The following is a 461,373-nucleotide window of genomic DNA, read 5'->3' as shown; positions in this document are numbered from 1 at the left end:
CAGGTCTCGTCCACGGACCGTGTGAGTCCATCGATCCACCCGTGGCACAACGCGATGTCGAGCGCCTCGCCGTAGTTGATCGACTTGATCCCCGAGCCCTTCTTGGCGAACTTGATCCACAGCTCGGTCTCGCTGGAGCCGTTCTCGTGCAGCCACGCGTCGAACTGCGCGGGTTCCTCGAAGACGATCAACGCACCCTCCTCAGGCAGAGCGTCATGTGCTCATAGGGAACACCGAGTTCGGCCTCTTCGGGGCAACTTTCTTCCGCCACGTCGACGACCTGCACGTTCACCCGCGGCGCCGCGCAGTCGAACTTGGACACCACGGACCTCTGCAGATCGTCGGTGTCGAGCTCGAAGCAGTCGCCCCGCGCGGCGTTGGGCATCAGGCACAGGGCGGCGTCGTGCCTGGTGTCGCGCAACACCTTGTAGTCACCGCGCGGGCACTCCGCGCTGGTCTCGGTCAGCACGGTGCCGACCTTCAACGCGGCCCGGTCGCCGCCGCAGTCGACGACGGTGAGGCCCAGATCGTTCTCGCCGGGGCCGTTGAACCTCACGCAACTGCCTTTCTCGGCCTTGGAGTAGTCGGTGAGGAACATGGACTCCGGTGCCGTCCGGGTGGGTTCGTCGGTTCCGCTGAACGCCCACCACACGCAGAGATAGGCCAGCACGGCAAGTACGCACACCATCAAGGTCTGTCTCACGACCACGCAGCGGAGTATGGCGGCGAAAACTGAGTGGCGCGCGACGACGGCTTTGGCCACAGTGCGCCTCATGCTGATCCGGCGGGAGACGCCCGCAGACATCGACGCCATTCGCGCCGTCACCGATCTCGCGTTCAAGAACGGGCCCGAGGCCCCTCTGATCGACTGGCTGCGCGCGGACGAGGGCTGGATCCCGGAGTTCTCGCTGGTGGAGGACGAGGTTCTGGGCCACGTCGTGTGCACGCGCGGGTACATCGACGAGGTGCCTGCGCTCGGGCTCGGGCCGATCGCCGTGCATCCTTCGCACCAACGGGCAGGTATCGGGTCGGCGTTGGTGCACGCGGTTCTGGGTGCGGCGGAGGCTCGGGGCGAGCGCGCGGTCATCCTGTTGGGTGACCCCAGGTACTACTCGCGGTTCGGGTTCCGGCTCGCTGCGGAGTTCGGGATCACGCCGCCGGTTCCCGAGTGGGCGCCGCACTTCCAGGCCCGGTTGTTCGGTGACGTGCCTGCCGGGGCGTTCCGATACGCGGAGCCGTTCAACCGACTTTGAGCACCTTGCCTTCGGCCGTGCGCGCGTAGACCGTGCCGTCTGCCTGTGCGGACACGGTGTCGATGAAACGCCCTTCGCCCAATGGTTCCCACGTCGTGGTGAGGCGGTTCAGGCGTCCGTCGATCAGCGTGTGGACGCCGACCGTTCCGTCTGGACGGAGGACTGCTTCCGGCGAGGCGTCGACGCCTTGGGCGATCTCACGCCAGGTGCCGGCGGTGGCTGCCATGAGCTTGTGGCCGGAGCGGACGTAGATGGTCGCGGAGCCGTCGGGGTGGGTGATCACGGACGGCTTGCCGGAAGCGAACCCGGCCGGGCTCAACGGAATCGATCCGGATTGGCGGGCCCCCTGGGGGGAAACACCCCCCATCCCAATCATCTCAAGCGGGTCTGACAGTTTCGCGACGCTGCCGTCGGCCAGCACCGCGTACAGGCCGACAGTTCCATCCGGAAGAGTGACGGCCTCCGGGTCGCCGGCCACGCCAGAGGCCACCTGCCGCCACACCCCGTCCGCGAGCGACATGACCTCGCCACGGGCGGTCCTGGCGAACACGAACCGGCCGGCCACCGAAGGCCGTCCGACGAAGACACCCGCCGTGCTCAGCCGCACGCCATCGGCCCAGACGTCGCCGTCCTCCACGACGTGCAGGACACCGGCAACCACCTCAGGACCGCCCTGCCAGGCCTGCCGCAGCATCGAACCCGCGCGCGTCTCCGCCTGGTCGTAGCGCTCCGGACAGCAGGACCGCTGCACGGCATCAGCGAGCCGTCCCGCCGAAAGATCAGGCCGGTCGACGCGCACCGCGTACTCGAAGAACCGCCCCGCGGCATAGGAGACGTCCATGATCTGCTCGGGCGCGCCCCAGCCCATCGACGGCCGCTGCTGGAACACGCCCAGCGAGTCCGCGTCGCCGCAGTCCAGGTTGTTCATGTGCGACTCGACCCACCCGGCCTCGAACCCGGCGAGCATCACCTTGTCGCTCACGCCCCGAGAAAGACCGACGGCGTGCACGACACGGATGACGTCCGCGTCGTGCACGCCGGGAACTCGGCAGGAGACCTTCGCCGGCAGCGCATGCGCCGTACCGGCCGTGAGCAGCAAGAAGACCAGCGCGAGCCTGAGCACAAGTCCGAATTGGACACCCAGGCCCGCGCCGGCGCCACTCAGGAGTTCGCGATCAGCGAGAAGCCGAGCACTCCCGTCGCCGTGAAGTCGATGGCCGGTTCGGAGCTCGGCCACGAGCGCAGGTCGTCGGCGAACACGGACTTCGCGGAGTTGAACTCGAGCGTGTAGGGCTTGGTGCAGTCGACGGAACCCGCCGGCATGTCACCGAGGTCGCCGAACAGGGTGGCGTCGTTCGGGCCGTTGATCACAGCGCCGACCAGCACCTTCGAGCCGCCGTTGGGCGAACCCGAGAGGTTCGCGGCCTGGTGGTGCGGGCACTCGGGGAACTTCGTGCCGACGCCGACGATCAGCGACGTGCCCCAGGCGTTGGTGCCGAGGGCGAAGCCCCGCTGCTGGGTGCCGAAGGTCTCGTACTTCTTGTCCCCGGTGACCTTCTCGTACAGCGCGGCGGTGGTGATGTACCCGAACGTGCGCGAGCCGACGTCCCAGGTCTCGACGTTGGCGGCGGTGCGGAACGGCGACGTCTTGGCCGCGTCGGCGCCCTTCTGCAGCTGGCGCTGGATGTCGCCGACGATCTGCTTCTCGGTCACCTCGGCGCCCGGGATGCCCTTCTTCAGCAACGGGGCGAGGTCGGCGTGGCCGAGCGCGGAGATGTTGTAGACGTTCAACGTGTCGGGGTCCTGCGTCGCCAGGAACTCCTTGGCCCAGTGCGTGGCGGCCTTCGCGAACTGGCTGTAGCGCTTGTCGTGCAACGCCTTCGCGGCCAGGGCGAGCTGGGTGGCGCCGAACTCCATGTCGTCGGTCCACGACTCTTCCGGGTAGTACGCGTGCGGGAACGCCGTCACGAGCTCACCGACGTCCGAGGTCTTGGCCAGGGCGAAGAGCTGCGCGGCCTTGTCCAGGTACGAACGGGCGACGCGCGGGTTGCGGTCGGCCTCGATCTGCGCGGCCAGCGCGAACGACCCGGCCACGCGGCCGACGAGGTTCGGGCTGATCTTCTCGCCGGCGGCGTTCGCGCGGAACACCGGGCGGTACTTGATGAAGTACTCGCTGTCGCCCGGCTTCACGTTCAGCTTGTCGTCGGCCTCTGGCAGGCGCCACACGTCGTGGTCGCCGACGAAGCCGAACTCCTCGGAGCCGGTGCCGATGCCGACCTGCGCGTAGAGCGTGCCGGTCTTCTCGTCGAACGCCTTGTCGAGCCACTTGAGGCCGAACTTGGCCTCGTCGTAGAGGGCGGCGTTGTGCTTGTTGCGCAACGCCAGCAGCATCGACGCGGTCGAGTACGACGAGGCGTGCGTGAACTTCACGAAGTCACCCGCGTCGAACCAGCCGCCTTCGAGGTCGACCTTCGCGCCCGTCGGCTTCAACGGCGCCGCGATCTGGTCGCCACCCTCGCCCGCGAACACCGGCGTCTCGTAGACGAGCGCCTCGCGGTCGGTGAGGTGCGCGGGCTTGCGGTTCAGCCTGCCGGGGACGACGTCGGCGCCGTCGCGCTGCGCCTGGAAGAACTCGACGGTGTTGTGCGCGACCGGCGAGAACAGCTTCTTCAGCGAGTCGACCTTGAACGTCGGAGAGGTCGTCGTGCCGACCTTGATCCGGTACGTCCCCGGTGCCCTGACCTTGGAGAAGTCGATCGGGTGCACCGCGGGGAACTTCTCGCTCCACGAGCCCGTCGAGGCGCCCGTCCTACCGGTGAGCACGGTGCGGCCGCGACTGTCCACAACGGAGAACCTGGTGTTCGCGGCGCCTCCGAGCACGTAGGCGTGCTTCTGCTCGGAGGTGCCGAACCCGACCTGATCCAGCCGGATCTGGCCGGTGGGCGCGGCCTGTGCAGGCGCCACGACCACGCCTGTGAGCACTGCGGCGACGAGTGCCGCGAGTCTGATGCGCATGTGGGGAACTCCCGGTCCAGGCTCGGCGATTGGCCTTCGGTTAAGAAAGTTTCCTAATAGTTCGCAGCAGACTAGCCGCACAAACCGGACATCACCAGCCCTCTGGCGGCTCCAAGAACGACGAGGAGAGGTCACGGGTCAAAGCCAGCGCGCGTTTGACCCAAGTGGACGTAGCACCCGCTAGACCGCACGTCGGAGTGGGCAGCGCCTTCTCGGCGAGGATCGACCTCGGGAAGCCGAGACGGTCCACCAGCGTGAACGCCCGCTGCCCGACGTCCTTCAACGCCACCGGCACGCCGGGGTCGAGGCTCGGCACCAGACCGAGCGCCAGCGTCGTGCCCGCCTCCCACGTCTCGCCGATCTCGTCGAGCGCCTCTGCACCCTTGATCAGCGTCGCGTCGAACGAGATGGCCGTCGCGCCCGCCTCGCGCAGAAGCGTGAACGGCGGATGCGGCGCGCAGCAGTGCACGATCACCTCGTGGTCCTTCAGGGCCTCGATCACCACGGCGAGCACGTTGCGCGCGTCCGGCCCCGGCACCGCGGCCACGGTGCCGAGCTTGGACGGCGTCGGCAGCAAGCCCTGCAGCACGGCGGGCAGGCCCGGTTCGTCGATCTGCACGACGACCTTCGCCTTGGTGCGCTTGGCGACCTCGGCCGCGTGCTGCTGGAGGCCCTCGGCGAGCGACGCGGCGAACTCCTTGACCGCACCTGGGTCCGTGAGCACCCGATGGCCGCGCATCAGTTCGATGTTCGACATCAACGTCCACGGCCCGACGGCCTGCACCTTGACCGTCTCGGGCTGCGCACCGGCACGTTCCAACGCCTCGTCGAACGCGTCCAGGTCGCCGCGCAGCAGATCCACGGCACGGCGGTGGTCACGGCCGGGGCGCGGGTTCACGCGATAGCCGGAGGTGACGACCTCGATCGCGAGGTCGACGAGCAGGCCGGCGGTGCGCCCGATCATGTCCGCGCCGACTCCCCGGCCAGGCAGCTCCGGGACGTGCGGCAGCTCAGGCAGTTCTCCGACGACGACACGCGCCGCCTCGTCGATGTCGGTTCCGGGCAGCGATCCGATTCCAGTTGCTCCACGCACCCACCGAATTGTTCCACTGTCCGGCAGACAGAAGAGGTCTAGACCCATTGACGCTATGGTCTAGGCCACTTACCGTGATTGAGCAGGCGCTGAACGTACGGGCGCCTCCCTGCACGTGGTGCAGGACCGCGACGCGCCCCGTGGTCCTGCACCACCTCCCTTCCTCCCCTGCCGGAAGGACCACACCCGATGGCCCGCTTTGCGCTCTTCGCCGCCGGGGCCGCCACCGCGCTGGTGGCCGGACTCGTCGCAATGGCTCCCACCGCCTCCGCGGCCGGTGAATCCGCCGCGTTCAGCCAGGACTCGAGCTGGGGCTCCGGCTACCAGGGCAAGTTCACGATCACCGCGGGCACGACCGCGCTGGCCGGCTGGAAGCTGGAGTTCGACCTCGCCGGCGCGACGCTCGGCTCGTACTGGGACGCCACGGCGGCCAGCAGCGGTAACCACCACACGTTCACCCACCGCGAGTACAACGGCAACGTCGCGGTGGGTGCCTCGACCAGCTTCGGCTTCCTGGTGAGCGGCACGGCGTTGCCCACGAACTGCAAGCTCAACGGCGTTCCGTGCGGCGGCGGTGGTGGCACTACGACCACCACGACGACCACGACAACGACCGGGCCGACCACGACCACGACGTCCGATGTGCCGCCCACGCCGGGTAGCGCGCGCGTCGCCCCGTACATCGACATCACGATGCCGACGCCGTCACTAGTCGACGTGGCCAACGCGACCGGCCAGAAGCACTTCACGCTCGCGTTCGCACTCGGCTCGTCCTCTGGCTGTGCACCCGCATGGGGCGGCACGGTGCCGTTGAACGACAGCCGCATCGTGAACGACGCGAAGGCCCTCAAGGCCCAAGGCGGCAGCGTCATCGTCGCGACCGGCGGCGCCATGGGCCCGTATCTGGAGCACGTCTGCACGTCCGTCGACTCGCTGTACAACGCCTACGTCGCCGTGCTCGACGCCGTGGGTTCGAACAGCATCGACGTGGACGTGGAAGCGACGATCCCGCAGGCCACCGTGAACGCGGCGCTGAAGAAGCTGCAGGACGCGCGCGGCACCACCGTCAGCTACACGATGCGCATCCAGGGCCAGGACTACGGCATGGACCCGTACTCGGTGGACGTGCTGAAGGACGCGGCCGCCAAGGGCGTCAACGTCCTCGTGAACCCGATGCTGATGAACTTCGGCTACACGGGCAACTGGGGCGACGCGATGGTCAACGCCGCCAACGCCACCCTCGGACAGATGCGCGCCATCTGGCCGTCGAAGTCCGACGCGCAGTTGAAGGCGCTGCTGGGCCTCACGCCGATGATCGGACGCAACGACACCGGCCCGACGACCACCCAGGCCGACGCGCGCAAGGTCGTCGACTACGCGAAGGCCAACCACGTCGGACGGATCGCGTTCTGGTCGGCCGGCCGCGACAACGGGTCGTGCCCCGGCGGCGGAGTTTCGCCCACGTGCAGTGGAATCTCGCAGGCCAACTGGGAATTCACCAACATGTTCAAGACCTACACGGGCTGATTTCGCCCCTGCGGAACGAAGGCCGTTGCGGGAACTTCCGTCCTCGCAACGGCCTTCCTCATTCGGTCAAGGCGCTCAGCAGGAGCTGCAGCAACCGCAGCCCGGACCCGTGCAACCGCCACAGCAAGAACAACCACCCATCGTGCCCACCTCCGATGTTGAGCGATCAAGCCTGTCGGACAGTAAGGCGGCTCCAACGCTGCGTGACACCACCTTCAGAGTGATTACGCTGCCACGAATGAATGGTCCTGCCGAGATGCTCGCCGCCGACAAGGCGTCCACCGCCCTGGGCATCGAGCCCGTCGAACTGCGCGACGGCTATGCCTCGCTGCGGATGACGGTCGCGGAAAACATGATCAACGGCCACGGCATCGCGCACGGTGGTTATGTGTTCCTGCTGGCGGACAGCGCGTTCGCCTGCGCCTGCAACAGGGCCGGGTCCGTCACCGTCGCCGCCACGGCCGAGATCGACTTCATCCGGCCCGTGCACGAGGGCGACGAGCTGGTGGCGGAGGCGGTGGAACGGACCCGGTTCGGCCGGAGTGGGATCTACGACATCACGGTCAGGCGTGGGAGTGAGATCGTGGCTGAGTTCCGCGGTCGGTCGCGGACCCTGCGCGCCTGAGGCCGATGAACTGCAGTGCGGCGAAGCCGAGCACCGCGAGTCCCTGAGCCAGCACGAGCGCGACGCCGGTGCCGGTGAGCGGGAACCAGTTCAGTTCCGCGGTCAGAATGCTGTCTGCGGCCCAGACCAGGTTTCCGATGATGACCAGCAGCACGATTCGGCGGTCAGGGGCGGCGCGGGTTCCCAGGAAGAACACGCCCATGCCGTAGACCACGCAGAAAGAACCGAGTCCGATCTGCCAGCCCATCGGCATTCCGACTTCCGGGCGGATCAGCAGGGTCAGCAGGCCGAGTGCGAACGAGGCGACACCGTCGAGTTTCAAGGCGAATTTCAACATGGCCCGACGATGGCCCGCCCAACGCTGCCAAAACCACGTCAAGCGCTGCCAACTCCTGCCATGAGGTCCGCCGCGACCAGGCGTGCGGCGGCGTTCTGCCAGTTGTGGAGCGTGCGTTCGGGCACCTGTGTCACGAACCACTGCAGCGCGCGGCGGTCCTCCGCGTCGAGGTCCTCGCGTTTGGTCCGGACCGAATAGGGGCGGATTCCCTTGACGTAGTAGAAGTACACGGCGTTGTAGTAACGCCATTCGTCGCTCGTGCCGAAATCGCCGCCAAGAGGCTTGAGCCGTTGAATGGAAGCCAGCAGCATGCTTTTCAACTGCGCGGCCCGATCCAGCGGCGGGCCTTCGTCGGTCAGCGCGATCAACGGGCTCGCGACGAGCTTTCCGAGATCGCCGTAATGGCTCAGAGCCTTGCGGGTGAGCCGGGCGAACTCCGCCTCGTCCTCGGTCACCAGCGGCCTGCGCTTGGGCAATGCTTCGGCGGCGTCACGGAGCTCGGCGCGTTCCGCCGCGACCGCGGGCACGGCAAGTCGGTCGACCATCGAAGCGAGCGGGTTCGCGAGCACCTGGACCGCGATCGCCGCCGCCACCGTCGTGAAGACGAGCAGTTCCTGCCCACCGAAGAAGATCACCTGCGACCCGAACAGCACCGCGGTGAAGGCCGAGATGACCAGCGACCGCAGCATGTCCGCGCGGATCGACTCGCCCTCCTCAACGGCGTCGGTGACGGCGACCAGCACGCCGAACACCACCACGTCGAATCCGAGCGACGGCAGCGTGATCGCGTCGGGCAGCAGACCCAGTAGGAACGCACCCGCGGAAAGGCCGAACATCACCCCAACGAGTGAAAAGTAAGCACGTTTTCTTATGGCTAGACCCGTGGCAACGGCCATGGGAAGCAATACGATCCACGGCACGAAGAAGGACGCGGCGAAGAACGGCAGCAGTGCGAACAGCCACCACCTGATCAACTCGGGCCGGCAGAGCAACAGGACCGCACCCGTCCAGGCCAGCGCCGGCACCCCGATGACCACGGGATGTGGCGCCACGACGGCCGCCGAATAGCCGATCATCCCCGCGCCCGCCCACCACAGCAGCGGCTTGCGAGGGTCGCGGGCGAGCAGGTACAGACCCAGCCACCAGGCGAGGCCAGAGACCAGCAGCGATAGGCCGAACACGGGTCAAAGCTAGCCCTACCTGCAAAACTAATCTTCATGCCGGTAGAGCTGACGCTCCACAAAGCGGCCGAGGAGCTACGAAGAGGCGACCTCGCGAGCGTGCTCAGCGCACGTCAGCGCGTCGCCGGACTCGTCGGCACCTACCCGCGGCGGCTCGACCTCAGGGAACGTCTCGCCGAGGTCTACCGGGTGCTCGGCCAGCCGGCACAGGCAGGTCGCTGGACCTATCTCTCCGAGGACCGCGACCCCGAGGAACTGCTGGCCTTCGAACGCGCCTACCGCCGCGCGGACGCCCGTCTGGTCGCGCTCTCATGGCAGGGCCGCGTCGACGAGGCGCCGACCGAGACCGCCCGCACCCGCCTCGCCGCGTTGTACCTGGAGGCGCGGGTCGAGCTGCAGCACGAACTCGACACGACGCCGAACGAGGAGACGTCCTGGGGCGCCTGTCTGGTCGTCATGGCCGGCGGCACGTTCGTCCTGGTGTGTTTCCTGCTGGGTCTCGTGACTCTCGTGCAGTTCTTGTGGAAGCTGGTCTCATGAGAACGCTGTCGCAGTACGTCCGCCGGACCCCGATCATGCGCGTGTCAGCAGACGGGCGACCGCTCGTGCTCAAACTGGAGCACCTCCAGCTCACCGGCTCGTTCAAGCTGCGCGGCGCCGTCAACACCCTGCTGTCGCTCAACGTCTCCGAGGTCGTCACCGCGTCCGGCGGCAACCACGGCATCGCCGTCGCCCAGGCCGCCCAGCTGCTCGGCGCGCACGCCACCGTGTTCGTCCCGGTGACCGCGCCCGAGACCAAGACCAGGCGCATCGAAGCGTTGGGCGCCAAGCTGATCCGCCACGGCAACACCTATGCCGAGGCCGCCGCGGCCGCCCGTGAGCTCGATCTGCCGTACATCGAGGCGTACAACGACCGGACGGTGATCGAGGGCCAGGCCACGGTCACGCAGGAGATCGTCGAGGACGCCCCGGACGTCGACACGATCTTCGTCGCGGTCGGCGGCGGCGGACTCGTCGCGGGTGCCGCGCTGGCGTCCGGCGGACGGCACATCGTCGCCGTCGAACCCGAGAACTGCTGCGCGATGCACAACGCGCTGGAGGCCGGTGAGCCCGTCGACTCCGTGGTGAACTCCATCGCCGCCGACGCGCTCGGCGCCACGCGCGCGGGCTCGTTGTCGCTGGAAATCCTCAAGCAGCACAACGTTTCCTCGGCGCTGGTCACCGACGAGGAGATCCTCTCGGCGCGCGACCGGCTGTGGGAGGAGTTCAGGATCGCGGTCGAACCCGCCGGTGCGGCGGCGTTCGCCTCGTTCCTCAGGGGCGATGTGTCGAGTGAGCTGCCCTGCGTGCTCCTGTGCGGAGCGAACTCGGAGTGGCGTCCCAGCTAGTCCGGCGGAACCGGCGAGCCCCGAGCCTGCGCAACGGCGACACCACCCACACCGGCTCGTCGTTGCGCCGGGCACGACTGGCCAGCTTCCGCCGGTCCGCGGGGCTGACGAAGCACCGGAACGCGTTGCGAGCCCGCGCGGCGAGGTCGAACTCCGTGTCAATGAACGTCACGCAGCGAACGCTAGAGACGCTTTCCCAGCCCTACAAGCGAATTAGCTGGTCGCGTCGATCGTCGCGCTGGCCAGCACGATGTCGCCGGCCGCATCCTCGCGGTAGATCGCCACGGCCTGACCGGGCGCCACGCCCTTGAGCGGCTCCCGCAACTGCACCCTCAGCACGCCGTCGACCAGCTCGGCAACGGCCGGAGCCGTGCCACCGTGCGCGCGCACCTGCGCGACGCACTCGACGGGTCCGTCCAGCTCGATGTGCGCGACCGGCGCAGACGCCGAAATCTCAGTCACCGCGAGCTTTTCGACCGCGCCGACCCGCACGTTCCCGGACACCGGCTCCAGTGCCAGCACGTACCGCGGGCGGCCGTCGGCGGCGGGACCGTCGATCCCGAGGCCCTTGCGCTGCCCGACGGTGAACTCGTGCACGCCGGCGTGCCGGCCCAGCACCGCGCCGGTCGCGTCGTCGATCAGCAGGCCCGGCTTGGTCTCCATGCGGCCCGCCAGGAACTTCTGCGTGTCGCCGTCCGGGATGAAGCAGATGTCGTGGCTGTCCGGCTTCTTCGCGACGGAAAGCCCGCGCGACGCCGCCTCGACGCGCACGTCGTCCTTCTGCGTGTCCCCCAACGGGAACATCGCGTGCGCGAGCTGGTCCGCCGTCAGCGACGCCAGCACGTACGACTGGTCCTTGCCCATGTCGGCGGAACGGCGCAGCTCGGGACGGCCGTCGACCATCTCCAGGCGCGCGTAGTGGCCGGTGCAGACGGCGTCGAAGCCGAGGGCGATCGCCTTGTCCAGCAACGCCTCGAACTTGATCCGCTCGTTGCAGCGCAGGCACGGGTTCGGCGTGCGACCGGCCGCGTACTCCGCGACGAAGTCCTCCACGACCTCTTCGGTGAAACGCTCGGCGAAGTCCCAGACGTAGAACGGGATGCCCATCAGGTCCGCGGCACGGCGGGCGTCGTGGGCGTCTTCGATCGTGCAGCAGCCACGCGCGCCCGTGCGCAGGGTGCCGGGCTTCGCCGACAACGCCAGGTGCACGCCCGTCACGTCGTGTCCCGCTTCGACGGCGCGCGCCGCCGCCACCGCGGAATCGACACCACCGCTCATCGCCGCGAGGACCTTCACTGCTTGACCACCTTCCGGGACCGCCTCATGCCTGCCAGGCCCGCCGTGCGGGCCCTCTCCACCACCGGTCCGATGACCGACACCAGCTTCTCAACGTCCGCGTGCGTCGACGTATGCCCGAGCGAGAACCTCAACGATCCGCGGGCCAACGCCGGTTCGACGCCCATCGCGAGCAGCACGTGGCTCGGTTGCGCGACGCCGGCCGTGCACGCGGAGCCCGTCGAGCACTCGACGCCGCGCGCGTCGAGCAGCATCAGCAGGCTGTCGCCCTCGCAGCCGGGGAACGTCAGGTGCGCGTTGCCGGGCAGCCGGTCCGCCGGGTCGCCGTTCACGATCACGTCCGGCACGACCGCGCGCACCGACGCGATCAGCTCGTCCCGCAGCGCCGCGATCTCGACGGCCCTGGAAGCCTGTTCCTCCACCGAGATCCGCACCGCGCGGGCCAGACCGACGATCGACGGCACGTCGAGGGTGCCGGACCGGACGTCACGTTCCTGGCCGCCGCCGTGCATCAACGGCGTGCACTTCACGTCCCGTGCGAGCAGCAGCACGCCGATGCCGTAGGGCCCGCCGACCTTGTGGCCGGTCATGGTCAGCGCGGAGGCGCCGGAAGCGGCGAAATCGACCGGGACCGCGCCCACGGCCTGCACCGCGTCCGTGTGGAACGGCACACCGCGTGCGGCGCACACGGCGGCGATGTCGTGCACGGGGTTGATGGTGCCGACCTCGTTGTTCGCCCACATCGTGGTGACGAGCGCGACGTCGTCGTCCAGTGCCTCGGCCACCGACTCCGGGGAGACTCGTCCGAAGCGGTCGGTGGGCAGCCAGGTGACCTCGGCGCCCTGCTGCTCAAGCCACTCGACGGCGTCCAGCACGGCGTGGTGCTCCACGGCCGATGCCAGCACACGGCGACGGCCGCTCGCCCAGTAGATGCCCTTGACCGCGAGGTTGTCGCTCTCCGTGCCGCCGCCGGTGAACAGCACCTCGGACGGCCGGGCGCCCAGGGCGTCGGCGATGTTCTCGCGGGCCTCTTCGATCGCCCGCCGCGCCCGCCTGCCGGAGGTGTGCAGCGACGAGGCGTTGCCCGTGGTGGACAACGCCTCGGTCATGGCCGCGACCGCCTGCGGGTGCATGGGGGTCGTGGCCGCGTGGTCGAGATAAGCCATCAGGTCTCAAGGGTAGCCCGCATGCGGGGCCCGGTCAGAATCGCTCCCACCACCGCCAACGCCGCCATCGACAGGTTGAGCACCACCACGCCCGCGGTCGGCGCCGTCGCCACGACGAGCACGCCGCCGAGTCCGATCATGGTCGCGGAGAAGAGCATGTCGCAGATCTGCAGCGCGGCCGAGTTGAAACCCCGGTCGGCCTCGGGTGATGCGGCCATCATCAGCACGCCGACGCTGGACGTGGCCATGCCCATGCCGGCGCCCGCCACGGCCCACAGGACCGGTGTGAGGAAGGCCGGGCCCCACGTGGGTGCGATGAGCGTCACGGCCCCGACACCGGTCGCGACGAACAGGAACCCGACGCGAACCAGCGTGTGGCGCTCGATCTCGGGGTGCCTCGACGCCCACATCGACGCGCTGGCCCAGCCGAGCGCGCTCAGCGTCAGCGGAATCCCCGCCTCCAGTGGCGAGTAGCCGTGCACGACGGAGAGCGTCAGCGGGATGAAGCCCTCGACCGCGAAGAACGTGCCCGCGAGCAGACCGCGGGCGAGGATCGTGACGGGGAGACCGCGGCGGGCGACGAGCGTGCCCTTGGGCAGCAGGATGCGCAGCGCGGGCGCGAGCAGCAGCAACGCCACGGCGATCAGCCACCACGTGCGGTGCTGCAACCCCCAGCTCAGCCCGGCCACGCCGAGACCGACGGCGACCGCGGCGAGGGGCAGGTACTTGCGCGTCGGCGGAGCCTCGGTGTGCGGCGGCAGCTTTCGCAGCACCGGCACCAGCAGCACGCTGCCGACCAGCACCAACGGGATGATCGCGAGGAACACCCAGCGCCAGCTGAGGTGCTCGGTCGCCCAGCCCGCGACGGCCGGCCCCACCAGTGACGGGATCACCCAGGCCGCGGACAGCGCGCCGAACACGGCGGGCCGGGTGTCCTCGGGGTAGGCGACCGCGATCAGCACGTAGACCGCGACGATGAGGAATCCCGCGCCGAAGCCCTGCAGCACCCGGCCGGCGAGCAGCACCGTCATCGTCTCCGCCACGCCCGCGACCACGAGTCCGGCGAGGAACAGCACCACGCCGATCAGGACGGCGGGCTTGGGTCCGCGGCGGTCCGAGAGCCGTCCGGAGAAGACCGTCGCGATGACGCTCGCCGCCAGGTTCGCGAGGAACGGCCACGCGTACAGCGCCTCGCCCTGCAGCTCGCGGACCATGGTGGGCATCGCCGTGCCGACACCCATCGCCTCGAACGCGAGGAGGGTGACCAGCAGGAGGATGCCCGTCGTGGGCCAGCGGCGGTCAGGCGACCAGAGGCGTGATGGTTCGCGCGCGGTGAGAGTCACCTGTAGATGGTGCAATCTCCAGTTCGGTCGAGGTCAAGCGGTTTGATTGCTCTTCGGCAAGTTTCGCCAGTTCCCGGCGGGTTCCGGCGCGTCCGGGAGCGATCTCGTCCAGCACGTGGACCTCGACGACCAGGTCCCTCGCCCTGAGCACCCGGCGGATCGAGTCGATCAGGGTGTCGCTGCCGACGAACGCGGGCTGCGTCGTCAGGTGGCCGCCGATCCGGTAGCGCAGCACGATCGGCCGCACCGGCACACCGGCGTCGAGCGCGGCCTGGAACAGCGCCGGCTTGTAGTGCCCGGACGCGAGCCCGCACCACGTCGTGCCCTCGGCGTGGATGGCGACCGCGCTGCCGTTGCGCAGCGTGGTGGCCAGCTCGTTCACGGTCCGCGGCAGCTCGCGCAGCTTCTCGCGGTCGAGGTAGACCGTGCCCACCGCCGTGATGATCGGACCGAGCACGGGCCAGCTCTTGATGTCCTTCTTGGCCACGATCTTGACCGGCTGCACCGAGTCGATCGCCAGCTCGTCGAGCCACGACACGTGGTTGCTCGCGACGAGCACGCCACGCTTCGGGATCTCCTGGAACTTCCTGGCGCCGTGGACTTCCAGCCTCACGCCGAACGCCCGCAGGATGGCGTGGAACCACAGCCGGACAACGCTTTCGCGCTGCTTGCCCGGCAGGAGCAGCGCGAGGGCGATCCACGCGCCGCACAGGATCGCGGTGACGGCCGTGACGGCCCGCCAGACCTGCCTGAGCTTGGCGACTTCCTGCGGTGTGCTGCCGACGCATCCGTCACCGCACGGCGACGCAGGCATCCAGGCGTGGCTCATGACGTCTCCCCCAGGAAGAACTTCAGGTAGCGCTGATCCACGTGGTCCATGCCGAGCAGGATGAAGAGGTCGGCGACGCCGAAGTCCGCGTCGAGCGCGGGCCGTCCGCAGATCTTGGCGCCGAGCCGCAGGTAGCCCTTGAGCAGCGGCGGCAGCGCGGTCTTGTCGGGCCGCACGATCGCGTCGACGTCCAACGGGTTGTGCGGCGTGACCCGGTACTGCTCGGGCGCGTAGTGCTTGGCGTGCACCGTGTCCCAGACGCCGGCCGCCAGGCCGCCACCGCCCTGCAGCGGAATCGACGCACAGCCGACGAGCCACTTGTGGCCGCTGAGCAGCATGTACCGCGCGATGCCCGCCCACACGAGGCTGACGACGGCGCCGTTGCGGTGGTCGGGGTGCACGCACGAACGGCCGGTCTCGACCGTGGAGCTGCGGATGTCGTTCAGGTTGGTCAGGTCGAACTCGCCGTCGCCGTAGAGCCGCCCGGCCTCCTTGGCGCGCTCCGGCGGCAGCATCCGGTACCCGCCGACGATCTCGCCGGTGCGGTCGTCGCGCACCACGAGGTGGTCGCAGTACTCGTCGAACTCGTCGACGTCGTGGCCGGGCACGCCGGTGTGCAGCGTCGCCCCCATCTCACCGGCGAACACCTCGTAGCGCAGTTTCTGCGCGGCGACGACTTCTTCGCTGTCACGGGCGACGAGGAGGGAGTAGCGGGGAGCGTCCGCGCCCTGCTGGGCGGGAGTGCTGACAAGCAGTTCCGGCTGCGTCATGCGAACCAGGGTGAAGCCGGGTTGGCTAATCGCAGCAGGTCAGAACGATGTCCGGTCAGTGGCAGTCGGGTTAACCCGAGGTGGTGTGCTCCACCGCACGGGGGGTGATGCGGATCAGGAGGGGTGCTACTCATCCCGCGCCTCGCGAATCGCCGAGAGCTAGACCACTGCTGAGCGGGTGGGGTCGAGCAGGTCGACGTCGTTCTCCTCGATGAGGTGCTCTAGTGCGTGCCCGCCGTGTTCCCGTGCGAACGCCGCCTCGCTGGCGGTGATCGCCAGCAGCCAGTAGATGCTGATGCCGATCCCGTCCGCATGCACGTTCTCGAACTCGTCACCGAAGAGGAACGGCGTGCTCACCAGGAAGTGGTCGCAGGTGGATCCGGCGAGCCACGGCCTCCCGATGTTGATCACCTTGCCGAGCCGGACACGGAACCTCTCGTCGGCGTGGAACGCGGCGACCATGGCCAGGTTCTCCACCGCCTCCTCGGCTTCTCGCGGGGTGAGCGACAGGAACTCCAGCCGATGCCCGCCTGGCGTCGGCACCCGCCACGCGCCGACCGAGGAGTAGAGCCAGGCCCTGCCCTCCTCCTCCGGCGCGATCTCCAGCACCGCGAACTCCGGGATCGCCTCAACGATCCTGCCTCGATCCCAGGTCCGGAGACGTGCTCCGCGATCAGGCCAGAAGCCCTGCACGTGGTCCTTGATCGCGGAGCCGACTGCGTCAATCAAGAGTTGTGCTCCTCCGGGCTTTGGTCACGGCGCCGGGATCAGCAACGACATGAGCGTCACCCGCCGATCTTCGTCGACGAGGTGGAACACGGCCTCCCCAGGCACTCCCGCGGCCACGAACTCCTCCGCCAGCGTCTTGAGCAACGCGGGGAGGTCGACCTCGCCCCAGATCCCGATGTCGAGGTTGCCGCCGGTCTGACCGATGCCGGACCCGGTCACCTCGCCGGCGTCGCCGACCTCGCGTTCGACGATCTCTTCCAGGTCGTCCAGGGCGAAGTCGGCCTCGGGGAAGTACAGGAACACGTCCCTCACAGCTCAAGCCTCCAGAAATGGCGAACGGCCGCCCCACCGGGAAGGTGGGACGGCCATTCTGCCGGACCGAGTGCTCAGCCCTTGCGCTTCTTGACCTCTTCGGTCAGCTGCGGCGCGACGTTGAACAGGTCGCCCACGACACCGAAGTCGGCGATCTCGAAGATCGGGGCCTCGGGGTCCTTGTTGACCGCGACGATCGTCTTCGAGGTCTGCATGCCCGCGCGGTGCTGGATGGCACCGGAGATGCCCAGCGCCACGTACAGCTGCGGCGAGACCGTCTTGCCGGTCTGGCCCACCTGGAACTGGTGCGGGTAGTAGCCGGAGTCGACGGCGGCGCGCGAGGCACCGACGGCGGCGCCCAGCGAGTCCGCGAGCTCCTCGACGGTCGAGAACTTCTCGGCCGAGCCGACGCCGCGGCCACCGGAGACGACGACCGAGGCCTCGGTCAGCTCCGGGCGGTCGCCGCCGGTGATGGCCTCGCGCGAGGTCACGCGGGCGGACTTGGCGGCGTCCACGGAGATGGAGACCGACTCGTCCAGCACGGCGTCCGCGGCGGACTCCTCGGCCTCGACGCCGCCGGGGCGGACGGTGATGACCGGGGTGCCGGTGCCGACCTTGGCCTTGACGACGAACGCGCCACCGAAGATGGACTGCACGCCGGTGCCGTCCGCCTCGATGTCCACGACGTCCACGAGCAGGCCGGAGCCGAGGCGCACGGCGAGACGGCCCGCGACCTCCTTGCCCTCGATCGTCGCGGAGACGAGCACCGCGGACGCGTTCGGGGCGAGAGCGGCCAGCGCGTCGACCTTGGGGGTCACCAGGAAGCCGGCGGCGTCGTCGGACTCGACGGCGTAGACCTTCGCGGCGCCGTACTTGCCCAGCGACTCGCGGATTTTCGACGCGGTGCCGGGTGCGCCCACGACCACCGCGGCCGGGGTGCCCAGACGACCGGCAGCCGTCAGCAGCTCGTAGCTGACCTTCTTGACCTCGCCGTCGACGTGGTCGACCAGAACCAGAACTTCAGACATGATTTCCCCTCCCTCAGATGAGCTTCTGGCCGACGAGGAACTCGGCGATCTTGGATCCGCCGTCGCCACCGTCCTCGACGCGCTGACCCGCGCTGCGCGGCGGCTTGGGGGCCGCCTCCAGCACCTGGGTCCACGCGCCGGACAGGCCGACCTCGGACGCGTCGATGCCGAGGTCCGCCACGGAAAGCGTGGAGACGGGCTTCTTCTTCGCGGCCATGATGCCCTTGAAGGACGGGTAACGCGGCTCGTTGATCTTCTCGGTCACGGAGACCACGGCCGGGAGCGACGCCTCGAGGAACGCGACGCCCTCGTCGGTCTCGCGCTCGCCCTTGATCGTCGTGCCCTCGACCGTGACCTTGCGCAGCTGGGTGACCTGCGGAAGGCCGAGCAGCTCGGCGAGGATGGCCGGGACAGCGCCCGCGCGGCCGTCGGTCGCCTCGTTGCCCGCGATGACCAGGTCGACGTTCTCGACCGTGCCGATCGCCTTCGCGAGGACCTTCGCCGTCGCCAGCACGTCCGAGCCGTGCAGCGCTTCGTCGCTCACGTGGATCGCCTTGTCGGCGCCCATCGACAGCGCCTTGCGGATCGCGTCGGTGGCGCGGCCGGGACCCATCGCGATCACGGTCACCTCGCCACCGTGGGCCTCCTGCAGCAGCAGGGCCTCTTCGACGGCGCGCTCGTTGATCTCGTCGAGCACGGCGTCCGCGGATTCGCGGTCAAGGGTGTGGTCGGCGTCGGTGAGCTTGCGCTCGGACCAGGTGTCAGGCACCTGCTTGACCAGGACAACAATGTTCATAGGTCCTCTTCGACCTCCTGCGGACGGGCGGCGACGCTTGCGCGGAGGACTCTAGGGACTGCGCCGCCGAGTGTTCACGACCCTGCCATCAATCCGGATGTTACCCGCCAGTAGCACCCCTGCAAACGCCAGCAAGCACCCCGCAAGCGTGATGGTTCTCACCCGGTCGCGCCACCTTTTGAGACGTAACCCATTCGGGGGTCTAGGCTGCGCTGACATGTACCGGCGAGTAGCTATCGTGACCGACTCCACGGCCTGTCTCCCGGCGCAGCTGACTGATCAACTCGGCATCGAAGTGGTGCAGATCCAGGTCCGGATCGGCGACCACACCGACGACGAGTCCCGCATCCCGGTCCCCGACCTGGTCTCGGCCATGCGTTCGAACGTGCCCGTCGCGACGATTCCCCCCGATCCGGGCGCGTTCTTCTGGACGTACAACGAACTGGCCGCGTCGGGCGTTCGCTCGATCGTGTCCGTGCACGTGTCGAGCCGCCAGTCCGCGACCGTGGAAGCGGCCAAGGAAGCCGCCGCCAAGGTCCGCGTGCCCGTGTACGTCGTCGACACCCACACCTGCGGGATGAGCATCGGCTACGCGGTCCAGGCCGCCGCGAAGGTGGCGGAAGCGGGTGGCAACGTGGAGAAGGTGCTCGCGACCGCCCAGCGGCGCTTCGACAGATCCACCGAGCTGATCTACGTCGACACGCTCGAGTACCTGCGCCGCGGCGGCCGCATCGGTGCCGCCGCCGCACTGGTCGGCGGTGTGCTGTCGATGAAGCCGCTGCTGACGATGGCCGACGGCCAGATCACGCCGCTGGACAAGGTGATCGGCGCCGACCGCGCGCTCAACCGGATGCTGGACATCGCGATCAAGCGCGCGGGCACCGACACCGTGGACGTCGCGGTGGAGCACTTCGACGCTCCGGAGAAGGCGGCCCGCCTGCTGCGCAATCTCCGACGCCGCGTGCCCAACGTCCGCCAGTTCATGTTGACGCAGGTCAGCTCGGCCATCGGGGCCCACGTCGGCCCCGGCGCGCTGGGCATCACAGTTTCGCCGGTGTGACCCTCGGGAACTCGGAGTGCTGTTCCGTCCGTTGAACTGGACGTTACGGACACCTGGAGGACCGATGGCCGGTTTCATGGACAAGATCACCAGGTTCCTGCGCAGTCCGCAGGGCCACAAGCTCCAAGCCAAGGCACGGCAGATGGCTCAGGACCCGCGCAAGCGCGCGCAGGCCGAGCAGCTGCTGCGCAAGTTCCGCGGTGGCAAGAAGCACTAGCTCCCGAAGAGTGCGTTGAGCTCGCCGTAGCCCAGACCCTCTTCGGTGCTGTCGTACGTGCCCTTCGACAGCAGCTCTTCGGCCGCATTCTTGGCCGTCGCGTAAGCCGCTGACGCCAGCGCGGTGCCGACGCTGATCCTGGCAGCGCCCGCGGTCCCCAGCTCGTGGACCGCGGGCGCACCCGGACCCGCCAGCACGTTCAGCGGCGCGTCGATCTTCCCGGCCAGCTCCCTGACGGTGTCGAGGTCGGTCACTCCCGGCACGAAGATGCCGCTCGCCCCCGCCTCCAGGTACGCCTTCGCGCGATCCAGCGTGTGCTGAAGACGATCCTGCGGCTCACCGATGCCGCGCAGGTACACGTCGATCCTCGCGTTGATGTAGAGGTCCGGCGCCGCTTCGCGTGCCGCCCTCAGCCGCTCCTGCTGCTCCTGCACGTCACGGAGTCCTGCGCCGTGGGCGTCCTCGATGTTCACGCCGGACGCGCCCGCTTCGGCGACGGCCCTCGCCGTCTCGCCGACCTCCTTCGCGTCCTCGCCGAAACCGGACTCGATGTCCGCGGTCACCGGCACCCTGACCGCCTTCGCGATCCTGGCGACGAGGTCGATGGCCAGATCGCGGTCGAGCGCGTCGCCGTCCGGGGCACCGAGACTCCACGCCACACCGGCGCTCGTGGTGGCGACGGCCTTGGCCCCGGCCGCCTCGACGATGAGCGCGGAGGCGACGTCCCAGGCGTTGGGGAGAGCGAGCGGACCGGCCTGGTGGAGGGCGTGGAAGAGCTTCGTACGGTCAGTGGCGGAAGTCATGATCGATTGATATCAGCAGGTACCGACATTTTTCCGGCGAGTTTCGGACATGAACCGATGACTTTCCGACACAGCCCGCTCGGTTGCCGCGCTCAGTTGCTGCCCGCCTTGCGGCGCGCCTCCTCGAACGTCCGGAGGTAGCGCTGGCGGAAGTCCTCGCGTTCCACCCACGTCGTGTGCTCGGCGGGCTGAGGTGAGGCGGGCGGGGGCAGCGCGGTCCGCACCGCGGGCGGCGGGGCGGGCTCCGGTTCGGCTTCGGGCTCGGGTTCTGGCTGAAGTTCCTCGACCAGTGCCGCGACCGGCTCTTCGGCGACCACCTGGGCGACCGCTTCGACGGCCTCGGGACTGTCGGTGCTCGGCGCTACCGTTGATTCGGGGGCTTCGAAATTCCCCACGGGGGGATCGAGGTCCCCATCCCAATCATATCCAGCGACACCGACAGTTTCGGGCGCGGCGACAGCGTCCGGCTCCCGCTCCGCAACCACTTCGGCGACAGGCTCCGGCTCGGCGACCGGTTCGGCAACCGACTCCGCGACCGGCTCGGCCAGCGACGCGAACGCCGGTTCCAGCCGCGGCTCCAGCTGCCGCAGCCCCATCACCGGGTTGCGGTGAATCGGCCTCGTGTCGTACTCGTCGTCCACCGGCTCGACGGTCACGGGCTTCTCCACCCACGTCCGCTCGGCCGGCGCCTCCGACGGCGCAGAAACGTCCGGAGCCGACTCCTCGCGGCGCCGCACCAGCACGTACATGAGGGCTGCCCCCAACGTGAAGGACAGCACGCACAGTCCGAAGACGATCCCGACTGCCCCTGCCATTGCGAAGGCTCCTAGCTGACGAGGACGTCGATCTGAGGTCCGAAGTCCGAGGGCGGGCCCCACACGGGGTCCACGATCACGCGAGTGGTGATCTCGCTGTCCACCCCTTGCTCGGCCAGGTACTGCCGCACCAGGCCGGCCCTCTCCATCGCGAGCACGTCGCAGCGGTGCGACGCCGTCTCGCCGTTCCACGCGTGCGCCACCAACGTCACCGAGCCGGTGGCGTTGCGCAGCACACTGGCCAGAGAACGCCGCACGTCCTCACCGCGGCCCACCAACGACGCGGTGCCCGGTGCGAACGTGATGCCCTTGACCGCGTGCGAGGTGAACAGGTTCCGCACGGCCTCCTGCGCCACCGCCGCGGGCAGCGACACGGGTGCGGGCGGCTCCATCCGCAGCGGCGCGACGAAGTCGGAGACGGGTACTGGGCCCGCGAGAACGGCCGGCACGGCGGGCGACGACGACAGCGCCGTCTCCAGTTCGTCGCCGTACACGGAGAACCCGAACGCCGTCACCGTCGCGGGCACCATCAACGCGCCGACGAGCAGCGGGACCCAGCGCTTCACGACGCCGCCACCTGTTCGGGGATGTGCAGCGGGGCGACGCGATCAGCGGCCACCGACAGGGCGGCGCGGGCGGCGGACAGTTGCGAGTGGACGACCCGCTTCAGCTCGTGCAGCTCGTCGGTCCGGTCGGCGACCTCGGCCAGGCGGCGCTGGGCTTCGCGGCACGCCATCTTCACCATGAACTCCGACCGCGCCCGCGCCAGCGCCTCCTGCTCCTGCAGGTGCTGCGCGGCCTCGTTGCGGCGCCGGGTCATCGTGAGTTCGAAGAACTGCTGGGCCTTCTCGCGTTTGCGCTCGGAGTCGGCTTCCAGCGAGTTGCACTGCAGAGCGGTCTCCCGCAGCAGCATGTCCGCGTCGGCCTGTGCCTGGGCGACGGCCTCGGTGCACTCGCGCTCCACCTCGTCGGCGCGCTGGCGGTGCTGGGCCTCGAGGTCGGTGCAGCGGCGTTCCATCTCCAGCTCGCGCCGTTCCATGGCGGCGGCGCGGGTGGCGCAGTCCTGACGCGAGGCGTAGAGCTCGGACTCGGCCTCGGCGCGCATGGCGGCGGATTCGCGTTCGGCGCCGGCGCGCAACTCGGCGACCTCGACGTCGGTGCGCGCACGGAGATCGGTGCACTCGCGTTCGGCCTGCAGGTGCATCTCCGCCGTCTCGTCCTCGGCGAGGCGGAGCATGCGGTGCATCCGTTCGGTGGCGCTCGCGTGCGTGCCCGAAGTGGATTCGAGGCGCTCGATCCTGGCGCGCGCCTCCTCCAGGTCCTGCCGCGTCATTTCCAGCAGCTTGCGCAGATCGGCTGCCTGCGCCAGTGCCTCGGCCCGGTCGAGGCTCGTGAAGCGCAGCTGCTCCTCGAGATTCTCGATGTGGTCGATGACCTGACGTCGATGAAAACCTCGGTAGACAACGTCAAAACCGGCGTGCAGCGGAACTAGTTCCTGCTCTTTTGCACCCATGGTCACCTACTCACTCAACCGGGCTGAAGATTGTGCGAGCTTACCCACGGGCGGTGACCCCAACCAGCGTCGACAATGGACGGACGGGGTTGATGTAACACGTGGAATAACCCGTCTTTCCTGGGCAAACGCGACATCCGTAGATCAACACCAAACGACTCGCAGTCACCCGATTGTGTCAAGCAGGGCTCCTTTTCGGGGTGTTCACTCCATGCGTTCGCCGTGCACGGAAAGCAACCATCAAGGTCGAGATCACACGAATTGCCTTCCATCGGTCGTGGCTACTTCGATCACGCTTCGTTAGCCTTCTCGTTCGTGTCCTCACGAGTAGCCGTCGTCACCGACTCGACCGCGTCGCTTCCGGCCCGTCTGGCGGACCGGTTCAACATCATCACGGTCCCGATGCAGCTCAAGATCGGGTCGGAACTGATCGACGAGGCATACGTGCCGACCGACCGGCTGCTGCAGGCGATGCAGGCACAGATCCCGATCACGACGCAGCCGCCGGCGCCGGACGCGTTCTTCTGGGCCTACCAGGACGCGTGGGCGAAGGGCGCGGAGACGATCATCTCGGTGCACGTGACGCCGAAGCTCTCCCCCGCGACTGACGCGGCGAAGGTGGCCGCGGCCAAGTCGCGCGTGCCGGTGTTCATCGTGGACTCGCACTCGTCGGGCATGACTCTCGGGTTCGCCGCGCTCGCGGCCGCGCGGATCGTGCAGAGCGGCGGCAACGTCCAGAACGCGCGCGATGTCGCCGAGCAGCGCGGCCGGGACGCCAACGTGCTGATCTACGTCGACACGCTGCACTACCTGCGCCAGGCGGGGCGGGTCAGCGCGGCGGCGAAGCTCTTCGGCGACGCGCTCTCGGTGAAGCCGCTGCTCACGGTCGTGAACGGTGAGGTGGAGCCGTTCGACAAGGTCGTCGGCCGCGACCGGGCGCTGGCGAAGCTCGTGGACAAGGCGGTGGCGCTCGCCTACGGACGCAACGTGGACCTCGCGGTCGAGCACTTCGCGGCCGAGAAGGAGGGCCACGAGCTGCTCGAGATGCTGCAGAAGCGGATCCCGCACGCCCGCGACGTCGTCCTGACGCAGGTCAGCGCGGCGATCGGCGCGAACGTGGGACCGGGAGCGCTGGCCGTCACCGTCTCGCCGTTCTGATCAGAGCCCGGCCACTTCCTCCGCGAGGAGCAGCCCGGGATCGAACCCGAGCGGCGTGAGGTGACCGGCGAGCTCCAGTGAGAGCACGCCCTGCAGGCGCGTCCAGAAGGCCAACGCGCGGTGCACCGTCGGCGACGACGCGGGCAGGGCGTCCGCCCACCCCCGGCTCATGCCCAGGACGACGTCGAACGGGGTCTTCGGCTGCTCGTCCGGCTCGCCGGCGCAGACCTCCAGCAACACCGTCAGGATCTCGTCCGAGATCGCGGTGACGTCGTCGGGCGCGTGATAGCCGGGCACGGGCGTGCCGTAGATGAGCAGGTAGCGCTGCGGGTCACTCAGCGCCCACTCCCTGATGACGGCGGCGAGCGCCACCGCGGTGGTGCCGGCCGCGTGGGCGGCGCGGACGGTGTCGGCGAGGCTGCGGTAGGCGTCCCGGATGAGCGCGGTGATCAGCTCGTCGCGACCGGCGAAGTACCGGTACAGCGCGGGCCCGCTCATGCCCATCTCCTTGGCGATGGCGTTGAGCGACAACGCCGTCACCCCGGCCGTGGCGATCTGGCCCCACGCGTGCCGCTTGACCTCGTCGCGCACCTGGGCCCGGTAGCGCTCTCGGGGGTTCCCTGCCGGCTCCGTCATGGTTAGACCCTCTCACATTCGTTATTGACAGTCACGCAGGCTTCAGCTTAGCTTCTGCATGTCACAGAAGTTAGAGCTTCTAACTACGGTGACTGCCGCTAATGAACCGAAGGAGAAGTCCCATGACCCGCACCCGCACCGCCCTGACCGCCCTCTCGCTCAGCGCCGGACTGCTCGCCGTCACCGCGTGCCAGAGCGCGCCGACCAGCTCGCCGGCACCGAGCAGCAGCGCTGTCCCGACGGGCTCGGTGACCTGCGAGGGCCAGGGCATCAACCCGGCCGCCCAGCTGCACCACCGGACCGAGACCCGCATCAACGCGCCGTTGGACACGGTCTGGAAGGTGCAGACCGAGGTGGAGGGCTGGCCCGCCTGGCAGAAGGCCGTCACCACCGCGAAGAGGCTGGACGAGGGCGAACTGAAGGCGGGTTCGAAGTTCGAGTGGACGACCCCGGCGCCCGCGACGCCGGTCTCGCCCGCCACCACGCTGAACATCACCTCGACGGTTCTCGGGATCAAGACCGGCGAGTGCGTGCGCTGGAGCGGGCCCGCGGTCGGCCAGGGCCTGGGCATCGACGAGGGCGTCCACGTCTGGACCTTCACCGAGGTCGACGGCGGCGTCCTGGTCCGCACCGAGGAGAGCTGGACCGGCGCACAGCTGGAGGCCGACCCGGCCACCGCCATCAAGGTCCTGGCCCCCGGCCTCGACTTCTGGCTGGCCGACCTCAAGGCCGCGGCCGAAGCCCGTCCCGCCCAGAACTGACGTTCCGCACCCCGACGCCCGATCCTCAGAAGGAGAAGATCATGTCCACGAACACCCGCGCCTCCGTCCACCCGTCGAAGCGCGTCCTGGTCGCGGCCTGGGCCGTGCCCGTCATGGTGATCGGCAAGTTCGGCCTGCTCTCCGGGATTCCGATCGCCGTCGTGCTCGTCGCGAGTCTGCGCAAAGGCCGTCCCCAGGCCCTGCGCTGGTGGTCAGGAGCTCTCACGCTGGCCTACGCCACCCCGTTGACGATGTGGCTGGCCGGGCCGAGTCAGGCGCCCAGCCTGTCCAAGTACATGGACTCCACGACGACGGCGGCACTCGCCGCGGCGGGCATCGCGACCGCCATCGCCCACCAGGTAGTTCGCAGGCGGTCTACTGGCAAGTAACCTGGCGGGCGTGACCCTCCCCCTGACCGGCGAACGCACCGTGCCCGGTATCGCGGAAGAGAACTACTGGTTCCGGCGCCACGAGGCGGCATACCTACACCTCATCGGCCACTGCGCGGACGCCGTCGTGCTGGAGGCGGGCTGCGGTGAGGGCTACGGCGCCCAGCTGATCCGCACGGTCGCGCGGCGGGTGATCGCGCTCGACTACGACGAACTGACGTCGCAACACGTGTCGCGCGCATACCCGCAGCTCAACGTGCTCCGCGGCAACCTGGCGGCACTGCCGTTGCGCGACGGGAGCGTCGACGTCGTGGCGAACCTGCAGGTCATCGAGCACCTGTGGGACCAGGAGGGGTTCCTGGCGGAATGCCTGCGGGTGCTGCGTCCAGGTGGGAGGCTCATCGTGACGACGCCGAACAGGCTGACGTTCTCGCCCGGCCAGGACACGCCGCTGAACCCGTTCCACACCAGGGAACTCGCACCGTCCGAACTGGACGAGATGTTGCGCAAAGCTGGTTTCCGCGTTGACGAACTGACGGGACTGCGTCACGGACAGAGGCTTGACACGCTCCTGAACGGACAGATCATCAACGCACAGGTCGAAGTCGCGCTGTCCGGTGCGCCGTGGCCGGCCGAGCTCAAGGAGGCTGTGGAGTCGGTGACGGTGGAGGACTTCGACATCACCCCTGACGACATGGACGGCTGCCTCGATCTCGTGGCCGTGGCGGTGCGTCCGTGACGTCGAGCAACACATCCAAGGCTTCCGAGGGCACGTTCTGCCTCGTCCTGCACAGCCATCTGCCGTGGCTCGCGCACCACGGCGCGTGGCCGGTCGGCGAGGAGTGGCTCTACCAGGCGTGGGCGCACTCGTACCTGCCCATCGTGGACATGCTGCGCCGCTTCGCCGACGAGGGCCGTTCCGACGTGCTGACGCTCGGCGTCACCCCGATCCTGGCCGCACAGCTGGACGACCCGTACTGCCTGCGCGGCATGCACGACTGGCTCGGCAACTGGCAACTGCGCTCGCACTTCGCCGGGGAACGGCTGCCGGAACTGTCGGCGTACGAGCACCGCGCGTCCTCCTGGGCGCTGGACCGGTTCGAAAGCCAGTGGCGGCACGGGTTCTCGCCCGTCCTTCGGTCCCTTGTGGACTCTTCGACGATCGAGCTGCTCGGCGGGCCCGCCACGCATCCCTTCCAGCCGTTGCTGGATCCGCGGGTGCGGGCCTTCGCGCTGCGGACCGGCCTGGACGACACCGCGCTGCGGGTCGGCCGTGCGCCGGAAGGGATCTGGGCGCCGGAGTGCGGTTACTCGCCCGGCATGGAGGCGGGGTACGCGGCGGCGGGCGTGCGGCGGTTCATGGTCGACGGGCCCGCGCTGCACGGCGACACGTCGTCCGCGCATCCGGTCGGCTCGTCCGACGTGCTGGCGTTCGGGCGTGATCTGGAGGTCTCGTACCGCGTCTGGTCGCCGAAGGTCGGCTATCCGGGCGATGCCGCGTACCGGGATTTTCACACCTACGATCACCCGACGGGCCTCAAGCCGTCACGGGTGACGGGCAAGAACGTGGCGCCGGAGGACAAGCGGCCGTACGACCCGTTGCTGGCGCGCGAAGCTCTCGACAGGCACGTCGCCGACTTCGTGGAGACGGTCGTGCGGCGGTTGCGCGCGATCGACGGCGGTCTCGTCGTGGCGGCCTACGACACCGAGCTGTACGGACATTGGTGGCACGAGGGTCCGTTGTGGCTGGAGGCCGTGCTGCGCGCGCTGCCGGAAGCGGGCGTGCGCGTGACGACGTTGCGGGGCGCCGTCGAGGCCGGGCACGTGGGCGCGCCGGTCGAGCTGCCGGCGTCGTCGTGGGGCAGCGGCAAGGACTGGCGCGTGTGGGACGGCGCGCAGGTGTCGGACATCGTGTCGTTGAACGAGTCGGTGCAGAAGGAACTGCTGGGGCTGGACTTCTCCTCCGGCGTGCGGAATCCGGTGCTGGACCAGGCGGTGCGCGAGGCGCTGCTGGCGTTGTCGAGCGACTGGGCGTTCATGGTCACCAAGGACTCGGCCGCCGACTACGCCCGTTACCGCGCGAAGATTCACAGCGATCGTTTCAGCGAGCTCGCGGCGTTGACGCGAAGCGGTCGTGGACAGGCGAGAGCAACGGAGCTCCGCGCGGCAGACGGCCCGTTCGGGCACCTGGACGCGCGAGGAATGGGGTAGCGGGATGCGCGTGCTGATGTTGTCGTGGGAGTACCCGCCGGTGGTCGTCGGCGGGCTGGGCAGGCACGTCCACGCGCTCGCGACACAGTTGGCCGCGCAGGGGCACGACGTCGTCGTGCTGTGCCGTCAACCTTCGGGCACCGATGCGATCACGCATCCCACGGTGGACGTGGTGAGCGAGGGCGTGCGGCTGGTCCGCGTCGCCGAGGATCCCGCGCACTTCGTGTTCGAGAAGGACCTGTTGGCGTGGACGCTCGCGATGGGTCACGCGATGACGCGTGCCGGGCTGGCGCTGGACTCGTGGCGTCCCGACGTCGTGCACGCGCACGACTGGTTGGTCGCGCATCCGGCCGTGGCGCTCGCCGAGGCGTTCGGCGTGCCGTTGGTGGCGACGATCCACGCGACCGAGGCCGGCCGGCACTCCGGCTGGCTGTCGCACCCGCTGAACCAGCAGGTGCACTCGGTGGAGTGGTGGCTGGCGAACCGCGCCGACTCGCTGATCACCTGTTCGTCGGCGATGCGCGGCGAGGTCGCGCATCTGTTCGAAGTGGACACCGCCGACGTTTCCGTGCTGCACAACGGCATCGAGCCGGGCGGCTGGAAGGTGCGCGCGAAGGACGTCGGCGCTGCTCGGCGCACGTACTCGCCGCACGGTGATCCGTTGCTGCTGTTCTTCGGCCGCATCGAGTGGGAGAAGGGCATCCAGGACCTGATCGCCGCACTCCCCCGGATCCGCCGTGTCCACCGGGGCACGCGCGTGGTCGTCGCTGGAGGCGGTTCGCAGACCGAGTGGTTGCAGGACCAGGCGCGCAAGCACCGCGTGTTGCGGGCCGTGGAGTTCGTCGGCCATCTGTCCGACAGGTCTTTGGCGGCGTTGCTCACCGCGGCCGACGCCGTCGTGCTGCCCTCCCGCTACGAACCTTTCGGCATCGTGGCCCTGGAAGCGGCGGCCGCCGGAACGCCCCTGGTCGCGTCGACCGCCGGTGGTCTCGGCGAGGTCGTGCTGGACGGGGTGACGGGCCTGTCGTTCGCCCCCGGTGACGTGGACGGGCTCACGCGCGCCGTCCGTGACGTGCTGTCCGATCCCGCCTCGGCCGCCTCCCGTGCCCGCGCCGCCAAGGCTCGTCTGGTCTCCGACTTCAACTGGGCCACGATCGCCACCGACACGGCTTCGGTCTACGCCAAGGCTTTGGTGCGCGAACCACGCGTCCTGGGCCGCCCCAAGATCGCGACGGGAAATCTGTTCACCTAGGTCCGCTACAGTCGCCGGTCCCGTTAACAACAGGTGACCGAGGACTGAATGAAATACCAACGCTTCGTGGCACTCGGGGACAGCTGCACCGAGGGCCTGGACGACCTGCTCCCCGACGGCCGCTACCGGGGCTGGGCGGACCGGGTCGCGTCCGCACTGGACGCGCCGGGCTTCCGCTACGCCAACCTGGGCGTGCGCGGCCGCCGTCTCGACCAGATGCTGGTGGAGCAGGTCCCGTCCGCGGCGGCGTTGGAGCCCGACCTGGTCGTGCTCTTCGGCGGCGGCAACGACGTGATGTCCAACGCGACTCTGGACCAGATCGCCGAGCGGGCAGACGCGATGGTGCGCGCCGTGACGTCCTTCGCGTCGACTGTCGCTGTCTTCACGTTGAGCGACATCTCGCACCGCATGCCGTTCGGCCGGCGCATGCGTCCGCGCATCGAGACCTTGAACTCCGCCATGCGCGCCGCGGCTTCGCGCTACGGCGCTGTGCTGGTCGACGTGGAGGCCGACGAGTGCGTGCACGACTCACGCTACTTCGGCCCGGACCGCCTGCACCTGTCGTCGTTGGGGCACAGGCGGTTGGCCGGCCACGTGCTGTCGGCGCTCGACATCCGGTTCGACGAGTCCTGGCTGATGCCGCTGGAGGGCACGGCCGCGAGCGCTTCCGTTCTCGATCACTGGCGGTGGCTGCGCGACCAGGTGCTGCCCGTCGCCTACACCCGGACACGCAACAAGCTGATCGGGCGGCAGCCCGGTGACGGCTTCACCCCGAAGCGCCCGGAGCTCGTGCCGCTGACCTGGCAGCGGCACGCAACTCGCTGACCTTCTTCGCGTACGGGTGCGGGTTGCCCTGGATGTTCAACGGGAACCGGCCGGACAGGAGCAGCTCGTCCTCACGCCGTCCCGGATCCGGATCGGCGACGCAGGCGACGCGGCCGTGCGCCGCCAGCCACTCGCTCACGACCGGTTCCTGATCGCCGAACGTCAGCCGCGACCCCACCTGCCGCAACGGCAGGCCGAGGTGGCACCCGAGGGTGAGGCGCAACGTCGAGCCGGACGCGTTGCCGCGGAAGTGGTTGCGCAGCCTGGACCTCAGCGTGCGCTTCACCGTCGCGATGCCGACGTAGAGCGCCGTGCCGTACTCGGTGACGTGACAGTCCTCGGTCGGCACGCCGTCCGGAATCTCGTCGAAGAACCACACGTAGACGCCCGGCTCCTTCGGCGCCGTCGCGTAGTCGGCGGCGGTGTAGACCCGGTCATAGGAGATCACGCCGGGCTCTCCAGCGACTTGTCCAGCGCCTCCTTGGCCTTGCGGGCCATGTCCGCGATGTCCGCCCGCCGCTGCGCGTCGGCCTCGTAGTCGGCCCGCCGATCCCGCACCACCCGAGCCGGCATCCCGACCGCGATCTTGAAGTCCGGCACGTCCCCGCGCACCACGGCGTGCGCGCCGAGCACGCACCCGCGGCCGACCCGAGTGCCACGCAGCACGGTCACCTTGGCGCCGAGCCAGCAGTCCGGCCCGATGCGCACCGGCGACTTCACGATGCCCTGGTCCTTGATCGGCAGCGTGATGTCCTCGATCTTGTGGTCGAAGTCGCAGATGTAGACCCAGTCCGCGACCAGCGACGACGCGCCGATCTCGATGTCGAGGTAGCAGTTGACCGTGTTGTCCTTGCCGAACACGACCTTGTCGCCGATGCGCAGCGACCCCTCGTGGCACCGGATGGCGTTGCCGTCGCCGATGTGCACCCAGCGGCCGATCTCCATGCGGCCGAAGCCGGGGCGGGCCATGATCTCGACGCGCTTGCCGAAGAACACCATGCCGCGCAGCACCACGTGCGGGTTGAGCAGGCGGAACTTCAGCAGCCGCCAGTACCGCACGATGTACCAGGGCGTGTAGGCGCGGTGGCGCAGGACCCAGCGCAGGGAGGCCATCGTGAGGAACCGCGCCTGCATCGGGTCCCGGCGCGACCTGCGCCAGCGAGTCCAGACAGGTGCGCCCCACATGCTCGTCATGGACGAAGACTCTAACTTCGGGCGGCCGGCGGGCTGGAAACGGTTCTAATAGTGGCCTCGGCGAACGCGAGGTGCGACATGTGGGCGGTCATCGGTGTCTGGGACATCGACGCGGAAGCGATCGACGCGCTGCGGGCGCAGGTGCCGCTGATGGCGTCGAGCAAGGTCGGGCTACCTGGGTTCGTGCACGGCACGTGGACGCTCGACGGCCACATGATCCAGGTCTACGACAACGAGGCGGACGCGCGCCGCTACCACCAGGACATGCTCGACCAGGGCGCGACTGAACCTCCCGGTGTGCGCTGTGTCGTGTGGGACGTGTCCGAGGTCGGCGCCGAGTCTCAGGCACCCTAGGGACATGGCGATTCCTCTCATCATCGACACCGACCCCGGCGTCGACGACGCGTTCGCGATCGCGCTCGCGGCCCGCAGTCCCGAGGTCGAGCTGAAAGGCCTCACCACGGTCTTCGGCAACGTCGGGCTCGACCTCACCACGGCCAACGCGCTGCGCCTGCTCGCCCACCTCGGCCGCACCGACGTGCCGGTGATCAGGGGCTTCGGCGGGCCGGGCGGTGCGGCGGACGTGCACGGCGAGGACGGGCTCGGCGGGCAGGCGCACACGTTGCCGGAGAACACCGAGGGCGTCCGCGGCGAAGACGTCGTCCAGTTCTTCGCGGACAACGTCAAGCCGGACACCGTGGTCGCGGCCATCGGGCCGCTGACGAACATCGCTCACGCGCTCGAGGCCGGCATCGAGTTCCCGCGGCTGATCGTCATGGGTGGCGGGCTCGGCCTCGGCAACATGACCGCGCGCGCCGAGTTCAACTTCTGGGCGGACGCCAAGGCCGCGCGGACGGTCGTCCGCAAGGGCAACCCGATCGTCGTGCCGCTCAACCTGACCCAGCGGTGCATCGCGGACACCGAGTTCCTCGCGAACGTCGACCCCGTGCTGAGCAACCTCACCGGGACCTACCGGGCCTATCTCGCGAGGCATTCCGAGCAGAACATGTCCGGGCGCGAGGAGGGCATCCTGATCCACGACGCGGTCGCCGTGGCGGAGGCGATCGTGCCCGGCACCCTGCACCTGAAGACGCACGGCCTCGACATCGACGACGAGGGTGCGCTCATCGAGGGAAAGCACCAGGTAGAGGTCGCGGAAGACTGCGATTGGCCCGCGCTGAGGGCCTTCATGGAGCAGCGCTTGTCCGTTTGACGACAACTTCACGTCGCTGTCTGGGGTTGAGCGGGCACGGAAAGTAGGGTCCGCGACCATGCAGCGAAGAGTCCTCACGACAGCTGCGGTAGCGGTGGCCATGACGTTCGGAGTGGTCCCTGCCTCCGCTCAGCCCCAGATCCAGGTGGTGCCGGATCCGGCAGCACACGTGAACCCGTTCATCGGCACGACCAACCTCGGGAACACCTTTCCCGGCGCGGTCGTGCCGTTCGGCATGTTCTCCTTCAGCCCGGAGGCCAGTCGCGGCAACACCCTGCGCGCCGCGGCTCCCGGCGGATACCGGTACGACGCCACGAAGATCCGCGGCTTCAGCCTCACCCACATGTCCGGGACCGGCTGCGCGGGCGGAAGCGGTGACATCCCGATCTTCCCGCACGTCGGGGCCGTCACCACGTCGCCGACCACGGACGCGACCGACGCGGTCTACGCCAGCGAGTTCGCGCACGCGGACGAGGTGGCCAAGCCCGGCCGCTACGACGTGACCCTGAAGTCCGGCGCGAAGGCCGAGCTGTCCGCCACCGAACGCACCGGTGCCGCGCGGTTCAGCTTCCCCGCCGACAAGCCGGCGACGGTGCTGATCAACACCTCCAAGTCGCAGGTCGGCTCGTCCGACGCCCAGACGGTGATCGACAAGGACAAGCGGACGATCACCGGCAGCGTCACGAGCGGCAACTTCTGCGGCTACATCAACCAGGTCGGCCGCCGCAGCTACTACACGCTGCACTTCGTGGCGGAGTTCGACCAGGCGTTCACCGAGGTCGGCACGTACCAGGACAACGTTGTCACGGCCGGAAGCACGTCCTCCAAGGGCGGCACGACGTACGGGACGAACGGCTGGCCGGTGCTCGGCAAGGGTTCCGGCGCCTACCTCGGGTTCGCGCCCGGTTCGCAGGTCGGCGTCAAGGTCGGCATCTCCTACGTCAGCCTGGACAACGCGAAGGCGAACCTCAAGGCCGAGAACAAGGGTCAGTCCATTGAGGACATGAGGGACAACGCGTACATCGCGTGGCAGAAGCAGCTCAAGCGCATCGAGGTCGGCGGCGGCTCCGATGACGAGCGGACGAAGTTCTACACCGCGCTGTACCACTCCCTGCTGCACCCCAACCTGTTCAGCGACGTCAACGGCGAGTACGCCGGATTCGACGGCAAGACCCACAAGATCGACAAGAGACGGCAGAAAGCCCAGTACGGCACGTTCTCCGGCTGGGACATCTACCGATCGCAGCTGCAGCTGCTCACCATGCTCGAACCGCAGATCGGCTCGGACATCGCGCAGTCGCTGCTCAACCAGTCCGAGCAGAACAACGGCGTGTGGGACCGCTGGACGCACAACGGCGGCGGCACGCACGTGATGAACGGCGACCCGGCGCCGATCGCGCTGGCTGCCATCTCGGCGTTCGGCGGCGACGGGTACGACGTCAAGGCGTCGCTGAAGTCGTTGGTGAAGGCCGCGACCGTGCCCACGGCGCTGGACCTGAGCAAGGACGGCTGGGCCGTGATGTCGGTCGGGCAGCGGCCGTCGCTCGACAAGTACCTGCAGAACAAGTACATGCCGTCCGTGTCGAACGCGTGGGGTGGCGCGGCGGAGACGTTGGAGATCTCCGCGGCGGACTTCGCGATCAGCCAGCTCGCCGAACGCACTGGCGACAAGAAGGTCGCGAAGACGTTCGCCGAACGCGCGCAGTGGTGGCAGAACAACTTCGACCCGGTCGCCGACAGCACCGGCGGCTACATCCGCAACCGCAGCGCCGACGGCACGTGGGTCAAGGACTTCACGCCGGACACCGGCAACGGGTTCGTGGAGGGCAGCAGCGCCCAGTACACGTGGATGGTCACGCACAACGTCGCCGGACTCGTCGACTCGCTGGGCGGCCGTGAGCGTGCCAACAAGCGGCTGGACGACTTCTTCCACAACGCGGACGGCAGCTGGGCCCTGACGGGCAAGGGCGGTGCGAAGTCCGAACTGGACAACGAGCCGTCCGTGAACGTGCCGTGGCTCTACAACTACACGGGCCAGCCCGCCAAGGCGCAGGAGACGCTGCGCGAGACGATCGGCACGCTGTGGAAGAACGCCCCCGGCGGCATTCCCGGCAACGACGACCTCGGCGCGATGTCGTCGTGGTTCGTGTTCACCGCGATGGGCATCTACCCGCAGGTGCCGTCCCGCGCCGAGCTGGTGCTGAGCAGCCCGCTGTTCACGTCGGTGAAGATCAACCGGGGTGGCGGCAAGGACATCACGATCAACGCGCCTCAGGCCAACGCCGCCACGAAGTACGTGCAGTCGTTGAAGGTCAACGGCAAGGCGTCCTCGAAGACCTGGCTGCCCGAGTCGTTCGTGGAACGCGGCGGCAAGCTGGACTTCGTGCTGGGCAAGACCGCTTCCTCTTGGGGCACGGGTGCAACGGATGCCCCACCGTCGTTCCGCGACGGCGAGAAGCCGATCAAGCACGACCAGCCGTACTTCCTGACCGTCGAACCGCGGCAGCTCGTGGTCGAGCCCGGCAAGTCGGTCACGGCGAAGGTCAACTCGGTCAAGCTCTACGACGGAGACCCGAAGGCGACCTACACGATCACCGGTCCGGAGACGCTGAAGTTCACGCCCACCACCGGTGCCGTGCCTTCGGAGTTCACGGTCACGGCCGAAGCCGGTACGGCACAGGGCTTCTACGACATCACCGTGACGGTGACCGTCGAGGGCGCGGCCAAGCCGGTCGTGCTGCCGCAGACGGTGAAGGTCGCGCCGGCGGGCAGCATGCTCGCGGCCGTGAACAACGTGGGAGCCTCCGCCGACGCTGACGGCGAGGGCGACTTCGACGGCGGCGGCTACAGCTACTCGCGGGAAGCGCTGGCCACGGCCGGTCTTCCGCCTGGCGGCACGAGCACCGTCGACGGCCTCACGTTCACGTGGCCGTCGTCGCCTCCCGGCCGTCCCGACAACGCGACCGCCACGAAGCAAACGCTCACCCTGTCCGGAACCAAGCTCGCCTTCGTCGGCTCCGCGGCCAACGGAGCACGAACGAAGCCGGCCACGGTGACGTTCACGGACGGCACCACGGCGGCGGTGGACGTCGGCTTCAGCGACTGGACGCTGGGCGGCGGCGGGGCGGCACCGAGCTTCGGCAACGTGATCCTCGCGAACACGCCGTACCGCAACCAGTCGGGCGGCGGTAGCGAGAAGGTCGCCACGCACATCTTCGCGACGAAGACGTACGTGGCTCCGGAGGGCAAGACGCTGGCGAGCGTCGTGCTGCCGGATGACGCCAACATGCACATCTTCGCGGTGGCACTGGGTTAGTCCATCCCGGTGGGTGCGGCTCGGTTCACCGGCCGGGCCGCACCCACCGAGGGGATGATCCGGACGTGAGCGACATCGAGCAGCGGCTCATCAAGGCGGCCCGCGACGGCGAGTGGCTGGAGTGCGCCGAGCCCGCCAACGTGGTGCGGGCGGGCCTGGTCAGGGAGCTGCTGATGGGTCGCCGCGGTGAGCTCGATCCGGGCGGGGTGAAGCTGCGCGGGGTGCGGATCGAGGGCACTCTCGACCTCGTCCGCGTGAAAGCCGTGGCAGGGTTGAGCTTCAGCGACTGCACGATCGACGAGCCCGTCATGGCCCGCTACGCGAGCTTGCCGGAACTGCACTTCTACGGCGGACGCTGTGCCGGGATCCACGCGAACGGCCTCCAGCTCGACGGCGACCTGTTCCTGCGCGGCGGGATTCAGATCACCGGAGACGACGCCCGCGGCACGATCAGGCTTCTCGACGCGCGCATCGCGGGCGACGTCGAGTTCGCGGACCTGGAGATCACCAACACCGGCGGCGCCGCGCTGCACGCCGACGGACTGAAGGTCGGCGGCAACCTGGCCTTGCGAGGCGTGCGGATCGCCGGGGACGGGCGCAGCGCGCTCAACCTCTTCGGCGCCCACGTCGCGGCGAACTTCAAGGTCGCGGAGTCCGAGATCACCAACAGCGCCGGTGCCGCGCTGGTCCTCGACAACATCACCGTCGGCGGCAACTTCTCGCTGCGCAAGGGAAATCGGATCACCGGGCACGGTGAGGCGGGCTCGGTCCGCCTCGTCAGCGCTCACATCTCAGGACATGTCGAGATGACGGGCACGGAGATCACCAACGCCGCGGGACCCGCGCTGGAGTCGAACGGGATCCAGGTCGAGGGGAACTTCCTGCTGCGGGACCGTCTTCTCCTCACCGGGCACGACGAGTTCGGCGCGGCCGACCTGGCAGGCGCCCGCATCGGGAACGCCCTCCAGTTCGCCGGCGCGACCCTGACGAACACGGCCGGTCCCGCGATCAGGGCCGACCGCGCCCGCATCGGCGACTCCCTGGTCATGATCGGCCAGAACCGGTTCTCCGCGGGCGGCGACGGCCCCGCGCTCAGCCTGATCGGCACCCACGTCGACGGCAGGTTCGGTTGTGCGGACACGGTCGAACTGAGGCCGCAGTCGAACCTGGTGATGAACCTCCAGCACATGGTGGTGGGGGTGTCCGCGAGGTTGCCGCACGCGGCACTGTGCCCCGCGCTCGGCCGCGGCCCGGCGTGCGAACACGAAAGTCTCGTCCGCATCGACGACTTCTCCTACCCCGCCCTCGGATCGGGATGGGACTGGGAACAGTGGCTGCACGTGATCCGCTGCCACACCCCCGCCTATCACGCCTCGTCCTACCAGCGGCTGGCCGCGGTCGAGCGAGCCGCCGGGCACGACGGCACCGTGCGCCGGATTCTCATGGCACAACAGACGGATCTGCGCCGGCGCAGCCCTCAGTCGTTGGGTGGGCCGTTGACGCGGTGGTTCCACTGGCTGTGGGGAGTGCTGGCCGGGTACGGCTATCGGGCTCGCCGCACCGCCGCCGCGCTGCTGCTGGTCCTGGTCGCCGCCGGGGCGATCGGCTGGTGGGCAGGGCAGGTCGACACCCGTCCGGGACATCACGTCGCCGAACGGGTCATCAGTGCGGGAGTTCCCTGCTCCACGGTCGAACTGGTCGGGCTCGGGCTGGACCGCGGGTTGCCGTTGGCGATGACCGGGATGCGGACGAGGTGCGATCTGGACACCGCGTCGAAGAAGGGTCAGGCGTTCACGGCGGCCATCTGGCTGGTGCAACTCGCTGTGTGGGGGTTGGCGACGCTGGCGCTGGCGGGGTACACGAATCTCGTGCGCAAGCCCGGCTGACGTGGAATGTCGCGGTCTCCAGCGAAGCTGATGCCGCAGTCAATAATCTTGGACCGTGTTCTCGGTTTCTGAGCGTGATCAGTTGCGCCGCGATCTCATCAACGCCGCCGACGTCGATCCACGGGTGGTCGGGGCGGCGCTGACCGGGTCAGCGGCGGTGGGCAGGGAAGATCGCTGGTCCGACATCGACTTCGCTTTGTCGGTCGAGCGCGACCTGGACGCGGTGGTCGACGACTGGACGGCGTTGATGTACGCGTGCGGTGCCGTCAGCCATCTTGACGTTCGGCACGGCACGGTGCTGTTCCGCGTGTTCCTGATGCGGTCGACGTTGCAGGTGGACGTCGCGTTCTGGCCGTCGGACGAGTTCGGGGCCACCGGGCCCACGTTCAAGCTGCTGTTCGGCGAGACGAACGACCTGCCGCAGGCCGGGCAGCCCGACCGGGACGGGCTCATCGGGCTTGCCTGGTTGTACGCGCTGCACGCGCGGTCGTCCATCGCGCGCGGGCGTTCGTGGCAGGCGGTCTACATGATCAACGGGATGCGCGACCACGTGATGTCGTTGTGGTGCCTGCGCGAAGAGGTGAACGCGGTGCAGGGGCGAGGGCTGGACGACCTGCGGAACGCCGGCGCGTTCACCGGGACGCTCGTGTTGTCCACGCATCCCGACGAGTTGGCGCGGGCGTTCCACGTGCTGACCGGGCTGTTGCTCGGGGAGATCACTGAGCCGGAACTGCGCGAGGCCGTTCGGGCATTGTCTCCCGCAGCAGCAAACCGGCCGTGAGCAGCACCAGCACGGCTGCCGAGCCGTGCACCATGAGCGCGTAGCCCACCGTGCCGCCGTGCGTGATCACGGCGAGGCAGTCGCCGATCGGGATGATCGAGTCCGCCAGGACCACCCAGCCCAGGGCTCGCCGCTGGCCCATCAGCAGCAGGATCAGGGCCGTCAGGGCATATGCGACGTCGCGCACGCCCTTCACGACGTAGTAGCCGGTCGGGTCGACGATGCCGAAACCCGCCGCGGCACCGTCGCCGTTCAGCAGGTAGCTGAGGCCGAAGTAGAAGCCGGCCAGCACGACGAGCCATCCCATGATCGTGGTCAAACGCATTGCATCCTCCGCAAGAATCTAGCAGTGCTAGCGACAGGAGCGACGCTAACACTGCGAGCGCTCGGTTGTCTAGCAGTGCTAGATTCTGCGGGGTGAGCATCCAGAACCGGCGTGAGCGTGAGCGGGCCGAACGCCATCAGCTGATCATCGACGCCGCCCGGGACCTGGCCGAAGCGGACGGCTGGGACGCGGTCACCACGCGCAGGCTCGCCGAGAAGGTCGAGTACAGCCAGCCGGTGCTCTACAGCCACTTCAAGGGCAAGGACGCGATCGTGCGCGCCGTCGCGATCCAGGGGTGCGGTGAGCTGGCCCGGCTTTTGCGGAAAGCCCGTCCGTCGCGAGGAGAGTCACGGCTGCGGGCCGCGGCGGAGGCGTACCTCGAGTTCGCGCGGCGAAGGCCCGCGCTCTACGACGCGATGTTCGTGCAGCAGTCCGACATTCCGTGGGGCACGGACGAGGTGCCGCAGGAACTGCTCGACGCGTTCGGAGAACTGGTCGCCGCGGTCGAACCCGTTCGAGGCGAGCGAGACCTGGAAGCGTTGACTGAGGTCTTCTGGAGCTCACTGCACGGCATCGCGACCCTCATGCAGGGCAAGAGACTGCGACCGGTGCACGACGTGACCCGCCTCGACCTGCTGCTAGGTGCGCTCAGCCTCGGACAGCACGAAGACGGGCTTTGAGCCGATCCTGGTCAGCACGACCGTGGCCGACGCGGAACCGGAGAGCTTCAGCCGCTTGCGCAACGTGTTCGGGTCGACGTCCAGGCCGCGCACCAGGATCTCCAGCCGGCCGACCCCGCGCGTCTTCAGCAACGACTTGAGCGACTTCTCCGTGTAGTGCCCGTGTTCGAGCACACGGAACGCCCGGATGCCCGGCGGCGGCTTGTCCCCGCTCAGGTACGCGATGCGTTCGTCGAGCTGCCACAACCCGTGCCGGGCCGCGTAGTGCCGCACCAGGCCTGCGCGCACGACCGCACCGTCCGGATCGATGATCCACGCGCCGGGCGGGGCGACCGGGCAGTCGTCGGGTTCGGCGTCCGTCAGGGTCCACGAATCCGAGCCGTGCAGAACGGAAGCACGACGCGAAACCCCAGGCGTGGCAAGGCCTCTGGTCCACAGGCAGGCTTCCCGGACCGCGCCGTCCAGAGACACGACCTCGATCTCGGCGGCCCACGGCGCGACCGCGAAGTCGATGCCGGGAGCGCACTTCACCGCGAGATCAACGCCCGCGTACACCTCGGACAGCTCGTCCAGCGGCGGCACGAAGTCCGAGGGGTTCCACTTGCGACGCCCGGCGGAATCGCGGCGGGCCGGATCGGCGGTGACGGCACCGGCTCTCGACACCGGCCGCAGAGCGTCGGCCTGAACGACCAGCTGACCCGGAACGTTGTTGCGCGCCATGGCAAGCCGCACCGGATCGAGGTCCGAGCCGAGGCAACGGGACGCCACCGCGCTCAACGCGAAAAGATCCGCCCCCACCGAACACGTCACGTCGTGCACATCGCGACCAGCGAACCGCAGGGCGCGATGCCGAGCGACAGCGGAGGCCGTGGCCTGCTGAAGCGCGTCGTCGGTGAAGAGCCAGGAGCCGGCGGAGTCCAGTTTGGACGCCGCACGACGCCGCAGCAGCACGGTTTCCACGACCGGGGCGAACGACGGCCCGAGAAGCTTCCGAGCCACCTCGACGTCGCGCAACCGGGAAGCGTCGGAAAAAGGCAACGCGTCCACCTCGGCCAACGCGGCGGTTCCGGCGGCAGAGCGCAGGAACGCCACGTCGGCAGCGGTGAACGCGTAGCCCAACTCAGGAAGTCTTCTCGCCGGTGATCGACACGTTGTAGAACACCTCGCGCGGCAGCACCTTCGAGAGGACGTTCTGGTCGACCCACGAGAGGTTCTGCCAGGTGCGGTAGGCGAACATCGCCCATCCGAAGCCCAGCTTCTCGCGCGGCACGGCGGACTCGAACGTGCGCACCGGCCAGCCGAACAGAGCCGCGGACAACTCGTCGGTCGTCGCACGAACGGAAACAGCACCCGCACGGCGAGCCGTGGCCTCGAGCTGATCCGGGTCGAACGTGTGCAGGTCGACCACGGCTTCCAGGGCCGCGGCGCGGGAGGACTCGTCGAGCTCCTCCTGCGGACGGCGCCAATCGCCCAGCACCGGCACGGCCTTGGTGATGTTGGTGGTCAGCCACCACGTCGCCTGGCCGAGCTTGCGGGCGTAGAAGTTGCCGATGTTCGTCGGGTCGCCCGCGAACACGAACTTGCCGCCGGGCTTGAGCACCCGCAGCACCTCGCGCATCGCCGCCTCCACATCGGGGATGTGGTGCAGCACCGCGTGGCCGACGACGAGGTCGAACGTGTTGTCGTCGTACGGGATCCGCTCGGCGTCGGCGACCCTGCCGTCGACGTCGAGACCGAGGTGCTCGGCGTTGCGCAGCGCGACCTCGACCATGCCGGGCGACAGGTCGGTGACCGAGCCCTTCTTGATCACGTCGCCCTGCATGAGGTTCAGCAGGAAGAAGCCGGTGCCGCAGCCCAGTTCCAATGCGTGCTCGTACGGGCCGACGTCACCCGCGGCGGCGCGGAACCTGTCCGTCGCGTAGGTGATGCAGCGGTCGTCGTACGAGATCGACCACTTCTCGTCGTACGTGCCCGCTTCCCAGTCGTGGTAGAGCACCTGCGCGAGCTTGGTGTCCTTGTAGGCCGCCTCGACCTCTTCCGCGGTCGCGTGCGGGTTGGGTGCCGGGTCAGTTGCCACTGAACTTCGCCTTTCCAGGACCGTTCTCGATGAACGACTCCACGCCCGCCTTCTTGTCCTCCGTCGCGAACAGCGCCGCGAAGAGGTGGCTCTCGAGCTTCAGACCCGACTCCAGGTCGGTGTCGAGACCACCGTCGACGGCGGCCTTCGTCGCGGCCAGGGCCAGCACGGGCCCGCCGACGAACTGCTTGGCCCACCGGACGGCCGCGGCGTACACGTCGTCGGGTGCCACGACCTCGTCGACCATGCCGATCGCCAGCGCCTCCTGGGCACCGACGAACCGGCCGCTGTAGAGCAGGTCCTTGGTCTTCGACGGACCGATCAGCCGGGCGAGGCGCTGCGTGCCGCCACCGCCGGGGATCAGGCCGAGCAGGATCTCGGGCTGGCCGACCTTCGCGTTGTCGCCGGCGATGCGGCGGTCGCAGCCGAGCGCGACCTCGAAGCCGCCGCCCAGCGCGTACCCGGTGATCGCGGCGACCGTCGGCTTGGGCACCGAGGCCAGCGCGCCGAGAGCGTCCGACAGGCCCTTGGCCCGCAGCGTCATCTCGGCGTGGGAGATCTGCGCGAACTCCTTGACGTCCGCACCGGCCGCGAAGACCTTCTCGCCGCCGTAGACGATGACCGCGTAGACGTCCGAACGCTCCGAGGCCTCCTTCGCGGCGGCCTGGAGCTCGGTCTGCACCTGCCGGTTCAGGGCGTTCATAGGCGGCCGCTCCAGGCGGATCGTCCCGATCCCGTCCTGAACATCAAGCCGAACGAACTCAGCCACTGTGCCTCCTTTGCCGCTGCTCCGCAGACGGCGGCTCGTTCGCCCTTTGTCGGCCGTCCGGCCGCCGCTTCGGCCCGAATCGCCTTCGGCGGTTGACCCGAAGAGGCGACCGGACGACCGACGCGAACTCGCGACTCGGGCGCGCTGACGTCACGTTACCTAGCGGTAGCTTCTCAGACCTTTCGGCGAGCGAAGAACCGCTCCCCCGACTTTTGCAGTTCGAGGTCCTGACCGAACGTCTTCGAGAGGTTCTCCTCGGTCAGCACGTCGTCCAAGAGCCCCTGCGCCACGATCGAGCCCTCACGCAGCAGCAACGCGTGCGTGAAGCCGGGCGGGATCTCCTCGACGTGGTGCGTGACCAGCACCATCGCGGGCGCGTCCGGGTCGAGCGCCAGCTCGGAGAGCTTCGCGACCAGGTCCTCGCGGCCGCCCAGGTCGAGGCCCGCGGCGGGCTCGTCGAGCAGCAGCATCTCGGGGTCGGTCATCAACGCGCGGGCGATCAGCGTGCGCTTGCGCTCGCCCTCGCTCAGCGTGCCGTAGAGGCGGTCGGCGAGGTGTGCCATGCCGAGGGTGCCGAGCAGCTCGCGGGCGCGGTCCGTGTCCTGCTTGCCGTACTCCTCGCGCCAGCGGCCGAGCACCGCGTAGCCGGCGGAGACGACGAGGTCTACGACCGTCTCGTCGGGCGGGATGCGGCCGCCAAGCGCCGCGGAGCAGAGACCGATCCGGGGCTTGAGCTCCTGGACGTCCGTTTTGCCCAGACGTTCACCCAGGAGGTGGACCTTGCCCTTGGTCGGGTGCAGGTCGGCGCTGGAGAGCCGCAGCAGGGTCGTCTTGCCGGCTCCGTTCGGGCCGAGAACCACCCAGCGCTCGTCCAGCTCCACGCTCCAGTCGATGTTTCCGACCAGCGTGTTCTTCCCGCGGCGGACCGATACGCCCGCCATGTGCACGACCAGATCTGTCACGTCGACGTCCGCCACGGCTCCATTCTTCCGAACGGCCATGCACGGGTCCTCCATCGGGGTGTCCCTCGCACCGGGTGAGGCCGCTGGGCCGCCTGTGTGAACTCTCAAGTTTTTTGTCGGTGGCAGATGCCAAGATCGGAGGTATGGCTACGCGACCCGAGTCCGAGGTGCTGGCAGGCCGACCGTTCCCGCTGGGGGCACACGCCGAAGCAGGCGGTGTCCGGTTCGCGGTGACGTCCCACGTCGCCGACGCGGTCGAGGTCTGCCTGATCGGCGACGACGGAGCCGAGAAACGGGTCGAGCTGACCGAACGGACGTTCGGCGTCTGGCACGGGCTCGTGCCCGGCGTCACGCCTGGGCAGCGGTACGGGTTCCGGGTGCACGGGCCGTACGACGCGGGCCGCGGCCTGCGCTGCAACCCGGCGAAGCTGCTGGTCGACCCGTACGCGCGGCAGATCGAGGGCGGGGTCACCGACCTGAACGCCGTGCTCGGGTACGTGGGCGATCCGATGCACGGCCCGCCGTCCGCGGTCGACTCACTCGGCAGCGTGCCGCTGAGCGTCGTGAGCTCACCGGGCGGCGTGGACACGGGCGTGAAGCCCGAGGTGCCGTTCGAAGAGGCCGTCATCTACGAGATGCACGTCAAGGGCTTCACGAAGAACCACCCGGAGATCCCGGAGAAGCTGCGCGGCACGTACCTCGGCCTCGCGCACCCGGCGGCGATCGAGCACCTCACCCGGCTCGGCGTCACCACGGTCGAACTGCTGCCGGTGCAGACGTTCCAGGACGAGCCGTCGCTGCTGAGCAGGGGCGCGACGAACTACTGGGGCTACTCGCCGCTCGGCTACTGCGCACCGCACGCCGCGTACGCGAGCGAGCCGGGCCGCGAGATCCAGGAGTTCCGCACGATGGTCGCGGCACTGCACGCGGCGAACATCGAGGTGCTGATCGACGTCGTCTACAACCACACCTGCGAGGGCGGTCCGGACGGGCCCACGCTCTCGTTCCGCGGCTACGACGCGCCGGGGTACTACCTGCACGCCGGTGGCGGCAGCACGGTCGACATCACGGGCTGCGGCAACACGCTGGACGCCGGGTCGCCGCAGGTCGTGCGGCTGGTCACGGACTCGCTGCGGTACTGGGCGGACGAGATGGGCGTCGACGGGTTCCGGTTCGACCTCGCCTCGACCATGGGCCGTCCCGGCGGCGGGTTCTTCGACCGCGACAGCGCGCTGCTGACGGCCATCACGACGGACCCGGTGCTGTGCCGGTCCAAGCTGATCGCCGAGCCGTGGGACGCGACGGGCGACGGCTACCGGGTCGGCGACTTCGGGGTGCAGTGGGCCGAGTGGAACGGCCGTTATCGCGACACGGTCCGTGACTTCTGGCGCGGCCACACGTCCGTGCGCGATCTCGCGTACCGGCTCTCCGGGTCTTCAGATCTGTACGCGGACGACCTTCGCCGGCCTTGGCAGTCGATTAACTTCATCACCGCGCACGACGGGTTCACGTTGCGCGATCTGGTGTCGTACAACGACAAGCACAACGAGGACAACGGCGAAGAGAACCGCGACGGCACGAACGACAACCGTTCGTGGAACTGCGGCGCCGAGGGTGAGACGACCGATCCCGAGGTCCTGACGCTGCGGGCCAGGCAGGCGCGGAACCTGCTCGCGACGCTGCTGCTGTCGACCGGCACGCCGATGATGACCGCGGGCGACGAGATGTGGCGCACCCAGGGCGGCAACAACAACCCGTACTGCCTCGACAACCGGATCTCGTGGGTCGACTGGACGACGAGCGATGCGGGCGAGGCACTGCTGGGGTTCACGCAGCGGCTGATCGACCTGCGCGCGTCGTCGCCGGCGTTGCGGCAGCCCGAGTTCTTCGAGGGCCGCACGACGCCCAGCGGCAACCCGGACCTGGTGTGGTTCCGGCCGGACGGGCTGGAGATGGCCGAGACGGACTGGTTCGACGAGGGCCGCCGCACGCTCGGCATGTTCATCGACGGCTCGAACTGCCTCTCGCGCACACGGGACGGCGAGCTCGTGTCCGACGACTCGTGGCTGATGCTGATGCACGCCGGTGCGGACGAGATCAGCGTGACGCTGCCGCACGAGCGCTACGGGCCGGCGTACGAGCCGTACCTGGACACGACGACGGCGGACGGCTCCCCCGCCAATCCCGGTTCTTTCGGGCCGCGGGAGAAGGTGACGGTGGCGGCGCGCTCGTTGCTGCTGCTCCGGCTCCCGCGCTGAACTCCTTGCGGTGACTTGACTCTGTGGCAGAGGTTCTTCCGGCCAGTGGACGCTCTAGCCACATTCGGAGAACGTCTGGCACCATCACGCTCGTGGTCGTCTATTGCTGGACAGACCGCACGATCGACCTCGTGCTCGTCGCGTCGTGCGGGTGTAGCTCGACGCGACGCATGCGCTGACAGCGCCCTGCGTCGCGTCTTGATCGCTACCCCGTACCCGACGCGGCCTTCAGGAGCGAGTGCGTGACTTCGACCTATGCCGACCAAGATCAATTCGATCTCCACCCGACGCTGGACAGTCAGCTGCTGCGTGACGTGATCCACCCGTCCCGGTCGCTGTGGACGCCGCGCGAGCTGCGCGACCTGACCTCGTTCGTGGCGAGCGAGCTGACCACCGGGCTGCTCCAGATCCTCGACTACTCGACCGAACACCGCTGGTGGGCGCGGCTGGGGCTGACCGAGGGCGTCGAACTGTGGCTGCTGTCGTGGCTGCCCGGCCAGGGCACCGAACCGCACGACCACGGCGGCTCGGCGGGCTCGTTCACCGTGCTGACGGGCCAGTTGCAGGAGGACTACCGCTACCCCGCCGGGCCGATCCGGTCGGCGGTGCGGGGCACCGGGGACGCACTGGGCTTCGGGTCCGGGCGGGCGCACCAGGTGCTCAACCCGTTCGACGGCCCGGCCGCGACCGTGCACGCCTACTCGCCGCCGCTCGTGCCGACCCGCGAGTACGCGTCGCTGCTCGACATCCCCGACTCGATCCCGCCGCTGCCCGCGCAGCGCCTGCCGCTGGCAGAACTGCGTCAGCTGGCCGACCTGGAGGGCCCGTGAGCAACCTCGACACCATCCTCGAAGAGGCGCGGTCACACCTCAAGCGGCTGGAACCGCACGAGGTGCTCGCGCTGGAGGACGTGCTGGTCGTGGACATCCGGCCGGCCCACAACCGGCTGGCCGAGGGCGAGATCGAGAACTCCGTCGTGGTCGAGCGGATCGTGCTGGAGTGGCGGCTCGACCCGGACGGCGACTGGCGACTGCCGGACTTCACCGCCGACACGACCGTCGTCGTGGTGTGCAACGAGGGCTGGTCGTCGTCGCTGGCGGCGCGGGACCTGCAACGGGTCGGGCTGCCCAACGCGACGGACCTCGTCGGCGGGTACCGGGGCTGGCGCGCGGCCGGACTGCCGATCCGCGAGGGCGGGTCGCCGCCGGTGGTCTGACGAGGGGAACCGCTGTCACGCCGGTAACGTCTGGTGATCGTGACAGTTGTGCGCTGGATCGTGACGGCACTGGTGGTGGCCGGCACGGTCGTCTGGACCCTCCCGGAGTTCTACCTCGGCCTCGCCGGAGCACTGGTCGGCCTGCTCGTGGAACTGACCGCGGTCCAGGCGGGCCTGGCGCTCGGCGCCGTCCTCTTCGGACTCCGGATCACCCACGTGATCATCGGTCTCGGCGCCGAGGTCAAGTCGTGGACGTGGACGCACCAGCGGGTGGTGCTGCGCACCATCCCCGTGCTCGCCACGATCGGGATCACCGGTCTCAAGCCGGGTGTGCGCAGGCGGACCGTCCTGACCGGAGCGTTCGCGATCGTCTTCTGCGCGGCGCTCGCGGCGCTGACGTGGCTCGCGACCGGCAGCGCGTTCGGCAAGGGCATGGCCCTCGCCGCCACCGCCTGCTTCCTGCTGCAGCTCGTGCCGGTCGAGAAGGCCGGCCACACCAGCCTGGGCTGGTACGTGTTCTCGCTGCCGAAGATGACCGGACGGCCGCTCGGCGAGCTGGAGGCGCGGCCGGGCGTGGCCGCCGGCATGGACGCCTATCGCCGCGGTGACCTCGACGAGGCCGAGCGGATCTACGCCGGGCTGGTGCGGGAGCACCCCGAACTGCTCACCGTCGTCGGGCTCAAGATCGTGACGGCGTGCGCCCGCGAGCGGTACCTCGAAGCCCTGCAGACGGTGATCGGGCTGACCGGACGCGACGACCTGAGCACGCGCGACCTGGCGTTCGTCATGGCGACCACCGCCGGCGTCGCCGTGCTGGCGGTCGAGTCGGGGCAGTTCCCGCCTGAGGTCGGGTTGGAGACCGCGCGCAGCATGTTCGGCAACGCCTACGAGGCCGGATACCCGAAGCAGCGCGCGAACGGGACGCTGGCGATCATGGCTTTGATCGAGGGCGACACCAGGACGGCCCGGCAGCTCGCCGGCTACTCCGCCGAGTCGAGCGAGAACGCTGTGGGCCGCGCCGACGACCTGATCACCATCGCGCGGGCGTGGATGGCGGACGGCGACAACGCGAAGGCCCGCGAACTCGTGGCCGAAGCGCACGAGCTCGCGGGCTGGAGCCCGCGGGTGGCGGCGACCCGCGCCCGTCTGGAGATCAGCTAACGCAGGCGGTCGGTTCAGCCGGGGAAACCGGGCGAATTGTTGCCGTTCCCACCCGAGTTGCCCGCACCGACGTTGTTGCCGCCGCCACCGTTGCTGTTGCCGTTACCGCCGTTGTTGTTGTTTCCGACGTTGTTTCCGTTGCCTCCGATGTTGCCCGATCCGGTGACGTTGCCGTTGCCGGGAGTCCACGGGTTGTGCGACAGCGCGGTGATGGAGATCGGGCCCACCAGCTGCGTGTCCAGCACATCCCTGCTCTGGGTGGGAGCGGCCTGTGCGGTCGACGCGAACAGGCCCATGCCTGCGATTGCGACTCCGAGGACGATTGCTTTCTTGATCATCTGCGTTTGTTCCGTTCTGATTGCAGCGGATCGAGCAATTGCAGGTTAACCACAACTTCCGCTCAGAAACGAATCGGTAGCACCATTGTGTGCTTTACCGGAAAACGCTTGAACTGCGACAAATGGGTGACCGCGCAGCTCGACACGCATATTCCGCTACCAATGGAATGTCACGCTCCGCGCACACGAGAAGGGCCCGTCACCGAGACCGGTGACGGGCCCTTCTCACCCCGCGATTTCAGATCAGCTGTTCTCGACCGGCAGACCGGGGAGGCCGGGCAGTGAGGGCAGGCCGCCGGGAGGCGCCGGGAGGCCGCACTTGCTCAGCAGGTCGGTGACGGTCTTGAGCAACGTGGTCAGCAGGCCGGTGAGCTTGCCGACGTCAGGTAGCGCACCACCGGCGGCGCCGAGAACCGTGCCGCCGAGACCCGCGATGGTGGAGATCAGGTTCAGCACGACCGGCAGGCACTGGTCGACCGGGCCGGTGTACTCGGCCGTCTTCACCGGTATCGGCACGCCCGGCACGCTCACCGGGGGTGTCGGCAGACAGCCGGAGCTCTGCAACGCGGTCACGAGGCCGAGAAGGTCACCGATCAACGGTGTCACTGCGCCCACGTTGGGCAGGGGCAGGAGACTGCTGACGGTTTTCGTGAGTTTTGCGGCGAGGTCCGTGACGAGACCGGCGCAGGCGGCTGGGAGTTCTGGCGCGGCGGGCGACGCACTGGCAGCCGGGATGGTCGAGGCGGTGAACAGAGCTGCGACGAGCGAGAGTGCGGTAATCGTTTTCTTCACGGCTACCTTCTTCCTCAAATGCGCAATTCACTTGGAGCCGCACCGGAAATCCCTCAATGAATTCAGGAGCGGTTCATTCCATGCCATGGAGCGTAAGCCTGCACACGTGCCCCTACCAGCGGAGATCACGAATTCACCCACTCGAAAAAGGGGTCATTCGTTTGAGGGAAGCCCAAAGTCGGGCACACGCCTGAAGCTCGTCACGACCAGTGAACAGGCAACAAGGAAGACGAACACATCAGGGCATCCAGCCCGCCGTTTGAAGGCGAACTGGATGCCCTGTGTCGATCTCGTAAAGCGATCAACTAGCCAGAACGACCCTGCCAAGTTCCGCAGAGGTCGCCAGCAGGCCGTGCCGCGGCAGCACGCGCACGGTGTAGCCGAGCGCTCCAGCGTGCGGCAGCGGCACCTCGGCCTCGTAGTTGCCGTTGCCCGCGTAGTTCATCGGCGCGGACACGATGTCCTTCAACTCGTCGGAGTCGTGCGACACCTTGCCCAGCACGACCTGGACGTCCACTTCGGACGGTTCCAGCCCTGCCAGCTCGACGCGCGCCCGCACGATGACCGGCGACCCGAGCACCGGCACCGAGGAACCGCCGAGGACCAGGTCGCTGTCGAGCACCCGCACCCGCGTCCACGACGCGCGCAGCCGGTGCCGGTACGCGGAGAGCTCCTTGGCGCCCCGGTAGCCCTCACCGACGACGTTCTGCGCGGACGCGGCGGCCGGCGCGTAGTAGGTCTCCACGTACTCGCGGACCATGCGGGAGGCCTGCACGACCGGGCCGAGCGAGGCCAGCGTGTGCCGGACCATCGACATCCAGCGGGTCGGCACGCCGTCCTCGCCGCGGTCGTAGAACAGCGGCGCGACCTGCTGACCGAGCAGCTCGTACAGGGCGTTGGCCTCCAGGTCGTCCCGGCGGACCGGGTCGTTGACGCCGTCCGCCGTCGGGATGGCCCAGCCGTTCGAGCCGTCGTACAGCTCGTCCCACCATCCGTCCCGGATGGACAGGTTGAGGCCACCGTTCAACGCCGACTTCATGCCGGACGTGCCGCACGCTTCGAGGGGGCGCATCGGGTTGTTCAGCCACACGTCGCAGCCCCAGTACAGGTACCGGGCCATGGACATGTCGTAGTCCGGCAGGAACACGATCCGGTGCCGCACGCCCGCCTCGTCGGCGTAGCGCACGATCTGCTGGATCAGCGCCTTGCCGCCGTCGTCGGCCGGGTGCGACTTGCCCGCCACGACGAGCTGCACGGGCCGTTCGGGGTGCAGCAGCAGCGCACGCAGCCGCTCCGGGTCACGCAGCATCAGCGTGAGGCGCTTGTACGTCGGCACGCGCCGTGCGAAGCCCACGGTCAGCACGTTCGGGTCGAACACGCCGTCGGTCCAGCCCAGTTCCAGCGCCGACGCGCCGCGCTGCAGCCACGACTCGCGCACCCGGCGCCGCACCTCGTCGACCAGGCGGCCTCGCAGGGTGCTCCGCAGCTCCCACAGCCCCGCGTCGGTGACCGGCTCGAACGCGCCGATGCCGAACCCCATGCGGGTGTCCACTGTGTCTGACTCGGACGCTCCGAGCAGCTTGCTCATCTCGGCCGCCGCCCACGTCGGGCCGTGCACGCCGTTCGTCACCGAGCCGATCGGCACCTCGGTGCCGTCGAAGTTCGGCCAGAGGGCCCGGAACATGTCCCGGCTGACCTCACCGTGCAGTTTGGACACACCGTTCGCGCGCTGGGCGAGCCGCAGGCCCATGTGGGCCATGTTGAACATGCCGGGGTTGTCCTCGGCGCCGAGCGCGAGGATGCGCTGGGTGTTCACGCCCGGCACCAGGTTCTCGGCGCCGAAGTAGTGCTGGACCAGGTCGACGGGGAACCTGTCGATGCCGGCGGGCACGGGCGTGTGCGTCGTGAACACCGCACCGGCGCGCGAGGCCGTGAGTGCCTGGTCGAAATCGAGGCCGTCGTTGGTGATGTACTCGCGGATCCGTTCGAGGCCGAGGAACCCGGCGTGTCCCTCGTTCGTGTGGAACACCTCGGGCTGCGCGTGCCCGGTGAGCTCGCAGAAGGTCCTGACCGCCCTGACCCCGCCGATGCCCGCGAGGATCTCCTGGCGGATGCGGTGGTTCTGGTCGCCGCCGTAGAGCCGGTCGGTGACGCCGCGCAGGTCCTCGTCGTTCTGCTCCACGTCCGAGTCGAGCAGCAGCAACGGGATGCGCCCGACCTGCGCCTTCCAGATCTTGGCGCGCAGCATCCGGTCGCCCGGCATCGCCACGTGCACCAGCAACGGCAGCCCGGACGGCTCGGTCAGCAGCTCCAGCGGCAGCCCGCGGGGGTCGAGCACCGGGTAGTGCTCGATCTGCCAGCCGTCGAGCGACAGCGACTGCCGGAAGTAGCCGGACCGGTAGAGCAGACCCACGGCGATGAGCGGAACGCCCAGGTCGGAGGCCGCCTTGAGGTGGTCGCCGGCGAGGATGCCGAGACCACCCGAGTAGTTCGGCAGCGCCTCGTGCACGCCGAACTCCATCGAGAAGTACGCGACGCTCGTGGGCAGCGGTGTGTCCGGCGCCCCGTGCTCACGTCGCTGGGTGATCTCCTCCTGCCTGCGCTGGTACCAGCGCGGCCCTCCGACATAACGCTCCAGGTCGGAGGCGAGCGCGTGGAGCTTGAGCAGGAACTGCTCATCTCTCGCGAGTGACTCCAGCTTCCCCGCGTCGACGACGGAGAGCAGGCGCAGCGGATCGCCACCCACCTCGGACCAGACGCGCGGGTCGATCGAGGCGAAGAGGTCCTGCGTGGGCGGATGCCACGTCCAGCGCAGGTTGGTGGCGAGCGTGCTGAGCGCGGACAAGGGCTCCGGCAGGCTGGCTCGGACGGTGAACCGGCGAAGTGCTCGCATGACGAGCGAACTTACCTGCCACCCCTGAGTGCCTGACAACGTTCCCGGTCAGACCTGCAACGACTTGCAGAACCGGTCAAGACCGGAACGCACTCGATCAGCCCTTCTCCTCGCCCGTGATCAGCAGCTTGGCGCCCTTCCCGGAGATCTCCAGCGTGTGCTCTTTGAGGTCGGTCTTGTTCGACTCGGCATCGGTGAGCTGCAGCGCCTGCGTCACGGAGAAGGTGCCGTCGTCGTTGGGCGTGACCACCGGGTTCCCCTGGGCCGCCACCTTCGAGAACTTGCTCCAGAAGGCCTTCTCGCCGGCCAGGCCGGGTGCCTGGTCCGGGTCCCAGTCGTTGCGCGCGGCCTCGACGTTCGACGGCAGCTTGGCGTAGTGCTGCTTCACGAAGGTGGTGACCTGGGCCGGGGTGAACTTGGTGGCCGGCGGCTTCGACGACGGGGGCTGGCTCTGGGAGGTCTGCGGCGGCGGCTTCTCGGAGGTGGCGGGGGGCTTGGTGGCCGTCGGCTTCTCCGAGGTGGGCTCCGGGGTCTGCGACGTGCTCCTCGACGACGAACTGGGACCGGCGGCCTTGTCGTTGTCGCCCTTGTCGCCGCTGTTCACGATCGTGTAGGTGATGCCGGCGATCAGGAGCACGCCGAGGATCGCGGCGACGACCGCGAGGCCGCGGTAGTTCTTCTTCGGTTCCGGTTCGGGCTCGTAGTCGTCGTAGGTCTCGGGCAGCGGCGCGGGCGGACGGGTGCGCGGCGCCTGGGGCGGCATGGTGCGGGACGGCGGGCCCTGCATGGTGCCGGGACCCGCGGCCCCCATCACGGCGGTGCCGGCCGGCGGGGTCATCGGGCGCGGCGGGATCACACGGGTGACCGGGACCGGGGCACCGGACGCGATCGCCTTCAGCTCCTCGGCGGCCTGGGCTGCGGTGGGGCGCTGCGACGGCTCGTTCGCGAGGAGCCTGGTCAGCAGGCCGGTGAGCGGGCCCGAGCGCATCGGCGGGCGGGTCTCACCGCGCGCGACCTTGTAGAGCAGGCCCAGGTCGTTCGTGCTCTTGCCGAACGGCGGCTCGCCCTCGGTCATCGCGTAGATCGTCGCGCCGAGCGAGAACACGTCGGACGGCGGCGCGGGTGCGGCGCCGCGCGCCAGTTCCGGCGCGAGGTACGCGGGAGTGCCCGCGAGCATGCCGGTCTTGGTCACGGCCACATCGCCCAAAGCGCGCGAAATGCCGAAGTCGGTGATCTTGACGGTGCCGTCGCGTCCAATGAGGACGTTGCCCGGCTTGATGTCGCGGTGCACGATCCCCGCGGCGTGGGCGGCGGTCAGCGCCCCGGCGGCCAGCGAGCCGATGCGCGCGGCCTCCATCGGGGGCATCGGGCCGTTCTCCAAGATCGCGGAGAGGTTGCGGGACGGCAAATACTCCATGACCAGGCACGGTTTGCCGTCCTCGACCACGACGTCGTAGACGGCGATCGCGTTCGGGTGCTGCAAGCGCGCGGCGATGCGGCCTTCACGCATGGCGCGCTGCACGGCCTCGTGGAACTCGTTTGACTGGACGTCGTTGAGAAGTAGCTGCTTGACCGCCACGTCACGGTGCAGGAACTCGTCGCGTGCCCGCCACACGACGCCCATCGCACCCGCGCCGAGCTGATCGAGCAGTACGTAGCGATCGCCAAGCTTGTTCACGCGCGCACGGTACCTGTAGCGCCCTCTTAACACGGTGAGTTGTCGGACAAGAGTCCAATGAAGAGGACACCGAATGCCGGGAACGTGGCCGAGAGACCCTGGACACGATGAGCGCTCAAGGTGTGCGATCGACAGTGGCGGGGTACGGATCTACAAGGGGTAACCCGCTGTCAGACGGCTTGATCGAGCAAGGCAGGATTACGGATTGACGCGAAGCGACACGGCGGAAGGGCGTTGCCGATGAGCGGACGACTCGGAATCGACGACGTTTCCCCGGTGGTGTCGGCTGGCAGATATCCAGCCAAAGCCGTTGTGGGGGAACACATTCCGGTTTCGGCCACGGTGTGGCGCGAGGGACACGACAAACTCGCGGCCACGGTCAGCTGGCGCGGACCGAACGACCGAGTCGCTCGCCAGACCCGCATGCACGAGGTCGGAATCGGCCTCGACCGGTGGGGCGCGACCGTGGTTCCGGACCAAGAAGGCGCTTGGACGTTCCGGATCGATGCGTGGAGTGACCCTTGGGGCACCTGGAACCACGCCGTTGAGGTGAAGATCGCGGCGGGGCAGGGTCCCGGTGATCTCGCAAATGATCTCGAAATCGGCGCCCAGCTACTCGATCGAGTGGCAAGGCGACCCGATCGAAGGCAAGAGCGAGCTCTTCTCACTTCCGCGGCGACGGCGTTGCGCGACGAGGACCGGCCGCTGGCCGAACGGGTCGCGCCGGCGTTCGCGGCCGACGTGCAGAAGCTGATGTTCCAGCACCCCGTGCGCGAGCTGATCACCAAGGGCAAGACCCACAAGATCTGGTGCGACCGCAAGAAGGCGGCGTACGGCTCCTGGTACGAGTTCTTCCCGCGCAGCACCGGCGGGATCGACGAGACCGGCCAGGCGGTGCACGGCACGTTCGCCACGGCGACCAAGGAGCTCGACCGGGTCGCGGCGATGGGCTTCGACGTCGTCTACTTCCCGCCGATCCACCCCATCGGCAGGGTCAACCGCAAGGGCCCCAACAACACGCTCGTCGCGACGCCAGAGGACACGGGATCACCGTGGGCGATCGGCGCGGACGAGGGCGGGCACGACGCGATCCACCCGCAGCTCGGCACGATCGAGGACTTCGACGCGCTCGTCGCGCGGGCCAACGATCTGGGCCTCGAGGTGGCGCTCGACTTCGCGCTGCAGTGCGCGCCCGACCACCCGTGGGTGCTCAAGCACCCGGAGTGGTTCACGACGCAGCCCGACGGCACGATCATGTACGCCGAGAACCCGCCCAAGAAGTACCAGGACATCTACCCGATCAACTTCGACCTCGACCCGCAGGGCCTCTACCACGAGGTGCTGCGCGTGGTCCTCTTCTGGGCCGAGCACGGGGTGCGGATCTTCCGGGTCGACAACCCTCACACCAAGCCGCCGGACTTCTGGCAGTGGCTGATCTGGAAGGTGAAGGAGGTCTACCCGGACACGCTGTTCCTGGCGGAGGCCTTCACCCGGCCGGCCCGCCTCTACGGCCTGGCCAAGCTCGGCTTCACCCAGTCCTACACGTACTTCACGTGGCGGACGGGCAAGCAGGAGCTGATCGAGTTCGGCGAGGACGTCCGCGACCACTGGGACGAGGCACGGCCGAACCTGTTCGTGAACACGCCGGACATCCTGCACGAGTCGCTGCAGCACGGCGGTCCCGGAATGTTCGGGCTCCGCGCGGCACTCGCGGCCACGCTCTCCCCCACGTGGGGCGTGTACAGCGGCTACGAGCTGTTCGAGTACGAAGCTGTGAAGCCCGGCAGCGAGGAGTACCTCAACTCCGAGAAGTACCAGCTGCGTCCACGGGACTACGCACGCGCACTGGCGGACGGGCGTTCGCTCGAACCGTGGCTGCGCAAGCTGAACCACATCCGCAAGGCGCATCCGGCACTTCAGCAGATGCGCACCCTGCGGTTCCAGACCGTCGAGAACGACGCGTTGGTCGCCTTCTCCAAGCGCGATCCGGAGACGGGCGACACGGTCGTGGTCGTCGTGAGCCTCGACCCGCACAACGCGCAGGAGGGGACGTTGTACCTCGACCTGCCCGAGCTCGGATTCGACTGGCACGAACGCGTGATCGCGCACGACGAGGTCACCGGGGAGACCTGGGACTGGGGACAGGCGAACTACATCCGCCTCGAACCATGGCGTGCCACCGCGCACGTCGTCAGCCTTCAGCGGCGTTTCAGCTGATCAACCGCACAACCCCCGACGAGGTGGGAACAATGGCCGACGACTCCCGTCCCGACGCTGCACTCGGGTTGGATGGTGTCCCGCACACCGGAGAAGCCGTCAACGACGACGGCCTGCTGGTCGAGCCCCAAGCAGAGGACTTCCGGTCCGCGCGGCAGGCGAAGCCCAACCCGGACTGGTACAAGGGCGCCGTCTTCTACGAGGTCCTGGTCCGGGCGTTCAGCGACTCCAACGGCGACGGCACTGGCGACCTCAGAGGACTCGCCTCGCGCCTCGACTACCTGGAGTGGCTGGGCATCGACTGTCTCTGGCTGCCGCCGTTCTACGCGTCGCCGTTGCGTGACGGCGGGTACGACATCAGCGACTTCCGGGCGGTGCTGCCGGAGTTCGGCACGGTCGAGGACTTCGTGTACCTGCTGGAGGAGGCGCACCGGCGCGGGATCCGGGTGATCACGGACCTGGTGCTCAACCACACCAGCGACGCGCACCCGTGGTTCCAGCAGTCACGGCAGGACCCGACGGGCCCGTACGGCGACTACTACGTGTGGAGCGACGACGACTCGCGTTACAGCGACGCGCGGATCATCTTCGTCGACACCGAGTCGTCGAACTGGACCTACGACCCGGTGCGCGGGCAGTTCTACTGGCACCGCTTCTTCAGCCACCAGCCGGACCTCAACTACGAGAACCCGGACGTCCAGGACGCGATGATCGACTCTCTGCGTTTCTGGCTCGACCTCGGCATCGACGGGTTCCGCCTCGACGCCGTGCCGTACCTCTTCGAAGAGGAAGGCACGAACTGCGAGAACCTGCCGCGCACGCACGAGTTCCTCAAGCGCTGCCGCAAGGTGGTCGACGACGAGTTCCCCGGCCGCGTCCTGCTGGCCGAGGCGAACCAGTGGCCGTCCGACGTCGTGGAGTACTTCGGCGACCAGGCGGTCGGTGGCGACGAGTGCCACATGGCGTTCCACTTCCCGTTGATGCCGCGGATCTTCATGGCGGTGCGGCGGGAGTCGCGGTTCCCGATCTCGGAGATCCTGGCGCAGACGCCGGCGATCCCGGAGAACGCCCAGTGGGGCATCTTCCTGCGCAACCACGACGAGCTCACGCTCGAGATGGTCAGCGACGAAGAACGCGACTACATGTACTCGGAGTACGCCAAGGACCCGCGGATGAAGGCGAACATCGGCATCCGCCGCCGCCTCGCCCCGCTGCTGGAGAACGACCGCAACCAGCACGAGCTGTTCACCGCACTGCTGCTGTCGCTGCCCGGCTCGCCCGTTCTCTACTACGGCGACGAGATCGGCATGGGCGACAACATCTGGCTGCAGGACCGCGACGCCGTCCGCACCCCGATGCAGTGGACGCCCGACCGCAACGCGGGCTTCAGCAGTTGTGATCCCGGCCGGATCTACCTGCCGGTGATCATGGACCCGGTCTACGGCTACCAGGGCCTCAACGTGGAGGCGCAGCTCAACAGCTCGACGTCGCTGCTCAACTGGACCCGGCACATGATCGAGGTGCGCAAGCAGCACCACGCGTTCGCCGAGGGCGACTTCACCGAGCTCGGCGGCTCGAACCCGAGCGTGCTCGCCTACAAGAGGCAGTGGAAGCGCCCGGACGGCCGCGAGGACATCGTGCTCTGCGTGAACAACCTGTCACGCTTCCCGCAACCCGTCGAGCTGGACCTCTCCGAGCACCGCGACCACGCGCCGATGGAGCTCACCGGAGGTGTCAAATTCCCCGCGATCGGGGAACTCCCCTACCTGCTGACCCTTCCGGGTCACGGTTTCTACTGGTTCCAGCTGGTAGAGGCGGGCGACGACAGCGAGATGAGGTGAATCCCCGCGTGACCGACCCCCACGAACTAGTCGAGAAGCTGGTCGCCTCACTGCCCGATCTGCTCCCGGCCGCCAGGTGGTTCGGCGGCAAGGACAAGCCGATCACGGCCGTCCGTCCACTGAGGACGACGGTGGTGGACGGCGATCTGGTGCACGTGATCTTCGAGGTCGAACAGCCGGGCCGCACCGAGCAGTACCAGGGCGCGCTCAGCCTGAGCACCGGCGCCTGGGACGTGCTGCTCGACCCCGAGCACAACGGCGTGCTGCTCGACCGGATCGCGACAGGGCACGAGGTGGACGGCATCACCTTCGCGCACGAGCCCGGCACCGAACTGCGCTCGGGCCTGCGCGGCCGGCCGATCGGTGTCGAGCAGTCCAACACGTCGCTGATCTACGGCCAGCAGTACATCCTGAAGATCTTCCGCAAGCTCGCGAACGGCGAGAACCGCGACCTGACGATGCACCGCGCGTTGCGTTCGGTCGGCTGCGAGCACATCGCACTGCCGCTGGGCTCGATCTCGACCGAGCTGAACGGTCAGCAGATCACCCTCGCGATGCTGCAGGAGTTCCTGCCGGACGCGGTCGAGGGCTGGGACATGGCCAAGACCTCGGTGCGCGACCTGATGGCCGAGGCCGACCTGCACGCGTTCGAGGTCGGCGGTGACTTCGCCGGTGAGGCGCACCGGCTCGGCCACGCGGTCGCGAAGGTGCACGCCGACCTGGCGGAGGCGCTGGGCACCCAGATCGCCGACGAGGACGCCATCTCGCGCGCCATCGCGGGCATGCAACGACGGCTGGGCGTGGTGCTGGAGGCGGTGCCGGAACTGGGCCGCCACGAGGAACCGCTGCGCGCCGCGTTCGAGGAGGCGCGCGAGCACATCGGCGCGCTCCCCATCCAGCACATCCACGGCGACCTGCACCTCGGTCAGGTGCTGCGGACCGTGCACGGGTGGCTGCTGATCGACTTCGAGGGCGAGCCGGCGGCCAAGGTCGAGGACCGTCTCGCGCTGCGGTCGCCGTTGCGCGACGTGGCGGGGATGCTGAGGTCGTTCGACTACGCGGCCCGGCAGCTGCTCGTCGGCCAGCCCGACGACGACCAGCTCGCCTACCGCGCGATGGAGTGGACCAAGCGCAACCGGGCGGCGTTCTGCGACGGCTACGCCGAGGTGGCGGGCGACCCGCGGGACCACGTGCAGCTGCTGCGCGCGTTCGAGCTGGACAAGGCGGTCTACGAGGTCGCATACGAGCACGCCAACAGGCCGGAGTGGTTGACGGTTCCGCTGTCGTCGATCGCCCGGATGACTAGCGGAGGAGATTGACTTCGCTCTCCGTCTGAATGACGGAGAGACCCACCCGCCGCGCGGCGGGCAGCCCTCAAGGGCTGCGCCTCACGGCACGGGTTTCCTGTTTCACTGCCGATTGCGGAAGGGAGGACCCTTGCCGTCTGACATCAGCTCCGCAGGCATCGCCCGAGTCACCTCGGGCTACGACTCGACCAGCCGCAAGGATGTTCTTCGCCGCGTTCATGTCCCGGTCGTGCCGGGTGCGGCAGCCCGGACACGTCCAGTGCCGGACGGCGAGCTTCAGTTCAGTGAGCACATGTCCGCAGGCCGAACATGTCTTGCTGGACGGATACCAACGGTCAACCACGACAAGCGTCCGGCCTGCTCGGGCGCACTTGTACTCGAGTTGCCGCCTGAACTCGCCCCAGCCCGCATCAGTGATGGCTCTGGCGAGGAATCGGTTGCGGAGCATGCCCTCGACGTTGAGATCTTCGATCATGATGACGTCAGCCGCCCGCACCAGCGCAGTGCTGGTGCGGTGCAGGAAGTCCTGCCGCGCGTTGCGGATCTTCCGATGAGCACGGGCAACCTTGGCCTTCGCCAGGCGGCGGTTGTTGCTTCCGCGCTCACAACGAGCAAGTCGACGTTGGTGGCGAGCAAGGTTTCGAGCCTTGCGGTCCAGATGCCGGGGGTTGCTGATCCGGTGGCCATCGCTGGTCACCAGGAAATCCTTCAGGCCGAGGTCGAGACCTATCGCACGTCCAGTCGCCAAGGCCTGCGGAGGAGCTTCGACGTCCACCGCGAAAGTCACGTACCAGCGGTCGTCCGGATCACGAGAGATCACGACCATGGTCGGATCCACTTTGGTCACGTCGACGTCAAACGACCAGACGAACCGCAATGGTGCGCGGTTCTTGGCAAGAGCAAGTACGCCGTCACGCATGCGGAACGCAGCGCGTGTGTAGTGAGCGCTCTGCCGCCCAGTGCGGGACTTGAACCGCGGGCGGCGGGCTCTGCCAGCGAAGAAGTTCTGAAACGCGGTGTGCTGGTGACGCAGCGTCTGTTGCAGTGGCACCGACGACACCTCGGAGAGAAACCCCAACTCCGGTGTGCGTTTCCACTCGGTCAACGCGGCGTCGGTTTGCCGATAAGAGGTTCTCGCACCATCAGCGAAATAGTTTTGGTTCCGCTCGCCCAAAGTCTTGTTCCACACCAAACGCACACACCCGAACGTGCGATTGAACATCGCAACTTGTTCGGGGGTCGGGTAAGCCCGGCATCTGTACGCCGTTCGCACGACACACAACGTACCGGGAGAGTAACGATGAGCAAGAAGCCGGATCGGAGGGCTCGATGAAGGCCGACCTGGACCGGCTCCTGTCAGGTGCGCACCACGACCCGCACTCGGTGCTGGGTGTGCACACCGTCGGCGACCAGGTGATCGCGCGGGCCCTGCGGCCAGGCGCGACTTCGGTCGCCGTGGCGTGGGGCGACAAGCAGGTCGAGCTGCCCCGCATCGCCGACGCGCTCTTCGAGGGCGAGCTGCCGGAGGCGCCCGGCGACTACCGGCTCCTGGTCAAGTACGACGGCGGTCCCGCGATCGAGGTCGACGACCCGTACCGGTGGCTGCCGACCGTGGGCGAGCTCGACCTGCACCTGATCGGCGAGGGCCGGCACGAACGGCTCTGGGACGTGCTCGGCGCACATGTCCGTTCGTACGAAACGGGTACCGGTGACGTCACCGGCGTCTCGTTCGCGGTGTGGGCGCCGAACGCGCGCGGCGTGCGCGTGACCGGTGACTTCGACGGCTGGGACGGGCGCGCGAACCCGTTGCGCTCCATGGGTTCCAGCGGTGTCTGGGAAGTGTTCCTGCCGAACGTCGTGGTGGGCTCGCGCTACAAGTTCCGCATCCTCGGCCAGGACGGCATCTGGCACGAGAAGGCCGACCCGATGGCGTTCGCGACGGAGGTCCCGCCGCAGACGGCCTCGGTCGTCACGCGGTCCGAGTACCAGTGGCAGGACGCGGAGTGGGAGGCCCGGCGCGAGGCCACGCAGTGGGCGAACGCACCGATGTCGACCTACGAGGTGCATCTCGGCTCGTGGAAGCCCGGTCTCAGCTACCGGGAGCTCGCTGTCGAGCTCGCGGACTACTGCGAGGACATGGGCTTCACGCACATCGAGATGCTGCCGGTGTCCGAGCACCCGTTCGGCGGTTCGTGGGGCTACCAGGTCACCTCGTACTACGCGCCGACCTCGCGGTTCGGGTCGCCGGACGACTTCCGGTACTTCGTGGACATGTTGCACCAGCGCGGCATCGGTGTGCTGGTCGACTGGGTGCCCGCGCACTTCCCGAAGGACGCCTGGGCGCTCGCGAAGTTCGACGGCACGCCGCTCTACGAGCACGCCGACCCGCGCCGCGGTGAGCAGCTCGACTGGGGCACGTACGTCTTCGACTTCGGGCGCAACGAGGTCCGCAACTTCCTGGTGGCGAACGCGCTGTACTGGATCGAGGAGTTCCACCTCGACGGTCTGCGCGTGGACGCCGTCGCGTCGATGCTCTACCTCGACTACTCGCGGCCGGCTGACCAGTGGCTGCCGAACGAGTTCGGTGGCCGGGAGAACCTCGACGCGGTGCGGTTCCTGCAGGAGCTGAACGCGACGGTCTACAAACGGCACCCCGGCGTGGTCATGATCGCCGAGGAGTCGACGGCGTGGCCGGGCGTCACGCGGCCGACGCACCTGGGCGGGCTCGGGTTCGGCTTCAAGTGGAACATGGGCTGGATGCACGACTCGCTGCACTACCTGTCGCGCGAGCCGATCCACCGCTCGTTCCACCACAACGAGATGACGTTCTCGCTGGTGTACGCGTGGAGTGAGAACTTCGTGCTGCCGCTCTCGCACGACGAGGTGGTGCACGGCAAGGGCTCGCTGTGGGAGCGGATGCCGGGCGACGACTGGAACAAGGCCGCCGGCGTGCGGTCGCTGCTGGCGTTCATGTGGGCGCATCCCGGCAAGCAACTGCTGTTCATGGGTGGCGAGTTCGGGCAGCGGCAGGAGTGGTCGGAGTCGCGGTCGCTCGACTGGCACCTGGTCGAACAGGAACCGCTGCACCAGGGCATCCAGTCGCTGACGCGCGACCTGAACTCGGTGTACAAGACGGCGGCGGCGTTGTTCTCGCACGACGTCACGCCGGAGGGGTTCCAGTGGATCGACGCGAACGACTCGGCGGGCAACGTGCTGTCGTTCCTGCGGGTCGGTGAGGACGGCTCGACGCTCGCCTGCGTGGCGAACTTCTCCGGGTCGCCGCACCACGACTACCGCGTCGGCCTGCCCTCTTCCGGACGTTGGAAGGAGCTCGTGAACACCGACGCCGCGCACTACGGCGGTTCCGGTGTGGGCAACCTCGGTGGCGTCGAGGCCGAGGCCAGGCCGTGGCACGGGCGGCCGTACTCCGCGCTGCTGCAGCTTCCGCCGTCGGGCGTGCTGTGGCTGGTTCCTGATCCGTCAGTCGAAACCGACTGAATCCAAACGGCGTGTGCCGGGCCGGTGAACCTGATCAGCCCGGCGCACGTTGCCCCTTGTATGCGCCTGACTTGGACGACTGGGACGCCCTTGAGACCGGCCGGCAGGCACAATGGGTTCATGCGGCACCGGAGCATCGCGCTGATCGTCGCCACCGCCCTGCTCGCGGTGGGCTGCACCGCCGAGATCCCAGGGCGCCCGCGTGCCGCCAAGGTGGTGAAGAAAGAGGCGTCCAGCGCCACGATCCAGGTCCGCGGCTCGGACAACGGCCCGATCGACAAGCTGGCCGCGACCGCGCTCACGGACATCGAGGAGTTCTGGACCAACTCGTTCCAGACGACCTTCAACAAGCAGTGGAAGCCGCTGAGCGGCGGTTACTTCTCGGTCGACACGGCCGACGCCACCGCGAAGCCACCACCGTGCACGCAGAAGGCCGCGGACGTGGAGGGCAACGCGTTCTACTGCCCGGCCGCCGACGCGATCGCCTGGGACAGGGCGTCCCTGCTGCCGGTGCTGCAGGACCGCTTCGGCGAGGCCGCGGTGGTCGTGGTGCTCGCGCACGAGATCGGTCACGCGGTGCAGAACCGCATGGGCATCACGCCGGAGGCCGAGCGACGCGAGCCGGACAAGTACCCGACGATCCTCACCGAGGCGCAGGCGGACTGCTTCGCGGGCTCGTTCGTCCGCAACGTCACGGACGGCAAGTCGGCGCGCCTGGACATCAACGCGGACGCCCTGGACAAGGCGTTGGGCGCGCTGATCACGTTCCGCGACCCGGTGGGCACGTCCCCGGAGGACGAGCAGGCGCACGGCAGCGCGTTCGACCGCGTAGCGGCGTTCCAGGACGGCTATGAGCAGGGCACGAAGTTCTGCGCGGCCATGTCGGTGCAGAACCGCAAGTTCACGCAGCGCGCGTTCACCAGCGTCAAGGACCGCGCGAACGGCGGCAACCTGCCGTTCTCGGAGATGCTCGAGTCCGTCACGCCCGACCTCGACGGCTTCTTCAAGAACCTGGCCACGACCGCCGGCAAGACCTGGCCGTCGCCGCGTGCCGAGGCTGCCCAGTCCGAGCCGAACTGCTCAGGCGACCAGGGCCCCGTCGCGTACTGCCCGTCGGACAAGACCATCAAGATCGACACCAAGGACGAGCTACCGACCTTGCACAAGGAACTCGGCGACTACGCGACGGGCACGCTGATCGCGTCCAGGTACGCGATGGCCGAGCTGGCCGTGTTCGGCAAGCCGACCGAGGGTGAGGGCGCCTCCGCCGCGGCGCTGTGCCTGGCCGGGGCGTACACGGGCGCGGTGTTCCAGCGTCAGGACGGGTTCGGGTTGTCGCCGGGTGACTTCGACGAGGCCGTGACCGTGCTGCTGCAGTTCGACTACGCGGCCCGTGACGCCAAGGGCGGCAACCCCGTGGATCCCGGGTTCGAGCGCGTGGCCCGGTTCCGGGAGGGCGTGTTCGAGGGCGCGAAGAAGTGCGGCGTCTGACGGTCTTCTGAACGAGCGGAAGCCCGCACCGGCTCAGGCCAGGTGCGGGCTTCAGCGTCTTTCGACCGGTGCCTGGTCGGACACGACCGAGATCCGCGCGCCCGGGATCTTCAGCGTGCCGCCGATCAGGTCCGTGTTGCGCACCGTGACCTCGGTGAAGGTCACGAACGGCACGTTCAGCGGCGGCGGGTGCGCGGCCGTGTAGTCCACCGGGATCTTGATCCCGAGCAGGTCCAGGTTGCCCTTGAGCTGCACCGTGTACAGCTCGATGCGTCCCGGTGACACCGTGGACGTGCTGCCCGGCCGGGCCGCGGTGATCAGCTTGACGCCCGGCGAGATCTCGCCGGACTGCACCAGGTCCTTGATCTTCATGTCGTTGGCCGTGAACTTCAGGACCTTGATGACCTGGCCGCTGACCAGCGCGTCGACGACCCCGACGAAGTTGAGGCCGCCCAGGTCGAGCCGCGATGCCGTCAGGGTCCACTCGCGCCCTCCTGCCGCCACCGGTGCAGGGGCCGGTGGCGGGGGCGGCGGCGTCGAGGGCGGCTCAGCGCTGGGCGGCTGGGCCGGCACGGACGACGACGCCGGCGGTGGGGTGGAACTGGTGCTCGACGCGGGTGGCTCCGACGTGGTGCTGGTCGGGGCCGGTGAGCTGCTGCCGGGGGTGGACGACGGCGGCGGCTCGGTGCTCGAGGGCGGTTGCAGCGCCAGCACCGCGACCATCGCGACGGCGGCCAGCGGCTGTGTTCGCATCATGTGGGTTGAACCCTTTGGGTCGTGTCCGGCGCTATCTCTGGTTCCGCGGCGGCGTTCTCACGCCTCGCCTTCTTCGACCCCTTCGCCTCCTTCGGCTTCTTGGGTTCATCCGTCCACGCGACGGCGAGCGCACCGCCGAGCAGACTCAGGAGGGTTCCGGCCAGGAAGCCGCCGAGGTTGGTCACGACGAGCGCGACCAGCGACAACAGCACCGTGACGAGGCCCGCCGCGAGCCGGAACTTGGGCTGCAGCCACAACGAGGCCGCGCTGATCGCCAGCAACGCGCCGATCAGCAGCGCGGAGACGCCGCCGATCGTCTTGATCGAGATGACCATGTCGCCGAGCTTCACGCCGACGAACGGCGGGAACAGGATGATGAGCGCACCCGCGGCCACGAACAGGCCGGCCCAGAAGGGCCGGCCACGTCGCCACGCGGTGAAGCCGTGCCAGATCCTCAGAAGCACTCTTGCTTCCCCTGGCGAATGGTCAGGCTCATGCCCTTGAACCTGATGGTCTGAGCCGTGGTGGCCCAGGCGGTCTGCTGCAGCGAGGTGATGTTCGCCGTGTCAGCCTGCAGACCGAACGAGCCCGGCAGACCCCTGAGGTTGTCCGGTCCCTTCGTCACCTTGCTCGCGTCGACGCCGATCTCGGGGTTGCCGAGGACCAGGTCACCGTTGAGGTCGGTGAGGTTGACGACCAGGTTGTCGGCGGACATGCCGCCCACGCTGTCCGCGGTGATGCGCATCGTCACGTCACCGACGATCGGCATGCCCGGGACGAACACCGACTGGCAGAACTTGTCGAGCCTCGCCGTCTTGAAACCGCTGACCGCGACGACGTGCACCTTGCCCGCGCCCGCGTCCACCCCGCCGAACTGGACGAATCCCTGGCCCGTCAAGTTGTCGGCGGAGACCTTGAAATTGGTGCCGGACACCGCGAACGAGGCGGCCAGCGCTCCCTGGGACATGCCGAAGAGGAGGGCACCGGCGCCCACGACACCGATACCGAGCACCCCGACGAACCGTGCCCAGCGCGTTCTACCCATACCGCCGAACTCCTTCCACGCTGAAGGCTTGCCTCGCAGGGACTGTGCGCCCCGAAACATCGGCGAGACAACGAAAACGAGTCCGCGCAGTCTTGGAATCACCCCAGGGGGTGAGAGAGTTTCACGTTTGGCGGCAGGGTCCTCGCCGAACAGCCCACAACGCGCTTAGTAGGGTCTGACCTCATGGGATTCGGACGAATCGCCGTCGCGCTGGCCGTGACCGCAGCCTTGACCGCGTGCGCTTCCGTGGTCGAGGGCGAACCGAAGGGCGAGCGCCCCGACCCGTCCAAGGTCGCGGGCCTGGAGATCTCCAACGGCCCGTCCGGCCCCAAGGCGGGCGTGCCCGACGCGGACCTGAGCGTGGAGAACGGCGACGGCGGCGAGATGGACCGCCTCGCGATCAACACCCTCGCCGACGTGCAGGAGTTCTGGAAGGGCGAGTTCCCGAACTCGTTCCCCGGCAAGACCTTCGAGCCGGTGAAGCGCGTCATCTCCTACGACTCCAACGGCAAGGGCGTCGAGGTCTGCAAGCTCAACACCACCGGCATCGCGAACGCGTTCTACTGCGCGCTGGACGACAGCATCACCTGGGACCGCGGCGAACTCCTGCCGATGCTCAAGGACTCGTTCGGCCCGATGGCCGTCGTGACGGTCCTCGCCCACGAGATGGGCCACGCCGTCCAGTACAAGCTCGGCCCGGCGTCCAACATCGGCGCCAACACCCCGTCGATCGTCAAGGAGCAGCAGGCCGACTGCTACACCGGCGTCTTCATGCGCTGGATCGCCGAGAACAAGTCGAAGCACTTCGAACTCTCCACCGGCGAGGGCCTCAACCAGGTCCTGCAGACGATGTTCTTCATCCGCGACAGCGCGGGCACGTCGTTCGAGAAGCAGGGCGCCCACGGCAGCGCGTTCGACCGAGTCTCGGCCTTCCAGTTCGGCTTCACCCGAGGCGCCGCCCGCTGCGCCGAGATCAACGAGGCCGAGATCGCCAAGCGCATCACCGAACGCCCCTTCGACCTCTCCGACACCGACCAGGGCCAGGGCCGCGGCAACGCCAAGATCGACGAGGACAAGTACCTCAGGGCCCTCGAAGAATCCCTCCGCGACGCCTACAAGACGAGCGGCGCGGCCTTCCCGGCCTTCGACAAGGCGGGCATCAAACCCTGCGCGGACGCCCAGACCACGTCCCCAGCCTCCTACTGCCCCGCGGTCAACCAGCTCCAGCTGGATCTCCCGTCCCTGGTGAAGATCGGCACACCTCCAAAACGTGGCTCGAAGGGCGGCATCGGCGACTTCGCGGCGTTCGCCGTCATCGCCTCGCGCTTCTCCCTCTCCATCCAGCACGCCACAGGCTTCGACCTGGCCGACGACGCCGCAGGCCAGCGCACAGCCTGCCTGACAGGAGCCTGGGCGGGCCTGACCAACCGCCCGGACGCAGCAGCGGGCCTGCGCCTGTCCCCAGGAGACCTCGACGAGGCAGTGGCAGAACTCCTGGCCGACGACAGCCTCATCGCAGCGGACGTCAACGGCAAAGCCGTCCCCTCAGGCTTCGCCCGCGTGGAAGCGTTCGGCGACGGCTTCTTCCGAGGCCTGTCGTTCTGCGTCAAAAAGTATTCAGTTTGATTCTTCCATCGACCACCGTCGATACTTGCCAGGTGCTAACCGATGAAGCCACGACCTACGCCTCATGGTTCTCGACGCTGTCCGACCCGACCCGAGTCCGCCTGCTACACCACGTGGCCTCGGCGTCGGCCCCGGTAACAGTCGGCGAACTGACCACGCTGCTGGGCGTGAGCCAGTCCACCTGCTCACACCACGTCCGCAAACTGGCAGAGGTCGGCTTCCTCCACGTCCAGCGCGAAGGCACAACCACCCTCGTCACCGTCAACCCGGCCTGCTGCACGGGCCTCCCCCAAGCAGCAGACGCGGTCATGGGCACCCTGCCCACAGGCACAGTCCGCCCAGTACCAGGCGTGACCATCCGCCCCATGACCACAGCAGACTGGTCAGACGTCCGCCGCATCTACGGCGAAGGCATAGCCTCAGGCAACGCAACGTTCGAAACAGAAGTCCCGTCCCGCAGAACCCTGGAATCCAAGTGGCTACCGGACCACCGCTGGATAGCCGAGGTGGACGGCACAACAGCAGGTTGGGCAGCAGCCACCCCGATCTCAGCCCGCGAGTGCTACGCGGGCGTCGTCGAGACCTCGATCTACGTGGCCGACGCCTCCCAGGGCAAGGGCGTGGGCAAAACCCTGCTGCACCACCAGGTCAAGTCAGCAGACGAAGACGACCTGTGGACCCTGCAAGCAACGATCTTCCCGGAGAACAGAGCAAGCATCGCCCTGCACCACAAAGCAGGCTTCCGCACAGTGGGAGTACGCGAACGAATCGCGCAACACCACGGCGAATGGCGAGACACAGTCCTTTTGGAACGCAGACGCCCCTAGCCACAGCAACACCCACCCACCGCAAAGCCGAAGGCGAGCCGTCCTTACCAAGCGGGCTGGGCGGTGGGTCCCGTCACGAGTCGCGCCACAGCTCTTGCTGCATGCAAGAAGGGTTGTCAAACGGATACGCTTTTCGTCCGTTTGACAACCCTTCTTGCATGTGGCCCGCTCTTGGTGCGGCTCGTGACGGGACCCACCGCCAACGCACCCAAACTACGAAACAGGCAGCCGCCCAACGCAACAGGCGTGCCATCAACCCACCCACGGCGCCACCCCCCGATCAGATTGCCGGGGGTCTGGGGGCAGAGCCCCCAGGGAAAGCACGCAAGGCGACCCGCCGCAAGCAAGGTGACCACGCTGACGCAGGCGTCCCCCCGATCCGGGAACCCCTACATCTCAACCTACTAAGCACCCCCGACAAGATCAGTACAAAGCAGAAGCCAAGCTCCGCCGAGCCGCAGCAACCCGAGGATCATCGGCCGGGAACAGCTCAAACAACCCGACCAAATGCGACCGAACCCGATCCCGATCCTCCCCATAAACCCGACGAACAGTCGAAACAAGCCGAGAAAACGCCTCGTCGACCATCTGCCCGGCAACTTCGGCATCAGCAGCGGCCAACTGAGCGTCAACATCCTCAGGCGCAGAATCGGCCTTACCGATCACAGCAGGATCAACAGCCTCAGCCCGCTCAGCGAACCGAGCCTGGGCAAGCCCTTCCTTGGCCAACTCATGAGCAGGCTCAACCGCCAAAATCTCCGAGTAATACCCCTGAGCGGCAACGTAGTCCCCACGCTCAAAGGCTTCCTCAGCAGCAACAATCCGAGGATCCTCGACAACGTCTTCCTCGGCGACAACAGGCGCCCCAGCCCGAGCTTCCCCAGCCCGAATCCCAGGAAGCCGCTCCCGCAGAGCATCCAACAACCGAGCAATCCACTGAGACAACTCAGAGTCATCGATGGGCCCAGCGAACGCATCAATGGGCTGACCAGCAGCAACAGCAACGGTAGTGGGCACCGACTGCACCCCGAACGCCTGCCCGATCCGAGGCGAGGCCTCCAAATCGACGCGGGCAAGAATCCAGGACCCACCGGAAGCAGAAGCGAACCGAGTCAGAGACGCGGCCAGCTGCTGCGACTCAGGACTGTAGGAAGCCCCGAGCAGCACCACGACGGGCACCTGCAGGGACTGTTCGACCACGGCCTGGAACGAGGCCTCGGTGACGTCCACGATCCACGGCACAGAGCCGTTGTCGGGCGCGGAAGCGGCGGCAGCGGCCGGCGTGGCGGCGGCGGTGCGGGCAGCGTCGGCGCGGGCCTTCAGGGCGCCCAGATCGACGGCGCCCGAGAGCGCGGCGGACAGTGCGGCGGTCTTGCGAGGATCAGGCCTTGTCACGTGTTCCATCCTGGCACGGCTAGTTCCCGGACCGGGTCCAGGGCCATCGGGTTGACGCGCATCGCCTCGTTGGCTGAGGCGATACGTAGAGCTAGCGGTGTCATCAGCTCGATGAACCGCGTCGTACCAACTTCACCCAGTGCTTCCCACGGACCAAGAGCGGCCATGTCCGTGGCGCGTTCCACCGCTGGAAGGTCACCGGGCAATCCCTCCACTGCTTCCCATTCTTCGACAGTCCAACCACGCGCGGTGCGCATGTATGCCGGATCGAGGGAATGCTCACGCGCGTAGAGCGCAAGCGCTTGGCACGGCCCTACGCCATGAGCCACCAGCGCGGCCACATGACCGTCGCCGCGGGCCTCGCGCAGGATCGTGCAGGCGTGCCACAACTCCAGATGAGGCTCGGCAGGCCACGGCAACGCACGGTTCGCCGCAGCCAACGGACGCCCGGCGAGAGGCGCCGCCATTGCCGCGACACGAGCCAAAGCAGCAGCCTCGGCGATTTCGGGCGTGTCCACCGAACCCAGCAGACGACGCAACGCACCGTCCGCACCCGCCAGCCGAACACGCAGGTACTCGGACGGCGAGGCGACCGCCCACGCGTCCGGCAGCGCACGGGAGACCATGCGCGGCGCGAAGTTGTAGAAGACCGCCGTCACCAGCTCCGGCGACGCGGCGCCCAGTGGTGCGGCGCGCATGCCGAAGTAGCCCATCCATCCGCCCTTGCAGCCCAGCGCGTCGGTCGCCGCGCGGGATTCGGGCGTGAAGTACGTGACGTCGTGGTAGGGCTCGAACCTCAACCACAGTTGTCTCGCGTCCACGCCCGACACGCTAACCCAGCGAACGTCGCCGCACGGGTCCACTCACCGGGCCGGCGTAGAGCGTTCGGCCATCCGAGGAGACGTGCCACGACCGGATCGCCCGGATCACGGCGTGTCGGAGAGGTGCTCCTCGATCCGCTCGACCTTGGCCTTGAGCTGACCGGTGTAGCCGGGCCGGATGTCCGCCTTGAGCACGAGAGACACCCGCGAGGAACTGGCCTGCACGGCTTCCGTCGCGCGCTTGACCACGTCCATCACCTCGTCCCACTCCCCCTCGATCAGGGTGAACATCGCGTTCGTCTCGTTGGGCAGGCCGGACTCCCGCACGACCCGGATCGCCTCGGCGACGGCCTTCGCGACACCTCCTGTCTCGTCCGAACCGGACGGAGCGACGCTGAACGCGACAAGCACACGTGCCTCCTCGTGATCCACAGGTGGTACTGACTGGTAGCTTCGTTGCCCATGACACCGCTGCCGTTCGATCCGATCGTCCGCGCGGCCGAGCTGTGGGACGACCGGGTGGGTTCCTCCACATCGATGGCCGCCGTCACGAGCGTCATGCGTGTCCAGCAAATCATCCAGTCCGCCGTGGACGCAGCTCTCAAGCCGCACGGGCTCACGTTCGCGCGCTACGAGGCGTTGGTGCTGCTCTTCTTCTCCCGCAAGGGCGCGCTGCCGATGCGGGTCATGGGCGAGCGCCTGCAGTTGCACCCCACGAGCGTCACGAACATCGTCGACCGGCTGGAGAGCGACGGCCTCGTGCGTCGCACGCCGCACCCGACCGACCGCCGCACGACGCTGGTCGAGATCACCGACGCGGGCCTGCAGCGCAGGGAGAGCGCGACCGCCGCCGTCGTCGACGTCAACCTGGGTCTCAAGGGCCTCACCGACCGGCAGACCGAGCAGCTCACGGACCTGCTCGCCAAGGTCCGCCGGGCGAGCGGCGACTTCGAGGACTGAAATCCGGTTGATCGTCCCGCGATGATGGTCGCGTGACGGAACGGTCGATCATCGCCCTGGTCAGCGGGCCCAGCGGGTTCGCGGGCCGGACGGACGCGCTCCCGGTCGAGTCGCCGTGGTGGGCCGACACCGAACCCGTCAACGAGGCGCTGGAACGGTTGCTGGGCGTCCCGACGAGCGTGCTCAGGCTGATCTCGGTCGAGGGTGGCGACCCTCCCGGCGGCGGCCTCGTCACCTATCACGTCGAGGCGCACGGCGAACCCGACCGAACCCACCTCCACCCGGAGGAAGAGCCCGCCCGAGACGCCCCGCGCAGACTGCCGTGGGCACGACTGGGCGGGCCGTCCGAGCTGGTCGCGTGGGCCGACCGGCACGTCGAACGCACCGGCCCGGCGGTGCAGGTCAAGTCGTGGAACCTGTCGAGCGTGCACCGGCTGCCGACCGCGAACGGCTCTGCGTGGCTGAAGACCGTCCCGTCGTTCTTCGCCGACGAGGGCGCGGTGATCGAGATGGTCGCCGCGCACGATCCCGGCCTGGTGCCCGAGGTGATCGCCTCGGCGCCGCGGCGGGTCCTGCTCGGTGAAGCCCCCGGCGAGGACTGCTGGAACACCAAGCCCGAACACGTCGAGGAGATCGTGCCGCGCTGGGTCGCGGTGCAGCACGCGCTGGCGGGCGAGCCTCGGGTGCGGCCGTGCGTCGTGCCGATGCCGTCGTTCGGGCTGCCGGACACGCTGGTGCACGGCGACTTCCACCCCGGCAACTGGTTCAGCGGTGGCGTGATCATCGACTGGTCCGACGTCGTGTGGGGTCATCCCGCGCTGGACGCCGGCCGGCTCATCGGGTTCTGCCCGCCCGATCTCCACGACCTCATCCGTCGCGTGTGGAGCGAGGCGTGGCTCGAGCACCGCCCGGACAGCCGCCCGCTCGACGCGCTCGATGCCGCCCGCCGGGCCTCGCACCTGCTGAACGCCGTGAAGTACCAGGAGTTCCTGGACAACATCGAGGACTCTGAACGGATCTACCACCAGAACGACCCCGCGCACGAACTCAGGACCGTCAGAGAACTGGTGACCACGTGACGGAACGAACGATCATCGCCCTGGTCAGCGCGCCGAGCGGGTTCGCGGGCCGGACGGACGCGCTCCCGGTGCCCACCCGCGACTGGTACCACGTCGAACCGGTCAACGAGGTGCTCGAAGCACACCTGGGCGTCCGGACGAACGTGCTCAGGCTGATCTCCGCCGAGGGCGGCACCGTGCCGCAGGACGGCGTGGTCACCTATCACGTCGAGGCGTACGGCGAGCCCGACCGCACGAAGCTCCACCCGGCACAGGAGCCGGAGGCGGACGCGGAGTTCCGGGCGCCGTACGCACGGCTGGGCGGCCCTGCCGAACTGATCGCGTGGGCCGACCGGCACGTCGAACGCACCGGCCCGTCCGTTCAGGTCCGCACGTGGAACCTCTCGACCGTGCACCGGCTGCCCACCGCCAACGGCCCGGTGTGGCTGAAGGCCATTCCGTCGTTCTTCGCCGACGAGGGCGCGGTGATCGAGATGGTCGGCGCGCACGACCCGACGCTGGTCCCGGTGCTGATCGCCTCGGCGCCACAACGGATCCTGCTCGGCGACGCGCCGGGCGACAAGTGCTGGCCCGTCACCACCGAGCACATCGAGTTGATCGTGCCGCGCTGGGTGGCCGTGCAGAACGCGCTGGCCGGCGAGGCGCGGCTGCGCCCGACCACCGTGCCGATGCCGTCGTTCGGGCTGCCGGACACCCTGACGCACGGCGACTTCCACCCCGGCAACTGGCGCAGGAGCGGCGAGGTCATCGACTGGTCCGACGCCGTGTGGGGCCACCCGGCACTCGACGCGTGCCGGGTCATGGAGTTCGCCGGGCTGGAACTGCACGACCACATCCGGAAGGTGTGGAGCGAGGCGTGGCTCGAGCACCGCCCGGACAGCCGTCCGCTCGAAGCGCTCGACGTCGCCCGCCGCGCGTCACACCTGCACAACGCGGTGAAGTACCAGGAGTTCCTGGACAACATCGAGGAGTCCGAGCGGATCTACCACGACGGCGACCCCGAGGCAGAGCTCAGAGCTGTTCGGCGGCTGGTTCGCTGAGGCGGCCGGTCTTCGAGGCCCAGCGCTCGAAGATCACCGTGCCGAACGGCGGGATGCTCGCGAACAGCGCGAGGACCGTCGTGCGCGCGTCCCACTTCAGCGGCGCGACGGCCATCAGCGTCACCAGCACGTAGCCGACGAAGACCAGGCCGTGGATCGGGCCGAAGACCTTGACGCCGATCTCGTTCTGCACGACGACGTACTTGAAGAACATCCCGAGCAGCAGGCCCGCCCAGGAGATGGCCTCGGCCAGGGCGAGGATGCGGAACCGTCCGACCACGCTGGAGAACGTCATGGTTCCCCATCATGAACCGTGACCGGCGGCACACGGCAACCGGCCCTGTCCCGGTCTGTCCTATTCCTCCCATTTGAAGACGCGGGAGGCCACAAAACCGACGACCAGCGAGAAGCCGACCAGGATGGCCGCCGGCATCGCGAGTGCCTCGATCCCCTTGCCCCGCACCAGCACGTCGAGCATGCCGTCGTTCATGTGCCGCAACGGGAAGATCTTCGACACCGTCTGCAGCCACGCGGGCGCCTGGTCGACGGGGAAGAACGTGCCGGACAGGAACGCCATCGGCAGCACCACGATGTTCGCGGCCGCCGAAGCGGCCTCCTCGGTCTTGGCGAACGCGCCGACCAGCATGCCGAGCGCGAAGAACGCGATGGTTCCCAGCAGCAGCAACGGAATCGCCAGCCACCACTGCCCGGACAACTGCAGCCCGAACACCGGCAGCGACGCGATGCCGATGAACGTCGCGCCCTGCACCAGCGCGACGCCGGCGCTGACCAGGATCCGCGACGACAGCACGGAACCCGTCGAGACGGGTGCCAGCCGGATGCGCCGCAGCACCTGCTTCCGGCGCCACGACACGAGAGTCAGCGCCGAGCCGAAGACCGCCGACACCGCCACACCCCACGACAGGATGCCCGGCGTCAGGAACTGGATCGGTTTCAGCGAGGCGTCCTCGACCTTCTCCGCGGCGAACGTGAAGGTCGGCGGCTGACCGGTCGCGGCGAGGTTCGCCTTGTCCACGAACCCGTTGATGATCCCGAGCACGGTCGCGGACTTGACCTGGTCGCTCTGCGCGAACCGCACGTCGAGCTGCTGCCCGCGGATGATCAGCGCGGCGGGCAGGTCGCCGTCCTTCACCTTCTGCACGGCGGAGTTCTCGTCGTTGTACGGCTCCAGTTCCAGCGCACCGCTGTCGCGCAGCGCGGACACGATCGGGCCGTCGCCGACCAGCGCGATCTTCGTCTTGTCCGTGCCGACGTCGCGCAGGATCAGGCCGAAGATGACGAGGAACATCAACGGGAACAGGAAGGTGAAGAACAGCGTCACCTTGTCCCGCAGGAATCCCTTGAGCATCGCCACCGAGAGCGTCTTGAACGCGGTCATGCGCGGTACTCCCGACCGGTCAGGTTGAGGAAAACGTCTTCGAGGGTGGCCGTGCGGACCTGCAGGCCGTCGAGGGCACCGCGTTCGGCCAGCGCGGACAGCACGGGAGCCGGGCGGCGCGTGGAGAGCATCAGCGACACCTCGTCCTCGTGGGCCTCGTCGACGCCGTCGAGTGCGGAAGCGTCCACAACGGACAGAACGCCCTTCTGCAGCGTCACGTGGGTCGGCGCGTCGAGGCCGCGCACCAGCACCGCCGGCCGGTCGAGCGCGAGGATCCTGCCGGTGTCCATGATGGCCACGCGATCGCAGAGGATCTCGGCCTCGTCCAGGTAGTGAGTGGTGTAGACGATGGTCTTGCCGCGTTCCCTGATGGCGCGCAACACGTCCCAGAGGTTGCGGCGGGCCTGCGGGTCGAGCGCCGCGGTCGGTTCGTCCAGGAACACGATGTCCGGGTCGTGCACCAGCGCGCACGCGATCGAGAGCCGTTGGCGCTGACCGCCGGAGAGCTTGTTCTCCTGCTCGTTCGCCTTGTCCGCGAGGCCGACCAGTTCCAGCATGTCCGCGGCCGTGCCGTGACTCACGCCGTAGAGCGCGCCGAAGGTCTGCAGCTGTTCCTTGGCCGTCAGCTTGTCGAAGAACGACGTCGCCTGCAGCTGAACACCGATGCGCGGCAACAACTTCACGTTGCGCGGCCACGGGCTCTCGCCGAGCAGCAGCACCTCACCGCTGTCGGGCTTGCGCAGCCCCTCGACGATCTCCAGCGTGGTGGTCTTCCCTGCGCCGTTGGGCCCCAGGATGCCGAAGAACTCGCCCTCGGCCACGGTGAACGAGACCCCGTCCACCGCTTTCAAGTCGCCGTAGCTCTTGCGGACGTCCCGCACCACGACCGCCGACCGTTCCTCCGTCATGGGCGAGACGGTAGGTCAGCACCTGGTGGTTCGCGGAGCGAAAAGACGAAAGTCGGAGCGAAGTCGAGACGAAGTGGGTCAGCCGCCCGCGACCAGCAGCGGACAGGCGGTGTACACGCCGTTGAGCCGTCGCAACGCCGCCGCGAACTGGTCGAAGCGCGCACGTGGGACGGCCGTGCGGACCTCGCTGATCACCTGCCACAGGTAGCGGTGCTCGGCGGTCTCCACGACGGGCAGCGCCGGGTCGCCGGGGACGTCGCAGGCGAACGCGAGCGCCACCGCCGCGGCGCGCAGGCACGCGGTCGCGAGCGTCACGCAGTCCTCGACGAGCGTGCGGTCGTCCTGGGCGCGCAGGACGCCGCTGACGGCGAACCGGACGGTCTGCATCAGCGCGATGTAGAGGCGCTGGCCGGCCTGGGTGCGTTCGAACGGCAGGTCCTCGGTGCCACAGCCGGGCGTCACGACGGTCATGCCGACCTGGGGGCGGCGCAGCACGTGGTCGAAGAGCGCGGTCGGGGCCCAGAGCAGGGTGCGCCAGGAGTCCTCGGTGATCGAGGTGCCCATCCTGGCGGCGTTCTCCAGCACGTCGAGGTAGGCGATCAGGACGCCGGAGAGGAAGATCCCGCCGCGGTCGCCGCCGACCCGCACGACGCCGAAGCGCTCGTCGAGGGCGTCGTCCTGGACCCAGTAGCCGGGCGTCCACTCGATGACGCCGCTGCTCGCCAGCACCACGCGCGCGAGGCGCTGGTGCACGGGCGACGCCGAGAGCACGGTGTCGTCCAGACCCATCTGGACGAGCGTGGACGCGGCGTGCTGCAACGACTCGCGCTGCTGAGGCACGAGGTCGGGGTGCAACAGGCGGAACGGTTCCACGTCACCCCTCCCCTTCCGTCGTTGTACTCACAATGAACGGCAGGGGGCGGGAAGTCATCCGGATGAACCGCAGCGTTACGTCTCAGTTGGACGCGTCAGTGCGACTGGGCCCAGGCCGTGAGCTGCGCGCGAGACGAAAGATTCAACACGGTTTTCACGTTGTGCACGTGGGATTCCACGGTGCGGTGCGAGATGCCGAGCTTGGCCGCGACCTGCGCGTTCGTCAAGCCGTGCGCCACCAGTTCGACGACCATCCGCTGCCGGTCGCTGAGCACCGGATCCTGCACGATCCCCTTGTCCAGCGCGGTTTCCAGGACGTGCCGCACGTCCATCGCCCGGCCGGCGCCGAGCGCCCGTTGAAAAGCCGCTGGAGACAAGGATTCCCGCGCGAAGTTCAACGCGGCGTCGATCTTCCGCCGCCACCACGTTTCGGACGGAACGACCCACGTCGCGCGCATCTGCTGACAGGCGGCCAGAAGCCGCACGCCGAGCTCGTGACGCCCGGACAGCATCGCGACCAGGCCTCGGCCCTCGACCGACTCCAGCACGGCCCGCGGTGTGGTCGCCGTCATCCGCGCGCTCTCGGCGAACCGGGCGCCGGCCGCCGCCAAATCCCCTCGTTCCAACGCGATGCAGCCCGACGTGTGCACCGCGATGGCCACGACGTCCTGCCGTGCATGGAGTCTGAGGACCGGCAACGCGCCCTCGACCAGCACCGCGGCGGCGTCCACCTCACCCTGGACGAGCAGCCGCCAGCCGAGGTTCTGGCTGGACACAGCGACACTCACGTCGTTGCCATTGCTCACGCCGTGCTGGATCGATCGGCGCAACGCCCATGCGGTGTTCGCCACGTCGCCCATGCCGTCGTAAGCGCTCGCTAACGTCCGGAACAGGCGGCACATGATCAGATCCTGCCCGCCGGCCTCCGCGGTCTCGATCGCCTCGATGGCGTACTTCACGGCCTCGTCGTGCCGCTGGTCGTGGCCCGCCAGCAGCGACGCGTACTCCAGCGCGAGGATCCGGTAGCGGGCATCGTCGGGCGACTGGTCCAGCACCTGCATCAGCACCGCGCCGGCCTCGGCGAAGTAGCCGCGGTCGAAGCACACCCTGAGCAGCATCGTGGCGAGCATCAGGCGCCGATCGTCGCTCAAAGCGACCAGATGGGCGAACGCGTACGTCACGTTGTCGTACTCCTGGTGCTGCGCCTTCACCTGCTCCGGCGTGAGGATCGACGACGAGACGGCGGGTTCGCCCTTCTCGCACAGCCACTCGACGATCCGTTCGGCCGTCACCGCGTGCTCGCCATGCTCTTCGAGCCGTTCCTGAGCGTAGAGGCGGACCGATTCGAGCATCCGGAACCGGCCGTTCTCCCGCACCACCAACGACTTCGCCTGCAACGCCGCGAGCAGGCCGATCACCGCGCCCCCGTGCACGACCTGGGCGATCTCCAGCCCGAACCCGCCCGGCAGCAGCGCGAGCCGCCGGAACAGCTCCTTCTCGGGCGCGGTCAGCAGGTCGTGGCTCCACGCGATGGCCGCCCGCAGGCTCTGGTGGCGCACCTGCTCGCCGGCGTCGCTGAGCAGGTCGAGCCGGTGGTCGAGGCGGTCCGCGAGCTCGGAGAGCGGCACCGATCCGGAGAGTTTCGCGGCCAGTTCCACGGCCAGCGGAAGGCCGTCCAGCCGCACGCAGATCGCCGCGATCGCGTCGTGGTCGCCGCTGATTCCGGCGCGTTCGGTGAACAACTTCGCCGCGTCGGCTTCCATGCCGTGCAGCGGATAGACGACCTCGCCGATGGATCTCAGCGCTTCCCTGCTGGTCGCGAAAACCTGCACGTGCGGGCACCGCGACAGAAGCGCGTCCACGACGGCACAACATTCTTCGACGAGATGCTCACAGTTGTCGACAAGCAGCAAGATTCGGCGACCGGTCAGTTCCTGGAGCAACGTGGTCCGCAGCGCGACACCCGCGTGCTGGTACACCCCAACGGCTTCCGCGAAGGCCTGCACCACCTGCTCCGGCCGGCTCAGCCTGCCCAGTTCGACGGTGCGGACCTCGGTGCGTCTGGCACGTCCGGCGAGCTCGGCCGCGAGCCGCGTCTTGCCGACCCCGGCCGGTCCGACCAGCGTGAGCATCCTGTGCTTGCGCAGCAACGAAAGCAGCTCCGCGAGCTCGCTCTCCCTGCCGACGAACGCGTCGTCGTAGCCGGGCAGCTCCGCGACCACAGTGGACGTTCCGGCGGAGCGCTGACGATAGGCGCGCTGACGGCACGCGTTCGAGCAATATCGCGCCCGCGACGGCAGGGGCGCGAAGCCCGTGCCGCAGCCCGCGCAGATGCCCATCGCACGAGACTACGACCGTTTCGGCATCTCAATTGGAAAGTGTGCGGAGGTCGACCTCCAGCGTGGTCCCCGAACGCAGTTCCGCGAGTTCGATCCGATCCTTCGTCTTCGAGAGCCAGCCGCTGCGGATTCGCTGCACCACCTGCGTCTTCGTGACGTCGGCCGCCTCCGCCCTGATCACGATGTCCTTGCCGTTCTCCAAATGGACGACGGCCTTCGTGAACTTGGGGGCGTGGGGCACGAACTCACCGGTTCCCGGCACGGCCGGATACATGCCGAGCGCGCTGAACACGTACCAGGCCGACATCGTGCCGAGGTCGTCGTTGCCCGTGACACCCGCCGGCCCGTTGACGAACAACGTCTGCGCGGCCCGCACGACCACCGACGTCTTCTCCGGCTTGCCGATGAGCGCGTACATCCACGGCGCGTGCAGATCAGGCTCGTTGTTCGGGTTGTACCTGAACTGGTTGTAGTAGTCGTACGGCCCCACGACCCACTTCTCGCGGACGGTCTTCGCCGGGTCCTTCAAGAGGTCGGGGTACGCGAAGAAGTCGTCCAGCCGCGCCTCGGCCGCCGCCTTGCCGCCGAGCGCCGTGATCAGCCCGGTGATGTCGTGCTGGCAGAGCCACTGGTACTGCCACGCCGTGCCCTCGTGGAACCCTTCCGGGCCCTGCGGCGTGAACGGGCTGAGCCACGCGCCGCCCTGCAGCTTCGGCCGCGGGAAGCCGGTGAAGCCCCGGTCCGTGACGCTGTTGTCCCAGAGGGTGCGGTGGTTGAGGCCGCGTTTGCGGAGTCGTTCCGCGTCGTCCGCGTGGCCCAGTTCCGCGGCCATGATCGCGAGCGTGGCGTCGGCCAGCGCGTACTCCAGGGTCGCCGACGCACCGTGGTGCGGATCGGTGTCCTGACCCTTCTTCGGGAAGCGCTTGTCGTACTGGACGAATCCGTTCGCGAGGTAGTTCGGGTTGCCGGACCTGCCCTGGAAACGGGAACTCTGCGGCGGGACGCCGTCGGCGTTCTGCAGAAGCGCCTGGTACGCCTGCTCTTCGAAGCCCTTGAGGTGACCGAAGCGCCAGAGGTCGACCAGGAACGGCGTGACCGGGTCGCCGGTCATGCAGTTCGTCTCCTGGTTCGCGTACGCCCAGCGCGGGAGCCAGCCGCCCTGGTCGTGAATCGCCAGGATGCTTCGCGCAATGTCCTGCGAGCGTTTCGTGCGAATCAGTGCCAGAAGCTGGTTGTGCGCGCGGTAGGTGTCCCACAGCGAGTAGTACTCGTAGTAGGTCCAGCCGTCGGCCTGGTGGACCTGGTTGTCGAAGCCCCGGTACCTGCCGTCCGCGTCGCTGCCGGTCAGCGGCTGGAGCAGCACGTGGTAGAGCGCGGTGTAGAAGACCGCGCGCTCGTCCCAGTCGTCCGTCTCGATCTCGACGCATCCGAGCTCCGCGCGCCAGGCTTCCTGCGCCTCGTTGCGGATGTCGTCGAAGGTCCTGCCGCCGGTCTCGATCTCCAGGTTGTTCGCCGCACCTTGTTCGTCCACTTGGGACAGTGCGGTCATGGCCGTGACGGGGCCGGGACCGAACGTCACCCAGGCGCCCCTGAGCCCGGCGCCACCGGCGGAATCCCGTTGGCCCGGCCTGGATCCTGTCGGACCCCACGTGCCGAACTGCGTGAACGGGCGGTCGAACCTGGTCGTGAAGTGCGTGAGGTACGGACGGCCACCGCAGAACGCCTGCGTCTCCACGGTTCCGACGATCGTCCGGTCGCCGACGATCCTGACGGAACTGGCGCTGACCGGTTCCTTGTCGTTGGCCTGGCCCACGTTGACGAGCAGCGTGCCCTGGACGCCGCCGGGGAACGTGTAGCGCTCGACGCCCGCCCGCGTGGTCGCCGTGCACTCGACGGTGATGTCCCGGTCCAGCTTGACCTTGTAGTAACCGGGTTTGCCGATCTCGCCGTCGTGCGTGTAGCCGCTGGCGTACCGCTTGTGGTCGAAGTTCTGCGGCAGCTGCGTGACCGGGAGGATCGGGACCAGGCCGCCCTGCTCCCAGCAGCCCGCGCCGGACAGGAAGAAGTGCCCGAAGCCGCGGATCTGCTGGTCGTCGTAGCGGTAGCCGGCGTAGTGGGAACCGACCGGGCTGGAATGCGCCTTGCCGAACGGCATGGACGCACCGGGGAACGTGTTGCCCTCGTCCTTTGTGCCGATGAAGGTGTTGACCGACTCAATGGGATCCAGTGCGTCCACGGGTTTCACCCTAGTTGGGATCTTGGGGTGGTGTGGGGTGGCCCGATGGTCCGGTCGGGTGGTCCGGTCGGCTGGTGAGGGACCGGGCCGGGGTGCGACCGCCGCCGCATGCGCACCCCGGCCCGGGGGCCTACTCGCCGGACCCGCGTGGGCTGAGAACGCTGTCCGTCACCAGATCATCGCTGAGCGCACACGGTCCAGGTCAAGACCATGACGATCACTTGTCCAGTTCCGGACATCGGCGAATCAGCGGGCCGACATCGCGTTCAGCGTCGTGTACCCCACGCCGAGCTGCGCGAACGCCTCCAGGGCGAACTCCGAGAGCTGGTCGAGCACGGTCGGGTTCAGGAGCAACAGCTGTGTCTGGGCCTGCCGGGCCCCGGTGAGGCGCGGCAGCTCGCTGTACACGATCTTGACGCTCTTGCCGTCCGCCGCCGTCACGTCGACCTTGATGTCCTTGTAGACACCGGTCAGCTTCGAGGCGATCTTCGTCGCGAGGTCGTGGACGATGACGGCCGCGGTCAGGCCGGCCACGATCGTCAGGATCGTCACCGGGTCCACGAAGAGCGCGCTGGACTTCGGCGTCGTCCACGCGCCACCGCTGTAGAGCCGGATCGCCGAGTTGGTCGTGGTCAGGTCGATGTCGACGGCGTTGGACCTGGCCGCGCTGAACATCGTGCCCGTGGAGACGTCCTGTTCGAACCACACCTGCACGGCCTCCACCGGGGTGAGCAGGTCGCTGCCCGAGACGATCGGGTTCTCGGCGACGTAGATGGGGGTCGTCGTGCTGTTGCCGTTGATGTCCGTCGAGTACGCCGACAGGCCGGGATGGATCTTGCCGAAGTCGTTGACCAGCGTGATGCCGGTCTTCGGGCCGCCGGTGACCGCCTCGCCGAGGGTGCCCTCCTTGTCCAGCGTCGACTGGTCGCCGAGGCCGACGGCCACCTCGTTGGTGGCGACGCGCACGTTCACGTTGCCCTGGAAAGTGTTGCTGCCGAAGAGGTGGTAGAGCGGCTGCCAGGAGAACGTGTTCTCGTGGAGGTAGCTGTCGGCCGACTGCCAGACGACGTTGTAGGTCTCGTTGACCTTCTTCGCGAAGCAGAGCTTGTAGCCGCTGTCCTTCAGCGTCTTGAGGTCCTCCGGGGCGATCCTGATGTCGACGCTCTTGATCTGTCCGTCCGTCATGGTGGCGCTCCTGGGCTGGATGTCGTCGGGGCCGGTTCGGCCTCGGTGACACACGCTCCGGTGGCCCCGTCTCCTGAAAGTCGCCGCGACGCACGACGTGCTGTCACGGCCGCATCGGCGTCACTCGATGGGCTGGACTGGGCCGAGCGGGTTCCGTTGGGCCATTGGCGTTACGGGTGCCGGGCGAACGGCCGGGGAACCGGCGACGCGCCGTCGCTGCTCGTTCCCGACCGGGTGGTGGTCAAGTCCGCACGACTGAGTACCCACCGCTGACCGGTTGTCGGCGGGACGCCGCGACAGGTGGGTGAGAGATGCCCTGGAGACGCGGCCGGGTGATGCTCGGAACGGCCGAGGGAAGGACCGCGATGAGAGAAGCCGATGACGCGCATCTGGTGTTGCTGGGCCGGTTCGAGCTGCTCGCCGGATGCGGTGACGTCGTGCTGCCCAAGGGCGCGCAGCGGCTGCTGGCCTACCTGGCGATCCACCACGGCGACGGGGTGAGCCGGCAGGCCGCCGCCGAGCAGCTGTGGCCCGAGTGCCGCAGGCAGCGCGCCACCGCCAACGTGCGGCAGGCGCTGTGGCACCTGCGCCGGGCGACGGAACGGCCGGTCGTCGAGCCTTCAGTGGACCGGCTGCGGCTGTCCCCCTCCCTGACCGTCGACTTCTGCCGGGCGGTCGAGGCGGCCCACCTCGTCGTCAGCTCCGCCGCACCCGCCGAGGAGGACCTGACCGGCGCGCTGTCCCGGGACCTGCTGCCCTACTGGGCCGACGACTGGCTGGCCCCCGAACGGCGCCGGTGGGAGCAGGTCCGGCTGCACGCGCTGGAGGCGATCGCCCAGCACCTCATCTCGGCCGGCGCGCACCTGGCCGCGCTGGAGGCCGCCTTCACCGCGATCTCCATCGACCCGGTGCGGGAGACAGCGCACCGGACGGTGATCGCGGCGCACCTCGCCCAGGGCAACCACGGGTCGGCGCTGCGGCACTACCAGCAGTACCGCGCCCTTCTGCACCGCGAACTGGGCGTCACGCCGTCCTCGCACATGACCCGGCTCGTCGCGTCGCAGGCGGCGCTGTGAGCCATGGGCGTTGACGATCGGCGACGCCCTTGACCGGTCAGGAAACGGTTGACAAGGGCGTAAGGCCGGGGTGAGATACGCCCACTATGACAACGTTGTCCCCCAGCGGGCCCGTAGCCGGTCAGCGCAAGGTACGTCGTGCGACGATGAACGACGTCGCGCGGCTCGCGGGCGTGAGCATCAAAACCGTCTCACGCGTGGTCAACGACGAGCCGGGCGTGCACCCGTCCACCGCCGAGCGCGTGCTGGCGGCCATCGACCAGCTCGGGTTCCGGCGGAACCTGAGTGCCCGCAACCTGCGCCGAGGCTCGTCCACCGGCACGATCGGGCTGGTGCTGGAAGACGTCGGCAACCCGTTCTACTCCGGCGTGACGCGCGCTGTCGAGGAGATCGCCCGTTTGCGTGGCAGACAGGTGATCTCGGGGTCGTCGGACGAGGATCCGAGCCGCGAGCGCGAGCTGGCGCTGGAGTTCTGCAGCAGGCGCGTGGACGGGCTGCTGATCGTGCCCGCCGGCCTGCAGCACAGCTACCTGGTACCGGAGATGCGCGCGGGCACGCCCGTGGTGTTCCTGGACCGGCCCGCGGGCGACGTCGTGGCCGACACCGTGCTGGTGGACAACATCGGCGGCACCGTCGAGGCGGTCACGCACCTGGCCTCGCACGGGCACCGCCGCATCGCGTTCCTCGGGGACGCGCCGGACATCTTCACCGCCAACGAGCGCCTGCGCGGCTACCGCGAGGGCTGTGTGCGGGCCGGCATCGGCTACCACGAGGAACTCGTGGCGATGGGGCCGCACGACGAAAGCAGCGTCAGGACCACGTTGCAGCGCCTGCACAGCATGCGGGAGCCCGCGACGGCGATCGTGGCCGGCAACAACCGCATCACCGTGTACATCCTGCGCGCGCTCGCGGGCGTCGCGGAAAGGCCCGCCCTGGTGGGCTTCGACGACTTCGAACTCGCCGACCTGTTGTCGCCGCCGGTGACCGTGATCGCGCACGACGCGAGCGCGCTCGGCAAGGCGGCCACCGATTTGTTGTTCGCCCGACTGGACGGCGACAACTCACCACCGCGCCGCGTCGTGCTGCCGGTGCGCTTGGTGCCACGAGGATCCGGGGAGGTCCACGCGTGAGTTCTGGTGTTCTCCACCAGCCTGTCAACTTGCCCGCCAACCAGCCGAAGCAGTTCTACCGCGGCGGTGAGGCGATCGCCGCGTTGCGCGGCGGCACCAGTGGCGACTTCGGCCCCGAGGACTGGGTGGCGTCGACGACGACGCTCTACGGCCGCGACGACGCCGGGTTGACAACGTTGCCAGACGGCGTGCTCCTGCGCGACGCGGTGAAAGCGGACCCGACGGGATGGCTCGGCGCGGACCACGCGGCCAAGTTCGGCGGCGACACGGCGTTGCTGGTGAAGCTGCTCGACGCGGGCCAGCGCCTGCCCGTGCACTGCCACCCGTCGAACGCCTTCGCGTCCTCGCACCTGAACTGCCGCCACGGCAAGACGGAAGCGTGGATCGTCGTGGGCACGACGGGGTCGACCCCGACCGTCTACATCGGATTCCGCGACGACGTGCCCGCCGCGACCGTCGCGGACTGGGTCGCCACGCAGAACACCTCGGCGATGCTCGACGCGCTGAACCCGGTCTGCGTCCGGCCCGGTGACACGGTCTTCGTGCCCGCCGGCGTGCCGCACGCGATCGGCGAGGGCGTCTTCATCGTCGAACTGCAGCAGCCCACGGACTTCTCGGTGACGCTGGAGTGGCAGGGCTTCCTCGCCAACGCCGACATCGGCCACCTCGGCCTCGGCTACGACGTCGCACTGGACTGCGTGGACCGGCGGGGCTGGAGCGGCAAGCTCGAGGAGCTGGTGCGCCAGACGTCCGAGAAGTGGGCGCCGTCGGTCGATCTGCTCGGCCACGACGCGAACCCGTTCTTCCAGGCCGACCGCCTGCACGTGGAGGGCTCCTTCGCACTGGAGCCGTCGTTCGCCGTGCTGGTCGTGCTGGAGGGTTCCGGCCAGCTCGGTGAGCTGGAGGTGCACAAGGGAAGCACCGTCGTCGTGCCGCACGCGGCCGGCGAGCTCGGTCTGACCGGTGACCTGGTGGCGATCCGCTGCCGACCACCCGTACTGTCCACTGTGGAGGATGTGATTCCGTGAGCCAGCCGTTGCTGGAGGCTCGTGATCTCACGAAGAACTACGGCACCGTGGAAGCTCTCCGCGGTGCCGCGTTCACCGCTTATCCCGGTGAGGTCGTGTCGCTGATCGGCGACAACGGCGCGGGCAAGTCCACCCTGGTGAAATGCCTTTCCGGGGTGGAACAGCCGACCAGCGGCACACTGCTCTTCGACGGCGAGCCGCTCGTCCTCGACTCCCCCAACGACGCCCGCGACCGGGGCATCGAGACGGTCTTCCAGGACCTCGCGGTCGCGCCGGACCTCGACCCGGCCGCGAACATGTTCCTGGGCAGGGAGATCCTCAAGCCCGGCGTCCTCGGCTTCCTGGGCGTGCTGGACAAGAAGGCGATGCGCAGGCAGGCCGCCGAGCACTTCTCCCGGTTCGGCGCGACGCTGCAGAGCATCGACGTGCCGATCGCGGCGCTGTCCGGTGGCCAGCGCCAGTCCGTCGCGGTCGCGCGGTCGGTGGCGTGGGCGTCGAAGCTCGTGTTCATGGACGAGCCGACGGCCGCACTCGGTGTGGTGCAACGGGAACGCGTGCTGGAAGTGATCAAGCGCGTCCGCGACGAGGGCATCGCCGTGGTGCTGATCTCGCACAACATGCCCGAGGTGCTGTCGGTCTCCGACCGCGTCGAGGTGCTGCGCCTCGGCCGGCGCGTGGCCCGGTTCAAGGCCTCGGACACCAGCGTGGAAGAGCTCGTCGGCGCGATGACCGGCGCGCTCACTCAGGAGGACGCGGCCTAATGACGGATGAGAAGACAACGTTGTCAACTCTGCCGGATCAGCAGCGCATCCCGTTGCTCAAGCGTCTGACCAGCGCGAACACGCTCTGGATCGGCCTGGTGCTGCTGGTCCTGGTCGCCACGTTCGGCGCGATCCGCCCGGACGCGATCTTCCAGGTGACCACGCTGCAGTTCCTGCTCGCGGAGACCGCCGTGCTGCTGGTGCTGTCGGTCGGCATGACGTTCGTGATCATCACGTCCGGCATCGACCTGTCCGTCGGTTCAGTGCTGGTGTTCGCGTCGGTGTCGAGTGCGATGGCGATGAACTCGGTGTCCGGTGGCGACGCGACGAACGCGGGCTGGGGCGTGATCGCGTTCGGCCTGCTGGTCGCCGTGGTCAGCGGCGCGGCCTGGGGCCTGCTCAACGGTCTGCTGATCTCGCGGGCGAAGATCCCGCCGCTGATCGTGACCCTGGGTTCGTTCGGTGCGGCGCAGGGCGCGGCCTTGTTGCTGAACAACGGTTCCAACGTGTCCGGCATCCCGGACAAGCTGAACACCACCTTCGGTTCCGGCACGTACTTCGGCATCCCGAACATCGTGATCGTGGCCGCGATCGTCACCGCTCTCGGCGCGTTGTTGTTGTCCACCACGCGTTTCGGCCGCTACACGTACGCGGTCGGCTCGAACGAGGAGGCGGCCAGGCGCGTCGGCATCTCGGTGCGCGGCCACCTGACGAAGGTGTACCTGCTCGCGGGCACCCTGGCGGGTCTCGCGGGGTTCATGGGCAACGCGTTCTTCCGCGTCGCGGTCGTCACCGGCCACGAGACGGACAACCTGAACGCGATCGCCGCCGTCGTCCTGGGTGGGACGAGCATCTTCGGCGGCATGGGTTCGGTGCTGGGCACGGTCTTCGGCGTGTTCATCCCGGCGGTGCTGGAGAAGGGCCTCGTGATCATCGGGGTCAAGGAGTTCTGGCAGCCGATCGCCGTGGCGATCGTGCTGGTGGCCGCCGTGTGGCTGGACCAGACCCGGCGGCGGGCGCGCAACCAACGTTAGGAAAGGTGCTGGACCAATGAAGATCCGCTCCGCAGTGGCTGTCTCAGCCGCTTTCCTGCTCGCCGCGTGTGGCGGGGGTGGGCAGATTGGTGACTCGAACTCGGGCAACACCGCCGTGAACAAGAAACTGGTGCTGATCCCCGGCATCTCGGCGGAACCGTTCTACATCTCGATGCAGTGCGGATTCGAGGGTGCGGCGAAGGCCGCCGGCTACGAGTTCGACACGCAGGCCCCTGCCAAGTTCGACGCGGCCCAGCAGACCCCGATCGTCACGGGCGTCCTCGCGTCGAAGCCCGCCGCGGTCCTGATCGCGCCGACCGACGACAAGGCCATGGCCGGCCCGATGAAGCAGCTCAAGGACGCGGGCATCAAGGTCGTCGAGGTCGACACGAAGCTCCAGGACACCTCGATCGGCGTCTCCTCCATCTCGTCCAACAACGAGCAGGGCGGCAAGCTCGCCGCCGAGACGCTGAACAAGCTCGCGGCCGGCAAGTCCGGCTCGGTGCTGGTGCTCAACACCAAGGCGGGCACGTCGACGACGGACGCGCGTGCCAAGGGCTTCGAGGACGCCATCAAGGCCTACCCGAACCTCAAGTACATCGGCCAGCAGTACACCGACAACGAGCCCGCCACCGCGGCCTCGAAGGTGACCGCGACGCTGGCGGCGAACCCGGACCTGATCGGCGTGTTCGCGACCAACCTCAACAGCGGCGAGGGCGCCGCGACCGGCCTGCGCAACGCGGGCAAGACCGGTGCGGTGAACCTGGTCGGCTTCGACGCCTCGCCGAAGCAGGTGGAGGACCTGAAGGCGGGCACCGTGCAGGCCCTGATCGCCCAGGACCCCGCCACGATCGGCAAGCAGGGCGTCGAGCAGGCCCTGGCCGCGATCGACGGCAAGGAGAACAAGCGCAACATCGAGACGGACCTCGTCGCCATCACGAAGGACGACGTGTCGGCCAACTCGAAGTACTTCTACAAGGAATCCTGCTGAGTTCTGGCACCTCGGAGGGCCGTTCCCGTCGCGGGGACGGCCCTTCGCGCTGTCAGGGCAGTCGCGCACGTCGCTACCGGTGGTCTCGATCGAGGCCAGGTGCCCCATACCTCGATCATGGCACCGGGGTCATCACCTACGGGACCATTACGCATGTCATGGCTGTTTGGCCGGGTGGCCTAAGACCCAAGTCGTACGAGTCCGTCATCCTTCAGCGGATGTTCAGAGTCCTGAAAACCGATGAGCTGTAGGCACATTGGAGGGGGCTCGAATGCTACGAAGGAAAATCGCGGCCGCACTTGCCGTCGTGACAGCGTCATCCCTGCTCATCGCACCACAGGCACTGGCAGCACCAACCCAGCAGATCCAGTGGCAGCAGTGCTTCGCCCCGGGAACGCCGGGACTTCCGCCAGGCGGCGAACGACTGGAGTGCGGCAGCTTCACCGCGCCGATGGACTGGAACAACCCGCGCAACGGCAAGACGATCACCATCGCCGTCAGCCGGCTCACGCCGAAGAGCGGCACGGCGAAGTCCACGGTCTTCACCAACCCCGGCGGTCCCGGTGGCCCCGGCCGCACGATCCCGCTGCTCTACCTCGATCGGCCCAAGCTCAGCGAGAACGCCGAGATCATCGGGATCGACGTGCGCGGCACCGGCGCGAGCAGCAACGTCACTTGCGGGAGCTTCAACACCGACGGACAGGTCGATCCGCGTGATCGCGGCAAGGCCAACCTCGACCTGCTCTACGGCGCCATGGAGTTGCAGGCGAAGTTCTGCCAGGCCAAGTCGGGCGAGTTCGGCAGGTACGTCTCCACCGACCAGACGGTGAAGGACCTCGACCTGCTGCGCCAGGTGCTCGGCAAGAAGAAGGTCAGCTGGCTCGGCTACTCCGGCGGCAGCTGGATGGGCGCCTACTACGCCACCTACTTCCCCAAGACGCTCGACAAGATCGTGCTCGACTCCAACGTCGACTTCACCCTGCCGTGGCAGCCGATCTTCGACGACTGGGGCATGGCCTTCGAACGCCGGTTCCGCGTCGACTTCCTGCCGTGGGTGGCGAAGTACGACGAGGTCTACCACCTGGGCAAGACCGGCGAGGAGGTGCGCCAGTCCTACGAACGCACCCGCGCCAAGCTGAACGCGCAGCCCGTCACGCGACCGGATGGCGTGTACAACGGCGTGACGCTCGACCTCCTGCTGCGAGGCACGCTCTACAACAAGGACAGCTTCGCCGACGGCGCACGGACGTTCGCGGAACTGGCCGGTGCGGTGCCCGCGCAGATGAAGGCGCTGGCCAGTTACCCGGACGCCCAGCTGGGCACCGCCTACTCGATCCTCTGCAACGACACGCCGTTCCAGGGTGGCAGGAAGTACCTGGAGCGCGACGGCACGCAGGACGGCGCCAAGTGGCCGCTCGTCGGCTACACCCAGGTCGCCGGCCCGTGCGCGTTCTGGGACCGGCCGAACGTGAAGCTCAAGCAGCCGACCGGGATCGGTGTCGCCCCGACGTTGATGGTGCAGTCGGTGCGTGACCCGGCGACGCCGATCGAGCAGGCGCAGCGGGCTCACCGGAACTTCAGGAACTCCGTGCTGCTCACCGTTGAGGACGAGGGTGACCACGGCATCTACGGCTTCGGCAACCCGTGCGTCAACGACGTCGTCGAGCGCTACCTCGTCGACGGTGTGACTCCCGCCGCGGACCTGAAGTGCCCCGGCGTTCCGCTGCCCGCTCCCGACGGACAGAGCGCGCAGAACTCGCTCGCGAAGGCACGGCAGCTCGCCACCCGGCTCGGCTGGTAGAAGGGGGAAACGCATGTACCGCAAGAAGATCGCGGCGGCACTCACCGTCGCCACCGCGACATCGCTGTTCATCGCCCCACAGGCTCAGGCGGCGACCGGCCTGGCCGATCAGAGGATCACCTGGCAGCAGTGCACAGACGAGCCAGGATTCGAACGGCTGCAGTGCGGTAGCTTCACCGCCCCGATGGACTGGAACAACCCGCGCAACGGCAAGACCATCTCCATCGCGGTCAGCCGCACGGTTCCGTTGAACGGCAAGGCGAAGAGCACCGTCTTCACCAACCCCGGCGGCCCCGGCGGCGCCGGGCGCACGTTGCCGCTGATCTACCTGAACCGGCCGAAGCTCAGCGAGAACGCCGAGATCGTCGGCATCGACGTGCGCGGCACGGGCGGCAGCGACAACGTCACGTGCGGCTCGTACCAGCACCGGCTCGCCACCGACTGGCGCGACCGGAGCAAGGCCAACCTCGACCTGCTCTACGGCGGAATGGAGCTGCAGGCCAAGTTCTGCCAGTCCAAGTCCGGCGAACTCGGGCGGTACATCACCACCGAGCAGACCGTGCGCGACCTCGACCTGCTCCGCCAGGTGCTCGGCCGCAAGAAGGTCAGCTGGCTCGGCTACTCCGCGGGCACCTGGATGGGCGCCTACTACGCCACGTACTTCCCGAAGACCCTCGACAAGATCGTGCTCGACTCCAACACCGAGTTCACCGTGTCGTGGCAGAAGGTCTTCGACAACCTCCCGGCCGGGTCCGAACTCCGGTTCCGCATGGACTTCCTGCCGTGGGTGGCGAAGTACGACAACGTGTTCCATCTCGGCAAGACGGCCGAGGAGGTGCGGCAGAGCTATGAGACCACCCGCGCACGGCTGGTCGAGCAGCCCGCCACGTTGCCGGACGGCACCGTCATCACGCCTGTGGTGCTGGACGCCGTGATCTTCGGCGGCCTGTACAGCAAGGACTCCTTCGAGGGCACGGCCCAGCTGGTCGCGCTGATCGCGGGCACGCTGCCCATGACGCTGGCCGCGCCCAAGCAGTACCCGGACGCGCTGATGGGCACGCAGATGTCGATCCTGTGCAACGACACCCCGTTCCGCGGCGACCGGAAGTCGTTGGAACGCGAAGGGAACAAGAGCGTCCGGCAGTACTCGCTCGTCGGCGGCTACCAGGTGACCGGACCGTGCGCGTGGTGGGACCGTCCGGACGTGCAGCTCAAGCGTCCCAACGGAAGGGGCGTCGACTCCGCGCTGATGGTGCAGTCGGTGCGCGACCCCGCGACGCCTCTCGCAGGCGCGCAACGGGCTCACGCCGGGTTCGCCAACTCCCGGCTGCTGACCGTGAAGGACGAGGGTGACCACGGCATCTACGGGTTCGGCAACGACTGCGTCAGCGACGTGGTGGAGAGCTACCTCGTCGACGGCGTGGTGCCGGCGAGGGACCTGAGCTGTCCCGGCGTGCCGCTGCCGGCACCCGGTGAGAGCAAGGGCAACCCGCTCGTCAAGGCGCAGCAGCTGGCCGCTCAGGCCGGGTGGTGACCGTCCACTCAGGATGATCAGGAGCTGAGGTCCTCGTGAGGCGAGCGCCTCAGCTCCTCCATCTCGGCCCGGCGCGCCAGGACCTCCTGGAACCGGGCGGCGTCCTCCTGGGTGATCCGGACGAGCCTGCCCTCGACCGGCTCCTCACCCCAGACCAGGTCGCGGGTGTACGACACCACTTCCCGTGCAAGGGTCAGGTCCTCCCTGACGATGGCGAGCGGGTCGTCGAACGGGTGCTCCTCGGTCACGACCGCGTAGTGGAGGTGCCGTTCGGCGTAGCCCTCGATCGCGCGTGATCAGCAAGTCGGCTCCGCGGCGGATCCCTCCGGTGGTCCCAGTCGATCAATGCGAAGTGCTGGTGCCCCATGCACCCGATGATCGCCTAGAAAGCGCCGGGATGGGTGCGTCTGCGCCGAGCCGCGTAGACACCGGCCTCGGTGCGGCGGTCGAAGCCGAGCTTGTGCAGGAGCGACGACACGTAGTTCTTGACCGTCTTCTCGGCGAGGAACAGGCGGTTCGCGATCTGCCGGTTCGTCATGCCCTCGGCGATGAGGTCGAGGATCCGGCGTTCCTGCGGACTCAGCGCGGCGTAGCGCGGATCTTCCTCGGGGCCGCCGCGAAGCCGTTGCAGGACGGTGGCCGTGACTCCGGCGTGCAGGAGCGATCCACCGGAGGCGAGAGTGCGGACGGCGGCGACGAGATCGTTGCCGGACACCTCTTTCAGCATGTACCCGGCCGCGCCGGCCATGATCGCGCCGAACAGGGCCTCGTCGTCCGAATAGGACGTGAGCATCAGGCACGCCGGCGGCGGCTGCACCAGGCTCCTGATCTCCCGGCACACCGTGACGCCGTCGCCGTCGGGCAGCCGCACGTCGATGATCGCCACGTCGGGTTTGAGCCGCGGCGCCTGCGCGATCGCGGCCGCGGCGCTGTCCGCCTGGCCGACGACCTGGACGTCCTCCGCCTGCGCCAGCAACTGCACCAGCCCGCGCCGCACGATCTCGTGGTCGTCCACCAACAGCACCGCTATCGCCATCTCGCCTCCTGCAGCACCAGTGGAACGAACCAGGTGATGCTCACCCCGGCTCCGGGGATCGAGTCGACCGCGCAGTCACCGTGGTGGCGCCGCGCCCGAGCCGCCATGTTCGCGAGCCCGCCCGTGTGATGGGGCGCGCCACCGGAATCGTCAGCCAACGGCAAGCCTCGTCCGTCGTCCTTGACCATGAGCTCAAGACTCGTCACGGTGCGATCGACGCTCACGGCAACAGCAACATGCTTTGCTCTCGCGTGACGCACGACGTTCGTTAGCGCCTCTCGGAGCGTGGCCAGCAAATCGGGCCTGACCTGGTCCGGCACCACGGTGTCCAACGGTCCTTCGAGCGACACGTCCGGTTCGAACCCCAGCAGCTGTGCGGACTCGTGCACGACGTTGAGCAGCTGCCCGCGCAGGCTCGTGCCCCCGGCCGGCGGTTCCTGCAGGGAGAAGATGGTGCGGCGGATCTCCCGGATCGTGCGGTCGACCTCCTCCACGAACCCGCTGATCCGTTCGGCGACGTGAGGCTTGACGCTCGCCCCGGTCAGCCCCTGCAGCCCGAGCCCGAGCCCGAACAGCCGCTGGATGACCAGGTCGTGCAGGTCCCTGGCGATGCGGTCGCGATCCTCCAGCACCGCCAGCCGTTCGGTGTCGCCCCGCGCCCGCGTGAACTCCAGCACCAGCGCGGCCTGCGCGGCGAAGGCCTCGATGAGGTCGGGGTCGTCGAAGCCGGACTCGGTGCTGGGCCTGGACAGGATCAGCACGCCGATCGTCCGTTTCCCCACCTTCAACGGCACGACCGCGCACGGCCCCTGCACCGCGGACACCTTGCCCTCCGCGTGGCACTCGCCCTGGCCGGACTCGTAGACCCGGTAGGTGACCGTGCCTTCCTTGGGCACCCGCATGCCCTCGGCGTCGTACGTGCCGCCGTCGGTCACCTCGATGATGAGGTCGCCTTTGTGGTCGGGCAGTACAACGGCCGCGAAGTCGGCGTTGGCCGTTGTGCGTGCCGTCTTCGCCACGAGGTAGAGAGCGTCACGGCCGTTCGTGCCCATCAGCAGGTTGGTCGTCACCTCGGCGGCGGCGCGCAGCCACACCTCACGCTTGCGCGTCTGCTCGTAGCGGTCGAGGTGCTCCACGGCGCTTCCCGCCGCCGTGGCCAGCGCGGTGAGGATGTCGCGGTCCTGGTTGCTGAACTCCGCCTTGCCGCTCAGGAAGAGGTTGCCGAACGTCTCGTCGTGCACCTTGATCGGCGCGCCCAGGAAGTCCGCCAGACCGATCGAGCGCGGATCACCGGACGTGATCTGCACCTGGCCGTCGTGGTGGGCGGTGAACTCCGTCAGTTCCCGGTGGGTGTTGATCACGGCCAGCGCGCCGTAGGAGGCCCCGATCAGGTCGCAGGCCGACTCGACGGTGTGGCGGAGCAGATCGGGGAGGGTGTCGACCTCGGCGAACGACAGCACGACGTCCAGCACTCGCTGTTCCGTGCTCACGTTGCCGTCCACGGCCTTCACCCCTTGGGGGGATAGAAGTGACACCGCACGAACGACTGAGGGTAACTCCACGCCGTAGTCAAGGGGAGACCATCACTGCAAACAGTGAACTTTGGGACTACTGAGAGTAGAGGTGCGTCTTGTTTGGAGGGGCCAGGCGGCTCAGTGCAGGCCGACCGTGAACCCCTCGTCGATCACTCCGCGGTAGATCTGCGGGGCGAAGGTCCGCAACCCCTGGTCGAGCGGGCCGATGAACCCGGCCGAGTCACCGAGCGGCAGCCGGTACCCGTTCTGCACGCGGTGGAATTCCCACAACGGCTCCATCGTCGGGTGCGCGGGCCGGAACTGCTGCGGATCGCGCGGATGCAGGTCGACGCGCACCAGGGTCCTGCGCACCAGGGCGTCCGCGAGCTGGACCGCGCGCTCCTGGGTCCGGGAGATCGAGATCGCACCCAGCTCCTGCCAGGCGGCAGCCCACGGCATGCCCTGCGGGTCGTCCAGCCGGATGCCCTGCTGCTCGATGATCAGCTTGCGGGGCCGGGAGATCGTCTTCCACTTCACGACGGCCATCACGCCGATGAAGGTGAACGCGATGCCGATGACGGCCGCGATGCTGCCGCCCACGGGTTCACCGTCCACGAACGCGGTGACGGCGCCGACCAGAGCGAGGATGCCCAGGATTCCGGCGACGGAGCCGCCGATCAGGACTTTGCGGGTGTCGCTCTTGCCGAGGTCGATGACGACAGGCGGAGGCGCTCCCCAAGCGGTCATGACCGCAGGTTACCGCTGATCAACAGCTCCGCTGCGGCGAACGGGTCCAGTTCACCCTCGACCACGCGCTTCGCCAGCTGGTCGACGGGACCGAAGCGGGTGCGGACGCGTTCGACGGCGATGGCCTCGATCTCGGCGCCCGCGCGGCGCAGGCGGCGTTCGGTCAGCTCGCCGTGCTCGGCCATCCACGACTGGTGTTCGGTGATCGCCTCGACCACGCGGTCGAGGCCTTCCATGCGGGCCGCGACCGTCTTCACGACGGGCACGCGCCACGACGGGCCTTCGCGATCCCTGCGGCCCAGCGAGATCATGTACTTGAGGTCGCGCGCGGTCTGGTCGGCGCCGTCGCGGTCGGCCTTGTTGACCACGAAGACGTCGGCGATCTCCAGGATGCCCGCCTTCGCGGCCTGGATGCCGTCGCCCATGCCCGGCGCGAGGAGCACGAGCGTCGTGTCGGCCAGGGCCACGATCTCGATCTCGGACTGACCGACGCCGACCGTTTCCACGATGATCACGTCGAAGCCGGCCGCGTCCAGCACGCGCAGCGCCTGCGGCGTCGCCCAGGACAGGCCGCCGAGGTGGCCGCGCGTGGCCATGGAACGGATGAAGACGCCGGGATCGGTCGCGTGGTCGCCCATCCGCACGCGGTCGCCCAGCAACGCGCCGCCGGAGAACGGGCTGGACGGGTCGACGGCGATCACCGCGACGCGCTTGTCCTGGTCGCGGAAAGCACGCACCAACGCGTTCGTGGAGGTCGACTTGCCGACGCCGGGAGCGCCGGTGATGCCGACGACCTGGGCGTGCCCCGTGTGCGGGGCGAGGGCCGCCGCCACCACGGGCAGCTGCGCACTCCCCTGTTCCACCAGGGAGATCAGCCTGGCGACCGCGCGCGGCTCGCCGTCACGCGCGCGGTCGACCAGTCCTGGTACGTCAACAGCTGTGGCCACAGCCAAAGACACTAGGCCTTGGCGGGCACGCGGATGATCAGAGCGTCGCCCTGACCACCACCACCGCACAGCGCCGCCGCACCCACGCCGCCGCCCCTGCGCTGCAGCTCCAGCGCGAGGTGCAGGGCGATGCGGGCGCCCGACATGCCGATCGGGTGGCCCAGCGCGATGGCGCCGCCGTTGACGTTGACCTTGTCCTCGGAGATTCCGAGCTGACGGGACGACACGATGCCGACCGCCGCGAACGCCTCGTTGATCTCGATCAGGTCGAGGTCGGCGGGGTCGATGCCCTCCTTGGCGCACGCGGCCTTGATGGCGTTGGACGGCTGCTCGTGCAGCGAGGCGTCGGGGCCCGCGACGACGCCGTGGGCGCCGATCTCCGCGATCCACTCCAGGCCCAGTTCCTCGGCCTTCGCCTTGCTCATCACGACGACAGCGGCCGCGCCGTCGGAGATCTGCGACGCCGAACCCGCGGTGATGGTGCCGTCCGCGGCGAACGCCGGGCGCAGCTTGCCGAGCGAGTCGGCCGTGGTGTCGGCGCGCACGCCCTCGTCCGTGCTGAACAGGACGGGGTCGCCCTTGCGCTGCGGGATCGAGACCGGTGCGATCTCGGCCTCGAAGACACCGTTCCCGGCGGCCTTCGCGGCGAGCTGGTGCGACCGCGCCGAGAACGCGTCCTGCTCGTCGCGCGTGACGCCGTAGCGGCCGTTGTACTTCTCGGTCGAGACGCCCATCGCAACCTGGTCGAACGCGCAGAACAGGCCGTCGAGCGCCATGTGGTCCTGCATCGTCACGTCGCCGTACTTGAACCCGCCGCGCGACTTCGGCAGCAGGTGCGGCGCCTGCGTCATCGACTCCTGGCCACCGGCCACGACGACGTCGAACTCGCCGGCGCGGATCAGCTGGTCGGCCAGCGCGATCGCGTCGATGCCGGACAGGCACACCTTGTTGATGGTCAGCGCGGGCACGCTCATCGGGATGCCGGCGGCGACCGCGGCCTGGCGGGCGGGAATCTGGCCCGCACCGGCGGTGAGCACCTGACCCATGATCACGTACTGCACCTGCTCGGGGGCCACGCCCGCGCGTTCCAGTGCCGCCTTGATCGCGACGCCACCCAGCTGGGCGCCCGAGAAGTCCTTGAGGGATCCCAGCAGTCGGCCCATCGGGGTACGCGCCCCGGCGACGATCACGGAACCGGACACAACTGCCTCCATTGGAAGAGCGAACGGTCGTTAACTAGGCACCATACCTGGGGCTACTGGGCGGTAATCGTGTGAGACCCCGCACAGCAGCACCTGCACCGATCACGTAGATACCCTTGCCCGCTATGAACGCAGACATCGCTCGATTCGTGACCGCGATCGACCACGTGGGCATCGCGGTGCCCGACCTCGACGTCGCCATCGCGTTCTACCGCGACAACTTCGGCCTCGAAGTGGCGCACGAGGAGGTCAACGAGGAGCAGGGCGTGCGCGAGGCGATGCTGCACGCGCCCGGCGACCACGACGGCACCGCCATCCAACTGCTGGCGCCGCTGAACGAGGACTCGACGATCGCCAAGTTCATCGGCCGCTCCGGCCCCGGCCTGCAGCAGCTCGCCTACCGGGTGTCCGATGTGGACGTCGCGGCGGACGCACTGCGGGCGAAGGGCCTGCGGCTCCTCTACGACGAGGCTCGGCGCGGCACGTCGAACAGCCGGGTCAACTTCGTGCACCCCAAGGACGCGGGCGGCGTGCTCATCGAACTGGTCGAGCCAGCGCGTTAGCCACGAAGCTCAGTTCCCGATCGATCGGGTCCTCCTCGTCGCTGTGCCGCGCCACCGAATGCCGGTAGCTGACGGCCAGCGCGAGGAGTGCCGCAGCGGCCTCGACGTCCTTCATCGCGACGGCTGCACCTCCCGCGGCCAGGATGACCTGCTTGATCTGCGCCGCGACGTTCTCGTAGCGCGCCCGCATCGCGTCTCTGACCGCCGAATGCGTATCCGCTTCACGCCACAACAGGTGTGACAGCAGCGGTGAGGCGTTCAACCTCGCGTCAAGCGCGGCGACGAGTCTTCTGAGCGACTCGGCGATGTCTCCCGCCACGACGACGCGGCGGTGGTCGACCGTGCTGTCCGGCAACCGCGCGACCAGCGCGGCGAGCAGGTCCTTCTTGCGGTTGAAGTAGTAGTGCACCAGGCCTTTGGGCACGCCGGCGCGTTCGGCGATCCGCGAGGTCGGTGTGGCGTCGAAGCCTCCGTCGGCGAACAGCTCCTCGGCCGCGGCCAGGATGCGCTCCTTGGCCGAATCCTCCACGCGTTCCTCCACGGGTGTGTGGGCCCAAGAGGTTCCTGGGCCCACAGGTTTCCTGACTGATCAGTGCGGTTGCGCGGCAGCCGAGTGCGCTGCGTTCGCGGAGGGCATCGCCAGCGCCCCCGCGGCAATGGTGAGCACGCCACCGACCCAGGAGACCCACGAGGCCGCCATCAGGTCGCTGTAGCTCATCACCCACGGAGAGATGAACAGCAGTGCTCCGAGCACCATCTGCACGTACTCCCCGTAGATCATCGCGGGCATGGCGAGGTCGACGAGTCCGTCGATCGCGATGAGCGCGCCGAGCACGATCATCGTCCACATGGCCGCGTTCGAGATGTCCACGACGAGCGGAGACAGCAGCACCAGAACGCCGATCGCCACCTCGGTCCAGTCCTGCCACCTGGTCCACGCCTTGGTCATCTCCACCACCTCCTTCTCGGACGCCTTCGATGCTCCTCTTTGGTTGGCCGCCCGGTCAACACTTCTGAGTGGAATCCCTCACAGGCGTGCATCTGAATCGGTTACTGCTGAGTAACCTCCGGCAACCTGCGACTATCCCTCACTAGGGAAGGAATGCCGCCGTGCAGAAGATCCTTGACGCGATCCTGGCCGACGAGCTGGACGCCATCGGTTCGTTGGACGTTCCGGAGAGCTATCGGGGCGTGACAGTGCGCGCGGACGAGGCCGACATGTTCTCGGGCCTGGAGACGAGGGACAAGGACCCTCGCAAGTCGCTGCACGTCGACGAGGTCGCCACGCCCGAGCTCGGGCCGGGCGAGGCGCTGGTCGCCGTCATGGCGTCCGCGATCAATTACAACACCGTGTGGACCTCGATCTTCGAGCCGGTGTCCACGTTCGGGTTCCTGAAGAAGCTGGGCGGCCGCCACGACCTGCCGTACCACGTCGTGGGATCGGACCTGGCCGGCGTCGTCGTGCGCACCGGTCCCGGCGTCACCGCGTGGAAGCCGGGCGACCGCGTCGTGGCGCACTGCCTGGACGTGCCGCTGGAAGCGCCGGACGGGCACAACGACACGATGCTCGACCCGCAGCAGCGGATCTGGGGCTTCGAGACGAACTTCGGTGGTCTCGCCGACCTGGCGCTGGTGAAGTCGAACCAGCTGATGCCGATGCCCAAGCACCTCACGTGGGAAGAGGCCGCGTCGCCGGGCCTGGTGAACTCCACCGCGTACCGCCAGCTGGTGTCGACCAACGGCGGCAACATGAAGCAGGGCGACACGGTCCTGATCTGGGGTGCGTCCGGCGGTCTGGGTTCGTACGCCACGCAGTTCGCGTTGAACGGTGGCGCCACGCCGATTTGCGTCGTGTCCTCGCCGGAGAAGGCGGAGATCGTTCGTTCCATGGGCGCCGAACTGATCATCGATCGTTCGGCGGAGGGCTACAAGTTCTGGAAGAACGAGCACGAGCAGGACCCGCGCGAGTGGAAGCGGTTCGGCGCGCGCATCCGTGAACTGACCGGTGGTGAGGACCCGGACATCGTGTTCGAGCACCCCGGCCGGGAGACTTTCGGCGCTTCGGTGTTCGTGGCGCGCAAGGGCGGCAAGATCGTCACGTGCGCGTCGACGTCCGGCTACATGCACCAGTACGACAACCGCTACCTCTGGATGAACCTCAAGAGCATCATCTCCTCGCACTTCGCGAACTACCGCGAGGCGTGGGAGGCGAACCGCTTGGTCGCCAAGGGAAAGATCCACCCGACAGTGTCCAAGGTGTACTCAATGGACGAAACGGGCCAGGCAGCACACGACGTGCACCGCAACGCACACCAGGGCAAGGTCGGCGTGCTCTGCCTTGCGCCCGAAGAAGGTCTTGGTGTGCTGGATCACGAACTACGCGCACAACACCTCACGGCTATCAATCGATTCCGGGGTGTGTGACCTTCTGGGGTTACCCGAACGGGTAGCGTGAGGGGCATGGGCCTCGCCGACGACCGTGACCTCGTCCCACTGGGATCCGGCTTCGACATCGTCAAGCGCGGGTATGACCGCAACCAGGTCGAGGATCATCTCGAACGCCTCGACTCGGACCTGCGACTGCTCGCCGCGGACCGCGATGCCGCTGTCTCCCAGACGTCAGATCTGGCGCGCCAGCTGGAAGCCGCACGCTCGGAGATCACCGAGATGCGCAACCAGGTGGAGCGCCTGTCACTGCCGCCGACGACGCTGGAGGGGCTTTCCGAGCGCCTCCAGCGCATGCTGCGGCTGGCGCAGGACGAGGCCAACGAGATCAAGGCCCGTGCCGAATCGGAGGGCGGGCACATCCGCGCCAAGGCTGAGGCCGACGCGGGTGTGCTGCGCCAGCGCTACGAGAAGCTCATCGCCGAACTCGACGAGCGCCGTTCCGCCATGGAGTCCGAGCACAAGGGCGTTCTCGAAACGGCGCGCAACGAGGCGGAGAAGATCGTCTCCGAGGCGGAGTCCGCCGCCCGCAAGATCGCCGACGAGTCCGAGCAGCGCCGCGTGACCGTCGAAGAGGACTTCGAGATCGCGATGGCCGCCCGCCGCTCCGAGGCGATGGCCACGCTGGCCGCCCAGGAGGCCAACTCCAAGACCGAGGCCGACCGGCGCCTGCGCGAGGCCGCCGAAGAGGCCGCCCGAGTCCGCGCCGCGATCACGACCGAGCAGACCACCTCGAAGGCCGACGCCGAACGCCGAGTCCGCGAGGCCACCGAAGAGGCGAACCGCCGCCGCCACGACTCGGTCACCGAGGCCACCGCGCGCATCCAGGAAGCGACCGACGAGTCGAACCGCCGCGTCCGCGAGGCCACCGAGGAAGCCAACCGCCGCACCGCCGCCGCCACCCAGCGCGTCGACCAGCTCCGCAACCTCCGCAACCGCCTCTCGCACCAGCTCCACAACGTGCGGACGGCGCTGCAGGAGGTCGTGCCGCTGCTCGACCCGGTGGACGAGGAGAAGCCCGCGGCTCCTGCTCCCGCGCAGGGCCAGGGTGGCGCTCCGGTACCGGCCCAGCCCGCTCAGGCACCGCAGGCAGGTCAGTCTCCGCAGGCCGCTCAGGCAAGGCCCGCGGCACCGCAGGCTCAGCCGCAAGCCCCCGCCCAGGCCGTCAAGTCGCCTCAGGCCGGTTCCGCGGCGTCGAACAAGCCCGCCCAGCCTGCCCCGGCTCCGCAGGGCGCGCCCTCGGCACAGAGCAAGCCGGCGCAGGCGTCCCCGCCTCAGGCATCCCAGCCCAAGCCACCGCAGGCTCAGGCATCCCAGCCGTCTCCAGCACAGCCGTCCCCAGCACAGGCACCTCAGGTCGACGGCCCCACGGCCAAGCTCGCACGCCCGCAGACGGCCAAGAAGTCCTGACGCAGGAAGCTCGTACCGCAAGCTCACGCAGGGGTCCCCCGCCCAGGGGGACCCCTGATTTCAATTATCCCAGCCGGCACCGACAATTTCGGGTCCGCGCAGGTCAGACGGTGATTTCGTAGATCGCGGGCATCGGCATGGTGCGGCAGAACTCCCAGTCCGCCGGCAGCCCCGACGCGATCAGCGCACGTGTCAGGAACGTCCCGTGCGACCCGACGAGCACAGTCACGTCCGGGTACTCCTCACCCATGCGCGCCAACGCTTTCCCCGCCCGCACGGTGAGCGCGTCGAGGCTCTCCCCCTTCCCGTGGGCGAAGCCGGGATGAGCCCAGCTGTGGGTGTACGGCGTCTCCCAGTCCGCGCTCGGCACCAGCCCCGACTCCCACTCCCGCAGCTCGGCCCAGGTCGTCACGGCGAGCCCGAGCGCGTCAGCGGCGGGCGTGACCGTCTGGACCGCCCTGCGCTGCGGACTCGACAGCACCGCCGCCGGCGAGTACGCGGCGAGGCGTGGGACCAGCGACTCCGCCGCCACCAAGCCGTCCTCGGTGAGCGGGCGCTCGTCGTAGTCCGGCTCACCCAGCCGCGGCCGGACGGACTCCGCATGACGCACCAATACGATTCGTGTGGACACAACACCATCTTGGGGGAACAGGATGTTCGTGAGATCGCTGGGCGTGGACGACGCCGAGCTCAGGCCGTTGGACCCGTGGCAGGCCGAGGAGTTCTTCGCGCACATGGAGCGCGGCCGGGAGTTCATCGGAGAGCACATCGGGTTCGCGGACAAGGCCAAGGACCTGGAGAGCGCGCGGGAACTCCTGCAGAGCTACGCGGACAAGGCGGCGGCCGACACCGGGCGGATCTTCGGGATCTGGCTCGGCGAGAAGCTGGTCGGCGGCGTGCTGTTCCGCGTGATGGACATCCCGCAGGGGCGTGCCGAGGTCGGGTGCTGGCTGGAACCGGCCGCGACGGGCAAGGGACTGATCACGCGGGCGTCGCGGATCCTGATCGACTGGGCGATCTGCGAGCGCGGCGTGCATCGGGTTGAGTGGCAGGTGTCGTCGGAGAACGCGCCCAGCATCGCGGTCGCGCGGCGGCTCGGCATGAGCAGGGACGGGGTGCTGCGCTCGTACTTCCTGCACCACGGGGTTCGTCAGGACCTCGAGGTGTGGTCGGTGCTGGCGTCGGAGTGGGAGAGCTGATGGACGATCTGGTGCTGCTGCACGCCTTTCCGCTCGACGCGCGGATGTGGGACGTGCCGGGCGCGCTGACGCCGTCGTTGCGCGGCCACGGCGAGCCCGATCTCGACACCGTCGCGGCGCAGGTTCTCGGCGTGCTCGACGAACGGAACCTGGACAGCGTCGTGCTCGGCGGCTGCTCGATGGGCGGCTACGTGGCGATGGCGTTGCTCAGGCGTGCACCGGAACGCGTGCGGGGCCTGATCTTCGTCGACACCAAGCACACCGCGGACGCGCCGGAAGCGGCGGCGAACCGGCACGCGATGGCGGACCGCGTCGAACGCGAGGGCGTCGGCGACTGGCTCGCGGACGCGATGCTGCCGAACCTGCTCGGACCCAACGCCTCGGACACCGTGCGAGCGTCCGTGCGCACCATGATCCTGGAGCAGCGGGCCGAGGACGTGGCGTGGTGGCAGCGCGCGATGGCGAAGCGGCCGGACTCGACGGACGTGCTGGAGTCGCTGGACGTCCCGTCGCTCGTGCTCGTCGGCGAGCACGACAAGCTCACACCGCCCGACGTGGCCGCGAAGCTCGCCGTGACGTTGCCGCACGCGACGAGCGAACGCATCGAGGACGCGGGACACCTGCCGCCCGTCGAGCAGCCGGAGGAGTTCCGGGCACGGCTGGAGCGGTGGCGCGAGCAGGTCGGGCTCTAGGAACTACCAGCGGCGCGCGGTCGGGCCTCGCCGGCCGCGCGAGTCCCAGCACGTCTGGTGCCAGTGACGACGTTCCTCGACCGAGCCCGTGTCCTCCGCCGGCCACGCCACGACGTGCGCGACACCGGGGCGGATCTCGTGGTCGCAGCCGGGGCAGCGGTAGGTCTTCTGGGCCTGCGCGCCCGAGATGGCGCGGACCAGCCAGTCGCCGTCCGGGCCTGACTCGGCGCGCGCCCAGCCGACGCCCCCTCCGAGGGGACGGGATTCTTCTGGCTTGGGGCTGTTACGACGTGGCACGACAACACGTTAACCGCTCGTAGAATCGGTCCGTGCCGACCTACGAGTTCCGTTGCCGTACCTGTGACGACACCTTCGACGTGCAGCGCCCGATGAGCGAGTCGTCCTCGCCGGCGAGCTGCCCCGATGGTCACCCGGACACGGTGAAACTGCTGTCCATGGCTGGTATCGGCGGCACCCGGCAGCAGCCCGCGGGCGGTGGCGGCGGTTGTTGCGGTGGAGGCTGCTGCGGCTAGCGCCGGATCCGGAAGAGGTAGACCACGCTGGCGGCGAGCAGCGCCGCGGCGAGGGGAACGTGCAGGGCCGTGAGGTGGAACACGCCGATGTACACCTGAGCGGTGATCAGTGCCAGAAAGCCCACGGCGTACCAGATGGGCTGAGCCGACCCGCCGCCCGGCCGCCACGCGAGAACCGCGACGACGACGTGGACGACCGTCACGACCCACAACGTGTACGAGCCGGCGCTGTGCAGGACGTGTCCGTACGGGAGGGTCATCATCAGCCCCGCGGTGATGGACTGAACGAAGACGGCCGCGGTCTGCAGAGCGACAGTGGCGTGCAGGAGCTTGAGGTTGGCGGGTTTCGCCGTGGTGTGCGTGGCCATGACAGTCCGACGACGCAGCGGCCGGAAATGTGAGGCGGGGGACGTTGGCTGATCCTGGTGTGCACGCGATCGTGAGCGAACAGCGGCAGCTGCTGAACCTCGCCTACCGCCTGCTGGGTTCGCTGGCCGACGCCGAGGACGTGCTGCAGGAGACCTACGCGCGGTGGTACGCCCTGTCAGCGGACCAGCGGGACACCATCGAGTCCCCCGGAGCGTGGCTGACGAGGGTGGCCGGTCGCATCTGCCTGGACCTGCTGGGGTCGGCCAGGGCCAGGCGGGAACGCTACGTGGGCGAGTGGATACCGGAGCCGCTCCCGGACCGGGAGGAATGGGGCGGTGAGCCCGATCCGGCGGACCGCGTCACCCTGGACGAGTCGGTCACCATGGCGTTCCTGGTGGTGCTGGAGCAGATGACCCCGGCGGAACGGGTCAGCTTCGTGCTGCACGACGTCTTCCGGTTCCCGTTCGCGGAGATCGCGGAGATCGTCGGCAGGAGCCCGGCGGCGTGCCGGCAACTGGCCACGTCCGCACGGCGGCGGATTCGCGCATCGCGGCGCGACGAGATCCCGGCCGCGCGGCAGGCGGACGTGGTGCGAGGTTTCAAGCAGGCGTGGGAGGCGCAGGACATCCGGGCCCTGATCGCCCTGCTGGACCCGGCGGCCGTCATGGTCGCCGACGGCGGCGGCCAGGTCGGCACGGTGCTGAAGCCGGTGGAAGGCCGCGAGCAGATCGCCCGCTACCTCATCGGCATCGGGAAGGTGGCGCCGGATCTGACGATCCTCGCCAGGACGGTGAACGGCAGGCCTGGCCTGGTGGCGACGTACGACGGTGTCGCGGTGACGGTGGCGGCGATCGAGGTGGAGAACGACCGGATCACCAGGATCTGGGCGGTGCGGAACCCGGAGAAGCTGAAGCCCTGGCGAACCACTGGGCTGGGCTAGGCCGTCTCGCGGTCGATCAGCACCTCGGCGACCTTGCGCCCCTGGTCGCAGACGCTGCCGAACTTGCCGGACGGGTCGATGATGATGATTCCGAGCCCGCCGCCGTTGTAGGGCAGGGCCAGCACGCACGACGGATCGACGTCCTGCTCGTCGGAACGGTCCAGGTAGACGACCTTGTGGCCCTTCACGTCCCAGTCACCGGTGGTGCGTTCGATCGTGATCTGCTTGCCCTCGCGGTACCGCAGGGAGACGCCGACCTCGACGTCGTCGATCTTCGTCGTCCACCGGCACGACTCCTCGAACGTCGAGTCGTAGTTGATCTGCGTGGGCGGCGTCTCGGCCTTGGCGCCGGGGTAGGGCAGGTCCGTCCACTTCAGCTTGGCGCAGGTGGGCGTGATCTCACCGTCGATCGGCGAGCTCTCCGGGTCCTGCGACTCGCTCGGGTCCGTGCTCGGATCCGTGGAGCCCTCCTGGTCGAACGGCGAGGTGACGTCGAGCGGCGCCTGCGCTACCGGACTGCCCCCGATGGTCGCGTGAGCACAGCCGGACGCGAGCACGAGGACAGCCAACAGGAGCACCAGTCGCCGCATGCCACCACCATGCCAGACGCGACATGGTGCCCCTGTTAGCGGCTCACGAGTAGTCGCGGAATCCCTTGCCCGTCTTGCGGCCGAGGCGACCGGCCGTGACCAGGTGTTCCAGCAACGGCGCCGGCGCGAAGCCGGGCTCGCGGAACTCGTTGTAGAGCGTGCGCTGGATCGCCAGCGACACGTCCAGGCCCACGACGTCGAGCAGCGCGAACGGTCCCATCGGCAGGCCGCAGCCGACCTTCATGGCGTTGTCGATGTCGTTGGCCTCCGCGTAGTGGGCCTCCAGCATCTTCACCGCGTCGTTGAGGTACGGGAAGAGCAGCGCGTTCACGATGAAACCGGCCACGTCACCGCAGTGCACGGGGTGCTTGCCGAGGTCGAGGCAGATCTTGCGGGCCGTCGCGACCACGTCGGCGCCCGTGGAGATCGTCTCCACGATCTCGACCAGCTTCATGACCTGCGCGGGGTTGAAGAAGTGCAGGCCGACGACGTCCGCGGGCCTGCTCGTGGCGGCCGCGACCTCGATGACCGGCAGAGAGGACGTGGTCGTCGCGAGCACCGCGCCGGGCTTGCACACCTCGTCGAGCGCCGCGAAGACCTCCTTCTTGATCCCGATCTCCTCGGCCACCGCCTCGACGACCAGGTCGCAGTCCGCCAGTTCCACGAACTCCACGGCGGGCGAGATGCGGGCGAGCGTCGCGTCGCGGTCCTGTTCCGACAGTTTGCCCTTGCTGACCGCGCGGTCGAGCGACTTGCGCACCGCGCCGATCGCCTTCTCCGCCTTGTCGAGACCGCGCGCCCGCAGCACGACGTCGTACCCGCGCTTGGCGAACACCTCGGCGATGCCCGTCGCCATCGTGCCCGTGCCGATGACACCGACCCGTTGAACCTCACGGGTCTGCACCGCGCTGTCCACTTCGGACGGTGTCTGCACGTCCTTGACGACGACCGGCGAGTCGGGCCCGTCGTAGGTGTAGAAACCGCGCCCGGTCTTCCTGCCGAGAAGCCCGGCCGTGATCATCTGCTTGAGCAGCGGCGCCGGCGAGTGCAACCGGTTGCGCGACTGGTGGTACATCGTGTCGAGGATCTCGTACGCCGTGTCCAGACCGATGAGGTCCAACAGCGCCAACGGTCCCATCGGGTAACCGCAGCCGTACCGCATGGCCGCGTCGAGGTCCTCACGCGTCGCGTACCTGGACTCCAGCATCTTGACCGCGTGGTTGAGATACGGGAAGAGGAGCGCGTTCGCGATGAAGCCGGCCCTGTCCCCGATCACGACCGGCGACTTGCCCAGCCGTTCCGTGAACGCGACCACGTCGGTGATCACGTCCGGCTCCGTGACGACCGTGCGCACGACCTCGACCAGCTTGAGGACCTGCGTCGGGTTGAAGAAGTGCAGCCCCACGACCTTGCCGGGCCGCTTCGTCACCACGCCGATCTCGGTGATCGAGAGCGACGACGTGTTGGACGCGATGATCGCCTCGGGCTCGAGGATCTCGTCCAGCTCACGGAAGATCCGCGCCTTGAGCTCGACGCTCTCCGGCACCGCCTCGATGACGAGATCGCAGTCCTTCAAGCTTTGCAGGTCAAGACTCGTGGTGACCCGGCCGTGCAGCGCGGCGTTCTCGTCCGCGGTCAGCTTCTCCCGCTTGACGGCCCGCTTCGTCGAGTGCTCCAGGTGCCCGAGCCCGCGCTCGACCCCGGCCGCGTCGACTTCCACCACCTTGACCGAGAGCCCGGTGCGCGCGAGTACCTCCACGATGCCCGCGCCCATGGTTCCGAAGCCGACGACTCCGACGGTGTTGATTTCGCGCGCCACTGCAGACCTCCCAAGCGGGGTAAAGCGTGGGCTACCAAGGAGTAACTTGCGGGCGACTATGCCACTCCCAGCGCCGGCGAGGGCCGTGAGCTTCGCCATCAGGATCGAAACAGTTATCGGTCCAGCAAACGCCTAGACCCGGCCTTTTGCCTGATGAACCCAGGTGGGTGAACCCAGAGCTGCGCCATCCGAGTCGGGAGAACGGCTCGGCCGGGGACGGGCTTGGGTCTCGCGGGCCGCACCGGACTCGGCGCGGCAGGGACCGCCCTCGGGATCACGCGGTCACACCGGAGCGGGCAGGGCTGAAGACCGCCGTGGGAATGCGCGGGTGGCATCGAACTCGCGGGGGGCCGGGGACCGTCCAGAAGCCCGAGGGTCGCTTCGGACACGGCACGGTCGGGATGGCTGCCACAGCGACCCGTGTCGCGGTCGAAGCCCGCGGCGCCGAACGAGCATGCTGACTCGGGCAGCGCCTTCAAGACCGGGCATTGCTTCGCCACACAGCCACCTCTGGGCAACACCATCGAACACCGCGCCACACCACCGTCGACCAGCCGCTCACACCGCACGGCCCCGCTCTCCATCGGCCGCCCGCATCTCACAGCTCCACCTTCGGCCAGCCGCTCGTACCGCGCGCATCAACCTCGGACCAGCCGCTCACACCCCGCCCGCTTCGACCAGCCGCCCACACCTCGAGCCGCGAACCCGCGTCCGCGACGGCCGCTAGTCGTCGAACCCCCTCGCCGCCAGCTCCTCGATGCGCCGCACCGCCTCCCCCGCGTCCTTCCCCGTGGCCACCACGGTGATCGACTTGCCGCCGGGCGCGCTCAGGCCCATCAACGCCAGCACGCTCGCCGCGTTCGCCTCCTCGTCGCCGTAGCGGACGACGACGTCGGCGTCGAGTTCGGCGACAGTGCGGGCCAGCAAGGCTGCTGGGCGGGCGTGGAGGCCGACCTCGTTGGTCAGCAACACTTCCGCCGAGACCGCGTCCGGCACCAGGTGCAGGGAGGGGCGGCTGGGCGCGGCCACCGGGGCCTCGCCGGACGCGCCCTCTGCCGCGGCGGCCACGTCGGCCAGGGAAGCGGCTCCCTGCGCGGCGACGGACGCGGCTACCGTGCCCTCCACCAGTGGGGCGTCGACCACCAGGTAGCGGGACGGGTCGTCCGCGGATTCCACGGCCATCTCGGCCGTCATCTTGGCGCTGCCCAGGTCGTAGAGCACGACGACGCCCGCGCCGGAGTCGGCGTCCGCCAGGGCTTCGACCACTGAGGCGTAGTCGGTGCCCAGGCCGCCTTCTTCCGTGCCGCCCACGGGAAGCACGGAGACGTCGGGGGCCATCTGGGTGGCCAGTTCCGCTACGCCGTTGGCCAGCATTTCGCTGTGCGAGACGACTACCAGGCCCACTCGGCCGGTGTCCGCGGCCGCCGTCATGCCTTGGCCGCCGCGTCCGCGAAGGCGCGCAGCAGCAACGCCGTCGACCTGGCGCCCGGATCCATGTGGCCGGCGCTGCGCTCACCCAGGTAGGAGGCTCGGCCCTTGCGCGCCACCATCGGAACCGTCGACTCCGCCCCCTCCGCTGCCGCGTCGGCCGCCGCGGACAGGGTTGCGGCCACTGAGCCATCCGCGCTCGCCGCGGCTGTCACGGCCGGAGTGAGGGCGTCGACCATCGTCTTGTCGCCCACGACGGCCTTGCCGCGCGCGAACACGCCGTCCAGTGCGCCCTGCAAGGCGCGGGCGATCAGGGGGCCGTCGAGTTCGGGCGCGTCGCCCACGGCGGCTGACGCGCGCAGGAAGGCGGTGCCGTACAACGGGCCCGCCGCGCCGCCCACCGTGGAGATCAGCGTGGTGGCCACCAGTTTCAGGACCTTGCCCGGGGTGTCCGGTGGTTCGGCGTCCAAACGGGACAACAGGGCGGTGAAGCCTCGCCTCATGTTCTCGCCGTGGTCGGCGTCGCCGATCGCCTGGTCCAGGCGCACCAGTTCGTCGCGGTGCTCCTGGACCACCGTCACGGCGGCTCGCAGTGCCGTCACGACATCCGCTGCCGTGCAGCCCACTTCAGACTCCCCATCGCAGTGCGGGCGTGTGGACCGGCGCGTCCCACAGGGAGAGCATCTCGTCGTCCAGGCGAAGCAGTGTGAGGCTCATGCCCTGCATCTCCAGGCTCGTGATGTACGGGCCGACCAGCCTGCGTTCCACGACGATCCCCCGATCGGCCAGCAGCTGTTCCGCGATGCCGTGCGCCAAGTACAGCTCGATCAGCGGAGTGCCGCCCATCGAGTTCGTGAACAGCAGCACCCGATCGCCGGAGGCGAACGGCAGGTCTTCCAGAATCGGTTCCAGCAACTCCGACACCATTTCGGACGCGGTACCGGCAGGCACGCGACGCCGGCCCGGCTCGCCGTGGATGCCGATGCCGATCTCCATCTCGTCGTCGGCCAGCTCGAACGACGGCGAGCCCACGTGCGGCACCGTGCACGAGGTCAAAGCCAGACCCATCGAGCGCACCGACGCGATCACCCGCAAAGCCAGCGCCTCGCACGCCGCCAGATCATCACCGCGCTCCGCCGCCGCGCCCACGATCTTCTCCAGCAGCACCGTGCCGCCGACGCCACGACGTCCGGCCGTGTACAGCGAGTCCTTCACCGCCACGTCGTCGTCGATCACGACCGACCTGACCTCGGACTCCGCGAGCTCACCGGCCATCTCGAAGTTCAGCACGTCGCCCGTGTAGTTCTTCACGATCAGCAACGCGCCCGCACCGCCGTCCGTCCGCACGACCGCGTCGACCACCTGGTCCGACGTCGGCGACGTGAACACGGGACCGGGACAGGCCGCGTCGAGCATGCCCCGCCCGACGAACCCGCCGTGCAACGGTTCGTGGCCGGACCCTCCACCCGAGATGATCGCGACCTTCCCGCTCACCGGCGTGTCCGCGCGCACGATGACCGCCGGGTCGTAGTGCACCTTCAGCAGATCGGGATGGGCAGCCTGCATCCCCCGCAGCGCGTCCTGCACCACGGTTTCCGGATCGTTGATGATCTTCTTCATCGAAGCCCTCCCGAGAAGTCGGTGACCGTGTTCCTTCTTACTCCGGGGGTCTGACACTCGGAACAGGCAAAGGACCCCGCTACCGTTAGGCCGCCCTAATAAACGCAGGTCAACATCACGTTCCGTAGTGGAGGAACAACGTCGTGTCGAAGAGAGCCGCGCTGCTCGTCGCAGTCGCCCTGACCCTGACCGCCTGCTCCAGCACGCCGGACAAGCCGACCGTCGCCCAAGGTGGCGAGGACTTCGGCAAGGCGTACGAACTGAGCAACGGTTTCGGCACGACGCAGAAGCCCGGTGAGTTCCCCCGCACCATCAAGCACGCGATGGGCGAGACCAAGCTCGAGAAGAAACCCGAACGGGTGATCGTGCTCGACACCGGCGAACTCGACAACGTCGTGGCGCTCGGCATCAAGCCCGTCGGCATCGCCTACACCGACGGCTCGCCGACCATGCCGTCCTACATCGGCGACAAGGGCGGCACGCCGGAGAACGTCGGCACGACCAACAACCTCAACCTCGAAGCGATCACCAAGCTGAACCCGGACCTGATCCTGGGTTCGCAGCTGCGCGCGGAGGCCCTCTACCCGAAGCTCGCCGCGATCGCCCCGACGGTGTTCAGCGTGCGCCCCGGCTACGTGTGGAAGGAGAACTTCCTGCTCAACGCGGCCGCGCTCGACCGCCAGGCCGACGCGGCGAAGATGCTCGAGGACTACACGAAGAAGGCCACCGAGACCGGCGACGCCATCGAGAAGAAGCTCGGTGTGCGCCCGACGGTCACGGCGCTGCGCTTCATGCCGGGCCGCATCCGCCTGTACGCCAAGAAGTCGTTCATCGGCACGATCCTGATCGACGCCAAGATCGGGCAGCCGACCTCGTCCCAGGTGGACGACCTGGCCGCCGAGGTCAGCGCGGAGCAGATCAGCAAGGCCGACGGCGACTTCATCCTCTACTCCACCTACGGCGACCCGGCCAAGACCGCGACGGCGTCGGTGCTCGGCGGTCCGTTGTGGACCGGCCTGAACGCCGTGAAGGCGGGCAAGGCCAAGCCGGTCCTGGACGAGACCTACTTCCTCGGCCTCGGCGTGCTCGCCGCGGACGTGGTCCTGGACGACATGAAGAAGCAGCTCGGCGTCTGAGAACTCAGGCCGCGGACGCTCTTCGGCGACTCAGCGACCGAAGAGCGTCCGCGCGAGACGCAGCATCTGCTTGCCCGCCATGGAAGACCTGTCGAACGTCGCCATGTTGATCAGCGACTTGAACTTCAGCTTCGTCACGGCCTTGGCGTAGGAGAACTCGCGCAGCCCGTCCTCGCCGTGGATGCGCCCGAACCCGGAGTCGCCGACACCGCCGAACGGCAGCCCGGGAATCGCCGCGTAGGTCAGCACCGAGTTGATCGACACCATCCCGACCCGCAGCTCCGCCGCCAGCTCCTCGCCACGCGCCTTCGAGAACACGGCGGCACCCAGCCCGTACTTCGACTGGTTCGCCAGCCGCACGCCCTCCAGCGCGTTCGGCACGCGGTTGATCACCACGGTCGGCCCGAAGGTCTCCTCGGTGACCGCCAGCGAGTCCTCCGGCACGTCCACCAGCACCACCGGCTCGACGTACGGCGGCCTGATCGAGTCCGGCCCGCCGACGAGCGCCTTGCCGCCGCGGTCCAGCGCGTCCTGCACGTGCTCGCGGATGATCTCCACCTGCGACGGCATCGTGATCGGCCCGAGGTTCGCGTTCGGCTCGCCACCAGGCTTGAGCTTCTTCGCGCGCTTCACGACGATCTCGGTGAACTCGTCGGCGACGTCCTCGGCCACGTAGATCCGCTCCACGCCCGCGCACGTCTGGCCCGCGTTGGACACCGCGCCCCAGATCGCGGCCTCGGCGGCGGCGGTCAGGTCGGCGTCCGAGTCGACGATCAGCGCGTCCTTGCCACCGCACTCGACCAGCACCGGCGTCAGCGACGAGGCGGCCGCGGCCATGACCTTCTTGCCGGTCCGGGTGGAGCCGGTGAACGCGATCTTGTCCACGCCGGCGCCGACCAGCGCCGCACCCGTCTCACCGAAGCCCGTGACCACCTGGAACACCGGGAACTCCGGCACCGCCTCGGTGAACGTCGACGCGAGGAACGTGCCGACGCCCGGCGTGAACTCCGACGGCTTGAACACGACGGCGTTGCCCGCGGACAACGCGTAGGAGATCGAACCCATCGGCGTGTGCGCGGGGTAGTTCCACGGCCCGATGACGCCGATGACGCCCAACGGCCGGTACTCCAGCGTCGCGCCGTGGTTGAACATCAGCATGCCCGAGGACACCCGGCGCTTGCCCAGCACACGGCCGGCGTGCCGCGAGGCCCAGTGCAGGTGGTCCATCACCAGCGCGATCTCGACACGGGAGTCGTCGGCGGGCTTGCCGGTCTCCGAGCTGATCAACGAGATGAACTCGTCCGACCGCTGCGAGAGGATCTTGCGCCAGGCGTCGAGCTTGGTCTTGCGCCCCTCGAACCCGAGTCCGGCCCACCACGCGGCGGCCTCGCGTGCCGAGGACACCGCGTCCTCGACCTCGGCGGCCGTGTGGATCGGGTGATGCGCAACGACCTCGCCCGTGCGCGGGTCCAGTGATGCGAACCGCCGCTGCTCGCCATCGGCCGACAGCGCGCTGTTCGAAGCGGTCTGCGTCATAGGACTCCTCCGGTACTCGCCAGTAACCTCGACACTAACGCGTACTCGAAGAACTTTCAGCCCCCGCCTGGTCCCGCGCGGGGAGCCGTCAGGCCTGGGGCAGGGCAGGAAGAACCGCCTTGGCGAACGCTTGCGCCGCCTGGCAGCGATCCATTTCCTTCTCCTTCGAGGCCGCCACGATGAACTCCACGATCTCACCCGCGTCGCTCTGGTCCTTCGTCCGGACCACCACCAGCTCGCACGTCGGGTACGGACCGTCCTTGAACGCCTGGTAGCCCTTCAGCCCGCCGCCGAGATCGGTCTCGACCGACTTGGTGTCGAACTTGCCGTCCTTCGGGATGCGCGCCGTCTTGAACTCGATCTGCATCTGCGCGCTCTGCCCGGTCCACGAGCACTGGTGCAGACCGAACGGCAGCGCACGCGGCGAGGCACCGAGCACCGGCGAGAGCGTCGCCTTGTCGACGATCGTGCACGGGTCGACCTCGACCGGCGAGCCCTTGGGCGGGCTGTACTTCTGCGGGTTGCCCTTGAGCTTGCGCACCGCGCCTTCGAGCACCTTGCGCCCCGGCTCGCACGCCTCGCTGCCGTCGCTGCTGGTGCCCACCTGGATCCGCACGGCCTGTGCCGGGTTCTCCTGCGTCAGGGCCCAGATGAAGCACGACGTGCCGCTCAGCTTCTGCTCACCGCTCTTGAGGCTCGCGATCTGCTTGGTCGCCTTCTTCACCTCGCTGGAAGTCAGCGAGTACCCGATGTCCAGCGTGAAGTTGAGCGTCTTGCCGCCCTTGTCCTTCATGTAGTTGGAGCAGCGCGTGTACGAGCTGCTCGTGTACCTCGACGGCGTGCCGACCGTCTGCAGCACGTCCTTGTCGATCAACGCGCACGGGTTGATCAGCCGCAGCCGTTCCGCCGCGAACGCCGGGTCGACGGGCTTGCCCGCCTGCGCCGACGGTTTGGGCGACGGATCGGTCGTGTTCGCCTCCGCACCCGCCTGCACGGTCCGGCGCGGCGAGTTGGTCTTGGCAAGACCCGGCCCGGTCGCACAGCCGGCCATCAGCAGCGCGGCGGCGGCGACCACAGCGGTGGCACGAAAACGAGGCACGACGTGCACGGTAGCGACCTTTGCGTGCGTTCGTGGGCGGTACCCCGAGTTGTCCCGTGGCACATGTCACCCAGCGCTACGGGAACGATTCAGAAGATCCACGCGCTGTACAGGGTGAAGACCCCGAGAGAAGGAGAGACGTGCGAAACCGTATTCGCCGCGCATTCAACTGGCTCGACGCGTGGACGATCGAGGCCTTCAACCCTGTTTACCCTGGTCGTCCCCAGTCATAGCTCCTTGAGCGGCTGCTTGTCCGTTTCCGCGAACTGAGGCCGCAGCGTCGCCCACGCGGCGAACACCGCCGCCAGCACCGCCATGGCGATGCCCGCCCACAGGTTGATGTTGACCCCTTCGGCCTTCTTCAGGTCCTCGTCGGTCGTGAACGCGAGCCCGATGACGACCAGTACAACGCCGTACAGGCCGAAGAGGAAAGCGATGATCAGTCGCAGGTCGAACAACCTCATGGCAGCCTCCCTCAGCCGAAGATGAAGTAGAGAGCAGTGGTCAGGACCAGCACTCCGCCACCGAGCAGGGCCGGCGAGCGGTACCAGCCGGCGTCCTCACCGGTGGTGGAGTGCGCCCTGTCTTCCTTGGGCGTCAGGCTGTAGACCAGCCCGCCGAGCTCGCTGTCCGGCTTCGGCCGCGTGACGAGACTGACCGCGAAGCTCACGACGATGTCGACCACGAACGCGAGACCCGCGCCGAGGAAGCTCGCGCCCTGACCGGGCAGTTCCAGCAGCTCGATGCCGAACGACGGCTCCGAGATCACGTAGATGAAGATCGCGGTGAACGTGCCCGCGAGCAGACCGACCCACCCGGCCGTCGGCGTCATCCGCTTCCAGAACATGCCGAGGATGAACGTCGCGAACAGCGGCGCGTTGAAGAACGAGAACAGCGCCTGGATGTAGTCCATGATGTTGGACCCGCCGAGCGACGCCGCGATGAACGCCGTGCCGATCGCGAGAATGCACGCGCCGACCGTGGCCAACCGCCCGATGCGCAGGTAGTACTCGTCCGGCCGGTCCTTCTTGATGTAGTCCTGCCACAGGTCGTACGTGAAGACGGTGTTGAACGAGCTGACGTTCGCCGCCACACCGGCCATGAAGCTCGCCAGCAGACCCGTGATCGCGATGCCGAGGATGCCGTTGGGCAGCAGGTCGCGCATGAGCAGCGGCAGCACGTTGTTGTAGGCCACGCCACTGCTCGTGTCGCCGGCCTTGAGCTGCGCCATCTCCGGCACGATCAGCGCGGCGATGATGCCGGGAATGATGATGATCGCCGGGATGAGCGCTTTCGGGTACGCGCCGATGATCGGCGTGCGCTTGGCCGCGGACATCGACTTGGCGCTCATCGCGCGCTGCACCTCGGCGAAGTTCGTCGTCCAGTAACCGAACGACAGCACGAAGCCGAGACCGAACACCAACCCGACGACACTCCACACCGGGCTGTTGATGCCGGTGAGTTCTGTCGCGGGCCAGGCGGACAGCTGCTCCTGGTCGCTGATCTTGTCGACGATGCCCTGCCAGCCACCGACCTTGATCAGACCGATGATCGTCAGCGGCGCCAGCGCGGCCACGATGACGAAGAACTGCAGCACCTCGTTGTAGATGGCGGCACTCAGGCCGCCGAGCGTCGTGTACGCGAGAACCACCAGCGCCGCGACGCAAATGGACACCGGCAGCGGCCACCCGAGCAGCGCGTCGATGATCACCGCGAGCGCGAACAGGTTGATGCCCGCGATCAGGATCTGCGCGACGGCGAAGCTGATGGCGTTGACCAGGTGAGCCGGTTTGCCGAAGCGGCGGCGCATGAACTCGGGAACGCTGCGCACTTTCGAGCCGTAGTAGAACGGCATCATCACCAGACCGAGGAACACCATCGCGGGGATGGCGCCGATCCAGTAGTAGTGCACGGTCGCCATGCCGTACTGCGCACCGTTCGCCGTCATGCCCATCAACTCGAGCGCGCCGAGGTTCGCCGAGATGAACGCGAGCCCGGTCACCCACGCCGGCAGCGACCGCCCCGACAGCAGGAAGTCCAGGCTGGAGGAGACGGATCGTCGTGCCATCACGCCGATGCCGAGAACCACCACGAAGTAGACGAGAAGCAACGCGTAGTCGATCGGTCCCGCGTCAAGCCGCAGGTCCGCCTCGGCCAGCACCGACATCGACACTGCCCACCTCCAAGACTTTCAACAAAGTCGAACATAACCGACCAGGAGAGGACAGTACTCCAGGTGAGCGAGTTCCTACCCCGTGTGCATGATCACGAAACCACGAGCTGATCTGGGGCGCTCATCAGAAGTCGGGCAGATGGACCGAACGAGACAAAACAAAGACGAGCCCCGCACCACAGGGGTGCGGGGCTCGCGAAGTTCAGTTGGTCAGAACAGCCGGAACTCGTCCGGCTCGATCCCGCGCAACGCGTCGTAGTCCAGCACCACGCACCGAATTCCGCGGTCCTCGGCCAGAACGCGCGCCTGCGGCTTGATCTGCTGCGCCGCGAACACGCCCTGCACCGGCGCCAGCAGCGGGTCGCGGTTGAGCAGCTCCAGGTACCGGGTCAGCTGCTCGACGCCGTCGATCTCGCCGCGCCGCTTGATCTCCACGGCGACCGACTTGCCGGCGGAGTCGCGGCACATCAGGTCGACCGGGCCGATCGGGGTCGGGAACTCCCGGCGCACCAGGGACCAGCCGTCGCCCAGGGTGGTGACGTGCTCGGCGAGCAGCTTCTGCAGGTCGGCTTCGACGCCGTCCTTCTGCAGGCCTGGCTCTGGGCCGAGCTCGTGCTTGGAGTCGTGCATGACCTCTTCGAGGGTGATGATCAGCTTCTCCCCCGCCTTGTTCTGCACGGTCCAGATGTCCGGGTCCTCGATCAGCCAGCAGGGCGGGCTCATCCAGTTCAACGGCTTGTACGCGCGGTCGTCGGAGTGGATCGACACAGAGCCGTCAGCCTTGATCAGCAGCAGTCGCTGAGCCATGGGCAGATGGGCGGTGAGCCGGCCAACGTAGTCGACCTTGCAGCGAGCGATGACGAGACGCACCGCGACAGGCTACGGGGTGTGTCCAGAATGCCGTCGTTAGGTACGGTCCGTGGCGTGGAAAGCCTCGGCACCCGTCAGGTGTACGTAAATCCGTGGATGACCGTCCGCGAGGACGAGATCCAGCGTGCGGACGGTTCGAGCGGCATCTACGGCGTGGTCGACAAGCCCGACTTCGCGTTGATCATCCCGCTCGACGGCGAGCGCGTGCGGCTCGTCGAACAGTTCCGCTACCCGATCGGCCTGCGCCGCTGGGAGTTCCCCCAGGGCACCGCGCCGGACCGCGCCGACTCCAACCCGCTGCAGCTCGCGACTCGTGAGCTGCGCGAGGAGACGGGGCTGCGCGCCGGCCGGATGATCGAGCTCGGCGTGCTCGACGTCGCGCCCGGCATGTCGTCGCAGCGCGGGCGCGTGTTCCTCGCGACCCAGCTCATCGAGGGCTTCCACGAGCGGGAGCACGAGGAGCAGGACATGCGCTCGGCGTGGTTCCCGCGCGCCGACTTCGAGGCGATGATCGCGAAGGGCGAGATCACCGACGCCCAGTCGATCGCCGCCTACACGCTCCTCCTGCTGCACGAGCACTCTCAGCCCTGAAAGGCCGCCCGGTAGCTCTGCGGTGAGGTCCCGGCGATCCGCTTGAACCTGTCGCGGAACGCCGTGGCCGAGCCGAAGCCCACGCGGCTCGCGATCAGCTCCACCGGGTCCCTGGTCGTCTCCAGCAGGTGTTGTGCCTGGCGGACCCGCGCGCGGTGCAGCCACTGGAGCGGCGTCGTGCCGGTCTGCTCGCGGAAGCGCCGGTTCAACGTCCGCGTGCTCATGCCGGCCTGCTTCGCCAGGTCCTCCAGCGTCAGGTCGCGCGACGCGTTGGCCTCCATCCACCGCAGCACGGGCTCCAGCTCCGCCCCTTGAGGCGTCACGGGCGGTGTCACGATGAACTGCGCCTGCCCGCCTTCTCTCTCGAGGGGCATCACGGCGAACCGCGCCGCATCGGCCGCCACCGCGGACCCGTGGTCGCGCCGGATCATGTGCAGGCACAGGTCCAGCCCCGCCGCGGCGCCCGCGGACGTGAGGAACTGCCCGTTGTCGACGTAGAGCACGTCCGGGTCGACGTCCAGCGCCGGAAACCGCGCCGCCAGCTCCTCGGCTCCCAGCCAGTGCGTGGTCACCCGCATCCCGTCGAGCAGACCGGTCGCCGCGAACACGAACGCCCCGGTGCAGATCGACGCGATCCGCGCGCCTCTCGCCGCCGCCTGCCGCAGCGCGTCGATCAACGCCTTCGGTACGACCATGTCCGGGTCGTGGCCGGGCAGCACGATCGTGTCCACTTCGGACAGCAAATCCAAGCCGTGCGGGATCTTCATCTCGAAACAGCCCGCGTCGACAGTCCTCTTCGGACCGCAGACGCGCACCCGGTACCGCCCGACCCAGTTGAACGCGTCGACCGGCGTCGCGAAGTCGAACGGGACCACGCCGTCCATAGCCACCACTGCCACCTCGTGCACGTCCACCACCGTAGCTGGCGAGAATCCGTTGGAACATGGCATTCCAGCCAGTTCTCGCCACGGCCTCCCGCTCCTACCGTTTTGATCACCGAAGCGAGGAGTCAACGAAGTGAAAGCTCAAGTGGTGTTGTTCGACGGCTTCGACCCGTTGGACGCGATCGGCCCGTACGAGACGCTGACCGCGGGCGGGGTCCGGACCGAACTGGTGACGGCGGAGGGTGCGCGCGAGGTCCCCGCCGGCCTCAGCCTGTTGTCCCTCAAGGCAACCGCCCGGCTCGACCCCGGTACCGACGTGATCATCGTCCCCGGCGCGGCGGCCCTCCAGGACGAGGAGGTGTTCGCCCTGCTCAGCGCAGGTGCCGCAACGCTCGGACCCGCGTTGAGAGAAACGAAGGCGATCATCGCCACCGTGTGCGGAGGGTCGTTGCTGCTGGGCATCGCCGGCCTCATCAAAGGCCGCAACGCCACCACCAACCACCTCGGCCTGCACGCGCTGGAGTCCATGGGCGTGAACGCCATCCGTACGCGCATCGTCGACGATGGCGACCTGGTCTCCGCCGCCGGCGTCAGTTCGGGCGTCGACCTGGGCCTCTACCTGATCGACCGCGAGATCGGCGCCCAGCAGGCCCTGGAGGTCGAGGAACTGTTCGCCCACGAGCGCCGCGGCACCGTGTGGAGGGCGGCGTGAGCAAGTTCTTCCTCTCGCTGCACGTCCTCGCGGCCATCATCGCCATCGGCCCGGTCACCGTGGCCGCCAGCATGTTCCCGAAGGCGGTGACCACGGCCGGCAATCCCGAGCTGCTGCACCGGATCTGCCGCGTCTACGCCCTGATCGGCATCTCGGTGCCGGTCTTCGGGTTCGCGACGGCCGGCGTGATGGGCGTGACCGGCCACCCGTGGGTGATCGTGTCGATCGCGCTCACCACCGCCGCCGCGTTCGTGCTGGCCCTCAAGATCCTGCCCGGCCAGGAGAAGGCGTTGAAGACCAAGGACATCAAGCACCTGGCCATGTACACGGGCGTCTTCAACCTGTTGTGGGCGACCGTGACCGTGCTGATGATCCTCCGGCCGGGATCGACCACCGGTGCCTAACGCTGCGAGGTCGGCCGCACGATGATCTCGTTGACGTCCACCGACGCGGGCTGCGAGATCGCGTAGGCGATGGCGTCACCGATGGCGGACGCCGGCAGGGCGAGCTTGCGGAAGTCCTCCATCAGCGACGCCGCGAAGTCCTCGGTGATGGTGTCCGCCAGCTCGGACTCCGTGACACCGGGCGAGATCACGGTGACCCGCAGGTCGTCGCGTTCCTGGCGCAGCCCTTCGGAGATCGCCCACACCGCGTACTTCGTCGCGCAGTAGACGGCGGCGGTCGGCATGACCATGTGCGCACCGATCGAGGCGACGTTCACGACGTGCCCGCCGCCCGTGAACCGAGGCAGCACGGCGGCAATGCCGTACAGCACGCCCTTGATGTTCACGTCCACCATGCGATCCCACTCGTCGACCTTCAACGAGTCCATGAGGGACAACGGCATCACGCCCGCGTTGTTCACCAGCACGTCGACTCGCCCGTACCGCTCGACCGCAGCATCCACAAAGGACTGGAACGACTCACGGGAGGTCACGTCCAGCGGCGCGTACGCACCGCCGATCTCGTCCGCCAACGCCGCCAGCCGGTCCTCCCGCCGTGCCCCGAGGAACACCTGATGTCCTGCCTTCGCCAGCACTCGGGCCGTGGCCTCACCGATGCCGCTGGACGCTCCACTGATCAACACAACTTTGCTCATGGCCACGACACTCGTGCCGGAAACCGGCCTCAGCCAGGACACCTTCTCCCTAGGTGTGGCACACCCAGGCAGACCTCCGCCGTGGGTAATACCCTCGAAGACGTGCTCGGCGAGTTCTTGAAAGCCCACCGCGCCCGCGTCGACCCCAGGGACGCGGGCCTGCCCAGCCACACCCAGCGCAAGGTCAAGGGCCTGCGACGCGAAGAGGTGGCGGTGCTCGCCGGCGTGAGCGCGGACTACTACGCCCGGCTCGAACAGGGCCGCGAGACCAACCCGTCGGCGCAGGTCCTCGACGCCCTGAGCCGAGCGCTACAGCTCGACACGGACGCACGCGCGCACATGCACCGCCTGGCCGGCGTCGTCGCCGAAGAAGGCCACGCCACGGACACGGTCAGCCCGGAACTGCTGCAGCTCATGAGCGGCATGCACGACATGCCGGCGTTCGTGATGAACGGGCTGCTCGACATGCTCGCCATGAACGCGCTGGCTGAAGCCCTCTACGAGCCGTTCACGCCCGCCGACAACGCGGCCAGGATGACGTTCCTCGACCCCGCCGCCGCGAGCTTCTACCCGCGCTGGAACTGGGTCGCGCAGAGCACCGTCGCGCACCTGCGGCAGACCGCCGACCCGAAGTCCCAGCGCCTCAAGCACATGGTCGAGGAGCTCAACCAGAACCCGGTGTTCAAGGAACTGTGGGAGCACCACGAGGTGCGTGGAAAGACCCAGGACGCCAAGGAGTTCGTGCACCCGGCCGTCGGCCCGATCAAGCTGAACTACCACTCGTTCGACGTGCGCGAGGCGCCCGGCCAGTTCCTGGTGCTCTACCAGGCCGAGCCGGGCCCGAACGCCGACGCGCTGAGGCTCCTCGCGACTAGTCGGGCCACACGGGCGGCCGCTTCTCCAGGAACGACGCCCGTCCCTCTTTGGCTGACGGGGACTGCGAGGTCTCGGCCATGACGGACAGCGCGATCTCATACCCGTCGATCTCGGGCCGGTCCAGCTGCGCGTAGATCGTCCGCTTGCCGATGGCCTTCGACGCCCGGCTCCCCCGCGTGGCCCGCGCCAGCAGGTCGTCCGTGGCGGCGTCCAACTCGTCCAACGGCACGGCGCGGTTGATCAGCCCCCACTCGACGGCCGTCGCCGCGTCGATCACGTCGCCGGTGAGCACCAGTTCCATCAACCGCTTGCGCCCGATCGACCGGGCCACCGGCACCGCGGGCGTGTGGCAGAACCACCCGGCCTTGCCACCGGGCAACGAGAACCCGGCCGTGTCCGCCGCCACCGCGAGGTCGCACGACGCCACCAGCTGACACCCGGCCGCCGTCGCCAGCCCCTGCACACGCGCGATCACCACCTGCGGCGCGGACTGGATGGTCTTCATAAGCACGGTGCACAGCTCCAGCAGCTGCCGCACGCCCTCTTCGTCACGAGCGTGCACGTCAGCGAAGTCGTGCCCGGCCGAGAAGACGGGCCCCTCGGCGCCGAGCACGATGCCCGCCGCATCCGACGTGCGCACCTCGCGGAACGCGTCCAGCAGCTCCGTGAGGTGCTCGGCGGACAGCGCGTTGCGCTTGGCCGCGCGGTTCATCGTGATCCGGACGACCGACCCGTCCCGCGAAACGTCAACCATTCCGCGACACTAAGGCCCTACGCGAGGGAACGCACCTCTCGGATCACGGTAACGATCTCGTCCATGATCTGGGTCAGCTCGTAGTCCTTGGGCGTGAACACTCGCGCCACACCACGATCGCGCAGCTTGGCGGCGTCGTCCGGCGGGATGATGCCGCCGACGATCACCGGGATGTCCCCGGCGCCGGCCGCGCGCAGGCCGTCGACGACCGCGGGCACCACTTCGAGGTGCGAGCCGGACAGGATCGAGAGGCCGACGACGTGCACGTCCTCCTGCACGGCCGCGGCGACGATCTGCGACGGCGTGAGGCGGATGCCCTGGTAGACGACCTCGAAGCCGACGTCGCGAGCACGCACGGCGACCTGCTCGGCGCCGTTGGAGTGGCCGTCGAGACCCGGCTTGCCGACGAGCATGCGCAGGCGCTCGCCCATCTCCTCGCCGGTCGCGCGCACCCGGTCCCGCACGCGGGCGATCTCCGAGCCTGCCTCGCCGGACGCCGAAGCGCCGGAAACGCCTGTGGGGGCACGGTATTCGCCGAACGTCTCACGCAATGCCTGCGACCATTCGCCCGTCGTGACTCCAGCACGCGCACACGCCAGCGTCACCTCCACGAGGTTCCGGTCGGTCTTCGCGGCCTCGCGCAGAGCGTCCAAAGATGCTTCTACAGCAGCGTTGTCACGAGAAGCGCGCCACTGCTGGATCGCCTCGACGGCGTGCAGTTCGACGATCGGGTCGATGGTCTCGATCGAGTTCGCACCCTCGGCCTGCAACGGCGACGGCTCGGTCGTGTCGAACTTGTTGACGCCGACCACGATGTCCTCGCCCGCCTCGACACGGCGGCGGCGATCCGCCAGTGAGGACACCAGGTTCGACTTCATGTAGCCGGACTCGACGGCCGCGACTGCGCCGCCCATCGCCTGCACGCGGTCGATCTCCTCACGGGCACCGGCGAGGATCTCGTTGACCTTCGCCTCGATGACCGGCGAGCCGTCGAAGATGTCGTCGTATTCCAGCAGATCCGTCTCGTAGGCCAGGACCTGCTGCATGCGCAACGCCCACTGCTGGTCCCACGGGCGCGGCAGGCCGAGGGCCTCGTTCCACGCCGGAAGCTGAATCGCGCGCGCACGGGCGTTGCGGGACAACGAGACCGCGAGCATTTCCAGCACGATGCGCTGGACGTTGTTCTCCGGCTGGGCTTCGGTGAGCCCGAGGGAGTTGACCTGCACGCCGTAGCGGAACCGGCGGTGCTTCGGGTTCTCGACGCCGTAGCGCTCCAGCGTGATCTCGTCCCAGAGCTGGGCGAACGCGCGCATCTTGCACATTTCCTCGATGAACCGCACACCGGCGTTCACGAAGAAGGAGATGCGGGCGACGACCTCGCCGAACTTCTCCTGCGGCACCTGGCCGGAGTCGCGCACCGAGTCCAGGACGGCGATCGCCGTGCACATCGCGTACGCGACCTCCTGCGCCGGCGTCGCGCCGACCTCCTGGAGGTGGTAGCTGCAGATGTTGATCGGGTTCCACTTCGGCACGTTCGACACGGTCCACGCGACCATGTCGGTGATCAGCCGCAGTGACGGTCCGGGCGGAAACACGTACGTGCCGCGGGACAGGTATTCCTTGATGATGTCGTTCTGCGTCGTGCCGGCAAGCGCCGACGGGTCCGCGCCCTGCTCCTCGGCCACGGTGACGTACATGGCGAGCAGCCACATGGCCGTCGCGTTGATCGTCATCGACGTGTTGGCGCCGGCAAGCGGGATCTGGTCGAAGAGCTGCCGCATGTCGCCGATGTGACTGATGGGCACGCCGACCTTGCCGACCTCGCCCTTCGCGAGTTCGTCGTCGGGGTCGTAGCCGGTCTGCGTCGGCAGGTCGAACGCCACGGAGAGCCCGGTCTGCCCCTTGGAGAGGTTCCGGCGGTAGAGCGCGTTGGACGCCGTGGCCGAGGAGTGGCCCGCGTACGTGCGCATCACCCAGGGGCGGTCGCGCTCCCGGTCAGCGGGGTACGGCACAGCAACCTCCCATAAACAGCAATCGTCGTTCATCGCTGTGTTGAATTCCTCGAAGGGTACTGGCCGGTAACCATTGCTGCGCGTGCGATTGCTCACTGAATCGTGACCGCTGGGAGCATGATGAAGAGGTGACGGGCTTCTACCAGACCGGGATCGTCTTCGGGGTTCTCGGCTTGCTGGCTCTCGTGCTGAGGTACTTCGCGGGCAACGACAAGCGGCCCGTGCCGGATCTGGACGGCACGGACTTCGGGTTGCTGAACGAGGTGGCGGTCGTGCCCACGGAAGAGGCGGCGAACGTCCTGGTGCAGAAGCTGAAGAGGAACGGGGTGCGTGCCACGCGCTCGCGGAACGCGCCCTACCAGGTGATGGTGTTCCCGGCGGACGTCGCGAACGCGCGGCTGGTGCTCAGGAGCTGACGCGTTCCACGTCGGCCCCGAGCTTGCGGAGGTTTTCCACGAACCCAGGGTAACCGCGCTCGATGTGGAAGATCTCGTAGACCTCGGTGGCCCCGTCCGCGCACAGACCGGCGAGAACAAGCCCCGCACCAGCGCGAATGTCCGACGCCCACACCGGGGCACTGGACAGCTTCTCGATGCCGCGGATGACGGCGTGGTGACCGTCCGTGCGCGCGTCGGCCCCGAGCCTGATCATCTCGTCGATGAACCGGAACCGGGACTCGAACAGGTTCTCGGTGATCATCGCGGTGCCCTCGGAGACCGTGGACAGCGCGATCGCGAACGGCTGGTTGTCGGTGGCGAAACCGGGGTACGGCAGCGTCACGAAGTCAACGGCCTTGGGCCGTCCCTCCATGACGACTCGGAACCCCTCGTCCTCGCCGCCCTCGTAGACGGTGACCTCGGCGCCCGCCATGCGCAGCTTCTCCAGCACCAGGTCGAGGTGGTGCGGATTCACGCCACGCACCCGCACGTCCCCGCGCGTCATGACGGCGGCGAACCCCCACGTGGCGCCGACGATCCGGTCGCCGATGACGCGGTGCTCGGTCGGCTTGAGCTCGGTCACGCCATGAACGGTGAGCGTGGACGTGCCGGCGCCCTCGATCTTCGCGCCCATCTGCACGAGCATCAGGCAGAGGTCGACGATCTCGGGCTCGCGCGCGGCGTTGTCGATGACCGTCGTGCCAGTGGCCAGGACAGCCGCCATCAGGATGTTCTCGGTGGCACCCATGCTCGGGAAGTCGAGCCAGATCTGCGTGCCGTGCAGCCCTTCGGCCTCGGCGACGATGCAGCCGTGCTCGATCCAGGTCCGCGCACCGAGCTTCTCGAGACCGCTCTGGTGCATGTCCAGGGGCCGCGACCCGATCGCGTCACCCCCGGGCAACGCCACGACCGCGCGCTTGCACCGCCCCACGAGCGGCCCGAGCACGCAGATCGACGCCCGCAGCTTGCCCATCGCCTCAGAATCAGCGCGATGGCTCAGCTCCTGCGGCGTCGTGATCCTCGCCACGTCACCTTCGAGCTCAACCTCGCACCCAAGACTGCGCAACGCGTCCGCCATCAGCGGCACGTCGAGGATGTCCGGGCAGTTCGTGATGGTCGTGGTGCCCTCAGCGAGCAGAGCCGCCGCCATCAGTTTGAGCACGCTGTTCTTGGCGCCGACGACGTCAACTTCGCCGACCAGCCTTGCTCCACCGTGTACACGGAAATGCTCGCTCACGCGGCAATCCTACGTACGCCCATAGAGTGCCGGTCATGGCGGTACATCTCACCAAGATCTACACGCGGGTCGGCGACGACGGCACGACCGGCCTGGGCGACTTCTCCCGCGTCCCGAAGACCTCACCACGCATCGAGGCGTACGCGGACGTGGACGAAACGAACGCGTCCCTGGGCGTGGCCCTGGCCCTGGGCCAACTGGCACCGGACGTCTTCGACGTGGTGCGCAAGGTCCAGAACGACCTCTTCGACGTCGGAGCGGACCTCTGCACCCCGATCGTGCCCGACCCGAAGTACCCCCCACTCCGCGTGACTCAGCCCTACGTGGACCGCCTGGAGGGCTACTGCGACACGTTCAACGAACGCCTGGGCAAACTCGACTCGTTCATCCTGAACGGCGGCACCCCAGGAGCAGCACTCCTGCACCAGGCACGCACGATCTCCCGCCGGGCGGAACGCCGGGCGTGGTCACTGATCGAGGCCGACGCGGAACACACGAACATCCTCACGGCGAAATACCTCAACAGGCTCTCGGACCTGCTCTTCATCCTGGCCCGCGTGGCCAACCCGGACGGCGACGTGCTCTGGCAGCCAGGCGAGAACGCCTGACGCGCGCAAGGCGGCCCTCCGCTGGAACAGGAACCAGCCACCGCAACCCGCCCCGCGCGGTGCCACCAGGAAGCCGGCGACGCAAGGCAACCTCGTACGAGGCCTGGCGTGGCGATGCGGAGCGAGCCGTCTGAACCTAGGGCGCCGGGTAGCGGTGTACTCCGCTCATGGCGATTGGGGCTTGACCTTGAGGGGCTGGGTGCCACCCTGTCTGGGCTCGGCCGGGGCTCTGTGAACCCCGGTCTTTGAGGCCGACTACGCGCCCAGCTAGAGGCTCAAGGTCAAGCCCCAATCGCAACCCCGCACTTCGTCACGACCCGCGCGCCCACCCTCGCAAGGCGACGGAACGTCAGGAACACGACCAACCCCGCTGGAACGCGACGAACGCCCGCAACGAGCCCCACGCACGACGAAGGGCGCGCCCCCGCAGGAACGCGCCCTTCGCACCACTTCAAATCAAGAAGCCCAAGGAATAGACCGCCCAGGCGGCGCGGACTCGAGCCAGGACAAGAACCCGGTGAGCGCATCCGGCCCCATGGCGATCTCGACCTCACCAGAAACAGACCGGCACCTCAGCACCGTGGCCCCGACGGGCATGGCATATGCCTCAGGCCCGGTCGGCTCCCGCCGAGCGTCGATCTCCAGCCCATCACGAGTGATCAGCTGATTCGGCCCGGACCCGAGTGACAACACCCGGAACCAGGCGAACTTGTCGCCCCGATAGTGCCCCACGCCCAAATGCCAGCCACGCCCGCGGTCATCGAACTGACTGCGCAGCGCGACGTGCACGCCACCCTCGCGCAGCAGCCGGATGCGGCGCCAGGCGAAGTAGACGATGACGATCGCCACCCCAAGAAGGATCAGGCCGGCAATCTCGGTGATCCCCACGGCTGCGGCCTCGTGCCCGGTCTCAGGCCGACTGTTCCACGGCCCGCACGCGCGCTGCCGCACGTGCGCGCTCTGCGTCGTCCGCGTCCTGCAGCGCTGTGCGCGCCGCGTCCACGTCGATCTCGCCCGCCAGTTCGGCGTCCTCGGCGAGAATCGATACGCCGGTGCCGGTCACGGACAGGAAGCCACCGTGCACGGCGGCGGTGACCAGGCCACCGTCGGTCGTGCGCACGCGCACCACGCCTCCCTCGACCAACTGGCCGAGCACGGGCTCGTGACCGGGCAGGATGCCGATCTCGCCCTCGGTGGTCTGCGCCGAAACAGAGGTGGCCTTACCGGACCACAAACGGCGTTCAACGGCGACCAGTTCAACGGTCATCTCGGCCACGCGTATCTCCCTCGTCGTCTGGAGTCGATCTGAGTCTAAACGGTCGCCTGACAACCTTGCCGCCCCGCCCGGTGTCAGTACGTTCGACGACCGCCGGAGGGGGGACATGCAGGACTTCGAAGACTTCGTGGCGTTGCGCTCGCAGGCACTTTTGCGCACCGCCTACCTGCTGTGCGGCGGCGACATCGGCGCCGCTGAGGACATTCTGCAGGACGTTCTCATGAGCATGTACGGCAAGTGGCGCCGGATCAGCACCTCTCCGGAGGCCTACGCACGCGCCGCGCTGGCCAACGCGGCCGCGAACCGCTGGCGACGGCGTTCGCGCAAGCCGGAGGCACCGCTGGAACTGGGGGCGGTACCTGCGGCTCGCGGACACGAACAGCAGGTCGTGGACGCGGACAGCGTGGTGCGTGCGCTGGCGCAACTGCCGAAGAAGATGCGCGCCGTTCTGGTCCTGAGGTTCTTCGACGACCTCAGTGAGGCCGAGACCGCACGCGCACTCGGTTGTGGCATCGGCACGGTCAAGAGCCAGACCTCGCGCGGCCTCGCCCGCATGCGGGAACTGATGGGTGAGCAGGTGCTGACGTGGAGCTGAAGCAGGCGATGGAGGAGGCGACGTCGGATCTGGACGTGCGGCCGGGATTCGTGGGGGACGTGATGGCCGGGGGACGACGCAGGCACACGCGCAAGCTGGTGACGGTGACCGCGGTGGTGGCGCTGCTCGCGGGCGTCACGACGGGGGTGGTGGTGACCCGCTCGTCCTCGGACCAGCCCGTCACCGCGGATGCTCGTCTGACGGCGGCGACGGCAGGGGACCTGTCGAGCAGTTCCGAGTTCATCGCGCAGACGTTGACCGTGTGGAACGACGGACAGAAGCAGGGCTGGCGGCCGTACGACAACGTGACGGACTTCACGACACCACCGAACGTCTTCTGGGCCGCGAACACTCCGAGCGGACCGGCGGCACTGGTCGCGCAGGCCGTGCGGATGAACGACGCCCCGGAGACGCGCACGGTCGTCGGTCTGGTCTCCGGGGGCGCCGTGCTGGAACGTGAGGTCGGCTACGGCCGGGAGGCAGGGCTGTTCCAGTTCGGGCAGGACAGGTCGACCTATGTCGCGCTGAGTCTCGGCAGCGAGGTGTTCTGGTCGGTGAGTCCGGCACGGGGCCAGGACAACCGGCTGACCCGCTCCTGGCAGCGCGCGGAGATGGGGCCCGGCGGCGTCGCGGTGGTCACGGCGACGCAGCAGGACCGGCCGGTGTTCGTCCGCGGCGGTACCCCGCCTGCTCCCGGCGACTTCACGAGGGAACCACTGCGCAGCGTGTTCGACCTGCGGCCGGAGCGCGCGTTCGTGCCGCATCCCGGCCTCGGCTGGTCGGGTCAGGAATGTGCCTCCGCCCCGCCCGACGGTGTCACCTGGCCGGGCACGAAGTCGCCGTCACCGCAGAGCGACCTGCAGAAGCTGGCGCTGCTCGACTACCTGGTCACCTGGGACGTGACCGGCGAATGGAGCGCCTGCGCGTGGCTGCCTGACGGCCGCTTGGCGATCGTGATCGAGGCGTATGGCGACCTCTATGGCGGCGTGTACCTGCGGGACGGCACGTTCAGCGCTCCGGTGCTCGGCGGCAAGGCGGTGAAGGACATGCCGGTGGTGGTGACGTTGCCTGACGCCCAGGGAACGATCGTCGCCGATTTCGACGGCCGCATCGGCCCGCAGGAGCATCCGCACGTGTGGCTGGCGCCCGCAGGCACCAAGGAGGTGACAGTGCGACACGGAGACTCGACTCAGGTCCTTCCTCTCCCCTAGGTGCCGTGCCACGAACGCCAGAGCGTCGCGTAGGTGCCGTCCCTGGCGACCAGATCGTCGTGGGACCCCAACTCCACGACACGACCCGCGTCGACGACCGCGATCCGGTCGGCGTCGCGCGCGGTCTGCAGCCGGTGCGCGATCGCGATCACCGTGCGTCTCTCCCGCACGGCCGCGATCGCGCGCTCCGCGTGCCTGGCCGTGGCCGGGTCGAGCGAGGACGTCGCCTCGTCCAGCACCAGCGTGTGTGGATCGGCGACCTCGACCCGTGCGAGCGCGAGTTGTTGTGCCTGCGCCGGATCCAGCTCCAGTCCACCCGCGCCCAGAACCGTGTCGAGGCCTTCCGGTAACTCCTCGAACCAGCGCGCGTCGACGGTGCGCAACGCTTCGAGCAGCCGTTCGTCCGGCGCGTCCGGGGCCGCCATCGCGAGGTTCTCCCTGACCGTGCCGATGAACACGTGATGTTCCTGCGTCACCAGCACGATCCGCTGTTCACCGGCTGCCGCGAGATCCGCGACGGGCACTCCGCCGACGAGCACCGACCCCTCCGCGGGCCGATCCACGCCCGCGATCAACCTGCCGAGCGTCGACTTGCCCGCACCGGAGACGCCGACGATCGCCAGCCGTTCTCCCGGCTGCACCACGAGATCGACACCGTGCAACACCTCATGTCCATCCACATAGGAGTAACGGACTCCGCTCACCTCGATCCGGTCGCCGTCCGGTTCGCTGACGGCGGGCGCGGGTTCGACGTTGGCACCGATCCCCTCGACCCGTGCGAACGACGCCCCGCCGCGCTGCAGGAACTCGATCCACAGCGTGATCCGCTCCACCGGCTCGATGAGCCGCCACACGTAGAGACTCCCGGTGACGACGACCTCGATGCCCGCGCCGTTCGCCGCGTAGAACAGGCCGCCGACGAGCAGCACCAGCGGGGTCGGCACCGTGGTCACGAAACCGATGACCGGGAACAGCACGTTCCGCAGCCGCAAGGTCCGCATCCGGGCCCGGAACGACGTCGCGATCGCGGCCTCCGCGACCGCCACGAGCCGGGCTCGCAGCCCGTAGGTCTCGATCGTCCGGCTGCCTTCGCCGACCGCCGCGGAGATCTCCGCCACGTCACCGGCGGCCTCGCTCTCCGCCAGGTACGCGTCGCGCGCACGAGCGAGGTACCAGCGCAGCACCCACGCCACGAACGGCATGCCGGCGAGTGCGGCGAGACCGAGCACGGGCTCCAGCCAGAAGATCGCCGTGAGCACGACCAGGAGCTGCACGACACCCGTGAGCACCTCGGGCACGCTGTCCCGCAACGCCTGGCCGATGATGCCGACGTCACCCGTCACGCGGGTGAGCAGATCGCCGGTGCCCAGCCGGTCCACCACCCGCGCGGGCAACGCCAGCGTGCGCCTGACCGCTTCCTCGCGCAACGAGGCCAGCAGCCGTTCGCCGAGCCGCGCGGACTGCAAAGCGCTGTACCGCACCAGGAACAGGTGCAGCAGCGCCGCCCCGAGCACTCCCAGCGCAAGCCTGTCCACAGTGGACAGATTCAGGCTGCCGTCGTCCACCCCGCCGACGATCTTGCCGAGCAGGTACGGCCCGACGAGTCCGGTCAGCGCCGTCAACGCGGTGAGCACGAGCACCACGACGAGCGCCCGCCGTTCGCTCCGCAGCAACCGCACGGCCGCCCGCCGCACCTCACGACGATCCGCGATCGGCAACCGGTTCATCGGCTCTCCTCCAGGTGCACGACCTGGTCCGCCTGCCCCGCCCACAACGGCGACGACGACACGACCACGGTGGTCCGCCCCGACCGTCTTTCCCGCACCCGCTTCGCCACCGCGGCCTCGGTCACCGCGTCCAGCGCCGAGGTCGGCTCCACCAGCACGAGCAGATCCGGTTCGCTCAGCAACGCCCGCACGAGCCGCAGCCGTTGCCGCTGACCGCCGGACACGTTGCGCCCCTGCGGTTCCAGGTGCGAGTCGAGCCCGTCCGGCAACGCCTCCACCACGTCCACGGCCGCCGCCGCGTGCAGCGCCTCGTCCAGTTCGCTGTCGCTGTGCACGGCGACCGAGACCGACTCGCGCACCGTCCCAGGGAACAGGTAGTCGTCGTTGTCCGCCACCACGCCGGGCAGCCGCTCCACCGCTTCCCTCGCCAGCGTCGCGTTCGCCGACACGACGACCGTCAGCACGCCGGTCTTCACGTCCAGCGTCCCCGCACCGTCGTCCTGCTCGTCCCGATTCAACCGCAGCACGTCCACCACGCGGCCGGCCGACACCAACGCGCGCGGAATGCTGTCCGCGCCCTCGATGAAGAAGCTGACGGGCACGATCAGCGTCGTGACGTACAGGTACACCGCGACCATCTCTTCGATCGAGATCGCGCCGGTCACCGCCATTCGCGCCACGATCCACGTGACCACGGCGAGGAACACCGCCGGCAGCCCCCAGGTGAGCGCCTGCACCCAGCTGAGCCACACCGACACCCGGTAGCCGTCCCGCAGCACCTCACCGGACATGGCCCGGAAGCGGTCCTCGAACGCCGGCTTCCCGCCGATCCCGGACAGGACCCGCAGCCCGCCGACGATGTCCCCCGCCCGCGAGCTCAACGCTCCCTGGCTGCTCCGATATCCGGCCTCGACCGCGTGCAGCCGCCGCAGCACCGGCCCGGTCACCAGCGCGAGCACCGGCACCCCGAGGAGCACGACGACGGCGACGAGCGGCGAGATCCGCACCAGCAACACCGCCGTGACCCCGTACGCGACCACCGACCCGACCCCAGGCCCGGCGCTGGTGAGCGCATGCGCGATCCGCTGCGTGTCGCCGTTCTGCAGGTACGTCAGCTCCCCTGTGGACAGCTTGCGCCGCACCACCCCGCCCAGCGCGGTGACGTGCCGGACGACGACCTGAGCCGTCCTGAGCGAGGCGTCCGTGCGCACCAACGTCATCGTGCGATGCCGAGCGATCCCGACGAGGGACAACACCCCCGCGGTGGCGACCAGCGCCGCGCACCACCACACCAGGGCGCCGCGATCACCGCCCCGCAGACCGTCCTCAATGGCCCGCGAGATCAGATAGGGCGGCAGGATCAGCCCGCACATCCACAGCGACCCCCACCACGCCCCGGCGAGCACCCGGCCCCGCTGCGCGAGCACCAGCCACCACAGGTAGCGCCAGGGCGACCCGAGGTCGGGGGTTCCCGGATCGTCGTACGGGGCATGTCGGACCATGCCCCTGACCTTGCCATCAGCCGGGCTGCGCCACGACCGATTTCGCCTTCAGCCCAATCGCACCAACGGCCGTTGCGCCCAACGCAGCTACGAACGCAAACGCGTAGAAGCCCCACGGGTGCGCCAAACCAGCCGTGAGCAACGCACCGCCCAACAGCGGACCACTGATGGCACCCAACCGTCCAATGCCGGCGGCCCACCCGATGCCGGTCGCGCGATTCTCCTCGTAAACCCGCCCTGCGTAGGCATAAACGAGCACCTGCGCACTGAACACGAAGAACCCGGCGAGAAGCACAGCCACGTACACCCCGAAGCCGGGCAACTTGATGCTCAGCAACGCCAGGAACACCACAGCCGCCGAGAACCACCCGATGGCCGCGGGCCTGATCCCGATCCGGTCCGCCACCGCGCCGGCGACCAGAAGTCCAATCACAGCACCGATGTTGAGCGTGAGCAGCAGCGCGAGCGCGGTGCCGAGCTCGTACCCGGCGCTGCGCATGATCTGCGGCAGCCAGGTGTTGAGCCCGTACACGAGCAACAGCCCCATGAACGAGGCCACCCAGAACGCGATCGTGGCCTTGCGAAGACCCGGCTTGAACAGCGACCCGACCGCCTCCAGCGCGGGAGCCCTGCGCGTCACCGTCTCCGGCAAGTTCTTGACCATCAACGGAATCAGCACCAGCGCGGGCAGCGCCCCCACGACGAACAGGGACCGCCAGCCGAGCTGCGGGATCAGCACGATCCCCAGCAGCGCCGTGATGACCGCACCGACGTGATAGCCGGTCATGATCAGCGTGGTGGCCCGTCCGCCCTGTTGCGGCCGAGCCTCGTTGACCAGTGCGATGGCCGTGGGCAGACATCCGCCGAGCCCCAGCCCGGCGAGGAAGCGGAGGATCCCGAACGTCGTCGCGTCCGGCGCGAACGCGCAGGCCAGTGTGAACACGGAGAACCCGGCCACCGCGTAGATCATCACCTTGCGCCGCCCGATGACGTCGGTGATGGTCCCGATGATCAGCGCGCCCAGCATCATCCCGACCAGCCCGGCCGTGGACACCGCGCTGGCGCTCGCCGTCGTGAGCAGCTTCTCCTGCAACAGCGAGGGAATCACCGTGCCGAGCACGACGAGGTCAAAGCCGTCGAGCAGGACAGCGGTCCAGCACAGCGGCAACACCCATTTGTTCACGCGCTCTTCCTCCTCGCTGAGGCCTGGTGATGCCGAGCATCGTGCGACGTCAGGGCCCACAGCCGGGAGGGCGGTTTCCATCCACCGGAAACGTCATGTGCTCCGGACATGACGAAGGGCCGCCCCTCCACAATGGAGGGACGGCCCTTTGGAAGTCAGCGAGCCTCAGTTACCGGCAAGCTTCTTGGCGTTGGCCTCGACGTCGTCCAGCCCGCCGCAGGAGAAGAACGCCTGCTCCGGGAAGTGGTCGAACTCGCCCTTGCACACGCGGTCGAACGCCTCGATCGTGTCCTTGATGGGCACGAAGGAGCCGGGCTGACCGGTGAACTTCTCGGCCACGATGAAGTTCTGGCCGAGGAAGCGCTCGAGACGACGCGCGCGACCGACGAGGACCTTGTCCTCCTCGGAGAGCTCGTCCATGCCGAGGATGGCGATGATGTCCTGCAGCTCCTTGTACTTCTGCAGGATTCGCTTCACCTCCTGGGCGACCCGGTAGTGCTCCTCGCCGACGATCGACGGCTCGAGGATTCGAGACGACGACGACAGCGGGTCGACGGCCGGGTAGATGCCCTTCTGGGAGATCGGACGGGAAAGCTCCGTCGTCGCGTCCAGGTGGGCGAAGGTCGTCGCCGGGGCGGGGTCGGTGTAGTCGTCCGCGGGCACGTAGATGGCCTGCAGCGACGTGATCGACCGGCCACGCGTCGAGGTGATGCGCTCCTGGAGCTCACCCATCTCGTCGGCCAGCGTCGGCTGGTAACCCACGGCCGAAGGCATGCGGCCCAGCAGGGTCGACACCTCGGAACCGGCCTGGGTGAACCGGAAGATGTTGTCGATGAAGAGCAGCACGTCCTGGTTCTGCACGTCGCGGAAGTACTCCGCCATCGTGAGAGCGGACAGCGCGACGCGCATACGCGTGCCGGGCGGCTCGTCCATCTGACCGAAGACGAGAGCGGTGTCCGCGAGAACACCCATCTCTTCCATTTCCAGCAGCAGGTCGGTGCCCTCACGGGTGCGCTCACCGACGCCGGCGAACACCGACGTACCGGAGAACTCACGCGCGATACGGGTGATCATCTCCTGGATGAGCACCGTCTTGCCGACACCCGCGCCGCCGAACAGGCCGATCTTGCCGCCCTTGACGTACGGGGTGAGCAGGTCGATGACCTTGATGCCGGTCTCGAGGATCTCGGTCTTGCCCTCGAGCTGGTCGAAGGCGGGCGCCTTGCGGTGGATGCCCCACTGCTCGCCGTCCCGGCCGAGGCCGGGGACGTCGAGGCAGTCACCGAGAGCGTTGAAGACGTGGCCCTTGACGACGTCGCCGACGGGCACCGAGATGGCCTTGCCGGTGTCGGTCACGGTCGTACCGCGCACCAGACCGTCGGTCGGCTGCATCGAGATGGTGCGGACCAGGTTGTCGCCGAGGTGCTGCGCGACCTCGAGGGTCAGCGTCTTGGCGACGGCCTCGTAGGTGATCTCGGCGTGGCAGGCGTTGAACAGCTCCGGCACGGCGTCGCGCGGGAACTCCACGTCGACGACCGCACCGATCACCCGGACCACACGGCCGGTGCGGGTGGTGGTGGCAGTAGCACTCATGTCAGTCATCACTTCCTGCGCCACCGGTAAGCGCGGAGGCGCCACCGACGATCTCGCTGATCTCCTGGGTGATCTGGGCCTGACGGGCCGAGTTCGCTGCCCGGCTGAGGTTGCGCACGAGCTCCGTCGCGTTGTCCGTCGCCGCCTTCATGGCCGTACGACGAGCTGCCGACTCCGAAGCCGCAGCCTCCAGCATGGCGGAGAACAGCCGCGTCTTCACGTACTTGGGCAGCATCGCTCCGAGCAGCGCTTCCGCGCTGGGCTCGAAGTCGTACACCGCGCGCGGGCCCTTGGGGGTCTCACCGGTGTACTCGACGTCCATCGGCGCGATCCGCCTGGCGGTCGGCGTCTGGCTCAGCATGGACTTGAACTCCGTGTACACGACGTGGATCTCGTCCACGCCCTGCGCACCGTCCTCCGTGCCCTCCAGGAACGCCTCCACCAGCGCGTCACCCGCCGCGACGGCGTCGACGTAGTGCGGGGTCTGCGAGAACCCGCTCCACGAGTCGGTGACAACGCGACGACGGAAGTTGTAGAACCCGATCGCCTTGCGGCCGGTCGCGTACAGCACCGGTTCCTTGCCCTCGGACTTGAGCAGCTCGATCAGCTGCTCAGCGGCCTTGAGGACGTTGGAGTTGTAACCACCGCACATGCCCTTGTCGCTGGTGACGACGAGGACAGCGGCGCGCTTCGGGTTCTTGCGTTCCGTCAGCAACGGGTGGTCGAGGTTCGCCGAGGCCTCGGCCAACGCGGAGAGCACGTTAGTGATCTCGTCCGCGTAGGGACGCGAGGCCGCGACCCTGGTCTGCGCCTTGGCGAGGCGAGACGTGGCGATGAGCTCGTACGCCTTCGTGATCTTCTTGGTCGAGTTGACCGTTCGGATCCGCTGGCGGAGCTCCCGAATCTGTGCGCCCATGGCTCAGATCACTTCTTGGTGGGCTCGGGCTTGTGGACCTTCACCGACTCCTGGGCGACCTTGTCGGCGTCCATCGCCTTCTCGGGCGCCTCGTTGACGATCGTCGTGCCGTCCGAAGCGGTGAACTGCTTCTTGAACTCGGTCACGGCGGCGACAACGCGCTTCTGCGAGTCCTCGGGGAACTTCTTGGTCTCCACGATGGAGCTCAGCAGGTCCGCGTGGTTGCGGCGCAGCGAGTCCTTGAAGTCGGCCACGAAGCGACGGATGTCGGCGACGGGGACGTCGTCCAGGTGACCCTTGGTCGCGGCGAAGATCTCGACGACCTGCTCCTCGACGGGCACCGGGGAGTACTGGCCCTGCTTGAGCAGCTCGACCAGACGAGCACCGCGGTCCAGCTGGGCGCGCGACGCGGCGTCGAGGTCGGACGCGAACGCGGAGAAGGCCTCCAGCTCGCGGAACTGCGACAGGTCGAGACGCAGCGAACCCGCGACGTCCTTCATCGCCTTGATCTGCGCGGCACCACCGACGCGGGAAACGGAGATACCCACGTTGACGGCCGGACGCACACCGGCGTTGAACAGGTCGGACTCGAGGAAGCACTGACCGTCGGTGATCGAGATGACGTTGGTCGGGATGTACGCCGACACGTCGTTCGCCTTGGTCTCGATGATCGGGAGACCCGTCATCGAACCGCCGCCGAGCTCGTCCGACAGCTTCGCGCAACGCTCGAGGAGACGCGAGTGCAAGTAGAAGACGTCGCCGGGGTAGGCCTCACGGCCCGGCGGACGGCGCAGCAGCAGCGAGATGGCGCGGTACGCCTCAGCCTGCTTGGTCAGGTCGTCGAAGATGATCAGGACGTGCTTGCCCTCGTACATCCAGTGCTGGCCGATGGCGGAGCCGGTGTACGGCGCCAGCCACTTGAAGCCGGCCGAGTCAGAAGCGGGGGCGGCGACGATCGTCGTGTACTCGAGTGCGCCCGCCTCCTCCAGCGCGGCCTTGACGCCCGCGATGGTGGAGCCCTTCTGGCCGATGGCGACGTAGACGCAGCGGACCTGCTGCTTCGGGTCGCCCGACTCCCAGGCCTTCTTCTGGTTGATGATCGTGTCGATGCAGACCGCGGTCTTGCCGGTCTTGCGGTCGCCGATGATCAGCTGACGCTGACCGCGGCCGATCGGGGTCATCGCGTCGATGGCCTTGATGCCGGTCTGCATCGGCTCGGACACCGGCTGACGCTGCAGCACGGAAGCCGCCTGCAGCTCCAGGGCGCGGGTGTCGTCGGCGACGATGTCACCGAGGCCGTCGATCGGCGTGCCCAGCGGGTTGACGACGCGACCGAGGAAGCCGTCGCCGACCGGCACGGACAGGACCTTGCCCGTCCGGCGGACCTCCTGGCCTTCTTCGATCTTGTCGAAGTCACCGAGGATGACCGCACCGATGTTGCGGACCTCGAGGTTCAGTGCGACGCCGAGGACGCCGCCGGGGAACTCGAGCAACTCGTTGGTCATCGTGCCCGGAAGGCCCTCGACGATGGCGATGCCGTCGTAGGTCTCGGAGACGGTACCGACCTCTTCCCGGGAGACCTCCGGGGAGTAGCTCGAGACGTACTTCTCGATCGCACTGCGGATCTCGTCCGACGAGATCGTCAGCTCCGCCATGTCGTTCCTGCTCTCACTTCTTCGTTCTTGGGAAAGGGCTCGGGGGCTAGCTGGCGAGATTGCGGCGCAGTGCCGCCAACCGGCCGGCGATGCTTCCGTCGATGATCTCGTCGCCGATCTTGATCGTGAGGCCGCCGCCCAGTGCGGGGTCGACCTCCACGTGCAGCGCGATCGGGCGTGAGTAGATCGTGGTCAGCGTCGCGGTCAAGCGGTCGACCTGCTCCGCGGTCAGCGCCACCGCGGACCGGACGTGCGCGACGGAACGCTGACGGCGCTTGGCCGCCAGGTCGGCGAGCTCGGAGAGCCCGTCCGCCACACGCACCCCACGCGGGTTGCGGACCAGCTGGTCCACCAGCGTCTTGGTGACCGGGCTGACCTTCCCCTCGATCAGGGAGTCGACCAGCGCGACCTTGCCGGAGGCGTCACCGGCGGGGTCCGCCAGCAGCAGCTCGAGCTCGTTCGAACCAGCAACGATGCGGCCGAGCCGGAACAGCTCGTCCTCGGTCGAGTCGAGCTGACCGTCGCGCTCGGCACGCACCAGCAGCGCGGTGCGGGCGAGCGACTCGACACCGTCGACGAGCTCGCGCGGGCTGGACCAGCGCGCGGTCACGACCGCGACCAGCACCTGCAGCGTCGCGTCGCTCACCTTGCCTCCGAACAGGCCGTTGAGCAGCTGCTCACGACCCGCGGCGTCGGACGAGGCGTCGGCGAGCACACCACGCAGCGACCGCTGCTCGATCAGCACGCCGAGCACGCCGAAGAGCTCCTCGCCGAGCTTGGCGAGGTCGTCCGTCGACGTGGTGGCCTCGGCCAGCTCCAGCAGCCGCAGTTCCGCGGCTGCCAGAGCTTCACGACTTGCGGCATGCAACGTCATCGGCAGCCTCTACTTGCTCGCGGGCGCCGCGACGGCGTCCAGCTCGTTGAGGAAGCGGTCGACGGTGCCACGGCGGCGGGAGTCGTCCTCGAGGGACTCGCCCACGACCTTGCTCGCCAGCTCGACAGCGGTGCGGCCGAGGTCGGCACGCAGCTCCGCGACGATCTGGGCGCGCTGAGCGTCCAGCTGGTGCTGGCCCTGCGCGATGATGCGCGAGGACTCGGCCTGCGCCTGCTCACGCAGCTCCTCGACGATCTGCAGGCCTTCGGCCCGAGCGTCGTCGCGGATGCGGGCGGCCTCGGCGCGAGCCTCGGCCAGCTGCTCCTTGTACTGCTCAAGAGTGCGCTGAGCCTCGGCCTGAGCCTGCTCCGCCTTCTCGATGCCACCCTCGATCTTGGCCGTCCGCTCCTCGTACAGCGCCTCGAAGCGCGGCGAGACGAACTTCTTGACGACGAAGAGGAGGAGCAGGAAGGCGACGAGCCCGAGGATGATCTCCGCGGTGTGCGGAATGACCGGGTTGACCTTCGCAGGGTCCTCCGCGGCCAGGATCAAGGCGTGGAACACGACGTCTCCTAACGCGTTGAAGGGTTAGGTCAGGCGCCGGTCGCGGCGGTCGCGATGAAGTACACGACGAAGCCGATCAGTGCGAGGACCTCGACGATGGCGAAGGTGGTCCACGCGAGGCCGAGCAGCACGCCGCGGGCCTCGGGCTGGCGGGCGGTGCCGCTGATGACCGAGGAGAAGATCAGACCGACACCGATGCCGGGGCCGATCGCGGCGAGGCCGTAGCCGATCGCAGCAAGACCCGGGTTGATGTCAGCGGTCTGGGCAAGAACGACGGAAGCGCTCACTGTTGCTGTTCCCTTTCACTTCGGTCCGCGAGAGTTGGCGGATCGGAGGCTTTGTGTTTCTCAGTGCTCTTCTGCCAGCGCCATGCCGATGTAGCTGGCAGACAGCAGCGCGAAGATGTAGGCCTGCAGGCACATGATCAGTGCCTCCAGGAAGGTCAGCGCGATGGCGAAGGCGAAGGACACCGGCGCCACGATGACGGTCAGACCGCCATTCAGCAGCAGGAACTCACCAGCCAGGGTGAACACCAGCAGCAGGAGGTGACCCGCGAACATGGCCGCGAAAACTCGGACCGCCAGCGTGATCGGGTTCAGGATGAACTTCTGGATGAACTCGATCGGAATCAGCAGCGGGAGCACGAACCACGGCGCACCCGGCGGCATCGTCTGGTGCTTCAAGTAGCCCACGAAGCCGTGCCGCTTGAACCCGACGAAGTGGTACACCGGGTAAACGACGAGCAACGAAACGGCGAGCGGGAAGCCGATGTGCGACATCGTGGGGAACTGCACGATCGGGATGAGCCCGAACAGGTTGTTCACCAGGATGAAGCAGAAGATCGTGAGGACCAGCGGGACGAAGGGCTTGAAGTCCTTCGCACCGATCTGCTCCCGGGCGATGTTGTTGCGCCCGAAGTCGTAAAGCGACTCGGCGGCGAACTGGAACTTGCCCGGAACGACCTTGAGGTTGCGGGTCGCCGCAATGAAGAAGACACCGATGATCACGATCGACAGCACCAGCAGGACCATCGGCTTGGTGACCGAGCCGAAGATCGGCGGGAGGAAGAAGTCCTTCACACCGGGAGCGACGAACTCGCCCCCCGAGGCCAGCAACTTGGTCACTGTGTTCCTTCCGGTTCTCCCGGCCGGCGTTCACTCCGCCGGGGGAATCGTCACGATCTGGACTTAACGTACCTTACGGTTCGCAAGCGACTACCAGAGGCACCCCTGCTATCGGGTGTCCCTGGTCTGCGCGGACCATATCAGCAGGTCTAGGCGCCTTCGGACGCGGGGACCACCATCTGACTACGGCTGCGCTTGGAGGCTCTGGCCTCCAGGAACGACGTCACGAGCACCGTCGCCACCAGGGTGATTCCGAGTGCCTTGGGTTCAAGCCACTGCTGGTTGCGCAGCAGGATCACCGCCAGTAGCAACACGATCAGCTTGCCCATGAATCCGCCGAGTGCGGCGACCATCACGAACATCGGATCAAGCGCCGCCGTCTTGCGCATCAACAACAACGTGGCAAGGCTCGAACCGATGGCGATCGCACCACCGATCAATGACCCGAAGAGACCAGCGGTCCCCCAGATCACAGTTGACACGACGACGCCGAGGACAAACGTGCCGAGCGCGGCCCACGCGGCCTCGCGGAACATTTCCCCGGCGAGTCGCTGGACGGTCAGCTCGTGCGTGACGGCCTTGTCCGCGTCGCTCATGTACCGAAGTCTAGGAACTCGCATTGCAGAGCCTGCGGGCAGCCCCCGATTAACGACGGTTAAGCGGTCCCAAACAAGATGGCACACCAATTTCCCGGCCGCACAGGATCTGATCGTGGAGCTCCGCCATCCGCCGCCCCGGCCGAACTCCCAGCTCGTCCGCGAACATCCGGTGAACATCTCGATAGATCGCCAGCGCGTCCGCCGAACGCCCGCCGCGGTGCAACGCCAGCATCAGGAACTCCGCGAACCGTTCGCGCAACGGATGCCGCCTGGCCAATGCGCGCAGTTCGGGGACCAGTTCGCGGTGCGCGCCCAGTTCGATCTCCAGCTCGATCCTGCGCTCGACAGCGACGAGTCGTTCCTCTTCAAGCCGATCGGCCTCGAACCGCAGCGCCTCCGACACCACGTCAGCCAGCGCCGGTCCGCGCCACAGCGACAACGCCTCACGAAGGTCGCCGAGTTCGGTGCGGGCATCCGTGTCGTGGCGGCCGGCCAAGCCGCGGAATCTGTGCAGGTCCACTCGGTCCGCGTCCACGTCGATGCGATAGCCGGTACTGCTACGCAGGACCGATGTACCAAGGGATCCGAGTGCGTGTCTCAAGCGCACCACGTAGACCTGCAGGGTCGAGCACGCGCGGGCCGGCGGCTCGTCCCAGATCCTCTCGATCAGCTCGGTCTGCGACACCGGTTTCCCCGCGTGCAGCAGGAGTGCGGCGAGCAGGCCGCGCAGCTTGCCCGCTTTGAGCGCCACCGCGCCGTTGTCGATCGACAGTTCTCCGAGCAGGCCGAACGTGCAGCTCTCCATGGCTGTCATCCCCCCAGGCAAGTCAACCGTCATCGACGCTAGTCCATTCGCCTACACCTCATGTAGGTGAATTGGCGCAACGGATGGTTAGCGTCGGCCTCGTTGACCACCACGATCGGAGGGGGATTCCGATGGGCAAGGTTCGAACGGCCTCTGTCGCACTGACCGCCGCTGCGGCCGCACTGCTGATGATCGCGCCCGCAGCGCATGCGGACGCAAGCGGCATCAACGGCAGCATCGCGGTGACGGCCGCAGGCAATGGCGGACATGTGACGCAGGTGCGGACCAAGGTCACCTCGGTCGGCCCCTACCTGGCCTTCTACGGCTACTTCCGGATCTTCGGACCGGACTACAGCGTGACCTCGGAAACCCGCAAGTGGGGCCAGAACAGCCTCTACTACTACAACCTCGACCGCGACTACACGAACGGACAGAAGCACTGTTCCGAGGGTTGGTCGCTGCAGGACGACGGCACGTTCAAGCTGCTCGGCCGCCCGTGCGTGGAGAACCCGATCTGACCTGTCTCGTCAGGACTTGCTGCGGGCGTCCCTGAGCCGAGGGATCACCGAGACCACGAACGTCACGATCAGCCCGATGACGAAGCACGTGGCCACGATGATCGGGTCGAACAGCGTGAGCGCGACCGCACCGAACGCCAGAACGCCGGCCCACAAGTAGATGAGCAGGACAGCGCGACGCTGCGAGTGCCCGATCTCCAGCAACCGGTGGTGCAGGTGCATCTTGTCCGGTGAGAACGGGCTCTCGCCGCGTCGGGTGCGGCGGATGATCGCCATCAGCAGGTCCAGCAGCGGCACGAACAGCACCGCGGCGACCACGATCAGCGGCGAGAGCAGACCGAGCAGGTCGGCCGCGCTGCCACTGGCCTGGTTGATCTTGCCGGACGCACTGGTGGTGGCGGCGGCGAGCATGAGGCCGATGAGCATCGAGCCCGAGTCGCCCATGAAGATGCGCGCGGGGTTGAAGTTGTGCGGCAGGAAGCCAAGGCACGCGCCCGCCAGCACGGCGGCGATCAGGGCCGGCGGGTACGCCTCGACGGCACCCTGGCGTTCGACGAGCAGACCGATCGAGAACACGGCGGTGGCCGCGGCGGCGATGAGGCCGATGCCCGCCGCCAGTCCGTCGAGGCCGTCGACGAAGTTCATCGCGTTGATCATGGTGACGGCCAGCAACACCGTCAGCAGAGCGCCCTGGTTCTGGTCGAGCGAAATGGTCGCGCCGCCGTCCCACGGCACCCACGCGATCATCCACTGCAGGCCGAACAACACGAGGATGCCCGCCGCGGTGACCTGGCCGGCGAGCTTGGTGAGCGAGTCGAGCTCGAACCTGTCGTCGATCGCGCCCACGAGCACGATGACGCCGCCCGCGACGATGACGCCCCACGGGTCGTTGGAGAAGTCGAACGCCGCCCGCAGCACCGGCAACTGGTGCGCCACGAACATGCCGCACAGCACGCCGCCGTAGATGGCGACACCACCCATGCGCGGCATCGGCTGCACGTGCACGTCTCGTTGCCGCGGGTAGGCCACTGCCCCGAGCCGGAACGCCATCGCGCGCACCAGCCCCACGAGCAGGAACGTCACGACGGCAGCGATCAACGCGACGAGCAGGTACTCGCGCACGGGAAGGACGAACGAGGATGCGGGCCCCACGGGCCTACCAATCAATCGGGGGTGTTCGGGGTGCTCGCCACGGTACTCGCGGCGACCATGATCAATTGTGGCAGCCGCTCGCTACCGCGCGACCTCGACCTCGATGCCGAGCACCTCGTTGACGTCTTCTTTCGTGACCGCACCCTCGCGCAGGATCAGCGCGTCAGGCCCGGTGAGGTCGACGATGGTCGAGGCGACGTTCTCGCCACTGAGCCCACCGTCGAGGTACACGGGCACGGCGTCGCCGAGCTGATCCCGAGCGTCCTGCGCGCTGGAAGCCGGCGCGTGCCCGGTCCTGTTAGCGCTGGACACGGCCATCGGGCCAACATCACGCAACAGCTCCAGGGCCACGGGATGCAACGGCATGCGCAGCATCACCGTGCCGCGCGTCCGCCCCAAGTCCCAGGCCAAGCTGGGCGCGTGCGGCAACACGATGCTCAGCCCACCAGGCCAGAAAGCCTCGATGAGCGCCCGAGCCTGCCGCGGCACGCTGAGAACCAGCCCGTCGATGGTGGTCCAGGACCCGACCAGCACGGGCACGGGCATGTCGGGCCCGCGCCCCTTGGCGTCGAGAAGACTCCGGACGGCTTCCGCGTCGAACGCGTCGCAGCCGATCCCGTAGACGGTGTCGGTGGGCAGGACGACAAGGCGCCCGCTCCGCACCGCGCCGGCGGCAGCGGCAAGTCCCGCCGCGCGATTGCCCGGTTCGCTGCAGTCGTAGACCGTGCTCACCCCGGTGAGCCTAGCCAGCCGCCCCGACAGCGTGACGCAAGGCCCGGCTAACTGCCTGCGGGGCCGCACCCAGGAGAGCTAGTTTTGAGCGGTTTGCTCAGATCTGGGGGAGATCATGGACCAGCAGCACGCAGAGCCACCGAACTTGTGGGCGCCCGTAGGCGCGCCACCACCTACGCCGCCAAAGCCGCGCACGATGCTGATCGTCGGGCTCTCGATCGCTCTGGCAGCGCTGCTCGTCGTAGCGGCCGGCGTGTTCGGCATCAAGCACTTCACGAGCCGGCACCAGCCCCCGGCGCAGGCGCAGCAGGTGGAAGAGAGCGCGCTGAGACAGGTGCCCGGCGACGGCCAGCCGCTGAAGTTCGGCGGCACGGCCCTGTACGACGCCTGCTCCGTGATCACGATCGACCAGCTGACTGGGCTCGGCGTCTCGCTCAATGCGAAGGCCGGCGTCACCCACGAACACCTCGACGGCGACATACCGCCTGATGCAGCACTCGCCCAGAGCGCCGCGGACTCCGCCAGCTACTGCACCTACACGCTGTCCAACGGCAACTCGCTCAGCGTGAGCGTGCGCCAGACACCGTTCAACACGGCGGCAGACCTGGCCTTCCTGCAGACCGGTGGCACACGACGACCTGGCACCCCACGCTCCGAGGACAGCCTGTCGCTGATCCAGTGGAACGACGCTGAATCCACGACGCAGCACATCGACGTGTGGAAGCCCGATCTCCTGATCAACGTATACATCGACACGTACAACCCCGGGCCCTACGGCGCGATGGACGTCCAGACGTTCGCGACCGCACTCGAACCTCTGGTGAAGTCCGCGATCTCCAAAGGCCCCACCGCCCCGATGCGCCACGTCTACTCAGGACTGCTCGGCAAGGTCAAGAGCCCGTGCGAGGCCATGAGCAGAACGGCGTTCCGGCAGTCCTTCCCGGCGCACTCGGGTGAAGCGGCGATGACGGAGGGCACGTTCTACCCGGCCGCGTCGAGCAGAGGCCCTGAGTGGGAAGGCCAGATCTCCTGCGAGCGCCACAACATCGTGCCGAACGGGGACCTCAACAAGGCCGAGTACCGCGAGCTGCACGTCTCGCTGTCCGTCCGGGAGAACGAGCAGGCCGCAACCGAGCACAACACCCTGCTGTGCGGCCTGACGTCCAGGCCCGACATCGCCGACGTGGTCGCCGTGACCCCGTCGGTCGGCACCGGCCGAACCTGCATGCTGAGGATCGGGTCCGACTGGACGCTCCAGTTCCAGCTCGGCCACGTCGGCGTCAGCATCAGAGGCCCCCTCGCCGAGAACCCCACGCAGGACGAGCGCCGCGAGTTGCTCGTCCCCGCAGCGCAGGCGATCGCGGAGGCCGGGCTGATCCGCTGACCTACGAGATCTCATGCACCCCACTGGAGCTGTGCCTGCGTTCTCACTTAGCGCGTTCAGAACCTTCCTGACCAGCGTGAAGTTTTAACCCAAACAGGTTGAGTAGTTCAACTTATCCCCCAAACGGCCGCACAACTGTAAGGTCATGGGTCGACCACAGAGCGCAATCGGGGAGGGTCGAGCTTCTGTGTCTGGGGAAGTAGTGACAAGCGGCAAGGCAGGCAGTTTCGCCGACAGGGCCTCTGGGGGCACCTGGGACGGCATCTTCGGCAGCGGGCTGAGCGCCGTCATGGACGCCGGCAAGGCCATCGCCGTGGCCGTGGAGACGCAGCAGCTCTCCGTCGACCCACACCTGGTCGACGCCATGATCAAAAAACTGACCGCGATGCAGGACGAGCTTGAGAAGATCCTGCGAAAGCGAGGTCAGCTCAACCTGCAGATGAAGCTCGGAGGCGGATACGCCGAGCACATCGTCAAGTCCAACACAGACTTCGGTGCGGCGGCGGTCAAGCAGATCGAGGACGTCGCTCGGGCCATCGAGTCCTTGAAGACGCAGATCGAGAAGAGCCGCGCCTCTTATCAGAACGCCGACCAGAGCGGCTCCGACTCGCTCAAGAAACTCAACGGGAAGTCATGAAGCGCATCCTCATCGCCACCTTGATCGGGTTCGCGGCAGCCACCGCCGGATGCACCGGCACGACGGGCACACCGACACCGACGCCCACCGCGGGTAGCAGCACACCGACCAGCGACAGCAACGCCGCGTCCGGTTTGAAAGCAATCAAGCCCTGCAGCCTCCTCACCGATACCGAAGCAACCGGCTTCGGCTTCAAGCTTCCCGGCGAAGCAGGGAAAATCGCCTCTGCCGACACCTGCGACTGGACGATCCCCGGAGGCGGAGGCCTCAACGCGGGCATCTACGTCGACAAGGGCGTGAAGGACCTGAACATCCAGGGCGACAAGGTCTCCGACATCACGGTCGGCAAGTTCACCGCAACGAAAGCGGAAGCCCAAGACGGATCCAAAGACACCTGCGCCATTGTGATCGCTGCTGGTGAGACGTCGTCCGTTGCGCTCATCTCGACCGTCAAAGTCGCGACCGGCGATACCGCGGCCGCGTGCGAGCGAGCATCGAAGGCGGCCGACCTGATCGCATCGAAGCTGCCGTAACGACGCCCGAGGGGGATTCTCATGGCGCCCATCAAAGCCGCTGTTCCGACACCGACTGACAACTATCCGGGCCAGCAACACGAGCACATGAAGAGCCTGGTCACCCAGAACTACGCCCCTGAGACCGCGACCGAGGCAGTCGATGTGTGGAGGGCGTTCGGCACCACGTTCAAGGACCTGGCGACCGACTTCAACATCCTGATCAACGGCTCGCAGAGCGCGTGGACAGGACGGGCCGCCGAAGGGGTCCGGAACGCGCTGGGCAAGATCGGCACGTTCGCGGATCAGACCGGCGAAGGCTTCACTCGCACGGCCGGCGCCATCGAACAACAGCGGGAAGCGGCGGTCCAGGCCAACAAGAGCATGCCTGCTCCCGTCGAGTTCAACCCGTTGAAGATCGCGGGCAAGTGGGCGTTGGCAGGCGGCCCCCTGAATCCGGTCGCCATGGTGGGTGCGCCCGTCGAAATGATCTCGACGCACAACGAGCAGCAGGGTGCGAAAGAAGAAGCCGTGCAGGTCATGCAGACGCGTGACAGCACGATGATGTCGGCGGCGATGTCCATGCCCACCATGGAATCCACGCCGCAGGTCACGCAGGACCAGGGCGTCACGCAGACGAGCAGCACCACCAGTTCGCACAGCCTGAGCAACGTCAACGCCAACCAGCAGTTCAGCAACAACAGCAGCACTGGCATGCCGTCGATGCCTCCGGGGTCGAACAACGGCACGACCAACGCCGCGTGGGCCGCTCCTCAGGTCAAGGACCCGTCGCTGCAGCCCGGCAACAACAACCAGAACAACCCCGGCGGCCAGAACCGGCCCCCGTTCACCCCGCCCGGCGTGCTGCCTCCCGGCATGCGACCGCCCGGCGGCACGCAGGGCAGGCCTCCAGGCGGCGGTCCCGGCATGGGGCGCGGTGGCCCCGGCGGTGGTGGTCCCGGCGGTGGTGGTCCCGGCGGTGGTGGTCCCGGCGGCGGTGGCTCTGGCGGCGGTGGCGCAGGTGGCGGTCGCGGCACGGGTCCCGGCGGTATGGCCGGCGTGGGCGGTTCGGGCCGCGGCATGGGCAGTTTCGGTCCCGCGACGCCCGGTGGCAGCGCCGGAGTCGCAGGCGGTCCCGGTGGTGGCACGGGTGCCGCTGGTGCAGGTGCGGCGGGTCGTGGTGGCGCGGCCGGTGGCATGGGGGCCGGCGGTGGCGCCGGTGCGGGCAAGGGCGGTGGCGAGGAGGACAAGGAGCACAAGTCCAACTACCTCGTGCCCACCGACGACTTCTTCGACGACGAACGCATGGTCGCGCCGCCGGTGATCGGCGGATGAGGCAGATCGCGCAGCTCTCCCTGCCCGCGTTCGAGGTCCTCTGGGAGGACCTGCGGGCGGGGAACATCCCGTACCCGTTCGACGTCAGCCAGCACGGCGAGACGCTCGACGAACGCGTGCGCATCAAGGCATCGGTGCACGCCGACCTCGAACGCCGGAACCTGGCACGGCGCGGCAGGCCGGAGCCCGACCTCGAGGACGCGCTGAACCTGTTGGCGCGCCCCGAACTCCGCGTGATCGCCCTCTGCATCCCGGACATGAACCAGCAGAAGCTGATCCGCGCGAGCGTGGTGGCGCGCGGCGGCTACGCGGTCCTGGTGACCCAGGACGACACGGCCGTCACGCTGAACCTGGTGCAGCCCAACGAGATCGCCACGAGCCTCGCGAACGCCATGCCGCCGGGCCGCCCCGGACCCGGCAAGCCGGTGACGGTGCCGGCCCAGGCCTTCGAAGCCCAGCAGCAGCAACAGGAGGGCTTCCGTCAGGCGGTCCGCACGATGGAGAACGACGACGTCCGCATCGCCAAGCAGATGCTGACCGGGCCCGCCATCGGCAACGGGCACTTCCTCGTGCAGCTGGGACAGGGCCGCACCAAGCGCGACTTCCCACCGGTCACCTGGATCGACACGAACCGGGGCCGCTACTCCAACATCGAGACCCGCAGCGGCTGGTTCACCATCAGTCCCGCGGACAACATGGGCCTGGCACGGCACCTCGGACAGATCCTCGCGATGACGAGCGAACGATGAACCCCGAACAGATGATCGCGGACCTGGAGTCCCGGGCACAGCAGATCCAGCAACGCTCCCAGCAGATGCAGGAGCAGATCCAAGAGGCCAGCAGCACAGTCACCTCGCCCAACGAGGCGGTGACCGTCCAGGTCGCACCGAACGGCGCGTTGCAGCACATCGAGTTCTCCCCCACCGCGATGCGCCTGACACACGTGCAACTGAGCCACCTCGTGATGCAGACCGTGCAGAAGGCCCAGATCAACGCCGCCGAACAGGTGGCGTCCATTGTGGAGCCCGAGTTCGGCGGCACCGAGGCGATGGACTTCCTTCGCAGCTTCATCCCGCAGCCGGAGGAAGAGGAAGCGCCGCCTCCACCTGAGGACGGCCAGGTGATGCGCGAGGTGTCGTGGAACGACCCGGCCCAGAAGCCAGCGCCACGGCCACAACGTCCGGCGGATGACGACGAAGACGGCTTCGGGAGCGTGCTCCGGTGACGGGCTTCGGAGTCGAGCCGACCGAACTGCTCAAGTTCGCGAAGGGCCAGCGGGCGCGAGAGGACGCATTGGACGCCGCAGCCAACAAAGCGGCTGCGGTTGACCTCGGTGGCGACACGTTCGGCCAGTTGCTGTCCTTCTTCGCCTCCGACGCGCAGGAGTGGGCGCAGGGTACGACCGCAGCTATCAGGGAACTGGCCACTGCAGTCGGCAGGGCCTCCGAAGACACTGCGGCCACAGCGGACACGTACTCATCGCACGAGGACGCCAACCGCACCAGATTTGAAGGTCCACGATGACCTTCACAGGCTTCGGCGACGGCTGGACGAACCCCGACAACGTCGCCGGCGGTGGCGTGGCCGAGTCGCTCATCCAGACCATCGACTCGGCTCACCGCCTGGGCGAGGGCGACTTCCTGGAGTTCGGGATGAACGCCGCCGCGCTGGCCTTGGACGGGCTCGGCATGTGGATGGATCCGTTGGGATCGCTGGCCACCGCGGGCATCGGCTGGCTGATCGAACACCTGAGCTTTCTCCGCGAACCGCTGGACTGGCTCGCAGGCAACGGCGACAAGATCAAATCTGCCGTGACCATCTGGAACCAGGTCGCGGCAGACCTCCACGAAATCGGCGAGCAGCAGGACAGGGCCGTCAAGAGCGAACTGCCGTGCTGGGAGCAGGGAACGGCGGCCGAGAAGTTCCGGCAGAGTCAGGGAGACCTGGCGACCGAGATCGGCGCGGTGTCGAAGACATGCGCGTTCGTCGCGTCGGAGATCGCCAAGGCAGGCACGATCACGGCTGCGATCCGCGGGATGATCCGCGACCTCATCGCCCTGTTCGTCTGGGAGGTGATCCGCAACGCCGTCATCGCGCTCGCGTCCTCGTGGGTCTCGCTCGGCAGCTCTCTCGCAGCGTTCTCCGCGTGGGCGGTCGGGCGCGGCGCGGCGGTACTGGGCAAGATCACTCAGCAACTGGCCAAGCTGGTCAAACTCATCACTCGGATCATGGGCCGCCTCAAGGGGCTCTTCGGCCAGCTCGGTGATGTGCTCAAGCGGCTTGGCCGGTTCGGCAGAAGCGGTGGACCTCGCGCTCCCCATGCCCCCTCCACGCGCGGGGACGGGCTCGCCGATGCGGGCAAGCGGCTTGAGGACTGGGGGAACTCGCGCCCGAAGGTCAGCGAGGCGGGGGACAAGCTCAAGCAAGCGGGCAACGAGTTCAAGGACGGCTACGGCGACGCCGGCAACGTCTGGAAGCACAAGTACGAGGAGCCGTACCAGAACAAGGTCCCGCAGCCGTCGCAACCGTTCCAGGAAGCGGCCGGCGCCTATACGCCTTACAAACCGACCACCCGGCCTGACGGCTCGGTGACGCCGCACTCGATGCCCAACGTCGAGGACGGGGGCTGGATCGCGAAGGCAACGGCTGATCACCTGCGTGAATGGGCGAAGTACGACGAGTTGGAGAACCAGGGCAGGACGTTCCCAAGACAGCAAGGGTCGTTGGACGAATGATCGGCACCAGACCTCCCCTTCGAGCGAAGAGACTGCTCGTTGCCTGTCTGTTCCTCACGGCCGTCATGGTGGGCAGCTTTTTGCCCAACACCCCCGCCAGCAATCTGATGGTCCTCTTCATTCTCGCCACGGCCATCTGCCTGATCGGCTACGGCGCCGCACTGAGCGGCTACCGGCGCCCGGAGAAGTGGCCGATGTTCACGGCGCTGGCGATCGGCGTCGTCACCGCGTTCGCGGTGAACACGGGCGGCCATTCGCTGTGGCTCACCGCGTTCGGGGAACCGGTGCACTGCAAGGTCATGAGCGTGGACAGCCATTCGAGCAGCCGCGGCTCCACACAGTGGTCCAACGAGCTGGATTGCGGTGGCAGGACGCTGACCTACTGGCCCAGCCTCGGCCACACCGTCGAAGACGCAGGCCGTGACGTCGATGTGGTCGTGGACGAGGTGGGGTTCGTCCGTGAACTCGAACCGGGCAAGGTCAACCTGGGGTTCAACCTGCTGTTCCTGGTCGCTGTGCTCGTGAACGGCGCGTTCGTCTTCCTCGTCGCCTGGCTTCCGGTTCGTGAACCCGCGCCAGAGCAGTAGGCGTACACGCGGTCACGCGCGAGGCGGCGGATCCTCATAGCGCGTGACCGCGTGCCCTCCCCGCGGAGAACATACGACCGTTTGACCCCAACGGGCCCAAACGACGCGTTATTGGCCAGGATTTGGCCACTCCGCCCAGGACTCCACGACTCGCAGACCGCTGCGCAGCGCGGTGAGGCCCTCGCGGAACACCGTCATCGTGCGGCGGATCGGTACGTCGGACGCCTCGAGACGGTGCGTCGACGCCAGGAGGGCTTCCACGCCCGGCACGAGGTCGTCCAGTTCCGAGAAGCGAGCAGACGAAGGAACGCCGGCTGAGCGCAGGGCTCGGTCAGCATCGAAGGCTTGGCGTTCGAACGTGCGGCCGGCGTCTCGCAGGCGCACGGCGGCGGGGGCCAGCGCTGCCCGGTCGACGCCCAGCAGGGCCTGGAAGTCCGCCACCACGCTGCCGCAGGAGTCGATCACCGCCTGGACGTCGCGGGAGAATCGGGCCAGCACAGCGGGAACGTCGACCTCGGGCGGCACGGGAGCGGTGAGCAGCGTGCGTTCGGCGGCCTCCACGTTGTCCACGAGTTCTGACGCCAGCGCGAGCATCGTGCGGCGCCACGCGGGGGACGACGGTCCCTCGATCCACGCTTCGCGGACGCTGCGGTGCTGGCGCTCGACCACCAGTTGCACGGCCAGGTCCGGGTTGTGTTCGGTCAGGTGGTCGGCGCCGAGCAGGACGACGGGGAGCAGGAGACCGCGCACGCCGTCCACGAAAGCCTGGTTGTAGAAGAGGAACAGCTCCTCGCGGCAGTACGGGCGGTCGAAGTAGCGGCGGGTCAGCACCGGGATCAGCACGGTCGTGCCGCGGACGGCGGAGCGCAGGGTGGGTTGGACGAGGTCTCCCCAGCCGATGGCCTCGCGGTCGAGGAAGATCTCCAGCGAGCGGCCTCGGTCCGCGTAGGCGTAGTGGCGCAGCGCCGTGGCGAACGGGCCGACGAAGTCCATCACCACGTCGTCCTGGCGCGCGTAGCTCAGGAAGCAACGGATCGGCGGCGCGTCCGAGAAGCGCGTCATTTGCCCTCGTTCGGCGCATTGACAATGTGCAATTCAGCCACCTCTGCCCCATTCCGATCAGGAACGACTATTGTGCCAGCAACGGTACGAATTGCATGTTGTTCGTTGTCTCACCATGTCCCTGACCAGCACAAACACAGAGTGCTCGATTTCAATGACAGAAAGTGGACAGGACAATGTCAACTCCCGTGGCAACGACGGGAAACGATTCTCCGAAGTTGCGCGACGACACAACCCGCTTCCTCTGCGGAGCCGCTCACCGCGACGAGGAGTTCGCGGACTCAGCCATTCGCGAGTACCTCGTCGAGGCCACTCGGTCGATTCCGCGATCGCCAGGAGTCAACTCCGGCGCGGTGTTGCGGGAGGCGGTGGCGGCACGCACGCGGCGCAAGGTGCGCGACGGTCTGTTGCTGGCGCTGGCGGTCGTGGTGCTGTTCGCCGCGAACGGGACGCTGCTCGTGGCGTGGCTGGTGGTCGCCTCGATCGTGGCGGTCGGGACCGGGGCGCGCTTGGCGCTCACGCGTCCGAAGAAGACCGCGCCTCACACGCGCGGGCCGGCCGTGCTCGGCTCGATCGCCAGCGCGATCGCGCTTTTCTTCGTGCTGTACAAGTTCATGGAAGAGCTCGCCGCCTCCAGCGAGTACTGCAGGCCCAGGTACGAGGTGTGCGAGCAGGAGAGCAGCGGCGCCGTGCTCGCGACCTTGATCATCGCGATCGCGCTGATCTTCGCGATACTGCTGGGCGATCGGGTCGTGACCTGGCTGCTGGTGACGAAGAGCTTCCGGCGCACCGGTTTCCGCACCAGCCAGGGCGAGGAGGAGCTGTGGCGAAACGAGTGGAAGTTCCGGGAGCTTGGGCACTCGAACTACGCCGAAGCGCTCGCGCTCTATCCGACCGAGAACGACGCCGAACCTGACGACTCCGAAGAGGCGCAGGTGATCGTCTATCACGGCTATCGCCCGTTCGTCGGCTCCGGCACGATGTTCGAACCGTGGTCGATGGCTCTGCCTCTCAAGCTCGCCAAGGACAAGACCGACGCGCCACTGCCCGGATTCGCCCTCGTGGAGCTGTACGACCGCATCACGAGCGAACTGGTCAAGACGGGCCGCTCGCCGTCGCTCTCACCGGGGCATCGGTTGCGCGGACTGAAGACCGGTGACCGCGTCGTCATCTCCTCGGTCGAGCTGATCGACCACATAGATGACGCCGAAGCGCGAATCGTGTTGCCGAACAAGGACCATTCGCCCGAGTCGGCGGTGGACAGGTCCGTTGTGGACGGTCTGATCGCCAGGCCGATGGAGTGGATGCGCTACTTCCGCTCGTTCCAGGTCGAGACGTGGGACCGCGACGTCGTCGTCTCCGCGTACCTGACGTTCGGCCTCGACGAGGAAATGCTCTACGTCGAGTGGACTCCCTGCATCCTGCACCCGATCCACGCCCACCACCGGCAGATCGACGTGTTGCCGGAGCAGTCGATGCGCCCGTTCCTCGACGCGGTCGTCGACCTGCTGAAGTTCCCGGCGTCGCTGCCGAAGCGCTTCGCCACGGCCGTGGGCTGGATGAACCCGATCCACCAGGCGGAAGGCACGTTCGTCGCGGCACGGTACGGCGCCAGCAACAGCCTGCGCGAGCTCGCGAGCAGGAGCCAGGTCGACAACTACTTCCAGCTCACCGACGTCGAGCGCTACATCAAGGTGCTGGAGTCACGGCTGCTGCGCACGCTGGGCGAGTTCCTGGAGAGCAAGGGAATCTCGGTCACCGAGTTCATGGAACAGGCCATGCAGGTGACCAGCAACAACGTGCACATCACGGGCCCGGTGATCTCCAGCAACATCGCCACGGCCGGCAAGGCACGCACGGGCAACACCAGCACGACCAGGGGTAAGTCATGAACGAGCGGAACTTCGAGATCCAGGGGCCGGTGATCGGCAGCAACATCGGCACGAGTGGACGCGCCAGAACCGGGGACGTCCACATCGGACACATCCAGGACGTGAGCGCAGTGCTGCGGCTGCTCGACGAACTGCGCGAGGACCTGACCGAGACCCAGGCACCCACGGCCACGATCGAGACGGTGGACGATCTTCGCGCCGAGGCCCGCAAACCCAAGCCCAGCAAGGACGTCGCGGACCACCTGATGGACAAGCTGGCGGACCGCGGCCTCGGCGAGCAGATGAAGGACCTGTCGAAGGCCTTCGACGCGCTCTTCTAAGCCGGTCTAACCGACTTTGCGGGCGGTCGCGAACCGGGGCCGCCCCGCCAGGTCGGCGTGATCGGTCACGTCCGCGAGCACCCGGCGCGCGGCCAGCAACGCCGGCACGGACTCCCCCTGCGTGTCGTCGTGCTCGATGCCGACCGACCCGCCGGGCTTGAGCCAGCGTGCCGCCGCCCGCACGACGTGGCGGATCACGTCCAGCCCGTCCGCACCGGAGAACACCGCGTGGTGCGGATCGTGCACACCCACCTCGGGCTGCACGGGAGTTCCCTCTGGCACGTAAGGCGGATTGCACACCACGAGGTCCGCCAGACCGTCCAGATCGGACAGCAGCGACGGGTCGGTGGCGTCCCCAGAGTGCAACCGGATCGGGGTGTCCCCGGCGGCCACCCGCGCGTTCGCGTTCCGCCGCGTCCACGAGATCGCCTGCGGATCGATCTCCACCGCGTGCACCACGGCGTCCGGGCGCGCGGCCGCGATGGACAACGCCAGCGCGCCCGTTCCCGTGCACAGGTCCACGACGACCGGCGACGAAACTCCGACCAGCGCCTTCAGACCCCACTCCATCAGCAGTTCGGTCTCGGGCCGCGGCACGAACACACCGGGCCCGACCTCGACGGTGATGGTGCCCATCGGCGACCAGCCGAGGATGTGCTGCAACGGAATGCGCGAGGCGCGAACGAGAACGAGCTTGTGCAGCTGGTCGATCACCGACGGATCGACCAGCGGGATGAGCGGCAACCGCCCGCGCTCGACCCCGAGCACGTGCGCGGCCAGGTACTCCGCGTCGACGCGCGGACTGTCCACACCCGCCTCGGCGAGGATCTTGGCCGCCTCGGAGACGGCGAGGCGGAGCGGTTGCCGGTTCATCATCAGATGAGAAAACTACCTCAGAAGTTGATCATGTGCCCGGCCAGGCCGTGCACCGCTTCCTTGACGGCCTCCGACAGCGTCGGGTGCGCGTGGACGTTGCGCGCGACCTCGTTGACCGTGAGGTCCCACTGCTGCGCCAGCGTGAGCTCGGGCAGCAGCTCGGTCGCCTCGGGGCCGATGATGTGGCCGCCGAGCAGCTCGCCGTGCTTGCCGTCGCTGATCAGCTTCACGAACCCGGCGAAGTCGCCGAGGCCGTGCGCCTTGCCGTTCGCGGTGAACGGGAACTTCGCGACCTGGACGTCGAAGCCCTTCTCACGGGCCTGCGCCTCGGTGTAGCCGAACGACGCGATCTGCGGCTGGCAGAACGTCGCCCGCGGGATCATCACGAAGTCGAGCTCCATGGTCTCCGCGCCCGCGATGGTCTCGGAGGCGATGATGCCCATGGACTCGGCGGCGTGCGCGAGCATCAGCTTCGCGGTGACGTCACCGATCGCGAAGATGTGCGGCACGGACGTGCGGCCGCGGCCGTCGATGTCGATCGCACCGCGCTCGGTCAGCTTCACGCCGGTGTTCTCCAGGCCGTAGCCCTCGACGCGCGGCACGAAACCGATGGCCTGCATGACCTTGTCGGCCTCGAGGACCTCCTGGGCGCCGTCCTTCGACACCGTGACGCGGACCTTCTCGCCCGACTCGTCGATCGACTCGACCCGCGTGCCGACGCGGACGTCGACGCCCAGCTTCTTGTAGCGCTTGAGCAGCTCGGCGGAGATCTCGGCGTCCTCCAGCGGCACCATCCGGTCGAGGAACTCGACGATGGTGACCTTCACGCCGTAGTTGTGCATGACGTAGGCGAACTCGACGCCGATCGCGCCGGCGCCCGCGATGATGATCGAGTCGGGCAGCTGCTCGGTCATGATCTGCTCTTCGTAGGTCACGACGCGGTCGGACTTCTGCGTGTTCGGCAGCATCCGGGTCGTGGCGCCCACTGCGATGATCGCGTGGCCGAACGTGATCGTCTCGTCCCCGACGGTCAGCGAGTGGTCGTCGGTGAAGTTGGCCCACCCGTTGTACTCGGTGATGCCGTTCTTCTTCATGAGGAAGTGCACGCCCTTGACGCGCCCGTCCGCGACCTTGCGGCTGCGCTGCCACGCCTGGCCGTAGTCGAAGCTCACGGTGCCGTCGACCTTGATGCCGAACGTCTTCTGCTCGTGCGTGAAGATGTGCGCGAGCTCAGCGTTGCGCAGCAGGGCCTTCGAAGGGATGCAGCCGACGTTCAGGCAGACGCCGCCCCAGTACTTCTCCTCGACGATGGCGGTCTTCAGCCCGAGCTGAGCCGCACGGATCGCGGCGACGTACCCGCCGGGACCCGCACCCACGACCACGACATCAAAGTGTGCGCTCATAAGCACACAACCTAGCTCCCGAGCTGCTCCCGCAAGAACTCAACCGTCCGTTTCCAGGCGTTCGCCTGAGCATGTGCGGTCGCGCGCGGGACACCACCACCCGAGAAGGTGACACCGGGCCCTGGATAGGTCACGTCGGTGGCCGGCCGGTGCGGCGGGCCCGCGATCAGGTGTCCTGCCTCGGGATACACGACGTGCTCGTACGGGAACGGGTGCTCGTGGTCCTTGAGCCGCCGCATCGCGACCTCGCTCAGGTCGACTGACGGCCACCCGTCGTCCTGTCCGGACGAGATGAGCAACACACCCCCGACGATCCGTTCGACAGGGATCTCGGTGTCCTCGGGGATGCCGTCCTCGGTGCTGAACGCGAGCCGCAACGGCACCGGTTCGTCGTTGACGATCTTCGCCCGCAGCTCGTCGCCGATCTCGTACGGCAGATACGGCAGCGGCTCGCCCTTCAACGTCCACGACGCCGCTTCGTACGAGAGCTTCTGCAGCAGGTTGGCGCCCGGCCCGATCGCCTGCGTCACCACGCCGCTGCCCACAATGCTGACCACCGCGCTGACCTGCGAGAACGTCGCGCCGACGAGCAACGCCAGCTCACCGCCGCGCGACCCACCGATGATGCCGATCTCGCCCGAGCGTTCGGACAGGTAGTCGATGGCCTTGCCGAAGTACTCGAGTGGGATGTCGACGAGGTTCTCGGGCAGGCCCTTCATGCCGAAGTAGCCGAGGGCGAACGTGACGAACCCGTGCGCGGCCAGCAGCGCCGCGTCAGTCTCGTGGATGCCGCCTTCTGACCCGCTGAGCACGATGACGCCCGGCAGCTCGCCTCCGTCGTCCTCAGGGGCGAACAGCGTGCCGACCAGCCCGTTCTCCCGGACCTCCAGCCGTTCGACGCCCTCGGGCACAGAGAGCCGTTCGAGAACGCGGTCGCCCACGCCCTCGACGGACAGCACGGTGGGACCGGCCTTGCCGCCGGTGCGTTCCAACGACCAGAACAACCCCATCGGGTCAACGCCGCGATAGCTGCCATCGAGCGGTGCGTGCCTGGTCAGATCTACGACACCACGGTCGTCCGCCTCGAACACGGTGTGAGAGGTGCGATCGCCTGTGGAGAGCTGCACGGTGACTGTCTGGCCGGGTTTCAGCCCGGCCACGAGCACGTCGACCGGCTGGTCGAGGGGCGCTGACTGCGGATTCACCAAGATCTCGGCCACAACGCGCCCCTCCCACGTCGGATTACCCGCCTGCGAGCCGTTCTGCCCGGTCAGCGGCGGCGAGTGCGTCCACCACCGCGTCCAGGTCTCCGTCGAGCACCTGGTCCAGGTTATGCGCTTTGTACCCAACCCGGTGATCGGAGATGCGTGATTCGGGGAAGTTGTAGGTCCTCACCCGTTCACTGCGGTCAACGGTGCGGATCTGGGTGCGCCGCGCGTCCGACTGCTCCTGCGCCTTCTGCTCCTCGGCGAGGGCCACCAGCCGGCTCTGCAGCACGTGCATGGCGCGAGCCTTGTTCTGCAACTGGCTGCGCTCGTTCTGGCACGACGTGACGATGCCGGTCGGCAGGTGCGTGATGCGCACGGCGGAGTCGGTGGTGTTGACCGACTGACCACCCTTGCCGGACGACCGGTAGACGTCGATCCGCAGGTCCTTCTCGTCGATCTCGACCGCGGCCGTCTCCTCGGTCTCCGGGAACACGAGAACGCCGGCGGCGGAGGTGTGGATGCGCCCCTGCGACTCGGTGACGGGCACGCGCTGCACGCGGTGCACGCCGCCCTCCCACTTCAGCCGGCTCCACACCCCGTCCGGCACAGCGTTCTTGGTCTTGATGGAGACGGTGACGTCCTTGAACCCGCCGAGGTCGGAGTCGGTGCCGTCGAGCATCTCGACCTTCCACCCATGTCGCTCCGCATACCGCGTATACATACGCAGTAGGTCCCCAGCGAACAGCGCGGACTCCTCGCCACCTTCACCGGACTTGATCTCCAGCAGCACGTCGTCGCCGTCGTGCGGGTCACGCGGCAGCAGCAGTTCGTTGAGCTTCTCCTCCAGCTTGGGGAGCTGCTCCTCGATCTGCTCGACCTCCTCCTGGAAGGACCGGTCCTCGGCAGCGAGTTCCTTCGCCGCCTCCAGGTCACTCTTGGCCTGCTCGATCTCCCGCGCCGTCTTCACGACGGGCCCGAGCGCGGCGTACCGCTTGCCGAGCTTGCGCGCCCCCGCCTGGTCAGCGTGCACGGAGGGATCGGCGAGCTTCTTCTCCAGCTCGTCGTACTCGGCGAGCAAGCTGTCCAGCGACTGCGACACGTCTCCTGCTTTCGTTGGGTTTCCGTGGAAACGGCGACGGCGCCCGCCCCGGCCAGAAGGCCGAGGTCAGGCGCCGTGAAAGCAGCTACTTGTTGCGCTTGCCGTAACGCGCCTCGAAGCGCGCGACGCGACCGCCGGTGTCCAGGATGCGCTGCTTGCCCGTGTAGAACGGGTGGCAGTTGGAGCACATTTCGACGCGAACCTCGGAAGCCGAGGTGCTGCGCGTGGTGAACGTGTTCCCGCAGCTGCAGGTCACTTCGGTGGGGGTGTACTCGGGGTGGATGCCAGTCTTCAAGATCTTGTCCCTTTCAAGGATGGCCGCCGGGTCCCAGTTGGTGAACGGGTGAACCGGAGCCGGACTCGACCATTTAGTTTGCCAGACCGTTCAACACGTGCAAAAACGCGGTTGTTCCCAACCCCGCCCCGTGGCTTAAGTCACAGCCGCTTAACCTCCACGATACGCCGTTCGGCGCAAGGTGTGGCCGTTCGGCCAAATACGACTCCATGTTGTTGGCGGGTCTCCATCAGACTGTGGCCGTGTTCTGCACCTCAGAGCGGCCCATGAACCAGCACATGTGGCTGGCAGTGCCGTTCCTGTTCTCCGCCGCCGTGTTCGGCCTCATGGGGTCGGCAGGGCTGATCACGGCTTCCTGGACCACGGTGCCGCTGTCACCGGTCGTGACGGGAGCCGGCGTGGCAGTGGCCGCGGCGGTATCGGGCGGGGTGCGCTGGAAGCGAACCTGGCAACGCACCTGGCTGAGGTGGCCGTACCTGGCAGCAGTCCTGGCGCTGGGCGTCGTCGAGGGCGCGGTGGAGGTACCCGCCATGGCCGCGACGGTGGTGGGCCTGCCGGTGCTGCTGGGCCTGGCGTTCCAGGCGCTGGTGCAGAACGACGAGAGCCGCCAGACCACCCGCTGCCGCTGACCAGCACAAACGCAGGCTGACGCAGGGGTCCCCTCCGAAGTTGGATCCCCCGCGACCCAACTTAGCGACGGGGTCTGACACTCCAGCGATGCCGAAGGCGAGCCGTCCTTACCGTGCGGTCCGGGTGGGGTGGCTTCGTCACGAGTCGTGCCACAGCTCTTGCTGCATCAGGGAAGGGGTGTCAACTCGACACGCTTTTCGTCGAGTTGACACCCCTTCCCTGATGTGGCCCGCTCTTGGCTCGACTCGTGACGAAGCCACCCCACCAACGCAACCACCAAAGCAACGCAACTCCGCCCAAAGCAACAGGCGTGCCATCAACCTGCCGGTGGCGTAGACCCCGGCTTTTGATCAGATTGGCGGGGTCTGGGGCGGAGCCCCAGGAATCAGCGCAAGGCCACGCCCGCAAGGTGACCACCTGCAGACGACACAACAGGCACCCGCCAACGCAACCGGGGGACGCCCCACCCACCCCGCGCGCCCGCGCGGCATTCGAGTGAACAACAACAAAAAGACCCCCGGCGACCAGCACCGGGGGTCTTTTCACGTGAAACTCACACGCCTACAAAACGATCAGTCCTGCTCAGACCCAGGCGTAGTCTTCGCGACCTGCATCAGGAACTCGATGTTGGTGCGAGACTTCCGCAGCCGGTCCAGCAGCAGGTCAATGGCCTGCTGCCCGTCCAACGCGTGCAGCACCCGACGCAGCTTGTGCGTGACAGCCATCTCGTCAGGCGACAGCAGCAGCTCTTCCTTACGCGTACCGGAAGAGTCGACGTCGACGGCCGGGAACGTCCGCTTGTCCGCGATCTTCCGGTCGAGCTTGAGCTCGGCATTACCCGTGCCCTTGAACTCTTCGAAGATCACCGAGTCACCGGCGGAACCGGTCTCGACCAGAGCGGTGGCGATAACGGTCAGCGACCCGCCACCCTCGATGTTGCGAGCGGCACCGAGGAAGCGCTTCGGCGGGTACAGCGCCGTCGAGTCGACACCACCGGACAGGATGCGGCCGGAAGCCGGGGCAGCCAGGTTGTACGCACGGCCCAGACGCGTGATCGAGTCGAGCAGCACGACCACGTCGTGGCCCATCTCGACCAGGCGCTTCGCCCGCTCGATGGCGAGCTCGGAGATGGTCGTGTGGTCCGACGGCGGACGGTCGAAGGTCGAGGCGATGACCTCACCCTTCACCGAACGCTGCATGTCGGTGACCTCTTCCGGACGCTCGTCCACCAGGACGACCATCAGGTGGCACTCGGGGTTGTTCGTCGTGATCGCGTTGGCGATCGACTGCAGCACCGAGGTCTTGCCGGCCTTCGGGGGCGACACGATCAGGGCGCGCTGGCCCTTGCCGATCGGCATCACCAGGTCGATGACACGGGTGGTGAGGATGTGCGGCTCGGTCTCCAGGCGCAGACGCTCGTTCGGGTAGAGCGGCGTCAGCTTGGTGAAGTCCGGGCGGTTGCGCGCCTCTTCCGGGTCCAGGCCGTTGATCTTGTCGACGCGGACCAGCGGGTTGAACTTCTGGCGCTGCTGCTCGCCGTCGCGCGGCTGGCGGACGGCGCCGGTGAGGGCGTCGCCACGGCGCAGGCCGTACTTGCGGACCAGCGACAACGAGACGTAGACGTCGTTCGAGCCCGCGAGGTAGCCAGACGTGCGGACGAACGCGTAGTTCTCCAGCACGTCCAGGATGCCCGCGACCGGGAGCAGGACGTCGTCGTCGCGCACCTCGGTCTCGCGGTCGCCACGACCGGGGCCGCTCTGCTCCTCGCCACGGCCACCACGGCGGCGGCGGTCGCGGAAGCGGCCACGGCGACCACCGTCGTCGTCACCGTCGGGCTGGCCGCCACCCTGGCGGTCACCGCCACGGTCACCACGGTCGTTGCGCTCGCCACGGTCGCGGTTGCGGTCACGGCCGCCGCGCTCGTTGCGGTCACCACGGTCCGAACGCTCGCCGCGGTCGGAACGCTCGGAGCGCTCGCCACGGTCCTGACGCTCGCCACGCTCAGCGCGGTCGCCACGGTCGGAACGCTCAGCGCGGTCGGAACGCTCAGCGCGGTCGGAACGCTCAGCGCGGTCCGGACGCTCAGTGCGCTCGGGGCGCTCCGCACGCTCGGGACGGTCGTTCCGCTCAGGACGCTCGGAACGCTGCTCCTGCTGCGGCTGCTGCGACTGGCTCTCGCCCTCGGCGTTGCCACCGCCACGGCCGGAACGACGGCGACGGTTTCCACGGCGCCCACCGTCCTCGGACGAGCGAGCATCGTCGGAAGCGCCAGACTCGGCGGCGGGCTTCTCCGCTACCTCAAGCTGCTGCTGAACAGGCTTTTCGGCAGGCTTCTCGGCCTTGACAGCGGCCGGCTTCTCAGCGGGGGCCTCGGCCTTCGCGGCGACCTTCTCGGCCTTCGCGGGCTTCTCGGCTTTCGCCGGGGCACCGGAGCCTTGCTTCTCCTTGATGGCCGCGATCAGGTCGCCCTTGCGCAGGCCTGCGGTTCCGGTGATGCCCATTTGGCCGGCGAGCTCGCGAAGTTCGGCGAGCACCATGCCGGACAGACCCGCGCGGCGGCGCGGCGTCGTGCCGTTCGATGGGGTGGACAGAGCGTTCTCCTCGGCTCCAGAACCAGCGGCAGCTGCGACTTCGCTGCTCAGCAAATCGGTGTTGGTCACACAAGTCCTTCCTGACCAGGCCCCGCCTCCTACGCGGCCCAGCGGACCCGCCTTCCCACTTCAGCGGGGAACGGCGGTCAAGTCCGATGAAGACGGAAGCACGACGGCTTCCCTCAAGCACGGGACTTTTCTCAGATCACACGGCGATCGGGTGCCTCTTTTGCGTTCGCCCCGCCCGCACGGCACAGAGCCGGAACGCAAAAGGATTGCGACTCGGAACGAGTGTCCGAGCGCGACACCGGCGCCCGTGCGCGCGGTGACTGATCGCCCCCGAGAGTAGACGCCGGTCCTCCACCATGCAACAACCGGGGTCGGGCGTGTCAGTCCAATGGACGAACGCGCACGCCGGCGGCGTCGACGTCGAGTCTCCGCACGTCGAAGCCGTGCACGTCGATCTCGGGAGGAAGATCACCGAAGGCGATCACGGTGGGTCCCGCTCCGCTCACGCAGGCGGGAACTCCGAGCTTGCGAAGATCGTTGATCACCCGAACGGTGTCCGGCCATGCGGGCTCGCGGTAGTTCTGGTGGAGTCGATCCTCAGTAGCCGCAAGGAGAACTGCCGGATCCGACGTCAGCGCGTGCACCGCGAGGGCAGCGCGCCCTGCGGCGTGCGCCGCGTCCGCGTGCGGCACTTCGGCCGGAAGCAGGCCGCGCGTGGTCTTGGTGGACGACTCCTGCGACGGGATGAGGACGAACGGGCGCACGCGTGCGTCGGCGTCCATGCGCACGGCGCGGTAGCGCTCTCCTTCAGACCAGGCAACGACAACGCCGCCGAACAGAGAAGCAGCCGCGTTGTCCGCATGGCCCTCGAACTCGGCGGCGATTTGCAATGCGTCCGTGTCCAACTCGCGACCCAACAGGGTGAATCCGGCTGCGACGCCCGCCACGATCGCGGCCGCCGACGAGCCCAGTCCCCGTGCGTGCGGAATGGTGTTGCGGCACCTCAGCGCCAGTCCACCGGTGTAGCCGGTGGCGCGGACGGCCCGCACGACGAGATGGGTCTCGTCGAGCGGGACGTCGCCGGATCCGGCACCGTCGACCGTGATCGAGAGGCCGTCGACGCCTTCGCCGCCGGCCACCTCCACGTCGTCGTACATGCCCAGCGCCATGCCCAGCGCGTCGAACCCCGAACCGAGGTTCGCGGTCGACGCGGGGACGGAGACGAGGAACTTCACGCCAGCTCCAGCGCGTGCGCGACGGCGCCGGGGTCGACCGGGACCGGCTCGACCTCGGTGGTGCCCAGCAACGCCGTGTCGGGGTCCTTCAGGCCGTGACCCGTGACGGTGCACACAACCGTGGACCCGCGCGGCAGCCTGCCGTCCTCGGCGGTCATCAGCAGACCGGCGATGGACGCCGCCGACGCGGGCTCCACGAAGATGCCCTCGGACGACGCCAGCAGCCGGTACGCGGCCAGGATCTGCTCGTCGGTGACGGCGTCGATCAGGCCACCGGACTCGTCGCGGGCCTTGATCGCACCCGTCCACGACGCCGGCGAACCGATCCGGATCGCGGTCGCAATGGTCTCCGGGTTCGACACCGGCTGACCGGACACCAGCGGGGCCGCACCGGCGGCCTGGAACCCGAACATCTTCGGCAGGCCCTTGTCGTACGACGTGTAGCCCTTCCAGTACGCGGTGATGTTGCCCGCGTTGCCGACCGGCAGGCAGTGCACGTCGGGCGCCTGCCCGAGCACGTCGCAGACCTCCCACGCGGCGGTCTGCTGGCCGACGAGCCGCACCGGGTTGACCGAGTTCACCAGCGTCACCGGGTACTCGGCGGCAGTCTTGGACGCGAGCTCCAGGCAGTCGTCGAAGTTGCCGTCGATCTGCAGGATCCTGGCGCCGTGCATGACGGCCTGCGCGAGCTTGCCCATCGCGATCTTGCCGCTGGGCACGAGCACGGCCGCCGTGAGGCCCGCCTTGGCCGCGTAGGCGGCGGCGGAGGCGGAGGTGTTGCCGGTGGAGGCGCAGATGACCGCCTTCAGGCCAGAGGCGAGCGCGTACGTCATCGCCACGGTCATGCCGCGGTCCTTGAACGAGCCGGTCGGGTTCGCGCCCTCGACCTTGACCCACACGTCGGACCCGGTCGCCTCGGAGAGCCTTCGAGCGTGCACCAGCGGCGTACCGCCTTCGTGCAGCGTCACGACCTCGGCGCCCTCGGGGATCTCGATGCGGTCCCGGTAGGCGTTGATGAGACCGGGCCAGCCTGCTCTCGCCATGCGCATTCCTTCTGGGCTCACTCTTCGCCCTCCACCCTCATGACGCTGACGACGTCCCGCACCACGGGGAGGCCACCGATTTTGTCCACAGTGGACCGCAGCGCGGCGTCGGTAGCCGCGTGCGTGACGATCACGAGACTGGCGTCCTCGATGCGGCCTTCCTGGCGCACCGCGGCGATGCTCACGTCGTGCTCGGCGAACACCGCGGCGACCTGGGAAAGGACACCGGGCTTGTCGGCCACGTCGAGGCTGATGTGGTAGCGGGTCGGCGTGTTCCCCATGGGCTGCGCGGAAAGCGCGGCGTAGGCGGACTCACGCGGGCCGTGCCCGCTCGCGACCATGTTGCGCGCCACGGCGACCAGGTCGCCGACGACCGCGCTCGCCGTGGGGGCGCCACCGGCACCCTGCCCGTAGAACATCATCTCCCCCGCCGCGTCTGCCTCGACGAACACCGCGTTGAACGCGCCGTTGACCGAGGCCAGCGGATGCGTCCTGGGGATCATCGCCGGGTGCACTCGAACGGCGACTGATTCCTGGCCGGACGGACTGGTGACGCGCTCGCAGATCGCGAGCAGTTTCACCGTGCGGCCGAGGCCCTTGGCGGCCGCGATGTCCGCAGCGGACACCGCGCGGATGCCCTCGCGGTAGACGTCCGAAGCCGTCACGCGGGTGTGGAACGCAAGGGACGCAAGGATCGCGGCCTTCGACGCGGCGTCGAACCCGTCGACGTCCGCGGTCGGGTCGGCCTCGGCGTAACCGAGGCGCGAGGCCTCTTCGAGCGTCTCGTTGTAGCCCGCGCCGGTGGCGTCCATCGCGGACAGGATGAAGTTCGTCGTGCCGTTCACGATGCCCATGACACGCGTGATCCGGTCTCCCGCAAGGGATTCCCGCAACGGGCGCAGCAACGGGATCGCGCCGGCGACGGCGGCCTCGAAGTACAGGTCCGCACCGGACGCGTCGGCCGCCTCGAACAGGTCCGGGCCGTGTTCGGCCAGCAGCGCCTTGTTCGCCGTGACGACGGACTTGCCGTTGCGCAGCGCCTCCAGCAGAAGGCCGCGCGTCGGGTCGATGCCGCCGATGACCTCGACGATGACGTCCACGTCGTCCGACTTCACCAGCGCCGCGGCATCCGTGGTGAGCAGGTGCTCCGGTACCTCACGGTGCTTGTTCGGCCTGCGCACGGCGATGCCCGCGAGCTCAACCGGCGCGCCGATGCGCTGGGTGAGGTCCTCGGCCTGGTCCGTCAGCAGCCGGACTACCTCCGTGCCCACCGTGCCGCAACCGAGCAACGCGACACGAATAGGTTTCACGGAGCCCGCCTCTTTGACTGACACTGCCTACACCTCCAGACGGAACAGGTCGTCCTCGGTCTCGCGACGCAGCAGCAGCCGCGCCTCTCCGTCGGTCACCGCGGCGAGCGCGGGCCGTGGAAGTCGGTTGTACCCGCTCGCCATCGAGTAGCAGTAGGCCCCTGTGGCGGCGATCGCAACCAGGTCCCCCGGCGCGAGGTCGTCGGGCAGCCAGCAGTCGCGAACGACGATGTCACCGGACTCGCAGTGCTTGCCGACGACACGGCACAGCACTGCCCGCGACTCGGGCTCGGCGGCACGGGAGACGAGCTTGCAGTCGTAGACCGCGTCGTACAGAGCAGTGCGGATGTTGTCGCTCATGCCGCCGTCGACGCTGACGTACCGGCGTCGCGCGCCACCGTCCAGTTCGATGTCCTTGATCGTCCCGACCTCGTACACGGTGACCGTGCCGGGGCCGACGATCGCGCGGCCGGGCTCGACCGCGATGCGAGGCATGCTCAAGCCGTTGTGCTCGCACTCCTTCTGCACGATGTTGTGCAGCTGCCGCGCGAGCTCGGCGGGTGGGGGCGGGTCGTCGTCCGGCGTGTAGGCGATGCCGAGTCCGCCGCCGAGGTCGACGACGTTCAACGACGGGATGTCACCGTGCTCGGCGCGGATCTCGGCGAGCAGGCCGATCACGCGGCGCGCGGCGACCTCGAAACCGGACGCGTCGAAGATCTGCGAGCCGATGTGGCTGTGCAGGCCGACGAGCTCGAGGCCACTGGCCTTCAGCACGCGGCGCACCGCCTCGGCCGCGTCGCCGGAGGACAGCGAGAAGCCGAACTTCTGGTCCTCGTGCGCGGTCGCGATGAACTCGTGCGTGTGGGCCTCGACGCCGACCGTCACGCGGATCAGCACCTTCTGCACCACACCGCGGTCGCGCGCGATCTGGTCGAGGCGCGCGATCTCGTGGTACGAGTCGAGCACGATCCCGCCGACGCCGGCCTCGACGGCCGCGATCAGTTCGGGAACGCTCTTGTTGTTGCCGTGCAACGCGATGCGCTCGGCCGGGAAGTTCGCGCGCAGAGCGATGGCGAGCTCGCCGCCGCTGCAGACGTCGATCGAGAGGCCTTCTTCGGCCACCCACTTCGCGACCTGCACGCTCAGGAACGCCTTCGAGGCGTAGTGCACGAGCGTCGGGTCGCCGAACGCCTCGGCGTGCTCGCGGCAACGCGCGCGGAAGTCCTGTTCGTCCATGACGAACAACGGGGTGCCGTACTGCTCCGCGAGCCCGCGCACGTCCACGCCCGCGAGCTCCACGACGCCGGAAGCGTTGCGCGATGCGTTGCGGGGCCAGACGGTCGGGTGCAGGTAGTCGAGCTGGTCGGCGGTCGAGGGGCGGTCTCCGGCGGTGTTGCCGGGTGCCATGACGTCGGCGTGCCGAGGTCCAGCGGGATGTGCTCGCATTTACATTCGCTCCGGTGCGGTGACGCCGAGCAGGCCGAGGCCCGCTCCGAAAACATGCCTGGTGGCGGCGCAGAGCGTGAGCCTCGCCCGGTGCAACGGAGTGGTCTCCTCGTCGCCCTGGGGAAGCACGCGCACGCCGTTCCTGCGGTCGTAGAAGCGGTGGAAGGACCCGGCGAGTTCTTCGAGGTACCTCGCCACCCGGTGGGGTTCGCGCAGCTCGGCCGCGGTCGCCACCACCCTGGGGAACTCACCGATGGTGCGGATCAGGTCGCCCTCGCGCTCGTGCACCAGCAGCGAGAGGTCGTCTCCCTGCGTGACGCCGAGGTCCGCGGCGTGGCGCAGCACCCCCGAGATGCGGGCGTGCGCGTACTGCACGTAGTAGACGGGGTTCTCGCTGTCGTGCTTCTGCAGCAGGTCGAGGTCGATGTCGAGGCTGGAGTCGACGCTCGACCGGATCATGGCGTAGCGCGCCGCGTCCACGCCGACCGCGCCGACCAGGTCCTCCATCGTGATGACGGTGCCCGCGCGTTTGCTCATCCGGACGGGCTGGCCGTCGCTGACGAGGTTCACCATCTGGCCGATCAGCACCTCGACGCTGTCCGGGTCGTCGCCCAGGGCGGCGGCGGAGGCCTTGAGGCGCGCGATGTAGCCGTGGTGGTCGGCGCCGAGCATGTAGATGCACAAGTCGAAGCCGCGCCCGCGCTTGTCGACGAGGTACGCGATGTCGCCCGCGATGTAGGCCGGGTTGCCGTCGCTCTTGAGGACGACGCGGTCCTTGTCGTCACCGAAGTCCGTGGACCGCAGCCACCAGGCGCCGTCCTTCTCGTACAGCGAGCCGTTCGCCTTCAGCTTCGCGATCGCCTCGTCCACGCGGCCGCTCTGGTGCAGCGAGTCCTCGTGGAAGTAGACGTCGAAGTCGGTGCGGAAGTCGTGCAGGCTGCTCTTGATCTCCTCGAACATGAGCCCGACACCGACGCTGCGCACCGTCTCGGGGTCGCTCAGCGCACCCGGTTCGCGGCGCAGGACCTCGGCGGCGATGTCGCTCACGTACGTGCCCGCGTAGCCGTCCTCGGGGGCCGGCTCGCCCTTGGCGGCGGCGATCAGCGACCGGACGAACCTGTCAATCTGCGCGCCGGCGTCGTTGAAGTAGTACTCGCGGACGACCTCGGCGCCACGGGCCCGCAGGATCTCGCCGAGCGCGCTGCCGACGGCCGCCCAGCGCGCGCCGCCGAGGTGGATGGGGCCGGTGGGGTTCGCGGAGACGAACTCGAGGTTGATCCGCTTGTTCGCCAGCTCGGCGCCCGTGCCGTAGAAGTCCTCCAGCGCCGCGCGAACGATCGCTCCCTGGGCCTCGGTGGCGATCGTGAGGTTCAGGAAGCCGGGACCGGCGACGTCGGCCTTCGCGATGGCGGGCTGGGCCAGCAGAGCCTCGGCCAGCCACGTCGCGAACTCGCGCGGCTGCACGCCGGCCTTCTTGGCGAGCTGCAGCGCGATGTTCGTGGCGTAGTCGCCGTGCTCGGGGTTCCTGGGTCGCTCGACCGTCACCTGCTCCGGAAGTGCGGAGGCGTCCAGACGTCGGTCGGCCAGCAACTGGGCAACCGTGGTCCGGACCAGATCGGCGAGCGCTTCAGGGGTCACGCTGGAACAGTTTAGAGATGCGTTGTCGCAGGTCTCGACCGGGTTACCGGGTCTCGGAGGGTGAGACGGCAAGTGTTAACGCGGACGTGGTATCGCCCTGCGCTGACAGTGATCAGACACGATGTCCCTACACTGGCGCCGGTTGACCAGGACGACATCTGAGGCGGACATGACCAGCGGCAAGAAGACGAAGGCCACACGCAACAGCGTGGCCGCAGCCCGTTCCTCGGTGGTGGCGAGCAAGCCGAAGCCGTGGGGCACGATCATCGCGGTCATCGCGGTGCTGGGCCTCGCGGGCGGTGTTTTCGGGTATGCGTACTCGCAGATCCACGCGAACAACGTCAAAGAGGCCGCCCTGGCCAAGTGGAAGCCCTCGGACACGAACAAGGACCCGTCGACCGCGCTCGCGGGCGTCGTGATCAAGGAGTACAAGGGCTCCCGCCACGTCCAGCCGACCCAGCGGGTCGCCTACGACCAGACCCCCGCCTTCGGCGGTCCGCACGACGCCACGTGGGCCGACTGCACCGGTGTCGTCTACGACAAGGCCATCCGCACGGAGAACATCGTCCACGGCCTGGAGCACGGCGCGGTCTGGATCGCGTACAACCCGGACCAGGTCAAGGACGACGCGCTCAACAAGCTCAAGGTCAAGGTCGAGGGCATCCCGTACATGGCGCTCTCGCCGTTCCCCGGCCTCGACAAGCCGATCTCGCTGCAGTCCTGGGGCCACCAGCTGAAGCTCGAGAAGGCCGACGACGAGCGAGTCGACCAGTTCATCTCCTCGCTGCTGCGCAACCCGAACACCTACCCCGAGGTCGGCGCGTCCTGCGAGAACCCGCAGTTCCTGTCGAACCCGGCCCCGTTCGTGGCCGAGAAGCCGGGCGCCGACGCCGTGCCGATGGACGGCGGCAAGGACGAGTCCGTCACCGAGGGCCAGCCGAACGCCAGCACGCCGCCCGCGTCGGACTCCGTCTCGACGCCGCCGTCGAGCTGATGTCCGTTCCTGCCGACACCGACGAGACCGAGGTGTCCGACCGCCCGTCAGGGGTGGCTCGGACCCTCGTGATCGGCGCCGCGGTCCTAGCCGTGCTCCTGCTGGGCGCGGCGGTGGGCCTGCTCGTGAAACTCCCCGGCTCGTCCTCGTCCGCCGCGGTTCCGGCCTCCGGCTCCGTGGACGTCGGTTTCTGCCAGGACATGTCCGTGCACCACCTTCAGGGCATCCAGATGGCGAACCTGGCCAGGGACCGCTCGACCGAACCGGACATCCGCCAGCTCGCGTTCGACATCTCCTCCACCCAGCTCGAACAGGTGGGGCGGATGAAGGGCTGGCTGATGATGTGGAACGAGCACGAGCAGAACATCTCCGGCGTCTACATGAAGTGGATGGACGCCGCCGGAGTGCACGGCCACGGCGCCACCACGCCGGAAGCGGGCAAACCGCTGATGCCCGGCATGGCCACGACCGAGGAACTCACCAAGCTGCGCACGATGCCGGCCGGACGCGATTTCGACGTCTACTGGCTGCAGCTCATGCTCCGCCACCACACGGGCGGGGCACCGATGGCCGAGTACGCCTCGACCGCCGCCGGTCAGTCGGTCGTGAGGACGCTGTCCGACAACATGTTGAAGTCGCAGTCCGCCGAGACCGAGCTGATGAAGGACTACCTGGCGAAGCGCGGAGCCGCACCGCTGCCGTAACCAGGTGTCACTTGTCGCTTTGAGAGGGCCGTCCGTTCGTCGGGCGGCCCTTTCGCTTGTCCGGGTTCGCACAGCGCCAACCGACGCAAGCAACCCTCCGCTGGCACAGGAACCAGCCACCGCAACGAGACCCGCGCGGTGCCACCAGGCGCCCGCCGAGGCAAGGCAACCACGTACGAGGCCTGGCGTGGCGATGCGGAGCGAGCCGTCTGAACCTAGGGCGCCGGGTAGCGGTGTACTCCGCTCATGGCGATTGGGGCTTGACCTTGAGGGGCTGGGCGCCACCCTGTCTGGGCTCGGCCGGGGCTCTGTGAACCCCGGTCTTTGAGGCCGACTACGCGCCCAGCTAGAGGCTCAAGGTCAAGCCCCAATCGCAACCCCGCACTTCGTCACGACCCGCGCGCCCACCCTCGCAAGGCGACGGAACGTCAGGAACGCGACCAACCCCGCTGGAACGCGACCGACGCACGCAACTAGACCCGCACGGCCGCCCCGAAAGGGCGGCCTTCCGTTACCTGGTTTCACCCCGCGAGCAGGTGGACATCCGCCTACCCCCGAGTAACGTGGGTCACACCTACTGGGAGGTAACCCATGACCGTCGACGAGCGCGCGGCCAGGCAGGTCGCCGAACAAGCACGGGAAACCCGCTGGCAGCGACCGAGTTTCGGCAAGGAGCTCTTCCTCGGTCACTTCCGCATCGACCTCATCCACCCGCATCCGAGCGGCACCGCCGAGGACCGCGCACGCGGCGAGGCGTTCCTCGAGAAGCTCCGGAAGTTCACCGAGTCCCACATCGACAACACCGTCATCGAACGCGACGCCCAGATCCCCGACGAAGTCCTGAAGGGCCTCAAGGACCTCGGCGCGTTCGGCATGAAGATCAAGCCCGAGTACGGCGGCATCGGGCTGACCCAGGTCTACTACAACAAGGCCCTGATGCTCGTCGGCTCTGCCAGTCCGGCGATCGGCGCCATGCTGTCCGCGCACCAGTCCATCGGCGTCCCGCAGCCCGTCGCGATGTTCGGCAGCCCGGAGCAGAAGCAAGAGTTCCTGCCCCGGTGCGCCAAGGGCGAGATCACCGCGTTCCTGCTCACCGAACCGGACGTCGGCTCCGACCCGGCCAGGCTCGGCACCATCGCGAGGCCGGACGGCGACGATTACATCCTCGACGGCGTGAAGCTGTGGACCACCAACGGAGTCGTGGCCGATCTCCTGGTCGTCATGGCCCAGGTGCCGGACAAGGGCATCACGGCGTTCGTCGTGGAAGCCGACGCCGAGGGCATCACCGTCGAGAACCGCAACGCGTTCATGGGCCTGCGCGGCCTGGAGAACGGCGTGACCAGGTTCCACAACGTCCGGGTGCCCAAGAAGAACGTCATCGGCAAGGAGGGCGCCGGTCTCAAGATCGCGCTGGCCACCCTGAACACCGGCCGGCTGAGCCTCCCCGCCCTCTGCGCGGGAAGCGCCAAGTGGTGCCTCAAGATCGCCCGCGAGTGGTCGGGCGCGCGCATCCAGTGGGGCCTGCCGGTCGGCAAGCACGAGGCCGTCGCGGGCAAGATCGCCTACATCGCCGCCACGGCGTACGCGCTGGAAGCGGTGCTGGACCTCAGTTCCGAGCTCGCGGACGCCGGCAAGCACGACATCCGCATCGAGGCCGCCCTCGCGAAGCTCTACGCGTCCGAGAAGGCCTGGCTGGTGGCCGACGAACTGGTCCAGATCCGCGGCGGCCGCGGCTACGAGACGGCGGAGAGCCAGGCTGCGCGCGGAGAACGCGGTGTCGCGGCCGAGCAGGTCCTGCGGGACCTCCGCATCAACCGCATCTTCGAGGGCTCGACGGAGATCATGCACCTGCTGATCGCGCGCGAGGCCGTCGACGCGCATCTCAGCGTCGCCGGTGACATCATCGACCCGGACGCCGACCGCAACGCGAAGATGAAGGCGGCGGCCAAGGCAGGCGGGTTCTACGCCAAGTGGCTGCCGACGCTCGTCGTCGGCAAGGGGCAGACCCCGGCCGGCTACACCGAGTTCGGGCCGCTCGCCAAGCACCTGCGGTTCGTCGAACGGTCGGCGCGCAAGCTGGCGCGGCAGACGTTCTACGCGATGTCGCGGTGGCAGGGGAAGATGGAGCGCAAGCAGCGGTTCCTGAGCCGGATCGTGGACATCGGGGCCGAGCTGTTCGCGATCAGCGCCGCGTGCGTGCGGGCCGCGCAGGACGAGAACCCCAACGCGCAGGCGCTCGCGGACGCGTTCGCCAAGCAGGCGCGGATCCGGGTCGACGAGCTGTTCGAGAAGCTCTGGAAGAACACCGACGACAGCGACCAGGTGCTGGCCAGGCAGGTCCTCGACGGCAACTACACGTGGCTCGAGGACGGCGTGCTCGACGCGTCCATCCCAGGGGCGTGGATCGCGGACTCCACCCACCACGAGTCGACGGCGGAGAACGTCCACCGGCCGACACCTCGTTAGCCGTTGCTGCACTGGGCAGGCTGATGGTGGTGCGGGCGCGGCACCTGCCCAGTGCACGGCCGGTAGGGGGCTACGTCCCCCGCATCCCCCTACCGACTCCCCTTGCAACGGAAGGACACAACCCTCCAGGTGGAGGTGCCGGTAACGCTAAGCCACATAACACCGTTAACAGCTACGACAATTGAGTGAATTACCAGGTGAGGTCTGCTCAACTACTCTCAGAGAGTAACTTCAAAGACCAATTCACGTGCCGCCGCCAGGCCCATCGCGAGTGCTCCGGACAGCACCGCGCCGTCGCCCAGCGAGCCCGCCACGATCGGGGGCGCCAGCGGTGTCATCGTGCGCAGCGTCGCCTCCAGCGGAGCGAGCAGCAGGTCGACGTTCGACCCGACACCACCGCCCAGCACGACCAGTTCCGGATCGATCACCGCGGCCACGGCGGCGACGAGGAACGCGAGCCGTTCCGCTTCCAGCCGCACGATCTCCAACGCCTGTTCGTCGCCTTTGCGCGCGAGACCGAACACCTCACGGGCCGAGCGCGCCGTCAGCCCGCGCTCCCGCGCCAGCTCCACAACGGATTCCGCCGACGCCGCGTCCTCGAACTGTCCACGACGGACGTCCGAAGCGGACTCACCGTACGGCAGGAAACCGACCTCGCCGGCCGCCCCGTGCGCGCCGCGGAACAGCACGCCGTTCACGACGATGCCCATGCCGACACCGGTGCCGACCGTCGCGCACACGAACACGCGCGCGTCCTTGGCCGCCCCGTAGACGTGCTCCCCCAACGCGGCCAGGTTCGCGTCGTTCTCCACGACCATCACCGGCCCGAGCGCCGATTCCAGGCCGTCCAGCACACCGAGCGACTCCCAGCCCGGCAGTTGCGGCGCGTGCCGCACGACCCGCGAGCGTTGGTCGATCACACCGGGGCTGCCGATCACCTTCACCACGACGTCCGTGAGAGCGATCCCAGCGTCCGCCACCGTGCGCTCGGCCAGGCCGGTCACGGTGCGCACCAGGGCGGCGGCCGATCGGCTGCGGTTGCGCACGTCCACGCGGGCCACCACGGACCCGCCCAGATCGGCCAGCGCCGCCCGGATCCGTTCACGGCCGATGTCGACGCCCAGCACGTACCCGGCGGAGGGATTCGGCTCGTAGACCACCGCGGAGCGGCCAGGACCGGTGGTCGTGCGGCCGGTCGGGCGCACCAGGCCGTGACGTTCGAGATCGACCAGCGCCTGCCCGACGGTGGGCTTGGACAGCCCGGTGTCCTTGGCTATCCGCGGGCGGGTGGCCGCACCCAGACGGCGCAGCCGATCGAGCACGGCGCGTTGGTTGAGCACGCGCATGCCCGCCGGTGTACCCACCTCTGGCGGCTTGCGGTCGCTCACCGGCCGATTCTAGATCTTGATCCACTCGCTTTGCGCGCAACTGTTGAGAAGACAGGTTGCGCGACAATTCCTGTCCTGTCCCTTGACAACGATGTCAGGTGCCGAAACGCTCCCACCCAAAAGGGGCAGGGCTAGGCGGCGGAAGGGTTGCAATGAGGCAACTGGGGAAGAGACGAACCAGAACTCTGTTGAGCGTTGCGATCACTGCGACACTGGTGTGTGGCGTCACCAACGGCTACGCGGCCGCCGCACCAGAGGAGCCAGGAGTGGGTTTTTCGTCGTCCTTTGAGGACGGTCAACCACAACCGTCGTGGTCCAACACCGTCGAGACCGACGCGTCGGGCAAGCCGAAGGCCTCGGGCGTGATCGGCTCGGACGGCTCCGGCATCCCGGGCAACGTGTCCGACAAGGTCGAGAAGGCGACGGCCAACGGCGAGTACGCGGAGTCCGGCGAGGTCGCCGACAACCTCTGGGACGGCACGGTCAACTCGAAGTGGCTGGTGTTCGCCACCACCGGCTGGGTGACGTACAAGTTCCCCGCCGCCCAGAACATCAAGAAGTACGCGCTGTCCTCGGCGAACGACTCGCCGGAGCGCGACCCCAAGAACTGGACCGTGCAGGGCTCGACCAACGGCACCGACTGGACCGTGCTCGACACCCGCGCCGGTGAGACGTTCTCCGAGCGCTTCCAGACGAAGACCTACGACGTCACGACGCCGGGGTCCTACAGCTGGTACAAGCTCGACATCACGCTGAACAACGGCTCCACGAACATCATTCAGCTCGCGGAGTGGCAGCTCTCCGACGGCTCCACGACACCCCCGTCGCCGAACATGCGCAGCGTCGTCGGCTCCGGACCCACGAGCGGCTACACCTCCAAGTCGCGCGCCGGCTGGACGGGCGTGAAGTCGTTCCGCACGCAGGGCCGGCAGACGACCGAGGGCCGCGCCTACAGCTACAACAAGGTCTTCGACGTCGACATCCCCGTCAGCGCCAAGACCGAGCTGTCGTACATGATCTTCCCGGAGTTCGTGACCGACAACCTGAACTACCCGAGCACGTACTCGTCGGTCGACCTCGCGTTCTCCGACGGCACGTACCTGAGCGACCTCAAGGCGGTCGACCAGCACGGCGCCGTTCTGTCGCCGCAGGGCCAGGGCGCGGGCAAGTTCCTCTACGCGAGCCAGTGGAACAAGGTGGCGTCCACGATCGGCGCCGTCGCGGCCGGCAAGACGATCAAGCGGATCCTGGTCGCCTTCGACAGCCCGAAGGGCCCGACGGACTTCGGCGCCTGGTACGACGACATCCGCATCGGCGACGTCGTCACCAAGCAGTACGCGAAGCCTTCCGACTACGTGCTGACCACCCGTGGCACGAACTCGAACGGCTCGTTCTCGCGGGGCAACAACTTCCCGGCGACCGCGGTGCCGCACGGCTTCAACTTCTGGACCCCGATGACCAACGCGGGTTCGCAGAGCTGGCTGTACGAGTACGCGCAGCGCAACAACGCGCAGAACCTGCCGACGCTGCAGGCGTTCACGACGTCCCACGAGCCCAGCCCGTGGATGGGTGACCGCCAGACGTTCCAGGTCATGCCTTCGGACAAGGCGCCGACCCAGGACCGCGCGCTGCGTGCGCTGCCGTTCAAGCACGACAACGAGGTCGCGAAGGCGCACTACTACGGCGTGACCTTCGAGAACGGCATGAAGACCGAGATCGCGCCGACCGACCACGCGGCGGTGTTCCGGTTCACGTTCGCCGACACCGGCCAGAAGAACCTCGTGTTCGACAACGTGAACAACCTCGGTGGTGTCACCCTCGACGCCGCTTCCGGTGTCGTCACGGGCTACTCGGACGTCAAGAGCGGCCTCTCCACCGGCGCGACCCGACTGTTCGTCTACGGCAAGGTGGACAAGGCGGTCACGGCGAGCGGCCGGCTGACCGGCGCGGGCCGTGACAACGTGGGCGGCTACTTCTCGTTCGGCGACAAGACCGTCGAGCTGCGGATCGCCACCTCGCTGATCTCCGTCGACCAGGCGAAGTCCAACCTCGAACAAGAGGTCAGCGGCACGGACACGTTCGACTCGGTGCGCGACCGCGCGCAGGCCGCGTGGGACAAGATCCTCGGCATCATCACGGTCGAGGGCGCGTCCGAAGAGCAGCTGATCACGATGTACTCCAACATGTACCGCCTCTACCTCTACCCGAACTCGGGCTTCGAGAACGTCGGCGGCAAGATCAAGTATGCGTCCCCGGTGGCGCCCGCGACCGGTCCGAGCACGCCCACGCAGACGGGCGCGAAGATCGTGGACGGCAAGGTCTACGTCAACAACGGGTTCTGGGACACCTACCGCACGACCTGGCCCGCCTACTCGTTGTTCACCCCGTCGCAGGCGGGTGAGATGGCCGAGGGCTTCGTCCAGCAGTACAAGGACGGCGGCTGGATCTCGCGCTGGTCCTCCCCCGGTTACGCGGACCTGATGACCGGCACGAGCTCCGACGTGGCGTTCGCCGACGCGTACCTGAAGGGCGTGTCGAACTTCGACATCAAGGCCGCCTACGACGCCGCGGTGAAGAACGCGTCCGTCGTGCCGCCGAGCAACAACGTCGGCCGCAAGGGCATGGACAAGTCGATCTTCCTCGGCTACACCGGCAACGACCAGCTCGACGAGGCGTGGTCGTGGGCGATCGAGGGCTACGTCAACGACTTCGGCATCGCGTCGATGGCGAAGGCACTGCACGAGAAGACGGGCGAGAAGCGGTACGCGGAGGAGTACGAGTACTTCCTCAACCGCGCCCAGAACTACGTGCTGACGTTCGACAAGCGGATCGACTTCTTCCAGAACCGCAACGTCGACGGCTCCTGGCGGGTCGAGGACCCGGCGAAGTACAACCCGCAGGACTGGCGCTACGACTACACCGAGACGAACGGCTGGAACATGGCGTTCACGGTGCCGCACGACGGGCAGGGTCTCGCGAACCTGTACGGCGGACGGGACAAGCTGGCGCAGAAGCTCGACTCGTTCTTCACCCTGCCGGAGACCGCGAAGTTCCCCGGCGGCTACGGCGGCGTGATCCACGAGATGATCGAGGCGCGGGACGTGCGGATGGGCCAGTACGGCCACTCCAACCAGCCGTCGCACCACATCGCCTACATGTACAACTACGCGGGCAAGCCCTCCGGCACCCAGGAGAAGGTGCGCGAGATCCTGTCGCGCCTGTACGTGGGCTCGCAGCAGGGCCAGGGCTACGCCGGTGACGAGGACAACGGCGAGATGTCGGCCTGGTACCTGTTCTCGTCGCTGGGCTTCTACCCGTTGCAGATGGGCAAGCCGGCCTACGCGATCGGTTCGCCGCTGTTCACCAAGGCGACCGTGAAGCTGGAGAACGGCAAGAAGCTCGTCATCAACGCGCCGAAGAACAACGCGAAGAACATCTACGTGCAGGGCGTGAAGGTCAACGGCAAGGCGTGGAACAAGACGTCGCTGCCGCACGACGTGCTCGCGGCCGGTGCCACGATCGACTTCGACATGGGCCCGAAGCCTTCTGCCTGGGGCACCGGCGTCAACGACGTGCCGGACTCGATCACCACCGGTGACGCGGTTCCGACGCCGTTGCGCGACGTGGCTTCCGGCGTTGCCGTCGGTGCGCTGACCGACAACAGCTCCTCGACCTCCGCTGTGGTGAAGTCCTTCGACTTCAAGGCCGCGGACGTGAAGGAGAAGGCGGAGTTCTACACGTTGACCAACGCCAAGACGGGCACGTCGCCTTCCGCCTGGGAGCTGAAGGGCTCCTACGACGGCAAGACGTGGTCGACGGTCGACAAGCGTTCCGGCGAGAACTTCCAGTGGCAGCAGTACACGCGCTCGTTCAAGATCGCCTCGCCCGGCCGGTACAACTTCTACCGGCTGGAGTTCTCCGGCGACGTGGCCCTGGCCGAGTTCGAGCTGATGTCGAAGCCGCTGCCGGCGGCCACCACCACGGTGACCGGCACCGTCAACGGTCCGCTGCAGGTCAAGGGCGTGACCTATGTGGACGGTGCGACGGTGAACGGCCCGGTGACGGTGCAGAAGGGCGCGACGCTCTACGTCTTCGGCGGAGAGATCAAGGGCCCGCTGTCGGCGGCGGACGCGGCCTCCGTGGTGCTCGTGGGCACTCGCGTGGGCGGTCCGGTGTCGGTGCACGGTTCCTCGACGGAGGTCGCGGTCGAGAACTCGACGGTCGGTGGCCCTGTGTCACTGACCTCGAACAAGACCAGGTCAGTGGTGGCGGCCACCTCGGTCGGCGGGCCGTTGTCCTGCACGGGCAACACCCCCGCCCCGTCGAACAACGGCTTCGCGAACGACGTGAAGGGGCCGAAGGCAGGACAGTGCGCTGGGCTGTAACGCCTAACTGATCAAGGTTGCGATGAGGAAGGCCGCGTTCCGTCACGGAACGCGGCCTTTCCCGTTCACCTGAAAGGATCTATCCCTTTAAGACATACTTCGATGAGATCTTGACGATTCGTCTGCAGTGACTGGGGAGGCCCTTGTGGTGCCGTTCGAACGAGGCCGAGTGTGGGTCGCGGTGCCACAACCCCGCAACCCGGTCGTTCCGTCACGAACGGGCACGCAATCCACTAAGGACGGGATCCGCGACCTGCCTGGCTCACCACGAAAGCTCCCTGCACCGCTGCGCTGACGAGCCACCCTCGACCTGCAGAGTCGCGTGCTCGATGTGGTACCTGGTCGCCAGCAACGACTGAGCGGCCTTGAGCACGTTCTCGTGGTCGGCGTTCTCCGCGGTCGTGAGGTGAGCCGAAGCCACCTCCATGCCGCTGGTCAGCGTCCACACGTGCAGGTCGTGCGCCTCGGTGACCCCGGGAAGCTGGTTGAGCGCCTTCTGCATCTCGGTGACGTCCAACCGCTCCGGCGCGTGCTGGAACAGGATGTGCAGGGCGTTCTTGGCGAGGTTGTACGTCCGCGGCAACACCCACACACCGATCAGCACACCCATGATCGGGTCCGCGTACTTCCAGCCCGTAGTGATCATGACCAGCGCCGAGATCAGCACACCCACCGACCCGATCAGGTCGGCGAGCACCTCCAGATACGCACCCTTGACGTTGATGCTCTCCTTCGCGCCCTCCTTGAGGACGCTGAAGCTGACGAGGTTCGCCGCCAGTCCGAGCGTGGCAGCGATCAACACCGGCCAGCCGGGCACGTCCGGTGGGTCCTGAAACCGCCCGACGGCCTCGTAGATGACGTAGCCCGCCACCCCGAACAGCAGAACGGCGTTAGCCAGCGCCGCCAGCACCTCGGCCCGGTAGAACCCGAACGTCCGGTTCTTCCCGGCCTTGGCCCGCTTGGCCACCATGATCGCGGCCAGCGCCATGCCGACCCCGAGCACGTCGGTGAGCATGTGCGCGGCATCGGAGATCAAGGCGAGCGAGGACGTCGCGAACCCCACGACGAACTCCACCACCATGAAGACCGCGCCGATGCCGAACGCGATCCACAGCTTGCCGGCGTGCTGCCCGCTCGCCGACGCCGATCCGTGTCCGTGCCCATGACCCATGCTTCGGAACATATAGCGACATGCGCATGAGTGCAATCCGGGGTATTCCCAGTCCCACAGGGTGGTGACCAAGGCCACGCTCCACCACCGCTGGGGGTGGGTGTGAAACACAGTCGCGCCAATGCGCTAGGATCTTCCACGTAGCTACGGCCCCCGTAGCTCAGGGGATAGAGCACCGCCCTCCGGAGGCGGGAGCGCAGGTTCGAATCCTGCCGGGGGCACCAAAGACGAAGGCGATTCGTGTTCGCGGAGTGCGCGAACCGGGTCGCCTTCGGGCGTTTTCTGGGGGCCGAGCCCCCAGACCCCAGCCGGGGGCAAGCCCCCGGACCCCCCGCTGATGGCTGGGACCGCCTCGGTTGCGGGCCTTCTACTGCTCGTACGGTGTCTGGAACTGGCAGGATGTGGTTCAGGGGAGTCGTGCTTGTCGGACGCGCGTTCCCCTTTCCTGGCCCGAGGATTGGACGCAATGGGACGCTCGTCGGTGTTCACCTTCCAGTACATCGCCATCGACACGGAGGCTGGTGTCACTCCGGAGGAGTTCGAGACCTTCGTGCGTGGTGAAGGCGTTCACCTGCCCTTGTACCCAGGGTGGCGGTGGACTCTGCTGCGCGGGTTGCGCGGCGAGCGGGCCGGGCAGTACCTGATGTTGTACGAGATCGAGAGCGCCGAGCAACGCGACCGCTACGTCACGGCCCGGGGTGAGCAGACCGAACTGGCCCGGCAGTTCTGGGTGCGGCACCCCGAGGCGGAGGCTGTGCTGGCGCGATGGCGGCGGCTGGGCACGTTCGGTGAGCTGCCCACGTTGTTCACCGACTACCGGCTGCTGGCCGACAATCCGCGGAGCACGGTCACGCCCGGCCCCCGCTACCGCGACCGTCCGGGGGAAGAACCCGTCGCCAGGGTCGTCGGGATCCACAACCTGGCGTTGCGGGCCGGTGTGACCGAGGAGATGTTCGACCGCTTCATCGCCGAGAACCACCACCGGATCGACGACTACCCGGACTGGCGGTTCCACGTGCTCAAGGGCGAGCGGGGCAACCGCCTCGACCAGTACGTGATGATGATGGAGATCGCGAGCCTGGACGCGCTGGACGTCTTCTACCCCGAGCCCGACATCGCCACCGACAAGGGCGCGGAGTTCGCGGCCGCCCACCGCGACACCAAGCAGATGTACGAGGAGTGGAAGCAGCTGGCCTCGTTCTCGGGCTCGCCGCAGATCTACACGGACTACCTCGCCGTCGCGGAGAACCCGGCGTAGCCCCGCACCACCGGGATCGCCACGACTCATATCAGGTGTTCGTGGATCGTTCCAGTGGTGGACCTGCCGATGCGCTCCCCGTTCTCCTGCCCCGCCGCCCAGAACGCGTGCACCGTGTTGGTGTTGTAGTCGTGCACGTGGCTCACCGAGTCGCCGTCCGGCTTGATCCAGCTGATGAAGTGCACCCCGGAGGCGATCCTGGCCACCGTGATGTCGAAGTCGGCCACCTGTCCGACGTGCTCGCCGGTGAGTCCTTCCATGCGGAGCGTGTCGCCGTCCGATCCGAAGTGCATCAGGAACGACCAACCGTTGGGCAGGGCGTATCGGAAGGTCCGGCCGTGAGGGCTCGGCTCGGTGATCGAGTGGGTCACAGGTCGCTCGCTTTCCTGCGTGTCGGTGCGCAGCCGGTGTCGTGCGCCGTCAGGTGGGCGTAGGCGCGCAGCCGGGTGCGGTCGGCGGTGTCCAGGTGCACGCGCAGCACCGAGTACGGGGCGGTCGCGGTGCCGAGTCTGGGCACGTGCGAGAGCGTCAGCCGGTCTCCGGGGCGGATCACCCTGGTCAGCACCGCTTCGGCCAGTACGTGGTTGACGTGCACGAGGTAGTCGGCCATGGTCACGCCCGCGGTGGCGACCTGGAGCCGGTGTTCGGTGCCCGCGCCGGTCCCTGGCAGGTCGATCGGGACGACCGGTGGCAGCGCCAGTTCCCGTGCGCCGTCGAACTTCTTGAGCAGGCGCCGCAGTCCGGTGGTCCGGGCGGCCGGGGCCGGGCCGAACCAGGCGATCGACCCGTCCTCGGCCAGGTGGTCGCAGGGAAACCGGTCGACGAGGTTGGCCGGATTGCCCGCCAGGAACAAGGTGCGGGTGAACGCGCCGAACCAGGCACCGCGCGGCTCGCCGTTCACACCGGAGGCGAACTCCACGACCGATCGGGCGAACGTGGCGGGATCGAACTCGCGGAGCACGGCGATGGCCGCCACGTCGGAGGTGTCCTGGGTGGCTGCGGACAGCTCGACGAGGTCGGGTGGCGCGGGCGGCGGGAGCACGACGGAGTCGGGGCCGGCGGTGGCTGCCTGGACACGACGGCCCAGTTCGGCGCGCAGCAGCTCTTGGGTGAACATCAGCGGTACACCTGTTCGACCAGGTCCGGTACCGGTGGCTTCGCGTGTTTGCGCAGCATCGCCGAGGTCAGCCGGTAGGGGTCCACGTGCAGGGTGGCGCCGCGGTTGCGTCCGACGAACTCGGCCAGGTCCGGGGCGGCCAGCCGGGGGACGTCGGCCTCCAGCAGCCGGCGAGCGCGGTCCATGCTCTGCCGCAGCAGGTCGGCGCGGAACGACTGTCCGCTGCCCTTGCCGACCACGGCGATGAAGTACAGGCGCATCCCCAGCCTGAGCACGTCGGGCTCGACCTGGCCGCAGGCGTCGAGCATCGCGGGCATCGTGTGTCCTTGCCAGCCACCGAAACGACTGGACTTGATCACGCCGTCGATCGGAACCCGGTCGACGGCCACGCGCACGGTGGAGGAGCCCAGCGCGCCGAGTGCCCGTTGCAGCAGCACGTAGTCCTCGGTGAGTTCGCGGTCGTGCACCAGCACGGTCTCGTCGAAGTCGTTCACCAGTGGTACCAGTTCGCGCAGTGCGCAGGCGAGGTAGTTGGGCTGCCGTTGGCTGTTGACGATCTGCCGCAGCGGCAGGCCGTCCCTGGTCAGGTCGAGGTAGACCGGTCCACCGTCACGCCGGTGGTCCAGGCACAGGTCGCGCGAGGCCAGGTGGTCGATCAGCTCCTCCAGGTCCACGGCGGGGTGTTGCACCGCGGTGAGTCCTGGGTCGTGCATGCCGAGGGCGGAGTAGTAGTCAGTCCACAGGTGCAGCAGCCGGGTGCTGGCCGGGTGGACCCAGCCGGTGTCCTCCACCGCCCGCAGGTACGGTGCGAGCGCCGAGAACGGGGCGCGTTGTTCCTCCGCCTGGTAGCGGACGTAGAGCTCGCCGAGCCGTTCCTCGTCGTGTTCGGAGTAGTCGACGTCGCCGAACGTGCGGTCCAGGAACTCCCAGTATCCCAACGTCTGTCCTGTGACGTTGTAGGTGGTGTTGCTGTACCGGTAGGTCGTCTCGGCCACCAGCGACGTCGCCCGGTACATGACGTCCACCCACAGCAGTCCTTTGAGGTGACTGGGGGTGAGGGCTTTGGTCGGCGTGATGGTGACCGGCGCGATGAGGACCTTGGTCATCGTCCGGCCTCCTCGATCACTTCGACCAGCTCGGCGCGACCGGGGGCGGGGACGGCGGGCAGTGTCCGGCCGTCGAGCGCGGCACGGACGCGGGCGCGCAGGGCGGGGTCGCCGTAGAAGTGCTCCGGCCTGCCCAGCGACATCAGCACCCTGGCCAGCCGGTACCACACCTCGGCGTCGAAGAACGACGCGCGGGCGGCCGCAGCGAGCCCGAGGCGGTCGGCGTCCAGCGGCGGGAACTGCTCGCCGTGCACGGCGGTTCGCCAGACGCGGATCCGCTCGAGGTCGTCGTCGGCTGCTTGGTGCACCCACGGGACCAGCAACGTCTCGGTGAGTTCCGCGGCCAGGATGCTCTGCTTCTCGCCGACCTCGGGTGTCCCGGCGAGCACGTCAGCGAGCTGGTAGGCGTGCGCGACGGCCAGGGAGACGCCGCGCCCGTAGAGCGGGTTGGTGGTGCAGGCGGCGTCACCGAGCTGGAACAGTCCGTGCACGGGACGCTGCCTGGTCGTGGCCACGCCGCGCACGGTGTTCTTGGGCGCGTTGATGGCGTACACGGGGGAAATCGGTTCGCTCGCGCCCTCGGCGATCCACGGCGCGAGCAACGGGGTGGCGGCCAGCACGGCGGCGAAGGCCGCCTCGCCTCGGACCGCCTTCAGCACCGGGTCGTCGGGCAGCACACCGATGCTGACGGAGAACGTGCCGTTGTCGCCGGGATGCACGAAAGCCATGTAGTGCCCGAAGATCCCGCCACCCGCGTTGCCCCGGTTCAACAGACCCGGCCACTGCGCGCCGAGCCTGCGGTAGAACCTGGTGTAGACGGTGGCTTCACTGGGCCACGCCTGGTCGGTGGCGACGGGAATCCCGGCGGCGGTCAGCCACCGGCGGGACTCCGCGTGGCGTCCGGTCGCGTCGAGGACCAGATCGGCGGCGAGTGTCCCGTGATCGGCAAGCCGCACCCCCGTGACGCGCGGTATGTCCATTTCGGACAGTTCCACCCCGCGCACTGTCACGTCGTGCCGCACCACGACTCCTGATCGGCGTGCCGTGGTCGCCAGGACCGAGTCGAAGGTCCGGCGGCGGCAGGCGAGCGCGAGCAGTTCGGTGTCGTCCATGTCCGGCAACGATTCCCGCAGCGCGGGGGGCGCCACCGATCTGAGATCGATCTCCTCGGCTCCGGCCCGCAGCAGTGCGTCGTAGACCCCGGGGTCACGATCACGCAGCAGGCCGATGCCGAGGCTGGTGAAGGAGTGCGAGTGCAGGGCCTGCGGCACTGTCGGCCGGACCCAGTCGGAGTTGGCCCGGTCCACGGACTCCGGAGCCGCGTCGGCTTCCCGGTCGAGGACCTGGACGTCGTAGCCGAGAGGACGCAGGGCGAGTGCGGCGACCAGCCCGGCCACCCCGCCACCGACGACCACCGCGGTGGGCATCGGCTCAGACCTTCTTTCCGTGCACGTAGAACACCCTGGGGATGCCCGGTTCGTCGCGGGCGACCACGGTGTCCTGCCAGCGACCGTAGTGCGCGCCGGGTTCACCCGGCTGCACGGCGGCCACGTCGAACCCGTACGAGGCGAGCAGCCGCTCCGGCTCGTCGTCGCCGAACAGCCAGGGCGAACCCCAGTCGGCGAACAGTCCGAGCAGCTTCTGCGTCGACGGCGCGGACAGCGCGACCTCGTTGATCAGGTCGCAGATGAACGGGCTGCCGGGGACGGCGAACTGTCCCAGCTCGTCGAGCACCACTCGGGTGTCGGCCTCCGCCAGGTAGTACAGGACGCCTTCCAGCAGCCACACGGCCGGGCGGCCGGGGTCGAAACCGGCCGCGGTCAGATCGGCGCGCCAGTCGTCGGTCACCAGGTCGCTGCGGACCAGGTGCCGCCGCACCCGCTCCGCGGGCTCGTACCCGGCGAGTGCGGACTGCTTGAGGTCGAGCACGGCGGGCCGGTCCAGCTCGTAGACGTCCACCGGGTGCGGCCAGGACAACCGATAGGCCCTGGTGTCCATGCCGGCGGCGCCGATCACGACCTGATCGATGTCCCCCGGCGCCAGTGCGGCCGCCAGCCAGTCGTCGATGAACCGGGTGCGGATGGCGTTGTAGTCCAGGGTGTTGGGCAGCTTCCGGCCGTCTTCCGCGGGCTGTTCCCGGTTCCGCGAGGTGAGGCGAGCGACCTCGTCGAACAGCGCGACACCCACCTCACCCGCCAGGGCGGCCGCGTACGGGTCTTCGTAGAGGCGGTCCGGCCGAGTGCTTTCCTTGGTGCGCAACGCGGTGGTCAGCAGCGATGTCCTGGCGACCGCGTCGAAGTCCTGCAGGCTCAATGTGTTCCCCTTCTCCGGTTCCGGTTCGTCCTCAGTGGACGGTGCGTTCCAGCAACCGCCGCCACGCCACGTCGTCTCGCTGGAACACGCGGTCCTTCACCTGAGCGGGCCGGATTCCCGACTCGACCCTGGCCTGCCAGTCCCACGCGAACGCGTCCGCGGTGAGCACGTGCAGCACCGGCTCGCCGAGCCTGCCCGTTGCGCGCGCCGCCTCGTAGTCCGCGGACAGCACGCGCAACGCGTCGTCCAGCGCGGAGGCGAGCGCGGAGGTCTCGGCCGCACCCAGGTTCTGCTGTGGCGACAACGCGAACTCGTAGCGAGGAGTCGCCGAGTCGTCCGGGGTGACCGGGCGGCACGTGGCGTTGCGCACCGCCAGCCCGCCCGCGTCCAGGGCGATCCGCAGCGCCCGCACCACGTGCGACTCGCGCAGCCGCTCGCCCGCCACGTCCGACAGGGTGTTGCGGCCCGCGTAGCAGACCCTGGGCATTCCGTGCTTCCTGTCCACCACCCTGACCACGTCGCCGAGCGCGTACCGGTAGAGGCCGCCGACGTGGCTGAGCACGACGTGGTACTCCCGGCCGACCTCGAGCTCCTCGAACGACATCGTCGTGCTGTCGGCCGCCAGGTCGGTGTCGGCGTCGGCGAACTCGTGGACGGCGGCGCCGAGCGCGGGAGAACAGGCCACCGGGTGCCGGTCGACGCCGACCGCGACGAAGCCCTCCGAAGCGGCCACCGGCGCGGGCAGCGCCATGACGTCCGGGCCGAAGCTCGCGGCGAGGTGAGGCAGGTACAGCGAGGCCAGGCCGGTGGTCCAGCAGAAGATCAGCCGGAAGTTGGGCCAGACGTGCGCGGGCAGCAGGGTGCCGAAGTATCGGGCGAGCCGTTCCAGCTCATCGGCACGGGCCGGGTTGGGTTCGCCGTACGGGTGGCCGCCCAGCGTGCCGTCCCGCAGTTCCCGCACGATGCGCGGCCACCACTGGCCGAGTTGGTGCGGAACGGCCGCGACCATGGCGGGATTGATGCCGATGACGCACCGCACGTCGTGCTCGACGGCCAGTCGCAGCCTCAGATAGGCTTTCTCCAGGTAGTCGGTGTCCTCGACCGGTACCGGCAGTTCGCCCCACGGGGCCCGCGAACCGGGCTCGGCGGAGAGCGGCTCGCCGAACGCGGTCCCGAAGTCGACCTGGCTGGCCCCCAGGTGGGGCTTACCGGACTTGGTGGTCGCGGTTCGGTGCACGGGGTCGAACTTGAGGTTGAGCGTGCTGGCGTCGGTGGCCACGATCTCCGGGTAGTGCTCGACGAAGGGGGCCCAAGCCGCGTAGAACGGCGGGAAGAACCCGGTGCGCATGAACTCGCGAGTGATCGGGATCTTCTTGCTGTCACCGGTGCTGCCGCTGCTCATGAAGTACACGACCGGGTCGTCCGCGGACAGCACGCCGCGTTCGCCGCCGGCCGCGCGGTCGATCCACGGCGCCAGCGCGTCGTAGTCGCGGATCGGCACAGCGGCCCGGAAGTCGTTCCAGTCGTGGATGTTCTTGAAGTCGTGCTCCAGCCCGAAAGCGGTTCCGGCGTTCGCGGACACCAGCTCCTCGAGCACCCGCTGCCGGGTCGCCGACGGCGAGGCCAGGTCGCGCAGGAATCCGTCCCGTTCGGACAACACCCTGTCGCGGTACCGTTCGACGTCGTCAGCGGTCCAGTTGTTCGGCATCGCCGCTCCTCAGCGTTCGTCGAACCGCGGCGACCGTCTGTCCGACCCCGGTGGTCGCGTCCAGCAGGCTCATCGGCACCGCACCGATCTCGTTGATCATCAGCAGCCGCAGATCGGTCTGGAACCGCTGGAACCCGTCCCAGGTGGGAACCTGGCCGTAGTGCTCGAACGGGTTGAGCAGGGCGCCCTCGCCGCTGCGCCGCCAGGCCGTCTCGGGATCGACGTCGAGGTAGATCACCCTGCTCGGCCGGGGAAACGTCCGCCACCAGGCGAACAGGTCGTCGTTGACCATCCCGGCCAGCACGCACTTGGCGAGAACCTTGTAGTAGTAGGAGTCCACGACCACCGGCCTGTCCGAGTCCGCTTGGACGGCCTGGTCTCGCAGGTAGACGACAGAGGTCTGGAGCAGCGTGATCACGAAGTCGGTCGAGTACGCGGTGCCCAAGCCGCGCACGGCCCGGCTGACGAACCCGTCCCGCAGGTCGTTGACCAGAGAGCACTCCGGCCGGACGAAGCTGTCGTCGTAGGACACACACTGCACGTCGTGGGTCGCCAGCTCGGAGAGCAGCGTGGACTTGCCCGCGTAGTCAGGACCGAGCACCACCGAGAACTCCGGACACGACCGCGCCACCTCGCGGGTCGGCGACAACAGCGGCATCATGAGGCGGCCCCGACCGCGTGCCCGTACGCCCGTTCCGATCTGGGATGTGTCTTCATGCGCAAGCGAGCCACCTCCAGGTGCGGCTGGAGGCCGGCCTCGTCGACGGAACGGCCGGTCGTCCCCAGTTCTGCGTTCGCTGGAACGAGGACCAAGTTAGCGGCGCGAAATGCGGGAGAATTCTAGTTCTGCGGGGTTCGGCCGGCCACGAAGTGACCAGCCGTCCGCGACATCACCGGTGCGCCGGTCGACCAGGACGACTTCCTACTGGTCCACAGTGGACGGCCAGGCCGCACGTACCGAGGACCTGGTTGCTGCCCTTCCTACTGCGCAGACGGCGCTTCTCAGGTGTTCAGCGCGGCTATCAGGTCGTCGCCCGGTAGTTCCACGCCCAGCTGACCACCTGGGTTGATCAGCAGTACGCCGCCGGCCAGCACCGGGGCGAGTTCGCGGCCTGTCGTCTCCATCGGTGACGTGGCTTCCTGCGGCAGGTGGCCCGGTGCGGACCACACAGCCACGAAGCGGCGTCCGTCCTGGGTCACGCCCATGCGCAGGTTGCCCTGGCCGTCGGTCTCCGCGATCAGGTTGGCATCGAGGGTCGCCGTGAGCAGGCGTTCCTGCGGTGCCCAGCCGGCTGCGACGTAGCCCAGCGCCACGTCCAGGTCCGCCAAGGGTTCGGGGAAGCCGCGCCGTTGCGGGCCGGGGCGGTAGTTCGGGTTCAGGTACGTCTCGCCCGTCAGCTCACCGTCCGCGCCCACCGCGTAGGCGCCGAACAGCGTCGCGTCCGGGATGCCGTCCACGTAGTTCGGATTGACCTCCGGATCGGCGCACCACAGCCAGGTGTCGGGGACCTGCCGGCGGGCCTGTTCGCGCAGGGACTCCGTGGCCGGGGGCAGGCCGGGGTGCAGGGTGAAGTCGTCGATGTAGTCCGGGTACTCGACGAACGGCTTCGGCAGGACGTAGGCGCGGGCGCCGTCCGCGGTGAGAGCGGTGATCAGTGTCCACGGGCCCTTGAGCCGGTACAGGTGGTGCTCTCGGTCCGACTGGATCTCGCTCTCGTAGGCGAGGTTGCCGTCAGGAGCGCCATAACGGTGCACGAACAGGTCTTCGACCTTGGTCAGCCGCACGCCGGTCATCGTGTCCAGCGACGGGTCCAGCTCCGAGGTCACCTGGTACGGCGACTGCCATGCGGGCAGTTCCTCGTCGAGCTCGAACCGCAGCGCGTCCTGGTTCTCGATGAGCTGGCCGATCAGGTAGGTGACCGCGTTGCGGACGTCCGCGAACCTCTCGTGCTTCTCCTTCAGTTCGCCCTCTGCCCAGTAGACCTCGTACCAGTCGGCGTCGCGGACCAGGCACCACGCCTGGTCGCGGTGGCCTTCCAGGCTGTAGAAGCGCGGGCTGGTCTGGACGCGCGTGATCACCAGGCGAAGCGGTTCCAGCGCCTTGCCGAACGCCGCTTCGACCTGCTTCTCGCTGAACGGCCTGCCCATCGCGAGCGCCGCCGCGCGGGCCTTCGCGATCTCCGGGACGACGGGGACCTCGTAGCGCTGCTGGCGGATGTGGTCGACCAGCGCCATGGACGGCGGGATCTCGTGCGTGCGCAGGTGGTACGCGACGCTCGCGGGCCACACCCAGCGGCCGTCGGTGTGGTAGCCGAGCGGGACGACCTTCTCCTCACCACCGGTGAAGAGGTCCGTCGCCGAGCCGCGTGACGACAGGACGACCGGAGCGCTCTCCAGGTAGCGCAGTATCAGGAACTGTTCCCTGGCACCGATCATCGGCCGGTACCAGATTCCCCTGCCGTCCTCGACCAAGTCGAAGGCGCGCGCCAATTCGACCTGGGTCCCGGTGTCCTGCTGCCGCGGTTCGAACACGCTGACGCGGCCGGACTGCTGGATCTTGCCCGCCGCGTGCCACATCCAGTCCGGCACCGCTTCCGGCCGCCTCGGCAGCAACCGCAGCTCGTCGGCGGCGTGCGTGAGCGCATCGCCGACGAGTGATGCGAGCTGCCACTCCGGCTTGCCCTCGATCAGGAACCGGCGTGTGGTCTCGCCATCGGCGACGAACGTGAAGCCCGCGGTGAACCACGTGCCGAGGCTGTTGCGGAAGTCGCGCATCCGCAGCCGGTGCAGCCACTGGCTGACCATCACCGGCGGCGCCCACACGTGGGTGGTGCCGTCGACGGTGACCGTCGCGTCGACCTCCATGAGGCGGCCGAGTGCGCGGCACTGGAGTTCGATCTGTTGCCAGCCGTCCGGAGCGTGAGCGACGAGAGCTTCCTCGACCTGGCCGAGGATCGAGGTGTTGGTGCGCGGCATCATGTCGCCGGGGGGCATCGACGGGTACTGCGGCCACTCGCCGGGCAGCGGTGGCAGCTCGCGGAGCAGGACCAGTCGTTCGGCGCTCACGTGGCCCTGCAACGGATCCAGCTCGGTCGGTGCCACGCCTTCCTCGGTGATGCGCCAGACCTGGGCGCCCAGCACCGTCTCGAACCGCGCGATCGTCGCGTCCTGGCCGTGCTCGATCCGGAACGCCTCGTTCCCGTCGATCGCGATGTCGAACTGCACGTGCTTCACTCCCTGCCGCACAACGGAAAAACGGTCACGACTGGCGCGGTTCGACGAACTCGGCCCACTTCGGCGGCTGCTTGCCCATCTCCTCCATCATCTCCAGCATGTCGCGGAGGTCGACGACGTTCGGCGCGGTGCCCGCGAACCAGTCGGTGACGCTGTCCCACGCCTTGCGCGCGCCCTCGCCCTCGACGACGTCCCAGACGGGCGGGTCGGCCTGGTCCAGGTCGGCGCCGTCGATGACGTGGTACGCGTAGCCCTGGTGCGCCGTGAGCGCGAGCAGACCGCGCGGGTCGGCCAGCTCGTGGCCGAGGCCGTTGAGCGTGGCGACGGCGTGCCGTTTGCGTTCGGCGGTCATCGCGCCGACCCCGAACGCGGTACCGGCCAGCCACAGTCCTGATTGGACACCCATGATGCGCAACACCTGGCGCACCGCCTCGGGAACGTGTTCCACACCCTGGTCCGCGGCCATCTGGTCGATCTGGTCGTCGGACGCGCCCACCACGGACCCGCGACGCAGACCGTTCGCGCACACGCGCTCGAAGATCGCGTCGATGCGCTCGCTCGGGGTGTCAGTCGGATGGTTCACAGCGGGTAGAGCCTCTCTCCAACTCGACACCGATGACCCGTCACTCTCGGTTCGCGGGGTACGAACCGGCCAGATGTGGCATCCTGCCCAGCAGGCAAGACGCATCTGGGGGAAGAGAGTGTCAGCTCAGCCGGACGACCTGGTGACGGTCGTCGGATGACCGGACGTCAACGAGGTTCGTCGTCCTCATCGCACCACAGCAACAGTGGCAGTGATCATCGCAGCAGCCCGCCGCCCTCCTCGTCGTCCCCGTCACCCGGCGGCGTCGGTGGTCGCGGTACCCGCATGGACCCCGACGCGGTCGAGAATTTGGGCAGCAAGATCGCGAACCGTGGCGACCAGGTCCGCGGTGTCGTGTCGAGCAACCTCAACATCAACGCCAGCAGCGGCAGCGCGGGTGTCTTCGGCCAGGTCGCCATGCAGCACGCGGACCGCGCCATCAGCACCGCCCGCACCTCCGCGGAGATGGCGGCGACGGCAGCGGACAACGCCGGGGCGAAGACCAGGGCCACCGCACAGACGACCCGTGACACCGAACGCTCCGTGGGCGACTCGATGCGGAAGACCGACTCCCCCGCTCCTGCTCCCACCCGCAGCAGTTCGACCGGCACGTCCTCGCCGACCGCCTCTTCGTCGTCGACCGGCAGCCGGACGTCGACGCCACCCTCGCTGCCGGGTGCGACCTCCGGTCCCGTTCGACCGACCGCACCCGCCGCCGGCGGCGGGCCGGTCTCGCGCGCGCCGGAACCAGGTGGCGCCGGGCGGGCCGGTACACCTACGCCTGGTGGCCAAAGCGCACCCGCGATGAGGCCTTCACCCATGCCGCCCGGTGGTGCTACCCCTGGAACCACCACCGCGGGCAACAACGCACCAGGTCGAGGCCCGGGAGGCACACCTCCAGGCACCGTCGGCTCCCCCAGCCAGCAGGCCGACCGAGGCCCTGCTGGCCCTATGTCCACGTCGGGCACCGGTTCCGCGGGCAACCCACAGACGGGCCGCAGCCCTGGAGCTCCGGTCGCAGGCGGTATGGCGCCCGGCGGTGGAAGTCCGCAGGCCGGCCGCAGCCCTGCAGCGCCGATCGCGGGCGGTGTGGCGCCCACCGGCGGTCCGCAAGCCGGCCGCAGCCCCGCCGCGCCGGTGGCGGGCGGTATGGCGCCCGCAAGCGGTCCCCAGGCCGGAACCGGCTCGCAGGCAGGTCGTAACCTCGGTACCCCCGTCCCCGGCAATTCTCCCGCCGGCGGAGGCCCTGTGGCCGGCGGCAATCCGCCTCCTGGCCGTGGCGCCGCACCAGGAGGCGGTCCGGTGGGCGGTCCGCCGCCTGGTGGCCGCTCCTCCGGCCCCGCATCGCCCGGCCGCGCTCCTGGTGGTCCGGTGCCCGGCGGCAACGCACCTGCGGGAACACACCAGAGCGGCGCTCCGATCAGCCGGGCTCCGATGGCACCGCGCGGCGCGCCTCCGCAGGGTCCGCCGCAGCACGGTGCGGCGCAGCAGGGTCCGCCGCAGCAAGGTCCGCGACCGCCCGCCGGACCTCCAGGCATGCACCCCGGGGGCCAGAACGGGCCCTCACGTCAAGCACCCGGTCCCGGGCAAGGACATTCCCCTGCCGGGCAGCACAGGGCACCCGGTGGTCAAGGTCCAGGCCACGTCGGCTCCCACACTGCCGGCATGCCACCCGGCGGTCCGGGACGGGGAACACCTCCGAACGGCGGCCCACCCCGCCACACGCAGAACTTCGGGCCGTCGGGGATGCCTCCGGGCGGTCCCGATCGCGGGCAGGGCGCGCACCCTCACCCCGGCGCCCCGCGAACGGCGAACCCGCAGGGCACTCATCCGCAGTTGGCGCCACCCCACCGGCCGATGGCCTCTAAAAATCCGCAGCAGGTACCAGGGCACCAGCCCGGTGCCGGGCCTCGTCAGCACGGTCAGGGGTTGCCTCCGGCTCCTCACGACGGCAGGCCCGGCCGCGGTACCCCGCCACAGGACGGTCAGCCGCACCGCACTCCTGGCCAGACTCCCGGCAGGCCACCTCATGGCGTGCCGGACCACGGCGCACCCGTGCGGCGGCAGGACGACCGGTCTCCGAGGCACGACCGGCCCGCTCAACAGCCGACGCAGGACCGTCTCTCCCACAACCGGCCTGTCGACGGGCGTCCACCAGGCACGAACCCAGCCAACGATCGTCCCGCGCACGACCGCCCGAACCACGACCGGCTCCCTCAGGACCGGCCCGTCACCGACCGCCCAGGACACGACCGTCCCAGCGAGCACGCGCCCGATCGACACACCCCACAGTCCACCCCCGCCTACCAGCCGCACACCGACCCGTACCCGCCGGTGGCGATGCAGCACACGGACCTGTCCCACTACGACCAGTCGCAGATCGTGCACCGGCGCGTCGAGGACTTCCTGTCGGACGACAACACCCTCTTCCGCGGCACCCAGCAGACACCAGACCAGGTGCGCCAGGCGAGTGGGTTCACGCCTCCCCAGCGGCACGGGCAGGCAGACATCCTCAAGCACATCGAGGGCGACACCAACAGGTTCGTGAGCACCTCGACTGAGATCGACAAGGCCCTGACCTTCTCGTCGACCGGCGAGCACGGCTACCTCTACCGGATCAAGGCTCCCGGCGGCATCCTCTCCGAACCGACGCAGGACCGGATGGGGCACGAGGGCACACGGCACGGCGAGGGCGAGGCCCTGTTCGCAGGCGGCGTCGACTGGCGGTACGTCGAGGGATGGCACAAGGTCGTCCAAGGGCCTGACGGGAAGCAGATCGGCGAGTTCGTGCCGAACCCAGACTTCATCGGCGGAGAGCGGAAGACCGAGCCCAAGATCCCGGACGACCTCAGGTTCGAGCCACCGCCCGGACCCCCGCCCATCGAAATGCGGCCCTCGTGGAAGGTGGAAGAGGACGAGGCGCGCGAAGCCGCCGAACGCGGCGAGGTTCCGCCTGCCAAGGAGGAGCCGGCCGAGCCTCCCCAAGAGCAGAAGCCCATGCGGCCGTTGCCCACGAACGTCGACATCCAGGCCAGGCTGGATGGCGCACCCCCATCACCACCGCGGCCGACGGCGCTGCACGCGGGACACGGCGACGAGTCGAGCCAGCAGCGGGTGCTGCAGGAGCGGTTCCCCGGCATCGAGCAGGTCAACGCGCACAGGCTCGACGAGGACGGCCACCGGACGAACTGCGTCGAGGCGATGATCGCCGACGAGCGGCGCTACCACGGTGAGCAGGTCGAGGCGCGGCCGACGAGGCCCGAGGACGTGGCCGAGCAGGGCAGGCTGAGCCGGGTCCGGGACGCGCTGGGTGGTGAGTGGACCAGCCACAGGGACGTCGACAGCGTCACGAGGGCGATGGCGAGCACGCCGGAGAACTCCAGAGGTGCGCTCGCCTACAAGTACGTCGACGACGAGGGCCGCACGCAGGGCCACGTCGTCAGGGTCGTGAACACTCCGGACGGAGTCGCGTACGCCGATCCGCAGACGGGCCGGCTCGCGGAGCTGCCGGACAACGCGACGGACGTGCGTCTTCTCTCTGAGGACTACACGGATGACACGGCACACTCGCATGTCGAGGACGACGGCGGCTACGGCGCGACGCCAGAGGAACAGCGCGACGAGGCCGTTGACCAGGTCGCCGACGACCTCGGCATCAGCGATCCGGAGAAACGGCAGGCGCTGGCCGACACCTACGACGCCGCGAGGGAGTACACGGCGCCGATCATCGTGGACGTCGCCGCGCGCATTCACGACGACCTGAAGGTGATCGCCGACGCGGACCCGGACCACCGCGTGGTCTTCCTCGGCAGGGACGGGCACAGCCTCGCCCTCGCGAGCAGGGAGCTCGATCCGGCGTTCTTCGACCGGCACGCCAGCGAGGTCGTGCTGTCGAGAGCGGTCGTCGAGGCGGCGCTGAGGGACCTCGAGCGCTCCGATCCGGACCGGGATCTCAGTGCCGTCGACGATTTCCGGCTGCACAAGAAGGTCGCGGACGAGGACGTGCCCGGCGCGTACGACCGGCTGTCGGACTACCTCGACTCGGCGGGCGTGCCGATCCACGAAGACCGCGGCATCAGCCTCGTCGACACCAGCTACAAGGGCACCGTCCAGGAGATGCTGACGGCGGCGTACCCGGACCCGAGGTTCCAGGGCCACTACGCCTTCCACGGTCAGTCTCCCGGCGATCCGCACCCTGACGCGAAGAAGGGCTACCTCGTCGACCTCGAACCGGAGGACGGCGGTGGCAAGCCGTTGCGCGAACTCTCCGATGATCCTGGTCGCACCTTCGCGCACCAGGACGCGATCGGAGTCATCGAGGAAACGTTGCACGGTACGATGTCCAGTCCGCGCCGGATCGACGAGGGCGGGCCAGTGCAACAGCCGCAACGTTTCGAGCCCGACCTGACGGCGGGCATCAACCCGTTGAAGGTGGCCGAGCCCTTCCAGGATCCCGCGGTGCGCGAGGGCGCCAAGGCGATGAGCCTGCGCGCGGTCGTCGACGTCGCGCGGGAGATGGCCGAACTCAGGGCCGAGGGCGGTGCGTGGCGCGATGAGCTGTCCGCACGAGCTGAGCACGGCAGGGACCAGGTGCGATCGTGGGTGGCCGAGGACGGCAGCGGCGACCCGAGGTTCCGCGAGGTGATGGACTCCCTGGTGCGGCGTGGCGACAAGGGCTCGGTGCTGGCGGTGGAAGCCGCCGTGCGCGACCTGGCGCCTGACGAGCAGCGTCGCGTGTGGACGGAATTCGCCGCGTTGCCGACCATCGCCGAACGGGACGAGTACGCGCGCGAACTGCGGGAAGGGAAGCGATGAGCGAGGAGCTGAACCGGGAACGCCAGGAGCTGACCGGCCTGGCCCAGCGGTTCGGGCTGCCGCAGACGGTGTCGGGGGATCCGTTCCCGCCGTCTCAGGAGGGTGCGCCACTGATCATCGACACGGACGCCGGCGGCGACCCCGACGACGCCATCGCGCTCGTCGCCGCCGCGGCCGAACCGACGCTCACCATGGTGTCCACAGTGGACGAACTGGGTGGGCGCCGGGCGCGGTTCGTCCGGCACCTGCTCGACCTGCTCGGCCGCGAGGACGTGCGGGTGGTCGCCGGCGCTGATCTCGGCGACCGGAGGATGGACTGCATCGCGGGTCTGGTCCCGGATTCCGTCGAGCCGCAACGCACCGACCTGGCCGACGCGGTCGCGGAGGTCGTGAAGAGCACGGACGGCCTGGTCCGCTGGGTGGGCATGGGCCCGGCGACGAACCTCGCCGCGTTGCTGACCGAGAACCCGTCTCTCGCCGAACGACTGGTCGTGACGCAGATGGGCGGCGCGCTGAACTACCGCGATCCCGAACGGGCCGAACACAACTTCCGGCTCGACCCGGCGGCCGCGAACACCTTGCTCACCAAGGGAAAGCTACCGAAGCTGGTGCTGTCGGACACGACGTTCACACCGGAGCTGGAGATCACCAAGGACTCCGAACTCCACCGCAGGCTCGCCACGGCGGAGCACGCGTGGGCGAAGCTCGTCACCGCGCACATGGCTCAGTGGTTCGACCGCTTCCACCCCGGCACCATCCAGCACGACGGTCTGACGCTCGCCGCCGGCCTCCAGCTTCCCTACGTGGCACTGCGCCGGGAACGCGTGGTGCTCGACGACATCGGCCGGATGACCACGGCCCCGGACGGGAACCTCGCGCGGATCAGCGTCAAGGCCGACCACCGCGCCTTCCTGGCCTGGCTCACCAGGCGTCTGGACACAGCACTGGAGGAAACCCGATGAACCGCGACGAGGTGATCCGTTCCGCGTGGGACTGGATCGTCCGCACGCACGGTCCGAGCTCCGCGAACCTGCGGATCCTCACCGACGACGTGGTGCTGGTGCGCGGTCAGTGGCACGTGCCGTACGACGCGACCGACGACGTGCTCGTGCCGCTCCCTGCCGTGGAGGTACCCGACGACGGCGGCGAGCCACGCGCGTACGTTCCCACTCCGCCTTCGCCGTGGAAGCACGGAGTTCCCAGGGGCCAACGGGGTCCCGGCCTCTCGATCGTCGATCCCGAGTGGGATCTGGAGACCTTCGGGCACTTGGGGGTGCCGAAGGTCGCGATCCTGGGCTGGGTGCGCGAAGAGGGCTCGGACGAGTTCCGCCGCAACGCGGCGCACACCCCTGGCCCTGGTGGCCGGGGCTGGCCGCTGCCGCAGACACCGGCGGACAAGATCTTCTCCTACTACCAGTGCGGTTGGCTGGAAGAGGACGCCAGGTTCGTCTCCGGTGTCGTCGACGTGGTGGTGTGCACGACGGACCAGATCGGCCAGGACGACGACGGCCACACCTGGCTCGCCACCTACTCCTCCGACCGGCTCCTTCCGCCTGGAACCCGGCGGTGGCGCGAAGTCAGCGTGCGCGAACTCCTGACCACGACAACGGCGGACGAGGTGCGGGTCAACCCCGGCCACGACTGGCAGACATCGCTCAAGAGGCCCATCCCGCTCGACCGCTGGCCCGCGCCCTTCCCCCTGCCCGCTCCGGCCGAACGCCACGAGGACGGTGGCCCTGCGCTGGTCGAACGCGTGGACGAGGCCAGGGCGCACTGCCTCTCGTTCACCGCGGAAGAACGTGAGATCCTCGCGGAATGCCTGCGCTGGCAGGAAAGCGGCCAGCAGGGCCCGCCTCCGCGCGGTGTTCAGCAGAGCTGGGACGCGAACGGCGCGCGCGTGTGGCAGGCGCCGACGTTCGGCAAGGCCGCCGGGCTCCCCGCGACCCAGCAGAACGGGTGGCCGTGGCTGGCCGGTCTGCTCGCCGGCTTCGCACTGGGCGACAACCCTTACGAGGCAACTCTTTTCAAGCTGATCGACGACGTCGTCCGTGCCGTCGCGCAGGGGTCGCCTGCTTTCCGGGCCGATCACTCCTGGTTGCCGCGCCGCGAGGGCTGGCTGCCGAACACGCAGGAACCCGTCCGCGTGGTACGGGCGATCGTGGCCGGCCTCGGCGCCGGGAATCCTGTCGTCCGGGGTGTCGGCTGGGACGACGAGATCAGCCCGGTGATCGCCCGCGCGGTGTCGCGCGAGGCGTTTTCCCGTGCGCCGCACTACATCCTGCAGGAACTCGGCATGCCGGAGCCCGACACGGGCACTCCGTGGGGCTTCGCGGTGCGGATCGTGAGCTCGCTCGGCAACCATCCGCCGACTGCGCTCGCCGCGGCCGCCTTCGATCCCCTGGTGGAGGCGTTGACCGGCGCCCTGCTCGGAGCGTGGCACGGCGTCGCGGGCCTGCCGGTCGGACCGCAGCACGATCTCGCCGAATGTGTTGCCACCGAAGCGTTCCTGGCGTTCGACCCGAAGTACTCGCCCGCCGAGACGACGCATCCGGGCCTGCCCCCGATCAGCGACGCGATGCGCGCGGAAGCGGCGAAGAACCCTGGTGGCTGGATCTACTGCGCGGACCCGGACATCGATCCGCGCTACATCCAGGGCGCACCGCTGTTCACCCTGCTCGGCGCCTACGAGGTCGGACCCGATGGCCGATTCACCGGCGGGACCTGGGTGAACGACGAGTACAAGCCGAGCCCGCGACGGCTCGGGCTGCCCGAACCGCTGTGCGAGTTCGAGGTGGTGCTCAACTACGTCACGGCCGGCTGGCTGCCCTACGAGGCGGTCATGTCGGCGGCGCTGGAGTCGCAGTTGCTGGCCCAGCCCGGCCCGGACGGCAATCTCGCCATCGCCCGCGACGTGAACGGGAACGGCGTCCTCGCGCTGTACTCGTCTCCACGTCACCTCCCTCCCGGCGACTACCGGCCGGGAGGGATCACGCTCAAGGACGTCCTGTCGGTGCTGCCGGGCGTCCAGGTGCTGGTCAACCCCGGTGGCGCGGTGGGAGTGGACTTCAAGGGCGACGACCTGGTGGCGATGTTCACCGGTCGACCCGGCTGACGGGTCAGGCGTTGGCAGGCGGCATGTCGTAAGGCTTGACGGCGTCGTAGGCGGACTTGGCGTAGCCGCCGTACTCCGCGAACCGTTCCAGGCCCTTGACGAGGCCCTGCATCTTCTCCGCCAGCTTGGCCATCCGGCCGCCGAAGCGCGCCATCGCGGACGCGAGCTTCGACAGCCTGCTCGCGATCTTGGTCGCCATCATGGCGGCGCGCGTGCCCGCGTATCCGGCGAACGCGGCGATGGAGCTGCCCAGCGTGACCACGGCCGACGCGGCGGCGATCAGCGCGCTCGCGATCAGTTCGCCGATCAGGTCGGAGATCCAGCCGAACACCAGGGACCGCAACTCGCAGACGAGCGCGCCGGACAACGCGTAGATCGCCGCGGTCCCGTCCATGGTCTTGCCGAGCGCGTCGTACTCGCCCGCCATCTGCTCCATCTCGCGTTTGAACGCGTCGCCCGACGCGCCCTCCCAGTCGGCGACGGACCGCATGTCCTCACGGTGTTCCTGGGCGACCATCTTCATCTGCAGCGCGGCCTGCTTGAGCTGGTCGGAGTTCGCGTTGATCTCGTCGGGGTTGCCCAGCAACGCGTCCAGCGGCTCGCGCAGGAAGTCGACGTGCTCGAGCAGCCAGCCGACACCCGCGGATGCCAGCATTCCCAACGGGTTCGCCATCGTGGCGACCAGGTCCACCACCACGCCGGCACCGCCGAGCGCGACGTCGATGACGTCAGGCCCTTCGCCTTCGGACTCGGACGTCAGCGAGTCGACGAAGCCGGCGACGCTGTCCACCACACCCGCGCCGGTCGACCACGTGGTGGTGCTGTTCTCCTCTGCCACTGCTCCCCCAGACCGCTCTTACTGCTTCTTGAAGATCGAGTCGCCGCCGAAGTCGTCGTCCTCATCGGCGCTCGGACGCGGCGCGGGACGACGAACGGGCGGCGGAGGAGGCGCTGCGGTCGCGGCGCGTTCCTCGTACTCCTCGTTGAACGCGTAACCCGCGGGCTTCGGCTGCTCTTCTTCCTCCGGCGGCGGCAGGTACTCGGTGATCATCCGATAGGTCTCGGAGCCCTCGCCCTCGACGGCCGCGAACGTGTCGGCGACCTTCACCGCCGCACCCCGCTGCGCCTTGCGCGCGATCTCGAGGATCTCGCCGGACAACTGCGCGTGCGACTTCTTCATGGCACCGGCCGACAGCTCGAGGCCCGTCAGCGCACCGTTGGGCGCGACGGTCACGATGATCGTGCCGTCGTCCGACGCCGCCGAACCGCCTGCCTGCGCCAGTCCTTCCTGGACCGCCGCGGCCTTCGCCTGTGCGTCGGCGATCTTCGCCTCGAAGTCCCGCATCCACTCTTCGGGCGTCTTCACCTGTCCCCCAGATCACGTTCGGCCGTACGGTCCAGAGGATTCCACAACCGCACCGGACGCGTCGCCCGAACTGCCGGATCGACGCATCTCGCACCCGCAAGAGAAGGCTGACGCGATGAGCGAGGAGCTGAACCAGGAGCGCTTGGAGCTGGCTGGCCTGACGCAACGGTTCGGGCTGCCGCAGACGATGGCGGGCGACCCGTTCCCACCGTCGCAGGAAGGCGCGCCCCTGATCGTCGACACGGACGCCGACGGAGCTCCCGGCCACGTCATCGCGCTGGTCGTGGCCGCCACCGAACCGACGCTGGCACTGGTGACCACCGCGGAGGAACCGGACGGCAGCCGGGCGCGGTTCGTCAGGCACCTGCTCGACCTGCACGGGCGTGCGGATGTGCCGGTCGTCCCGGGTGTCGGCCTCGGTGCCGCGGAGGCGGCGGCACGGGTCGTGGCGAGCACGGACGGACCGGTCCGCTGGGCGGGCTTGGGGCCGGCGACGAACCTCGCCAGCCTGCTCGCCGGAAACCCCGCTCTCGCCGAACGGCTCGTCGTCACGCAGGAGGTTTCCGCACTGAACTTCCGGCGTGACCCAGCTGCGGCCAGGTCCCTGCTCACCAACGGAAAGCTGCCGAAGCTGGTGCTGCCGGACGTCACGCTGGAGCTGGAGATCTCCCGGTGCTCGGACGGGCTCACGCTCGCCACCGCTCTCCAGTTGCCGTTCGTGGCGCTGCGCCGCGAACGTGTGGTGTTCGACGACACCGGCCGGCCGGTCGCGGCAGAGGATGGCGATCTCGCACGAATCAGCGTCAAAACCGACCACCGCGCGTTCCGGGCCTGGCTCGACAGCAGGCTGAAGCGCCGATGACCCGCGCACTGCGGCTCGGTCAGCTCGTGCTCGCCGCGATGTCCTGCACGGCCTGGCAGGCGCTCGGCACCGGATCCAGCTCGTTGACGTGCCCGGCCAGCCGGCAGAGCAGTCCCTTGAACGTCTCCCGGTCCCCCGCGGACAGCCCGGACAGCACGTGCGCCTCGGCGTGCGACAGCCGGAGATCGAGCTCCGCCAACCGGGACCGGCCCACGTCGGTCGCCACGACCAGGCGGGTGCGGCGGTCCGTGGGCGCCGGGCGGCGTTCGACCAGCGACGCTCGTTCCATGTCGTCGAGCAGGTACGTCATGACGGTGCGGTCGATGCCCAGTTGCTGGCAGAGCGCGGACTGGCTTTCCGGCTGGTCACGGGTAGCGGCGGTGAGGATCTGGTAGCCGCGGTGGCCGCCGGGGAGGTCGCCGACGGCCTGGTTCGTCGCCTTGACGTAGGCGCGGAACACCACACCGAGGGTCCAGCCGAAGTCGTCCTCAAGCGCGGTCACCCGGCCAATGATAGCCCGGACAGAACGTCTGCGAAGCAGAACATCTGCGTGGCATACTTTCGGCATGACAGATTACGGCCACCCACTCGAGTTCGGGGTGTTCCTGCCGCCCGACGCCGAGCGGTTCGACGACACGCTGCGGCTCGCGCAGGCCGCTGACGTGCTCGGACTGGAGCTCGTCAGCATCCAGGACCACCCGTACAACGCGGCGAACCTCGACACGTGGACGTCGTTGTCGGTCATCGCCGCGACCACCACCAACGTCCGCGTGTTCCCCAACGTCGCGAACCTGCCCCTCAGGCCGCCGGCCATGCTTGCGCGCGCAGCAGCGAGTCTGGACGTCATCACCGGCGGGCGCGTGGAGCTGGGGCTCGGCGCTGGCGCGTTCTGGGACGCCATCGCCGCCATGGACGGGCCGCACCGCACACCGGCGGAGTCGGTCGAGGCGCTCGAAGAGGCCATCGCGGTCATCCGGGCACTGTGGACACCCGGTCGTGGAATTCGGTTGCAGGGCAAGCACTACTCGCTCAGCGGCGCTCGCCCCGGACCGTTTCCCGCGCACGACATCGGCATCTGGTTGGGCGCGTACAAGAAGCGGATGCTCCAACTCACCGGTCGCCTCGCCGACGGTTGGTTGCCGTCGAGTCCCTATGCGCCACCACAACAACTCAAAGCGATGAACGCCATCATCGACGAGGCCGCGCAAGAAGCCGGGCGTGCGCCCAAGGACATCCGCCGGATCTACAACATCGGATCCGAGTTCACCGCGGACCAACTCGCCGAACTGGCGCTCAACGACGGCATGAGCGGTTTCATCCTGATGGTCAACACCGACGACGAGCTGCGCACGTTCGCAGAGGAGGTCGCACCGGCCGTGCGCGAGATCGTGCAGAAGGAACGCGGTTCGACACTCCTGTGGGACGAGTCCAAGCGCCCAAAAGGCCCGGCGCCTGAAGCGGACGCCGTCTACACCGCTTCGGGCAGGGCGATGGGCCGTCAGCTGATCGGGGTCCACAACCACCTGCGCGACGAGCTGACGAAGGTCCGTTCGATCGTCGACCAGGTCGCGGACGGCATCCTCGACGTCGGCGAGGCGCGGTCCGAGATCAACACCATGACCATGCGCCAGAACAACTGGACGATGGGCGCGTACTGCGAGAGCTACTGCCGGCTCGTCACCCTCCACCACACGCTCGAGGACACGAGCCTGTACCCGCAGCTCAGAGAGGGCGACGCGCGCCTCGGCCCGGTCCTCGACCGGCTGACCGAGGAGCACCAGGTCATCCACGAGGTGCTCGAACGCCTCGACGCCGCGCTGGTGGCCACGGTCGCGGAACCGCACCGGATCGGCGAGGTGCAGAAAGCGGTCGATCTGCTCACCGACACGCTGCTGTCGCATCTGTCCTATGAGGAGGGCGAACTGGTCGAGCCGATGGCCCGCATCCCGTACCACCACTGAGTGCACTTGGGCGTGTGCGGCGCCACGCGGCCGCTGACTGCCAACAGACTGGGTTCGTGGACACCAGGAAGCGAGTCGATCCCGTCCGGCGCGGTCGCACCATCCTGGGGGCGTCGTTGCTGCTCACAGCCGTCGCCGCGGGGACAAGGGCCGCCGTCGGGTTCAGCTACGCGCCCGAGCTGGAGTCCGCGATCCGCGCGAAGGACGGCCTGGACGTCACGATCGCGCTGCACACCGGGCTGACGTACGCGTGGCTGCTGTTCGCGGTGCTGACCGGGATCGCCGCGGTTCCGTTGCTGGTCAACGGGTCGGGCCGGACGTTCGCGGCCGGTGTCTGCTACTCGCTCGGCATGCCGTTGCTGCTGTTCAGCATCGGCGTGATCGCACCGGTCTCCACGGTCCAGACGCTGACGTGGCTGGCGTGCGGCGCCATCTTGCTGTTGGTGTGCTTCGTGATGCTGACGTCAGGACCGGTTCCGCAGCGGCAGGCTCCGGACCGGCGCGGGCCGGTCCGGAGCCGTCGCCGCTAGCGGCCGGTCACCGTGCAGGTGGCCGTCGCGGACCTGCCGGGGTTGCTCTCCGACACGGCCGTGAGCGTCACCTTGGACATGATCGGACCACTGCCCCGCTGCGCGTGCACCGGAACGTCGACGGTCCCGCCGAACTTGGCCGTGGCCAGCGCGTTGGGCACCGACACGGTCCAGCCGTTCTCGGCCTTCGCCGTCACGCGGTAGACGTCACCGTTGAGGTACTGGTCGACGGGCTCCGGGTGCTGTCCACCGGGAGGTGCCGTGCGGCCGGTGTTGGTCAACGGGAAGCGGCACGTCGCCACGCCGTCGGTGCCGGCACGAGCAGCGGTCGGGTTGACCCGCACGCCGCGTTGCTGCGGCCCTGCGCCGTCCAACGACCGGACCGCCACCGTGTAGGACAGCACGCCACGGGAGTCGCGTTGCAGGTCCAGCACGTAGAAGTGCAGGCGGTTGGCCGTGTCGACGAACTCGAACTCGCTGCCGGAGTTCGTGCCCGCGTGCAGCAGCGCGTCGGACAGCTGGCGGTAGTCGCCGATCGTGATCGGGACCTTGGTGCCGTCGGGCAGGACGTAGTCGGTCATGCCGATGTCCTGCGGGTTCGAGTCGATCACCCACGTGAACGGCGCCGCGTCGGCGTTCTTCGTCTTGGCCAGCATCACGCCGGAGTCCGGGGTGAACGAGTCGGCGCCCATCCGGTCCACGACTTCGAGCGTGTAGTTGTTGTAGCCGCCGCCGTCGCAGAACGGGTTGGTGGAGACGTTGCAGGACGGGGACTTGTCGCCGGTGCCCAGCGCGAGGTTGATGCCCGTCAGGCCGGTGGTGCCGGGATTGACCTCGCGCGCGGTGATCTTCGCGATGACCGTGCCGGAGCCGGCCAGGGCTTCGCGCGACAGCCGCAGGACGTTCTTCTCGTCCACGATGCCGAGCTTGATCTTGTTGCGCAGGGTCTGTTGCGCACCGAGCGATCCGCCGCCGGTCGACGGGATCGTCCAACGGGAGTGCGGGCCGCCGGGGCCGTTGAACGAACCGCGCGACAGCATGTCCCACGGGCCGCTGTAGTCACGACGTGGCGGGCTGCCGTACGGGTTGTTGTAGTTGTCGCCGATGCCGAGGATGTGGCTCAGTTCGTGCGCGTACACGCCCTGGCCGGAACTCTCGGCCTGGGTCGACGAGCCGCCGCCCGCGTTGGGCCAGATCGACGAGCCCGCGGCCCACGACGTCCAGTCCACGTACCGAGTGCTCGACCAGTTCGGCAGCGCGGGATCCGGCGGACCGAAGGCGTCGGTGACGTCCTCCTTGGTCCGGAACTTCATCATCCCGAACTCCTGCCACGTGCCGGACTCGTCCTGGCCCGCCGACAGGTAGTAGGTGAAGTCGTAACCGGCGGGCACCTCGGCGCCGACGTCGGCCACCCACGCGGCACGACCGTCGGTGCGGATGTTGCGGTTGCAGGAGTCGCCTGCGGGACAACCGGTTCCGCCCTGGAACTCCATGGCGTACTCGTGGTCCTTGCCCGGCATCGTGTACGGGCCGAACGCCTTCAGGTCGACGCCGTAGCGCCCGCCGGAGGTCTCCATCCAGTACTCGTGCACGGTGTGGCCGCGGTTGAGGCCGTTCGGCTTGTTGAGGAAGTCCTGGTAGAACTGCCCGACCTCGGCGCGTGGCACGTTGCTCGCCTCAGCGCTCGGATTGCCGAACACCGTGGAGTTCTTGGCCTGCGTGACGACGAACGGCTGGTTCGGGTAGTCCAGCAGGACCAGCGCGCCCTTGAAGGTGCGCACCGAACCCTTGACCGCCGGGTCGGCCCAGTTGGTCCCGGGGATCTTCCGATAGTCCCGTTCCCACGTCATGTGGTCGGGGTTGACCCAGTTCTGCGGGTCGATCGGGCCGGGGAACCCGTTCTGCGCCAGCACACGCGCGGTGTCCCGGGACTGTTGCCACGGCTGTTGCTGCGGCCAGTGGTTGTACTGCCAGTGGTTCGACGGTTCTTCCGGGGGAGCTGCGGCGGAGTTGCCGGCGGTGAACATCGCGACCGAGAGGAACGCGGTGATCAGCAGGGCAGGGCGCCGGTGTCTGCGGTCCATACCACCACCGTGGTGCAGAACGACCCGTGCGAACCAGCGCCGATCGTCTGATCAGTTGGCCGGCAGCTCGATTCGCACCGACGCGCCACGCGGTCTCGGCACAAATCGCACGCTGCCGCCGTGCACGGCCACGACGTCCGCCACGATCGCCAGCCCGAGACCGGATCCGGGCAGGCCACGAGCGTCGGGAGCGCGCCAGAACCGTTCGAACGCCGAGTTCCTGTGCTCGAACGGCACTCCCGGTCCCTCGTCGCTGACGGTGAGCCAGCCCGGTTTCGAGCGGACGGTGATCGTGGAGCTCGCGGGCGAGAACTTCACGGCGTTGTCGAGCAGGTTGAGCACACTGCGTTCCAGCGCGCTCGCGTCGCCGACGACCGACCAGCCGGCGCGATCGACGTCGAAGAGGTGGTCGTGGGCCCGGCTGCGGGCGCGTTCGACGGCCCGGTCGATCACTCCGGCCACGTCGACGGGCTCGCTGGCCAGTTCGCGGTCGTCGCGGGCGAGCACGACCAGTTCGGTGACGAGATCGCCGAACTCCTGGCTCTGGGCCTGCAGGCGGTCGAGGACCTCGCGCCGCTGGGGCAGGTCGCGGCCCGTTCGTTCGCTGCGCACCAGCAGGTCGATGTTGGTGCGCAGACTGGTCAACGGGGTGCGCAGCTCGTGCGCGGCGTCGTTGACGAGGTTCTTCTGACGGCGGCGGGACTCGGCCAGCGCGGCGGTCATGGACGTGAAGGCACGGCCGAGGCGGCCCACCTCGTCCTGGCCGTCGACCGTGATCGCAGTGGCCAGGTCCTGGGTGCGCGCGATGTGCTCGGCGGTCTCGGCGAGACGTTCCATCGGGGCCAGGGCGCGGCGGGTCAGCCAGAGGCCGGTGCCGGCCACGAGCAGCGCGCCGAGGATCGAGACGGCCACCAGGACTCCGCCGAGCGTGGTCAGCGTGGTGTCGATCTCGGCCGTGCTGCGGCTCAGGATCAGCACCTCGCCGCTGTCCATCGGTTGCAGGAGAACGCGTGCCTCGGCGCCGGACTTCGTGATGCCGTCGCGGAACGTCGGTGTCGTGACGAAGTCGCCGGCGACGTTGACGACAGGGTCGACGCCGGGGGGCGCGCAGGTGCTGCCGTCGGCGTTCAACGTCTGGATGCCCTGCAGGACCTGTTGCAGTCCCTCCGTCGGAACGCCCTGGTCGCAACGGATCTTGAACTCGCGCCGTTCCCCCGGTGCCAGCGGCTGGCCCATCCGCGGTGGCACGCTCGCGAGCAGCGACTTGTCGAGCTGGGAACGCAGGTTGTGCTCGGTGGCGAGCCAGGTGACGACGCTGATCCCGGCGATGGCGACCGCCACGACGCACGCGGTGATCAGCGCGAGCTTGCTGCGCAGCAGGACCGGACGGCTCATGGCGACTCGCGCAGGATGAAACCCACGCCGCGCACGGTGTGCAGCAGACGGGTGCGGCCGCCGGTCTCGGTCTTGCGCCGCAGGTAGCCGATGTACACGTCGAGATTGTTCGTGCCGTTGTCCTGGCCCCACACGGCGTGCTTGAGGTGCTGCTTGGTCAGCAACCGCTCCGGGTTGCCCAGGAAGACCGCCAGCAGGTCGAACTCGGTCGGGGTCAGGTCGAGCCACTCGCCGCCGCGCACGACCTCGCGGGCGTCCGGGTCCAGCACGAGATCGGCGAACCGGAGCGTGCGCGGGACCGCGCGCCGCCGGTTCTGCTTGAGCAGCGCGCGGACCCTGGCCAGCAGTTCTTCCAGCGCGAACGGTTTGACCAGGTAGTCGTCGGCGCCGGCGTCCAGGCCGGTGACCCGGTCGCCCAGCGCGTCGCGGGCGGTGAGCATCAGCACGGGCAGGCGTTCCCCGGCCGCGCGCAACCGGCGGCAGGCCTCCGAACCGTCGAGGTTCGGCATCATCAGGTCGAGAATCGCCAGGTCGGCGCCCGCGAGCCGGACCAGTGCCTCTGCCCCGTCCGCGGCGGTGGTGACCTCGTAGCCCTCGAACTCCAGGCTGCGCCGCAGACTGTCCCGCACGTCCGGGTCGTCGTCCACCACGAGCAGTCGCATGCGCAAGACGGTAGGGCTCTTCGCTGTGAGCGAGCTGTGTGTATGCGCTCTAACGATTCTCTCAGCAGAAGCCAAGGACGTTCTCACGACAACGTCAGCAGGCTCGGTTGCACAACGGTCACAGCTGTGTCCACAGTGGAACGGAGATGACATGGCGGTGAGCACCGCACAGGCCACGGGGACGGTGGACATCATGATCCCCGTCTACAACGAGGAACGCGCACTGCCCGGCTGCGTAGACGTGCTGCACGCGTTCCTGACCGAGCAGTTCCCGTTCGACTGGTCGATCGTGGTCGTGGACAACGCGAGCACGGACTCGACCATGGAGGTCGCCTGGGAGCTGGCTCAGAAGTACGAGCGGGTGCGCGTGCACCACCTCGACCGCAAGGGTCGCGGGCTGGCGCTCAGGGAGTCGTGGGGCTCCAGCGAGGCCGCGGTCGTCGTCTACATGGACGTCGATCTGTCGACCGGCCTGGACGGGTTGCTGCCGCTGGTCGCGCCGTTGCTCAACGGCCATTCGGACCTGGCGATCGGGTCCCGGCTGGCACCGGGCTCGCGCACGGTCCGCGGACCGCGGCGGGAACTGGTGTCGCGCGCCTACAACGCGTTGATCAGACTGACGCACGGCGCGAAGTTCAGCGATGCCCAGTGCGGTTTCAAGGCCGCGCGCACGGAGGTCGTCCGGCCGTTGCTCGGCCAGGCCCGCGACGAGGCGTGGTTCTTCGACACCGAGCTGCTGCTCCTGGCCGAGCACAACGGTTTGCGCGTGCACGAGGTGCCGGTCGACTGGGTCGAGGACGTCGACAGCCGGGTCGACGTCGTCGGCACCGCCATCGACGACATCAAGGGGTTGATCCGCGTGGCTCGTGCGAAGGCCAACGGCACGGCTCGCGTGAACGGGCTGCCGCAACGGCCTCAGCCCCGTGCCATCCACCCGGACGCCGTGCTGAGCCGCAGCGAGGGCGGGCTTTCCTGGCAGGTGCTGTCGTTCGCGGTGATCGGCGTGATCTCCACGCTCGCGAACCTGGCTCTGTACGGCGTCTTCCGGCTGTGGTGGCCGGTGCTGGTGGCCAACCTGGTCGCGTTGATCATCACGACGTTGTTCAACACGGAGGCCAACCGCCGCTTCACCTTCACGGCCCGCAACACCGCCCGCGGCAAGACGCATCTGCAGGGCTTGGTGGTGTTCGGGCTCTACTACGCGTTCACCTCGACCGCGTTGCTCGTGTTGCACGCGGTCTCCCCCGACCCACCGCGCACCCTCGAACTGGTGGTGCTGCTCGGCTCTTCCGCGCTGGGCACGGTGGGGCGCTTCTTCCTGTTGCGGAGCTGGGTGTTCCGCCGGGACAACCGAAAGGACCAGGCATGACCGCCACGGCCGAAGTGGCCGCCCCCGCCGACGTACCGACCGAATCGCGTTCTCCCCGTTGGCCCGCATGGGTTCTCGTGGCGATCTGCGTGCTGGCCGGTGCGCTGTACGTGTGGGCGATCGGCGCCGGACAGGTCGGCAACTCCTACTACGCGGCCGCGGCGAAGTCGATGTCGACCTCGTTCGGCAACTTCCTGTTCGGCTCGTTCGACCCCGCCGGTGTGGTGACGGTCGACAAGCCGCCGATGTCGTTGTGGCCCCAGGCGATCGCCGTGTGGATCTTCGGTTTCCACGGCTGGGCGGTGCTGCTGCCGCAGGTGATCGAGGGCGTGGCGGCGGTGTTCCTGTTGCACCGCACCGTCCGGTTGTGGGCGGACGAGAAGGTGGCGCTGCTCGCCGCGCTGATCCTCGCGCTGACGCCGATCACCGTGGCGATCAACCGCGACAACAACCCGGACACGTTGCTGGTGTTGCTGCTCGTCGCTTCCGCCTACGCCTTCACCCGGTCGGTTCAGTCCGCCGAGAGCCGGCCGCGGACGAAGTGGTTGCTGTGGTGCGCTTTCTTCATCGGCTGCGGGTTCCTGACCAAGATGCTGCAGGCGTGGATCGTGGTGCCGGGGTTCGCACTGGCCTACCTGGTGGGGACCTCCGCTCCGGTGAAGCGCCGGATCCTCGACCTGCTGGCGGCCGGCGGGGTGCTGGTCGCGTCGTCGTTCTGGTGGGTGGCGCTGCACGCGTGGTGGCCGGGGTCCAAGCCGTACATCGGCGGGAGCACGGACGGCGGCGCGTGGGACCTGATCATCGGGTACAACGGCCTGGGGCGGGTGTTCGGCGGTGACGGCAACCGGGGTGGCGGAAGCATGCCTCTTCCCAGCGGCGCGGTACCCACCGGACAGGGCCCGATGGAGTTCGCGGGTCCTGGTGGCAGTGCGATGTTCGGCGGTCAGCCCGGCATCCTGCGCATGTTCGACGCCTCGGTCGGCGGGCAGATCTCGTGGCTGCTGCCGTTGTGCCTGCTGGTGCTGGTCGCGGTGTCCGTCGCGGGCGTGCTGCGGTGGCGGCGCGGGGTTCCGGGTGTTCCGGCCGAACGCGCGGGCTGGTTCATGTGGGGCAGCTGGTTGCTGGTCACGGCACTGGTGTTCAGCCTCGCACAGGGCATCTTCCACCCGTACTACACGACGATGCTCGCACCGGCTGTTGCGGCGATCAGCGCCGCCGGGATCGTGATGTTCTGGCGCGCCAAGAGCTTCGTGCGCTTCTTGCTGCCTTTGTCGGTCGCGATCACGGCCGGGTGGGCGTTCGTGCTGGTCTCGCGGGACACGTCGTTCCACGGCTGGACGCGGTGGGCGGTGCTCGGGGTCGCCGCGGTCGCCGTCGTGGTGTTGCTGGTGGGCCTGCGGCGGGCCGGACTCGTGGCGGCGGTGGTCGCGATGCTGCTGGTACCTGCCGTGTGGTCGACCGCCGTCGCCGCTAGGGCCGGTACCAACGGCGTGATGCCCGCTGCCGGTCCGCAGCAGCAGGGGGGCGGAATGATCTTCAGCGGCGGGCCGCCGCCAGGTGGCAACAGGCCTGCCCGCCCCCAGATCGGCACGATGCCCGGACCGGGCGGTGGCCGGGGCGAGCTGACCGACGAGCAGAAACGAATCCTCAACTACGCCAAGGAGAACAGCGGTGGCGCGGAGATCACCCTGGCGGTCGCAGGTTCGGCGCAGATGGCGTCGCCGTTCATCATGAGGACCGATGAGGTCGTGATCGGCATGGGCGGGTTCTCCGGCTCGGACAACGCGCCGTCGGTCGACCAGCTGCAGTCGTGGGTCAGCGAGGGCAAGCTCAAGTTCGTGCTTGGCGGCGGTGCCCAGATGGGTGGTCGCGGTCCTGGCGGCCGCGGCGACAACGGCCGCCAGGAGTGGATCACCGCGCATTGCTCCACTGTGGACCCGAGCGCCTACGGCGGTGGATCGGGACTGGAACTGCTGGAGTGCCGCGCGTGAGGTCAGGGCGCGAGCGCCCAGGCCTGCTGCGCGCTGGCCTTGCAGAAGGCGAGCCAGCGACTCTGGGTGGTGATCGCGCCGTCGGACCCGGCACGGACGAGTGCGGCTGAGGAGTTCTTCTGCGTCTGCGGGCCCCAGTCACCGTCGATGCCGGTGGAGATGCCCCAGATGTACTGGCAGGCGGCCTGGACGAAGTACGTCTGGGTCGCCGAGCCGGTGTTGAAGCTGGAGTCGCCGCTGCCCGAGATCGCGTTGTCGATGTGGGCGTGGTTGTGGTGCTCGGCGTTGTCGAGGTACGAGATGACGTGCCGGAAGTGGTGGTGCAGGGACGCCATCGTTCCCCAGTACCGGATCCGGGCGGTGCGCAGGGCGTCGCCGGTCGAGTTCTTCCACTGGTCGTAGCGGCCGTTGAACGCGGTGAACGTCGCACCTGTGTCGCGGTTCGTGATGAGCAGGCGCGCGAGGTCGAACGCCCTGCCGTCGCCGTGCATGCCCTCCTTGTTCACGTAGGCGCCGTACGAGTAGATCTTGTGCGGCGCGGTCCAGTGGTACGGCGTCCAGTTCCGCCAGTGCACGTGCCAGGTCTCCAGCCGGGCGTAGAACGCCGGCTCGTAGCGGAACGACGACGCGGCGCCGTTCACCTCGTAGAAGGTCGGCTGCGAGTTGATCTCGCTCTGGGTGACGAGAGCCGCCGCGGAGGCGCTCCCCGTGCCGAGCAGAACCGCCGCTGAGCCCGCCACACCCGCGGCGAGAATGCTCCGGCGCGACATCGATCCGTTCATGTCCGGAGTCTTGCCCCGGACATGAACGCGATCCCTAGTCCCGCGACCAGTCTTCGGGAGCGGTGACCGGCACTTCCTCCTCACGACTCGCTTCGTCCGCGAGCACGCTGCGTATCTGTTCCTCGCTCGCACCGAACATGAAGCACATGCCTGCGACGTTAGGCGTGACGTCCTCGTGCGGGCTTCTCGATTCCTGCTCGCTCTTCCGGTTTGGCCAGGTTTCGCGGCCAACCCGGACCGAACTGCCGGCGAATTTGCGCGCGCCCGCCTTCTCTCGCGGACATCCGCGTGCTGGGATGCACCATGACTGATCGCGGCGACCGCATCGTGAGCGTGCTGGAGGAGGCCTTCGCCGGCCTGATGGCCGCCGACCCCGCCGCGTTCCGGCACAAGTTCCGCAAGATGGCGGCCGAGCCGTTCACGTTCTACCGGGGCAGCGCCTGCCTGTTCTACGCCGACATGGCCGAACTGCCCGACGAGTGGACCGACGAGCGCACCAGCCGCATCTGGATCCAGGGCGACCTGCACGCGCAGAACTTCGGCACCTACATGGACTCCGAAGGCACGCTGGTGTTCGACGTCAACGACTTCGACGAGGCCTACCTCGGCGCGTTCACCTGGGACCTTCGCCGGTTCGCCGCCTCGATGGCCCTGCTCGGCTGGCGCAAGGCACTCCCGGACACCGTGATCACCGAACTGATCCGCACCTACGTCGCCGCCTACGTGGCCCAGGTCCGCACGTTCAACGAGCACCCGAACGACGAACTCTTCAGCCTGCGCCTGGACAGCACCGAGGGCGCCCTGCACCGTGTCCTGCAACGAGCCCGCCTGGCCACCCGGATCGGCCTGCTGGACGAGAAGACCGCGATCGTCGACTACGAACGCCGCTTCCGCCGCGACCGCGAAGGCACCCACGAGCTTCCCGACGACGTCCTCGAGTCCGTCGCCCGCGCCTTCGCGTCCTACCTGGACACCATCCCGACCGGCAAACGCGCGTCGAGCCGCACCTACGCCGTCAAGGACGTGGTGGGCCGCAGCGGCTTCGGCATCGGCTCCGCCGGCCTGCACGCCTACAACATCCTGGTCGAGGGCCGCTCCCAGGCGTTGGAGAACGACGTCGTGCTGTCCATGAAGCAGGCCAACATCGCCGCCCCCAGCCGCATCGTTCCCGATGCGCGGATTCGCGAGTACTTCACCGACCACGGCCACCGGACCGCCGTGTCGCAGCGAGCCCTGCAGGCCCACGCCGACCCGTGGCTCGGCCACACCGAGATCGACGGCGTCGGCTACGTCGTCGCCGAACTCTCTCCGTACGAGGCCGACCTCGACTGGTCCGACCTCACCGAGCCCGCCGACATGCTCCCCGTGCTCGGCTACCTCGGCCGCGCCACCGCGAAGATGCACTGCGTGGCCGACTCGGACTCCTCCCAGACCCTCGTCGACTTCCAGTGCGAGGAGGCCATCGCCGCGGTCATCGGGGACCGTGAGGAAGCCTTCACCGACGCCATCGTCGAGTTCGCGCTCGACTACGCGCGGCAGACGCGGGAGGACCACCGGCTGTTCGTGGACGCGTTCCGGGACGGCCGGATCAAGGGTGTCGGCTCGACGGCGTAGCTCAGTGCACGAGGCCGTGGTGGCGGTTCGTCCACGCGGCGACGGCCGGCAGCACGTCCGTGATCCACTCGCGGGCGGCGGCCGTGAGTTCGTAGCGGGCCGCGCGGCGGAGTACGAAGCCGTTGTCCTGCAGGCGTTCCAGCGTCCTGATGACCTTCGGGCCGAGGGCCGGGACCAGGTCCTCGGCAGCCTTGGCGCCGTCGGACAGCGCCACCAGGACCTGCGGTAGCTGGTCGCTGCTCATCAGGTCCTGCAACGCGAGCAGGTGGTGCAGGGCCGAGGAGTCGGCGGCGCGTTCGGCGGCGAACGTGCTCGGGTCGTGCAGCTGGACGCGGGCCCGGCCTGCCCGCTTGGCGCGTTGCAGGGCCGCGTCGGTGTCGCGGACCAGGTCGATCAGCGTGCCCTCGGCACTGGGGACGTGCGCCGCGACGCCGATGGACGCCGTCTGGCCGTGCAGGGTGAGGTGGTAGCCGTCGTTCGTGGTGATCTCGGTCTGCAGTGCGCGGATGCCGCGCAGGATTCGTTCGGCCACCATGGCCGCTTCTCCGCCCTTGGTGCGGGGCAGCAGCACGAGGAACTCATCGCCGCCGTAGCGGCACACGAGATCCGTCGGGCGCGTGTGGGCCGTCAGCACCGCGGCCACGTCGGTGAGCACCACGTCGCCTGCGGGGTGGCCGTATTCGTCGTTGATCTTCTTGAAGCGGTCGAGGTCGATCATGAGCAGCGCGACCTGCTCCCACCGGCGCTGGGCGCGGCGGTACGTCGCGGGTGCCTGGTCGTCCCAGCCCCAGCGGCCGAGGAGGCCCGTGAGGCGGTCCGTCGCCCAGGCGCCGACTGGTTGTGCGCACGAACCGCAGCGCGTAGGAGCGCTTTCGTCGTGCAGGCGCAGAGAACCGTGGTCCACCGGTGACCCCATTCGCACAGTCGCCATGAGTCCCCCCAGACTGCAGCTCTGACTGGCTCGATCTGCCTCTTTCAACTGAGGTGACGTCGTTCGGATCAAACGCGACACATCAGTGCAACAGGCGGAGTGTGATCATAGGACTACGGACAGGTGGATTCAACCCCTGTGATGTCATATGCTCTCTTGGTTCCACAACAGTGGAATGATCGCTGGCCCTGAGTCGCTCCAGCGGAGGTGTGGCGTGAGGCCGTTCACCGAGGTCCTCAACGAGCTCTGCAACAACCCGCCCGACGGACGGGGCAAGGTTACCAACGTAGCGCTCGCCGCCGCGGTGAAGTCCCGGGGCGGGGACATCGGGCACGGCTACATCTCGCAGCTGCGGCTCGGTGTGAAGGACAACCCGACCTGCCAGGCCATCGTCGACCTCGCCGGCGCGCTCGGCGTGCACCCCGCGGTGTTCCTCGGCGGCCGCCGCGAACTGCACCCGGCTGAACAGCCAGGATGGCGGCCGACGGCCGTGAGCACGCTCTTCGAGGCCGTGCACCCGCCGGACCGCGGACCGTGGTCGCCGGAGGAGGTCGCGGCGGCGATCAGCTCGTCCGGCCAGTTCGGCAGCATCTCCGCCAGCTACATCCGCGAACTGCTGAGCAACACCAGCGACAACCCGCGGCTCAAGCACATCCTCGGCCTGGCCGACCACTTCGGCGCCGACCCGGCGTACTTCTTCGACGACGACCTGGCCGCACGGGTCGACTCGGAGCTGACAGACTTCCTGGCACTGCGCGAACTCGGCGTCGTCGAGTTCGTCACCCGTCTGGCCGAACGCACAGGCGATCTGTCCCCGCAGGCGAGGGCCGCTGCGGTAGAAGGGTTCCGGCAGGCGCTCGAAGTCGGCGAAGGGTGGTCGTTCCCGTTGAACAGCCGCCGCAGCTCCGCGGACCACACTTGATGACGACGCAGGCGTGAAGATCTCGGCCTGGACCGCTGCAGACGACATCGAGAGGAGGCGACGGGTGAACCGCAGGAAACTGCGCAAGCTGGTCGACGAGGTCGCGCGAGACCTCGACCTGCCGCCCGACGCCACGCACCAGGAGGCGAGCCGCCGGGTCTGCGAGCTCATGGGTGAGCGGCTCGATCGTCCCGTCGACGTCCGCTTCGCCGCGATCACCAACGCGGTCTGCCTGAGCGGCGCGACCGCGTTGCTGGAGAACGGCACGTACCTCGTCATCTGCGCCGACTCGCCGTCCTGGTACCACCGCCTGCACGTGCTGCTGCACGAGTTCGCGCACGTGCTGCTCCAGCACCAGCCCGTCGCGCTGACCCGCGACGAGGGCATGCGCAAGCTCGCGCCGCACCTGCTGCCGCGGATGGCGAAGATCATCGCCGGGCGCACGACGCTGACCGAGGACGAGGAACGCGAGGCCGAGAACCTCGCCGACCACCTGCTGGAACGACTGACGGAACACCGGGTGTGGGCCGACACGGCCACCACCGAGGAGCCCGCGCACGTGCGCCGGGTGGCCGAGTCCCTCGAAGGAAGATCTCGCTGGGTGCGTCGTGGCGATCTTTAACCTGATCTACCTCTCGTGCGGCATGGTCGGTCTGCTCCTCCTCGCGTACAAGATCCGCGCACTGCGGTCGAGCTGGGGCAGCCCCCGTGTCGTCGCGCTCATCTCCACGGTCTCCTTCTCCGCGTTCGCCATCCTCTTCGCCGCACCCGCGAACATCACCTGGATCAACTGGGTCAGCGGCGTGCCGAACTTCGCCGCGTTGCTCGTCTACAGCCTGGTGGTGGGTTTCGCCGGGTCGTCGTTCGCTCTCGTGCTGTTCTGGCGTTATCCGGTGGTCCAGGCGTGGCAACGGGTCCGGCTGATCGTCGTCAGCTACGGCTCGATCATCGCGGCGATGATCGTGCTGTTCTTCAAGTCCGAGGTGGACGAGGAACGCCAGGTCGACTTCGACACGTTCTACGCGACGCAGCCCACGGTGGCGGTGTTCCTGTTCATCTACCTGGTGGCGGCGGCGGTCGGCTGTGGCGGTCAGGCCTACCACTGCTGGCAGGGCGCGCGGGACGAGGCGATCTCCGCCCGGCCCTGGCTCGCCCGCGGCCTGCGCTGGTACAGCGCGACCGGCCTGTTCCCGGTGGCGTTCGCGGTCATCAAGCTGTTCGTGCTGCTGATGAACTGGTTCGGTGAGCGCAGCTTCGACGTGCTGAGCCTGGCCGCGCCGCTGATGGCGTCGCTGGCGATCTTCCCGCTGGTGATCGCGATGGCCCTGCCGGTCTTCGGCCCGCGCCGCCCGTCGCCCTCGTTGTGGGTGCGGCGCTGGCGCACGTACTTCGCGTTGCGGCCGCTGCACCGCGCACTGGTGCACGTGAACCCCGGCATCGTGCTGGTGGCGCCGGGCAAGTTCCTCAACCCGCACCACCGCGTGCGCCGGCAGATCATCGAACTCAACGACTGGCGCTGGGCGCTCACGCCGTACTTCGACCTGACCGTCGGCGAGGCCGCCTCCTCTCGTGCGCGCGGAGCCTCACTGGCCAAGGACGAGGTGGCAGCCGTCGTGGAGGCCGCCCAGCTGCGGGCCGCGGGCTCGTCGGGTGGCCGTTCCCGGGCACCCAAACGCCGTCCCGCCGCGGAGATCGTCGACGGCACCGACCTCGCCGCCGAGCACGACAGGTGGGTCCGGATCTCGCGTGCGTACCAGCACTCGCCGATAGTCGACGCCGCCGTCGCCGACGCAGCGCGCGTGGAAGCAGCAGGGGGAATGGACTAGATGGCACCCACACACGCCGTTGTGCTCGGAGGTGGACTCGCGGGCATGCTCGCGGCGTCCGTCCTCGTCCGGCACGTGGACGAGGTCACCGTGGTGGAGCGCGACAAGCTGCCGGACGGCCCCGCGCCGCGTTCCGGCGTGCCTCAGGCCCGGCACGCGCACCTGCTGATGTCCGGTGGCGCGCGGGCGATCGAGTCGTTGCTGCCGGGCACGCTGGACGCGTTGTTCGCCGCCGGCGCACACCGGATCGGCGTGCCGAACGACCTGGTGTCGCTGAGCGCCCAGGGTTGGGTGCCGCGGTTCCCCGAGATGCAGTTCATCGTCTCGTGCAGCCGCGGGCTGCTGGACTGGGTCGTGCGCACCCAGGCGTTGCGGGACAACAAGATCTCCGTGCTGACCGGGACCGAACCGGTGTCGTTGCTCGGTGATCGGCACGCGGTGACCGGGGTGCTGGTCGAGGACCGGATCTCGCACGAGCAGGTGTCGCTCGAGGCGGACCTGGTCGTGGACACGACCGGCCGCGCCTCCCGGTTGCCCGCCTGGCTGGTCGACCTGGGACTGCCTGCCGTGCACTCCGAGAGCGTCGACTCCGGACTTGCTTACGCGACAAGGATCTTCCAAGCACCGCCGACCGCGACCTCCGGTTTCCCGATCGTCAACGTGCAGGCGAACCCGCGCGATCCGCATCCCGGTTGCACCGCGACCCTGCTGCCCATCGAGGACGGCAAGTGGCTGGTCACGTTGTCCGGGACGCGTGGCGGCGAGCCGTCGACGGACGAGTCGGAGTTCGTCGACTTCGCCCGGTCGGTGCGCAATCCGGTCGTGGGTGAGCTGATCGCCTCGGCCGAGCCGTTGTCGCCGGTGTACGGCTCGCACAGCACCGCGAACCGGCGGATGTTCTTCGAGCGCTTGAAGTCGTGGCCCTCCGGGCTGCTGGCGCTGGGCGACTCGGTGGCCACCTACAACCCCGTTTACGGGCACGGCATGTCGATCGCGGCGCAGAGCGCGCAGGCGTTGGACGAGGGTCTCCAGGCCGGGCACGGCGCACAGCAGATCCAGCGCGGCATCGGCAAGGTCGTCGACGGGGCCTGGGCGATGGCGACCAACCAGGACATCCTGTATCCGGGCGCGGTCGGGAAGCCGTTGCCGCTGGCCGGGCGGGTTCTGCAGCGCTATGTGGACCGTTTGGTGCGCACGGCCACCACAGAGGCCGCGGTGACTCGGGCGTTCCTCGACGCGTTCACGTTGTCCGCTCCGATGGCGAACCTGGTCAGTCCCAAGATGGTGTGGGCGACCCTGCGCGGGCCGCGGTCGGCCTCGCCGGAGCCGACGCTGACCGCGGACGAACGCGATCGGGTCACCGGCTGACGTGTACCGCCTTCAGGCCGTCATCGCCGGCGCCGGGGTGCTGGTGAGCGATCGTGTCGTTCCGCTCGCGCAGGACCTGGTGCTGCTGTCCGCCGTGCCGGACTCCGAGCAGTTGGTGGAGTGGTCGCTGCGCGGGCCGGTCGCGTTCGTGGACGCGGAGTTCTTCGGTCGCGCGCGCTCCGGCGACTCGGGGTCGTGAAGGGCGAGCACCACGACGAGTTCGACGCCGTGGGGCTCGGCCGGCACCGCGACACCGAGGACTGGGTCACGTCCGCGGAGTGAAGTCCGCGCTCTGCACGTACTTCGTGGCCTCGACGAAGACCGGGTCCTGCATCCTCGCGTCCAGCTCGGCCTCGGTGGGCTCCGCGACGCGCTGGTGCAGCCACCACAGGTTGCCGAACGGGTCGGCGAACCTGCTGACCCGATCGCCCCAGAACAGCTCGGTGGGCTCGGTGACGATCCTGCTGCCGAGTGCCACCGCGCGCTTGAGAACGGTCGCGTCGTCGGCGATGTAGAGGCGCAGGAACGCGGGTGTGGGCTGCCAGTCCGGCTGGTCGAACAGCATCACGACCGAGTCGCCGATGCGGACCTCGGCGTGGCCGATCCGCGGCGCCTCGCCGACGCGGCCGAGTTCGGTGGCGTCGAACACCTCCGTGATGAAGTCGATCAGCTCGGCCGTCCGTCCTGCGGTGATCAGCCACGGCGTCACGGTGTGGTAGCCCTCGGGCACGACGTTCATTCGGTCTCCCCTTTGCTCGTTGAGGCGACCGTATGGCGAATGTAGGACGAGATCGGTCCTAGTTCTGGCATAGGTTTGCGGCATGAGTGATGCGGCCCGGTTGTTGCGCCTGCTGTCGTTGCTGCAGACGCCCCGCGAGTGGCCCGGCAGCGAACTGGCTGCCCGGTTGGAGGTCACGCCGCGGACGGTGCGGCGTGACGTCGACCGGTTGCGCGACCTCGGCTATCCCGTCGAGGCCTCGATGGGCGCGCTCGGCGGGTACCGGCTCGGCGCGGGCGCGGCGATGCCACCGCTGTTGCTCGACGACGAGGAGGCCGTCGCCATCGCGGTCGGCCTGCGCACCGCCGCGCGGCAACCGGTGGCGGGCATCGCCGAGGCGTCGCTGCGCGCCCTGGCGAAGCTGCAGCAGGTGCTGCCGCCCCGGCTGGCCCGGCGGGTCGCGTCGCTGACCTCGGCCACCGCACCCGCGGCACCCTCGGACGCCTCGCTGGTCGACCCCGGTCAGCTGACCGTGATCGCCGGCGCGGTCGCCGCCCGCGAACGGGTGCGGTTCGCCTACGTCGCCAACGAGAACGTGGTCTCGAAGCGGCACGTGGAACCTGTTCAGCTGGTAGCGCTCGGCCGGCGCTGGTACCTCCTCGCCTTCGACGTGGAACGGGACGACTGGCGGATCTTCCGGCTGGACCGCGTCTCCTCCGCACTCGCCACCGGCGCGCGCTTCGCTCCGCGCGTGCCGCCTGGCGGGGACGCGACGGAGTTCGTGACGCGGAAGATGTACGACTCGGCGCCGACCTTCCGGGCCCGTGCGACCCTGCGGCTACCGGTGGAGCTGGCGCGGGCCCGGCTCGCGGACTTCGCCGGCGACCTGACCGCCCTCGACGACGGTTCGTGCTCGTGGCACAGCGTCGAGGACACGATCGACTACCTCGCGTTCCGCCTGACCTTGCTGGGCTGCGACTTCGCGGTGCACGGCCCGGACGAGCTGGTGGAGCACCTGCGGGGGTTGGGCGAGCGGATCAGCCGCTCGGTGGGCGGGGCTCACCCGTCCGGTGGTCCCGCTCTCACACCCAGCACCGGCTGACCTCCCACCACGCCTTCATAAGCGCGATCCCACGGCCAGTGCCCGGACTCGTCGGCGTGCACGAGTTGCAGGGCCTCGATGCCCTCGCCGTAAAGCCGCGCGGACACCAGCAGGTGGGCCCACGGGCGCGCCACGCGGACGACTTCCAGCAGCGGGCCGCCAGGCACGCTGAAGCGGCGGCCGGGGGCGGGCAGGCAGCTGTGGGCGAGGTGTTCGGCCATGTCGTCGAGCAGGCGGCCCGCTTCCAGGACGGGCATGCCCGTCACGACGAACTCCGGCAGGCCGCGCGGGGTCAGGCCCACGGTGTAGGCCCAGGGCGGGTGGGCCCGGTCCCGTTCTACCGCCTGCACGGCCCAGCCTCGCGCGTCGATGCAGCGGCGCAAGGTGGCCAGGTGTTCTTCCATTCGGTCTGCGGGGTGGTCGCAGTCCCAGCACATGGCGGTCTCCTCGGATCGGTGGTGGATCCAGTGTGCCGAGGAGCACCGACAAGATCGTTTGAGCAGTTCGTTGACAGAAAGTGGACAAACGATCTGTGGGCCGTCTGGATCGTTAATCTGCGACGCACGGAGGATCGTGCATGCGCCAACGAACGCATTTCATCGCGGCCGCGGGCATCGTGGTCGCCTGTCCGTTCTCCAGATCAGGCGGAGCAATGGGCGACATACAACCCGGCTATGCCCTCCGCAGAGGGCATTGAATGCAGATAGAACCCGGCACCCCACTCGCGGACGCGGTCAAGGCCGCGCGGTCCGCCGCGTTGCGCGGCAACGTGCTCGGCGTCGACCTCGCCTACGCGAAGGCCGCGAAGATCAGCCCGCTCGTCGCCCACGACCACTGCGCCACGCTGCTCAACCTCGGCGCGATCGCCAAGGCCGCGCAGCGCTGCGACGAGTATCTGGGCGCGGGCAACGACATCACGCTGAGAGTCCTCCGGGCCCAGATCCGCAGTGCCGCGACGGATCACACCGCGGCCGAGCGGGACGTGCGCGAACTGCGAAAGATCAAGCTCACCGAACTGGAACAGGCGAGGCTCGCGCGAGTGGCCGCGCTGGCCGCCGCGGACCGCTTCGACTACCCCACCGCGGAAAGCGAACTCGACGCCGCCGAACGCCACTTCCGCCGCGCTGGGCGCCCAGAGCACCTGGAGCACATCGGCCGGGATCGGGTCCTGCTGGACGTGCGCAGGGGCACCCGCGTCACGAAGATCAGCGGTCAGGCTCCCCGGCATCCAGCCGACTTCCTGCGACGGGCCGCCGCGCTCAGGCGCGAGGTCCGGTACGAGGAAGCGCTGGCGTTGATGACGAGATGCCTCACCAGCTACCAGATCGAGGCCGCGCTGAGGTTCGCCGTCCTCTACGAGCTGACCGTGCTGCTGGTGATGACCCGGCAGGCGGGCGCGGCCCGCAGGCTCTTCCCGCTGCTGGTCGCCGCGGCCGGGCCGGAGGTGATCGCGCAGCTCCCGGACGCCACCCAGACGCTGCGGCCGGAACGCCGGCTCAGCCACGTCCGCCGCCTGATCGCCGAGGACGAGCTGCTCAAGGCGGAAGGCATGCTGGGCGAGGGGAACTCCCCGCTGTGGCACCTGACCTCCGCCGAGCTCGCGTACGCCCAGGGCAGGCTCGAACAGGCCGCACAGCACTTCGAGGTCGCGAGCCGATCGGGTCACGCCGAGCTCACCGCGCTGGCACTGCGCAAACTCGGCGACACGTTCGCCGACGCCGGCCACGAAGACCTTGCCGCACAACACTGGTCCGAGTCCCGGCGCATCGAGGAGAACAGCACCGACCACCAGGACGGCCCCAGCGGCAAGCTCCGGATGCTGCGCGCGGCCCCCGACGAGCACGACGGCCGGGTGCGCGCCGCGGTCCGCCGCGCCCGGCGTGAAGGCGGCAAAGCGTTGGCGGGACTGGTGGTCGCGATCGAGGCGGCCAGGAGCACGGCGATCCTCACCGAGCCACGCGACCTCCCGAGCTTCGTCGACCTGCCCGCGTCCAGGCGCTGGCTCGCCAGGGCGACGAGGCGGCTGCCGAAGGACCAGGTCGTGTGGATGATGCACGCGACGCCGGACCAGCTCCACCACGTGATCATCGGCCGCAGGATCACGCACGTCACGACCAGCGTCCACATCGGCGAGCTCACCGACACGATCCGTCGGCTCAAGGCGTGGAAACCCAAGTACGACAACGCGATCCTCGGCACCCTGCTCGGCGAGCTGACCCGCCTGATCGCCCTGGACGAGGTCATCGGTGCCCTGCCGCCCAAGGCCACCCGCATCGCGGTGGTGGCGGGTGACGTCCTCGCGGACGTGCCGCTCGCCGGCCTGCCCGTCCCCGGCACGGACCACCACCTCGGCGTGACCCACGCGCTGTCCAGCCTGCCCTGTCTGTCGGCGCTGAGTCCGTTGCAGCGCCGCTCCCGCGGGCAGAGGGGCGACGAGACGGTGATCTTCCGGAAAGCCGCTGAACTGCAACGGACTCTGGAAGAGGGCCGATTCCACCGCGTCCGCATCGACGCACACGGCACGAACGATCGCCTGAACCCCGGCCAGTCGTGGCTGGAGTTCCGCGACGAACGAATGTCCGTGGAAGCGTTGGGAAAGCTGGACTTCAGCGCGTGCGGCACGGTCGTGCTCGGCGCCTGCGAGTCCGGCATGACCCAGCGACGCGGCCACGACAAGGGAACCGGGTTCGTGCGCGCGGCCATCACCGCAGGCGCGGCCTCGGTCGTCGCGGCCAGGTGGAAGGCCGGCGACGAGGTGGCGCGGAAGGTGCTCGACGCGTTCGACCACCACCTCGCGAAGCTCCCGAGAGATCGCGCTCTGCAGCACGCACTGAGAGAAGTCGCCGACCGGCACCCGGCCGACTGGGCGTGCTGGTCCCTGCACGGCGACGCGGGCGTTCAGACCTCAGCGGGCCCGCTGCGCAGAAGACTCAGGAAGAACGGAGACCCCGTGCCGCTCGAAACCCGTCCCAAGGTGTTCCTGTCGTTCGCCGGCAAGGACCGTCCGCACGCCGAGCAACTCCGTGCGGAACTGGAAGCGCGCAACGTCAACGCCTACCTGGACGAGAACGAGATCGCACCCGGCGACAACGTGATGGCCGCGATCGACGAGGCACTGGCCACCTCCGACTACTACGTCCTGCTGTGGTCGGCGAACACCCCGCATCGCGAGTGGGTGGCCAAGGAGTGGTCAGGGGCGTTCAACCTGGAGATGACGCGCCGGCGCGCGTTCCTGTTCATCGTGCGGCTCGACGAGGAACCCCTGCCCGCGCTTCTCGCGCCGCGCAAGCACATCGACCTCGTGGACGCCGCCGACCGCCTGGTGGCGATCTGGCGCTCCGACCGCAAGTCGGAGCTCCCGGTGTTCCCGCAGCCCGTCCCGCCGACGCCGGACGGCCCGACCGTCGCGATCTCGGTGCGCAGCCACGACCTCGGCACCACGCACGTCGTGATGACCCCGCTGCACCTCACCGGCGCCGCGCTGTACCGGTCGGTGTTCGACGCGATGCAGCTGCCGACCGAGCAGGCCACGTTCGACGGCGCGATCGGGATGCGGTTCACCTACGAGCTCTACCAGCAGAACGAGCCGATCCCGGACGATCAGTCCACTGTGGAACTCACGTCCGACGTCGTGGACATCGCGGTCCGCGTCGAGTCGTACGGCCCGCGTGGCTCGCAGGGCAACAAGGAGTTCCGGCCGTTGCCGGAGGAGGGTCTCGACGTCGACCAGCAACGCATGCTGTTGGTCAACGCCTTCCGTCATCTGCTCCCGTAGGACTCCGAACGGGTGAATTCGGCCGTCGCTGTCAGCCTTGGCTGGTTTCAGCGCCTGTAACCGTTGAAGGTCGCCTCAGGGCGGTGAACGACGTGAGCGGACGCTGAAGGGAAGGCCGTTGAGCACACCGGAGCCGGATCAGGGCTTCGCCGAGTTCTTCCGCGGGTGCCTGCCCGTGGTCACGAGGACGCTGACGGCTTTGAGCGGCGACACTCGCGTCGTCGAGGACATCGCGCAGGACGCGTTGGTGATCGCTCGGCACCGATGGAGCGACATCCACGCGTACGACAAGCCTGAGGCGTGGGTGCTCAAGGTCGCGATACGGCTCTTGCGGCGGTGGCAGCAGCGCTACGGACACGAAACGCTGCTGGCCGAGGTGCCCGAGGTCGTTCAGCCCGTGCACGACGTGGAGGCGCTGCACTCGGCGTTGCGCGAGCTGTCTCCCAGGCACCGCGAAACCGTGGCGTTGCATCACCTGCTCGGGTACTCGGTCAGCGAGATCGCCACGGTGCTGATGGTCGGCGAGTCCACCGTGCGCACGCACCTCACTCGCGGCCGGGCCGAGCTGCGACGGATTCTCGGAGGCAGTGATGAGTGAGCTGCTGAGCCAGTTCGAGCTCGACGAGGCCGTCGAGCGGTTGTACCGCCTGGGCGAGGACGCGGAACGGGCCGGGCGCCTGCGCGAGGCGGCCGTGCACTTCCGGGTCGCCGCCGACCAACGCCTCGGTGACGCGGCCGTGCGGCTGGCGCACGTCCTGTTCGCGCTCGGCGAGACGGCCGAGGCCTCGCAGTGGTGTCTGGCCGCAGTGGCGGACGGATTTCCCGAGGCAGCGGAGTTGATCAGGGAGAAATCCGGGGAACGGCAACGGTTTCTGGAGCACGCGGCCCGGATCATGGTCGGCGCGCCCACGTTCGACTGGCTGCCGTCCGGGATGCCGTCGGTTCTTGTTTCACCAGAGGTGATCGCGGCGCGCACACAGGCGTTGCGGGCGTTGGACCGGCGTTACGGCGGGATCGCCTGCCACACCTCGGTTCTGGAGCACCTCACCGCCGTCGAACCCATGATCGTCGTCGGCGACGCTCCGACGTGGACCGCCGTCGCCGAGGTCTACGAGCTGGCGGGCTGGACGGCGTTCGACAGCGGACAGCCCGGGGTCGCCCTGCCGCACTTCGCCAAGGCGCTGACGTTGGCGCGCCAGGCGGAGAACGAATCGCTGATCGCCTCCGTGCTGACACGGGCCGGTCGAATGTTCCTGCACCACAACGCACCCGACGACGCGCTGAAGGCGTTCCAGCTCGGTGTCGTGGCGGCGCACAACGCGTGGGCCGACCGGTGTGCGTTGGACGATCCTGAGGAGGCGATCGCCTCACTCACCACAAAGGTTGGCACATATGGCGAAGGCCGCGCTCGCACGCTCGCGTTGACGGCGCTGGCCCGTAATCATCTCGCGCTCGGCGACATAGCGATGGCGACCGAGTTCGCCGGAGAAGCCGTGGCGTCCGCCCAGAACCTGCGTTCGGCACGCGCCGACGACCAGCTGCGCCGGCTGGGGCAGGAAGCCCGCTCAGCCGGCGCATCTGTGCTGGCAGAGCAGGTTTCGGCCCGCTGCGCGCGTTCTGGATGACGCTTTCACCCGAGCCGGGCCGCCACACGTGTACGCGCATTCGAGTAAGTTCTTCGGCATGGCCGAGCCTTTCTCCTGGGTGCCCGCGGGAATCAACACGGACGTGCCCAGCGCGGCACGGGTCTACGACTTCCTGCTGGGAGGTGGCCACAACTTCGCGTCGGACCGCGCGGTCGGCGACAAGGTGCTGCAGATCCTGCGCGACGGCCGTGCCATCGCCTCGTCGAACCGCTCGTTCATGCGCCGTGCCGTCCTGCTGATGATGGAGCAGGGCATCACGCAGTTCCTCGACCTCGGCTCAGGCATCCCCACGGTCGGCAACGTCCACGAGATCGTGCAGCGGGAAAATCCGGACGCACGAGTCGTGTACGTGGACTACGACGAGGTGGCGGTCTCGCACAGCCAGCTCATCCTGGAGGGCAACGACAACGCGGGCGTCGTGCAGGCGGACATGTGCCGTCCTGACGACGTGCTCGCCGACCCGGCCGTGAAGGGCCTGATCGACTTCTCCCAGCCCGTCGGCCTGCTCATGGTCGCCGTGCTGCACTTCGTCTCGGACGAGAAGGGCCCGGCCGAGGTCGTCGCCCGCTACCGCGATGCCATGCCGTCCGGCAGCCTGATCTCCCTCTCGCACCTCACGGCGGACTTCAAGCCGCAGGAGATGGGCGCCGTCGTCGAGGCCATGAAGCACAGCCGCGACCCGATGTACTTCCGTTCGCACGACCAGTTCGAGCCGATGTTCGCCGGCATGGAGATCCTCCAGCCGGGCGTCGTCTCGGCGCCTCAGTGGCACCCGGAACTCGGCCCGGCCGGAGAAGGTGGCCCTGCGGACGTCTACGTCGGCATCGGCCGCAAGCCCTAGCGGAACTTCCAGGCCTGAGCCGCGGAACCGTTGCAGCTCCAGATGTTCAGGCGCGCGCCGGGAGTGGTGGACGCGTTGGGGTTGTCCAGGCACAGCCCAGACTGCGGGTTCTGCACGGACCCGTCCGACCGCACGCGCCACTGCTGCGCGCCCGTTCCGTTGCACTGCCACAGCTGGACGGCCGTGCCGTTGGTCGTGCCGCTGTTGCTGATGTCGAGGCACTTGCCGGAGATGGCGATCGTGCCGTCCGCGACGACGCGCCACTTCTGCGCGTAGGAGTTGTTGCAGCCCCAGATCTGCACGGGGTTGCCGTTCTCGGTGCCACCGGCGTTGTTGTCCAGGCAGAGCGTCGACGAAGCCGACAGCTCGACGGAACCCGTGCCGGACGGGTGGCGTTCGGCCGGAAGTGACGGCGTGTTCAGGTGGTAGAAGTCGACGGCCAGGTAGTTCGGGGTCTTGCGTGCCGCGGGTTCGCAGAAGCGCTGGGCCCGGTTGACGAGCTTCGAGTTGTCGGTGGAGACCGTGCCCTGCATCGGGACGTCGCGGAAGTGGTTCATCACGAACAGTGGGCGGAAGTTCGCTTCCGTCGCGGTCAGCGGCTTGTCGCCCCAGCGTGAGTAGCAGGACCAGTCGGAAGTGCCGGTTCCTGAGCCCATCGACCAGTAGTTCTCGACGGTCCAGTCCTTCTGGTAGAGCACGCCGGAGTTCTCGCGGCCGTCGCGGCCGTGGTCGGTGAAGATGAGCAAACGCTTGCCGGTGGCCCTCATCTGCGACAACGTCGGCCAGCCGTTTTCGCGCACGCCCTCGGCTCGGTACAGGACGTCGCCCAGGCCCTGAACGCGGGCGAGTTCGGAGCGCAGGACGTCGGCCGAGACGTAGTCCTCCAGGAAGACCGTGACGATCTCGGTGGGGCGGGACTTCAGGAAGTCGACGATGCGCTGGACGTCGACGTTCAAAGCCACCGGCTTGCTGACGGCCGTGCAGCTGTTGTGGCAGAGGATGGCGCCGTCGGGGGTCTGGTGGATGTCGAGCATGAAGCCGCGGACGCCGTCGTTGAGCTGCTGAACGATGCCACGGGACTGGTTCGGGGCGATGTTGGCGAACATGAAGCCGCCGTCGACGCCGTTCGCGTAGGCGTTGTGCGCGGTCAGGAACGTCATCTCGTCCAGGCGCGGGTCGGCCGGGGGCTGGACGCGGACCGGGGTGACCGGGGTCAGGAACCACGTGTCGTTGCCGGTGCCGACGCGGATCTGGTCGGTGCCGGACGCGATCAGGTAGCGGTCGGCGCCGGGGTCCTTGAAGCGGTATCTGTCCTGGTCGTCGAGGAGCCCGGTCCACTGGGCCTCCGCGCTCGAACAGCTGACCATCTGGGCGGCGTCGCCGTTGCGGCCGAGGCACTGGCCGCCCTCGGACAGCGTGCTGCCGTTCCAGGAGAACTGCTGGCGGTCCTCGTTGCCCTTGGGGCGGTGCTGGAGGACGGACGAGCCGGAGACGGCGGCGTTCTGGCCGGTCACGGCACTTTGCAGGTAGTAGTTGCCGTTGGGGGCCGCGACCGCGTCGACAGGGACGAGGAGCAGCGACAACAGCGCGAGTGCAGGGATGATGCGCATGAGGTGAAGGCTCGTCCATGGACGTGAACATGAAAAGGATTCACACCGAAATCCGTCCAAACCGAGACATCTGTGGGCCGGACCACACAAGTCGATGCAGCGGATCGAGCGGCGAGAGGGGTTTCCCGATCCGCAAGCGACCACTGAGGAGAAGGGGGCGGCGTGGGGTTCGACCAGTTCGTCGCTGATCGACTGGATCGGCTGTTGGCCTATGCCACCGCGATCACCTGCGACAAACACCTGGCGCAGGACATCGTGCAGAACGTGCTCATGCGCGCGCAGGGCAAGTGGGAACGCATCGGGGCGATGGACGTGCCCTATCTCTACGTGAAGCGCATGGTGACCAACGACTACCTGTCGTGGTGGCGTCGCAGGGCTGCCCGCGAGATCGCCGTGGAACGCGCCGAGCTCGCCAAGCACGTGCCGTCGATGGCCGATCCGGCCGACGCGCACGCTGAACGCGAGGCCATGCGCGCACGGATCGCCGTCCTGCCTCGCAAGCAACGCGCCGCGTTGGTGCTGCGGTTCTACGAGGACTGCAGTGACGCGGAGATCGCACAGGTGCTCGGGTGCACGGAATCGACCGTGCGCAGCCAACTCTCTCGTGCGCTGCAGACGTTGCGCACTCACGAACTCGCCCGGTCCGCCACCCTGGGGGTGCACTCATGAACGACCTGATCCGCCAGGCCATCGCCGCTGAGGCCGAGGAGCGCGTGGACTCCCGGACCGTGCTGGCCAACCTGCACAAGGCCAAGAAGCGCAAGCCGCTCGGGCTGATCGTCGGTGTCGCGACGCTGACCGTCGCCGCGGCAGCGGCAGCCGTCGTCATCCCGACGACGATCAAGAAGACCGAGACCGCTCCGCTGGCGGTCTCCGGACCGCAGGACGCACAAAACGTGCTGCTCATCGGCGCCGACGACGTCGGCCTCACCGACGCGCTCATGCTCGCGCGGTTCCGGGCGGACGGGTCGGCCGTCATGGTCGTGTCGCTGCCACGGGACATCCTGGTGGACGGCGAGACGATCAACAGACTGTTCGCCCAGGACCCGAAGAAGCTGACCGCGGCCGTCGAGAAGACCACCGGGGCGAAGGTCGACCACTACGCCGCCGTGAAGATGTCCGCGTTCGGCCAGATCTCGCAGCTCATCGGCGGTGTCGAGGTGTGTCTGAAGGCGGCGACGACCGACCCGGTCACCCACGTCAGCTTCCCGGCAGGCAAGCAGACGCTCATGGGCGATCAGGCGCTCGCCTTCCTGCGCCAGCGCCACGGTCTGCCCAACGGCGACCTGGACCGGGCCAAGCGGCAGCAATTGTTCCTCGTCGGACTGGCGTCGCAGATCACCAAGGACAAGGCGACCGCACTGGCGCGCGGGGTCAGCGGGTCGATCACCGTCGACGAAGGCTGGGACGTGCTGGAATTCGCGCAGCGGTTCACCGGCCCGATGGCGATCGGCGTGACGACGCTGCCGGTGGGCGCGTCCGTGCCGCGCGAGACCGGGTACGGCTACGAGGTCGACTCCGCCAAGTCCAAGGAGTTCGTGGACAAGGCCCTCGACGGAGGCGACACCTCCGGCGAAGGCGGCTGCGTCAACTGACGATCACTCCAATGGAGCATCAAGTCGCCCTTCTGCGCAGTCGATGATCAGCACGTAGCCCGCGAGACGGCCGCTACGATCAATTCGTGCGTGAACCACTTGAACGTGACTCAGAGATCGCGCACATTCGTGAAGCTCTGGACGCAGCCACCCGTGGTGAGGGTCGCGTCGTCGTCATCGAGGGCCGTGCGGGCATCGGCAAGACCAGGCTCGTGCACGAGTGCCGCGAACTGGCCAAGGAGCGCGGATTCGGGCGGCTGCAGGCTGTCGGTGACGCTCTGGAGAACGCCATGGCGTGGGGCGTCGTCCGGCAGATGGTCGAGCGGTCGGTGTCGCGGTACTCCGGCGAACTGCGCGAGAAGATCCTCGCCGGGCCGTCCGGGGCGGCGCTGAAGGCCCTGGACGACGCCGCGCTCGACCCGAGCCAGGCCGAACTGGCCCGCACGCTGCACTCGTTGTGGTGGGTCGCGGTGGACCTCTCGTCCACCCGCCCGCTGCTGATCACGGTGGACGACGCGCACTGGGCGGACCACTCGTCGCTGCAGTTCCTCGTCTACCTGTCCCGCCGGATCGCGGACCTGCCGATCGCGCTGGTCGTCGCGACCAGGCCGCCGATGGACAACTTCGGGCCGCTCGCGCAGCTGAGCGTGTCCGCCGACCGGTTGCTGCCGCGTCCACTCACCACGGACGCGCTCAGCGCCCTGGTCGGCGGGCACCCCGCGGTGATCACCGCACTGCACGCGGCCAGCGGCGGGAACCCGTTCCTGTCCGGCGTCCTCGTCGACGAACTCGCGGCGCTCGGGCTGCCGCTGGACGACGCCGCGACGGCGGAGAAGGTCGGCACGCTCGGCCCGAGCACCGTCTTCCGCGCCACGCTGGGAAGGCTGCCCGCCGAAGCGGTGGCGCTCGCGGGCGCCGTCGCCGTGCTCGGCACGCACGCCGATCCGTGGCAGGCGGCGGAACTGGCGGAGGTCGGCGATCTCCCGGCCGCGGTCGAGGCGTTGACGGCGGCGAACGTGCTGATCACCGGCGACCATCTGGAGTTCGTGCATCCCGTGGTGCGTGAGGCGGTGCTGACCGGTCTCGGGCCGATCGCGCGCGCCTCGTTGCACGCGCGCGCCGCGAAGTCGTTGCAGGAGTCGCACGCCTCAGCCGATCGAGTGGCCGCGCATCTCGTCCACGCTCCCAAAGGGACACTGCCGAACGCCGCCGAGGTGCTGAGAAAGGCCGCGGCGACGTTGCTCTCGGCAGGAGACCCGCGCACCGCCGCGGGGCATCTGGCACGGGCGGTGGACGAGAAGCCCGGCGACGCGGGACTGCGCGCGGAACTCGGGCGCGCGTTGCTGCGGGTGGGCGACGCCGTGAACGCTCACCGGCATCTGAAGGCCGCTGCCCAAGGCCTGCCGGACGCGGAACTGGTGGCCGCGGCGGCCTCGGCGACGGCCGCGCTGGAAGGCCCTGCGGCGGCGATCGCGGAACTGACCGAGGCCATCGAGGCCCGCCCGGACGGCGAGTCGCGGCTGCACCTCGAAGCACGGCTGGCGGTGTTCCGCTCGTTCCTGCCCGATCAACGCCAGGTCGCGTCCGCGCACCTCAGCGGCTACGCGGGCCTCGCGGGCGGCACCCCGGACGAACGCACGTTGCTCGGCCTCCTCGCGCAGATGGGCCGCTACGAGGTGTGGCCGCACGACGAGGTAGCCACGACCGCGACGCGCGCGCTCGCGAACGGCGCCTACCTGGACGACGCGACGGGCAGCACGGACGCCATGGTCGCGTGGCTGGTGGCGTTGCTCGCGCTGATGGCCGCGGACGGCGTCGACACCGCACGGCACGAGATCGAACGGGCCAGGCTGAAGGTGCGGGCGCACGGCTCGCCGATCGAGTTCGCGATGGTGGCGAACGCGTCGCTGTTCCTGAACTGGCGCTGCGGCAACATGCAGGTCGTCGAGGCCGAGGCCGAGGGCGCGCTGGCCGCCGTCGCGCACGAGGACCCGGTGTCCGAGGTGATCAGCCTGCGCGCGACCTCGACGCACTTCGCGGTCTACGCGGCACTCGAACGGGGCGACGTCGCGGCTGCCAGCGCGTTCATCACGGCGTTCGACGGCAAGCACGCCGACGCCCGGCTGACCATGCCGATGATCTGGCTGCACGAGGTCCGCGCGTTGATCGCACTGGCCGAAGGCGACGCACGGCGCGCGATGTCCCAGGCCTACCGCCAGCGCGACGCGATGCACCAGGTGCACGTCGATCCGCCCACGATCCCGTGGCGCGCGGTGGCCACCCGCGCCGCATTGCTCCTCAACCAGCAAGAACTCGCGCTGGAACTGGCCACCGAACAGCTCGACGTGGCCCGCAAGTGGGGCGCGGCCACCGAGGTCGGCGCGGCCCTGCGACTGCTCTCGAACGCCGACGCGGACGCACGGCTGAAGCTGCTGACCGAGTCCGTGACCGTGCTGGAGACGTCGCCTTCCCGCCTGGAACTCGCCCGATCGCTGGTGGACCTGGGCGAGGCGCTGCGGGTCGCCCGACGCCGGACGGACGCGCGCGAGCCGTTGCACCGCGCCATCGAACTGGCCGGAAACTGCGGCTCGGCAGCGCTCCAGACCCGTGCGGTCGAGGCGTTGGAGGCACTCGGCGACCGGCCACGCCGCCAGATCACCCTGGGCGCGGAGGCGTTGACGGCGTCCGAACGGCGCGTGGCCGACCTGGCGGCGGCGGGCCGGGCGAACAGGGAGATCGCGCAGGAGCTGTTCGTGACGCCCAAGACCGTCGAGAACCACCTCGGCCGGATCTACACGAAGCTCGGAATCGCAGGTCGCAGGGATCTGGCCCGCGTCCTCGCCTAAGACAGAGCGACGTGGGGGTGTCCCTGATACACCCATCTTTTCCGCAGGAGGGTTGAGGGATCTCCCCTCATGCCTTTGGGGGTTCGCCTCGGCGAATCTTGTGTCACCGCAGGGGAACACAGGAACTCAAAGGGGAAAACGAAATGATCCGCAACGCTCTGATCGCCGCCGCCGCTCTCACCGCCGTCGTCGCTCCCGCCACCGCCGTGGCGGACCCGATCATCGGCACGCCCCCGCCGTGCGTCGGTGCCTCCGACCTGGCCGGCAGCGAGTTCAACGTCAAGAAGTGCGGCGTCAGCGATGTGGATCAGCACCGGGCCGGCCTCGAGAACAACGGTGGCGCCTACTGCGGTCCCGCGTCGCTCTACAACGTCCTGCACTACTGGGGCCACGAGAAGGACGCCCCCGTCGGCTGGCTGACCACCAAGGTCGGCAACCTCAACCCGAAGGACCCCGCCGACTTCGGCGTCATCACGAACTCGATCGGGCGCATCGGCGTCGACGCGAAGTACAACGGCGGCACCAACCTCACGAACCTGCGCAAGGCGTGGGACATCGCCACCAAGCCCGCCCGTGACGCCGGCTGGACCACCTCCACCGGCGCCGTGAGCACCCACGAGAACCCGGACTTCGCCGGTGAGCTCGCGAAGAAGCTCAACGAGGGCCCGCTGCAGCTCGTGTACGGCCGCTACAAGGCCGGCCCCACCAGCGGTTCGCTGCAGCGCAGTGGTGGCCACATCATCACGGTGGTGTCCGCGACCGGCTCGTTCGGCGGCAACACGATCCAGCTGAAGCTGGCCGACCCGGGCCGCGCCGGTGACAGCGGCCAGGGCAACTACCTCTACACCCAGTCCGCGTACGAGTCGCTCGACGTCACCCTGACCAAGCGGTCCATCAAGGAGTACGTGCCGGTCAAGGACGACGAGAACACCCGCGAGGACGAGTCGCTGGAGCCGGGCACCTACCGCACCGTGACGCGCTGGGAGCTCACCGGCCAGCGCTACGTCAGCGACACCACCCGTCAGATGGTCGAGGCCTTCAACTGGTTCGACATGGCCAAGTAGTTCCTCTTTCCAGGGCCGCATCCCTTCAGGGGGTGCGGCCCTAGTCTGTTTTCATGCCCAGCCGCGATCGGGAACGCACCCGCCGCCGGTTGCTGGACGCCGCGTTCGTCGAGTTCGCCGCCTACGGGATCGCCGGGGCGCGGATGGAACGCATCGCCCGCATCGCGCGGTGTTCCGCGGGTCTCGCCTACACCTACTACGGCGGCAAGGACGAGCTGTTCGACGCCGTGCAGTCCGAGGTGGTGAGCGCGGTCGCCGTGGAGTTCGACGCCCGTGACCTGCCCGGATACGCCGCCCGGCTGTACGACCTGCAGCACCGGCACCCGGAGTTCGCCCGGCTCGCGACCTGGCAGCGGCTGGAACGGCGCGGCTGCGTCAGCCGGGTCGCCGAGGTCGAGGCGATCCGGGCGGCTCAGGAGTCGGGGGTGGTGTCGTCGCGGTTCTCCGCCGAGCAGGTGTTGCAGCTGGTGCTGGCGATCGCGTCGATGTGGTCGAACGCCGCGGGAGGCTGCGATCACGGGGAACGGCGGCGGACCGTCGAGGACGCCGTGCGCCGGCTGGTGGAGCCGTAGGTCAGCTGTCGTCGGTGACGCAGAGGACGGTGACCTCGGCGAGGAGGCCGTCCAGGCTCAGCGGTCCGGCCCACTCCTGCCAGAAGCCCATGCTTCTGGGGAGAGGACGTGGGATCCGCAGTTCGGCGAGTCCCTCGCGGACCACCTCGTTGTTGAGGAGAGCGCGCAGGAGGTCGTACTCGTCGAGCTGTCCGCGGCGAGGTACCAGGCCGTCGTGGCTGATCACGTTCCAGGGCCGCGGCATGAACGAAGGTTAACCTGGGGATATGCGTGTTCTCGTGGTCGCCGCTCCCCTGCTGGGTCACGTCTTCCCGTTGATGCCGCTGGCCCTGGCACTGCGCGAGGCGGGGCACGAGGTCGTGGTCGCCACGGGCGGCGAGGCGCTGCGGGTGCGCGACTCCGGGCTGCGCGTCGAGGACGTCGTCCCGGCGAACGTCCGCTTCGGACCGATCGCGCTGCGCATCATGCTGGCGCATCCGATGGTGGCCAAGAGGGAGATGCGCGGCAGCGGCCGGCTCGACTTCGTGTCACGGCTGTTCGGCGTGGTCGGGAACGCGATGACGGCGCCGTTGCAGGCCTTTGCCCGGAGTTGGAAGCCGGACGTCGTGGTGCACGAACCGCTGGCGGCCGCCGGGTCCGCGCTGGGCGTGCCCTCGATCGTGCACGACGTGTCGTTGTTCGACGGGCTGGAGCTGACGGCCGCGGTCGGTGCGCGAATGAAGGCCGGGGTGCGTTCTCCCGCAACGGTTCTGCGCACGGCGCCGCCGTCGCTCGCGGAGTTTCCCGGCGGCGAACGGATGCGGTTCGTCCCGTACAGCGGTGGCGGCGAGGTGCCTCGGTGGCTCGTCGAACCGTCCGGCAAGCCGCGCATCCTCGTCAGCCGGAGCACCGCGCCCGGTCCTGGCGCCGGTCGGATGATGGCGGCCGTGGTCAAGGCGGCTGAACAGGTGGACGCCGAGTTCGTGCTGGTGCGACCGGAACGCACCGAGGGTCTGCCCGGCAACGTCCGGACGGTCGGGTGGGTGCCGATTCCGCGCGTGCTGCCGTTCTGCGACGGGATCGTGCACCACGGCGGCGCGGGGACGTTGCTCGGCGCGCTCGCGGCGGGAGTGCCGCAGCTCGTCGAGCCAGGGCCGGGCGACCGGACCGTGCACGCGACCGCGATCACCGGGCGCGGGGCCGGGCTGCGGGCGGAGCCGCGGGAGATCACGCCGGAGCTGCTCACCCGGCTCATCGAGGACTCGAAGCTGCAGCGGGCCGCGGGTGAGGTGCGCGCCGAGATCGCGGCGATGCCGTCGCCCGCCCAGGTAGCTCGGCGGTGGGAAAGTCTCTGGCATCGGGGTCACGATTCGCGGGATAGACTCCCGGAGCAATAGAACAGCACCTAATCTGGCCGGGTGCGCATTCTCTTCTCGAGCCTAGGCTCACACGGACACGTTTACCCGATACTTCCGCTCGCGATCGCCGCGCGAGCGCAAGGACATGACGTTCTCTACGCCGTCGACTCCGGATTCCACGCGACTGTGGAAAAGCTGGGGTTCACGGTGGTCGACGCGGGCATCAGCATCTGGGAGGCGTTCCGCCAGGCCAACGAGCTGCACGGCACGGGCGCGTTCCGGCGCGACATGTTGCGCCAGACGGCCGTCGACGCGTTCGGGTCCTTGCTGCCCAGGGCCTTCGTGAACGATCTGGAGCCGGTGCTCGAACGGGACAAGCCCGACCTGGTCGTCTTCGAGCTGATCAACCCCGGCGCGGGTCTCGCCGCCATGCGCGCCGGGATTCCGACGGTGTGCCACGGATTCGGCAAGATGGACGAATCCCTCGTTCCGGAGGCAATGAGCAGCCTCCTTCTGGAGTACGTCGCCGAACTCGGTATCACGTTGCCCGATGGGCAGCATTACGGACTCGGATCGACCTATCTGGACGTCTTCCCGCCGTCTTTGCAGAACCTGGACTTTCTTGCGGACGTGGATCGAATTCCGATGCGTCCGGTTCCGTTCGCCGAACCAGGCGAATTGCCCGATTGGGTGCTGGCCCACGAAAGGCCGCTCGTCTACCTGACGTTCGGCACCGCGTTCTCGAACCCGGACGTGCTGCGGACCGCGATCGCCGGGCTCTCGGGCGTGGACGCCGAGGTGCTGGTCGCGACCGGGCCGCAGGTCGATCCGTCCGTGCTGACCGACATGCCGGGCAACGTGCACGTGCTGCCGTGGGTGCCTCAGGCGGATCTGCTCGCGCACGCAGATCTCGTCACGCACCACGGCGGCGCCGGCACCACGGTCGCCGCGATGACGCACGGCCTGCCGCAGCTGGTGCTGCCGCAGGGCGCCGACCAGTTCCGCAACGCCGAGATCGTCACGAACACGCGCCTGGGCGCCCAGCTCGTCGGCGAGGACTTCACGGCGGACGCGGTGCAGGAGACCGTGCGGAAGCTGTTGAAGGACAACGAGGTGCAGGCCGCGAACACCGCCATCGCCGCGGAGATCGCCGCCCTGCCGCACCCCGACGACATCGTGCCGAAGCTGGCCGAACTGGCCGGCTGACGACGTGCGGACCGGTGCCTACTCGCTGGGCACCGGTTTCAGCGCCGACAACGCGTCCTCGATGGAGTCGTGCAGCGCGAGGACGTCCCCCACTCCCGTGACCTGCAACGGTCGTCTCACCGCCCGCTGCGGCGCGACGACGTGCAGCTTCTTGCCGAGCTCGTCGGCGAGCTCGTGGGCCGTGATCAACGTCGAGATGCCGGTCGAGCCGAAGAAGCTGACCTGCGTCAGGTCGGCGATCAGCGCGGGCCCCGCGGTCACGAAGGCGCGACGCACCGCGTCCAGCACCTCGTCGGCCGTGTCGACGTCGATCTCGCCTTCCACGGCGATGACCACGATCCCGGCGACAGTCGCGACACGGACCGTGAGCAGCGGCGATTCCTTGAACTCTTCTTCGTTCACCAGCACTCCCCGGTGGCCGAAGGCGTACGAGACTCGGACTCCGAGCACGCTGCTGAACCCGGCTGTCGCCCCGACGTTACGGCCGTTGCTTCCCCATCACAACCTATCGTCCCCCCAACCTCCGAACGGCGGCGACCAGTTCGGTGTTGCGCACACCCTTGGCCAGGTAGTCCGTGACACCCGCCCGGAGCATCTCGTCGACGGCGCCAGGATCGGTGTAGGCGGAGAACGCCAGAATCCGAGTTCCGGGCGCACGCTGCAGGATCTCGGTCGCCGCGTGCGAGCCACCGCCGAACGGCATCCGCACGTCGAGCACGACCACCGCCGGCGCGTGCCGTTCGGCCAGTTCGACGGCCTCGCGGGCATCGGCGGCGACCGCCACGACCTCCAGGTCCGGCTCGTCGTCGAGCACGTCCCGCAGGACGTCCCTGATCAGGGGATCGTCGTCGGCTATCAACACGCGAACGATCACGGCCGCACGTCCGGGAGCCAGAACTCGACGACGGTGCCTCCGCCCTCGCGCGCCGTCACGGTGCACCAGCCTCCGACGGCCACCGCCCGTTCGCGCATCTCGATCAGGCCGAAGTGACTGGTGTTCTGGTCGAGGTCGGGGATCCCGACGCCGTCGTCCATCACCCGGACCAGGAATCCCCGGTCCACAGTGGACAGGTCGAGGACGGCGAGCGACGCGCGCGCGTGCTTGCGGACGTTGGTCAGCGCCTCCTGGCAGATGCGGAAGATCGTGATGGCCGCGTCGTCACCAGGCTCGCGTTCGAGCCCGTACCGGATCTCCCCGACCATGGAGGTGTCGGCGAGGTAGGCGGCCAGCGAGTCGCGCAGACCCTGGCGCTCGATACCGGGAGGGCGCACGCGGAACACCAGGTTGCGCAACCTGCTGATGGTGGCGCGGACCGCCCCGTCGAGCTGCCCGACCATCTCGCGGTGCTCCTCCGGCAGCTTGCGGGCGAGCAGTTGCAGCCGCATGTCGACGGCGACCATGGCCTGGATGGTGTCGTCGTGGACGTCCCACGCGATGCGCTGCCGTTCCTGCTCCTGCGCCTCCACCAGGTGGGTGAGCAACCGGCGCCGGTCGGTGAGCTGCTGCTCGGCGCGCCGCCGTTCGGTCATGTCGCGGGTGACCTTGCCGAACCCGCGCAGCTCACCGGCGTCGTCGTGGAGCGCCGTGATGATCACGTTCGCCCAGAAGCGCGTGCCGTCCTTGCGCACCCGCCAGCCCTCGTCCTCGATCGCGCCGTCGGCCTTCGCGACCCGCAGCTCCCACTCGGGCTTGCCCGAGCTGACGTCCTCCGGTGGGTAGAACGCCGAGAAGTGCTGTCCGATGATCTCCTCGGCGGTGTAGCCCTTGATGCGCTCGGCGCCGGCGTTCCAGCTCACGATGTACCCGCCAGGGTCGAGCATGAAGATGGCGTAGTCGCGCACCCCCTGCACGAGCAGCCGAAAGAGATCGCTGTCGCGCCACGCGTCGGGTTGCACGGCCTCATCATGGTGGCTACGCCGTCAGCTCACACCAGACGACCTTCTGACCTGCCCGTTCGGTGACACCCCAGCTCTCGCCGAGCGTCGCGACGAGTTGCAGGCCCCAGCCGCCGGCACGCGGTCCGTGGTCCGTGGCGTCGTCCGCGACCTCGACCAGCACCTGGTACTCGCCGACGAAGAGGCGCACGACGGGGCGGCCGCTGCCGTGGCGGACGGCGTTGGTGGCGAGTTCGTTGACGACGAGCACGACGTCCTCGTGGTTGCCGCGATAGCCGCAGACGAGCGCGGTGCGGCGGGCGAATTCCCTGGCCAGTGCCACGCCGCCGCGCCGGTCGTTCTCCGGGAGGGAGAAGACGGCTTCGGTGAGCGGACTCATGACCACTCCATCACGGTCCACCAACCGCGTTGATCCGGGCAGACGCAGACGGATCAGGCCGTCTGGTGCAGGTGCATCAGTCGAGCAGGCCCTCACGACGGGCGATCGACACGGCCTCGAGCTGCGAGCGCGCGCCGAGCTTGTCGAGGACGCGCTGCACGTGGTTGCGCGCGGTGTTGCGGGCGACGCCGAGCCTGGTCGAGATCTGGTCGGTGCCCGCGCCGTCCGCGAGCAGCAACAACGTCTCCTGCTCGCGCGCGGTGAGCGAGGCACCGGCGGCCTTGACCCGGCCGGTCAGCCGGTCGAGCACGCCCGCGAGCAGCCGCGAGTCGAACACGACCTCGCCCGCCGCCACCTTGCGCACGGCCTCGACCAGGTCGTCCAGCCGTGCCGACTTGAGGATCAGCCCCGCGCCACCGGCCTCGGCGACGCGCGCGGCGACCGATGCCGTCGCCTCGCCGGTCAGCACCAGCACCTTGGCGCCGGCCCTGACGAACTCCGGGATCAGCGCGGTGCCGTCGCCGTCGGGCAGTCTGCGGTCGAGGAGGACCACGTCGGGCCTCCCGCGGACTATTTCCGCGAGAGCGGTGGCGACACTGGACGCACGGGCGATCACGGTGAACCCGGCCCGTTCCAGAGCCTGCCCGATCGCCTCGGCCACCATGTCGTGGTCCTCCACGAGAACCACACTGGTCATACAGGTCAGCCTACGGCGTAACGGAAATTCCGCGACCGTCCGACCACGAACGGTCGCACCTGGTCGAACACCTCTTCGTGCTGCTTCTCGACGCCCAACCGCGGCGAGATGAGCTTGATGAGGTGAGTGGCTTCGGTGTTGAGCGCTCCGCCGAGCGGCAGCACACCGAGGAAGATCTCGGCGCTGGAGTGCGCGGCGGCCTCCCTGGCGTTGTGCAGCGCTTCCAGTGGCAAGTCGCTCAGCAGGACGTTGTCGCCCTGGTAGGTGTGCGGCGGCAGTGGTTTGCCGGCGGCCTGTGCGAACGGCTTCGCGCCGAACTCCTCTTTCACCGTGGGCGCGACACGGAGATGGTTGATGTCGAACGGTTTCGTGCTCGCGAAGGTGATGCGCACGACGTCGCCGAGGGTGGTGAGCGTCGGGGTGACGTGATCCGGCAGGTCCCAGTTGTGGAATGCCTCGAACACCTTGGGCGCGTGCTGGGCCTCGAAGAACAACTCGCCCGCGTGGACCTGGTCGATCGGCAGGAGTTCGAACTCCAGCGCGGTGACGACGTCGCCCACCTTGTCGGTCTTGCGGACGCGCTCGCTCGCGAAGCCGAACTCCCTGGCCAGCACGCTGAATCCGCCGCCGAGGGTGTAGCCGACGACACCGACGTCGCTCGCGTCGCCGCTGAGCGGGGCGAGGCCGTGCGGGGCGGCCTGCTCGATCACCTGCTGCCACACCGTGCCCGCTTCGGCCCTCGCGGTGCTGGTCTCGACGTCGATCTCGACGTTGTTCATGCGCCTGGTGGAGATCAGGACGCCGGTCGTGGCCGTGGTCAGGCCGTGGCCGGTGGTCTGGATCGCGTACTCGTGGCCGTGAGTCTCGGCGTGACCGACGGCTTCTTCGACGTCCTGTGCGTTCTCGACGGCGAAGATCACCTGTGGTTCGTGGCGGAGTCCGGTCTGGAAACCGCTGCGTTCCTCGTCGTAGCCGGTGTCTCCCGGGTAGAAAATCTCCATGTCCCCAGGGTTACTGGCCTGCCCTTATAAGTCCAAGATCTAGTTATGCTGGTCTCTATAATCATTGGTTATGGAGCTTCGGCAGCTGGAGTACTTCGTCGCGGTCGTGGAGTCGGGCTCGTTCACGCGGGCGGCGGAACGGGTGCACGTCGCGCAGCCCGGCGTCAGCGCGCAGATCCGGCGGCTGGAGCGGGAGCTCGGGCACGACCTGCTGGACCGGTCGGGGCGCACCGTGACGCTGACCGACGTCGGCGCGGCGGTCCTGCCGTTGGCACGGGCTGCGCTGGGCTCGGTGGAGGCGGCGCGGCGGACCGTGGAGGAGATGGCCGGGCTGGTGCGTGGCGCCGTGCGCGTCGGGATGGTCGTGTCCTGCGGGATCATGGACCTGCCCGAGCTGCTGTCGGCGTTCCACTCGTCGTTCCCCGCCGTCGAGATCACGCTGTCGGAAGCCAACTCCGACGCGTTGATCTCGTCCCTTGTGGACGGTCGGCTGGACTTCGCCCTCGTCGGGTACGCGGGGCCGGAGCCGGAGAGGTTGTCGGTCAGGGTGCTGGCCGACGAACCGCTCGTGGCCGCGGTCGCCGCGTCGGATCCCTGGTACGGCAGGGAGTCCGTACCGCTGGACGAGCTGCTGGAGCGCGGGTTGATCAGCCTGCCGCCGGGAACGGGGTTGCGCGGCGCGCTGGACGCCGCCTGCGGATCGCGCCGGCCGCGGATCGCGTTCGAGGCCTCCGCACCGCCGATGGTGATCACGCTGGCGCAGCGCGGGCTCGGTCCGGCGATCCTGGCGTCGTCGATGGTGGGTGATCTGCACGCCGTGCGGATCACCGATCCCGTGCCGCACAGCCGGCTCGCCTTCGCGTGGCGCGCGGAGGGCCCGCACAGCCCGGCCGCGCGGGCGTTGATCGGGCTCGCGAAAAACCAGGTGACAACGAATTAGCCCGCCTGTCACCATCGACGCATGTTCCTGACGGCTGAGCACAACACGTACGCAGGTGTTCCTGCGGACGCGCTCGCCGTTGTCCTGGCACAGCTGGCCGGCGCCCGACTCTGACCCTTCTCCAGTCCATCCTTCAGGACCACTGGAGGAGGGTTGTAGCGGTCCATCGGTTCTGAACCTCCAGCTGCACATCCCGAGGACACAGGGCAATGAAGCAAGAGTTCGTGCGCGCCAAGCCGCACCTCAACATCGGCACCATGGGGCACGTCGATCACGGCAAGACCACGCTGACCGCGGCCATCACCAAGGTTCTGTCCGAAAAGGACCCTTCGGGCACGACCTTCACGGCGTTCGACCGGATCGACCGGGCGCCGGAGGAGCTGGCCCGCGGCATCACGATCAACATCGCGCACGTCGAGTACGAGACGCCGACGCGTCACTACGCGCACGTCGACATGCCCGGCCACGCCGACTACGTGAAGAACATGATCACGGGGGCGGCGCAGCTGGACGGCGCGATCCTCGTGGTGTCCGCGGAGGACGGCACGATGCCGCAGACGCGTGAACACGTGGTGCTCGCGCACCGCGTGGGCGTGCCGTACGTGGTGGTGGCGTTGAACAAGGCCGACGCGGTGAGCGACCCGGAGCTGCTCGACCTGGTGGAGCTGGAGATCCGCGACCTGCTCTCCCAGTACGGCTTCGACGGTGACGCCACACCGGTCGTGCGGGTGTCCGGCCTGCGCGCGCTGCAGGGTGACCCGCGGTGGGTGCAGTCGGTGGAGTCGTTGCTCGACGCCGTGGACTCGCACGTGCCGGTGCCGGAGCGGGACATCTCCGGTCCGTTCCTGATGCCGATCGAGAACGTCCTGACCATCACCGGCCGCGGCACCGTCGTGACCGGCGCGGTGGAACGCGGCGTGCTCGGCCTCGGCGACCAGGTCGAGGTGCTCGGTCTCGGCGACGCCGTGTCGTCCGTGGCCACCGGCATCGAGACGTTCGGCAAGCCCATGCAGCAGGCCCAGGCGGGAGACAACGCCGCGATCCTGCTGCGCGGGGTGAAGCGCGGCGACGTCCGGCGCGGCCAGGTCCTGGCCCTGCCGGGCAGCGTCGCGCCGCACACCCGGTTCCGCGCGACCGTGTACCTGCTCTCGCACGCCGAGGGCGGCAGGCACACGGGCATCGCGTCGAACTACCGCCCGCAGTTCCACTTCCGCACCGGCGACGTCGTCGGCGTGGTGGAGCTCGACAGGACGCTGGCTCTGCCAGGGGACACCGTCGAGGTCACGGTGGAGCTGGGCAAGGCGGTGGCGATGGACACCGGGCTGGGCTTCGCGATTCGCGAGGGCGGCAAGACCGTGGGTGCCGGCACGGTCGGCGAGATCCTCGCCTGAAGCGCGGTGATCACCAACCTCCGCCGGTTGCTTTGAGCGGCCAGGCGGGCGCATCGCGGCGCCGCCCCCGCACCCTCATATTGGACATATGGGGGTGCGGGGGCGGTGTCGTGAGGTGCCCTACTGGGTGCCCAAAGCAGCCGGTGGAGATTGTGGTCACCGTGCTGGCGGCGACGGCCCGAGAAGGTGGTCGCGCTGCCTTGAGAGCGCGGCGGGACATCCTTGTCCCGCCGCGCTTTCACGCGTTGAGCAACGCACGGATGTGGGCGTGTTCGGGAACGGGGACTGAGCGGGCCAGGTAGAGCTCGTCGAGCGGACGGACGAGTGCACGCAACTCACGAGCAGGTTTGCCCGGTAGAGCGCGCAGGACCGTCCCCAGCGCCGTACGGCGAACGACAGGATCGTCCCACTCACAACCAGGGCACGGGCAGTCATCGGGCTCGTAGCCGGTGATGGCGCGGACGGGGCCGTGCACGAACCGTGCCCAGCCGTCGAGTGCCTCGGCGGTCTCGCCTGGTCTCAGGTGCGTGCGCTCGATCAGCGCGATCGCGCGCAAGGCAGCCGGAGACAATCGGGGGATCTGACTGGTCCGCTGCTCGCGGACAGGGCGCCTACGCGGCATGGCCCTTTCTGGTGGTCATGCCGCGATCCTATCCGGTCACACGTCGAGCAGAGGTACGACTTCCTTGGCCCAGAACTCGAAGAACTCCTGCTGCTTCGGTCCGATCTGCTGCACGTAGACCTCGTCGAACCCGGCCTCGGCGAACTCCCTGACCTTCTCCGCGTACTTCTCGGGGTCCGGGCCGCACGGGATCGCCTTCGAGATCATCTCGGGCGTGACCAACTCCGACGCCTGCTCGAAGTGCTTCGGCGTCGGCAGCACCTGGGCCAGCTCACCGGGCAGGCCGTCGTTGGGCCACAACCGATGCGCGGTGGCGACCGCGTCCTCCTCGGACTCGGCGTAGCAGACCTTCAGTCCGCTCTGCGCCGGTCCGCGCCCGCCCTCGGCGCGGTACTGCTTCACCAGATCGCCGGCCGGGCCGACACTCACGTAGCCGTCGCCGCAGCGTGCCGCGAGCCGGACCGCCTTGGGGCCGAACGCGGAGACGTAGATCGGCACCGGCCGTTCGGGCACGGTGTAGAGACGGGCGTTCTCCACGGTGTAGTGCTTGCCGTGGTGGGTGACCTCGTCGCCCTGGTGCAGCGTGCGGATGAGGCCGATCGCCTCCTCCAGCATTTCGAGCCGCACGTCGGCGGACGGCCAGCGGTCGCCCAGCACGTGTTCGTTCAGCGCCTCACCGCTGCCGACGCCGAGCACGAAACGGCCCTCCGTCTGCACGGCCGCGGTGGCGGCGGCCTGCGCGATGACGGCCGGGTGGATGCGGACGATCGGGCAGGTCACGGCCGTGGTGATCGGCAACGTGACGGCCTCGGACAGCGCGCCGATCGTGCCCCACACGAACGGGGACTGGCCCTGTTCGTCGTTCCACGGGTGGAAGTGGTCGGAGATCCACAGCGCCTCGAAGCCGTGCTCCTGCGCCATTCGAGCGTTGCGGACCAGGTCGCGCGGTCCGTGTTCTTCTGAGGAAAGGAAATAGCCCGTGATCACGGCAGCAACTCCTGGATCTTGGTCTTGAGGCCGCGCGTCATCAGGTCCCACGCGTCGGGGTCGCCGCGCAGCACGGCCTCGGTCATGTCCTTGATCTGTTCGAACGTCGCGTGCGGCGGGATCGGCGGCACGTTCGGGTCGCAGCGCACGTCGAGCACGGTCGAGCCGTCGAACGCGAGCGCCGTCTCCCACGCCGTGCTGAGCTGCGCCGGATCGTTGACCTCGATGCCCTGCAGGCCGATCGACCGCGCGAAGGCGGCGTACGAGATGTCCGGAAGTGTCTGCGACTCCTCGAACTTCGGCGCACCGCCCATCGCGCGCAGCTCCCACGTGACCTGGTTGAGGTCGTTGTTGTGGAACACGCAGACGACGCAACGGACGCCGTATCGCCGCAGCGTCAGCAACTCCGCCATGCCGTTCATCTGCATCGCGCCGTCGCCGACCAACGCGATCAACGGCCGGTCCGGCTGTGCGAAGGAAGCGCCCAGCGCGTACGGGACCGCGCAGCCCATCGTGGCCAGCGTGCCGGACAACGAGGACCGCACGTTGCCACGGATCTTGAGCAGCCGCGCGTACCAGTTGGTCGCCGAACCCGAGTCCGCGGTGACGATCGCGTTGTGCGGCAGGCGTTTCGAGAGTTCGGAGACGATCCGCATCGGGTTGACGGGATCGGCGGGCACCTGCGCCTGCCGTTCCACGACCTCCCACCAGCGCTCGACGTTCGCCTCGATCGTCTCCCGCCACCTGCGGTCTTCCTTGCGCTCCAGCAACGGGATCAGCGCGCGCAACGTCGCTCCCGCATCACCGACGAGGTTGACCTCGGTCGGGTAGCGCATGCCGATCGCGCGGCCGTCGAGGTCGATCTGCACGCCTCGGGCGGACCCGAACTTCGGCAGGAACTGGGAGTACGGGAAGTTCGACCCGATGATCAGCAACCGGTCGCAGTCGCGCATCATCTCGTACGACGGCCGGGTGCCGAGCAGCCCGATCGACCCGGTCACGTACGGCAGGTCATCGGGCAGCACGTCCTTGCCCAGCAACGCCTTCGCGACACCGGCGCCCAGCACCTCGGCGGTCGCGCGCACCTCGTCGGACGCTCCGCGCGCGCCCTGGCCGATCAGGATCGCGACCTTCTCGCCGCTGTTCAGCACCTCGGCGGCGCGTCGCACCTCGTCATCGGCGGGCACGACGGTCGACGACGGACGGGACGGCGGGCTCGACGGGATGTACTTGAACTCGTGCTTGGGCGCGGCGTACTCCTGCTCCTGCACGTCGTTCGGGATGATCAGCACGGCGGGCGCGCGATCGGCGGCGGCCGTGCGCATCGCCCGGTCCAGCGCGTTGGGCAGCTGCTCGGGCACCGTCACGTCGACCAGGTACGAGGCGACGTCGCGGAACAACGAGTGCAGGTCGACCTCCTGCTGGTAGCTGCCGCCCTGCGCGGTGCGGGCGGTCTGGCCGACGATCGCGACGACCGGCACGTGGTCGAGTTTCGCGTCGTACAGGCCGTTGAGCAGGTGGATCGCGCCGGGTCCGGAGGTCGCGAGGCAGACACCCACGTCACCGCTGAACTTCGCGAAGCCGACGGCGGCGAACGCGGCCATCTCCTCGTGACGGGTCTGGATGAACTTCGGGTCGTTGTCCGCCTTGCCGAACGCGGCCACGATCCCGTTGATGCCGTCGCCGGGATACGCGAACACCTGCTTGACACCCCAGTCCCGCAGGCGTTGCACGATGAAGTCGCCGACGGTCATGAAGAGGTTCCTTCCAGCACGTACACCGTGTAGGCGGAGCGGATGATCGGCTGCGCGACGTTGCGGACCCGCACTCCGCCCGGCGTCAGGCCCTGCTCGGTGCCGAAGTGCGCGTGGCCGTGCACGGCGAGATCCGTGCCGGTGGCGTCGATGGCCTCGCCGAGCAGGTACGAGCCGAGGAACGGGTAGATCTCCGGTGGTTCGCCGCGCAGCGTGTCCGGCACCGGCGCGTAGTGCGTCAACGCGACCTTGATGTCGGTGTCCAGTTCGGACAGTGCGCCTTCCAGGTTCTCCGCGATCTCGCAGGTGTGCTGGATGAACGCCTTCATCTCGCGCTCGCCGAACGCGCTGCCGCACTTGCCGGCGAACCCGCCGCCGAACCCCTTCACGCCCGCGATGCCGATCGAGCAGCCGTTCGCCCGATGGGTGAACGTCGTGCCCTCCAGCACGTGGATGCCCTTGTCCTGCAAAGTCTTGGTTACTTCGAGCGGCTTGTCGTCGTGATGGTCGTGGTTGCCCAGGACCGCGACGACGGGCACCGGCAGGTCCGCGAACTCGTCCGCGACGACGGAGGCCTCGACGACCGTTCCGTGCCGGGTCAGGTCACCGGCCAGCAGCAGGATGTCGGCGTGCTCGCCGACCTTCTCCAGGGCTGGTCGGAGATGCCCGCGCATGTCCTCGCCGAGATGGATGTCCCCGACCGCAGCGACTCGGATCATCGCAGGTCCTCCTCACCCTCCGGTTCGCCCGCAGGTGTCACGCGCACGTCGTTGAAGATCGTCAGTTCGGGGGCGGCCTCGTGCAGGACCTCCTCCAGCGCGGCGCGGCGGTCCGCGCACGCCACGTCGCCCGAGAGCATCACGTGATCACCGCGCACGGTGACGCGCACGCCGAGCTCGGCGGTGCGTGGGTCCTCGGCCACCGCCCTACGCAGATTTGCTGCCAGGTACTGCTCGGAACTCATGGCCCCTCCCGATGATGTCCAGGCGTTCGATGAGCACCAGGAACGCTTCCGCGTAAGGAGAGTCCTTGGTCTCCTCGCGCACCTGCTCCCAGTCGATCTGTTCTCGCAGCGCGCGGGCGAACGGCAGCAGCTCGCTGAAGTCGCAGCGGTGCCCGTCCAGCACGAGCAGCTTGCTGCTCAGCACGAACGTCGCCGGCATGACCGGCAGCATCACCGACCCGACCGGCATCTCCTCGGCCATCGCGAGGATCTCGTCGGTGACGAGGCGTTCGTTCGGCCGGAAGAGCAGGTCCACCAACGAATCCCCGTCGTAGACCTTGAGCAGCCAGTCCTCCGGCGGCTCAGCGGCGCGGAGCCCGCGCTTCACCAGCACGCGCACGGCCTCGGTGGCGTCCTCCGGGCGCACCAGAAGATCCACGTCGTGCTCGCTCGCCGGCCCGCCCCGCGCATAGCCCGCGCAACCACCCGTCAGCGCGAAGGGGATCTCCGCGCCACGTAAAGCGTTGGCGACCTTGACCAACGTCCGCAGCAGCTCGTCCTGCAGTCCGCTCATGCACTTCGGGCTACCCGCCGAACCGCGACGTGAACCTCAGTCCGTGGCGAGCCGCGCGTGGGTCTCGGTGTCGTAGCGGACTCCGTCGTAGAGCAACCGGGCCCGCTCGACGCCTTCCACCGCGTAGCCGGCGCCCTTCGCGACCCGGCAGGAAGCGGGATTGTCCAGGCGGTGTGCGATCTCCAGGCGGAACAGGCCGAGCTCGGAGAAGGCGAACTCGCTGACCGCGCGGCAGGCCCTGGTCGCCAGCCCCTTGCCCCGCGCCTCCTCCCGCATCCAGTAGGAGACCCACCCGGTCAGGTGACGGCGCTCGACGCTCGACACGGCGACGTTGCCCACCGGCACGCCCTCGTGCAGCACGGCGAACGCGTACGCGGTGTCGTCGGTACGGTGGGACGCGAGCAGCGCGATCCACTCCTCGGCGGCGGCGAGTGAGTCGATCTGGGAGGTGAACTGGCGGTCCATCATCTCCTCGCCGGCAGCGGCCAGGATGATCGGCGCGTCGTCGGGGGTCCAGGGCCGCAGCAGGGTGTCCACCTGTCCACCTTCTGAATTCCGCGGGTCCACTGCAACTCAGGGGGGACCTCAGACGTCAGAAGGACATCCGGGACGAGGAGAGCAGATGGTCATTTTCGGCTGGCGCACGACGATCGAGCAGCTGCGCATGCTGACGCTGGTGTGCGGGCACTGCCACCACCAGTCGGCGCACAACCTGTTCCGCCGCTACACGAAGCCGACGATCTTCTTCATCCCGCTGTTCACCATCAGCAGCAGGTACGGGTTGCAGTGCACGTTCTGCGGTGTCTCCTACGACATCAGCAAGATGCACGCCCATCAGCTGGTCTGACAGGCGGCACAGCCGGGCGCGTGCTCATCGGTGGTGACGCGCCCGCACTCCGGGCAGATCAGCTCGAGAAGGCAGGCCGGTTCAGCCTCAGGGACACGAGCGAGGTCCAGACCCAGCCGATCGTCGCGACCACGTAGAGCAGCACCGTCCCGCCGGGGTTGCCCAGGAACGCCATCGGCACCACCAGGAGCACGCCCGTCAGGCCGCTCATCACCGCCAGCCATCCTCCGAGCCTACGCGCGAACACGAAGCACGCCCCGATCCAGCCGATCATCGCGAGCCCGAACGCGACCGCGTGCAGAGCGCCGTGCCAGGACAACGAGGCCGGCGGGCCGTCCGGTGCTCCGGCGGGGAAGCCCATGGCCGGATCGGCGACGAACACCCCGCCGAGGATCATGCCCGCCCCCATCAGGCCGATCAGCCTCGCTCCCCACCTCGTGTGCTTCGCCATGCCGGTGGCCGCGACCAGGAACAACGCGCCGCTGACGATGAAGTTCGCGATCTGGATCCAGCCCAGCGAGCCGAGGCTGAGCATGCTGAACGGGTGCCGCGAGAGGTCGAAGCCCTCGCGGGTGAACGCCTGGGCGTACCCGACGACGAGGTAGAGCGGACCGGCGACGACACCGCAGGCGATGCGGGACATGGGTTCCTCCAGAGGTTCGGTGTGGCGAGAACGGAATCACCGACAAGTTTTTTTGTCAAGACCAGTCTCACTGTCTTGACGAAGAGAATCGTCGGGAGCAGGATGAGACCATCCACGAACCAGGACAGGGAGAACCGATGGGCCACGAGTTCACGAGCACCGACGACCTAGAGGTGCCTGCGTCAGTCGAGGACGTCTGGACGGCCATTGCGACGGGGCCGGGCATCGACTCGTGGTTCATGGGCCGCAACGAGGTCGCGAACGGCCAGGTCAAGATGGCCTTCGGCGGGTACGAGCCGACGAGCGAGGTCACCGCGGCGGAACCGGGGCGCCACTTCGCGTACGACAGCGGCAAGGCGCCCGACGGCCGGTTCGTCGCCTACGAGTTCCTCGTCGAGGGCCGCGAGCACGGCAGCACCTTGCTGCGGATGGTGACGAGCGGCTTCCTGCCCGGCGACGACTGGGCCGACGAGTTCGAGGCGATGACGCTGGGCGGCGCGCTGTTCCGGCGCACGCTGCTCGAGTACCTGACGCACTTCCCCGGCCGCACGGCCCGTCCGCTCACGGTCTTCGGGCCGATGGTCACGGACTGGGACGAGGCCTGGAAGAAGCTCGACGCGGCGCTGGCCGGGAAGCTCCCGGACGCCGTCGAGTTCCACCGCAACGCTCACACTCTCGCGCTGCGCACCGACAAGGGCATGTACCGGTTCATGCGCGGGTTCTTCGGTCCGGTCATCGCCGCGCACAACGTCTTCGAGGGCGACGAGTCCGAACAGGACTGGCAGGACTTCCTCGACACCACCCTGGGAGAGCAGAAATGACGCGCTTCACGACTTCCGCCGACGGCACCGAGGTCGCCTACTCGATCACCGGTGCCGGGCCGGCGCTGATCATCGTGGACGGCGCGATGTGCCACCGCATGTTCGGCCCGACCACCGAGCTGGCTTCGGTGCTGGACAAGAACTTCACGGTCTACACCTACGACCGGCGCGGACGCGGCGAGACCGGTGACGGCGCGACGCCGTGGTCGGTGGAGCGCGAGGTCGAGGACATCGACGCCGTGATCAGGGAGGCGGGCGGCAGCGCGTTCGTCTTCGGTGTCTCGTCGGGCGCGGTGCTGGCTCTCGAAGCGGCGTCACGACTGCCGGGCATCTCCCGGCTCGCGATCTACGAGGCGCCGTTCGTCGTGGACGGCACGTACAAGCCGCGCCCCGCGGACATCGTGCGGCAGATGAACGACATGCTGGCCCGCGACGACCGCTCCGGCATGCTCTCGGCGTTCATGAAGATGGTCGGCACGCCCGGCATCGGTGTCGCGATCATGAAGCTGACCCCGGTGTGGAAGAAGCTCAAGGTCGTGGCGCACACGCTGCCGTGGGACCTGACGATCCTCGGCGACGACGGCCGCGGTTCGAAGCTGCCGGCGGACCGCTGGACGGTGAAGGTGCCGACCCTCGCGATGGACGGCGGCAAGAGCCCCGAGTACCTCCGCAACGCCATGAAGAACGTCTCGGAAGTGCTCGGGGCGGACACGGAGTACCGGACGCTGCCCGGTCAGACGCACATGTACAAGTCGTCGGTCATGGCGCCGGAACTCGTGGAGTTCTTCTCGCGGGCCCAGCGCACCGCCGGTCCCATCGCGTAACCCGCCACGACGAACAGCCCGCCGACCGCGAGCCACCCGAGTGCTCCCCAGCCGAGCACGACGGTGGTGAGCAGGGCGGGGCCGACCATGCGCGCGACGGCCGTGCCGGTCGCGAAGAAGCCCTGGTACTGGCCCTGCCGGTCGGCGGGCGCGAGGGCGAAGCTGATCTCCCACGCCCCGGAGGCGAGCATCATCTCGCCGAGCACCTGCAGTCCGGCGGCGGCGATCAGCAGTGCCGCCACGGGCCAGGCGCCGACGCTGAACGCCGTGGCGGCGAAGACCGCGCAGGACGCGAACATGACCAGCCCGGAGTGCTTCACGAGCTTCGAGGCCTCGCCGAGACCGGTGGCGCGCCGGGCGATCCGGACCTGGAACAGCACGACGGCCGCGGTGTTGAGGACCAGCAACGCGGCCGCGAGCCAGGTCGGCGCCTCGGTGCGCTGCACGATCCACAGCGGGATGATCAGGCTCAGCAGCGGCATGTAGAGCAGCATCACGGCGTTGATCAGCGTGATCAGCGCGTACGGGCGGTCCTTGAGGACGTCGAACTTGCCCTTCGCCCTGGTCATCACGGTCTCCGGCAGCGTGCTCAGCACCACTGCCGCGACGACGAACGCGAGCACGTCGAGCACGAAGACGGCCGTGTAGGCGGCCTCGGTGCCCAGGTGCAGCGCGAACCCGCCCGCCGCCGCGCCGATCGCAATGCCCGCGTTGGCCGTGGACTGGATTCGTGCACGGGCCCGTGTGCGTTCTTCCGGGGTGGTCAGGCCCGCGAGGAGTGCCTGTCTGGACGCCTGCAGACCGCTCTGGAAGCTCGCGTACAGGCACATGACCAGCACGAACGCGGCGAAGTTCCGGGTGAGGAGCAGGATCGCGATGCTCGTGGCCGTGGCCGCGGCGAGCACGACGGCGGTGGTGCGCGGGCCCAGGCGGTCGGCGAGATGTCCCAGCGCGACGCCCGCGACGGCTCCGACGCCCCACGCGAGGGTCAGCGCGAGGCCGACCCGCGCTGAGACCGACGATCTGCGTGAAGTAGAGGGCGGAGACGACGAGGAATCCGCCGTCTCCGATCGAGTTCGTCAGCTGCGCGTACGCGAGTCGCCTGGTCATGTCCTAGACCGTAGGACGGTTATTGGCCCTGGTTGTGGGACATCGACGGGCTGCGTTTCTGGGCCAATTTGGTCCCTGCCCAGGAGACCGCGAAGGCCAGCACACCGAAGACCGCCGCGACGAACACGCAGGTCAGGAGCACGTCGCCGTAGCCGTTCTGACGCGGATCCAGGAACGGGTAGGGGTACCAGCCCACGATCGGGCCCCTGACCAGCGTGTAGGTGAGATAGGCGAGTGGGAACGACAGCCAGATCCACCACCGCCTGGTCTTCTCAGGCGCGAGAAGCCACTCCACGACCACGAGGATCGGCACGACGGTGTGCAGCACCCAGTTCGCATAGGCGGGCGTCTGGACGTCGATGCCTTGCAGCAGCAGCCAGTACACGATGCCCGTCGTGGCCATGTAGAGCACGGCAGCACCCCTGATCTGCGGCGACACCGGGCTGAACACGCCGAGCAGCGCCACGACAGCCGCGAAGACGTTCGAGAGCACGGTGAAGAAGCTGAAGTGGTCGGCGGGGCGGAACTTCTCCCCCAGCGTCACCACCAGGTACACCTCTGCCGAAAGAACCAGCAGGAACACGGCCATCCGGAGCAGCTTGATCACCAGCGCATTAGAACGCGGTTTCGTCAGGGGTGCATCCGGGCGCCCTTGAAGATCTTGTCGACGGCGTTCTTCTGGCCGTGCACCGCGATCCCGACCAGGTCGAGGTCCTGGGTGTGCACCTTGCGGACGGCCGCGCGGTTGTCCGCGTCGTTGCCGGTGGCGAACAGGTCGGCGGTGAAGATCGTCATGGCCTGGTTGCGGTTCAGGGCGCGTTCGTGGGCCTTCTTGAGGAGTTCCTGGTCGCCCTGCAGGACCACGACGGGCTGGCCGAACATCGGCAGGTAGTGCACGTCGTCGGCGTCGATGTAGGGCTCGCCGCGCAGCGTCTCGGACAGCCCGCTGACGAGGAAGGCGGTGACGTTCAGCGCCTGCCAGCCGGCCAGGTCGTCCCGCAGCAGCACAGCGATCTTGGTGTCGAACATGGACACACGATCGCGGGCATGCGAGTGCGGGGTCTTGTACGTTTCTGACATGAGCGTCACGGCCTGGAGGCCGGGCGTGGAAGGCATCAAGGAGGTCTTCCACGCCTCCTTCACCACGCACGTCTACCCGGCGCACACGCACGACGCGTGGACGTTGATGGTGCTCGACACCGGGGCCGTGCGGTACGAACTGGACCGTCACGAGCACGGCGCGCTCGTGGATGGCGTCACGCTGTTGCCGCCGCACGTGCCGCACGACGGCCGGTCCGCGCACCCGACCGGGTTCCACAAACGCGTGCTGTACCTGGACGACTCGGTGCTGCCGTCCGACCTGATCGGCAAGGCCGTCGACACGCCGATGCTGCCCGATCCGCTGCTGCGCCACCGAGTTCACCAACTGCACCTGGCGCTGGACGAGCCGTTCGAGGCGGCGAGCCGGCTGGCGCTGATCACCGAACGCCTCACGCACCACTTCGCCGGCACCGCACCCGCCGTGCACGCGGATCCGACGCTCGCCGACCGGTTGCGGCAACTGCTGGACGCCTCACTGCCGGACGGGATGACCCTGAACGCGGCCGCGCGGGAGTTGCAGACCAGCCCGACCCACCTGGTGCGGGCGTTCAGCCGACGGTTCGGGTTGCCGCCGCACCGCTACCTGACCGGGCGCCGGGTGGATCTCGCCCGCGGCTATCTGGTCGAGGGACGGCCCGCGGCGGAGGTGGCGGTGCTGGCCGGGTTCCACGACCAGTCGCACCTCACGCGCCACTTTCGCCGTGTGCTGGGTACGAGTCCTGGGCGCTTCGTACGCTGACACCGTGCACATCGGCATTCTCGGGCCAGTTGAAGCGAGCTCTCCCGACGGCAAGATCGCGGTGGGTGGCCCACGGCCGCGCACTCTGCTGGCGCTGCTGGCGATCCGGGTGGGCGAAATCGTCCCGCTCGACCGTTTGGTGGACGAGCTCTACGGCTCCGAGCCACCGGCCGATGCCGCGAACGCCTTGCAGGGCCAGGTCTCGCGCCTGCGCCGGGCGCTCGGGGACACGTCGCTGATCGAGTTCCACCCGGCCGGATACCGCCTGGCGCTGCCCGCCTCCCAGGTCGACGCGCACCGGTTCGCAGTGCTGGCTACAAAGGGCCGCACCGCGTTGGAACAGGGTGATTCGCAGGCGGCGGAATCCCTTTTGTCCGAGGCACTTCAGCTCTGGCGCGGTCCGGCGCTCGCCGACGTTCCGCTGGCTGACCACGCGACCCGCTGGGAAGAGCAGCGCTCCGCCGTCTCGGGTTCGCTGATCGCCACACGGATCAGGCTCGGCAAGGCGGACGTCCAGGAGATCCAGGACCTGGTGCGGCAGCACCCGTTGGACGAACGCCTGCGCGGCTACCTGATGCAGGCGCTGAACCAGCAGGGTCGCCAAGCCGAGGCGTTGCAGGCGTTCGAGGACGCGCGCGCCGTGCTGGCCGACGAACTGGGCACCGATCCGTCCCCCGAACTGCGCGCCGTGCACCTGCAGGTCCTGCGCGGCCAGACCCACCGCGAACTGCCCGCCCAGCTCACCAATTTCGTTGGCAGACAGGAAGAACTCGCGCGGATCGCCGCGCTCTCCTCCCGTCTCATCACCCTCACCGGTCCCGGCGGCGCGGGCAAGACCCGGCTCGCGCTGCAGGCCGCCGGTCCCGGAGCGATCTTCGTTGACCTGGCGCCGGCCAAGGACGTCGCGGCGGCGGCCCTGCAGGCGTTGGGGCTCAAGGAAACCGTGCTGGAGCCGGAAGACCGCCTGACGCTGGCCCTGCGCGAGCGCGACACGTTGCTGATCCTGGACAACTGCGAGCACCTGATCGTCCAGGCCGCCCAACTGGCCGGGCGCCTGCTCAGCACGTGCCCGTCGTTGCGCATCCTCGCCACCAGCCGGGAGGCGCTCGGCATCACCGGCGAGACGCTGTGCCCGGTGCCGCCGCTGAACCCCGAGCAGAGCGTGGCGCTGTTCGCCGACCGCGCCCGCCTGGTCAACCCCACGTTCGTGCGTGACCAGCACACCGCCGACATCTGCCGGGAACTGGACGGCCTCCCGCTCGCGATCGAACTGGCCGCGGCGCGCACCCGCACGCTGACCACCGAGGAGATCGCCGACCGCCTGAACGACCGTTTCCGCCTGCTCACCAAGGGAAACCGCGCCGCCGCGCCCCGCCACCAGACGCTGCGCGCGGTCGTCGAGTGGTCGTGGGACCTGCTGTCGCAGGACGAACGCGACCTGGCCGCGTGCCTGGCCACGTTCAGCGGCGGGGCGACGCTGGAGGCCGTCGAGGAGGTCTGCCGGCACGACGTCGAGGTGCTGGACGCGTTGGTGGACAAGTCCTTGGTCGAGGCCGCCGACGGCCGTTACCGGATGCTGGAGACCATCCGCGAGTTCTGCTCGCAGCACAAGCGCGTCGACGCCGAGCACGCCGCGTACTTCCAGGAACTGGCCCGCCGCGCGGATCCCGAGCTGCGCCAACGGGATCAGGTGCGGTGGTTCACCCGGCTGACGGCCGAGCACGCGAACCTGATGCAGGCGCTGGAATGGACCACCTCGTTCGTGCCGGAGCAGGCGTTGCGGCTCGTCAGCGACCTGGCCTGGTACTGGTACCTGAAGGGCAGCCGCACGGAGGTCCAGGGCGCGGCCCGCCGGCTGCTGGACCGGACACCCGAACAGTCCACAGAGGAGTACACGGTCCTGCTCGCCCTGGCCGAACCCGAACGCGTGCCGGAGAAGCTCCTGGCGTTGCGCGGCCCGATCAAGCAACCGTTCGTGCTCATCGCCTGGGCCATGCTCAGCGGCCCGCCCGACCCGGCCGCGCCGCGCACCGCGCTCCAGGACGAGATCGAGAGCAGCGAGGACCCGTGGATCCAGGGTCTGATGGGCTTCAGCAACGCCTACACCACCTGGGCCGGCAGCGGTGACCGCGCCGTCGCGATCCAGCAGTCCCGCGAAGCCCTGCGGCACTTCCAGGGCCTCGGCGAACGCTGGGGATCGGCCCAGGTCCTGGACGTGCTGGCCACCCTGACCGAGGACCCGGCCGAAGCCCTCGCGCTGACGGACCAGGCTCTCCAGGCCGTCGCCGAACTGGGCGCCGTCGAGGAGTTGGCCGAGCTGCGGGCACGGCGCGCGGACCGGTTGCTCGACATCGACCAGGACCAGGCCGAACGTGACTACCTCGAGGCGCTGGAGATGGCGGCGCAGGCAGGGTTGGCCGCCACTCGGGTGCTCGCCAACGCCGGGCTGGCCAAGATCGCCCAGCGCCGGGGAGATCCGGAGCGGGCAGAGGAGCTCCTGCTGGCAGCACAGCAGGAGCTCGGGTTCGGGTGGATGCACACGGCGGCCAGGCAGCACGTGGACGCGGCGCTCAGTGAACTGTGGCGTACTCGGGAAGCCTGATCGCGGTAGCGGCCCGCAGATCCATCCGCGCGAACACGGGCATCTTCGGCAGCAGCCCGAACATCCGGTCCCGCACCCACATCCCGAGCCTGCTGCCGGGCGCGAGGAACGGCCCCGGATTGCCCTGGCTGCCACGGGCGTACGGCCCGATCAGCGCCTCGTACCGGGCGAAGGCGTTGCCTCCCAACGCCATCTCCCCCGCCAGCACGTAGGCGGAGACGACCGCGAGCCCGGTTCCCATGCCGCCCAACGTGGATCCGTATCCGGCGTCACCGATCAACGTGACCCGCCCGGAACTCACCGCCGGCATGCGCACCTGACTGATGGAGTCGAAGTAGACACCGGGCGCGACCACCTCGTCCGGCATCAGCTCGGGAGGGACCGGCGACTTGTACATCAGCCACCCCGGCGAGGTCAGCACGCCCGGTGAGCAGGTCAGGTCCCGATCGTCGCCCTCCGCGTCCCAGATCGCGAAGTAGTAGCCCTGGAACTTCGGCCGGTACCGCGGGAAGACCAGCCGCCGCACGCCGGAGCGCATCCCGTCCGCGCCGATCACGAAGTCGAACCGTCTCGGCGCCCCGTGCGCGAACGTCACGTCCACGCCATCACCGTCATCGTGCAGCGATGTGATCCAGTCGCCGAACACGTACGGCACCTGGTCCGCGGAAAGCTCGTACAGCAGGCGTGACAGGTCGCCGCGGAGGATCTCCACGTCCCCGGCGGTGAACGAGGCGGGCAGCCGTGCCCTCTCACGTCCGTCGGCGCCGCGGAACACCATGTCCCGCGGCGTGGTCTGCGCGGCCAGCACCGCGTCGAGCACTACCCATCCGCCTGAGCACGGACAGGTGCGCCTCGCCGCGGAAGTCCACGGCCTGGCCACCGTCACGCAACGATGGCGCGCGTTCCACCACGACCGGGGAGAAGCCGAAACGCGTCAGCCAGTGCGCGAGTGCGGGCCCGGCGATTCCCGCTCCCGAGATCAGTACGTCCATGCACGGGATGCAACGCCGGGCCGCTGACCGAACGCTGCCCGCCCGCTGACGAGCCTGCGCCTACGCTCCGCCGATGATCTTCAGCATCTGCGAGATCTGACCCTGCCGGGTGTTGACCACCCGTTCCGCATAGGCCGTCGTCTCGGGGTTCATGCCTTCCTTCTTCTCGTCGAGCGCCATCTCCACACCGGCGCCCTGGTGCCCCGCCATCAGGTTGAGGAAGAGCTGGTCGAACTCGGCCCCGCTCTTGTCCTTGGTCTCGTTGATGACCTTGTCGTCGAGCAGCGGCTGACCGCCGTGGGCGGCGTGCAGGTTGGCGCCGTCGCCTTCCGGCTTGCTCCAGAGCTTCAGCCACGACTTGAGCATCGTGAGCTCCTCGCGCTGGGTCACGTCGATCGCGCCCGCGAGGTCCTTCGCCTCCTTGCTGGTCGCCTTAGCCAGCCCCACCTGCGAGAGGCTGATGCCGAGCTGCAGGTGGTCCACCATCATCTGCACGAACATCACGTCCGCGTCGTTGAACCTCGCGCTGGCACCCGGAACGGGTGGTGCGGCGGAGGACGCGCCGTGCCCGTGAGCCCCTTGGCCCTCCGGCACGATCGCCTCTCCGCCGCACCCCGCCAGCGCCAGGACCGCGACCGCGATCACCAGGCGCCTCATCGGATCAGATCTTCTCCCACAGTGCCGCCACGTTCGGCGGTTCCCAGCCGGTCAGCGAGGTGTGCGCCTGACGGCAGCGGTAGGTCGAACCGCCGTAGGTGACGGTCTGCCCGGTCGCGTACGACGTGTTCGCCGCCCACGTGCCACCGGCGGGCGGCGGCGTCGTGGTGCTGCTGCTCGTCGTGGTGGGCGGAGGAGTGGTCGTCGTGGTGGTGGGCGGCGGAGTCGTGCCGCCACCGTTGATGTTGAGGTCGATGCACGAGTAGAACGCGTTCACCGTGTCGCCGATGTTCCAGACGGCGAACAGCTTCTGCCGGCCGGAGAACCCGCCGAGGTTGATCGTGTGCGTGGTCGGGTTGTTCGGCTGCTGGTTGTTGCCGGCGACGTAACCGACGCGCGTGCCGCCGATGAAGTACTCGTAGTCACGCGTGGCGTGCCGGGCGGTGAAGGTCCAGGTCAGCGACAGGGTCTGGCCGGTGCTGGTGACCTTCCAGGGCAGGCTGTCGTTGTCGAGCGGAGCGAAGGCACCGTTGTCGCCGCTGCAGTTCTTCTTGCCCTTGACGCCCTCGGCGCTCTGCGGTTCGTACTTCGCCTGACCGCAGAGGTCGACGGAGATGTCTCCCCTGGCGCACTGCGCCGAACGGCTGGCGGGCGACGACACGTAGCCGTGCGCACTGGCCGAACCGACCGGTGTAATGAGCACAATGGCAGGGACAGCGGCAATCAGGAGCGCCGCTTTGCGCATGATTTTCATTCGTCCGAACTCCTTGGATCGTTCCCAAACGGGTGGACCCGTAGGCAGGGGGCGGGAACCGGCAGCGCCTCAGATGCGCTCACCGATCCAGTTTCGGTCTGTGGTCTAGACCATAAACCGGTGTTCAGAAAGTGGTCAAGTAACCGCCGGACGCGAACGAAAATGTTGCGCACCAACAAGTCCACCCAGCCAAGTGGTCCTATTGCTCCGCCATTCGGGTCACTGGATCAGCCCAGTCAGCCCACTGGTACGAACTCTGCTCACTGGGTATCCCAGGACATGCGCGAATTCGACGAGCCCAGCAGGGCGGCCGGTCCCGGCGTTGTCGCCGACGGACCCGCAGGTGCCCCCACGGTCCTCGTGATCGATCCAGCCGGAGAAGCCGTCCACAACGAGATTCCCGCGACCTGGCGTCCGCTGACCGAACACCTGCGGGTCGTGTGGCTGCGCGTTCCCGCCGCACCGAGCTGGAAGTCCACAGTGGACACCGTGCTGACCAGGCACCGGGACGACACCAGGACCGTGCTCGACGTGGTCGCCAGCGGGCCGATCGCAGCGGATGTCATCGAACTGGTGGCGGCCCACTCGGACCTCGTGCGCTCGGTCCTGCTGGTCGACCCCGAGGTCGCCGTGGACGTGCCGTTCGCCCACGTCATCCACCACACCAACGACACCCCGGCACCGCTTCCGCTGGGCCATCCCGACGTGGTTCAGGGCGTGCTGGCGGCGCTCGAACTCCACCGAACCACTTAGGTTCCGAAACTTTTGCTGAACCGGACACTTCGGCCACCCGTATCCCTCGTCAGGGAACCGCGAGACGGGAGGCTTCATGCGAGCGCGTCTGCTCATCATCGTGCTAGGGCTGGTTGCGCTGACGGGCTGTTCATCGGTCGGAGGCAGCAGCTCAGGCGAACCGGCGGCCAACGAGGCGGACGCGACGTTCTCGTTGCAGATGATCCCGCACCACCACCAGACGATCGAGATCGCCAAGGTCGCCATGACGAAGTCCAAGGACGAGTTCGTCGTCAACGTGGCCGACAAGATCGCCAACGCCGAGACCGGCGAGATCGAGCAGATGGCCACCTACCTGCGCAGCTGGAACATCCAGGTGCCCGGTAACGACGCCAACGCCACGCACAAGATGGCGGGCATGATGACCGTCAAGGACGTCGAGGCGCTGAAGTCCGCCACCGGCAAGCAGTACGACGACCTCTTCCTCGCCACCCTCTCCCGCCACCTCCGCAGTGGCGTCGACATGGCGAAGAACGCCCAGGCCAAGGGCGAGCACATCGGCTCGAAGGCCCTGGCCGGGAAGATCATCGTGTCGCAGACCGAGGTGCTGGACCAGATCGCCGCCAAGCAGAAGTCCTGACACCGCAACAGGACCAGCACGCCACACACACGTCCGCAGCCGTAAAGGCAGTGGGCGTGTCGGCGTGTCCGCAATACTCTCGCCGCCATGTACCCACAGGTGGAGCCCTACGCCCAGGGCATGCTCGACGTCGGTGACGGCCAGCTCGTTCACTGGGAGGCCAGCGGCAATCCCGGCGGCAAACCGGCGTGCGTGTTCCACGGCGGCCCAGGATCGGGCTCACATCCCCGATGGCGCGAGGACTTCGACCCGGACCACTGGAACCTGATCCTCTGGGACCAGCGCGGCAGCGGTCAGAGCACCCCGTCGGTCGCGGATCCGGCGACCGGCATGGAGCACAACACCACCCAGCACCTGATCGACGACGCCGAGAAGCTCCGTGAACACCTCGGCATCGAGAAGTGGCTGCTGGCCGGCGGTTCCTGGGGCTCCACCCTGATCCTCGCCTACGCCATCCAGCACCCCACCAGGGTCAGCGAGATCATCATCCCTGCGGTGACCACCTCCCGCCCCGAGGAGCACGCGTGGATCACCCGCGGCCTCGGCATGTTCTTCCCGGACCACTTCGACGCCTTCCGCGAAGGCGTTCCCGAAGAAGATCGCGACGGCAACCTGGCCCTGGCCTACAACAGGCTCCTCAACTCGCCGGATCCGGCGGTCAGGGAGAAGGCCGCCTGGGACTGGAGCAAGTGGGACCTGTCCACGATCACGGGCGGCGACAACGACTTCGAAGGCACGAGGTACGCCGACCCCGTCACGCGCTACCGGCTCGCGCGGACCGTGAGCCACTACTGGGGCAACGAGGCGTTCATCGAGCCGAACCACATCCTCGACAACCTCGACAGGCTCAAGGGCATCCCCGGTGTGCTCATCCACGGCCGCAACGACTTCGGCGGGCCGCTGCACACCGCGTGGGAGGTGGCGAAGAGGTGGCCCGACGCCGAACTGGTCATCCTGAACGACGCCGGCCACGAGATCATGAATGGCAGCAGCATGGACCAGGCCATCACCGCCGCCATCCGGAAGTTCCGCTAGGGCGCGACAGGTCCGGACCGGTAGAGGTCCTCACCGGCCCACCGGATCCGGTCCTTGAACCCGAATCCCGGCGCCGCGACGAAGTTCGCCGCGTCGTCCACCGAGCCCGATCCGTCGTACTTGGCGCGCAACGGATACGGGAACACCGGACGGGTGCGCACGACGTTGCCCTCCTGGTCACGGCCTTCGGCGATGATCCGGGACGGCGCCTGGCCGCCTTCGACCCACGACACGAGTGCGCGGAACGGGTCGAAGGTGGTGAGGGTGTCGCCGCCGTCGCAGTGCCACATCGACGGGACGACGAACAGCCTTGCCCAGGAAGGGTTCCTGCCGCCGGTCAGCCGCTGCCAGTAGTCGAGCGTGCTCTCGAACGGGATGCCCTGGTCTCCCGCGCCGTGCCAGATGATCAGCTTGCCGCCTGCCCGCTGGAACGCGCGCAGGTCCAGCGAAAGCGCGTTCGCCTTCACGGTTTCGGGCACCAGGCGCCGGAACTCACGCGTGGTGAACTCGAAGGACTCGAGTGACGAGTGCGGCTTGCCGATCGGGTAGAGAAGGTGCTTCAGGCCGTTGTCCGCGAGTTCGGCGGCGACTCCCCTGCCGAGGCCGGGTGACGGGTTCAGCCAGAACGTCCACGAGATCTCCGAGCCGTACGCCTGGCCACCGGGGTAGAGCCGCACGCCGTGGTCGGCCGGTCCGTCGTAGAGACGGCGGACGCGGGCGATCTCGTCGTCGGTCAGCTGGCCCGCGAGCGTTCCCGGATCGAACTCGCACAGGCGCGGGTCGTCGATCTGGCCGTCCACGAGGTCGTCCAGCCCGTCGCAGGCTGCCATCACCGCGTCGTGCAGCAGGAAGATCTTGTCGTTGGGGATGGTGTTGCGCGCGATCCACGCCTGGTAGCCGATCAGCGCGCCGTAGTACCCGGCGGGCGCGGCCGCGATGATGCCGTCGAAGTCACGCGGGTAGCGCTGGGCCAGCAGCAGGCCCTCGCGCCCGCCGTTGGAGCACCCGTTGAAGTACGACTTCACCGGCGCCTTGCCGTAGAACACCGAAATGATGTGCTTGGACACCTTCGACAACGCGTGGGGCGCGCGGAAGAAGTAGTCGTCGCGGGCCTTCTGGTCGTTGGCGGCCCAGGTCGCGTCGAACGGGTTCTCCAGCGAGACCTGATGACCGTCGTCGGTCGCCGCCACCGCGGCGTCACCGAAAGCGGGACCGCAGCCGGCGGGAAAGGCCGGATCGCGGGTGATTCCACAGAATCCGCCACACCCGTACTGGAGGTAGCGGCCCTGGTAACCACGGGTCGGCAGTTTCAGCTGAAAGCCGATGTTCGGCGAGATCGTGCCGCGGACATCGCAGAACTCCGTGGCACCACTGACGATCACCGCCGACGCGACCTGGGTACGAGCGTCCGGCACGTCGAACGAACGCACCAGGTCAGCGCATGATCGTACTGGCCGGAAAGCGGAATCGGCGGCGGCGGGAGCGATCCCCGCCACCGCCGTTCCCAGAACAACGAGTGATACCAACAACTTGCGGAACATATAGCGTCCTTCCCCCTGTAGTCGGACGTACAGAGGGAGTCTTGCAGCTAACCGACGTGCACGCGTGGCCGTCGGGTCGGATCCGATTCAGCCGAGCGGATGATTTCCCGTACGACCGGAGGCGTATCGCCGCGGCCGAGGATCAGGTAGCGGAACAGGTGCCCGAGCGGGTTCCCCTCCGACCACTCGAAGTGCGCGTGCGGGATGACGCCGGTCGAGTCGCGCAACGCCAGCAGGATCGCCGCGATCGCGTTCGGTGCGGCGGGAGCGGAGGCGCGCAGGACGCGATGGCCGTCGACCTCGACGCCGGTCACGCACAGCACGTTGCTGAACGCCGACGGGTCGACGATGTCGATCTCCAGGAAGATCACGTCCGCCGTGCCCGGCACCGGGTTCATGCCGCGCTGCTCGGCCTCTTTCTCGTCGTACTCCGCCTTGTCACCGTCCTGGCGGCGGTTCGCGATCAACGTGATGCGTCCGTCGTTCTCGATCGTGTCGGTGATGAACCTCCGCGCGTCCTCGTCGAACTTGATCTTGTCGACGCGCAGCTCGGTCGTGCGGGAGATCCGCGACACCAACGAGATCACCACGATGCCGATGATGAAGCCGAACGAGATCGTGATGCCGTCCGGCTTCTCGATCACGTTCTCCACCAACGCGTACAGCAGCACCAGCGTCAGCACGGTGAAGCCGATGCCCGCGCCTCGCTGCCCCTTGCGCCACGCGGACACCGTCACCGCGAACGAGCCGGAGACCATCATCGCCAGGATGCCGGTGGCGTAGGCACCGGCCTGCGCGTTCACGTCGGCGTTGAAGATCACCGTGATGATGACGCAGATGACCGTGTAGACGATCACGACGGGACGGACGGCACGTCCCCATTCCGGCGCCATGCCGTAGGAGGGCAGGTAGCGCGGCACGATGTTGATCAGGCCCGCCATCGCCGAGGCGCCGGCGAACCACAGGATCAGGATGCTGCTGATGTCGTAGACCGTGCCGAACACCTCGCCGAGCAGTTCGTGGGCGAGATACGCCAGCGCACGGCCGTTCGCGGGACCACCGGGCGCGAACTTCTCCTGCGGCACCAGCACGGTGGTGATGAACGACGTCGCGACGAGATACACCGACATGATCAACGCGGCGGTCGTCAGCAGCTTGCGGGTGTTGCGCACCCGGCTCTCCATGCGCTCCTCCGGCGTCTTGCCGGACGCGGCGACCAGCGGCATCATGCTCACGCCGGTCTCGAAGCCGGACAAACCGAGCACCAGCAACGGAAACGCCAGAATCGCCGGCCCGATGACGCCGAAGAACCCGTCGCCGTGCGAACCCAGAGCCGAGATCCAGCGATCAAGCGCGTCCGGCGTCGCGAAGACGTCCACGAGCCCCACCACGGCCAGCACGGCGTTCAGGGCGAGGAACACCGCCACCAACGGGATCGCGACGCCCACGGCCTCGCTGAAGCCCATCAGGAACACGCCGCCGAGGATCAACAGCAGCACGATCGTCAGCAGGAGCTCGTAGCCGTGCAACGACTCCGGCACGTACGGGTTCTCCAGCGCGTGCACCGAGGCGTCGGCCGCGGACAGCGTGATCGTGATGATCCACGACGTCGCCACGAACCCCAGCAGCACCAGCACGAAGATCTTGCCGCGCCAGAACGGCAGCAGGTCCTCCAGCATCGCCACGGAGCCCTGGCCGTTCGGGCTCTCCCGCGCCACCCGCCGGTACATCGGCAGCATGCCGAGCAGCGTCAGCGCCACGATGAGCAACGTCGCCAGCGGGGACAACGCGCCGGCGGCCAGCGCGGCGATGCCGGGCAGGTACGACAACGTGGAGAAGTAGTCGACGCCGGTGAGCGTCATGACCTTCCACCACGGGTGTGGCTTGGCGTGCGACTCGTGGCTCTCCGGCCCGGACGGCGCCACGCGGTCCGCGAGCAGCCACCTGCCCAGCGGCCCGCCGGGCGGTGCCGGCCGTTCCGGACTCGGAACCTCGGCGGGGATGGCGAACTCCGTGCTCATGGCGCGAAGCATGACACCACTGGATCAGGGCCTGAACTCGGCCGGAAAACCCGCCTCCTGAACGGACAATCCGGACGGTCGCAGCATTCCGATGCTGCCCTGGGTGTGGAGATCGAGGAACATGTCCACGACGTCCGGATCGAACTGTTCGCCCCGGCCTGCCCAGAGTTCCCGCCGTGCCCGGTTCTCGTCCAGCGCGGTCTGATGTGGACGATTCGACCGCATCGCGGCCCACGCCACGCAGACGGACAGGATCCTTGCTTCCGCACGGATGTCCGCACCGCGCAACCCGTCCGGATAACCGGAGCCGTCGTAACGTTCGTGCTGCTGCCTGATCACGTGCGCCACGCCCGCGAACCCCGGCACCATCCGGGCGAGCCGGTAGCCGAAGTCGGGGTGCTGGCGCAGCAACCGCCATTCCTCTTCGGACAGTGCACCGGGCTTGGTCAGCACGACCTCGGGAATGATGACCTTGCCGATGTCGTGCAGGCGACCGGCGAGCTGCGCGACCCTGGTCGTCGGCGCGTCCAGTCCGAACTCCCCCGCGGCCACTCCGGCCCAGCGCGACACCGAACGGCTGTGGTCGTAGCGGTGCAGCCAGCCGTCCACCCGGTCCGCGACCTGGCAGAGGAACTCCGCCATCGCGCCGTCGGTATCCGGGTCGACCGCGGGCAACGGCTCGGGGCCGACCGCGATCCTGTTGCGTCCCGCCGCTTTCGCCGCGTACAAAGCGCGGTCCGCGATCACCACGATGTCGTCGGGACCGTCGCCGTGAGTCGGAAAGCTCGCCGAGCCGACCGACACCGTGACGGACAACGGAATGTCGTCGTTGCCCGCGTTGACCGGAATGGGTTTCTCGGCAACGCGTTCGCGCAACCGGTTCGCGATCACGGACAGCCGGCCGGGACCGGCTTCCGGGACGAGCAGCGCGAATTCCTCACCACCGTAACGAGCGAGGACTTCACCGGATCGGGAAGCCGCGCGCAGCCGGGCCGCGACCTCCATCAGCACGTCGTCGCCCGCGGGATGGCCGTAGTTGTCGTTGATGGACTTGAAGCGGTCGACGTCGATGATGAACACCGCGACGAACCCGTCGTTGCGCCGGGCGCGGGAGATCTCCAACGGCAGCTGGGCTTCGAAGAACCTGCGTGTGTGCAGGCCGGTGAGGCTGTCGGTGATCGCGAGTTTGCGCTGGTCCGCGACGAGTCCCGCGAGCCTCGCGATGATGAGCAGCGACAACAGGGCGCTGCCCGCGGCGATCACGAGGACGTCCTGCGACGACTGGCCGACGTCGTGCACCAACATCAGGACCGGCGCGGCGAGGGCGGCCGAGCACAACGCGATGATCCGGCCGCGGCTCAGACCGACGTCCTTGACGTGCGCGCGGTCGCCGAGCCGCGCCATCGTCGGGTGCAGCGCCGCCGCGCCGATGCACAGGTTCGCCGACAGCCAGATGGCGTCGAGGAAGTTGCCGGCGTGGTAGCTGCCGTCGAGGCGCTGCAGCACGTAGATCGTGTCCGCGGTCAGGATGCCCAGCAGGTTGGCCGTCAGCAGGACGAACGCGCGGGGCCGAGGTCCTGCCCCGAAGATCAGTCGCAGCGCCACCACGAACAGCGCCAGGTCCATCATCGGGTAGCCGAGCGAGGCGATCTTCACCAGGACCGGTGAGGTGAGACGGGCCTGCGGGCCGATCACGTAGAGCCACGACGCCATGCCCGCGACGACCGCGAGGACGGCGGCGTCGAGCAGGCTCGGCAGGTCGAGTCCGGGGGTGCGGCGGCGGATCAGCAGGATCACGCCCGCGACCATCAACGGGTAATGGCCCAGGTAGAAGATGTCCGCGTACGACGGGTAAACCGTGTACTCGAAGATGTAGTGCGATGCGTAGAACGTGAGGTCGGCGATCGCGTAAACGACCTGGCTGAGTGCGAGGAACACCCATGGCCGCCGCCATTGGGGGCGGTTGCGCTTGACACCCGCGAATGTCGCGATCGCGGCCGACGCGCTGATCGTGCAGTAGAGCACCACCCGTACCGTTTGCCCCGTCGACCCCGCGGGACTGACCGGGATCAGGTAGTAGACGCCCAGCAGCAGGTGACCCGCCACCAGGTACATCCACCACGCCCCGGTGTGGCCGGTACGGAAGATGGTCACACGAGACCCCTCGTTCTACGACTTTGGTCGAGCCACGTGATGATGCCCGACTTGGGATGATCGCGGCACCGTCGTTACTCCAATGAGGTGACCCACTAATACGACGCTACCGCAAATCACGGTTCGGCTTTCCGCGTTGATCTCGGGTGTCGCCGATCCGTGCCCGCGGGTGGTCCCCGATCGATTTTCGCACGACTTTTCGCTGCTTGGCCGTGATTCGCGCACCTCGTACCACCGATATTTCCGACCCGTTGGTCGGTAAGCGACCTTCGTCGTTGACCGTTGCTCGTTCTGGACGGGGTGGGAGCAGCGATCAACGGACTATCGTGGGCGCCGTGGACGGCGTTCGGTTCGGGGTGCTTGGGCCGCTGCTCGTCACACACGGGCAGCGGGACGTCCGCGTTCCCGCCGGCCAGCCGAGACAGGTCCTGGTGCTGCTGCTCCTGCACACCGGTCAGACCGTCAGCGTCGACCATCTCATGTCGATCCTCTGGGACGGCGATCCGCCCGCCAGCGCGCGCAAGGCCGTGCAGGTGCACGTCTCGCAGCTCAGGAGAGCGCTGAAGGACCTTCCCGGGGTGTCGCTGGAGTGGTCGCGGCAGGGCTATCGGCTCGACATCCCCGACCGGTCGCTCGACCTGCAGCTCTTCCGCGACGCCCAGGACCCCGACGAGGCGCTGGCGCACTGGCGCGGACCTGCGCTGGCCGAGCTGACCACGAACACCCAGCTCGCGAACCAACTGGAGGAGGAGCGGCTCGGGGCGATCGAGCGCCGGGTCGACAAGGCGATCAAGGACGGCAGGCACCACGAGGTCATCGGAGAGCTGACCGGGTACGTCACCGAGCACCCGACCAGGGAACGGCTGCGGGGAGCGCTCATGGTCGCCCTGCACCGCGGCGGGCGGCAGGCGGACGCGCTCAGGACGTACGACGAGGGCCGCCGGCTCCTGGCCGACGAGCTCGGGCTCGATCCCGGCCAGGAGCTCAAGGACCTGCACGCCGCGATCCTGCGGGGCGACATCCCGGCCGTGCCGCGCGAACTGCCCGCCAAACCCGACCCGTTCGTGGGACGCCGTGCGGAGATCGAGCTGATCACGAGCACCTCCGACACCGTGATCGCCGTGCACGGGCCCGGCGGGCAGGGCAAGAGCGCGCTCGCCACCGCCGCCGCGCACGCGATGGCCGAACGTTTCCCGGACGGACAGCTGTACGTGGACCTGCACGGCGCCACACCGGGCCGTTCGCCGCTGTCCCCCGCCGAGGTGATCAGGCGGTTCCTGCGCGCTTTGGGCACGCCGCCGCTGGCCGTGCCGACGGACCCGTCCGAGGCCGCCGCGTTGTACCGGTCGACGCTGGCCAGGCGCAAAGTGCTGGTGCTGCTGGACAACGCCGTGGACGCGGCGCAGGCCGGCCCGCTGCTGCCCGGCGAACCGGGGTCCGCCGTGCTGATCACCAGCCGCCGGATGCTGGCCACGCTGAGCGCCCGGCACGTCCGGCTCGACCCGTTGCCGCCCGACGACGCGTTGCGGTTGCTGGGAGACGACAGCCCGGCCGCGGAGCAGGTCGCGAAGGCCTGCGACTACCTGCCGCTGGCCCTCACGATCGCGGCCGCGCGGCTGCGGGCACGGCCGGACTGGACGACGGCGACGCTGGCGAAACGACTCGCGGACCAGCGTCATCGGCTGGACGAGCTGCACTTCGACGACCTCGGCGTCCGGTCGAGCTTCCACCTGAGCTTCGAGGGTCTGAACGCCGGCTCGACCAGGGCGTTCACCCTGTTGTGCTGCCTGAACGTGCCTTCCGTCGGCGAGCCGGTGATCCAGGCGCTGCTCGGGCAGGACGACGTGGACCGAGCGCTGGATCCGTTGGTGGACGCGAAACTCGTGGAACCGTGCGGGCCGGAGCGGTACCGGGTGCACGACCTGCTGCGGTTGTTCGGAGCCGAGCACGTCAACGACGAGAAGCACGACGCTCTCATCCGTGCGCTCACGCACTACCGCGAAACGCTTGCCGCGGCGTTGAAGAAGCTGCGGCCGCACGCTTACGGCGCGCTGGGGTACTCCGCTGCCGGCGACCTCGACGAGCCGTTGCGGTGGCTGACCGACGAGGCCGAGAACCTGCTGGCGGCAGCGCGTTCCGCGGTGGCCGAACCGGCGCTGGCCGAGCACGCCCTGGCGATCGCGCACATGCTCTACCCGCATCTGTTCAAACAGGACAGAGTCGCGGACCTGGTCGAACTGGGTCAGATCGCGGACCAGGCCGCCCGCACCGCCAGTAGTTCGGCCGCGTTGCAGACGGCACTTCTGGTGCGGTCGGCCGCGAACCGCAGGATCGGCTCGTTCGAGACCGCTCGCGCCCAGTTGGAAGAGGTGCTGGAGGCGCGCGCCGACGACCCGTTCGGACAGGGCCGCGCGCTCGCCGGCATCGGCACGATCCAGCGTGAGCTGGGAGAGCTGGAGCAGGCCGCGGAGACCCTCGCACAGGCGATCAAGCTCACCGAGGAGCACGGACCGGCAGGCGCGCAACGGGTTCCGCTGTCCGCGCTGGCCCAGGTGCACCAGGTGGCCGGACGGTACGACCAGGCGCTCGACGCCGCCGTGCAGAGCCTGGGGCACGCCCGTGAGCACGCGGACGAGGCTGGAACGGCCTATGCGCTGGCATCACAGGGTCAGGCGCTGTTCAAGCTCGGGCGGCTGGACGAGGCCGAGGCCGCGTTGAACGAGTGCATCGAGCTGTGCCGGGTGACGGGCGAGCACAACGACGAGTGGCAGGCGCTGCTGTGCCGTGCGGAAGTGTTGCTGGCCGCGGGAAGGCCCGTACCGGCCACAAAGGACGCCGAGCGCTGCCTGGAGATCACGAGTGCGCGCGGGGACCGCTACGGCGAGGGCGTCGCCCGTCTCGTGCTCGCCAAGGCGGGACTGGAAAAGCACGCGGACCGGGCGGCCGAACTGCTCGGCACACCCGGCCTGCGTAGAGACAACCTGTTGGACAGCCTGATCAGCTGATCAGTCGCCGTAAGGGTTCTGCATCGAGACGTGGACGTGGTCGTAGTGACCACCGGTCACACCGCTGCCGGCGGTGTAGGTGCGCCACCCCTCGGACGCGCGGGCCACGCTCCAGATCTTGCCGTCCCAGATGACGTAGCGGACGTCGAGCCGGACGGCGTGCTGCTTCAGCCAGTTCGCGAGCTTCCAGCCCTGCGCCTCCTGCGAGGCGTTCGGGTACGAGCCGATCGCGTTCGAGATGGTGCAGTCGAGCGCGTTGCCGGTGTTGTGGTTGCTCGTCGAGGACTCGCCCGGACGGTAGTCGCCCACGTAGCACTGACGCTCACCGGTCAGGTCCGCGATCTGCGTGCGCACGAACGCCGTGCGGGCAGAGGCGTTCGGAGCGCGAACCGCCTGCTCCGGGTTCGTGTTCTCCGGCGGGGTCGGGTAGGGACCGGGGTCGCCCGGGTCGGGGTCCGGGTTGCCGCCGCCGCTGTCACCGATGCGGTGGGAGGCGTTCTCGTTCTTCAGGCCCGCCTTGAGGTTGGCCTTGCCGCCCGCCGCGATCGTCTGGTTCGTGCCACCGTAGTTGCTGTTGAAGTACACGGTGACGGGCTTGCCGGTGCGGTTCCAGACCGACGCGGCGTTGTTCTTCACGCACACGCCCTGGCCGTTGCCGGAACCCTTGAACTCGTAGCAGGACGGCTGCGAGTCGCCGTAGTTCGCGACCGAGGTCTCGAAGTCGGAGACCGAACCGGCCTGGTCGCTGTTGTAGTACAGGCAGAACTCGTCGTCGTTGCAGACACCGTCACGAGCCGCTGCCGGCGATCCGATCCGGTGCGACGCGTTCTCGTTCTTCAACCCTGCCTTGAGGTTCGCCTTGGCACCGGCCCCGATGGCCTGGCTGGTGCCGCCGTACCCGCTGTTGAAGAACACGGTGACCGTGCTGCCCATGCGGTTCCAGACGGCGGCCGCGTTGTTCTTCACGCAGACGCCCTGGCCGTTGCCGGAACCCTTGAAGTCGTAGCAGGACGGCTGGCTGTCGCCGTAGTCGGAGATCGACGTGTCGAAGTCCGACACCGAACCCTGCTGGTCGCTGTTGAAGTAGAGGCAGAACTCCCCTGCCTCGCAGACTCCGTTGCGGGCCGTCGCCGCGTTCGCCGGAGCCGTGCCGAACAACACGCTGAGCAGCGCACCTGCGAGCGCTACGAAGGTCAGTCTTCTTAACACCGTGAGCCCTTCTGTTTAAGGAACCCGGAGAAAATCAGTCGCAGTGTTCGAAACCACGCGCGCGTAATCAGCAGCGCTGGTCGGTCGCGGCGGCGCCCTCACCGCCGGACCACTCGAGCTGGCCGTAGCCCTTGGTGCACTTGGTCAGCGTGTTGGCGCCGGAGGACCACACCTCCTTCTGGTGGTTCCCGCCGCACTTGTAGTCCTCCAGGCCGGAGCTGGTGGAGATGCCCGAGCAGGCCCACCAGGTGCCGCTGTGCGAGTTGCGGAAGCCCTCCCACACGTAGGTGTAGGCCCAGTTCTTGTTGCAGCCCTTGAACTGCTTCACCGACGCGACGGTCGTGCCACCCGACTTGATGTACGCGGTGCTGCCGATCTGCGTCACCTGGCTGCAGTTCGGGTTGGTCTCGGCGTTCGCCGGCGACGCGATCCCGAGCAACGCCCCCATGACGAGCGCCGCGGTGCCCACGGTGCTGGCGATCCTGATGAACATGCTTCTCCCTCGGTCTTTCTTCGGTGCGGGAAGGTCAGTCGGTGATGTAGCCGGTCACGGCGCGCCCCCTCAGCAAGCGCTCGACGCGAGGCGGGCGGTGCGGTGCACGCCACCGGAGTCGACGTAGAGCACCTCGCCGCGGGCGCAGCCGGGCGCGTAGACCATGTTTCCCCAGTGGTTTCCCGGTGTTCCCGCCGCGACGAAGCCGACGTGGTCGCTGCTCGACCAGACCGTGATGCGCAGAGCCGAGTCGCCGCCCGAGTAGTTCGAGATCCGCACCCAGTTCGTCCTGCAGCCGGGCGACCAGCGCAGCTCCGCCGTGCCGCCCGTGTACATGGGCGCGGTGTCAGCAGTCGTGGAACCGCTGCTGCATCCGGCGGACACCGGGTCCTTGTCGTTGCATCCGCGCCCGCTGCAGGACGCCGCCTGCGCGTCCGGCGCCATGAGGAGCGTGAACGCGGCCGCGGCGATCAGGGCTGTCGACTTCATGGCGCTGACACTGCCGACCAGCGCTCACAGCGACCTGACAGCTACACCCCGTCAGATGTCAGCGCGGTGTCAGAAGGGCACGTCAGCGAGCGGTGCGCGATCGGTCAGCGGGAACGGCCATGGTGACGCCATGACGTGGTTGCGCAAGCCCTGGGTGGGACCGTTGGCGTTCGTGGTGGTGGCCTTCGTGGCGTTCTCGCTGCCGCCGTATCTGACCGGTGATCGGCTGCAGGCACGCGTGCAGTCGGACTGGGGACCGCACTACCCCTTGCTCGTCGTGCACGTCGTCTGCGCGTCGATCGCCATCCTCACGTGCGTGGTGCAGATCTGGCCGTGGTTCCGTGGCCGCTTCCCAACATGGCACCGCCGCATCGGCCGTGTGTACGTATTCGCCGGCGTGCTGCCCGCAGGACTGTCCGGCCTGGTCATCGGCTACATGACCCCGTTCGGGCCGGTGGCGATGATCAGCACCCTCGTCCTGTCGGTGCTGTGGCTGACGTTCACGTGGCTGGCCTGGCGCGCGGCCCGGCAACGTCAGTTCCGCGACCACCGCAAGTGGATGATCCGCAGCTTCGCGCTGACCGTCTCGATCATCACGAACCGGATCTGGGGCGTGATCGCGTTCCTCGTCTTCGCCGACCGCGTGCCCGAGTCGGAGTTGCCGCACACGATCGCCGGGATCTCGACGTGGGCCGGGTGGACCATCCCGCTGCTGCTCTCACAGTGGTGGCTGGAACGCAAGCCCAAGCGCCGTGCAGCCGTGGAGCAGCGCGAGGCCGTCAGCGTCTGAGCCACTCCCGATGGAGCTGACGCAGGACCGCCACCGCGTCGTCGGGGAGGAGATGGCTCGCGGAGAACTCGCTGTCGAGCACGACCTCCCCGACCTCTACGTCGTCGACCTCGAGGCTGCACGTGTTCCACCGGCACCGCAGGTAGAAGCTCTCACCGCTGGGCAGGTGGCCCTCCAGTTCGACAGGTGCCGCCCGGCACCCCACGTCCACGCGCCGCCCCTGCTCCCGCAGTGCGAGAAGGACCCGCTGCCACCTGGCGTCGTCGCGCTGCCACTGCTCGCTCGGAACCGGGTTGAAGTGGTCCAGGCCGGTGAAACGCAGATCGCCGTTGTGATCGACCCTCTCGCCGAACTCGACGCCAAGGCGTTCCGCGACGATCCCGGCGATCGTGCGCACGTCCGCGCTCGCGTTGATCAACACGGACTGGCGGGTCCGGTCGATGACGAAGTCGTCCCTCACACGACCCAACCCAGGTGGGCTGACAAGGGGTTATGTGGCGGCTACCGTCGGCACTCATGAGGCTACTGCTCGCTGTCCTGATGATGGTCGTTCTCGCCCCGGTCGCGTCCGCCTCACCCGAAGCAGCGCCGACCGCGAAGTGCGAGTTCATCCCGACGCCGGACAACCCGGCCGCCCGCCCGGTCCAGCCGCCCAGCGCCGTCGTGCCCGCCCGCGGGACGGTGAAGGTCACCATCGTGACGAACTACGGCGTGGTCGTCGCGGACCTCGACCGCGCCAACGCCCCGTGCGGTGTGGAGAACTTCGCCCACCTGGCGCGGAGCTGGTTCTACACGATGTCCCAGTGCTGGCGGCTGACCGACACCACGCGCCTGGGCGTGCTGCAGTGCGGCGACATCTACCGCGCGGAGGAGGGCGGACCCGGTTACCGGTTCGCCGACGAGGTGACCGGCAAGGAGACCTATCCGCGCGGCACGATCGCGTACGGGAACCAGGGACCGGGCACGAACGGCAGCGAGTTCTTCATCGTGCACTCGTTCGCCAACATCGCGCCGAACTACACGGTGATGGGCCACGTCACCTACGGCATGGACACGCTCGACCGGATCGTGAAGGCCGGGATCGTGCCGCAGCCGGACGGCCTGCTGGACGGCGCGCCGAAGAAGCCGGTCAGGATCGTGCACGTGCTCGCCCACTAGTTGCTGATTTTCCGAGTAGTCGCCGTTTCGTTGAAACGGCGACTACTTTGCGTTTGGCGTCGGAATAGCGCCACGAGAGCGCGCCGTGTTGACATGTGACTGAAAGGCGAAATTCCGGTACGCGATCTCCGTCACAGCTTCTACCTGCGCAAATTAGCCCAGAAGAACCATCATTGTTAAGGAGGATTTGATTCTCGTTGTGATCCCGATCGCCCTCAGGAATCAATTCCGCAGCTCCCGCGCTTCCGTCACCTGAATGGCGGCTGTACCAGCCAGTAGCCTGATTTCCGGTTATTAGAGGAGGCGCAGGAGTGGCACCCGAGTTCGAGCCGGCTCGACTCGCCGACGTCGACGATCTGCTCAGGCTCTACCGGCGGGCTCACGGCGCGAACTACCCCATCGCGATGGGCACCGACCCCGACGTCATGGCGGCCGAGATCGAGGCCCCGCACACCACGTGGCTGGTGTGGCGCCGCGACGGCAGGGTCGTCGCCTCGATCACCGGGCACGTCGAGAGCGCGGACCGTCTCGGCAAGATCGCCGGGCTGGTCGTGGACCCGGACGCGCAGGGCGGCGGCATCGCGCACCACGCCGTCGGGCAGATCACCGAGCACATGCTCGCGAGCGGCGAGGTCGACTCGGTCTACGGCACCGCGCGCACGATCCACCTCGCGCCGCAGAGAGTGTGCCTGCGCAACGGGTTCCACCCGCTCGGGCTCGTCCCGAACCTGTTCAAGCACGCCAGGCGCGAGACGATGACGTTGCTGGCCAGGCACCGCGACGGTGTCCTGGAGCAACGGGCCGAGGTGCACAAGGTGCCCGCGAGCCTTCGGAAGCTCGTCACGGCCACGCACGCTCTGCTCGGCCTGCCGACGTTGCCGGAGTTCGTGGAGGACAACGCGTTCGCCGCAGGCGAGGTGTCGCGGCTGGAGGTCATCGAAGCGCCGCAGTTCGTGCAGCGGCACTTCGAGCACACGATCAACGACCCGGCGCGGCGGTTCTACCCGTTGCACAAGCCGAACGTGCTGCTGGCCGACGAGCACGGCGAGTACCAGATCTACGGGCACCTCAACCGCCACGACGGTTACTGCACGATCTTCGGAGCAACCCCCAGTCCCCAGGCACTGCTCCCGCACCTCGGTGGCGTGATCGACACGCTGGCCGGCCTGGGCGCGCCGCACGTCGAGACGCTGGTGCCGTTGCACGAGTTCGACGAGCTGAGTGCGTTGCTGGCCTTCGGTTTCCTGCCGGTGGCGCTGTACCCGGCGATGCGCAAGGACGGCGAGGTCTACCACGACTACGTGGTCATGGTGCACACGCCGCAGCCGCCGGACTTCCGCGGCCTCGCGATCGACGAGGCGTTCCGGCCCTTCACCGAGCAGTACATCGAGCTGTGGACGCAGAAGTTCCTCAACACCAACGGAGTCTTTCGAGCATGAACCCGCATCTAGGACCGGCAACGGTGCCGGACCCATCGCTGAGCGCCGTCCAGGCGCTGTGCGACATCGCGGCGCCGTACGACCACAGCGACCCGGACCTGTTCCTGGAAGCCATGAACGAGTCGAACCGCTGGCACGCGCAGCGCAACGAGTTCTTCCGCAGCCTGTGGGACGGCAAGCCGCTGCGCGACATCACCGACCAGCCGTTCGTGCACGCCAACTTCTTCAAGATGCACGAGGTGCTGTCGGTGCCGCGCGACGAGGTCGTCGTGCACGCCACCTCGTCCGGCACGACCGGGCAGAAGTCGCAGATGTTCTGGGACGCGTGGACTCTCAGGGCGGGCCAGCGGATGGTCGCGCGGATCTACGACCACAACGGGTTCATCGACACCGACCCGGTGCACTACCTGATCAACCTCAACCAGCCGACGCCTTCCGGCAAGCTCGGCAGCTCGTTCACCGGGCAGTTCATGACCGACTTCGCGCCCGTGGAGTCCGTCGACTACGGCCTCGCGCACACCGGCACCGGGCACGAGTTCGACGCGTTCGGCAGCATCCGCGCGCTGCAGAGGTTCGCGGACACCGGCAGGCCCGTGCGGATCTTCGGGTTCCCGGCGTTCCTGAGCTTCACCATCGACCGCATGCGCGCGATGGGCGTGGAACCGTTGCGGCTGAACGAACGCTCGATGGTGTGGTTCGGCGGCGGCTGGAAGGGCAACGCGGACAAGCAGATCTCCAAGTCCGAGCTGCGCGCGAAGGTCACGGACGTGCTCGGCATCCCGGACGCGCGGATCCGCGACAGCTATGGCTCGGTCGAGCACTCGGTGCCGTACGTCGAGTGCTCGCACCACAACCTGCACGTGCCGACCTGGTCACGTGCGATCGTCCGGGACGTCCGGACGCTGGAACCGTTGCCGTACGGCGAGTCCGGCTACATCCAGTTCGTGTCCCCGTACATCACCTCGGCGCCCGCGCAGAGCGTGCTGATGGGTGACCTGGCCGCACTGCACGCACCTGAGGAGTGCGGTTGCGGCAACGAGACCCCGTGGTTCGAGATCCTCGGCCGCGCCGGCGTCTCCCGCAACCGATCCTGCGCGATCGCCGCAGCAGAACTCTTGAAGGGCAAGGCATGAGGCACCTCTGGCAGGGTGAGTGGATCGACGACGACGCTGTCGCGCTGCGGCTCGACACGTTGGACGACCTCACCCAGCAGGTCATCACCGGGCCGCGCCTGAACCCGCTCGTCGTGCTCGCCGCCGCCGAGAAGGTGGACCTGGAGCAGTACCGCGCGTCTCTGGTCGCGTGGGGCCTCGACGAGGTGGAGATCGACGAGACGCTGGACGCGTTGCGGCACGCTCTCAGCCGGTCGTCGCTGGAACGCAAGCTCAAGCGCGAGCTCGGCAACCTCGACCCGGCGCGGATGGTCCGCTTCGACTTCCGCACGCCCGTCTACGAGGCCTGGGTACCGCTCGGCCTGCTCGCCCACGTGACGGCGGGCAACGCGCCGGTCGCGGGCGTTTTGAGCGCCGTCGAGGGCCTGCTCTCCGGCAACCTCAACGTCATCAAGGTCGCGTCTGACGACTCGGGGTTCACCGCCGAGGTGCTCGCGTCGCTGGCAGCGCACGACCAGACCGGCCAGATCGCCGCGCGGCTCGTCGTGCTGCACTTCTCCTCTTCGCGCACCGACTGGATGTCGCGCATGCTCGGCGCAGTCGATGCCGTCGCGGTCTGGGGTGGTGAGGAGGCGATCACCGGCGTCACCGAGCTGGTCAAGCCCGGCACGCGGGTGATCGACTGGGGCCCGAAGCTGTCGTTCGCCTACCTGACCGGTGACTCGTGGTCCGATGTGGACACCCTGCACGCGCTGGCGGCGGACGTGTGTCAACTGGAGCAGCAGGCGTGCTCCAGCCCGCAGGTGATCTACCTCGACACCGAGGATCCTGCGGAGGTCTTCGCGTTCGCCGAGCGGTTCGCCTCCGTGCTGGAGCTAACGGGCCCGCCGACCCGTGAGCCGTCGCAGGCCGAGTGGGCGGAGATCACGAACACCGTCGTCGTCACACAGCTCGAAGAGCACCTCAAACTCACCAAGGTGCACACCGGCGAGCACTGGCGCGTGCTGGCGGACGTCCGTTCGGCGTTGCGCACCTCGCCGCTGTACCGGACGGTGTGGGTGAAGCCGTTGCCGCGCAAGCAGATCACCTCCGTGCTGCGACCGATGCGCCGCTACCTGCAGACCGTCGGTCTCGCGGCGGACCGCCCTGACACCGCCGGCCTGGCGCGTTCGTTCGTGTCGGTCGGCGTACAGCGGATCACCACGCCGGGTTCGATGCTCGGCGGCTACAGCGGCGAGCCGCACGACGGCGTCTACGCGTTGCAGCGCTACAGCAACCGGGTGTCCGTGCAGCTCGACGACAGGTTCGCCGCGGACGCCTCGCTCGACGACCTGACCGAGTCGCGCCAGCTGCCGGTTCCTTCGGTGCCGGTGACGTTGAAGTCGGACTTCGAGACGCTGCAGGACCGTCCGGCGGACGTGTACTTCCGCAGCGGCGGCAGCTCCGGCGCGCCCAAGCTGTCCGCGTACACCTGGGCGGACTGGGACGAGCAGATGTGGGTGGGCGCCGAGGCGTTGCTCGCCACCGGCCTCGACCCGCGTCGCGACCGGATCATGAACCTGTTCTTCAACGGGCACATGTACGCGAGCTTCGTCAGCTTCTTCTCCGCGCTGGAGCGGATGAACGCGGTGCAGTTCCCGATGGGCGGCGAGTGGGGCCAGCTCGACGCGATCGCCCAGGCCATTGTGGACAACCGCGTCGACACGCTGCTGACCGCGCCTTCGTTCGTGCAGCGGCTCTTCGCCGAGCACGGTGAGCAGTTGAAGCAGTACGGCGGGATCCGCAAGATCTTCTACGCGGGCGAGCACTTCGGCGCGCAGGCCATCGCCCGGCTGCGCGACGAGTTCGGCGTCGAGGTCATCCGCTCGGCGGCCTACGCGACCGTCGACGCCGGCCCGGTCGGCTACCAGTGCCAGGCCTCGTCCGGCAAGGTGCACCACCTGTTCACCGGCCTGCACACGCTGGAGATCCTCGATCCTGAGACGGACCGGCCCGTCTCGTTCGGCGAACCCGGCCGGCTGGTCTTCACCACGCACACCCGTCGTGGCCAGCGGCTGGAGCGCTACGAGATCGGCGACCTCGGCCGCTGGGTCCCCGGTGACTGCGAGTGCGGCCGCCAGACGCCGCGGTTCGAACTGCTGGGGCGCACCGGTGACGTGTTCCGGGCGGCCGCGCAGACGTTGAACTACCGGCGGTTCCTCACGATCCTGGAGGACGAGCACAGCTACGCCGGCGCGTTGCAGATCGAGCTGAACGAGAACGCTCAAGGCGAGGAGCTCGTCGTGCGGATGGAACGCGATCGAGCACCCGAGTCGGCGGCCACCCACATCACGTTGTTGTCCCGCTATGCCGAGGTTTCGGAGGCCGTCAAGAAGGACTCGTTGCTGACCGTGCGCGTCGAGAACGTTCCACTGGCGGACTTCCTGCGGACGAAGAGCAGCGGCAAGTTGATCGCGGTCGTCGACCGGCGCAGCAGCAGGAGTGTGTGAACGATGTCCGTGCTGGACCTAATCTGCTATGCCCGCACGCATTCCCCGTTCTACAAGGAGCTGTACGACGGCTACGACTCCTCGACGCCGCTGTCCGAGCTGCCGGTGATCGACCAGGCCGCGTTCTGGGCCGCGAACACCATCCGCCACAACCAGGTATTGACCCGCGCGCACACCGACGGCCTGATCTTCAAGACCGGCGGCACCACCAAGGCACCTCGCGTCTCCTTCTACACCAACGAGGAGTGGGACGCGATGTGCCGCGCGTACGCGGAAACGCTGCCCGCGGCGGGGCTGCGGCACGGCGATCGGATCGCGAACCTCTTCGCGGCCGGCGAGCTGTACTCCAGCTTCATCTTCGCGCTGAACTCCCTGCAGCGCTCCCCGATCGACCTGGTCCAGCTGCCGATCACCGGCAGCGCGCCGGTCGAGTTCACGCTGACCACCATGCAGGACTTCGAGGCCACCGTCGTGGCGGGCTTCCCGACGACGCTGTGCCGGCTGGCTTCTCACGTCGTGGCCTCGGTCGGCTCACTGCCGTTGGTGCGGCTGATCCTTTTCAGCGGCGAAGCCCTGTACGACGACCAGCGTTCGCTCTTGTCTGAAGCGTTTCCCGGAGCCGAGTTCCGGTCGTTCGTCTACGGCAGCGTGGACGGCGGGATCATCGGCACGGCGGTGCTCGGCTCGGACGACGCGCGAGTGTTCCGCTCCTTTGTGGACAGCTCGGTGCTGGAGATCGTCGACGTCGAGACCGGCAAGCTGATCACCGAGCCCGGCCGGCCGGGCAGGTTGCTGCAGACCGACCTCACCCGGCGACTGCAGCCGATGATCCGTTACCCGGTCGGCGACCTGGCCGAGTGGGTCGACGCGGAGGACGGCATCTTCCGGCTGCTCGGCCGCGCCGACGAGGGCGCGCGGGTCGGCCCCGTGACGCTGCACCTCGACCACCTGCGGGCCGCCGTCGACCGCGCCGGGATCGCGCACAACGGCGTGCAGGTCGTGATCCGCCGCGTGGACGCGCAGGACCAGCTGGTGCTGCGGATCGCCGCTGAGGCTCAGGACTTCTCAGCGCTGCGTGACGAGGTGCACGTGATCAGCCCGCGGTTCGAACTGCAGGTCGGACGCGGCGTTGTCGCACCGTTGGCGGTCGACTGGGTGCCCGCGCTGGAGGTGAATCCCCGCACAGGCAAGACCGTGCGGCTCATCGACGAGCGCCCGGTGTAGTTAGGGTGTTCCGGTGCGAAAGATCCTGGTCATCGGTATCGGCGCGGGCAACCCCGACCACCTGACGGTGCAGGCCGTGAAGGCGTTGCAGACGGTCGACGTGTACTTCGTGCTGGACAAGGGGTCCGTGAAGCAGGAGCTCGTCGACCTGCGCGCGTCGATCCTGGCCGAGCACGTGACGCGGCCGTACCGCTGGGTCGAGGGCCGGGATCCGGAGCGCGACCGCAACCCCGCCGACTACGTCGCGACGATCGACGCCTGGCGCAGGGACCGCGCGGACGTCGTCCTGGGCCTGCTGTCGGACCTGGACGAGGACGAGATCGGGGCGTTCCTGGTGTGGGGCGACCCGTCGCTCTACGACTCGACGCTGGCGATCCTCGACGACCTGCTGGCCCGCGGCGAGTCGTTCGCGGTGGAGGTCATCCCGGGCGTGACGTCGGTGGCGGCGCTGACGGCGGGCCACCGGGTGTCGCTGAACCAGGTGGGCAAGCCGGTGCAGATCACGACCGGCCGCCGCCTCGCCGCGGGGTGGCCGTCCGATGTGGACGACGTGGCCGTGATGCTGGACGCGTCGTACTCCTTCGAGGGCGTCGACCCGGACACGTGGATCTACTGGGGCGCCTACCTCGGGATGCCGGACGAGATCCTGGTGTCGGGCCGGGTCGGGGACGTGGCGGCGGAGATCCGCAGGGTTCGGTCCGAGGCGCGCGAGCGCAAGGGCTGGATCATGGACACCTACCTGCTGCGCAGGCCCTGATCCTCGTCGAGCAGGAACGGCAGTGTGCAGAACCGGCGACCACGGGTGACTTTCGTGACCTCGTGCAGCGGTGAGCACGAGAACACCAGTGCTTCGCCCTTCTTCGCCCGGTAGGTCGTGGTGCCCGCTCAGCTCCTCGCAGAACTCCGGTTCCGGCACACGTGGAACCGTCAGGACCGGTGCGGCCAAGTCGCTGCCGGGAACGTCCGGCGCACGTTCCCCCACCCCCAGTAGTGGTTTCCCGCGTGCTGACTTCGGGCCTACTCGGCGATCAGCCGCCGCACGGAGCGTTCGACGAGCTCACGGGTCGCGTTCGGGGTGCTGAACGCCAGGATCGACATGTGCACGACCAGGTCGAGCAGATTCGTGGCGTTGAACGCCGCCGAGATCCTGCCCTCCATCTGGGCCTTCGCGACGGCCTCGATCTTGTGCTTGTAGGCCTCCGCTTCGGCCTTCGGAATTTCGCTGAAGCCGTTCTCCAGGCGGTGGTAGGCCACGAGCCTGAGCAGTTGCGGTCGCACCAGGTACGCCTCGAACAGCCGGCCCGCGTAGCCGGGCAGGTCCTCCGGCGTGATCGGGACCTCCCGGATCATGCGGTCGACCTGGATCTTCAGCAGTTCGTCGAACAGGCCCTCCTTGCTGCCGAAGTAGGCGTAGATCATCGCCTTGTTGCAGCCGGCCGTGGCCGCGATGCGGTCGACCCGCGCCCCGGCGATCCCGTACTGGGAAAACTCCTCGAGTGCCGCGTCCAGCAACTTGGCCTTGGTCGCTTCCTTGTCCCTCACCACACCCCCATCTTAACCAACCGGTTGGTAGTAGCAACCAACCGGTTAGTTGACAGCGCACCTCGGACGTGGTTGCCTGGCTCTAGCAACCAAACAGTTAGTTACTACAGCCAACCAGGTAGTCGGGAGAACGTCATGAAGGTCGCACTGGTCACGGGTGCCTCGTCGGGGATCGGCGAATCCACCGCGGTCGAGCTGCACAAAGCCGGTTACACGGTCTACGCGGCGGCGCGTCGGGTGCAGCGGATGGAAGGGCTCGCCACGCAGGGCATCCGGGTGCTGGAGATGGACGTCACCAGCGACGAGTCGATGGTCGGCGGGGTCAAGAAGATCATCGCGGAGGCCGGGCGGATCGACGTGCTCGTGAACAACGCCGGCTACGGGTCGTACGGCGCGGTCGAGGACGTGCCGCTGGACGAGGCGCGGTACCAGTTCGAGGTCAACGTGTTCGGACTGGCGCGGCTGGTGCAGCTGGTGTCGCCGCACATGCGGGAGGCCGGACGCGGGCGGATCGTGAACGTCTCGTCGATCGGCGGGCGGATCTACGAGCCGCTCGGGGCCTGGTACCACTCGACGAAGTTCGCGGTGGAGGGACTGAGCGACTCGCTGCGGCTCGAGCTGAAGCCGTTCGGGATCGACGTCGTGGTGATCCAGCCCGGCGGGATCAAGACCGAGTGGGGCGGGATCGCGGTCGAGAACCTGCAGAAGACGTCCGGCGGCGGCGCGTACGCGGGGCAGGTCAAGCAGTTGTCCGGATTCTTCTCGCAGATGGATCGCGGCAGTGAGCCGAAGGTCATCGCGGACGTCATCGTGAAGGCCGCGGAGGCTCGCAGGCCGCGCACCAGGTACGCGGCGGGGTTCGGGGCGCGGCCGATCCTGTTCGCGCGCAGGGTGTTGTCCGACCGGGCGTTCGACGCGCTGTTCCTCGGGGCGATGCGCCGGTTCGCCTAAGCCGTGCTCCTGCTGTCTGAGCAGGTACCTTCGGTTCAGAACCACCGAGGGGAGTCGTGTGCACGAGGGGCTGTCGCCGGAGGCCGAGAAGCTCTACCTGGCGATGCTGCGCGGGGACGACAGCGCGGAGTCCGATGCGGCGCGCGCGGAACTCGAACGGCTCGGGCTGGTCAGGAACGACGGCGTGCGGCCGCCGCGGTCGGCGCTGGCCGCGATCGCTTCCGGGCACGAGGCCGCGGCCGTCAGGGCCAGGGAGACCGCTGAGTTCCTGGCCGCCGCCTACGCCGCGCGTGGCGCGAAGGAGGTCGACTTCGTCGAGGTGCTCCAGGACGCGGCCGAGGTGATCAGCGCGTTCGAGGAGATGCAGAGCCAGGCGAAGTCGGAGATCCGGGCGCTCGACCCCGGTTCGTACCTGAGCCCGCAGCCGGAGGCGAGTCCCGCGCAGCCCCCGGCGCTGGCCCGCGGCATCGGCTATCGGGTCGTGTACGAGTCGGCGCTGTTGCAGACCGAGCGGGGATTCGCGTCGGTGCAGGAGAGCATCGCCGCAGGCGAGCAGGCGCGGACGTTTCCCGGCGTGCCGCTGAAGCTCGTGATCGCCGACTCGGACCGGGCGTTGATCGCGGTGCCGACGGTCACCGGCGGGAACGTGGTGGCACTGCTCATTCACCCGTCCGTGCTACTGAGCGCGCTGATCGAACTGTTCGAGGCGTTCTGGCGGATGGCGGTGTCGATCACGCCTGGCGGCCAGGAGGTCACCCGCGAGGAGCCGACCACCGCGACCCGGAGGCTGATGGCACTGCTCAGTGCGGGTCTGACGGACGAGTCGATCGCGCGCGAGCTCGGGATCAGCGAACGCACGGTGCACCGCCGGGTGAGCCGGCTGCAGCAGTTGCTGGGGGCGCAGACCCGGTTCCAGCTCGGCGTGCAGGCGTCACGGCGCGGTTGGCTTTAGTCACCCAAGGTCACCGAGTCACCGATCTTCATCACTCTATGAACACGATTGGTGACGGTTTCCAGACATGGCGACTTTCTGCCATCACCCAGGAGTGTTAAACGCGCGTTTTTCCTTTCTCCTCTGTTGCAAGCGCGGCCTCACCGGCCGTGCGGGGGCAGGAAGGGATCCACCAGTGAGGAAGTACTTCAGAGGCGGCATCGCCGCGCTGACGGGGGCACTGATCGCGACGAGCATCGTGCTCACGCCGGCGGCCGGCGCGGCGGCCAAGCAGGACCCGGACACGCAGAAGCTCGCGGGCTCGCTCGCCACCCAGAAGGTCACCTGGGAGGAGTGCACCTTCCCCGGCGTCGACCCGGCGACCGTCACGAAGTTCAAGACCGTCAAGGGCCTCGCCTGCGCGACCATCCAGGTCCCGCGCGACTGGCACAACCCGGCCGACGGCAACACGATCGGCATCCGCGTCTCCAAGACCGAGACCGCGTTCAAGGGCACCAGCCGTCAGGGCATCGCGCTGGTCAACCCCGGTGGCCCCGGCGGCTCCGGCCTGCCGTGGGGCGCGGCGATGGCCCTGCGCACCCCGGTCCTCGCCGGCCAGTACGACTTCATCGGCTTCGACCCGCGCGGCGTCGGTCTCTCCGCGCCGCTCACCTGCAGCTACACCGTCCCGAACAGCACTGACGTCAACGTGCTGAACAAGGCCAAGGTCGACGGCTGCCTCGAGAACCCGCTGACCCAGTTCATCACCACCGAGCAGACCGCCTACGACATGGACTTCATCCGCGTCGTGCTCGGCGAGAAGAAGATGAGCTACATCGGCTACTCCTACGGCACGTGGCTCGGCACCTGGTACGCCGCCACGTTCCCGAGCAAGACGCACCGCTTCCTGCTCGACTCGGCCGTCGACGCCTCGCAGTCGACGCTGGAGAACACCTGGGACCTGCAGCCGCGCACCCGCGACCGCCAGTTCCAGGAGGCGCTGCTGCCGTACATGACGCGCCGCGACGACACGTACGGCCAGGGCACCGACCCGATGGAGATCCGCCGCAACTGGGAGAAGGCCGGCGGCACCCGTGAGTTCGTCGGGCAGCTGTTCGCCGCGTGGTTCGTGATCCCCGCGATGTACGACACCTCGCAGTACCACGCGGCCGCGTCCGCGATCGCCTCGGTGATCGACGCCGCCGAAGAAGGCACCGCGACCGGCACCGACTCGGAGAAGGTCGAGCGGATCGTCGCGAAGATGCTGACGGTTCCGGGCCTCACCGACGAGAACAAGGCGTTCATCGCCAAGGGCAAGAGCAACGCGCTCAACGCGATCGCCAAGAAGGAGCGCGTCGCGGTGAAGGCCACGACCGCCGCCGCCGAGGTCGAGACCTGGGACGCGACGTTCGAGGCGATCCGTTGCCAGGACGGTCAGTGGAACCAGAACCTGCACTACTGGAACTACTGGCTGGCCGACCTGACCGTGAACGCGCCGTTCATCGCGCCGTTCATGAGCACCCCGCTGTGCGCCTACTGGCAGACGAAGAACTCGATGCCGAAGCCGGACAAGAAGACCTTCCCGCGTCTGCTGGTCGCGCAGTCCGAGCTCGACGCGGCCACCGCGTACGAGGGTGGTCTCGCCACGGCGAAGGCGCTGCCGAACGCCAAGCTGATCAGCGTCGACAACGAGGGCTCGCACGGCCTGTTCCCGTACAACACGGACTGCGTCGACGACCCGATCGTCTTCTACTTCCAGACCGGCGCCACCCCGCGCAAGCAGTTCACGGGCTGCCAGGCGCTTCCGCTGCCGAACGAGGACAAGACGTTCGACGTCGGCGGCAAGCTCACCAACGGCAAGGTGAAGATCAAGATGATCACGCCGGCCGTGAAGGAAGCCAACAAGATCGTCAAGGACCTGCTGAGCGGCTCCTCGACGGCGGCGGCCGACGAGTCGGGCATGCCGGCCAACCTGTAACACCCTTTTAGAGCTGCGGCCCTCGGCGCGATCTTGGGTTCTAGGAGTCGTCGCAACACCTCAGTTGAGGGGTTGCGATGGAGTTCGAGATCCGGGACCGGTCGGTCAACCGGGGCAGGCGTCGTCTGACGCGCGAGCGCGAGGCTTATCTTGCGCTCGTGCGTCGGGGCGTGAGCAGTCGAGAAGCATGTGGGATTGTCGGGATCAACGTCCGGACCGGTAAACGCTGGCGCAACGGACGTAACCCGACCGGCAGTGAAGCAGGGGCGTCGCCGATCATCTCGGCGGCGCTTTCTGTTGTGCGAGGCCGGTTTCTCAACGAGGACGAACGCGTCGTCATCGCCGACCGCCGTCGCACGGGTGCCACGCTGCAGCAGATCGCCGCAGAGCTAGGCCGCGATCGGTCGACGATCAGCCGCGAGCTGCGGCGCAACGCCCATCACATCTCCGGGGACTACCGGCCACACGCGGCCCAGCGCCTGGCCGAAGCGCGCCGGCCACGCCCGAAGACCGGCAAGATCGCCGCGAATCCCGCGCTGCGGCAGGTGATCCAGGATGGCCTGGACCTGCGGTGGAGCCCGGAACAGATCGTGCGACGCTTGCGCCGGGACTTCCCTGACCGGCCGGAGATGCACGTGGTCCACGAAACGATCTACCAGACCCTCTACCTCCAAGGACGCGGTGAACTGCGCCGCGAACTCGCCCAGGCGCTGCGCACCGGCCGCGCGATCCGCCGCCCGCGCCGCCAGGTCCAGCAACGCCTCCCGCGCATGGCCACGCCGATGGTCATGATCAGCGAACGTCCCGCCGAAGCCGACGACCGTGCCGTTCCCGGCCACTGGGAAGGCGACCTGATCATCGGCAAGGACGGCAAGTCCGCGATCGGCACCCTGGTCGAACGCGCCACCCGCTACGTCATGCTCGTGCACCTGCCGAACGGCCGCACCTCAGACGTGGTCCGCGACGCGTTGATCGACACCATGAGCGGCCTGCCCACGCATCTGGCCAGGTCATTGACCTGGGACCAAGGCAGCGAGATGCACCGCCACCACGAGTTCAGCCTGGCCACCGACATCCCGGTCTACTTCTGCGACCCGCACTCACCCTGGCAACGCGGCAGCAACGAGAACACGAATGGCTTGCTGCGCCAGTACTTTCCCAAAGGCACGAACCTGGCCGTCCACAACCGTGAGCATCTGGACGCGGTCGCGGTCCAGCTCAACGGCCGCCCACGCAAAACGCTCGGCTGGGACACCCCAGCCGAGCGCTTGACTAAACTCCTGACCGAAGCCAGTTGATCAGTTGTGTTGCAACGACCCCTAGAAACCGCCGATGCGCCGGGGGCCGTTTCCATGCACAGGACTACCAGCACTGTTCCACGTAGTCGCGCCAGAACGTCACGGTGACCTGCGGCCGCCGGCCGTTCGGACAGCCGGGCCGGGGCTTCTCGAACTCCTGGTTGACGTAGTCGGTCAGATCAACGCCGTAGCTGATGATGTCCGTTCCGTGCACGGACAGAACCGAATGCCCGGACGTGACCCGGCCCGCTTGACCGGCCCGCCGAGTTGCCGGTGGAGATCGTCCGGCTCGCCGCGCCACTCGGGCCACGCCTGATCCCAGGTGTGGAAGACCCCGGCTTCCGACATGTGGGGAGTGTTCACCGGCAACCCCGCCGCGAGGAACGCGCGATGGTCGTCAGCGAACTCGAATTCGTGTTCGGCCTCGATGCGGGCGAACTCCGCATCGGTCAGCCCCGGCGCGATCTCACAGCAGCCCAGCTCGGCCAAGCGTCGTGCGGCCGCGGTTCCGAGACTGATGCCCCCATCTGTCGTCACCTCGCGACCGTGGCGGGATCTTCTAGCGCTGCCACCACTTTTTGCGGATCACGTCGATGATCACGCAGGTGATGTTGTCCGGGCCGCCGTTGCCGTTCGCCAGCGCGATCAGCTGCCAGGCCGCGTCCGTTCCGTCCTCAGTGGACAGCAGGATCTCGTGGACGTCGTCGAGGTCCGTGTAGTCCGTCAAACCGTCGCTGCACAACAGGTAGCGGTCCTCGATCTTGGCCTGGTGCCACGTGAGGTCCGGGTCGTGCGAGTTGCCGGACTGCAAGGCGCGCAACACATAGGCGCGGCGCGGATGGACGAGCGCTTCCTCCGGCGTCATGCGGCCCGCGTCCACCAGGGCCTGCACCATGGTGTGGTCGTGGGAGATCTGGCGAAGCTCGCCTTCCCTGAGCAGGTACGCGCGGGAGTCGCCGATGTGCGCCAACTGGAAGGCGAGGCCCTCCCAGCGGATGGCGGTGAGGGTGGTGCCGGCGCCCTGGGGCGTCTCGGCGTCGAGTCTGCGCGCGATCTCGGAGACCGCGGGGCCCAGGTCGCCCTGCCAGCCCGCTAAGACGTTCACCGCGAGTGCGCTGGCCACTTCGCCGTGCTCGTGGCCGCCCATGCCGTCCGCCACGGCCTGCAGGTCCGCGCGGACGTAGACCGAGTCCTCGTTGTGCTCGCGAACGAGCCCAGGATCGGTCGCCACGGCGATACGCAGCTCGTGTGTCATGTCTCCAGTAGATCAGTTGTGAAGTGAGTTCACAAGCAATACGGTTGTGAACATGGATGAGACGGTCAACGCTGGTGACATCGCGCGCCTCGCTGATGTGGGGCGGGCGGCGGTGTCGAACTGGCGGCGGCGGTTCGAGGACTTCCCGTCACCGGTCGGCGGGACGGCCTCAAGTCCGTTGTACCTGTTGCGCGACGTGGAGTCATGGCTTCGGCGCAACGGGAAACCGTTCCGTGTCTCACCGGCCGAGCGGCTGTGGACCCAACTGCGGACCGCCGACGACCTGAAGCTCGGTGAGGCGCTGGCCGCGGTCGAGGCCGACGCGCAGACGTTCGAGTTCCTGCACGAGCGCTACCTCGAAGCGCACTCGCGACTGTTGAACCCCACTCCGTCCGAGGTCATCGAGGTCGTGCTGGCCACGACCGACGGCGACACGGTGATCGATCCCGCGTGCGGCACGGGCAGTTTGCTGAAGGCCTCCAGTGCCCGGAACAAGATCGGGCAGGAGCTCGATCCCGTCTCAGCGGTGATCGCGCGCCGCCGAATGCCGCACGCGCAGATCTACACCGGCGACTCGTTGCGGCACAACGGCGTCCAGGAGAAGGCCGACGCGGTGGTGTGCGATCCGCCGTGGCACGACCGGACGTGGGGACACGAGGAACTGGTGGGCGACGCCCGCTGGACCTACGGGCTGCCACCGCGCGGCGAGCCCGAGCTGGCGTGGTTGCAGCACTGCCTGTCGCTGACGAAACCGGGCGGGCTGGTCGCGGTGCTGCTCCCGTCGGCGACGGCGTCCCGCAGGCCCGGCAAGCGGATTCGCGGCAACCTGCTGCGAGCCGGCGCCCTGCGCGCGGTGATGACCGTGCAACCGGGACGCGATCTGTGGCTGCTGCGGAACCCGATCGGCCGCGCACCCGAACAGATCGCACTGCTGGAGGCGCCCGGCCCGCTCGACCCGAACACGCGGGTCATCGACCTGCTGGACGACGACGTCGACCTCAGTCCGTCGCGGCGCAACGGCACCGACGCGTCCGCCTACCTCGACGCACAACCGACGTTCGGCCTCGCACCGCTACCTGAGCTGCGGGAACAGTCCACTCCCCCGATGACGACGATCGGCGAACTCGTCCGCGCGGCCCCCGGCAAGCACGTCGTCACGTCCCCGACCGGCGCGACGTACGAGATCGATCCGCGCAAGATCGACCCGGACTTCCTCGAGGGCGTGCTGCGCGCCGCGTTCGCCAGGACGCCGACCGGCTCGACCCGCCTCGACGTGCGCCGGACGCAGGTCCCGTCGCTGCCGCTGGACGGACAACGACGGTACGGACAGGCGTTCGCGCAGCTCAAGGCCCTGGAAGCAGGTCTGGAAGAGGCCGCCGCGCTGGTCCGTTTGGGCTACAATGGACTCCTGAGCGGACAGGTCGGCCCGGCGTGATTCCGGCAGATTCACCCGTTCGGGACGTCCTGAAACGCTGTTACCGTCGCCTCGCTATACGAGGAAGCGCGGGGTGGGCGACCGGGTGACGGCAGTTAGGCTTCCCAGGTGCTGATCGCCGACCGCTATGAGATCGACGACCTGCCGCTGGGGCGGGGTGGCATGGGTGCCGTGCACAAGGGGCGGGACCTGCGCCTGGATCGCCGGGTCGCGGTCAAGCTGCTGCGCCTGCCCGGCAGCGACGACGAGGTGGCGCAACGGTTCGCGCGCGAAGCGAGGATCGTCGCCAAGCTGGAGCACCCAGGAGTGCCCGTCCTGTACGACTTCGGGACGTACGAGCAGCGCCTGTTCCAGGTCATGCAGTTCGTCGACGGCGTCACAGTCGCCGACCTGGTCGGCGAGTTCGGCCCGCTGCCAGAGGCGTGGGCCGCGAACATCGCCGCGCAGACCGCCGCGGTACTGGCCGCCGCGCACGAACGCGGCATCTGCCACCGGGATCTCAAGCCCACCAACCTGATGCTGTGCCCGGACGGCGCGGTGAAGGTGCTGGACTTCGGGCTCGCGCTGCTGCGGGAGAGCGACGTCGCGCCGTTCAGCCGAGCCGGCCAGATCCTCGGCACGCCCTCGTACATGGCGCCGGAGCAGATTCAGCGCGGGGTCGCCGAGCCGCGCAGCGACCTGTACGCGCTGGGGTGCGTGCTGCACGAGATGCTGACGGGCGACCAGCTCTTCACCGGGCCGACGGCGTACGCGGTGTTCGACAAGCACGTCAAGGAGCCGCCGCCGCGGCTGCCCGGCGCGCTCGACCCGGTGGTGCAGCGGTTGCTGGCCAAGGACCCCGGCGGGCGGCCGACGACGGCGCTGGAGGTTTTCGAGGATCTGCAAGGGTTTGCGCAGGATCCGCCGGCGTTGCCCGGGTTCGTGCGGGACGGGTCGACGGCGATGTACTCCAGCGTGCAGGTCAGGCCGGGATTCGGTTCACCTCGTGATCGCCGGTCGCCCACAGGTGTTGCACCGCGTACGCACGCCACGGTCGCCACGCCTCCGAACGCCTGACCAGCGCTGCGGGCGTCGACGGCAGACCCAGGGCCTCCGCGGCCAGACGGATGCCGAGGTCGGTCGGCAGGAACGCGTCGGGATCGCCCAAAGAGCGCATCAGGATCGACTCGACGGTCCACGGGCCGAAGCCGGGCAGCGACGAAAGCCATTCGCGCGCAACGGTTCGGTCGGCGCCGGCTGACAGGTCCAAACCGGACTCGAGGGCGCCGAGCAACGCGGCCATCGTGCGGCGGCGGGACTCGGGCATGGCCAACTCGCCGACGTCGAATGACAGCGGGAACAGGAACAGGTCGCCTACGGGCGTGCCGTGAGCGGCCACGAGGCGTGCGGCGTGCGTGCGCGCGGCCTTCGTTGAGACCTGCTGGCCCAGCACGGCGCGAATGGCGAACTCCGCGCCGTCCACCGTGCGCGGTACACGGCGGCCGGGTGCGGCGGAAACCAGCGGCGCCAAAAGCGGATCCGCGGACAACGCAGCATCGACCACGAATGGATCGGCGTCGAGGTCCAGCAGAAACCGGCAAAGGTCTAGAGCACTGGCCAAATCGCGAGAATCGGACAGTTCCAGCGTGCAGGCGACGTGCTTCGGGAACGGCCGCAATGCGACGATCCCGAATCCGCAAGGAAGTCGCAAGGTTCGCCGGTAGACACCGTCTCGCCACTCCTCCACACCCGGCACGGCGGTGGCGATGAGGTGGCCGAACAGGTTGTCGGGACACAGAGGTGCTTGAAAGTGCAAGTGTTCCGAGAACGTGTCGAGCTGCATGTCCACCAGCATGACGCCATTCCAAGCGAGACGCTGGCGGGAAAGCGACATCATTCCGGACGGGGCCAACCGGGTGACCTGCTTCGCGGCGCGAAAATCCGTGGCTAGGCTGGCTGTCGCGCCGTGGCAGCAGTTGTCAGATTCAGCATGGAAGGGCGGCGTCGCGTGCGATGAGAGCGGCTTGGACGCGGTTGTCGCACCGAAGTTTCGTCAGCAGTCGGCTGACGTGGGCCTTGATCGCCCCTTCCGAGAGGTACATGAGCCTAGCGATGCGCGCGTTCGCCATGCCCTGCGCCAGATACACCAGCACTTCCTGCTCGCGTCGAGTGAGCAGGCCGATGCGGCTGCGCGCGGCGTCACGGCGTTCCGAGTCGACGCCGGTGAAGTGGTCGATCAACGCACGCGTCGCGGACGGCGAGAGGATCGCTTCTCCTGCTGCGACGGCACGCACGGCGTTCACGAGCGCGTCGGGTTCGCCGCTCTTGAAGAGGAATCCCGCCGCGCCGGCCCGCAACGCGGGGAAGAGCATCTCCTCGGTCTGCCGGGTGCACAGCATGATCACCTGGGTGCCGGGCACGTGCCTGCGCACCATCCGCACCGCCGCGAGGCCTTCCATGCCGGGCATGGACGCGTCCATCAGCAACACCTGCGGGCGTTGGCGCCGCGCGAGTTCGAGCGCGCCGCCGCCGTCACCGGCCTCGCCGACGACCACGACGTTGCCGGAACGCTCCAGCACACCGCGGACTCCCGTGCGGATCAGAACCTCGTCGTCGGCGATGCCAACGGTGATCGTGCGCGGCTTGTCCACCAGTTGCAGACCTGCGCTCGCCCACGAGGTGCTCGTCGTCAACGTCATGCGCACTCCCTGTCAGACCGGACCAGTCTCCAGTTTGTTCCCGAACGAGGAACTCAGGAAGGCAGGCATAACGAGCAGGTTGCGAACCGTCTCGCGCGCACGCAGGCGTAACGGGTTGCACATAACGGCCCACCACTTACGACCTGCGCGAACACCGCACCGAGACAGGAACAGCCTGCCGTTACGGCTTGAGGAGAGGGACTCATGAGCAGCAACGGACGTTGCGCACTGTGCGACGGAACGATGCCTCCCGCCACCTCCGAGCAACGCAGGTCCTATTGCTCCAACGCGTGCCGCCAACGGGCGTATCGCCGCCGTGCCACCGTTTCCACGACAACGCCTCCCACCAGGCAGAACCTGCGCGTCCTCTCGAACCTGCCCGCGGCGCGTGACACGTTCATCGGCCGTCAGCAGGAGCTGTCGAAACTCGACCAGCTGTTGCGCAGGCATCGTCTCGTTACGCTCGTCGGCAGTGCGGGTGCGGGCAAGACGAGGCTCGCGCTGGAGGCCGCGGGACGGCTGCGGCGCGGGCGAACGGACCGGGTCCTGCTCGTCGCGCTGGGCGAGATCACCGCTTCCCGAGACGTCGTACCGGCCCTCGCCGACGCGCTCGGAGTGGCCGCGGAGTCCGACGAACCGTTGCGCGCCACCGTGGTCGAGACGCTCAAGAACATGAAGGCGGTCGTAGTCCTCGACAACTGCGAACACCTCCTCGACACGTGCGCCGAACTCACCGACATGCTGCTGAACCGCTGCCCCGGCGTGCGGGTGCTCGCGACGTCACGCGAAGCCCTGTGGATCACCGGCGAGGTCAGCTTCCACGTCGAGGGTTTACCTGTTCCTTCAACAGATCGGGACTTGGTCACGACGGCGGCGCCGCGTTCCGAGGCCGTGAAGCTGTTCGTGGACAGGGCACGCGAGCGCAAGCCCGACTTCCGGTTGACCCTCGACAACATCGCCGCGGTCGCACTGCTGTGCGCACGACTGGAGGGCATGCCACTCGCGATCGAACTGGCCGCGCGCTGGGTGCAGGTGCTGCCGGTCGCGGACATCTGCGACCGCATGGACGAACCGCTGGAACTGCTGACGCTGGGCTGCCGCAAGTCGCCGTCGCGCCAGAGTTCGTTGCGTGAGGCCATCGACTGGAGCTACCAGCTGTTGCAGCCGGACGAGCAGTTCGCGCTGCGGCGGCTCTCGGTGTTCGACGGCGGCTTCGATCTGACCGCAGCCACCGAGGTCTGCTCGTCGGAACGCTCCGCGGAACCGGTGCTGGACGTGCTGTCCCGGCTGCAGGCGAAGTCGTTGCTGACGGCCGTGCCCGGCACGACCCGGTTCCGGCAGCTGGAGTCGGTTCGGTTGCACGCCAGGGAGAAACTGCTGGCCGCCGGCGAGCTGGACATGGCCTACGAGGCGCTCGCCCGCTGGTTCACCGACCTCTCGGACGTGCTGATCACCGCGCCGCTGTCGGTGCCGGCGGACGTGCAGCTCAAGCTCGACAACCACGTCGACAGCCTGCTCGGCACGGTCGAGTGGGCGGCGGATCGTGACGACGAACGGTTGTTGCTGCTGACCTCCGCGCTGGCCGACTGCGCCGCCCGGCGCGGACGGCTCGGCCAGGCGCGCGTGATGCTGCGGGACGCGCTGCGGCGACCGTCCACAAGGGATGAATACAGGTGCGTGGCCCTCAACCACGCCGCCCGGTTCGCGGCCGAGCAGGGCGACCACGACGAGGCCGTCGAACTCTCCAGCGAGGCGTCGCGGCTGGTGCCGGACAGCGCCACGGCGTTGGCGATGAGCTGCCGCAGCACGTTGGCGGCCGTGCAGCAGTCGTCCGGCGAGTGGGAGGCGTCGAACGCGAACAGCACCGAGTGCCTGCGGGTCGCGGAGTTGCTGGGCGAGCCTCTCGCCCGTGCAGCGTGCTTGGTGGACCTCGCGCGCACGGCGTTGTCTCTGGGCAAGCACGAACGCGCCGAGAAGAACGTCATGAAGGCGTTGCCGATCTCGCGCGCGTCGGGCATGCCCGCGCGCATTGCCTCCGCACTGACCACACGGGGCGCCGTCGCGTTGGTACAGGGCGACCTGGACGAGGCGACGCACGCCTTCCAAGAGGCGCTGCGGATGGACGGCATCAACCCGTTGACCGCCCCTGACGCCCTGGAAGGCCTCGCCGTGGTCGCCGTGACGCGCGGTCAGGCTGAGCGCGCGCTACGGATCGAGGCGACAGGACGCGCGCTCAGGCGATCTGTCGGCGTGGTACCGAACCCCTTCTGGGCGGAGAAGGTCGCCGTGGCAATGCGCACCGCACGGCTGATGCTGTCCGTCGCGCGCGCAGAGGCAGCCTCCACGCCGTTGACCGCTGCGGAGACCGAAGCGTTCATCCAGGACGAGGTGTGGCTCGATCGCACGGAGGCCGCGTTCGGCTCGCTGGACGACCACGAACGGCGCGTGATCGCGTTGCTCGCCACGGGACTGACGAACCAGCAGATCGCGAACCGGCTGAACGTGTCGCTGCGGACGGTGGCCTCGCGGCTGCAGCGCCTGCGGGACAAACTCGGGCTGCAGAGCCGCGAGGACATCGCGGCCTGGGGAGCGGAACGCGCTATCGGCTGAGCGCGTAAACGTTTACCCACAGTTGACAGATTTCCTTGGCCGCCACACGGGCATCGGAGGCCGTGCAGGCCGCCAGCTTCAGCACGTCGGCGTCACGAGCCGTGGTGGCGTTGGGAATCGCGAGCACGGTCATTCCCGCCGCGTGCGCAGAGCGGATGCCCGACGCCGAGTCCTCGATCGCGAGGACGTTCACGGGGTCGAGGCCGAGCTTGCGCGCGGCGAGCAGGTACGGGTCGGGCGCGGGCTTGCCGTTCGTGACGTCGTCGCCCGTCACGATCGCCTCGACGTGCCTGCGCAGTCCGGACGCCGACGCGGCCGCCCTGACGTACCGCCGCGGTGACGCCGAGACCAACCCGACCGGTCCGAGCTCGGCCGCCAGGGCAACGAGTTCCGCGGCGCCAGGCAGCAACCCGAACGTGCCGCGTGCGATCGCGTCCACCATGCCGTCCACGCACTCCGACGCGGCGCGCTCCGGTGTGAGGCCGTGGCACCGTTCGGCGAGGTAGGCACTCCAGTTCGCCGTGCTGGTGCCCTGGATCGCCGTCCAGTCGGTGGAGGTCCAGCGGTGGTCGTGGCGGGCCGCGACGGTGCCGATGACCTGGTTCCACGTCGCGGCGCTGTCGACGAGGGTCTCGTCGAGGTCGAAGACGGTCGCGAGCAGCGTCACAGCGCGACCACGCTCTCCTGCACGAACGCCGCAAGCTGCTCGATGGACACCAGCTTCAGCCAGTGCCGGTCCGCGAACGCCCTGAGCTGCGGCAACCGCGCGACGCCGCCGTCCTCGTCGCACACCTCGCTGATCACCGCGACCGGCGCGAACCCAGCCAGCCGCATCAGTTCGACGGCGGCCTCGGTGTGCCCGCGCCGTTCGGTGAGGCCACCTGCCCTGGCGCGCAACGGAAACACGTGGCCGGGCCGGCGCACGTCCTGCGGGGTGCTCGCCGGATCGGCGAGAACGCGCAGGGTGCGGGCGCGGTCGGCGGCGGAGATGCCGGACTCGATGCCGTTCTTGGCGTCGATCGAGACCGTGTAGGCGGTGCCTTCGGGGTCCTCGTTGTCCTGGACCATCAGCGGCAGCCGCATCCGGTCGGCGACCTCGGGGGACACCGGCGCGCAGATCAGGCCGCTCGTGTGCCGCACGTAGAACGCCAGCGCCTGTGGGGTGGCGTGTTCGGCGGCCATGATCAGGTCGCCTTCGTTCTCGCGGTCCTCGTCGTCGACCACGATCACCGGGCGGCCCGCACGCAGATCGGCGATGGCCGCCTGGACGGAGTCGAGGCTTGGTGTGCGTTTTGCCTGTTCAGGAACGGTGAGGTTCACGTCCTCATCGTTGGGAACGGGCGGGGGTGACGCTCGGCGGACTAGTCGGTTTGACCCGAAGGTGCGAACTTGCCGAGCTTCACGGAGAGCAGGAACGCGGACCACGAGCCGGGCTCGACGGCGAGGTGGGTGGCGGGAGCCTTGGTATCACGGATGCCGACGCCACGACCGATCTCAACGCAGTTCTGGGCGTTCGCGCTGTAGCTGCTCTTGCGCCACATGACGGGCGCCTCCTCAGGTCGCTAGCTCGGTGATCTTCTCCCTCGATTGTTCCGCATCCAACGCAATCGCTGCGAGTGATGTCAGCACCTCGCTATGCGCCTTGACAGCACCCGCGCTCTCGACGATGAGAGTCGAGTTCTCGGTGTCGAGGAAGACAGTGGGTTCATACCTGTCGAACGTCATGAGATCGAATGCACCGCCAAGTCCCGCGTGCGCACCGGTGTCCGTTGGAACGATCCGAACGTCGATGTACGGCCGCACCAACATCCTCAGCAGGTGGTGCAACTGGTCTCGAAGCACGTCTCGGCCACCAACGGGGAGAACGAGCACTTGCTCGTGAATGTAGAACGTGGACCTGAGCCGCTGCCGGAAGATCTCCTGCATCGCTTGGCGAGCGGCCACACGCTGTTCCAGCTCGTCATGGGGCGCGTTCGGGTTCGCGAGGATGACGGCACGCGTGTAATCCGGCACCTGGAGCAGACCGGGAACGACAAGCGGGCACCAACTGGTGAAGACCTTGGCCTTCTGCAGGTGTTCGAACCACGTGCGCGGCAGGATCGGCTGGTGGTCGCCGTGCTTCTGCCACCAGTCCTTCATGTCGGTCTCGCGGAGGAGTCGCAGCAGGTGGTCACGTTCCTCTGGAACGATTCGGCAGAAGCTGAGCAGGATCGCGACGTCCACCTCTGAGCAGCCACCCTTGCCGTTCATGAGGTCCGAGAGCTTGCCGGGGTCCCAGTCGATCTTTTCGCAGATCTCGCGCGCGGTCATGCCCGTGGCGGACAAGGCAGCTCGTACCGCGTCGCCGAACTCCCGCCCACGCGCAGTGGAGAAACGCTTTGGCATGGAACGAAGTTAGGGCCGACCGTCCTCTTTGTGCAGTCGCTCAGGCGAAACTCGACCCGAAGGGCTGTCGTCTCGGAACCCCTCCAATAGTTAACCAACTAGACAGAGACAGGACAACCAGGGCACCTAAACCGTTTTCGGACTGCTCCATTCGAGTGACGGCAGAGGTCTAGACCTTGACCTTCGAGTGGTCTAAACCACATCGTTCCGGTACCCCCTGCGACTGAGGAGACCGATGTCCAAGTTCCGATGGCATCTAGCTGCTCTCTTCGCGGCCCTCGCCGCGATGGTCCTCGGAATCGTCGTCGTGCCCGCTGCTAGCGGCGCCGGTGGCGTTTCCGCCACGTTCTCCAAGGGTTCTGACTGGGGAACTGGCTTCGAGGGCAAGTACACGATCAAGAACAACAGCGCGGCGGCCCTGACGTCGTGGACCGTCGAGTTCACGCTCCCCGCCAACCACAAGGTCACCTCGCTGTGGGACGGCTCGTACACGACGAGCGGCCAGACCGTCACGGTCAAGAACACCTGGAACGGCAGCATCGGTGTCGGCGGGTCGGCGAGCTTCGGCTTCAACGGCTCCTACACCGGCGCGTTCGGTGCTCCGGCCAACTGCAAGCTCAACGGTGGTTCGTGTGAGGCCGGCGGGACCAACCCGACGACCACCACCACGACGTCGACCACGACGACTACCACCACCACGACCACTACGACGACCACGACCGGTGGTCCGCAGCCCGGTGGCAAGGTCAACCTCGGCTACTTCACCGAGTGGGGCACGTACCCCGCGCGGAACTACCTGCCGAAGAACATCGACACCTCCGGCACGGCCGCCAACATCACGCACATCAACTACTCGTTCGGCAACGTGGTTGGTGGCAAGTGTGTGATCGGTGAGTCGTTCCCGGCGATCGAGAAGTCCTACACGGCGGCCGAGTCGGTCGACGGTGTGGCGGACGTCTGGGACGCACCGGTTCGCGGTGCCTTCAACCAGCTGATCAAGCTGAAGAAGAAGTACCCGCACATCAAGGTGCTGTACTCCTTCGGTGGCTGGACCTGGTCCGGTGGCTTCGGTGCGGCCGCTGCCGACGAAGCGTCGCGCAAGAACTTCGCGGACTCCTGCTACAGCCTGCTGGAGGACCCGCGCTGGGCGAGCCTGTTCGACGGCATCGACATCGACTGGGAGTACCCGAACGCCTGTGGCCTGAGCTGCGACACGAGCGGTTTCGACCGCTACCGGCTGCTGATGCAGGAGCTGCGCAAGCGCTTCGGTCAGGACTACCTGGTCACCTCGGCGATCACGGCTGACGGCACCGCCGGCGGCAAGATCGACGCCGCCGACTACGCCGGTGCCGCGCAGTTCCAGAACTGGTACAACGTCATGACCTACGACTACTTCGGTTCGTGGGCGGCGCAGGGCCCCACGGCTCCGCACTCCCCGCTGACGTCCTACAACGGCATCCCGACGCCGGGCTTCTACTCCGACGCGGCGATCCAGAAGCTCAAGGGCAAGGGCGTTCCGTCCAACAAGCTCCTGCTCGGCATCGGCTTCTACGGCCGCGGCTGGTCCGGCGTGACGCAGGACGCCCCTGGTGGCACGGCGACCGGCCCCGCGCCGGGCATCGAGCCTGGCAACCAGAACTACAACGTGCTCAAGACGCAGTGCCCCGCAACGGGCACGGTCGCGGGTACGGCCTACGCCAAGTGTGGTGACCAGTGGTGGAGCTACGACACCCCGTCCACCATCACCGGCAAGATGGGTTACGCGAAGACCCAGGGTCTCGGTGGCGCCTTCTTCTGGGAGATGTCCGGAGACACCTCGAACGGTGAGCTCGTCAAAGCGATGAAGAGCGGTCTCAACTAGTTCTTCTAAACGCCGGGAGGGGAGCTGGGTCAACCCAGCTCCCCTTTTGTTTTGTCCGAAAATCAGCAGAACACGTGGTTCAGCAAACGGGAGTAACCGTCACCAGGGCTCGCGCCGTCGGCCGCCTCGGTGAGCGACAGTTCGAGGCGCTTGCCGTTCGGCGTGCCGACCATCATCGTCCCGAAGCCGTGGATCTGGCCGTCGTGGCCGTAGACCGTCGTGCCGCAGGGCAACGACGCGACCGCGAGGCCCAGACCGTAGTCGGGGCTCACCGCCGACGTCTTCGTCAGTTCCTTCTGCTGCACGGGTTTGAGCAGCTTTCCGGCCAGCAGGGCCGTCAGGAACGTGTCCAGGTCACGGGTCGTCGAGATCATCTCCCCCGCCGCCCAGCCCCACGACGGGTTGAGCCGCGTGACGTCCACGGGCTTGCCCGACGCGTCGGGGTAGTAGCCGTGCGCGTGCGGGCCGGGCACCTCCACCGAGTTCCTTGGCAGCACGGTGTCCTTGAGCCGCAACGGCTTCAGGATCCGCTGCTCGACCGCCTGCTGGAACGGCCTGCCGGTGACCTTCTCGACGAGCAGGCCCGCCACGACGTAGTTCGTGTTGGAGTAGTTCCACTGCGTGCCAGGCTCGAAGTCGAGCGGCTTCGACCTCGAGAACGCGAGAAGCTCCTGCGGACTCCAGGTCCTGAAGCGGACCGACGGGAAGCCTGCGGGATCGAGTGGCAACGCGTCCGTGTAGTTGTAGAGGCCGCTGGTGTGCTGCAACAACTGCCGGACGGTGATGCGGTCGTCGACCAGGCCGGGCAGATGGCGCGACACCGGCGCGTCCAGTTCGACCTTCCCTTCGCCCACGAGCTGCAGCACCACGGTCGACACGAACGGCTTGGTGACACTGCCGACGCGGAAGGTTCCGTTGTGCGGCACGGGTTTGCGAGAGCCCAGCTCGGCGACGCCGGAACGGACGGTGTCGCGTCCGTTGATGCGCGCCTGGATGCCCAGTGCGCCACCGGACGTCGTGAGCTGGTCGATGATCTCCTGCACGGCCCCCTGCCGAGCCGGTGCCGCGGAGGCGACACCGGCCGTGGCGAGCAGGGTGGCCGCGGTGAGTGCGGCTACCAGTCTCATGATCAGCAGAAGACCTCGGTGAGGAGCTTGTTGAAGGCTTCACCGGGATCGCTCTCGGTGGGTCCGCTGGTGGCGTTGAGCTCGAAGCGCTTCTTGCTGTCCGGCGTCGTCAGCAGCTGCGACGAGTAGCCGGGGATGCCGCCGCCGTGGCCCCACACCTTGGTGCCGCACGGCAGGGTCTCCACCTGCAGGCCGAGGCCGTAGCCGGGGCTCACGGCCGTGGTCTTGCTGATCTCCTGCTGCTGCGCGGACTTGAGCAGCTTGCCGCTCGACAACGCCGTGACGAACGTGTCCAGGTCACGGGTCGTGGAGATCATCTCACCGGCAGCCCAGGCGATCGACGGGTTCATGCGGGTGATCTCGGTCGTCTTGCCTTTGACGGTGTAGTAGGCGCGCGAGTGCGGGCCGCTGATGCCGACCTTGTCGCCGGGCAGCTCGGTGTCGTTGAGGTGCAACGGCTTCAGGATGCGCTGCTCGACGGCCTTCTCGTACGGCTTGCCGGTGATCTTCTCGACCAGCAGGCCGGCGACGACGTAGTTGGTGTTGGAGTAGTTCCACTGCGTGCCGGGCTCGAAGTCGAGCGGCTTGGACGTCGAGAGCGCGAGCAGCTCCTGCGGCGACCAGTGCTTGTAGCGGATCTGCTCGAACTCGTCCGGGTTGAGCGGCAACGCGTTGGTGTAGTTGAAGAGCCCGCTGGTGTGCTGCAGGACCTGGCGGACGGTGATGCGGCCGTCGATCAGGCCGGGCAGGTAGCGGACGACCGGGGCGTCCAGGTCGACCTTCCCCTCACCGGCGAGTTGCAGCGTCACGGTCGACACGAACGTCTTGGTGATGCTGCCGACGCGGAACCTGCCGTTCTCCGGCACCGGTTTGGTGGTGTTCAGCTCGGCCGTGCCGGAACTGGCGGTGAAGCGCTGCCGCCCGTCCGTGACCCTGGCCTGCACGCCCAGAGCCGCCCCACTCTGCGTGATCTGGTCCAAGGCCTGCTGGACGACCTTGCGGTCCACGCTCGACGTGTCCGCCGACGCGATGCCCGCGGTGGTCAGAGCCAGCAGGCTCGTCGCGGTGACTGTGGCTACCAATCGAATCCCCATGCTCACACCATGTCGAGGTATGGCGTCAGCCCGCATCCACCTTCAGTCGTACGCGTGCCCTAGGGGTGTCCCCTGCTCCGTTCAGCAGAAGATCTCGTTGATCAGCTTGTTGTAGGCGTTCGTGGGGTCGCCCGTGCCGACACCGGTGGAGATGGAGAACTCCGCGCGACGCTTCAGGTCCGGGGTCGAGTAGGCATAGCTCGCGAAGCCCGGCACGCCGCCGGGGTGGCCGATGATCGTGGTGCCGCACGGGGCCTTCTCCACGAAGACGCCGAGTCCGTAGTCGGTGCTGACCGGGGTGGTCCTGGTCAGTTCGGTCTGCTGGGCCGGTTCGAGGAGCTTGCCGGTGAGCAGGGCGGCGTAGAAGGTGTCGAGGTCCTTGGTGGTCGTGATGACGTCACCGGCCGCCCAGAACACGGACGGGTTCCAGCGCGTGGTGTCGACCGGCTGCCCGTTCACGATCCCGTACGAGTGGGCGTGCGGGCCGCGGATCTCCGTGTCGTTGCCGGGGAACGTGGTCTCGTCGAGGTGCAACGGCCTCAGGACGCGTTGCGCGACGACCTGTTCGTACTTCCCGCCGGTCACCTTCTCGATCAGCAGGCCGAGGACGACGTAGTTGGTGTTGGAGTAGTTCCACGTCGTGCAGGGCTGCGGCTTGACGGCGTGTCGGCACGAAATCGCGCGGAGGGCGGGCCCCGCCCTCCCAAGGGGGCTGACCACCAGGCCTCTTCAGGCTATTCGCGAAATCGGTCTGTCAAGGGGCCGCTCGCCGATCTGTGGACAACTTCGCGGGCGCCATCGCGTTGTCCACAGATCGCCGAGCGGGGGCTTGACAGCGCGTTCCCGCAGGTAAATTCAGGTGTCTGCCGCCTTGGTGGTCAGCCCCCGGGAGGGTGGGGCCCTGCCCGCCGAAACCGACCGTTGTACGGCACGAGGCGCGGGTTGTTCATCTCCACATTGCCGGACCGCGCGGTGAAGCGGGTCCGACCATCCGTCATGCGGACTGAGCGCCCTGGACCGTCCCGGTGGGGATCATGCCGCCCAGCCCCTCCTGGACGATCCTGCGGTCGTCCTGGGTGTCGTCGGCGACCGCGGTACCGGTGAAGAGCAGGCTGAACGCGGTGAAGGTGGCAAGTAGGCGTGTCCCCATGCCTCCACAATGCGTCAGTAAGGACGTTTTGCTGCGTTCATGGCCGAAACGAGCATGGGACGCACTTTCGGCCAATGCGCGTCCTTCTGGCACGAGAACGGCGGCAGGAAGCCACCGCACTTGCCAGAGCCCGCGCCGATCTCCCAGACGAAACTCGGCACGCCCAGGTCGTCGTACACCCAGTCGTCGGTGGCGCCGGACGCGTTGTAGAGCACCTCGCCGGGCTGTCCGGCGGTGAATCCGGACAGCGCGGCCATGTCGTTCGCGATCTTGCGCAGGGCCGCGTCGTTGCCGGTCTTCTGCGTGCTCCAGCCCCACGGGAAGAGCACGTAGTTGCCGTAGCTGTGCATGGAGATCACGGCGCCGGTCGTGTCGGCGGAGGCCGCCGCGGTGTCGCCGGGTGCGCGCGTGTCGCGGTAGAGCTTGCGCCACAACGACTCCAGCGCCTGGACCTCGACCTCGGAGTCGGCGCGCGTGCCGCGGTAGGTCTCGCTGCACTTGTTCGTGGACGAGCCGACCTCGCCCCAGTGCGAGCCGGCGTTGCGGTTGAGGTCGACGCCGCGCGAGCCCGAGGTGCAGGTGCCGTTGGCGTTCTTGCGCTGCAGGACGGGCGAGTCGCCGCCGAACTCGACGATCTCGACGCCGTCCGGGTTGGCGATCGGGACTACCCAGACCTCCAGGTCGGCGAGCATCGCGGTCAGATCCGAGGAGCCGACCAGGTCGTCGATGAACCGCCACGCCATGTCGCCGGTGGTGATTTCACGTGCGTGAAGCTGGCCCATCACGAACAGGCGCGGCTTTGGCGCGGTGGGCGACAATGCGCAGTCACCTGGGCTTTTCCGCGTTATGCAAATGGCCTTCAGGTCGTATCCGCCGCTGCCCTGGGTCTTGCGCCAGGAGTCGCCGTAGTCGACGACCGTGGCGAGATCGGGGTGAGCCTGGGCGACTTCGTTCAGGTGAGCGAACTGCGCGGTGATGGTGCGATAACCGCCGTAATAAGTCGCGTCCGCGAGTGAGCGCGGCGCCCGTTGAGACGGGGGCATCGCCGTCTCGACAGTGGACGGGAAACCGTCCGCGCGGAGCTTCTGCGAGGTCCGCGGGTCGCCGACGACGAACAGGTCGTCGCCGTCACGCTGTTCCAACACGTCGTAACCGAGGCGCAACAACCGTTGGGCAGAATCACCCTTGGGCGCCGGCACACGCAGCACGTATGTCGCTTGTGGACCTTCTGCGGGCGCCGGTGCGGGACTCAGCAGCAGGGCCAGGCAGGCGAACAGGGCGACGGCGGTCCTCATGATCAACGATGATCGACCGTTCCGCTGATCACCGCCACTCCGTTCGACCGACCGGATGATTACCGTCCGGTTCTTGAGACGGAGAAAGCGGTCACTTGGCGACTTGTGACGAAAATCAATAGGATTTCACCCAGCACCGCAGCGGCTATTGTGCTGACAAGGCCGAAACCGACTCGACGGACAGCGAGGTTCGCAGACAACCGACCACCGGAAGAAACGGGAGTTCAAGCCATGGATCATCTGTACAACGACGGTGTCGCTGAGATCTCCCTGCACGACTTCCCCTGGCGCGGTTGCCTGACGGACGACGACGAGGGGCTCGAGCCGACCATCGTCCGCAGCATGGACTGACAAAACTCGGGGGTCCCGCATGACCGGCCTGTCCACCGTCGTCAAGGGCACCGGCCCGGCTCTCCTGCTCGTGCACGGCGCGGGCGGCAGCATCCAGGCCAACTACGGACCGATCCTCGGAACCCTGACCCAGTACTTCACCGTCATCGCGCCGGACCTGCCCGGCTCGGGCGGCTCACCGAAGGCCTCGGGGGCTCTCGACCTGGAGAAGCTCGCCGACGACCTGGTGGAAGTGGCGGTCAAGGCCGGGCACGAGTCGTTCTTCGTGTCCGGCTACTCGATGGGCTGCGCGGTCGCCGCCACCGCGGCCGTCCGGCATCCGGAGCGGGTGCGCGGGCTGGTCCTGAGCGCGCCGTTCACGAAGATCGACGACGCGACCAAGGCGAAGATCGACGAGTGGAAGTCGCTGCTCGACGGGTCCCGCTCGGTGCTGTCGAGGTTCATCCTTTCGGTGATGTGCAGCAGGGAGTACCTGGCCCGGCTCACGCCCGCGCAGGCTGAGGGCTTCGCCGAACTGATCGGCGCGAGCGTGCCGACGGGCTCCCCCGCGCACGTCGACCTGATCCTGAAGATCGACCTGACCGACCTGTTGCCGCGGATCACGCAGCCGACGCTGGTGATCGGCGCGTCCGGTGACCAGTTGCTGTCGCGTGAGCTGGGCAAGGAGGTCTCGGACCTCATCCCCGGTTCGAAGTACTCCGACATCGCCTGCGGGCACGCGATCGCGCTGGAGTCCGCGATGCCGTGGTCGCGGCTGATCACCGACTACCTGACGTCGGTGTAGTTCTGGCTCGTCCGGAGGCGGTGGGCCAATGCCGTGTGGCGGCGGCCCGCCCCGACCGTGCGCACGGCCTGGCCGATGGCTCGTTTGCTGCCCACGAGCACCACGAGCTTCTTCGCGCGCGTGACGGCGGTGTAGAGCAGGTTGCGTTGCAGCATCATCCACGCGCTGGTCGTGACCGGGATGACCACGCACGGGTACTCGCTGCCCTGTGAGCGGTGGATGGTCATGGCGTAGGCGTGACTGAGCTCGTCCAGCTCGGAGAACTCGTAGTCGACTTCCTCGTCCTCGTCGGTGCGGATGGTCAGCTTCTGCTCGACCGGGTCCAGCGCGATGACGACGCCGAGGGTTCCGTTGAAGACGCCGTTCTTGCCCTTGTCGTAGTTGTTGCGGATCTGGGTGACCTTGTCGCCGAGCTTGAACACCCTGCCGCCGAAGCGTTTCTCGGGCAGGCCGTCCTTCGACGGCGTCAGGGCTTCCTGGAGCACGGTGTTGAGCGCGCCGGCGCCGGCCGGGCCGCGGTGCATCGGGGCGAGGACCTGGATGTCCCTGCGCGGGTCGAGGCGGAACTTGCGCGGGATGCGGTTCGCGACGACGTCGACCGTCAGCGTGGCCGCTTCCTCGGCCTCGTCGGTGCTGAACAGGAAGAAGTCCGGCATTCCCTGGACGATCGGGTAGTCGCCGCTGTTGATGCGGTGGGCGTTCGTGACGACGCCGGACTCCTGGGCCTGGCGGAAGATGTGCGTCAGCCGGACGTTCGGGATCGGGCTGCCCTGCGCCAGCACGTCTCTGAGCACCTCCCCCGCGCCGACGGACGGCAGCTGGTCGACGTCGCCGACGAGCAGCAGGTGCGCGCCTGGTGCGACGGCCTTCACGAGTTTGTTGGCCAGCAACAGGTCCAGCATCGAGGCCTCGTCCACGACCACGAGGTCGGCGTCGAGCGGACGGTCGCGGTCGAACGCCGCGTCGCCGCCGGGCTTGAGTTCGAGCAGGCGGTGGACGGTGCGGGCCTCGTGGCCGGTCAGTTCGGTGAGGCGCTTCGCGGCACGTCCGGTCGGGGCGGCCAGGACGATCTTGGCCCCCTTCGCCTTGGCCAGCCGGACGATCGAGCGGACCGTGAAGCTCTTGCCGCAACCGGGGCCGCCGGTCAGCACCGCGACCTTCTCGGTGAGCGCGAGTTTCACCGCCGCCGACTGGTGTTCTTCGAGATCGGTGCCCAGCCAGGCGAGGGCCTTGTCCCAGTTCACGGTGGCGAAGCTCGGCATGCGGTCGTTGTCCGCGTGCAGCAGGCGTTTGAGCTGCGCGGCCATCGAGATCTCGGCGCGGTGGAACGGGATCAGGTAGACGGCGACCTCGTCGTCCGGCAGTTCCTCGCGGACGACGCCTTCTTCCTCGACCAGTTCGGCGAGGCAGTCGATGACCAGGCCGGTGTCGACCTGGAGGATCTTGATGGCCTCCGCGATGAGGGCCTGTTCCGGCAGGTAGCAGTTGCCGTTCGTGGTGGCCTCGGAGAGCGTGAACTGCAGGCCGGCCTTGACGCGCTGCGGGCTGTCGTGCGGGATGCCGACGGCCTTCGCGATCACGTCGGCGGTCTTGAAGCCGATCCCCCACACGTCACTGGCCAGGCGATACGGCTCGTTCTTGACGACGTCGATGGCCTTGTCCGCGTACTGCTTGTAGACGCGGACGGCGAGGCTCGTGGAGACGCCGACGCCCTGCAGGAAGACCATGACCTCCTTGATGGCCTTCTGCTCCTCCCAGGCGTCCGCGATGAGCTTGGTGCGCTTCGGGCCGAGCTTCGGGACCTCGATCAGGCGTTCCGGGGAGTTCTCGATGACGTCCAGCGCGTCGACGCCGAAGTGGGTGACGATCTTGTCCGCCAGTACCGGGCCGATGCCCTTGATCAGGCCGGAGCCGAGGTAGCGGCGGATGCCCTGGATCGTCGCGGGCAGGATCGTCGTGTAGTCGTCGACGAGGAACTGCTTGCCGTACTGCGGGTGCGAGCCCCAGGTGCCGCGCATGCGGATCGACTCGCCGGGCTGCGCGCCGAGCAGCGCGCCGACGACCGTGACCAGGTCACCTCGGCCGGTGTCGACCTTGGCGACGGTGTAGCCGTTGTCCTCGTTGGCGTACGTGATCCTCTCCAGGACCGCTTCGAGGACGTTCATGGTGCGAACCTACAGCGCGGGTCTGCACACGATCTTCACAACTTGTCCCGGCGTCCTCCACGACATACCCATAAAGTCGCCGCCATGACAGGTCAGCGCAGGGTGCTCGTCGTGGAGGACGACATCACGATCGCCGAGTCCGTGGCCGTGCGGCTGCGTGCGGAGGGCTTCGTGGTGGCGGTGGCTCATGACGGGCCTTCCGGGGTGGCGCTCGCCGCGTCCTTCGTGCCTGACCTGGTGGTTCTGGACGTGATGCTGCCGGGGTTCGACGGGCTCGAGGTGTGCCGGCGGATCCAGGCGTCGCGTTCGGTGCCGGTGCTGATGCTGACCGCGCGGGGGGACGAGACCGATCTGCTGGTCGGGCTCGCCGTGGGGGCGGACGACTACCTGACGAAGCCGTTCTCGATGCGCGAACTGGCGGCACGGGTGCACGTGCTGCTCAGGCGCGTGTCCCGGGCGGTGTCGTCGCACTCGCTGGAGCTCGGGGATCTGCTGATCGACCTGTCCTCGCGGCGGGTGTCGCGTTCCGGGGCCGAGGCTCATCTGACGCCCACCGAGTACGACCTGCTGGTGTTCCTGGCTGAGCGGCCTTCCGCCGTGCAGGCCCGGGAGCGGTTGCTGGCGGAGGCTTGCGGGTGGCACGAGGGGGCTTCGTCGCGGACGGTCGACTCGCACGTGAAGGCGTTGCGGCGCAAGCTCGGCGCCGACCTGATCCGGACCGTGCACGGGGTGGGGTACGCGCTGGAGGTGCCTAGCCGGCGGGTGTCTTCGTGAAGCGGTTGCTGGATCTGCTGGACATGCTGCCGCGTCCGTTGGACTCGGTGCGGTCGATCAAGCTCAAGCTCGGGATCGTGATCGTGGTGTCCGGCTGTGTGTCGTTCGCCTACTTCCGTTACGTGACCGGGTGGTTGCCGCCCCGGACCACTTTGATCGCTCTGGTGCTGGGGCTGCTGACCTCGCAGTTGCTCGCGCACGGCATGACTTCGCCGTTGCGGGAGATGACGTCCGCTGCCCGGTCGATGGCTTCCGGGGACTACTCGCGGTCGGTCCGTGCCACGTCTTCCGACGAGGTCGGGCAGCTGGCGGAGGCGTTCACGGTGATGGCGGCCGATCTCGCCGCGGCTGATCAGCAGCGGCGGGAGTTGATCGCGAACGTGTCGCACGAGCTGCGCACACCGATCTCCGCCTTGCAGGCCGTGCTGGAGAACGTGGTCGACGGGGTGGCGTCTGCTGACGCTCAGACCATGCGGACGGCGTTGGCCCAGACCGAACGGTTGGGGCGGCTGGTCACCGAGCTGCTGGACCTGTCGAAGATCGATGCCGGGGTGCTGTCGCTGAAGCGGGAGACGTTGTCGGTGTCGTCTCTGGTGGCTGATGTCGTGGCGGAGGCCGCGGTGGCGGCTCCCGCTGCCTCGTTCTCGATCGACGTCGCCGGGGATCTGACTGTTTTCGCTGATGGGGAGCGGTTGCACCAGGTGTTGGTGAACCTGGTGGACAACGCTGCCCGGCACGGACCCACCGGGGGGTTGGTGTCCGTGTCCGGGCATGCGTCCGCTTCGTCCGTGGTGCTGGAGGTTCGGGACGAAGGGCCGGGAATCGCGCCGGCCGAACGGTCGCGGATCTTCGAGAGGTTCACCCGAGGGGAGAGGGCGGGCGGTGGCGGGACCGGGCTCGGGCTCGCCATCGCCCGGTGGGTGGTGGACCTGCACGGCGGGACGATCGCCGTGGTGGACCCCGGGTCGTGCATCCGGGTGACTTTGCCTCGCTGAACTTGGCTTTTGCCTGACTGACCTCGTCCGCACCCGCTTTGCTGGTGTGGCGGTGAAGCACGCCCGTTTCCGGGCTTGGGAGAGAGACATGACTGACTCTGACTCGACGCCGTCGGCCGACTCGTCCGAGACGCCCGCGGAGAAGGCCGCCGCACGGCGGAAGTACCGACACTTCCGGAAGGTCGGGTATCGGCCCGTTTCCGGGGAGCCGGCGGGTGCTGGGGGCTCGCCGGAGCCCGAGGAAGAGGTGGGACAGAGCACCGAGGAGAAGCCCGAAAAGGAGGCCGAGGAGAAGGCTGAGAAGAAGGCTGGGGCAGGCTCGCGCAGGGGTACCCCCGAATCGGGAACCCCTACAACTCAACCTACTCAGGAGGTCCGACAAGATCAGCCGGCGAGCGAGAGCCCTGCCGAGGCAGCGCAGCCGGTGGGCGAGAGTGCCGGCAAGGCGCCGCGGCCGGTGAGCGAGAAGCCCGCTGAGGCTGCCCAGCCCACGCCGCCTGTCCAGCCCGCGCAGGTCGCCACCGCCACCCTGCCCCCGCCCAGCCCGTGGCAGGGCCCGCCCCGCTATCCCGCCGCAGCCGTGGCCATGCAGTCGCCGGGCCTCCCGTTCATGCCCTGGTGGCGTCCACCCACGACCGGCGCGCCCAGCAAAGCCCTGGTCGCGGGCCTGATCGCGGGCCTGGCCGGAGCGTTCCTCGCCGTGCCGAACAACGGCATCGGCTGGTTCCTCGCAGGGCTGGCAGGCATCGGCGGGGTCCTGTTCTACGCGGGCAAGCCGACCGTCGAGCGTGCGCTCTGGCTGGCGGGTGCGCTGGCCTTCCTCGCGATGGGCTTCTTGAGGGCCGCGGAGTGGGTGTTCCCGCTGAGCCTGATGGCGTCGATGCTGTGCGGGTCGATCGCGATGGCCGGGGGCAAGACGGTCAAGGGCCTCGTGTTCGGCGCCTTGGGCGTGGGGCTGGGCGGACTGCGGTCCATTCCGTGGGTTGCCAAGGGGGTCCGCAGGCGGGGGCCGGTCGGGATTCGGCCGTTCGTCTCCGTTGGTGTGGCGTTGGTGTTGTTGCTGGTCTTCGGGTCGTTGCTGGCCGGGGCGGACAAGGGGTTCAGCGACTTCCTCGAAGGCCTGGTGCCGGATCTCGAAGTCGGCATCTACGTGCAGAAGACGTTCTACGGAGTCGTTGCGGCGTTTGGTGCTCTGGGTGCTTGCTACCTCGTGGCGGCGCCTCCGCAGATGAACGAGGACGTGGAGAGCAAGCCTGGTACGTTGCGGCTCAAGGACTACGGGCTGCCGGTCGGCGTGCTCGTGTTGCTGTTCACCGGGTTCGTGGGGACGCAGCTCGCGGTTCTGTTCGGTGGCGAGGCCTACGTGATGAAGACGGCGGGCGTGACGTTCGCCGAGTACGCGCGGACCGGTTTCTGGCAGCTGCTGTGGGTCACCATTCTCACGCTCGGCGTAATCGCCGGCGTCGCGCGGTTCGCCGTGAAGAAGACGAAGCAGGAACAGTTGTGGCTGCGGGTGTTGCTCGGTTCACTGACTGTTCTGACGCTGGTCATCGTGGCGAGTGCCTTGAGCCGCATGTGGTTCTACCAGCAGGCGTATGGCTGGACGGTGTTGCGGCTGCTCGTCATTTCGTGCGAGGTGTGGCTGGCGGTGGTGTACCTGATGGTGATCGCGAGCGGGATCTCGTTGCGCGCCAACTGGTTGCCGAAGGCGATCGTCGCCACCGGTGCGGCCTTCTTCCTCGCTGTGGTCGCGATGAACCCCGAACGGGTGGTCGCCGACTACAACGTGTCGCGGTTCGAGGCGACGCAGAAGATCGACACCTACTACCTGTCGCAGCTGTCCGAGGACGCGGTGCCGGCGTTGGTCCGGTTGCCCGCGTATGAACGCTCGTGTGCCTTGCGGTGGATGAAGAATCGCACCGTCGAGCAGGACTGGCGGGAGTGGAACCTGGCGCGCCACAACGCAAGGAAGTCACTCGAAAGTGTTGCGGTGACTGAGGTCACCTGTGAAGGTGCATACTCCGGAGAGAGGTAGTCCGTTACCTGGCTGTAAAGTTGGTCAGCTACCAGTTGCCGAGAGGGTGAGAAGTGACGCAGACGTGACGATCGCGGCGGAACCCGTTGTCCTTCGATCGATGTTCACCGCAGGCGAGGCGCCCACACCGCGCACCCTCCTGGACATCCTGCGCGCGAGTGCCGAGAAGCACCCGAACGCGCTGGCCGTCGACGACGGCACCACCGCGCTGACGTACCGCGCACTGATCACCGAAGTTCAGGAACTGTCCGAAAAGCTCAACGCCGAAGGTGTCGGGGTCGGCGACCGGGTCGGCATTCGCGTGCCGTCCGGGACCGTCGACCTCTACGTCTCGATCCTGGCGACCCTCGCGGCCGGCGCGGCCTACGTGCCCGTCGACTTCGAGGACCCCGACGAGCGCGCCGAGCTCGTTTTCGGTGAGGCACAAGTGAGTGCCGTGCTCGGCGAGGGCCGATCCCTTGTGCCGCACGGGACCACGCTCGGCGTGCCCGGCGAACCCGGTCTGGACAACGACGCGTGGATCATCTTCACGTCCGGTTCGACCGGTAAGCCCAAGGGTGTCGCGGTCACGCACCGCAGCGCCGCCGCGTTCGTGGACGCCGAGGCGCGCCTGTTCCTGACCGACGAGCCGATCGGGCCGGAGGACCGCGTTCTCGCCGGGCTCTCCGTCGCGTTCGACGCCTCCTGCGAGGAGATGTGGCTCGCGTGGCGTTACGGCGCCTGCCTGGTGCCCGCGCCGCGTTCGCTGGTGCGCACCGGCATGGACCTGGGTCCGTGGCTGGTCGAGCAGGAGATCACCGTCGTGTCCACGGTTCCGACGCTGGCCGCGCTATGGCCCGTCGAGGCGCTGGACGACGTGCGGCTGCTGATCTTCGGCGGCGAGGCCTGCCCGCCAGAACTGGCCGAGCGGCTCGCCGTGGACGGCCGCGAGGTCTGGAACACCTACGGGCCGACGGAAGCGACCGTCGTCGCCTGCGCCGCGCGGATGGACGGCACCGGTCCCGTGCGCATCGGCCTGCCGCTGGACGGCTGGGACCTCGTCGTCGTCGACGCCCAGGGCGAGGTCGTGCCGATGGGCGAGTCCGGCGAACTGGTGATCGGCGGCGTCGGCCTGGCGCGCTACCTGGACGAGGCCAAGGACTCGGAGAAGTACGCGCCGCTGCCCTCGATGGGCTGGGACCGCGCCTACCGCAGCGGTGACATGGTCCGCGCCGAGCCGGAAGGCCTCGTCTTCCTCGGCCGCGCGGACGAACAGATCAAACTCGGCGGTCGCCGGATCGAGCTCGGCGAGGTGGACTCCGCGCTGGCCGCGCTGCCCGGTATCGCCGGTGCCGCCGCTGCCGTGCGCACGACCCGTGGCGGCAACCAGATCCTCGTCGGCTACGTGGTGGTCGACGGCGAGTTCGACCAGGAAGCCGCCGTCGAGCAGTTGCGCGGCGAACTGCCTGCCGCTCTCGTGCCGTTGATCGCCGTCGTCGAGACGCTGCCGACGCGCACGTCGGGCAAGGTCGACCGCGCCGCACTGCCGTGGCCGCTGGCGTCGATGGACACCGCGGGCGTGGTGTTCTCCGGTCTCGAAGGCTGGCTCGCGGAGCAGTGGGCCGCAGTGCTCGGCTCCGGACCGGCTTCCGAGGGCGCGAACTTCTTCTCGTCCGGCGGTAGCTCGCTGGGCGCCGCGCAGCTCGTCTCCCTGATCCGCACGCGGTACCCGAGCACGTCGGTGCAGGACGTCTACCAGAACCCGACGCTGTACAAGCTGGCCCGCCGCCTGGAGTCGTACGGCTCCACCGCCGAGGTGCACGAGGTCGCGCCGACTCCGCGCTGGACCGGCGTCGTGCAGACGCTGCTGATGATCCCGCTGCTCACGATCTCCGGCGCGCGCTGGGTCGTGGGGCTGACGGCGTTGTCGAACGTGCTGGGCTGGACCTCCGTGTCGTGGTGGTGGGTCGCCTCCGGGTTCGTGGTGTTCCTGAGCCCCGCTGGCCGGCTGGCGATCTCCGCCGGCGGCGCGCGGCTGCTGCTGCGCGGTGTGAAGCCCGGCGGGTACCCGCGCGGTGGATCCGTCCACTTGCGACTGTGGACCGCCGAGATGCTGGCGCAGATGTCGCGCGCCACCGAACTTTCCGGCTCCTGGGTCACGCACTACGCGCGGGCATTGGGCGCGAAGATCGGCCCCGGCGTCGACCTGCACTCGTTGCCGCCGGTCACCGGCATGCTGAAGGTCGGGCGCGGCGCCGCCGTCGAGCCCGAGGTCGACCTGTCCGGCTGGTGGCTGGACGGCGACAGGCTGCGCATCGGCCGCATCCGGATCGGCGCGGGCGCGACCGTGGGTGCGCGCAGCACGCTGTTCCCCGGCGCCCGGATCGGCAAGAAGGCCGAGGTGGCGCCCGGTTCGGGTGTCGTCCGGTCCGTGCCGACCGGTCAGCGCTGGTCAGGCGTGCCCGCCACCCGTGAGGGCAAGGCGTCGCGCTCGTTCCCGTCGCGCCGTCCCACGCGGTCGCGCTTCTGGAACCTGATGTACGGCCTCTCGTCCGGCCTGCTGGCCGTGCTGCCGCTGCTGGCGGCCGCTCCGGCCCTGCTCTACGTGCTGCGCAGGCCCGTTTCCTTGACTTCGGCGCTGTGGGACGTGCCGGTCGCGTCCGCGATCTGGTTCGGCTCGTACGCGCTGATCGTGCTGATCGCCGTGCGTCTGCTGGGCATCGGCATGCGCGAGGGCTACTACGCCGTGCACAGCCGCGTGGCGTGGGCGGCGTGGACGACAGAGCGGTTGATGAACAACGCGCGCACGGCCCTGTTCCCGCTGTACGCGTCGCTGTTCACGCCGGTGTGGCTGCGGCTGCTCGGCATGAAGGTCGGCCGCAACGTCGAAGCGTCCACAGTGGTCGCGCTGCCGAAGATGACCCGCGTGGGCGACGGTGCGTTCCTGGCCGACGACACGATGGTCGCGACTTACGAGCTTGGCGGCGGCTGGCTGCGCATCGCCACGGCCCGTGTGGGCAAGCGGGCGTTCCTGGGCAATTCAGGCATGACCGCGCCCGGCCGCAACGTGCCGAAGGGCGGGCTCGTCGGCGTGCTGTCGGCGGCGCCGAAGCGGGCCAAGGCCGGGTCGTCGTACCTGGGCATGCCGCCGATGAAGCTGCCACGCTCCGCCGAGGTGTCGGACCAGTCGCGCACGTTCAACCCGCCCAAGCGGTTGATGTGGGCGCGGGCGCTGGTCGAGCTGTGCCGGTTCGTCCCGGTGATGCTGAACGTGGCTCTCGTCGTGCTCGTGCTGTTCGCGTTGAAGGAGTTCGGGCTCTGGTGGGCCGGTGTCGTGCTGCTGGGCGCCGGTGTGGCCGCGTGCCTGGTCGCCGTCGTCGCCAAGTGGACGCTCGTGGGCCGTTTCAAGGTTCGTGAGTACCCGCTGTGGTCGGCGTTCGTGTGGCGCAACGAGCTCGCGGACACGTTCGTCGAGGTGCTCGCGGTGCCGTGGCTGATCGGGTTCTCCGGTGGCACACCGCTGATGAACCTGTGGCTGCGCTCGCTGGGCGCGTCGGTCGGCCGTGGCGTGTGGTGCGATTCGTACTGGCTGCCCGAGGCGGATCTGGTCTCGCTGGGCGCCGGCGCGTCGGTGAACCGCGGCTGCGTCGTGCAGACGCACCTGTTCCACGACCGGATCCTGCGCATGGACCGGGTTTCGCTCGCGGAGGGCGCTACTTTGGGCCCGCACGGAATCGTGCTGCCCGGCGCGTCCGTCGGCGCTCACACCACGATCGGACCCGCCTCGCTCGTCATGCGCGGAGAGGATGTACCGTCGGGAACCCGTTGGCTGGGCAACCCGATCTCCGCGTGGACATGAGCTTCTCCGTACATCATTACGCACTAGAGCTTGACTACAAGCCGCATTCCGCGCGCCTGTCCGGGCGCGCGGTGTTGCAGGCTTCCTGCACCTCGCTGTCGTCGTTCTCGCTGTCCTTCGGTCCACTCCGGATCTCGAAGGTGCTGGTGAACGGCAAGCCGGCGCGATACGGGCATGCGGGCGGTGTGCTGAACATCCGTGCGGCCGTGCGCGGGGCCTTCTCGGTCGAGGTCCGGTATTCGGGCACGCCCGTGCCGGTCTCGACGCCGGAGTGGGGCGACCTCGGCTGGGACGAGCTCACGGACGGGTCGATCGTGGCGTCGCAGCCGATCGGCGCGCCGTCGTGGTTCCCGTGCCTCGACGAGCCCTCCTCCAAGGCCTCGTACCACCTGGAAGTCGTCGCGCCCTCGCCGTACACGGTGGTGTGCAACGGGGTCCTGGTGGACGGCAAGGTGTCCGGCAGCACCACCAAGTGGACGTACTCGATGGCCGCGCCGATGGCGACCTATCTCGCGACCGTCCAGATCGGACAGTACGTAGAGGCACTGCCGGACGTGTGGGCGCCGGCCCGGTTGCGCAGGCTCGTCGCGCACGACTTCGGCCGGCAGAACGCCATGATCGAGCTGTTCTCGTCGCTGTTCGGGCCTTACCCGTTCGCGCGTTACTCGGTCGTGGTGACCGATGACGCGCTGGACGTTCCCGTTGAGGCGCAAGGACTTTCGACGTTCGGCGCCAACCACGTCGACGGGCGCCGGGGTTCGGAACGGCTGGTGGCGCACGAACTGGCGCACCAGTGGTTCGGCAACTCCGTCGGGATCGCCGCGTGGGAGCACATCTGGCTGAACGAGGGCTTCGCCTGCTATTCGGAGTGGTTGTGGTCCGAGGCTTCCGGCGGCCGCTCCGCCGACGCTTGTGCTGCCGGCGCCAGGGATCTGCTGCGACGGTTGCCGCAGAACCTCGTGATCGGACGGCCGCCGCGCGCAAACTGGTTCGACGACCGGGTCTACCAGCGCGGGGCCTTGACGTTGCACACCCTGCGGCGCGAGATGGGCGACGACTCGTTCTTCGCGTTGCTGCGGGAATGGTGTGCCCGCAACCGGCACGGCGCGGTGACGACCGAGGACTTCCTCGCGCTGGCCGGACATCGGGACCTGCTCACCCGCTGGCTCTTCAAGCCTGAGCTTCCTCTGCGCTGAACCTCCACACCAGCGGCGGACGGCCTCCCTTGGGCAGCGCCGACGCGTGCTGGCTGGTGCGCGCGAGGCCCGGCACGCGGTCCATCGTGCGGCCCAGGTTGGCGGGATAGGGCCGGTCGCCGGTCAGGGACTCCGTCACGTCGAGCGCCTGCGCCGTGGTGAACTCGGGCCCGAGCAGGCCCGCCGTGAACGGCACGTCCCGCCAGAGCTTGTCCGCCAGCAGCGGCCGGCAGTCGGCGACGATCCGGTCGTGGTCGAACGCCAGCGCGGGCACGGCGTCGAACCGGCTCCAGACCGCCACGTCACCTGTCGGCCTGGTCACCGTGGCCCACAGCGCGATCGACAGCGTCGGGCCGCGCGGGTCACGGGAAGGCTCGTCGAACGTGGCGAGCTGACCGGTCGCCGTCACGGATTCCGCGGCGAGGCCCAGTTTGCCCGTGACGGCCCTCGTGGTCGCGTCGCGCAGCCGCTCACCCCTGCCCAGCAGCACGCCGGGCAGTGCCAACTCGCCTGCGAACGGCCCCTGCGCGCGCGACGCCACCCCCACGAGCACCGCACGTGCGTCCGGATCAAACCGGAGCACGATCACGTCCACCGACACCAACGTCGACTCGATCATGTCGTGGATTGTCCCGCACCACGTAGTCCGCCCTGGCCGGCCCCGCGCCGGTGACGAGCACGTCGACATCGAGCAGGTCCTCCAGGTAGGCCACGGGATCGGGCAGGTCGTCCAGGCTCGAACCCGTAACCACCTTCAAGCCACGAGCGTCCAGGTGCGTCACGGCCAAGCCGTCGATACCCCCACAGCAATCGACGGAGTAGCGCAACAGCTTCGCGTCCAGGTGACCGGCCCGCCAGGCACCCTGGAACTCCCCGGTGCCGTTGTGCGCCTCCGGGAACCGGTCGAGGACGGCCTGGTCCTCGGTCGGCAGCGGGCCCGCGCCGTGCCGTGTCTGGTAGGTCCTGGTCACGCCGATGACGCGGGCTTTTCGGCCACCGAGCAGCGCTTTCGCGTTGCGTGGCGTGGTGGTGGACCAGGTCGTGTGCGGGTGGAAGCCGTAGGTCTCGTCCAGCAGAACGCCCTGTGAGCCCTCGAAGACGAGCCGTCCCGCGTCCGCGAGTCGTCCGACGTCGTCGGTCGTGATCCGGACGACGTCCGCGAACGACCGGTAGAGCATGACCAGCTCGTCCACGCTGATGCCGTCGCCGATCAGCGGCTCGTAGAACCGGGCGAGCGCGTCCAGCTTGCGCCGCAACGTGGTGGGGTCGAGGCAGTCACCGACGGCCGGGGCCTGACCCGGCGCGCCGATGACCTCCTGCCCCTCGACGACCACTCCCCTGGTCGTCCCCTCCAGCAGCCCGTACCAGACGGTTTCGCCGATTCCCTTGCCGCACGAGCCGTGCCGGTCCTTGCCCCTGGCGTTCTCGCGGGCCCGGTTCGCGGCAACGTGGAACGGCGTCGTGAGCAGGGCTTGGGCGTCGATCGACATCAGCGAGAGCGGGTCGGCGACGCCCAGCGCCTCCAGTTCGCGTGACTCGGTCGCCAGCGCGATCGGTTCGACGAGCACGTGGCAGGAGAGCAGGGTCGGCACGCCCGCGAGCGTGCCGGACCCGAACTGGCTGAAGGTGTGGTGCCGTCCGTCGGCGATCACGTTGTGCGCGGCCTGCGCTCCCCCGTTGAACCGCACGACGGTGGACACCGACCCGTCGGCGCACAGCGCGTCGACGGTGGCCCCCTTGCCCTCGTCGCCGAACCCGAGCCCGACGACGATCACGTGGTCGTTCATCAGCTCAGTGCCACGTCATCGGGGCCGTCGATGCCCAGCGGTGCGGCGGTGATCGAGCGTGCCGCGCCGCCGACGGCGACCAGTGCCTTGCCGACGGCCTTGCTCTCGGCGACCGACCCGATCTCGGCGAGGTCCACGAGGGCCTGGGCGAGATCGACCACCTGTTCCTCCATGCCGATCGTCGCGGCGATCAGCTCGCACACCGCGCCGGGATCGTCGAGCTTGAGGAAGTTCTGCCCGAGGATCGTCCGCCAGTGCTCACCGATGGAGTCGTCGTTGAAGTACGACGACTGGTTGGGCAGGATGAAGTACACGTGCCATTTGAGAGCCAGCTCGCGGTACACCGACACCGGGTCGATGTCCTGCTTGACGTCGTCGCCGATGATCCGGCGGATGTGCTTGGCTTCCAGCCGCCGCTTGTTCAGCTCGTCGCCGATGATGAACAGATAGCCCTTCCTGCCCCGCTTCTGCCACGCGTCGGTGACCACGTGCCGTGCGACGAAGTACGCGGCCAGCTCGTACGACTCGCTCTTCTGCCCGCCACCGTTGCCCTCGAGGAAGATGTCCCGCAACTGCTCGTCCATGCGGTTGTCCGACTCGAACTGGCCGACCTGCAGCGGAACGCGATCGCTGTCGGCGTCCCCGATCCCGCCGAACATCAGCTGCGGGTCGGCGAGATATCCCTTGCGCTGCAACAGTCCGTGCAACTTGCCGAGCTTGCCCTGCATGATCCGCGGCACGGCGCCCATCGACCCGGTCACGTCGAACAGCACCGCGATCGGCGTCGAGTCCGCGTGGTCGGGTGAGTCGCGGCACTCGCGGTGCTCGACGTTGAGCGGGTCGAGGCTCGGCGCCGCCTTCCAGCTCGACGCGGGGTTCCCCTTGATCGAGGCGGTGTAGCCGAAGTCCGCGATTCCCTTGGCAGCCCTGAAGGTCTTGGCTGCCGCGTAGGCGTTGTCATCCCACTTGCCGTGTCCCATGATCATGCTCCTTCGGGAAGGGCGAACGGGCGGAAAACCCGTGCGCCGTAGAGTTCTTCGAGCAGGTCGTCGTACTCGGCCAGCAGATCGGCGGCGTCCGGCCTGCGTCCCTGGCGTTCCTGCAGGCAGCCTCGCGCGAAGGCCTGTTGCCGATGTTCCTTGTGGTCCAGGAGATCGAGCATCAGCGTGTGTGCCATGTGGACGTCCGTCGCGGCCGTCACCGGCTTGCCTTCGCTCACTTCCGGTGGGTAGCTGATGGTTTTGCTGGTCGCGAGGAGTCGCTGGTTGTTCTCGACGGCGAACGACCAGCCGGCCAGCACGATCCCGTGCTGTTCCGGGTGCACCATGACGTTCTCGGCCGTGACAGCCCCGTGCACGAGCCCGATCTGATGCGCGCCGGCCAACGCCTTGAGCAGCCTGCGATGCATCCACGCGTAGTCGCGCCCGTCCAGCCCGTGCGGGAAAGCGCTTTTGATGTCCGCGAGCGTCACGAACCCGTCGATGAGCGGGTCCAGCACCGTGAAAGCCCTTGAGCCCTTGGCGACATCACCGGACGTGTCGAGCAGCCGCGGGTAATAGGGCCGCAACCACTGGTTCCGGTCGGTGAAGCGCTCCAGCTCCCGCAGGGCGTGCCATTCGCCGTGCAGCAACGGGTTGAGAGCCGGGTTGCGCACCACCTTGACCACTTGCGGCCCGTCCGCCTCGTACAGGTTGGCGATGCTGCCGACCGCGAACGGCTCGCCGACGCGGTAGACGCCGGTCCTGGTCCTCAGTTCGACGCTCGTGCTGTGGGTCCACTCGTGGTGCAGGCGGGTCAGGTTCGCCGACGCCCTGTGCGCCCGCGTGTTGTCCGGTCCGACCACGTCGGGGTGCAGGACCGAGGCGAGCGCGTGGTACCGGCGCCGTGCCTGTTTGCGCAGGTCCGGGTCGGTGGTGCGGCGCCCGAACAGCGACTCGGCTGTCGTGGCGCGCTCCACCAGTTCCAGCGCCTGCGGTGTCGTGAACATGGTTTGAGTCTTGCAGACTTAAACCTGGAACGCAACGGTGCCCAGGCGATGCGACTCAAGCGACGTTCGCGCTGCGAACAGAACAGTCGCGGTGACCAGCGAGAGATCCTCGCTGGTCACCGCGATCTGATCAGCCGACGCTAATCAAGCCCGTCTACGACTTCAAACCCTCGTACCAACCCGGCACATCAGTGATGCGCGCCACTACCAGAACACCCTGCTGCTCCATCTGTGCCGTAACTTCGGCGGCCAGATCATCATCTTCGATCAGAAGAGCAGTTCTTGTAGTCGAATCCCAGATCAAATACCCGTACTCAGTGTCACGGGACCCAACCAGGAAATACCGCCCGTGCGGCAATGACCAAAGATACGCATACTCAGAAATACTCATGACCACAGCCCTGACAGAGGTTTGTACTCACCCTGACGACTCCACTTTCCACCGAACCTGATGGTGCCACCCGACGGAAGTATGACCTGACTTGACCGCTGCGGCGATCCTGCGGCCTTGAGGCTTTGCAACGCCCCCACGTCGGCGTAGCTAGCATACGGCGTACCGCCTGGATGTGTGTGATAGATCCACTGCACATCGGGCCCAACCGGGACGGTCACGGACCTCGCTTGACCTGAGTACAAGTGGTAGGTGCCGCCTCTGCCGCCTTCCTTCGGCCCGTGCCGGTAGATTAGAGCGAACTCGACTCCGTGCTCCGCAGACAGCGCCGCCATCTGGCCTGGGTTGAGGCGCCCGGCAATTTGCACGCCGGCAGTTCCTGGAAGAGCACCGAGTGAAGCCCCCTCGGCAAGAACTGCGGTTGCGCCCACACCTGCCAGCGCGGCACTACCACCGATGGCCTCGGCTGACATTATGGCGCTGGTCATCACAGCGGCTTCTGGACTGAACGCCGCGGCAGCCGTCAACACCGGCACGCAGGCCACGATGCACGCCAGTGCCGCCATCCCGCCGACGACCACAGCACCAATGATCTTGTGCAGCATCGGGTTCTTCGGGTCGAGCATCCCGCTGGCATTGGCACCGGCGCAGAAGTCGCGATCCGCCTCACCGGGTCGAACACAACGGGCACTGGCCCAGTCGTGCACAGCCTGGGTGTAGGTATCTCCTGGCCCGTACCCGTGTCCGGCAGGTCTGATCGCCTTGATCACCGAGTAGGTCGGTACCGGAACACCGAACAGCGTGGGCTGCAGCGCCGGGTCCTCGTTCTGCCCGGTCTCGATCTGATAGCCCAGATCGACTTCCTCCTGTGAACGGCAGCTACCGGTCGGGTCGTACGAGCACCCGACACCGTGGTGGTTGCCGATCTGGTTGTCCGAGTACTCGCAGCCGTCGCAGAACAGGCCGCTCGGGTCCGCGAACGTGGTCGGGTTGTTGTTCGCGTAGGTATAGCCGGTCCACGTCTGCGGTGCCGTGAGGTCGAGCAGCGGGTCGACCGAGATGAAGCGGCCGGTCACGGCGTCGTACTTGCGGGCGCCGATGTCGGTCAGTCCGGTGACGGTGGACACCGGTCTGTCCAGGAACCCTCTGCCATTCGGCCACGGGCCGGCGACGTTGCCGCCGATCGCGTTGCCGTACGGGTCCATGGCGCGGCGGGTGACCTCGCGAGAGACTGAGTCGACGACCACCTGGCCGGTGTTGTGGAGGTCGGACAGCTCGAACTTGAAGTTGCCTCCGCCGACCCGCATGCCGACCTTCGTACCGCCGTGCAAGTAGTAGCGGGTGCCTGTCACGTTGCCGGACTGGTTGTTGCGCACCAGTTCCTGCATCGGCAGGAACAAGGTGGACTTGTCCGGGTCACGACGGATCAACTGGTTGCCGTCGGCGTCGTAGGCGTAGGAGGTCGCGCCTTCCTGCGTGGTGACGGACTTCAGCCTGTTCGAGTAGTCCCAGTCGAACGTTTGCTGACCGGATGGCAGCGTCTTGGTCTTGGTGTTGCCTGATGCGTCATAGGTGTAGGAGGTGTTGTCCGACGTGCTGGTCAGCGAGTGCGGACGCGCCGCGCCCGCGGCCGGGTAGTTGTATGCCGTGGTCTTGTCCTGCTGACCTGCCACGGTGGCGTGGTTCACCTGCGTCTTGCGCAGACCGGTCGGGTCGAACGTCCACGACTGCCAGTACGGCGCCAGGCTGCCCAGGTTCGTCTGGGCAGGCTCGGCCGTACAGGAGTCGGTCGAGGTTCGGGCCTGGGTCAGACGCTGCAACGCGTCATAGGTGAAGCATTGTGTGCGGGTGCCGGCGGTGCCCTGGTTGTTCACCTGCTTGAGCAGATTGCCCGCGTGGTCGTAGCTGTAGTTGGTCTCGTCGATCAGTGGCGGCGCCTGGCCTCCGGAGAGCTTGCTCTGCACCAGGCGACGGGTGTGCGCGTCGTAGCTGAAGGTCAGATCGGACGCGGCGGTGTTGGCGCCGAGGACGTACTTCAGTGGTTCACCGAAGGGCCCATAGCTGGACGAACTGACGTAGACGTTGTAGCCCTCGGTCTTCTGCGGCAAGCCGTATTTGTTGTAGGTGGTCGTGATCGGGACGCCGGGGAGGCCGCCCTTGGCCGGCAGCGTCAGCGTCTTCGGCAAGCCGGTGCGGGTGTAGCTCGTCGACGTCGTGTAGGTGCCGGCGAAGCCTTGTTCCGACGCGGGAACGCGCAGGATCACGTCGGTCACGTTGCCGGCGCCGTCGTACGCGCTGGGGCCCGAGTCGTAGTTGCCGGTCGGGGTGTAACGCGTGCTGTAGTGCGGCAGGCCGACGCCGTTGGTCGCGCCGTCGTAGCGCCACTGCGCGAGCATGGTGCCGGTCTTGGAGTCAGCGCGTTCAACGGTGCGGCGGCCGAGGACGTCGTACTCGTAGAAGAGCGATTTGCCATCGGCGTTCTTCGTCGACTCGACCAGTCCACCTTGGTCGTACGTGGTCGACGTCGTGCCCGCGTCAGGGTCGGTCTGACTGGTCGTCCGCCCGCGGAGGTCGTGGGTGAACGTCCACTGGTTGCCGGCGTTGTCCTTGATCAAGTCGAGCAGGCCGGCGCCCGAGTAGTGCCGGGCGGTCGCCTGGAACTCACCACCGGAGACCACGGAGCCGTTGACCACAGGCGGTTTCGTGTACTGGCGGGTTTCCAGCACCTGGCCGCGGACGTTGCTGATCTGCTCGTTGATCACGCCACCGGTCGGCGGGAACGACGTGGTGCGGTCGCCGCCGTAGACGGTCCTGCTCTCCTCGACCGGGGTCAGGCCCCGATACGACGTGGTCTTCACGGTGCGACCGGAGCCGTCGAACTCGTTCTCCGTGCGGTTGTCGACGCTGGTCTCGGCCACATCCACCAGCGTGGTGCCAGGGGCACCCGCGACGAGGTAGCTGTTGTTGGTCGAAACTGCCCAGCCGTGTGAGTCGTAGAACGTCTCGCTGACCACGCGGCGCGACGCCGAGCCGTCGTCGATCGCCTCGGATTGCGTCTGACGCGACTGGCCGAACGCGTCAAGCAGGCTGACCGACGTGACGTAGTTGGTGCCCGTGTTGTAGTCGATGAGCGTCTTCGTCGTCACCGCGAGCGGACCATCGGTGCGCAGCAGGTACTCGTACTTGACGTTCGGGTCGGAAGTCCTTGCCTGACCGGGATTCCACACCGCCGTGACCCGGCCGAGCGCGTCGTAGGTGGCTTCGGAAACGCGGTTGCCGACGTCGACGGACTTGACGGTCTGTCCGCGCGAGGGCTCGAACTCGGTCGTGGTCGTCTGGTTCTTCGCGTTCGTCGTGACGATCTTGGACACAATGCCGCCGTCCAGCGGCGTGTACGCAGTGAGCGTCGTGCGGTTGAGCGCGTCCACCAGCTTGATCGGCCGCCCGGACGGGTCGTAGGTGATCGTGCCGTTCGGCTGGAACGTCAGGGATCCATCAGAAGCGCGCACCGCTTCGGCTGTACTCGTCGGATCGCCGGCGCCGGACAGCGCACCGAGCTCCGCCGAGCCGTCGAAGTAGGTGCGAACCTGCTTGGTCACCGAGGTTTGCGCCACACCCTCGGCCGGGCAGGCCTGCTGCGACTGGATGACCTCGTACATGCGGTCGCGAATGCCCCGTGCCGGGACGTCCGCGTACTTCGTGGTGGTGCAGAGGTCGGGAACGCCGTCACCCATGTCGGTCTTGGCGACGACCCTGCCTAGCGCGTCGTGCCGGTTGACGGTCGTCGCCTTCTGCTCGCCTCCTGCGGCGAGGTGGATGATCGACGTGGCTTCGGCGACCTCGACAACGTTCGCGGTGAGCGGTTCCAGGCCGGTGCTGGTACGGCCACGACTCGCGGTCGGTCCGCCGATCACGGTCTGGGTGGAGATCTTGGACGTCAGGCGTCGTCCGCCGTCACCTTCGAAGATCTCCTCCTCCCGGACGGTGCCCGCGAAGAGGTTGTTGTCCACAACGGACTGTCCACGCGAGTCCGTCACGGAGCCGCCCATACCGCGGTAGAACGTGCTGCGCGTCAGTGTTTCCCGTTCCGGGCCATCACCATCGCCCTTGAGCACCTCGGTCTGGCCGTAGCCGCGGAACTGGCCGTAGGTGCGGCGTTCTGGCTTGGCGAGCTCGTTGTCCTCGAGGTGCCACGCCGGAGTGCCAAGGTAGCGGTAGGTGGTGATCTGCTGCGGAGACACCGAGCGCGGCGGATCGTCGCCGACCTTGTTGCCGTCCTCGACGATCACCTTCCGCACGACGTACTTGTGGAAGAGGTCCAGCACCGGGTCGGTGTTGAGCGGCAACGTCCAGTAGACGGGGTAGCACAGCCTGTCGTTCTGGGCGAAGTTCGTCGGATGACTGGAGGAGGTGCAGTCAGGGTCGCTGTAGGTCACGTTGACCTTCGCGCCGGTGTCAGTGTTGATCTTGGTCAGGCGCCAGTGAGGATAGGCTCCCGTCGAGTTGTAGCCCTCGACGCGGTTGGCGAGGGGCTGACTCTCGAACGTGATCACCGGAGGTGAGACGGCCGAGCCGTCCGGGTGGTGCGCCGTGCGCTTGATCGAGTCGAGGCGGAGCTCCTTGTCCGCGAGCTCCGGGTACGTCAACCCCAGTTCGAAGACGTCGACCGGCTTGGTCGCACCGTCGACGGTGTACTGCGTAGTGATCTTGGCCAGACGCTGGGTCGAGAAGTAGGACGGGCTGTGGTTCTCGCACGTCGCGCCCGGCTTGCAGATCTGATCCTCTGGCAGGTCCGGCCAGTACTTGGCCTTGGAGTCGTCGAGCTGCGAGAGGTCGCAGTTGTAGCCGTCGGCGGGAACGCAACGGGAGGCAGGGGTGAAGACGATCTGGTTCGGCGCTGGCGCTGTGTAGATGGAGCCGTTGATCTTGCGCAGGCCGTAGTCGATCCGGCTCAGCACGCCGCCGCGGGTGTACTCGACGCCGACGCCCTTGCCGTTGGCGCCGTAGAAGTTCGTCTCGGGCGTGTAGTAGTACGAGGTGACGTTGCCGTGCGGGTCTTCGACGAAGTCGAGCATCCAACGCCAGCCACGCTTGCACCACGAGTCGGCGAAGTTGCTGCGGTAGCAGGTGTCTCCGTCCTTCGGGTAGTAGACCGGGACACCCCAGGCGGACTTGGTCTCCTCTTGGCCGTTGTGGCCGGGACCGGTGTTGCGGCCGAAGTAGTAGCTGACACCGTCGGTCGTGGTGACCTTCCAGTGCTCACCCTCGGCGAGGCCGTTGTTGGCTCCCTGCACGAGTTCCACCGTGGCGCCGTGGTCACCCGCAGTACGCCAGACGCCTGAGTTGTCATCCCGCACGAGCTGGTTGGACTGGCCGCCCAGGTTCATCGTGACGACCTGACCCTGCCAGCAGTAGTCGGCGATCTGCTGAGCCTGGGGCAGCGTCTTGTCCTCGCTGCAGGACTTGTAAGAACGCTCGATGAACCCAGGCGTGTAGTCCCAGCCCTGACCGATCCAGGACGCCTGGCCATTACTGGCCGAGGTGCGTCCGTCCACGCTGGACGAGCTGTACGACAGGGAGACCGACGGGGCGACCTTGCCCGAGGCGGGCGCCGGCACGTCGATCGGGTAGGACCAGCTGAACGAGCCGGTGCCGGGGGAGACCGACCAGTTGCCGGACGGGCCCAGCGAGCTGGCCTTGAACGTGCCCTGCGGGCCCGACTGGTCCGCCACCGCGGCGAGGACCATCGGCTCCGCTGCGACGTCCGCGGTGACCGTGCGGTTGCCGTGGTCGTTGCGCGACGGGATCCGTTCCTGGGTGCGGCATTCGGGGCGTTCCGGGGTGGTGAGCGCGCAGGCGGGCATCCGGGCCAGGCCGAGACGCGAGCCGAAAGCACCGCCGATGGCCTTGTCGAACTCGGAGTAGTCGACACCCACGGAGAGTTTGTCGTCGTCCTTGGACTGGCGGTCCTCGGTCGGGCGGACCTCGATCACGACGCCGGAGACACCGGCCTTGCGGCTCTGCTCCTGGTCGATCACGGTCGCGGCCACGACCTGTGGTTTTCCGCTCTTCTTCGCCACGGTGACCGGGGTCTTGCCGACCTTGCGGGGCTTGTCGGCGGCCAGCACGGTGCCGCGCGCACCGGACGGCCAGTTCGCGTTGCGCAGCTCACCGTTCTCGGCCTCGGGCGGCTCCTGCATCGGCGCCGCTGGAAGATCGACATGATCGAGCACGCGCGCAGAAGCGGTGCCCGTCTCCTGCGTGGACGACCTGGTCACCGTGATGGCCACCGCGGTCGACGACAGGACGGCGAGCACCGCCAGCAATGCGATCCTGGTTCGATTGCGTCTGCGTCTCAGGCCGGACCCGGCCGGTTCAGCGCGCGTGAAATCCCCACCGAACATGTACACCCCCCAGCGCACTGGCGTCCCGCACGGGAGCGCCGCGACGGGGACTGTAAGCCAGCGACCGGTCGTTCGGGAAGATGCTTCACAGAAGTCACACACAGTTGTACCCAGATGGCCAGCACCCTCTGGCCTGGAAGGACGCACCGGAGTTATCGTGCGCCCGGCTCGCATGTTGCGAGCCGTTCGACCTGGGGGGTTGTACAAGTGCGTCACAGATCGCTCGCTACGAGCATGCCCAGATTCAGACACGCCGTCGCCGTGCTCGCCGCGGCTGCGACGGCGCTGAGCCTCACCCAGCCCGCCACGGCGGCACCTCGGCCCGAGCAGGCCACACCTCGCCCCGCGGCGATGTCGGCGGGTGAGACGAGCGCGGCGACCGAGGCGCAGCGGACCGGTCAGCCCGTGGAGATTCCGGAGAAGACGACGGAAAACTCCGTCGTGCGCGCCAATCCGGACGGCACGATGACCCTGAGCGTCAACAACCAGCCGGTCCGCGTGCAGCGCAACGGGCGCTGGATCGCCACGGACAACTCGTTGGCACAGCGAGCGGACGGCTCCCTGGCACCGAAAGCGTCCACTTCGGACCTGACGTTCTCCGGCGGCGGGGACGGGCCGCTCGCGACGCTGAAGGACGGCGACAAGTCGGTCTCCCTCAACTGGGACAAGCCGCTGCCCAAGCCCGTGATCGACGGCGACACCGCGACCTACCCGGGAGTTCTGCCCGGCGTCGACCTCAAGGTCAAGGCGAACAACCTCGGCTACTCGCACATCCTCGTCGTGCACAACGCGGAGGCCGCGGCAAACCCCGAGCTGACCCGCATCAAGTACCGTCTGTCCGGCAACGGCGTCCAGGTGTCCGAAACGGACGACGTGCTGAAGGCCAGTGACAGCAAGGGGAATGTCGCTTTCGGCGGGTCGTCCCCGATCATGTGGGACTCGTCGAAGGTTGGTAAACCCGGCTCGGTGCAGGGAATCGACCCCGTCAACGGCAAGGTCTCCAAGCTGGACGTCACCGCCAAGCCCGCGGGCAACGGCGGCACAGAGGTGGAGATCAAGCCGGCTCAGACCGCACTGATCGGGCCTGACGTGAAGTACCCCGTCTACATCGACCCGCCGCTGTCCAAGAGCCGGACCAACTGGATCACGGTCACGAGCTCGGGTTGGCAGACCTGGAACACCAATGACTGGGCCAAGGTCGGTTACTGCGACAAGGCCCGGGACAGCAACTGCGGCACCTCCAGCTTCAAGGCCAGGTCCTACTTCGACTTCCCCGTCGGCGAGCTCCGCCATCGCTTCGGTTACGAGGCCACGATCTTCGACGCCGGCCTCTGGGCCAACCAGGCGCACGCCTCGATGGGCTGTTCCTCACAGCCGACGGTCGCCATGATCGCCGGCGGCATCGGCTCAGGCACAACGTGGCCGGGTCCCTGGTCCAGCGACATCGACACCCAGTCGTCCAGCGCGGGCGACCAGTGCGGCGGCGCACGCGAAGTCAGGTTCGAGGTCGGGAGCGCGGCGAGGGACACCGCCAGGTACGACTGGTGGGTGCTGACGCTCGGTCTGCGTGCTCCCGGCAACGAGGACACGATGGACCACTGGAAGCGGTTCGCCAACAACCCGCGTCTGGACATCAAGTTCTCCTTCCGGCCGCAGAACCCGAAGCCCTACTCCGTCAGCAACGCCGTGAACTGCAACGGCTCGGTGTTCACCCCTGACTCACGTCCCACTGTCTCGTCGACGATGGAGGACAGCAACGACCCGGCGCTCAAACTCGAGGTGTTCCACGACATCCGCAACGAAGCCGAGACCCCCGTCTCGCAGTCCACTCTCCCGGCTGAGATCTCCTCGGGAGCGGTCGCCAGTTTCCAGAGCGACAACACGCTGGGCGACGGGCGGTACAAGTTCAAGGCCTGGGGACGGAGCATCTATCCCGGCCAGCCCGGGTACGCGCTGAGGTCGGACGACTCGCCGTACTACGACTTCAACGTCCGCGCCGCCCCGGTCACCCAGGTGCCGACCATCACCACCGACGAGTACGAGCGCGGGTACTGGTCGCGGCCGCAGAACCAGCCTGGCAGGTTCACCTTCAAGGCCAACGGCGCCAAGTACCTCGCCGGCTTCTCCTACACCTTCGCCGGTTCCGGCACCGAGACCTTGCCGTCCACAACGGACTGCGACTACAACAGGACGTTCGGCAACGGCGGCTGGATCGCTTCCTCCGACGGCACCGCGTCCATCACCGTGCCGCAGAACCTGCCTCCCGGCCGGCACACGCTGCACGTGCGCAGCTTCGACGAAGCCCACAAGCTGTCACCGGAGTCGCAGGCGTTCGAGTTCTACGTGTCGCCTTCGTTCGTCACACCGGCACCGACGGCGAAGTACGAGTTCGAGAACACCCCTGACGTGTACTCGCCTGAGTCACAGGGGATGGAGTTCAGCTTCGTCCCGGACGCCGCGGCTTCCGGCGGCAAGTACCTGTCGATGCAGTCGACCACCGACGGCGCTTGGGCGACCTTCGAGTTCCGAGTGCCCGCAAACGGTGACTACGACATCACCGCCGGGCTGATGAACAGCACGACCGCTTGGCCGGATCAGCTCACGTTCGCCCTCGACGGCACACCGGTGAGCAAGCCCTTCGTCTCCGGCTCCACGACGGCTCGGTCCGATCGGCAGAAGATCGCGGGCGTGCAGCTCACTCAGGGATGGCACCGGCTGAAGGCGAAGCTCAACAAGAAGACCGAATCGACCGCGACCACGTTCAAGGCCGGGATCGACTTCCTCGAGCTCTCCCCCACCGTCAAGCTGGACGTCGAAGCGATGCCGGTCGTCGCCACCGACAAGACGCTGATCCACATGCCGGACTGCTGCGGTGTCGTCTGGAACGGCGGAGCACAACGGCGTTTCGACAACGACGAACTCGGCAAGTCGTTCACCCTGGAGTTCTCCACCCCGATCGAGGCCGACTACTCGGTCGGCGCCGGCATCACCGCCGCCTACCACTACGGCAACTTCTCCGTGAAGATCGATGACAAGCCGGTCGGCAGAACCGACACGACTCCGGTCAACGGCTACGACACCGCGGCAGTGGCGAAGTTCGTGCCGCTCAACGGCGTGCACCTCACCGCGGGCAAGCACAAGATCACGTTCACCGCTGTCGGCACCGACCCGAACTCCACCCACTACCGCTACCGGATCGGCCTCGACTACCTTTCGTTCCTGCCGATCAACAACGTCACGGCGGCGAGCTTCTCCGACGCCATGAACAACAGGGGCATCGGCAACGACGCCGGCCCGGCCGCGGCGCTGGACTACGTCAACTCCGGCTTGTCCACCGAGGCCATGGCCGCTGCCGGGCTCGCGTCCGGATCGGTCCTGACTATCAACGGTGCCACGTTCACGATGCCGGCGCGCAACACCGCCACCGGCAACGACAACGTCGTAGCGATCGGGCAGACCATCCCGTTCCCGACCACCCAGCAGGTGAAGGCGAACTCGGTCGGTCTGCTGGTGCTGAGCACGGCCGGCGAGACCGCCTCGCGCAACGCCACGATCACCTACACCGACGGCACCACGTCGGATCCGACGACGCCGGCGATCGGTGACTGGACCGCCCCCAGCAAGCACACGGACGAGATCACGCTGCCCTATTGGAAGGTTGGCAGCACGGTGGACCGGACACGCCGGCCAGTGATCCGTCCGGTGTTCCTGCCCACCGACCCGAACAAGACGTTGAAGTCCATCACGCTGCCCAACTCGGGTGCGAGTCTGATGCCCGGTGTGGGCTCGACCGCTCTGCACGTCCTGTCGATGGCCCCGAGGCCTGTGGACGCGGGCTGGGTGGGCACGTGGGCCGCTCCGGCCGACGGAGCCGTCGTGCCGCCGGACGGTCACTGGTTCGCGGACCGGACCCTGCGGACCGTGCTGAAGCCGACCGTGCGGGGAACGCAGGTGCGCGTCAAGTTCTCCAACGTGGGCAACGACTCCCCCGTCCAGATCGGCGCTGCCTCGGTGGCCGCGCAGTCCGGCACGGAGGCCGCGACGGCCGGTACTCCGGCCGCTCTGAAGTTCTCGGGCAACGCCGCGGTCACCCTGGCCGCGGGCGCCGACGTCTACAGCGACCCCATCGCGATGCCGGCCGGCGGCAACGGCAACCTGGTGGTGAGCTTGCACATCCCCACCGGCACCACGCTCGCGCCGGTGCACGGCGGCGCGTCGGCACCGACGTTCCTGGCGTGGAACAACAACGTCACCGACACGACGGGCACCCCGTTCACGACCACCCTGGCAGGGAGCTACTTCGTCTCGGCGGTCGACGTGTCCACAGCGGACACCAGCCACGGAACTGTGGTGGTGCTGGGTGACTCGCTGTCCGCCACCGCGCCTCCCGGAACGGCGCAGCGCGACACGTGGGTCGATCTCCTGCCTGGCAAGCTGAACTCCGTGGGAGCCGCGCTCCCCGGTGGCCTGGTGAACGCCAGCCGTGCGGGCATACCGGACGCCGGGCGGTGGAAGCTCAACGACGGCAACGGCACCGTGGCACGCGACTCGAGTGGCAATGCTCCCGCGACCGCGACCGGCAACGTCGTGTTCGGCCCTGACCACAACGGCAGCGTGCTGCTCAACGGCAGCGGCGCGTCACTGGTCACGAGCGGGAAGGTGCTCGACACGACGAGGAACTTCAGCGTGTCGGCCTGGGTGAAGACACGGTCCTTGTCCACCGCGCAGACCGCGGTGAGCCAGGAAGGCACCTCCACCGACGGGTTCTCCCTCCACTACTCCCCGACGACGCGGCGCTGGACGTTCACGTTGCGCGGCTCGGACAGTCAAACGACTCCGTGGGTGCGGGACCTGCCGGCCTGGGACGAGGCGACGCTGGCGTGGACGCATCTCACCGCGACCTTCGACGCCGAGACGAGAATGGCCAAGCTGTACGTCAACGGCGTGCTGCAAGGCGCGATCTACGACGTGGTTCCGTTCGCAGCCAACGGGAAGTTCGTGATCGGTCGATCGCTGTCAGGTGCCGGCAACGCCGTGAACTGGTTCAACGGCTTCGTCTCCGACGTCAGGGCTCATCAGTGGACGCTGCGGCAGAACGACGCCTACCTCGCCCTCCAACAGCCGGACTTCTCGCCCTTCACGAACACGGGTGTGCTGGTCGGGCCGGACTACAAGACCGAGATCGAGCGTTCCGTGCTCAGCTCGGCGAACGCACGGACGGCGCTGGTGGCGCTCGGCAGCACGGAGATCCTCCGCGGCGTGCCGGCCGGCGAGGTTCGCACCACGCTCACTGATCTGATCAACTCACGCACGGGTCTGAAGAAGCAGTTGAGGCAGGACGGCACAGCCCTGCACGTGGTGCTGACCACGATCCCGCCGCTCGGACTCGCCGCCAGTGATCCACGGGAGGTGCAGCGACGGCAGCTCAACGCGGACATGCTGGTGAACTACCGCAACTTCGACGCAGACCACATCGTCGACTTCGACGCGGCGGTGCGCGACTCGGGTGACGTGGGCAAGGTGGCGGCGCAGTACCTCACGAACGGGGTGCCCAACAACGCCTACCACGGTCGGCTGGCCGAGTACCTGGCCGAGGCGGTGAACGACTTCCCGCCGAGGGCTGAGCTCTAATGTAATGCGAAAAACGGGCGGGCAGCTTCAGCTGCCCGCCCGTTTTCGTGAGCGGGTTCATGGTGTTCCCCTCCCCAGGCGCCGGGTATCCGTTCCCGATACGGGAGGAGGAACAGTGCTTTTCGTCGTCATGGGCTGCTCGGTGGCCTTCGCGTTGCTCGTGGTGGAGGTGGTCCACCGTCTGGTCCGCCGCTTCACCCACAGCGGCAAGATGTACCGGCCCGGTCAGCTGTTCGGGGCGTTGCTGGCCGCGCAGATAAGCCTGAGCGTGTACCCGGTCAACGCTCCGGTCCCGTTGCACGCGCTGGGAATCGCGTTGATCCTGGCCGGGGCCTGGTTGCTGGCAGCGTTGATCAGCACCCTGGTGGACGTTTCGCTGTCGCGGATTCGTACGGATGTCACGGACAACCGGCACGCGCGGCGGGTGCACACGCAGATCACGTTGGTGCGGCGGCTGGTTCTGGTGGTCATCGGGGTGCTGGCGGTCGGCGCGATCCTCATGACGTTTCCCGGGGCTCGGGCGGTCGGGTCCACTGTGCTGGCCTCTGCCGCTGTCATTGGTGCTGTGGCGGCGTTCTCCGCGCAGTCGTTGCTGGGCAACCTGATCTCGGGGTTGCAGATCGCCTTCAGTGACGCGGTTCGGCTTGATGACGTTGTGGTCGTTGAAGGTGAGTGGGGGCGGGTCGAGGACGTCACGCTGACGTACGTCGTGCTGCACCTGTGGGACGACCGGCGGCTGGTGCTTCCCACCTCGTACTTCCTCAAGACGCCCTTCGAGAACTGGACGCGCACCCAGTCGGCGTTGCTCGGGACCGTGGAGCTCGATCTGGACTGGACGGTGCCGGTCGAGGCGATGCGGCAGGAGATGCGGTCGATGTTGGAGGGCAGCGATCTGTGGGACGGGCGGGTGTCCGTTCTCCAGGTCACGCAGGCCACACAGGGGTTCGTGCGGTTGCGTGCGCTGGTCAGTGCCGCTGACGCCGGGAAGCTGTGGGATCTGCGCTGTTTGACGCGTGAGCACCTGGTGGACTGGGTGCAGCGGCAGCACGGCGGCGCGTTGCCTCAGGTCAGGACCAAGGCCGTGACCGCGGTCAAGAAGGCTCAGCCTGCCGGTGACCAGCACACGGACGCTCGGGTGTTCGGTGAGAGCGTCGACGGGGCGTTGCGGGAGCAAGCGTTTGCGGGACCGAAGCAGTGACGGGACGAAAACAGGATGCAACCGCCCGCGGAGCCCGTTCCGTCCTCACCACATGAGAAGACCGCTCGCCGTCGCGTTTTGCGCGCTGGCTCTCGCAAGCTGTGGTACGAACGGGTCTCCAGCCGTGCCCTTGGCGGAGGTGCCCACCGTGTCTTCAGCGAAACCGGACAGGATCCGGATCGAGCAGGCGAAACGTGACGGCCACCTCACAGTGCCACTGATGATCTCCGTGCAGCCGGGACGCGACGAGGAGGTCGAGCAGGCACTGACGAGGCTGGGCGCGACCGTCGAGTCGCGCGATCCCAGAATCGGCTACCTGCGCGCCGAGATGCCGGTCGACAAGGTGGAAGACGCGTATCTGATCATCGGCGTGTCCAAGGTGGATGTGGACGAGCCGCTGAACAACAGGCTCCCTGAACCGTAGAAAGCCCCAGGATCTCGTGGACCCTGGGGCTTTCTGCGTTGCTACGGGCTACTAGCTGACGGACTGGATGATCACGGCACCGCCGCCGACGACGACGTTCTCGTCGGTGCGGACCTCGAGCTCACCGCGCAGCACGCGGCCGGCACCAGGCTGGCCCTGCGGCGTGATGACGCCCGTCGCGTTCCACGTCGCACCAGCAGCGCGCTGGGCGTTGGTGTCCGACACGGTCAGCGTGCCGAGACCGGCCGACGTGAAGACGTCGAAGTAGTCGAACTCCGTGGTGCCCTTGGGCACCGCGTAGCCGTCCACCAGGACGAGCCAGTTGCCGGCCGCCGGGTTGGCGATCGTCACCGACTCCTCGGAGTCCGCGTCCGCCGACTGACCGGCGAGCACGCACGTGCCCGTCGTGCAGTTGTAGACGGACAGGTCGAGGTCAGCGCCCTGGTCGGCGGTGTTGCCGATCGTGGCGGTGAGCCTCGTCGCGCCGGCGCCGACCGCTACCTGGTACTGCTGGGACTCCAGGTTCGCGATCGTCGGACGGGCCTGCTTCGCGCTGCCCAGCGCGGGCTGCGCCGCGAGCCGGCCGGTGAACTCGGCCTGCGTGTTCGTGACGGTGTAGGAACGCTCGATCGGCGTGCCCAGCGTCGCGGACGCGATGGTGTCCGGGTTCGGGCTGACCGACGTGCCGAGCACGGACGCGGTCACCGAGTACGGCGCCTCGTCGGCGTCGGAGGTGCGGCGCGCCTCGACCACGATCTCCCACACACCGGCCATCGGGTTCGCGACCGTGCGGCTGGTGGGGGTGCCACCGGCACAACCGGCGCCCGCGTCCGGGTTGTAGCAGTTGGTCGACGTGTTGGAGTCGAAGCCGATGCCCTGCGGGGTGTAGCGCAGGAAGCGGACCTGACCCTTGCCTGCCTCGGCGCCGCCGGCGGCCAGGTCGACCTTCAGCGCGCTCGTGCCCTTGGGCACGTTCACGAAGAGGCTGGTCGACTGGTTGCGCGCGATCTTGCCGGACTTGGTGACCGAGAACTTGTTGGCGGCGTTGAAGTTCTCCGCCGCGAACACGGTGTTCAGGGTCTGCGCGTCAACACCGGGGGTCTCCGGGTTGTCGAGCTGCAGGACGGCGCTGTGCACGCCCGCGGTCTTGGCCTTGACCTTGACGGCGAACTGGACTGCCTTGTTCAGCGGCAGTTCGACCTTCTTCGGCGCCGTGAACGTGCCGTCGTTGCCCTTCCAGGAAACGTTGTACGTCTCGTCGTCGTGGCCCGTGGTGCGGGTCAGCGTGTAGGTGCGGGTGTACTCCTGACCCGCGGTCACGCCTTCACGGTCGTGGATGCCGATGCCGACGTTCGGGGTGGCCAGCAGTCCACTGAGGACGGTGTTGACCGCGACGGACGTGGTGACCTTGTCCGGCACGGAGTGCTTGTCCAGCAGCGTCCACGCGGCGTTGGTGTTGAAGAGGCCCGCGCCCTGCTCGTAGGCACCGAGGGTGCTCACGTAGTTCGCGCTGCGCTGGATCGCGTAACGCAGCTCGGCACTGGTCGGCTTCTGGCCGTTGTGCGTGGCCTTGAACGCGCTCACGAGCAGCGCGGCGGCACCGGTCGCCTGCGGGGCGGCCATCGACGTGCCGTTGAACTGCGAGTAACCGGGCGGGAGGGCGTAGGTACCCGCCACCGGGCCACCCGGCTGCCAGCGCGGCGTGGTGGAGATCGCCGAACCGGGCGCGACGATGTTCGGCTTGAAGCCGCCGTCCTCCGCCGGGCCACGCGACGAGAAGCCGTGCAGGTTCTGCTTCTGCGCGGTCTTCGAGCCGTAGTTGGAGAGCCAGGTCTCCTTGGTGATGTACGAGCCGACGCTCACCGCGTCCGTGGCGACCGACGGGTCACCGACGGTGTTGGCGCCGGCGCCCGAGTTACCAGCCGAGATGAACAGCTGGACGTTGTACTCGTTGATCGTGCGGTTGTAGAGCTCCGCACGGGCGTTGTTGCCGTCGTTGAGCGCCGGGAGACCACCGATGGAGATGTTCACGACGTCGGCGCCGTTGCGCGCGGCGTAGAGGACACCGTCGATGAGACCGGAGCTGGTGCAGGACGGCGTGGAGAGGCAGGCCTTGATGGCGATCAGCTTCGCACCGGGGGCGGCACCGGCCATCTTGCCGTCGAACAGCTTGTTGGCCGAGGTGATGCCGGCGACGTGCGTGCCGTGCGCGGCGCCCGCGATGCCGAGGTTGACGTACGGCGTGCCCGCGTTGTCGTAGATCGACCGGTCGGTCTGCACGACGAACGCGACGCGCTCGGCGACAGGGGTCGCGGGGTTGTCGGTTCCGAAGAAACCGCTGTCCTGCTTGACCTTGTAGTCGATCATGCGCTTGTTGTTGGTGAAGTCGCCGTCACCATCGGTGTCGACGAAAACTTCCTTCGTCGTGATGTCCTGGAGGACACCGAACGCGTCCGTGCGGTCACCGTCGCGGTTGATGTCGCCGCCGGTCTCGGACGCGGCCGTGCCGAGGTCGCCTGCCGTCTCGGTGAAGCGGCCGAACGAGTACGGACCACCGGTCGCCGGCGCGGTCCACTCGCGACCGCCGTCGGTGAACTTGCCGACGCGGCCGGTCTTGGTCATGGTGACCCAGGTGCCGTCGCCGGAGTTCGTGGCGTTCGCGTTGTACCAGTCGATGATCTTGCGCTCACCGGTGCTGGTCGTCTGCAGGGCGGGCGTGTCCAGGTCGATGCCGGAGTCGATCACGGCGATCGTGGTGCCGCGGCCGTCCCACTTCGGGTGCGCGGTGGCGAACTGCGCCGCCTGCGTGTCCTGCGTCGGCATGTACGGGTTGGTGCGCGGGGTCTTCGAGTCCGGCGCCTTCTGCGGTGCTGGCTGCTCCATGCCCTCGGGACGCGGGTTGTCGAGGGCGACGAGCCCGTCGACGTCCACGGTGCTGACCGAGGCCAGCTTGGCGGCCTTCGCCGCGTTCTCACGCGGGATGGTCACCTTGACGTAGTCGACGTCCTTCTCGGTCTTCTGGACCGTGGCGCCGAGCGCCTTGAGGTCGTTGACCGCGGCGTCGGTCTTGCCGTCCTCCGCGGCGACCAGCAGGTCGACGGTCGGCCTGCCCTCGCGGGCCGCCTCCTCGACGAGGGCGCGGTCCTGCTTGTCGAGCTGCTTGTCAGCGGCAGGCTGCTGTGACGCGTTCTGCGCGATGGCGGGGGTGGCGGCGAAGCCGATCCCGGTAGTGCCCAGCACCGCGGTCAGCAAGACCGTTCCGGTGCGGCGTCTCCAGTTCTTCACGGCGCATGTGCCCTTCGTGGGGTAAAGAGTGCTCCGAAGCACATCTCTTCGTCTCACGAGTGGCAATCGTCGGACCGGAGTAATTCTCAGATCCACATTGGACTGTTCAGCGGCTTGAACGGGCACACTTTTAGTGCTGCGCGTTTCTTTTCTGCCGTGGAACGAGCAACCACTCTCCAGTCAAGAGCTGATGGAGGGGAATGTCAAGGCTGTGTCAACGGTGAACGACGTTGGCGTGTAACAGGATCCCGTCATCGGGCGATGGACTGATCGCTATTTCCGCCCAATAGCGAACGCAATCGGGACCGCAGGCGAGCCACCATCCCCTGCCCGGTCACGAGCACTTTCGGCTGCGCTCCGCACTCCGGGCACTTGCCCCGATGCCTTTCGAGCGCCTGCCGCAGTTCCGTCACGTGCTTCGCGGTTCGTTCTGGCACCGAGTCCTTTTTGATCGAGAGCAGGCTCAGCTCGGTCAGCACGTGCGTGCCGCGACGTAGTTGCGCCGCGGGCGTGATGGTGTGGAAGAAGATCAGGTTCCGGCTGCGCTTCGGTTCGAACCCCTGAACGTCGCACCACTCGACGGTGGTCTGGTGGTCGAGCCCGTGCGACGTGAGGCCTTCGGCCGTGAGCTTCGTGCCCATGGCGAAGGTGCGCCACGCGACAGTCGCGCCCATGAGGAACCACAGGCCACCGAAGACGTACGCGTACCAGGGACCGTCCTTGGCTGCGAGCGGACCGATCGCGGCCACGGCGGTGCCGAGGCCGAACAGGAACCATCTCCACCTGGTGTGCATGTCTCCATCCTGTTTACCCGATTGCGGGGCCTAGCATTGTTCGGTGCGAAACCAGGACGGTCGGATGCCGGTGCGGGCGGAATACCGCGGTCTGCCCACCGTGCCTGCCGACCAGGTGGTCACGGGCCTGATCCCGCACCGACCACCTAACTTTCAGACGCCTGCCGCGCTCGATTTGTTGAGTGAGCCCGTGTGCGTTGTCACGGGGCAGCGCGGGGTCGGCAAGACCCAGCTGGCGGCTGCTCATGCACGGCAGCGGGTGTCCGACGGGTGGTTGGTGGCGTGGATCGGGGCGGAGACTTCCAGCCAGATCACCGCCGGAATGGTCGAGCTGGCTGATCGGCTGGGGTTGTACCGGCCGGAGGACAGTGCCGAGATCGCGGCTGCACGAGTCCGCAACCACCTGCAGACGCGGTCCGGGAACGCTCTGCTGGTGTTCGACAACGTGGTGTCGCTGGACGCGGTCCGGCCGCACCTGCCGTCCGTCGGCGCCTGCCAGGTGCTGATCACCAGCACCGTGCGCGGGTCGCAGATCGGGCGCGAGGTGCCGGTGGACGTCTTCGCACCGGAGGAAGCGTCACGATTCCTGCGTGAGGCCACCGGTCTCGATGACGACGCCGCCGAACTCGCCGCCGAACTCGGGCACCTGCCGCTGGCACTCGCGCAGGCCGCGGCACGGATCAGGGCTGCCCGGTGGGACTACGCGAAGTACCTGGAGAACTTCCGGAAGTTCCGGGCGGAGAAGTACCTCAGCCGACGCGACGGCGACCCGTACCCGGTCGGCGCGGCGACCGCGATTCTGATGGCGCTGGAACCGTTCCAGGACAGCGAACTCGTGCGAATCCTGTCAGTGCTGTCTCCGGATGGTGTGTCGAGACAGGTCCTGGGCGACACGGCCGACGACGAACTGGTGGCGCTGCACGAGGCGTCACTGGTGGAGTTCGCGGGCGACTCGTCAGTGCTCATGCATCGGCTGGTGCAGCGGGTGGTTCGGGACCTGGACAGCGGGGTGGTGCCCGCCGGGATGCTGCTCCTCGAGCGGGTCGGATTCGAGGGAGACCCCTGGCGACACCGTCACTTCGGCAACGAGCTCGTCCGGCAGGTCGAGGCTCTGTGGACGAACACCGATCCGGCCGCACCGGCGCACGTCGCCAAAATGGTGATCACATTGCGGCTGTGGGAGACGACCTTCCTGACGAGCGTCGCGGACTTCTCCCGCGCTCAGCTGGTCGCAGAGCAGGTCTACGCGGACAGCGCCACGCGGCTCGGCGACGACCAGGGGTTCCTCGTCCAAGCCCGCCACGTCGTCGCTCAGGGCATGACGACCGGGTCTGAGCTGCTCCTGGCCCAGCTGCGTGCCGACTTCGCGACCCGCCGCGAAGACCTCGGCGCGGCGAGGCTGCTCGCCCAGTACTGCCTGAAGCTCGGCCGGGCCGACGAGGCCGTCTCCGTGCTCGAACAGGCGCTGGAACCGTCGCGGGACCGGCCGTTCGACACCGCCGAGCACTTCGGCGCCCTGGACGATCTCGGCTACGCCTACACGCTCGCCGGACGGCCCCAGGACGCGGTCGTCGTGCTCGAAGGATCCCTCAACGCGAGGCCGGACTCGCTTTACACGCAGACGCTGCTCAGCGACGCGTACGGCGCGCTGGGCCGCACCGCCGACGCACGAAGGGTGTGCGAACAGGTGTGGGACACCCATCGCCGCACCGCCGGCCCCGACCATCCGATCACGCTGTTCTCGGCCGGCAAGCTCGGCGCGGCTCTCCACAACAACGGCGAGCACGAACTGGCGAGAAGCCTGCTCCTGATCGTGCACGCCATCGGCACCGAACTGCTCGGGCCGGATCATCTGGTCGTGACCACGGCTCTGGGCGCGCTCCAGATCATTCGGGACGCCTGACGGCCGGTCAGGCGCTATTTTGCGCGCATGGACCTGAAGCCGGTCGCCGACGAGCTCTACGGCCTGCCTCCGAAGGACTTCACCGCGGCCCGCAACGCCGCGGCCAAGCAGGCCGACGACAAGGACCTCGCGAAGGCCATCCAAGAGCTGCGCAGGCCGACCGTGGGCGCCTGGGCGGTCAACAAGCTCGTCAGGGACGCCCCAGAGGGCCTGGAGGAGGCCCTGGGCCTCTCCACGGCCCAGCTGACCATGCGGGAGCTCGGCCGCAAGCGCAAAGAACTCATGGAGGCCCTCGTCTACCGCACGCTGGAGCTGACGGGACCGCTCGCGGACGACGCCGTCACGCAGGTGCGCAACACGCTGACCGCCGCGATGGCCGACCCCGAGTCCGCCGAGCAGGTCCGCAACGGGCACCTGACGAAGGGGCTGGAGTACTCCGGGTTCGGGTTCGCGCTGCCCACGCCCGAGCCGGCGCAGGACGGTGAGGACGCGCTGGCCCGCAAACGGCGCGAGCGGCAGGAGCGCAAGCGGGCCGAGGCGCAGCAGGCGCTGGACGAGGCCGAGCAGGCTCTCGGTGAGGCTCAGGCCGACCAGCTGGCGGCGCAGCGGGCGTTCGACCGGGCGGCGGAACGGCTGGAGGACGCCAAGCGGGTCACGTCGGCCTCCGAGAAGGCCCGCAAGGCCGCGGAACGCAAGCTCAACGACCTTTCGTGAGCAATTGATCACCTAGTGCGTCCGGCCGGTTCAGAACCTGAAGACGAGCTGAAGGAATTGAGCCTGGTCACAGTGAAAGCCGACCGGAACACAGCGGTCCGGTTGTACGTTCAACAATGTGGTTGGCCGTTGGCGCTCGAGCTGCGCGCCAGGGCGATCCGACACCCCCAGGTCGGAAAAGCCCTTCCGCAGGCGATGCGTGCTCGCGCCGCGGTCAACCCGCCGTCGACCGGCACTCCGGTAAACCCCCCTCACCGGTAGTGGCGGTCGACGGCACCCTCACAGGTTGTACTGGTCGTGGCTCTCGTAGAACGCGACCAGCTCGTCGGGCGAGAGGCCCTTCGCGTTCCGGACCTCCAGGAAGAAGTTCTCGCGGGCGATTCCCGGCGAGAACAGGATCAGCATCCTGACCGGGGCGTCGCTGTCGTTGCGGAACGCGTGCGGGCGGTGCGAGGGCACGTAGAGGAAGTCGCCCTCGCCGGCCGTGGTCCACTCCTCGCCGTCGAGCAGCGTGATCTCGCCTTCGAGCACGTAGAACGACTCGGAGAACGTCTTGTGGAAGTGCGGCCGGGCGCCGGGCTGGCGGGCCTCCATCCGCCACTCGAACAGGCCGAACTCGCCGTTCGTGACTGATCCAGGCGCCACAAAACGCGTGGTCGGCGTGGTGAAGCCCACCTCAGAAGCCGGTCGGAAGCTCATCCTCGACATCTCCCCCAAAAAGTGAAACTGACTCAGGTCTCGTGCGTGACCAGCGGTAGATCTAGACTCGCCCGATGGCACATGACGCGGATGTCATCGTCGTCGGCGCGGGCCTCGCAGGTCTCGTCGCGACCGCAGAGCTCGCGGACGCGGGTCGCAAGGTCATTCTCCTCGACCAGGAGCCGGAAGCGTCGCTCGGCGGCCAGGCCTGGTGGTCGTTCGGCGGGCTGTTCCTGGTGGACACCCCCGAGCAGCGCAGGCTCCGGGTCAAGGACTCGCACGACCTGGCGCTGCAGGACTGGATGGGCTCGGCGGCGTTCGACCGGGAGAGCGACCACTGGCCACGGCTGTGGGCACAGGCCTATGTGGACTTCGCCTCCGGCGAGAAACGCTCCTGGCTGCACAACATGGGGGTGCGCTGGTTCCCGTTCGTGCAGTGGGCGGAGCGCGGCGGCTACCTGGCGGACGGGCACGGCAACTCGGTGCCGCGCTTCCACGTCACGTGGGGCACCGGTCCGGGTATCGTCGAACCGTTCGAGCGCCGGGTGCGGGAGGCTGTCGCGAAAGGACTCGTGACGCTGAAGTTCCGCCACAAGGTCACGAGCGTCAACGTCACCAACGGCGTGTGCGACGGCGTGTCCGGTGACGTGCTGGAGCCGTCGTCGGTGAGCAGGGCCGAGCCCAGCTCCCGGACGGTCGTCGGCGACTTCTCGCTGTCCGCGCAGGCCGTGATCGTCACGTCCGGTGGCATCGGCGGCAACCACGACCTGGTGCGCAAGAACTGGCCGGAGCGGATGGGCAAGCCGCCGAAGTTCATGCTGGCCGGTGTGCCGGACTTCGTGGACGGCTCGATGATGGAGATCACGGCGAAGGCCGGCGGCGCGATCATCAACGAAGACCGCATGTGGCACTACCCCGAGGGCATCGCGAACTACGCGCCGGTGTGGTCGCGGCACGGCATCCGCATCCTGCCCGGCCCGTCGCCGCTGTGGCTCGACGCCGACGGCAAGCGGTTGCCGATCCCGCTGTTCCCCGGTTTCGACGCGCTGGGGTCGTTGCAGCACATCACCTCGAACGGGCACGAGCACTCGTGGTTCGTGCTGAACAAGAGGATCATCGGCAAGGAGTTCGCGCTGTCGGGCTCCGAGCAGAACCCGGACCTGACGGGCAAGGACACGAAGGCCGTCCTCAAGCGCGCGCTGCCGGGTGCCGTCGCTCCGGTCGAGGCGTTCGCGCAGAAGTCCAAGGAGTTCATCCAGGCGGGCACGGTCGCGGACCTGGCTCGCGGCATGAACGCCCTGACCGGCGACTCTCGGATCGACGCGGCCGCGCTGGAGAAGACGATCGTCGAGCGCGACCGCCAGGTCACCGCGGGTCTGAGCAAGGACATGCAGATCAACGCGATCCGCCAGACCCGCAACTTCCTGACGGACAAGCTGATCCGGGTCGTCGAGCCGCACCGGTTGCTCGACCCCAAGGCCGGTCCGCTGATCGCCGTGCGGCTGTCGGTGCTCACCCGCAAGACGCTAGGCGGCCTGCACACCGACCTGTCGTCGCGGGTGCTCGACACGTCCGGCGAGGTGCTGCCGGGCCTGTACGCCGCCGGTGAGGCCGCCGGGTTCGGTGGCGGTGGCGTGCACGGGTACCGCGCGCTGGAGGGCACGTTCCTCGGCGGCTGCCTGTTCTCGGGACGGGTCGCCGGGCGTTCGGCGGCGGAGGCCGTCAAGTAGTTCTCGCGTGGTGGACGCGGGTTGACGGTCCTCCGGCTTGCGGCTGTGCTGAAGGCATGACGCAGATCGGTGTTCTGGTCGGCAACCCGCGGCCCGCCTCGCGCACGCTGCAGGCGGCTTTGGCCCTGCGCGAGGCTCTGGCCTCGACGCTGGGCGTGCCCGTCGACGGGCCTGTCATCGAGGCGGCGACGCTGGCGCCCGCCGTCTTCACGGAACCCGACACGATCAAGGCCGCACTGGCGACGCTCGGCCAGGCCGACGTGCTGGTGGTGGCCACGCCGACGTACAAGGCCGCGTACACCGGCCTGCTCAAGGCCGTGCTGGACCAGGCGCCGCCGGGGTGGTTGAAGGGCAAGGTCGTCATACCGCTCCAGATCGCCGCGTCGGACAAGCACGCGCTGGCCGTCGAGGTGCATCTGCGGCCGGTGCTGGCCGAGCTGGGCGCGTTGGTGCCACAGGCTTTGTTCCTCAACGAGGCGGCACTGCCCGCCGACGCCGCGGACTTCGACCTGGACGCCCTGAAGGTGCTGCGATGAAGGAACAGCTGCGCAACGCGTTGAAGCACCACGCCCAGGCCGTCACGATCGTCACGGCGACCGGCCAGGAAGGCCCGGTCGGCACGACGGTCTCCTCGTTCACCTCCGTCTCGTTCGAACCGCCGCTGGTCGTCGTCTGGATCGGCGAGGGCGCCTCGGTGTGGCCGGTGCTGCGGACCGCGCCCCTGTTCGCCGTGCACCTGCTGCACGCCGCGCAGACCGGGCTGGCGGACCTGTTCGCGACGAAGGGCGTCGACCGGTTCGGGCCGGGCACGCGCTGGCAGCCCGACGACGACGGCGTGCCGTTGCTGCTGGACGCCCCCGTACGGCTGCGCTGCCGGACGTCGCGGCGGATCGCGGTCGGCGATCACATCGCGCTCGTCGGCGAGCCGCTCGACATCACGCACACCGACATCGCCGCGCCCCTGGTGCGGCACCAGGGGCGCTACACCTCAGTCGCCTAACTGGCCCAGGATCTCCCTTGCCAGCACATCGTTCTGCCGGAACGCCGGGGCGTTCGTGTGCGGCCGCGCGAACGCCGCGAACGCCTTCCCCGTCGTGTAGGGCCCTACGGCGAACCGGACCGGGTCCTCGTCGCCGTTCTCGTTGATCAGGCGCCCCACCGGCGACACCCTGACCAGCCCGGCGGCGTCCTCGGAGACGTCTCCGACCGCGCGCAACGACCGCAGCACCGGATCCGCCGTGCGCGACAACGAATGTGTGGGCAGCCGCGCCTCGATCAGACCGTTGGCGCGAACCACTTCCGGCGTCGTCGCACTGCCGGCCACAAACGCGCCTTCCACAGCGTCCACCCACATGTCGGCGCCGAGGAACCGCACGATTCCCGCGCGCGACAACGCCAGCAGCTCCTCGAGCCGGTCCGGCGGCGGTCCGGAGGCCAGGTAGCTGAAGTAGCCGTGCCACCAGCCGTCGAACGGCATGAGGCCCGCGAGCTGGCCGTAGACCGACAGCAGGGCCAGGAACGCCCCCAGATCGGCGCTGTGGCGCGGATCGGAGCGCCGGGTCACATCGGCCTCGACGTACGCGCGCAGGTGCTCCTGGAACTCCTCGGCCGTCGCGAACGTCACCCCGGTCAGCGGTCGGTCGAGGCGTTCGAAGTCGACGCGGTCGGCCGGATCCGGCACGGCGAGCACTTCCAGCTCGCGCATCTCCTGGCTGTACCAGGGCAAAGCGGTGAACGACGCGGCGAACTCCACGAACGGCATCCGCACCAGGCCGGGATGCCCGGTGAACAGCTCGTGGTAGTAGCCCCAGGCGATCTCCTTGGCCATCAACGGCCACACGTCGTCGCGGAAGTCCAAAGCCCGCCCCTGCAGGGCGTCCGCGACGAAGAAGTGCGGCAGGACCGGGCGGGTTCCCTGCAACCGGTAGCCGGTCTTCGAGTGGTACGGCACGCCGCGCCGCGAGCCCACGTACAACGTCGGTTCGGCACCGGAAGGCACGTACGTGAGCCCGTCCGAGCCGCGCACGTAACGCCCGCCGCGGCCTTCGGTCAGCAACACCATGAGGTCGATGAACGCGAGCCCGAAGCCGCGCAGCACCACGTCCCCGGTGACGGCGGACAGGTCCGCGTCGGCCGAGTACAGCGGCGGCACGTAGATCAGGCCGTGCTCCGAAGCGTGCTCGGCGAGCTTGCGGTGCTCGGGTTCCGGTTCGGCGTCGAGATGTCCCAGCGCGAGCACCAGCACGTCGGCGTTCAGGGACTCGCCGTTGTCGAGCCACACCCAGTTGCCCACGACCTTCAGCGCCGTCGCCTGATGCACGGTCACAGAGATGTTCGGAGGCAGAGATTTCCTTACGTGGTCGAAGAACCACGCCAGATACGTGCTCTGCACCCGGCGTGACGGGAACGACGTGGGGTCGATGTCGGTCCACTCCGCCAGCGACGGGCCGGGACGAATCGGACCAACGCCGTCAAAGGAGTCGTCCGTGAAGACGGTCACGTCCTCGGCCATGGAGTTCATGCGCAGCAACGGGGATTGGGCGTGCCGCCACACCCGGCCCGCGCCCGGTGGATGCGGGTCGACGACGTGCACGGCCAAGGGCAGCGTGGGCGACTGGGCGGCGATGCGTTCCAGCAGGCCGGCGGCACGAGGGCCGCCACCGATGACGACGAGTGAGCGCATGCGCGTCTTTCCGTTGGAGGACAACGAAGAACGAGCCGCGCCCCTCAACGCGAACACCACCACAGTACCCCGCGCGTGCAGCAAGACATCCGGTCGCGCGGCGATGGTCCCGCTCTGTGGACGTCGTTGCGGCGAAACGGATCCAGGTGTGCACTCGAAGGGCGCCTCCCTCAACGCGCCCCACTCCCACTACCAGTTCTGGGGAATCGGTCATGCCAGTTGAGTTTCTCGGGATCGCCGCCACGAACGACGGGTCGGAGACGACGCCGCGGTCGTCGAACGGCGCGTTCGACAAGGACTACACGCTCAGGCTCGCTCGGGCGCACGAGGAGCACGGGTGGGACCGCGTGCTGTTCGCGTACGGATCGGGTGCACCGGAACCCTCCGCGGCGGCCGCCTTCTTCGTCAGCAAGCTCGACAAGCTGCAGATCCTGCTGGCGCACCGGCCGAACGTGTCCTACCCGACGTTCGCCGCCAAGACGTTCGCGACGCTCGACCAGATCAGCGACGGCCGGCTGACCGTGCACTTCATCACCGGCGGCACCGACCACGAGCAGCAGCGCGAGGGCGACTACCTGACCAAGGACCAGCGCTACAGCCGCACCCGCGAGTACATCCAGATCGTCAAGAAGGCCTGGACCAGCAGATCCGCGTTCGACCACGACGGCGAGCACTACCACTTCGCGGACTTCGTGAGCGACGTGTTCCCCGTGCAGCAACCGCGCCCGAACGTGTCGTTCGGCGGCTCCTCCCCCGCGGCGTACGCGGCGGGCGGAGCGGAGGCCGACATCTTCTGCCTGTGGGGCGAGCCGCTGGCCGAGACCGCGCAGCAGATCGAGTCCGTCAAGCAGGCGGCGAAGGACGCGGGCCGCACGGACGTGCCGAGGATCCAGGTCGCGTTCCGGCCGATCATCGCGCCGACCGAGGAACTGGCGTGGGAGAAGGCTCACCGGACGGTCGACCGGATCGAGGCGCGGAAGGCGAACGGGCCGCTGAGCCGCCGGCATTCACTGACCAGCCCGGAGAACACCGGTTCGCAACGGCTTCTGGCCGTCGCGGAACGCGGTGAGCGATTCGATCGTGCTTTGTGGACGCCGACGGCGAAGGCGACCGGCGGCGCGGGCAACTCCAACGCGCTGGTCGGCACTCCGGAGACCGTCGCGCAGGCGTTGCTGGACTACTACGACCTCGGCGTCGACATCCTGTCCGCGCGTGGTTACGACCTGCTCGACGACGCGATCGACTTCGGCCGGTACGTGATTCCGATCGTGCGCGAGGAGGTCGCGAAGCGGGACCGGGCGGGTGCCGCATGACCACTCTCGAAGTGCGCCGCGTTCGGCAATCGGATCCGGACGCGGCGCCATTAGTAGCGGAACTCACGTACGAATACACGTCTCGGTACGGACCGATGGGTGCAGAGGAGATGCAACGACCGGCGGATGTGTTCGAGCCGCCGAACGGACAGTTCCTGCTCCTGATGGAAGCCGGAGTGGCCGTCGCGGGCGGCGCGTTCAAGCGGTATGACGCCGAAACCGCCGAGATGAAACGGATCTGGACGCATTCACAGCACCGCAGGCGCGGATTGGCGCGCCGAGTGCTCGTGGAACTCGAGAACGAGGCGAGAACGTTTGGGTACAGCAGGATCTACCTGACCACAGGGCCTCGCCAGCCCGAGGCGAAAGGGTTGTACCTGGCGACCGGTTACACACCGTTGTTCGACGTTGATACAGACCCTCTGACAATTGGTCCACTGGCCTTCAGCAAGGTGATTCATTAGTTCAAACGAGTGAATTCGTGGCCTGACTGCTGTATCTCGACCGGAATTCAGGGTTCCGTTGGACAGGTTCTGAGTGATCAGTAAGCTTGTAGGTCGGGCCCACACCCGGTGGTTCGACCGCGTGGGGTCGTCACCCGTTCGACCGATTCCGAATGGCCACCTGAGCTGAATGAACATGGTCGACAGCCGAGAGCCCGCCGTTGCCTGGGCGGCGGCGATCTCCAACACCCTCGTCGCGAACTTCACGCGCGAGAAGCTCGAGCAACTGCTCGGCGGCTACGTCGAGCGGTTGCTCAGTGGCGGGGTGGACGAGGCACGGCTGGTCGGCCGGTCCATGGTCGAACACGACTTCATCTCCTCGGCGACGCTGGAGCAGACGCTCGCGTGCCTCGGTGAGCACATCCCCGTCACGCAGCCCCAGCTGGCCGCGCTCGCCGCCGGGTACGCGGAGGGCCTGCGCGACCGCACGCTCGACCAGCAGGAGCTCAGCCGCACGGCCGCGATCAACACGATGCGCCGGGCCGAGAGCGCGGTCAGGGCGAGCGAGGCCAAGTTCCGGGCGATCTTCGAGAGCTCGGCGTTCGGGATCGTCGTGAGCGGCCTCAAGGGCGAGATCATCGACGTCAACGAGGCGTTGCTGGCGATGCTCGACTACCAGCACGACGAGGTGCGCAAGATGAGCGGCCGCGACCTCGTGCACCCGGACGACAGGCCCGCGCTGCGGGAGATGACGAAGCAGCTGATCGCGTCCGACTTCGACAACATCAGGGTCGAGAAGCGGATGATCCGCAGCGACGGCGAGACGATCCAGACGCACATGGCGATCTCGCTGGTGCGCGAGGAGGACGACGCGCCGCCGTACCTCGTCACGATGATCGAGAACATGAACGAGATGCGCGCGCTGCAGACGCAGCTCGTGCGGCAGAGCCTCAACGACATGCAGACGGGCCTGCCGAACCGCGCGCAGTTCCTCGGCTGGCTCGAAGGCGCCACCGGGTCGAAGGGCCCGGACACGCTCGCGCTCGTGCAGGTCGACATCGACGGGTTCCGCGGCGTGAACGACGCGTTCGGGCACGAGGCGGGCAACCGCGTGCTGATGCACGTCGCGACACACCTGCGGGCGGTGTTCTCCGAGGAGATCGCCAAGATCGCGCGCATCGGCGAGGACGAGTTCGGCGTCCTGATCAAGAACCCGCAGGACGTGCGGAGCGTCGTCGCCCTGGTCGAGGACTTCACGGCACGCCTGGAGGAGCCGATCTGGTTCGACGGGCACGGTGTCGGCGTGACGACCAGCGTCGGCGTCGTGGCACGGGCGGCGCGCGGCGGCGACGCGGCGGACCTGTTGCGCGCGGCGGACGTCACGGTCGGCTGGGCCAAGCGTGACGGCAAGGCGCAGTGGGCGCTGTACGACCGCGAACGGGACGTGCACGACAAGGAGAGGTACGCGCTCGCGGCCTCCATCCCCGGCGCGCTGGAGGAGGGCCAGTTCCGCGTCGACTACGTGCCGGCCTACTCCCTGACCGACGGCTCGGTGCTCGCGCTCGAAGCCAAGATCGTGTGGGACCACCCCGAACGCGGCGTGCTGTGCCCGGACACGTTCCTCGACCAGTCCTCGAACAACGGCATGATCGTCCGCCTCGTGCACTGGGCGCTGGACGACGCGTGCCGGCACGCGAGCGACTGGCACCAGGCGCTGGGCGAGCGGATGCCCGCGCTCTCGATCGACCTGCCGCCGCGGCTGTGCCAGGAACCCGAACTCGTCGCCGAGGTCGCCCGCGTGCTGGACCGCACCGGCCTGCCCGCGTCGTTGCTGCGCTTCGAACTGCACGAGCACCTGCCCGCGTTGCTGAACGACGAGCAGCTCGAAGAGCTCACGATCCTCGGCGAACGCGGCGTCGGTCTGGTGCTGGACCAGGTGAACGGCGGCAACGTCGGCGTCGACCGGTTGCGGCGGCTGCCGTTGACGGGCGTGAAGTTCACCGGCTCCGTCGTGCACGGCCTGGACGAGGGCGCGAACCGCGTGGAGGAGAGCGCGTCGGTGACGCTGCTGACGTGGGCGTCGATCCTGCGGCTGCCGCTGTACGCGGAGGACGTCCGCACTCCCGTCGAGGCCGCGCGACTGGCCGAGTTGGGCGTGACGGGCGGGCAGGGCGCGCACTTCAGCCCGCCGCTGTCGGCCGCAGAGGTCTCCGCGCTTCTTCTCAGCTAGTTCTTATCAGGGTTTTCCAGGGTTTCGGCACAGGTGGCTCACATGATGGGGGTCCATCGTGGAGTCATGACCGAGCAGAGCTTCCCCGCGATGAGCGGGTCACTGGTGGAACCGCAGCCCGCCGTCGTCGCCCCGAAGTTCTGGCGCCGAACGGCCCCGATGCTGACGGCCGCGGCACTCGTCGCAGGCCTGTTCGGCGGCGTCACCGGAGCGGTGATCGCCTCGCCGGACTCCACCCCCACCTCCACGTCCGTCTCCGCGCAGACGATCTCCAACACGTCCACACTGGACTGGAGCGCCGTCGCCTCGGACGTGCTGCCCTCCGTGGTGCAGGTCAACGTCGGCAACGGCCTCGGCTCCGGCGTGATCCTGTCCGCGGACGGCAAGATCCTCACCAACAACCACGTCGTGGCGGCCGCCGGCGGCCAGATCACCGTGAAGTTCAACGACGGCCGCGAACTGCCGGCCACCGTCGTCAACACGGACCCGTCCTCGGACCTGGCCGTGCTGCAGGTCTCCGGCGCGTCCGGCCTGATGCCGATCAAGTGGGCGGACTCGGGTTCGGTGAAGGTCGGTGACGCGGTGATGGCCATCGGCTCGCCGTCCGGCCTGCAGGGCACCGTGACGACCGGCATCGTGTCCGCCCTGGACCGCAAGGTGACCGTGCCCGGTGAGAGCCGGCGTGCGTCTTCCGTGTCGTACCAGGCGATCCAGACCGACGCGTCGATCAACCCCGGCAACTCCGGTGGTGCGCTGGTGAACGCGGCCGGCGAACTGGTCGGGATCAACTCGGCGATCTACTCGCCGGCGTCGAGCAGCGGTGAGGCCGGGAGCGTGGGGATCGGGTTCGCGATCCCGTCCAACACGGCCAAGCAGATCGTGGACAAGCTGAGCTAGGAAACCCACGAACCCAGGGCCGCGGCACGGTGCCGCGGCCCTCAGTCCGTGTCAGGACAGCCAGTCCGGGCGCAACGGCATGTGCGACGTCGTCCCGTCCAGCCTCACCCCGAGCACCTGGTGCAGCTGGATGTTGTTGCGTTCGAACCCGAGCCGCGACGCCGCCAGGTACAACCGCCACACCCGAGCACGGGCCTCGCCGACGTCCTCGACGGCCTCCTCCCAGTGCTCGTCGAGGTTGCGGCTCCACGCGGCCAGGGTCAGCGCGTAGTGCTCGCGGATGTTCTCCTCGTGCCGCACCTCGAACCCGGTGTCGTGCATCAGCGACACGAGGTGACCGGGACCGACGAGTTCGCCGTCCGGGAACACGTACCGGTCGATGAACGGCCCCGACAACGCCCGTTCCTTGTTGTTCGGCCGGGTGATGCAGTGGTTCAGCAGGCGGCCGCCCGGCTTCAGCTTCCGGTACAGCGACGAGAAGTACGCCGGCAGCTTGGCTTTGCCGATGTGCTCGGTCAGGCCGATGGACGACACCGCGTCGAACCCGGTCTCGCGCACGTCGCGGTAGTCGAGGTGCCGCACCTCGGCCAGGTCCGACAGGCCCGCCTCGACGATCGCCTTCTGCGCCCACTCCGCCTGGTTGCGCGAGAGCGTCACGCCGATCGCGCGCACCCCGTACTCGCGGGCGGCGTGCATGACCATGCCGCCCCAGCCGCAGCCGACGTCCAGCAGTTTCATGCCGGGCTTCAGCCCCAGCTTGCGCGCCACCAGGTCGTGCTTGGCGAACTGGGCTTCCTCCAAAGTGGACTCCAGTGACGGGTACACCGCGCAGGTGTAGGCCATCGACGGGCCGAGGATCCACTCGTAGAACTGGTTCGAGACGTCGTAGTGGTGGGCGATGGCCTGCGAGTCGCGGGCCTTCGAGTGACGCAGGCCGTGCAGCCGGGTCTCCTGCGGCGGCGGCGAGACCCTGTGCGAGAACCGGATCCGGCCCAGGAACCGCAGCAGCTCCAGCCGTTGCAGCACCGGGAGTTCCCGCAGGGAGAACTCGGAGAGCTGCGCGAGACCGGCGTGCACGTCGCCGAGTATCTCCAGATGACCCGTCACGTAGGCACGGGCCAGGCCCAGCTCACCCGGCGCGGACGCCAGGTAGGACAAGGCTTCCGGTGTTTTGATGTCGATGGACACCGAGGCCGCGGAAGGCCCGGCGGAACTGCCGTCGTAGGCCTGGAAGCGAACGTCGCTGCCACCTGTGATGCGCTGGAAAACGGAGGCCAACCGCATTCATCGTCCCCTGACACACTTGGCGTACAGATCAGGCAAGCGGTTCGTCTGGTCGTACCGGCTCTTCACGGACCGGTAGTGCGAACCGTTGTAGTGCCGCCAGAACTCGTCCTCGTCGTAGTACGAGTCCGAGTACAGCGACTTGTGGCCGCCCAGCCGAGCCACCTCGCGCTCGATCAGCCGGTTGCGGTCACCCATCTTCTCTCCCGGTCGGACCGGGACCTCCGACCAGAACCCGACGTTGACGTACAACGTGTCCTTGTCCATCGGGTAGAGCGGCCAGGCCGTGGTGTCGCGCAGGCGAACCGGGCACAGCCACACCGGCGAGATGCCGATCTCGCGGTCGAAGAAGTCGAGGAACTCGGCAAGGCCGGCGACGGGGATCTCCACGTCCTGGATCACCGGCTCGACGTCCGTCCGAGGCCGCAACTGCCGGTGCTTGGCGACCAGCTTGCGGTACACGTCCGAACGCAGGTAGCGCTTCGGCCACATGCGACGGACGACCGGGTTCTGCGCGCCGAAAGCCCGAGAGCACCAGAACCAGTCGGTGTCCCAGCGCCACAGGTAGTCGTGGATCGTGAGGTGGTCCGTGCGGCGTTTCTGGATGGACCGGTAGTAGATCTGGTTGCCGGTGTAGTCGGACGTGTACGGCGCGATGTCGGCGTAGTGCCCCAGCGTCAGGTACATCTCACCCCGTGAGAAGACCGTGCCGTCGACGAAGTCCGCCGAGCCGTCCGCGCAGACCTCCTCTATGACGGCCGCGCACTCCTCGAACGATCCGAACGGCATGTGCCGCAGCCGCACGTACTGCCGCACGGGCTCCAGCTCGATCTCCAGCCGCAGTGCGTAGCCGAGCGTCCCGTAGGAGTTGGGGAACGCGCGGAACAGGTCGTCGTCCGGTTTGGCGACGACCACCTCGCCGTCGCCGGTGAGGATCTCCAGCTCCCGCACGGACTCGTGCGGCAGCCCGTTGCGGAAGGACGTGGACTCGATGCCGAGACCCGCCACCGCTCCGCCGATGGTGATGGTTTTGAGCTGCGGCACCACTAACGGCATCAAGCCGTGGGGAAGTGTCGCGGCGACAAGATTCTCGTAGGTGGTCATGCCCTGCACCTGTGCGGTGCGTCCGACCGGGTCCACTGACAGGACCTGGTCGAACCTGCCGACGTCGAGCCCGCCGGCCTGGTCGGCCCGGAACCGGAAGAGGTTCGACGTCTTCTTCGCGAGCCGCACTGGCGCACCTTCGCGCATCGCGGCGTACTGCGCGCTCAGCGCAGCCACGGCCGAGCTGTGCCCATGGTCCCTCACCAGAACGACGTTATTCCTCGTCACCGTCGTTGGCACGCCCAAAAGCCCGAATGGGCCAGCGATCTTTCGGCACACCCTGCCTAAAGTTACTAGCGAGTAGTAGCGTGCGAGGCATGGCTACGCACGAGGTGACCAACCAGGTGCCGCCGCTGAGCGGTCACGACGTCGCGGACGACCCGGCCCTGCTGAGCTGGGTCGACAGCCCTGAGCTGCACGCACTGGGCAGGCTCGCGGGCAGCCACGAATGGCAGGAGCACGGCAGGCTCGCGAACGCCAGCCCTCCGGTCCTGCACACCCACGACCGGTATGGGAACCGGATCGACGAGGTCGAGTTCCACCCAGCCTGGCACGAACTGATGAACGTGGCCGTTTCGCACGGATTGCACGCCTATGTCGACGGTGAGCATCTCAACAGGGCAGCCAAGTTCTACGCGTGGTCCCAGGTCGAGGCCGGCCACGGATGCCCGATTTCGATGACTTACGCGGCTGTGCCCGCTTTGCGCGTCGCGCCGGAACTGGCCGAAATCTACGAACCCCTTCTCACCGCGCGGAACTACGACTTCGGCCTCAGGGCACCGCTGGGCAAGCAGGGCCTGATCGCCGGCATGTCCATGACCGAGAAGCAGGGCGGCTCGGACGTCCGCGCGAACACCACCGTCGCGAAGCCGGTGTCCGACGGCTACGTGCTGACCGGGCACAAGTGGTTCACGTCGGCGCCCATGTCGGACCTGTTCCTGACGCTCGCGCAGGCACCCGGCGGGCTGACGTGCTTCCTGGTGCCGCGGGTGCTCCCCGACGGCACGCGCAACCGGTTCTTCCTGCAGCGCCTGAAGGACAAGCTGGGCAACAAGTCCAACGCGTCCGCCGAGATCGAGTACGACGAGGCGTTCGCGCACCGGATCGGCGACGAGGGCCGCGGTGTGCGGACGATCATCGAGATGGTCAACACGACCAGGCTCGACTGCGTGCTCGGCTCCGCGGCGGGCATGCGGGCCGGGCTCCGGCAGGCAGCGCACCACGCCGCGCACCGCAAGGCGTTCGGGAACTACCTGATCGACCAGCCCGCCATGCGCAACGTGCTGGCGGACCTCGCGATCGAGTCCGAGGCGGCGACCACGACGGCGATGTGGCTGGCCCAGCAACGGCCGCGGCTCGCGCTGGCGGTCACCAAGTACTGGGTGTGCAAGCGCGGCCCCGTGCACGCCGCCGAGGCGTTGGAGTGCCTGGGAGGCAACGGGTACATCGAGGACAGCGGGATGCCGCGGCTGTTCCGCGAGTCGCCGCTGATGTCGATCTGGGAGGGCTCCGGCAACGTCGCCGCGCTGGACGTCCTGCGCGCGATGAAGAAGGAACCCGAGTCGGTGCAGGAGTTCCTGGCCGCCGTCACCGGGGTCGACCAGCGCGTCGACAGGGCGTTGAACGAGCTCGGCACCGCGCTGTCCGATGTGGACGAGTCGCAGGCACGCAGGGTCGTCGAGAAGATGGCACTGATCCTGCAGGGTGCCCTGCTCGTCAAGCACGGGCACCCCGCCGTCGCGGACGCGTTCCTCGGCTCACGCCTGGGCGGGGACTGGGGAGTCGCGTTCGGCACGCTCCCCAAGTCCACCGACTTCGCCTCGATCATCGACCGGGCGGTTCCCAAGATCTAGCGAGACGCGCCACTAGCCCGGACACCCGTTGGGAAGTCGCGGCGAGTCCTCGCCGTAGACGTCTCCGGTGAGGAACACGCACGTCGGCTGTTCCTCGAAGTCGTGGATGTCGGTGATCTCCAGGATCGTGAAGTTGCGCTGCTGCCCCACGCGTGACGCGCCGAAGTCCGTGCGTCCCGTGGCGCCGAGGAACTTCAGCTCGCGGAACTCTCCTCCGATCGCGCCGCGGTGCGGGGTGTGCACCGGTACGCCCTTCAGGCGTCCCTGAGCGTTGCGCACGGCGTCCAGGAAGAGTCCGGCGGCGTCGTAGGCGACGCCCATGTGCTCGCCGGGCCACGGCTTCACCGGTTTGTCCTCCGGAGGCAGCGGGGAGGCCTGGATCTCCTGGGCCAGCCTGCTGTAGCCGGCGCAGAAGGCGTCCAGCGGCAGACCGCCGCGCACCTTCTTCTCGTCCGGCTTTCCCTCCACGCAGGACTTTCCGGCGAGCACCACGAGCCCGGCCATGCTCACGTACGACACGCGCATCCCCGCCAGCGAATCGTGCACCCGGCTGGCCTTCTGCGCGATGAACCGGATGATCGCGTCGTCGGCGACGATGCGCGGCAGCCTGTTCTTGTCGTAGCAGTCCTTGCCGATCGCCCGCAGGAACTCGCCGAAGTCCTCTTCGCGGCCCGCGTAGAACACCATCTCGCGGGAGTGGTCCTCGACGCACTGCGACTGCAGTTCCTGAGGACTCCTCGTCCACGGGACGGCCTGGTACTGCACCTTCTCCCGCGCCAGCTCCTGGCCCAGCACGGCGACGAGGTCGTCCAGGTAGACGTCACCCTTCATCAACGGCGGGTGGTAGATCGTCACCTTGCTCGCCGCGACGTGCTGCGCGTACCGGCGGACGAGGTCGGCCTGCCGGAGGTTGCCGGGGATCAGCTGGAAGTACATCGCCGAACGATCGGGCAGGGACGCCTCGGTGAGCGTGGTGCCGATCGTCGGCACGCCCAGCGATCCGAGCTCGGTGATGACCTCCTGCGTCTCCGCGACGCTGCGGTCGAGCCCGATCACGCCGATGATGCTCGGATCGCGGTTCAGCAACGGGGTCAGCACGTCCCGCAGCACCTCGGGAGCCTTCTTCATCATCGCGCCGCCGTTCGCGATCACGATGCGCAGCAACGGTTCCGAGCGCGACCTGTCGTTCTGCTGGCGCTGCTTGAGCAGCATGCCCTCCAGTTCCTCCGCCCTGGAGTGGTCGGCGTCGGGGTTGGTGTCGCGGTGGGTGAGGCTGGAGAAGTAGAGCAGCGAGACGAACGGGCGGCCGGGATCGGCGTCGTGCAGCCGTTCGGCCTCCTCGTTCTGCGCGAACACCGCCTCCTGCGTCCACCGCAGGCGTTCGTTCGATCCGAAGATCTGGTTGCTGTTGTCGCTGTAGCCGACGCATTCGGCGTTCCCGTCGACGTCCACCAGCCGCGTCGACACCCCCGGCGAGACGGCGGCGCCGACGAGCGAGCAGTTCGCCTGGATGTGGTTCTGCACGGTCACGAACCCCGGCAGCAGCAACACCACGGCCACCGCCGCGATGATCGTCTCCAGCCGCCGCGGCCGCGCCAGCCACTTCACCGGAGCCGCCTGGAAAGCGGGCGTGCCCTTCCACTTCTTCCTGTCCGGGCTCGGGAACGGCAGCCTGATCATCAGGTAACGAGCGTCCGGCGCGAGCATCTGGCGCTTGCGCGGGAGCTCCTCCCGCCACGTCGCCAGCGCGTCCGCGGTCTCCTCCGGCGCGACCGGCGTGGTCCCGAGCCGCTCCGACAACGCCGGCTGCACCGAACTCGCCGCGATCACCAGCAACGGGTCGGCCTCGCCCGTCTCGTTGCGGACGTCGTTGATCAGCTCCAGCAGCTCCCAGCCGCCGTTGTCCTTCGTCACGCCGTCGAGCAGCACGGGGATGTAGGCGGTGCGGCGGAACCCGGCCCTGCGCGGCAGGAACCGGCGGCGGCGCCGGAAGGAGATCCGCAGGTCCTCCAGGAACGCGTGCACGAGCAGCAGCTTGATCTGCTCCTCGTTCTCGGACTCTCGCCTGCCCAGCGTGAGCCGCTCGGCGAACCCGAGGAACTCGATGGAGTGGTGGGGCAGCGCGAAGTTCTGCCCGCGCATGAACCACTTCGACTCGCGCGCGAGCCCCGGCACCCGCTTGCCGAGCCACCGGAAGCCGGCCTTGCTACCGACCCAGGCGACCAGCCCGAGCCCCAGCCGCGTCACGAGGTTCGGGATGAACGCGTCGACGGCCCGGTTCAGCGCCTCGCCGTCCTCGCCGGTCTTGCCGGTCCACTGCCTGAGCAACTCGATGACGCTCGCCCGGTCGTCACGTCCTGGCTTGCGCGGCAGCCGCTTGCTCGTGAGCCAGTCGACGAGCCGGTAGTGGTCGAACCGCGTCAGCCTCTCGGTGCCGACGTGGACCTCCGACAAGCGATGGCTCAGCACGTCCAGCAACGGCAGCAGCGGCTGGGTCTCCCGCGCCTCCGGTGGCCATCTTTTGTCCACTTCCGCACTCACCGAGGACACGTCGACATAGGCGTGCGGTATTGCCGGACGCCCCTCGTCGAGCTTCTGCTCCAGGGCGTGCAGGAATGGCGTCGGACTGGCTTCGCTCTCCAGGTAGAGCAGCGGAAGCGGCTGGTCACCGACCACTTCCTCGGTCTTGCTCCGGTAGAAGAACCCGGGCCGGTCACAAAGGCCGTGAATGACTTCCAGAAGAACTCGTAAACCCGGAAAGACCGGTTCTGTCCGACTACCTGTCATCTGCACCCTCACACTCGTGCGGAAGGCAAACGACGGTAGCCGGACAGACCGATTCGAACCTGCGGTTTGAAACTATTCAGCCGGAATGGACTAAAGGCCGAGCTCGCGGGCGATCAGCATCTTCTGCACCTCGGAGGTGCCCTCGCCGATCTCCAGGATCTTGGCGTCGCGGTAGAACCGGCCGACCGGGTACTCGTTCATGAAGCCGTAGCCGCCGAAGATCTGCGTGGCGTCGCGGGCGTTGTCCATCGCCGCCTCGGACGAGACCAGCTTCGCGATGGCGGCCTGCTTCTTGAACGGCTCGCCGCGCAGCATCCTGGACGCCGCCTCGTAGTAGGCCAGGCGGGCGGTGTGCACGCGGGCCTCCATCTCGGCGATCTTGAACTGGATCGCCTGGTACGTGCCGATCTTCGCACCGAACGCCTCGCGCTCGTGGGCGTAGCGCACCGACTCGTCCACGCAGCCCTGGGCCAGGCCGACCGACAGCGCGGCGATGGCGACGCGGCCCTCGTCCAGCGTGCGCAGGAACTGGGCGAAACCGCGGCCGCGGGTGCCGAGCAGGTTCGCGGCGGGCACCCGGCAGTCCTGGAAGGACAGTTCGCGGGTGTCCGAGGCGTTCCAGCCGACCTTCGAGTACTTCTTCGACACCACGAAGCCGGGAGTGCCGGCCGGGACGATGATCGAGGAGATCTCCTTGCGGCCGTCGGGCTGCGTGCCCGTGACCGCGGCGACCGTGACCAGGCCGGTGATGTCCGTGCCGGAGTTCGTGATGAACGCCTTGGTGCCGTTGATGACCCACTCGTCGCCCTCGAGGCGTGCGGTGGTGACCAGGCCACCCGCGTCGGAGCCGGAGCCCGGTTCGGTGAGGCCGAACGCGCCGATCTTCTCGCCGGACGTCAGCGACGGAAGCCACTCGGCCTTCTGCTCGTCGGTGCCGAAGCGGTAGATGGGCATGGCGCCCAGCGAGGTCGCCGCCTCCACCGTGATCGCGACGGACGAGTCGACGCGCGCGAGTTCTTCGAGCGTGATGCACAGGGCGAAGTAGTCGCCGCCCATGCCGCCGTGCTCCTCCGGGAAAGGCAGGCCCAGCAGGCCCATCTGCCCCATCTTCGCGACGATCGGGTACGGGAACTCGCAGCGCTCGTAGTAATCGCCGATGACCGGGGCCACCTCGTCGCGGGCGAACTCCTCGACGGTCTTGCGCAGGTCCTCGTACTCGCTCGGGAGCCTGAAGTCCAACATTGCTGTCACTCCTCGTGAGAGACGACGAGGGCCAGAACCTGGTCGAGTGCGACCTGCTGGCCTGCTTGCACGTTCACTTCGGCGAGCACGCCGTCGACCGGTGCGGTCACGGTGTGCTCCATCTTCATGGCCTCGACCACGAACAACGCTTGACCGGCGGTCACTTCCTCGCCCTGCTTCGCTCGAACGACGAGCACGGTGCCGGGCATCGGCGACTTCACCGGACCACCGGAGGCAGCGGCACCGTCGGCGGCTCCGACCAGGAACTCGGCCTCGACCAACGCCCAGGAGGCGCCGTCGTGGCCCAGCCACAGCACGTCGCCGTCGCGGGCCATCGAGTAGCGGCGCGAACCGACGAGCAGGTCGGTACCTTCACGACGGGCCCGAGCGCGGACCGGTTCTCCAGCGCCCACAACGACTTCTTCGCCACGCACGCGCACGTCGACGTCGTTGATCCGCCAGGTCGTCCAGGCGTGTTCACCGACGCGCCAGCCGCCCAGCTGGTCCCACGGGTCCTCGCCGTGCGGCTGCAGCGAACGCTCCAGGCCGGCCGCCACGTACACCTCGTCGGGGATCTCGGCCGAGGTCAGCGCGTCCAGCTTCCGTTCGACCAGGCCGGTGTCCAGCGCGCCCGACCGCACGTCCTCGTCGCGCAGAAGCGCGCGCAGGAACGGGATGTTCGTCGTGACGCCGAGCAGCACCATCCGACCGAGCGCGTGATCCAGGCGCCGCAACGCCTCTTCACGCGTGCGGCCGTGCGCGATGACCTTGGCGAGCATCGGGTCATAGTCCGAACCGACGACAAGTCCCTCGTACAGACCGGAATCCACGCGGACGTCGGCCGGTTCGCTCAACGCCAGCACGCGACCGCCGGTCGGCAGGAAGCCGCGCGCCGGGTCCTCGGCGTAGACGCGCGCCTCGACCGAGTGGCCGTTCAGTTCGACGGTGACGTCCAGCACCTCACCGGACGCGACGCGGAGCTGCCACTCGACGAGGTCGACCCCCGTGACCATCTCGGTCACCGGGTGCTCGACCTGCAGCCGGGTGTTCATCTCCATGAAGAAGTAGTCGCCGGACGCACCGTCCACGATGAACTCGACGGTGCCCGCGCCGACGTACCCGACGGACTTCGCGGCTTCGACCGCCGCGGAACCCATGGCCTCACGCATCTCGGGCGTGAGGAACGGCGACGGCGCCTCCTCGATGATCTTCTGGTGCCGCCGCTGGAGGCTGCACTCGCGCTCACCGAGGTGGATCACGTTGCCGTGCGCGTCGCCGAGGACCTGGATCTCGATGTGGCGCGGGTTCGTGATGAACCGCTCGATCAGCAGCGTGTCGTCACCGAACGACCCGCGCGCCTCCCGCCGGGCCGACTCGATCGCCTCGCGCAGCGCCGATTCCTCGTGCACCAGCCGCATGCCCTTTCCGCCACCGCCCGCGGAAGGCTTGAGCAGCACCGGAAAACCGATCTCCAGGGCCGCTTCGACGATCTCGTCGTCGGACATGCCCGCGCGGGTGCGGCCCGGCACGACGGGAACGCCCGCCGCCGACACCGTCAGCTTCGCGCGGATCTTGTCGCCCATCGCGTCGATCGCGGACGCGGGCGGTCCGACGAACACGATCCCGGCCGCGTCACAGGCCGCCGCGAACGCCGTGTTCTCGGCGAGGAACCCGTAACCGGGGTGGATCGCCTGCGCGCCAGTGGACACAGCGGCCTGAACGATCTTCTCGATGGACAGGTAGCTCTCGCGGGCCGCGGCTGGCCCGATCCGCACGGCCTCGTCGGCCAGCCTGACGTGCAACGCCTCGGCGTCCGCGTCGGAGTACACGGCGACGGAACGAATCCCGAGCGACCGCAACGCGCGGATCACCCTGACCGCGATCTCGCCGCGGTTCGCCACCAGAACGCTGTCGAACATGATCACATCCGGAAGACGCCGTAGGAAACATCGTCGATGGGGGCGTTCGCCGCACTGGACAGGGCAAGTCCCAGCACCGTGCGGGTGTCACGCGGGTCGATCACGCCGTCGTCCCAGAGCCGCGCGGTCGAGTAGTACGGGTTGCCCTGGTCCTCGTACTGCTGACGGATCGGCGCCTTGAAGGCTTCCTCGTCCTCCGCCGACCACTCGTCACCGAGCTGGTCGCGGCGCACGGTCGCCAGCACGGAGGCCGCCTGCTCGCCACCCATCACGGAGATGCGGGCGTTGGGCCACATCCACAGGAAGCGCGGCGAGTACGCCCGGCCGCACATCGAGTAGTTGCCGGCGCCGAAGCTGCCGCCGATGATCACGGTGAACTTCGGGACGCGCGCGCAGGCCACCGCCGTCACCATCTTGGCGCCGTGCTTGGCGATGCCGCCCGCCTCGTACTCGCGGCCGACCATGAAGCCGGTGATGTTCTGCAGGAAGACCAGCGGGATGGATCGCTTGTCGCACAACTGGATGAAGTGCGCGCCCTTCACGGCGGACTCGCCGAAGAGGATGCCGTTGTTGGCGACGATCCCGACGGGGTGGCCGTGGATGCGCGCGAAACCGGTGACGAGCGTCTGCCCGTACTCCTTCTTGAACTCCTGGAACTTCGAGCCGTCGACGATCCGCGCGATCACCTCGCGCACGTCGTAGGGCGTCCGGGAATCCGTTGGCACCACGCCGTAGAGATCGGAGTCGACGGCCGGAGCCTCGACCGGTGCGACGTCCCACGGCCGCTGCGCGCGCGGACCCAAAGTCGAGATGATCGAGCGGACCATCCGCAGCGCGTGGGCGTCGTTCTCCGCCAGGTGGTCGGTGACGCCGGACGTCCGCGAGTGCAGGTCGCCGCCGCCGAGATCCTCAGCGCTGACCACTTCGCCGGTCGCGGCCTTCACCAGCGGCGGTCCGCCGAGGAAGATCGTGCCCTGGTTCCTGACGATGATCGCTTCGTCGCTCATCGCCGGCACGTACGCGCCACCGGCGGTGCACGAGCCCAGCACGGCGGCGATCTGCGGAATCCCGCGCGCCGACATCGTGGCCTGGTTGTAGAAGATCCGGCCGAAGTGCTCGCGGTCGGGGAACACGTCGTCCTGCTTCGGCAGGAACGCGCCGCCGGAGTCGACGAGGTAGACGCACGGAAGGTTGTTCTGCAGCGCCACTTCCTGCGCGCGCAGGTGTTTCTTGACCGTGATCGGGTAGTAGGTGCCGCCCTTGACCGTGGCGTCGTTCGCGACGATCACGCACTCACGGCCGGAGACCCGCCCGACGCCGGTGATGATGCCCGCGGCCGGGGCGTCGTCGCCGTACATGCCGTTGGCGGCGAGCGGCGACAGCTCCAGGAACGGCGACCCGGGGTCGACCAGCGTGTCCACGCGCTCGCGCGGCAGCAGCTTGCCTCGGTCGACGTGACGCTGACGTGCCTTCTCGGGACCGCCGAGCGCGGCGGTGGCGAGCTTGCCCCGCAGCTCGTCGACGAGCGCGGTGTGCTCCTTGGCGTAGCGGTCCGACGGCTCGGCTGCGCTGCGCAGGACAGGTGCGTCCATGCTCCCCAGACCTCAGGTTAGCGGGCGTTAACAAGGCCATGTTAACGCCCGCTCACCTAGCGGTCCACAAGAACGCCTCGAGAGTGACCCGAACGCAGGTCAAGCAGCCTTTCAGGCACTCTCACGTTCCGGAAAACCCTAACCGATGACCGACCGCAGAGCGGGCAGGTAGCCGCTCTGATGCCCTGCCCTGTTCGGGTGGTACGACTCCTCGACCGGCCAGCTCAGGCTGTTGAGCCACCAGCCGGACGAGCAGATCTCGTGCCCGGTGAACGCCCCGCGCACGTCGACGTAGCTGAACCCGGCCGCCGCCGCCCGCGCGCCGATGGTGGCGTGCAGCGCGTCGGAACCGGAGTTGATCGCGGCCCGCTTGGTGTCGCTCAGGCCGACGTTGCAGGTGCCCGGCACCTTGTAGATGCGCGGGTAGCCGAGCACGACCACGCGTGCCGACGGGGACTTCGACCTGATCGTGTTGTAGACGTTGGTGAGCAGGCCGGGAAGCGTGTTCGCGGCGTAGGCCTTGGCCTGGTTCACCCGGTTGGCGCAGTCCTGATCCGAGCCGAAGGTGCACGTGGTGATGACATCGGTGAAGCCGGCGTCGTTGCCGCCGACCTGCACGGTGACCAGGTTCGTGGCCGCCGTGAGGGTGCCGGCCTGCGTGATGACATCACCTGTTCGAGCACCGGAACAGGCCACGGACTTGAACGTCGCGGGCGCTGCTGCAGCCGCCCAGAGTGCCGGATACGCCAGCGGACCGCGCTTGCAGCTGCCGCTGGCACCGTCATAACTGCCGGTCCCGAGCCCGGAGGCGTAGGAATCGCCCAGCGCGACGTAGTTGACGGGGGCCGCGCTGGCGGGGTTGGCGAGCGCGATGACTGCCGCGGCGGCGGTGACCACCGAGGCGATGAAGTGAGCAGGACGCATCGAAGACTCCCGAAGGGGCCGCAGGGTTGTGATGCATTGCACGTCAATGGTTACCCACGAGTAAGGCCTGTGTGAAGTATTCGTCAATAGTCAACATTCAGGGCTTGTACCTGCGTGAATTCCACCCATCGGACGACGAAGTGAACGGCTGCTAACCTCCTTCCGTGGTCGAGAAACCCTCACGTCGGGACCAGATCCTCAACGCCGCGGCCGAACTCTTCGCGCGCCACGGCTTCCACGGCGTGGGCATCGACGACATCGGTGCGGCCGTGGGCATCTCCGGCCCGGCGCTCTACCGGCACTTCCGCAGCAAGGACGCGATGCTCGGCGAGATGCTGACGTCGATCTCCGAACGGCTGCTGGACGGCGGCCAGGCTCGGGTGGACGCCGCGTCGAACGCCGACGAGGCGTTGCGGGATCTCATCGGCTGGCACGTCGACTTCGCGCTCGACGACCCCGCGCTCATCACCGTGCAGATGCGCAACCTTGCGAACCTGACGGATCCGGACCGCCGGCGCGTGCGTGCCTTACAACGCCGCTACGTCGAGGTGTGGGTGGAGACGATCCGGCGCACAGTTCCCGATTTCGACGAACCGACCGCCCGTGCCGCCGCGCACGCCGTGTTCGGTCTCATCAACTCGACGCCGCACAGTGCTCACCTGGACCGTGACCAGATGGCCTCGCTGCTGTCCCGGATGGCGCTCGCCTCGCTCACGCCCGCCGTCGTACGTTCCTGACCTGGCGGACTGGCGGTCAGCCGAGACCTATCCGTAACCTGGCGCGACGATGAGTGCGCGCAAACTCCTCCTCCGACTTCCGGCCTGGTTCCGGTTCACGGTGATCACGCTCGCGGTGTTCGTCTGCGGGGTGATCGCCTCACGACCGGCGACCGGCGACAACGGGGTTCCGCCGAGCGCTGACGTGATCGCCGCGGCCAACGCCGTCGACGCGTTCGTGGCTCCGTCCGCGACGCACGACCCGTACGTCAACCTGCCATCGGACTTCGCCCGTGAGATGGGCCGCGATCCCAAGACCGTGACAGCTCCGGACGGGACGCTCAGGGTCGTCGACGTGGGCGGCGGGTGCTCGGGCCCGGCAGGGGACACGGAGTGGGACTTCAGCGCCGGGTGCCGTGCGCACGACCTGGGCTACGACCTGTTGCGCTATGCCGACCACAAGGGCGAGCCGCTCGGGCAGGGCGCGCGCAAGGCGTTGGACGACAGGCTCACGATCGACCTGCACGCGCAGTGCCGGCTGAACCCGCGCGGCGCCGAGCAGACCTGTCACGCGGTGGCCGAGACCTACGCGATGGGGCTGAAGTTCAACTCGTGGCGGCAGCGGTGGGGGCCACCCGGCCACGAACCCGTGGTGGCGTGGGCGTTCGGCAGCGCGGTCGTGGTGTTCCTCCTGCTGGCACGCCTGCACGGCCGTCGCCGTGACGACTCGGGCACCGCGAACTCGCTGCCCCTGGTGCTGAAGTACGCCGAGCAGGACCGGTACGCCACGTTCCTGCGGCTCTTCAGCCTGGCGTTGCTCGTGCTCGGCGAGACCGTGGCGACGCTCGCGCACCTCAGAGGCTCCGGGACGTCGTGGCTGTGGGCGTTGCAGGCGGTGCCGTTGTTCTTCTTCGCGGGCGGGCACGCGAACCTGCGCAGCTGGCAGGCGCACCAGGGCGGTTTCGGCTGCTGGGTGTCGAGCCGGACGTCGTGGCTGCTGCGGCCGGTGCTCGCGTTCGTGTTGCTGTGGGTGGTGCTGTTCGCGGCGCTGAACCTGATGGACGTCGAGGTCGACGCGTACAGCCGGTTGATCACGCATCCGTTGTGGTTCGTCGGGGTCTACCTGCTCGCCGTCGCCGCGACGCCGGCCGCCGCGTGGCTGCACCAGCACTTCCGCCGCACCGCGCCGTTCGTGCTGATGCTCGTGACGCTCGGAGTCGAGGTCGCGCGCACGTCGACGGACTGGAAGACCGGCGGGTACGCGAACCTGATCGTCGGCGCGTTGCTGATGCAGCAGATCGGCTTCTTCTACGCGGACGGCACGCTGACCACCCTGTCGCGCCGGACTCTGGCCGCGCTGGGCGCCGTCACGTTGCCCGCGTTGGTGTTCTTCAGCGACTACCCGCGTTCGATGATGGTGCTCGGCGTGGCGCAGGTGTGCCTGGCGCTGCTGGCACGGGGACGCGTCACCTCGTGGCTCGACGGCCGGTCGTGGCACGTCGTGGACTTCGCCCGCCGCGCGCCGATGACGGTGTACCTCGCGTACCTGGCCGGGGTCGGCGCGCTGGTCGGGTTGCTCGGACTGACGCAGGCGCCGATCTGGCTGGTGCTCGGTCTGGTGCCGCTCATCCTGCTGTTCCACCGCTTCGAGCGGCGCCTGGTCCGGCTGCCCCAGCTCCAGCACGAGTCGCACCGCACCAGGCTCGCGACGGCGATGGGCGTGTCGTTCGGGACGCTCGGCGTGCTCGGGTTCGTGGTGAGCGGGTTCCTCGGCGACGGCGTGCTGGTGCTGCTGCCGGTGGACCCGTTGCAGAACCTCATCCACCTGCTGCTCGGCTGGTACCTGATCCACACGGCCCGCACCGGCAGCTGCGACACCCGCCTGCCGTGGCTGCTCACCGCGCTGGCGTGCGTTCCACCGATGCTGGCACTGGATCCGGCTCCGCCGGTGGTGGCGCTGCACGCCGTGGCGATCGGCCTCGCAGTGCTCGGAGCCATCCCCAGGTCACGGCCGCGCACACCGGCAGCCACAGCAGCCGCTGCCACACCCAGTCCGGATGATCTGGTGGCTGCTGGAGCCCCGGCAACGGCCCCCACGCGCTGAGCGCCAGCGTCACGGTGATCAGCGCGCTCTGGTGCGCCAGGAAGATCCCCAACGCGCGCTTGTTCAGCCACGTCACGGGTTTCGTCGTGCCGAGCCTCGTCAGCAGCGGCGCGATCGTGAGCACCAGACCGATCTGCGCGAACGCCAGCGCGAGCGTCGCGTAGTTCGGCGGGTTCAGGTTCGAGACGGCCTCGCCTGGAATTCCCACCGCCGACAACGGATAGCCGCCGAACGTCGTCAGCAACGCGTACCCGACCACGCCCAGCACCAGCAGCGGCGGCCCGGGAATCCTCCTGCGCGCCAGCGAGTAGCCGAGCTGCCAGGCCGCCCACCACACCGCGTACGGCACCACCAGCACCAGCACGACCGGGACGAGCACACCCCACGAGTACTCGTCCAGCCTGCGCACCAACGGTTTCAGCGCCAGCAGCACCAGGTAGACGCCGAAGAACCACAGCGGGGTCGTGACCAGGAACCCGATGTTCCAGGCCGTGCCCTGGTCGACGCCACGCAGAACCAGTCCGAAGAGGACGGCGGCCCAGCAGCCGAGCATCAGCAACGTCGGCACAGCGAGCTGTTTCAACCTGACGAGGAACGGCGTAGTCGAGTGTGCGGCCGCGTAGCCGCCCACGAAGAAGAACAGGCCGAGCGCCTGCAGCACCCAGGAAACCGGGGTGAGCGCGGACAAGTGCTTCAACGGACTGTCGATGTACATGCCGGTGGGCGTGTCCACCAGCGAAGTCACCAGCCAGTGGCCGAGCACGACCGCGACGACGGCCAGCGCTCGCACGGCATCGATGAACGGATTCCTCACAGCTTCTCCCCCGAAGCGATCCGGACGAGCGCGCCCAGCGACTCGCTGCCCGGTTCGTAGTAGGTGTCGTGTTTGCCGCCCTCGAACCGCAGCACGGTCGCGCCGAAGCCGTCCGAAGCCGGATCCGTTCCGTGCCCGAGGTCGAACAGCCGGGCGTTGGGCACGAACCGCATCCAGTCGCCGCTCGACCGCATCGCCCACACGTGAGCCCGTGTTTCCAACTCGGCAACGGAATCCGCCCGCACACCAGGACTTCCGGTGAACACGATGTCGTCCACGTCCAGTTCATGTGCCGCGAGTCCGACCACGACCGACCCGTAGCTGTGGCCGTAGACGTGGATGCGCGCGTCGGTCTGCAACGCCCGCACGAAGTCGACCAGAGCAACGGCTCCCTGACGGGCCAGCGAGCCGGTCACCGCGTCCACCCCGAGTCCCTGCGGCGTCCGGTACCCGAGCCACGCGATCACCGCGAGGTCGCCGCGGTGAGCCTGCGCGTACAGGTTGACCGCCATCCGCCCGACCGTGCGGTCGAACCTGTCGACGTCCACGTCGGACCCCGGCACGACGATCACGACGTCGCGTGCGGTGCTCAGGTCACCGACGATCGCGACCCGGCGGGCGACGTCGGAACGCCACTGCGCGATCGACGGCGCGACCGACGGGAGGGCGATCAGCAGGAGGAACAGGACGGCTCGGCGCATGAACCGAAACTAGGAAGACCACGGCCCCCGAATCGTCACACCGGCGTGCCGCTTTTCCCTTGCTACCCCGGTATCACGAGCCCACTCTCGTAAGCCGCGATGACGGCTTGGGCGCGGTCGCGGAGACCCAGTTTGGTGAGCACGCGGCTCACGTGCGTCTTCACGGTCTGCTCGGCCAGCACCAGATGCGCGGCGATCTCGGTGTTCGACAGGCCCTGCGCGATCAGCACGAGGATCTCGGTCTCGCGTTCGGTCAGCACACCCAGCTGCGCGGGCCGGACGCGGTCGGAACGTCGTGCCCGCACGAAGTCCTCGATCAGCCGCTTGGTGATCGACGGCGCCAGCAGCGCCTCCCCCGCGGCCACCACGCGAACGGCGTTGAGCAGCTCACGGGCCGGCGCGTGCTTGAGCAGGAACCCGCTCGCACCGGCCTGCAACGCCTCGTAGACGTAGTCGTCGAGGTCGAACGTCGTCAGCACCAGCACTTTCAGCGCCTGGGATCCGTCCAGCAACAACCTCGTAGCCGTCAGGCCGTCCATCTCGGGCATGCGGATGTCCATCAGCACGACGTCCGGTTTGACCGTCCGTGCCAACGCGACGCCCTGCACGCCGTTGCCCGCCGCGCCGATCACCTCGATGTCGTCCTGTGCGTCGAGCAGCGCGGAGAAGCCCTCGCGCACCATCTCCTGGTCGTCGACCACGACCACCCTGATCACTTGTCCCCCAACGGAATCCTCGCCCGGACCATGAACCCGCCGTCCTCGGTCGACTTCACGGTCAGCGTGCCACCGTGCACGACGACGCGTTCCCGCATGCCCACCAGACCCTGCCCGCTGCCGCCGCCCCTGGACGGCCCGCCGGCGGTGTTGCGCACCAGCACGTCCAGCCGGTCGCCGTCCTTGCGCACGTGGACGGACGCCTTCGAACCGGGCGAGTGCCTGGCCGCGTTCGTGAGCGCCTCCTGCACGATCCGGTACGCGGTCAGGCCGACCGCCTCCGGCACGTCGTCCACGTCGATCTCAGCGTCGTCCCCCGGCCGCACGAGCTCGGGGATGCGGCTGATGCCCGGCTGCGGTTCGCGTTCCAAGGCCTGACCGCTCGTCCTGAGCACCCCCAGCAGGCGCTGCATGTCGACGATGGCCTCGCGCGCCGCCTCACCGACCTCGGCGAACTCCTTCACCGCGTCCTCGTTCAGTCCTTTGAGGCGGTAGGGCGCGGTCTCGCACCTGACCACCACCATCGACATGTGGTGCGCCACGACGTCGTGCATCTCGCGTGCGATGCGGGCGCGTTCCTCCAGAGCCGCCTTGGCATCGCGTTCTTCCTCGAGTTCGCGTTCGGCTCTGCCGCGCGCACCGAACAGGTAGACCGCCGTGCCGACGATGGGCACGAAGAGCGCCATGTCCGCGGCCTGCGGTTCGGAGGCGATGATCAGCGCCATGGTGATCACCGTGGCCGCGATGACGATCCCGCGCGAGTAGAACGCCGCGACCGCGACGAACAGCGGTACCGCGTTCCAGTACTGGAACGCCGCAGCGCCCTCACCGTCCCACAGGAGGCTGACGAGGAAGAAGCCCGGCGCCGCCAGCCGCCAGGCGTAGAGCGGTGACCAGATCAGCAGCACGTACGGCACGACCGTCACCAGGAAGATGACGACCCACCAGCCGTCCGAGTCCGCCTGGCGCACGTAACCGGCGCTGGCGACGATCCCCCACACAAGCGCGTAGATGATCAGTGCGGCGTGCACGGGGATGCGCAACCGCCCGAGCACCTTGGCGAGCACGCGGGTGCGATCGGGACCTAAGACGGTTCGGTACAACGTGCGGAACACCACCCGATGCTAGGTGGATCCGTTGATTCCCACATTGACCTGCGGAGTGACATACCCCGGTAGCACTCTGATCAAGATGGGGCATTGCGAATCCGTGACACCGCGCGGTAGGCAGTACCTGTGAGACCACCACAGGATCCAGATCGCTGGTCACGGCTGACGGCCGTCGCCGGTGAGGCGCTGGCCGCGGCCAGGGCCGGGGAAGACGCTGTGGCGGTGGACCTCGTGACCGGGTACCTCAGCGGGTCGCCCGAAGGCAACGAGGAGATCCGTGAGCTCGTCCTTCTGTTGTTCGCCGAGTCCAGCAGCATGGTCAGCGCGCTCGGTTCCGGCGGCGCCACCCCGGTGAAGATGCAGGTCTTCGACGAGGACGGCAACGAGGTCCAGATCGACGACGCGGACCCACCCGTGCGCACCGCGATCCGCGCCCTGCTGGCGGAGGTGCACGGCGACCAGGACGCGGCCGCGGAGCAGATCGAGATCGCCCTGGCCAACGGTCAACCGCAGGAGCTTGCGACCGTGGTCCTACAAGCCCTGCGGTGGACCCTGAAACTGGCGATCGAGTGCGAGACGCGCGAACTGCCCGTCGCGCCGTGGATCACCGCGTCACTGGACGACCAGCCTTGACGTGCAGCAGAGCGTCCACACCGTCCATGAGGTGCTGGTCGAGCGGGAAGTAGCCCATCTCCAGCCTCGTGTCGGAGCGGGACGGACCCTCCGGCTTGTCCCTCGTGATCCCCCAGGTCGTGAACCGGCTCTGCAACTGGCCTTCCAGGGTGGCTTTGTCCGGTTCGCCCAGCCCGAACGAGTCGTTGCGGCCGAGGGTGCCGCCGATGACCGTGTACTGGTCACCGAGGATCGGCGCCACGAGCGCGCCCGCGGAGAACCACTCGACGCGTTCGCCGGCCATCTCCATCGAGGAGTTGGTGCGCTGCAGATGGGCGTTGTGCGCGAACACGAACGTCGGCCCCCGGGACGCCTCGGCCCGCCGGATCTCCAGCAGGTTCCGCGCCATCACGCCGTCGCGCATCTGGCACAGCCGGTTGAGGCGCACGCCCAACGGGTTCGGCTCCGCGCACTCCCGGTGGTACTGGAGCAGGCTCAGCCCGGCCGTCAGATACGTCTCCGCGCGCGCCCAGGACTCGTCGGTGGACCTCCGCTCGTGCAACCGCATGAGCATCCCGGTGCCGATCTCGCGCAGCCTGATCGCCTCTTCGGACTGTCCTGGCGACTGGGTCAGGTCCAGGACTGCCTCGTCGCGGCTCCACTTCTCGTCGTCGATCGTGAGGTCGACGTCCTCGCCCAGGTAGTCGCGGGCGTGTTCGAGGTAGGGACGCGGGCTGGGCGCGCTGGCCGTCTCCGTCTGGAAGTCGAAGCCGTGGAACGACAGCCGTTCCTCGGGCTCCTTGTCCGCGTTGTACTCGCGCATCCACTGCACGAGCTCGCGGTTGGCGGGCCAGTTCTCCCCGAACGTGTGGGAGAAGCCTTCCTTCATGATCGTGTCGAGGTCGCCGGGCCCGCCGTGCACGTAGTCGTTGACGCTCAGGCCCCTGATCCGGCAGGTCTCCAGGGCGATCGAGCGGAAGCCCAGGCCCGCGAGCTGCTCGAACAGCTCGTTGCGGATCCAGCTGTGGGCGTGTTCGAGGTGTGTCGGCTCGCCGAACCCCAGAAGCTCGGTGAAAGGGCTGATGAACTCGCGAATGTCCTGGCTCATGTGGCTCAACCGTAACATTGAAAGCTCAGTTGAGACTTTCACTCAAATCCTCTCGGTCTTCGCCGCTAAAGTCTCAACCGTGCGCCCAGCTGACCTCGCCCGTGAACACGGCCTCTCGACCCAGGCGGTGCGCAACTACGAGGAGTCCGGGTTCCTCCCGCCCGCCGAGCGCACGCCGTCCGGCTACCGCGTCTACACAGAGGTCCACGCCGCCGCGCTGCGCACGTTCATCGCCCTGATCCCGGCCTTCGGGCACGCTCGCGCGGGGCAGATCATGAACGCGCTTCACACAGGCTCGCTGGACGACGTGCTCTTGTGGATCGACCGCGGCCACGAACAGCTGCTGCGCGACCGCCAGACCCTCGACTCGGTCAGCAGGGCGGTGCAGGACCTCACCGACTTCGAACCGGTCCTGGAACCCCGCACGATCGGCGAGCTGGCCCGGCGCCTCGACGTGACCCCGGCGACGCTGCGCGCGTGGGAGGAGGCCGGAATCCTCGTCCCGTCACGTGAGTCCACCGGCTATCGCGTGTTCCAGGCCGAGGACGTCCGGGACGCCGAGCTGGCACATCTGCTGCGGCGCGGCGGCTATCCGTTGGCGCGCATCGCCTTGGTGGTCGACCAGATCCGCACGGCGGGCGGCACCAACACGTTGGGTGCCGCCCTGGCCGACTGGCGCCGCCGCCTCACCGCGCAGGGCCTGGCGATGCTCGCCGCGTCCGCAAAACTCAACGAGTACGTCAACTTCTCGGCCCTGAAAGGCCGAGCGTGATGCTCGGACCTTCAAGCCGAGTCGCGTTCTCCGTGCGCCACTGGGTGTGGCGTGCGGGCCGCATCAACCCGTCGACTGTGCGGCGGCGGGTTCGGGTGCGTTGACGTGTACCCACGCCGACCGTGCCCGGTTTCGGACGTTCACGGCGGCGACGACGTCGGCGGGTCCAGCGAGACCGCACCGGCGACAGCAGAAGGCGTCCCTGTCGGGACGGTTGGAACGAGACGTGTGCTTGCAGCGCGGACACATCTGCGAGGTATAGCGCGCGTCCACGACGAGCACGGGCACACCGGCGCGGCGGGCCTTGTAGCGCACGTGCGCTTCGAGCTGACGGAAAGGCCAGGAGCTGTGGGCGGCTCGCTGGTGCCGGGCAACCGTGACCCGGTCGCGGATACCGCTCAGATCTTCAAGCGCGATCCCGCGACCGGTGCGTTCGGCAACAACCACCAACTGCTTGGCGACCTTGTGGTTGACGTGCGTCGCGTGCCGCTGCTCGCGACGCGCCCGTTTCCTGAGCCGCCGGGTCGCCGACTTGGTGCGTCTAGCCTGCAGTTCGGTGCGGACACGGGCGTGCCGGCGTCGGTAGCGGCCCAGCCCGCGGCCCTGGAAGTTGTCCGCGTCGCTGGTGGTCGCGAGGTTCACGATGCCCCGGTCCACACCGAGCCAGTCGACCGGCTCGAACAGCGGCTCCTCGGGCACCTCACAGGTCGCGATCAGCAACCACATGCCATCGCGGTGCACCAGATCACTCTCGCCCTTGCGGTACTCACGCAGGGTCTTGAGCTGGCCTGGAGAACCCGCGAACCGCACGTCCTTCATCCGGCCCGCCGTGGTCCAGATCGACACGGTGCCCGCGTCGTGGTTCCACGACAGACACCGATCGTCGAACGGCTGCGCCGCATCCGGCCGGAACGCGACCGGTTTCGACTCGGCCTTCACCCGGCGCTTCGAACCAGGCCTGCCCAGGCTCCCGGCCCGGACAGTCGCGTGCAACGCGCCGTAGGCGTCCGCGACCTTCTTGATCACGTGCTGAGCGGCCTGCGCACCCAGACCGCGAGCCTTCAACTCCACGTAGGTGTGCTTGCGCACCGCGTACTCACGGAACACCCCGTGCTCGAACGCGACCCGCGACACCCAGTCCGCAGACTCGTTGCAGCAGTGCAGAGTCGCCGCCAACGCGGACGCCTGCACGCCGTCCGGCAGCAGCTTCACCTGCACAACGATCTTCACAAACGAGACCGTACATCGGTCTGAGTCCCCTCAATGGGGCCGAAACCGGACGTTCGCAGGTCCCTATGACTAGGTTCTTGCCCGGTGCGAAGAGATCATGCGCAACGTGTTTCGACTTCGGCGGCGAACTGCGCGAGTTCAACGCGAAACTGACCACGTCCATCTACTCGTGCGCTACCCATCGCAGAGCGCGCTCTCACGCCTGGTCAACAGCCCTCAAGGGCGCCTCCTTCCAGCACTGAAAAGCCGGTATTCCTGCGATTAGGTACCTGAACGCACGGGCACCAGTTCCGTGACGAGCGCGCCGACCTGCTCGCTCTCGATCAGGAACGCGTCGTGCCCGTACGGCGAGCTGATCACCCGCAACCCGTCGGATCCCGGAATGCCCGCCGCCAGCTCTCGCTGCTGCGACAACGGATACAGCCGATCCGAGTCCACCCCGGCGACGATCGTGCGCGCGCTGATCCTCGCCAGCGCCGCCCTGACCCCACCTCGCCCACGCCCGACGTCGTGCGAGTTCATCGCATCCGTCAGGGTCACGTAGCTGGCCGGGTCGAACCTCCTGGTGAGCTTCGCCGCGTGGTGGTCCAAATAGGACTCGACCTCGAACCGCCCGTCCTCCTGCTTCTCCCGGCCGAACCGGGCCTGGAGCTCCTGCTCACTGCGATAGCTGATGTGCGCGATCCGCCGCGCGACCCCCAGTCCTTCCAAGGGATCGGCCTTGATCGCGTGCAGTTGAGCGGACGCCAGTGCGATCTGCTCGGCTGAGGCCTGCGCCGTCGTGGCCAGCAACAGCAAGGAGTTCACCCGTTCAGGGGCACTGACCGCCCACTCGACCGCACGCATGCCACCCATCGACCCGCCGAGCACCGCGGCCCACTGCCCGATGCCGAGGTAGTCCGCGAGGCGCACCTCGGCCGCGACCTGGTCGCGAATGGTGATGTCGGGGAATCCGGGGTACTGCCAGGGCCCGGTACTGCCCTGGCAGCCTCCCAGCACGTTCGGCGCGACGACGAAGAACGCGTCGAGCGGCTTTCCCTTCCCCACCAGGGAGTCCCACCAGCCCGGCGTGGGGTGACCCGGCTCCACGCCCCCAGCGACATGGCTGTCACCGGTCAGGGCGTGAAGCACGAGCACCGCGTTGGAGGCCTCGGCGTTCAAGGTCCCCCACGTCTCGTACGCGAGCTGGAAACCCGGCAGTCCCGCGAACGGCTCGGCGTGGCTGAACCACTTCCGCCGGCCGTTCGGGTCACCGAAGCGCCAGCCGCTCACTACAACTCGGACTTCGCCGCGGTGAAGCCCGCCTCCAGATCCGCCTTGAGGTCCTCCAGCCCTTCCAGCCCGACCGACAACCGCACCAGCCCGGGCGAGACACCCGTGACGAGCTGCTCCTCAGGCGTGAGCTGGCTGTGCGTGGTCGACGCCGGGTGCACGATCAACGACCGCACATCACCGATGTTGACCAGCTGGCTGAACAGGCTCGTCCCGTCGACGAACGCCCGCCCGGCCTGCACCCCGCCCCTCAACTCGAAGCTCACGACCGCGCCCGCACCCTTCGGCAGGTACTTCTGCGCGGCAGCGTGGAACGGCGAGGACTCAAGACCCGCGTAGTGGACCTTCTCGACCTCGTCCCGCGCCTCCAGCCACTCGGCAAGCGCTTGCGCGTTCTGCACGTGCCGCTCGATGCGCAGCGACAACGTCTCGATCCCCTGAATCACCAGGAAGCTGGTCAACGGCGCGATGGCCGCTCCCGTGTCCCGCAGCCCCTGCACCCGCAACTTGGCCGCGAACGCCCCGTGCCCGAGCACCGGCCAGTACTGCAGCCCGTTGTAGCTGGGATCGGGCTCGTGGAAGTCGGGGAACTTCTCCGCGCCGTACTCGAACTTCCCGCCGTCCACGACCACCCCGGCGATGGCCGTGCCGTGACCACCCAGGTACTTGGTCGCGGAGTGGATCACGATGTCAGCGCCGTGATCCAACGGCTTGAGCAGGTACGGCGTCGGCACCGTGTTGTCGACGATCAACGGCACCTGATTGGCGTGCGCCACGCCCGCGACACCCTCGATGTCGAGGACGTGGCTGCGCGGGTTGGCCAGCGACTCGGCGAAGAACAACTTGGTGTTCGGCCGCACCGCCGCCTGCCAGGCGTCCAGGTCATCCGGGTCGTCCACAAACGACACTTCGATGCCGAGCTTCGGCAACGTGTAGTGGAACAGGTTGTACGTGCCGCCGTACAAGGACGCGCTGGAAACCAGATGGTCTCCAGCCCGCGCGAGGTTCAGGATCGCAGCCGTCTCCGCGGCCGACCCGGACGCGAAGGCGACAGCCGCCACGCCCCCTTCGAGAGCGGCGACCCGCTGCTCCAGCACGTCCTGGGTGGGGTTGTTGATGCGCGTGTAGATGTGTCCGGGCTCAGCGAGCGCGAAGAGGTCCGCACCGTGCTGCGTGTCCCTGAACACGTAAGAGGTGGTCTGGTAGATCGGCGTGGCACGAGCGCCAGTGGCCGGATCGGGCGCGGCGCCCGCGTGGATCTGCGTCGTCTCAAAGGACCAGGACATGGCTGTGCTCCAGAACGTTCGTTGAAGAGTGGGCTCAGATCAACGGGAGCTGCGACAGGCCATGCTGGTGACGCGCACGTAGTCAACGTGGCGTCGGCTCACGAGCAGCACGGTCATGGTGACCGAAGGTAGGGGTCCGTCCAGACTTGCGACACCCCGTCCATCTGGTGGGAACGCTTAGGCTGATCGTCATGCGCACAGCTCTGGTCGGCTACGGACTAGGTGGGGCGGCCTTCCACGCCCCGTTCATCGAGGCAACGGAAGGCCTGGAACTCTCCGCCGTCGTCACCGCCAACCCAAAGCGCCAAGCAGAGGTGGCGGACCGCTACCCGTCAGCCCGCCTGCTGTCCTCTCTGGACGAAGTCTGGTCAGGCAACTTCGACCTCGTGGTCATCACCACCCCGAACCGCTTCCACGCGACCCACGCCCGCCAGGTCCTGGAACACGGCCTCAACGTGGTGGTCGACAAGCCCTTCGCAGGCTCGGCAGCAGAGGCAAGAGCCCTGGCCTCGATCGCCTACTCCAAGGGCCTGATGCTCTCCCCGTTCCACAACCGCCGCTGGGACGGCGACTTCCTGACAGTCCAGAAACTCCTCTCGGAACAGGCTCTGGGCGCGGTCCACAAGTTCGAGTCCCGCTTCGAGCGCTACCGCCCAGAGATCAAGTCCTCCTGGAAGGAATCAGGCGACCCGGCGGACCTGGGCAGCATCCTCTTCGACCTGGGCACCCACCTGGTAGACCAGTCGGTGGCCCTCTTCGGCCGCCCGACGACGGTCTACGCGGAAATCAAAACCGTCCGCCCGGGCGCCAAGGCGGACGACGACGTCTTCCTCTCCCTGACCCACGAGGCAGGCGTCCGCTCACACCTCTGGATGAGCGCACTTGCCGCAGACCTGGGCCCCCGCTTCCGCGTACTGGGCCACGACGCCGCCTACGTCAAGTACGGCATGGACCCCCAGGAAGACCGCCTGAAGGCAGGTGACACCCCTGCCGGCCCAGGTTGGGGCGAAGAACCAGAGACAGCCTGGGGCAAGCTGGCCGGCGAGCCCTACCGAACCGAACCTGGCGCCTACCAGAACTTCTACGCCTCAGTAGCCGCAGGCATAGCCCCCGTGTCACCACAAGACGCAGTGGCGGGCCTAGAGGTAATCGAGGCCGCAAAGCACTCCGCCACCACGGGGGACGCGGTCCGCCTCTGATTGATCGCCCGCGATGCCGAAGGCGAGCCGTCCTCACCGCGCGCCAGGGTGGGGTGGCTTCGCCGACGCGACCTGGGGACGACCTACGGCCCCGGCGCACGCACCAACGGCGGATACAACACCTCAGCGGCCCCTCGCCGAAACAGAGCAGCCGGCCGCCCTCCATCCCGAGAAGTGCTCTCCCCGGTGGCAACCAACAACCCCTCCACCCCGGTCACCTTCCGATGAAAGTTCCGAGGATCCAACGAGATCCCCCAAACGATCTCGTAAACCCGCCGCAACTCGGCAACGGTGAACTCCGAACCGCAGAACTCCGCCCCCAAAGGCGTGTACTCCAACTTGGCCCGGGCCCTCTCCACCCCGTCTCCCAAGATCCGGTCGTGGTCGAAGGCCAGCGAAGCAGCCTCCCCCACCGGAACCCAGGACGCAGCAGCAGCATCAGTCCCGGCAACAGGCACAGGCAGGTCAGGCGCCAACGCCAGGTAGGCGACAGACACCACCCGCATCCGAGGATCCCGCCGGGGCTCCCCATAGGTCCCCAACTGCTCAAGATGCAGCCCGGACACCCCGGTCTCCTCCGAGAGCTCCCGCGCGGCGGCTGCCTCCACCGACTCGGCAACCTGAACGAACCCCCCGGGCAACGCCCACCGCCCCCGATACGGCGCCTCCCCACGCCGAACCAGCAGGGCGCACAACGCATCCCCCCGCACGGTCAACACCACCAGATCGACCGTGACAGCAAAGGGAGGGAAATCACTTGGCGTGTACACACCGGCAAGTATAGGCTTATCGTCAGAACGACGACAAGCACCCAAGGAGCCCCCAGATGGCTGACATCAGCAGGTACCCCGGCCTCCGCCACCTCAGGGGAGCCCCCACGGTCCACATCAGACACGTCAAGAAGGGCGAGGTCATCCACGAGGGCACAGGCCTCAGCTTCTGGTTCCGCCCCAGAACGGCAGTCCTCAGCGAAGTCCCGGTGGACGACCGAGAACTCCCGATGCTCTTCCACGCCAGGACGAACGACTACCAGGACGTGACAGTCCAACTGACCGTCACCTACCGCTGCACCAGCCCGGAAACCGCCACCACCAGGATCGACTTCTCGATCGACCCGGACACGGGAGTCTGGCGCCAGGACCCGCTGAGCCAGATCGCGAACACCCTCACCGAGAGCACCCAGCAACACGCTCTGAAAATCCTGGGCACCCTGACGCTGGACACCGCCATCAAGACCGGCGTAGCACGCGTCAAGCAGGAGATCAGCGAGAACCTGACCGCGGACCACATCGGCCTGGAGATCATCGACGTCCGCGTAGTCGCGATCCGCCCGGACGCGGACATGGAGAAGGCCCTCCAGACCACCGTCCGCGAGAAGGTCCAGCAGGACGCCGACAAGGCCACCTACGAACGCCGAGCCATGGCGGTGGAACGCGAACGCTCGATCAGCGAGAACGAACTCCAGAACCAGATCGAACTCGCGAAGCGAGAAGAACTCCTGGTGGTCCAACGAGGCGCGAACGCCCTGAAGAAGGCCGAAGACCACGCCAGGGCCAGCCGAGTGGCCGACGACGCCAAGGCAGACGGCATCCGCAAACTGGCAGAAGCCGAGGCCGCGGGCGAGAAGGCCAGGCTGGACGCCTACAAGGAGATCCCACAGGAGACCCTCTACGCCCTGGCAGCGAAGGAGCTGGCCGGCAACCTCCCGGAGATCGGCAGCATCACCCTCACCCCGGACCTGCTCCAGCCCATCCTGCAGAGACTGGCCCGATGAGCCTCGCCCCGCGAATTGTGCTGGTGCACAGGCGCACCGAGCTGACAGAGTTGCTGGCACGACATGGGACAAGAGGTCAGGTCGAGTTCTTCCTCAAGTCCCGCAACAGAACCCTGGACGAGGTGGTGGACCGTGACCAGCAGGCCCGCAGGGCGTTGGGAGACGTCAGCGCCGCCATCCCGCTCGACTGGCGCCGCGGCGTCGTCGAGCGGGAAGACCTGTCGCGGTTCCTGTTCGCGCCCGAGGACGTAGTCGTCATCGTCGGCCAGGACGGACTGGTCGCGAACGTCGCCAAGTACCTCGACGGCCAGCCCGTGATCGGCATCAACCCGGAACGGGGCGTGCTGGCGCAGCACGCCCCGAACGAGGCCGCGGAACTGCTGCACAACACCACCAACACCGAAGACCGCACGATGGTCGAGGCCAAGTCGGACGACGGCCAGACCCTCTACGCGCTCAACGAGATCTACGTCGGCCACCCGAGCCACCAGACCAGCCGCTACCGCGTCCACGCCGAACGCCAGGCCTCGTCCGGCATTCTGATCGGCAGCGGCACCGGAGCAACGGGGTGGTGCAGCTCGGCCCACCGCGAACGAAAGAGCCGACTCACCCTCCCCACTCCGACCGAGCGCAAGCTCGTCTGGTTCGTCAGGGAAGCGTGGCCGTCCCCCAGCACCGGCATCACCCACACCGAAGGCGAGATCACCGACGCACCACTCGACATCGAGGTCGAGTCGGACGGCCTGGTGGCGTTCGGCGACGGCATCGAGAGCGACGCCCTACGACTGGGCTGGGGCCAACGGCTGAGCATCGGACTCGCCACCCGCCGTCTCCGCCTCGTGCGCTGACCCGATCACCAACAGACAGACCCCGGACAACACCGCACCCGCAACCAGATACAGCGCGATGGCCCAAGTCCCGGTGCGCAGCAACGACTGCGCCACCAACGGCGCCAGCCCACCACCCAGCACAGCACCGAGCTGGAAGCTCAACGCCACCCCGCTGTACCGAACCCGAGTCCGGAACAGCTCGGCAAAATAAGCAGCGGACGGCCCGAACAACGCAGCAGAGCCAACAAACCCGAGCACCATCGCGAACGTGAACCAGCCGGAGTCCGTGAGCCAGAACAACGGAAACGCGAACGCGGCCTGGAAGATCGCCCCGCCGAACATCACCGGCAACCGCCCGACGCGGTCGGACAACAGCGCGAACGCAGGCACAGCAACAACCTGCGCCAAAGACCCCACCACGGTGGCGATCAGCAGATCGTCCGCGGAGATCTTCAACGCCGTCCGCCCGTACCCGATCATGAACACGCTCAGCACGTAGATGAAGATCGTGAAGCCGAGGTTCACACCGGCACCCAGCAACACCACGCGCCACCGGTCGCGCAGCACCTCCGCGATCGGCAGCCGCGACTTCTCCACGCGCGCGAACTGCGGCGACTCCGACACGCGCAGCCGGATGTAGAGGCCTATCCCGACCAGCACGATCGAGAACAGGAACGGCAGCCTCCAGCCCCAGCTCAGGAAATCCGGCCCGGAGGCCTTGGAGGACAGGTACATCGCGAGGTTCGCGAGCACGAGCCCGACCGGCGACCCGATGAACACCCAGCTGCCGTACCAGCCCCACCGCCCCGGCGGCGCGTGCTCGACGGCCATCAACGACGCGCCACCCTGCTCGCCGCCCATGAAGAACCCCTGGACGACCCTCAACAGAACCAGCAACAGCGGCGCGAAGATGCCGACCTGGGCGTAGGTCGGCAGCAGTCCGATCATCGCCGTCGACACACCGGTGACCGAAAGGGTGATCACGAGCATCGAGCGGCGGCCGATCCGGTCGCCGAGGTGCCCGATCACCGCGCCGCCCAGCGGCCGGGCGAAGAAGCCCGCGCCGAACGTGGCGAACGCAAGCAGCACACCGACGCGCGAGTCGAACTGCGGGAAGAAGATCTTGTCGAACACGAGCGCCGAGGCCGTGCCGTAGAGCAGGAAGTCGTACAGCTCGATCGTGTTACCGACAGCTGATGCCACAGCTACTTTGCGTACCCCCGTCATCGTTCCAGCCTGGTCGAGGGATTGACACTGCGCAATGGTCCGGTCACCCTTCGTCCTACGTTCCTACTCTTCAGTAACGAGGTAGCAATGACGCGCCGAGTGACTGTTGTCTCCCTGCTCACGGCCCTGATCGCGGCATTGCTGGCCCCGCACGCCAGCGCCGCCCCGAAGTACCGGAACTACGTCTCGCTCGGAGATTCGTTCGTCTCCGGACCGTTCATCCCCCTGCAGCGGCTCGACCCGCTGAGCTGCTTCAAGTCCACTCAGAACTACCCGTCCGTGCTCGCGAAGAAGCTCGGCATCGCCAACTTCACCGACATCTCCTGCGGTGGCGCGCAGACCAAGGACATGGCGGGTGTCCAGAGCGGCATTCCCGGCCAGTCCGTGCCGCAGTTCTCCGCCCTCAAGGCCGACACGGACCTCGTCACGGTGTCCATCGGCGGCAACGACATCGGGTTCTCCGACATCATCCTGACCTGCGCCGGCAAGAGCCTGGCCGACCCGAACGGCGCTCCCTGCAAGGCGACCTACGGCGACTCGCTGGGCCAGCGCGTCGACGCCACCTCCGCCAAGGTGGCCGCCGTGCTCGCGGGCATCAAGCAGCGCAGCCCGAAGGCCAGGATCGTGGTCGTCGGCTACCTGCGGATCCTGCCGCCGTCGGGTGGCTGCTGGCCGATCGTGCCGATCTCCCGCGGCGACGTGCCGTACCTCGACAACGTCCAGCAGCAGCTCAACGGAATGCTGGGCGCACAGGCGAAAGCGGCCGGTGCCACTTTCGTGAACCCCTACGACATCAGCACCGGTCGCGATACGTGTGCAGCACCGTGGGACAAGTGGGTCGAGGGCATCATCCCGACGAGCCTCGCGTTCCCGGTTCACCCGAACGCCAAGGGCATGGCTGCGGTGGGTAAGCAGGTGGCCGCCGCTCTCGCCGGGACGGAACTGACCGGCGTCTAGTTGCACGCACTTTCGGCGGTTTACACGATCTGGTGTTACCGCTCGGTTGAATGGAATTCCGGGTCCTTGCCGCGCCAGAGTGTTGGCATGGCAAGGACCCGACTTCTGTTTGCCTGTCTCGCGCTCGCCGCACCGCTCGTCCCCGCGACGGCCCAGGCGGCACCCCTGACAGCGCCTCTCCTCCCCGCATCCGGCCTGGTGCTGTCGGTGCAACCGGAGATGGGCACACTCAGCACCACGCAGCTGAACTGCGAACCCGCAGGCGGACTGCACAAGAACGCCGAAACGGCGTGCGACCAGCTCCTGCCCGTCGAAGGCGACTTCCGCAGAATGGAAGAGACCGGCGCGATGTGCACGATGGAGCTGAACCCGACCAAGGCGACGTTGCGCGGCAAGTGGCGCACCAAGAAGCTCGACTTCCAGCAGGTGTTCTCGAACCCGTGCGTGATGCGGGCGTTCACCGGCAAGGTCTTCGACTTCTAGGACCGCGTTGGCCGGTGTTCCAGCGCACCGCCGTCGCGCTGGAACACCGGCAACGCACTAACCAGGGAGCCCCCACGACGGAACCGGTGATCCGCCCACCGGTCCTACCCTCAAGTCGGGCTTGTCGCCGCCGCGATGAACGACAGCTTCCTCACCGCGGCGCAGTTCGATGCGCAGATCTCCGTTGGCCAGCACCGAGAACTGCTTCGGCCGACCGCGTGAATCACGCACGACCGGATCCTTGATGTCCGTGCGCACAACGCAGGGCGCGCCGACCTCACTCCGCAGCTTGATCCACCTCGTCACGCCGTTCTGTCGTGACGCGGAGAGCAGGAACGCGCCCTGCGTCCGGAAGTTGTCCAACGAGATGTCCGGCCACGGCACCGCGGGAAAGACCCGGATCACGCCACCCCAGCTCTGGCAGAGCATGTCGTACATCGACTGCACGGCGCTCAGCGGTGTTTCGATGACCGGACCGGACTCCTGGTACATCGTGTTCGGCTTGATGTACCGGCGCATCAGCTCACCGAGGTAGAAGCCGGCCTTGTCGCCACGTGCCATCTGCGCGCTGATCGACGCCGCTCCCGTGAACGTGTAGCCCTGCAACGCGCCTTCGAAGCTGATCCAGTGGTTCAGAGAAGTCTCGATGAGCTGACGACTGGCAGCGTCCTCCCACGTCACCTCGTACAGCGGATAGATCTGCAGCAGGTGCGAGTAGTGCCTGTGCGACTTCGCGAACGGCACCCCAGCGCCGATCATGTAGCCGTTGGCGTCCACCGGGTACGGCGTGAGATTGACGAGCGTGTCCTGCCACCTCGGGATCAACGGATCGTTGACGCGCAACGACTTCGCGGACTCCAGCAACGTCCGGCAGCCCCACCGGATCAGCGCGAGGTCGTAGGTGCAGTCCGGCGCGTTCACGCCGTACTCGGGCGAGAACGTGATCGGCAGGTGCCACTTCCCGTCCGAGCCCTTGGCCAGGAAGTGGAAGTAGTAGTTGATCGCCCTGCGCAGCAACGGGAACAGCACGCCTCGCAGCACGCGGTCGTCCATCGTGTGCCGGTAGGTGAGCCAGACGTTGTGCAGCGTCCAGGTCAGGTTTCCGACCTCGGGCGTCGGCACGTCCTTGCCGGGAACGCCCACGCCGTAACCGGAGTTGCCGATGCCCGCGCCGTTGTTCAGCACGCTGTCGGTGGTGCGCGGGATTCCGGCGGAGTCGTGCCGGTACTCGGCCGGTACCTGTTCCACGAGCGCGTCGCGGTATCTGTCGACGGAGTAGGTGACGGCGTCGAACTCGACGTGGTTGGAACCGTGGATCAGCCAGTACTCCAGCTGCACGTTGAGGTTCCACCACGTGCCCGGCCACGGCGTGTTCTCGAGCCACGGCCCGCAGGTCGCGATCGCGGGCGCCTCCTTCCGCGCCGCCGAGGCGAACTTGTAGAGCTGGATCCAGTAGAACGCCTGCAACCGCTTGTCCGGAATGGACAGAAAGCTCTTGCGGTAGAAGTCGTGCCACCACAGCCGATGCTCGACGGCGAGCCCGTCGATCGAGCCGCACCGCACGTTGGCGATCGCCTTGCGCACCGCCGTTTTCTCCGGATGTGACCACGCGACGCTGGTGAAGAGCGTCCGCCGGGTGCCGCGAGTGACCTCGCGCCACGCCGTCACGTGCTCGCCGCCCGCGTTCAACGGCTGCACGGCCAACTGCACGTCACCGGCGCTGGTGAGCTGCACGGTCGGGTTGTCGGTGAACCCGGGAGGCGGCTGGCGGCCCCACTTCGGATCGGTGCGAGGGCTGATCGCCTTGAGCGGGTGGAAGACCCACCTGAACGCCCGTTCGCCCTCGGTGGCCTGGACGTCGATCGCATAGAGATCGCGCCTGGTGTGGATGAAGGCGCGCACCTGAAGGCTTCCGGCGGCCGTGGTGATCGTGCCGGTCAGTTCGGCGTTCCAGAGGTCCAGCCGCAGGTCGACGCCGGTGATCGCGCCGACGGGTTCGAGCGTGAAGTAGCCGATGGGCAGCCGGGCGAGGCCGAACAGCGCCCCGAACTCCGGCCGGTGGTCCTGCACCTGGGAGTGCTGGACGTTGAACCTGATGGCGTTGACGCCCGGCTCGGCGTAGATGCCGGAGCCGAGGTAGCCGTTGCCGAGGAACGGGCCCTCGAACCAGGTCGTGGGCATCTTCTTCCAGATGAGATCGGATGTCCCGATGAAGTCCTTCCAGCTGAACGCATCACCCGCGAACGCACTCCCAGAGAGCAGCGCACTACCCGCTACCCCTGCTAGAGCGCCTCCGATCACTGTGCGCCGGTTGAGTTCGACCACTGCCGAGCACCTCACTTCACTGTGCGGTCCTGTCAACGCGGGCGGCGATTCATCGGATCTTTCGGGACGGCCACGGTCTCAGTCAAGAGGCCCTAGGCTTCGATCATGGGGGACTTCCTCGTCTACACGATCGGCTTCCCGATCACGTTCCTGCTGCTGGTCATGGGCATGTCCCTGGCCGCGCGGCGCATCCTCGGCCTGCGCATCGGCCTGATCCGCACGGCGCTGGCGTGCCTGATGGCGATCTCGATCGCGTCGAGCGCCTTCGGAGAGACCTCTGCGGAGCCCTCAGCCGGGCTGGTGACGCTCCAGCTGGGGCTGTCGCTCCTCGCGGTGATAGGCCTGCTGGCGTTCGCGGAGATCATCGTGCCGACCGGCTCGATCCCGCCGCCCACCGAGTGGTGGGGCATGGCGCGGCGCCGGATCGCGCGGACCCGGCGGTACTCGCGGATCACCGCCATCGCGTTCCGACACGGACTGGGGCCCTACCTGCGCGGACGGGAGCGGACCTCCACGGGGCTCGCGCGGTCGCTGCGGCTCGCGCTGCAGGACGCCGGCGTGACGTTCGTGAAGCTCGGGCAGGTGCTGTCGACGCGCGCCGACCTGTTGCCGCAGGACTTCGTCGACGAACTGAGCCTGCTCCAGGACAAGGTGCCGGCGGCCAAGTGGGACCAGGTCAGGGCGGTGCTCGACGCCGAGGTCGGGCTCGACGCATTCATGGAGGTCGATCCCGAACCGCTGGCCGCGGCCTCGACCGCACAGGTGCACCGGGCCGTGCTGAAGTCCGGCGCCGAGGTCGTCGTGAAGGTGCAACGGCCGGACGTCCGGGCAACGGCAGAGGGCGACCTGGACATCGTCGCCCGCCTCGCCGAGACGCTGCAGCGCACGCGGTGGGGTGCCGCGCTGGGCGTCCGCGACCTGGCGGCGGGGTTCGCGGCGGCGTTGCGCGAGGAACTCGACTTCAAGATCGAGGCACGCAACATCACGGCCGTGGCGGCGGCGTCGGACTCGTCGGTAGGACTGCCCCACGTCCACCTGTCGACGTCCAGGGTCCTCGTCATGGACAGGCTCGACGGCGTGCCGTTGCGCGGCGCCTCAGAGGACGTGGGGCTCGCACGGACGCTGCTGCGGTTCGTGCTGCGCCAGGTCATGCTGGACGGCGTCTTCCACGCCGACCCGCACCCCGGCAACGTGCTGCTGCTGGCTGACGGACGCCTCGGCCTGCTCGACTTCGGCTCGGTCGGCCGGATCGACTCGGCGCTGCGTTCGGCGTTGCAACGGCTGCTGCTCGCGATCGACCGCAGCGACCCGGCGAGCCTCACCGACGCGTTGCTGGAGCTGACCTCACGGCCGGAGGACATCGACGAGCAACGGCTGGAGCGCGCGCTCGGCCAGTTCATGGCCCGGCACCTCGGCGCGGGCATGCGGCCGGACGTGGAGATGTTCGGCGACCTGTTCCTGATCGTGTCGCGGTTCGGGCTGAGCATCCCGCCGGAGATCGCGGCGGTGTTCCGGGCCCTGGCGACGCTCGAGGGCACGCTGGCGGTGCTCGCGCCGGGCTTCAACATCGTCGTGGAGTCGCGGTCGTTCGCCGCCGAGCAGATCTCCGAACGGCTCACGCCGGAGTCGGTGAAGCGGACCATGACCGAGGAACTGCAGGCCGTGCTGCCGATGCTGCGCCGGTTGCCGCGGCGGATCGACCGGATCACCGGGGCGATGGAGCAGGGCCGGCTGAGCATGTCGATGAGGCTGTTCGCGGACGAACGCGACCGGTCGTTCGTCACCGGCCTGCTGCACCAGGTCATGCTGACCGTCCTGGGCGCGACCGCGGGTGTGATGGCGGTGCTGCTGCTCGGCTCGTCCGGCGGGCCCGAGGTCGCGGAGGACATCGGGCTGTACCAGGTGTTCGGCTACAACCTGCTGATCATCAGCGTGCTGCTGGGTCTGCGCGTGGTCGTGGCGGTGTTCCGACCACGATCTTAGAACTGCCTGCGATACACCGAGACGTCGTCACGCCACACGCCGAACTGGTCGGGAGCGGACTGGACGATCGTCATCTCGTTGAGGTGGCCGAGGATCCGCCACGAGCGCGCAACCGCTTGCGCGCCCGCGTAGGCGATCGTGCAGAACCGTCTGGGCTCCACGACCGTGCGCACGCGGTCGACCTTGCCGACGCTCATCGGCGTGTCGTGCCACAGGTCCAATGTGTACCCGGTGCGGATGGGATCACCGGACCCCAGCACGCCCTCGATGCTCACGATCAACCGCTCTCCTTCCAGCCGCAGGTCGTGGTGACCGCTGCGGGGCGGATTGCCACCGGTGTAAGCGGAGCGTGCCGGGTCGAGCACCCAGTGCCCCAGAAAAGGCACGAGATCGTCACTCATGTGTGTCCCTTCGCGGAACCTGCGCCACTGGCGGATTGTCCGGCGGATCGACGTGGGCGACCATCACCCGATGAGTTATGAGACGGGCGTTCGGTGGAAGTGGATACCGGCCGTCGTGCTCGGCTTCGTCCTGCTGAGCTGGATCGTGTTCGAGGCACTGGACCTCATCGACTTCGAAGGGGTCGTGTCGTGGGTGCGCGGCATCGACCCGGTGTGGGCGGCGGCGGCGATCTTCGCCCTGCTCGTCGTGGACGTGCTGCTGCCGGTGCCGTCCACTCCGCTCATCGTGCTCGCGGGAACGGCATTGGGCCTGCCTTTCGGGCTGGCACTCGCGATCGTCGGATCCCTGGGTTCCTCTGCCGCAGGGTACGCCCTGGGGCGGTTCGCGGGCCCGTGGCTGGTGCGCCGGGTGGTGACCATCGAGGAACTGACCGAAATGCGGCGATGGGGCCGTCAGTTCGGTCCCTGGTTCTTCGGAGTGGCGCGCGGAATTCCGATGATGGCGGAGACGGTGTCGGTGTCCGCGGGGGTGTCCAGGGTGTCGTTCCGCCAGTTCATGTCGTTCACCCTCGTCGGCACCATCCCCATTTGCGCCGCCTACGTGTTCGCGGGATCGAAGGCCGGCACGGTCGAGCAGATCGTGATGATCAGCGCTGTCGGATTCCTGCTGACGGTCGGCCTCTTCTACCTGCTGCGCCGGCTCGTGAAGGCGGCGCCTTAGGAAAACCCTTTGCGCGGCGTGGTTGTATGAGTGTGCGCCCGGTGCGCAGCGGAGGGTTACTTCCGGTGATTACTCAGGTTCAACTCCTGAGGCCGGTTTCGGCCGGTCTCGCTCACCTCGGTGGGCACGTCACCCTCCGCGATTTGATCTCGGGCGTCCACAACTCCACATCCGCCGGAATTAAATCGCTGGCGCGATGTGGTTGTATAGAAATCGCACCCGGTGCGAAGCCGGCGGTTACTTCATTCAGGTTGAAAATCGACCGCAGGCGCGTTTGATCTCGGGAGCGCACAACTTCACACGTGTCCGGTGCGAAGCAGAGGGTTACTTCCACTGTTAATGGGCGGGTTGCGGGTTCGAGTCCCGCCAGACGGGAAACCGGCTGTAGCTCAACTGGCAGAGCAGCAACGTACCTTCCGCGACTTTGATCTCGGACACGTGTGAGGTTTGTGGGCTCCCCTTTGTCTTTTCCGAGGGGGAAGAGCCGATGGCGAAGTTCAACATCTTCCGCGCACGTCCGGCGGGCACCAGCCCGGTCGCCACGGCGCCGGAACCGACCGGCCGCACCTACGAGGGTGGCGACGGCTACGCCCGTGACGCGAAGTCCGAGCTGTTCCTGCTCGCCGTGTCCAACATGGGCGGCGAGGACACCTTCTACGAGTCCGGCGGTCAGCGCGACAACCGCTTCGCCCAGCTGGTCCACGAGACCTCCCTGGCGGATCCCGAGTGGACCGCGCGCCTGCTCGCGTGGCTGCGCGGCGAGGCGAACATGCGCACGGCGTCGCTCGTGGGCGCGGCCGAGTTCGTGCTGGCACGGCTCGTCTCCGAGACCGGCGAGGGCATCACCAACCGCGCCGTCGTGGACTCCGTGCTGCAGCGCGCCGACGAGCCGGGCGAACTCCTGGCCTACTGGACCGGCACGAACGGCCGGCGCGTGCCGAAGCCGATCAAGCGCGGCATCGCCGACGCCGTCGGGCGCCTCTACAACGAGCGCGCGGTCCTCAAGTGGGACAGCGACGCCCGTGGCTTCCGGATGGCCGACGTGCTGAACCTCGCCCACCCCTCGCCCGCCGCTCCGTGGCAGGGCGCGCTCTTCCAGTACGTGCTGGACCGCCGCCGTTCCGCGGAGGCGGACGTTCCCGCCGAGCTGCGCGTGATCGCGGCACGGCGTGAGCTGATGGCGTGGCCGGTCGAGCAGCGCCGTTCGCTGTTCCAGCGCCCCGACGCGGTCGACGTGCTGCGTCAGGCGGGCATGACGTGGGAGTCCGTGGCCGGCTGGCTGCAGGGACCGCTGACTCGTGAGGTGTGGGAGGCGCTCGCGCCGTCGATGGGCTACATGGCTCTTTTGAGGAACCTCAGGAACTTCGACGAGGCCGGCATGTCCGACGAGGCCGCGGCGGCTGTCGCGGCACGTCTGGCCGACCCCGGCCAGGTCGCGCGCTCGCGGCAGTTCCCGTTCCGCTTCCTGTCCGCGTACGAGGCGGCGCCGAGCCTGCGCTGGGGCCACGCCCTGGACCAGGCGCTGCAGGCGTCTTTGAGCAACCTGCCCGCACTGCCGGGCCGGTCGCTGATCCTCGTCGACACCTCGGCGTCGATGACCGGCGGCACGATCTCGGCTCGTTCGAAGGTCACCCCGGCCAAGGCCGCGGCGGTGTTCGGCGTCGCGCTGGGCGCGAAGGGCGAGCAGGTCGACGTCGTCGGGTTCGCGGACGGCACGTTCCGGCACGACGTCGGGCGGGGCGCTTCGGTGATCCGCGAGGTCGACCGGTTCCTCAAGCGGATCGGTGAGGTCGGGCACGGCACCGACATCGTCGGATCGCTCAAGCGCACCTACCGGACTCACGACCGCGTGTTCATCATCTCGGACATGCAGACGATGTCCGGGTACTACGGGCAGGGCGTCTCGGACGTCGTGCCGCGGCACGTGCCGATCTACGGGTTCAACCTCGGTGGCTACCGGAACGCCGCGTACGCCACCGGCACGGCTCGTCGCCACGAATTCGGTGGCCTGACGGACGCGACCTTCAGGGCGATCCCCTTGCTCGAAGCAGGTCAGAACGCCACCTGGCCGTTCTGAGGTGTGAGAGCTCTCCTGACGCGGAGAGCTCTCACACTTACTATCAGTTAGCGTTTTGACCAGGTATGATGCCGCTATGGACTACAACGTGTTCGCGAAAGCGTGCCCGTCGCGTCCCACGCTGGAGCACATCACCGGCAGGTGGGGCAGCCTGACGCTGACCGCACTCATCGACGGGCAGCTGCGCTTCAACGAGCTGCGCCGCCGCGTCGACGGGGTCAGCGAGAAGATGCTGTCCCAGACGTTGCAGGCGCTGGAGCGCGACGGTCTGGTGCACCGGGAAGCCCAGAACACGAACCCGCCGCGCGTCGACTACAGCCTCACGCCGCTGGGCCGCGAGACGGCCGAGCGGCTGCTGTCGCTGATCCACCTGCTGGAGGGCCGCATGCCCGAGGTGCTGGCCGCGCAGGCCGCGTACGACTCCCGCTGAGCACGTGAAGGGCTGCGGACTCTGCTGGACCCGCGCCGAGCTGGAGCTGCTCGACGGCGATCCCAAGTTGGTGCCCGACACCGTCGTGTGGCAGTTCGCCTGGGAGGTCGAGGACCACTTCGAGCCGGACGAGTACGAGCTCGCCTGGCGACGGCTCGCGCCCAGGGTGCTCGATCTGCTGGAACGCGACCCGGACAGCCGGCTCACCCAGGGTCTGACGTGGGCCAACCTGCCCGCGTGGCCGGAAGCCGAACGCGCCGCGTTGCGAGCGAGGCTCACCGAGATCATCGTCGGCTCGGCGGACAGCCCGGAGCTGAGCGAGCTGGTCCAGGCCGCCGCGCAGATGGACGAGGACCTGACGCCGTGGCTGCGCATTGTCGACGGCCTGCCCGAAACAGCCGTCGCGGAGCTCGCTCACAAGTGGTCGTACGACTTCCTGTCCGGCGGCACCCCGTGCGACGGCGGCTGGTTGCGCTGGGACGAACCGGCTGCGCCGATCCGGAGCTGGCTGCTCACCCCTGCACTGCGCGACCGTCTGTCCGCAATGGACAACGAGGTCGCGCAGTACGCGGTGATGCAGATCGACGCGCTCGAATGACGCTCTATTTCGCTTGCCGCAGCTATTTAGGCTGAGTGCGTGAAGTGTTGTGGACGCGTCCTGACCGAGGCAGATCTGATGCTGCTCGACGGGGATCCCGAACTGGTTCCGGAGGAGGTCCTGCGGAGGTTCGCCATTCATCCCTCGTCCTGCTTCGACGAGAACGAGTACCAGGCTGCCTGGCGGCGACTCGCGCACAGGATGATCAGGTTGCAGGAGGAAGCTCCGGACGCCGGGCTCACCTTCGGGATGACGCGAGCGAAGAGCCTCAGCTGGCCGGAAGACGAGCGCACCGCGCTGCGTGAGCAGTTCACCGGGGCGATCATGCGCGCGGTCGCCGACGAGGAGCGCTGGCCGAACCTGGACGGGTTGATCCAGTCCGCCGCTCACCTGGACGAGGATCTGACTCCGTGGCTGCGCCTCGTCGACAGCCTGCCCGATGAGGTCGTCGTGCACCTCGCCAAGGGTTGGTCGTTCGACGTCTACTACGACAACGGCCGCTTCGGCAACTGGTTGTACTGGGAAGACCCCACGTCCGGCGAGCAGATGCAGGAATGGCTGCTCCGCCCCGCCCTGCGCGACCGTCTGTCCGAAGTGAACAGTGAGGTCGCGCAGAGCGCGTTGGAGCATCTCCGTTGGCTTGTAGGCGACTTCAGCACTCGATGACGTTCACGGCGAGTCCGCCGCGAGCTGTCTCCTTGTACTTCACCGACATGTCCTTACCGGTGTCCCGCATGGTCTTGATGACCTTGTCGAGCGACACGAAGTGCGAGCCGTCGCCGCGCAAAGCCATGCGCACAGCCGTGATGGCCTTGATGGACGCGACGGCGTTGCGTTCGATGCACGGAATCTGCACCAGGCCGCCGATCGGGTCGCACGTCAGGCCGAGGTTGTGCTCCATCGCGATCTCGGCGGCGTTCTCGACCTGTTCGGGGGTGCCGCCGAGCACCTCGGCGAGGCCGCCGGCGGCCATCGAGCAGGCCGAGCCGACCTCGCCCTGGCAGCCGACCTCGGCACCGGAGATCGACGCGTTCTCCTTGAACAGCACGCCGATGGCGCCCGCCGTCAGCAGGAACCTGACCACGCCGTCGTCGGAGGCTCCCGGCACGAACTTCGTGTAGTAGTGCAGGACCGCCGGGACGATGCCGGCCGCGCCGTTGGTCGGCGCGGTGACGACACGGCCGCCCGCCGCGTTCTCCTCGTTGACCGCCAACGCGAAGAGCGTCACCCAGTCCATGACCCGCAGCGGGTCGGTGACGAAGTGCTCCTTCTCCAGCGTCTTGCGCATCTCGGCGGCGCGGCGGCGGACCTTCAGGCCGCCGGGCAGGACGCCGTGCTCGTTGCAGCCGCGTTCGACGCACTCCTGCATGACGTGCCAGATGTGCAGAAGTCCTTGCCGGACCTCGGCTTCGGTGCGCCACGACAGCTCGTTGGCCATCATGATCTCGCTGATCGACAGACCGGTCTCGCGGCAGCGCGCGAGGAGTTGGTCGCCGGTCAGGAACGGGTGGGCCAACGGCGTCGAGTCGAGCTTGATCCGGTCGGTGCCCGACGCGTTCTCGTCGACGACGAACCCGCCGCCGATCGAGTAGTAGACGGCGTGCTCGACCGACTTGCCGTCCGTGAACGCCTCGAAGCTCATCCCGTTGGGGTGCAACGGGAGTGACTTGCGGCGGTGCATGACGAGGTCGCGGTCGTGCACGAAGTCGATCTCGTGCGCGCCGCCGAGCTTGAGTCGTTTGCCGGAGACGATCTCCTCGACGCGGGCGGCCGCGACGGTGGGATCGACTTCTTCCGGATGGTTGCCTTCCAGGCCCAGGAACACGGCTTTCGGGCTGCCGTGGCCGTGGCCGGTCGCACCAAGTGAGCCGAACAACTCGACGTGCACGCGGTCCACTTCGGACACACGTGCGCCGAGCTTCTCGACGAACATCGCGGCCGCGCGCATCGGGCCGACCGTGTGTGAACTGGACGGTCCGATGCCGACGGAGAACAGGTCGAAAACGCTGATCGCCACTGATCAGTCCCTCGTGGTGGTGGAGCGGTCAGTCAGACGTGGTGAGCTCGGCGTACTTCGCCGAGGTGAGGAGGTTCTCGGCCGACTCGACGCGGACCTTGAACAGCCAGCCGGCGCCGTACGGGTCGTTGTTCACGATCGCCGGGTCGTCCACGACGGCGCTGTTGACCTCGATCACCTCACCGGTGACGGGCGAGAACAGGTCGCTGACGGACTTGGTGGACTCCAGCTCGCCGCAGACCGCGTTGGTGACGACCTTGGCACCGACCTCTGGCAGCTGGACGAAGACGATGTCACCGAGCGCATCAGCGGCGTACTCGGTGATTCCGCAGGTCAGCGGGTCCTGGGTGCCCGGCGTCCAGTCGACCCACTCGTGCTCGGCGGTGTAGAGCAGGTTCTCGGGGAACTCCACGGCGCGACTCCTCTGGCTGTGACGGGTCAGGAAACTTGCGCCCCCTCCGCCGTGCAGAGTTGCCTACCCCGAGCGGTCTTGCTGCCTGAGAGTGTGCGGGAGCTTGCCCCTTCGGCGCCCCGACCGGTTCGTCGAGGTCTCTCCCACTCGGGTTCTGACGCTTGCACGCCGCGGCCGGTGTTCAGTTCTCGGCGCGAACGCTATGTGCGGCCCCCGCCGAGTGTCAACGCGGGACGGTCGAGCGGAACGCGAACGAGGCTCAGGTCGCTCTGTCCTAGATGAACAACCAGAGGGTTACCGGATAGTGCGATCCGCACAGTGACATGACCTTCCGACTGGCCCACATTATGAGATGTCGGCCCACCGAACGGAGGAGTCATCGTGCGGATCGCAGTTCCTCGCGAGATCAAGAACCACGAGTACCGCGTCGCTCTCACGCCTGCCGGTGCGCACGAACTGACCAGCCGCGGCCACGACGTGTACGTCGAGCAGGGTGCCGGTCTCGGTTCCGCGATCACGGACGAGGAGTACCTCGCCGCGGGCGCCAAGATCCTCCCGACCGCCGACGACGTGTGGGCGGAAGGTGACCTGGTTCTCAAGGTCAAGGAGCCGATCGCCGAGGAGTACCCCCGTCTCCGCGCCGGTCAGACCCTCTTCACGTACCTGCACCTCGCCGCCGACCGGCCGCTGACCGAGGCGCTGCTGGCGTCCGGCACCACGGCCATCGCGTACGAGACCGTGCAGCTGCCGAACCGCTCGCTGCCGCTGCTCGCCCCGATGTCCGAGGTCGCGGGCCGCCTGGCCCCGCAGGTCGGCGCCTACTCGCTGATGAAGCCCTCCGGTGGCCGTGGCGTGCTGCCCGGCGGCGTCCCCGGTGTCGCCCCGGCCCGCGTGGTCGTGATCGGCGGCGGCGTGGCCGGCGTCAACGCCGCCACCATCGCCGTCGGCATGGGCGCGGACGTGCAGATCCTCGACACCAACGTGGACCGCCTGCGCCAGATCGACGCCCAGTTCCAGGGCCGCCTGCGCACGCTCGCCTCGAACTCGTTCGCCATCGAGCAGGCCGTCCGCGAGGCCGACCTGGTCATCGGCGCCGTGCTCGTCCCCGGTGCCGCCGCCCCGAAGCTCGTCTCGAACGCGCTCGTCGCGGACATGAAGCCGGGTTCGGTGCTCGTCGACATCGCCATCGACCAGGGCGGTTGCTTCGAGGACTCCCGCGCGACCACGCACGCCGAGCCGACCTACGAGGTCCACAACTCGGTGTTCTACTGCGTCGCGAACATGCCGGGTGCCGTCCCGCGCACCTCGACCTACGCGCTGACCAACGTCACGCTGCCGTACGCGGTCGCGCTGGCCGACAAGGGCTGGGAGAAGGCGCTCAAGGACGACCGTTCGCTCGCCCTGGGTCTCAACGTCCACGCGGGACTGCTGACCAACGGCCCGGTGGCCGAGGCGACCGGCCTCGTGCACACGCCGCTGGAGACCGTCGTCTAAGACCAACTGAATGAATGAGGCCCCCGCACGCGTGAATCGCTGCGGGGGTTTCGCCTATCTGAGTGCGGCGACGCGCGCCTTGATGCCGTCGATCACGCAGTCGAGCCCGAACTCGAACTGCCCTTCCAGCGACCAGATCTCCTGCTCGTCCAGCATCCTGACGTAGTTGGGGTGCTTCTCCCGGTACAGGTCGGCGATCTTCGTGAGGTCCGGCGGCGGGGAGTCCATCCCGCCGCGGGCGATGAAGTTGACCTCGGCGATCGAGTACCCGACGACGTAGCTCGACACCGTCGAGACCGACTGCGCAGCGGCGGGCAACGACAGACCGGACCGCAGCATGGGCTCGAACATCGAGTCGGACATCGCCACGGCCTTGGGGCCGATGCTGTTGAACTCGCCGATGCCGCGCACCCACCACGGATGCTTGTGCGCGAGATGACGCAACGCGTGCATCATCCCGCGGACCGCGGTCTCCCAGTCGTCGTCGGGCCCCGGCAGGGGGAACTCGCCGTAGACCTCGTCGAGGCAGAGTTCGATCAACGCGTCCTTCGTCGGCACGTGCCAGTACAGCGACATGGGGGCCGCGCCCAGTTCCGCCGCGAGCTTGCGCATGGACAGCTTCTGCAGGCCGTGCTCGTCCAGCATCTGCATGGCCTTGCGAACGATCGTCTCCCGGCTCAGGCCGAGAGGCTGACCGCTGCTGGGCCGAGGCTTGCTGAACCACACGCTGTCCACACCGACGATCCTATGCACGCCGCAGCAAAACGCTGGCCACAACACCTCCCAGGAACACGGCGATCGCACCGATCACAAGGCTCACGCTCATGCCGTTCGAGAACGCCTCGCGCACGACCGTGATGTCCGCACCGCTGTGCAAGGCCTCACTCAGCGACCGCCCCGGAACGCCGTCCGGCAACGACGCCACGAACCGTGCCGACAGCAATGCGCCGAGCACGGCGATGCCGAACGACGAGCCCAGCTCCGTCAGCGTGCCGGACAGCCCGGACGCGATGCCGGCGCGTTCCGGCGGGATCGAGCCCATCAGCGCGTTGACCGCGACCGGTTGGGACACACCGACTCCGACGCCGATGAGGATCAGACCGGCCAGCGTCGGCGGGTAGGTCGTGCCGATCGACAGCAACGCCACGCCGCCCGCGACGATCGTCATGCCGAGCAGCATCGCCCGGCCAGCGCCGAGCCTCATCACGAGCTGTCCCAGGGTGTTGCTGGTGACGAGCAACGCGATCGCCATCGGCGCCACGCGCACGCCGGCCTCCAGCGGGCTGTAGCCGAGCACGCCCTGAAGGTGTTGCGTCAGCAGGAAGAGCGAGCCCGCCATGCCGAACGCCGCGAGCACGCCGGACGCCACCGCGCCGGTGAAGCGGCGGTTCTTGAAGAACCCGAGATCGAGCATCGGATCGGCGGTGTGCCTTTCCCACAAAGCGAATCCGGTCATGGTGATGAGCCCGATCGCCACCGGGACGCCGAACTCGGCCGAGCCGAACCCGTGCTCCGGCACCTCGATCACCGCGTACACGATCGACACCATGCCGATGATCGACAGGACCGAGCCGAGCACGTCCGGTTTGCGCACGGTCGGGTCCTTGGACTCCGGCACGAGCATCGCGACGGCCGCGATCGCGAGGATCGCCACCGGCACGTTGATCAGGAACACCGAGCCCCACCAGAAGTGCTTGATCAGCGCGCCACCGATCACCGGCCCCGCCGCGAAGCCGAGACTCGTTACAGCGGCCCAGATGCCGATGGCCTTCGGGCGTTCCTTGTCGTCGAACAACTGCATCAGCACGGCGAGCGTGCCGGGCATCAGCACCGCTGCGCCGATCCCCATGAAGCCGCGGGCCGCGATCAACGCCTCGGACGAACTCGCGTAGGCGGCGACCGCGCTGCCGATGCCGAACAGCGCGAGACCGGACAGAAGTGCCCGCTTGCGGCCGAACCTGTCGCTCAGCGATCCGGTCGTGAGCAGCAGGCCCGCCAGTGCCAGCGAGTAGGCGTTGATCATCCACTGGATGTCGGCGGTGCTCGCGTCCAAGCCCGTCGAGATCGACGGGATCGCCACGTTGAGAACGGTGTTGTCCAGCACCACGACCATCACGGACAGGCAGAGCACGCCGAGCACGGCCCAGCGCTGGGGGTGCGGGTGCACCCCGACCTTCTCGGTCGTCGAAGTCATCGTTCCTCCCCCTTACGGTGTACGAGGAACTTACAGCGTACGAGACCTCAGGACGCAAGCCGATTTCGCGCAGAGCGTGCGCAAGTGCCTGGAGGCAAAAGAGAGAGGGGAAAATAAAGGGCGGCCGCGCTCAACCAGCCTGGGGGTCACTGGGAGCGGGGCCGCCGTGTCCAAATATAGCGGGCCTTGGCACACCGCGCCCAGCACCCCCACCGAAACGCGACCCAAAAGTTTCCCCGAGTGGACCATCGGCCGCGTCCGACCAGTCCAGCAAACGAGTGAATTCGGTGTTTCCCGGTGCGGCGAGCAGGGGGTTCGGCCGATGAAGACGGAGTCGGGTGTCCCTCGAAGGGAGATTCCATGGCTGAACCACAGGGATGGATCCACTGCCACGACCCATTCGGTCGGGACAGATCGATGACCGTTCTGGTGGAGAACGACCGGGTTCTGCTGGTCACGCCTCCTGGCGAGACCGCTGTGATGTCCGCCACTCAGACGCGTCGACTGGGCTCTTTGCTCGACCAGGCCACGGCGAAGATGTGATGGACGAGACCCTCCGCGACGCGGTGCTGCAACGCCTGGCACTGCTGGACAAAGTCGCAGAGCACGGAGAAGCCGAGGCGCTGGTTCCGTTGGCCCGCGCGGAGATCCACCGCCTGGCGGACGGCTGGCGGCTGTTGCTGACGGTGCACCAGCCCGACGAGGACAGCCGGTGCAAGGCCTGTCCCGGCTGGCTGCGTCGCCGCCGGTGGCCGTGCCAGATCTGGAACATGGCGCACCAGCACCTGATCGGCGAGGGGCTGCCTCACCGCGAGCGGCGCCGGCCGTTGCGCAACCCTTTCACTCGATCAGGTGTTATCGAACTGCCGGAGGAGACTCCGGCGGAGATGACCACCGAACTGCCGATCATGCGGGAAGAGTCGTCGGCCGTGCATCGCGCGCCCGTCGTGTCTCGGCCCAAGCACGCCTTGCCGGACTGACGTATCAGGCAGGATGGGCCGCATGCATGACGGCAGCGGCCTCATCGCGGTCCAGAACCTGTCCAAGCAGTTCGGTTCTGTCACGGCCGTGAACAACCTGAGCTTCACCGTGTCCCCCGGCAGCGTGACGGGCTTCCTCGGCCCGAACGGCGCCGGCAAGACGACGACCCTGCGAATGCTGCTGGGTCTCGTCAAGCCGACGAGCGGCACGGCGACGATCAACGGACGACCGTTCCACCAGCTCGGCCAGCCCGGTCGCGTGGTGGGCGCGGTGCTGGAGGCGCAGGGATTCCACCCCGCCCGCTCCGCCCGCAACCACCTGCGCGTGTACGCGTCGGCCATCGGCGTGCCGGACGCGCAGGCCGACCAGGTCCTCGGCCTGGTCGGCCTGGGCACGGCCGCCGATCGCAAGGTGGGCGGGTTCTCGCTCGGCATGAAGCAGAGACTGGCGCTGGCCACGGCGTTGCTCGGCGACCCGCAGGTGCTCGTGCTGGACGAACCCGCGAACGGTCTCGACCCCGAGGGCATCGCGTGGCTGCGGACGTTCCTGCAGTCGTACGCGCGCATGGGACGCACGGTGCTGATCTCCAGCCACCTGCTGGCGGAGGTCGAGCAGACCGTCGACCAGGTCGTGATCATCTCGCGCGGGCAGACGATGTTCTACGGGCCGCTGGACCAGTTGCGGCAGTCGCAGCAGCGCCGCGTTCTCGTGCAGCCGTCGGACCTCAACGCGCTCGCGAACGCTCTCCGTGCCGAAGGCGTGCAGGCGATCGAGCAGCTGCCGGACGGCAGGCTCGCGGTGTCCGGTGTGGACTCCAAGTACGTGGCGGACTGCGCGTTGAAGGCCGGGGTGTCGATCTACGGCATCCAGGAGGAGCAGGTCGACCTGGAGCGGTTGTTCTTCCAGCTCACCAGTGGCCAGTACGCCGGGAACGCACCGGCGCCGTATCAGCAGCAACAGCAGGGTGGTTGGGCCTGATGGGCAACCTCGTACAGGCGGAGCTCCGCAAGACGACGACGACCGGCCTGTGGTGGGGTCTGCTGATCCCCACCGCCGTGCTGGCGCTCGGCTGGGGGCTCGCGACCGGCATGCTGGGACAGTTCTTCGTGGACTTCGCGTCGTCGAGCGACGTGGACGAGGTGTCCGACTTCCTCGGGGTCACGCCGGACCAGTGGAAGATCTCGCTGTTCGGCATGGCGCGGGCGATCAACATCTCCACGATCTTCCCGATGATCTTCGGCGCGATGGCGATCTCGGGTGAGATCAACCGCCGGACGATCACGACGACGTTCCTGACCGCGCCGTCGCGGATGCACTCGATGCTGGCGAAGATGCTGGTCTACGTGCTGTGGGGCGCGATCTACGGCCTCGCGATCATGCTGTTCCTCGGCATCGGCGTGGTGCTCACCAGCGAGTCCGGGCAGCTGCCGGACGCCGGTGGCTGGGCGATGCTGACGCTGGTCTGCGTGCTGTCGTCGATCCTGATGACGATGTTCGGCGTCGGCGTGGGCGCGCTCATCCCGAACGTCGCCGGGACGATCGTGTTGCTGCTGCTGTACTTCCTGGTGATCGAGAACGTGCTGCACTTCGTGCTCGTGTACCTGGAGGTGCCGGCCGTCATCGGCTTCCTGCCGAACGGGGCGATCAACGGGCTCACCGGGGCGGTCGCGGTCGACCTGTTCCTGTCGTCCGCGGGCGTGGTGCCACCGGAGATCGAGGACGTGCTGCGCGCGATCGCCGGTGCCGGTGGGGCGCTCGACTGGTGGTGGTCGGGTCTCGTTTTCCTCGCCTGGTCCGGGATCGTCTTCGCGGGCGGCTGGGCGGTCACGCAGTCCAAGGACATCACCTGACCTGCGGTTCCTGACGTCAGAATTTTATGTCGGACCCCGAACGTACTGTGGGTCCCGTGACAAAGGGCTGGATCCGCCGACTGACCGCAGCGTGCTGGCAGCACCCCCGCCTGGTGGTGCTGTCGGTGGTCGCCGCGGTCGTCGGCGTGGGTCTGCAGGCGGCGGGTCCGTTGCTGCTCAAGACCGCGATCGACGACTCGACGGTGGGCCGCACCGACCGGCTGTGGCCGCTCATGGTGGCGCTGATCGTGCTCGAGGTGCTCACGTTCGGGTCGGCGTTCCTGCGGCGCTATCTGGGCGGGCGGCTGGCTCTGGGCGTGCAGCACGACCTGCGGCTCGGCGTGTTCTCCGCGGTGCAGCGGCTCGACGGCGCGAAGCAGGACGAGCTGCGGACCGGGCAGATCGTGTCGCGCTCGATCACCGACCTGCAGCTGGTGCAGTCGCTGCTGATGATGGCGCCGCTGGCCGTGGGCACGGTGGTGTTCGCGGTGGCCGCGCTGGCGGCGATGATCTACCTGTCGATCCCGCTGACGATCATCGCGGTGATCGTGCTGCCGCTGGTGGCGTGGCTGGCAGGGCGCACCCGGCTGACGCTGTTCCCCGCCACGTGGTCGGCGCAGCAGCGGGCCGCGGATCTGGCGCAGCACGTCGAGGAGACCGTCACCGGTGTCCGCGTGGTGAAGGGCTTCGGCCAGGAGGCGCGCGAGGTCGCGCGGCTGGAGAAGCACGCCAAATCCCTGTTCGCGGAACGGATGCGGGCCGCCCGGCTGTCGTCGAAGCCGCTCGCGACCGTGACGGCGCTGCCGTTGCTCGGCCAGGTCGCGGTGCTGGGGCTGGGCGGCTGGCTGGCGTTGCACGGCCAGGTCACGCTGGGCACGTTCCTGGCCTTCACGACGTACGTGGCGAACCTCGTCGGGCCGACGCGGCTGCTGTCGAGCCTGATGGTGTCCGCGCAGCTCGCCCGCGCCGGGGTGGAACGGGTCTACGAGCTGATCGACTCGCAGCCGGACGTGACGGACGGCCCCGGCGAGGTGCCGGACGGGCCGCTCGGGATCTCGTTCTCCGGCGTGACGTTCGGGTACGCCCGCAGCGAGCCGGTGTTGCAGGACTTCTCGATCTCCGTGGAGCCGGGCGAGACGCTGGCGCTGGTCGGCACGTCCGGTTCCGGCAAGTCGACGGTCTCCCTGCTGCTGCCTCGTTTCTACGACGTGCACACGGGTGCCGTGCGGGTCGGTGGCGCGGACGTGCGGACGTTGAAGCTGGAGTCGTTGCGCGGCACGGTGGGCGTGGTGTTCGAGGAGGCTTTCCTCTTCTCCGACACGGTGTTCTCGAACATCGCGTACGGCAGCCCGGACGCGTCGCGGGCCGAGGTCGAACGCGCCGCGAAGGCAGCGGAGGCCCACGACTTCATCCAGGCCCTGCCGATGGGCTACGACACGGTGGTCGGCGAGCGCGGCCTCACGTTGTCCGGTGGCCAGCGCCAACGCGTGGCCCTGGCCCGTGCGCTGCTCTCCGATCCGCGCATCCTCGTGCTGGACGACGCGACGTCCGCCGTGGACAACGCGACCGAGGCGGCGATCCACGCGACGCTGGCCTCGGTGACGGCGCACCGCACGACTTTGCTGGTGGCGCACCGGCGTTCCACCCTGTCGCTGGCCGACCGGATCGCGGTGCTGGACGCGGGCCGCGTGATCGACATAGGCACGCACGCCGAACTGATGGCGCGCTGCGCCCTCTACCGCGATCTGCTGGCGGGTCCCGGCGAGGCGATCGAGTCCGCCGCGCCCGTCCGCACCGGTGAGCTGTGGCCGGCGCTGTCGCAGGAAGACCTGGACGAACGCCTGATCGCCGAGGCCAGGACCTCCACTCCCGCTTCAGGCGGGCGCCGTGGCGGCGGGGGAGGCGGCGGTGGTGCCGGTGGCGGGATGTCCGCACTGGCCGGCGGCCCGCCCACCCCGGAACTGCTGGCGCAGGTGCGGAAACTCCCACCCGCCAACGAGATCCCGGTGCTGCACGGCGAAGACGCGCGCGCCCCCGATCCCGCCTTTCGTCTCGCCCGGCTGCTGCGCCCCGTTCGCTGGGCGCTGGGCGGCGTGGGCGCTCTGGTGGTGCTGGACGCGCTGGTCGGCATGGGCATGCCGTCGCTGGTGCGGCTGGGCATCGACGGCGGTGTCGTGGGCGGCGCCGAGTCGTCGTTGTGGCAGGCCGTCGTCCTGGGCGTGGGCCTGGTCGTGGTCGGCTGGCTGACCACGGCGAGCAGCACGCTCTTCGCCGCCCGCCTGGGCGAGCGCCTGCTCTACCTGCTGCGCGTGCGCAGCTACGCCCACCTGCAACGCCTCGGCCTCGACTACTACGAGCGCGAGATGGCCGGCCGCATCATGACGAGGATGACGACGGACGTCGACGCCCTCTCGACGTTCCTGCAGACCGGCCTGGTCACCGCCGTGATCAGCCTGATCACCGTCGTGGGCATCACCGCGGCCCTGGTGTTCACCGACGTCTCGCTGGCCCTGATCGCCCTGTCGGTACTGCCGATCCTGGCCGTCGCGACGGTGCTCTTCCAACGTCTCTCGTCGACTGCCTACGCGGAAGCCCGCGAACGAGTCAGCGCGGTCAACGCCGACCTTCAGGAGAACGTGTCGGGCCTGCGCGTCTCCCAGGCCTACACGCGGGAACGTCGTTCGGCGGAGGCCTTCGCCGAACGCAGCGACGCCTACCGTCGCACCCGCCTGCGGGCCCAGCGCTACATCGCCACGTACTTCCCTTTCGTGGCAATGCTTTCCGGCGTGGCCCAAGCGGTGGTCCTCGCCGTGGGCGCCCACCGCGTGGCGACGGGCACGCTGACTCCGGGCGTCCTGCTGGCGTTCCTCCTCTACCTGGGCCTGTTCTTCAGCCCGATCCAGCAGCTCTCCGGCGTCTTCGACGGCTACCAGCAGGCCAGGGTGGGCCTGCGCCGAATCGGCGACCTCCTGCGCACCCCGAGCACGGTCGAACCACCGCCCGTCCCGATCCCGGTCCCACCCCGCCTGCGGGGCGAGGTCGAACTGCGCGCCGTCTCCTTCACCTACGCGGGCGCCGAGACCCCGGCGCTCGACAACGTGTCCCTCCACGTGACGCCAGGCGAAACCGTCGCCCTGGTGGGCGAGACGGGCGCGGGCAAGTCCACTCTCGTCAAACTCATCGCCCGCTTCTACGACGCCACGAGTGGTGCGGTCCTGGTGGACGGCGTGGACGTCCGCACCTACGACCTCTCCGCCTACCGCCAACGCCTCGGCGTGGTCCCCCAGGAAGCCCACCTGTTCGGCGGCGACCTGGCCGCCAACGTCGCCTACGGCCGCCCCACGGCCACCGAACAGGAAATCGAGCGGGCCACCGAAGCCGTCGGCGCCCTCCCCATGGTCGCCACCCTGCAGAACGGCTTCCACCAGCCCGTCGGCGAACGCGGCAACCACCTCTCCGCGGGCCAGCGCCAGCTGGTGGCACTGGCCAGAGCCGAACTGGTCAACCCGGACCTGCTCCTCCTGGACGAGGCGACCGCGGCCCTGGACCCGGCCACGGAATCGGCGGTGCTCGCGGCCAGCGACCACCTGGCAGGCGCCAGAACCACCTTCGTGGTGGCCCACCGCCTGGCCACCGCGGCCAAGGCCGACCGAATCGTCGTCCTGGCGGGCGGCCGGATCATCGAACAGGGCACCCACGCCGACCTCTTAACGGCCAACGGCACCTACGCCCGCCTCTGGCGCCACGGCGACACCCCGGAAGCCGCCTGACCACGAGCCCGTGCCCGTCAAAGGGCACCCGCCTGGACGCGGGAATAGCGACGTCCGAAGAGACGCCGCCCTGTCCGCCAACGGCCACGGCCAGCTACCGCTCCATGACGTAGAACCAACCCCAGGCCGGAAAGGTCAAAGGAGCCCAAGCCATGCCCACCCGCCCCTCGGTCCTCTACGTCTCCAACCTCGCCTACCCGGCCAGAGGCCGCCGCTACTGCGACGAGGACATCTACCTGACCTCGCACCTCAGACAGCACTTCGACCTGGCCGTCTGCCACCCGGAGGACGCCGCGGCCGTGATGGCGAACTTCGACGTGGTCGTCGTCCGCAACAGCGGTCCGGTGATCGACTACCTCCCCGCCTACCGCCACTTCCGGGAGCAGGCGGCAGCCACCGGTCAGCGCGTCTACAACCCGCTGACCGGCAAGGCCGACATGGCGGGCAAGCAGTACCTGGTCGACCTGACCGAGCAGGGCTACCCGGTCATCCCCACGGTCGGCCACCCGGACGAACTGGACCGTCTCCCCCAGGCCGGCACGTACGTCGTGAAGCCCAAAGCCGGCGCCGACTCGCACGGCCTGGAATTCGTGGGCCGCGACGAGGTCGATGGCAAAACCGGCGACCTGCTCATCCAGCCCAAGATCGATTTCCGGTACGAGGTGTCGTTCTACTTCGTGGACCACGACTTCCAGTACGCACTGCACGCGCCGGACCCGGCCCAGCGCTGGGAACTCACCCGGTACGCCCCCACGCCGGAAGACCTGGAATTCGCGCAGAGGTTCATCGACTGGAACGACCTGGGCCACGGCGTCCAGCGCGTCGACGCCTGCCGGACCCGGGACGGTGACCTGCTCCTGGTCGAGTTGGAGGACCTGAACCCGTACCTGTCCCTGGACCGGACGTCCGACGAGACCAGAGCCGCGTTCACCGCGGCGTTCACGGCCTCGATCAGGCGTTCACTGACCTGAACGGACCGCGGGCAAGATCAATCCGCAGAGCGGGCACGTTGTACCTATCGTGAACTGATCACCGCTCTCGGTGCGTATGCCCGACCAACAGCGCAACGAGCATTACCCGAAAGAGAGGCGACGTAGTGAGACGCACATCAAGAACTGCTCAACTGCGGGTGACGCCAGGGCCGTCCTGATCGATCCTGTGACAGAGCACTCCTTGCCATGTGCCTCCAGCGTGTGAAGGCCCGTGCCAGGGGGACTAACCTGACTACCGCATGAGTCAACACCAAGAGCGAGATGGATAGAGGCGAGCGACAGCCGTGTCCAGCAGCAGTCCTGCGTCACAGTTCGGGCCGAACGAATGGCTCGTCGAGGAGATGTACGAGCAGTTCCTCGCGGACCCGTCATCGGTAGACCCGGCGTGGCACGACTTCTTTGCCGACTACAAGCGCGCGGGCGGTAACGGCAGCGCCGCCACGGCCAGCGCGGGTGGCTCCACGGCCACCACGACCACGACCGTGACGCCGCCGGCCGCCGACAACGGCAAGCCCGCGCCCGCCGCCGCATCCAAGCCTGCCGCGCAGTCGCAGCCGAAGCCGGCGGCCTCGTTGCCGTCGACCGGCAAGCCCGCGCCGCAGCAGGCCGCGAAGGCCGCCCCGGTCAAGCCGAGCGCGCAGCCCGAGCAGAAGCAGTTGCGCGGTGCCTCCGCCGCGATCGCGAAGAACATGGAGCTGTCGCTCACCGTTCCGACCGCGACCAGCGTGCGTGCCGTGCCCGCGAAGCTGCTGGCCGACAACCGCATCGTCATCAACAACCACCTGAAGCGGACGCGCGGCGGGAAGGTCTCCTTCACGCACGTGATCGGCTACGCGGTCGTCCGGGCGCTGCAGGCGTTCCCGAACCTGAACCGCCACTACGCCGACGTCGACGGCAAGCCGTTCGTCGTCACGCCGGAGCACGTCAACTTCGGCCTGGCGATCGACCTGCCCGGCAAGGACGGCAGCCGCACGCTGGTCGTCGCGTCGGTCAAGGGCTGCGAGAACATGACGTTCACGCAGTTCTGGCAGGCCTACGAGGACCTGATCCGCAAGGCCCGCGGCGGTTCGCTGACGGCGGACGACTTCTCCGGCACCACGATCTCGCTGACCAACCCCGGCACGATCGGCACGAACCACTCGGTGCCGCGTCTGCAGGCAGGTCAGGGCGCGATCATCGGCGTCGGCGCGATGGAGTACCCCGCGCACTTCCAGGGCACCAGCGAGCAGGCGCTCACCGACATGGGCGTCAGCAAGATCATCACGCTGACCAGCACGTACGACCACCGCATCATCCAGGGTGCGGAGTCGGGCGAGTTCCTCAAGCGCATCCACCAGCTGTTGCTCGGTGAGGACGGCTTCTACGACGACATCTTCGCGTCGCTGCGGCTGCCCTACGAGCCGATCCGCTGGGTCGCCGACATCCCCGAGGGCGCTGTCGACAAGACGGCCCGCGTCATCGAGCTGATCGACGCGTTCCGCACGCGCGGTCACCTGATGGCCGACACGGACCCGCTGAACTACCGCCAGCGCTCCCACGCGGACCTGGACGTGCTCAGCCACGGCCTGACGCTGTGGGACCTGGACCGCGAGTTCCCGGTCGGCGGCTTCGCCGGCAAGGAGCGGATGAAGCTCCGCGACATCCTCGGTGTGCTGCGCAACTCGTACTGCCGCACCGTCGGCGTCGAGTACATGCACATCCTCGAGCCCGAAGAGCGCCGCTGGATCCAGGAGCGCGTCGAGGTTCCGCACGAGAAGCCGCCGGCCACCGTGCAGAAGTACATCCTCAGCAAGCTGAACGCCGCCGAGGCGTTCGAGACGTTCCTGCAGACGAAGTACGTCGGCCAGAAGCGCTTCTCGCTCGAGGGCGGCGAGACCGTCATCCCGCTGCTCGACGCGGTGCTCGACAAGGCCGCCGAGCACGAGCTCGACGAGGTCGTCATCGGCATGCCGCACCGCGGCCGCCTGAACGTGCTCGCGAACATCGTCGGCAAGCCGATCTCGCAGATCTTCCGCGAGTTCGAGGGCAACCTCGACCCCGGTCAGGCGCACGGCTCCGGCGACGTGAAGTACCACCTCGGTGCCGAGGGCAAGTACTTCCGCATGTTCGGCGACGGCGAGACCAAGGTGTCGCTGACGGCGAACCCGTCGCACCTCGAGGCCGTCGACCCGGTGCTCGAGGGCATCGTGCGCGCCAAGCAGGACATGATCGACAAGGGCGGCGACTTCTTCCCCGTCCTGCCGGTCGCCATGCACGGTGACGCGGCGTTCGCGGGCCAGGGTGTCGTCGCCGAGACGCTGAACCTGGCGCTCGTGCGCGGCTACCGCACCGGTGGCACGGTCCACATCGTCGTGAACAACCAGGTCGGCTTCACCACCGCGCCGGAGCACTCGCGGTCCTCGAAGTACTCGACCGACGTCGCGAAGATGATCGGCTCGCCGGTCTTCCACGTGAACGGCGACGACCCCGAGGCCTGCTACTGGGTCGCGAAGCTGGCCGTCGAGTACCGCCAGGCGTTCGCCAAGGACGTCGTGATCGACATGGTCTGCTACCGCCGCCGCGGCCACAACGAGGGCGACGACCCCTCGATGACGCAGCCGGCGATGTACGACGTGATCGACCAGAAGCGCTCGGTGCGCAAGACCTACACCGAGTCCCTGATCGGCCGCGGCGACATCACGGTCGAAGAGGCCGAGAAGGCGCTGCAGGACTTCTCCAGCCAGCTGGAGCACGTCTTCAACGAGGTCCGCGAGCTCGAGAAGCACCCCGTGACGGTCAGCCCGTCCGTGGAGGCCGAGCAGCAGATCCCGGCGAAGCTGCCCACGGGCATCTCCCGCGAGACGCTGGAGCACATCGCCGACTCGCACGTGAACCTGCCGGACGGCTTCACGCCGCACGCCCGCGTCAAGCCGGTGCTCGAGCGCCGCGCGAAGATGGCGCGCGAAGGCGGCATCGACTGGGCGTTCGCCGAGCTGCTCGCGTTCGGCTCGCTCGCGATCGAGGGCCGCAACATCCGCTTGGCCGGCCAGGACTCGCGCCGCGGCACGTTCGTGCAGCGCCACGCGACCCTGATCGACCGCAAGACCGGCGACGAGTACACGCCGCTGCAGCACCTGTCGGACGACCAGGGCAAGTTCATGGTCTACGACTCGGTGCTGTCGGAGTTCGCGGCGGTCGGCTTCGAGTACGGCTACTCGGTGGCGAACCCGCAGGCGCTGGTGCTGTGGGAGGCGCAGTTCGGCGACTTCGTCAACGGCGCGCAGCCGATCATCGACGAGTTCATCTCGTCCGGTGAGGCGAAGTGGGGTCAGCGTTCCGACGTCGTGATCCTGCTGCCGCACGGCCACGAGGGCCAGGGCCCCGACCACACGTCGGGCCGCATCGAGCGCTGGCTGCAGCTGTGCGCCGAGGGCTCCATGACCGTCGCGGTGCCGTCGACCCCGGCGAACTACTTCCACCTGCTGCGTCGCCACGCTCTCGACGGCGTCGACCGGCCGCTGATCGTGTTCACGCCGAAGTCGATGCTGCGCCTCAAGGCCGCGGTGTCCGGCACGGACGAGTTCATCAACGACCGCTTCCACTCGGTGATGGACGACCCGACGATCAAGGACCCGAACGCCGTCACGAAGGTCCTGCTGTGCAGCGGCAAGATCTCCTACGAGCTGCACGCCGAGCGCGAGAAGCGCGGCGGCGGCGACGTGGCGATCGTGCGCGTCGAGCAGCTCTACCCGGTCCCGGCCCGCAAGCTGACCGAGACCCTGGAGCGCTACCCGAACGCGAAGGACGTCCGCTGGGTGCAGGAGGAGCCGGCGAACCAGGGCGCCTGGCCGTTCTACGGCCTGGCCCTGCCGGAACTGCTGCCCGAGCACCTCGGCGTGGTCCGCCGCGTGTCGCGCCGCCCGATGGCAGCCCCGTCGGCCGGCTCGAGCAAGGTGCACGAGGTCGAGCAGCGCGAGATCATCACCCGCGCGTTCGAGTAAGCCAGTCCTGAACGAACGAGCCGCCGGATTCCCTAGGAGTCCGGCGGCTCGTTTTCTAAGCCCTCACAGGAGTTCTGCCATGTACCACACCGATCGCGGCATCGAAGAGCTGGAGAAGCGGCGCGGCGAGGAGGAGGTCACCTTCGCGTGGCTGGCCGACAAGCTGCGGGAGTTCGTCGACGCCAACCCGGACTTCGAGACGCCCATCGAGCGCTTCGCCACGTTCCTGGCGCGCGATGACGACGACTTCGAGGACTAGTCACCACGAATAACGTGACATCCCGTGCACCTCGGACGACTAGAGGTGCATGGGCAAGATCCTCGGCCTGCTCGGCGCGGCCATCGCACCTCCAGCCGCGGCCTTCGTCTTCCTGCAGACCTGGGCAAAGACACACCCACTCCTAGCCGCACTGGCCTTCGTGGCCTACGAAGCAGTCGTCCTGGGCATCGGCTTCGTCAGCAAGCTCGTCGGCGGCACCGCCGACGAGCTGAACAAACGCTGGAAAGACCCGCTGGCGCAGTCGATCGACGAGCGGGCCAGGCGGCGCCTGTCCGGCTTCGAGCGCCGCTACCGCGAGTCGGTGCTGGGCAGCCTGAGGTTCATCGACCTCAAGGGCCTCGCGACCACAGGGTTCTACACGCACCAGCTCGACGAGGTCTTCGTGGACGTGAGTCTCGTCCACAGCGACCCGAGCAACGTCCCCGCCGGGGTACTGGGCCAGCGAATTGTCGATCCCGTGCGGCGGTCCATCGGCGACCTGATCGACAAACCCGATCCTGTGGTGCTCGCCGTGATCGGCGCTCCAGGCTGTGGCAAAACCACGCTGCTGCGACACACGGCGTTGCAGGTGTGCCGCCGCCGACGCCGACGACGCCGACAAGTACCTGTGCTGCTCTACCTCCGCGACCACGTCCAAGCCATCACCGAGGGCACCGCCCTGCCCGACCTGATCCGCCCCGACTCACCCACTGGCTGGTTCGAGCAGAAGCTGCGCGCTGGTAAATGCCTCATCCTGCTCGATGGCCTGGACGAGGTCGCGAACCAACAGCATCGCAGTGAGGTCTCGGACTGGGTTGAACGCCAGGTCGTGCGCTATCCGTTGAACGACTTCGTGATCACCTCACGCCCGCACGGCTACCAGAGCGCCCCGGTCTCCGGTGCGGATGTCGTCCAGGTCCGCGGCTTCACCGACCAACAGGTGACGAGGTTCGTGCGTGGGTGGTATCTCGGCTTCGAGCAGCGCAGCACCGGCGAGAAGTCCGCGGACGTCACCCGGCGCGCCGCCGAGGAAGCCGACGATCTGCTCGAACGCGTGCGGCAGAACCACACGCTATACGAGCTGACGGTGAACCCGTTGCTGCTCACCATGATCTCGAACGTGCACAAGTTTCGCGGCGCGCTACCGGGCAGCCGCGTGGACCTGTACAGCGAGATCTGTCAGGTGCTGCTGTGGCGGCGCCAGGAGGCCAAGAAACTCACCTCCGAACTGACCAGTGACCAGAAGATGGTGCTGCTGAGCAGTTTGGCATTCATGATGATGTGCAAGCACACCCGCGACGTCTCCCGCGACCAGCTCGCGATAGAGATCCGTTCCAGTCTGCGTCGCATGGCTCCCGGCGTGAACGAGGCTGATTTCCTCTCGGACATGACGTCGAGCGGTTTGCTGATAGAGCGGGAACCCGGTTTCTACGCGTTCGCACACCTGACCTTCCAGGAACACCTTGCCGCGCATCACATCCGGGAAAAACAGCTGACCCAGGTGCTGATGGACAACGTCGATGACGTGTGGTGGCGCGAGACCACACTGCTGCACGTGGCCCGCGGAAACGCCGACCCGATCGTCCAGTCCTGCCTTGATTCAGGAACGGTCCGGGCGTTGTCGCTGGCGTTCGACTGCGCTGAACTGGCAAATGAACTCGAAGCCGAGTTGCGCGACCGTCTCAGCCGACTGCTGGACTCCGTGTTCACGACGACGACGAACACTCCGTTGCGGCGCCTCATGATTCACGTCGTGGTGTCACAGCACCTCCGCCGACTCATTCGCACGGACGAGGGAACCCGTTTGTGCGTAGCCCCTGTGACCAACCGCATCTACCAGTTGTTCCTGGAAACACACCCGCTCTGTCGACCTGACAGCCCGCCTGGACTTCCGGACAAACCTGTCCGCGGCGTGCGGTTCGATGACGCGAAGACGTTCGTAAACTGGGTAAACGACGGTGGCACAGGCGAGCAGACATATCGCCTGCCCAGCCGTTCTGAAAAAGCGTCATCACCGCTCGCGACGCTGAGCTCAATTTTCATGTGGGCGGAGAATGACACTGAGACGGCTTTGCAGTGGCAGGTCCCCAACGCTTCTGCGGCCAGTCGCGCACTCCTTCATCTCTCCAAGGATTTCGCTCTTCTACCCGAGATCCCGAGAGTGCTGGCATCAACGATCGCGGGCACATCCTCCCCAAGTGACGCGGCATGGGTGAACACTCGGCTGCGAGTGCTGAGACTGAGCACCGACTCGATCATCACCAACTACGAGGACGCGATGGGCCGGGCGCTGTTCCGAGGTTTCGATTCACGCTTCCTCGACCAACGATCGTCGTACGCAACGCAGTTCCAGCTCCTCTTCCCCAATTTGGACGAGATCACCCTTCCGCTGCCGTTCCGCCCCACCGCCCTGGTGGACGGAGTGCGCAACGCGGGGCTTGCCCCGTGGGGTACGGAGAACCTGCCTCGTTTTCTCACGATGGCAGATGCGGTCTTCTCGCGGGTCGAGCCTCTTACTGAGCTGCTGGCTGCCGAACTCAGGATCGCGGCGATGTGCCTCTCGCTGGAAACGCACGAGGAGCACCTGCGAAGAAGGTTCAAGGAGATCGCAGTTGCGGTGTCATTCATGGAGAAGCGCATCAACGGCGACATCCCCGCGACCGAGACGATCGTCCTGGCCACAGACTGACCGTCAAAGTCGCGGGGACCACAGCCGTCACCAGGCGTAGGCCTCCGGGGCAGGCTTCGACCCGTTCGGCGCCGGCGCCGGGAACAGCTCGTCGAGCTTCCCCAGCACGTCCGCGTCCAGCTTCAACTCCGCGGCACGCAACGAGTTGTCGAGCTGCTCAATGGTCCGCGGCCCGATGATCGGCGCCGTCACACCCTCCTGGTGCAGCAGCCACGCAAGGCCGACGTTCGCCGGGTCCTCCCCGATCTCCGCACACAACTTCTCGTAGGCGTCGATCGTGTCGCGGTACTTCTCCAACGCGTCCGCGGAACGCCCAGAGGCCGACCGAGAAGCCCCGCCCTCACGCTGCTTGCGCAACACACCGCCCAGCAACCCGCCGTGCAACGGCGACCAAGGGATCACGCCGAGCCCGTAGTGACGAGCGGCAGGCAGGACCTCCAGCTCGACCCAGCGCGTCATCAGGTTGTAGATCGACTGCTCGGACACCAGGCCGAGGAACCCGCGGGTGCGCGCGGCCTCTGCGGCCTGGGCGATGTGCCAGCCGGCGAAGTTGGACGAGCCGAAGTAGATGACCTTGCCCTGCTGGCGCAGTACGGAGAAGGCTTCCCAGATCTCGTCCCACGGCGTTTCGCGGTCTACGTGGTGCATCTGGTAGAGGTCGATGTAGTCGGTCTGCAGGCGCTTCAACGACGCGTCGGCGGCGCGGCGGATGTTCAGCGCCGACAGCTTGGTCTCGTTCGGCCAGTCGCCCATGCTGCCGTAGAGCTTGGTGGCTACGACGGTGCGTTCGCGGCGGGTGCCGCCCTTGGCGAACCAGTTGCCGATGATGTTCTCGGTGACGCCCTCGCCCTTCTTCCAGCCGTAGACGTTGGCCGTGTCGAAGAAGTTGAGGCCGTGCTCGTGGGCGCGATCCATGATCGCGTGGCTGTCGGCCTCGGACGTCTCGGGACCGAAGTTCATCGTGCCGAGGCACAGGCGGGAGACGGACAGGCCGCTGCGACCGAGGTTGGTGTACTCCATGGTCTCCACCCTGCCTCGCGGCGCGGCATTGTGCCACGTGGAGTTGCTCCAGCTCGCCACAGATTTGACAGTGTTGAGGGCCAAATTTTCTCCACTGCCATTTCACCCACCTGTGAAGTTACGTTCATCGCGTTCGACCCTGTCAGGAGGAACTCGATGAGAATCAACACCTGCATTGTGGTGGCATTGTTCGCGACCGTTCTCTGCACCCCGACGGCCACCGCGCAACAAGCTCTGCGCGGCGTTGGCGAGGCCGTCCCAGGCAGCTACATCGTCGTTCTCAAGGACGGCGTCAGCGCGTCCCCGCAGGCGTTGGTGAGCAAGTACGAGGGCAGGCTCAAGCGGACCTATCGGGCGGCTCTGCACGGCTTCTCCGTGCGGGACATGACCGAGCGGCAGGCCAGGCGACTGGCCGCCGAACCCGCGGTCGACTACGTGCAACGCAACCTGATCATCTCCGGCAACGACACCCAGCCGAACGCGCCGTGGAATCTCGACAGGGTCGACCAGCGCGCTTTGCCGCTGGACCGCCAGTACACCTATCAGAACAACGCGGCGAGCGTGCGCGCGTACGTTGTCGACAGCGGCGTTCGAATTACGCACAACGAATTCGAAGGACGCGCGTCGCACGGATTCGACTTCGTCGACGACGACGCGGACGCCAGTGACTGCGCGGGTCACGGCACCCATGTCGCCGGCACGATCGCGGGCAGGACGTCCGGGGTCGCGAAGCGGGCGCAGGTCGTCAGCGTGCGGGTGCTCGGGTGTGACAACAGGGCCGACCAGGACAGCGTGGTCGCCGGCGTCGACTGGGTCACCGCCAACGGAGTGCGCCCCGCCGTGGTCAACATGAGTCTCGGCGGGCGGGGTCAGGACGACGCTCTCGAACGCGCGGTCACCCGGTCGATCGCGGCCGGCTTCACCTACGTGATCGCGGCGGGCAACGACGGCCGCGACGCCTGCGGCTACACGCCGGCGCGGCTGCCGGACGCGATCACGGTCGGAGCCACCGACGCCAACGACAACCGGTCCGTCTGGCCGCAGTGGGGCACGGCGTCGAACTGGGGCCGGTGCGTCGACGTCTGGGCTCCCGGCACGGACATCAGTTCGGCCTCGCACGCCAACAACTTCGGTCTCCGGCTCGACAGCGGCACGTCGATGGCGACGCCCGCGGTGGCCGGAGCGGCGGCGGTCTACCTGAGCACGCACCCCGGCGCGACGAACCGGCAGGTGCGGGATGCGCTCGTGAACGACGCGAGCACGAACATCCTGCGCGGGCTGCAGATCGGCTCGCCCAACAGGCTGCTGCGCATCGGGCAGTAGGGAACAGGAACCCGTTGCGCAGTCGTGGGAGTAGCGAGCGAGGGCCGCTACTCCCACTCCCACTTGATGCCGTGCACGGAGCCCGCCTGGGCTTCGTGCACGACCAGGTGCGCGGAGGCGGTGGTGCCGATCCAGAGGTCGCCCGTGTCCACGTCGGGTGCGCCCTTCTCGGACCGTGTGAAGCTGTGACAGCGCACGGGCACCGCGTCGGGGTGGAACTCGACCTCCAGCACGTAGTCGCGCAGGTTGCGGATGAACGTGCGGTCCGCCGACACGCTGTCCGCGCCGGGGTCGGCGATCATCCTGAGGTCGACGAGCGCGGTGTCCCCCGCCCGCAGCACCCGGTCGAGGATGACCTCGGCGACGAGCAGGTTGTGCTCGTCGTCCCTGCGCACCCGGCCCACCCGGCACGACTTCTCGGCGACGATGTCACCGGTGGAGAGGTCGGTGTCCTCCGCGACCTTCGCGACGAGGAGCCGGTCGACGCCGTCCTCGAACGCCTCGATCACCGAGCTGGTCCGCATCTCGACCTCACGCCGGTCGGGACCGATCACCACGACGTCGCGCAGGCTGATGTACTTCGCCGGGGACGCCAGCAGCCTGTCCACGCGGTTGATCGCACGACCGAGGTCGACCGCGGCCTCCTGCCAGATCCCCTCCAGCGCGGCGGCGCGCTCGACCCACCGCCCGCGCGGCCGCTTGTCGCCGAGGCTGCCGGTCAACGTTCCCGGCTCCAACCGAAGGATCTCTTCGAGAGCGGCGACCGCGGCGAGCGACTCAGGCCGTTCCGGACGGCTGCGCCCGCGCCGCCAGTAGCTCAGCGTCGACAGGCTCACCTGCACGCCGCGCAACTCCAGATGGTGCTGGATCCGCTCCAGACTGAGACCGCTGGCCTCCACGGCCTTCGTCAACTCCTCGGCGAATTCCTGCACGCCCGAATGCTACGGCCAGTGATCAAATCCGGCTCGTCCAGGCACGGCGAGTGCCCGAAAACGGTGTCGAAACAGTTTTGACAGTATTGAGAACTGAAGTTTCGAACCTGTTATCCGAAGCACAACCCGCGTTAGTTTCTTGGTGTTCCCCAGTTCATTCCCTGCCAGGAGGAACCCATGGCACTTCGGCGTCATGTCGCCATCGCGGCGGCATTGGGCATCGCTTCCACAGCGATGTGGACGCCCACCGCGATCGCTGAGGAAGCGGTGCTCCCCGGTGCGGGCGCACAGGCGGTCGAGGGCAGCTACATCGTGGTGCTGAAGGACGGAGCGCGCACCCCTGCCAGCGCGTTGGCGTCCCGCTACCAGGGCAATGTCAAGCACACCTACAGCACCGCGCTGAACGGGTTCTCGGTCACCGGAATGTCCGAACGGCAGGCGCGCAGGCTCGCCGCCGACCCGGACGTGCAATTCGTCGAGCGCAACACGGTCGCCACGATCCAGGCGACCCAGTCGAACCCGGTCTGGGGTCTCGACCGGATCGACCAGGCGAACCTGCCGCTCGACCAGAAGTACACGTACCCGAACACCGCGTCGAACGTGACCGCGTACGTTCTCGACACCGGAATCAGGAAAACGCATTCCGAATTCGAGGGCCGCGCTTCCGACGGTTACGACTTCATCGACAACGACGCCGTCGCACAGGACTGCCAGGGCCACGGCACGCACGTCGCCGGCACGGTCGCGGGCAAGACCTACGGCGTCGCGAAGAAGGCCAAGCTCGTCGGCGTGCGTGTGCTCGACTGCAACGGCAGCGGCGCGTGGGACGGCATCATCCGCGGCATCGACTGGGTGACGGCCAACGGCAAGAAGCCCGCCGTCGTCAACATGAGCCTCGGTGGCAGCGGCACGAACGCCTCGCTGGAGAACGCCGTCAAGCGCTCGATCAGCGCGGGCATCACCTACGTGCTGGCGGGCGGCAACAGCGGCCAGGACGCGTGCAACTTCACCCCGGCCCGCACGCCGGAGGCGATCACGGTCGGTGCGTCGGATCGCGCGGACAAGCGGTCGATCTGGTCGGCGGGCTCGTCGAACTACGGCAAGTGCCTCGACATCTGGGCACCGGGCAGCGACATCGTGAGCGCCTCGCACAGCAACGACACCGGCACGCGGTCCATGGGCGGCACGTCGATGGCCTCCCCGCACGTCGCCGGAGCGGCGGCGCTCTACCTGAGCGCGAACCCGTCCGCGACACCCGCCCAGGTGCGCAACGCCCTGGTCGGCGCGGCGACGCCGAACAAGCTGACCGACATCAAGACGGGTTCACCGAACCTGTTGCTGAAGGTCTAGGAACCTGCTGTCGCCGCCACCTGCAGCGGCGACGGCCATCCTGGGCGCCCTTGATGAGCAGGCCGAATGCGGCTCGGCCGAGCGCATCGTTTCGACTGGGGGCGCTTGCGGTGGGAGTGGGAGTAGCGGCTACTCCCACTCCCACCGCACTCCATAGATTCCGGGCTTCGAGTTCCGCACGTGGATGTGCGTCGACGCCGTCGTCCCGATCCACAGATCGTTCAGAGCGGTCTCCGGTTCGTGCAGCGAAGGCCTGGCGAACTGGAAACAGCGTGCCGGCACCGCGTCCGGGTGGAAGTCGATCTGCAGCGTGTAGTCGTTCACCGGGCGCAGGAACCGCCGGTCGCAGACCTCGCTGTCGGCGCCAGGTCTCATCCGGACCACGTAGTCGACGAGAGCCGTCTCTCCCGCTCTGAGCATCCGGTCGAAGAGGATCTCCGCGACGAGGAACCCCGTGGAGTCCTCGCTGCGCACTCTCCCCAGCCGGCACGGCGGCCCCGCCTCGATCGACGGCACGCCGAGGTCCGTGGCATCGGCCAGCTGGATCGCGAGGAACCTGTCGACGCCGTCCTCCAGCGCCTGGATCACGCCGGTGCAGTGGTTCGAGACCTCACGGCGGTCCGGCCCGATCACCTGCCGGTCCTGCACGCTCAGGTACGTCGTCGCCGTCGGCTGCAGCCGGTCGATCCGCGACATGACCTCACCGAGGTCGGTGGCCCGCGAGTCCCACATGTCCTCAAGGGACAGTGATTGGTCCACCCAGCGCCCACGTGGCCGCTTGTCACCCAGCCGGTCGGTCAGGAAGCCCTCACCGAGGTCGAGCAGTTCCTCCAGCGCGGCGACGACCTTCAGCGACTCGGGGCGTTCCGGCCGGCTGCGGCCGCGGCGCCAGTAGCTGAGCGTCGAGATGCTCACCTGCATGCCGCGAGCGGCGAGGTGGTGCTGGATGCGTTCGAGACTGAGACCGCTGTTGTCGACGGCTTTCGTCAGGGCCTCCGCGAAATCCACCACGGGGACACCGTACGGCCCCGCACCTTCCGCCAGTAGGCCCACACGGAGGGCAATGAGACAGCTGTCTCAATTGGCTCGTTCGCCCCGACGCCACACCGAGTGCGTCAACGGGACGCCCGGCCGGTACGCCAGATGCGTGATCGAGGGTGCGTCCAGCACGTGGAGATCAGCCCGCGCACCAGGCCTGATGACCCCGACGTCGGTGCGGCGCAACGCCTGCGCGCCTCCCGCCGTGGCCGCCCAGACCGCTTCCTCGACGCTCATCCGCATCTGCAGGACCGCTGTCGTCACGCAGAACGCCATCGACGAGGTGTACGACGAACCGGGGTTGCAGTTGCTGGCGAGCGCGACCGTCGCACCGGCGTCCAGCAGGGCGCGGGCGGGCGGCAGCGACTGGCGGGTCGACAGATCGCACGCCGGGAGCAGCGTGGCGACGGTGTCCGACGACGCCAGCGCGTCGATGTCGGCGGGCGACAAGTACGTGCAGTGGTCTACCGATGCGGCCCCGAGTTCCACGGCCAGCCGCACGCCGGGACCCTCGCCGAGCTGGTTGCCGTGGACGCGCAGGCCCAGGCCCTTCTCCTTGGCCGCGACGAGCACCGCCTTCGACTGGTCGTAGTCGAAGGCGCCTTTCTCGCAGAACACGTCCGCCCAGCGCACGAGGGGTGCGACGGCGTCGAGCATCTCGCCGCGGACCAGTTCGACGTACTCGTCCGCATCCGCGCCGGGCGGCACGAGGTGGGCGCCGAGGAACGTGACCTCGTCGGCGTGCTCGGCCGCGATGCGCGCCGACCGCACCTCGTCCTGAACGTTCAGGCCGTAGCCGGTCTTGGTCTCGACGAACGTCGTTCCCTGGCGGAGAGCTTCGGCGATGTGCTTGCGCACGACCGCGGCCAGCTCCTCGTCGGTCGCGGCACGGGTCGCGTCGACGGTGACGGCGATGCCGCCCGCGGTGTAGGGCTTGCCGGCCATGCGCGCGCCGAACTCGGCGGTCCGGTCGCCCGCGAAGACCAGGTGGGTGTGGCTGTCGACCCAGCCGGGCAGCACCGCGCGACCCTCGACGTCGACCCGTTCGTCGGCGGCGGGGGCGCTGTTCGCGTTTCCGACCCAGGCGATCTCCGAGCCGTCGATGACCAGCGCGTCGCCGCCGACCTCGGTGTTCGTGGTCAGCTCACCGATGCCGGTGATCAGCACGCTCATGCCCACAGCTCCTCGATCGCGTCCGTCAGCAGCCTGCCGACGTCTCCCAGAGTCTCGTGCACCCCGCCCGAGGCGACCACGCGGCCGCCGACGACCACTGTGTCCACATCGGACGCTGTCGCTGTCAGGAGAACCTGCTGCGGCAACGAACCCGCGGTGCGCGGCGTCGAGCAGCTGATCGCCACGAGGTCGCAGGGCGCACCCGGCTCGATGCGTCCCCCGGCCCAGCCCAGCGCGGAGTGGCGGGTGGCGGCGTCGAGCAGTTCGGCCGGCGAGAAGCGGCCGCGCTGACCGGTGCGGAGACGTTCGTTGTGCTCCAACGCGCGGGTTTCCAGCAGCGGGTCGATCACCGCGTGCTGGTCGCTTCCCAGCGACAACGGGCTGCCCGCGTCGGCCAGTTCACGGGCGGGGCCGATGCCGTCGGCCAGGTCCGCCTCGGTCGTCGGGCAGAAGCACGCGCCGGTCCCGGAGTCGCCCAGCAGTGCGATGTCCTCGGCCGTCAGGTGCGTGGCGTGCACGGCCGTGGTGCGGGGTGACAACGCGCCGGCCTCGTGCAGGAGTCCGGTCGGCGTGAGGCCGTAGGCAGCCAGGCAGGCCTCGTTCTCGGCGGGCTGCTCGGAGAGGTGGACGTGCAACGGGGCGTCCGGGAACGCCTGCGCCACCACGGAAAGCTCGGCTCGCGGGACGGCGCGCACCGAGTGGATCGCCGCACCGACACGCATCACGTCGTCGGCCTTCAGCTCGCTGACCCTGGACGCCCACGCCTCGGCGGTGCCGTCGGAGAAGCGTTGCTGCACCTCGTTGACGGGCTGGTCGATGCCACCCGCGAGATAGCAGGTGTCGAGCAACGTGAGGCGGATGCCCGCGTCCTTGGCCGCTTCACGCAGCGCGTACCCGAACTCGTTCGACCTGTCGTGGACGTAGTGGAACTCGCCCACGGCCGTCACACCCGCGAGCGCCATCTCGCCGTAGACCGCGCGGGCAAGGCGGTAGTACGACTGCGGGGTCAGCTTCGACGCCAGCGCGTACATGCCTTCGCGCCACGTCCAGAACGTGCCGCCGCCGTCGTGCGTGCGCCCCCTCAACGCCCGATGGAACGCGTGCGAATGGGCGTTCGCGAAGCCCGGCACGACAACGCCGTGCAGGCGGCGAACACCCAGCGGAATCGTGTCCACTGTGGACACGTTCGCGATCACGCCGTTCTCGACCCTGATCAGGACGCGGTCGGCGAGCCCGGCGGGCAACCAGGCTCGCTCGCACCAGAAGTTCATGAACCGAGGTGTTCGATGGTCGCGGCCAGCGCCTTGACGCCCTCGTCGACGTCGGCCTGCTCGGCGAACTCCTCCGGCGCGTGACTGACGCCGGTGGGGTTGCGCACGAACAACATCGCGGTCGGCACGTGCGCGGCGAGGATGCCCGCGTCGTGACCCGCACCGGTCGGCAGCGCCGGAACGCCGCCGAGCGCACCCGCGATGTCGTCCCGCAGCCCGCTGTCGAAGTACACCGTGTCGCCGTACGACTCCTCGGTGATCCTCAACTCGCAGCCTTCCTCCTTGGCGGCCTGGTGAGCCGCCTCGGAGATCTCCGCGACCATCGCACGGGTGCGCGCGTCGTCGCTGTCCCGCGCGTCCAGCCAGACGTCCACAGTGGACGCGATGACGTTGGTGCCACCGGGGTTGGGGACGAGCCTTCCCACGGTGGCACGCCCGCCACCCCTGGCCGCCTTCCTGGCGGCGAGGACGAGTTGTGATGCCGGGAGCATCGGGTCACGGCGGTCTTCGATCAGCGTCGCGCCGGCGTGGTTGCCCTCGCCGGAGAACGTGAAGCGCCACCGGCCGTGCGCGAGGATGCTGCTCGCCACGCCGACCGGAACCGTGAGGCCGCGGCCCTGTTCGACGTGCAGCTCGACGAACTGACCGATGCGCTTGAGCGCTCGTTCGTCGCGGCCGGCCAGATCGGGGTCGTACCCGGCCGCCTTCATGGCCTCGGCCAGCGTGATGCCGTCCGGGTCCTTGAGCGCCAACGCCTTCTCCGGGGAGATGGCGCCGGTCAGCAGCCGCGAGCCGAGGCACGCGACACCGAACCGGCCGCCCTCCTCCTCGGCGAAGACCGTGATCGCGAACGGCCGCGCGGGCTTGAACCCCTTGGCCTGCAGGAGATCCACGGCCTCCAGAGCCGACGTCACCCCCAGCGGGCCGTCGAACGCGCCGCCACCGGGAACCGAGTCCAGGTGGCTGCCGGTGATGAGCGCGTTGTCGCCGCGCTCGCCCCACCACGCCCAGAGGTTGCCGTTCTGGTCGGTCTCGACGTTGAGGCCGCGCTTGACGGCCTGCTCGACGAACCAGTGCCGCAGTTCGAGTTCGGGCTTGTCGTATCCGTGGCGCGAGTAGCCGCCGCGCTTCAGGTCCTTGCCGACGTCCGCGATCTGGTCGAGCATCAGCCCTCCATCGGAATGCGTACACCCTTGTCGGCGGCCACGGTCTTGGCCTCGTCGTACCCGGCGTCCACGTGCCGGATGACACCCATGCCGGGGTCGTTGGTCAGCACGCGCTCGATCTTCTGCGCCGCCAGCGGAGTGCCGTCCGCGACCGTCACCTGGCCGGCGTGGATCGAACGGCCGATGCCGACGCCGCCGCCGTGGTGGATCGACACCCAGGTGGCGCCGGAAGCCGTGTTGACCAGCGCGTTGAGCAGCGGCCAGTCCGCGATCGCGTCGGAACCGTCGGCCATCGACTCGGTCTCGCGGTACGGGGAGGCCACCGAGCCGCAGTCGAGGTGGTCGCGGCCGATGACGATCGGCGCGGACAGCTCGCCGGACGCCACCATCTCGTTGAACTTGAGGCCGGCCAGGTGCCGTTCGCCGTAGCCGAGCCAGCAGATGCGGGCGGGCAGGCCCTGGAACTCGACGCGCTCACCGGCCATCTTGATCCACCGGTGCAGCTGCTCGTTGTCCGGGAACAGCTCCAGGATCGCGGCGTCGGTCTTGGCGATGTCGGCGGGGTCGCCGGACAGCGCGGCCCAGCGGAACGGGCCCTTGCCCTCGCAGAACAACGGGCGGATGTAGGCGGGCACGAAGCCGGGGAACGCGAACGCGCGCTCGTAGCCGCCGAGCTGCGCCTCGCCGCGGATCGAGTTGCCGTAGTCGAACACCTCGGCGCCGCGGTCCATGAACCCGACCATGGCCTCGACGTGCGTGGCCATCGACTTGCGGGCGCGCTCGGTGAACTCCTCGGGCTTCGCGGCGGCGTAGTCCTGCCACTCCTCCAGCGAGACCCCGACAGGCAGGTACGCCAACGGGTCGTGCGCCGACGTCTGGTCCGTCACGATGTCGATCGCGACCTCGCGGCGTAGCAGCTCGGGCAGGATCTCGGCCGCATTGCCCACGACGCCAACGGAAACGGCCTCACCGGCGGCCTTGGCGACGAGCACGCGCTCGATCGCCGAGTCCAGGTCGTCCGCGAGCTCGTCGAGGTAGCGGGTCTCCAGGCGACGCTGCGCGCGGTGCGGGTCGACCTCGATGCACAGCGCGACGCCCTCGTTCATCGTCACGGCGAGCGGCTGCGCGCCACCCATGCCACCGAGGCCCGCGGTGACCGTCAGGGTGCCCCTGAGCGTGCCGTTGAAGCGCTTGGTGGCGACGGCGGCGAACGTCTCGAAGGTGCCCTGCAGGATGCCCTGGGTGCCGATGTAGATCCACGAACCGGCGGTCATCTGCCCGTACATCGTGAGGCCCTCGGCCTCCAGGCGGCGGAACTCGGGCCAGTTCGCCCAGTCCGGCACGAGGTTCGAGTTCGCGATGAGCACGCGCGGCGCCCACTCGTTCGTGCGCATGACACCGACCGGACGACCGGACTGCACGAGCAGCGTCTCGTCGGCTTCCAGGTTCTTGAGCTCGCGGGTGATGGCGTCGAACGACGGCCAGTCGCGCGCGGCCTTGCCGGTGCCGCCGTAGACGACGAGGTCCTCGGGACGCTCGGCGACGTCCGGGTCGAGGTTGTTGTGGAACATCCGCAGCGCGGCCTCGGTGGACCAGTTCTTCGCGGTCAGCTCGGTGCCGCGGTCAGCGCGTACGACCATCACAGGTCTCCACTTCGAATCAGGGCCTCGGCGGCGGCGATCTCGGGGGCGAGGTGGCGGTCCGGGCCGGGGCCAAGGACGGTCTCGCGCAACTTCGCCACGGCGGCGGCCGTCGCGGGGGCGGGCTTGAGGGGCGCGCGCAGGTCGAGAGCCCGTGCGGCGGTGAGCAGTTCGATGGCCAGCACGGTCGTGAGGCCGTCCACGGCCTTGCGCAGCTTGCGGGCGGCGGACCAGCCCATCGACACGTGGTCTTCTTGCATCGCCGAGGAAGGGATCGAGTCGACCGAGGCCGGTACGGCCAGGCGCTTGAGCTCGGACACGATCGCCGCCTGGGTGTACTGGGCGATCATGTGGCCGGAGTCGACGCCGGGGTCGTCGGCGAGGAACGGCGGCAGGCCGTGCGACCGCGAGACGTCGAGCATGCGGTCGGTGCGGCGCTCGGCGATGGAGGCCACGTCCGCGAGCGGGATGGCCAGGAAGTCCAGCACGTAGGCGACCGGGGCGCCGTGGAAGTTGCCGTTGGACTCGACGCGGCCGTCCGCCAGCACGACGGGGTTGTCGATCACGGACGACAGCTCGCGATCGGCCACCGTCGCCGCGTAGGCCACCGTGTCACGGGCCGCGCCGTGCACCTGCGGTGAGCAGCGCAGCGAGTAGGCGTCCTGCACGCGGGTGCAGTCCGGGCCGCGGTGCGAGGCGACGATCTCGGAGTTCTTGAGGAACGCGAGCATCCGCGCGGCGCTGACGTTCTGGCCGGGGTGCGGGCGCAGCGCGTGCAGTTCGGGTTCGAAGACGCGGTCGGTGCCCAGCAGGGCCTCGACGCTCATCGCGGCGGTGAGGTCCGCGATGTCCAGCAGCCTGGTGAAGTCGGCGATCGCCAGCGACAGCATGCCGAGCATGCCGTCGGTGCCGTTGATCAGCGCGAGGCCTTCCTTCTCGGCCAGCTGCACCGGTTTGATACCGGCTTCTTCCAGCGCTTCCGCGGCGGGAACGAGCTCGTCGCGGGAGTTGCGGACCATGCCCTCGCCCATCAACGCGAGCGCGCTGGCCGACAACGGCGCGAGGTCGCCGGAGCAGCCCAGCGAGCCGTACTCGTGCACGATCGGGGTGATGCCGGCGTTCAGCATTCCCGCCATGGCGTCCACAGTGGACAGCCGGACGCCGGTGTGGCCGGTCGAGAGCGTGCGCAGCCGCAGCAGCATCAACGCCCGCACGACCTCCCGCTCGACTTCTGGACCGGAACCGGCGGCGTGCGAGCGGATCAGCGACCGCTGCAGCTGGGCACGGCGGTCCGGCGGGATGTGCCGGACGGCGAGCGCGCCGAACCCGGTCGAGACGCCGTAGGTGGGGCGTTCGGCCGTGGCGAGCTGTTCGATGTGGCCACGGGCGGCGTTGACCGCCTCACGGGCCGCCGCGGTGATCTCCACCGGGGCGCCGTCGCGGGCGACGGCATGAACGTCCTCGAGGGTCAGAGGCTTCGGACCCAGCTCCACCGGTTGCTGCATGGAGACATCACAGCGCTCCGGGGCCGAGTCAGCGACCCCGGAGCGCCCGATGGTGTCTGGAACCCCAGACGGGCTACTTCTTGCGGATCCAGCCGGTGTCGAAGTTCGAGGCGATCTCGACGTCGTTGAGCACTGCGACGATCTCGTCGACCGGTTTGTCAGCGGGGTGGGTGGTCGCGGTGATCCAGAGGTCGCCCTCCTGCACCGTCACGGTCCCACCGCCCACGACGACCCCCTGCTTGCCGCGCACCGTCACCGGGGTGGTCTCCGCGCCGCCGTACTCCGGCTTGCGCTTGCTGACCGTCACCTCGACGGGACCACGACCGGGGGTGGTCCCGGCACTCCAGTCGCCAGGACTCGTCCCGCTGAACGCGGCCGCCTGCTGGCCCTTCACCTTGAACGGCGCCTCGAAGGTCGCGTTCGAGTCCGCGCGCACGGAGTCGGCGACGCGCAGTGCCGTCGCCTCCGGGTCACTCACCCGGTCCACCAGGACGACCAGCGTGTCCTGCGCCTTCCACTCCACGACCGCCCGGTCGCCGGATGCCTGCACCCGGGCCTTGAGCCCGCGCACCGTCACGTCCCGCCACTGGGCGAAGTCACCGGAATAACCATCGCCACTGAGCAGAGCGACGCTCGGCCCCCCGCCGTACCCGTCCGCGGGAGCGTCCGCCGGCACCCACGCTCGCGTGGTCCTGCCCTCGTGCACGAAGCGGAAGGTCTCGGCGAACCCGTCCGGCAGCCAGTGCGGCTGGTACTTGAGCGCCCCGGTCGCGTTGCCCGGTATGAGTGCGGCGGCGGCGTCGTTCGCGTTCGGCGGCGTGTACCTGTCGCTGGCGATGACGCCCGCGAAGATCAGGACGACGACCGCGGCCATGCCGGCCGTGGCGATCAGGAAGATGTTGTTCCGCTGCCTCTTCCGCTTGCGCCTCAGGGCGTTCAGCGTCGGCCCCGGATGCGGGGTGCGTTCGGCGAGCTGGCCGAGCGCATCCTTGATCAGCTGTTCGGTGTCGTTCACGACAGGCCCTCCCCTAGCCGCAACCCGACTCCTGCGGGCTCCGGCGTGTGGTCCAGGCGGAGTGTGGCCAGCGCACGCGAGATGTGGCTGCGCACGGTTCCCTCGGCACAACCGAGCATCTGTGCGATCTCCGAGTCCTCGTAGTTCTCGTAGTAGCGGAGCACGACGGCGGCCCGCTGTTTGCGGGGCAGCTTCGCGATCCGCTGCAACATTGCTTCCCGCTCGTCGTAGTGGTGCGTCTTGTCCGCGACGGGCGGGGTGACGGACTCCAGCGTCGTCATGCAGAGAGCGACGTCCTTGGCGGCCCTGCGCCTGCGCCACGAGAGGTACTCGTTGGTCACCATGCGCTTGACGTAGGCGTTGGGGAGGTCGACTGAACCGATGCGATCCCATTTCTGCTGCGCGCGCAGCAGGACTTCCTGGACCACGTCCTGGGCCAGGTGCGGGTCGCACGTGAGCACGGTGGCATAGCGCAGCAACGGGGTCACCTGTTCTGCCACGAAGTCATCGAAACTCGGTGTCAATCCCGACCCCCTTCAAAACCGTCACGCCCCTCCAACGCTCCCCGGGCGTGTTCTGTTGAGTGTGCCCTGATGTCGTAACGGTATGGGCTGCATCACGTGGGAAAATCACTGTTGTGGGCAGCAGCAGTGACGTTCCCGCGCTGCGGCGAGGGTTGGCGGTCCTCCGACTGCTGGCGGGCAGACCGGGGCCCGTCTCCGCGGCGTCGGTGGCGCGCGAGCTCAATCTGCCCAGGTCAACGACCTATCACCTGCTGTCGGAGCTGACCGAGGCCGGCTTCGCGACGCACTTTCCCGAGGAGAAGCGCTACGGCCTGGGGGTCGCCGCGTTCGAACTCGGCTCCGCGTACCTGCGGCACGACCCGCTGGAACGCCTGGCCCGCCCGTTGCTGCGCAAGCTCGCCGACCGGATGGAGAAGGTCGCGCACCTGGGCGTCCTGCACGGCGCCGAGGCTCTCTACCTCGTGCGCGAGCAGCCCCGGCAGCCGCAGTCGATCGTGTCCGACGTCGGCGTCCGGCTGCCCGCCCACCTGACCGCCTCCGGCCGCGCGATGCTGGCGCATCTGCCTCCAGCACAGGTCAGGGCACTGCTGCCGTCCGTGGCCGCGTTCGTCGACCGGACCGGCCGGGGCCCGCACAACCTGCCGGCGCTGCGCCGGTTGCTGACGCTCGAACGCCGCCAGGGCTGGTCGGTCGAGGACGGGTTCGTGACCGCCGGGTTCGCCTCGGTGGCCGCACCGGTGTTCGACCACGGCGAACGACCGATCGCGGCCATCACGCTGACGTTCCGGCATCTGTGCGACACGCCGTGCGGCGCTACCTGGCCTGATCTGGCCAAGGAGGTCCGCAAGGCGGCGGAGGAGCTGACGGTCCGGATCGGCGGGCACGCCGCAACTTCGTAGCCATGTACATAGTAGCCATGTACCGTATCTGCCATGAGCAGTGCGGGAGCGACGCCTGGGCACCTCGTGTGGCGTCTGGCGATGAAGTGGCGAACGGCCGTTGACCGCGCGTTGACGTCGCACGGCCTGACGCACGCCCAGTACGTGGTGCTGTCGTCTTTGGTCGCGCTGGACCGTCCGTCGCAACGAGAACTGGCCGACCACACCGGCCTCGAACCGCTGTACGTCTCGAAGCTGGCGCGCGCTTTGGAGGCTTCGGGCTTCATCGCGCGTACTCGCGACACTGTCGACACCCGAACCGTCCGGCTGACGCTGACCGACCGCGGCCACGAGGTCGTCGTGCCCGCCATCGCCGTCGTCGGCGCCCTGCTGGACCGCCTGCTGGAACCCCTGGGCGGCCGCTCCGGCGACCGCGCCGAGGCGCTCTCCCACGAGCTGACGGCACTGCTCGACGTCCCACTCGACTAGGGAGCCTTCCGATGCCCGTCGTCTCCGTCCTCGACTCGACCATGCACTACGCATCGTCCGGCAACGCGCCGTTCGTGTTCCTGCACGGCAATCCCGCCTCGTCGCACATCTGGCGGAACGTCTTACCCGAGCTGGGAGGGCTCGCCCCGGACCTCATCGGCATGGGCCGTTCCGGCAAGCCGCCCCTCGACTACTCGTTCGCCGACCACGCGCGCTACCTGGACGCGTGGTTCGACGCGCTGGACCTGGACCGCGTGGTCCTGGTCGGCCACGACTGGGGCGGCGCGCTGGCGTTCGACTGGGCGGCCCGGCACCCTTCGCGCGTCGCGGGCATCGCCTTCTTCGAGACGATGGTGAAGCCCCTGAAGAACAGCGAACTCCAGCCGGCCGCGCAGGAACGGATGCGCAGGCTCCGCACCCCGGGACTGGCCGAGGAACTGGCGCTGGACCACGACACCATGGTGCGCCAGGCATTCACCGGCGGCGTGCGCACACCGGTCTCGGCGGAGGACCTGGCGGTGTACCTGGCGCCGTTCCCCGACCGGGAGAGCCGCCGCCCGGTGCTGGCGTGGGCGCAGCAGCTGCCGGTCGACGGCGAACCTCCCGCGCTCATCCCGCGGATGGAGGCCTACGGCGCGTGGCTGCGCGACTCTCCGGTGCCGAAGCTGTTGCTGACTTTCGAGAACGCGCCGACGTTGCTCATCGGGCCGGAGCTCGCAGCTTGGTGTCAGGAGAACATCGCCGCGCTGGACGTGGTCGCCTGTGGCGAGGCGGGGCATCACGCGCAGGAGGACCGGCCGAAGGAGATCGCGGCGGCGATCGCCGGTTGGGCGGAGCGCCACGACCTGCTTGCATGAGTGCATGGGGATAGCGCTCAAGATCGAGGAACTGGAGTTCGCTTCCGCGCCAGAGGAGGACCGGCGCGGCCTCTACGAGGTCCTGGCGACCTGGGTGGCCGAGGACTCGCCCAGCAAGAAGCGGCCACTCTACGAATCCTGCGTCGCCATGTGGGAGCTTCGCGACGACATCGGTTTCGAGGCGGCGCACTTCGCCGTCGCGAGAGAAGAAGGCAAGATCATCGGCTACGCCGAGGCGCGGGTCTCCGAGGCCGAGGCGAACGCCCACCTCGCCAGCGCCAACATCGTGGTGCTGCCTCAACACCGCCGTCGTGGCATCGGTACGGCGCTGCTCCGCGCGATGCGGTCGTTGTTGCGCGGACGCACCGTCATCGAGGCGTGGAGCGTGTACAAGGACAGCCCTGCTGAGCAGTTCGCCGCCGCCCGTGGATTCCGGGTCGTCACCACCATGACGAGGCAACGGCTGACTCTCGCCGACCCGCCCGAGATCGGCGAGGTTCCTGCGGGATACGAGCTGGTCACCTGGAAGGGCGCGGCGCCGGAGGAGTTCGTCGAGGCCTACGTCGAGGCACTCAACGGAATCAGGGACGCGCCACAGGCCGGCACGACGATCGACCTGACGCAGAACACCGTCGAGAGCATCCGACGGGAGGAGGCCACCGCCGTCGCGGTCTACTGGGTCGTGCTCCTGCTGCACGAGGGCGAGGCCGCCGGAGTCACGGTGGTGGAGCTGAACTCCGTGGTTCCGACCCTCGCCGAACAACTGCAGACGGTCGTGTTGCCGGCGCATCGCGGCAAAGGACTCGGCAGGCTGATCAAGGCACGCATGCTGCACAACTTGGCCGGCGTCGAGGAGATTCGCACGCGCACGAGCAGCGAGAACGAGCACATGCTTCGCGTGAATCATTCACTCGGCTACGAGGACACCTTCATCTACATGGCCGTGCAAGCGAGAACCGCTGACCTGCAGCCGTAGGACTGCGGGTCAGCGGTTCTCAGATGTGGATCAGATGCCCGCCGAGGCGAGCCACTCCTTGGCGACCTTCTCCGGCTCCGGCTTGTCCGGCGACGACAGCTTCTGGTTCAGCTCCAGCAGCGTCTTCGTGTCGAGCTTCTTCGCGATGGCGTTGAGGGTGTCGCGGACCTGCTGCGACGCCTTCTTCTCGTTGATGAGCGGCAACACGTTCTGCGCGGCGAAGACGTTCTTCGGGTCTTCCAGCACCACGAACTCGTTGGCCTTGATGGCCGCGTCCGTCGTGAACAGGTCGGCCGCCTGCACCGTGTTGTCCTTCAGGCCGGCGACGGTCAGCGGGCCGCCGACGTCGAGGGCCTTGAACTCCTTGAACTCACAGGCGTACTTGGCCTTGAGGCCGGGCAGGCCGTCCGGGCGGTTCTGGAACTCCGGCGGGCCGCCGAAGACCAGGTCCTTGCAGTACGGCACGAGGTCGTCGAGCGACTTCAGGCTGTACTGGGCCGCGATCTGCTTGGTGACGACGACCGCGTCCTTGTCCTCGGCCGAGGACTTGTCGAGCACGATCAGGCCCGCCGGCAGCGACTTCTTCAGCGCCGCGTAGACCTCGTCCGAGCCGACCTCGGGGGCTTCCTTGTTGACGTGCTTGAGAAGCACGCCGGTGTACTCGGGGATCAGGTCGATCGAGCCGTCCTGCACGCCCTTGAAGTACAGCTCCCGGTTGCCGATGTTCGGCTTCTTCGAGACCTTGACGCCCTTGGCGGACAACGCTTCCGCGTAGATCTCCGAGAGCAGTCGCGACTCCGGGAAGTTCGCGGAGCCCACGACGATGGTGTCCGTCGGGGCCGGGTCGGTCTTCCCGTCTCCGGTCAGCGGATCGCCACCGCACGCAGACAGAAGCATGACCGCAGCGACGGCTGTCGCGATGCGCTTCATCTCTTTCCTCCGGTTCCCACTGGACGCAGCCCTGGCGAGACCGTCAGCCGTTGCAGGCCGGCGAACCCCAGGTCGACGAGAACGGCGAGCAGTGCCACGAGCACCGCGCCTGCGAGCATCTGTCCGAACTCCTGCAGGGCGAGGCCGTCGAAGACGAGCCTGCCCAGTCCACCGGCGCCCGTGTAGGCGGCGATGGTGGCGGTCGCGACCACTTGCAGCGCGGCGCCGCGGAAACCGCCGTAGATCAACGGAAGCGCGTTCGGGATCTCCACCTGGAGCAGCACACCCGACTCGCGCATGCCGACGCCCCGTGCGGCGTCGACGGTCACCGGGTCGACCGCGCGGACGCCCGCGTACGTGCCCGCCATGATCGGCGGGATCGCGAGCAGCACCAGCGCGACGTACACCGGGAAGTCACCGAGACCCGCCCACAACACGACGAGGATCAGCACCGCCGTGGTCGGCAACGCCCGCAGAGCGTTGGAGAGTCCGACGATCACGAACCCGCCCTTGCCGGTGTGACCGACGAACGCGCCCAGCGGGATCGCGATGACCGCGGCGATCAGCAACGTCAGCAACGTGTAGCCGAGATGTTCGGCCAACCGCACCGGAATCCCGGTCGTGCCGGACCAGTGCGCGGGATCGAAGAGCCAGCCACCCATTCAGCTCACCTCCCCGCCCGTGCCCACGGCGTGAGCAGCCGTCCGATCAGCAACAGCAAGGCGTCCGCGAGCACCGCCAGCACGACCGTCCCGATGAGACCCGCGAGGACCTTCTCGGTGTGATCGGTCTGGTAGCCCTCGGTGAAGAGCTGGCCGTAGCCGCCGAGTCCGACGAGCGCGCCGACGCTCACCATGCTGATGTTCGACATGGTCGCGACCCGCAGGCCCGCGATCGTCACCGGCAACGCCAGCGGGAAGTCGACGGTGAGGAAACGGCGCAACGGCCGGAACCCCATCGCGTTCGCCGCGGCGACGACGTTGCCCGGCACCGCGGACAGCGCGTCCGCGACCGACCTGATCATCAGCGCGAGCGTGTAGACCGCCAGCGGCACGATGACGTTGATCTCGTCGAGGATCTTCACTCCGAGCAACACCGGCGTGATCACGATCAGCGCGATGGACGGAATCGTGAAGAGGATGTTGGCGAACGGGAAGAGGACCGCGCGCGCCGTCTGCGACCGGCTCGCCCACCACCCGAACGGGATGGCGAGCACGAAACCGATCAGCACCGGCACGACGGAGAGCCGCAGGTGCACCTCGGTGACTTCCCAGAACCTTTCCCAGTTCTCGAAAATCCAGGTCACTTCGGGACCTCACCCGCCGCGCGGGCCTTCGCGAGGGCCTTGATCACGTCGTCGGCCTTGACCACGCCGGTGACCGCGCCTGCGTCGTCGACGACCACGCCGAGCGCGGACGGCGAGCTGAGCGCCGCGTCGAGCGCGCCGCGCAACGTCGAGCCGTCGTACAGCGAACCACCGGAGATCAGGTCCTTCTCCGCGACCTCGAGCTCACCGTCCACACCGGACAGCCAGCCCTTCGGCCGGTTCGCCTCGTCCACGACGAGCGTCCAGTCGGTGACCGTGATGCGTTCGCCGAGCTTGGCCGTGGTGACGGGGTGCACGGGCACGTCCGCGTGCAGGAACGTGAGCGTGCGGTAGCCGCGGTCACGTCCCACGAACGAGGCCACGAAGTCGTTGGCGGGCGCGGCCAGCAGCTCGGTAGGCCGCGCGTACTGCGCGAGGTGCCCGCCCGTCTGGAACACCGCGACGCGTTCGCCGAGCTTCAGCGCCTCGTCGATGTCGTGCGTGACGAACACGATCGTCTTGTCGAGTTCCGCTTGCAGACGAAGGAGTTCGTTCTGCAGGTCCTCGCGCACGACCGGGTCGACGGCGCTGAACGGCTCGTCCATCAGCAGCACCGGCGGGTCCGCGGCGAGCGCGCGGGCGACACCCACGCGTTGCTGCTGGCCACCGGAGAGCTGGGCCGGGTAGCGCTTGCCGAAGTTGGCGTCGAGCCCGACGATCTCCAGCAGTTCGGCCGCACGCGTGCGCGCCTTGCGTTTGTCCCAACCGGACAGAAGAGGGACGGTCGCGATGTTGTCGAGCACGGTCCGATGCGGGAACAACCCCGCCTGCTGGATGACGTAGCCGATGCCACGCCGCAGCGTGGGCGGATCCACGGTGAGGACGTCCTTGCCGTCCACCAGGATCGTGCCCGACGTCGGGTCGATCATGCGGTTGACCATGCGAAGCGACGTCGTCTTGCCACAGCCGGAAGGACCGACGAACACCGTGATGGTGCCCGCCTCGACCGTGAGGTCGAGCTCGTCGACAGCGATGGTCCCGTCCTCGAACCGCTTGGTTACGGCCCGGAACTCGATCACCCTTCGGATCCCTCCGGTCGTGACGACCACCCCGATTGGGCCGCCCTGGATGTAGATCCCAAAGACCTTAACTCGTTCGGCGTACCCCGGCACAGCGTTCCACGATGTGACGGGCTGAGCGTTTCGTTCGGCGCAGCCAGGGGAAAGATCAACAACGAGTGCCGGTACCGATGCGGACCGTAGCGAGCTGCCGTGGCTCGCACGACTAAGGTGACAGAGGTGCTGGCGCGGTATCGCTACCGAATCGAACCGACCGAGGTTCAGCGGGGCATGCTGGCACGTACTTTCGGCTGCGTACGAGTGGTCTTCAACGACGCGATCCGCTGCCGGGAGGCCGCGCGTCGGGCTGGCGAGAAGATCAGCCCTACAGACGTTCAACGCCGGGTGATCACCGAGGCGAAGACGACTGATGAGCGCGCGTGGTTGCGCGAGGTGGCGTCGGTGGCATTGGTGCAATCGGTACGCGACGCGGATCGGGCCTACCGAAACTTCTTCGATTCTCTGGCGAAGCGGCGCAGGGGCCGCCGAATGGGTCGGCCGAGGCTGAAGTCTCGCAAGGACTCCCGGCAGACTTTCCGGCTCACCCGCAACGGGTTCGTTCTACGCGCTGGAGGCCAGCTCTACCTGGCCAAGATCGGCGATGTGCGCGTGCGCTGGTCTCGGCTTTTGCCCTCTGACCCGAGCTCGCTCACGATCATCCTCGAACCGGACGGTCACTACTACGTCTCGTTCGTCGTGGACGTCGATCCTGCACCGCTGCCGCAAATCGACAGGGAAGCCGGAGTCGACCTCGGGATCTCCCGCTTGGCCGTCGTCGCCGACACCGATGGGCAGTGCCTCACCATCGCCAACCCCAGACACTTGGCACGCAAGCTGCGCGGACTGGCCCGGCTTGAACGCGAGAAGCACCGCCGAGCCAAGGGCGGCGCGAATCGAGAGAAGACGCGACGAAAGCTGGCAGCGCAACACGCCAAGATCACCCGCGCCCGGCGCGACCATCACCACAAACAGGCCCTCATCCTGATCCGCGAGAACCAAGCGATCTACGTGGAGCACCTGAACATCGTGGGAATGGTCGCAAACCGCCGGCTGGCCAGGGCCATCGTCGACGCCGGATGGGCACAGTTCATCCGGCTCCTGCAAGAAAAGGCCGAGCGGTATGGCCGAACAGTGCAGGCAGTGTCCCGTTGGCTGCCCAGCTCGAAGACCTGTTCAAGCTGCGGTCACCTCATGGACGCCATGCCGCTGGAAATCAGATCGTGGACCTGCCCTAAATGCGGAGCGGCGCACGATCGTGACCGCAATGCGGCGCTCAACATCCTCACCGCCGGGCGGGCGGAGAAGCGAAATGCCTGTGGAGCCCAGGTAAGCCCACTCGATGGAGAGGCACCGGGCGAGGAAGCAGGAAGCTCCCAAGGCCTTCGGGCAGCGGAGCACGTCAAGGGCCGTATGGTTTACGTCTTGTGACGATCGACCAGGTTCGGCAGTTGGTGGCGGAGCGCGGCGTGCACGCCCGCAAGCTTCGCGAAGTGTTGTCCCTGCTCAGCGAGGACTGGCACCCGCTGGCGGAACTCGTGCGCCTGCCCGCGGTTCCCCGGCGCACCGTTCAGGACCTGCTCAAGGCCCTGGGCGACGACGCGGAATCTTCAGACGATCGTTACCGCATCGCCCCCGGTCTGGTGGCCTCGTACCGCTCGGAGTTCGGCGTTTCCGGCGTCCGCGACCACACCGACGTGCTGCGCCAGATCCTCGTGGACATCGCCGACGTGCCGTCGCCTTTGTCCTCGTTGGACCACGTGCAGGCGACGGCCGAGACCGCGCTGAACCGCGCGGTGTGGCTGAACTCCCACTACGACCTGGCGGGCAAGCGTCTGCTGTGCCTGGGCGACCACGACCTGACGTCGCTGGCCGTCGCCGCCGTCAATCCGAACGTGTCGATCACGGTCGTGGACCTCGACGAGCGTCTGCTGGAGTTCATCGACTCACGGGCGCTGGTGCGCGGGCACGACATCCGGACGTTGCACTGCGACATGCGTTTCGGCCTGCCCGCGGGTGCGCTCGAATCGTTCGACCTGGTCTTCAGCGACCCGCCCTACACGCCGGAGGGCATGGGCCTGTTCGCCGGCCGCGGCATCGAGGCGTTGGCGGACATCGCGTCCGGCCGCCTGCTGCTGGCCTACGGCTTCTCCGACCGGACTCCCGCGCTGGGCTTGAAGGTCCAGCAGGAACTGCAGAAGCTCGGGCTGGTCTTCGAGGCCATCCTGCCCGCGTTCCACCGCTTCGACGGCGCGCAGGCCATCGGGTCCGCCGCCGACCTGTACGTGTGCCGGCCCACGGGACGGCGAGCGGTGTCCGGTGGCACGCGGATCTACACGCACGGCGCGCAGTCCGTGGAGTCGTCAGGGCCTTCGTCCGAGGCGCTGGCCGCCCTGTCGGAACTGGCTCCGCGCCCGGAGTCCTCGCCACCGCCGAAGCCCCGTTCCGCGGGGTGGGCCGAGCCCGTCGGCAAGGGCGCGGCGTCGCTGGCCGTCGACCTGTCGGCGGATCCCGGGCCGTGGCTGCTGCGCACGTTGCTGGCCTCCTCGCCCGCCCGCCTGGCCTGCCTGGTGCCGAACAACCACCCGGCGGTGTCCTCGGAGGCCGGGCAGAAGGAACTCCAGGAACTGGTGCAGACCCGGTTCAAGTTGAAGTTCCTGCGCAACAACCCAGATGGCAAGACCACGATCGTCGTCGCCGATCAGGTTCTCACCGGAACGTTGTCGCTGGGCGAACGCGCGGTGCGCGAGGTCCTGATGAAGGCGCACGGCAAGCTGCGCAACGTCTGGCGCGAAGCGTTGATCACCGCGTCGCAGGGCGTGCTGACGAAGCGGCAGGCAGCGGAGATCGTCGACAACGCCTCGGTGGCGTCCGACGATCTCGAACTGCGGTTGATCGACCTGCCGAAGCACCGGATCGCGGCGCTGCTGCCGGAGATCTCAGCCAGCGCGGGGTATGTGGAGCGGTCCGAGGGCTAATCGCTCACATGAGTGAAAACCGGTGTATCCCACTTTGAGGTCTCGATCCGAGCATCCTCAGCGGTGACGAAGAAGCCAGGACGCAACACTGCGAGGCGTTCTGGATCATCTACCGGTTCCCACACAGTCGACGTCAGCGGCGGGAAGTCCACAGCGAGATAGGACGGGAGAAAGCCCTCTGCATTCAGATGGTCGATCAGGCCTCTGTACTCGGCGGGGCGAAGTTGGCCGACGTAGTGCTGCCACTCCACTCGGTACGAGACCTGCAGGTCGGCTAGCTCAACGAAGTGCTCCACGCCGGTGCTGTCGGTCCCCTTGATCGACAACACCTGGTCTACCGGAAACTGTGCGATTGCGCCTTCTTCAAAACTGAGCTGCCCTGCGTCCCAGGCGGCCTTGAAGGCGCCCTGCAGGTCGTACGGAGCGGACGATGAGCTGACGAAGAGTTCTACCGTTCCTGTCTCCCCGTCAGCCGAGATGGTGAAAGGCGCTTCAACAACGCGAAACCGGGCGCTCATCGACATCGTTGGAAGGATCTTGCGCCACAAGGTGGTGACGGAAAGCTCCAGCTCCCACCGCTTCGAGGCAGCGTCGGCCAAGCTGTAGAGATCGATCTTGAGGTTCCTCGCGTACGTCTTGGCAGTCTTGGAGAAACCTCCACTGCAGATCAGAATGCCTCGATCGGCTCCGACGTCTTGGATAACTGACCTGAACTCGCCCACCACGTTCACGTCGGCGCGTCGTTTGCCGTAGTCCTTCACCTGAACGATCATGAGTCGCTCGGCCACGCCATCGGTCCATCGCACGGTGACGTCGATCTGCCTCCGTACTTCAGACTCCTGTCCCAGGACACGCTCGTTGTGGGTCACAACGGCGTGCGGGCTCAGCTCAGCAATGATCTTCTCTGCGAGTTTCTCGTACTCGAGCCACAGCGCCGACTTGCCACCAGGCATCCCAGACCTCCTATACGGAGAGAAAAGGAAACACCAAACAGCGCTATCCGGCGCGGGGTATGTGGAGCGGTCCGAGGGCTAGCACCGCGCGGAACTCCTTGGGCGGCACCGGACGCGAGAACAACCAGCCCTGGTAGGCGTCCACCCCGACGCCACGCAGAACGTGGAACTGGGTGGCGGTCTCCACGCCCTCCGCGACGCACTTGCGTCCCATCGCGCGGGCCATGTCGACGACGGCACGGGCGACGGCGAAGTCCGAGGAGTCGTTGCCCACGCCGGAAACGAAGCGCCGGTCCACCTTGATGATCTGCGCAGGCAGGTCCTTGAGGCGGGCCAGCGACGAGTAGCCGGTGCCGAAGTCGTCCACGGCGAACTGCACGCCGCGCTTCACCAGTTCGTCCATCGACTGGCGGACTCGGGAGGGCAGGTCGACGAACGCCGTCTCGACCAGTTCGAGCACCACGCGTTCCCACGGGACGCCGGACTCCATGATCGCGGTCGACACGATGTCGACGAACTCGGGATCGCCCGGCACCAGGCCGGCGAGGTTCACTGCCACCGACACCGGGCGGCCGTCGGGCGCGGGCCAGGTCGCGGCTTCACGCAGGGCGGTGCGCAGGACCCAGCGGTCGAGTTCGCGCATGAGGTCGCCCTGTTCGGCGACGGGCAGGAACACGTCCGGCGGCAGCATTCCGCGGTCGGGATGCGGCCAGCGCACCAGGGCCTCGGCGGTCAGGACGGCGCCGTCGACGCCGACGACGGGCTGGTAGTGCAGCACCAGGCCGTCGTGCTGCAACGCGTCGCGCAGCTGGCCTTCGAGGTGCACCTGGCGGTCGGCCGAGGCGATCAGCGCGGCCGAGGCCAGGGACACGCGGCCGGCTCCGGCGCGCTTCGCCTCGAACATCGCGGCGTCGGCGAACCGCAGCAGGTCGGCACCGTTGGCGCGCGAGCCGTTCGGGACGGCGGCGCCGATCGAGGCCGAGACGCGGACGAGCTGGCCGTGCACCGGAACGGCCGTGCGCAACAGCGAGGCGACGCGGGTGGCCAGGGCGTCGACGCCGCCGACCGAGTCGATGTCCTCGCAGATGATCACGTACTCGTCGCCCGACAGGCGAGCGGCGGTGCAGCCGTCGGGCAGGCCGCCTTCCAGCCGTCGCGCCAGGGCCACGAGCAGTTCGTCGCCGGCGTCGTGGCCGAGGGAGTCGTTGACGCGCTTGAAGTTGTCGATGTCGCAGAAGAAGACGGCGACCTTCGAACGGCCGGGGCCATCCAGCAGCTTGGCGAGGATCTCCTTCACCAGCGCGCGGTTCGGCAGGCCGGTCAGCTCGTCGTGGGTCGCCTGGTGGCGCAACGCCTCGGCGGCGCGGCGGCGTTCGGTGATGTCCAGGAACACGATCAGCCAGAAGCGGCGGCCGTCGTCCTGCACGGACAGAGCGATGTGGAGTTCGCAGTAGACCTTCTCGCCGTCCGGGCGGACGAGGATGCGCTGCGGGATCTTCTGCGTGCGTTCGGCGGCCCACTGCAGGCCGGGCGAGGTGTCCTCGGGGTGGGTGAGCTGTTCGGCGGTCATGCCGCGCAGCTGTTCCAGCTCCATGCCGAGCAGGTCGCACAACGCGTCGTTGGCGTCGACCAGGCGCTCGCCCTCGTCGAACAGGCCGATGCCGACCGGCGTCACGGACACGAGGTCGGTGAAGCGCTGCGAGGAACGCTTCATGCGCGCCTCGGCGGCCCGTTGCTCGGTGACGTCCTGGGCGGTGCCGACGGCGAGCTGCTTGCCGCGCGCGTCGTGAACGATCATGCCGTGGCAGCGGAAGATGCGCGGCGAACCGTCCGGGCGCACCACGCGGTGCTCGAACTGCGAGGCGACCTCGTCCACCACCAGCTGGCGGCACAGGTCGTCGACCCAGGCGCGGTCCTCGGGGTGCACGAGGTCCAGGTAGGCCTGGTAGCTGCCGGGAAGTTCCGCGGGCAGGCCGAAGAGCTCGCGCAGCATGTCCGACCACACGACCTCGCCGGTGCCGGGGTTCCACTCCCACATGCCGAGGCGGGCGGCCTGCTGCGCGTCCGCCAGCCGTCTGCGGTCCTCGCGCATCTGACGTTCCAGGGCACGCGCTTCGGTGACGTCCTGGATGGTGCCGTGGTAGCGCTCGATGCGGCCGGACGGCGCGATCTCGGCGCGGGCGCGGCACATGTAGACGCGCTCGCCGACCTCGCTGTGGACCTCCACCTCGACCGGCGCGTTGTCCTGGGTGTGCAGCAGCTGGTGCCGCAACGCCTTGACGGCCTCGCGGTCGTCCGGGTGCACGCCGCTGAGCAGGTCCTCGTCCGGCGTCATGCCGAGCTCGGCGAACATCTCCATCAGCACTTCGCTGCGGTGCACGGCGCGCGTGCCCGTCTCGTACGCCCAGCTGCCGATGCGGGCGATGCGCTGCGCCTCCAGCAGCCGCGCCCGTTCCTGGGCGAGGTCGGTGGCCGCGCGCTTGGCCTCGGTGATGTCGCGGATGTAGCCGGTGATCTTGTCCAGGCTGCCGGCGTCGTCCAGCCTCGCCTCGGCGACGCCGCGGATCCACCGCAGCTGCCCGTCCGGGCGGACGATCCGGTACTCGATGTCGATCGGGTCGCCGGTGATCTCGCGACCGTGCCAGTACGTCTCGACCATGCGGAAGTCGTCCGGGTGGACGACGTCCAGGACGGCCTGAGCACCAGGCACGACGGCGCCGCGTTCGAGGCCGAGGAGTTCGTAGTGCGTGTCCGACCAGACGGTCAGGCCGGTCCCGGGGTCGAACTCCCAGGAGCCGAGTTCCGCGACCCGCTGCACCTTGCGCAGCCGGCGCTGTTCGTCGCGCAAGGCGTCCGCGGCGGAGGCGAGGTCGGAGACGTCGATCAGCAGGACGGCCTGCAGGCCCGTTCCCGGAACGGCGTGGCGGGCGACGCGCACCGGCAGTTCGGTGCCGTCCACGCGCAGCAACCGCAGGTCGGAGGTGTTGCCGAGGAGCAGCTCACCGAGCGGGTGCCCGACGAGGTCGTCGGCTCCCTGCGCGGCCGCGAGCTCCACGGCGGCAGGGTTCGCCTGCATGACGACACCCTTGGCGTCCACGAGCAACGACGGCGCGTCGGGCAGGGTCAGCCCGTCCAGCGTCATCGGCGGTTTCCCGGACGTCGGCACAGCCGTCCGTGCACGGCCGTTCACCACCGTCGCGCGTCCCACCCACTTGGGCACCGGCCCACCCTCTCCCGCATCCACCGCCCGCGGCAATTCGGGTGGGCACGACAACGGCACCCGAATGGCGGCAAACACGAACCCTCTCCTCGAGTGAACACCCGAGGAGAGGGACGGTAGCGCTTCAGAGCGTCATCGCCCACCCCTGCACGGGTTAACGAAAAGCCACGGTCGTGGTTCCGGTCCCCGTGAAGATGCAAATGAGTGGCGAATACAAGTGCCGGATCAGGCGACTCCGTCGGCCTTCGCCGCCACGGCCACAGCCGCCGCGACCTCGGGTCCGACGCGCGGGTCCAATGCCGAGGGAACAATTCGGTCTGGGCCCAAATCATCCTTCGCGACGGCGAGAATGGCATCCGCGGCCGCGAGTTTCATGCCTTCCGTGATCCGTCGCGCACCCGAGTCGAGAGCCCCGCGGAAAATGCCGGGGAACGCGAGCACGTTGTTGATCTGGTTCGGGAAGTCGCTGCGGCCGGTCGCCACGATCGCGGCGTGCCTGGCGGCGACCTCCGGGTGCACCTCGGGGTCCGGGTTCGACAGCGCGAAGACGATCGAGTCGCTCGCCATGCTCGCGATGAGGTCCTCGGACACCTTGGAGGACGAGACGCCGATGAAGACGTCCGCGCCACGCAGCGCCACGTCGATGCCGCCGTCGAGGTTGCTCTTGTTCGTGACCGCCGCGATCTGTTCCTTGACCGGGTTGAGCCCGGCCCTGCCCGTGCGGACGATGCCGCGCGAGTCCAGCAACGTGATGTCACCTGCGCCGGCCGCGATGAGGATCTTGGCGATCGCGATGCCCGCGGCGCCCGCACCGGAGATGACCACCCGCTGGTCGCCGATGTTCTTGCTGAGCACCGTGTTCGCGCCGTTGAGCGCGGCGAGCGACACGACGGCCGTGCCGTGCTGGTCGTCGTGCATGACCGGGCAGTCGAGCGCCTCGATCAGCTTCTGCTCCAGCTCGAAGCAGCGCGGCGCGGAGACGTCCTCCAGGTTGACCGCGCCGAACGACGGGCGCAGCCGGACGAGCGTCTCGACGATCTCGTCCACGTCCGTCGTGTTGAGCACGAGCGGGATGGAGTCGAGGCCGCCGAACGTCTTGAACAGCGCGGACTTGCCCTCCATGACGGGCAGGGACGCGCTCGGGCCGATGTCACCGAGACCGAGCACCGCGGTGCCGTCGCTGACGACGACGACCAGGCGGTGCGCCCACGTGTACTTCGCGGCGAGGCTCGCGTCCTCCGCGATGGCCTTGCTCACTCGTGCGACACCAGGGGTGTACGCGATCGACAGCGCCTTCGGGTCAGCGAGCGAGGCGGTCGCGCCGACCTCGAGCTTCCCGCCCAGGTGCGCGGTGAAGATCTCCTCGTCCGTCAACTGCGTCGGATCGGAGTTCTCGGTACGGGCTTCGTTCACTGCTGTCACGGCGTCCCTCCTGCGGTGCGGGCGGCGTAGTGGCCCAACTGGGCTCAATCACCAAACGGCGCACCGGCCCAGCGTTGTCACGCCGGGTACACGGGGCCTTGAAACTCGGTCGACGACCTCCGACGAGTTGCGTCGGAGAAGTGCCCGAGTGTTGCGGGTGACGGGAAGTGTGGCAGGGTCCCGCGTCGCTGTCTGCGGCGGGGATCACACTTTTTCCGCAGGTCAGAGGGCATGTAGCAAGACGTCCGTCCGGTTTTCTGCACCGACCGGTCAGTTTCTGCAGGCAGGAAGCACCCGATCGGTCAAGAAAGATTGACGCCTTAGAGTGACGGCATGCAGGCGAGTTCGCTGAAAATTGACGGCGCGTTCGAGTTCACCCCTCGGACATTTCCCGACGACCGAGGCGTGTTCGTCTCGCCGTACCAGGAGGCCGCCTTCACCGAGGCGGTCGGCCACCCCCTCCGGGTCGCCCAGACCAACCACAGCGTCTCCCGCGCGGGGACGATCCGCGGCATCCACTACGCGGACGTCCCGCCGTCGCAGGCGAAGTACGTCTTCTGCCCGCGCGGCTCGTTCATCGACGTGATCGTGGACATCCGCGTCGGCTCGCCCACGTTCGGCCAGTGGGACGCCGTGCTGGTGAACGCCGAGAAGTGCAACGCGGTCTACCTGGCGGAGGGCCTCGGCCACGCCATGATCGCGTTGGAGGACGACACGACGATGAACTACCTCTGCTCCACCGTCTACAACCCGTCCGGCGAGCACGGCCTGACGCCTCTCGACCCCGCTCTCGACCTCCCGTGGCCGCGCGAGCTCGAGTTCCTGTTGTCGGAGAAGGACACCTCGGCCCCCACCCTCGCCGAGGCCTACGAAGCCGGCGTGCTGCCGCGCTACGAAGACTGCCTGGCCCTGTACGCGTCCCTCAAAGCCTGAAACCAGGCCTCGGCCATAGTCGAGCTTTGACGACTCCGAGCACCTGCGCAGGTCCGAGGTGCTCGGAGTCCGTGCTCGCGTACGGGTTGTCTCCCACCACGTGCCACCCACCGTCCACTTCGTGGGAGGCGCGCTTCACCGACAACTGCCCAGGCCTGCTCGCCCACGAGACGAGCACCACCTGCCCCGGCTTGGGCTTCACACCCCACCTGACCAGCACGATGTCCTCATCCCTGAGGGCAGGCGCCATCGACGGACCCCGCACCAGCACGGTGGAAAGACGCGGTCTCAACGATCACCCTTCGATCAGCCGGAGTAAGGTTCTCCCCGTCGGAGCATCCACTGTTTTTCATTCTGGGAGGAACGATGCGACTCGTGTCGCGCATTCTCCGCCCACGCGTTGAGGCGACCGCGCACTGCGATCTCCCCTGCGGCGTGTACGACCCGGCCCAGGCCCGGATCGAGGCCGAGTCGGTCAAGGCGGTCCAGGAGAAGTACCAGGCGAACGAGGACCCGGAGTTCCGGGAGCGCGCCATCCTGATCAAGGAGCAGCGCAGCGAGCTCGTCAAGCACCACCTCTGGGTGCTGTGGACGGACTACTTCAAGCCGCCTCACTTCGAGAAGTACCCCGAGCTGCACGACCTGTTCAACCGCGCCACCAAGGCCGCGGGTGCGGGCGGCACGAAGGCGTCCATGGACCCGGCTTCGGGTCAGGCGCTTCTCGACCTGATCGCGCAGATTGACAAGATCTTCTGGGAGACCAAGCAGGGCTGAGCCCTTCCTCGGTTTCTCGAACGGCGCCGCCCCCTGCCCGGGAGCGGCGCCGTTCGTCGTTCAGGCGGGGACCACGTCGGTCGAGCGGGCGAGGTCCTGCCAGGTTCGCGACCACCCGCGGACGGTCACGCCGCGTCCGTGACCTTGCCGATCACCTCGAAGTCGGTGCCGGTGGGCGAGAGGCCCTCGAACTTCAGCCGGACCTGTTCCTCCCCCTCGGTCTCGGTGTCGGCCACGGTCGGCACCTCGAACTCGTACGTGGTCGCGCCCGTCTGGATGAAGGCGTAGACCCCGAGTTGCGTGGACGACAACGGCCGCGAGGGCAGCGCTTCCTCGCCCGAGTTCCGGAGCAGCCACTCGGCATTGACGTCCGTTGTGGACAGTTCGGTGCCGGAGGCGGGTGCCACCGGCACGCCGAAGAGCGAGACCGGCGAGTCGACCGCCTCGGACAGGGTCAGCTTCCACTTCAGGGCGCCGCCCTCGACCACGCTGCCGGCGACGGGGGTGACCGTCACCTTGGGCGCGGGGTCGTCGTTGCGCACCAGCAGTCCGCCGATCGCGGAGCCGACGACCGCGTTGGAGATCGCGAGAACCGACACCGGGTAACGGACGTCGGCGCTCCACCTGGTGTTGCCGGTGTAGGTCACCGGTACCTCGGCGCGGCTCTCGCCCGGCTTCAGCGTCACGAGCTTGGTCGTGGGCTGCTTGGTCGCCGGGTCGGTGTAGAAGAGCCGGATCACGCGGGTGCCGTTGCCGGTCGCGGTGACGACGATGTTGTGGGTCTGCGCGCCGGAGTCGCCCTCGTCGACCGCCGTGACGGCGGCGTCGACCCGTGCCAGTCGCGTGGGAACCACGGGGACAAGGCCCTTGTCCCAGCCGTAGGCGTCGATCAGCCACGCCTCGCCGGACGCGGACTCGGGGACCAGTTCCAGCGAAGCTACCCGGCCGACACCCGAGGGCAGCGGCACGCGGACTTCCTGAGCCCACAACGAACTCGTGCGATCCGAGCCGGGCAGTCCGGTCACCGAGACGGCGCCGAGCGAGTGCTTCCGTCCCTTGTGGTCGGTCACGGAGACGCCGAACCGGGAGGCCGCGGAGTTCGGCGGGACGGCCAGGCGCAACGCCAGGTCGCTGGAGCCGTTCAACGACACCGGTGCGGAAGGTGTGACCACGCCGGCCTGGCCCGCGGCCGACCACTTGAACGCGACCGAGAGGCGTTCGGGCTGCGCCACCGCACCGCGGAAACCGACGAAGTGCGGTGAACGCGCGGTGCTGCACCCGACGGCGGCATCGCGGGACGTCTGCTGGCAGACGCGCGCACTACCGGACACACCGGTGGAACCATCAGGCACGACGAGCGATTTGCGGTCCGCGCCGATCGCGTGCGAGAGAACGCGGGCCGGGTCCGCGGACGGGGCGCGGACGCCGGAACCGTCGAGCAGCGGCAGCACGGACTGGTCGCGGCCGAGGAACAGCCGCGTGGACGCCGCGATGTAGGTGGCGCCCATGGTCTGCTGCTGGTCGGCGGTCAGGCGGGTGGCGGTGCCGGGCGTGCACAACGGGTCCGGCTGCTGGCCTGGCCAGAAGTCGTCGGACGCCGGCGCCTCCGCCTGGCCGGGGGTCCACACGCTGTTGAAGTAGTTGTGGTTCGCGCCGATCATGTACAGGGCGCTGTGCACCGCGTCGCCACGGCTCAGGCCGCGCGTCTGGTCCACGAACATCTGCCCCTGCAGGTCGGACACGTCACCGTCGCAACCGGGCAGGAACGTCACCGAGGGCACGTCCGGCGCCGGGTTGTGACCGAAGATCGTGGGACCGATCAGCACGTCGCCGCGGATGTTCCAGCGCACCGGACCGGAGAAACCCGTGTCACCGGGCGGCGGGGTGAGGCTGTCGGTGGCGGCGCGGTTGACGCCCTCGCCACCGCGGGAGTGGCCCACCAGCAGCACCTTCGACATGTCGGCGGCCGGCGCGGACTTCACGGCACCGGGCGCGGAACCCTTGCCGGAGGCCCAGTCCGCCCACTTGGCCAGGTGGTGGCGCACCAGCGACGAACGGCCCTGCGCACCCGCGTCGGCGGTCATCGCGTCCTGGGCGTTGATCCCGTTGGCGGAGATCGACACCGTCAGATATCCCTGCGACGCCAGCAACTGCTGCGCCTTCAGGTAACCCTTGTGGCTCGGCACGGCCGTCAACCCGCCGGTGCACGGCCAGTTCATCGCGATCCGGTTCGGATCCGACTTGCTGTAGCAGGTGTAGTGCCTGCCGTGCAGGAAGAGCACGAGCGGCCGCTTGCCGGGCGCACCCTTGGGCGCGACGACAACGGCCTCCATCTCGATCGGCGCCGCGTACTCGGGCAGCTTGATCGAGTCGAGCGCGTACTCACCGGTGCTGGTGGCGTACGGCCCCGGCGTGCCCGGATCCACACCGGCCTCGGGCTGCAACGCCGGCAGTTCGGGCACGGACAGACCGGCCACCGGAGGCTCCGGCACGTCCAGCCGCTTCCCCGCCGACCGCACCTGAAGCGCGGCGGGGTCCTTCAGAGCGGCCTTCAACGTGTAGGTACGCAGGTTCGCCGACTCCTGGGCGCGCCCGAGGAACCGGTCGCCCTCCCAGAACTCGACACCCGCGTCGAGCAACGGCATCGACGCGGCGGTGGTCCACCGGATCTCGTCACCGGAGACGGTCCAGCCAGGTGCGGAAGATGGTTCCGGCGCGGCCGACGCGGGCAGCGCCGGTAGTACCGCGGCCAGCAGAACAGGAAGTAAAAGCGCGACTGTGCGACGCATGAGTGGGTCCCCCTCAAAAAGGACTATCCACTCCGTTCTAGCCACGCCACGCAGCACGAGGCTCGTGATTCCGCCCGGAATCTGCCAATCAAAACGACAACCAGACGGGAGTATTACGCCATTCAGCCCAAAGCCGGGTGATTTCCCTCATCCGGCAATGCGTTCGCATTTCGAGGACAGCCGAAACGTCACCGGTCTCTGGAGTCGTTGTCGCGCTCGTTCTGACTCAGTTTGTTCCACGTCGAGGTCAGTTCCGCCCGGATGCGCGCGACCCGAACCCCGAAGGCCTCGCGGATCTCCTGGGCGTCGACCTCGTCGGGGGCGCCGTGGTCGTGATGCTCGCCGCTCATGGCGGTCGGGGTACCTCGACGGTGTACTACTCCAAACGTGCTCCCCGTCACTCCTTAGGATCAACCAGGTGAGCACCCACCTCTACCTGCTGCGTCACGGCCAGACCGAGTGGTCCGAGAGCGGCAGGCACACGGGACGCACTGACATCGAGCTGACGCCTGAGGGCGAGCAGCAGGCACGCCGCGCGGGCGCGACGCTCGCCCGGCTGAGGGGCACGGACCAGGCACCCGCGTTGGTGCTGACCAGCCCTCGGCAGCGTGCCACCAGGACGGCCGCGCTGGCCGGGCTGGAGGTCAACGCGACGACCGAGGACCTGGCCGAGTGGGACTACGGCGACTACGAGGGCATCACCACGCCGCAGATCCGCGAGCGCGTGCCCGGCTGGACGGTGTGGTCGCACCCCATGCCCAACGGCGAGACGCACGCGGAAGTGCAGGAACGGGCCCGCAAGGTGCTCGGCGAGGTGCGCAAGATCCTGTCCGGCAGTGACGTGGTGCTGGTGGGCCACGGGCACTTCAGCCGGGTGCTGATCGCGGCGTGGCTGGGACTCGCGCCCGACCAGGGCGTCCACTTCGGACTGGACCCGGCCGGCATCTGCCAGCTGGGCGACGAGCGGGGCGACCCGCAGGTGCGCAGGCTCAACGTGCCTGCCTGGGAGGTGTGATGATCCGGCGGGTGGAACCGCGTGACGTCGACGCGGTCGTGGGGCTGGTGCACGAGCTGGCGCTGTACGAGAAGGCGCCCGAGGAGTGCCACCTCACCGCGGAGCAGTTGCGCACCGCGCTGTTCGGCGAGAGCCCCGCGCTGTTCGGCCACGTGGCCGAAGTGGACGGCCGGGTCGTCGGAATCGCGTTGTGGTTCCTCAACTTCTCGACGTGGGACGGCGTCCACGGCATCTACCTCGAAGACCTCTACGTCACGCCGGACCAGCGCGGCAACGGTCTGGGCAAGCAGCTCCTGAAAGCGCTTGCCCAGGAGTGCGTCGCCAAGGGGTACTCCCGTTTGCAGTGGTGGGTGCTCAACTGGAACGCGCCGAGCATCGGCTTCTACAAGTCGCTGGGCGCCGTCCCGATGGACGAGTGGACGACGATGCGCGTCGCGGGCGAAGCCCTGGCCGAGCTCGGCTCGTAACTCCGAAGGTTGACGGAAGGTCTCGAAACGCTCACGAAACGGGGATTCCACTGAGGACGGGTCCACGGTCCTGGCAGCGTCCCCGCTCGCCGATCCCCCGGCAAAAGTAAGCGTGGAAAGAAGGAACGACCGTGGGCACTGACCCGACTACGATCGACCCCGCCGTCTCGACCGGCATCGGCGTCTTCGGAACGATCATCTACCTGGCGCTGGCCATCTTCGGCGTCGTCGTCTTCTGGAAGACCTTCACCAAGGCCGGTCAGCCGGGCTGGGCCGCGATCATCCCGATCTACAACATCTACGTCCTGCTGAAGGTCGCGGGCCGTCCGGGCTGGTGGCTGGTCCTGCTGCTGATCCCGATCGTCAACATCGTCATCCTGGCGATCGTCTCGATCGATGTCGCGAAGTCCTTCGGCAAGGACACCGTCTTCGGTGTCGTCGGCCTGTGGCTGTTCAGCATCATCGGTTACGCGATCCTCGCGTTCGGTGGCGCGCAGTACCACGGCCCGGCCGCGCTCGCGGGCCAGCAGGCCGCCTACAAGGGCTGAGCAAGACCACGAAGGCCGGTTCGCGAAGTCACCCTGGACTTCGCGGGCCGGCCTTCACTACGATTTGTCCTGAAAACGTTTTCAGAGCTTTTCAGACGCCGAGCAGCCGCCGCCCTCGACACAAGAGGAAGGACCAACGATGAAGCGTCGACTGACCGGCGCGTTCGTCGCACTGGCGGTGGTCGTGGCACCGGTAGGCGTGGCGAAGGCGGCAAGCTTCAACGTCAAGGACTACGGCGCGAAGGGCGACGGCAAGGCGATCGACTCGGTCGCCATCGACAAGGCCATCACGGCGGCCAGCGCGGCCGGCAGCGGCACCGTCGAAATTCCGCCGGGCACGTACCTCTCTCGCTCGATCCACCTCAAGAGCAACGTCACGATCAACATCCAGCAGGGCGCGCGCATCGTGGCGTCCGGCAGCGGCATCGACGCGCCGGAACCCAATCCCACGTACGGCAAGTACCAGGACTTCGGGCACAGCCACTTCCGCAACGCCCTGCTGTGGGGCGAGAACGTCGAGAACGTCAGCTTCACCGGCAAGGGCGTGATCGACGGCGCGAACAAGCTGGAGACCGGCGAGAACATCCCTGCGGGCAAGGGCGACAAGATGCTGTCGCTCAAGTTCTGCAAGAACGTCACCATCACCGACGTGACCTTCAGGGAGGCCGGTCACTTCGCCATCATCACCAACGGCTGCAACGGGATGAAGCTCGACCGCGTCACCGTCGACACCCCGGACGACCGCGACGGCATCAACTTCATCAACAGCTCCAACGTCGAGCTGTCGAACTCCACCATCGTCTCCAGCGACGACGCCGTGGCGTTCAAGAGCGACTACGCCACCGGAAAGACGTTCCTGAGCGAGAACAACGTCGTCCGCGACTCCACCATCCAGTCGACGGAGAACAACGCGATCCAGTTCGGCTCCGAGACCTGCGGCAGCTTCAGGAACATCCAGTTCCGCAACCTCAAGGTCACCGGGGCCTCGAAGGCAGGCCTCGGCATGGTGTCGATGGACGGCGCGGTGATCGAGGACGTCCTCTACGAGAACATCCAGCTCACCAGGACCGCCTCACCGATCTACCTGCACGTCGGCAAACGCGGCCGCTGCCCGGACAGTCCGCCCACCGGCAGGATCCGCAACATCACCTATCGCAACATCTCCGGCACGAACCTGACCGCGCCGCGCGACATCCCCGGCGACCCCGAGTACGCGTCGACCGTCTCCGGCCGGTCCGACTCGAAGATCACCGGGCTGACGTTCGACAACGTGAAGCTGACGGTTCCGGGCAACCACAAGGAGTCCGACGCTTCGAAGAGCCCGCCAGAGGTGTCCGGCGAGTACCCGCCGCGGATCTTCGGCGTGCGGCCGGCGTTCGGGTTCTGGATCCGCGACGCGACCGACGTGAAGTTCCTGAACAGCACGGTCGAGTTCGAGAAGAACGACGGGCGCCCGGCCATCACCACCGACAGCGTGCAGAACATCTCGCTGAACGGCGTGAAGGTGGAACGCAGCACCGGCGCGAACGACCTGCAATGGCGCAAGAGCAGTGGAACGTCGGTCACGGACAGCACGACCACAAGTGGTCAGGCGCTGCGAGTGAAGAACGGCTAGACCATCCCCACGGCGCCGTACGTCGACGCGTCGGCCGCGGCGGAAGTACCAGGAAGCTCGCCGTCCGCCCGCCAGTGGGCGGCGAGCACCAGGCCGGGTTCCAGCAGCTTCAGGCCGCAGAGGAACTCCTCCACGTCCTGTTTGGACCGCGGCACGAGCTTGGCGTCCATGTGGTCGGAGAGGTCGACCAGCCGGTCGACCAGTTCCGGCTCGACGTCCTTCGTGAGGTGCGTCAAGGCGAGGATGCTGCCCTCGGCCAACGCGGCCCGGTAGCGCGCGACGACACCGGCGGGCTCGTCGATGACGTACGGGAGGATGCCGACCATCAGCACAGCGGTCGGCTGGGTGAAGTCGATGAGACGACGTGTCTCCGGGTGGCGCAGCACGGCGCCCACGTCGGAGATGTCGGACTGCACGATGGCGGCGCTGAGGTTGTCGCGCAGCATCGTGCGGGCGTGGGCCACGGTCACCGGGTCGTGGTCGACGTAGACGACGTTGCACGACGGGTCGAGGGACTGGGCGGCCTCGTGGACGTTGCCGGCGGTCGGGATGCCGCTTCCCAGGTCGAGGAACTGGCGGATGCCGTACTCCTCGACGCACAGACGCACCACGCGGCGGGAGAAGGACCTGATCGTGCGCGCGATCTCGGCGACGGGGAACTTCTTGATGCTCTCCTCGGCCAACGCGCGGTCAACCGCGAAGTTGTGCGCTCCGCCGAGGTAGTAGTCGAACAGGCGGGCCACATTCGGGCGTTCGGAATCGCCGTTTGTCGTCACCCGCTTCGGGCCGTCCTGCACTGCGCACCTCACCCTGCTCCCAAGCGGCGCGAACGCTGGAGGCACGGTAACTGGCTACTCCGTTCGTGTCCATCCACCATTAGTGAACACGCAGGGTGATGGCCCCCGGCCGGAGCCGAGGGCCATCGCAGGGTTACCGCTGGTCAAGCTGTGTGTCAGACGCCCGCGTTGGAGGTGATCCAGGAGCGGTAGGTGGCGATGCGGGTGTAGTTGGACCGCGTCGCGCGGTCCGAGGTGGACGCGACGCCGACCTGGCGACCGGCACCGAACATCGGGCCGCCCGAGTCACCACCGGCGGCGATGCCGTCGACGCGCTGGACGGCGATCGCACGACCACCGCGGTAGTCGGAACCGTTGGGGTTCGTGACTCGCGTGTTCGCGACCTTCAGGTAACGCGACTGGCAGTTGATCTCCGGCTGGTTGGTGCAGGTGGCGCCCCAGCCGTAGAGCTGCACGGTCTGGCCGGTGGCCACGCCGTCGCTGCTGGAGGCCAGCGGCGAGAACGGAGCCGACATCGCCGTGCCGACCTGCACCAGCGCCAGGTCCGCCGACGGGTGCTTGATGATCCGCGTACCCGTGACGAGCTGGCCACCGGACTGCTGGTCCAGGCTGCCCGCGCGGAACGTGTACGTGCCGCTGCCTGCGACGCAGTGCTCGGCGGTCAGGATCCACCGAGGTGCGATCTTCGTGGCGGAGCAGTTCTCCCGCCCGTTGAAGAACAGGCGGGCGGCGTACGGGAAGTTGGACGCGTAGCCGCCGCCGATGATCATCGGCGACATGTCCGGGTTCTCCGGAGCAGCCGTGGCGGTGGCAGGGGCGAGGGAGAGAGCCGCCAGGACGGCGCCCGCGATCGCAATGGTCAAACGCATGGTTGGTCACCTCGTGAGTGCAGGGAGTGGTTAAGCAACCACCCACAGCTTCACCCGGCCGTGTGACCGTGACCACCCTCCGTTAGTCGGCTTTGTCGCCTTCCGACACGTCTTCGAGGCCCATCGCCCACTTGCGCCCGTCGTTCGTGAACAGGAACACGAGCACGACGACGCAGTAGATGCCGCCCAGCGAGCCGAGCAGCTGCTGCTCCGAGGGCCCGTACGCGTACCAGGCGCAGCCGAGCAACAGCAGCTGCGTGACGATCACGGGCGTGCGGGCGCCGTGGTGACCGCGGAACAACATGATCGTCGCGAAGAGCGCCCCGCCGAACCAGAGCACGAGCACACCGGCGGCGCCGAGGATCGGGCCCGCGGGCGTCGAGCCCTCGATCACCCGGATGACGAGCGCCACGGCCAGCGCGATGCCGCCCAGACCCTGCACGAAGGTGAGCGCGGACGCGATGCGCACCGCGCGCGGCGGCGCCTGGATCTGAGTGGTCACGGGAGACCTTTCATCACGTTCTGTACTGGTCACGGATCGTAGGCCACCCGGTTGGAGGGCTCTCCGAGCACGTCCCGCGCGGGAAGATCAAGGGGCCTTCAGCGAGCCGGCGGTCGTCCGGGGTGCACTCGGCTGCGAGGTGAACGCGATGCTGACGGAAGGGAGATCTACGCCACTTTCGTGAGGCTGTAGCCACCCTGAGGGAGGACATGCGAGCCGCGGACGGTCACGCACTGTCTTACTCTCAAGTAGTGCGCGCTCTTCTCGTGGTGAACCCGCAGGCGACTACAACGACGCCCGCGGGCCGTGACGTGTTGGCGCACGCACTCGCAAGTGACGTGAAGCTGGAGGTCATCGAGACCTCCTACCGCGGCCATGCGGCGGACGCCGCCCACCAGGCGGCGGCGGACGGGTTCGACCTGGTCATCGCCCACGGCGGCGACGGCACGGTCAACGAGGTGGTCAACGGCATCCTGCGCGGCGGCCCCCGTCCCGAGACGCCGATGCTGGGCGTCGTGCCCGGCGGGTCGGCCAACGTCTTCGCGGGCGCGCTCGGCATTCCGCGCGACCCCGTCGAGGCCACGCACGTCCTTCTCCAGGCGATCGAGCACAGCACCAGGCGCCGCATCGGGCTCGGCCAGGTCTTCGCGGACGTCATCGAAGGCGGCCGCTGGTTCACCTTCAACGCGGGCATGGGCCTGGACGCCGATGTCGTCGCAGGTGTGGAACGCAAGCGCGCCAAGGGCCGCAACGCGAGTCCCGCCCTTTATCTGAGCGTCGCGCTCAAGGCGTACGCGCAGATCGTGCGCAAGCCGCAGCACTTCGTCGTCGAGGTGCCGGACGAGGCGCCGTTCGACGACGTCGGCATGGTGTTCGTGTCGAACACCGATCCCTGGACGTACTTCGGTGACCGGGCGATCCAGCTCAACCCGAGCACGTCGTTCGACGGCGGCCTGGGTTTGAGTGCCTTGAGAACGATGCGGGTACCCACCGTCGGGCGCTTCATCGCCCAGGTCCTCGCGACGGGGAATCCGAAGGGCGGAAATCTCGTTCGGCGTGATGACGTGGGCTATGTCAGAGTGAAGTGCGAGGAGCCCGCGAACCTTCAGGTTGACGGAGACTTCCTCGGGACGACCACCGCGGTGGAGTTCAGGGCGGTCCCGGACGCGTTGACTGTTGCCCTGTAAGGAACTTTACAGTCCGTGATCGGTTCGTGACCGTCTCGGTACCTTCCCGAGATGTACTGCAGTCGAGTGACAGCAGAGCGTGAAACCCCAGGTGAACGCTGTCGATCTTTTGGGTGAGTTCACTCACCGGGTCAGTGCTTACCCCTTGACATCCCAGCCGTTCGTGAAAGCATTCACAAGCACCCCAAAAACGACCGCTGACAACCGGCGTGCCCTTGTGCGCGCCTATCGCTGAGGAGTAGTTCCAATGGACTGGCGCCACCGCGCGATCTGCCGCGACGAGGACCCCGAGCTGTTCTTCCCCGTTGGGAACAGTGGTCCCGCGCTGCTTCAGATCGCCGAGGCGAAGACCGTCTGTCGCCGCTGCCCCGTCGTCTCCGACTGCCTCGCGTGGGCTCTCGAGAGCGGCCAGGACGCCGGCGTCTGGGGCGGGATGAGCGAAGACGAGCGCCGCGCTCTCAAGCGCCGCAACGCCCGCACGCGGGCCCGCAGCAACGCCTGACCAGGCAGTTAGCCGCGAAACCAGCACAGTGCTGGTAGCAGAACTTTCCTAAAGAAGAAGCCCGACACCGTGCCAGGTGTCGGGCTTTTTCTTTTGTTTGCACACCCTCCCGCATGACCACGTGAGACCGCTGAGGCTGGTCGTCACGTGTGCACGGCGTTAGTTTAGCGCCGCCCTCTGAGCGGCACGCGCAGGACCGCCTCAGTACCGCCTCGGGGCCGCCGCCGCAAGCTCAAAGAGCCTCTCAATTCGGAATCAACAAGGGTCCGAACGATCTGCAGACCCAGCCGATCGGTGCGTTCCAGTGAGAAACCCTGCGGAAGGCCCTTGCCGTCGTCGGTGATCGTCACATCGAGCCACTTCGCGGAGCGCTCGGAATGCACGACGACCTCTCCGCGCTGGCCAGGGGCATAAGCGTGCTCGAAGGCGTTCTGCACGAGTTCGGTCAGCACCATCACCAACGGGGTGGCGATCTCGGCCGGCACGATGCCGAACCCGCCCTCGCGACGCACGCTGACCTGGGTCTCCGTGACGGCCACGTCGCTCATCATCGGGATGACCTTGTCGACCACGTCGTCGAGATCGACCCGCTCGTCGACGGACATCGACAACGTCTCGTGAACCAGTGCGATGGAAGTCACACGGCGAACGGACTCGGCGAGCGCCTCCTTCGCCTCCGGGTTGCTCAGCCTGCGGCTTTGCAGCCTCAGCAGGGCCGCGACGGTCTGCAGGTTGTTCTTCACCCGGTGGTGGATCTCGCGGATCGTGGCGTCCTTCGACATCAACGCACGGTCACGGCGGCGCACCTCGGTCACGTCGCGGCACAGCACGATGGCGCCCGCGGCCTGACCGCGTGGCCTAAGAGGCAAAGAACGGAACAGCACCGCGGCGCCGCGTCGTGACTCGGCCTCCATGCGCATCGACGGCTGGCCGTCCAGTGCCTGCCTGATGCGCTGGGCGACCTCGGTGGCGTCGAACGGGTCACCGATCAGGCTGCGTGTGAGCGGTGCGAGGTGCACGCCCACAAGGTCACTGGCGTGCCCCATGCGGTGATACGCCGACAGCGCGTTCGGTGACGCGAACACCACCGCGCCGGACGGATCGAGCCTGATCAGCCCGTCGCCGACGCGCGGACTGGTGTGCACGTCCGGCGAGGGTTCGGGCGCGGGGAACGTGCCGTCCGCGATCATCTGGCACAGGTCGGCGGCACTGCCGAGGTACGAGATCTCCAACGGCGACGGCACGCGCGGCACCGCCAGGTTCGTGCTGCGGCTCAGCACCGCGATGACCTGCTTGCCCAGCCGCACCGGGATGGTCTCGCGCCGCACCGGCACGCCCAGGTGCCAGCGCGGGTCCTCCTCGCGGCAGATCCGCGACTCGTCCATGGCCCTGCGCAGCTGCGGATGTTCCTCGGACTCGACCTCGCTGCCGACGACGTCCTCCGGGTGAGCGGTGGGCGCCGTGGTGGGGCGGGCCTGGGCCACGCAGAGGAACTTGTCGTCCTCCAGCGGGACCCACATGACGAAGTCCGCGAACGACAGGTCGGAGAGGAGTTGCCACTCCGCGACCACCAGCTGGAGGTGGTCGACGGCGGCGCCGGAGAGCTTGGTGTGCTCGGCCAGAAGGTCCGTGAGCGTGCTCAGAACTCCTCCATGAGAAACTACGGAAGCTGTGTTCGATTGGTCGGCTGGTCCGACCATCGCGAATCAGTGCACGGCAGGTCGGCCCAGCCGACGCTGGTTGAAGCAGTTCTGATCCTAGGAGACTCCCATGTCGAAGCGTGCTCGCAAGCGCCGCGACCGCAAAAAGGGCGGCGCCAACCGAGGCAAGCGCCCCAACGCCTGAGTGCTGCGAAAAGGCCTGGACACCGAGACGGTGACCAGGCCTTTTTGTCGTTCTGGGAGCGAGTTCACTCCTCGGTGCGGATCGTCACGATCGTGGCGCGGATGCGCGCCTTCAGATCCGCGGGGGCGTAGTCCCCACCGCACTTGCGGGCGAGCAACGCCTTGAGGTGCTCCTCCAGCCCGAACTGCTCCAGGCACGGATGGCACTCGTCGAGATGCGTCTGCAGTGCCGCGCGCCTGCCCTGGTCACATTCCTGGTCCAGGAACAACCAGACCTCGGACAGCACCTCTGAGCAGTCGGTGTCGTGGGGTTCGCCACAGTTCATGACGCGTCTCCGTTGCTGCCGTTGCCGCTACGGAGGAAACCGCGGTCGCGGGCGACGTCCGCCAGCATGTCGCGGAGCTGGCGACGGCCCCGGTGCAACCGGGACATCACCGTGCCGATCGGGGTGCCCATGATGTCTGCGATCTCCTTGTACGCGAAGCCTTCGACATCGGCGAGGTAGACCGCGATCCGGAACTCCTCCGGCAACCGCTGCAATGCTTCCTTGACGTCGCTGTCGGGCAGGTTGTCGAGTGCCTCGACCTCGGCGCTGCGCAGCCCGGACGAGGTGTGGCTCTCCGCACGCGCCAGCTGCCAGTCCGTGATCTCTTCGGTCGGCTGCTGAATCGGCTGGCGTTGCTTCTTGCGGTAGCCGTTGATGTAGGTGTTCGTCAGGATCCGGTAGAGCCAGGCCTTGAGGTTCGTGCCCTCTGAGAAGGACGCGAACGCCGAGTAGGCCTTGAGGAACGTCTCCTGCACCAGGTCCTCGGCGTCCGCCGGATTGCGCGTCATGCGCAGGGCAGCCGAGTAGAGCTGGTCGAGCATGGGCATCGCGTCGCGCTCGAAACGTGCAGCGCGCTCCGCCGTCGTCTCTGTCGTGCCGGTGGCGGGCACCGCGCTCCCTTCCCACAGGTTCTGGGTCGGGACTGACTTTACGCGTGACCGCTCAAGCATGTTCGTTGCCACGTTCTGAGTAACAACGGAGGGGCTGGTAGTAATTCCGCATGGCCGGACGTGGGACCCCCGCCACAGCGCTGCTGGACAAGCAGCGGGTGGCGCACACCTTGCACTCGTACGAGCACGACCCCCGCCACGAGTCCTACGGGCTGGAGGCCGCCGAGGCGCTCGGGCTGGTGCCGGGACGTGTCTTCAAGACGCTCGTGGCCGAAGTGGACGGCAAGCTCGCGGTCGGCGTCGTGCCGGTGACGTCGCAGCTCGACCTCAAGGGTCTCGCGGCCGCGTTGAAGGGCAAGAAGGCGAAGATGGCACTCGTGGCCGACGCCGAGCGCGCGACGGGTTACGTCGCGGGAGGCATTTCCCCTCTCGGCCAGAAAAAGCGCCTGCCGGTCGCCCTGGACGAGTCGGCATTGCAGTTCGAAACTGTTTTCTGCAGCGCCGGTAGGCGTGGTCTCGAAGTCGAGATCACGCCTACCGATCTGGTGCGACTCACCAATGCGTTGGTAGCCAGAATCAGTGCTTAACCGACCGGCGCCGTGATGCCGCCGCCCCGGACGTATTCAGCACCGATACCGGACGCCGGCCACGCGACGGTGACCAAAGCGCCCAGCTTGCCCTGGCCGGGCAGGTTGAAGCGAACGAAGGCGGGGAACTGCTGGGGGCCCTCGCTGTTCGATGCCACGTACATGGCGGCATAGCTGTCCCCGCCGACCAGCGTCTCGCTGTACGGAGGCTGGCGCCCGTTCAGGGCGGCGTGGATGTCGTTGCCTTTCGAGTCGAGGAAGCGCAGGTTGCTCACGGTGCCACCGATCCTGCAGGAGACACCCTCCGCGGCGACGAAACGGATCACGTGCGCCTTGTCCTTGACCGACGGAGAGCGCATGTCGTCGACGCGGATCGCCAGATCGTCGCCGGTGCACCACGGGGCCGCCGCTGTCGGGTCGGAGGCCTGAGCGGCAGAGGCCGCCACGACGGCCACTGCGGCAGTGCTGGCCAATGCGGCTGCGGTCGCGATCGTGCGGAAACGGCTCACGTGTTCTCCCGAATTCATCTCGATAGGCGTTCGCCTTACACACTGATCGACGACTCGGAGATACATCCGGTTGTCACGAAGAGCGGATTTCGTACTTTCGGCCGACCCATTCCTCCATTCGGAAGAGCTCGCCCTACTCGCCGGTCTGGCCGTCGATCGCTTCCCTGATGAGATCGGCGTGGCCGTTGTGCCGTGAGTACTCCTCGATCATGTGGGTGAGGATCCACCGCAGACTGGGGACGCGACCGTCACGCCACGGCGCCCGCTTCGCCGGTTGGCTCAGGTCGCCGCGCCTGAGCGCCTCGACGAGGTCCTTCCTGGCGCCGTCGACCGCGCGGCGCCACAACTCGCGCAGCTGCTCCGGGGTGTCGTTGGCGGCCGAGCGCCAGTCCCAGTCGTTGTCGGCCTTCCAGTCGACGCTCGCCCACGGTTCCAGCGGCTCGCGGTCGTGCAGGACGACGCGGAACCACTGCTCCTCCACGTAGGCAAGATGCTTGACCATCCCGCCCAGGGTCATCGGGGACTTCGCGGCTGTCGCGTTGAGCTGCTCCGCGGTGAGGCCCTCGATCTTCCACATGAGAGTGGCGCGGTGGAACTCGAGGAAGCCCTTGAGGGTGTCGAGCTCGTTACCGCCCATCGGTGGTTCTGGCCTGCCCTGCTCATCGATGACCGTCATACGCCGAACGCTAGTCGAGCGGGCGCAGCACGCGGTCCATCCACTCACCGACGTAGCGGCCGACGTCCGCGACGGACGCCTTCAGCGAGTGGTCGCCCTTGAGCAGCACGACCTCGCGGTGGTGGGCGACCTCGGGCTGTCCGAACGGGTCGTTCTCGCCCTGCACGACCAGCGTGGCGACCTCGACGCCGTCGAGCTCGGCCATCCGGGACTTCTCCGGCTTGCCCGGCGGGTGCACCGGGAACGCCAGGCACAGCACCGCCACGGCCTGGCCCTCGACCGAGGTGCGGCAGGCCACGCGTGCGCCGGACGACCGGCCCCCGAACACCAGGGGCAGGCCGTCGAACCAGCGTTCGCCCAGGTCCTCGACCACGGCCATCCAGGCGGTGTCGAGCTGACCGGCCGGCGCCGGGGCACGACGGCCCGCGACGCGGTAGGGCTGTTCGATCAACGCCACGTGCACGCCGACGGAGTTCGCGGCGCGGCACGCGGCGACCAGATCCGGGGCCTCGACGCCGCCACCGGCGCCGTGGCCCAGGAGCAGAGCCGCGCGCGGTTCGTGGGCACAGTGCAGTGAGGCCCTCGCGGGGCCGTGCGGCGTGTCCACCAACAGCGTGGTCACGGCAGCTCCACGCGTTCGATCAGGGAGGTGTTGTTGTTCTTCACGCTGTTCACATCGGTCGACACCGGACGCAACTCCAGTGCCTCGACGATCGACAGGTCCGGGGTCAGCAGTTCGGACGGGTCCAGCGACGTCGGGTCGAGCCACGCCGACCAGCGATCCTGAGGCAGCAGCAACGGCATCCGGTTGTGCACCTCGGCCAACGCGCCGAGGGATTCCGTGGTGAGCACAGCGCACGTGACGGTCGGAACGTCGTCCTTCCACCACACGGACCACAGGCCCGCCATCGCCAGGGACGTGTCGTCCCCGAGCGTCATGAAGTACGGCTGCTTGCGCCCCTCGCCCGGCTGCCATTCGTACCAACCGGCGGCGGGGATGATGCAGCGCCGCTTGATCGCCGACTGCTTGTACGCGGGCTTGGTCAGCACGGTCTCAGCGCGGGCGTTGATCATCTTGGCCGCGCCGGAGAGGTCCTTCGCCCAGTGCGGGACGAGGCCCCAGCGCATGACGCGGACGCTGCGTTCCAGCTCCTCGTCCTCCGGCTGATGCTCGACCACGGCCATGACGTGCTTGGTGGGAGCGACGTTGTAGTCCGCCCCCGGTGCCTCGTCGCCGGTCCCGTCCACCGCGTCGAACTCGGCCGCCAGCAGCGCCGGGTCCTTGGTGGAGGCGTACCTACCGCACAAAACCGATCACCTCCGAAGTTGCGATAATCCCACGTCCCGCACACCAGTGCGAACTGTCGCAGGACGGATGCGGGATCATCTGTGCATGACTCAGCACTGGTCAGCCCCCAGCGCGTCCGGCCCAGTCCACTCGACGGTGCCGGTGCCCGGCTCGAAGTCGATCACGAACCGCGTTCTGGTGCTCGCGGCGCTGGCCGACGGGCCGTCCACGGTCCACGCGCCGTTGCGCAGCCGCGACACGGTGCTGATGGCCGCCGCGCTGTCGTCCCTCGGCGTCGGGATCACCGATCGCGAGGACGGCGGCTGGGACGTCATGCCCGGTCTGCTGCGCGGGCCTGCCGACGTCGACTGCGGTCTCGCGGGCACGGTCATGCGCTTCCTGCCGCCCGCCGCCGCGCTGGCCGAGGGCGGCATCCGGTTCGACGGCGACCCGCACGCCCGCACGCGGCCCATGAGCACCGTGCTGGGTGCGCTGCGGTCGCTGGGCGTCGAGATCGAGGGCGACGCGCTGCCGTTCACGTTGCACGGCACGGGGTCGGTGCCCGGCGGCGAGGTCACGATCGACGCGTCGGGTTCGTCGCAGTTCGTGTCCGGGCTGCTGCTGTCCGGTGCCCGCTTCGACAAGGGCGTGACGATCCGGCACGACGGCAAGCCCGTGCCTTCGTTGCCGCACATCGAGATGACGGTCCAGACGCTGCGTTCGGTCGGCGTTCAGGTCGACACCAGCGTTGCGAACGTGTGGCACGTCGAGCCCGGCGTGATCAGCGCGCGCACCTGGCACGTGGAGCCGGACCTGTCGAACGCGACGGTGTTCCTGGCGGCGGCCGCGGTGACCGGCGGCGAGGTGACGATCC

The 461,373-nt window shown here is 68.3% G+C and carries 421 protein-coding genes, 1 tRNA gene, 2 pseudogenes and 1 riboswitch (2 of these 425 only partly in view); of the genes and pseudogenes, 193 read left to right on the top strand and 231 right to left on the bottom strand.

Annotated features, from left to right (window positions below):
• Together OG205_RS39900 and OG205_RS39895 are read right to left on the bottom strand one after the other, a co-directional pair.
• A protein-coding gene (locus OG205_RS39900; RefSeq protein ID WP_330272993.1) for a YdeI/OmpD-associated family protein crosses the window boundary here: on the bottom strand, window positions 1-191 show its 5' end (the start). The gene continues 367 nt to the left of window position 1, outside the view; only the first 191 of its 558 coding nucleotides appear in the window; its start codon is at window positions 189-191; its stop codon lies beyond the left edge, outside the window.
• On the bottom strand, window positions 188-709 hold the full coding sequence (locus OG205_RS39895) for an LppU/SCO3897 family protein (RefSeq protein ID WP_330272992.1): 522 nt from the start codon (window positions 707-709) through the stop codon (window positions 188-190). Before OG205_RS39895 ends, OG205_RS39900 begins: the two co-directional genes overlap by 4 nt.
• Window positions 710-773: 64 nt before the next feature.
• Here OG205_RS39895 and OG205_RS39890 point away from each other — a divergent pair, with 64 nt between their 5' ends.
• Window positions 774-1,253: a GNAT family N-acetyltransferase gene (locus tag OG205_RS39890; RefSeq protein WP_330272991.1), complete on the top strand. Its 480-nt coding sequence runs from the start codon at window positions 774-776 to the stop codon at window positions 1,251-1,253.
• Here OG205_RS39890 and OG205_RS39885 read toward each other — a convergent pair.
• From OG205_RS39885 to OG205_RS39875, 3 genes are all read right to left on the bottom strand, one after another.
• On the bottom strand, window positions 1,240-2,376 hold the full coding sequence (locus tag OG205_RS39885; RefSeq protein ID WP_330272990.1) for a hypothetical protein: 1,137 nt from the start codon (window positions 2,374-2,376) through the stop codon (window positions 1,240-1,242). The genes OG205_RS39890 and OG205_RS39885 overlap by 14 nt on opposite strands.
• Window positions 2,377-2,414: 38 nt before the next feature.
• Window positions 2,415-4,268, bottom strand: coding sequence for a glycoside hydrolase family 9 protein (locus OG205_RS39880; protein WP_330272989.1), 1,854 nt, complete (start codon window positions 4,266-4,268; stop codon window positions 2,415-2,417).
• A gap of 91 nt (window positions 4,269-4,359) precedes the next feature.
• Window positions 4,360-5,409, bottom strand: a complete 1,050-nt coding sequence (locus OG205_RS39875; RefSeq protein WP_330272988.1) for a methionine synthase — start codon at window positions 5,407-5,409, stop codon at window positions 4,360-4,362.
• Window positions 5,410-5,550: 141 nt separating this feature from the next.
• Here OG205_RS39875 and OG205_RS39870 point away from each other — a divergent pair, with 141 nt between their 5' ends.
• Both OG205_RS39870 and paaI read left to right on the top strand, forming a co-directional pair.
• Window positions 5,551-6,888 carry a glycoside hydrolase family 18 protein gene (locus tag OG205_RS39870; protein WP_330272987.1) on the top strand — a complete coding sequence of 446 codons (1,338 nt, stop codon included), beginning with the start codon at window positions 5,551-5,553 and terminating at the stop codon, window positions 6,886-6,888.
• A 238-nt stretch (window positions 6,889-7,126) separates the two neighbouring features.
• Complete coding sequence (paaI, locus tag OG205_RS39865; RefSeq protein WP_330272986.1) at window positions 7,127-7,513, top strand: hydroxyphenylacetyl-CoA thioesterase PaaI; 387 nt, start codon at window positions 7,127-7,129, stop codon at window positions 7,511-7,513.
• Here paaI and OG205_RS39860 read toward each other — a convergent pair.
• Together OG205_RS39860 and OG205_RS39855 are read right to left on the bottom strand one after the other, a co-directional pair.
• Window positions 7,452-7,850, bottom strand: a complete 399-nt coding sequence (locus OG205_RS39860) for a hypothetical protein (protein ID WP_330272985.1) — start codon at window positions 7,848-7,850, stop codon at window positions 7,452-7,454. The two genes, paaI and OG205_RS39860, sit on opposite strands and share 62 nt — an antisense overlap.
• A 38-nt stretch (window positions 7,851-7,888) precedes the next feature.
• Entirely contained in the window at window positions 7,889-9,031 is a 1,143-nt protein-coding gene (locus tag OG205_RS39855) for a hypothetical protein (RefSeq protein ID WP_330272984.1), read from the bottom strand.
• A gap of 36 nt (window positions 9,032-9,067) precedes the next feature.
• Here OG205_RS39855 and OG205_RS39850 point away from each other — a divergent pair, with 36 nt between their 5' ends.
• Together OG205_RS39850 and OG205_RS39845 are read left to right on the top strand one after the other, a co-directional pair.
• Window positions 9,068-9,571 carry a DUF6584 family protein gene (locus OG205_RS39850; RefSeq protein ID WP_330272983.1) on the top strand — a complete coding sequence of 168 codons (504 nt, stop codon included), beginning with the start codon at window positions 9,068-9,070 and terminating at the stop codon, window positions 9,569-9,571.
• Window positions 9,568-10,419: a serine/threonine dehydratase gene (locus tag OG205_RS39845; protein WP_330272982.1), complete on the top strand. Its 852-nt coding sequence runs from the start codon at window positions 9,568-9,570 to the stop codon at window positions 10,417-10,419. Before OG205_RS39850 ends, OG205_RS39845 begins: the two co-directional genes overlap by 4 nt.
• A 213-nt stretch (window positions 10,420-10,632) precedes the next feature.
• Here the strand turns inward: OG205_RS39845 and mnmA are convergent, their stop codons facing one another.
• From mnmA to OG205_RS39800, 9 genes are all read right to left on the bottom strand, one after another.
• Window positions 10,633-11,715, bottom strand: coding sequence for a tRNA 2-thiouridine(34) synthase MnmA (mnmA, locus tag OG205_RS39840; protein ID WP_330272981.1), 1,083 nt, complete (start codon window positions 11,713-11,715; stop codon window positions 10,633-10,635).
• Window positions 11,712-12,881, bottom strand: a complete 1,170-nt coding sequence (locus tag OG205_RS39835) for a cysteine desulfurase family protein (protein WP_330272980.1) — start codon at window positions 12,879-12,881, stop codon at window positions 11,712-11,714. Before OG205_RS39835 ends, mnmA begins: the two co-directional genes overlap by 4 nt.
• Complete coding sequence (locus OG205_RS39830; protein ID WP_330272979.1) at window positions 12,881-14,224, bottom strand: MFS transporter; 1,344 nt, start codon at window positions 14,222-14,224, stop codon at window positions 12,881-12,883. Before OG205_RS39830 ends, OG205_RS39835 begins: the two co-directional genes overlap by 1 nt.
• Complete coding sequence (locus tag OG205_RS39825) at window positions 14,181-15,053, bottom strand: lysophospholipid acyltransferase family protein (RefSeq protein WP_330272978.1); 873 nt, start codon at window positions 15,051-15,053, stop codon at window positions 14,181-14,183. Before OG205_RS39825 ends, OG205_RS39830 begins: the two co-directional genes overlap by 44 nt.
• Window positions 15,050-15,823, bottom strand: coding sequence for a GNAT family N-acetyltransferase (locus tag OG205_RS39820; protein ID WP_330272977.1), 774 nt, complete (start codon window positions 15,821-15,823; stop codon window positions 15,050-15,052). Before OG205_RS39820 ends, OG205_RS39825 begins: the two co-directional genes overlap by 4 nt.
• Window positions 15,824-15,982: 159 nt before the next feature.
• Complete coding sequence (locus OG205_RS39815; RefSeq protein WP_330272976.1) at window positions 15,983-16,552, bottom strand: suppressor of fused domain protein; 570 nt, start codon at window positions 16,550-16,552, stop codon at window positions 15,983-15,985.
• A 24-nt stretch (window positions 16,553-16,576) separates the two neighbouring features.
• Window positions 16,577-16,864, bottom strand: a complete 288-nt coding sequence (locus OG205_RS39810) for a hypothetical protein (RefSeq protein WP_330272975.1) — start codon at window positions 16,862-16,864, stop codon at window positions 16,577-16,579.
• Between the two features lie 74 nt (window positions 16,865-16,938).
• Window positions 16,939-17,892: an electron transfer flavoprotein subunit alpha/FixB family protein gene (locus tag OG205_RS39805; RefSeq protein ID WP_319977705.1), complete on the bottom strand. Its 954-nt coding sequence runs from the start codon at window positions 17,890-17,892 to the stop codon at window positions 16,939-16,941.
• A gap of 13 nt (window positions 17,893-17,905) precedes the next feature.
• Window positions 17,906-18,688: an electron transfer flavoprotein subunit beta/FixA family protein gene (locus OG205_RS39800; RefSeq protein WP_330272974.1), complete on the bottom strand. Its 783-nt coding sequence runs from the start codon at window positions 18,686-18,688 to the stop codon at window positions 17,906-17,908.
• A 217-nt stretch (window positions 18,689-18,905) separates the two neighbouring features.
• On the opposite strand from OG205_RS39800, the gene OG205_RS39795 reads away from it, so the two are divergent.
• The gene (locus OG205_RS39795; RefSeq protein ID WP_330272973.1) at window positions 18,906-19,748 is read left to right on the top strand and encodes a DegV family protein; all 843 of its coding nucleotides are present in this window, start codon (window positions 18,906-18,908) and stop codon (window positions 19,746-19,748) included.
• Window positions 19,749-19,812: 64 nt separating this feature from the next.
• Window positions 19,813-19,965, top strand: a complete 153-nt coding sequence (locus tag OG205_RS39790; protein WP_330272972.1) for a hypothetical protein — start codon at window positions 19,813-19,815, stop codon at window positions 19,963-19,965.
• Here the strand turns inward: OG205_RS39790 and OG205_RS39785 are convergent.
• The 4 genes from OG205_RS39785 to OG205_RS39770 all read right to left on the bottom strand — a co-directional run bounded on the left by OG205_RS39785 (window position 19,962) and on the right by OG205_RS39770 (window position 23,096).
• Window positions 19,962-20,768: an isocitrate lyase/PEP mutase family protein gene (locus OG205_RS39785; RefSeq protein ID WP_330272971.1), complete on the bottom strand. Its 807-nt coding sequence runs from the start codon at window positions 20,766-20,768 to the stop codon at window positions 19,962-19,964. The two genes, OG205_RS39790 and OG205_RS39785, sit on opposite strands and share 4 nt — an antisense overlap.
• Before the next feature lie 92 nt (window positions 20,769-20,860).
• The gene (locus OG205_RS39780) at window positions 20,861-21,583 is read right to left on the bottom strand and encodes a hypothetical protein (protein WP_330272970.1); all 723 of its coding nucleotides are present in this window, start codon (window positions 21,581-21,583) and stop codon (window positions 20,861-20,863) included.
• Window positions 21,584-21,594: 11 nt separating this feature from the next.
• Complete coding sequence (locus OG205_RS39775; RefSeq protein ID WP_330272969.1) at window positions 21,595-22,149, bottom strand: hypothetical protein; 555 nt, start codon at window positions 22,147-22,149, stop codon at window positions 21,595-21,597.
• Window positions 22,146-23,096 carry a hypothetical protein gene (locus OG205_RS39770; protein WP_330272968.1) on the bottom strand — a complete coding sequence of 317 codons (951 nt, stop codon included), beginning with the start codon at window positions 23,094-23,096 and terminating at the stop codon, window positions 22,146-22,148. The genes OG205_RS39775 and OG205_RS39770 overlap by 4 nt, the downstream gene beginning before the upstream one ends.
• 315 nt (window positions 23,097-23,411) lie before the next feature.
• Here OG205_RS39770 and OG205_RS39765 point away from each other — a divergent pair, with 315 nt between their 5' ends.
• Window positions 23,412-24,254 carry a DegV family protein gene (locus tag OG205_RS39765; protein ID WP_330272967.1) on the top strand — a complete coding sequence of 281 codons (843 nt, stop codon included), beginning with the start codon at window positions 23,412-23,414 and terminating at the stop codon, window positions 24,252-24,254.
• On the opposite strand, the gene OG205_RS39760 is transcribed toward OG205_RS39765, so the two are convergent.
• Window positions 24,255-24,890, bottom strand: coding sequence for a TetR/AcrR family transcriptional regulator (locus OG205_RS39760; RefSeq protein WP_330272966.1), 636 nt, complete (start codon window positions 24,888-24,890; stop codon window positions 24,255-24,257). It lies immediately after the preceding gene.
• Window positions 24,891-25,012: 122 nt separating this feature from the next.
• Between OG205_RS39760 and OG205_RS39755 the strand changes: the two genes are divergently transcribed.
• Genes OG205_RS39755 through OG205_RS39730 form a run of 6 tightly spaced genes read left to right on the top strand, consistent with a single transcriptional unit; the run spans window position 25,013 to window position 30,328 of the window.
• A complete protein-coding gene (locus OG205_RS39755; RefSeq protein WP_330272965.1) occupies window positions 25,013-25,651 on the top strand; it encodes an SRPBCC family protein in 639 nt (212 codons plus the stop codon).
• Between the two features lie 41 nt (window positions 25,652-25,692).
• Window positions 25,693-26,040 (top strand): hypothetical protein, encoded by a 348-nt coding sequence (locus OG205_RS39750; protein WP_330272964.1) that lies wholly within the window; start codon window positions 25,693-25,695, stop codon window positions 26,038-26,040.
• A 10-nt stretch (window positions 26,041-26,050) separates the two neighbouring features.
• A complete protein-coding gene (locus OG205_RS39745) occupies window positions 26,051-26,779 on the top strand; it encodes a class I SAM-dependent methyltransferase (RefSeq protein WP_330272963.1) in 729 nt (242 codons plus the stop codon).
• Window positions 26,776-28,251 (top strand): glycoside hydrolase family 57 protein, encoded by a 1,476-nt coding sequence (locus OG205_RS39740; protein WP_330272962.1) that lies wholly within the window; start codon window positions 26,776-26,778, stop codon window positions 28,249-28,251. The genes OG205_RS39745 and OG205_RS39740 overlap by 4 nt, the downstream gene beginning before the upstream one ends.
• A 4-nt stretch (window positions 28,252-28,255) precedes the next feature.
• The gene (locus tag OG205_RS39735; protein ID WP_319977718.1) at window positions 28,256-29,503 is read left to right on the top strand and encodes a glycosyltransferase family 4 protein; all 1,248 of its coding nucleotides are present in this window, start codon (window positions 28,256-28,258) and stop codon (window positions 29,501-29,503) included.
• A 48-nt stretch (window positions 29,504-29,551) separates the two neighbouring features.
• Window positions 29,552-30,328, top strand: coding sequence for an SGNH/GDSL hydrolase family protein (locus OG205_RS39730; protein WP_330272961.1), 777 nt, complete (start codon window positions 29,552-29,554; stop codon window positions 30,326-30,328).
• Here OG205_RS39730 and OG205_RS39725 read toward each other — a convergent pair.
• Window positions 30,270-30,776: a GIY-YIG nuclease family protein gene (locus tag OG205_RS39725; RefSeq protein ID WP_330272960.1), complete on the bottom strand. Its 507-nt coding sequence runs from the start codon at window positions 30,774-30,776 to the stop codon at window positions 30,270-30,272. The two genes, OG205_RS39730 and OG205_RS39725, sit on opposite strands and share 59 nt — an antisense overlap.
• Window positions 30,773-31,522, bottom strand: a complete 750-nt coding sequence (locus OG205_RS39720) for an acyltransferase (protein WP_330272959.1) — start codon at window positions 31,520-31,522, stop codon at window positions 30,773-30,775. Before OG205_RS39720 ends, OG205_RS39725 begins: the two co-directional genes overlap by 4 nt.
• Before the next feature lie 78 nt (window positions 31,523-31,600).
• Between OG205_RS39720 and OG205_RS39715 the strand changes: the two genes are divergently transcribed.
• From OG205_RS39715 to OG205_RS39695, 5 genes are all read left to right on the top strand, one after another.
• Window positions 31,601-31,876, top strand: a complete 276-nt coding sequence (locus tag OG205_RS39715; RefSeq protein ID WP_330272958.1) for a hypothetical protein — start codon at window positions 31,601-31,603, stop codon at window positions 31,874-31,876.
• 4 nt (window positions 31,877-31,880) lie between these two features.
• Entirely contained in the window at window positions 31,881-32,735 is an 855-nt protein-coding gene (locus OG205_RS39710; protein WP_330272957.1) for a nucleoside hydrolase, read from the top strand.
• Window positions 32,736-32,793: 58 nt separating this feature from the next.
• Window positions 32,794-36,051 carry a GH92 family glycosyl hydrolase gene (locus tag OG205_RS39705; protein ID WP_330272956.1) on the top strand — a complete coding sequence of 1,086 codons (3,258 nt, stop codon included), beginning with the start codon at window positions 32,794-32,796 and terminating at the stop codon, window positions 36,049-36,051.
• A gap of 65 nt (window positions 36,052-36,116) precedes the next feature.
• Entirely contained in the window at window positions 36,117-37,937 is a 1,821-nt protein-coding gene (locus tag OG205_RS39700; protein ID WP_330272955.1) for a hypothetical protein, read from the top strand.
• A 55-nt stretch (window positions 37,938-37,992) separates the two neighbouring features.
• Window positions 37,993-38,718 (top strand): nucleotidyltransferase domain-containing protein, encoded by a 726-nt coding sequence (locus OG205_RS39695; protein ID WP_330272954.1) that lies wholly within the window; start codon window positions 37,993-37,995, stop codon window positions 38,716-38,718.
• Here OG205_RS39695 and OG205_RS39690 read toward each other — a convergent pair.
• Entirely contained in the window at window positions 38,654-39,043 is a 390-nt protein-coding gene (locus OG205_RS39690) for a DUF4267 domain-containing protein (RefSeq protein ID WP_330272953.1), read from the bottom strand. The genes OG205_RS39695 and OG205_RS39690 overlap by 65 nt on opposite strands.
• A 92-nt stretch (window positions 39,044-39,135) precedes the next feature.
• Here OG205_RS39690 and OG205_RS39685 point away from each other — a divergent pair, with 92 nt between their 5' ends.
• Complete coding sequence (locus OG205_RS39685; protein ID WP_330272952.1) at window positions 39,136-39,723, top strand: TetR/AcrR family transcriptional regulator; 588 nt, start codon at window positions 39,136-39,138, stop codon at window positions 39,721-39,723.
• Here the strand turns inward: OG205_RS39685 and OG205_RS39680 are convergent.
• The 4 genes from OG205_RS39680 to OG205_RS39665 form a co-directional block, all read right to left on the bottom strand.
• Window positions 39,682-40,842: a THUMP-like domain-containing protein gene (locus OG205_RS39680; RefSeq protein WP_330272951.1), complete on the bottom strand. Its 1,161-nt coding sequence runs from the start codon at window positions 40,840-40,842 to the stop codon at window positions 39,682-39,684. The two genes, OG205_RS39685 and OG205_RS39680, sit on opposite strands and share 42 nt — an antisense overlap.
• A gap of 1 nt (window position 40,843) precedes the next feature.
• Window positions 40,844-41,800: a class I SAM-dependent methyltransferase gene (locus tag OG205_RS39675; RefSeq protein WP_330272950.1), complete on the bottom strand. Its 957-nt coding sequence runs from the start codon at window positions 41,798-41,800 to the stop codon at window positions 40,844-40,846.
• Window positions 41,790-42,569: an enoyl-CoA hydratase/isomerase family protein gene (locus OG205_RS39670; RefSeq protein ID WP_330272949.1), complete on the bottom strand. Its 780-nt coding sequence runs from the start codon at window positions 42,567-42,569 to the stop codon at window positions 41,790-41,792. Before OG205_RS39670 ends, OG205_RS39675 begins: the two co-directional genes overlap by 11 nt.
• 173 nt (window positions 42,570-42,742) lie before the next feature.
• On the bottom strand, window positions 42,743-43,570 hold the full coding sequence (locus tag OG205_RS39665) for an ABC transporter ATP-binding protein (RefSeq protein WP_330272948.1): 828 nt from the start codon (window positions 43,568-43,570) through the stop codon (window positions 42,743-42,745).
• A 104-nt stretch (window positions 43,571-43,674) separates the two neighbouring features.
• Here OG205_RS39665 and glgX point away from each other — a divergent pair, with 104 nt between their 5' ends.
• The 4 genes from glgX to OG205_RS39645 all read left to right on the top strand — a co-directional run bounded on the left by glgX (window position 43,675) and on the right by OG205_RS39645 (window position 48,166).
• Window positions 43,675-45,789, top strand: coding sequence for a glycogen debranching protein GlgX (gene glgX / locus OG205_RS39660; protein WP_330272947.1), 2,115 nt, complete (start codon window positions 43,675-43,677; stop codon window positions 45,787-45,789).
• Between the two features lie 242 nt (window positions 45,790-46,031).
• Window positions 46,032-46,619 (top strand): cysteine dioxygenase, encoded by a 588-nt coding sequence (locus OG205_RS39655; RefSeq protein ID WP_330272946.1) that lies wholly within the window; start codon window positions 46,032-46,034, stop codon window positions 46,617-46,619.
• Window positions 46,616-47,005: a rhodanese-like domain-containing protein gene (locus OG205_RS39650; RefSeq protein ID WP_330272945.1), complete on the top strand. Its 390-nt coding sequence runs from the start codon at window positions 46,616-46,618 to the stop codon at window positions 47,003-47,005. Before OG205_RS39655 ends, OG205_RS39650 begins: the two co-directional genes overlap by 4 nt.
• Window positions 47,006-47,053: 48 nt before the next feature.
• Window positions 47,054-48,166 (top strand): hypothetical protein, encoded by a 1,113-nt coding sequence (locus OG205_RS39645; protein ID WP_330272944.1) that lies wholly within the window; start codon window positions 47,054-47,056, stop codon window positions 48,164-48,166.
• A gap of 14 nt (window positions 48,167-48,180) precedes the next feature.
• Here OG205_RS39645 and OG205_RS39640 read toward each other — a convergent pair whose 3' ends face one another.
• The 4 genes from OG205_RS39640 to OG205_RS39625 all read right to left on the bottom strand — a co-directional run bounded on the left by OG205_RS39640 (window position 48,181) and on the right by OG205_RS39625 (window position 53,867).
• Window positions 48,181-48,504 (bottom strand): hypothetical protein, encoded by a 324-nt coding sequence (locus OG205_RS39640; RefSeq protein ID WP_093592931.1) that lies wholly within the window; start codon window positions 48,502-48,504, stop codon window positions 48,181-48,183.
• Window positions 48,505-48,747: 243 nt separating this feature from the next.
• Window positions 48,748-49,296 (bottom strand): hypothetical protein, encoded by a 549-nt coding sequence (locus tag OG205_RS39635; RefSeq protein ID WP_330272943.1) that lies wholly within the window; start codon window positions 49,294-49,296, stop codon window positions 48,748-48,750.
• Window positions 49,297-49,597: 301 nt separating this feature from the next.
• Entirely contained in the window at window positions 49,598-52,189 is a 2,592-nt protein-coding gene (gene glgP, locus OG205_RS39630; RefSeq protein WP_330272942.1) for an alpha-glucan family phosphorylase, read from the bottom strand.
• A gap of 97 nt (window positions 52,190-52,286) precedes the next feature.
• Window positions 52,287-53,867 (bottom strand): serine/threonine-protein kinase, encoded by a 1,581-nt coding sequence (locus OG205_RS39625; RefSeq protein WP_330272941.1) that lies wholly within the window; start codon window positions 53,865-53,867, stop codon window positions 52,287-52,289.
• Between the two features lie 240 nt (window positions 53,868-54,107).
• On the opposite strand from OG205_RS39625, the gene OG205_RS39620 reads away from it, so the two are divergent.
• The 3 genes from OG205_RS39620 to OG205_RS39610 are packed head-to-tail and all read left to right on the top strand — an operon-like array spanning window position 54,108 to window position 59,244.
• On the top strand, window positions 54,108-56,084 hold the full coding sequence (locus tag OG205_RS39620; protein WP_330272940.1) for an alpha-1,4-glucan--maltose-1-phosphate maltosyltransferase: 1,977 nt from the start codon (window positions 54,108-54,110) through the stop codon (window positions 56,082-56,084).
• A 32-nt stretch (window positions 56,085-56,116) separates the two neighbouring features.
• Complete coding sequence (treS, locus tag OG205_RS39615; protein WP_330272939.1) at window positions 56,117-57,925, top strand: maltose alpha-D-glucosyltransferase; 1,809 nt, start codon at window positions 56,117-56,119, stop codon at window positions 57,923-57,925.
• An 8-nt stretch (window positions 57,926-57,933) separates the two neighbouring features.
• On the top strand, window positions 57,934-59,244 hold the full coding sequence (locus OG205_RS39610) for an aminoglycoside phosphotransferase (RefSeq protein WP_330272938.1): 1,311 nt from the start codon (window positions 57,934-57,936) through the stop codon (window positions 59,242-59,244).
• Between the two features lie 55 nt (window positions 59,245-59,299).
• On the opposite strand, the gene OG205_RS39605 is transcribed toward OG205_RS39610, so the two are convergent.
• Window positions 59,300-60,505: an RNA-guided endonuclease InsQ/TnpB family protein gene (locus OG205_RS39605; RefSeq protein ID WP_330272937.1), complete on the bottom strand. Its 1,206-nt coding sequence runs from the start codon at window positions 60,503-60,505 to the stop codon at window positions 59,300-59,302.
• Window positions 60,506-60,561: 56 nt separating this feature from the next.
• Between OG205_RS39605 and glgB the strand changes: the two genes are divergently transcribed.
• Entirely contained in the window at window positions 60,562-62,730 is a 2,169-nt protein-coding gene (gene glgB / locus OG205_RS39600; protein WP_330272936.1) for a 1,4-alpha-glucan branching protein GlgB, read from the top strand.
• Window positions 62,731-62,850: 120 nt separating this feature from the next.
• Entirely contained in the window at window positions 62,851-64,221 is a 1,371-nt protein-coding gene (locus tag OG205_RS39595) for a neutral zinc metallopeptidase (protein ID WP_330272935.1), read from the top strand.
• Window positions 64,222-64,272: 51 nt separating this feature from the next.
• Here OG205_RS39595 and OG205_RS39590 read toward each other — a convergent pair whose 3' ends face one another.
• Genes OG205_RS39590 through OG205_RS39580 form a run of 3 tightly spaced genes read right to left on the bottom strand, consistent with a single transcriptional unit; the run spans window position 64,273 to window position 66,022 of the window.
• A complete protein-coding gene (locus OG205_RS39590; protein WP_330272934.1) occupies window positions 64,273-64,977 on the bottom strand; it encodes a hypothetical protein in 705 nt (234 codons plus the stop codon).
• On the bottom strand, window positions 64,974-65,441 hold the full coding sequence (locus OG205_RS39585) for a DUF6114 domain-containing protein (protein WP_330272933.1): 468 nt from the start codon (window positions 65,439-65,441) through the stop codon (window positions 64,974-64,976). Before OG205_RS39585 ends, OG205_RS39590 begins: the two co-directional genes overlap by 4 nt.
• Window positions 65,432-66,022 carry a DUF6230 family protein gene (locus tag OG205_RS39580; RefSeq protein ID WP_330272932.1) on the bottom strand — a complete coding sequence of 197 codons (591 nt, stop codon included), beginning with the start codon at window positions 66,020-66,022 and terminating at the stop codon, window positions 65,432-65,434. The genes OG205_RS39585 and OG205_RS39580 overlap by 10 nt, the downstream gene beginning before the upstream one ends.
• 183 nt (window positions 66,023-66,205) lie before the next feature.
• On the opposite strand from OG205_RS39580, the gene OG205_RS39575 reads away from it, so the two are divergent.
• A complete protein-coding gene (locus OG205_RS39575; RefSeq protein ID WP_330272931.1) occupies window positions 66,206-67,648 on the top strand; it encodes a neutral zinc metallopeptidase in 1,443 nt (480 codons plus the stop codon).
• Between the two features lie 32 nt (window positions 67,649-67,680).
• Complete coding sequence (locus tag OG205_RS39570; protein ID WP_330272930.1) at window positions 67,681-68,475, top strand: helix-turn-helix domain-containing GNAT family N-acetyltransferase; 795 nt, start codon at window positions 67,681-67,683, stop codon at window positions 68,473-68,475.
• A gap of 423 nt (window positions 68,476-68,898) precedes the next feature.
• Here OG205_RS39570 and OG205_RS39565 read toward each other — a convergent pair whose 3' ends face one another.
• The 3 genes from OG205_RS39565 to OG205_RS39555 form a co-directional block, all read right to left on the bottom strand.
• Window positions 68,899-69,870, bottom strand: coding sequence for a tetratricopeptide repeat protein (locus tag OG205_RS39565; RefSeq protein ID WP_330272929.1), 972 nt, complete (start codon window positions 69,868-69,870; stop codon window positions 68,899-68,901).
• Window positions 69,867-70,691, bottom strand: a complete 825-nt coding sequence (locus OG205_RS39560) for an SCO6745 family protein (RefSeq protein ID WP_330272928.1) — start codon at window positions 70,689-70,691, stop codon at window positions 69,867-69,869. Before OG205_RS39560 ends, OG205_RS39565 begins: the two co-directional genes overlap by 4 nt.
• A gap of 105 nt (window positions 70,692-70,796) precedes the next feature.
• Entirely contained in the window at window positions 70,797-71,102 is a 306-nt protein-coding gene (locus OG205_RS39555; RefSeq protein ID WP_319977749.1) for an MTH1187 family thiamine-binding protein, read from the bottom strand.
• Between the two features lie 51 nt (window positions 71,103-71,153).
• Between OG205_RS39555 and OG205_RS39550 the strand changes: the two genes are divergently transcribed.
• Genes OG205_RS39550 through OG205_RS39540 form a run of 3 tightly spaced genes read left to right on the top strand, consistent with a single transcriptional unit; the run spans window position 71,154 to window position 73,770 of the window.
• Window positions 71,154-71,651, top strand: a complete 498-nt coding sequence (locus tag OG205_RS39550; RefSeq protein ID WP_330272927.1) for a MarR family winged helix-turn-helix transcriptional regulator — start codon at window positions 71,154-71,156, stop codon at window positions 71,649-71,651.
• 32 nt (window positions 71,652-71,683) lie between these two features.
• Entirely contained in the window at window positions 71,684-72,730 is a 1,047-nt protein-coding gene (locus OG205_RS39545; RefSeq protein ID WP_330272926.1) for a phosphotransferase family protein, read from the top strand.
• Window positions 72,727-73,770 (top strand): phosphotransferase, encoded by a 1,044-nt coding sequence (locus OG205_RS39540; protein WP_330272925.1) that lies wholly within the window; start codon window positions 72,727-72,729, stop codon window positions 73,768-73,770. Before OG205_RS39545 ends, OG205_RS39540 begins: the two co-directional genes overlap by 4 nt.
• Here the strand turns inward: OG205_RS39540 and OG205_RS39535 are convergent.
• The 8 genes and pseudogenes from OG205_RS39535 to OG205_RS39505 all read right to left on the bottom strand — a co-directional run bounded on the left by OG205_RS39535 (window position 73,742) and on the right by OG205_RS39505 (window position 82,710).
• On the bottom strand, window positions 73,742-74,065 hold the full coding sequence (locus tag OG205_RS39535; RefSeq protein WP_330272924.1) for a DUF3817 domain-containing protein: 324 nt from the start codon (window positions 74,063-74,065) through the stop codon (window positions 73,742-73,744). The two genes, OG205_RS39540 and OG205_RS39535, sit on opposite strands and share 29 nt — an antisense overlap.
• A gap of 60 nt (window positions 74,066-74,125) precedes the next feature.
• Entirely contained in the window at window positions 74,126-75,169 is a 1,044-nt protein-coding gene (locus tag OG205_RS39530; protein ID WP_330272923.1) for an ABC transporter permease, read from the bottom strand.
• Window positions 75,166-76,077, bottom strand: coding sequence for an ABC transporter ATP-binding protein (locus OG205_RS39525; RefSeq protein WP_330272922.1), 912 nt, complete (start codon window positions 76,075-76,077; stop codon window positions 75,166-75,168). The genes OG205_RS39530 and OG205_RS39525 overlap by 4 nt, the downstream gene beginning before the upstream one ends.
• Window positions 76,078-76,155: 78 nt before the next feature.
• Window positions 76,156-76,950 carry a hypothetical protein gene (locus tag OG205_RS39520; RefSeq protein WP_330272921.1) on the bottom strand — a complete coding sequence of 265 codons (795 nt, stop codon included), beginning with the start codon at window positions 76,948-76,950 and terminating at the stop codon, window positions 76,156-76,158.
• 95 nt (window positions 76,951-77,045) lie between these two features.
• Entirely contained in the window at window positions 77,046-77,282 is a 237-nt protein-coding gene (locus OG205_RS46870; protein ID WP_442916858.1) for a response regulator transcription factor, read from the bottom strand.
• 1,494 nt (window positions 77,283-78,776) lie between these two features.
• Window positions 78,777-79,289: pseudogene (locus OG205_RS46865) on the bottom strand (AAA family ATPase); the annotation flags it as partial.
• A gap of 28 nt (window positions 79,290-79,317) precedes the next feature.
• Entirely contained in the window at window positions 79,318-81,546 is a 2,229-nt protein-coding gene (locus tag OG205_RS39510) for a GH92 family glycosyl hydrolase (protein ID WP_442916857.1), read from the bottom strand.
• A 225-nt stretch (window positions 81,547-81,771) separates the two neighbouring features.
• The gene (locus OG205_RS39505) at window positions 81,772-82,710 is read right to left on the bottom strand and encodes a hypothetical protein (RefSeq protein WP_330272918.1); all 939 of its coding nucleotides are present in this window, start codon (window positions 82,708-82,710) and stop codon (window positions 81,772-81,774) included.
• Between the two features lie 365 nt (window positions 82,711-83,075).
• On the opposite strand from OG205_RS39505, the gene OG205_RS39500 reads away from it, so the two are divergent.
• From OG205_RS39500 to OG205_RS39465, 8 genes are all read left to right on the top strand, one after another.
• Complete coding sequence (locus tag OG205_RS39500) at window positions 83,076-83,786, top strand: AfsR/SARP family transcriptional regulator (RefSeq protein ID WP_330272917.1); 711 nt, start codon at window positions 83,076-83,078, stop codon at window positions 83,784-83,786.
• A 146-nt stretch (window positions 83,787-83,932) separates the two neighbouring features.
• Window positions 83,933-84,916 (top strand): LacI family DNA-binding transcriptional regulator, encoded by a 984-nt coding sequence (locus tag OG205_RS39495; RefSeq protein ID WP_330272916.1) that lies wholly within the window; start codon window positions 83,933-83,935, stop codon window positions 84,914-84,916.
• A gap of 29 nt (window positions 84,917-84,945) precedes the next feature.
• Entirely contained in the window at window positions 84,946-85,944 is a 999-nt protein-coding gene (locus tag OG205_RS39490) for a class I mannose-6-phosphate isomerase (RefSeq protein ID WP_330272915.1), read from the top strand.
• Entirely contained in the window at window positions 85,941-86,705 is a 765-nt protein-coding gene (locus tag OG205_RS39485; RefSeq protein ID WP_330272914.1) for an ATP-binding cassette domain-containing protein, read from the top strand. The genes OG205_RS39490 and OG205_RS39485 overlap by 4 nt, the downstream gene beginning before the upstream one ends.
• Window positions 86,705-87,739, top strand: a complete 1,035-nt coding sequence (locus OG205_RS39480) for an ABC transporter permease (RefSeq protein ID WP_442916650.1) — start codon at window positions 86,705-86,707, stop codon at window positions 87,737-87,739. The genes OG205_RS39485 and OG205_RS39480 overlap by 1 nt, the downstream gene beginning before the upstream one ends.
• Before the next feature lie 16 nt (window positions 87,740-87,755).
• Window positions 87,756-88,730, top strand: a complete 975-nt coding sequence (locus OG205_RS39475; RefSeq protein ID WP_330272912.1) for an ABC transporter substrate-binding protein — start codon at window positions 87,756-87,758, stop codon at window positions 88,728-88,730.
• A gap of 307 nt (window positions 88,731-89,037) precedes the next feature.
• Complete coding sequence (locus OG205_RS39470) at window positions 89,038-90,531, top strand: alpha/beta hydrolase (RefSeq protein WP_330272911.1); 1,494 nt, start codon at window positions 89,038-89,040, stop codon at window positions 90,529-90,531.
• Between the two features lie 13 nt (window positions 90,532-90,544).
• Window positions 90,545-92,065, top strand: a complete 1,521-nt coding sequence (locus OG205_RS39465) for an alpha/beta hydrolase (RefSeq protein ID WP_330272910.1) — start codon at window positions 90,545-90,547, stop codon at window positions 92,063-92,065.
• 17 nt (window positions 92,066-92,082) lie between these two features.
• On the opposite strand, the gene OG205_RS39460 is transcribed toward OG205_RS39465, so the two are convergent.
• From OG205_RS39460 to OG205_RS39435, 6 genes are all read right to left on the bottom strand, one after another.
• The gene (locus tag OG205_RS39460; RefSeq protein ID WP_330272909.1) at window positions 92,083-92,313 is read right to left on the bottom strand and encodes a hypothetical protein; all 231 of its coding nucleotides are present in this window, start codon (window positions 92,311-92,313) and stop codon (window positions 92,083-92,085) included.
• Between the two features lie 134 nt (window positions 92,314-92,447).
• On the bottom strand, window positions 92,448-93,101 hold the full coding sequence (locus OG205_RS39455) for a response regulator transcription factor (protein WP_319977770.1): 654 nt from the start codon (window positions 93,099-93,101) through the stop codon (window positions 92,448-92,450).
• A complete protein-coding gene (locus OG205_RS39450) occupies window positions 93,092-94,603 on the bottom strand; it encodes a GAF domain-containing sensor histidine kinase (RefSeq protein ID WP_330272908.1) in 1,512 nt (503 codons plus the stop codon). The genes OG205_RS39455 and OG205_RS39450 overlap by 10 nt, the downstream gene beginning before the upstream one ends.
• A gap of 150 nt (window positions 94,604-94,753) precedes the next feature.
• On the bottom strand, window positions 94,754-95,362 hold the full coding sequence (locus OG205_RS39445; protein WP_330272907.1) for a hypothetical protein: 609 nt from the start codon (window positions 95,360-95,362) through the stop codon (window positions 94,754-94,756).
• A complete protein-coding gene (meaB, locus tag OG205_RS39440; RefSeq protein WP_330272906.1) occupies window positions 95,359-96,309 on the bottom strand; it encodes a methylmalonyl Co-A mutase-associated GTPase MeaB in 951 nt (316 codons plus the stop codon). Before meaB ends, OG205_RS39445 begins: the two co-directional genes overlap by 4 nt.
• An 11-nt stretch (window positions 96,310-96,320) precedes the next feature.
• Window positions 96,321-97,511, bottom strand: a complete 1,191-nt coding sequence (locus OG205_RS39435; RefSeq protein ID WP_330272905.1) for an acetyl-CoA C-acetyltransferase — start codon at window positions 97,509-97,511, stop codon at window positions 96,321-96,323.
• A 125-nt stretch (window positions 97,512-97,636) separates the two neighbouring features.
• Between OG205_RS39435 and mce the strand changes: the two genes are divergently transcribed.
• On the top strand, window positions 97,637-98,074 hold the full coding sequence (mce, locus tag OG205_RS39430; protein ID WP_330272904.1) for a methylmalonyl-CoA epimerase: 438 nt from the start codon (window positions 97,637-97,639) through the stop codon (window positions 98,072-98,074).
• On the opposite strand, the gene OG205_RS39425 is transcribed toward mce, so the two are convergent.
• Together OG205_RS39425 and OG205_RS39420 are read right to left on the bottom strand one after the other, a co-directional pair.
• Window positions 98,046-98,603 (bottom strand): TetR/AcrR family transcriptional regulator, encoded by a 558-nt coding sequence (locus OG205_RS39425; RefSeq protein ID WP_330272903.1) that lies wholly within the window; start codon window positions 98,601-98,603, stop codon window positions 98,046-98,048. The two genes, mce and OG205_RS39425, sit on opposite strands and share 29 nt — an antisense overlap.
• Before the next feature lie 60 nt (window positions 98,604-98,663).
• The gene (locus OG205_RS39420) at window positions 98,664-99,023 is read right to left on the bottom strand and encodes an SPW repeat protein (protein WP_330272902.1); all 360 of its coding nucleotides are present in this window, start codon (window positions 99,021-99,023) and stop codon (window positions 98,664-98,666) included.
• A 161-nt stretch (window positions 99,024-99,184) separates the two neighbouring features.
• Between OG205_RS39420 and ccrA the strand changes: the two genes are divergently transcribed.
• Together ccrA and OG205_RS39410 are read left to right on the top strand one after the other, a co-directional pair.
• Window positions 99,185-100,498, top strand: a complete 1,314-nt coding sequence (gene ccrA / locus OG205_RS39415; protein ID WP_330272901.1) for a crotonyl-CoA carboxylase/reductase — start codon at window positions 99,185-99,187, stop codon at window positions 100,496-100,498.
• Window positions 100,499-100,534: 36 nt separating this feature from the next.
• Window positions 100,535-101,929 carry a chromosome segregation protein gene (locus tag OG205_RS39410; RefSeq protein WP_330272900.1) on the top strand — a complete coding sequence of 465 codons (1,395 nt, stop codon included), beginning with the start codon at window positions 100,535-100,537 and terminating at the stop codon, window positions 101,927-101,929.
• 103 nt (window positions 101,930-102,032) lie between these two features.
• Here OG205_RS39410 and OG205_RS39405 read toward each other — a convergent pair whose 3' ends face one another.
• Window positions 102,033-102,560, bottom strand: a complete 528-nt coding sequence (locus OG205_RS39405; RefSeq protein WP_330272899.1) for a histidine phosphatase family protein — start codon at window positions 102,558-102,560, stop codon at window positions 102,033-102,035.
• A 22-nt stretch (window positions 102,561-102,582) separates the two neighbouring features.
• On the opposite strand from OG205_RS39405, the gene OG205_RS39400 reads away from it, so the two are divergent.
• On the top strand, window positions 102,583-103,128 hold the full coding sequence (locus OG205_RS39400) for a GNAT family N-acetyltransferase (protein ID WP_330272898.1): 546 nt from the start codon (window positions 102,583-102,585) through the stop codon (window positions 103,126-103,128).
• On the top strand, window positions 103,128-103,820 hold the full coding sequence (locus OG205_RS39395) for an alpha/beta fold hydrolase (protein ID WP_330272897.1): 693 nt from the start codon (window positions 103,128-103,130) through the stop codon (window positions 103,818-103,820). Before OG205_RS39400 ends, OG205_RS39395 begins: the two co-directional genes overlap by 1 nt.
• A gap of 3 nt (window positions 103,821-103,823) precedes the next feature.
• On the opposite strand, the gene OG205_RS39390 is transcribed toward OG205_RS39395, so the two are convergent.
• Window positions 103,824-104,117 carry a hypothetical protein gene (locus OG205_RS39390; protein ID WP_319977781.1) on the bottom strand — a complete coding sequence of 98 codons (294 nt, stop codon included), beginning with the start codon at window positions 104,115-104,117 and terminating at the stop codon, window positions 103,824-103,826.
• Between the two features lie 32 nt (window positions 104,118-104,149).
• On the opposite strand from OG205_RS39390, the gene OG205_RS39385 reads away from it, so the two are divergent.
• The gene (locus OG205_RS39385) at window positions 104,150-104,353 is read left to right on the top strand and encodes an FmdB family zinc ribbon protein (RefSeq protein ID WP_330272896.1); all 204 of its coding nucleotides are present in this window, start codon (window positions 104,150-104,152) and stop codon (window positions 104,351-104,353) included.
• Here the strand turns inward: OG205_RS39385 and OG205_RS39380 are convergent.
• Window positions 104,350-104,721, bottom strand: coding sequence for a hypothetical protein (locus tag OG205_RS39380; RefSeq protein ID WP_330272895.1), 372 nt, complete (start codon window positions 104,719-104,721; stop codon window positions 104,350-104,352). The genes OG205_RS39385 and OG205_RS39380 overlap by 4 nt on opposite strands.
• Before the next feature lie 44 nt (window positions 104,722-104,765).
• On the opposite strand from OG205_RS39380, the gene sigJ reads away from it, so the two are divergent.
• Complete coding sequence (gene sigJ / locus OG205_RS39375) at window positions 104,766-105,662, top strand: RNA polymerase sigma factor SigJ (protein ID WP_330272894.1); 897 nt, start codon at window positions 104,766-104,768, stop codon at window positions 105,660-105,662.
• On the opposite strand, the gene OG205_RS39370 is transcribed toward sigJ, so the two are convergent.
• The 5 genes from OG205_RS39370 to dhaK form a co-directional block, all read right to left on the bottom strand.
• Window positions 105,659-106,252, bottom strand: coding sequence for a DUF3558 family protein (locus OG205_RS39370; protein WP_330272893.1), 594 nt, complete (start codon window positions 106,250-106,252; stop codon window positions 105,659-105,661). The two genes, sigJ and OG205_RS39370, sit on opposite strands and share 4 nt — an antisense overlap.
• 43 nt (window positions 106,253-106,295) lie before the next feature.
• Entirely contained in the window at window positions 106,296-108,071 is a 1,776-nt protein-coding gene (locus OG205_RS39365; protein WP_330272892.1) for a 3-hydroxyacyl-CoA dehydrogenase family protein, read from the bottom strand.
• Window positions 108,072-108,794: 723 nt separating this feature from the next.
• Window positions 108,795-109,502, bottom strand: coding sequence for a dihydroxyacetone kinase phosphoryl donor subunit DhaM (gene dhaM / locus OG205_RS39360; RefSeq protein WP_330272891.1), 708 nt, complete (start codon window positions 109,500-109,502; stop codon window positions 108,795-108,797).
• Entirely contained in the window at window positions 109,499-110,125 is a 627-nt protein-coding gene (dhaL, locus tag OG205_RS39355; RefSeq protein WP_330272890.1) for a dihydroxyacetone kinase subunit DhaL, read from the bottom strand. Before dhaL ends, dhaM begins: the two co-directional genes overlap by 4 nt.
• Window position 110,126: 1 nt before the next feature.
• Window positions 110,127-111,119, bottom strand: a complete 993-nt coding sequence (gene dhaK / locus OG205_RS39350; RefSeq protein WP_330272889.1) for a dihydroxyacetone kinase subunit DhaK — start codon at window positions 111,117-111,119, stop codon at window positions 110,127-110,129.
• A 143-nt stretch (window positions 111,120-111,262) separates the two neighbouring features.
• Between dhaK and OG205_RS39345 the strand changes: the two genes are divergently transcribed.
• Window positions 111,263-112,255, top strand: a complete 993-nt coding sequence (locus OG205_RS39345) for an ABC transporter substrate-binding protein (protein ID WP_330272888.1) — start codon at window positions 111,263-111,265, stop codon at window positions 112,253-112,255.
• A gap of 30 nt (window positions 112,256-112,285) precedes the next feature.
• On the opposite strand, the gene OG205_RS39340 is transcribed toward OG205_RS39345, so the two are convergent.
• The 5 genes from OG205_RS39340 to nucS all read right to left on the bottom strand — a co-directional run bounded on the left by OG205_RS39340 (window position 112,286) and on the right by nucS (window position 117,933).
• Entirely contained in the window at window positions 112,286-113,791 is a 1,506-nt protein-coding gene (locus tag OG205_RS39340; RefSeq protein ID WP_330272887.1) for an aldehyde dehydrogenase family protein, read from the bottom strand.
• Window positions 113,792-113,879: 88 nt separating this feature from the next.
• Window positions 113,880-114,890, bottom strand: a complete 1,011-nt coding sequence (locus OG205_RS39335; protein WP_330272886.1) for a hypothetical protein — start codon at window positions 114,888-114,890, stop codon at window positions 113,880-113,882.
• Window positions 114,891-115,117: 227 nt separating this feature from the next.
• Window positions 115,118-115,354 (bottom strand): hypothetical protein, encoded by a 237-nt coding sequence (locus OG205_RS39330; RefSeq protein ID WP_330272885.1) that lies wholly within the window; start codon window positions 115,352-115,354, stop codon window positions 115,118-115,120.
• Window positions 115,355-115,365: 11 nt separating this feature from the next.
• Window positions 115,366-117,057: a sodium:solute symporter family protein gene (locus OG205_RS39325; RefSeq protein WP_330278326.1), complete on the bottom strand. Its 1,692-nt coding sequence runs from the start codon at window positions 117,055-117,057 to the stop codon at window positions 115,366-115,368.
• Window positions 117,058-117,273: 216 nt separating this feature from the next.
• Window positions 117,274-117,933 (bottom strand): endonuclease NucS, encoded by a 660-nt coding sequence (nucS, locus tag OG205_RS39320; protein WP_319977795.1) that lies wholly within the window; start codon window positions 117,931-117,933, stop codon window positions 117,274-117,276.
• Window positions 117,934-117,987: 54 nt separating this feature from the next.
• Between nucS and OG205_RS39315 the strand changes: the two genes are divergently transcribed.
• Window positions 117,988-118,524, top strand: coding sequence for an NUDIX hydrolase (locus OG205_RS39315; RefSeq protein WP_330272884.1), 537 nt, complete (start codon window positions 117,988-117,990; stop codon window positions 118,522-118,524).
• On the opposite strand, the gene OG205_RS39310 is transcribed toward OG205_RS39315, so the two are convergent.
• A complete protein-coding gene (locus OG205_RS39310; protein ID WP_330272883.1) occupies window positions 118,515-119,432 on the bottom strand; it encodes a GlxA family transcriptional regulator in 918 nt (305 codons plus the stop codon). The two genes, OG205_RS39315 and OG205_RS39310, sit on opposite strands and share 10 nt — an antisense overlap.
• Before the next feature lie 109 nt (window positions 119,433-119,541).
• Between OG205_RS39310 and OG205_RS39305 the strand changes: the two genes are divergently transcribed.
• Window positions 119,542-120,120 carry a DJ-1/PfpI family protein gene (locus OG205_RS39305; protein WP_330272882.1) on the top strand — a complete coding sequence of 193 codons (579 nt, stop codon included), beginning with the start codon at window positions 119,542-119,544 and terminating at the stop codon, window positions 120,118-120,120.
• Window positions 120,117-120,524 (top strand): hypothetical protein, encoded by a 408-nt coding sequence (locus OG205_RS39300; RefSeq protein WP_330272881.1) that lies wholly within the window; start codon window positions 120,117-120,119, stop codon window positions 120,522-120,524. The genes OG205_RS39305 and OG205_RS39300 overlap by 4 nt, the downstream gene beginning before the upstream one ends.
• On the opposite strand, the gene OG205_RS39295 is transcribed toward OG205_RS39300, so the two are convergent.
• A complete protein-coding gene (locus OG205_RS39295; protein ID WP_330272880.1) occupies window positions 120,521-121,219 on the bottom strand; it encodes an SDR family oxidoreductase in 699 nt (232 codons plus the stop codon). The two genes, OG205_RS39300 and OG205_RS39295, sit on opposite strands and share 4 nt — an antisense overlap.
• A 102-nt stretch (window positions 121,220-121,321) precedes the next feature.
• Between OG205_RS39295 and OG205_RS39290 the strand changes: the two genes are divergently transcribed.
• Window positions 121,322-122,176, top strand: a complete 855-nt coding sequence (locus OG205_RS39290; protein WP_330272879.1) for a helix-turn-helix transcriptional regulator — start codon at window positions 121,322-121,324, stop codon at window positions 122,174-122,176.
• Here OG205_RS39290 and OG205_RS39285 read toward each other — a convergent pair.
• Together OG205_RS39285 and OG205_RS39280 are read right to left on the bottom strand one after the other, a co-directional pair.
• The gene (locus OG205_RS39285) at window positions 122,091-122,849 is read right to left on the bottom strand and encodes an enoyl-CoA hydratase-related protein (RefSeq protein WP_330272878.1); all 759 of its coding nucleotides are present in this window, start codon (window positions 122,847-122,849) and stop codon (window positions 122,091-122,093) included. The genes OG205_RS39290 and OG205_RS39285 overlap by 86 nt on opposite strands.
• Window positions 122,850-122,866: 17 nt before the next feature.
• Entirely contained in the window at window positions 122,867-124,861 is a 1,995-nt protein-coding gene (locus tag OG205_RS39280; protein ID WP_330272877.1) for a protein meaA, read from the bottom strand.
• Window positions 124,862-124,989: 128 nt separating this feature from the next.
• On the opposite strand from OG205_RS39280, the gene OG205_RS39275 reads away from it, so the two are divergent.
• On the top strand, window positions 124,990-125,277 hold the full coding sequence (locus OG205_RS39275) for a hypothetical protein (protein WP_330272876.1): 288 nt from the start codon (window positions 124,990-124,992) through the stop codon (window positions 125,275-125,277).
• Here the strand turns inward: OG205_RS39275 and murA are convergent.
• A complete protein-coding gene (gene murA / locus OG205_RS39270; RefSeq protein WP_330272875.1) occupies window positions 125,267-126,535 on the bottom strand; it encodes a UDP-N-acetylglucosamine 1-carboxyvinyltransferase in 1,269 nt (422 codons plus the stop codon). The genes OG205_RS39275 and murA overlap by 11 nt on opposite strands.
• A 35-nt stretch (window positions 126,536-126,570) precedes the next feature.
• Here murA and OG205_RS39265 point away from each other — a divergent pair, with 35 nt between their 5' ends.
• A complete protein-coding gene (locus tag OG205_RS39265; protein ID WP_330272874.1) occupies window positions 126,571-127,143 on the top strand; it encodes a cob(I)yrinic acid a,c-diamide adenosyltransferase in 573 nt (190 codons plus the stop codon).
• A gap of 456 nt (window positions 127,144-127,599) precedes the next feature.
• On the opposite strand, the gene OG205_RS39260 is transcribed toward OG205_RS39265, so the two are convergent.
• Both OG205_RS39260 and OG205_RS39255 read right to left on the bottom strand, forming a co-directional pair.
• Complete coding sequence (locus OG205_RS39260) at window positions 127,600-128,031, bottom strand: DUF2550 domain-containing protein (protein ID WP_330272873.1); 432 nt, start codon at window positions 128,029-128,031, stop codon at window positions 127,600-127,602.
• Window positions 128,032-128,053: 22 nt separating this feature from the next.
• Entirely contained in the window at window positions 128,054-128,419 is a 366-nt protein-coding gene (locus tag OG205_RS39255; RefSeq protein WP_089921576.1) for a F0F1 ATP synthase subunit epsilon, read from the bottom strand.
• 106 nt (window positions 128,420-128,525) lie between these two features.
• Between OG205_RS39255 and OG205_RS39250 the strand changes: the two genes are divergently transcribed.
• The gene (locus OG205_RS39250) at window positions 128,526-129,014 is read left to right on the top strand and encodes a SigE family RNA polymerase sigma factor (protein ID WP_330272872.1); all 489 of its coding nucleotides are present in this window, start codon (window positions 128,526-128,528) and stop codon (window positions 129,012-129,014) included.
• On the top strand, window positions 129,005-130,225 hold the full coding sequence (locus tag OG205_RS39245; RefSeq protein ID WP_330272871.1) for a hypothetical protein: 1,221 nt from the start codon (window positions 129,005-129,007) through the stop codon (window positions 130,223-130,225). The genes OG205_RS39250 and OG205_RS39245 overlap by 10 nt, the downstream gene beginning before the upstream one ends.
• On the opposite strand, the gene OG205_RS39240 is transcribed toward OG205_RS39245, so the two are convergent.
• The 12 genes from OG205_RS39240 to OG205_RS39185 all read right to left on the bottom strand — a co-directional run bounded on the left by OG205_RS39240 (window position 130,222) and on the right by OG205_RS39185 (window position 142,776).
• Entirely contained in the window at window positions 130,222-131,952 is a 1,731-nt protein-coding gene (locus OG205_RS39240; protein ID WP_330272870.1) for an ABC transporter ATP-binding protein, read from the bottom strand. The two genes, OG205_RS39245 and OG205_RS39240, sit on opposite strands and share 4 nt — an antisense overlap.
• Window positions 131,949-133,454 (bottom strand): ABC transporter ATP-binding protein, encoded by a 1,506-nt coding sequence (locus OG205_RS39235; RefSeq protein ID WP_330272869.1) that lies wholly within the window; start codon window positions 133,452-133,454, stop codon window positions 131,949-131,951. The genes OG205_RS39240 and OG205_RS39235 overlap by 4 nt, the downstream gene beginning before the upstream one ends.
• Before the next feature lie 16 nt (window positions 133,455-133,470).
• The gene (locus OG205_RS39230) at window positions 133,471-134,637 is read right to left on the bottom strand and encodes an MFS transporter (RefSeq protein ID WP_330272868.1); all 1,167 of its coding nucleotides are present in this window, start codon (window positions 134,635-134,637) and stop codon (window positions 133,471-133,473) included.
• A 165-nt stretch (window positions 134,638-134,802) separates the two neighbouring features.
• Window positions 134,803-136,239 carry a F0F1 ATP synthase subunit beta gene (gene atpD, locus OG205_RS39225; protein ID WP_330272867.1) on the bottom strand — a complete coding sequence of 479 codons (1,437 nt, stop codon included), beginning with the start codon at window positions 136,237-136,239 and terminating at the stop codon, window positions 134,803-134,805.
• Window positions 136,232-137,146, bottom strand: coding sequence for a F0F1 ATP synthase subunit gamma (locus OG205_RS39220; RefSeq protein ID WP_330272866.1), 915 nt, complete (start codon window positions 137,144-137,146; stop codon window positions 136,232-136,234). Before OG205_RS39220 ends, atpD begins: the two co-directional genes overlap by 8 nt.
• An 8-nt stretch (window positions 137,147-137,154) precedes the next feature.
• The gene (gene atpA / locus OG205_RS39215) at window positions 137,155-138,801 is read right to left on the bottom strand and encodes a F0F1 ATP synthase subunit alpha (protein WP_330272865.1); all 1,647 of its coding nucleotides are present in this window, start codon (window positions 138,799-138,801) and stop codon (window positions 137,155-137,157) included.
• A gap of 46 nt (window positions 138,802-138,847) precedes the next feature.
• Window positions 138,848-139,681, bottom strand: a complete 834-nt coding sequence (locus tag OG205_RS39210) for a F0F1 ATP synthase subunit delta (protein ID WP_330278325.1) — start codon at window positions 139,679-139,681, stop codon at window positions 138,848-138,850.
• Window positions 139,682-139,684: 3 nt separating this feature from the next.
• A complete protein-coding gene (locus OG205_RS39205; RefSeq protein WP_330278324.1) occupies window positions 139,685-140,227 on the bottom strand; it encodes a F0F1 ATP synthase subunit B in 543 nt (180 codons plus the stop codon).
• 41 nt (window positions 140,228-140,268) lie between these two features.
• Complete coding sequence (locus OG205_RS39200) at window positions 140,269-140,526, bottom strand: ATP F0F1 synthase subunit C (protein WP_330272864.1); 258 nt, start codon at window positions 140,524-140,526, stop codon at window positions 140,269-140,271.
• Window positions 140,527-140,586: 60 nt separating this feature from the next.
• Window positions 140,587-141,363: a F0F1 ATP synthase subunit A gene (gene atpB / locus OG205_RS39195; RefSeq protein WP_093592705.1), complete on the bottom strand. Its 777-nt coding sequence runs from the start codon at window positions 141,361-141,363 to the stop codon at window positions 140,587-140,589.
• Between the two features lie 149 nt (window positions 141,364-141,512).
• Window positions 141,513-141,959: a hypothetical protein gene (locus tag OG205_RS39190; RefSeq protein ID WP_093592702.1), complete on the bottom strand. Its 447-nt coding sequence runs from the start codon at window positions 141,957-141,959 to the stop codon at window positions 141,513-141,515.
• 49 nt (window positions 141,960-142,008) lie between these two features.
• Complete coding sequence (locus tag OG205_RS39185) at window positions 142,009-142,776, bottom strand: AfsR/SARP family transcriptional regulator (protein ID WP_330272863.1); 768 nt, start codon at window positions 142,774-142,776, stop codon at window positions 142,009-142,011.
• A gap of 122 nt (window positions 142,777-142,898) precedes the next feature.
• Between OG205_RS39185 and OG205_RS39180 the strand changes: the two genes are divergently transcribed.
• A complete protein-coding gene (locus tag OG205_RS39180) occupies window positions 142,899-143,285 on the top strand; it encodes a hypothetical protein (protein ID WP_330272862.1) in 387 nt (128 codons plus the stop codon).
• A gap of 9 nt (window positions 143,286-143,294) precedes the next feature.
• On the opposite strand, the gene OG205_RS39175 is transcribed toward OG205_RS39180, so the two are convergent.
• Window positions 143,295-144,437 carry a glycosyltransferase family 4 protein gene (locus OG205_RS39175; RefSeq protein ID WP_330272861.1) on the bottom strand — a complete coding sequence of 381 codons (1,143 nt, stop codon included), beginning with the start codon at window positions 144,435-144,437 and terminating at the stop codon, window positions 143,295-143,297.
• An 81-nt stretch (window positions 144,438-144,518) separates the two neighbouring features.
• On the bottom strand, window positions 144,519-145,169 hold the full coding sequence (locus OG205_RS39170; RefSeq protein WP_330272860.1) for an L-threonylcarbamoyladenylate synthase: 651 nt from the start codon (window positions 145,167-145,169) through the stop codon (window positions 144,519-144,521).
• Window positions 145,170-145,365: 196 nt separating this feature from the next.
• Here OG205_RS39170 and OG205_RS39165 point away from each other — a divergent pair, with 196 nt between their 5' ends.
• The 9 genes from OG205_RS39165 (at window position 145,366) to OG205_RS39125 (ending at window position 152,359) form a co-directional block, all read left to right on the top strand.
• Window positions 145,366-146,553 (top strand): hypothetical protein, encoded by a 1,188-nt coding sequence (locus OG205_RS39165; RefSeq protein ID WP_330272859.1) that lies wholly within the window; start codon window positions 145,366-145,368, stop codon window positions 146,551-146,553.
• A 202-nt stretch (window positions 146,554-146,755) separates the two neighbouring features.
• Complete coding sequence (locus OG205_RS39160) at window positions 146,756-147,190, top strand: hypothetical protein (protein ID WP_330272858.1); 435 nt, start codon at window positions 146,756-146,758, stop codon at window positions 147,188-147,190.
• Window positions 147,187-147,723: a DUF3558 family protein gene (locus OG205_RS39155; protein WP_330272857.1), complete on the top strand. Its 537-nt coding sequence runs from the start codon at window positions 147,187-147,189 to the stop codon at window positions 147,721-147,723. Before OG205_RS39160 ends, OG205_RS39155 begins: the two co-directional genes overlap by 4 nt.
• Window positions 147,724-147,744: 21 nt before the next feature.
• Complete coding sequence (locus OG205_RS39150; RefSeq protein ID WP_330272856.1) at window positions 147,745-149,037, top strand: hypothetical protein; 1,293 nt, start codon at window positions 147,745-147,747, stop codon at window positions 149,035-149,037.
• Window positions 149,034-149,786: an ESX secretion-associated protein EspG gene (locus tag OG205_RS39145; protein ID WP_330272855.1), complete on the top strand. Its 753-nt coding sequence runs from the start codon at window positions 149,034-149,036 to the stop codon at window positions 149,784-149,786. The genes OG205_RS39150 and OG205_RS39145 overlap by 4 nt, the downstream gene beginning before the upstream one ends.
• Window positions 149,783-150,262, top strand: coding sequence for a YbaB/EbfC family nucleoid-associated protein (locus OG205_RS39140; protein ID WP_330272854.1), 480 nt, complete (start codon window positions 149,783-149,785; stop codon window positions 150,260-150,262). Before OG205_RS39145 ends, OG205_RS39140 begins: the two co-directional genes overlap by 4 nt.
• The gene (locus tag OG205_RS39135) at window positions 150,259-150,561 is read left to right on the top strand and encodes a hypothetical protein (RefSeq protein WP_330272853.1); all 303 of its coding nucleotides are present in this window, start codon (window positions 150,259-150,261) and stop codon (window positions 150,559-150,561) included. Before OG205_RS39140 ends, OG205_RS39135 begins: the two co-directional genes overlap by 4 nt.
• Complete coding sequence (locus tag OG205_RS39130) at window positions 150,558-151,772, top strand: hypothetical protein (protein WP_330272852.1); 1,215 nt, start codon at window positions 150,558-150,560, stop codon at window positions 151,770-151,772. Before OG205_RS39135 ends, OG205_RS39130 begins: the two co-directional genes overlap by 4 nt.
• A 107-nt stretch (window positions 151,773-151,879) precedes the next feature.
• Window positions 151,880-152,359 carry a hypothetical protein gene (locus OG205_RS39125; protein WP_330272851.1) on the top strand — a complete coding sequence of 160 codons (480 nt, stop codon included), beginning with the start codon at window positions 151,880-151,882 and terminating at the stop codon, window positions 152,357-152,359.
• Between the two features lie 108 nt (window positions 152,360-152,467).
• Here the strand turns inward: OG205_RS39125 and OG205_RS39120 are convergent, their stop codons facing one another.
• Window positions 152,468-153,421, bottom strand: a complete 954-nt coding sequence (locus OG205_RS39120; RefSeq protein WP_330272850.1) for a TIR domain-containing protein — start codon at window positions 153,419-153,421, stop codon at window positions 152,468-152,470.
• A gap of 218 nt (window positions 153,422-153,639) precedes the next feature.
• On the opposite strand from OG205_RS39120, the gene OG205_RS39115 reads away from it, so the two are divergent.
• Window positions 153,640-155,313 (top strand): hypothetical protein, encoded by a 1,674-nt coding sequence (locus OG205_RS39115; RefSeq protein ID WP_330272849.1) that lies wholly within the window; start codon window positions 153,640-153,642, stop codon window positions 155,311-155,313.
• On the top strand, window positions 155,310-155,633 hold the full coding sequence (locus OG205_RS39110; RefSeq protein WP_330272848.1) for a hypothetical protein: 324 nt from the start codon (window positions 155,310-155,312) through the stop codon (window positions 155,631-155,633). The genes OG205_RS39115 and OG205_RS39110 overlap by 4 nt, the downstream gene beginning before the upstream one ends.
• A gap of 6 nt (window positions 155,634-155,639) precedes the next feature.
• Here OG205_RS39110 and prmC read toward each other — a convergent pair whose 3' ends face one another.
• The 5 genes from prmC to rpmE form a co-directional block, all read right to left on the bottom strand.
• Window positions 155,640-156,506 (bottom strand): peptide chain release factor N(5)-glutamine methyltransferase, encoded by an 867-nt coding sequence (prmC, locus tag OG205_RS39105; RefSeq protein WP_330272847.1) that lies wholly within the window; start codon window positions 156,504-156,506, stop codon window positions 155,640-155,642.
• A gap of 20 nt (window positions 156,507-156,526) precedes the next feature.
• A complete protein-coding gene (lpdA, locus tag OG205_RS39100; protein WP_330272846.1) occupies window positions 156,527-157,912 on the bottom strand; it encodes a dihydrolipoyl dehydrogenase in 1,386 nt (461 codons plus the stop codon).
• 11 nt (window positions 157,913-157,923) lie between these two features.
• A complete protein-coding gene (locus OG205_RS39095; protein WP_330272845.1) occupies window positions 157,924-159,132 on the bottom strand; it encodes an acyl-CoA thioesterase/bile acid-CoA:amino acid N-acyltransferase family protein in 1,209 nt (402 codons plus the stop codon).
• Between the two features lie 22 nt (window positions 159,133-159,154).
• Complete coding sequence (gene prfA, locus OG205_RS39090; protein WP_330272844.1) at window positions 159,155-160,219, bottom strand: peptide chain release factor 1; 1,065 nt, start codon at window positions 160,217-160,219, stop codon at window positions 159,155-159,157.
• A gap of 85 nt (window positions 160,220-160,304) precedes the next feature.
• Window positions 160,305-160,514 (bottom strand): 50S ribosomal protein L31, encoded by a 210-nt coding sequence (rpmE, locus tag OG205_RS39085; RefSeq protein WP_030480430.1) that lies wholly within the window; start codon window positions 160,512-160,514, stop codon window positions 160,305-160,307.
• 266 nt (window positions 160,515-160,780) lie between these two features.
• On the opposite strand from rpmE, the gene OG205_RS39080 reads away from it, so the two are divergent.
• The gene (locus tag OG205_RS39080; protein WP_330272843.1) at window positions 160,781-161,143 is read left to right on the top strand and encodes a hypothetical protein; all 363 of its coding nucleotides are present in this window, start codon (window positions 160,781-160,783) and stop codon (window positions 161,141-161,143) included.
• 573 nt (window positions 161,144-161,716) lie between these two features.
• On the opposite strand, the gene rho is transcribed toward OG205_RS39080, so the two are convergent.
• From rho to argS, 6 genes are all read right to left on the bottom strand, one after another.
• Window positions 161,717-163,804, bottom strand: a complete 2,088-nt coding sequence (gene rho, locus OG205_RS39075; RefSeq protein WP_330272842.1) for a transcription termination factor Rho — start codon at window positions 163,802-163,804, stop codon at window positions 161,717-161,719.
• 320 nt (window positions 163,805-164,124) lie between these two features.
• Window positions 164,125-164,979 (bottom strand): homoserine kinase, encoded by an 855-nt coding sequence (gene thrB, locus OG205_RS39070; RefSeq protein ID WP_330272841.1) that lies wholly within the window; start codon window positions 164,977-164,979, stop codon window positions 164,125-164,127.
• On the bottom strand, window positions 164,976-166,022 hold the full coding sequence (gene thrC, locus OG205_RS39065; protein ID WP_442916647.1) for a threonine synthase: 1,047 nt from the start codon (window positions 166,020-166,022) through the stop codon (window positions 164,976-164,978). Before thrC ends, thrB begins: the two co-directional genes overlap by 4 nt.
• A gap of 17 nt (window positions 166,023-166,039) precedes the next feature.
• The gene (locus OG205_RS39060) at window positions 166,040-167,356 is read right to left on the bottom strand and encodes a homoserine dehydrogenase (RefSeq protein ID WP_330272840.1); all 1,317 of its coding nucleotides are present in this window, start codon (window positions 167,354-167,356) and stop codon (window positions 166,040-166,042) included.
• Between the two features lie 3 nt (window positions 167,357-167,359).
• The gene (lysA, locus tag OG205_RS39055) at window positions 167,360-168,778 is read right to left on the bottom strand and encodes a diaminopimelate decarboxylase (protein WP_330272839.1); all 1,419 of its coding nucleotides are present in this window, start codon (window positions 168,776-168,778) and stop codon (window positions 167,360-167,362) included.
• A complete protein-coding gene (gene argS / locus OG205_RS39050) occupies window positions 168,779-170,416 on the bottom strand; it encodes an arginine--tRNA ligase (protein ID WP_330272838.1) in 1,638 nt (545 codons plus the stop codon).
• 169 nt (window positions 170,417-170,585) lie between these two features.
• Between argS and OG205_RS39045 the strand changes: the two genes are divergently transcribed.
• The 3 genes from OG205_RS39045 to OG205_RS39035 all read left to right on the top strand — a co-directional run bounded on the left by OG205_RS39045 (window position 170,586) and on the right by OG205_RS39035 (window position 174,580).
• Window positions 170,586-171,410 (top strand): DUF3105 domain-containing protein, encoded by an 825-nt coding sequence (locus OG205_RS39045; RefSeq protein WP_330278322.1) that lies wholly within the window; start codon window positions 170,586-170,588, stop codon window positions 171,408-171,410.
• On the top strand, window positions 171,410-172,114 hold the full coding sequence (locus OG205_RS39040) for a DUF305 domain-containing protein (RefSeq protein ID WP_330272837.1): 705 nt from the start codon (window positions 171,410-171,412) through the stop codon (window positions 172,112-172,114). Before OG205_RS39045 ends, OG205_RS39040 begins: the two co-directional genes overlap by 1 nt.
• A gap of 591 nt (window positions 172,115-172,705) precedes the next feature.
• A complete protein-coding gene (locus tag OG205_RS39035; protein ID WP_330272836.1) occupies window positions 172,706-174,580 on the top strand; it encodes an acyl-CoA dehydrogenase family protein in 1,875 nt (624 codons plus the stop codon).
• Window positions 174,581-174,798: 218 nt separating this feature from the next.
• Here OG205_RS39035 and OG205_RS39030 read toward each other — a convergent pair whose 3' ends face one another.
• On the bottom strand, window positions 174,799-175,968 hold the full coding sequence (locus tag OG205_RS39030; protein WP_330272835.1) for an ROK family transcriptional regulator: 1,170 nt from the start codon (window positions 175,966-175,968) through the stop codon (window positions 174,799-174,801).
• 152 nt (window positions 175,969-176,120) lie between these two features.
• On the opposite strand from OG205_RS39030, the gene OG205_RS39025 reads away from it, so the two are divergent.
• On the top strand, window positions 176,121-180,353 hold the full coding sequence (locus tag OG205_RS39025) for a GH92 family glycosyl hydrolase (protein WP_330272834.1): 4,233 nt from the start codon (window positions 176,121-176,123) through the stop codon (window positions 180,351-180,353).
• Between the two features lie 262 nt (window positions 180,354-180,615).
• On the opposite strand, the gene OG205_RS39020 is transcribed toward OG205_RS39025, so the two are convergent.
• Window positions 180,616-181,524, bottom strand: coding sequence for a cation diffusion facilitator family transporter (locus tag OG205_RS39020; RefSeq protein ID WP_330272833.1), 909 nt, complete (start codon window positions 181,522-181,524; stop codon window positions 180,616-180,618).
• Between the two features lie 149 nt (window positions 181,525-181,673).
• Here OG205_RS39020 and OG205_RS39015 point away from each other — a divergent pair.
• Together OG205_RS39015 and OG205_RS39010 are read left to right on the top strand one after the other, a co-directional pair.
• A tRNA-Arg gene (locus OG205_RS39015) sits at window positions 181,674-181,748 on the top strand.
• 242 nt (window positions 181,749-181,990) lie between these two features.
• Window positions 181,991-182,782 (top strand): hypothetical protein, encoded by a 792-nt coding sequence (locus OG205_RS39010; RefSeq protein WP_330272832.1) that lies wholly within the window; start codon window positions 181,991-181,993, stop codon window positions 182,780-182,782.
• A 26-nt stretch (window positions 182,783-182,808) separates the two neighbouring features.
• Here the strand turns inward: OG205_RS39010 and OG205_RS39005 are convergent, their stop codons facing one another.
• From OG205_RS39005 to OG205_RS38960, 10 genes are all read right to left on the bottom strand, one after another.
• Window positions 182,809-183,153, bottom strand: a complete 345-nt coding sequence (locus tag OG205_RS39005; protein WP_330272831.1) for a phenolic acid decarboxylase — start codon at window positions 183,151-183,153, stop codon at window positions 182,809-182,811.
• Window positions 183,150-183,899: a DUF6182 family protein gene (locus OG205_RS39000; RefSeq protein WP_330272830.1), complete on the bottom strand. Its 750-nt coding sequence runs from the start codon at window positions 183,897-183,899 to the stop codon at window positions 183,150-183,152. The genes OG205_RS39005 and OG205_RS39000 overlap by 4 nt, the downstream gene beginning before the upstream one ends.
• Window positions 183,899-185,005 (bottom strand): hypothetical protein, encoded by a 1,107-nt coding sequence (locus tag OG205_RS38995; RefSeq protein ID WP_330272829.1) that lies wholly within the window; start codon window positions 185,003-185,005, stop codon window positions 183,899-183,901. The genes OG205_RS39000 and OG205_RS38995 overlap by 1 nt, the downstream gene beginning before the upstream one ends.
• Window positions 185,002-186,432, bottom strand: a complete 1,431-nt coding sequence (locus tag OG205_RS38990; RefSeq protein WP_330272828.1) for an NAD(P)/FAD-dependent oxidoreductase — start codon at window positions 186,430-186,432, stop codon at window positions 185,002-185,004. The genes OG205_RS38995 and OG205_RS38990 overlap by 4 nt, the downstream gene beginning before the upstream one ends.
• Window positions 186,433-186,436: 4 nt before the next feature.
• Window positions 186,437-187,318: an SAM-dependent methyltransferase gene (locus OG205_RS38985; RefSeq protein WP_330272827.1), complete on the bottom strand. Its 882-nt coding sequence runs from the start codon at window positions 187,316-187,318 to the stop codon at window positions 186,437-186,439.
• A 31-nt stretch (window positions 187,319-187,349) separates the two neighbouring features.
• A complete protein-coding gene (locus OG205_RS38980; protein ID WP_330272826.1) occupies window positions 187,350-189,026 on the bottom strand; it encodes a GH3 auxin-responsive promoter family protein in 1,677 nt (558 codons plus the stop codon).
• Window positions 189,004-189,687, bottom strand: coding sequence for a hypothetical protein (locus OG205_RS38975; protein ID WP_330272825.1), 684 nt, complete (start codon window positions 189,685-189,687; stop codon window positions 189,004-189,006). Before OG205_RS38975 ends, OG205_RS38980 begins: the two co-directional genes overlap by 23 nt.
• A gap of 341 nt (window positions 189,688-190,028) precedes the next feature.
• A complete protein-coding gene (locus OG205_RS38970; RefSeq protein WP_330272824.1) occupies window positions 190,029-192,251 on the bottom strand; it encodes an SseB family protein in 2,223 nt (740 codons plus the stop codon).
• A 34-nt stretch (window positions 192,252-192,285) separates the two neighbouring features.
• Window positions 192,286-192,843, bottom strand: coding sequence for a hypothetical protein (locus OG205_RS38965; protein WP_330272823.1), 558 nt, complete (start codon window positions 192,841-192,843; stop codon window positions 192,286-192,288).
• 215 nt (window positions 192,844-193,058) lie between these two features.
• Complete coding sequence (locus OG205_RS38960; protein WP_330272822.1) at window positions 193,059-193,664, bottom strand: hypothetical protein; 606 nt, start codon at window positions 193,662-193,664, stop codon at window positions 193,059-193,061.
• Between the two features lie 1,108 nt (window positions 193,665-194,772).
• Between OG205_RS38960 and OG205_RS38955 the strand changes: the two genes are divergently transcribed.
• The 3 genes from OG205_RS38955 to OG205_RS38945 are packed head-to-tail and all read left to right on the top strand — an operon-like array spanning window position 194,773 to window position 200,770.
• Entirely contained in the window at window positions 194,773-197,658 is a 2,886-nt protein-coding gene (locus OG205_RS38955; protein WP_330272821.1) for a scabin-related ADP-ribosyltransferase, read from the top strand.
• On the top strand, window positions 197,655-198,620 hold the full coding sequence (locus OG205_RS38950) for a nucleoside hydrolase (protein ID WP_330272820.1): 966 nt from the start codon (window positions 197,655-197,657) through the stop codon (window positions 198,618-198,620). The genes OG205_RS38955 and OG205_RS38950 overlap by 4 nt, the downstream gene beginning before the upstream one ends.
• Window positions 198,617-200,770, top strand: a complete 2,154-nt coding sequence (locus OG205_RS38945; RefSeq protein ID WP_330272819.1) for a hypothetical protein — start codon at window positions 198,617-198,619, stop codon at window positions 200,768-200,770. Before OG205_RS38950 ends, OG205_RS38945 begins: the two co-directional genes overlap by 4 nt.
• A 4-nt stretch (window positions 200,771-200,774) precedes the next feature.
• On the opposite strand, the gene OG205_RS38940 is transcribed toward OG205_RS38945, so the two are convergent.
• Both OG205_RS38940 and OG205_RS38935 read right to left on the bottom strand, forming a co-directional pair.
• A complete protein-coding gene (locus OG205_RS38940; protein WP_330272818.1) occupies window positions 200,775-201,608 on the bottom strand; it encodes a hypothetical protein in 834 nt (277 codons plus the stop codon).
• Window positions 201,609-201,626: 18 nt separating this feature from the next.
• The gene (locus tag OG205_RS38935; protein ID WP_330272817.1) at window positions 201,627-202,136 is read right to left on the bottom strand and encodes a YbaB/EbfC family nucleoid-associated protein; all 510 of its coding nucleotides are present in this window, start codon (window positions 202,134-202,136) and stop codon (window positions 201,627-201,629) included.
• A 115-nt stretch (window positions 202,137-202,251) separates the two neighbouring features.
• Between OG205_RS38935 and OG205_RS38930 the strand changes: the two genes are divergently transcribed.
• Complete coding sequence (locus OG205_RS38930; protein WP_330272816.1) at window positions 202,252-202,998, top strand: hypothetical protein; 747 nt, start codon at window positions 202,252-202,254, stop codon at window positions 202,996-202,998.
• 19 nt (window positions 202,999-203,017) lie between these two features.
• On the opposite strand, the gene OG205_RS38925 is transcribed toward OG205_RS38930, so the two are convergent.
• Complete coding sequence (locus OG205_RS38925) at window positions 203,018-203,500, bottom strand: MarR family winged helix-turn-helix transcriptional regulator (protein WP_330272815.1); 483 nt, start codon at window positions 203,498-203,500, stop codon at window positions 203,018-203,020.
• A gap of 64 nt (window positions 203,501-203,564) precedes the next feature.
• Here OG205_RS38925 and OG205_RS38920 point away from each other — a divergent pair, with 64 nt between their 5' ends.
• Together OG205_RS38920 and OG205_RS38915 are read left to right on the top strand one after the other, a co-directional pair.
• Window positions 203,565-204,959 (top strand): LLM class flavin-dependent oxidoreductase, encoded by a 1,395-nt coding sequence (locus OG205_RS38920; RefSeq protein WP_330272814.1) that lies wholly within the window; start codon window positions 203,565-203,567, stop codon window positions 204,957-204,959.
• 56 nt (window positions 204,960-205,015) lie between these two features.
• Entirely contained in the window at window positions 205,016-205,489 is a 474-nt protein-coding gene (locus tag OG205_RS38915) for a hypothetical protein (protein WP_330272813.1), read from the top strand.
• Here OG205_RS38915 and OG205_RS38910 read toward each other — a convergent pair.
• The 3 genes from OG205_RS38910 to OG205_RS38900 are packed head-to-tail and all read right to left on the bottom strand — an operon-like array spanning window position 205,486 to window position 209,630.
• Window positions 205,486-207,573 carry a M6 family metalloprotease domain-containing protein gene (locus tag OG205_RS38910; protein WP_330272812.1) on the bottom strand — a complete coding sequence of 696 codons (2,088 nt, stop codon included), beginning with the start codon at window positions 207,571-207,573 and terminating at the stop codon, window positions 205,486-205,488. The two genes, OG205_RS38915 and OG205_RS38910, sit on opposite strands and share 4 nt — an antisense overlap.
• A 51-nt stretch (window positions 207,574-207,624) precedes the next feature.
• On the bottom strand, window positions 207,625-208,968 hold the full coding sequence (locus OG205_RS38905) for a HAMP domain-containing sensor histidine kinase (RefSeq protein ID WP_330272811.1): 1,344 nt from the start codon (window positions 208,966-208,968) through the stop codon (window positions 207,625-207,627).
• Window positions 208,965-209,630, bottom strand: coding sequence for a response regulator transcription factor (locus OG205_RS38900; protein WP_330272810.1), 666 nt, complete (start codon window positions 209,628-209,630; stop codon window positions 208,965-208,967). The genes OG205_RS38905 and OG205_RS38900 overlap by 4 nt, the downstream gene beginning before the upstream one ends.
• 151 nt (window positions 209,631-209,781) lie before the next feature.
• Between OG205_RS38900 and OG205_RS38895 the strand changes: the two genes are divergently transcribed.
• Together OG205_RS38895 and OG205_RS38890 are read left to right on the top strand one after the other, a co-directional pair.
• On the top strand, window positions 209,782-210,999 hold the full coding sequence (locus OG205_RS38895) for a bifunctional glycosyltransferase family 2/GtrA family protein (protein ID WP_330272809.1): 1,218 nt from the start codon (window positions 209,782-209,784) through the stop codon (window positions 210,997-210,999).
• Entirely contained in the window at window positions 210,996-212,990 is a 1,995-nt protein-coding gene (locus tag OG205_RS38890; RefSeq protein WP_330272808.1) for an ArnT family glycosyltransferase, read from the top strand. Before OG205_RS38895 ends, OG205_RS38890 begins: the two co-directional genes overlap by 4 nt.
• Before the next feature lie 2 nt (window positions 212,991-212,992).
• Here OG205_RS38890 and OG205_RS38885 read toward each other — a convergent pair whose 3' ends face one another.
• Complete coding sequence (locus OG205_RS38885; protein WP_330272807.1) at window positions 212,993-213,772, bottom strand: hypothetical protein; 780 nt, start codon at window positions 213,770-213,772, stop codon at window positions 212,993-212,995.
• A 303-nt stretch (window positions 213,773-214,075) separates the two neighbouring features.
• Between OG205_RS38885 and OG205_RS38880 the strand changes: the two genes are divergently transcribed.
• Complete coding sequence (locus tag OG205_RS38880; RefSeq protein WP_330272806.1) at window positions 214,076-215,386, top strand: DUF2252 domain-containing protein; 1,311 nt, start codon at window positions 214,076-214,078, stop codon at window positions 215,384-215,386.
• Between the two features lies 1 nt (window position 215,387).
• Here the strand turns inward: OG205_RS38880 and OG205_RS38875 are convergent, their stop codons facing one another.
• Window positions 215,388-216,317, bottom strand: a complete 930-nt coding sequence (locus OG205_RS38875; protein ID WP_330272805.1) for a GGDEF domain-containing protein — start codon at window positions 216,315-216,317, stop codon at window positions 215,388-215,390.
• A 214-nt stretch (window positions 216,318-216,531) separates the two neighbouring features.
• On the opposite strand from OG205_RS38875, the gene OG205_RS38870 reads away from it, so the two are divergent.
• The 5 genes from OG205_RS38870 (at window position 216,532) to OG205_RS38850 (ending at window position 220,632) form a co-directional block, all read left to right on the top strand.
• On the top strand, window positions 216,532-217,239 hold the full coding sequence (locus tag OG205_RS38870; RefSeq protein ID WP_330272804.1) for a hypothetical protein: 708 nt from the start codon (window positions 216,532-216,534) through the stop codon (window positions 217,237-217,239).
• A 64-nt stretch (window positions 217,240-217,303) separates the two neighbouring features.
• Window positions 217,304-217,861 carry a hypothetical protein gene (locus tag OG205_RS38865; protein ID WP_330272803.1) on the top strand — a complete coding sequence of 186 codons (558 nt, stop codon included), beginning with the start codon at window positions 217,304-217,306 and terminating at the stop codon, window positions 217,859-217,861.
• The gene (locus OG205_RS38860; protein WP_330272802.1) at window positions 217,848-219,065 is read left to right on the top strand and encodes an MAB_1171c family putative transporter; all 1,218 of its coding nucleotides are present in this window, start codon (window positions 217,848-217,850) and stop codon (window positions 219,063-219,065) included. The genes OG205_RS38865 and OG205_RS38860 overlap by 14 nt, the downstream gene beginning before the upstream one ends.
• Window positions 219,066-220,433 (top strand): NAD(P)/FAD-dependent oxidoreductase, encoded by a 1,368-nt coding sequence (locus OG205_RS38855; RefSeq protein WP_330272801.1) that lies wholly within the window; start codon window positions 219,066-219,068, stop codon window positions 220,431-220,433.
• Between the two features lies 1 nt (window position 220,434).
• Entirely contained in the window at window positions 220,435-220,632 is a 198-nt protein-coding gene (locus OG205_RS38850) for a hypothetical protein (RefSeq protein ID WP_330272800.1), read from the top strand.
• Window positions 220,633-220,698: 66 nt separating this feature from the next.
• Here the strand turns inward: OG205_RS38850 and OG205_RS38845 are convergent, their stop codons facing one another.
• Window positions 220,699-221,172 carry a VOC family protein gene (locus OG205_RS38845; protein ID WP_330272799.1) on the bottom strand — a complete coding sequence of 158 codons (474 nt, stop codon included), beginning with the start codon at window positions 221,170-221,172 and terminating at the stop codon, window positions 220,699-220,701.
• Between the two features lie 82 nt (window positions 221,173-221,254).
• On the opposite strand from OG205_RS38845, the gene OG205_RS38840 reads away from it, so the two are divergent.
• Window positions 221,255-222,253: a helix-turn-helix transcriptional regulator gene (locus tag OG205_RS38840; protein ID WP_330272798.1), complete on the top strand. Its 999-nt coding sequence runs from the start codon at window positions 221,255-221,257 to the stop codon at window positions 222,251-222,253.
• Here OG205_RS38840 and OG205_RS38835 read toward each other — a convergent pair.
• The gene (locus OG205_RS38835) at window positions 222,211-222,690 is read right to left on the bottom strand and encodes a DUF4262 domain-containing protein (RefSeq protein WP_330272797.1); all 480 of its coding nucleotides are present in this window, start codon (window positions 222,688-222,690) and stop codon (window positions 222,211-222,213) included. The genes OG205_RS38840 and OG205_RS38835 overlap by 43 nt on opposite strands.
• Before the next feature lie 260 nt (window positions 222,691-222,950).
• Here OG205_RS38835 and OG205_RS38830 point away from each other — a divergent pair, with 260 nt between their 5' ends.
• From OG205_RS38830 to OG205_RS38815, 4 genes are all read left to right on the top strand, one after another.
• Window positions 222,951-226,028: a TIR domain-containing protein gene (locus tag OG205_RS38830; RefSeq protein WP_330272796.1), complete on the top strand. Its 3,078-nt coding sequence runs from the start codon at window positions 222,951-222,953 to the stop codon at window positions 226,026-226,028.
• Window positions 226,029-226,146: 118 nt separating this feature from the next.
• Window positions 226,147-226,626, top strand: a complete 480-nt coding sequence (locus OG205_RS38825) for a sigma-70 family RNA polymerase sigma factor (RefSeq protein ID WP_330272795.1) — start codon at window positions 226,147-226,149, stop codon at window positions 226,624-226,626.
• Window positions 226,619-227,653 (top strand): tetratricopeptide repeat protein, encoded by a 1,035-nt coding sequence (locus tag OG205_RS38820; RefSeq protein WP_330272794.1) that lies wholly within the window; start codon window positions 226,619-226,621, stop codon window positions 227,651-227,653. Before OG205_RS38825 ends, OG205_RS38820 begins: the two co-directional genes overlap by 8 nt.
• 58 nt (window positions 227,654-227,711) lie before the next feature.
• A complete protein-coding gene (locus OG205_RS38815) occupies window positions 227,712-228,515 on the top strand; it encodes an SAM-dependent methyltransferase (RefSeq protein WP_330272793.1) in 804 nt (267 codons plus the stop codon).
• On the opposite strand, the gene OG205_RS38810 is transcribed toward OG205_RS38815, so the two are convergent.
• Window positions 228,512-230,125 (bottom strand): ricin-type beta-trefoil lectin domain protein, encoded by a 1,614-nt coding sequence (locus tag OG205_RS38810; RefSeq protein ID WP_330272792.1) that lies wholly within the window; start codon window positions 230,123-230,125, stop codon window positions 228,512-228,514. The genes OG205_RS38815 and OG205_RS38810 overlap by 4 nt on opposite strands.
• A 162-nt stretch (window positions 230,126-230,287) precedes the next feature.
• Between OG205_RS38810 and OG205_RS38805 the strand changes: the two genes are divergently transcribed.
• From OG205_RS38805 to OG205_RS38785, 5 genes are all read left to right on the top strand, one after another.
• Window positions 230,288-230,794: a SigE family RNA polymerase sigma factor gene (locus tag OG205_RS38805; protein ID WP_330272791.1), complete on the top strand. Its 507-nt coding sequence runs from the start codon at window positions 230,288-230,290 to the stop codon at window positions 230,792-230,794.
• Window positions 230,791-231,720 (top strand): LCP family protein, encoded by a 930-nt coding sequence (locus OG205_RS38800; RefSeq protein ID WP_330272790.1) that lies wholly within the window; start codon window positions 230,791-230,793, stop codon window positions 231,718-231,720. The genes OG205_RS38805 and OG205_RS38800 overlap by 4 nt, the downstream gene beginning before the upstream one ends.
• Window positions 231,721-231,806: 86 nt before the next feature.
• Window positions 231,807-234,566, top strand: a complete 2,760-nt coding sequence (locus OG205_RS38795) for a helix-turn-helix transcriptional regulator (protein ID WP_330272789.1) — start codon at window positions 231,807-231,809, stop codon at window positions 234,564-234,566.
• 143 nt (window positions 234,567-234,709) lie between these two features.
• Window positions 234,710-235,630, top strand: coding sequence for a hypothetical protein (locus OG205_RS38790; RefSeq protein WP_330272788.1), 921 nt, complete (start codon window positions 234,710-234,712; stop codon window positions 235,628-235,630).
• A 53-nt stretch (window positions 235,631-235,683) separates the two neighbouring features.
• Window positions 235,684-236,202, top strand: a complete 519-nt coding sequence (locus tag OG205_RS38785; protein ID WP_330272787.1) for a TetR family transcriptional regulator — start codon at window positions 235,684-235,686, stop codon at window positions 236,200-236,202.
• A 1-nt stretch (window position 236,203) separates the two neighbouring features.
• On the opposite strand, the gene OG205_RS38780 is transcribed toward OG205_RS38785, so the two are convergent.
• Entirely contained in the window at window positions 236,204-236,446 is a 243-nt protein-coding gene (locus tag OG205_RS38780; RefSeq protein ID WP_330272786.1) for a hypothetical protein, read from the bottom strand.
• 22 nt (window positions 236,447-236,468) lie between these two features.
• Here OG205_RS38780 and OG205_RS38775 point away from each other — a divergent pair, with 22 nt between their 5' ends.
• Together OG205_RS38775 and OG205_RS38770 are read left to right on the top strand one after the other, a co-directional pair.
• Window positions 236,469-237,578, top strand: a complete 1,110-nt coding sequence (locus OG205_RS38775; RefSeq protein ID WP_330272785.1) for a nucleotide disphospho-sugar-binding domain-containing protein — start codon at window positions 236,469-236,471, stop codon at window positions 237,576-237,578.
• Between the two features lie 21 nt (window positions 237,579-237,599).
• On the top strand, window positions 237,600-238,745 hold the full coding sequence (locus OG205_RS38770) for a glycosyltransferase (RefSeq protein WP_330272784.1): 1,146 nt from the start codon (window positions 237,600-237,602) through the stop codon (window positions 238,743-238,745).
• Window positions 238,746-238,763: 18 nt separating this feature from the next.
• Here the strand turns inward: OG205_RS38770 and OG205_RS38765 are convergent, their stop codons facing one another.
• The 6 genes from OG205_RS38765 to OG205_RS38740 form a co-directional block, all read right to left on the bottom strand.
• Entirely contained in the window at window positions 238,764-239,147 is a 384-nt protein-coding gene (locus tag OG205_RS38765; RefSeq protein WP_330272783.1) for an STAS domain-containing protein, read from the bottom strand.
• Window positions 239,148-239,250: 103 nt separating this feature from the next.
• A complete protein-coding gene (locus OG205_RS38760; protein WP_330272782.1) occupies window positions 239,251-239,619 on the bottom strand; it encodes a response regulator in 369 nt (122 codons plus the stop codon).
• Window positions 239,616-240,641, bottom strand: coding sequence for a PAS domain-containing sensor histidine kinase (locus OG205_RS38755; protein ID WP_330272781.1), 1,026 nt, complete (start codon window positions 240,639-240,641; stop codon window positions 239,616-239,618). Before OG205_RS38755 ends, OG205_RS38760 begins: the two co-directional genes overlap by 4 nt.
• A gap of 16 nt (window positions 240,642-240,657) precedes the next feature.
• Complete coding sequence (locus tag OG205_RS38750; protein ID WP_330272780.1) at window positions 240,658-241,020, bottom strand: ATP-binding protein; 363 nt, start codon at window positions 241,018-241,020, stop codon at window positions 240,658-240,660.
• 76 nt (window positions 241,021-241,096) lie between these two features.
• The gene (locus tag OG205_RS38745) at window positions 241,097-241,717 is read right to left on the bottom strand and encodes a response regulator transcription factor (protein ID WP_330272779.1); all 621 of its coding nucleotides are present in this window, start codon (window positions 241,715-241,717) and stop codon (window positions 241,097-241,099) included.
• Between the two features lie 5 nt (window positions 241,718-241,722).
• Window positions 241,723-242,718, bottom strand: a complete 996-nt coding sequence (locus OG205_RS38740; RefSeq protein WP_330272778.1) for an FAD-binding oxidoreductase — start codon at window positions 242,716-242,718, stop codon at window positions 241,723-241,725.
• 70 nt (window positions 242,719-242,788) lie between these two features.
• Between OG205_RS38740 and OG205_RS38735 the strand changes: the two genes are divergently transcribed.
• Both OG205_RS38735 and tuf read left to right on the top strand, forming a co-directional pair.
• Entirely contained in the window at window positions 242,789-243,658 is an 870-nt protein-coding gene (locus tag OG205_RS38735; protein WP_330272777.1) for a LysR family transcriptional regulator, read from the top strand.
• A gap of 209 nt (window positions 243,659-243,867) precedes the next feature.
• The gene (gene tuf / locus OG205_RS38730) at window positions 243,868-245,049 is read left to right on the top strand and encodes an elongation factor Tu (protein ID WP_330272776.1); all 1,182 of its coding nucleotides are present in this window, start codon (window positions 243,868-243,870) and stop codon (window positions 245,047-245,049) included.
• A 238-nt stretch (window positions 245,050-245,287) separates the two neighbouring features.
• Here tuf and OG205_RS38725 read toward each other — a convergent pair whose 3' ends face one another.
• The 7 genes from OG205_RS38725 to OG205_RS38695 all read right to left on the bottom strand — a co-directional run bounded on the left by OG205_RS38725 (window position 245,288) and on the right by OG205_RS38695 (window position 250,466).
• Entirely contained in the window at window positions 245,288-245,620 is a 333-nt protein-coding gene (locus OG205_RS38725; protein ID WP_330272775.1) for a hypothetical protein, read from the bottom strand.
• Between the two features lie 87 nt (window positions 245,621-245,707).
• Window positions 245,708-246,658, bottom strand: coding sequence for a TIGR03557 family F420-dependent LLM class oxidoreductase (locus OG205_RS38720; RefSeq protein WP_330272774.1), 951 nt, complete (start codon window positions 246,656-246,658; stop codon window positions 245,708-245,710).
• A complete protein-coding gene (locus OG205_RS38715) occupies window positions 246,655-248,412 on the bottom strand; it encodes a thiamine pyrophosphate-requiring protein (protein WP_330272773.1) in 1,758 nt (585 codons plus the stop codon). Before OG205_RS38715 ends, OG205_RS38720 begins: the two co-directional genes overlap by 4 nt.
• Entirely contained in the window at window positions 248,409-249,131 is a 723-nt protein-coding gene (locus OG205_RS38710) for a metallophosphoesterase family protein (protein ID WP_330272772.1), read from the bottom strand. Before OG205_RS38710 ends, OG205_RS38715 begins: the two co-directional genes overlap by 4 nt.
• Window positions 249,128-249,334: a BON domain-containing protein gene (locus OG205_RS38705; protein ID WP_322788954.1), complete on the bottom strand. Its 207-nt coding sequence runs from the start codon at window positions 249,332-249,334 to the stop codon at window positions 249,128-249,130. Before OG205_RS38705 ends, OG205_RS38710 begins: the two co-directional genes overlap by 4 nt.
• Before the next feature lie 4 nt (window positions 249,335-249,338).
• Window positions 249,339-249,929, bottom strand: coding sequence for a nucleotidyltransferase family protein (locus OG205_RS38700; protein ID WP_330272771.1), 591 nt, complete (start codon window positions 249,927-249,929; stop codon window positions 249,339-249,341).
• A gap of 36 nt (window positions 249,930-249,965) precedes the next feature.
• Window positions 249,966-250,466, bottom strand: coding sequence for a GNAT family N-acetyltransferase (locus OG205_RS38695; protein ID WP_330272770.1), 501 nt, complete (start codon window positions 250,464-250,466; stop codon window positions 249,966-249,968).
• 85 nt (window positions 250,467-250,551) lie between these two features.
• On the opposite strand from OG205_RS38695, the gene OG205_RS38690 reads away from it, so the two are divergent.
• Window positions 250,552-250,776 carry a zinc-ribbon domain-containing protein gene (locus OG205_RS38690; RefSeq protein WP_319966184.1) on the top strand — a complete coding sequence of 75 codons (225 nt, stop codon included), beginning with the start codon at window positions 250,552-250,554 and terminating at the stop codon, window positions 250,774-250,776.
• Window positions 250,777-250,834: 58 nt separating this feature from the next.
• On the opposite strand, the gene OG205_RS38685 is transcribed toward OG205_RS38690, so the two are convergent.
• A complete protein-coding gene (locus OG205_RS38685; RefSeq protein ID WP_330272769.1) occupies window positions 250,835-251,419 on the bottom strand; it encodes a DUF998 domain-containing protein in 585 nt (194 codons plus the stop codon).
• A 137-nt stretch (window positions 251,420-251,556) separates the two neighbouring features.
• Here OG205_RS38685 and OG205_RS38680 point away from each other — a divergent pair, with 137 nt between their 5' ends.
• A complete protein-coding gene (locus OG205_RS38680; RefSeq protein ID WP_330272768.1) occupies window positions 251,557-252,240 on the top strand; it encodes an SRPBCC domain-containing protein in 684 nt (227 codons plus the stop codon).
• Window positions 252,237-253,064: an alpha/beta hydrolase gene (locus OG205_RS38675; RefSeq protein ID WP_330272767.1), complete on the top strand. Its 828-nt coding sequence runs from the start codon at window positions 252,237-252,239 to the stop codon at window positions 253,062-253,064. Before OG205_RS38680 ends, OG205_RS38675 begins: the two co-directional genes overlap by 4 nt.
• Here the strand turns inward: OG205_RS38675 and OG205_RS38670 are convergent.
• The 3 genes from OG205_RS38670 to OG205_RS38660 all read right to left on the bottom strand — a co-directional run bounded on the left by OG205_RS38670 (window position 252,974) and on the right by OG205_RS38660 (window position 255,203).
• The gene (locus OG205_RS38670) at window positions 252,974-254,014 is read right to left on the bottom strand and encodes an MFS transporter (RefSeq protein ID WP_330278321.1); all 1,041 of its coding nucleotides are present in this window, start codon (window positions 254,012-254,014) and stop codon (window positions 252,974-252,976) included. The genes OG205_RS38675 and OG205_RS38670 overlap by 91 nt on opposite strands.
• Window positions 254,015-254,193: 179 nt before the next feature.
• Window positions 254,194-254,781 (bottom strand): Pr6Pr family membrane protein, encoded by a 588-nt coding sequence (locus tag OG205_RS38665; protein ID WP_330272766.1) that lies wholly within the window; start codon window positions 254,779-254,781, stop codon window positions 254,194-254,196.
• Window positions 254,782-254,804: 23 nt separating this feature from the next.
• Window positions 254,805-255,203: a DUF2000 domain-containing protein gene (locus OG205_RS38660; protein WP_319975376.1), complete on the bottom strand. Its 399-nt coding sequence runs from the start codon at window positions 255,201-255,203 to the stop codon at window positions 254,805-254,807.
• Window positions 255,204-255,252: 49 nt separating this feature from the next.
• Here OG205_RS38660 and OG205_RS38655 point away from each other — a divergent pair, with 49 nt between their 5' ends.
• A complete protein-coding gene (locus tag OG205_RS38655) occupies window positions 255,253-256,014 on the top strand; it encodes an AraC family transcriptional regulator (protein ID WP_330272765.1) in 762 nt (253 codons plus the stop codon).
• Window positions 256,015-256,018: 4 nt separating this feature from the next.
• Entirely contained in the window at window positions 256,019-258,616 is a 2,598-nt protein-coding gene (locus tag OG205_RS38650) for a BTAD domain-containing putative transcriptional regulator (RefSeq protein WP_330272764.1), read from the top strand.
• Here OG205_RS38650 and OG205_RS38645 read toward each other — a convergent pair.
• The 4 genes from OG205_RS38645 to OG205_RS38630 are packed head-to-tail and all read right to left on the bottom strand — an operon-like array spanning window position 258,585 to window position 261,019.
• Window positions 258,585-259,436 carry an FAD-dependent oxidoreductase gene (locus OG205_RS38645; RefSeq protein ID WP_330272763.1) on the bottom strand — a complete coding sequence of 284 codons (852 nt, stop codon included), beginning with the start codon at window positions 259,434-259,436 and terminating at the stop codon, window positions 258,585-258,587. The genes OG205_RS38650 and OG205_RS38645 overlap by 32 nt on opposite strands.
• Window positions 259,366-259,608, bottom strand: coding sequence for an FAD-dependent monooxygenase (locus OG205_RS38640; RefSeq protein WP_330272762.1), 243 nt, complete (start codon window positions 259,606-259,608; stop codon window positions 259,366-259,368). The genes OG205_RS38645 and OG205_RS38640 overlap by 71 nt, the downstream gene beginning before the upstream one ends.
• Window positions 259,609-259,668: 60 nt before the next feature.
• Complete coding sequence (locus OG205_RS38635) at window positions 259,669-260,265, bottom strand: DUF305 domain-containing protein (RefSeq protein ID WP_330272761.1); 597 nt, start codon at window positions 260,263-260,265, stop codon at window positions 259,669-259,671.
• A 4-nt stretch (window positions 260,266-260,269) separates the two neighbouring features.
• Entirely contained in the window at window positions 260,270-261,019 is a 750-nt protein-coding gene (locus tag OG205_RS38630) for a lytic polysaccharide monooxygenase (RefSeq protein WP_330272760.1), read from the bottom strand.
• A 279-nt stretch (window positions 261,020-261,298) separates the two neighbouring features.
• Between OG205_RS38630 and OG205_RS38625 the strand changes: the two genes are divergently transcribed.
• From OG205_RS38625 to pip, 3 genes are all read left to right on the top strand, one after another.
• Complete coding sequence (locus OG205_RS38625; protein ID WP_330272759.1) at window positions 261,299-261,772, top strand: hypothetical protein; 474 nt, start codon at window positions 261,299-261,301, stop codon at window positions 261,770-261,772.
• 76 nt (window positions 261,773-261,848) lie between these two features.
• Window positions 261,849-262,391, top strand: coding sequence for a DUF305 domain-containing protein (locus tag OG205_RS38620; protein ID WP_330272758.1), 543 nt, complete (start codon window positions 261,849-261,851; stop codon window positions 262,389-262,391).
• 87 nt (window positions 262,392-262,478) lie between these two features.
• Window positions 262,479-263,426 (top strand): prolyl aminopeptidase, encoded by a 948-nt coding sequence (gene pip / locus OG205_RS38615; RefSeq protein WP_330272757.1) that lies wholly within the window; start codon window positions 262,479-262,481, stop codon window positions 263,424-263,426.
• Here the strand turns inward: pip and OG205_RS38610 are convergent.
• The 3 genes from OG205_RS38610 to OG205_RS38600 all read right to left on the bottom strand — a co-directional run bounded on the left by OG205_RS38610 (window position 263,423) and on the right by OG205_RS38600 (window position 269,142).
• Window positions 263,423-264,856 carry a tannase/feruloyl esterase family alpha/beta hydrolase gene (locus tag OG205_RS38610; RefSeq protein WP_330272756.1) on the bottom strand — a complete coding sequence of 478 codons (1,434 nt, stop codon included), beginning with the start codon at window positions 264,854-264,856 and terminating at the stop codon, window positions 263,423-263,425. The two genes, pip and OG205_RS38610, sit on opposite strands and share 4 nt — an antisense overlap.
• Before the next feature lie 158 nt (window positions 264,857-265,014).
• Entirely contained in the window at window positions 265,015-266,988 is a 1,974-nt protein-coding gene (locus OG205_RS38605; RefSeq protein ID WP_330272755.1) for an amino acid transporter, read from the bottom strand.
• Between the two features lie 24 nt (window positions 266,989-267,012).
• Complete coding sequence (locus OG205_RS38600; protein WP_330272754.1) at window positions 267,013-269,142, bottom strand: bifunctional diguanylate cyclase/phosphohydrolase; 2,130 nt, start codon at window positions 269,140-269,142, stop codon at window positions 267,013-267,015.
• Window positions 269,143-269,477: 335 nt separating this feature from the next.
• On the opposite strand from OG205_RS38600, the gene OG205_RS38595 reads away from it, so the two are divergent.
• The gene (locus tag OG205_RS38595) at window positions 269,478-272,147 is read left to right on the top strand and encodes an AfsR/SARP family transcriptional regulator (protein WP_330272753.1); all 2,670 of its coding nucleotides are present in this window, start codon (window positions 269,478-269,480) and stop codon (window positions 272,145-272,147) included.
• Here the strand turns inward: OG205_RS38595 and OG205_RS38590 are convergent, their stop codons facing one another.
• The 3 genes from OG205_RS38590 to OG205_RS38580 all read right to left on the bottom strand — a co-directional run bounded on the left by OG205_RS38590 (window position 272,148) and on the right by OG205_RS38580 (window position 274,338).
• Window positions 272,148-273,356 carry a peptidase inhibitor family I36 protein gene (locus tag OG205_RS38590; RefSeq protein WP_330272752.1) on the bottom strand — a complete coding sequence of 403 codons (1,209 nt, stop codon included), beginning with the start codon at window positions 273,354-273,356 and terminating at the stop codon, window positions 272,148-272,150.
• Between the two features lie 67 nt (window positions 273,357-273,423).
• The gene (locus OG205_RS38585; RefSeq protein WP_330272751.1) at window positions 273,424-273,849 is read right to left on the bottom strand and encodes a hypothetical protein; all 426 of its coding nucleotides are present in this window, start codon (window positions 273,847-273,849) and stop codon (window positions 273,424-273,426) included.
• A 69-nt stretch (window positions 273,850-273,918) separates the two neighbouring features.
• The gene (locus OG205_RS38580) at window positions 273,919-274,338 is read right to left on the bottom strand and encodes a DUF2690 domain-containing protein (RefSeq protein WP_330272750.1); all 420 of its coding nucleotides are present in this window, start codon (window positions 274,336-274,338) and stop codon (window positions 273,919-273,921) included.
• Between the two features lie 130 nt (window positions 274,339-274,468).
• Here OG205_RS38580 and OG205_RS38575 point away from each other — a divergent pair, with 130 nt between their 5' ends.
• Window positions 274,469-275,128 carry a DUF2306 domain-containing protein gene (locus OG205_RS38575; protein WP_330272749.1) on the top strand — a complete coding sequence of 220 codons (660 nt, stop codon included), beginning with the start codon at window positions 274,469-274,471 and terminating at the stop codon, window positions 275,126-275,128.
• Here OG205_RS38575 and OG205_RS38570 read toward each other — a convergent pair.
• Window positions 275,118-275,588, bottom strand: a complete 471-nt coding sequence (locus OG205_RS38570) for a hypothetical protein (protein ID WP_330272748.1) — start codon at window positions 275,586-275,588, stop codon at window positions 275,118-275,120. The genes OG205_RS38575 and OG205_RS38570 overlap by 11 nt on opposite strands.
• Window positions 275,589-275,644: 56 nt before the next feature.
• Here OG205_RS38570 and OG205_RS38565 point away from each other — a divergent pair, with 56 nt between their 5' ends.
• The 6 genes from OG205_RS38565 to cobF all read left to right on the top strand — a co-directional run bounded on the left by OG205_RS38565 (window position 275,645) and on the right by cobF (window position 283,307).
• Window positions 275,645-276,286: a peptidylprolyl isomerase gene (locus OG205_RS38565; protein WP_330272747.1), complete on the top strand. Its 642-nt coding sequence runs from the start codon at window positions 275,645-275,647 to the stop codon at window positions 276,284-276,286.
• Window positions 276,287-276,597: 311 nt separating this feature from the next.
• Window positions 276,598-277,725 (top strand): GNAT family N-acetyltransferase, encoded by a 1,128-nt coding sequence (locus OG205_RS38560; RefSeq protein ID WP_330272746.1) that lies wholly within the window; start codon window positions 276,598-276,600, stop codon window positions 277,723-277,725.
• 23 nt (window positions 277,726-277,748) lie between these two features.
• Window positions 277,749-278,858 (top strand): LuxE/PaaK family acyltransferase, encoded by a 1,110-nt coding sequence (locus tag OG205_RS38555; protein WP_330272745.1) that lies wholly within the window; start codon window positions 277,749-277,751, stop codon window positions 278,856-278,858.
• A complete protein-coding gene (locus OG205_RS38550) occupies window positions 278,855-281,326 on the top strand; it encodes an acyl-CoA reductase (protein WP_330272744.1) in 2,472 nt (823 codons plus the stop codon). The genes OG205_RS38555 and OG205_RS38550 overlap by 4 nt, the downstream gene beginning before the upstream one ends.
• Before the next feature lie 3 nt (window positions 281,327-281,329).
• Entirely contained in the window at window positions 281,330-282,550 is a 1,221-nt protein-coding gene (locus tag OG205_RS38545) for a phenylacetate--CoA ligase family protein (RefSeq protein WP_330272743.1), read from the top strand.
• Window positions 282,551-282,563: 13 nt separating this feature from the next.
• Window positions 282,564-283,307 carry a precorrin-6A synthase (deacetylating) gene (gene cobF, locus OG205_RS38540; protein WP_330272742.1) on the top strand — a complete coding sequence of 248 codons (744 nt, stop codon included), beginning with the start codon at window positions 282,564-282,566 and terminating at the stop codon, window positions 283,305-283,307.
• A 260-nt stretch (window positions 283,308-283,567) separates the two neighbouring features.
• Here the strand turns inward: cobF and OG205_RS38535 are convergent, their stop codons facing one another.
• A complete protein-coding gene (locus tag OG205_RS38535) occupies window positions 283,568-284,092 on the bottom strand; it encodes a TetR family transcriptional regulator (RefSeq protein ID WP_330272741.1) in 525 nt (174 codons plus the stop codon).
• Between the two features lie 135 nt (window positions 284,093-284,227).
• On the opposite strand from OG205_RS38535, the gene OG205_RS38530 reads away from it, so the two are divergent.
• The 4 genes from OG205_RS38530 to OG205_RS38515 all read left to right on the top strand — a co-directional run bounded on the left by OG205_RS38530 (window position 284,228) and on the right by OG205_RS38515 (window position 289,250).
• Window positions 284,228-285,043, top strand: coding sequence for an oxidoreductase (locus tag OG205_RS38530; protein ID WP_330272740.1), 816 nt, complete (start codon window positions 284,228-284,230; stop codon window positions 285,041-285,043).
• A gap of 58 nt (window positions 285,044-285,101) precedes the next feature.
• Window positions 285,102-285,995 (top strand): helix-turn-helix transcriptional regulator, encoded by an 894-nt coding sequence (locus tag OG205_RS38525; RefSeq protein WP_319975351.1) that lies wholly within the window; start codon window positions 285,102-285,104, stop codon window positions 285,993-285,995.
• Between the two features lie 175 nt (window positions 285,996-286,170).
• The gene (locus tag OG205_RS38520; protein ID WP_330272739.1) at window positions 286,171-287,952 is read left to right on the top strand and encodes an alpha/beta hydrolase; all 1,782 of its coding nucleotides are present in this window, start codon (window positions 286,171-286,173) and stop codon (window positions 287,950-287,952) included.
• A 170-nt stretch (window positions 287,953-288,122) separates the two neighbouring features.
• Entirely contained in the window at window positions 288,123-289,250 is a 1,128-nt protein-coding gene (locus OG205_RS38515) for an IS30 family transposase (protein ID WP_442916856.1), read from the top strand.
• 64 nt (window positions 289,251-289,314) lie between these two features.
• On the opposite strand, the gene OG205_RS38510 is transcribed toward OG205_RS38515, so the two are convergent.
• The 3 genes from OG205_RS38510 to OG205_RS38500 form a co-directional block, all read right to left on the bottom strand.
• Complete coding sequence (locus OG205_RS38510; protein WP_330272737.1) at window positions 289,315-289,464, bottom strand: hypothetical protein; 150 nt, start codon at window positions 289,462-289,464, stop codon at window positions 289,315-289,317.
• Window positions 289,425-289,739, bottom strand: a complete 315-nt coding sequence (locus OG205_RS38505; RefSeq protein WP_330272736.1) for a hypothetical protein — start codon at window positions 289,737-289,739, stop codon at window positions 289,425-289,427. Before OG205_RS38505 ends, OG205_RS38510 begins: the two co-directional genes overlap by 40 nt.
• Window positions 289,740-289,809: 70 nt before the next feature.
• Complete coding sequence (locus OG205_RS38500) at window positions 289,810-290,505, bottom strand: PP2C family protein-serine/threonine phosphatase (RefSeq protein WP_330272735.1); 696 nt, start codon at window positions 290,503-290,505, stop codon at window positions 289,810-289,812.
• A gap of 52 nt (window positions 290,506-290,557) precedes the next feature.
• Between OG205_RS38500 and OG205_RS38495 the strand changes: the two genes are divergently transcribed.
• Window positions 290,558-291,940, top strand: coding sequence for an HsdM family class I SAM-dependent methyltransferase (locus OG205_RS38495; RefSeq protein WP_330272734.1), 1,383 nt, complete (start codon window positions 290,558-290,560; stop codon window positions 291,938-291,940).
• Window positions 291,941-292,048: 108 nt separating this feature from the next.
• Complete coding sequence (locus OG205_RS38490) at window positions 292,049-292,996, top strand: serine/threonine-protein kinase (RefSeq protein ID WP_330272733.1); 948 nt, start codon at window positions 292,049-292,051, stop codon at window positions 292,994-292,996.
• Here the strand turns inward: OG205_RS38490 and OG205_RS38485 are convergent.
• Both OG205_RS38485 and OG205_RS38480 read right to left on the bottom strand, forming a co-directional pair.
• Window positions 292,902-293,774 (bottom strand): DNA-3-methyladenine glycosylase family protein, encoded by an 873-nt coding sequence (locus OG205_RS38485; protein ID WP_442916646.1) that lies wholly within the window; start codon window positions 293,772-293,774, stop codon window positions 292,902-292,904. The genes OG205_RS38490 and OG205_RS38485 overlap by 95 nt on opposite strands.
• Before the next feature lie 130 nt (window positions 293,775-293,904).
• A complete protein-coding gene (locus OG205_RS38480; protein WP_330272732.1) occupies window positions 293,905-294,618 on the bottom strand; it encodes a response regulator transcription factor in 714 nt (237 codons plus the stop codon).
• A gap of 204 nt (window positions 294,619-294,822) precedes the next feature.
• Here OG205_RS38480 and OG205_RS38475 point away from each other — a divergent pair, with 204 nt between their 5' ends.
• Window positions 294,823-297,228, top strand: a complete 2,406-nt coding sequence (locus tag OG205_RS38475; RefSeq protein ID WP_330272731.1) for an ATP-binding protein — start codon at window positions 294,823-294,825, stop codon at window positions 297,226-297,228.
• Here the strand turns inward: OG205_RS38475 and OG205_RS38470 are convergent.
• The 4 genes from OG205_RS38470 to OG205_RS38455 are packed head-to-tail and all read right to left on the bottom strand — an operon-like array spanning window position 297,218 to window position 299,613.
• The gene (locus tag OG205_RS38470; protein ID WP_330272730.1) at window positions 297,218-297,895 is read right to left on the bottom strand and encodes an HAD family hydrolase; all 678 of its coding nucleotides are present in this window, start codon (window positions 297,893-297,895) and stop codon (window positions 297,218-297,220) included. The two genes, OG205_RS38475 and OG205_RS38470, sit on opposite strands and share 11 nt — an antisense overlap.
• Complete coding sequence (ribB, locus tag OG205_RS38465; RefSeq protein ID WP_330272729.1) at window positions 297,892-298,548, bottom strand: 3,4-dihydroxy-2-butanone-4-phosphate synthase; 657 nt, start codon at window positions 298,546-298,548, stop codon at window positions 297,892-297,894. Before ribB ends, OG205_RS38470 begins: the two co-directional genes overlap by 4 nt.
• A gap of 41 nt (window positions 298,549-298,589) precedes the next feature.
• Window positions 298,590-298,769, bottom strand: a complete 180-nt coding sequence (locus OG205_RS38460) for a DUF397 domain-containing protein (protein WP_330272728.1) — start codon at window positions 298,767-298,769, stop codon at window positions 298,590-298,592.
• A gap of 13 nt (window positions 298,770-298,782) precedes the next feature.
• Window positions 298,783-299,613, bottom strand: coding sequence for a helix-turn-helix domain-containing protein (locus OG205_RS38455; RefSeq protein WP_330272727.1), 831 nt, complete (start codon window positions 299,611-299,613; stop codon window positions 298,783-298,785).
• Between the two features lie 235 nt (window positions 299,614-299,848).
• On the opposite strand from OG205_RS38455, the gene OG205_RS38450 reads away from it, so the two are divergent.
• Window positions 299,849-301,474 carry a glycosyl hydrolase family 18 protein gene (locus OG205_RS38450; protein WP_330272726.1) on the top strand — a complete coding sequence of 542 codons (1,626 nt, stop codon included), beginning with the start codon at window positions 299,849-299,851 and terminating at the stop codon, window positions 301,472-301,474.
• Window positions 301,475-301,536: 62 nt separating this feature from the next.
• Here the strand turns inward: OG205_RS38450 and OG205_RS38445 are convergent, their stop codons facing one another.
• From OG205_RS38445 to OG205_RS38425, 5 genes are all read right to left on the bottom strand, one after another.
• Window positions 301,537-302,601 carry a serine hydrolase domain-containing protein gene (locus OG205_RS38445; protein ID WP_330272725.1) on the bottom strand — a complete coding sequence of 355 codons (1,065 nt, stop codon included), beginning with the start codon at window positions 302,599-302,601 and terminating at the stop codon, window positions 301,537-301,539.
• Window positions 302,602-302,603: 2 nt separating this feature from the next.
• On the bottom strand, window positions 302,604-303,695 hold the full coding sequence (locus OG205_RS38440) for a serine hydrolase domain-containing protein (protein ID WP_330272724.1): 1,092 nt from the start codon (window positions 303,693-303,695) through the stop codon (window positions 302,604-302,606).
• A gap of 81 nt (window positions 303,696-303,776) precedes the next feature.
• Complete coding sequence (locus tag OG205_RS38435) at window positions 303,777-304,415, bottom strand: serine hydrolase domain-containing protein (RefSeq protein WP_330272723.1); 639 nt, start codon at window positions 304,413-304,415, stop codon at window positions 303,777-303,779.
• A 274-nt stretch (window positions 304,416-304,689) separates the two neighbouring features.
• Window positions 304,690-304,845, bottom strand: coding sequence for a hypothetical protein (locus OG205_RS38430; protein WP_330272722.1), 156 nt, complete (start codon window positions 304,843-304,845; stop codon window positions 304,690-304,692).
• Window positions 304,846-304,859: 14 nt separating this feature from the next.
• A complete protein-coding gene (locus tag OG205_RS38425) occupies window positions 304,860-306,140 on the bottom strand; it encodes a M14 family zinc carboxypeptidase (protein ID WP_330272721.1) in 1,281 nt (426 codons plus the stop codon).
• 370 nt (window positions 306,141-306,510) lie between these two features.
• On the opposite strand from OG205_RS38425, the gene OG205_RS38420 reads away from it, so the two are divergent.
• Window positions 306,511-307,275, top strand: coding sequence for an alpha/beta fold hydrolase (locus tag OG205_RS38420; protein ID WP_330272720.1), 765 nt, complete (start codon window positions 306,511-306,513; stop codon window positions 307,273-307,275).
• Here the strand turns inward: OG205_RS38420 and recD2 are convergent.
• Window positions 307,257-309,440 carry an SF1B family DNA helicase RecD2 gene (gene recD2 / locus OG205_RS38415; protein WP_330272719.1) on the bottom strand — a complete coding sequence of 728 codons (2,184 nt, stop codon included), beginning with the start codon at window positions 309,438-309,440 and terminating at the stop codon, window positions 307,257-307,259. The genes OG205_RS38420 and recD2 overlap by 19 nt on opposite strands.
• Before the next feature lie 84 nt (window positions 309,441-309,524).
• Here recD2 and OG205_RS38410 point away from each other — a divergent pair, with 84 nt between their 5' ends.
• The 5 genes from OG205_RS38410 (at window position 309,525) to OG205_RS38390 (ending at window position 318,278) form a co-directional block, all read left to right on the top strand.
• Window positions 309,525-310,214 carry a response regulator transcription factor gene (locus OG205_RS38410; RefSeq protein ID WP_330272718.1) on the top strand — a complete coding sequence of 230 codons (690 nt, stop codon included), beginning with the start codon at window positions 309,525-309,527 and terminating at the stop codon, window positions 310,212-310,214.
• Between the two features lie 23 nt (window positions 310,215-310,237).
• A complete protein-coding gene (locus OG205_RS38405; protein ID WP_330278320.1) occupies window positions 310,238-311,209 on the top strand; it encodes a HAMP domain-containing sensor histidine kinase in 972 nt (323 codons plus the stop codon).
• Window positions 311,210-311,297: 88 nt separating this feature from the next.
• Window positions 311,298-313,244, top strand: a complete 1,947-nt coding sequence (locus OG205_RS38400) for a DUF4153 domain-containing protein (protein WP_330272717.1) — start codon at window positions 311,298-311,300, stop codon at window positions 313,242-313,244.
• 100 nt (window positions 313,245-313,344) lie between these two features.
• Window positions 313,345-317,082, top strand: coding sequence for a Pls/PosA family non-ribosomal peptide synthetase (locus tag OG205_RS38395; RefSeq protein WP_330272716.1), 3,738 nt, complete (start codon window positions 313,345-313,347; stop codon window positions 317,080-317,082).
• Complete coding sequence (locus tag OG205_RS38390; RefSeq protein ID WP_330272715.1) at window positions 317,079-318,278, top strand: M1 family metallopeptidase; 1,200 nt, start codon at window positions 317,079-317,081, stop codon at window positions 318,276-318,278. Before OG205_RS38395 ends, OG205_RS38390 begins: the two co-directional genes overlap by 4 nt.
• Here OG205_RS38390 and OG205_RS38385 read toward each other — a convergent pair.
• From OG205_RS38385 to OG205_RS38365, 5 genes are all read right to left on the bottom strand, one after another.
• Entirely contained in the window at window positions 318,253-318,897 is a 645-nt protein-coding gene (locus tag OG205_RS38385; RefSeq protein WP_330272714.1) for an NUDIX hydrolase, read from the bottom strand. The genes OG205_RS38390 and OG205_RS38385 overlap by 26 nt on opposite strands.
• Window positions 318,848-320,065 carry an adenylosuccinate synthetase gene (locus OG205_RS38380; protein WP_330272713.1) on the bottom strand — a complete coding sequence of 406 codons (1,218 nt, stop codon included), beginning with the start codon at window positions 320,063-320,065 and terminating at the stop codon, window positions 318,848-318,850. The genes OG205_RS38385 and OG205_RS38380 overlap by 50 nt, the downstream gene beginning before the upstream one ends.
• A complete protein-coding gene (locus tag OG205_RS38375; protein ID WP_330272712.1) occupies window positions 320,065-321,045 on the bottom strand; it encodes a hypothetical protein in 981 nt (326 codons plus the stop codon). The genes OG205_RS38380 and OG205_RS38375 overlap by 1 nt, the downstream gene beginning before the upstream one ends.
• Window positions 321,046-321,047: 2 nt before the next feature.
• The gene (locus OG205_RS38370; protein ID WP_330272711.1) at window positions 321,048-322,052 is read right to left on the bottom strand and encodes an adenylate cyclase; all 1,005 of its coding nucleotides are present in this window, start codon (window positions 322,050-322,052) and stop codon (window positions 321,048-321,050) included.
• Between the two features lie 387 nt (window positions 322,053-322,439).
• Entirely contained in the window at window positions 322,440-328,760 is a 6,321-nt protein-coding gene (locus OG205_RS38365) for an RHS repeat domain-containing protein (RefSeq protein ID WP_330272710.1), read from the bottom strand.
• A gap of 321 nt (window positions 328,761-329,081) precedes the next feature.
• Here OG205_RS38365 and OG205_RS38360 point away from each other — a divergent pair, with 321 nt between their 5' ends.
• From OG205_RS38360 to OG205_RS38350, 3 genes are all read left to right on the top strand, one after another.
• Window positions 329,082-334,478: a LamG-like jellyroll fold domain-containing protein gene (locus tag OG205_RS38360; protein ID WP_330272709.1), complete on the top strand. Its 5,397-nt coding sequence runs from the start codon at window positions 329,082-329,084 to the stop codon at window positions 334,476-334,478.
• Between the two features lie 115 nt (window positions 334,479-334,593).
• Complete coding sequence (locus OG205_RS38355) at window positions 334,594-335,676, top strand: mechanosensitive ion channel family protein (protein ID WP_330272708.1); 1,083 nt, start codon at window positions 334,594-334,596, stop codon at window positions 335,674-335,676.
• Window positions 335,677-335,824: 148 nt separating this feature from the next.
• Window positions 335,825-336,100, top strand: coding sequence for a hypothetical protein (locus tag OG205_RS38350; RefSeq protein ID WP_330272707.1), 276 nt, complete (start codon window positions 335,825-335,827; stop codon window positions 336,098-336,100).
• A gap of 51 nt (window positions 336,101-336,151) precedes the next feature.
• On the opposite strand, the gene OG205_RS38345 is transcribed toward OG205_RS38350, so the two are convergent.
• On the bottom strand, window positions 336,152-339,385 hold the full coding sequence (locus OG205_RS38345) for a S8 family serine peptidase (RefSeq protein ID WP_330272706.1): 3,234 nt from the start codon (window positions 339,383-339,385) through the stop codon (window positions 336,152-336,154).
• Between the two features lie 251 nt (window positions 339,386-339,636).
• On the bottom strand, window positions 339,637-340,179 hold the full coding sequence (locus OG205_RS38340; RefSeq protein ID WP_330272705.1) for a hypothetical protein: 543 nt from the start codon (window positions 340,177-340,179) through the stop codon (window positions 339,637-339,639).
• A 190-nt stretch (window positions 340,180-340,369) separates the two neighbouring features.
• Between OG205_RS38340 and OG205_RS38335 the strand changes: the two genes are divergently transcribed.
• Complete coding sequence (locus tag OG205_RS38335) at window positions 340,370-342,082, top strand: tetratricopeptide repeat protein (RefSeq protein ID WP_330272704.1); 1,713 nt, start codon at window positions 340,370-340,372, stop codon at window positions 342,080-342,082.
• 27 nt (window positions 342,083-342,109) lie between these two features.
• Complete coding sequence (locus tag OG205_RS38330; RefSeq protein WP_330272703.1) at window positions 342,110-342,796, top strand: hypothetical protein; 687 nt, start codon at window positions 342,110-342,112, stop codon at window positions 342,794-342,796.
• Window positions 342,797-343,075: 279 nt separating this feature from the next.
• Here OG205_RS38330 and OG205_RS38325 read toward each other — a convergent pair whose 3' ends face one another.
• Window positions 343,076-343,495 (bottom strand): cupin domain-containing protein, encoded by a 420-nt coding sequence (locus OG205_RS38325; protein WP_330272702.1) that lies wholly within the window; start codon window positions 343,493-343,495, stop codon window positions 343,076-343,078.
• A 74-nt stretch (window positions 343,496-343,569) separates the two neighbouring features.
• Between OG205_RS38325 and OG205_RS38320 the strand changes: the two genes are divergently transcribed.
• The 3 genes from OG205_RS38320 to OG205_RS38310 are packed head-to-tail and all read left to right on the top strand — an operon-like array spanning window position 343,570 to window position 346,225.
• Window positions 343,570-345,225 (top strand): FAD-binding dehydrogenase, encoded by a 1,656-nt coding sequence (locus tag OG205_RS38320; RefSeq protein WP_330272701.1) that lies wholly within the window; start codon window positions 343,570-343,572, stop codon window positions 345,223-345,225.
• Window positions 345,226-345,281: 56 nt separating this feature from the next.
• On the top strand, window positions 345,282-345,761 hold the full coding sequence (locus tag OG205_RS38315) for an NADPH-dependent FMN reductase (protein WP_330272700.1): 480 nt from the start codon (window positions 345,282-345,284) through the stop codon (window positions 345,759-345,761).
• Window positions 345,758-346,225 (top strand): flavin reductase family protein, encoded by a 468-nt coding sequence (locus OG205_RS38310; RefSeq protein ID WP_319975316.1) that lies wholly within the window; start codon window positions 345,758-345,760, stop codon window positions 346,223-346,225. The genes OG205_RS38315 and OG205_RS38310 overlap by 4 nt, the downstream gene beginning before the upstream one ends.
• Here the strand turns inward: OG205_RS38310 and OG205_RS38305 are convergent.
• Entirely contained in the window at window positions 346,214-347,908 is a 1,695-nt protein-coding gene (locus tag OG205_RS38305; protein ID WP_330272699.1) for an FAD/NAD(P)-binding protein, read from the bottom strand. The genes OG205_RS38310 and OG205_RS38305 overlap by 12 nt on opposite strands.
• Window positions 347,909-348,120: 212 nt before the next feature.
• Between OG205_RS38305 and OG205_RS38300 the strand changes: the two genes are divergently transcribed.
• The 4 genes from OG205_RS38300 (at window position 348,121) to OG205_RS38285 (ending at window position 352,791) form a co-directional block, all read left to right on the top strand.
• The gene (locus tag OG205_RS38300; protein WP_330272698.1) at window positions 348,121-349,221 is read left to right on the top strand and encodes an LLM class flavin-dependent oxidoreductase; all 1,101 of its coding nucleotides are present in this window, start codon (window positions 348,121-348,123) and stop codon (window positions 349,219-349,221) included.
• Window positions 349,218-349,685 (top strand): GNAT family N-acetyltransferase, encoded by a 468-nt coding sequence (locus OG205_RS38295; RefSeq protein WP_330272697.1) that lies wholly within the window; start codon window positions 349,218-349,220, stop codon window positions 349,683-349,685. Before OG205_RS38300 ends, OG205_RS38295 begins: the two co-directional genes overlap by 4 nt.
• A 175-nt stretch (window positions 349,686-349,860) precedes the next feature.
• Window positions 349,861-351,894: an EAL domain-containing protein gene (locus OG205_RS38290; protein WP_330272696.1), complete on the top strand. Its 2,034-nt coding sequence runs from the start codon at window positions 349,861-349,863 to the stop codon at window positions 351,892-351,894.
• 66 nt (window positions 351,895-351,960) lie between these two features.
• On the top strand, window positions 351,961-352,791 hold the full coding sequence (locus OG205_RS38285) for a S1C family serine protease (protein WP_330272695.1): 831 nt from the start codon (window positions 351,961-351,963) through the stop codon (window positions 352,789-352,791).
• A gap of 51 nt (window positions 352,792-352,842) precedes the next feature.
• Here the strand turns inward: OG205_RS38285 and OG205_RS38280 are convergent, their stop codons facing one another.
• Both OG205_RS38280 and OG205_RS38275 read right to left on the bottom strand, forming a co-directional pair.
• Window positions 352,843-354,075 carry a cyclopropane-fatty-acyl-phospholipid synthase family protein gene (locus OG205_RS38280; RefSeq protein ID WP_330272694.1) on the bottom strand — a complete coding sequence of 411 codons (1,233 nt, stop codon included), beginning with the start codon at window positions 354,073-354,075 and terminating at the stop codon, window positions 352,843-352,845.
• Window positions 354,076-355,326, bottom strand: coding sequence for an FAD-binding oxidoreductase (locus tag OG205_RS38275; protein WP_330278319.1), 1,251 nt, complete (start codon window positions 355,324-355,326; stop codon window positions 354,076-354,078).
• A gap of 170 nt (window positions 355,327-355,496) precedes the next feature.
• On the opposite strand from OG205_RS38275, the gene OG205_RS38270 reads away from it, so the two are divergent.
• The gene (locus tag OG205_RS38270; RefSeq protein ID WP_330272693.1) at window positions 355,497-357,032 is read left to right on the top strand and encodes an acyl-CoA dehydrogenase family protein; all 1,536 of its coding nucleotides are present in this window, start codon (window positions 355,497-355,499) and stop codon (window positions 357,030-357,032) included.
• Between the two features lie 12 nt (window positions 357,033-357,044).
• On the opposite strand, the gene OG205_RS38265 is transcribed toward OG205_RS38270, so the two are convergent.
• From OG205_RS38265 to OG205_RS38245, 5 genes are all read right to left on the bottom strand, one after another.
• On the bottom strand, window positions 357,045-359,708 hold the full coding sequence (locus OG205_RS38265) for a hypothetical protein (protein ID WP_330272692.1): 2,664 nt from the start codon (window positions 359,706-359,708) through the stop codon (window positions 357,045-357,047).
• A 201-nt stretch (window positions 359,709-359,909) separates the two neighbouring features.
• Entirely contained in the window at window positions 359,910-361,061 is a 1,152-nt protein-coding gene (locus OG205_RS38260; protein ID WP_330272691.1) for an acyl-CoA dehydrogenase family protein, read from the bottom strand.
• A 5-nt stretch (window positions 361,062-361,066) separates the two neighbouring features.
• The gene (locus OG205_RS38255) at window positions 361,067-362,980 is read right to left on the bottom strand and encodes an acetyl/propionyl/methylcrotonyl-CoA carboxylase subunit alpha (RefSeq protein WP_330272690.1); all 1,914 of its coding nucleotides are present in this window, start codon (window positions 362,978-362,980) and stop codon (window positions 361,067-361,069) included.
• A gap of 2 nt (window positions 362,981-362,982) precedes the next feature.
• Window positions 362,983-364,572: a carboxyl transferase domain-containing protein gene (locus OG205_RS38250; protein WP_330272689.1), complete on the bottom strand. Its 1,590-nt coding sequence runs from the start codon at window positions 364,570-364,572 to the stop codon at window positions 362,983-362,985.
• 138 nt (window positions 364,573-364,710) lie between these two features.
• A complete protein-coding gene (locus tag OG205_RS38245; protein ID WP_330272688.1) occupies window positions 364,711-365,496 on the bottom strand; it encodes an SGNH/GDSL hydrolase family protein in 786 nt (261 codons plus the stop codon).
• Window positions 365,497-365,660: 164 nt separating this feature from the next.
• Here OG205_RS38245 and OG205_RS38240 point away from each other — a divergent pair, with 164 nt between their 5' ends.
• On the top strand, window positions 365,661-366,233 hold the full coding sequence (locus OG205_RS38240; protein WP_330272687.1) for an SACE_7040 family transcriptional regulator: 573 nt from the start codon (window positions 365,661-365,663) through the stop codon (window positions 366,231-366,233).
• 49 nt (window positions 366,234-366,282) lie between these two features.
• Window positions 366,283-366,747, top strand: a pseudogene (locus OG205_RS38235) (hypothetical protein); the annotation flags it as partial.
• 1,360 nt (window positions 366,748-368,107) lie between these two features.
• Here OG205_RS38235 and OG205_RS38230 read toward each other — a convergent pair.
• From OG205_RS38230 to OG205_RS38215, 4 genes are all read right to left on the bottom strand, one after another.
• Entirely contained in the window at window positions 368,108-369,130 is a 1,023-nt protein-coding gene (locus OG205_RS38230; RefSeq protein WP_330272686.1) for an acyltransferase family protein, read from the bottom strand.
• Window positions 369,127-369,831 carry an alpha/beta hydrolase gene (locus OG205_RS38225; RefSeq protein ID WP_330272685.1) on the bottom strand — a complete coding sequence of 235 codons (705 nt, stop codon included), beginning with the start codon at window positions 369,829-369,831 and terminating at the stop codon, window positions 369,127-369,129. The genes OG205_RS38230 and OG205_RS38225 overlap by 4 nt, the downstream gene beginning before the upstream one ends.
• A 62-nt stretch (window positions 369,832-369,893) precedes the next feature.
• On the bottom strand, window positions 369,894-370,547 hold the full coding sequence (locus tag OG205_RS38220) for a response regulator transcription factor (RefSeq protein ID WP_330272684.1): 654 nt from the start codon (window positions 370,545-370,547) through the stop codon (window positions 369,894-369,896).
• Window positions 370,544-371,662 carry a sensor histidine kinase gene (locus tag OG205_RS38215; RefSeq protein WP_330272683.1) on the bottom strand — a complete coding sequence of 373 codons (1,119 nt, stop codon included), beginning with the start codon at window positions 371,660-371,662 and terminating at the stop codon, window positions 370,544-370,546. Before OG205_RS38215 ends, OG205_RS38220 begins: the two co-directional genes overlap by 4 nt.
• Before the next feature lie 120 nt (window positions 371,663-371,782).
• Between OG205_RS38215 and OG205_RS38210 the strand changes: the two genes are divergently transcribed.
• Window positions 371,783-372,289 (top strand): hypothetical protein, encoded by a 507-nt coding sequence (locus OG205_RS38210; RefSeq protein WP_330272682.1) that lies wholly within the window; start codon window positions 371,783-371,785, stop codon window positions 372,287-372,289.
• Here the strand turns inward: OG205_RS38210 and OG205_RS38205 are convergent.
• A complete protein-coding gene (locus OG205_RS38205; RefSeq protein WP_330272681.1) occupies window positions 372,261-373,376 on the bottom strand; it encodes an erythromycin esterase family protein in 1,116 nt (371 codons plus the stop codon). The two genes, OG205_RS38210 and OG205_RS38205, sit on opposite strands and share 29 nt — an antisense overlap.
• A gap of 79 nt (window positions 373,377-373,455) precedes the next feature.
• Between OG205_RS38205 and OG205_RS38200 the strand changes: the two genes are divergently transcribed.
• A complete protein-coding gene (locus OG205_RS38200) occupies window positions 373,456-374,148 on the top strand; it encodes a TioE family transcriptional regulator (protein ID WP_330272680.1) in 693 nt (230 codons plus the stop codon).
• Window positions 374,149-374,211: 63 nt separating this feature from the next.
• On the opposite strand, the gene OG205_RS38195 is transcribed toward OG205_RS38200, so the two are convergent.
• Window positions 374,212-375,378, bottom strand: a complete 1,167-nt coding sequence (locus OG205_RS38195; RefSeq protein ID WP_330272679.1) for an RNA-guided endonuclease InsQ/TnpB family protein — start codon at window positions 375,376-375,378, stop codon at window positions 374,212-374,214.
• 97 nt (window positions 375,379-375,475) lie between these two features.
• On the opposite strand from OG205_RS38195, the gene OG205_RS38190 reads away from it, so the two are divergent.
• Window positions 375,476-375,643, top strand: a complete 168-nt coding sequence (locus OG205_RS38190; protein WP_442916645.1) for a transposase — start codon at window positions 375,476-375,478, stop codon at window positions 375,641-375,643.
• On the opposite strand, the gene metX is transcribed toward OG205_RS38190, so the two are convergent.
• Both metX and OG205_RS38180 read right to left on the bottom strand, forming a co-directional pair.
• Window positions 375,640-376,650, bottom strand: coding sequence for a homoserine O-acetyltransferase MetX (gene metX / locus OG205_RS38185; protein WP_330272678.1), 1,011 nt, complete (start codon window positions 376,648-376,650; stop codon window positions 375,640-375,642). The genes OG205_RS38190 and metX overlap by 4 nt on opposite strands.
• Window positions 376,650-377,936, bottom strand: a complete 1,287-nt coding sequence (locus tag OG205_RS38180; protein ID WP_330272677.1) for a bifunctional o-acetylhomoserine/o-acetylserine sulfhydrylase — start codon at window positions 377,934-377,936, stop codon at window positions 376,650-376,652. Before OG205_RS38180 ends, metX begins: the two co-directional genes overlap by 1 nt.
• A gap of 191 nt (window positions 377,937-378,127) precedes the next feature.
• Between OG205_RS38180 and OG205_RS38175 the strand changes: the two genes are divergently transcribed.
• Window positions 378,128-379,135, top strand: coding sequence for a Gfo/Idh/MocA family protein (locus OG205_RS38175; RefSeq protein ID WP_330272676.1), 1,008 nt, complete (start codon window positions 378,128-378,130; stop codon window positions 379,133-379,135).
• An 83-nt stretch (window positions 379,136-379,218) separates the two neighbouring features.
• Here the strand turns inward: OG205_RS38175 and OG205_RS38170 are convergent, their stop codons facing one another.
• Entirely contained in the window at window positions 379,219-379,905 is a 687-nt protein-coding gene (locus tag OG205_RS38170) for an NUDIX hydrolase (RefSeq protein ID WP_330272675.1), read from the bottom strand.
• A 56-nt stretch (window positions 379,906-379,961) separates the two neighbouring features.
• Between OG205_RS38170 and OG205_RS38165 the strand changes: the two genes are divergently transcribed.
• A complete protein-coding gene (locus OG205_RS38165) occupies window positions 379,962-380,909 on the top strand; it encodes an SPFH domain-containing protein (RefSeq protein ID WP_330272674.1) in 948 nt (315 codons plus the stop codon).
• Window positions 380,906-381,757: a hypothetical protein gene (locus OG205_RS38160; protein ID WP_330272673.1), complete on the top strand. Its 852-nt coding sequence runs from the start codon at window positions 380,906-380,908 to the stop codon at window positions 381,755-381,757. The genes OG205_RS38165 and OG205_RS38160 overlap by 4 nt, the downstream gene beginning before the upstream one ends.
• On the opposite strand, the gene OG205_RS38155 is transcribed toward OG205_RS38160, so the two are convergent.
• Window positions 381,689-382,942 carry an MFS transporter gene (locus OG205_RS38155; protein ID WP_330272672.1) on the bottom strand — a complete coding sequence of 418 codons (1,254 nt, stop codon included), beginning with the start codon at window positions 382,940-382,942 and terminating at the stop codon, window positions 381,689-381,691. The two genes, OG205_RS38160 and OG205_RS38155, sit on opposite strands and share 69 nt — an antisense overlap.
• Before the next feature lie 111 nt (window positions 382,943-383,053).
• Here OG205_RS38155 and OG205_RS38150 point away from each other — a divergent pair, with 111 nt between their 5' ends.
• On the top strand, window positions 383,054-383,923 hold the full coding sequence (locus tag OG205_RS38150) for an SGNH/GDSL hydrolase family protein (protein ID WP_330272671.1): 870 nt from the start codon (window positions 383,054-383,056) through the stop codon (window positions 383,921-383,923).
• Between the two features lie 87 nt (window positions 383,924-384,010).
• Window positions 384,011-384,406 (top strand): SSI family serine proteinase inhibitor, encoded by a 396-nt coding sequence (locus OG205_RS38145; RefSeq protein WP_330272670.1) that lies wholly within the window; start codon window positions 384,011-384,013, stop codon window positions 384,404-384,406.
• A gap of 57 nt (window positions 384,407-384,463) precedes the next feature.
• Here OG205_RS38145 and OG205_RS38140 read toward each other — a convergent pair whose 3' ends face one another.
• Window positions 384,464-386,587, bottom strand: coding sequence for a glycosyl hydrolase family 95 catalytic domain-containing protein (locus OG205_RS38140; RefSeq protein WP_330272669.1), 2,124 nt, complete (start codon window positions 386,585-386,587; stop codon window positions 384,464-384,466).
• 249 nt (window positions 386,588-386,836) lie between these two features.
• Between OG205_RS38140 and OG205_RS38135 the strand changes: the two genes are divergently transcribed.
• Entirely contained in the window at window positions 386,837-388,714 is a 1,878-nt protein-coding gene (locus tag OG205_RS38135; protein ID WP_330272668.1) for an ABC1 kinase family protein, read from the top strand.
• Here OG205_RS38135 and OG205_RS38130 read toward each other — a convergent pair.
• Window positions 388,711-389,115: a hypothetical protein gene (locus OG205_RS38130; protein ID WP_319975283.1), complete on the bottom strand. Its 405-nt coding sequence runs from the start codon at window positions 389,113-389,115 to the stop codon at window positions 388,711-388,713. The two genes, OG205_RS38135 and OG205_RS38130, sit on opposite strands and share 4 nt — an antisense overlap.
• 70 nt (window positions 389,116-389,185) lie before the next feature.
• On the opposite strand from OG205_RS38130, the gene OG205_RS38125 reads away from it, so the two are divergent.
• From OG205_RS38125 to OG205_RS38105, 5 genes are all read left to right on the top strand, one after another.
• Complete coding sequence (locus tag OG205_RS38125) at window positions 389,186-389,836, top strand: TVP38/TMEM64 family protein (RefSeq protein WP_330272667.1); 651 nt, start codon at window positions 389,186-389,188, stop codon at window positions 389,834-389,836.
• Between the two features lie 487 nt (window positions 389,837-390,323).
• Window positions 390,324-391,913, top strand: a complete 1,590-nt coding sequence (locus OG205_RS38120) for a TROVE domain-containing protein (protein ID WP_330272666.1) — start codon at window positions 390,324-390,326, stop codon at window positions 391,911-391,913.
• 76 nt (window positions 391,914-391,989) lie between these two features.
• Complete coding sequence (locus tag OG205_RS38115; protein WP_330272665.1) at window positions 391,990-392,343, top strand: winged helix-turn-helix transcriptional regulator; 354 nt, start codon at window positions 391,990-391,992, stop codon at window positions 392,341-392,343.
• Window positions 392,344-392,347: 4 nt separating this feature from the next.
• On the top strand, window positions 392,348-392,941 hold the full coding sequence (locus tag OG205_RS38110; protein ID WP_330272664.1) for a hypothetical protein: 594 nt from the start codon (window positions 392,348-392,350) through the stop codon (window positions 392,939-392,941).
• A 39-nt stretch (window positions 392,942-392,980) separates the two neighbouring features.
• Entirely contained in the window at window positions 392,981-393,607 is a 627-nt protein-coding gene (locus OG205_RS38105; protein ID WP_330272663.1) for a hypothetical protein, read from the top strand.
• Here OG205_RS38105 and OG205_RS38100 read toward each other — a convergent pair.
• Both OG205_RS38100 and gcvH read right to left on the bottom strand, forming a co-directional pair.
• On the bottom strand, window positions 393,594-394,958 hold the full coding sequence (locus OG205_RS38100) for an L-serine ammonia-lyase (protein WP_330272662.1): 1,365 nt from the start codon (window positions 394,956-394,958) through the stop codon (window positions 393,594-393,596). The genes OG205_RS38105 and OG205_RS38100 overlap by 14 nt on opposite strands.
• Window positions 394,959-394,986: 28 nt before the next feature.
• On the bottom strand, window positions 394,987-395,370 hold the full coding sequence (gene gcvH / locus OG205_RS38095; RefSeq protein ID WP_330272661.1) for a glycine cleavage system protein GcvH: 384 nt from the start codon (window positions 395,368-395,370) through the stop codon (window positions 394,987-394,989).
• Window positions 395,371-395,433: 63 nt separating this feature from the next.
• Window positions 395,434-395,526, bottom strand: a riboswitch (glycine riboswitch).
• Between the two features lie 225 nt (window positions 395,527-395,751).
• Between gcvH and ald the strand changes: the two genes are divergently transcribed.
• Window positions 395,752-396,864: an alanine dehydrogenase gene (gene ald, locus OG205_RS38090; protein WP_330272660.1), complete on the top strand. Its 1,113-nt coding sequence runs from the start codon at window positions 395,752-395,754 to the stop codon at window positions 396,862-396,864.
• Between the two features lie 54 nt (window positions 396,865-396,918).
• Here the strand turns inward: ald and OG205_RS38085 are convergent, their stop codons facing one another.
• On the bottom strand, window positions 396,919-397,599 hold the full coding sequence (locus OG205_RS38085; RefSeq protein WP_330272659.1) for a TetR/AcrR family transcriptional regulator: 681 nt from the start codon (window positions 397,597-397,599) through the stop codon (window positions 396,919-396,921).
• 10 nt (window positions 397,600-397,609) lie between these two features.
• Complete coding sequence (locus OG205_RS38080) at window positions 397,610-399,058, bottom strand: MFS transporter (RefSeq protein ID WP_330272658.1); 1,449 nt, start codon at window positions 399,056-399,058, stop codon at window positions 397,610-397,612.
• 417 nt (window positions 399,059-399,475) lie between these two features.
• On the opposite strand from OG205_RS38080, the gene OG205_RS38075 reads away from it, so the two are divergent.
• The 9 genes from OG205_RS38075 to OG205_RS38035 all read left to right on the top strand — a co-directional run bounded on the left by OG205_RS38075 (window position 399,476) and on the right by OG205_RS38035 (window position 413,579).
• Window positions 399,476-399,601: a hypothetical protein gene (locus tag OG205_RS38075; RefSeq protein ID WP_281248831.1), complete on the top strand. Its 126-nt coding sequence runs from the start codon at window positions 399,476-399,478 to the stop codon at window positions 399,599-399,601.
• Entirely contained in the window at window positions 399,601-400,038 is a 438-nt protein-coding gene (locus tag OG205_RS38070) for a hypothetical protein (protein WP_330272657.1), read from the top strand. Before OG205_RS38075 ends, OG205_RS38070 begins: the two co-directional genes overlap by 1 nt.
• 22 nt (window positions 400,039-400,060) lie before the next feature.
• A complete protein-coding gene (locus tag OG205_RS38065) occupies window positions 400,061-401,017 on the top strand; it encodes an ABC transporter ATP-binding protein (protein ID WP_330272656.1) in 957 nt (318 codons plus the stop codon).
• A complete protein-coding gene (locus OG205_RS38060) occupies window positions 401,017-401,889 on the top strand; it encodes a hypothetical protein (RefSeq protein WP_330272655.1) in 873 nt (290 codons plus the stop codon). The genes OG205_RS38065 and OG205_RS38060 overlap by 1 nt, the downstream gene beginning before the upstream one ends.
• A gap of 26 nt (window positions 401,890-401,915) precedes the next feature.
• The gene (locus OG205_RS38055; RefSeq protein WP_330272654.1) at window positions 401,916-405,659 is read left to right on the top strand and encodes an ABC transporter ATP-binding protein; all 3,744 of its coding nucleotides are present in this window, start codon (window positions 401,916-401,918) and stop codon (window positions 405,657-405,659) included.
• A gap of 152 nt (window positions 405,660-405,811) precedes the next feature.
• Window positions 405,812-406,630, top strand: coding sequence for a hypothetical protein (locus OG205_RS38050; protein WP_330272653.1), 819 nt, complete (start codon window positions 405,812-405,814; stop codon window positions 406,628-406,630).
• Between the two features lie 305 nt (window positions 406,631-406,935).
• Complete coding sequence (locus OG205_RS38045; RefSeq protein WP_330272652.1) at window positions 406,936-410,631, top strand: multifunctional oxoglutarate decarboxylase/oxoglutarate dehydrogenase thiamine pyrophosphate-binding subunit/dihydrolipoyllysine-residue succinyltransferase subunit; 3,696 nt, start codon at window positions 406,936-406,938, stop codon at window positions 410,629-410,631.
• A gap of 79 nt (window positions 410,632-410,710) precedes the next feature.
• A complete protein-coding gene (locus OG205_RS38040) occupies window positions 410,711-410,890 on the top strand; it encodes a DUF6104 family protein (RefSeq protein ID WP_030471325.1) in 180 nt (59 codons plus the stop codon).
• Window positions 410,891-410,939: 49 nt separating this feature from the next.
• Entirely contained in the window at window positions 410,940-413,579 is a 2,640-nt protein-coding gene (locus OG205_RS38035) for an NACHT domain-containing protein (RefSeq protein ID WP_330272651.1), read from the top strand.
• Between the two features lie 27 nt (window positions 413,580-413,606).
• On the opposite strand, the gene OG205_RS38030 is transcribed toward OG205_RS38035, so the two are convergent.
• Complete coding sequence (locus OG205_RS38030; protein ID WP_319975267.1) at window positions 413,607-414,599, bottom strand: aldo/keto reductase; 993 nt, start codon at window positions 414,597-414,599, stop codon at window positions 413,607-413,609.
• A gap of 156 nt (window positions 414,600-414,755) precedes the next feature.
• Here OG205_RS38030 and OG205_RS38025 point away from each other — a divergent pair, with 156 nt between their 5' ends.
• Entirely contained in the window at window positions 414,756-415,922 is a 1,167-nt protein-coding gene (locus tag OG205_RS38025; RefSeq protein WP_330272650.1) for a S8 family peptidase, read from the top strand.
• A 47-nt stretch (window positions 415,923-415,969) separates the two neighbouring features.
• Here the strand turns inward: OG205_RS38025 and OG205_RS38020 are convergent, their stop codons facing one another.
• Window positions 415,970-416,854 carry a hypothetical protein gene (locus OG205_RS38020; protein WP_330272649.1) on the bottom strand — a complete coding sequence of 295 codons (885 nt, stop codon included), beginning with the start codon at window positions 416,852-416,854 and terminating at the stop codon, window positions 415,970-415,972.
• Between the two features lie 177 nt (window positions 416,855-417,031).
• On the opposite strand from OG205_RS38020, the gene OG205_RS38015 reads away from it, so the two are divergent.
• A complete protein-coding gene (locus tag OG205_RS38015; protein WP_330272648.1) occupies window positions 417,032-418,204 on the top strand; it encodes a S8 family peptidase in 1,173 nt (390 codons plus the stop codon).
• Between the two features lie 129 nt (window positions 418,205-418,333).
• On the opposite strand, the gene OG205_RS38010 is transcribed toward OG205_RS38015, so the two are convergent.
• The 8 genes from OG205_RS38010 to OG205_RS37975 form a co-directional block, all read right to left on the bottom strand.
• The gene (locus OG205_RS38010) at window positions 418,334-419,215 is read right to left on the bottom strand and encodes a hypothetical protein (protein ID WP_319975263.1); all 882 of its coding nucleotides are present in this window, start codon (window positions 419,213-419,215) and stop codon (window positions 418,334-418,336) included.
• A gap of 66 nt (window positions 419,216-419,281) precedes the next feature.
• Entirely contained in the window at window positions 419,282-420,415 is a 1,134-nt protein-coding gene (hutI, locus tag OG205_RS38005; RefSeq protein ID WP_330272647.1) for an imidazolonepropionase, read from the bottom strand.
• Window positions 420,412-421,686, bottom strand: a complete 1,275-nt coding sequence (locus tag OG205_RS38000; RefSeq protein WP_330272646.1) for a formimidoylglutamate deiminase — start codon at window positions 421,684-421,686, stop codon at window positions 420,412-420,414. Before OG205_RS38000 ends, hutI begins: the two co-directional genes overlap by 4 nt.
• Entirely contained in the window at window positions 421,683-422,852 is a 1,170-nt protein-coding gene (locus tag OG205_RS37995) for an allantoate amidohydrolase (protein WP_330272645.1), read from the bottom strand. Before OG205_RS37995 ends, OG205_RS38000 begins: the two co-directional genes overlap by 4 nt.
• Window positions 422,852-424,492, bottom strand: a complete 1,641-nt coding sequence (gene hutU, locus OG205_RS37990) for a urocanate hydratase (RefSeq protein ID WP_330272644.1) — start codon at window positions 424,490-424,492, stop codon at window positions 422,852-422,854. Before hutU ends, OG205_RS37995 begins: the two co-directional genes overlap by 1 nt.
• The gene (gene hutH / locus OG205_RS37985; RefSeq protein ID WP_330272643.1) at window positions 424,492-425,997 is read right to left on the bottom strand and encodes a histidine ammonia-lyase; all 1,506 of its coding nucleotides are present in this window, start codon (window positions 425,995-425,997) and stop codon (window positions 424,492-424,494) included. The genes hutU and hutH overlap by 1 nt, the downstream gene beginning before the upstream one ends.
• Before the next feature lie 73 nt (window positions 425,998-426,070).
• Window positions 426,071-427,012, bottom strand: a complete 942-nt coding sequence (locus OG205_RS37980; protein WP_330272642.1) for a hypothetical protein — start codon at window positions 427,010-427,012, stop codon at window positions 426,071-426,073.
• On the bottom strand, window positions 427,009-427,536 hold the full coding sequence (locus OG205_RS37975) for a SigE family RNA polymerase sigma factor (protein WP_093592114.1): 528 nt from the start codon (window positions 427,534-427,536) through the stop codon (window positions 427,009-427,011). Before OG205_RS37975 ends, OG205_RS37980 begins: the two co-directional genes overlap by 4 nt.
• A 113-nt stretch (window positions 427,537-427,649) precedes the next feature.
• On the opposite strand from OG205_RS37975, the gene OG205_RS37970 reads away from it, so the two are divergent.
• Genes OG205_RS37970 through OG205_RS37955 form a run of 4 tightly spaced genes read left to right on the top strand, consistent with a single transcriptional unit; the run spans window position 427,650 to window position 430,736 of the window.
• On the top strand, window positions 427,650-428,435 hold the full coding sequence (locus OG205_RS37970; RefSeq protein ID WP_319975256.1) for an IclR family transcriptional regulator: 786 nt from the start codon (window positions 427,650-427,652) through the stop codon (window positions 428,433-428,435).
• A gap of 33 nt (window positions 428,436-428,468) precedes the next feature.
• The gene (locus OG205_RS37965) at window positions 428,469-428,903 is read left to right on the top strand and encodes a MarR family winged helix-turn-helix transcriptional regulator (protein WP_330272641.1); all 435 of its coding nucleotides are present in this window, start codon (window positions 428,469-428,471) and stop codon (window positions 428,901-428,903) included.
• Window positions 428,904-428,914: 11 nt separating this feature from the next.
• Window positions 428,915-429,760 carry a haloalkane dehalogenase gene (locus OG205_RS37960; RefSeq protein ID WP_330272640.1) on the top strand — a complete coding sequence of 282 codons (846 nt, stop codon included), beginning with the start codon at window positions 428,915-428,917 and terminating at the stop codon, window positions 429,758-429,760.
• Between the two features lie 4 nt (window positions 429,761-429,764).
• Entirely contained in the window at window positions 429,765-430,736 is a 972-nt protein-coding gene (locus tag OG205_RS37955) for a GNAT family N-acetyltransferase (protein WP_330272639.1), read from the top strand.
• A gap of 30 nt (window positions 430,737-430,766) precedes the next feature.
• Here OG205_RS37955 and OG205_RS37950 read toward each other — a convergent pair whose 3' ends face one another.
• The 4 genes from OG205_RS37950 to OG205_RS37935 are packed head-to-tail and all read right to left on the bottom strand — an operon-like array spanning window position 430,767 to window position 434,051.
• A complete protein-coding gene (locus OG205_RS37950; protein ID WP_330272638.1) occupies window positions 430,767-431,633 on the bottom strand; it encodes an ABC transporter substrate-binding protein in 867 nt (288 codons plus the stop codon).
• A gap of 29 nt (window positions 431,634-431,662) precedes the next feature.
• A complete protein-coding gene (locus OG205_RS37945; RefSeq protein WP_093592096.1) occupies window positions 431,663-432,328 on the bottom strand; it encodes an ABC transporter permease in 666 nt (221 codons plus the stop codon).
• Window positions 432,329-432,333: 5 nt separating this feature from the next.
• A complete protein-coding gene (locus OG205_RS37940; RefSeq protein WP_330272637.1) occupies window positions 432,334-432,972 on the bottom strand; it encodes an ABC transporter permease in 639 nt (212 codons plus the stop codon).
• The gene (locus OG205_RS37935; RefSeq protein ID WP_330272636.1) at window positions 432,969-434,051 is read right to left on the bottom strand and encodes an ABC transporter ATP-binding protein; all 1,083 of its coding nucleotides are present in this window, start codon (window positions 434,049-434,051) and stop codon (window positions 432,969-432,971) included. Before OG205_RS37935 ends, OG205_RS37940 begins: the two co-directional genes overlap by 4 nt.
• A gap of 219 nt (window positions 434,052-434,270) precedes the next feature.
• On the opposite strand from OG205_RS37935, the gene OG205_RS37930 reads away from it, so the two are divergent.
• A complete protein-coding gene (locus OG205_RS37930) occupies window positions 434,271-435,518 on the top strand; it encodes an RNA-guided endonuclease InsQ/TnpB family protein (RefSeq protein ID WP_330272635.1) in 1,248 nt (415 codons plus the stop codon).
• Window positions 435,515-437,065, top strand: coding sequence for a bis-aminopropyl spermidine synthase family protein (locus OG205_RS37925; RefSeq protein WP_330272634.1), 1,551 nt, complete (start codon window positions 435,515-435,517; stop codon window positions 437,063-437,065). The genes OG205_RS37930 and OG205_RS37925 overlap by 4 nt, the downstream gene beginning before the upstream one ends.
• Here OG205_RS37925 and OG205_RS37920 read toward each other — a convergent pair.
• The 3 genes from OG205_RS37920 to OG205_RS37910 all read right to left on the bottom strand — a co-directional run bounded on the left by OG205_RS37920 (window position 437,062) and on the right by OG205_RS37910 (window position 442,660).
• Entirely contained in the window at window positions 437,062-438,018 is a 957-nt protein-coding gene (locus OG205_RS37920; RefSeq protein ID WP_330272633.1) for a restriction endonuclease, read from the bottom strand. The genes OG205_RS37925 and OG205_RS37920 overlap by 4 nt on opposite strands.
• Before the next feature lie 43 nt (window positions 438,019-438,061).
• On the bottom strand, window positions 438,062-441,238 hold the full coding sequence (locus OG205_RS37915) for a bifunctional diguanylate cyclase/phosphodiesterase (protein WP_330272632.1): 3,177 nt from the start codon (window positions 441,236-441,238) through the stop codon (window positions 438,062-438,064).
• 225 nt (window positions 441,239-441,463) lie between these two features.
• Window positions 441,464-442,660 (bottom strand): NAD(P)-dependent malic enzyme, encoded by a 1,197-nt coding sequence (locus tag OG205_RS37910; RefSeq protein ID WP_442916641.1) that lies wholly within the window; start codon window positions 442,658-442,660, stop codon window positions 441,464-441,466.
• Between the two features lie 333 nt (window positions 442,661-442,993).
• Between OG205_RS37910 and OG205_RS37905 the strand changes: the two genes are divergently transcribed.
• Entirely contained in the window at window positions 442,994-443,593 is a 600-nt protein-coding gene (locus OG205_RS37905) for a dTDP-4-dehydrorhamnose 3,5-epimerase family protein (protein ID WP_093592084.1), read from the top strand.
• Here the strand turns inward: OG205_RS37905 and OG205_RS37900 are convergent.
• Entirely contained in the window at window positions 443,583-443,885 is a 303-nt protein-coding gene (locus OG205_RS37900; RefSeq protein WP_330272631.1) for a S24 family peptidase, read from the bottom strand. The two genes, OG205_RS37905 and OG205_RS37900, sit on opposite strands and share 11 nt — an antisense overlap.
• 74 nt (window positions 443,886-443,959) lie before the next feature.
• Between OG205_RS37900 and sodN the strand changes: the two genes are divergently transcribed.
• Window positions 443,960-444,367 (top strand): superoxide dismutase, Ni, encoded by a 408-nt coding sequence (gene sodN, locus OG205_RS37895; protein WP_093592081.1) that lies wholly within the window; start codon window positions 443,960-443,962, stop codon window positions 444,365-444,367.
• Window positions 444,368-444,492: 125 nt separating this feature from the next.
• Here sodN and OG205_RS37890 read toward each other — a convergent pair whose 3' ends face one another.
• Both OG205_RS37890 and OG205_RS37885 read right to left on the bottom strand, forming a co-directional pair.
• Window positions 444,493-447,156: an alpha/beta hydrolase family protein gene (locus tag OG205_RS37890; protein WP_330272630.1), complete on the bottom strand. Its 2,664-nt coding sequence runs from the start codon at window positions 447,154-447,156 to the stop codon at window positions 444,493-444,495.
• Window positions 447,157-447,344: 188 nt separating this feature from the next.
• Window positions 447,345-447,506 carry a hypothetical protein gene (locus tag OG205_RS37885; protein WP_330272629.1) on the bottom strand — a complete coding sequence of 54 codons (162 nt, stop codon included), beginning with the start codon at window positions 447,504-447,506 and terminating at the stop codon, window positions 447,345-447,347.
• Between the two features lie 68 nt (window positions 447,507-447,574).
• Between OG205_RS37885 and OG205_RS37880 the strand changes: the two genes are divergently transcribed.
• From OG205_RS37880 to OG205_RS37865, 4 genes are all read left to right on the top strand, one after another.
• A complete protein-coding gene (locus OG205_RS37880) occupies window positions 447,575-448,171 on the top strand; it encodes a histidine phosphatase family protein (protein WP_330272628.1) in 597 nt (198 codons plus the stop codon).
• Window positions 448,171-448,638 carry a GNAT family N-acetyltransferase gene (locus OG205_RS37875; protein ID WP_330272627.1) on the top strand — a complete coding sequence of 156 codons (468 nt, stop codon included), beginning with the start codon at window positions 448,171-448,173 and terminating at the stop codon, window positions 448,636-448,638. Before OG205_RS37880 ends, OG205_RS37875 begins: the two co-directional genes overlap by 1 nt.
• Before the next feature lie 131 nt (window positions 448,639-448,769).
• Complete coding sequence (locus tag OG205_RS37870; RefSeq protein WP_330272626.1) at window positions 448,770-449,186, top strand: DUF5684 domain-containing protein; 417 nt, start codon at window positions 448,770-448,772, stop codon at window positions 449,184-449,186.
• Between the two features lie 139 nt (window positions 449,187-449,325).
• Entirely contained in the window at window positions 449,326-450,801 is a 1,476-nt protein-coding gene (locus OG205_RS37865; protein WP_330272625.1) for a glycoside hydrolase family 28 protein, read from the top strand.
• On the opposite strand, the gene OG205_RS37860 is transcribed toward OG205_RS37865, so the two are convergent.
• From OG205_RS37860 to OG205_RS37850, 3 genes are all read right to left on the bottom strand, one after another.
• The gene (locus OG205_RS37860; protein WP_330272624.1) at window positions 450,798-451,610 is read right to left on the bottom strand and encodes an SAM-dependent methyltransferase; all 813 of its coding nucleotides are present in this window, start codon (window positions 451,608-451,610) and stop codon (window positions 450,798-450,800) included. The two genes, OG205_RS37865 and OG205_RS37860, sit on opposite strands and share 4 nt — an antisense overlap.
• 143 nt (window positions 451,611-451,753) lie before the next feature.
• On the bottom strand, window positions 451,754-452,467 hold the full coding sequence (locus OG205_RS37855; RefSeq protein WP_330272623.1) for a S1 family peptidase: 714 nt from the start codon (window positions 452,465-452,467) through the stop codon (window positions 451,754-451,756).
• A gap of 82 nt (window positions 452,468-452,549) precedes the next feature.
• Window positions 452,550-452,969, bottom strand: a complete 420-nt coding sequence (locus OG205_RS37850; protein ID WP_330272622.1) for a hypothetical protein — start codon at window positions 452,967-452,969, stop codon at window positions 452,550-452,552.
• Window positions 452,970-453,220: 251 nt separating this feature from the next.
• Between OG205_RS37850 and OG205_RS37845 the strand changes: the two genes are divergently transcribed.
• Window positions 453,221-454,156 (top strand): diacylglycerol/lipid kinase family protein, encoded by a 936-nt coding sequence (locus OG205_RS37845; protein ID WP_330272621.1) that lies wholly within the window; start codon window positions 453,221-453,223, stop codon window positions 454,154-454,156.
• Window positions 454,157-454,403: 247 nt separating this feature from the next.
• Window positions 454,404-454,658 (top strand): WhiB family transcriptional regulator, encoded by a 255-nt coding sequence (locus OG205_RS37840; RefSeq protein WP_015104912.1) that lies wholly within the window; start codon window positions 454,404-454,406, stop codon window positions 454,656-454,658.
• Between the two features lie 164 nt (window positions 454,659-454,822).
• Here OG205_RS37840 and OG205_RS37835 read toward each other — a convergent pair whose 3' ends face one another.
• Window positions 454,823-456,301, bottom strand: coding sequence for a histidine kinase N-terminal domain-containing protein (locus tag OG205_RS37835; RefSeq protein ID WP_330278317.1), 1,479 nt, complete (start codon window positions 456,299-456,301; stop codon window positions 454,823-454,825).
• 127 nt (window positions 456,302-456,428) lie between these two features.
• Between OG205_RS37835 and OG205_RS46860 the strand changes: the two genes are divergently transcribed.
• A complete protein-coding gene (locus OG205_RS46860) occupies window positions 456,429-456,503 on the top strand; it encodes a 50S ribosomal protein bL37 (RefSeq protein ID WP_369809028.1) in 75 nt (24 codons plus the stop codon).
• A gap of 64 nt (window positions 456,504-456,567) precedes the next feature.
• Here OG205_RS46860 and rsrA read toward each other — a convergent pair whose 3' ends face one another.
• Both rsrA and OG205_RS37825 read right to left on the bottom strand, forming a co-directional pair.
• A complete protein-coding gene (gene rsrA / locus OG205_RS37830) occupies window positions 456,568-456,828 on the bottom strand; it encodes a mycothiol system anti-sigma-R factor (protein WP_093592019.1) in 261 nt (86 codons plus the stop codon).
• Entirely contained in the window at window positions 456,825-457,499 is a 675-nt protein-coding gene (locus OG205_RS37825; RefSeq protein WP_319975234.1) for a sigma-70 family RNA polymerase sigma factor, read from the bottom strand. Before OG205_RS37825 ends, rsrA begins: the two co-directional genes overlap by 4 nt.
• 50 nt (window positions 457,500-457,549) lie before the next feature.
• Here OG205_RS37825 and ybaK point away from each other — a divergent pair, with 50 nt between their 5' ends.
• Window positions 457,550-458,026: a Cys-tRNA(Pro) deacylase gene (ybaK, locus tag OG205_RS37820; protein ID WP_330272620.1), complete on the top strand. Its 477-nt coding sequence runs from the start codon at window positions 457,550-457,552 to the stop codon at window positions 458,024-458,026.
• On the opposite strand, the gene OG205_RS37815 is transcribed toward ybaK, so the two are convergent.
• From OG205_RS37815 to OG205_RS37800, 4 genes are all read right to left on the bottom strand, one after another.
• The gene (locus OG205_RS37815) at window positions 458,023-458,535 is read right to left on the bottom strand and encodes a hypothetical protein (protein WP_330272619.1); all 513 of its coding nucleotides are present in this window, start codon (window positions 458,533-458,535) and stop codon (window positions 458,023-458,025) included. The genes ybaK and OG205_RS37815 overlap by 4 nt on opposite strands.
• 133 nt (window positions 458,536-458,668) lie before the next feature.
• Entirely contained in the window at window positions 458,669-459,211 is a 543-nt protein-coding gene (locus tag OG205_RS37810; RefSeq protein WP_330272618.1) for a DinB family protein, read from the bottom strand.
• Between the two features lie 10 nt (window positions 459,212-459,221).
• Window positions 459,222-459,833, bottom strand: coding sequence for an alpha/beta hydrolase family protein (locus OG205_RS37805; RefSeq protein WP_330272617.1), 612 nt, complete (start codon window positions 459,831-459,833; stop codon window positions 459,222-459,224).
• The gene (locus OG205_RS37800; RefSeq protein ID WP_330272616.1) at window positions 459,830-460,519 is read right to left on the bottom strand and encodes an SOS response-associated peptidase; all 690 of its coding nucleotides are present in this window, start codon (window positions 460,517-460,519) and stop codon (window positions 459,830-459,832) included. The genes OG205_RS37805 and OG205_RS37800 overlap by 4 nt, the downstream gene beginning before the upstream one ends.
• 85 nt (window positions 460,520-460,604) lie before the next feature.
• Between OG205_RS37800 and aroA the strand changes: the two genes are divergently transcribed.
• On the top strand, window positions 460,605-461,373 hold the 5' portion of the coding sequence (gene aroA / locus OG205_RS37795; RefSeq protein WP_330272615.1) for a 3-phosphoshikimate 1-carboxyvinyltransferase. It continues 500 nt past the right edge of the window; the window shows 769 of its 1,269 coding nt (coding positions 1-769); it begins with the start codon at window positions 460,605-460,607; its stop codon lies beyond the right edge, outside the window.

Origin of the sequence: Lentzea sp. NBC_00516, from assembly GCF_036346835.1 — a bacterium.
Classification (GTDB): domain Bacteria; phylum Actinomycetota; class Actinomycetes; order Mycobacteriales; family Pseudonocardiaceae; genus Lentzea; species Lentzea sokolovensis.
Note: the sequence above shows the minus strand (reverse complement) of the source record. Positions and strands in the feature narration are given on the sequence as shown.

Excerpts from the sequence above, each read along its gene's own strand:
- OG205_RS38205 (WP_330272681.1), bottom strand. The coding sequence starts at position 373,376 with ATGAGCCAGGACATTCGCGAGTTCATCAGCCCTTTCACCGAGCTTCTG.
- mce (WP_330272904.1), top strand. The coding sequence starts at position 97,637 with ATGAACGCAGACATCGCTCGATTCGTGACCGCGATCGACCACGTGGGC.
- hutI (WP_330272647.1), bottom strand. The coding sequence starts at position 420,415 with ATGAGCGTGCTGATCACCGGCATCGGTGAGCTGACCACGAACACCGAG.
- OG205_RS39755 (WP_330272965.1), top strand. The coding sequence starts at position 25,013 with ATGACCCGCACCCGCACCGCCCTGACCGCCCTCTCGCTCAGCGCCGGA.
- OG205_RS39710 (WP_330272957.1), top strand. The coding sequence starts at position 31,881 with ATGGCGATTCCTCTCATCATCGACACCGACCCCGGCGTCGACGACGCG.
- OG205_RS38745 (WP_330272779.1), bottom strand. The coding sequence starts at position 241,717 with ATGACCAGTGTGGTTCTCGTGGAGGACCACGACATGGTGGCCGAGGCG.
- OG205_RS38370 (WP_330272711.1), bottom strand. The coding sequence starts at position 322,052 with ATGTTCACGACACCGCAGGCGCTGGAACTGGTGGAGCGCGCCACGACA.
- OG205_RS38300 (WP_330272698.1), top strand. The coding sequence starts at position 348,121 with ATGCCAGTTGAGTTTCTCGGGATCGCCGCCACGAACGACGGGTCGGAG.
- OG205_RS39750 (WP_330272964.1), top strand. The coding sequence starts at position 25,693 with ATGTCCACGAACACCCGCGCCTCCGTCCACCCGTCGAAGCGCGTCCTG.
- OG205_RS38065 (WP_330272656.1), top strand. The coding sequence starts at position 400,061 with ATGCATGACGGCAGCGGCCTCATCGCGGTCCAGAACCTGTCCAAGCAG.
- OG205_RS38030 (WP_319975267.1), bottom strand. The coding sequence starts at position 414,599 with ATGGAGTACACCAACCTCGGTCGCAGCGGCCTGTCCGTCTCCCGCCTG.
- OG205_RS38990 (WP_330272828.1), bottom strand. The coding sequence starts at position 186,432 with ATGCCCACCGCGGTGGTCGTCGGTGGCGGGGTGGCCGGGCTGGTCGCC.
- OG205_RS38485 (WP_442916646.1), bottom strand. The coding sequence starts at position 293,774 with ATGCTGGTGGACATGCAGCTCGACACGTTCTCGGAACACTTGCACTTT.
- OG205_RS38920 (WP_330272814.1), top strand. The coding sequence starts at position 203,565 with ATGACAGATTACGGCCACCCACTCGAGTTCGGGGTGTTCCTGCCGCCC.
- OG205_RS38700 (WP_330272771.1), bottom strand. The coding sequence starts at position 249,929 with ATGAGCGGACTGCAGGACGAGCTGCTGCGGACGTTGGTCAAGGTCGCC.
- OG205_RS39550 (WP_330272927.1), top strand. The coding sequence starts at position 71,154 with ATGACACCGCTGCCGTTCGATCCGATCGTCCGCGCGGCCGAGCTGTGG.
- OG205_RS37960 (WP_330272640.1), top strand. The coding sequence starts at position 428,915 with ATGCCCGTCGTCTCCGTCCTCGACTCGACCATGCACTACGCATCGTCC.
- OG205_RS39235 (WP_330272869.1), bottom strand. The coding sequence starts at position 133,454 with ATGGTCCGACATGCCCCGTACGACGATCCGGGAACCCCCGACCTCGGG.
- hutU (WP_330272644.1), bottom strand. The coding sequence starts at position 424,492 with ATGGTCGTACGCGCTGACCGCGGCACCGAGCTGACCGCGAAGAACTGG.
- OG205_RS39705 (WP_330272956.1), top strand. The coding sequence starts at position 32,794 with ATGCAGCGAAGAGTCCTCACGACAGCTGCGGTAGCGGTGGCCATGACG.
- OG205_RS38855 (WP_330272801.1), top strand. The coding sequence starts at position 219,066 with ATGGCACCCACACACGCCGTTGTGCTCGGAGGTGGACTCGCGGGCATG.
- OG205_RS39850 (WP_330272983.1), top strand. The coding sequence starts at position 9,068 with ATGCCGGTAGAGCTGACGCTCCACAAAGCGGCCGAGGAGCTACGAAGA.
- atpA (WP_330272865.1), bottom strand. The coding sequence starts at position 138,801 with ATGGCGGAGCTGACGATCTCGTCGGACGAGATCCGCAGTGCGATCGAG.
- OG205_RS38480 (WP_330272732.1), bottom strand. The coding sequence starts at position 294,618 with ATGACGTTGACGACGAGCACCTCGTGGGCGAGCGCAGGTCTGCAACTG.
- OG205_RS38575 (WP_330272749.1), top strand. The coding sequence starts at position 274,469 with ATGACGTGGTTGCGCAAGCCCTGGGTGGGACCGTTGGCGTTCGTGGTG.
- OG205_RS39010 (WP_330272832.1), top strand. The coding sequence starts at position 181,991 with ATGGGACGCTCGTCGGTGTTCACCTTCCAGTACATCGCCATCGACACG.
- OG205_RS38310 (WP_319975316.1), top strand. The coding sequence starts at position 345,758 with ATGAAGGAACAGCTGCGCAACGCGTTGAAGCACCACGCCCAGGCCGTC.
- OG205_RS38225 (WP_330272685.1), bottom strand. The coding sequence starts at position 369,831 with ATGCGCCGAGCCGTCCTGTTCCTCCTGCTGATCGCCCTCCCGTCGGTC.
- OG205_RS38400 (WP_330272717.1), top strand. The coding sequence starts at position 311,298 with ATGACTGACTCTGACTCGACGCCGTCGGCCGACTCGTCCGAGACGCCC.
- OG205_RS38075 (WP_281248831.1), top strand. The coding sequence starts at position 399,476 with ATGACCGTTCTGGTGGAGAACGACCGGGTTCTGCTGGTCACGCCTCCT.
- OG205_RS37905 (WP_093592084.1), top strand. The coding sequence starts at position 442,994 with ATGCAGGCGAGTTCGCTGAAAATTGACGGCGCGTTCGAGTTCACCCCT.
- OG205_RS38000 (WP_330272646.1), bottom strand. The coding sequence starts at position 421,686 with ATGAACTTCTGGTGCGAGCGAGCCTGGTTGCCCGCCGGGCTCGCCGAC.
- OG205_RS39530 (WP_330272923.1), bottom strand. The coding sequence starts at position 75,169 with ATGACCGCGTTCAAGACGCTCTCGGTGGCGATGCTCAAGGGATTCCTG.
- OG205_RS38800 (WP_330272790.1), top strand. The coding sequence starts at position 230,791 with ATGAACGACCTGATCCGCCAGGCCATCGCCGCTGAGGCCGAGGAGCGC.
- treS (WP_330272939.1), top strand. The coding sequence starts at position 56,117 with ATGGCCGACGACTCCCGTCCCGACGCTGCACTCGGGTTGGATGGTGTC.
- rsrA (WP_093592019.1), bottom strand. The coding sequence starts at position 456,828 with ATGAACTGTGGCGAACCCCACGACACCGACTGCTCAGAGGTGCTGTCC.
- OG205_RS39250 (WP_330272872.1), top strand. The coding sequence starts at position 128,526 with ATGCAGGACTTCGAAGACTTCGTGGCGTTGCGCTCGCAGGCACTTTTG.
- OG205_RS38410 (WP_330272718.1), top strand. The coding sequence starts at position 309,525 with ATGACAGGTCAGCGCAGGGTGCTCGTCGTGGAGGACGACATCACGATC.
- OG205_RS38320 (WP_330272701.1), top strand. The coding sequence starts at position 343,570 with ATGGCACATGACGCGGATGTCATCGTCGTCGGCGCGGGCCTCGCAGGT.
- OG205_RS38895 (WP_330272809.1), top strand. The coding sequence starts at position 209,782 with ATGGCGGTGAGCACCGCACAGGCCACGGGGACGGTGGACATCATGATC.
- OG205_RS38025 (WP_330272650.1), top strand. The coding sequence starts at position 414,756 with ATGAGAATCAACACCTGCATTGTGGTGGCATTGTTCGCGACCGTTCTC.
- OG205_RS39145 (WP_330272855.1), top strand. The coding sequence starts at position 149,034 with ATGAGGCAGATCGCGCAGCTCTCCCTGCCCGCGTTCGAGGTCCTCTGG.
- OG205_RS38975 (WP_330272825.1), bottom strand. The coding sequence starts at position 189,687 with ATGATGCCGCTGTTGTCGCCGACCCGCGAGGTGGCGCGGTCGTGTCCG.
- OG205_RS39020 (WP_330272833.1), bottom strand. The coding sequence starts at position 181,524 with ATGGGTCATGGGCACGGACACGGATCGGCGTCGGCGAGCGGGCAGCAC.
- OG205_RS39110 (WP_330272848.1), top strand. The coding sequence starts at position 155,310 with ATGAACGAGCGGAACTTCGAGATCCAGGGGCCGGTGATCGGCAGCAAC.
- OG205_RS46870 (WP_442916858.1), bottom strand. The coding sequence starts at position 77,282 with ATGGACGTGCGGCACGTCCTGGAAACCGCGCTGGACAAGGGGATCGTG.
- OG205_RS39400 (WP_330272898.1), top strand. The coding sequence starts at position 102,583 with ATGTTCGTGAGATCGCTGGGCGTGGACGACGCCGAGCTCAGGCCGTTG.
- sodN (WP_093592081.1), top strand. The coding sequence starts at position 443,960 with ATGCGACTCGTGTCGCGCATTCTCCGCCCACGCGTTGAGGCGACCGCG.
- OG205_RS38905 (WP_330272811.1), bottom strand. The coding sequence starts at position 208,968 with ATGAGCCGTCCGGTCCTGCTGCGCAGCAAGCTCGCGCTGATCACCGCG.
- lysA (WP_330272839.1), bottom strand. The coding sequence starts at position 168,778 with ATGCGAGCACATCCCGCTGGACCTCGGCACGCCGACGTCATGGCACCC.
- OG205_RS38340 (WP_330272705.1), bottom strand. The coding sequence starts at position 340,179 with ATGCACACCAGGTGGAGATGGTTCCTGTTCGGCCTCGGCACCGCCGTG.
- OG205_RS38380 (WP_330272713.1), bottom strand. The coding sequence starts at position 320,065 with ATGAACGACCACGTGATCGTCGTCGGGCTCGGGTTCGGCGACGAGGGC.
- OG205_RS39890 (WP_330272991.1), top strand. The coding sequence starts at position 774 with ATGCTGATCCGGCGGGAGACGCCCGCAGACATCGACGCCATTCGCGCC.
- OG205_RS39180 (WP_330272862.1), top strand. The coding sequence starts at position 142,899 with ATGGGCAAGGTTCGAACGGCCTCTGTCGCACTGACCGCCGCTGCGGCC.
- OG205_RS38330 (WP_330272703.1), top strand. The coding sequence starts at position 342,110 with ATGGACCTGAAGCCGGTCGCCGACGAGCTCTACGGCCTGCCTCCGAAG.
- OG205_RS38060 (WP_330272655.1), top strand. The coding sequence starts at position 401,017 with ATGGGCAACCTCGTACAGGCGGAGCTCCGCAAGACGACGACGACCGGC.
- glgB (WP_330272936.1), top strand. The coding sequence starts at position 60,562 with ATGAAGGCCGACCTGGACCGGCTCCTGTCAGGTGCGCACCACGACCCG.
- OG205_RS38175 (WP_330272676.1), top strand. The coding sequence starts at position 378,128 with ATGCGCACAGCTCTGGTCGGCTACGGACTAGGTGGGGCGGCCTTCCAC.
- OG205_RS38055 (WP_330272654.1), top strand. The coding sequence starts at position 401,916 with ATGTCGGACCCCGAACGTACTGTGGGTCCCGTGACAAAGGGCTGGATC.
- OG205_RS38830 (WP_330272796.1), top strand. The coding sequence starts at position 222,951 with ATGCAGATAGAACCCGGCACCCCACTCGCGGACGCGGTCAAGGCCGCG.
- OG205_RS39240 (WP_330272870.1), bottom strand. The coding sequence starts at position 131,952 with ATGAACCGGTTGCCGATCGCGGATCGTCGTGAGGTGCGGCGGGCGGCC.
- OG205_RS38500 (WP_330272735.1), bottom strand. The coding sequence starts at position 290,505 with ATGACACACGAGCTGCGTATCGCCGTGGCGACCGATCCTGGGCTCGTT.
- OG205_RS37965 (WP_330272641.1), top strand. The coding sequence starts at position 428,469 with ATGAGCAGTGCGGGAGCGACGCCTGGGCACCTCGTGTGGCGTCTGGCG.
- OG205_RS39805 (WP_319977705.1), bottom strand. The coding sequence starts at position 17,892 with ATGTCTGAAGTTCTGGTTCTGGTCGACCACGTCGACGGCGAGGTCAAG.
- OG205_RS39785 (WP_330272971.1), bottom strand. The coding sequence starts at position 20,768 with ATGACTTCCGCCACTGACCGTACGAAGCTCTTCCACGCCCTCCACCAG.
- OG205_RS38420 (WP_330272720.1), top strand. The coding sequence starts at position 306,511 with ATGACCGGCCTGTCCACCGTCGTCAAGGGCACCGGCCCGGCTCTCCTG.
- OG205_RS38180 (WP_330272677.1), bottom strand. The coding sequence starts at position 377,936 with ATGTCCTGGTCCTTTGAGACGACGCAGATCCACGCGGGCGCCGCGCCC.
- OG205_RS39665 (WP_330272948.1), bottom strand. The coding sequence starts at position 43,570 with ATGGCCGTTCGGAAGAATGGAGCCGTGGCGGACGTCGACGTGACAGAT.
- OG205_RS38630 (WP_330272760.1), bottom strand. The coding sequence starts at position 261,019 with ATGAAAATCATGCGCAAAGCGGCGCTCCTGATTGCCGCTGTCCCTGCC.
- OG205_RS38325 (WP_330272702.1), bottom strand. The coding sequence starts at position 343,495 with ATGAGCTTCCGACCGGCTTCTGAGGTGGGCTTCACCACGCCGACCACG.
- dhaK (WP_330272889.1), bottom strand. The coding sequence starts at position 111,119 with ATGAAGAAGATCATCAACGATCCGGAAACCGTGGTGCAGGACGCGCTG.
- OG205_RS39340 (WP_330272887.1), bottom strand. The coding sequence starts at position 113,791 with ATGACGCAGACCGCTTCGAACAGCGCGCTGTCGGCCGATGGCGAGCAG.
- OG205_RS39880 (WP_330272989.1), bottom strand. The coding sequence starts at position 4,268 with ATGCGCATCAGACTCGCGGCACTCGTCGCCGCAGTGCTCACAGGCGTG.
- OG205_RS38115 (WP_330272665.1), top strand. The coding sequence starts at position 391,990 with ATGGACTACAACGTGTTCGCGAAAGCGTGCCCGTCGCGTCCCACGCTG.
- OG205_RS39760 (WP_330272966.1), bottom strand. The coding sequence starts at position 24,890 with ATGACGGAGCCGGCAGGGAACCCCCGAGAGCGCTACCGGGCCCAGGTG.
- OG205_RS39035 (WP_330272836.1), top strand. The coding sequence starts at position 172,706 with ATGACCGTCGACGAGCGCGCGGCCAGGCAGGTCGCCGAACAAGCACGG.
- OG205_RS39790 (WP_330272972.1), top strand. The coding sequence starts at position 19,813 with ATGGCCGGTTTCATGGACAAGATCACCAGGTTCCTGCGCAGTCCGCAG.
- OG205_RS39150 (WP_330272856.1), top strand. The coding sequence starts at position 147,745 with ATGGCGCCCATCAAAGCCGCTGTTCCGACACCGACTGACAACTATCCG.
- OG205_RS38375 (WP_330272712.1), bottom strand. The coding sequence starts at position 321,045 with ATGGGACACGGCAAGTGGGATGACAACGCCTACGCGGCAGCCAAGACC.
- OG205_RS39575 (WP_330272931.1), top strand. The coding sequence starts at position 66,206 with ATGGGATTCGGACGAATCGCCGTCGCGCTGGCCGTGACCGCAGCCTTG.
- OG205_RS38145 (WP_330272670.1), top strand. The coding sequence starts at position 384,011 with ATGGCAAGGACCCGACTTCTGTTTGCCTGTCTCGCGCTCGCCGCACCG.
- OG205_RS38015 (WP_330272648.1), top strand. The coding sequence starts at position 417,032 with ATGGCACTTCGGCGTCATGTCGCCATCGCGGCGGCATTGGGCATCGCT.
- OG205_RS39265 (WP_330272874.1), top strand. The coding sequence starts at position 126,571 with ATGGCGGTACATCTCACCAAGATCTACACGCGGGTCGGCGACGACGGC.
- OG205_RS38890 (WP_330272808.1), top strand. The coding sequence starts at position 210,996 with ATGACCGCCACGGCCGAAGTGGCCGCCCCCGCCGACGTACCGACCGAA.
- OG205_RS38550 (WP_330272744.1), top strand. The coding sequence starts at position 278,855 with ATGAGGCACCTCTGGCAGGGTGAGTGGATCGACGACGACGCTGTCGCG.
- OG205_RS38430 (WP_330272722.1), bottom strand. The coding sequence starts at position 304,845 with ATGGGGACACGCCTACTTGCCACCTTCACCGCGTTCAGCCTGCTCTTC.
- OG205_RS38885 (WP_330272807.1), bottom strand. The coding sequence starts at position 213,772 with ATGAACGGATCGATGTCGCGCCGGAGCATTCTCGCCGCGGGTGTGGCG.
- OG205_RS39185 (WP_330272863.1), bottom strand. The coding sequence starts at position 142,776 with ATGACAGCCATGGAGAGCTGCACGTTCGGCCTGCTCGGAGAACTGTCG.
- OG205_RS38635 (WP_330272761.1), bottom strand. The coding sequence starts at position 260,265 with ATGAGGCGCCTGGTGATCGCGGTCGCGGTCCTGGCGCTGGCGGGGTGC.
- OG205_RS39420 (WP_330272902.1), bottom strand. The coding sequence starts at position 99,023 with ATGACCAAGGCGTGGACCAGGTGGCAGGACTGGACCGAGGTGGCGATC.
- OG205_RS38080 (WP_330272658.1), bottom strand. The coding sequence starts at position 399,058 with ATGACTTCGACGACCGAGAAGGTCGGGGTGCACCCGCACCCCCAGCGC.
- OG205_RS39120 (WP_330272850.1), bottom strand. The coding sequence starts at position 153,421 with ATGACGCGCTTCTCGGACGCGCCGCCGATCCGTTGCTTCCTGAGCTAC.
- OG205_RS38285 (WP_330272695.1), top strand. The coding sequence starts at position 351,961 with ATGACCGAGCAGAGCTTCCCCGCGATGAGCGGGTCACTGGTGGAACCG.
- OG205_RS39410 (WP_330272900.1), top strand. The coding sequence starts at position 100,535 with ATGGGCCTCGCCGACGACCGTGACCTCGTCCCACTGGGATCCGGCTTC.
- OG205_RS37855 (WP_330272623.1), bottom strand. The coding sequence starts at position 452,467 with ATGCGTTTGACCATTGCGATCGCGGGCGCCGTCCTGGCGGCTCTCTCC.
- OG205_RS38445 (WP_330272725.1), bottom strand. The coding sequence starts at position 302,601 with ATGAGACTGGTAGCCGCACTCACCGCGGCCACCCTGCTCGCCACGGCC.
- OG205_RS39045 (WP_330278322.1), top strand. The coding sequence starts at position 170,586 with ATGACCAGCGGCAAGAAGACGAAGGCCACACGCAACAGCGTGGCCGCA.
- OG205_RS38460 (WP_330272728.1), bottom strand. The coding sequence starts at position 298,769 with ATGTGGCGCAAGAGCAGCTACAGCGCGAACGCCCAGAACTGCGTTGAG.
- OG205_RS39595 (WP_330272935.1), top strand. The coding sequence starts at position 62,851 with ATGCGGCACCGGAGCATCGCGCTGATCGTCGCCACCGCCCTGCTCGCG.
- OG205_RS38565 (WP_330272747.1), top strand. The coding sequence starts at position 275,645 with ATGAGGCTACTGCTCGCTGTCCTGATGATGGTCGTTCTCGCCCCGGTC.
- OG205_RS38640 (WP_330272762.1), bottom strand. The coding sequence starts at position 259,608 with ATGGACGTACTGATCTCGGGAGCGGGAATCGCCGGGCCCGCACTCGCG.
- OG205_RS38390 (WP_330272715.1), top strand. The coding sequence starts at position 317,079 with ATGAGCTTCTCCGTACATCATTACGCACTAGAGCTTGACTACAAGCCG.
- OG205_RS38130 (WP_319975283.1), bottom strand. The coding sequence starts at position 389,115 with ATGAGTGACGATCTCGTGCCTTTTCTGGGGCACTGGGTGCTCGACCCG.
- glgX (WP_330272947.1), top strand. The coding sequence starts at position 43,675 with ATGGCTACGCGACCCGAGTCCGAGGTGCTGGCAGGCCGACCGTTCCCG.
- OG205_RS38140 (WP_330272669.1), bottom strand. The coding sequence starts at position 386,587 with ATGCCCACGACCTGGTTCGAGGGCCCGTTCCTCGGCAACGGCTACCTC.
- OG205_RS38980 (WP_330272826.1), bottom strand. The coding sequence starts at position 189,026 with ATGCCGAACAACTGGACCGCTGACGACGTCGAACGGTACCGCGACAGG.
- OG205_RS38780 (WP_330272786.1), bottom strand. The coding sequence starts at position 236,446 with ATGCCGCGGCCCTGGAACGTGATCAGCCACGACGGCCTGGTACCTCGC.
- recD2 (WP_330272719.1), bottom strand. The coding sequence starts at position 309,440 with ATGAACGTCCTCGAAGCGGTCCTGGAGAGGATCACGTACGCCAACGAG.
- OG205_RS39875 (WP_330272988.1), bottom strand. The coding sequence starts at position 5,409 with ATGGGTCTAGACCTCTTCTGTCTGCCGGACAGTGGAACAATTCGGTGG.
- OG205_RS38290 (WP_330272696.1), top strand. The coding sequence starts at position 349,861 with ATGGTCGACAGCCGAGAGCCCGCCGTTGCCTGGGCGGCGGCGATCTCC.
- OG205_RS38160 (WP_330272673.1), top strand. The coding sequence starts at position 380,906 with ATGAGCCTCGCCCCGCGAATTGTGCTGGTGCACAGGCGCACCGAGCTG.
- OG205_RS37945 (WP_093592096.1), bottom strand. The coding sequence starts at position 432,328 with ATGGGTGGCTGGCTCTTCGATCCCGCGCACTGGTCCGGCACGACCGGG.
- OG205_RS38660 (WP_319975376.1), bottom strand. The coding sequence starts at position 255,203 with ATGTTCGACACCAAGATCGCTGTGCTGCTGCGGGACGACCTGGCCGGC.
- OG205_RS38125 (WP_330272667.1), top strand. The coding sequence starts at position 389,186 with ATGAGTTATGAGACGGGCGTTCGGTGGAAGTGGATACCGGCCGTCGTG.
- OG205_RS39580 (WP_330272932.1), bottom strand. The coding sequence starts at position 66,022 with ATGGGTAGAACGCGCTGGGCACGGTTCGTCGGGGTGCTCGGTATCGGT.
- OG205_RS38835 (WP_330272797.1), bottom strand. The coding sequence starts at position 222,690 with ATGTGCTGGGACTGCGACCACCCCGCAGACCGAATGGAAGAACACCTG.
- OG205_RS37840 (WP_015104912.1), top strand. The coding sequence starts at position 454,404 with ATGGACTGGCGCCACCGCGCGATCTGCCGCGACGAGGACCCCGAGCTG.
- OG205_RS38120 (WP_330272666.1), top strand. The coding sequence starts at position 390,324 with ATGGCGAAGTTCAACATCTTCCGCGCACGTCCGGCGGGCACCAGCCCG.
- dhaM (WP_330272891.1), bottom strand. The coding sequence starts at position 109,502 with ATGACGGCGGCCGCGGACACCGGCCGAGTGGGCCTGGTAGTCGTCTCG.
- OG205_RS39125 (WP_330272851.1), top strand. The coding sequence starts at position 151,880 with ATGGTCCTCTTCATTCTCGCCACGGCCATCTGCCTGATCGGCTACGGC.
- OG205_RS38385 (WP_330272714.1), bottom strand. The coding sequence starts at position 318,897 with ATGATCGAGTCGACGTTGGTGTCGGTGGACGTGATCGTGCTCCGGTTT.
- OG205_RS38530 (WP_330272740.1), top strand. The coding sequence starts at position 284,228 with ATGAAGGTCGCACTGGTCACGGGTGCCTCGTCGGGGATCGGCGAATCC.
- OG205_RS38305 (WP_330272699.1), bottom strand. The coding sequence starts at position 347,908 with ATGCGCTCACTCGTCGTCATCGGTGGCGGCCCTCGTGCCGCCGGCCTG.
- OG205_RS38815 (WP_330272793.1), top strand. The coding sequence starts at position 227,712 with ATGGCCGAGCCTTTCTCCTGGGTGCCCGCGGGAATCAACACGGACGTG.
- OG205_RS38900 (WP_330272810.1), bottom strand. The coding sequence starts at position 209,630 with ATGCGACTGCTCGTGGTGGACGACGACCCGGACGTGCGGGACAGTCTG.
- OG205_RS38070 (WP_330272657.1), top strand. The coding sequence starts at position 399,601 with ATGGACGAGACCCTCCGCGACGCGGTGCTGCAACGCCTGGCACTGCTG.
- OG205_RS39870 (WP_330272987.1), top strand. The coding sequence starts at position 5,551 with ATGGCCCGCTTTGCGCTCTTCGCCGCCGGGGCCGCCACCGCGCTGGTG.
- OG205_RS39455 (WP_319977770.1), bottom strand. The coding sequence starts at position 93,101 with ATGGCGATAGCGGTGCTGTTGGTGGACGACCACGAGATCGTGCGGCGC.
- OG205_RS39165 (WP_330272859.1), top strand. The coding sequence starts at position 145,366 with ATGCTGATCGTCGGGCTCTCGATCGCTCTGGCAGCGCTGCTCGTCGTA.
- OG205_RS38250 (WP_330272689.1), bottom strand. The coding sequence starts at position 364,572 with ATGGACGCACCTGTCCTGCGCAGCGCAGCCGAGCCGTCGGACCGCTAC.
- OG205_RS38790 (WP_330272788.1), top strand. The coding sequence starts at position 234,710 with ATGATCCGCAACGCTCTGATCGCCGCCGCCGCTCTCACCGCCGTCGTC.
- OG205_RS38035 (WP_330272651.1), top strand. The coding sequence starts at position 410,940 with ATGGGCAAGATCCTCGGCCTGCTCGGCGCGGCCATCGCACCTCCAGCC.
- OG205_RS38655 (WP_330272765.1), top strand. The coding sequence starts at position 255,253 with ATGAGCGTCACGGCCTGGAGGCCGGGCGTGGAAGGCATCAAGGAGGTC.
- OG205_RS37890 (WP_330272630.1), bottom strand. The coding sequence starts at position 447,156 with ATGCGTCGCACAGTCGCGCTTTTACTTCCTGTTCTGCTGGCCGCGGTA.
- OG205_RS38245 (WP_330272688.1), bottom strand. The coding sequence starts at position 365,496 with ATGCGTCCTGCTCACTTCATCGCCTCGGTGGTCACCGCCGCCGCGGCA.
- OG205_RS38735 (WP_330272777.1), top strand. The coding sequence starts at position 242,789 with ATGGAGCTTCGGCAGCTGGAGTACTTCGTCGCGGTCGTGGAGTCGGGC.
- OG205_RS38910 (WP_330272812.1), bottom strand. The coding sequence starts at position 207,573 with ATGGACCGCAGACACCGGCGCCCTGCCCTGCTGATCACCGCGTTCCTC.
- OG205_RS39770 (WP_330272968.1), bottom strand. The coding sequence starts at position 23,096 with ATGGGTGCAAAAGAGCAGGAACTAGTTCCGCTGCACGCCGGTTTTGAC.
- OG205_RS38315 (WP_330272700.1), top strand. The coding sequence starts at position 345,282 with ATGACGCAGATCGGTGTTCTGGTCGGCAACCCGCGGCCCGCCTCGCGC.
- OG205_RS39285 (WP_330272878.1), bottom strand. The coding sequence starts at position 122,849 with ATGGTTGACGTTTCGCGGGACGGGTCGGTCGTCCGGATCACGATGAAC.
- OG205_RS37885 (WP_330272629.1), bottom strand. The coding sequence starts at position 447,506 with ATGAGCGGCGAGCATCACGACCACGGCGCCCCCGACGAGGTCGACGCC.
- pip (WP_330272757.1), top strand. The coding sequence starts at position 262,479 with ATGTACCCACAGGTGGAGCCCTACGCCCAGGGCATGCTCGACGTCGGT.
- OG205_RS39325 (WP_330278326.1), bottom strand. The coding sequence starts at position 117,057 with ATGTCGGTGCTGGCCGAGGCGGACCTGCGGCTTGACGCGGGACCGATC.
- OG205_RS37920 (WP_330272633.1), bottom strand. The coding sequence starts at position 438,018 with ATGCCTGGTGGCAAGTCGGCGCTGTGGCTCGAGTACGAGAAACTCGCA.
- OG205_RS38715 (WP_330272773.1), bottom strand. The coding sequence starts at position 248,412 with ATGACCGTCGGCGACTTCATCGTGCAACGCCTGCGGGACTGGGGTGTC.
- OG205_RS39395 (WP_330272897.1), top strand. The coding sequence starts at position 103,128 with ATGGACGATCTGGTGCTGCTGCACGCCTTTCCGCTCGACGCGCGGATG.
- OG205_RS39590 (WP_330272934.1), bottom strand. The coding sequence starts at position 64,977 with ATGATGCGAACACAGCCGCTGGCCGCCGTCGCGATGGTCGCGGTGCTG.
- OG205_RS39155 (WP_330272857.1), top strand. The coding sequence starts at position 147,187 with ATGAAGCGCATCCTCATCGCCACCTTGATCGGGTTCGCGGCAGCCACC.
- OG205_RS38625 (WP_330272759.1), top strand. The coding sequence starts at position 261,299 with ATGCGCGAATTCGACGAGCCCAGCAGGGCGGCCGGTCCCGGCGTTGTC.
- lpdA (WP_330272846.1), bottom strand. The coding sequence starts at position 157,912 with ATGAGCGCACACTTTGATGTCGTGGTCGTGGGTGCGGGTCCCGGCGGG.
- OG205_RS39535 (WP_330272924.1), bottom strand. The coding sequence starts at position 74,065 with ATGACGTTCTCCAGCGTGGTCGGACGGTTCCGCATCCTCGCCCTGGCC.
- OG205_RS38685 (WP_330272769.1), bottom strand. The coding sequence starts at position 251,419 with ATGTCCCGCATCGCCTGCGGTGTCGTCGCCGGTCCGCTCTACCTCGTC.
- OG205_RS38675 (WP_330272767.1), top strand. The coding sequence starts at position 252,237 with ATGACGCGCTTCACGACTTCCGCCGACGGCACCGAGGTCGCCTACTCG.
- OG205_RS38475 (WP_330272731.1), top strand. The coding sequence starts at position 294,823 with ATGAGCAGCAACGGACGTTGCGCACTGTGCGACGGAACGATGCCTCCC.
- OG205_RS38270 (WP_330272693.1), top strand. The coding sequence starts at position 355,497 with ATGGCTACGCACGAGGTGACCAACCAGGTGCCGCCGCTGAGCGGTCAC.
- OG205_RS39445 (WP_330272907.1), bottom strand. The coding sequence starts at position 95,362 with ATGACCGCTTGGGGAGCGCCTCCGCCTGTCGTCATCGACCTCGGCAAG.
- tuf (WP_330272776.1), top strand. The coding sequence starts at position 243,868 with ATGAAGCAAGAGTTCGTGCGCGCCAAGCCGCACCTCAACATCGGCACC.
- OG205_RS39640 (WP_093592931.1), bottom strand. The coding sequence starts at position 48,504 with ATGATCAAGAAAGCAATCGTCCTCGGAGTCGCAATCGCAGGCATGGGC.
- ybaK (WP_330272620.1), top strand. The coding sequence starts at position 457,550 with ATGGCCGGACGTGGGACCCCCGCCACAGCGCTGCTGGACAAGCAGCGG.
- OG205_RS39190 (WP_093592702.1), bottom strand. The coding sequence starts at position 141,959 with ATGAGCGACGCGGACAAGGCCGTCACGCACGAGCTGACCGTCCAGCGA.
- OG205_RS37825 (WP_319975234.1), bottom strand. The coding sequence starts at position 457,499 with ATGCTTGAGCGGTCACGCGTAAAGTCAGTCCCGACCCAGAACCTGTGG.
- OG205_RS38260 (WP_330272691.1), bottom strand. The coding sequence starts at position 361,061 with ATGTTGGACTTCAGGCTCCCGAGCGAGTACGAGGACCTGCGCAAGACC.
- OG205_RS39525 (WP_330272922.1), bottom strand. The coding sequence starts at position 76,077 with ATGACGGAGGAACGGTCGGCGGTCGTGGTGCGGGACGTCCGCAAGAGC.
- OG205_RS39000 (WP_330272830.1), bottom strand. The coding sequence starts at position 183,899 with ATGTTCACCCAAGAGCTGCTGCGCGCCGAACTGGGCCGTCGTGTCCAG.
- OG205_RS39835 (WP_330272980.1), bottom strand. The coding sequence starts at position 12,881 with ATGGCTTATCTCGACCACGCGGCCACGACCCCCATGCACCCGCAGGCG.
- OG205_RS38395 (WP_330272716.1), top strand. The coding sequence starts at position 313,345 with ATGTTCACCGCAGGCGAGGCGCCCACACCGCGCACCCTCCTGGACATC.
- OG205_RS38255 (WP_330272690.1), bottom strand. The coding sequence starts at position 362,980 with ATGTTCGACAGCGTTCTGGTGGCGAACCGCGGCGAGATCGCGGTCAGG.
- OG205_RS38945 (WP_330272819.1), top strand. The coding sequence starts at position 198,617 with ATGAACCGCGACGAGGTGATCCGTTCCGCGTGGGACTGGATCGTCCGC.
- OG205_RS38710 (WP_330272772.1), bottom strand. The coding sequence starts at position 249,131 with ATGATCCGAGTCGCTGCGGTCGGGGACATCCATCTCGGCGAGGACATG.
- OG205_RS38360 (WP_330272709.1), top strand. The coding sequence starts at position 329,082 with ATGCCCAGATTCAGACACGCCGTCGCCGTGCTCGCCGCGGCTGCGACG.
- OG205_RS39370 (WP_330272893.1), bottom strand. The coding sequence starts at position 106,252 with ATGCGGCGACTGGTGCTCCTGTTGGCTGTCCTCGTGCTCGCGTCCGGC.
- OG205_RS37875 (WP_330272627.1), top strand. The coding sequence starts at position 448,171 with ATGATCCGGCGGGTGGAACCGCGTGACGTCGACGCGGTCGTGGGGCTG.
- OG205_RS39720 (WP_330272959.1), bottom strand. The coding sequence starts at position 31,522 with ATGACGAGCATGTGGGGCGCACCTGTCTGGACTCGCTGGCGCAGGTCG.
- OG205_RS37865 (WP_330272625.1), top strand. The coding sequence starts at position 449,326 with ATGAAGCGTCGACTGACCGGCGCGTTCGTCGCACTGGCGGTGGTCGTG.
- OG205_RS38440 (WP_330272724.1), bottom strand. The coding sequence starts at position 303,695 with ATGGGGATTCGATTGGTAGCCACAGTCACCGCGACGAGCCTGCTGGCT.
- OG205_RS39715 (WP_330272958.1), top strand. The coding sequence starts at position 31,601 with ATGTGGGCGGTCATCGGTGTCTGGGACATCGACGCGGAAGCGATCGAC.
- OG205_RS38995 (WP_330272829.1), bottom strand. The coding sequence starts at position 185,005 with ATGACCAAGGTCCTCATCGCGCCGGTCACCATCACGCCGACCAAAGCC.
- atpD (WP_330272867.1), bottom strand. The coding sequence starts at position 136,239 with ATGACTGACATGAGTGCTACTGCCACCACCACCCGCACCGGCCGTGTG.
- OG205_RS38190 (WP_442916645.1), top strand. The coding sequence starts at position 375,476 with ATGCGCAACGTGTTTCGACTTCGGCGGCGAACTGCGCGAGTTCAACGC.
- OG205_RS38050 (WP_330272653.1), top strand. The coding sequence starts at position 405,812 with ATGCCCACCCGCCCCTCGGTCCTCTACGTCTCCAACCTCGCCTACCCG.
- OG205_RS38405 (WP_330278320.1), top strand. The coding sequence starts at position 310,238 with ATGCTGCCGCGTCCGTTGGACTCGGTGCGGTCGATCAAGCTCAAGCTC.
- OG205_RS38605 (WP_330272755.1), bottom strand. The coding sequence starts at position 266,988 with ATGAGCACGGAGTTCGCCATCCCCGCCGAGGTTCCGAGTCCGGAACGG.
- OG205_RS37955 (WP_330272639.1), top strand. The coding sequence starts at position 429,765 with ATGGGGATAGCGCTCAAGATCGAGGAACTGGAGTTCGCTTCCGCGCCA.
- OG205_RS38165 (WP_330272674.1), top strand. The coding sequence starts at position 379,962 with ATGGCTGACATCAGCAGGTACCCCGGCCTCCGCCACCTCAGGGGAGCC.
- OG205_RS38295 (WP_330272697.1), top strand. The coding sequence starts at position 349,218 with ATGACCACTCTCGAAGTGCGCCGCGTTCGGCAATCGGATCCGGACGCG.
- OG205_RS39495 (WP_330272916.1), top strand. The coding sequence starts at position 83,933 with ATGAACGACGTCGCGCGGCTCGCGGGCGTGAGCATCAAAACCGTCTCA.
- OG205_RS39780 (WP_330272970.1), bottom strand. The coding sequence starts at position 21,583 with ATGGCAGGGGCAGTCGGGATCGTCTTCGGACTGTGCGTGCTGTCCTTC.
- OG205_RS39330 (WP_330272885.1), bottom strand. The coding sequence starts at position 115,354 with ATGAGGTTGTTCGACCTGCGACTGATCATCGCTTTCCTCTTCGGCCTG.
- OG205_RS38545 (WP_330272743.1), top strand. The coding sequence starts at position 281,330 with ATGTCCGTGCTGGACCTAATCTGCTATGCCCGCACGCATTCCCCGTTC.
- OG205_RS39690 (WP_330272953.1), bottom strand. The coding sequence starts at position 39,043 with ATGCGTTTGACCACGATCATGGGATGGCTCGTCGTGCTGGCCGGCTTC.
- OG205_RS38785 (WP_330272787.1), top strand. The coding sequence starts at position 235,684 with ATGCCCAGCCGCGATCGGGAACGCACCCGCCGCCGGTTGCTGGACGCC.
- OG205_RS39040 (WP_330272837.1), top strand. The coding sequence starts at position 171,410 with ATGTCCGTTCCTGCCGACACCGACGAGACCGAGGTGTCCGACCGCCCG.
- OG205_RS39500 (WP_330272917.1), top strand. The coding sequence starts at position 83,076 with ATGAGAGAAGCCGATGACGCGCATCTGGTGTTGCTGGGCCGGTTCGAG.
- OG205_RS39730 (WP_330272961.1), top strand. The coding sequence starts at position 29,552 with ATGAAATACCAACGCTTCGTGGCACTCGGGGACAGCTGCACCGAGGGC.
- OG205_RS39800 (WP_330272974.1), bottom strand. The coding sequence starts at position 18,688 with ATGAACATTGTTGTCCTGGTCAAGCAGGTGCCTGACACCTGGTCCGAG.
- OG205_RS37995 (WP_330272645.1), bottom strand. The coding sequence starts at position 422,852 with ATGCTCGACCAGATCGCGGACGTCGGCAAGGACCTGAAGCGCGGCGGC.
- OG205_RS39620 (WP_330272940.1), top strand. The coding sequence starts at position 54,108 with ATGAGCGGACGACTCGGAATCGACGACGTTTCCCCGGTGGTGTCGGCT.
- OG205_RS38820 (WP_330272794.1), top strand. The coding sequence starts at position 226,619 with ATGAGTGAGCTGCTGAGCCAGTTCGAGCTCGACGAGGCCGTCGAGCGG.
- OG205_RS38775 (WP_330272785.1), top strand. The coding sequence starts at position 236,469 with ATGCGTGTTCTCGTGGTCGCCGCTCCCCTGCTGGGTCACGTCTTCCCG.
- OG205_RS38585 (WP_330272751.1), bottom strand. The coding sequence starts at position 273,849 with ATGTTCATCAGGATCGCCAGCACCGTGGGCACCGCGGCGCTCGTCATG.
- OG205_RS38040 (WP_030471325.1), top strand. The coding sequence starts at position 410,711 with ATGTACCACACCGATCGCGGCATCGAAGAGCTGGAGAAGCGGCGCGGC.
- OG205_RS38580 (WP_330272750.1), bottom strand. The coding sequence starts at position 274,338 with ATGAAGTCGACAGCCCTGATCGCCGCGGCCGCGTTCACGCTCCTCATG.
- OG205_RS38455 (WP_330272727.1), bottom strand. The coding sequence starts at position 299,613 with ATGCCAAAGCGTTTCTCCACTGCGCGTGGGCGGGAGTTCGGCGACGCG.
- OG205_RS38680 (WP_330272768.1), top strand. The coding sequence starts at position 251,557 with ATGGGCCACGAGTTCACGAGCACCGACGACCTAGAGGTGCCTGCGTCA.
- OG205_RS39475 (WP_330272912.1), top strand. The coding sequence starts at position 87,756 with ATGAAGATCCGCTCCGCAGTGGCTGTCTCAGCCGCTTTCCTGCTCGCC.
- OG205_RS38280 (WP_330272694.1), bottom strand. The coding sequence starts at position 354,075 with ATGCGGTTGGCCTCCGTTTTCCAGCGCATCACAGGTGGCAGCGACGTT.
- prmC (WP_330272847.1), bottom strand. The coding sequence starts at position 156,506 with ATGAACCGGCAACCGCTCCGCCTCGCCGTCTCCGAGGCGGCCAAGATC.
- OG205_RS38880 (WP_330272806.1), top strand. The coding sequence starts at position 214,076 with ATGACTGATCGCGGCGACCGCATCGTGAGCGTGCTGGAGGAGGCCTTC.
- OG205_RS38810 (WP_330272792.1), bottom strand. The coding sequence starts at position 230,125 with ATGCGCATCATCCCTGCACTCGCGCTGTTGTCGCTGCTCCTCGTCCCT.
- OG205_RS39140 (WP_330272854.1), top strand. The coding sequence starts at position 149,783 with ATGAACCCCGAACAGATGATCGCGGACCTGGAGTCCCGGGCACAGCAG.
- OG205_RS39505 (WP_330272918.1), bottom strand. The coding sequence starts at position 82,710 with ATGACGGACGGACAGATCAAGAGCGTCGACATCAGGATCGCCCCGGAG.
- OG205_RS39465 (WP_330272910.1), top strand. The coding sequence starts at position 90,545 with ATGTACCGCAAGAAGATCGCGGCGGCACTCACCGTCGCCACCGCGACA.
- OG205_RS37810 (WP_330272618.1), bottom strand. The coding sequence starts at position 459,211 with ATGACGGTCATCGATGAGCAGGGCAGGCCAGAACCACCGATGGGCGGT.
- OG205_RS37950 (WP_330272638.1), bottom strand. The coding sequence starts at position 431,633 with ATGCTTCTGTCTGCGTGCGGTGGCGATCCGCTGACCGGAGACGGGAAG.
- OG205_RS38135 (WP_330272668.1), top strand. The coding sequence starts at position 386,837 with ATGGGGGACTTCCTCGTCTACACGATCGGCTTCCCGATCACGTTCCTG.
- OG205_RS38450 (WP_330272726.1), top strand. The coding sequence starts at position 299,849 with ATGTCCAAGTTCCGATGGCATCTAGCTGCTCTCTTCGCGGCCCTCGCC.
- OG205_RS39825 (WP_330272978.1), bottom strand. The coding sequence starts at position 15,053 with ATGAGCCACGCCTGGATGCCTGCGTCGCCGTGCGGTGACGGATGCGTC.
- OG205_RS39130 (WP_330272852.1), top strand. The coding sequence starts at position 150,558 with ATGACCTTCACAGGCTTCGGCGACGGCTGGACGAACCCCGACAACGTC.
- OG205_RS38495 (WP_330272734.1), top strand. The coding sequence starts at position 290,558 with ATGGATGAGACGGTCAACGCTGGTGACATCGCGCGCCTCGCTGATGTG.
- OG205_RS39860 (WP_330272985.1), bottom strand. The coding sequence starts at position 7,850 with ATGTTGAAATTCGCCTTGAAACTCGACGGTGTCGCCTCGTTCGCACTC.
- OG205_RS38875 (WP_330272805.1), bottom strand. The coding sequence starts at position 216,317 with ATGGCGACTGTGCGAATGGGGTCACCGGTGGACCACGGTTCTCTGCGC.
- OG205_RS38950 (WP_330272820.1), top strand. The coding sequence starts at position 197,655 with ATGAGCGAGGAGCTGAACCGGGAACGCCAGGAGCTGACCGGCCTGGCC.
- OG205_RS39080 (WP_330272843.1), top strand. The coding sequence starts at position 160,781 with ATGAACCAGCACATGTGGCTGGCAGTGCCGTTCCTGTTCTCCGCCGCC.
- paaI (WP_330272986.1), top strand. The coding sequence starts at position 7,127 with ATGAATGGTCCTGCCGAGATGCTCGCCGCCGACAAGGCGTCCACCGCC.
- OG205_RS39795 (WP_330272973.1), top strand. The coding sequence starts at position 18,906 with ATGTACCGGCGAGTAGCTATCGTGACCGACTCCACGGCCTGTCTCCCG.
- OG205_RS39820 (WP_330272977.1), bottom strand. The coding sequence starts at position 15,823 with ATGACGCAGCCGGAACTGCTTGTCAGCACTCCCGCCCAGCAGGGCGCG.
- OG205_RS38150 (WP_330272671.1), top strand. The coding sequence starts at position 383,054 with ATGACGCGCCGAGTGACTGTTGTCTCCCTGCTCACGGCCCTGATCGCG.
- OG205_RS38960 (WP_330272822.1), bottom strand. The coding sequence starts at position 193,664 with ATGGGTGAAGGCCTCATCGCGGGTGCGCTTTGGCCACCAGGCGTAGGT.
- OG205_RS38930 (WP_330272816.1), top strand. The coding sequence starts at position 202,252 with ATGAGCGAGGAGCTGAACCAGGAGCGCTTGGAGCTGGCTGGCCTGACG.
- hutH (WP_330272643.1), bottom strand. The coding sequence starts at position 425,997 with ATGCAGCAACCGGTGGAGCTGGGTCCGAAGCCTCTGACCCTCGAGGAC.
- glgP (WP_330272942.1), bottom strand. The coding sequence starts at position 52,189 with ATGCGAGCACTTCGCCGGTTCACCGTCCGAGCCAGCCTGCCGGAGCCC.
- OG205_RS39025 (WP_330272834.1), top strand. The coding sequence starts at position 176,121 with ATGAGGCAACTGGGGAAGAGACGAACCAGAACTCTGTTGAGCGTTGCG.
- OG205_RS38740 (WP_330272778.1), bottom strand. The coding sequence starts at position 242,718 with ATGGAGATTTTCTACCCGGGAGACACCGGCTACGACGAGGAACGCAGC.
- OG205_RS38275 (WP_330278319.1), bottom strand. The coding sequence starts at position 355,326 with ATGCGCGAAGGTGCGCCAGTGCGGCTCGCGAAGAAGACGTCGAACCTC.
- OG205_RS38620 (WP_330272758.1), top strand. The coding sequence starts at position 261,849 with ATGCGAGCGCGTCTGCTCATCATCGTGCTAGGGCTGGTTGCGCTGACG.
- OG205_RS38840 (WP_330272798.1), top strand. The coding sequence starts at position 221,255 with ATGAGTGATGCGGCCCGGTTGTTGCGCCTGCTGTCGTTGCTGCAGACG.
- OG205_RS39480 (WP_442916650.1), top strand. The coding sequence starts at position 86,705 with ATGACGGATGAGAAGACAACGTTGTCAACTCTGCCGGATCAGCAGCGC.
- OG205_RS38845 (WP_330272799.1), bottom strand. The coding sequence starts at position 221,172 with ATGAACGTCGTGCCCGAGGGCTACCACACCGTGACGCCGTGGCTGATC.
- OG205_RS38425 (WP_330272721.1), bottom strand. The coding sequence starts at position 306,140 with ATGAGGACCGCCGTCGCCCTGTTCGCCTGCCTGGCCCTGCTGCTGAGT.
- OG205_RS39735 (WP_319977718.1), top strand. The coding sequence starts at position 28,256 with ATGCGCGTGCTGATGTTGTCGTGGGAGTACCCGCCGGTGGTCGTCGGC.
- OG205_RS39295 (WP_330272880.1), bottom strand. The coding sequence starts at position 121,219 with ATGAGCAAAGTTGTGTTGATCAGTGGAGCGTCCAGCGGCATCGGTGAG.
- OG205_RS39380 (WP_330272895.1), bottom strand. The coding sequence starts at position 104,721 with ATGGCCACGCACACCACGGCGAAACCCGCCAACCTCAAGCTCCTGCAC.
- OG205_RS38690 (WP_319966184.1), top strand. The coding sequence starts at position 250,552 with ATGGTCATTTTCGGCTGGCGCACGACGATCGAGCAGCTGCGCATGCTG.
- OG205_RS38750 (WP_330272780.1), bottom strand. The coding sequence starts at position 241,020 with ATGAGTCCGCTCACCGAAGCCGTCTTCTCCCTCCCGGAGAACGACCGG.
- OG205_RS39845 (WP_330272982.1), top strand. The coding sequence starts at position 9,568 with ATGAGAACGCTGTCGCAGTACGTCCGCCGGACCCCGATCATGCGCGTG.
- thrC (WP_442916647.1), bottom strand. The coding sequence starts at position 166,022 with ATGGCGAGAGCAGGCTGGCCCGGTCTCATCAACGCCTACCGGGACCGC.
- OG205_RS39220 (WP_330272866.1), bottom strand. The coding sequence starts at position 137,146 with ATGGGCGCACAGATTCGGGAGCTCCGCCAGCGGATCCGAACGGTCAAC.